This window comes from Microbacterium sp. BK668, from assembly GCF_004362195.1.
In the GTDB taxonomy this organism is placed as follows: domain Bacteria; phylum Actinomycetota; class Actinomycetes; order Actinomycetales; family Microbacteriaceae; genus Microbacterium.
Genome location: NZ_SNWG01000001.1, coordinates 1937761 through 2399133, shown reverse-complemented (window position 1 = coordinate 2399133; position 461373 = coordinate 1937761). Strand labels below are relative to the sequence as shown.

The 461373-nt window shown below is 71.0% G+C and carries 412 protein-coding genes, 7 tRNA genes, 1 other RNA gene and 1 riboswitch (2 of these 421 cut by a window edge); of the genes, 169 read left to right on the top strand and 251 right to left on the bottom strand.

Annotation, left to right across the window (positions count from 1 at the left end; translation table 11 throughout):
* A protein-coding gene (locus EV279_RS10685) for a CHAT domain-containing protein (protein WP_133543322.1) crosses the window boundary here: on the top strand, positions 1–456 show its end. It extends 2079 nt beyond the left edge of the window; only the last 456 of its 2535 coding nucleotides appear in the window; the start codon falls outside the window, past its left edge; its stop codon occupies positions 454–456.
* Between the two features lie 16 nt (positions 457–472).
* On the opposite strand, the gene EV279_RS10680 is transcribed toward EV279_RS10685, so the two are convergent.
* On the bottom strand, positions 473–793 hold the full coding sequence (locus tag EV279_RS10680; RefSeq protein ID WP_133543320.1) for a hypothetical protein: 321 nt from the start codon (positions 791–793) through the stop codon (positions 473–475).
* 813 nt (positions 794–1606) lie between these two features.
* Between EV279_RS10680 and EV279_RS10675 the strand changes: the two genes are divergently transcribed.
* The 3 genes from EV279_RS10675 to EV279_RS10665 all read left to right on the top strand — a co-directional run bounded on the left by EV279_RS10675 (position 1607) and on the right by EV279_RS10665 (position 4656).
* Positions 1607–2731, top strand: a complete 1125-nt coding sequence (locus tag EV279_RS10675; protein ID WP_133543318.1) for a hypothetical protein — start codon at positions 1607–1609, stop codon at positions 2729–2731.
* A 114-nt stretch (positions 2732–2845) separates the two neighbouring features.
* Positions 2846–3709, top strand: a complete 864-nt coding sequence (locus EV279_RS10670) for a ribokinase (RefSeq protein ID WP_133543316.1) — start codon at positions 2846–2848, stop codon at positions 3707–3709.
* A complete protein-coding gene (locus EV279_RS10665) occupies positions 3706–4656 on the top strand; it encodes a nucleoside hydrolase (protein WP_208109516.1) in 951 nt (316 codons plus the stop codon). Before EV279_RS10670 ends, EV279_RS10665 begins: the two co-directional genes overlap by 4 nt.
* Before the next feature lie 28 nt (positions 4657–4684).
* On the opposite strand, the gene EV279_RS10660 is transcribed toward EV279_RS10665, so the two are convergent.
* On the bottom strand, positions 4685–6136 hold the full coding sequence (locus tag EV279_RS10660) for a cryptochrome/photolyase family protein (RefSeq protein WP_133543314.1): 1452 nt from the start codon (positions 6134–6136) through the stop codon (positions 4685–4687).
* Positions 6133–7161 carry a proline dehydrogenase family protein gene (locus EV279_RS10655; protein WP_133543312.1) on the bottom strand — a complete coding sequence of 343 codons (1029 nt, stop codon included), beginning with the start codon at positions 7159–7161 and terminating at the stop codon, positions 6133–6135. The genes EV279_RS10660 and EV279_RS10655 overlap by 4 nt, the downstream gene beginning before the upstream one ends.
* Positions 7162–7227: 66 nt before the next feature.
* Between EV279_RS10655 and EV279_RS10650 the strand changes: the two genes are divergently transcribed.
* Positions 7228–8475, top strand: coding sequence for a low temperature requirement protein A (locus EV279_RS10650; protein ID WP_166644508.1), 1248 nt, complete (start codon positions 7228–7230; stop codon positions 8473–8475).
* Between the two features lie 37 nt (positions 8476–8512).
* On the opposite strand, the gene EV279_RS10645 is transcribed toward EV279_RS10650, so the two are convergent.
* Complete coding sequence (locus EV279_RS10645; RefSeq protein ID WP_133543308.1) at positions 8513–8725, bottom strand: hypothetical protein; 213 nt, start codon at positions 8723–8725, stop codon at positions 8513–8515.
* 205 nt (positions 8726–8930) lie between these two features.
* On the opposite strand from EV279_RS10645, the gene EV279_RS10640 reads away from it, so the two are divergent.
* Positions 8931–9758, top strand: coding sequence for a hypothetical protein (locus EV279_RS10640; protein ID WP_133543306.1), 828 nt, complete (start codon positions 8931–8933; stop codon positions 9756–9758).
* Between the two features lie 71 nt (positions 9759–9829).
* Here EV279_RS10640 and EV279_RS10635 read toward each other — a convergent pair whose 3' ends face one another.
* Positions 9830–10654, bottom strand: coding sequence for a hypothetical protein (locus EV279_RS10635; protein ID WP_133543304.1), 825 nt, complete (start codon positions 10652–10654; stop codon positions 9830–9832).
* Between the two features lie 233 nt (positions 10655–10887).
* Here EV279_RS10635 and EV279_RS10630 point away from each other — a divergent pair, with 233 nt between their 5' ends.
* Positions 10888–12666 carry a CHAT domain-containing protein gene (locus EV279_RS10630; protein WP_166644507.1) on the top strand — a complete coding sequence of 593 codons (1779 nt, stop codon included), beginning with the start codon at positions 10888–10890 and terminating at the stop codon, positions 12664–12666.
* Here the strand turns inward: EV279_RS10630 and EV279_RS10625 are convergent.
* The 3 genes from EV279_RS10625 to EV279_RS10615 all read right to left on the bottom strand — a co-directional run bounded on the left by EV279_RS10625 (position 12650) and on the right by EV279_RS10615 (position 14670).
* Positions 12650–13054, bottom strand: coding sequence for a CU044_2847 family protein (locus EV279_RS10625; RefSeq protein WP_133543300.1), 405 nt, complete (start codon positions 13052–13054; stop codon positions 12650–12652). The two genes, EV279_RS10630 and EV279_RS10625, sit on opposite strands and share 17 nt — an antisense overlap.
* 223 nt (positions 13055–13277) lie before the next feature.
* Positions 13278–14075 carry a CPBP family intramembrane glutamic endopeptidase gene (locus EV279_RS10620; RefSeq protein WP_243728532.1) on the bottom strand — a complete coding sequence of 266 codons (798 nt, stop codon included), beginning with the start codon at positions 14073–14075 and terminating at the stop codon, positions 13278–13280.
* Between the two features lie 139 nt (positions 14076–14214).
* A complete protein-coding gene (locus EV279_RS10615) occupies positions 14215–14670 on the bottom strand; it encodes a hypothetical protein (protein ID WP_133543298.1) in 456 nt (151 codons plus the stop codon).
* A gap of 247 nt (positions 14671–14917) precedes the next feature.
* Between EV279_RS10615 and EV279_RS10610 the strand changes: the two genes are divergently transcribed.
* Positions 14918–15712 carry a MarR family transcriptional regulator gene (locus tag EV279_RS10610; RefSeq protein WP_166644506.1) on the top strand — a complete coding sequence of 265 codons (795 nt, stop codon included), beginning with the start codon at positions 14918–14920 and terminating at the stop codon, positions 15710–15712.
* Positions 15713–16110: 398 nt separating this feature from the next.
* Here the strand turns inward: EV279_RS10610 and EV279_RS10605 are convergent, their stop codons facing one another.
* The 8 genes from EV279_RS10605 to EV279_RS10570 all read right to left on the bottom strand — a co-directional run bounded on the left by EV279_RS10605 (position 16111) and on the right by EV279_RS10570 (position 24207).
* Positions 16111–16320 carry a helix-turn-helix domain-containing protein gene (locus tag EV279_RS10605; protein WP_133544863.1) on the bottom strand — a complete coding sequence of 70 codons (210 nt, stop codon included), beginning with the start codon at positions 16318–16320 and terminating at the stop codon, positions 16111–16113.
* A 190-nt stretch (positions 16321–16510) separates the two neighbouring features.
* A tRNA-Gln gene (locus EV279_RS10600) sits at positions 16511–16582 on the bottom strand.
* Positions 16583–16665: 83 nt separating this feature from the next.
* A complete protein-coding gene (gene gltX, locus EV279_RS10595; RefSeq protein WP_133543294.1) occupies positions 16666–18180 on the bottom strand; it encodes a glutamate--tRNA ligase in 1515 nt (504 codons plus the stop codon).
* Between the two features lie 10 nt (positions 18181–18190).
* The gene (locus EV279_RS10590) at positions 18191–19492 is read right to left on the bottom strand and encodes an MFS transporter (protein WP_133543292.1); all 1302 of its coding nucleotides are present in this window, start codon (positions 19490–19492) and stop codon (positions 18191–18193) included.
* 5 nt (positions 19493–19497) lie between these two features.
* The gene (locus tag EV279_RS10585) at positions 19498–20265 is read right to left on the bottom strand and encodes a fumarylacetoacetate hydrolase family protein (RefSeq protein ID WP_133543291.1); all 768 of its coding nucleotides are present in this window, start codon (positions 20263–20265) and stop codon (positions 19498–19500) included.
* A 127-nt stretch (positions 20266–20392) separates the two neighbouring features.
* Positions 20393–21499: a branched-chain amino acid aminotransferase gene (locus tag EV279_RS10580; RefSeq protein ID WP_133543289.1), complete on the bottom strand. Its 1107-nt coding sequence runs from the start codon at positions 21497–21499 to the stop codon at positions 20393–20395.
* A gap of 65 nt (positions 21500–21564) precedes the next feature.
* Positions 21565–22617, bottom strand: coding sequence for a 3-isopropylmalate dehydrogenase (locus EV279_RS10575; RefSeq protein WP_133543287.1), 1053 nt, complete (start codon positions 22615–22617; stop codon positions 21565–21567).
* Between the two features lie 39 nt (positions 22618–22656).
* The gene (locus EV279_RS10570; RefSeq protein WP_133543285.1) at positions 22657–24207 is read right to left on the bottom strand and encodes an MFS transporter; all 1551 of its coding nucleotides are present in this window, start codon (positions 24205–24207) and stop codon (positions 22657–22659) included.
* A 63-nt stretch (positions 24208–24270) separates the two neighbouring features.
* Here EV279_RS10570 and EV279_RS10565 point away from each other — a divergent pair, with 63 nt between their 5' ends.
* Positions 24271–24816: a TetR/AcrR family transcriptional regulator gene (locus EV279_RS10565; RefSeq protein WP_133543283.1), complete on the top strand. Its 546-nt coding sequence runs from the start codon at positions 24271–24273 to the stop codon at positions 24814–24816.
* A 25-nt stretch (positions 24817–24841) separates the two neighbouring features.
* On the opposite strand, the gene serA is transcribed toward EV279_RS10565, so the two are convergent.
* From serA to EV279_RS10550, 3 genes are all read right to left on the bottom strand, one after another.
* Complete coding sequence (gene serA, locus EV279_RS10560) at positions 24842–26446, bottom strand: phosphoglycerate dehydrogenase (protein ID WP_133543281.1); 1605 nt, start codon at positions 26444–26446, stop codon at positions 24842–24844.
* Between the two features lie 129 nt (positions 26447–26575).
* A complete protein-coding gene (locus EV279_RS10555) occupies positions 26576–26923 on the bottom strand; it encodes a bacitracin resistance protein (RefSeq protein ID WP_133543279.1) in 348 nt (115 codons plus the stop codon).
* Positions 26920–27492 (bottom strand): DNA polymerase III subunit gamma/tau, encoded by a 573-nt coding sequence (locus EV279_RS10550; RefSeq protein ID WP_133543277.1) that lies wholly within the window; start codon positions 27490–27492, stop codon positions 26920–26922. Before EV279_RS10550 ends, EV279_RS10555 begins: the two co-directional genes overlap by 4 nt.
* Positions 27493–27589: 97 nt before the next feature.
* Between EV279_RS10550 and EV279_RS10545 the strand changes: the two genes are divergently transcribed.
* Positions 27590–28426: a class II glutamine amidotransferase gene (locus EV279_RS10545; RefSeq protein ID WP_133543275.1), complete on the top strand. Its 837-nt coding sequence runs from the start codon at positions 27590–27592 to the stop codon at positions 28424–28426.
* Positions 28427–28436: 10 nt separating this feature from the next.
* Here the strand turns inward: EV279_RS10545 and EV279_RS10540 are convergent, their stop codons facing one another.
* Positions 28437–28766, bottom strand: coding sequence for a hypothetical protein (locus EV279_RS10540; protein ID WP_133543273.1), 330 nt, complete (start codon positions 28764–28766; stop codon positions 28437–28439).
* A gap of 113 nt (positions 28767–28879) precedes the next feature.
* Between EV279_RS10540 and EV279_RS10535 the strand changes: the two genes are divergently transcribed.
* Positions 28880–33106, top strand: coding sequence for a BTAD domain-containing putative transcriptional regulator (locus EV279_RS10535; protein ID WP_133543272.1), 4227 nt, complete (start codon positions 28880–28882; stop codon positions 33104–33106).
* A gap of 6 nt (positions 33107–33112) precedes the next feature.
* Here EV279_RS10535 and EV279_RS10530 read toward each other — a convergent pair whose 3' ends face one another.
* The 7 genes from EV279_RS10530 to EV279_RS10500 all read right to left on the bottom strand — a co-directional run bounded on the left by EV279_RS10530 (position 33113) and on the right by EV279_RS10500 (position 41609).
* Positions 33113–33955 carry a peptidoglycan-binding protein gene (locus EV279_RS10530; RefSeq protein WP_166644504.1) on the bottom strand — a complete coding sequence of 281 codons (843 nt, stop codon included), beginning with the start codon at positions 33953–33955 and terminating at the stop codon, positions 33113–33115.
* Between the two features lie 166 nt (positions 33956–34121).
* A complete protein-coding gene (ilvC, locus tag EV279_RS10525) occupies positions 34122–35147 on the bottom strand; it encodes a ketol-acid reductoisomerase (RefSeq protein WP_133543268.1) in 1026 nt (341 codons plus the stop codon).
* Positions 35148–35239: 92 nt separating this feature from the next.
* The gene (ilvN, locus tag EV279_RS10520) at positions 35240–35749 is read right to left on the bottom strand and encodes an acetolactate synthase small subunit (protein WP_133543266.1); all 510 of its coding nucleotides are present in this window, start codon (positions 35747–35749) and stop codon (positions 35240–35242) included.
* Positions 35750–35752: 3 nt separating this feature from the next.
* The gene (locus tag EV279_RS10515; RefSeq protein WP_133543264.1) at positions 35753–37558 is read right to left on the bottom strand and encodes an acetolactate synthase large subunit; all 1806 of its coding nucleotides are present in this window, start codon (positions 37556–37558) and stop codon (positions 35753–35755) included.
* 73 nt (positions 37559–37631) lie between these two features.
* Positions 37632–39350, bottom strand: coding sequence for a dihydroxy-acid dehydratase (gene ilvD / locus EV279_RS10510; RefSeq protein ID WP_133543261.1), 1719 nt, complete (start codon positions 39348–39350; stop codon positions 37632–37634).
* Between the two features lie 46 nt (positions 39351–39396).
* Positions 39397–40182, bottom strand: coding sequence for a trehalose-phosphatase (otsB, locus tag EV279_RS10505; RefSeq protein ID WP_133543259.1), 786 nt, complete (start codon positions 40180–40182; stop codon positions 39397–39399).
* A complete protein-coding gene (locus EV279_RS10500) occupies positions 40179–41609 on the bottom strand; it encodes a trehalose-6-phosphate synthase (protein ID WP_133543257.1) in 1431 nt (476 codons plus the stop codon). The genes otsB and EV279_RS10500 overlap by 4 nt, the downstream gene beginning before the upstream one ends.
* A gap of 165 nt (positions 41610–41774) precedes the next feature.
* Here EV279_RS10500 and EV279_RS10495 point away from each other — a divergent pair, with 165 nt between their 5' ends.
* Entirely contained in the window at positions 41775–42053 is a 279-nt protein-coding gene (locus tag EV279_RS10495) for a hypothetical protein (RefSeq protein WP_133543255.1), read from the top strand.
* A gap of 13 nt (positions 42054–42066) precedes the next feature.
* Here the strand turns inward: EV279_RS10495 and EV279_RS10490 are convergent, their stop codons facing one another.
* Genes EV279_RS10490 through EV279_RS10475 form a run of 4 tightly spaced genes read right to left on the bottom strand, consistent with a single transcriptional unit; the run spans position 42067 to position 45183 of the window.
* Positions 42067–42513, bottom strand: a complete 447-nt coding sequence (locus EV279_RS10490) for a GNAT family N-acetyltransferase (RefSeq protein WP_133543253.1) — start codon at positions 42511–42513, stop codon at positions 42067–42069.
* Positions 42514–42545: 32 nt separating this feature from the next.
* Positions 42546–43730, bottom strand: coding sequence for an acetyl-CoA C-acetyltransferase (locus EV279_RS10485; RefSeq protein WP_133543251.1), 1185 nt, complete (start codon positions 43728–43730; stop codon positions 42546–42548).
* Positions 43727–44380: a CoA transferase subunit B gene (locus tag EV279_RS10480; RefSeq protein ID WP_208109515.1), complete on the bottom strand. Its 654-nt coding sequence runs from the start codon at positions 44378–44380 to the stop codon at positions 43727–43729. Before EV279_RS10480 ends, EV279_RS10485 begins: the two co-directional genes overlap by 4 nt.
* Before the next feature lie 2 nt (positions 44381–44382).
* Positions 44383–45183: a CoA transferase subunit A gene (locus EV279_RS10475; protein ID WP_133543249.1), complete on the bottom strand. Its 801-nt coding sequence runs from the start codon at positions 45181–45183 to the stop codon at positions 44383–44385.
* A gap of 127 nt (positions 45184–45310) precedes the next feature.
* Between EV279_RS10475 and EV279_RS10470 the strand changes: the two genes are divergently transcribed.
* Positions 45311–46102, top strand: a complete 792-nt coding sequence (locus EV279_RS10470; protein ID WP_133543246.1) for an IclR family transcriptional regulator — start codon at positions 45311–45313, stop codon at positions 46100–46102.
* A gap of 177 nt (positions 46103–46279) precedes the next feature.
* Here EV279_RS10470 and EV279_RS10465 read toward each other — a convergent pair whose 3' ends face one another.
* From EV279_RS10465 to EV279_RS10425, 9 genes are read right to left on the bottom strand one after another with little or no spacing between them, the layout of a single operon-like run.
* Positions 46280–47191, bottom strand: coding sequence for an alpha/beta hydrolase (locus EV279_RS10465; protein ID WP_133543244.1), 912 nt, complete (start codon positions 47189–47191; stop codon positions 46280–46282).
* Positions 47188–47940, bottom strand: coding sequence for a 3-hydroxybutyrate dehydrogenase (locus EV279_RS10460; RefSeq protein WP_133543242.1), 753 nt, complete (start codon positions 47938–47940; stop codon positions 47188–47190). Before EV279_RS10460 ends, EV279_RS10465 begins: the two co-directional genes overlap by 4 nt.
* The gene (locus EV279_RS10455) at positions 47937–48623 is read right to left on the bottom strand and encodes a TetR/AcrR family transcriptional regulator (protein ID WP_133543240.1); all 687 of its coding nucleotides are present in this window, start codon (positions 48621–48623) and stop codon (positions 47937–47939) included. Before EV279_RS10455 ends, EV279_RS10460 begins: the two co-directional genes overlap by 4 nt.
* Positions 48607–50172, bottom strand: a complete 1566-nt coding sequence (locus EV279_RS10450) for an AMP-binding protein (protein WP_133543238.1) — start codon at positions 50170–50172, stop codon at positions 48607–48609. The genes EV279_RS10455 and EV279_RS10450 overlap by 17 nt, the downstream gene beginning before the upstream one ends.
* Positions 50169–51290: a branched-chain amino acid ABC transporter permease gene (locus EV279_RS10445; protein ID WP_133543236.1), complete on the bottom strand. Its 1122-nt coding sequence runs from the start codon at positions 51288–51290 to the stop codon at positions 50169–50171. The genes EV279_RS10450 and EV279_RS10445 overlap by 4 nt, the downstream gene beginning before the upstream one ends.
* Positions 51287–52162, bottom strand: a complete 876-nt coding sequence (locus EV279_RS10440; protein ID WP_133543234.1) for a branched-chain amino acid ABC transporter permease — start codon at positions 52160–52162, stop codon at positions 51287–51289. The genes EV279_RS10445 and EV279_RS10440 overlap by 4 nt, the downstream gene beginning before the upstream one ends.
* Entirely contained in the window at positions 52159–52941 is a 783-nt protein-coding gene (locus tag EV279_RS10435) for an ABC transporter ATP-binding protein (RefSeq protein ID WP_133543232.1), read from the bottom strand. Before EV279_RS10435 ends, EV279_RS10440 begins: the two co-directional genes overlap by 4 nt.
* On the bottom strand, positions 52941–53720 hold the full coding sequence (locus EV279_RS10430) for an ABC transporter ATP-binding protein (protein WP_133543230.1): 780 nt from the start codon (positions 53718–53720) through the stop codon (positions 52941–52943). The genes EV279_RS10435 and EV279_RS10430 overlap by 1 nt, the downstream gene beginning before the upstream one ends.
* A gap of 22 nt (positions 53721–53742) precedes the next feature.
* Positions 53743–54948, bottom strand: coding sequence for a substrate-binding domain-containing protein (locus EV279_RS10425; RefSeq protein ID WP_133543228.1), 1206 nt, complete (start codon positions 54946–54948; stop codon positions 53743–53745).
* Positions 54949–55184: 236 nt separating this feature from the next.
* Between EV279_RS10425 and EV279_RS10420 the strand changes: the two genes are divergently transcribed.
* The gene (locus tag EV279_RS10420; protein WP_166644503.1) at positions 55185–56621 is read left to right on the top strand and encodes an MFS transporter; all 1437 of its coding nucleotides are present in this window, start codon (positions 55185–55187) and stop codon (positions 56619–56621) included.
* A gap of 135 nt (positions 56622–56756) precedes the next feature.
* Here EV279_RS10420 and EV279_RS10415 read toward each other — a convergent pair.
* Positions 56757–56829 (bottom strand) — tRNA-Lys (locus EV279_RS10415).
* A gap of 95 nt (positions 56830–56924) precedes the next feature.
* Here EV279_RS10415 and EV279_RS10410 point away from each other — a divergent pair.
* From EV279_RS10410 to EV279_RS10395, 4 genes are all read left to right on the top strand, one after another.
* Positions 56925–57770 (top strand): inositol monophosphatase family protein, encoded by an 846-nt coding sequence (locus EV279_RS10410; protein WP_133543224.1) that lies wholly within the window; start codon positions 56925–56927, stop codon positions 57768–57770.
* A complete protein-coding gene (locus EV279_RS10405; protein WP_133543222.1) occupies positions 57767–57949 on the top strand; it encodes a hypothetical protein in 183 nt (60 codons plus the stop codon). The genes EV279_RS10410 and EV279_RS10405 overlap by 4 nt, the downstream gene beginning before the upstream one ends.
* 96 nt (positions 57950–58045) lie before the next feature.
* Positions 58046–58348, top strand: coding sequence for a hypothetical protein (locus EV279_RS10400; RefSeq protein ID WP_133543220.1), 303 nt, complete (start codon positions 58046–58048; stop codon positions 58346–58348).
* A gap of 53 nt (positions 58349–58401) precedes the next feature.
* On the top strand, positions 58402–58686 hold the full coding sequence (locus tag EV279_RS10395; protein WP_243728531.1) for a hypothetical protein: 285 nt from the start codon (positions 58402–58404) through the stop codon (positions 58684–58686).
* Between the two features lie 9 nt (positions 58687–58695).
* Here the strand turns inward: EV279_RS10395 and EV279_RS10390 are convergent, their stop codons facing one another.
* Positions 58696–60192, bottom strand: a complete 1497-nt coding sequence (locus tag EV279_RS10390; RefSeq protein WP_133543218.1) for an NAD(P)/FAD-dependent oxidoreductase — start codon at positions 60190–60192, stop codon at positions 58696–58698.
* Complete coding sequence (locus EV279_RS10385) at positions 60189–60695, bottom strand: SRPBCC family protein (protein WP_133543216.1); 507 nt, start codon at positions 60693–60695, stop codon at positions 60189–60191. The genes EV279_RS10390 and EV279_RS10385 overlap by 4 nt, the downstream gene beginning before the upstream one ends.
* Positions 60696–60829: 134 nt before the next feature.
* Between EV279_RS10385 and EV279_RS10380 the strand changes: the two genes are divergently transcribed.
* The 4 genes from EV279_RS10380 to EV279_RS10365 all read left to right on the top strand — a co-directional run bounded on the left by EV279_RS10380 (position 60830) and on the right by EV279_RS10365 (position 65224).
* Positions 60830–61798, top strand: a complete 969-nt coding sequence (locus EV279_RS10380; protein WP_133543214.1) for a squalene cyclase — start codon at positions 60830–60832, stop codon at positions 61796–61798.
* A 109-nt stretch (positions 61799–61907) separates the two neighbouring features.
* Entirely contained in the window at positions 61908–63245 is a 1338-nt protein-coding gene (locus tag EV279_RS10375; RefSeq protein WP_133543212.1) for an MFS transporter, read from the top strand.
* Positions 63246–63256: 11 nt separating this feature from the next.
* Positions 63257–63799 carry a YaeQ family protein gene (locus tag EV279_RS10370; protein WP_133543210.1) on the top strand — a complete coding sequence of 181 codons (543 nt, stop codon included), beginning with the start codon at positions 63257–63259 and terminating at the stop codon, positions 63797–63799.
* Positions 63800–63895: 96 nt separating this feature from the next.
* Positions 63896–65224: an NAD(P)/FAD-dependent oxidoreductase gene (locus EV279_RS10365; RefSeq protein ID WP_133543208.1), complete on the top strand. Its 1329-nt coding sequence runs from the start codon at positions 63896–63898 to the stop codon at positions 65222–65224.
* Positions 65225–65232: 8 nt separating this feature from the next.
* Here EV279_RS10365 and ggt read toward each other — a convergent pair whose 3' ends face one another.
* Complete coding sequence (gene ggt, locus EV279_RS10360) at positions 65233–67065, bottom strand: gamma-glutamyltransferase (RefSeq protein ID WP_133543206.1); 1833 nt, start codon at positions 67063–67065, stop codon at positions 65233–65235.
* Between the two features lie 203 nt (positions 67066–67268).
* Between ggt and EV279_RS10355 the strand changes: the two genes are divergently transcribed.
* From EV279_RS10355 to EV279_RS10340, 4 genes are all read left to right on the top strand, one after another.
* A complete protein-coding gene (locus EV279_RS10355; protein WP_133543204.1) occupies positions 67269–67586 on the top strand; it encodes a hypothetical protein in 318 nt (105 codons plus the stop codon).
* Positions 67587–67762: 176 nt separating this feature from the next.
* Positions 67763–68206, top strand: a complete 444-nt coding sequence (locus EV279_RS10350) for a hypothetical protein (protein WP_133543201.1) — start codon at positions 67763–67765, stop codon at positions 68204–68206.
* 62 nt (positions 68207–68268) lie between these two features.
* Positions 68269–76590, top strand: coding sequence for an SdrD B-like domain-containing protein (locus tag EV279_RS10345; protein ID WP_166644502.1), 8322 nt, complete (start codon positions 68269–68271; stop codon positions 76588–76590).
* A 117-nt stretch (positions 76591–76707) separates the two neighbouring features.
* Positions 76708–76971, top strand: coding sequence for a hypothetical protein (locus tag EV279_RS10340; protein WP_133543197.1), 264 nt, complete (start codon positions 76708–76710; stop codon positions 76969–76971).
* 191 nt (positions 76972–77162) lie between these two features.
* Here EV279_RS10340 and ssrA read toward each other — a convergent pair.
* Positions 77163–77533: a transfer-messenger RNA gene (gene ssrA / locus EV279_RS10335) on the bottom strand.
* A gap of 158 nt (positions 77534–77691) precedes the next feature.
* On the opposite strand from ssrA, the gene EV279_RS10330 reads away from it, so the two are divergent.
* Positions 77692–78357 (top strand): SIMPL domain-containing protein, encoded by a 666-nt coding sequence (locus EV279_RS10330; RefSeq protein WP_133543195.1) that lies wholly within the window; start codon positions 77692–77694, stop codon positions 78355–78357.
* A 160-nt stretch (positions 78358–78517) separates the two neighbouring features.
* Positions 78518–79906: an HNH endonuclease signature motif containing protein gene (locus EV279_RS10325; RefSeq protein ID WP_243728530.1), complete on the top strand. Its 1389-nt coding sequence runs from the start codon at positions 78518–78520 to the stop codon at positions 79904–79906.
* Between the two features lie 49 nt (positions 79907–79955).
* Here the strand turns inward: EV279_RS10325 and smpB are convergent, their stop codons facing one another.
* Genes smpB through ftsE form a run of 3 tightly spaced genes read right to left on the bottom strand, consistent with a single transcriptional unit; the run spans position 79956 to position 82584 of the window.
* Positions 79956–80432, bottom strand: a complete 477-nt coding sequence (gene smpB, locus EV279_RS10320; RefSeq protein ID WP_133543191.1) for an SsrA-binding protein SmpB — start codon at positions 80430–80432, stop codon at positions 79956–79958.
* A gap of 47 nt (positions 80433–80479) precedes the next feature.
* Positions 80480–81394, bottom strand: a complete 915-nt coding sequence (gene ftsX / locus EV279_RS10315; protein WP_133543189.1) for a permease-like cell division protein FtsX — start codon at positions 81392–81394, stop codon at positions 80480–80482.
* Positions 81391–82584, bottom strand: coding sequence for a cell division ATP-binding protein FtsE (gene ftsE / locus EV279_RS10310; protein WP_133543186.1), 1194 nt, complete (start codon positions 82582–82584; stop codon positions 81391–81393). Before ftsE ends, ftsX begins: the two co-directional genes overlap by 4 nt.
* A gap of 121 nt (positions 82585–82705) precedes the next feature.
* Here ftsE and EV279_RS10305 point away from each other — a divergent pair, with 121 nt between their 5' ends.
* The gene (locus tag EV279_RS10305; RefSeq protein ID WP_133543184.1) at positions 82706–84130 is read left to right on the top strand and encodes a GMC oxidoreductase; all 1425 of its coding nucleotides are present in this window, start codon (positions 82706–82708) and stop codon (positions 84128–84130) included.
* A 28-nt stretch (positions 84131–84158) separates the two neighbouring features.
* Here EV279_RS10305 and prfB read toward each other — a convergent pair whose 3' ends face one another.
* Positions 84159–85271, bottom strand: a complete 1113-nt coding sequence (prfB, locus tag EV279_RS10300) for a peptide chain release factor 2 (protein ID WP_133543182.1) — start codon at positions 85269–85271, stop codon at positions 84159–84161.
* Positions 85272–85296: 25 nt separating this feature from the next.
* Here prfB and EV279_RS10295 point away from each other — a divergent pair, with 25 nt between their 5' ends.
* The gene (locus EV279_RS10295; RefSeq protein ID WP_133544856.1) at positions 85297–86604 is read left to right on the top strand and encodes an MFS transporter; all 1308 of its coding nucleotides are present in this window, start codon (positions 85297–85299) and stop codon (positions 86602–86604) included.
* Here EV279_RS10295 and EV279_RS17065 read toward each other — a convergent pair whose 3' ends face one another.
* The 11 genes from EV279_RS17065 to EV279_RS10240 form a co-directional block, all read right to left on the bottom strand.
* Positions 86605–86862 carry a LuxR C-terminal-related transcriptional regulator gene (locus tag EV279_RS17065; RefSeq protein ID WP_243728614.1) on the bottom strand — a complete coding sequence of 86 codons (258 nt, stop codon included), beginning with the start codon at positions 86860–86862 and terminating at the stop codon, positions 86605–86607. It abuts the gene before it with no gap.
* 1175 nt (positions 86863–88037) lie between these two features.
* The gene (locus EV279_RS17060) at positions 88038–89183 is read right to left on the bottom strand and encodes an AAA family ATPase (protein ID WP_133543178.1); all 1146 of its coding nucleotides are present in this window, start codon (positions 89181–89183) and stop codon (positions 88038–88040) included.
* Between the two features lie 59 nt (positions 89184–89242).
* Entirely contained in the window at positions 89243–89485 is a 243-nt protein-coding gene (locus EV279_RS10280) for a hypothetical protein (protein WP_133543176.1), read from the bottom strand.
* Positions 89482–89763, bottom strand: a complete 282-nt coding sequence (locus tag EV279_RS10275; protein WP_133543174.1) for a DUF4242 domain-containing protein — start codon at positions 89761–89763, stop codon at positions 89482–89484. Before EV279_RS10275 ends, EV279_RS10280 begins: the two co-directional genes overlap by 4 nt.
* Before the next feature lie 128 nt (positions 89764–89891).
* Positions 89892–90275, bottom strand: coding sequence for a pilus assembly protein TadG-related protein (locus tag EV279_RS10270; protein WP_243728529.1), 384 nt, complete (start codon positions 90273–90275; stop codon positions 89892–89894).
* A gap of 44 nt (positions 90276–90319) precedes the next feature.
* Positions 90320–90793 (bottom strand): TadE family protein, encoded by a 474-nt coding sequence (locus EV279_RS10265; RefSeq protein WP_208109514.1) that lies wholly within the window; start codon positions 90791–90793, stop codon positions 90320–90322.
* Complete coding sequence (locus tag EV279_RS10260; RefSeq protein ID WP_243728528.1) at positions 90768–91190, bottom strand: TadE/TadG family type IV pilus assembly protein; 423 nt, start codon at positions 91188–91190, stop codon at positions 90768–90770. Before EV279_RS10260 ends, EV279_RS10265 begins: the two co-directional genes overlap by 26 nt.
* Position 91191: 1 nt before the next feature.
* The gene (locus EV279_RS10255) at positions 91192–91383 is read right to left on the bottom strand and encodes a hypothetical protein (protein ID WP_133543172.1); all 192 of its coding nucleotides are present in this window, start codon (positions 91381–91383) and stop codon (positions 91192–91194) included.
* A 21-nt stretch (positions 91384–91404) separates the two neighbouring features.
* Entirely contained in the window at positions 91405–92337 is a 933-nt protein-coding gene (locus tag EV279_RS10250) for a type II secretion system F family protein (RefSeq protein WP_243728527.1), read from the bottom strand.
* Entirely contained in the window at positions 92334–93191 is an 858-nt protein-coding gene (locus tag EV279_RS10245; RefSeq protein ID WP_133543170.1) for a type II secretion system F family protein, read from the bottom strand. The genes EV279_RS10250 and EV279_RS10245 overlap by 4 nt, the downstream gene beginning before the upstream one ends.
* Positions 93188–94339: an ATPase, T2SS/T4P/T4SS family gene (locus tag EV279_RS10240; protein WP_243728526.1), complete on the bottom strand. Its 1152-nt coding sequence runs from the start codon at positions 94337–94339 to the stop codon at positions 93188–93190. Before EV279_RS10240 ends, EV279_RS10245 begins: the two co-directional genes overlap by 4 nt.
* A 132-nt stretch (positions 94340–94471) precedes the next feature.
* On the opposite strand from EV279_RS10240, the gene EV279_RS10235 reads away from it, so the two are divergent.
* The 3 genes from EV279_RS10235 (at position 94472) to EV279_RS10225 (ending at position 95926) form a co-directional block, all read left to right on the top strand.
* Positions 94472–94792: a PLD nuclease N-terminal domain-containing protein gene (locus EV279_RS10235; RefSeq protein WP_133543168.1), complete on the top strand. Its 321-nt coding sequence runs from the start codon at positions 94472–94474 to the stop codon at positions 94790–94792.
* A gap of 125 nt (positions 94793–94917) precedes the next feature.
* Positions 94918–94999: transfer RNA gene (locus tag EV279_RS10230), tRNA-Leu, on the top strand.
* 69 nt (positions 95000–95068) lie between these two features.
* Entirely contained in the window at positions 95069–95926 is an 858-nt protein-coding gene (locus EV279_RS10225) for a DedA family protein (protein ID WP_133543166.1), read from the top strand.
* Positions 95927–95932: 6 nt separating this feature from the next.
* Here the strand turns inward: EV279_RS10225 and EV279_RS10220 are convergent, their stop codons facing one another.
* Positions 95933–96880, bottom strand: coding sequence for a Ku protein (locus EV279_RS10220; RefSeq protein ID WP_133543164.1), 948 nt, complete (start codon positions 96878–96880; stop codon positions 95933–95935).
* 71 nt (positions 96881–96951) lie between these two features.
* On the opposite strand from EV279_RS10220, the gene EV279_RS10215 reads away from it, so the two are divergent.
* Positions 96952–99510: an ATP-dependent DNA ligase gene (locus EV279_RS10215; protein ID WP_208109513.1), complete on the top strand. Its 2559-nt coding sequence runs from the start codon at positions 96952–96954 to the stop codon at positions 99508–99510.
* On the opposite strand, the gene EV279_RS10210 is transcribed toward EV279_RS10215, so the two are convergent.
* The 4 genes from EV279_RS10210 to murI form a co-directional block, all read right to left on the bottom strand.
* Positions 99511–100449, bottom strand: a complete 939-nt coding sequence (locus EV279_RS10210) for a cation diffusion facilitator family transporter (protein WP_133543160.1) — start codon at positions 100447–100449, stop codon at positions 99511–99513.
* Between the two features lie 74 nt (positions 100450–100523).
* Entirely contained in the window at positions 100524–101138 is a 615-nt protein-coding gene (rdgB, locus tag EV279_RS10205; protein ID WP_133543158.1) for an RdgB/HAM1 family non-canonical purine NTP pyrophosphatase, read from the bottom strand.
* A gap of 3 nt (positions 101139–101141) precedes the next feature.
* Positions 101142–101888 carry a ribonuclease PH gene (rph, locus tag EV279_RS10200; protein WP_133543156.1) on the bottom strand — a complete coding sequence of 249 codons (747 nt, stop codon included), beginning with the start codon at positions 101886–101888 and terminating at the stop codon, positions 101142–101144.
* Positions 101885–102712 carry a glutamate racemase gene (murI, locus tag EV279_RS10195; RefSeq protein ID WP_133543153.1) on the bottom strand — a complete coding sequence of 276 codons (828 nt, stop codon included), beginning with the start codon at positions 102710–102712 and terminating at the stop codon, positions 101885–101887. Before murI ends, rph begins: the two co-directional genes overlap by 4 nt.
* A gap of 50 nt (positions 102713–102762) precedes the next feature.
* Here murI and EV279_RS10190 point away from each other — a divergent pair, with 50 nt between their 5' ends.
* Positions 102763–104088: a nicotinate phosphoribosyltransferase gene (locus EV279_RS10190; protein WP_133543151.1), complete on the top strand. Its 1326-nt coding sequence runs from the start codon at positions 102763–102765 to the stop codon at positions 104086–104088.
* A gap of 6 nt (positions 104089–104094) precedes the next feature.
* On the opposite strand, the gene EV279_RS10185 is transcribed toward EV279_RS10190, so the two are convergent.
* The 3 genes from EV279_RS10185 to EV279_RS17055 all read right to left on the bottom strand — a co-directional run bounded on the left by EV279_RS10185 (position 104095) and on the right by EV279_RS17055 (position 107295).
* Complete coding sequence (locus EV279_RS10185; protein WP_133543149.1) at positions 104095–104370, bottom strand: DUF3039 domain-containing protein; 276 nt, start codon at positions 104368–104370, stop codon at positions 104095–104097.
* Between the two features lie 70 nt (positions 104371–104440).
* Entirely contained in the window at positions 104441–106009 is a 1569-nt protein-coding gene (locus EV279_RS10180) for a hypothetical protein (protein ID WP_133543147.1), read from the bottom strand.
* On the bottom strand, positions 105985–107295 hold the full coding sequence (locus EV279_RS17055; RefSeq protein ID WP_243728525.1) for an ABC transporter ATP-binding protein: 1311 nt from the start codon (positions 107293–107295) through the stop codon (positions 105985–105987). The genes EV279_RS10180 and EV279_RS17055 overlap by 25 nt, the downstream gene beginning before the upstream one ends.
* A gap of 206 nt (positions 107296–107501) precedes the next feature.
* Between EV279_RS17055 and EV279_RS10170 the strand changes: the two genes are divergently transcribed.
* The 4 genes from EV279_RS10170 to EV279_RS10155 all read left to right on the top strand — a co-directional run bounded on the left by EV279_RS10170 (position 107502) and on the right by EV279_RS10155 (position 110882).
* The gene (locus tag EV279_RS10170) at positions 107502–108194 is read left to right on the top strand and encodes a phosphocholine cytidylyltransferase family protein (RefSeq protein WP_133543145.1); all 693 of its coding nucleotides are present in this window, start codon (positions 107502–107504) and stop codon (positions 108192–108194) included.
* A gap of 51 nt (positions 108195–108245) precedes the next feature.
* Entirely contained in the window at positions 108246–109178 is a 933-nt protein-coding gene (locus tag EV279_RS10165; RefSeq protein ID WP_243728524.1) for a hypothetical protein, read from the top strand.
* A gap of 4 nt (positions 109179–109182) precedes the next feature.
* Positions 109183–109425: a hypothetical protein gene (locus EV279_RS10160; protein ID WP_133543143.1), complete on the top strand. Its 243-nt coding sequence runs from the start codon at positions 109183–109185 to the stop codon at positions 109423–109425.
* Positions 109426–109499: 74 nt separating this feature from the next.
* Positions 109500–110882: a phosphotransferase gene (locus EV279_RS10155; RefSeq protein ID WP_133543141.1), complete on the top strand. Its 1383-nt coding sequence runs from the start codon at positions 109500–109502 to the stop codon at positions 110880–110882.
* Between the two features lie 10 nt (positions 110883–110892).
* On the opposite strand, the gene EV279_RS10150 is transcribed toward EV279_RS10155, so the two are convergent.
* Positions 110893–112167 (bottom strand): CDP-glycerol glycerophosphotransferase family protein, encoded by a 1275-nt coding sequence (locus EV279_RS10150; protein WP_133543139.1) that lies wholly within the window; start codon positions 112165–112167, stop codon positions 110893–110895.
* A 41-nt stretch (positions 112168–112208) separates the two neighbouring features.
* On the opposite strand from EV279_RS10150, the gene EV279_RS10145 reads away from it, so the two are divergent.
* Positions 112209–113303: a glycosyltransferase family 2 protein gene (locus EV279_RS10145; RefSeq protein ID WP_133543137.1), complete on the top strand. Its 1095-nt coding sequence runs from the start codon at positions 112209–112211 to the stop codon at positions 113301–113303.
* 4 nt (positions 113304–113307) lie between these two features.
* On the opposite strand, the gene EV279_RS10140 is transcribed toward EV279_RS10145, so the two are convergent.
* The 3 genes from EV279_RS10140 to EV279_RS10130 are packed head-to-tail and all read right to left on the bottom strand — an operon-like array spanning position 113308 to position 117722.
* Positions 113308–114774, bottom strand: a complete 1467-nt coding sequence (locus EV279_RS10140; RefSeq protein WP_133543135.1) for a CDP-glycerol glycerophosphotransferase family protein — start codon at positions 114772–114774, stop codon at positions 113308–113310.
* A 2-nt stretch (positions 114775–114776) separates the two neighbouring features.
* Entirely contained in the window at positions 114777–116063 is a 1287-nt protein-coding gene (locus EV279_RS10135; RefSeq protein WP_133543133.1) for a CDP-glycerol glycerophosphotransferase family protein, read from the bottom strand.
* 54 nt (positions 116064–116117) lie between these two features.
* Positions 116118–117722 (bottom strand): trypsin-like peptidase domain-containing protein, encoded by a 1605-nt coding sequence (locus EV279_RS10130; RefSeq protein ID WP_133543130.1) that lies wholly within the window; start codon positions 117720–117722, stop codon positions 116118–116120.
* A 98-nt stretch (positions 117723–117820) separates the two neighbouring features.
* On the opposite strand from EV279_RS10130, the gene EV279_RS10125 reads away from it, so the two are divergent.
* On the top strand, positions 117821–119023 hold the full coding sequence (locus EV279_RS10125; RefSeq protein ID WP_133543128.1) for an aminotransferase class I/II-fold pyridoxal phosphate-dependent enzyme: 1203 nt from the start codon (positions 117821–117823) through the stop codon (positions 119021–119023).
* 9 nt (positions 119024–119032) lie between these two features.
* Here the strand turns inward: EV279_RS10125 and EV279_RS10120 are convergent, their stop codons facing one another.
* Positions 119033–119833 carry a carbon-nitrogen hydrolase family protein gene (locus EV279_RS10120; protein ID WP_133543126.1) on the bottom strand — a complete coding sequence of 267 codons (801 nt, stop codon included), beginning with the start codon at positions 119831–119833 and terminating at the stop codon, positions 119033–119035.
* Complete coding sequence (locus EV279_RS10115; RefSeq protein WP_133543124.1) at positions 119830–120357, bottom strand: DUF6328 family protein; 528 nt, start codon at positions 120355–120357, stop codon at positions 119830–119832. The genes EV279_RS10120 and EV279_RS10115 overlap by 4 nt, the downstream gene beginning before the upstream one ends.
* 93 nt (positions 120358–120450) lie before the next feature.
* Here EV279_RS10115 and EV279_RS10110 point away from each other — a divergent pair.
* Positions 120451–120524 (top strand) — tRNA-Met (locus tag EV279_RS10110).
* 250 nt (positions 120525–120774) lie between these two features.
* Here the strand turns inward: EV279_RS10110 and EV279_RS10105 are convergent.
* Entirely contained in the window at positions 120775–121203 is a 429-nt protein-coding gene (locus EV279_RS10105) for a MarR family transcriptional regulator (protein ID WP_243728523.1), read from the bottom strand.
* A gap of 126 nt (positions 121204–121329) precedes the next feature.
* Between EV279_RS10105 and idi the strand changes: the two genes are divergently transcribed.
* Genes idi through EV279_RS10070 form a run of 7 tightly spaced genes read left to right on the top strand, consistent with a single transcriptional unit; the run spans position 121330 to position 126971 of the window.
* A complete protein-coding gene (idi, locus tag EV279_RS10100) occupies positions 121330–121887 on the top strand; it encodes an isopentenyl-diphosphate Delta-isomerase (protein WP_133543122.1) in 558 nt (185 codons plus the stop codon).
* Positions 121884–122945, top strand: a complete 1062-nt coding sequence (locus EV279_RS10095; protein WP_133543120.1) for a polyprenyl synthetase family protein — start codon at positions 121884–121886, stop codon at positions 122943–122945. Before idi ends, EV279_RS10095 begins: the two co-directional genes overlap by 4 nt.
* Positions 122942–123811 (top strand): squalene/phytoene synthase family protein, encoded by an 870-nt coding sequence (locus EV279_RS10090; protein WP_166644501.1) that lies wholly within the window; start codon positions 122942–122944, stop codon positions 123809–123811. Before EV279_RS10095 ends, EV279_RS10090 begins: the two co-directional genes overlap by 4 nt.
* Positions 123808–125394: a phytoene desaturase family protein gene (crtI, locus tag EV279_RS10085; RefSeq protein WP_133543118.1), complete on the top strand. Its 1587-nt coding sequence runs from the start codon at positions 123808–123810 to the stop codon at positions 125392–125394. The genes EV279_RS10090 and crtI overlap by 4 nt, the downstream gene beginning before the upstream one ends.
* 1 nt (position 125395) lies before the next feature.
* Positions 125396–125776: a lycopene cyclase domain-containing protein gene (locus EV279_RS10080; protein ID WP_133543116.1), complete on the top strand. Its 381-nt coding sequence runs from the start codon at positions 125396–125398 to the stop codon at positions 125774–125776.
* Positions 125773–126081 carry a lycopene cyclase domain-containing protein gene (locus EV279_RS10075; protein ID WP_347876856.1) on the top strand — a complete coding sequence of 103 codons (309 nt, stop codon included), beginning with the start codon at positions 125773–125775 and terminating at the stop codon, positions 126079–126081. The genes EV279_RS10080 and EV279_RS10075 overlap by 4 nt, the downstream gene beginning before the upstream one ends.
* On the top strand, positions 126078–126971 hold the full coding sequence (locus tag EV279_RS10070; RefSeq protein WP_208109512.1) for a prenyltransferase: 894 nt from the start codon (positions 126078–126080) through the stop codon (positions 126969–126971). Before EV279_RS10075 ends, EV279_RS10070 begins: the two co-directional genes overlap by 4 nt.
* A 45-nt stretch (positions 126972–127016) precedes the next feature.
* On the opposite strand, the gene EV279_RS10065 is transcribed toward EV279_RS10070, so the two are convergent.
* Together EV279_RS10065 and EV279_RS10060 are read right to left on the bottom strand one after the other, a co-directional pair.
* A complete protein-coding gene (locus EV279_RS10065) occupies positions 127017–129932 on the bottom strand; it encodes a UPF0182 family protein (protein ID WP_133543114.1) in 2916 nt (971 codons plus the stop codon).
* Between the two features lie 69 nt (positions 129933–130001).
* Positions 130002–131126, bottom strand: a complete 1125-nt coding sequence (locus EV279_RS10060; protein WP_133543112.1) for a S16 family serine protease — start codon at positions 131124–131126, stop codon at positions 130002–130004.
* A gap of 136 nt (positions 131127–131262) precedes the next feature.
* Between EV279_RS10060 and EV279_RS10055 the strand changes: the two genes are divergently transcribed.
* Complete coding sequence (locus EV279_RS10055) at positions 131263–132645, top strand: zinc-dependent metalloprotease (RefSeq protein ID WP_133543111.1); 1383 nt, start codon at positions 131263–131265, stop codon at positions 132643–132645.
* Positions 132646–133413: 768 nt separating this feature from the next.
* On the opposite strand, the gene EV279_RS10050 is transcribed toward EV279_RS10055, so the two are convergent.
* From EV279_RS10050 to EV279_RS10040, 4 genes are all read right to left on the bottom strand, one after another.
* Positions 133414–135183, bottom strand: coding sequence for an ATP-dependent helicase (locus tag EV279_RS10050; RefSeq protein ID WP_243728522.1), 1770 nt, complete (start codon positions 135181–135183; stop codon positions 133414–133416).
* Positions 135180–136112: an NAD(+) diphosphatase gene (gene nudC / locus EV279_RS17050; RefSeq protein WP_243728521.1), complete on the bottom strand. Its 933-nt coding sequence runs from the start codon at positions 136110–136112 to the stop codon at positions 135180–135182. Before nudC ends, EV279_RS10050 begins: the two co-directional genes overlap by 4 nt.
* A gap of 1293 nt (positions 136113–137405) precedes the next feature.
* Positions 137406–140918: an ATP-dependent DNA helicase gene (locus tag EV279_RS10045; RefSeq protein WP_133543107.1), complete on the bottom strand. Its 3513-nt coding sequence runs from the start codon at positions 140916–140918 to the stop codon at positions 137406–137408.
* Positions 140915–144181, bottom strand: coding sequence for a UrvD/REP family ATP-dependent DNA helicase (locus tag EV279_RS10040; RefSeq protein WP_243728519.1), 3267 nt, complete (start codon positions 144179–144181; stop codon positions 140915–140917). Before EV279_RS10040 ends, EV279_RS10045 begins: the two co-directional genes overlap by 4 nt.
* Positions 144182–144359: 178 nt before the next feature.
* On the opposite strand from EV279_RS10040, the gene EV279_RS10035 reads away from it, so the two are divergent.
* Both EV279_RS10035 and EV279_RS10030 read left to right on the top strand, forming a co-directional pair.
* Positions 144360–144584 carry a DUF3107 domain-containing protein gene (locus tag EV279_RS10035; protein ID WP_133543102.1) on the top strand — a complete coding sequence of 75 codons (225 nt, stop codon included), beginning with the start codon at positions 144360–144362 and terminating at the stop codon, positions 144582–144584.
* 8 nt (positions 144585–144592) lie between these two features.
* Entirely contained in the window at positions 144593–144880 is a 288-nt protein-coding gene (locus tag EV279_RS10030) for a hypothetical protein (protein WP_133543100.1), read from the top strand.
* Here the strand turns inward: EV279_RS10030 and EV279_RS10025 are convergent.
* Positions 144877–145593, bottom strand: a complete 717-nt coding sequence (locus tag EV279_RS10025; protein ID WP_133543098.1) for a ferritin-like fold-containing protein — start codon at positions 145591–145593, stop codon at positions 144877–144879. The two genes, EV279_RS10030 and EV279_RS10025, sit on opposite strands and share 4 nt — an antisense overlap.
* Positions 145594–145771: 178 nt before the next feature.
* Here EV279_RS10025 and EV279_RS10020 point away from each other — a divergent pair, with 178 nt between their 5' ends.
* On the top strand, positions 145772–147277 hold the full coding sequence (locus EV279_RS10020; RefSeq protein ID WP_133543096.1) for a DEAD/DEAH box helicase: 1506 nt from the start codon (positions 145772–145774) through the stop codon (positions 147275–147277).
* A 258-nt stretch (positions 147278–147535) separates the two neighbouring features.
* Positions 147536–148345, top strand: coding sequence for a DUF559 domain-containing protein (locus EV279_RS10015; protein ID WP_166644500.1), 810 nt, complete (start codon positions 147536–147538; stop codon positions 148343–148345).
* A 21-nt stretch (positions 148346–148366) separates the two neighbouring features.
* Here the strand turns inward: EV279_RS10015 and EV279_RS10010 are convergent, their stop codons facing one another.
* On the bottom strand, positions 148367–149275 hold the full coding sequence (locus EV279_RS10010) for a DUF817 domain-containing protein (RefSeq protein ID WP_133543091.1): 909 nt from the start codon (positions 149273–149275) through the stop codon (positions 148367–148369).
* Positions 149276–149415: 140 nt separating this feature from the next.
* Here EV279_RS10010 and EV279_RS10005 point away from each other — a divergent pair, with 140 nt between their 5' ends.
* A complete protein-coding gene (locus EV279_RS10005; protein ID WP_133543089.1) occupies positions 149416–149832 on the top strand; it encodes an SHOCT domain-containing protein in 417 nt (138 codons plus the stop codon).
* Between the two features lie 81 nt (positions 149833–149913).
* Here EV279_RS10005 and EV279_RS10000 read toward each other — a convergent pair whose 3' ends face one another.
* Entirely contained in the window at positions 149914–150783 is an 870-nt protein-coding gene (locus EV279_RS10000; RefSeq protein ID WP_133543087.1) for a PHP domain-containing protein, read from the bottom strand.
* A gap of 74 nt (positions 150784–150857) precedes the next feature.
* Here EV279_RS10000 and EV279_RS09995 point away from each other — a divergent pair, with 74 nt between their 5' ends.
* The 3 genes from EV279_RS09995 to EV279_RS09985 all read left to right on the top strand — a co-directional run bounded on the left by EV279_RS09995 (position 150858) and on the right by EV279_RS09985 (position 155266).
* A complete protein-coding gene (locus EV279_RS09995) occupies positions 150858–151880 on the top strand; it encodes an endonuclease/exonuclease/phosphatase family protein (RefSeq protein ID WP_133543085.1) in 1023 nt (340 codons plus the stop codon).
* Between the two features lie 140 nt (positions 151881–152020).
* Positions 152021–153460, top strand: a complete 1440-nt coding sequence (locus tag EV279_RS09990; RefSeq protein ID WP_133543083.1) for an aminopeptidase P family protein — start codon at positions 152021–152023, stop codon at positions 153458–153460.
* Positions 153461–153469: 9 nt separating this feature from the next.
* The gene (locus EV279_RS09985; protein ID WP_133543081.1) at positions 153470–155266 is read left to right on the top strand and encodes a gamma-glutamyltransferase; all 1797 of its coding nucleotides are present in this window, start codon (positions 153470–153472) and stop codon (positions 155264–155266) included.
* Positions 155267–155273: 7 nt separating this feature from the next.
* Here the strand turns inward: EV279_RS09985 and EV279_RS09980 are convergent, their stop codons facing one another.
* Both EV279_RS09980 and EV279_RS09975 read right to left on the bottom strand, forming a co-directional pair.
* On the bottom strand, positions 155274–155966 hold the full coding sequence (locus EV279_RS09980; RefSeq protein WP_243728518.1) for an alpha/beta family hydrolase: 693 nt from the start codon (positions 155964–155966) through the stop codon (positions 155274–155276).
* Complete coding sequence (locus tag EV279_RS09975; protein WP_243728517.1) at positions 155963–156631, bottom strand: general stress protein; 669 nt, start codon at positions 156629–156631, stop codon at positions 155963–155965. Before EV279_RS09975 ends, EV279_RS09980 begins: the two co-directional genes overlap by 4 nt.
* Before the next feature lie 39 nt (positions 156632–156670).
* Here EV279_RS09975 and EV279_RS09970 point away from each other — a divergent pair, with 39 nt between their 5' ends.
* The 3 genes from EV279_RS09970 to EV279_RS09960 are packed head-to-tail and all read left to right on the top strand — an operon-like array spanning position 156671 to position 159671.
* Positions 156671–157990, top strand: coding sequence for a CBS domain-containing protein (locus tag EV279_RS09970; protein WP_133543079.1), 1320 nt, complete (start codon positions 156671–156673; stop codon positions 157988–157990).
* Positions 157990–158532, top strand: a complete 543-nt coding sequence (locus EV279_RS09965; RefSeq protein ID WP_133543077.1) for a DUF1003 domain-containing protein — start codon at positions 157990–157992, stop codon at positions 158530–158532. Before EV279_RS09970 ends, EV279_RS09965 begins: the two co-directional genes overlap by 1 nt.
* Positions 158529–159671 carry an Mrp/NBP35 family ATP-binding protein gene (locus EV279_RS09960; protein ID WP_133543075.1) on the top strand — a complete coding sequence of 381 codons (1143 nt, stop codon included), beginning with the start codon at positions 158529–158531 and terminating at the stop codon, positions 159669–159671. Before EV279_RS09965 ends, EV279_RS09960 begins: the two co-directional genes overlap by 4 nt.
* Here EV279_RS09960 and EV279_RS09955 read toward each other — a convergent pair.
* Positions 159668–160060, bottom strand: coding sequence for a Sec-independent protein translocase TatB (locus EV279_RS09955; RefSeq protein ID WP_133543073.1), 393 nt, complete (start codon positions 160058–160060; stop codon positions 159668–159670). The two genes, EV279_RS09960 and EV279_RS09955, sit on opposite strands and share 4 nt — an antisense overlap.
* A gap of 74 nt (positions 160061–160134) precedes the next feature.
* Between EV279_RS09955 and EV279_RS09950 the strand changes: the two genes are divergently transcribed.
* Positions 160135–160770 (top strand): class I SAM-dependent methyltransferase, encoded by a 636-nt coding sequence (locus EV279_RS09950; RefSeq protein ID WP_133543071.1) that lies wholly within the window; start codon positions 160135–160137, stop codon positions 160768–160770.
* A 57-nt stretch (positions 160771–160827) separates the two neighbouring features.
* Here EV279_RS09950 and EV279_RS09945 read toward each other — a convergent pair whose 3' ends face one another.
* The 3 genes from EV279_RS09945 to dapE all read right to left on the bottom strand — a co-directional run bounded on the left by EV279_RS09945 (position 160828) and on the right by dapE (position 163399).
* A complete protein-coding gene (locus EV279_RS09945; protein WP_133543069.1) occupies positions 160828–161001 on the bottom strand; it encodes a DUF3117 domain-containing protein in 174 nt (57 codons plus the stop codon).
* Positions 161002–161099: 98 nt separating this feature from the next.
* Positions 161100–162341 (bottom strand): hypothetical protein, encoded by a 1242-nt coding sequence (locus tag EV279_RS09940; protein WP_243728516.1) that lies wholly within the window; start codon positions 162339–162341, stop codon positions 161100–161102.
* Complete coding sequence (gene dapE, locus EV279_RS09935; RefSeq protein WP_133543067.1) at positions 162326–163399, bottom strand: succinyl-diaminopimelate desuccinylase; 1074 nt, start codon at positions 163397–163399, stop codon at positions 162326–162328. Before dapE ends, EV279_RS09940 begins: the two co-directional genes overlap by 16 nt.
* Before the next feature lie 65 nt (positions 163400–163464).
* On the opposite strand from dapE, the gene dapD reads away from it, so the two are divergent.
* A complete protein-coding gene (gene dapD / locus EV279_RS09930) occupies positions 163465–164421 on the top strand; it encodes a 2,3,4,5-tetrahydropyridine-2,6-dicarboxylate N-succinyltransferase (protein WP_133543066.1) in 957 nt (318 codons plus the stop codon).
* 73 nt (positions 164422–164494) lie between these two features.
* Positions 164495–165805 (top strand): HNH endonuclease signature motif containing protein, encoded by a 1311-nt coding sequence (locus EV279_RS09925; protein ID WP_133543064.1) that lies wholly within the window; start codon positions 164495–164497, stop codon positions 165803–165805.
* On the opposite strand, the gene ddaH is transcribed toward EV279_RS09925, so the two are convergent.
* The 9 genes from ddaH to EV279_RS09880 form a co-directional block, all read right to left on the bottom strand.
* Entirely contained in the window at positions 165802–166581 is a 780-nt protein-coding gene (ddaH, locus tag EV279_RS09920; RefSeq protein ID WP_133543062.1) for a dimethylargininase, read from the bottom strand. The genes EV279_RS09925 and ddaH overlap by 4 nt on opposite strands.
* Positions 166582–166618: 37 nt before the next feature.
* Positions 166619–167917: a citrate synthase gene (locus tag EV279_RS09915; protein ID WP_133543060.1), complete on the bottom strand. Its 1299-nt coding sequence runs from the start codon at positions 167915–167917 to the stop codon at positions 166619–166621.
* 207 nt (positions 167918–168124) lie between these two features.
* The gene (dapC, locus tag EV279_RS09910) at positions 168125–169231 is read right to left on the bottom strand and encodes a succinyldiaminopimelate transaminase (RefSeq protein ID WP_133543058.1); all 1107 of its coding nucleotides are present in this window, start codon (positions 169229–169231) and stop codon (positions 168125–168127) included.
* A 2-nt stretch (positions 169232–169233) separates the two neighbouring features.
* Positions 169234–169554, bottom strand: coding sequence for a ferredoxin (gene fdxA, locus EV279_RS09905; RefSeq protein ID WP_133543056.1), 321 nt, complete (start codon positions 169552–169554; stop codon positions 169234–169236).
* Between the two features lie 4 nt (positions 169555–169558).
* Positions 169559–169969, bottom strand: coding sequence for a histidinol dehydrogenase (locus tag EV279_RS09900; RefSeq protein ID WP_133543054.1), 411 nt, complete (start codon positions 169967–169969; stop codon positions 169559–169561).
* A 143-nt stretch (positions 169970–170112) separates the two neighbouring features.
* Positions 170113–170427: an AzlD domain-containing protein gene (locus EV279_RS09895; protein ID WP_133543052.1), complete on the bottom strand. Its 315-nt coding sequence runs from the start codon at positions 170425–170427 to the stop codon at positions 170113–170115.
* Positions 170424–171185, bottom strand: a complete 762-nt coding sequence (locus tag EV279_RS09890; RefSeq protein WP_133543050.1) for an AzlC family ABC transporter permease — start codon at positions 171183–171185, stop codon at positions 170424–170426. The genes EV279_RS09895 and EV279_RS09890 overlap by 4 nt, the downstream gene beginning before the upstream one ends.
* A gap of 190 nt (positions 171186–171375) precedes the next feature.
* Complete coding sequence (gene typA / locus EV279_RS09885; protein WP_133543047.1) at positions 171376–173289, bottom strand: translational GTPase TypA; 1914 nt, start codon at positions 173287–173289, stop codon at positions 171376–171378.
* A 72-nt stretch (positions 173290–173361) separates the two neighbouring features.
* Positions 173362–175173 (bottom strand): ABC transporter ATP-binding protein, encoded by a 1812-nt coding sequence (locus EV279_RS09880; protein ID WP_133543045.1) that lies wholly within the window; start codon positions 175171–175173, stop codon positions 173362–173364.
* Positions 175174–175204: 31 nt separating this feature from the next.
* On the opposite strand from EV279_RS09880, the gene EV279_RS09875 reads away from it, so the two are divergent.
* Positions 175205–175813: a PH domain-containing protein gene (locus tag EV279_RS09875; RefSeq protein ID WP_133543043.1), complete on the top strand. Its 609-nt coding sequence runs from the start codon at positions 175205–175207 to the stop codon at positions 175811–175813.
* 10 nt (positions 175814–175823) lie between these two features.
* Here the strand turns inward: EV279_RS09875 and EV279_RS09870 are convergent, their stop codons facing one another.
* The 3 genes from EV279_RS09870 to EV279_RS09860 form a co-directional block, all read right to left on the bottom strand.
* Positions 175824–177011: an ABC transporter permease gene (locus EV279_RS09870; RefSeq protein WP_133543041.1), complete on the bottom strand. Its 1188-nt coding sequence runs from the start codon at positions 177009–177011 to the stop codon at positions 175824–175826.
* 1 nt (position 177012) lies between these two features.
* The gene (locus tag EV279_RS09865) at positions 177013–178530 is read right to left on the bottom strand and encodes an ABC transporter permease subunit (protein WP_133543039.1); all 1518 of its coding nucleotides are present in this window, start codon (positions 178528–178530) and stop codon (positions 177013–177015) included.
* Positions 178531–178705: 175 nt separating this feature from the next.
* Positions 178706–180544, bottom strand: coding sequence for an ABC transporter family substrate-binding protein (locus EV279_RS09860; protein ID WP_133543037.1), 1839 nt, complete (start codon positions 180542–180544; stop codon positions 178706–178708).
* A gap of 163 nt (positions 180545–180707) precedes the next feature.
* Here EV279_RS09860 and EV279_RS09855 point away from each other — a divergent pair, with 163 nt between their 5' ends.
* Positions 180708–181577, top strand: a complete 870-nt coding sequence (locus EV279_RS09855; RefSeq protein ID WP_133543035.1) for a CPBP family intramembrane glutamic endopeptidase — start codon at positions 180708–180710, stop codon at positions 181575–181577.
* 112 nt (positions 181578–181689) lie between these two features.
* Here the strand turns inward: EV279_RS09855 and gcvP are convergent, their stop codons facing one another.
* The 4 genes from gcvP to EV279_RS09835 all read right to left on the bottom strand — a co-directional run bounded on the left by gcvP (position 181690) and on the right by EV279_RS09835 (position 187589).
* A complete protein-coding gene (gcvP, locus tag EV279_RS09850) occupies positions 181690–184575 on the bottom strand; it encodes an aminomethyl-transferring glycine dehydrogenase (protein ID WP_133543033.1) in 2886 nt (961 codons plus the stop codon).
* The gene (gene gcvH / locus EV279_RS09845; protein ID WP_133543031.1) at positions 184575–184955 is read right to left on the bottom strand and encodes a glycine cleavage system protein GcvH; all 381 of its coding nucleotides are present in this window, start codon (positions 184953–184955) and stop codon (positions 184575–184577) included. Before gcvH ends, gcvP begins: the two co-directional genes overlap by 1 nt.
* Entirely contained in the window at positions 184952–186094 is a 1143-nt protein-coding gene (gene gcvT, locus EV279_RS09840; RefSeq protein WP_133543029.1) for a glycine cleavage system aminomethyltransferase GcvT, read from the bottom strand. The genes gcvH and gcvT overlap by 4 nt, the downstream gene beginning before the upstream one ends.
* A 157-nt stretch (positions 186095–186251) precedes the next feature.
* A riboswitch (glycine riboswitch) is annotated at positions 186252–186343 on the bottom strand.
* 73 nt (positions 186344–186416) lie between these two features.
* Positions 186417–187589 (bottom strand): MarP family serine protease, encoded by a 1173-nt coding sequence (locus EV279_RS09835; RefSeq protein WP_133543027.1) that lies wholly within the window; start codon positions 187587–187589, stop codon positions 186417–186419.
* A gap of 224 nt (positions 187590–187813) precedes the next feature.
* On the opposite strand from EV279_RS09835, the gene EV279_RS09830 reads away from it, so the two are divergent.
* From EV279_RS09830 to EV279_RS09800, 7 genes are all read left to right on the top strand, one after another.
* Positions 187814–188467, top strand: a complete 654-nt coding sequence (locus tag EV279_RS09830; protein WP_133544833.1) for an NUDIX domain-containing protein — start codon at positions 187814–187816, stop codon at positions 188465–188467.
* A gap of 12 nt (positions 188468–188479) precedes the next feature.
* Entirely contained in the window at positions 188480–189829 is a 1350-nt protein-coding gene (gene nadA / locus EV279_RS09825; RefSeq protein WP_133543025.1) for a quinolinate synthase NadA, read from the top strand.
* Positions 189826–191460, top strand: coding sequence for an L-aspartate oxidase (gene nadB, locus EV279_RS09820; RefSeq protein WP_133543023.1), 1635 nt, complete (start codon positions 189826–189828; stop codon positions 191458–191460). The genes nadA and nadB overlap by 4 nt, the downstream gene beginning before the upstream one ends.
* Positions 191460–192323 (top strand): carboxylating nicotinate-nucleotide diphosphorylase, encoded by an 864-nt coding sequence (gene nadC / locus EV279_RS09815; protein ID WP_133543021.1) that lies wholly within the window; start codon positions 191460–191462, stop codon positions 192321–192323. The genes nadB and nadC overlap by 1 nt, the downstream gene beginning before the upstream one ends.
* 9 nt (positions 192324–192332) lie before the next feature.
* A complete protein-coding gene (locus tag EV279_RS09810) occupies positions 192333–193478 on the top strand; it encodes a cysteine desulfurase family protein (protein WP_133544831.1) in 1146 nt (381 codons plus the stop codon).
* Positions 193475–194446: a glycosyltransferase family 2 protein gene (locus EV279_RS09805; protein ID WP_133543019.1), complete on the top strand. Its 972-nt coding sequence runs from the start codon at positions 193475–193477 to the stop codon at positions 194444–194446. Before EV279_RS09810 ends, EV279_RS09805 begins: the two co-directional genes overlap by 4 nt.
* 467 nt (positions 194447–194913) lie before the next feature.
* Positions 194914–195531 (top strand): hypothetical protein, encoded by a 618-nt coding sequence (locus tag EV279_RS09800; protein ID WP_133543017.1) that lies wholly within the window; start codon positions 194914–194916, stop codon positions 195529–195531.
* Positions 195532–195615: 84 nt separating this feature from the next.
* Here EV279_RS09800 and EV279_RS09795 read toward each other — a convergent pair whose 3' ends face one another.
* On the bottom strand, positions 195616–197661 hold the full coding sequence (locus EV279_RS09795; RefSeq protein WP_133544829.1) for an ABC transporter ATP-binding protein: 2046 nt from the start codon (positions 197659–197661) through the stop codon (positions 195616–195618).
* Between the two features lie 64 nt (positions 197662–197725).
* On the opposite strand from EV279_RS09795, the gene EV279_RS09790 reads away from it, so the two are divergent.
* Entirely contained in the window at positions 197726–197932 is a 207-nt protein-coding gene (locus EV279_RS09790; RefSeq protein WP_133543015.1) for a hypothetical protein, read from the top strand.
* A 13-nt stretch (positions 197933–197945) separates the two neighbouring features.
* Here the strand turns inward: EV279_RS09790 and EV279_RS09785 are convergent, their stop codons facing one another.
* On the bottom strand, positions 197946–198587 hold the full coding sequence (locus EV279_RS09785) for a DUF1345 domain-containing protein (RefSeq protein ID WP_133543013.1): 642 nt from the start codon (positions 198585–198587) through the stop codon (positions 197946–197948).
* A gap of 117 nt (positions 198588–198704) precedes the next feature.
* Between EV279_RS09785 and EV279_RS09780 the strand changes: the two genes are divergently transcribed.
* On the top strand, positions 198705–200228 hold the full coding sequence (locus EV279_RS09780; RefSeq protein WP_243728515.1) for a DHA2 family efflux MFS transporter permease subunit: 1524 nt from the start codon (positions 198705–198707) through the stop codon (positions 200226–200228).
* A 135-nt stretch (positions 200229–200363) separates the two neighbouring features.
* Positions 200364–200945: a carboxymuconolactone decarboxylase family protein gene (locus EV279_RS09775; RefSeq protein WP_133543009.1), complete on the top strand. Its 582-nt coding sequence runs from the start codon at positions 200364–200366 to the stop codon at positions 200943–200945.
* A gap of 11 nt (positions 200946–200956) precedes the next feature.
* On the opposite strand, the gene EV279_RS17140 is transcribed toward EV279_RS09775, so the two are convergent.
* The gene (locus EV279_RS17140; protein WP_279526921.1) at positions 200957–201079 is read right to left on the bottom strand and encodes a hypothetical protein; all 123 of its coding nucleotides are present in this window, start codon (positions 201077–201079) and stop codon (positions 200957–200959) included.
* A gap of 148 nt (positions 201080–201227) precedes the next feature.
* Here EV279_RS17140 and EV279_RS09770 point away from each other — a divergent pair, with 148 nt between their 5' ends.
* Both EV279_RS09770 and EV279_RS09765 read left to right on the top strand, forming a co-directional pair.
* A complete protein-coding gene (locus EV279_RS09770) occupies positions 201228–201776 on the top strand; it encodes a type 1 glutamine amidotransferase domain-containing protein (protein ID WP_133543007.1) in 549 nt (182 codons plus the stop codon).
* A 179-nt stretch (positions 201777–201955) separates the two neighbouring features.
* The gene (locus EV279_RS09765) at positions 201956–202198 is read left to right on the top strand and encodes a hypothetical protein (protein ID WP_133543005.1); all 243 of its coding nucleotides are present in this window, start codon (positions 201956–201958) and stop codon (positions 202196–202198) included.
* 9 nt (positions 202199–202207) lie between these two features.
* Here the strand turns inward: EV279_RS09765 and EV279_RS09760 are convergent, their stop codons facing one another.
* The 5 genes from EV279_RS09760 to EV279_RS09740 all read right to left on the bottom strand — a co-directional run bounded on the left by EV279_RS09760 (position 202208) and on the right by EV279_RS09740 (position 208552).
* Positions 202208–203038, bottom strand: a complete 831-nt coding sequence (locus tag EV279_RS09760) for a DNA-formamidopyrimidine glycosylase family protein (protein ID WP_133543003.1) — start codon at positions 203036–203038, stop codon at positions 202208–202210.
* A gap of 41 nt (positions 203039–203079) precedes the next feature.
* On the bottom strand, positions 203080–205050 hold the full coding sequence (locus EV279_RS09755; protein ID WP_133543001.1) for a biotin carboxylase N-terminal domain-containing protein: 1971 nt from the start codon (positions 205048–205050) through the stop codon (positions 203080–203082).
* 8 nt (positions 205051–205058) lie between these two features.
* Entirely contained in the window at positions 205059–206642 is a 1584-nt protein-coding gene (locus EV279_RS09750; RefSeq protein ID WP_133542999.1) for a carboxyl transferase domain-containing protein, read from the bottom strand.
* A gap of 99 nt (positions 206643–206741) precedes the next feature.
* On the bottom strand, positions 206742–207722 hold the full coding sequence (locus tag EV279_RS09745; RefSeq protein WP_133542996.1) for an FUSC family protein: 981 nt from the start codon (positions 207720–207722) through the stop codon (positions 206742–206744).
* Positions 207723–207775: 53 nt separating this feature from the next.
* Complete coding sequence (locus EV279_RS09740; protein WP_133542994.1) at positions 207776–208552, bottom strand: alpha/beta hydrolase; 777 nt, start codon at positions 208550–208552, stop codon at positions 207776–207778.
* Between the two features lie 69 nt (positions 208553–208621).
* Here EV279_RS09740 and EV279_RS09735 point away from each other — a divergent pair, with 69 nt between their 5' ends.
* The 7 genes from EV279_RS09735 to EV279_RS09705 all read left to right on the top strand — a co-directional run bounded on the left by EV279_RS09735 (position 208622) and on the right by EV279_RS09705 (position 215913).
* Positions 208622–209794 (top strand): aminotransferase class I/II-fold pyridoxal phosphate-dependent enzyme, encoded by a 1173-nt coding sequence (locus EV279_RS09735; protein ID WP_243728514.1) that lies wholly within the window; start codon positions 208622–208624, stop codon positions 209792–209794.
* A gap of 1 nt (position 209795) precedes the next feature.
* On the top strand, positions 209796–210614 hold the full coding sequence (locus EV279_RS09730) for a patatin-like phospholipase family protein (protein ID WP_133542993.1): 819 nt from the start codon (positions 209796–209798) through the stop codon (positions 210612–210614).
* Positions 210615–211077: 463 nt separating this feature from the next.
* Positions 211078–211281 (top strand): cold-shock protein, encoded by a 204-nt coding sequence (locus EV279_RS09725; protein WP_133544825.1) that lies wholly within the window; start codon positions 211078–211080, stop codon positions 211279–211281.
* Between the two features lie 155 nt (positions 211282–211436).
* Positions 211437–212600 carry an acyl-CoA desaturase gene (locus EV279_RS09720; protein WP_133542990.1) on the top strand — a complete coding sequence of 388 codons (1164 nt, stop codon included), beginning with the start codon at positions 211437–211439 and terminating at the stop codon, positions 212598–212600.
* A gap of 158 nt (positions 212601–212758) precedes the next feature.
* Positions 212759–214288 (top strand): MATE family efflux transporter, encoded by a 1530-nt coding sequence (locus tag EV279_RS09715; RefSeq protein WP_133542988.1) that lies wholly within the window; start codon positions 212759–212761, stop codon positions 214286–214288.
* 106 nt (positions 214289–214394) lie between these two features.
* Positions 214395–215594, top strand: a complete 1200-nt coding sequence (locus EV279_RS09710) for a saccharopine dehydrogenase NADP-binding domain-containing protein (RefSeq protein WP_133542986.1) — start codon at positions 214395–214397, stop codon at positions 215592–215594.
* A 94-nt stretch (positions 215595–215688) separates the two neighbouring features.
* Entirely contained in the window at positions 215689–215913 is a 225-nt protein-coding gene (locus tag EV279_RS09705; protein WP_133542984.1) for a hypothetical protein, read from the top strand.
* A 33-nt stretch (positions 215914–215946) separates the two neighbouring features.
* Here the strand turns inward: EV279_RS09705 and EV279_RS09700 are convergent, their stop codons facing one another.
* The 3 genes from EV279_RS09700 to EV279_RS09690 form a co-directional block, all read right to left on the bottom strand.
* The gene (locus EV279_RS09700; RefSeq protein ID WP_133542982.1) at positions 215947–216837 is read right to left on the bottom strand and encodes an aldo/keto reductase; all 891 of its coding nucleotides are present in this window, start codon (positions 216835–216837) and stop codon (positions 215947–215949) included.
* Positions 216838–216947: 110 nt separating this feature from the next.
* Complete coding sequence (locus EV279_RS09695) at positions 216948–218318, bottom strand: APC family permease (RefSeq protein ID WP_133542979.1); 1371 nt, start codon at positions 218316–218318, stop codon at positions 216948–216950.
* 193 nt (positions 218319–218511) lie between these two features.
* Positions 218512–219078, bottom strand: a complete 567-nt coding sequence (locus EV279_RS09690; protein WP_133542978.1) for a hypothetical protein — start codon at positions 219076–219078, stop codon at positions 218512–218514.
* Positions 219079–219280: 202 nt separating this feature from the next.
* On the opposite strand from EV279_RS09690, the gene EV279_RS09685 reads away from it, so the two are divergent.
* A complete protein-coding gene (locus EV279_RS09685) occupies positions 219281–220015 on the top strand; it encodes a hemerythrin domain-containing protein (protein ID WP_133542976.1) in 735 nt (244 codons plus the stop codon).
* 119 nt (positions 220016–220134) lie between these two features.
* Positions 220135–220485, top strand: coding sequence for a LysR family transcriptional regulator (locus tag EV279_RS09680; RefSeq protein ID WP_133542974.1), 351 nt, complete (start codon positions 220135–220137; stop codon positions 220483–220485).
* A gap of 39 nt (positions 220486–220524) precedes the next feature.
* Here the strand turns inward: EV279_RS09680 and ychF are convergent, their stop codons facing one another.
* From ychF to EV279_RS09665, 3 genes are all read right to left on the bottom strand, one after another.
* Complete coding sequence (gene ychF, locus EV279_RS09675) at positions 220525–221598, bottom strand: redox-regulated ATPase YchF (protein WP_133542972.1); 1074 nt, start codon at positions 221596–221598, stop codon at positions 220525–220527.
* 183 nt (positions 221599–221781) lie between these two features.
* Complete coding sequence (locus EV279_RS09670; RefSeq protein WP_133542970.1) at positions 221782–222399, bottom strand: dihydrofolate reductase family protein; 618 nt, start codon at positions 222397–222399, stop codon at positions 221782–221784.
* Entirely contained in the window at positions 222396–223139 is a 744-nt protein-coding gene (locus EV279_RS09665) for a methyltransferase domain-containing protein (protein ID WP_133542968.1), read from the bottom strand. The genes EV279_RS09670 and EV279_RS09665 overlap by 4 nt, the downstream gene beginning before the upstream one ends.
* 104 nt (positions 223140–223243) lie before the next feature.
* Between EV279_RS09665 and EV279_RS09660 the strand changes: the two genes are divergently transcribed.
* From EV279_RS09660 to EV279_RS09650, 3 genes are all read left to right on the top strand, one after another.
* A complete protein-coding gene (locus EV279_RS09660; RefSeq protein WP_133542966.1) occupies positions 223244–223861 on the top strand; it encodes an exonuclease domain-containing protein in 618 nt (205 codons plus the stop codon).
* A gap of 167 nt (positions 223862–224028) precedes the next feature.
* Complete coding sequence (locus tag EV279_RS09655; RefSeq protein WP_208109511.1) at positions 224029–225483, top strand: HNH endonuclease signature motif containing protein; 1455 nt, start codon at positions 224029–224031, stop codon at positions 225481–225483.
* Positions 225484–225568: 85 nt separating this feature from the next.
* The gene (locus EV279_RS09650; RefSeq protein WP_133542964.1) at positions 225569–226870 is read left to right on the top strand and encodes a DNA recombination protein RmuC; all 1302 of its coding nucleotides are present in this window, start codon (positions 225569–225571) and stop codon (positions 226868–226870) included.
* Between the two features lie 116 nt (positions 226871–226986).
* Here the strand turns inward: EV279_RS09650 and EV279_RS09645 are convergent, their stop codons facing one another.
* Together EV279_RS09645 and glpX are read right to left on the bottom strand one after the other, a co-directional pair.
* Positions 226987–227190 carry a UDP-N-acetylmuramyl pentapeptide phosphotransferase gene (locus tag EV279_RS09645; protein WP_243728512.1) on the bottom strand — a complete coding sequence of 68 codons (204 nt, stop codon included), beginning with the start codon at positions 227188–227190 and terminating at the stop codon, positions 226987–226989.
* A 196-nt stretch (positions 227191–227386) separates the two neighbouring features.
* Positions 227387–228376 carry a class II fructose-bisphosphatase gene (glpX, locus tag EV279_RS09640; RefSeq protein ID WP_133542960.1) on the bottom strand — a complete coding sequence of 330 codons (990 nt, stop codon included), beginning with the start codon at positions 228374–228376 and terminating at the stop codon, positions 227387–227389.
* Between the two features lie 189 nt (positions 228377–228565).
* On the opposite strand from glpX, the gene fbaA reads away from it, so the two are divergent.
* On the top strand, positions 228566–229594 hold the full coding sequence (gene fbaA, locus EV279_RS09635) for a class II fructose-bisphosphate aldolase (protein WP_133542958.1): 1029 nt from the start codon (positions 228566–228568) through the stop codon (positions 229592–229594).
* A gap of 60 nt (positions 229595–229654) precedes the next feature.
* On the opposite strand, the gene EV279_RS09630 is transcribed toward fbaA, so the two are convergent.
* From EV279_RS09630 to EV279_RS09610, 5 genes are all read right to left on the bottom strand, one after another.
* On the bottom strand, positions 229655–230203 hold the full coding sequence (locus tag EV279_RS09630; protein ID WP_133542955.1) for an MOSC domain-containing protein: 549 nt from the start codon (positions 230201–230203) through the stop codon (positions 229655–229657).
* 26 nt (positions 230204–230229) lie between these two features.
* Entirely contained in the window at positions 230230–230940 is a 711-nt protein-coding gene (locus EV279_RS09625) for a zf-HC2 domain-containing protein (protein WP_133542953.1), read from the bottom strand.
* Positions 230937–231443 (bottom strand): sigma-70 family RNA polymerase sigma factor, encoded by a 507-nt coding sequence (locus EV279_RS09620; protein WP_133542951.1) that lies wholly within the window; start codon positions 231441–231443, stop codon positions 230937–230939. The genes EV279_RS09625 and EV279_RS09620 overlap by 4 nt, the downstream gene beginning before the upstream one ends.
* Positions 231444–231589: 146 nt before the next feature.
* Positions 231590–232153, bottom strand: coding sequence for a DUF6264 family protein (locus EV279_RS09615; protein WP_133542949.1), 564 nt, complete (start codon positions 232151–232153; stop codon positions 231590–231592).
* Complete coding sequence (locus EV279_RS09610; RefSeq protein WP_208109510.1) at positions 232150–233190, bottom strand: 4-hydroxy-3-methylbut-2-enyl diphosphate reductase; 1041 nt, start codon at positions 233188–233190, stop codon at positions 232150–232152. The genes EV279_RS09615 and EV279_RS09610 overlap by 4 nt, the downstream gene beginning before the upstream one ends.
* A gap of 120 nt (positions 233191–233310) precedes the next feature.
* Here EV279_RS09610 and xseA point away from each other — a divergent pair, with 120 nt between their 5' ends.
* The 7 genes from xseA to EV279_RS09575 all read left to right on the top strand — a co-directional run bounded on the left by xseA (position 233311) and on the right by EV279_RS09575 (position 240108).
* A complete protein-coding gene (gene xseA / locus EV279_RS09605; RefSeq protein WP_133542945.1) occupies positions 233311–234597 on the top strand; it encodes an exodeoxyribonuclease VII large subunit in 1287 nt (428 codons plus the stop codon).
* Positions 234598–234669: 72 nt separating this feature from the next.
* Positions 234670–234963, top strand: a complete 294-nt coding sequence (locus tag EV279_RS09600; RefSeq protein WP_208109509.1) for an exodeoxyribonuclease VII small subunit — start codon at positions 234670–234672, stop codon at positions 234961–234963.
* On the top strand, positions 234963–235604 hold the full coding sequence (locus EV279_RS09595) for a DUF4245 family protein (protein WP_133542941.1): 642 nt from the start codon (positions 234963–234965) through the stop codon (positions 235602–235604). Before EV279_RS09600 ends, EV279_RS09595 begins: the two co-directional genes overlap by 1 nt.
* A 34-nt stretch (positions 235605–235638) precedes the next feature.
* On the top strand, positions 235639–236316 hold the full coding sequence (locus EV279_RS09590; RefSeq protein WP_133542939.1) for a carbonic anhydrase: 678 nt from the start codon (positions 235639–235641) through the stop codon (positions 236314–236316).
* A 75-nt stretch (positions 236317–236391) separates the two neighbouring features.
* Positions 236392–237831, top strand: coding sequence for a class II fumarate hydratase (locus tag EV279_RS09585; protein WP_133544823.1), 1440 nt, complete (start codon positions 236392–236394; stop codon positions 237829–237831).
* A gap of 109 nt (positions 237832–237940) precedes the next feature.
* Positions 237941–239455: an ATP-binding protein gene (locus tag EV279_RS09580; RefSeq protein WP_133542937.1), complete on the top strand. Its 1515-nt coding sequence runs from the start codon at positions 237941–237943 to the stop codon at positions 239453–239455.
* On the top strand, positions 239452–240108 hold the full coding sequence (locus EV279_RS09575; RefSeq protein WP_133542935.1) for a response regulator transcription factor: 657 nt from the start codon (positions 239452–239454) through the stop codon (positions 240106–240108). Before EV279_RS09580 ends, EV279_RS09575 begins: the two co-directional genes overlap by 4 nt.
* 138 nt (positions 240109–240246) lie before the next feature.
* Here EV279_RS09575 and EV279_RS09570 read toward each other — a convergent pair whose 3' ends face one another.
* From EV279_RS09570 to EV279_RS09555, 4 genes are all read right to left on the bottom strand, one after another.
* The gene (locus EV279_RS09570; protein WP_133542933.1) at positions 240247–241095 is read right to left on the bottom strand and encodes a hypothetical protein; all 849 of its coding nucleotides are present in this window, start codon (positions 241093–241095) and stop codon (positions 240247–240249) included.
* A gap of 193 nt (positions 241096–241288) precedes the next feature.
* Positions 241289–242587, bottom strand: a complete 1299-nt coding sequence (locus tag EV279_RS09565; protein WP_243728613.1) for a PhoH family protein — start codon at positions 242585–242587, stop codon at positions 241289–241291.
* A gap of 258 nt (positions 242588–242845) precedes the next feature.
* Entirely contained in the window at positions 242846–243967 is a 1122-nt protein-coding gene (locus EV279_RS09560) for an aminotransferase class V-fold PLP-dependent enzyme (RefSeq protein ID WP_133542929.1), read from the bottom strand.
* Positions 243968–244079: 112 nt separating this feature from the next.
* Entirely contained in the window at positions 244080–244859 is a 780-nt protein-coding gene (locus EV279_RS09555) for an isoprenyl transferase (protein WP_133542927.1), read from the bottom strand.
* A gap of 93 nt (positions 244860–244952) precedes the next feature.
* On the opposite strand from EV279_RS09555, the gene EV279_RS09550 reads away from it, so the two are divergent.
* Positions 244953–245690 (top strand): hemolysin III family protein, encoded by a 738-nt coding sequence (locus tag EV279_RS09550; protein WP_133542925.1) that lies wholly within the window; start codon positions 244953–244955, stop codon positions 245688–245690.
* A gap of 37 nt (positions 245691–245727) precedes the next feature.
* Here EV279_RS09550 and EV279_RS09545 read toward each other — a convergent pair whose 3' ends face one another.
* Positions 245728–246021 carry a hypothetical protein gene (locus tag EV279_RS09545; protein ID WP_133542923.1) on the bottom strand — a complete coding sequence of 98 codons (294 nt, stop codon included), beginning with the start codon at positions 246019–246021 and terminating at the stop codon, positions 245728–245730.
* A gap of 63 nt (positions 246022–246084) precedes the next feature.
* Between EV279_RS09545 and EV279_RS09540 the strand changes: the two genes are divergently transcribed.
* Both EV279_RS09540 and greA read left to right on the top strand, forming a co-directional pair.
* A complete protein-coding gene (locus EV279_RS09540; RefSeq protein ID WP_133542921.1) occupies positions 246085–246477 on the top strand; it encodes a DUF4307 domain-containing protein in 393 nt (130 codons plus the stop codon).
* Positions 246478–246617: 140 nt separating this feature from the next.
* The gene (gene greA, locus EV279_RS09535; RefSeq protein ID WP_133542919.1) at positions 246618–247109 is read left to right on the top strand and encodes a transcription elongation factor GreA; all 492 of its coding nucleotides are present in this window, start codon (positions 246618–246620) and stop codon (positions 247107–247109) included.
* Between the two features lie 24 nt (positions 247110–247133).
* Here greA and ilvA read toward each other — a convergent pair whose 3' ends face one another.
* Positions 247134–248426, bottom strand: coding sequence for a threonine ammonia-lyase (ilvA, locus tag EV279_RS09530; protein WP_133542917.1), 1293 nt, complete (start codon positions 248424–248426; stop codon positions 247134–247136).
* Complete coding sequence (locus tag EV279_RS09525) at positions 248423–249622, bottom strand: AI-2E family transporter (RefSeq protein WP_133542915.1); 1200 nt, start codon at positions 249620–249622, stop codon at positions 248423–248425. Before EV279_RS09525 ends, ilvA begins: the two co-directional genes overlap by 4 nt.
* A gap of 104 nt (positions 249623–249726) precedes the next feature.
* Here EV279_RS09525 and EV279_RS09520 point away from each other — a divergent pair, with 104 nt between their 5' ends.
* Positions 249727–251076 carry a crosslink repair DNA glycosylase YcaQ family protein gene (locus EV279_RS09520; RefSeq protein WP_133542913.1) on the top strand — a complete coding sequence of 450 codons (1350 nt, stop codon included), beginning with the start codon at positions 249727–249729 and terminating at the stop codon, positions 251074–251076.
* On the top strand, positions 251073–251987 hold the full coding sequence (locus tag EV279_RS09515; protein WP_133542911.1) for a hypothetical protein: 915 nt from the start codon (positions 251073–251075) through the stop codon (positions 251985–251987). Before EV279_RS09520 ends, EV279_RS09515 begins: the two co-directional genes overlap by 4 nt.
* Positions 251988–252035: 48 nt before the next feature.
* On the opposite strand, the gene EV279_RS09510 is transcribed toward EV279_RS09515, so the two are convergent.
* The 13 genes from EV279_RS09510 to EV279_RS09450 form a co-directional block, all read right to left on the bottom strand.
* Positions 252036–253133: a crosslink repair DNA glycosylase YcaQ family protein gene (locus tag EV279_RS09510; protein WP_133542909.1), complete on the bottom strand. Its 1098-nt coding sequence runs from the start codon at positions 253131–253133 to the stop codon at positions 252036–252038.
* On the bottom strand, positions 253133–254020 hold the full coding sequence (locus EV279_RS09505) for a M48 family metalloprotease (RefSeq protein WP_133542907.1): 888 nt from the start codon (positions 254018–254020) through the stop codon (positions 253133–253135). Before EV279_RS09505 ends, EV279_RS09510 begins: the two co-directional genes overlap by 1 nt.
* A gap of 36 nt (positions 254021–254056) precedes the next feature.
* Positions 254057–254626, bottom strand: a complete 570-nt coding sequence (locus tag EV279_RS09500) for a LemA family protein (RefSeq protein ID WP_133542905.1) — start codon at positions 254624–254626, stop codon at positions 254057–254059.
* 111 nt (positions 254627–254737) lie between these two features.
* On the bottom strand, positions 254738–256051 hold the full coding sequence (locus EV279_RS09495; RefSeq protein WP_133542903.1) for a D-arabinono-1,4-lactone oxidase: 1314 nt from the start codon (positions 256049–256051) through the stop codon (positions 254738–254740).
* Entirely contained in the window at positions 256048–257283 is a 1236-nt protein-coding gene (locus EV279_RS09490; protein ID WP_133542901.1) for an alanine racemase, read from the bottom strand. The genes EV279_RS09495 and EV279_RS09490 overlap by 4 nt, the downstream gene beginning before the upstream one ends.
* A 179-nt stretch (positions 257284–257462) precedes the next feature.
* A tRNA-Leu gene (locus EV279_RS09485) sits at positions 257463–257536 on the bottom strand.
* 253 nt (positions 257537–257789) lie between these two features.
* Positions 257790–259178, bottom strand: a complete 1389-nt coding sequence (locus EV279_RS09480) for an NAD(P)/FAD-dependent oxidoreductase (RefSeq protein WP_133544819.1) — start codon at positions 259176–259178, stop codon at positions 257790–257792.
* Between the two features lie 46 nt (positions 259179–259224).
* Entirely contained in the window at positions 259225–260460 is a 1236-nt protein-coding gene (locus EV279_RS09475) for a S8 family serine peptidase (protein WP_243728612.1), read from the bottom strand.
* A gap of 113 nt (positions 260461–260573) precedes the next feature.
* Complete coding sequence (locus EV279_RS09470; protein ID WP_133542899.1) at positions 260574–261089, bottom strand: DUF501 domain-containing protein; 516 nt, start codon at positions 261087–261089, stop codon at positions 260574–260576.
* 37 nt (positions 261090–261126) lie between these two features.
* Entirely contained in the window at positions 261127–261672 is a 546-nt protein-coding gene (locus tag EV279_RS09465; protein WP_243728511.1) for a septum formation initiator family protein, read from the bottom strand.
* A 30-nt stretch (positions 261673–261702) separates the two neighbouring features.
* The gene (eno, locus tag EV279_RS09460; RefSeq protein ID WP_133542896.1) at positions 261703–262983 is read right to left on the bottom strand and encodes a phosphopyruvate hydratase; all 1281 of its coding nucleotides are present in this window, start codon (positions 262981–262983) and stop codon (positions 261703–261705) included.
* A gap of 115 nt (positions 262984–263098) precedes the next feature.
* Positions 263099–263767 carry an O-methyltransferase gene (locus EV279_RS09455; protein WP_133542894.1) on the bottom strand — a complete coding sequence of 223 codons (669 nt, stop codon included), beginning with the start codon at positions 263765–263767 and terminating at the stop codon, positions 263099–263101.
* Positions 263768–264042: 275 nt separating this feature from the next.
* Positions 264043–264831, bottom strand: coding sequence for an SGNH/GDSL hydrolase family protein (locus EV279_RS09450; RefSeq protein WP_243728510.1), 789 nt, complete (start codon positions 264829–264831; stop codon positions 264043–264045).
* Positions 264832–264964: 133 nt separating this feature from the next.
* On the opposite strand from EV279_RS09450, the gene EV279_RS09445 reads away from it, so the two are divergent.
* On the top strand, positions 264965–266224 hold the full coding sequence (locus EV279_RS09445; RefSeq protein WP_279526920.1) for an amino acid permease: 1260 nt from the start codon (positions 264965–264967) through the stop codon (positions 266222–266224).
* Positions 266225–266344: 120 nt separating this feature from the next.
* Here the strand turns inward: EV279_RS09445 and EV279_RS09440 are convergent, their stop codons facing one another.
* The 3 genes from EV279_RS09440 to EV279_RS09430 all read right to left on the bottom strand — a co-directional run bounded on the left by EV279_RS09440 (position 266345) and on the right by EV279_RS09430 (position 269536).
* Positions 266345–267601 (bottom strand): ATP phosphoribosyltransferase regulatory subunit, encoded by a 1257-nt coding sequence (locus EV279_RS09440; protein WP_243728611.1) that lies wholly within the window; start codon positions 267599–267601, stop codon positions 266345–266347.
* Between the two features lie 64 nt (positions 267602–267665).
* A complete protein-coding gene (locus EV279_RS09435) occupies positions 267666–268304 on the bottom strand; it encodes a MazG nucleotide pyrophosphohydrolase domain-containing protein (RefSeq protein ID WP_133544812.1) in 639 nt (212 codons plus the stop codon).
* A 65-nt stretch (positions 268305–268369) separates the two neighbouring features.
* Positions 268370–269536, bottom strand: a complete 1167-nt coding sequence (locus EV279_RS09430; RefSeq protein WP_133542888.1) for a Na+/H+ antiporter NhaA — start codon at positions 269534–269536, stop codon at positions 268370–268372.
* Between the two features lie 151 nt (positions 269537–269687).
* Between EV279_RS09430 and EV279_RS09425 the strand changes: the two genes are divergently transcribed.
* Both EV279_RS09425 and EV279_RS09420 read left to right on the top strand, forming a co-directional pair.
* Positions 269688–272363 carry a phosphoenolpyruvate carboxylase gene (locus tag EV279_RS09425; protein ID WP_133542886.1) on the top strand — a complete coding sequence of 892 codons (2676 nt, stop codon included), beginning with the start codon at positions 269688–269690 and terminating at the stop codon, positions 272361–272363.
* A gap of 50 nt (positions 272364–272413) precedes the next feature.
* Entirely contained in the window at positions 272414–272602 is a 189-nt protein-coding gene (locus EV279_RS09420; RefSeq protein WP_133542884.1) for a hypothetical protein, read from the top strand.
* 63 nt (positions 272603–272665) lie between these two features.
* Here the strand turns inward: EV279_RS09420 and EV279_RS09415 are convergent, their stop codons facing one another.
* From EV279_RS09415 to mfd, 4 genes are all read right to left on the bottom strand, one after another.
* Positions 272666–273373 (bottom strand): DUF2652 domain-containing protein, encoded by a 708-nt coding sequence (locus tag EV279_RS09415; RefSeq protein ID WP_133542882.1) that lies wholly within the window; start codon positions 273371–273373, stop codon positions 272666–272668.
* A gap of 49 nt (positions 273374–273422) precedes the next feature.
* Complete coding sequence (locus EV279_RS09410) at positions 273423–275102, bottom strand: MFS transporter (RefSeq protein ID WP_166644498.1); 1680 nt, start codon at positions 275100–275102, stop codon at positions 273423–273425.
* 152 nt (positions 275103–275254) lie between these two features.
* Positions 275255–275854 carry a gamma carbonic anhydrase family protein gene (locus EV279_RS09405; protein WP_133542878.1) on the bottom strand — a complete coding sequence of 200 codons (600 nt, stop codon included), beginning with the start codon at positions 275852–275854 and terminating at the stop codon, positions 275255–275257.
* A gap of 84 nt (positions 275855–275938) precedes the next feature.
* Positions 275939–279568: a transcription-repair coupling factor gene (mfd, locus tag EV279_RS09400; RefSeq protein ID WP_166644497.1), complete on the bottom strand. Its 3630-nt coding sequence runs from the start codon at positions 279566–279568 to the stop codon at positions 275939–275941.
* A 238-nt stretch (positions 279569–279806) separates the two neighbouring features.
* Between mfd and EV279_RS16935 the strand changes: the two genes are divergently transcribed.
* Positions 279807–280715, top strand: a complete 909-nt coding sequence (locus EV279_RS16935) for a hypothetical protein (protein WP_208109508.1) — start codon at positions 279807–279809, stop codon at positions 280713–280715.
* A gap of 33 nt (positions 280716–280748) precedes the next feature.
* Here EV279_RS16935 and pth read toward each other — a convergent pair whose 3' ends face one another.
* From pth to EV279_RS09350, 9 genes are all read right to left on the bottom strand, one after another.
* Entirely contained in the window at positions 280749–281333 is a 585-nt protein-coding gene (gene pth / locus EV279_RS09390; protein ID WP_133542876.1) for an aminoacyl-tRNA hydrolase, read from the bottom strand.
* Between the two features lie 127 nt (positions 281334–281460).
* Positions 281461–282111 carry a 50S ribosomal protein L25/general stress protein Ctc gene (locus EV279_RS09385; RefSeq protein WP_133542874.1) on the bottom strand — a complete coding sequence of 217 codons (651 nt, stop codon included), beginning with the start codon at positions 282109–282111 and terminating at the stop codon, positions 281461–281463.
* A gap of 299 nt (positions 282112–282410) precedes the next feature.
* Positions 282411–283016: a gluconokinase gene (locus EV279_RS09380; protein ID WP_208109507.1), complete on the bottom strand. Its 606-nt coding sequence runs from the start codon at positions 283014–283016 to the stop codon at positions 282411–282413.
* Positions 283016–284056, bottom strand: coding sequence for a zinc-binding dehydrogenase (locus EV279_RS09375; protein WP_133542872.1), 1041 nt, complete (start codon positions 284054–284056; stop codon positions 283016–283018). Before EV279_RS09375 ends, EV279_RS09380 begins: the two co-directional genes overlap by 1 nt.
* 17 nt (positions 284057–284073) lie before the next feature.
* Positions 284074–284805 carry a fumarylacetoacetate hydrolase family protein gene (locus EV279_RS09370; RefSeq protein ID WP_133542870.1) on the bottom strand — a complete coding sequence of 244 codons (732 nt, stop codon included), beginning with the start codon at positions 284803–284805 and terminating at the stop codon, positions 284074–284076.
* Positions 284805–285563, bottom strand: coding sequence for an SDR family oxidoreductase (locus EV279_RS09365; RefSeq protein ID WP_133544806.1), 759 nt, complete (start codon positions 285561–285563; stop codon positions 284805–284807). Before EV279_RS09365 ends, EV279_RS09370 begins: the two co-directional genes overlap by 1 nt.
* A gap of 11 nt (positions 285564–285574) precedes the next feature.
* On the bottom strand, positions 285575–286990 hold the full coding sequence (locus EV279_RS09360) for an MFS transporter (protein WP_133542868.1): 1416 nt from the start codon (positions 286988–286990) through the stop codon (positions 285575–285577).
* 84 nt (positions 286991–287074) lie between these two features.
* The gene (locus tag EV279_RS09355) at positions 287075–287878 is read right to left on the bottom strand and encodes an IclR family transcriptional regulator (RefSeq protein ID WP_133542866.1); all 804 of its coding nucleotides are present in this window, start codon (positions 287876–287878) and stop codon (positions 287075–287077) included.
* A 35-nt stretch (positions 287879–287913) separates the two neighbouring features.
* The gene (locus EV279_RS09350; protein ID WP_133542864.1) at positions 287914–288990 is read right to left on the bottom strand and encodes a D-2-hydroxyacid dehydrogenase; all 1077 of its coding nucleotides are present in this window, start codon (positions 288988–288990) and stop codon (positions 287914–287916) included.
* 107 nt (positions 288991–289097) lie between these two features.
* On the opposite strand from EV279_RS09350, the gene EV279_RS09345 reads away from it, so the two are divergent.
* Both EV279_RS09345 and gndA read left to right on the top strand, forming a co-directional pair.
* Complete coding sequence (locus EV279_RS09345; RefSeq protein WP_133542862.1) at positions 289098–290060, top strand: NAD(P)-dependent oxidoreductase; 963 nt, start codon at positions 289098–289100, stop codon at positions 290058–290060.
* A 170-nt stretch (positions 290061–290230) separates the two neighbouring features.
* A complete protein-coding gene (gndA, locus tag EV279_RS09340) occupies positions 290231–291727 on the top strand; it encodes an NADP-dependent phosphogluconate dehydrogenase (RefSeq protein WP_279526928.1) in 1497 nt (498 codons plus the stop codon).
* Positions 291728–291822: 95 nt separating this feature from the next.
* Here the strand turns inward: gndA and EV279_RS09335 are convergent, their stop codons facing one another.
* The 4 genes from EV279_RS09335 to EV279_RS09315 all read right to left on the bottom strand — a co-directional run bounded on the left by EV279_RS09335 (position 291823) and on the right by EV279_RS09315 (position 296720).
* Positions 291823–293163 (bottom strand): FAD-binding oxidoreductase, encoded by a 1341-nt coding sequence (locus EV279_RS09335; RefSeq protein ID WP_133542848.1) that lies wholly within the window; start codon positions 293161–293163, stop codon positions 291823–291825.
* A 105-nt stretch (positions 293164–293268) separates the two neighbouring features.
* Positions 293269–294276, bottom strand: coding sequence for a magnesium and cobalt transport protein CorA (locus EV279_RS09325; protein ID WP_133542846.1), 1008 nt, complete (start codon positions 294274–294276; stop codon positions 293269–293271).
* A 102-nt stretch (positions 294277–294378) separates the two neighbouring features.
* Positions 294379–295110: an ABC transporter ATP-binding protein gene (locus EV279_RS09320; RefSeq protein WP_133542844.1), complete on the bottom strand. Its 732-nt coding sequence runs from the start codon at positions 295108–295110 to the stop codon at positions 294379–294381.
* Positions 295111–295265: 155 nt separating this feature from the next.
* Positions 295266–296720: an ABC transporter permease gene (locus tag EV279_RS09315; protein WP_133542842.1), complete on the bottom strand. Its 1455-nt coding sequence runs from the start codon at positions 296718–296720 to the stop codon at positions 295266–295268.
* Positions 296721–297009: 289 nt separating this feature from the next.
* On the opposite strand from EV279_RS09315, the gene EV279_RS09310 reads away from it, so the two are divergent.
* A complete protein-coding gene (locus EV279_RS09310; protein ID WP_133542840.1) occupies positions 297010–297744 on the top strand; it encodes a response regulator transcription factor in 735 nt (244 codons plus the stop codon).
* A gap of 116 nt (positions 297745–297860) precedes the next feature.
* Positions 297861–299336: an ATP-binding protein gene (locus EV279_RS09305; RefSeq protein ID WP_133542838.1), complete on the top strand. Its 1476-nt coding sequence runs from the start codon at positions 297861–297863 to the stop codon at positions 299334–299336.
* A 307-nt stretch (positions 299337–299643) separates the two neighbouring features.
* On the opposite strand, the gene EV279_RS09300 is transcribed toward EV279_RS09305, so the two are convergent.
* The 7 genes from EV279_RS09300 to EV279_RS09270 all read right to left on the bottom strand — a co-directional run bounded on the left by EV279_RS09300 (position 299644) and on the right by EV279_RS09270 (position 308029).
* The gene (locus EV279_RS09300; protein ID WP_133542836.1) at positions 299644–301224 is read right to left on the bottom strand and encodes a flavodoxin reductase; all 1581 of its coding nucleotides are present in this window, start codon (positions 301222–301224) and stop codon (positions 299644–299646) included.
* Positions 301221–302084, bottom strand: a complete 864-nt coding sequence (locus EV279_RS09295) for an FAD:protein FMN transferase (RefSeq protein ID WP_133542834.1) — start codon at positions 302082–302084, stop codon at positions 301221–301223. The genes EV279_RS09300 and EV279_RS09295 overlap by 4 nt, the downstream gene beginning before the upstream one ends.
* 5 nt (positions 302085–302089) lie before the next feature.
* Positions 302090–302605 carry an FMN-binding protein gene (locus EV279_RS09290; RefSeq protein ID WP_133542832.1) on the bottom strand — a complete coding sequence of 172 codons (516 nt, stop codon included), beginning with the start codon at positions 302603–302605 and terminating at the stop codon, positions 302090–302092.
* Between the two features lie 126 nt (positions 302606–302731).
* A complete protein-coding gene (locus EV279_RS09285; RefSeq protein ID WP_133542830.1) occupies positions 302732–305419 on the bottom strand; it encodes an HAD-IC family P-type ATPase in 2688 nt (895 codons plus the stop codon).
* A 55-nt stretch (positions 305420–305474) separates the two neighbouring features.
* The gene (locus EV279_RS09280; RefSeq protein WP_133542828.1) at positions 305475–306509 is read right to left on the bottom strand and encodes a ribose-phosphate diphosphokinase; all 1035 of its coding nucleotides are present in this window, start codon (positions 306507–306509) and stop codon (positions 305475–305477) included.
* The gene (gene glmU, locus EV279_RS09275; RefSeq protein ID WP_133542826.1) at positions 306484–307956 is read right to left on the bottom strand and encodes a bifunctional UDP-N-acetylglucosamine diphosphorylase/glucosamine-1-phosphate N-acetyltransferase GlmU; all 1473 of its coding nucleotides are present in this window, start codon (positions 307954–307956) and stop codon (positions 306484–306486) included. Before glmU ends, EV279_RS09280 begins: the two co-directional genes overlap by 26 nt.
* A gap of 1 nt (position 307957) precedes the next feature.
* Positions 307958–308029, bottom strand: a tRNA-Gln gene (locus EV279_RS09270).
* Positions 308030–308136: 107 nt separating this feature from the next.
* On the opposite strand from EV279_RS09270, the gene EV279_RS09265 reads away from it, so the two are divergent.
* Positions 308137–308646: a MarR family transcriptional regulator gene (locus EV279_RS09265; protein WP_133542824.1), complete on the top strand. Its 510-nt coding sequence runs from the start codon at positions 308137–308139 to the stop codon at positions 308644–308646.
* The gene (locus tag EV279_RS09260; RefSeq protein WP_133542823.1) at positions 308646–310496 is read left to right on the top strand and encodes an ABC-F family ATP-binding cassette domain-containing protein; all 1851 of its coding nucleotides are present in this window, start codon (positions 308646–308648) and stop codon (positions 310494–310496) included. Before EV279_RS09265 ends, EV279_RS09260 begins: the two co-directional genes overlap by 1 nt.
* A gap of 155 nt (positions 310497–310651) precedes the next feature.
* Here EV279_RS09260 and EV279_RS09255 read toward each other — a convergent pair whose 3' ends face one another.
* Genes EV279_RS09255 through EV279_RS09240 form a run of 4 tightly spaced genes read right to left on the bottom strand, consistent with a single transcriptional unit; the run spans position 310652 to position 314691 of the window.
* Positions 310652–311266 (bottom strand): GrpB family protein, encoded by a 615-nt coding sequence (locus EV279_RS09255; protein ID WP_133542821.1) that lies wholly within the window; start codon positions 311264–311266, stop codon positions 310652–310654.
* A 16-nt stretch (positions 311267–311282) separates the two neighbouring features.
* Positions 311283–312653 (bottom strand): GNAT family N-acetyltransferase, encoded by a 1371-nt coding sequence (locus EV279_RS09250; protein WP_133542819.1) that lies wholly within the window; start codon positions 312651–312653, stop codon positions 311283–311285.
* A gap of 41 nt (positions 312654–312694) precedes the next feature.
* Positions 312695–313627 (bottom strand): 4-(cytidine 5'-diphospho)-2-C-methyl-D-erythritol kinase, encoded by a 933-nt coding sequence (locus EV279_RS09245; RefSeq protein WP_133542817.1) that lies wholly within the window; start codon positions 313625–313627, stop codon positions 312695–312697.
* Entirely contained in the window at positions 313624–314691 is a 1068-nt protein-coding gene (locus tag EV279_RS09240) for an aldo/keto reductase (RefSeq protein ID WP_133542815.1), read from the bottom strand. The genes EV279_RS09245 and EV279_RS09240 overlap by 4 nt, the downstream gene beginning before the upstream one ends.
* Positions 314692–314882: 191 nt before the next feature.
* Between EV279_RS09240 and EV279_RS09235 the strand changes: the two genes are divergently transcribed.
* On the top strand, positions 314883–316496 hold the full coding sequence (locus EV279_RS09235) for a stealth family protein (RefSeq protein WP_133542813.1): 1614 nt from the start codon (positions 314883–314885) through the stop codon (positions 316494–316496).
* Here the strand turns inward: EV279_RS09235 and EV279_RS09230 are convergent.
* Positions 316444–317391 carry a phosphodiesterase gene (locus EV279_RS09230; protein WP_133542811.1) on the bottom strand — a complete coding sequence of 316 codons (948 nt, stop codon included), beginning with the start codon at positions 317389–317391 and terminating at the stop codon, positions 316444–316446. The two genes, EV279_RS09235 and EV279_RS09230, sit on opposite strands and share 53 nt — an antisense overlap.
* Positions 317392–317559: 168 nt before the next feature.
* Positions 317560–318399, bottom strand: a complete 840-nt coding sequence (gene rsmA / locus EV279_RS09225; RefSeq protein WP_133542809.1) for a 16S rRNA (adenine(1518)-N(6)/adenine(1519)-N(6))-dimethyltransferase RsmA — start codon at positions 318397–318399, stop codon at positions 317560–317562.
* A 124-nt stretch (positions 318400–318523) separates the two neighbouring features.
* Here rsmA and EV279_RS09220 point away from each other — a divergent pair, with 124 nt between their 5' ends.
* Both EV279_RS09220 and EV279_RS09215 read left to right on the top strand, forming a co-directional pair.
* Complete coding sequence (locus tag EV279_RS09220) at positions 318524–319975, top strand: sugar porter family MFS transporter (RefSeq protein WP_133542807.1); 1452 nt, start codon at positions 318524–318526, stop codon at positions 319973–319975.
* Positions 319976–320104: 129 nt separating this feature from the next.
* Positions 320105–321409 (top strand): MFS transporter, encoded by a 1305-nt coding sequence (locus tag EV279_RS09215; RefSeq protein ID WP_133542806.1) that lies wholly within the window; start codon positions 320105–320107, stop codon positions 321407–321409.
* 113 nt (positions 321410–321522) lie between these two features.
* Here the strand turns inward: EV279_RS09215 and EV279_RS09210 are convergent, their stop codons facing one another.
* Positions 321523–322404, bottom strand: a complete 882-nt coding sequence (locus EV279_RS09210; protein WP_133542804.1) for a TatD family hydrolase — start codon at positions 322402–322404, stop codon at positions 321523–321525.
* 94 nt (positions 322405–322498) lie between these two features.
* Positions 322499–324076, bottom strand: coding sequence for a methionine--tRNA ligase (gene metG, locus EV279_RS09205; RefSeq protein WP_133542802.1), 1578 nt, complete (start codon positions 324074–324076; stop codon positions 322499–322501).
* 162 nt (positions 324077–324238) lie between these two features.
* On the opposite strand from metG, the gene EV279_RS09200 reads away from it, so the two are divergent.
* On the top strand, positions 324239–325663 hold the full coding sequence (locus EV279_RS09200; RefSeq protein WP_133542800.1) for a DUF5979 domain-containing protein: 1425 nt from the start codon (positions 324239–324241) through the stop codon (positions 325661–325663).
* A 66-nt stretch (positions 325664–325729) separates the two neighbouring features.
* Here the strand turns inward: EV279_RS09200 and rsmI are convergent, their stop codons facing one another.
* Complete coding sequence (gene rsmI, locus EV279_RS09195) at positions 325730–326548, bottom strand: 16S rRNA (cytidine(1402)-2'-O)-methyltransferase (protein WP_133542798.1); 819 nt, start codon at positions 326546–326548, stop codon at positions 325730–325732.
* Between the two features lie 24 nt (positions 326549–326572).
* On the opposite strand from rsmI, the gene EV279_RS09190 reads away from it, so the two are divergent.
* On the top strand, positions 326573–328174 hold the full coding sequence (locus EV279_RS09190; RefSeq protein WP_133542796.1) for a phospholipid carrier-dependent glycosyltransferase: 1602 nt from the start codon (positions 326573–326575) through the stop codon (positions 328172–328174).
* A 12-nt stretch (positions 328175–328186) separates the two neighbouring features.
* On the opposite strand, the gene EV279_RS09185 is transcribed toward EV279_RS09190, so the two are convergent.
* The 6 genes from EV279_RS09185 to hemE all read right to left on the bottom strand — a co-directional run bounded on the left by EV279_RS09185 (position 328187) and on the right by hemE (position 334508).
* Positions 328187–329509, bottom strand: a complete 1323-nt coding sequence (locus tag EV279_RS09185; RefSeq protein ID WP_133544803.1) for a glutamate-1-semialdehyde 2,1-aminomutase — start codon at positions 329507–329509, stop codon at positions 328187–328189.
* Positions 329510–329540: 31 nt separating this feature from the next.
* The gene (hemB, locus tag EV279_RS09180; protein WP_133542794.1) at positions 329541–330536 is read right to left on the bottom strand and encodes a porphobilinogen synthase; all 996 of its coding nucleotides are present in this window, start codon (positions 330534–330536) and stop codon (positions 329541–329543) included.
* Positions 330537–330547: 11 nt separating this feature from the next.
* Positions 330548–331447, bottom strand: coding sequence for a hydroxymethylbilane synthase (gene hemC / locus EV279_RS09175; protein ID WP_133542792.1), 900 nt, complete (start codon positions 331445–331447; stop codon positions 330548–330550).
* A 19-nt stretch (positions 331448–331466) separates the two neighbouring features.
* Positions 331467–332096: a hydrogen peroxide-dependent heme synthase gene (hemQ, locus tag EV279_RS09170; RefSeq protein WP_243728609.1), complete on the bottom strand. Its 630-nt coding sequence runs from the start codon at positions 332094–332096 to the stop codon at positions 331467–331469.
* A 77-nt stretch (positions 332097–332173) separates the two neighbouring features.
* The gene (locus EV279_RS09165; RefSeq protein ID WP_133542790.1) at positions 332174–333448 is read right to left on the bottom strand and encodes an FAD-dependent oxidoreductase; all 1275 of its coding nucleotides are present in this window, start codon (positions 333446–333448) and stop codon (positions 332174–332176) included.
* Positions 333438–334508 carry a uroporphyrinogen decarboxylase gene (hemE, locus tag EV279_RS09160; protein WP_133542788.1) on the bottom strand — a complete coding sequence of 357 codons (1071 nt, stop codon included), beginning with the start codon at positions 334506–334508 and terminating at the stop codon, positions 333438–333440. Before hemE ends, EV279_RS09165 begins: the two co-directional genes overlap by 11 nt.
* Before the next feature lie 23 nt (positions 334509–334531).
* On the opposite strand from hemE, the gene EV279_RS09155 reads away from it, so the two are divergent.
* Positions 334532–335764 carry a glutamyl-tRNA reductase gene (locus tag EV279_RS09155; protein ID WP_133542786.1) on the top strand — a complete coding sequence of 411 codons (1233 nt, stop codon included), beginning with the start codon at positions 334532–334534 and terminating at the stop codon, positions 335762–335764.
* 123 nt (positions 335765–335887) lie between these two features.
* On the opposite strand, the gene EV279_RS09150 is transcribed toward EV279_RS09155, so the two are convergent.
* The 3 genes from EV279_RS09150 to EV279_RS09140 form a co-directional block, all read right to left on the bottom strand.
* Entirely contained in the window at positions 335888–337726 is a 1839-nt protein-coding gene (locus tag EV279_RS09150) for a DUF255 domain-containing protein (RefSeq protein ID WP_133542784.1), read from the bottom strand.
* An 11-nt stretch (positions 337727–337737) separates the two neighbouring features.
* The gene (locus EV279_RS09145) at positions 337738–338574 is read right to left on the bottom strand and encodes an aldo/keto reductase (RefSeq protein WP_133542782.1); all 837 of its coding nucleotides are present in this window, start codon (positions 338572–338574) and stop codon (positions 337738–337740) included.
* 163 nt (positions 338575–338737) lie between these two features.
* The gene (locus tag EV279_RS09140; RefSeq protein WP_133542780.1) at positions 338738–338962 is read right to left on the bottom strand and encodes a hypothetical protein; all 225 of its coding nucleotides are present in this window, start codon (positions 338960–338962) and stop codon (positions 338738–338740) included.
* 171 nt (positions 338963–339133) lie between these two features.
* Between EV279_RS09140 and hrpA the strand changes: the two genes are divergently transcribed.
* From hrpA to EV279_RS09125, 3 genes are all read left to right on the top strand, one after another.
* Positions 339134–343141: an ATP-dependent RNA helicase HrpA gene (gene hrpA / locus EV279_RS09135; protein ID WP_133542778.1), complete on the top strand. Its 4008-nt coding sequence runs from the start codon at positions 339134–339136 to the stop codon at positions 343139–343141.
* A gap of 54 nt (positions 343142–343195) precedes the next feature.
* Complete coding sequence (locus EV279_RS09130; RefSeq protein WP_133542776.1) at positions 343196–344137, top strand: NADP-dependent oxidoreductase; 942 nt, start codon at positions 343196–343198, stop codon at positions 344135–344137.
* A gap of 86 nt (positions 344138–344223) precedes the next feature.
* Entirely contained in the window at positions 344224–345597 is a 1374-nt protein-coding gene (locus EV279_RS09125; protein WP_133542774.1) for an aminotransferase class V-fold PLP-dependent enzyme, read from the top strand.
* Here EV279_RS09125 and EV279_RS09120 read toward each other — a convergent pair.
* A complete protein-coding gene (locus EV279_RS09120) occupies positions 345581–346909 on the bottom strand; it encodes a M20/M25/M40 family metallo-hydrolase (protein WP_133542773.1) in 1329 nt (442 codons plus the stop codon). The two genes, EV279_RS09125 and EV279_RS09120, sit on opposite strands and share 17 nt — an antisense overlap.
* Before the next feature lie 99 nt (positions 346910–347008).
* Between EV279_RS09120 and EV279_RS09115 the strand changes: the two genes are divergently transcribed.
* From EV279_RS09115 to EV279_RS09105, 3 genes are all read left to right on the top strand, one after another.
* Positions 347009–348007: a Gfo/Idh/MocA family oxidoreductase gene (locus EV279_RS09115; protein WP_133542771.1), complete on the top strand. Its 999-nt coding sequence runs from the start codon at positions 347009–347011 to the stop codon at positions 348005–348007.
* A 2-nt stretch (positions 348008–348009) separates the two neighbouring features.
* Positions 348010–348870, top strand: a complete 861-nt coding sequence (locus EV279_RS09110) for an NYN domain-containing protein (RefSeq protein ID WP_133542769.1) — start codon at positions 348010–348012, stop codon at positions 348868–348870.
* Positions 348871–349068: 198 nt separating this feature from the next.
* Positions 349069–350409, top strand: a complete 1341-nt coding sequence (locus tag EV279_RS09105) for an MFS transporter (RefSeq protein ID WP_243728509.1) — start codon at positions 349069–349071, stop codon at positions 350407–350409.
* A gap of 182 nt (positions 350410–350591) precedes the next feature.
* On the opposite strand, the gene EV279_RS09100 is transcribed toward EV279_RS09105, so the two are convergent.
* Positions 350592–351284, bottom strand: coding sequence for an NAD-dependent deacylase (locus tag EV279_RS09100; protein WP_133542766.1), 693 nt, complete (start codon positions 351282–351284; stop codon positions 350592–350594).
* Positions 351285–351298: 14 nt separating this feature from the next.
* On the opposite strand from EV279_RS09100, the gene EV279_RS09095 reads away from it, so the two are divergent.
* Positions 351299–352591, top strand: coding sequence for a DUF4921 family protein (locus EV279_RS09095; protein ID WP_133542764.1), 1293 nt, complete (start codon positions 351299–351301; stop codon positions 352589–352591).
* Between the two features lie 137 nt (positions 352592–352728).
* Here EV279_RS09095 and EV279_RS09090 read toward each other — a convergent pair whose 3' ends face one another.
* Together EV279_RS09090 and EV279_RS09085 are read right to left on the bottom strand one after the other, a co-directional pair.
* On the bottom strand, positions 352729–353109 hold the full coding sequence (locus EV279_RS09090) for a hypothetical protein (protein ID WP_208109506.1): 381 nt from the start codon (positions 353107–353109) through the stop codon (positions 352729–352731).
* An 81-nt stretch (positions 353110–353190) separates the two neighbouring features.
* Positions 353191–354213 (bottom strand): 1-aminocyclopropane-1-carboxylate deaminase, encoded by a 1023-nt coding sequence (locus EV279_RS09085; RefSeq protein WP_133542761.1) that lies wholly within the window; start codon positions 354211–354213, stop codon positions 353191–353193.
* Positions 354214–354442: 229 nt separating this feature from the next.
* Between EV279_RS09085 and EV279_RS09080 the strand changes: the two genes are divergently transcribed.
* The gene (locus EV279_RS09080) at positions 354443–355903 is read left to right on the top strand and encodes an MFS transporter (RefSeq protein ID WP_133542759.1); all 1461 of its coding nucleotides are present in this window, start codon (positions 354443–354445) and stop codon (positions 355901–355903) included.
* A 62-nt stretch (positions 355904–355965) separates the two neighbouring features.
* Here the strand turns inward: EV279_RS09080 and EV279_RS09075 are convergent, their stop codons facing one another.
* The 7 genes from EV279_RS09075 to EV279_RS09045 all read right to left on the bottom strand — a co-directional run bounded on the left by EV279_RS09075 (position 355966) and on the right by EV279_RS09045 (position 363419).
* Positions 355966–357498: an ATP-dependent DNA ligase gene (locus tag EV279_RS09075; RefSeq protein ID WP_133542757.1), complete on the bottom strand. Its 1533-nt coding sequence runs from the start codon at positions 357496–357498 to the stop codon at positions 355966–355968.
* 109 nt (positions 357499–357607) lie between these two features.
* Complete coding sequence (locus tag EV279_RS09070) at positions 357608–358393, bottom strand: ATP-binding cassette domain-containing protein (RefSeq protein WP_243728508.1); 786 nt, start codon at positions 358391–358393, stop codon at positions 357608–357610.
* Entirely contained in the window at positions 358390–359235 is an 846-nt protein-coding gene (locus EV279_RS09065; RefSeq protein WP_208109505.1) for an ABC transporter ATP-binding protein, read from the bottom strand. The genes EV279_RS09070 and EV279_RS09065 overlap by 4 nt, the downstream gene beginning before the upstream one ends.
* On the bottom strand, positions 359232–360101 hold the full coding sequence (locus EV279_RS09060) for an ABC transporter permease (RefSeq protein ID WP_133542755.1): 870 nt from the start codon (positions 360099–360101) through the stop codon (positions 359232–359234). Before EV279_RS09060 ends, EV279_RS09065 begins: the two co-directional genes overlap by 4 nt.
* Positions 360098–361045 carry an ABC transporter permease gene (locus EV279_RS09055; RefSeq protein WP_243728507.1) on the bottom strand — a complete coding sequence of 316 codons (948 nt, stop codon included), beginning with the start codon at positions 361043–361045 and terminating at the stop codon, positions 360098–360100. The genes EV279_RS09060 and EV279_RS09055 overlap by 4 nt, the downstream gene beginning before the upstream one ends.
* Positions 361046–361071: 26 nt before the next feature.
* Positions 361072–362607, bottom strand: a complete 1536-nt coding sequence (locus EV279_RS09050; RefSeq protein WP_133542751.1) for an ABC transporter substrate-binding protein — start codon at positions 362605–362607, stop codon at positions 361072–361074.
* A 71-nt stretch (positions 362608–362678) separates the two neighbouring features.
* Positions 362679–363419, bottom strand: a complete 741-nt coding sequence (locus EV279_RS09045; RefSeq protein ID WP_243728506.1) for a DUF1684 domain-containing protein — start codon at positions 363417–363419, stop codon at positions 362679–362681.
* Between the two features lie 216 nt (positions 363420–363635).
* Here EV279_RS09045 and EV279_RS09040 point away from each other — a divergent pair, with 216 nt between their 5' ends.
* Both EV279_RS09040 and EV279_RS09035 read left to right on the top strand, forming a co-directional pair.
* Positions 363636–364895, top strand: coding sequence for an endonuclease/exonuclease/phosphatase family protein (locus EV279_RS09040; protein ID WP_133542749.1), 1260 nt, complete (start codon positions 363636–363638; stop codon positions 364893–364895).
* Positions 364896–364969: 74 nt separating this feature from the next.
* Positions 364970–365692, top strand: a complete 723-nt coding sequence (locus EV279_RS09035; RefSeq protein WP_133542747.1) for a DUF72 domain-containing protein — start codon at positions 364970–364972, stop codon at positions 365690–365692.
* Positions 365693–365904: 212 nt separating this feature from the next.
* On the opposite strand, the gene EV279_RS09030 is transcribed toward EV279_RS09035, so the two are convergent.
* From EV279_RS09030 to EV279_RS09010, 5 genes are all read right to left on the bottom strand, one after another.
* A complete protein-coding gene (locus tag EV279_RS09030) occupies positions 365905–368484 on the bottom strand; it encodes an ATP-dependent Clp protease ATP-binding subunit (RefSeq protein ID WP_133542745.1) in 2580 nt (859 codons plus the stop codon).
* 103 nt (positions 368485–368587) lie between these two features.
* Positions 368588–369634, bottom strand: coding sequence for a cupin domain-containing protein (locus EV279_RS09025; protein WP_133542743.1), 1047 nt, complete (start codon positions 369632–369634; stop codon positions 368588–368590).
* A 9-nt stretch (positions 369635–369643) separates the two neighbouring features.
* Positions 369644–371500 (bottom strand): Na+/H+ antiporter NhaA, encoded by a 1857-nt coding sequence (gene nhaA, locus EV279_RS09020; RefSeq protein ID WP_133542741.1) that lies wholly within the window; start codon positions 371498–371500, stop codon positions 369644–369646.
* Positions 371497–371910 carry a helix-turn-helix domain-containing protein gene (locus EV279_RS09015; RefSeq protein ID WP_133542739.1) on the bottom strand — a complete coding sequence of 138 codons (414 nt, stop codon included), beginning with the start codon at positions 371908–371910 and terminating at the stop codon, positions 371497–371499. The genes nhaA and EV279_RS09015 overlap by 4 nt, the downstream gene beginning before the upstream one ends.
* A gap of 86 nt (positions 371911–371996) precedes the next feature.
* Entirely contained in the window at positions 371997–372692 is a 696-nt protein-coding gene (locus EV279_RS09010; RefSeq protein WP_133542737.1) for a hypothetical protein, read from the bottom strand.
* A gap of 201 nt (positions 372693–372893) precedes the next feature.
* On the opposite strand from EV279_RS09010, the gene EV279_RS09005 reads away from it, so the two are divergent.
* The gene (locus EV279_RS09005) at positions 372894–373634 is read left to right on the top strand and encodes an EI24 domain-containing protein (RefSeq protein ID WP_133542735.1); all 741 of its coding nucleotides are present in this window, start codon (positions 372894–372896) and stop codon (positions 373632–373634) included.
* Positions 373635–373656: 22 nt separating this feature from the next.
* Entirely contained in the window at positions 373657–374760 is a 1104-nt protein-coding gene (locus EV279_RS09000; RefSeq protein WP_133542733.1) for a methyltransferase, read from the top strand.
* A 72-nt stretch (positions 374761–374832) separates the two neighbouring features.
* On the opposite strand, the gene EV279_RS08995 is transcribed toward EV279_RS09000, so the two are convergent.
* The gene (locus EV279_RS08995) at positions 374833–375336 is read right to left on the bottom strand and encodes a hypothetical protein (RefSeq protein WP_133542731.1); all 504 of its coding nucleotides are present in this window, start codon (positions 375334–375336) and stop codon (positions 374833–374835) included.
* Positions 375337–375421: 85 nt separating this feature from the next.
* On the opposite strand from EV279_RS08995, the gene EV279_RS08990 reads away from it, so the two are divergent.
* Complete coding sequence (locus EV279_RS08990; RefSeq protein WP_133542729.1) at positions 375422–376891, top strand: FAD-dependent oxidoreductase; 1470 nt, start codon at positions 375422–375424, stop codon at positions 376889–376891.
* Positions 376892–376973: 82 nt separating this feature from the next.
* On the opposite strand, the gene EV279_RS08985 is transcribed toward EV279_RS08990, so the two are convergent.
* Positions 376974–377420 (bottom strand): SRPBCC family protein, encoded by a 447-nt coding sequence (locus EV279_RS08985; protein ID WP_133542727.1) that lies wholly within the window; start codon positions 377418–377420, stop codon positions 376974–376976.
* 154 nt (positions 377421–377574) lie between these two features.
* Here EV279_RS08985 and EV279_RS08980 point away from each other — a divergent pair, with 154 nt between their 5' ends.
* Entirely contained in the window at positions 377575–377781 is a 207-nt protein-coding gene (locus EV279_RS08980) for a dodecin family protein (protein ID WP_133542725.1), read from the top strand.
* Positions 377782–377816: 35 nt separating this feature from the next.
* Here the strand turns inward: EV279_RS08980 and EV279_RS08975 are convergent, their stop codons facing one another.
* The 3 genes from EV279_RS08975 to EV279_RS08965 form a co-directional block, all read right to left on the bottom strand.
* The gene (locus EV279_RS08975; RefSeq protein ID WP_243728505.1) at positions 377817–378560 is read right to left on the bottom strand and encodes a ThuA domain-containing protein; all 744 of its coding nucleotides are present in this window, start codon (positions 378558–378560) and stop codon (positions 377817–377819) included.
* Entirely contained in the window at positions 378557–379612 is a 1056-nt protein-coding gene (locus tag EV279_RS08970; protein WP_279526927.1) for a Gfo/Idh/MocA family oxidoreductase, read from the bottom strand. The genes EV279_RS08975 and EV279_RS08970 overlap by 4 nt, the downstream gene beginning before the upstream one ends.
* A gap of 153 nt (positions 379613–379765) precedes the next feature.
* Positions 379766–382888: a BTAD domain-containing putative transcriptional regulator gene (locus EV279_RS08965; RefSeq protein WP_166644496.1), complete on the bottom strand. Its 3123-nt coding sequence runs from the start codon at positions 382886–382888 to the stop codon at positions 379766–379768.
* Positions 382889–383021: 133 nt separating this feature from the next.
* Between EV279_RS08965 and EV279_RS16835 the strand changes: the two genes are divergently transcribed.
* Positions 383022–383537: a hypothetical protein gene (locus EV279_RS16835; protein WP_166644495.1), complete on the top strand. Its 516-nt coding sequence runs from the start codon at positions 383022–383024 to the stop codon at positions 383535–383537.
* A 97-nt stretch (positions 383538–383634) separates the two neighbouring features.
* Here EV279_RS16835 and EV279_RS08960 read toward each other — a convergent pair whose 3' ends face one another.
* Positions 383635–383844, bottom strand: coding sequence for a hypothetical protein (locus EV279_RS08960; protein ID WP_133542720.1), 210 nt, complete (start codon positions 383842–383844; stop codon positions 383635–383637).
* A gap of 190 nt (positions 383845–384034) precedes the next feature.
* On the opposite strand from EV279_RS08960, the gene EV279_RS08955 reads away from it, so the two are divergent.
* Positions 384035–384676: a histidine phosphatase family protein gene (locus EV279_RS08955; protein WP_133542718.1), complete on the top strand. Its 642-nt coding sequence runs from the start codon at positions 384035–384037 to the stop codon at positions 384674–384676.
* A 51-nt stretch (positions 384677–384727) separates the two neighbouring features.
* Positions 384728–385126, top strand: coding sequence for a hypothetical protein (locus tag EV279_RS08950; RefSeq protein ID WP_133542716.1), 399 nt, complete (start codon positions 384728–384730; stop codon positions 385124–385126).
* Between the two features lie 138 nt (positions 385127–385264).
* Here the strand turns inward: EV279_RS08950 and EV279_RS08945 are convergent, their stop codons facing one another.
* Together EV279_RS08945 and EV279_RS08940 are read right to left on the bottom strand one after the other, a co-directional pair.
* Positions 385265–385759, bottom strand: a complete 495-nt coding sequence (locus tag EV279_RS08945) for a hypothetical protein (RefSeq protein WP_133542714.1) — start codon at positions 385757–385759, stop codon at positions 385265–385267.
* A gap of 94 nt (positions 385760–385853) precedes the next feature.
* Complete coding sequence (locus EV279_RS08940) at positions 385854–386372, bottom strand: MarR family winged helix-turn-helix transcriptional regulator (protein ID WP_133542712.1); 519 nt, start codon at positions 386370–386372, stop codon at positions 385854–385856.
* Between the two features lie 17 nt (positions 386373–386389).
* Here EV279_RS08940 and EV279_RS08935 point away from each other — a divergent pair, with 17 nt between their 5' ends.
* Positions 386390–387292, top strand: a complete 903-nt coding sequence (locus EV279_RS08935; protein ID WP_166644493.1) for an SDR family oxidoreductase — start codon at positions 386390–386392, stop codon at positions 387290–387292.
* Positions 387293–387410: 118 nt separating this feature from the next.
* Entirely contained in the window at positions 387411–388238 is an 828-nt protein-coding gene (locus tag EV279_RS08930) for a hypothetical protein (RefSeq protein WP_133542708.1), read from the top strand.
* A 99-nt stretch (positions 388239–388337) separates the two neighbouring features.
* Here EV279_RS08930 and nrdF read toward each other — a convergent pair whose 3' ends face one another.
* The 4 genes from nrdF to nrdH are packed head-to-tail and all read right to left on the bottom strand — an operon-like array spanning position 388338 to position 392203.
* Positions 388338–389315 (bottom strand): class 1b ribonucleoside-diphosphate reductase subunit beta, encoded by a 978-nt coding sequence (gene nrdF / locus EV279_RS08925; RefSeq protein WP_133542706.1) that lies wholly within the window; start codon positions 389313–389315, stop codon positions 388338–388340.
* A 34-nt stretch (positions 389316–389349) separates the two neighbouring features.
* Positions 389350–391506 carry a class 1b ribonucleoside-diphosphate reductase subunit alpha gene (gene nrdE, locus EV279_RS08920; protein WP_133542704.1) on the bottom strand — a complete coding sequence of 719 codons (2157 nt, stop codon included), beginning with the start codon at positions 391504–391506 and terminating at the stop codon, positions 389350–389352.
* Positions 391488–391922 (bottom strand): class Ib ribonucleoside-diphosphate reductase assembly flavoprotein NrdI, encoded by a 435-nt coding sequence (gene nrdI, locus EV279_RS08915; protein WP_133542702.1) that lies wholly within the window; start codon positions 391920–391922, stop codon positions 391488–391490. The genes nrdE and nrdI overlap by 19 nt, the downstream gene beginning before the upstream one ends.
* Positions 391923–391969: 47 nt before the next feature.
* Positions 391970–392203, bottom strand: a complete 234-nt coding sequence (gene nrdH, locus EV279_RS08910; protein WP_133542700.1) for a glutaredoxin-like protein NrdH — start codon at positions 392201–392203, stop codon at positions 391970–391972.
* 410 nt (positions 392204–392613) lie between these two features.
* Here nrdH and EV279_RS08905 point away from each other — a divergent pair, with 410 nt between their 5' ends.
* Positions 392614–393819: an MFS transporter gene (locus tag EV279_RS08905; RefSeq protein ID WP_133542699.1), complete on the top strand. Its 1206-nt coding sequence runs from the start codon at positions 392614–392616 to the stop codon at positions 393817–393819.
* 159 nt (positions 393820–393978) lie between these two features.
* Here the strand turns inward: EV279_RS08905 and EV279_RS08900 are convergent, their stop codons facing one another.
* On the bottom strand, positions 393979–394398 hold the full coding sequence (locus EV279_RS08900; protein ID WP_133542697.1) for a pilus assembly protein CpaE: 420 nt from the start codon (positions 394396–394398) through the stop codon (positions 393979–393981).
* A gap of 54 nt (positions 394399–394452) precedes the next feature.
* Here EV279_RS08900 and EV279_RS08895 point away from each other — a divergent pair, with 54 nt between their 5' ends.
* The 7 genes from EV279_RS08895 (at position 394453) to EV279_RS08865 (ending at position 400082) form a co-directional block, all read left to right on the top strand.
* The gene (locus EV279_RS08895; protein WP_133542695.1) at positions 394453–395211 is read left to right on the top strand and encodes an alpha/beta hydrolase; all 759 of its coding nucleotides are present in this window, start codon (positions 394453–394455) and stop codon (positions 395209–395211) included.
* Positions 395212–395231: 20 nt separating this feature from the next.
* Entirely contained in the window at positions 395232–396392 is a 1161-nt protein-coding gene (locus EV279_RS08890) for an acyl-CoA dehydrogenase family protein (RefSeq protein ID WP_133542693.1), read from the top strand.
* A gap of 74 nt (positions 396393–396466) precedes the next feature.
* On the top strand, positions 396467–396922 hold the full coding sequence (locus EV279_RS08885; RefSeq protein ID WP_133542691.1) for a DUF1801 domain-containing protein: 456 nt from the start codon (positions 396467–396469) through the stop codon (positions 396920–396922).
* Positions 396923–397012: 90 nt separating this feature from the next.
* A complete protein-coding gene (locus tag EV279_RS08880) occupies positions 397013–398284 on the top strand; it encodes a DUF445 domain-containing protein (RefSeq protein ID WP_133542689.1) in 1272 nt (423 codons plus the stop codon).
* A 9-nt stretch (positions 398285–398293) separates the two neighbouring features.
* A complete protein-coding gene (locus EV279_RS08875) occupies positions 398294–398641 on the top strand; it encodes a gamma-glutamylcyclotransferase family protein (protein WP_133542687.1) in 348 nt (115 codons plus the stop codon).
* The gene (locus EV279_RS08870; protein WP_166644491.1) at positions 398641–399615 is read left to right on the top strand and encodes an arginase family protein; all 975 of its coding nucleotides are present in this window, start codon (positions 398641–398643) and stop codon (positions 399613–399615) included. Before EV279_RS08875 ends, EV279_RS08870 begins: the two co-directional genes overlap by 1 nt.
* Complete coding sequence (locus EV279_RS08865) at positions 399612–400082, top strand: histidine phosphatase family protein (protein ID WP_133542685.1); 471 nt, start codon at positions 399612–399614, stop codon at positions 400080–400082. The genes EV279_RS08870 and EV279_RS08865 overlap by 4 nt, the downstream gene beginning before the upstream one ends.
* Positions 400083–400125: 43 nt before the next feature.
* On the opposite strand, the gene hutI is transcribed toward EV279_RS08865, so the two are convergent.
* The 3 genes from hutI to hutH all read right to left on the bottom strand — a co-directional run bounded on the left by hutI (position 400126) and on the right by hutH (position 404924).
* Complete coding sequence (gene hutI / locus EV279_RS08860; protein ID WP_243728503.1) at positions 400126–401457, bottom strand: imidazolonepropionase; 1332 nt, start codon at positions 401455–401457, stop codon at positions 400126–400128.
* An 85-nt stretch (positions 401458–401542) separates the two neighbouring features.
* Positions 401543–403213 carry a urocanate hydratase gene (hutU, locus tag EV279_RS08855; RefSeq protein WP_133542684.1) on the bottom strand — a complete coding sequence of 557 codons (1671 nt, stop codon included), beginning with the start codon at positions 403211–403213 and terminating at the stop codon, positions 401543–401545.
* Positions 403214–403316: 103 nt separating this feature from the next.
* A complete protein-coding gene (gene hutH, locus EV279_RS08850; protein ID WP_133542682.1) occupies positions 403317–404924 on the bottom strand; it encodes a histidine ammonia-lyase in 1608 nt (535 codons plus the stop codon).
* 61 nt (positions 404925–404985) lie between these two features.
* On the opposite strand from hutH, the gene EV279_RS08845 reads away from it, so the two are divergent.
* Positions 404986–405783, top strand: a complete 798-nt coding sequence (locus EV279_RS08845; protein ID WP_243728502.1) for an IclR family transcriptional regulator — start codon at positions 404986–404988, stop codon at positions 405781–405783.
* A gap of 121 nt (positions 405784–405904) precedes the next feature.
* A complete protein-coding gene (locus tag EV279_RS08840; protein WP_133542680.1) occupies positions 405905–407098 on the top strand; it encodes a hypothetical protein in 1194 nt (397 codons plus the stop codon).
* Here the strand turns inward: EV279_RS08840 and EV279_RS08835 are convergent.
* A complete protein-coding gene (locus EV279_RS08835; RefSeq protein ID WP_243728501.1) occupies positions 407095–408111 on the bottom strand; it encodes a LacI family DNA-binding transcriptional regulator in 1017 nt (338 codons plus the stop codon). The two genes, EV279_RS08840 and EV279_RS08835, sit on opposite strands and share 4 nt — an antisense overlap.
* Before the next feature lie 125 nt (positions 408112–408236).
* Here EV279_RS08835 and EV279_RS08830 point away from each other — a divergent pair, with 125 nt between their 5' ends.
* From EV279_RS08830 to EV279_RS08815, 4 genes are all read left to right on the top strand, one after another.
* Entirely contained in the window at positions 408237–409478 is a 1242-nt protein-coding gene (locus EV279_RS08830; RefSeq protein WP_133542676.1) for an extracellular solute-binding protein, read from the top strand.
* A 13-nt stretch (positions 409479–409491) separates the two neighbouring features.
* The gene (locus tag EV279_RS08825) at positions 409492–410694 is read left to right on the top strand and encodes a sugar ABC transporter permease (RefSeq protein WP_133542674.1); all 1203 of its coding nucleotides are present in this window, start codon (positions 409492–409494) and stop codon (positions 410692–410694) included.
* 83 nt (positions 410695–410777) lie between these two features.
* On the top strand, positions 410778–411596 hold the full coding sequence (locus tag EV279_RS08820) for a carbohydrate ABC transporter permease (RefSeq protein ID WP_243728608.1): 819 nt from the start codon (positions 410778–410780) through the stop codon (positions 411594–411596).
* Positions 411593–413485 carry a glycogen debranching N-terminal domain-containing protein gene (locus tag EV279_RS08815; protein ID WP_133542670.1) on the top strand — a complete coding sequence of 631 codons (1893 nt, stop codon included), beginning with the start codon at positions 411593–411595 and terminating at the stop codon, positions 413483–413485. The genes EV279_RS08820 and EV279_RS08815 overlap by 4 nt, the downstream gene beginning before the upstream one ends.
* 108 nt (positions 413486–413593) lie before the next feature.
* Here the strand turns inward: EV279_RS08815 and EV279_RS08810 are convergent, their stop codons facing one another.
* The 3 genes from EV279_RS08810 to EV279_RS08800 form a co-directional block, all read right to left on the bottom strand.
* Entirely contained in the window at positions 413594–414070 is a 477-nt protein-coding gene (locus EV279_RS08810) for a YbaK/EbsC family protein (protein WP_133542668.1), read from the bottom strand.
* 39 nt (positions 414071–414109) lie between these two features.
* Positions 414110–415549, bottom strand: coding sequence for a metallophosphoesterase (locus EV279_RS08805; RefSeq protein WP_133542666.1), 1440 nt, complete (start codon positions 415547–415549; stop codon positions 414110–414112).
* A gap of 164 nt (positions 415550–415713) precedes the next feature.
* Entirely contained in the window at positions 415714–416514 is an 801-nt protein-coding gene (locus EV279_RS08800; protein ID WP_133542664.1) for a class I SAM-dependent methyltransferase, read from the bottom strand.
* Between the two features lie 210 nt (positions 416515–416724).
* Between EV279_RS08800 and EV279_RS08795 the strand changes: the two genes are divergently transcribed.
* A complete protein-coding gene (locus tag EV279_RS08795) occupies positions 416725–417804 on the top strand; it encodes a Glu/Leu/Phe/Val dehydrogenase family protein (protein WP_133542661.1) in 1080 nt (359 codons plus the stop codon).
* A gap of 58 nt (positions 417805–417862) precedes the next feature.
* On the opposite strand, the gene EV279_RS08790 is transcribed toward EV279_RS08795, so the two are convergent.
* From EV279_RS08790 to galU, 5 genes are all read right to left on the bottom strand, one after another.
* Positions 417863–419485 carry an MFS transporter gene (locus EV279_RS08790; protein ID WP_133542659.1) on the bottom strand — a complete coding sequence of 541 codons (1623 nt, stop codon included), beginning with the start codon at positions 419483–419485 and terminating at the stop codon, positions 417863–417865.
* Positions 419486–419606: 121 nt separating this feature from the next.
* A tRNA-Ala gene (locus tag EV279_RS08785) sits at positions 419607–419679 on the bottom strand.
* A gap of 82 nt (positions 419680–419761) precedes the next feature.
* Positions 419762–420664, bottom strand: coding sequence for a large exoprotein (locus EV279_RS08780; protein ID WP_133542657.1), 903 nt, complete (start codon positions 420662–420664; stop codon positions 419762–419764).
* Positions 420665–420973: 309 nt separating this feature from the next.
* The gene (locus EV279_RS08775; RefSeq protein ID WP_133542655.1) at positions 420974–421603 is read right to left on the bottom strand and encodes a GNAT family protein; all 630 of its coding nucleotides are present in this window, start codon (positions 421601–421603) and stop codon (positions 420974–420976) included.
* A 23-nt stretch (positions 421604–421626) separates the two neighbouring features.
* Positions 421627–422514: a UTP--glucose-1-phosphate uridylyltransferase GalU gene (gene galU / locus EV279_RS08770; protein ID WP_133542653.1), complete on the bottom strand. Its 888-nt coding sequence runs from the start codon at positions 422512–422514 to the stop codon at positions 421627–421629.
* A gap of 81 nt (positions 422515–422595) precedes the next feature.
* On the opposite strand from galU, the gene EV279_RS08765 reads away from it, so the two are divergent.
* Genes EV279_RS08765 through mscL form a run of 3 tightly spaced genes read left to right on the top strand, consistent with a single transcriptional unit; the run spans position 422596 to position 424047 of the window.
* Complete coding sequence (locus EV279_RS08765; RefSeq protein ID WP_133542651.1) at positions 422596–423192, top strand: 5-formyltetrahydrofolate cyclo-ligase; 597 nt, start codon at positions 422596–422598, stop codon at positions 423190–423192.
* Positions 423193–423206: 14 nt separating this feature from the next.
* Positions 423207–423587, top strand: coding sequence for an FmdB family zinc ribbon protein (locus EV279_RS08760; protein ID WP_133542649.1), 381 nt, complete (start codon positions 423207–423209; stop codon positions 423585–423587).
* A gap of 37 nt (positions 423588–423624) precedes the next feature.
* Positions 423625–424047, top strand: a complete 423-nt coding sequence (gene mscL, locus EV279_RS08755; RefSeq protein WP_133542647.1) for a large conductance mechanosensitive channel protein MscL — start codon at positions 423625–423627, stop codon at positions 424045–424047.
* A 23-nt stretch (positions 424048–424070) separates the two neighbouring features.
* On the opposite strand, the gene EV279_RS08750 is transcribed toward mscL, so the two are convergent.
* Positions 424071–424271: a hypothetical protein gene (locus EV279_RS08750; RefSeq protein ID WP_133542645.1), complete on the bottom strand. Its 201-nt coding sequence runs from the start codon at positions 424269–424271 to the stop codon at positions 424071–424073.
* Positions 424258–427983 (bottom strand): AAA family ATPase, encoded by a 3726-nt coding sequence (locus EV279_RS08745; RefSeq protein ID WP_243728500.1) that lies wholly within the window; start codon positions 427981–427983, stop codon positions 424258–424260. Before EV279_RS08745 ends, EV279_RS08750 begins: the two co-directional genes overlap by 14 nt.
* Before the next feature lie 176 nt (positions 427984–428159).
* Between EV279_RS08745 and EV279_RS08740 the strand changes: the two genes are divergently transcribed.
* The 5 genes from EV279_RS08740 to EV279_RS08720 all read left to right on the top strand — a co-directional run bounded on the left by EV279_RS08740 (position 428160) and on the right by EV279_RS08720 (position 431171).
* Entirely contained in the window at positions 428160–428696 is a 537-nt protein-coding gene (locus EV279_RS08740) for a methylated-DNA--[protein]-cysteine S-methyltransferase (RefSeq protein ID WP_133542643.1), read from the top strand.
* 379 nt (positions 428697–429075) lie between these two features.
* Positions 429076–429444, top strand: coding sequence for an Lsr2 family protein (locus tag EV279_RS08735; protein WP_133542641.1), 369 nt, complete (start codon positions 429076–429078; stop codon positions 429442–429444).
* 74 nt (positions 429445–429518) lie between these two features.
* Positions 429519–430334, top strand: coding sequence for a hypothetical protein (locus tag EV279_RS08730; protein ID WP_133542639.1), 816 nt, complete (start codon positions 429519–429521; stop codon positions 430332–430334).
* A 59-nt stretch (positions 430335–430393) separates the two neighbouring features.
* The gene (locus EV279_RS08725) at positions 430394–430615 is read left to right on the top strand and encodes a hypothetical protein (RefSeq protein ID WP_133542637.1); all 222 of its coding nucleotides are present in this window, start codon (positions 430394–430396) and stop codon (positions 430613–430615) included.
* A 118-nt stretch (positions 430616–430733) separates the two neighbouring features.
* Positions 430734–431171 (top strand): pyridoxamine 5'-phosphate oxidase family protein, encoded by a 438-nt coding sequence (locus EV279_RS08720; RefSeq protein ID WP_133542635.1) that lies wholly within the window; start codon positions 430734–430736, stop codon positions 431169–431171.
* Between the two features lie 65 nt (positions 431172–431236).
* Here EV279_RS08720 and EV279_RS08715 read toward each other — a convergent pair whose 3' ends face one another.
* The 3 genes from EV279_RS08715 to EV279_RS08705 are packed head-to-tail and all read right to left on the bottom strand — an operon-like array spanning position 431237 to position 435866.
* Complete coding sequence (locus EV279_RS08715; RefSeq protein WP_133542633.1) at positions 431237–432211, bottom strand: NAD-dependent epimerase/dehydratase family protein; 975 nt, start codon at positions 432209–432211, stop codon at positions 431237–431239.
* On the bottom strand, positions 432208–434847 hold the full coding sequence (locus tag EV279_RS08710) for an alpha/beta fold hydrolase (protein ID WP_133542631.1): 2640 nt from the start codon (positions 434845–434847) through the stop codon (positions 432208–432210). The genes EV279_RS08715 and EV279_RS08710 overlap by 4 nt, the downstream gene beginning before the upstream one ends.
* Positions 434844–435866, bottom strand: a complete 1023-nt coding sequence (locus EV279_RS08705) for a 3-oxoacyl-ACP synthase III (protein ID WP_133542629.1) — start codon at positions 435864–435866, stop codon at positions 434844–434846. The genes EV279_RS08710 and EV279_RS08705 overlap by 4 nt, the downstream gene beginning before the upstream one ends.
* A gap of 333 nt (positions 435867–436199) precedes the next feature.
* On the opposite strand from EV279_RS08705, the gene EV279_RS08700 reads away from it, so the two are divergent.
* Together EV279_RS08700 and EV279_RS08695 are read left to right on the top strand one after the other, a co-directional pair.
* Positions 436200–436841 carry a hypothetical protein gene (locus EV279_RS08700; protein WP_133542627.1) on the top strand — a complete coding sequence of 214 codons (642 nt, stop codon included), beginning with the start codon at positions 436200–436202 and terminating at the stop codon, positions 436839–436841.
* 68 nt (positions 436842–436909) lie between these two features.
* Positions 436910–438271, top strand: a complete 1362-nt coding sequence (locus tag EV279_RS08695) for a threonine/serine exporter family protein (RefSeq protein ID WP_133542625.1) — start codon at positions 436910–436912, stop codon at positions 438269–438271.
* 7 nt (positions 438272–438278) lie between these two features.
* On the opposite strand, the gene EV279_RS08690 is transcribed toward EV279_RS08695, so the two are convergent.
* Complete coding sequence (locus EV279_RS08690) at positions 438279–438746, bottom strand: ATP-binding protein (protein WP_166644490.1); 468 nt, start codon at positions 438744–438746, stop codon at positions 438279–438281.
* A gap of 93 nt (positions 438747–438839) precedes the next feature.
* Positions 438840–439544, bottom strand: a complete 705-nt coding sequence (locus EV279_RS08685) for a hypothetical protein (protein ID WP_208109504.1) — start codon at positions 439542–439544, stop codon at positions 438840–438842.
* 156 nt (positions 439545–439700) lie between these two features.
* Between EV279_RS08685 and EV279_RS08680 the strand changes: the two genes are divergently transcribed.
* The gene (locus tag EV279_RS08680; RefSeq protein ID WP_133542621.1) at positions 439701–440174 is read left to right on the top strand and encodes a hypothetical protein; all 474 of its coding nucleotides are present in this window, start codon (positions 439701–439703) and stop codon (positions 440172–440174) included.
* A 140-nt stretch (positions 440175–440314) separates the two neighbouring features.
* On the opposite strand, the gene EV279_RS08675 is transcribed toward EV279_RS08680, so the two are convergent.
* On the bottom strand, positions 440315–441814 hold the full coding sequence (locus EV279_RS08675; protein ID WP_133542619.1) for an alanine/glycine:cation symporter family protein: 1500 nt from the start codon (positions 441812–441814) through the stop codon (positions 440315–440317).
* A gap of 221 nt (positions 441815–442035) precedes the next feature.
* Here EV279_RS08675 and EV279_RS08670 point away from each other — a divergent pair, with 221 nt between their 5' ends.
* On the top strand, positions 442036–442374 hold the full coding sequence (locus tag EV279_RS08670; RefSeq protein ID WP_133542617.1) for an ATP-dependent DNA ligase: 339 nt from the start codon (positions 442036–442038) through the stop codon (positions 442372–442374).
* An 84-nt stretch (positions 442375–442458) separates the two neighbouring features.
* On the opposite strand, the gene EV279_RS08665 is transcribed toward EV279_RS08670, so the two are convergent.
* From EV279_RS08665 to EV279_RS08655, 3 genes are read right to left on the bottom strand one after another with little or no spacing between them, the layout of a single operon-like run.
* Positions 442459–443076, bottom strand: a complete 618-nt coding sequence (locus EV279_RS08665) for a TetR/AcrR family transcriptional regulator (RefSeq protein ID WP_133542615.1) — start codon at positions 443074–443076, stop codon at positions 442459–442461.
* A gap of 17 nt (positions 443077–443093) precedes the next feature.
* Positions 443094–444386, bottom strand: a complete 1293-nt coding sequence (locus EV279_RS08660; protein ID WP_133542613.1) for an ABC transporter permease — start codon at positions 444384–444386, stop codon at positions 443094–443096.
* Entirely contained in the window at positions 444383–445108 is a 726-nt protein-coding gene (locus tag EV279_RS08655) for an ABC transporter ATP-binding protein (protein WP_133542611.1), read from the bottom strand. The genes EV279_RS08660 and EV279_RS08655 overlap by 4 nt, the downstream gene beginning before the upstream one ends.
* Positions 445109–445290: 182 nt before the next feature.
* Between EV279_RS08655 and EV279_RS08650 the strand changes: the two genes are divergently transcribed.
* Both EV279_RS08650 and EV279_RS08645 read left to right on the top strand, forming a co-directional pair.
* Positions 445291–447261, top strand: a complete 1971-nt coding sequence (locus EV279_RS08650; RefSeq protein ID WP_133542609.1) for an AarF/UbiB family protein — start codon at positions 445291–445293, stop codon at positions 447259–447261.
* 88 nt (positions 447262–447349) lie between these two features.
* Positions 447350–448384, top strand: a complete 1035-nt coding sequence (locus tag EV279_RS08645) for a zinc-dependent alcohol dehydrogenase (protein ID WP_133542607.1) — start codon at positions 447350–447352, stop codon at positions 448382–448384.
* Positions 448385–448399: 15 nt separating this feature from the next.
* On the opposite strand, the gene ppk2 is transcribed toward EV279_RS08645, so the two are convergent.
* The 7 genes from ppk2 to EV279_RS08610 form a co-directional block, all read right to left on the bottom strand.
* Positions 448400–449200, bottom strand: coding sequence for a polyphosphate kinase 2 (gene ppk2 / locus EV279_RS08640; RefSeq protein WP_133542605.1), 801 nt, complete (start codon positions 449198–449200; stop codon positions 448400–448402).
* A gap of 34 nt (positions 449201–449234) precedes the next feature.
* Positions 449235–449969 (bottom strand): glycosyltransferase, encoded by a 735-nt coding sequence (locus EV279_RS08635; RefSeq protein ID WP_243728499.1) that lies wholly within the window; start codon positions 449967–449969, stop codon positions 449235–449237.
* Positions 449966–451345 carry a PIG-L family deacetylase gene (locus EV279_RS08630; RefSeq protein WP_133542603.1) on the bottom strand — a complete coding sequence of 460 codons (1380 nt, stop codon included), beginning with the start codon at positions 451343–451345 and terminating at the stop codon, positions 449966–449968. The genes EV279_RS08635 and EV279_RS08630 overlap by 4 nt, the downstream gene beginning before the upstream one ends.
* Positions 451342–452499, bottom strand: coding sequence for an acyl-CoA dehydrogenase (locus EV279_RS08625; protein ID WP_208109503.1), 1158 nt, complete (start codon positions 452497–452499; stop codon positions 451342–451344). The genes EV279_RS08630 and EV279_RS08625 overlap by 4 nt, the downstream gene beginning before the upstream one ends.
* A 186-nt stretch (positions 452500–452685) precedes the next feature.
* On the bottom strand, positions 452686–453693 hold the full coding sequence (locus EV279_RS08620) for a TIGR00341 family protein (RefSeq protein ID WP_133542601.1): 1008 nt from the start codon (positions 453691–453693) through the stop codon (positions 452686–452688).
* A 109-nt stretch (positions 453694–453802) separates the two neighbouring features.
* Entirely contained in the window at positions 453803–458710 is a 4908-nt protein-coding gene (locus EV279_RS08615; protein WP_133542599.1) for a hypothetical protein, read from the bottom strand.
* Between the two features lie 622 nt (positions 458711–459332).
* Positions 459333–459635, bottom strand: coding sequence for a hypothetical protein (locus EV279_RS08610; RefSeq protein ID WP_133542597.1), 303 nt, complete (start codon positions 459633–459635; stop codon positions 459333–459335).
* Positions 459636–460083: 448 nt separating this feature from the next.
* On the opposite strand from EV279_RS08610, the gene EV279_RS08605 reads away from it, so the two are divergent.
* Both EV279_RS08605 and EV279_RS08600 read left to right on the top strand, forming a co-directional pair.
* Complete coding sequence (locus tag EV279_RS08605; protein WP_133542595.1) at positions 460084–460230, top strand: DNA-binding protein; 147 nt, start codon at positions 460084–460086, stop codon at positions 460228–460230.
* Between the two features lie 193 nt (positions 460231–460423).
* A protein-coding gene (locus EV279_RS08600; protein ID WP_133542593.1) for a hypothetical protein crosses the window boundary here: on the top strand, positions 460424–461373 show its 5' portion. 304 nt of this gene lie beyond the right edge of the window; 950 of the gene's 1254 nt are visible here — the first part of the coding sequence; its start codon is at positions 460424–460426; its stop codon lies beyond the right edge, outside the window.

Sequence of the window (461373 nt, the reverse complement as noted above, 5' to 3'; positions counted from 1 at the left end):
TCGCCCGTGATCCTGCGCGATGCGGGGGCGACAGTGGATGCCGTCGCCGAGGTGGCCGCGGGAGCCGACGTGCTGCACATCGCGGCGCACGGGCGCCACTCCGTCGACAATCCCCAGTTCTCGGGCCTGGACCTCTCCGACGGCGCGCTCTTCGGCTACGACATAGACCGCATGCCCCGTATTCCGCAGACGGTCGTGCTGTCCGCCTGCGAGCTCGGCCGCTCCTCCGTCCGCTGGGGTGAGGAGGCGGCCGGAATGACACGGGCCTGGCTGCACGCCGGCACACGATGCGTCGTGGCATCGCCCGTCGTGGTGGGCGACGACATCGCGTGCGACCTGCTCGGCGCCATGCATGCGCGACTCGCCGCGGGGGACCCTCCCGCGGTGGCCCTCGGCCGGGCGTCCGAAGAGTCCGGCGTGGTGGCGCCGTTTCTGGCGCACGGCGCGGGATTCTGACCGATCCGACCCGCCGTCACGCGAGCGCGGCGACGCGGTCCGGCGCGACCGAGAGCGCGAGCCAGCGGTGCAGGGAGTCCGAGTGCTCGACGTCGTCCCCCCATTCCGGCTCGGTCAGCGCCCAGCGGTGCATGAGGTGCGCGGCGGTCGCGGGGTGATGGCCGGCGTCGAGCACGTCGGCGAGCGCTTCCGCTTCCGCGAACTCGAGGCAGCAGACGAACTCCTCCGAGCCGTCGAGCAGGCCCTGGATGATCTCGGCCAGGTGATCCACGGTCCGGCCGAGGTGCCGGCGGCGGACCGTCCCCGCGCCCGCGCGCCGCATCGCTGACATGTTCATCGGAGTTCTCCCGTTCCGAGCGAGGTTCCGCTCGCAGTGGATGAGGAGCGGACCGGCGTTCTGATACCCCGGGAGGTCGTGCCGGCTGACCCGGCGCCGCCGACGCACCGGCGCCCGATCGGGCACCGGACTTCGCCCGCCCGCTGCACGGACGGGATGGCCCGGTGCAGCGGACCGGGGTTGGATCGGCCCATGGTCCTCTCGAGCGCGCGGTGATCGGGGTCGGCGATCGAACGCTCCGCCACGCATGCACCGGAAGGCGCCGCAGCCGACAAGGCGGCCGAAGCGGCCAGGCCGTCGGGACCGACCTCGGGCGGAGCCGGCCCGGGGGTCGGATTCCTCGAGCTTCAGCGCACGGCGGGCAACAGAGCCGTCTCGGTCGCTCTCCAGCGCAACGGCGATCGTCCGACGCGACCCGGTGGGGCACGCGGACGTCCCGCCAACCCGCTGGCGGACGAGCCGCTGCGGCTGTCCGCGGCGGATCTGCAGATCGTCGATCCCCCGGGAGGTGATCGGGCGAGCGCCGAGGCGGCGTACCGGCAGCTGCGCGCGCAGCATCCGACGCGCGAGATCGCTCTCGTGCGAAACGGCGATCGCTGGCTCGTCCTCCAGGGGGCACGTGACAGCGTCTCGTTCGGTTCTACGGACTTCACTGCCGCCCTGGGCGTGCACAGTCGAGGCAATTGGGAGGTCACGAGACATGTGCACCCACCCGCCGCCGTCGGCGAATCGGCGATCCTCCGGCGCTGGCCGAGCCCCGGGGACTTCGCGCAGCTGTATACGGAGTTCGTCCGGGCCGGAAGGGAGCGGCCGATGGAGCGCCAGCTCGATGTGACGCTGCCCGACGGCCGGGAGGTGCGCACGAGGTACGGCTTGGACCCGACCCGTCCAGACGAGCCCTGGTGGGTGCAGATCGCGGACGACCGGGGCCGCATGGGCCGTCGGCAGCGATTCCGGTCGATGTACCGCTACAACCTGAGGATCAGCGACCTCGGCGCTGCCGTGCGGCTCACGCCGGAGCCTCCGCTCCCACCCGGACAGTGGTCGTACCGGAGGACCGTCGAACCTCCGCAAGGGGTCGGTCCCGGTGGACGGCGGGCGGAGCCGCCTCCGCTGCCCCCACCGGTACCCGTCTCCGGTCGCGCCCCGTCTTCTCCCCCGCCCATCCCGCGGCCGGACGCCGTACCCGAGACGGAGACGTGGTCGCGTGGCCCGGGGAACCGGAGCGCCATCGTCCCGCCTCCCCCTGCCCCCGAATTCGACCCGCCACCGGGCGGCGGACCGACGGGAGGCGCTCCGCGGACGGCGGGCACGGAGCGGCTCGCACGGCTCGCACGGCTGTCGAGCTTCCTCCGCCTCGTGGCGCCCGCCGCGCGAGCGATCAGCACGATCGGCGGCGCGGCCGACGCGGGGTGGGAGATCGGGCAGGGGGTGGCCATCGCCGCCCGGGGGGTCGAACTGGGCGAGCAGCACCAGGCGGAGCTCGCCGAACTGGACGAGGCCCTCGCGGCCGATGACAGCGCGCGCCGAGGAGTCGCCGGCTCCGCACCGGGGACGTCGGCCCCGCAGCCCACCGGGCTCGCCGAGCAGATCGGTGCCGCACTGGCGGCGGCGCGGGCGAGCCTCGATCCGGCGGGGTGGGATGCGAGGGCCCTCGGCAGCGCGGCGACGGCGGTGGAGCTGGTGGGGCGTGTCGTCTGGGCTCGGATCGGGCCGTCGGCGGGCGATGCCTTCCTCACCCTCGCCACGCGGCCTCTCAGCGGTTACGGGATCCCCGCGTCCACCCTCGCCGAGATCGCGGCGGGCGCCGGCTCCGCCCTTCGACGTCGCGGGCAGACGATGTGGGACATCGCTCCCGACTTCATCGGCCGGCTGACGCCCTTCGGCTTCGTGGAGTGGCTGCACGAGATGAGACTGCTGCGCGTGGGCGCGCGGTGATGCGCATCCCGCCCACCGGCGGCGCGATCCCCGAGCGGCGAGGTCGGCGGCCTCGCGAGGACGCGCGACCGGGAGCACCCGCGCAGAGGCCGGTTCGCCGTGCAGGATGGAACCGTGACCCCGCTCGCCGCCGGCAATCCGAACCTCGTCGTGGTCGGAAGCATCAATGTCGACCTGACGGCGCGGGTCGAGCGCCTCCCCGTCCCCGGGGAGACCGTCGGCGGGGGCGAACTGGTTCGCGTCGTGGGCGGCAAGGGGGCGAACCAGGCCGCAGCGGCGGCGCGACTGGGCGCGCGCGTGCGCATGGTGGGCGCGGTCGGCCACGACGCCGACGGCGAGTGGGCGCGCGAGGAGCTGCGTGCAGCCGGCGTCGACGTCCGAGCGGTGACGTCGGTGGATGCCGCGACGGGCGTCGCTCTGATCGGAGTCGACGCGCGGGGCGAGAACCAGATCATCGTGTGTCCCGGCGCCAACGCGCGCATCGGCCCCGCCGGCGTCGCGCTCGCGCCCGACGACGTCGTGATCACGCAGCTCGAGACGCCTCTCGACGTCGTCACGGCTCTCGCTGCCGAGTGCCCGGGCTTCCTCGTCGTGAACGCTTCGCCCGCACGGCGGCTCCCCCACGCTCTCGTGGAACGGGCCGATCTCTTCGTGGTCAATCAGGAGGAGTACGAGCGGATGCCGGAGCTCAGCCGCGCTCGGCGCGTCGCCATGACCCTCGGTGCCGACGGCGCGGTCCTGCTGTCCCACGGCTCGGAGATCGCACGCGCGCCGGGAAGACGCGCAGAGGTCGTCAGCACGGTGGGTGCCGGCGACGCGTTCTGCGCCGCGCTCGTCATCGCCCTGGCCCGCGGAGCATCCGACGCGGAAGCGCTCGAGACCGCCTGCGCCGTCGGAGCCGCGGCCGTCGAGCACGAGGCGAGTCAGCCCCCCTTCCGGCCGCTCGAGACCTACGTCGCGAAGGCGTCCGCGACGTGACGCCCTCGACGAGCTCCGGCATCCCGGTGATCCTCGACTGCGATCCCGGCCACGACGACGTCTTCGCGCTGTGGCTCGCCGCCGGCCACCCCGCCATCGACCTCCGCGCCGTCACGACCGTCGGCGGCAACGTCGCACTCGAGCACACGAGCCGCAACGCCCGCGTCGCGCTCGCGGTCGCGGGGGTCACCGGCGTCCCGGTCGCGGCCGGCGCGGCCGGCCCGCTCTCCCGCGACCTGCAGACAGCCGAGTGGATCCACGGCGAGAACGGCCTCGGTGGGCCGGTGCTTCCCGATCCCGGATTCGCGCTCGATCGACGATCGGCGACAGAGCTCATGGCCGATGTGCTGACCGCCGCGGTGGATCCCGTCACGATCATCGCGACGGGACCGATCACCAATGTCGCGATCCTGCTCCGCCAGCGCCCGGCGATCGCCGCGCGCATCGGGGAGATCGTGTGGATGGGCGGCTCGACCGGTCGCGGCAATGCCACGCCCTACGCCGAGTTCAACGCCCTCGTCGACCCGGAGGCGCTCGCGCTCGTCGTGGGAAGCGGCATCCGCTTCACGATGGTGGGACTCGATGTCACCCACACCGCACTGGTGACCGCGGACGTCCGCAAGCGGCTCGCGGCGGTCGGAACGCGTACGGCCCTGTTCGGCGACGAGCTCATGGAGTTCTTCTGCCGCACCAACGGCGAGGTCTTCGGCCTCCCCGACGGTCCGCTGCACGACCCGGTCGCCGTCCTGGCGGTGGCGGAGCCCGACGCGGTGACGCGTATCCATGCGCGCCTGGACGTCGAGCTCACCGGCGCCGAGACCCTCGGCGCCACGAGCGTCGATCTCGATGGCATGCTCGGCCGGGAGCCCAACGCGTGGATCGCGACGCGGCTCGACGTCGACCGGTTCTGGGCGTCGCTGGCCGAGGCGTTCGCGCGGCTGCGGTGAGCTCGTCGAATCAGAGGAGCTCGTCGGATCAGTCGCCCTTGTCGCGCCGCTGTCGCATCTGCGCGAGCGGCAGCGACATGCGCGGGTTGCCCGAGAGCGCCGGCTCGTTCTCGTCCAGGAATCGCCAGTAGGCCTCTGTGAACTGCGAGTCCCGCGCCTGGGCGGCCGATGGCCACCACGATCCCATCTTCTGCAGGTACGCCCCGCCCGAGACGTAGGGCTTGGTGCCGACGAGGCCGCCGTCGGCGTACTGGCTCATGCCCATGACGTTCGGCACCATGACCCACGGATAGGCGTCCACGAAGAGCGCGAGGAACCAGCGGTTGACCTGCCGGGGCGCGTAGCCCTGCAGCAGCAGCCAGTTGCCGAGCACCATGAGCCGCTCGATATGGTGCGCGTAGCCCCACCGGTGGACCCGCTCGAGCACCGTGCGCACGGGAACCGGAAGGTCGTCCGGGATGCCGCGGCCGGTGTACCACCAGTCCTCGAGGCGTCGCCGGAGGCCGAGGGCGTTCGCCCGCTCGAGCTCGGGGTGCGCTCGGTACATCCCTCGCATGTACTCACGCCAGCCGATGATCTGGCGCACGAAGCCCTCGACGGAGGCCAGCGGCGCTTCGGAGGACTCCGTCACCGCGGTGAGCACCTCGGCGACCGTCAGGAGCCCGATGTTGAGCATCGGCGTGATCACGGCGTGGAAGAGGAACGGCTCGTCGGCCGCCATCGCATCCTCGTACGGGCCGAAGCGCTCGAGCCTCTCGTCGACGAAGTCGCGCAGGTGCGCACGCGCTTCGTCCGGTGTGACCGGCAGCCAGAAGCGATCCGGATCACCGGGATGGTCCGGGAACCGGGCGGCGACCTCGCTCATCACCTGCGCCGTCAGGTCGTCGGGCGAGGGATGCCGGAGCTCGGGCACATCGATGCCGCCCTTCGGCAGCGGCTTGCGATTGTCGGCATCGAAGTTCCAGCGCTTCCCGGCGGGTGCGGAGCCGTGCATCAGGATGCCGGTGCGCCGGCGCTGCCAGCGGTAGAAGTCCTCCATCGGGGTACGGGGGTGCTCGGCGAACCACGCGTCGAGCTCGGAGGCGGGGGTCAGGAAGAGGGCGTCCTCATAGCGGCGGGTCGCCACGCCCCGCCGCGCGCACACCCGCGCGATGCCCTCGTCCACGCCGCGGTCGGTCGCGCTCATCCAGGCGAGGCGGTCGACGTCGTGGTCGCGGAGCAGCTTGCCGAGGCCCGCGGCGAAGCCGAGATCGTCCGACAGCGGCACGCGATGCACCGTCCGGCCCTGTGCCTCCAGACGGGCCGCCGTGTGCCGCATCGCCGAGACCAGCAGCACGATCTTGTGCCGGTGGTAGGGAAGCACGTCGAAGCGCTCCGCCGACTCGACGAACAGGAAGGCGGCGATGTCCGGATCCTCGTAAGCGGGGTGGTGCTCGAACTGCTGCGTCGCGAGGATGAGGGCGGCGGTGGTTCCCGTCATGTCGTCATGCTGTCAGACCGCGGCGCCGGGATGGCCGTCACGGACCGGAGCTCGTCGTCGAGGTCGGCGTCGTGGGCGAAGTCGGCGAGGTCGGCGAGAGCCAGGATGACCCGTTCGGGGTGCTCCGCGATGCGGTTGAGGACGTAGAGCCACCACTCGCGCCCGAAGACGATGTACTCCCTGGTGGCGTGGCCCTCATCCCGCAGCTTGTCCAGCAGTCCGTCGCTCAGGCCCTGGAGCATCTCGAACTCGACGTGGTCGGCCCGAAGGTCGTCGCCGTGCTCGGCCGCGAGCGCCGCGACGAGCTCGGCATCGTGGGTTGCGATGTTGACGCGGTGCCCACGTCGGACGAGCGTGCCGACGAGGGAGAGATAGGCATCCGTGAGCTCGCGGGTGTCGCGAGCGAGCGCCACCTTCGGCGATTCCAGGAACGCACCTTTCACGATCCGGACGGGCCCGGCGAGCCTCATGACGCGATCGAGGTCCGGTGGAGTGCGATGCAGTCGCGCCTGCAGCGTGATGCCGGTTTCGGGGTGGTCGGCGGCGATCCGCTCGTAGAGGTCGAGGACGAGATCGGTGCGGGCGGACCCTTCGGCCGAGACCATGAGCGCCGTCCCGGCCTCGCTCGCGGCGGCGGCCAGACGACGGGCGTTCTCGAGACCGAGGTCGGGATCGACGATCGCCCCTACGTGCGAGAGGTCGAACGAGACGGTGGCCGTCTCGTCGGAGTCTTGAAGCGCGCCGATCAAGGCGAGGAACTCCGCCGTCTCGGTCTCGGCCACCTCGGCGCTGCGGATCGACTCTCCGACGCACTCGACGCTCGCGCGGTGGCCGCGCTGCCGGTTCAGCGCCACGAGCCGGAGAGCGTCCGAGATACGCGGGCCGGCGATGTAACGGCCCGCCACCCGGAACGCCGCCGCCGCCTGCGCCGGGTGGGACAGGACGCGGGCTTTCAGGTCTTCGTCGAGCGCCCAGGTGCGCAGCAGGTCGGCGGCGCGCTCCGCCGTGCGCGGATCGATCTCCATGTCGGCAATCTAGCGATGATCCGAAACGACGGGCCCGCAGTCCAGCGCCGGCTTTACACTCCTCGTGTGAGCCGAGCAACCGGTCCCTCGCCCGGGGCGGCAGGACGCCGCATCCCGCTCCCCATGCTGCACACGGATGAGTCCTCGGCGCGCGTGCGCCCCTTCGAGCTGTTCTTCGACCTCGTCTACGTGTTCGCCTTCACCCAGGTGTCGCGGCTGATGGCCGAGACGCACAGTGCGACGGGGGTTCTTCAGGCGCTCACCGTGCTCGCTCTGCTGTGGTGGACGTGGGTGGGTTTCAGCTGGATCTCCAATCAGGCATCCGTAGACCAGCCGGGGCTCCGCGTCGGATTGACCGTCACGATGATCGCCGTCTTCGTCGCGGCGCTGACGATCCCGGAGGCGTACGACGACCTCGAGGGCGGCTGGTCGGGTCCGCTGGTGTTCGCGATCGCCTACGCGGTCGTGCGGATCGCGCACCTGGTGATCTACGCCACTCTGTCGGCGGACGACCCCGCGTTGCGTCGTCAGCTGCTCATCTTCCTCACCGCCCTGATCCCCGGCGTCGCGCTCATCGTGATCGGCGCCGTCGTGGGCGGGCCGGCACAGCTGTGGCTGTGGATCGCCGCCGTGGTGTACGACGTGACCGCGACCCGGGTCGGCTCGACGATCGGGCGTGGCTGGCGGATCCCCTCGGCCGAGCACTGGGCGGAGCGCTACGGGCTCGTCGTCATCCTCGCCCTCGGTGAGTCGATCGTGGCGATCGGCGTCGGCGTCGCGCAGGAGCCGATCGACCTGCCGATCGTCATGGGCACCGCGGCATCCATCGTGCTGTCGATGCTGCTCTGGTGGTCCTACTTCGCCAGACTCGCCGGGATCGGCGAGGAGCGCCTCGCCGAACGCGACCAGCGCGCTCGCGCGACCCTCGCCGCGGACGCGTACTCCTACACGCACTTCGTCATCATCGCGGGCATCATCATCGCGGCCCTGGGCATCGAGGATGCGATGAAGCACATCGACGACCCCGAGCCGTTCGGGTGGTTCGGTGCGATCGCACTCGGTTCGGGCATCGCCGCGTTCGCTGCCGGCACGATCGTGTTCGCCTTGTTCGTGGGCCTTCGTCGGCCGATCATGCGGGCCGTCGAAGCCGTCGTGCTGATCGCGGCGATCCCGCTGCTCGCGGCGGTCAGCGCGCTCGCCGCACTCGTGATCGCCGTGGTGCTGATGGCGGTGATCGCTCTGATGGAGAGCGCGCTTCACCGTCGAGCGGAGGGCGGGAAGGGGGCGTCTGCGAGGGAGGATGCTGCGCCGTGAGGCGTGCTGCCCCTTCAGGTCGTCGTGGCGCGCGGGTTTACTGACGCTTCGCGGTTCGGCCCTCGGGTTTCGTCTTGCGCCGCGCCCGCAATGCGGCGAAGGCCCACACGATCCCGAAGAGCACCGACCCCACGCCCCAGGCGACCTCGCCCGTCGCCAGACCCCACACGCCGAGACCGACGAAGCACGCCGCGAAGAGGAGCATGCCGATCCAGCCGGCCTGGTTCGCGTTCCGCTCCTGCTCACCCATGTGGCTGTCCCCGCACTCCGCTGCCCGAACCGATCTACCCCTCCGACTGTACGACGCGTCGGTTCGCGAAGCGCGGAAGAACCCGAAGTGCCCTCGGGTCCGGTCTTCCGCACCTGCCGACGCAACGACACCACCTCTGTTCCGGACAGCGGCGCAGGGTGTATGGTCCAGCCAACCGGGGGAAGGTCACATGGGCGGGACCGCGATGAGGCGTCGCACTCATCTCCGCATCGCGCGCGTCAAGCGGGCTGTCGCGGTCGTCGTGGCCTGCGTGCTTCTCGCGAGCGGCGGCGTCGCAAGCCCGGCGTCTGCTGTCGAGAAGACGACGTGGACCGACGCCACCTGCCCACGGTTCTACGACCTCTACTCCAGCGCAAGTGAGACGGGAGTGACCGTGTGTCGCGGCCGGTACGCCACGGACTACTTCCTCGCCGTGAACGTCGGCACCACGGTATGGCTCGTGGAAGACGGCTGGCCGCGATTGCGCTGGAGCACCGCCGCCACGTCGCGGTCGGCGCAGACGGCGATCCTGCAGGCATCCTCCCCCGCTCCGGCATTCTCGGTGTGGTTCGGCCCCGGGGACCGGTTCCTCTTCAGCCGAGGGTTCCTCGAGTCGTCGTGGACGCCCCGACCGGCCGAGACCATGGGGATCTACGGAGTGAACATCGCCGCCGAGCAGGTCGCCCAGTCAGCCGTCAAGGCAGGCGTGACGATCACCGCGTCCCAGCTCATCAAGAACAAAGCCTGGCGCTCGGCCTTCAGCACGTGCATGACGTCGCTCATCGGGCTCCTGCCGGACGACGATCCGTCCGCCACGGACGAGGCCGTGGCAGCCTACCTGAGTGGAACGAGCACGGTCCTCAGCACCGGAGGATGCGCCGCCTCCCTCGCGAGCGCGAAGCAGAAGACCCGACTGACGGCGGAGCTGAAGTGGGCGCCCGTGGCGGCCGAGCTTGCTCGGCTGGAGGGGAAGACGAGCTGGGTGAACCGCGTCGCCGAAGGGTTGGCTCGGCTTGTGCAGGCGGTGAAGTAGCCCCACCTCTCCTGGATGAGCCGTTCCCCGGGGGCGATCCGAGTACGCATCCACTGGGTAGCCGGCCGCCGTCATGCGGGTCCGGTCGGGCAGTCCTCGGTGCTGAGCGTCGCGGTCCATTCGCCGACGACGAACGTTCCGCGGAAGCTCGAGGGCCCCGGGGCGGCGGGATTCGGGATGAGGGGAGGTATCGCCGCGAGAGCCGCGACGGGGGTGTCGACGAGGTCGAAGGTGACGGCGCTTTCAGTGGCCGAGCTCGAGTTCGCGTAGCAGAGGTACAGCACGGTGCCGTCGGGCGTCTTGTGCACGGCGGCGAAGCCGGACGACTCCACCGGATTCAGCTCTGCCGGTACGTACGCGGCGACGCGGCCGTCCCACCCTGGTCCCTGCAGCGTCCAGGCGTACTGCTGAGACCCGTCCTGGCCGGAGACCGATGCGGCCTGCGTCCGCGGGCCGAGCAGATCCACCGGCCACCCGAGTTGCCGGTAACGAGCCGCCAGCACGGCGTTGTCGGTCGCGTACGACACGACGTAGAGCCCTCCCCCGGCCAGACGCGCGCTGTAGATGACGTAGGTCACGGAGCTCTGGCGGCCGAGGGAGGCGCCACCCGGGCCCTCCAGGACCACCTGCTCGCAGGTCACCACATTGATCAGGCCCTGTACTCGCGGCGGAGCGCCAACCGGCGTGAAGGCCGGGACGAGCTCGTATCCGTCGGGGATGAGCGGATCCACGGCAGCGGCGCTCAGGTTGCGGTCGAACGCCGCTTCCGTACAGTCGCTCTCTTGAGTGGTGACGGCCGGACCAGGGGCGGCTGATGCGGGAAGCGACGGCGCCATCACCAGTGCGAGCGCCACCGCGATTGCTCCCACGAATGTGCCACGGCGAGAGATCGACATCGAAGGCCCCCTTAGAAGGACTTTTCGAACGGCCATGCTACCGGGCCGATCTCCGCGACGATATGGCCGAAGCCGCAACCTACGACTGTTTCGCCCCCCGTTGGGACTTCCCGTGGTCCCCGCTCCGGAGCTCGCTTCCTCGCTGCTGAGGGGCGCGCAGGCCGCGCGTCCCCCGGGGCTCCGGATCCGGTGGCCCTGGTGCGCCCGGGTGACCGGGCGGGACAATGGCGGCGATGAGCTCGGCCGTGATGGAACTCGAGATCGCCCCCGGCACGCAGCCGGGGTCGTTCGTCACGCGCGTGTTGCAGTCGGTGGGGGCCGGCGAGCCGAGTGAGAGCTTCCAGCTCGACATCGATCAGCTTCTCGCTCGCCTGTCCTTTCTCGAGGCGAGTGTGCTGGCCTCGGCCGTGGCCGCGCGCCGAGTGATGTCCGACAAGGAGACGGTTCTGCAGGACGTCGGCCGGCGGCTCTTCGAGGCCGCGTTCACGGGCTCCGTCGGTACGGCCTACCGCACGAGCGCGGCTCTGGCCGCAGAGCGCGGGGAGGGTCTGCAGGTCTCGCTCCGGCTCTCGGCGCCCGGCCTCGCGGCTCTCCCCTGGGAGGCCCTGTACGACCCGGTGACCCAGCGATACATCTGCCGCAAGGACCCGCTCGTGCGCAGCGTGCCCGCCCCGCACGCGCCGCCGCTCGAGGTAACGCGACCGCTCCGCGTCCTGGGCATGATCTCATCGCCGCGGGGTCTCGAGCCGCTCGACGTGGCTACGGAGCGCGACCGGCTGGAGGAGGCGCTACAGCCTCACATCGCGGATGGGCGGGTCGAACTGCGCTGGCTCGACGACCTCACGTGGGATGGGCTTCATGCGAAGCTGCTCGAAGAGCAGTGGCACGTGCTGCACTTCATCGGTCACGGCGCCTACGACAGCGCCACCGAGGAGGGCGTCCTCGCCTTCGTCGGCCGGGACGGTCGGGCCGATTTCGCGCCGGCCTCGGCCCTGGCCGACCTCCTGGATGAGGCCGAGCCCACTCCGCGCCTCGTCGTGCTGAACTCCTGCCAATCCGGTGCGAGCGGCGCGACCGACCTCTTCTCGGGCACCGCAGCGGCGCTCGCACGAAGCGGCATCCGCGCCGTCGCGGCGATGCAGTTCTCCATCAGCGACCCCGCCGCACTCGCCTTCGCGCGCGGCTTCTACACAGCGCTCGCGCACAATCGCCGCGTCGACGAGGCCGTGCGGAGCGGCCGCATCGGCATCCTCGGCGCCGGCCGGGGCACCCTCGAATGGGTCACGCCGGTGCTCTACCTCAGGGGCGACGGGAACCTGTTCGACCTGCGGCCGACGTCCGGACAGGAGCACTCGTCTCGCACGTCCCCTGCTGCGCTCGACCCCTCGCACGGCGGGGCCGAACCGCCGGTCGCCGGAGAACGGGCGGATGCGGCATCCGACCCAGCGCGCGCAGATGAGCCGACCGGCACGTCGAACGCACGACCCGATGTCCCCACCAAGCCCGCCGCCACCGGCTCGCGAGCCCGCAGGCGCTGGCTCATCGTCGGCGCCACGGCGGTGACAGCGGTCGTCGTGGGGGCCGGCGTTCTTCTCGCGGTGGCGCAGGGGCTCTTCGGCGGCACGGATGGAGGGGGTCCTGAGGACCAGGCGAGCACGTTCGATCTCTCGGTTCCGCTGGACACCGACTGGGTCGAGGCAGGCCTCTACTGCATGCTCGGGGACGAGCTCGAGATCCAGGCGAGTGGGCGCGGATGGCTCGACGAGACCCGGGAGTCGGAGATCGATCCCGACGGACTGACGACCGACGCGACCACCGACACGCGCATCTTGCCCGACGTCGGCACGGGGGCCGTCATCGGCAGGCTCGAAGGTACGCCTGACATCTTCCCGATCGGCACCGGAACGACCTACGAATGCCCAGCGCAGGGCGACCTTCTCGTCGGAGTCAACGACACCGACCTCGCGGACAACAGCGGCGAGTTCGCGATCTTCATCACGCGGAATCAGTAGTCGGCGATGCGGTCGGGGGGATGGATGTCGCGGCCCGCTCGCCCGACTCCTCGCGCCTCCAGGTCAGCGTGACCGTGAAGTTCGCCTGGATGGCCGACGATGCGATCACCGCTCCGAGCTCCGCCGACAGCTGCAGGCCGAACTCGACCGTCACCTCCGCTGGGGGATGCGGACCCGAGCGCACAGCGTTCAGCACGGCGGCCGCTGCCGGCTGCGCTCGTTGGACGACAGCCTCGAATGACTCGCCCGCCCGCGTGACGACGGCCTCCGAGCTGAGCCCGCCGCGAAGCACGGGCCCGCGCGGAAGCTCCGATGCGTCCGGCGCGGTCGAAGCGACCACCACTGTGCTCCCGTCGGCCATGGAGTACTCGACAAGCTGCGTGACCACGGCACCTGCACCTTCCGCCGCGGCGACCGCTCGCCCGGCTGCTCGGAGTCTCGCGCACGTGCTCCGCGCTCGCAACGCCTGCCCGTTGGACGTGCGGAGATCCTGCACGGCGGCGCCACGTTCCATGTGGGCGGTCGCGTGTCTCATCGGCTGGGCGTCGACGGGATGAGCGACGGTGTTGGCGAGTCGTCCTGGCAACGGTTGGACCGTTCGTCCGTGGTTCCTAGGGTGTAGCGAGCCGCTGTGAGGGGATCTGCTCGTCAGCTCCGCGGATGACGAAGGCGACGCTGGAGAGGGCGATCACGATGGCCACGATCTCGATGCCGCCGCCAAGTGCGGCGAGGGGGCCTGGTGTGCCGCGGCCGAGCGCGAACGTGGAGAAGTCCCAGAAGCCGTGAAGGACCATGGCCCAGATCAGGCTGCCGGTCACGCGCCGGAGGATATAGAAGATGGTTCCTGCGCCGAAGGCGAAGGCGACCTGTTGGATGGTCGGGCCGATCGCCGCACCGCTGATGGCGTTGACCAGATGCATGAGGCCGAACGCCGCTGAGGTGAGGAACCACACCCACACCTCGGACAGCCGGCTGCGCAGGCCGACGAGCAGCAGACCACGGGTGGCCAGTTCTTCGGTGAAGCCGACGAGAAGCAGGACGACGGATGCCGCGAGGAACGCTGCGTCGTAGGAGCCCCAATCGATCGACACGAAGTTGACGATGAGGGCGACCACCATGATGGCCGGGGCGATGATCGGCCACCTGCGCTCAGCGCGGTGCCGCTCGAACAGGGCCGGACGCCACCACCCCAGCAGGGTGGTGGTGATCGCGAGAAGGATCGCTCCGACGATCAGTGACAGCCCAGCACCGAGGAACAGGTTGCTGCCGCTCGTGCCGAAGTCGGTATAGGGGATGCCGGAGAGCAGCTGCACGGTGAACACGACAGCGACGTAGGCGAGGTAGATGACGATGCCGATCCATACGCGGGGGCGAACGCGGTACGGATCAGCGGTGGTCGTTGACATCATGTGGTCGTCTTTCTGAGCGTTTGGCAGGGCTGGGCGCACCGCGACGCGACGGCACTACGCTGCGTCCGCGTGGCGGTGGTTTCTGGTCAGGGGCGGAAGAGTTCGATTAGGGCAACCTCAGCGGGCCTTTGCCTGGCTCTCACGCTTTCTCTCCGTCGGCCTCTTCAGCCGGGCCATCGTGTGCCTCGACGTCGCCGAGGAGATCCTTGAGGCCCAGTCCGCCGATCGTCTGCGCCTCGACCTCGAGGGTGGTCCCTGTCGTGGTGTCGGTCAGCCCGATCACCTGAACGGTGCCGCGACGGTGCTTGGTGACCTCGAGGTCCTCGCGTTCGATGTGCGCGACCGGATGCAGATTCTTGTAGCCGCGGAGTAGACCCGTGTGCTCGCGACCGAGGACGTACAGGCGCGTCGGGGTAAGCGCCAGGACGAGCGAGGGGTAGCTGCCCTTCGACGCCGCGTTCACCCGTGAACCGACCATGCCGCCGACCACGCCCCACGCCGCGGAGTTGCTGCCCCCGGCCGCGACGCCGGCGGTAGCGCCGACGATGCCGGCGAACGTGGAGCCTCGAGGCATGACGACGGCAACGTCAAGCACTTCGTCATCGGGAATCACTGCTTGCGCGCCCTCACGGGCGTTGTCTTCTCTGGACATTGATTCACTTTCCATCGGATGTGGCCGGCCGGCTGAGCTGGTCTGAGGCGAAGTTGGGTCGAGGCTACTCGAGAATGGGACACTTCCGAGCAAAACCGGGAAATCACTCCTGAAAAGCTGCTAATGCCTTCCTGGTTGAATGGGCTGGGGGTAAAGGGAGCAGATGGACGCGGTGGCGCAGGGTCGGGCCATGGAGCTGCTGGGGCGCTTCAACGACGATCTGACCCGCGTCTTCGACCAGGCCCTGGGTACCCAGTGGGCCGAAATCGAGGAGATGCTGGCGATCAGTTCGATCGTGTCCGAACCGTCGGTGACAACCCGGCGGCTGGCCGAGATCACCCGGATGAACCGACGGGCAGTCTCTCGCATGGTCGCGCGAATGAGCGCAGATGGCCTGGTCCACCGCCACCCCTCAAATGCCGACAAGCGCGCGGTCGTCGCCTCCTTGACCGACGAGGGCGTCCAGCGCACGAAAGTGCTCGAGGCCTCGATCGTCGAATTCTTCCGCGTCAGCGCAGGCATAGCGATGCAGATCAGTGAGGGACTGGGGCCGATCCGCGCTCCGCGTGAAACGCCTGAGCCGACCGACGCAATGGATCTGCTTGGCAGGGTGTGTGAGGCCGGCGTAGCTCTCGTGCGCTTCATGCCCGACGCGGCGAACCAAGGCCAGCTCGCCGCACGCCAACGCGCTGCCCTCGTACAGATCGTGACAGCGGGAGGGGTCCGGCCGAACGACCTGTCTCCTGCCCTCGGAGTCTCACGTGCCGGGGTGGCCTATATCGTCGACCAGCTCTGCGCGAAGGGATTCATCACTCGACACCGGGGTGCCGTGCCGGGAGACCGTCGTGCCGTGATCCTCACGGCAACAGATGCCGGGGTCCAAGCCGTTCGCGCTGTGATGAGCGGAATCGAACAGCAGAGCGAGACGCTCGCCGACCTCTTCTACGAAGTCGCGCATTGGCAACCCAAGGCGAGATCGGTGTGATCTGAGATCACGCCCGACGGACCAGAACGGATGACTTGCCTCGCGATGGTTCCCGCGACTTGGACGCCCGACCACAGCACCGGACCATCGCCTCGTATTCCTGAGGACACGCCACGTCTCAAGACCTCTGCTGAGCGGTGATCGAGTCTGACGGGCCAGCACGGGCTCGCGGTCTCACAGCCATGCCTCGTCGCTTGCTGTCCGGGGTCCATCACGCGCCGTTGGTTGCAGGACGTGGGCGTCGCCGTTCGTGCGCACGGCACGGTTCGGACGACGCATTGGAGCCAAGCGAGCCCTGGAGACTCGTGTCAGGCGGGAACGCCAAACGCACACGCTCACGAGCGCCCACGAGCCCGTCGCCTCGACACTCCAGCGATACGAGGATGCGGAAGGCTACCTCACCACGCTCTCCGGCGCGCAGCCGGGGCCAAGGCATGAGAAGCGAGTCCCTCGAACCACGCGAGCACTTCAGTATGGCTATAGGGGACGTGCGTGCCCACCCGGCGCCAGGGCGGGCCGTGATGCGTCTGCCGCCATTCCTCCAGCGTCCGCGGAGGCACTTGCAGCATCTCCGCGACCTGCTGCCCGGTCAGAATCTGCACGTCCATATCGGCAAGGAGCACCACCACTCCCCGGGACGTCCGGGGTCGTCCCGTAGCAACGCGGGGCAACCGCGGCAACGTCCGCCGGAAGGCTGAAACGGGGCGTTTGCGCCCCCAAAGTGACACCGAGACGGTGTCAGAGAAGGTTCTGGAAACACAGAAACCCCTGGTTTCCGCGGAAACTCAGGGGGTGTTGCTGGGGTACCTGGACTCGAACCAAGAACAACTGAACCAGAATCAGCCGTGTTGCCAATTACACCATACCCCAGGGGGCTGAGCCGAAGCCGTGCCGAGGATCAAGTCTACGTGACGGCGACGGCACGGCCAAACCGAGCACCCAGGCCGGGCGCGTCAGGCCGGACGGTTCACGAAGGCGGAGAGGCGGGCGAGCGACTTCCCCTTGCCGAGGAGTTCCATGGACTCGAAGAGCGGAGGCGAGACCCGGCGTCCGCTGACCGCGACGCGCAGCGGCCCGTACGCGACGCGCGGCTTGAGGCCGAGGCCGTCGATGAGTGCCGCGGCGAGGGACTCCTGGATCGCCGCCGCGGTGAACTCCGACTCGGGAATGAGCTCGAGCGCCGAGACAGAGGCGACGATGACCTCGTCCGCGTTGGCGGGCAGCGACTTCAGGGCATCGTCCTCGTGTGAGACGTCGTCGCTGAACAGGAAGCCCAGGAGCCCGGGCACGTCGCCGAGGAGCTGCACGCGCTCCTGCACGAGCGGCGCCGACGCGGCGATCAGCGCCGACTGCTCGGAGGTCGGCGGGTCGGCGACGACCCCCTTCGCCGCGAGGTACGGCACGATGCGGGACGCGAAGTCGTCGGGCGACAGCATCCTGATGTGGTCGCCGTTGATGGACTCGGCCTTCTTCTGATCGAAGCGCGCGGGGTTGGGGTTGACGTCGACGATGTCGAAAGCGGCGGTGAACTCCTCGAGCGAGAAGACATCCCGATCGGGTCCGATCGACCAGCCGAGCAGTGCCAGGTAGTTGAGCAGGCCCTCGTGGATGAAGCCCTTCTCCCGCTGGAGGAACAGGTCGGCCTTGGGGTCGCGCTTGGAGAGCTTCTTGTTGCCCTCCTCACCCAGGACGAGCGGCATGTGCGCGAACCGCGGCACGAAGGTGGTGACACCGGCGTCGATGAGCGCACCGTAGAGGGCGAGCTGGCGCGCGGTCGACGGCATGAGGTCCTCACCGCGGATCACGTGTGTGATGCCCATGAGCGCATCGTCGACGGGATTGGTGAAGGTGTAGAGCGGCTGACCGCCGGCGCGCACGACGACGAAGTCGGGGAACGAGCCCGCCGGGAAGGTGACCTCTCCGCGGATGAGATCGACGTAGGTGAGATCCTCGTCGGGCACCCGCAGGCGCCACGCGGGCTCCCGGCCCTCGGCGCGGAACGCCGCGCGCTGCTCATCGGTGAGGTCGCGGTCGAAGTTGTCGTAGCCCAGCTGCTTGGCGCGGCCGTTCGCCTCGTTCCGGGCGTCGACCTCCTCCGCCGTGGAGTAGCTCTCGTAGACGGCGCCGGATGCGACCAGCTTCCGCAGCGTCTCGGCGTAGATGTCGGAGCGCTGCGACTGCCGGTAGGGCGCGTCGGGGCCGCCCTTCTCCACGCCCTCGTCCCAGTCGATCTCGAGCCACGTGAGCGCGTCGACGAGCTGCCGGTAGCTCTCCTCGCTGTCGCGCGCGGCATCCGTGTCCTCCACGCGGAAGACGAGCTTGCCGCCGGTGTGACGCGCGTAGGCCCAGTTGTACAGTGCGGTGCGGACCATGCCGACATGCGGGAGACCCGTCGGCGAGGGGCAGAAGCGCACGCGCACGTCGGCGCCCGTCGCGGTCGTGGTGCGGGGATCGGGTGCTGAAGACATCCTCCCCAGTCTAGTTGGGGGATGCCGCAGCCTCCGGGGCACGGCCCATCGCACCCGGACCGCCGCCGCGTGCGAGCGGTGAGAGGGCGACCACCGCCACGACCGCGACTCCGACGACGAGAGCGAGCCCGCCGTAGCCGATCCCGCCCAGGACGACGCCCGCGAGGATCGCCCCGACCGCCGCGACGATGCTCATGACGAAGTCGCTGAAGCCCTGGCGGCGCGTGCGCATCGCCTCGGATGAAGCCTCGGTGACAAGGGCCGACCCCGCCACCGTCGAAGCGCTCCAGCCGAGCCCGAGAAGGACGAGCGCGACGGTGACGGCGCCGGTGGACTCCTGCCCGAACGACGCCGTGAGCAGCGCCGCGACGAGAAGCGCCTGCCCGAGGAGGATCGTCTGCACGCGGCCGAGCCGGTCGGCGAGGATGCCGAAGACAGGCGAGAGCGCGTACATGCCGGCGATGTGAAGGCTGATCGTCATTCCGATGATCGTGAGGTCTGCGCCGTGATGCTGCAGGTGCACGGGCGTCATCGCCATGATCGAGACCATGACCCCGTGCGCGGCGGCGACCGCGAAGATCGCGTAACGGGCCGCTGCGGGGCGATCCGGTTTGACGATGGCGTCGGCCACCCGGGACGTCGCCCGGTCCGCCACGAGCCGCTGCGCGGTGAGCAGAGGATCGGGACGCAGAGCGATGAGATAGAGCCCGATGGCCAGCACCTGCGCGACGACGGTGAAGACGTACGGACCGGTCAGCGACGGCATCCCGATCGCGTCCCCGAGGACCTCGCCCGGACCGGTCAGGTTGGGTCCGAGCACGGCGCCGATGGTCGTGGCCCACACCACGATCGAGAGGTCTCGCCCACGCGAGGCATCCGTCGCCAGATCCACCGCGGCGAACCGCGACTGCAGGTTCGCGGCCTGGCCGGCGCCGACGAGGAGGAAGGCGCAGAGCAGGAGAGGGAACGAGCCCACGCTGACGGCCGCGACGACCAGCACGACGCCCACGAGGGCGATCGCCATCCCGGTCGCGAGGGACATGCGGCGTCCGAGGCGCCGCGAAAGCGCGGCCAGCGGCACCGCGACCACCGCCGTGCCCAGGGTGACCCCCGCGGTCGCCAGCCCCGAGAGCGAGTCGCTTCCCGACACGTCTCCGGCGAGGAGCGCTCCGAGCGAGATCGTCGCGCCGAACGCGAGCCCGCCCAGCACCTGCCCGATCGAGAGCACCCACACCGTGCGCCGCTGAAGGCGCGCCACCGCGGGAGCCGAGGCATCCGTCGACGCGGTCGTCCGCGGCTCGGGCTCGGTCATCGCCCTCAGGCCGCGCGCGCGGTGTTGCGCAGGATGCCGAGGCCCGAGATCTCGACCTCCACGACATCGCCCGCCGTGATCTGGCCGACGCCGGCCGGTGTTCCGGTGAGGACCACGTCGCCCGGCAGCAGCGTGAAGGCGGCGGAGGCGTACTCGATGATCTCCGCGAGCGAGAAGATCATGTCGCTGATCGGGCCCTCCTGCCGGACCTCGCCGTTGAGCCGGGTCGTGATGACGGCGGGTCCGTTCACGTCGAACTCGGTCTCGATCGCGGGCCCGAGCGGGCACGAGGTGTCGAAGCCCTTCGCGCGGGCCCACTGGCCATCGCTCTTCTGCCAGTCCCGCGCGGTGAGGTCGTTGCCGATCGTGTAGCCGAAGACGTGGTCGAGCGCGTCGGCGGCGCTGACGTTCTTGGTGATGCGACCGATGACCGCCGCGAGCTCCCCCTCGAAGCTGATGAAGTCCGAGCCCTTCGGCAGCGTGACGGCGTCACCGGGGCCGACGACCGAGGTGTTCGGCTTGAAGAAGAGCATCGGCGCGGTCGGCACGTCGTTGCCGAGCTCCGCCGCGTGATCGCGGTAGTTGCGTCCGACGCAGACGACCTTCGAACGCGGGATCACCGGCGCGAGGAGCGCCACGTCGCGGAGTGCGACCCGCTCCCCCGTCGTGTCGAACCCCGCGAACATCGGGTCGCCCTGGAGGACCACGAGGTCGCCCTCGTCGACGATTCCGAATCTGATGGCGTCCTGGTGACTGAAGCGGGCGATCCTCACGCCTTCGAGCCTACTCAGCGCCCGAGGCGTTTCGTCTCGCTGCGCTCGTTCGACGACCGGGTGCAGCCGCGACCATGAACGACGGAGGGACGGATGCCGCAGCATCCGTCCCTCCGTGAGAAAGTCGTCAGGCGTCCAGGCGCAGCAGCCAGTTGTGCCTGTCTTCCCGGCGGCCGTACTGGATGTCGGTGAGCTCCTCGCGCAGCTCCAGCGCGAGAGAGCCGGTGGGCTGCTCGTCGAGGAAGTCCTTGCCCTTGAGCATGCCGATGGGGGTCACCACGGCGGCGGTGCCGCACGCGAACACCTCGACGATGTCGCCGGAGGCGACCCCTTCGCGCCACTCGTCGAAGGGCACGGCTCGTCCCTCGACCTTGTGCCCGCGGTCGATCGCGAGCTGCAGGATCGAGTCGCGCGTGATGCCCTCGAGGATCGAGTCGGACTGCGGCGTCACGAGGGTCCCGTCCTTGTAGACGAAGACGACGTTCATGCCGCCGAGCTCTTCGACGTTGCGGTCCTGGTCGAGGAAGACGACCTGGTCGCACTCGTTCTCGTACGCCTCCGACTGCGGCAGGAGGCTCGCGGCGTAGTTGCCGCCCGTCTTGGCCGCTCCCGTGCCGCCCTTGCCGGCGCGCGCGTAGTCCTCACTGAGCCAGATCGACACGGGCGTGGCGCCGCCCTTGAAGTAGGCCCCGGCGGGCGAGGCGATGAGGTAGTAGGCGACCTTGTGCGCGGGACGAACGCCGAGGAAGGCCTCCTTGGCGAACATGAACGGGCGCAGGTACAGGCTCTGGTCGTCGCCGGAGGGCACCCACGCACCGTCGACCGCGATGAGCTCGCGCAGCGACTGGATGAAGTACGGCGCGGGCAGTTCCGGCAGCGCGAGGCGGCGGGCGGAGCGCTGCAGGCGCCGGGCGTTCTGGTCGGGACGGAACGTGTGGATCGAGCCGTCGGCGTGCCGGTAGGCCTTGATGCCCTCGAAGATCTCCTGACCGTAGTGGAGGACCGCCGCCGCGGGGTCGAGGGTGATCGGGCCGTAGGGCGACACCCGCGGACGGTGCCAGCCACCGCCCACCGACCAGCAGATGTCGACCATGTGGTCGGTGAAGCTCATCCCGAATCCGGGATCGGCGAGGATCTCCTCGCGCTGGGCCGGGCTCTTGGCGGCGAGGTTCTTCGTGACGGCGAACTCGAGGGGGGCGAGTCCGGTGTCGGGGTCGGTGTCGATCATGGTCATGTCGTGTCCTGGCTCTGAGTTCGTTTGGCGGCGCGGCTTCCAGGTTACGCCTGGAGCCGCACGGGTCAGGGCTGCAGCCTGGCTGCGATGGCGTCGCCGATCTGCGGTGTCGTGCGGGCAGAGGCGCCGCGTTCGGCGATGTCGTCCTCGACCGCGCGGGTGACGCGGCCGGCTTCGTCTCGCAGCCCGAGGTGATCGAGCAGCAGGGCGGTGGACAGGATCGCGGCCGTGGGATCGGCCTTCTGTGTGCCCGCGATGTCGGGCGCCGATCCGTGCACGGGCTCGAACATCGAGGGGAGCGCGCCGTCGGGGTTGATGTTGCCCGAAGCGGCGAGGCCGATGCCTCCGGTGACGGCGCCGGCCAGGTCGGTCAGGATGTCGCCGAAGAGGTTGTCGGTGACGATCACGTCGAATCGGCCGGGGTTCGTGACCAGGTGGATCGTGGCCGCGTCGACGTGGAGGTAGTCTACGGCGACCTCGGGGTGCACCTTCGCCACCTCGTCGACGACGCGCTTCCAGATCCCGCCCGCGTGCACCAGGACGTTCGTCTTGTGCACGAGCGTCAGCTTGCCGCGGCGCCGCTCGGCGAGGTCGAACGCGTACCGCACGACCCGCTCGACGCCGAACGCGGTGTTGACGGATGTCTCGTTCGCGACCTCGTGCGCCGTTCCGCGCCGGATCGAGCCCCCGTTTCCGACGTAGGGGCCCTCCGTGCCCTCGCGGACGACGACGAAGTCGATCTCGCCCGGATCGGCGAGGGGTCCCGGCGCGCCGGGGTACAGCTTCGAGGGGCGCAGGTTGACATAGTGGTCGAGCTCGAAGCGCAGCTTCAGCAGCAGACCCCGCTCGATGTTGGCGTCCTTGAGGCGCGGGTCGCCCGGCACTCCCCCGACCGCGCCGAGGAGGATGGCGTCGTGCTCCTTGATCGACTCGAGGTCGGCGTCGGTGAGGGTGTCGCCCGTCTCGAGGAAGCGCGCGGCTCCGAGTGCGTATCGCGTCTTGTCGAAGCGGAGGCCGCTAGCGGCGGTCGCGGCATCCAGCACCTTCTCCGCCTCGGCGATGACCTCGGGACCGATGCCGTCACCCGGGATGACAGCGAGCTTCACGACGCGCGACATTGCTCTCCTTGCGTGGGGATGCGCCGCGGGCGGGGCGGATCAGTGCTCGGCCGGCGCGGTGCGGGACCTTCCCAGGGTAGTGGCCGCGACGATCGCGGCGATCGCCACGAGCCCGGCTCCGAGGAGCGCCGTCACGGTGACACCCGCGTCGAAGGCGTGGGAGGCGGCATCCCGCACCGCGTCCCCTACGGCACCGCCGAGGGAGTCGGCCGTGTGCATCGCGCCGGCCAGGGTCTCGCGCGCCGCGTCGGCCGCAGCGTCCGGCACCTCGGCGGGAAGCACGAGCCCGGTGCGGTAGAGCGACGTGAGAAGACCTCCGAGGACAGCCGTGCCTAGCACGGCGCCGAGCTCGTATGCAGTCTCCGAGACGGCGCTCGCGGCGCCGGCCTTCTCGGGCGGAGCGCTGGAGAGGATCAGCTCGTTCGAGACGGTCTCGGCCATGCCGATCCCGATGCCGAGCGCGACGAAGGCCCCGACGATGGCGCCGAGGCTGTCGCTGCCGGCGACGACCGCGATGACGACGTAACCCCCGATCGAGAGCACGAGCGCACCCGGCACGACGATCCGCGGCGGGAAGCGCTTGGCGATCGGCACCACGACGAGTCCCGCGACGATCATCGCGGCGAGCCCCGGCACGAGGGCGAAGCCCGCCTGCATCGGGGTGAGCCCGACGATGAGCTGCAGGTGCTGCGCGACGAAGAAGAGGAAGCCGACGAGCGCCACGACGCTCAGCAGGTTCAACAGGAGAGCGCCGGTGAAGGTGGGGCGGCGGAAGAGCCGCATGTCGAGCATCGGCGTATCGGCGCGGAGCTGCCGACGGACGAACAGGATGCCGAAGCCCGCGCCGGCGGCGAAGAGCGCCCCGACGGTCGCGCTCAGCCCGTGGACGGCGACCTCCTTGATGCCGTAGACGATCGGCACCATCGTCGCCAGCGACAGCGCGATGCTGACCGGGTCGATGCGACCGGGGTGCGGGTCGCGGCTCTCGGGGACGAGCAGCGGTGCGAGCACGAGGAGCGGCACCAGCACCGGCACGGCCATGAGGAACACCGAGCCCCACGCGAAGTGCGCGAGGAGGAACCCGCCGACGATCGGCCCGAGCGCCGAGCCCGCCGAGAACATGGAGGCCCAGATGGCGATCGCGAGCCGGCGCTGGTCGCGATCGGTGAAGATGCTTCGCAGGAGCGACAGGGTCGACGGCATGAGCATCGCGCCGAAGACCCCCATGCCCGCGCGCGCGGCGATGAGCCACGCGGCGCTCGGAGCGAACGCCGCGAGTGCCGAAACGACGGCGAACCCGGTGGCGCCGAGGAGCAGCATCCGTCGGCGTCCGAACCTGTCGCCGAGCGTGCCCATGGTCACGAGCAGGCTCGCCAGCACGAGCGGGTAGGCGTCGATGATCCACAGCTGCTCGGTGCCCGACGGCTCGAGGTCGAGGGCGATCTGGGGCAGGGCGAAGCTGAGCACCGTGTTGTCGACCGAGACGAGCAGCACGGGCAGCATGAGTACGACGAGCGCGGCCCAGCCGCGCCAGCCGACGCGCTGCGACCGTTCGTCGGCGATCCGGAGTTCCTGCGTGAGAGTCATCATTCCTATACCGTCCAGCCGGTATAGTAACAGGTTCGCCGGACCACTGTCGATACGATCGAGGCCATGAGCCGTCCTCCCCTCGCCCGCGAGAAGGTGCTGGACGCCTTCGAGCAGATCCTCATCGAGGAGGGCGAGCGGGCGGCGACGATGGATGCCACGGCCCGCGCGGCCGGCGTCTCCAAGGGTGGTCTGCTGTACCACTACGGCACGAAGGAGGCGCTCGAGGCGGCGGTGGTCGATCGGCTCCACGAGCTCGTGGACGAGGACGTCGCCACGATGGCCGCGGCGCCGGAGGGGCCCATCGCCTACTTCCTCCGATCCTCCGCGATGGAGAACGACCCGCTCGACCGGGCGATCCTCGCCTCATCGCGGCTGGCCCAGGGCGGCAGCACGGCTGCCGCCGAGGCGCTGCGCGGCATCCGCGACCGATGGGCGGACGCCCTCCGTTCCGAGACCAAGGACGAGGCGGCGCTCGACCTTGTGATGCTCGTGAGCGACGGCCTCTACTTCAACAACGCGCTCTCGGGCGGAGCGATCCCCGGCCCCGTGCCGCGCGGGCGCGCGATGGACGCACTCGTCGAGCTGGTCGAGCGCGCGGCCCGCGCCTGAGGCACAGGGCCCGGCGCGGCAGCGATCAGACCTCCGCGATCTCGATCTGGCGGAAGAGGTCGGCGCCGACAGCCTTGCGCATCTCCTCGAGGATGTCGTCGGGCACGGGCGAGTCGACCGTCAGGACGGAGAGCGCGCGGCCGCTGGCATCGGGGTGCGCGACCTGCAGCCCCGCGATGTTGATCTGAGCGTCGCCGAGCTCCTTGCCGTAGATCGCGACGATGCCCGGGCGATCGGCGTAGCGCATGACGACGTGGTACCGCTCGAAGGGCACCTCGATCTCGTAGCCGTTGATGCCGACGACCTTCGGCACCATGCGGGTTCCCGCGAGCGTCCCCTCGACTGTGAGCGTCGTGCCGTCGGCCAGCGTGCCGCGGAGGATCGTGATGTTGCGGTAGAGCGGGCTCTCGGCTTCCACGATGAGGCGCGTCTCGATACCGCGCTGCTCGGCGAAGAGAGGAGCGTTCACGTACGAGACGTTCTCGCTCACGATGTTGGTGAAGATGCCCTTGAGCGCCGCGAGGCGGTAGACGCTGACGTCGTACGCGGCCAGCTCGCCGCGCACCTCGATGTCGAGGCTCGTGAGGGCCGAGTGCGAGAGCCCTGTGAAGAACTGGCCGAGCATCTCGACGAGCGCGATGCCGGGGCGCACGAACGGGTCGATGACGCCGCCTGCCACGTTGACCGCGTCGGGCACGAGGTCGCCCTCCAGGGCGAGCTTCACCGACCGCGCCACCGAGACGCCGGCCTTCTCCTGCGCCTCGTCGGTGCTGGCGCCGAGGTGCGGCGTGACCACGACGTTCGGGAGGGCGGCGAGCCGGGCCGCCGCCGTGTCGGGCTTGGGCGGCTCGCTGGTGAAGACGTCGAGGCCCGCGCCGGCGATCTCGCCGTTCGCGAGCGCCGTGAGGAGCGCTTCCTCGTCGATGAGTCCCCCTCGAGCGACGTTCACGACGTATGCCGACGGCTTCATGATCTTGAGCTGCGGCTCGGAGATCATGCCGGTCGTCTCGGGCGTCTTCGGCATGTGCACCGTCACGAAGTCGCTCTGGGCGAGCACCTCGTCGAAGGGCAGCAGCTCGATGCCGAGCTGCTGGGCCCGGGCGGGCGTCACGTAGGGGTCGTAGCCGACCACACGCACGCCGAACGCCTTGAGGCGCTCGGCCACGAGGGCGCCGATCCGGCCGAGACCGAAGATGCCGACGGTCTTCTCGAAGAGCTCGGTGCCCGTGAACGAGCTGCGCTTCCACTGTCCGCCGGCGAGCGAGGCGTGGGCTGCCGGGATGTGACGGGCCAGGCTCAGGATGTGCCCGACCGTCAGCTCGGCCGCCGAGATGATGTTGGAGGTCGGCGCGTTCACCACCATGACGCCCGCGGATGTCGCAGCCTTGATGTCGACGTTGTCGAGTCCGACGCCGGCGCGCGCGACGACCTTGAGCGCGGGGGCGGCGGCGATCGCCTCGGAGTCGATCCGGGTGGCGGACCGGATGAGAACGGCGTGCGCGTCGGCCAGAGCCGACAGCAGTGCGGGACGGTCGGTCCCGTCGACGCTGCGCACGTCGAAATCGGGGCCGAGGGCGTCGATCGTGGCGGGTGAGAGTTCTTCGGCGATCAGGACGACGGGCTTGGACACGGCGGAAGACCTTCGAAAGCGGTGCACGAGGGCAGAGGCGGTGGAATGCCGCGCCGCACGTCGTCGGGGCGGGCTGTGTCAGCCTACCGTGACGGCGGCAGCCGTCCCGACCGTGTGACGCCGCCGGAGTCAGCCTCCGTAGAGGGCGCTGGATGCCGCGGCATACGCGAAGATGTTCAGCCAGAATGCCGCGACGAGGCCGAGACCGGTCAGCAGCACGAGGGCGAACTGTCCGGCGCTGCGCTTCCAACCGATCGCGAACGCGCCCCCGAAGACGACGAGCGGGAACACGATCGGCAGGAGCAGGACGAACCAGCCGTACCCGGTCAGGCCCTCGACGCCGCTCGCCTGCTGCACGAGGAACGCGAGCGCGGTCCAGACGACGTAGGCGTACAGCAGCAGGAAGACGCCCGCGATCGTCGCGATGAGCCAGACGGGCAGGACCGGACCGCGCCGGGACGACGCGACGGCGCTCACAGGAACGCTCCCGCCAGCACGAAGGGCCACGGGACGAGGAGCACCGCGCCCGCGGCCAGCAGGGTGAAGCGCAGCCACGAGGGCTTGCCCGCCGTCAGCCAGAACACCGACGCGAACCACAGGGGCAGCGCGAGCACGGCGAGCCACAGGGTGACCTGGAACGCGATCGGCTCGAGGAACAGCTGAGCGACCAGCTGAAGCCGGGCAGCCCCGAGCAGCCAGCCGAGCGTCAGCAGCAGGTAGACACCGGCGAAGATCCCCACGCCGACGAGCGCGGCATTGCCCATGGACGCGGGCGCATCTGCGTCGGCGGCGCCGGACGAGATCTCCGCGTCGGCCGCATCCCTGCCGGCGCCCCGGCCTTCGCCCGCGCCGGCGAGGGACTCGCTTCCTCGGCCGACGGCGGTGTATCCCTCGGGGAGCACGACGGTCTCCGAACCCGGCGAGGACGAGGCATCCGTCGTCGCATGCCCCGGAGCCGGGGCCGGCCGGGAGGTCGCACCGACCTCGAGCGTCGGGTCGTCGTCACCGTCCCACGTGAGGGCGTCGTCGTCGCGTCCGGAGGTCACCAGCCCAGCGTAGCCGCGGCCATGCGGCGCGCAGGGGCGGACAGCGCTACTCTCGGCACGAGAGGCGTCGCCGCAGACGCCACAGGGGGTGATTCGCATGTGCCGCTGGCTGGCGTACGCGGGCGAGCCGCTGCAGCCGTCCACGCTGATCCTCGAGACGAAGCACTCGCTCGTCGCGCAGGCGCTCAACTCGCCGCTCGGTTTCGAGACCGTCAACGGAGACGGGTTCGGCATCGGCTGGTACGGGAAGGATGCCGCGCCCGGCGCGCCGCCGGCGCTGTTCCACAGCATCGAGCCGGCGTGGCACGACGAGAACCTGCGCGAGCTCACCCAGGCGATCGAGAGCCCGCTCTTCCTCGCCCACGTCCGGGCCGCCGCCGGGCCGCCCATCCAGAAGACCAACTGCCACCCGTTCCGGCACGGGCACTGGCTCTTCATGCACAACGGAGCCCTCGCGCACTTCTTGCGGATGCGGCGCGACCTGATGCTGGAGATCGACCCCGAGCTCTTCCCGCACGTGCGGGGCACGACGGACTCCGAGGTGCTCTTCCTCCTCGCCGTGACGCATGGGCTGCAGGAGGATCCGGTCGCGGGTCTCGGCCGAGCGATCCGCCGCGTGGAGGAGGTCGCGCAGCGACACGGGATCGCCGATGCCGTGCAGGGTACGTTCGCCGTCTCGGACGGACGCACCCTGTGGGCCTTCCGCTACTCGACGGCGCACCGGTCCCGGACCCTGTTCCATTCGGTGGACATGACGTCGCTGAAGGAGATGTATCCCGCGAACGATCGGCTGGAGGTCTTCGGGGCGAAGGCGCGGGTGGTCGTCTCCGAGCCTCTGAGCGACCTGCCCGGCGCCTTCGTCGAAGTGCCGGAGTCGACGGTGACGATCCTCGACGCCGACGACTTCCGGACGGAGCCCTTCCTGGCCGGTTGACCGGTCGGCCTCACCGGCCGGCGCGTTCTCCGGCGAGCCGGTCGCGCTCCTTCGAGATGTCCTCCTGGATCAGACCGGCCGCCGACGACGGGTGGAGGCGCTCCCGCTCGGCGGCGATGTCCTGCTGGATCAGCTGCACCGACGACGACGCGGTGCGCGACGTTCTCGCGAGATCGATCTGCTGCTCGATCTGCAGGGAGGCCGACAGCTGGCCGGCGCCGTGCGCGACGGGATGGACGAACTCGGTCCGCTCGGCGGTGCTGCACGCGGCGAGCGAGCCGACGAGGGCGACGATGACAGCCGCCGTGAAGACCTTGCGGGTGTTGCGTGTGGTGTTCATGACCTCAGGGTCCTGCGCCGCGGTACTGTCGCCGTCCGGCGCCGGTACTGCGCCGGTACTGCCCCTTCGCGGCATGCATTGACGGGGGCTTCCGGCAGGGTCACACTGCGTTCATGGCCGTCGATGTGCTCGGCCCGCTGGAAGTCGACGCCGGTCCCCTTCCGCGGCGAGAACGAGCGATTCTCGCCACGCTGATCGTGCGCCGCGGCCTCCCGGTCGAGCCGGGCGAGCTCGCTGATGCCGCATGGGGCGAGCGGCCGCCTGCGACGTGGCGGCAGCAGGTGAAGACCGCCATCGCGGAGATCCGGGCGCGGCTCGGGCACGACGCCATCCAGACGGTCTCGGGCGCATATGTGTTCACGGGAGAGCCGGCATCGATCGACGCGGTGCGCTTCGAGGAGCTCGTGCACGAGGCCCGGGAGCGGGCCGTGCGCGGAGAACCCGATCGCGCGGTCGACGCGTACCGGCGAGCCCTCGCCCTCTGGCGCGGCCGCGCGTTCGCGGACGTGACCCAGTGGCCCCCCGGCGTCGCCGAGAGCTCCCGGCTGGAGCAGATCCGCGTCAGCGCCGAGGAAGAGCTCCTCGAGATGCGGCTGGCAGCAGGGGATGCGCGGTCGGTCGTGCAGGATGCCGAGCGACTCGCCCGGGCGGAACCCCTCCGGGAGGACCGATGGGCGATCCTCGCCACGGCCCTGTACCAGAGCAACCGCCAGGCGGACGCCTTGAACGCGCTGCGACAGGCTCGCGAGCAGCTCGACGTCGAACTGGGCATCGACCCCGGACCGCGTCTTCGAGCGCTCGAGACGGCGATCCTCCGCCAGGATCCGCTGCTCGCGCCGCCCGTGCGCAGCGAAGCCGCCGACGGAGCCTGCCCGTGGGTCGGCCTGCGCCCCTTCGACTTCGACGACGTGGACCTGTTCTTCGGTCGGGCAGCCGAGGTCGCCACGCTCGTCGAGCGCGTGCAGCCCGGGGCGGTCGCCACCATCACCGGACCGTCGGGCTCGGGCAAGTCCTCGGTGCTGCGGGCAGGCGTCGTGGCGGCGCTTGCGGACCTCGGTCGCATCACGCGTGTCGTGCATCCGGACGAGGCGGGCATCGCGACTCTCCGTGCGGCGGTTTACGGCGGCGTCGCGGTGGACGTCGCGGCCGTCGACCAGCTCGAGGAGGTGCTCCGTCTCCCCTCCGACGGTGCGGAGAGCTTCGCCACCGCACTGCGCGACTACCTCGACTCCGGCGGCGCCGTGGTCACCACCATCCGCTCGGACAGCCTCGATGCCGCGAGCGTGCTTCCGAGGGTCGGTCCGGCGATCGGCCGCGAGGTGCTCGTGCTGGGTGCCCTGTCCCCCGAGGGGCTGCGCGCCGCCATCGAGGAGCCGGCGCGGCGGGCGGGGCTGCGCCTTGAAGCCGGACTGGTCGAGCTGCTGATGCGGGATGCCGGGGACCGGCCCGCCGTGCTCCCCCACCTCTCGCACGCGCTGGTCGAGACGTGGGCGCGCCGCGTCGGGTCCACCCTCACCGTCGACGGCTACGAGAACTCGGGGGGAATCGCGGGGTCGATCGCGCAGTCGGCGGAGGAGTGCTACGAGTCCCTTCCGGCGGGCGACCGTCCGGTGTGCCGCGCGGTGCTTCTCCGACTCGTCGATCGCGGCCCGGACGGTGTGACCGGCAGGCGCCGCGTGCCGACGCGGTCGCTGTTGGAGGATGCCGCGCGCAGGCGCGTCGTCGAGGACCTGGTCGCCGCGCGACTGCTCATGATCGACGGCGACAGCATCGTGATCGCGCACGAGGCGGTCGCCTCCGCCTGGCCGCGCCTGGACCGGTGGCTCGACGACGACGCCGAAGGCATGCGGCTCCTCCGTCGCGTCGAGGCCGACGCCCTCGCGTGGGACGCGGCGGGAAGGCCGGCCGACGAGCTGCTGCACGGCGCCCGCCTGCAGGCGACCCTCGACTGGCGGGAGCGCGCGGCTCCCGACCTCACGGGGGTGGAGCGCGCATACCTCGACGATTCCGTCGCGCTCGCCGACCGCGAGCGTCAGGAGCTCGAACGACGGGCCGAGGGCGATCGCCGGCAGAACCGCCGCCTGCGGTGGGCGCTCGGCGGGGCGGCCGGCCTCCTGTGCGTCGCCCTCGTGTCGGGCGCGATCGCCGTCGTGCGGGGCGACGACGCGCGGAGGGCCGAGGACGACGCCCGCATCGAGGCCCTGGCAGCCAGTGCCGCTGCGCTCGTCTCCTCCGATCGCGATCTCGCCGCGCTGATCGCGGCGGAGCTCCACGAGCGCTTCCCGGACGACCCGCGCGGCCGGGCCGCCCTCTTCACGGTCCTCTCGGCGCCCGACAGCCCGACGGCGAAGATCTCGTTCGGCGCGGGCGTCCGGCTCTCCGCCGCCGTCATCCCCGGCACCGACGAGATCCTGGCCGTCACCGACGACCCGAGCGACGGCCGAGCCCGCGCGGAGGTGTGGAATGGCCGGACGGGCGAGCGGGTGCGGACGCTTTCCGCGGAACTGCCGAGCAACCCGACATCCCGCTCGGGCGCCGTGCACATCGACCCATCGGCTCGCACCGCGATCGTCCTCACCCCGGCGTGGATCGCCCGCCGTGAGGGCGACTGCTGCACGACCTCGGTGACGCTCCTCGATCTCGCCTCCGGGCTGCCGGTCGGACCCACGCAGGAGACCCGCTGGCTGGCCGACTCCGATGCCGCCTTCAATGCCGACGGCTCGTGGGCTGCGGTCGGCAACGCGCGGTCGAGGCATCCGATCTGGGTGGACCTGGAAAGCGGGACGCCGACCTCCGCGTCGGCCGTGTCGAATGAGGGACCGCCCGGAGACGAGCACCTGGGTGGCGTCGCGACTCTGCCCGACGGCGCGATCGCCGTTGCCCGACAGCGGGGCGTCGACATCTATGACGCCGCCGCGCGCAACCTCGTGCGGTCATGGGACCGACCGGAGCAGGTCATGCAGTGGAGCCTGGCGGTCGACGAGGAGGGGATGCTCCTCGGCTCCGGTCGGGACGGCATCGGCCGCATCGACCCGGCCGATGGCTCGGCTCTCTGGGTCCGCGAAGACGTGGACCGGTGCGAGTCGATCGTGCCGGTCCCCGGCGAGCAGTCGTTCATCTGCCTCGGGACGGTCTCGTGGGAAGGCCGCCTCGAGGACGGGATGCCGACCGGGAGGCGCTTCGAGTCGCACGCGTCCGCTCTGCGTCGGGCGGAGGTGTCAGCCGACGGAGCACTCGTCGTGGTCAGCGACCGGCCGGGATCCTTCGCGCAGCGTTTCCCTCTCGACGGCACCGGCCCGTTGACCACCCGGGTCGCCGACGGCCGGGTGGCGGTCGACGGATTCATCGACGAAGGGGCGATCGTGACCCGCCTCCCGAGCGCCTCGTACGACCCGAGCGTCCTCGACGAGACGGTGTGGGATCTCGAGGCCGATCGGAGCATCGGACCGAGCGCGCATCACATCGATGCCGTGGGTCGAGGCGTCGTGGCGCGCTGGGGCGAACGATACGTCACGCCGCCGCTGTCGGACGTGCCCGGCTCCCGCAGTTGGGCCATCGAGGGAGAGACCATCACCGCGGTCGACCTCACTTATCCGGTGCCTGGAGGCCCCGGTCCGCTCTCCTTCGTCCTCTACAACGACTGGATCGCGGCCTTCGACCCGGCGACGGGGCAGGCCGCGGGCTCCGCACTCGATTTCGCCGAGAAGGATCTGACGGACTCTTTCAACCTCCTCTCCGTCAATGAGATCCCCGGGCAGGAACGAGCCGTCGTCACGTGGCGGGACCGTCACGAAGCGCAGTCCTACACCGGCGTCTACGACCTCCGCACGGGTGAGGAGATCGCCCGCGGGCTCGAAGGGGACACCGCATCCATCCCCCTGAACGACGGGCGGATCGTCAGCGCGAGCGCCAACGGGCTGCGTCTGAGCTCGCCCCTCCTCCAGCCGATCCTGACCGCCCCCAAGCCGATCGCCGCGGGCGCGGAGTTCGAGTTGAGCGACGACGGCAGGACGCTGCTGCTGACCGGCAGCGGCGGGGTGGCCCTGTACGACGCCGAGACTTTGCGCAGTCTCGGCGGCACCACCACCGTGCAGCCGGACCGGGGCTTCGCCGCCCTCCCGGCCTCGGGCGTCATCGTGGGTCCGGGCGCGTACCTGAGTCCGAGCGGGACCCGGATGGTGACCGACCTCGCCGACGGCGTGCTCCTGTGGGATCTCGATCCCGATCGGATGGTGGATGCCGCCTGCCGCATGGTGGGCCGCGACTTCACACCGACGGAGTGGCGCACGTACTTCGGCGACGCGGAGCAGACGCCGACGTGTTCAGGAGAGGACGGGTGAGGGCCGTCAGTCGAAGATGCGCAGCGTCAGGGACTGCCACGTGACCGGTCCGACGATGCCGTCCGCGGGGGGCGCGAACATCGTCTGATACTCCCTGACGGCGGCATCCGTCATCGAACCGAAGCCGCCGTCGACCGCCAGCTCGCCGGGGAGCAGTGTCTGCAGCGCCTTGACCGCCTCGCCCTCGTCGCCTTGGCGGACCTCGACGACGATCGCCGGCCAGTCGAGCTGGCCCAGCGTCGTCGAGATGTCCGACGCGCGCAGCGTCTGCTGATAGGCCGAGACCGCGGCGCCGCTGGCGGGTCCGAAGACGCCGTCGGGGACGATCGAGGCCCCGTGCGCACGAAGAAGGTGCTGCGCGGCGAGGACGCGCCAGTTGGTCGCCTGCGAGAATCCCTCCTTGACCAGCGGCCAGGGGCGGGGACCGGGTGACGCCGTGCTCAGGAACGACCACGTCTCGCGCCCCGCGATGCCGTCCAGCGTGAGTCCCCACGACTCCTGGAAGAACTCCACGTGCTCCTCGGTGCGCGGGCCGTACTCTCCGTCCACGGTGAGGGCCGTGTCGCCCGGCGATCGCAGCAGCCGGAACTGCTGAACGGCGCGCACGGCGTCGCCCGTTGCCCCGGAACCTGTCTGCATGACGAGCTTCGGCCATGTGACCGGCCCGACGATCCCGTCCGTGGGAAGCCCGTCGGTGGTCTGCAGGTCGACCACGCGCGCCCGCGTCTGCGGTCCGAAGATCCCGTCGGGATCGACGCCGAAGCCGCGTGCCCGCAGAAGGTACTGGATGCCGGCGACGACCGGCCCGCTGTCGCCCTGCCCGATCGTGGTCCACGGCTCGACGTTCATGAGTGCTCCTTTGCCCGTTTCCCCCGGATCGGAGCGATCCCCCTTCGCGAGCATAGGGGCGACCGGCAAGGTGCGCGACGAGAGGGACCGGCCGCCGTCCCCCCGGATGGGGAGGACGACGGCCGGAAGAAGCCGTGCGGATGTGCCCGGCTGGTCTGGGGCGAGGTCAGCGCGCGGCGGAGCCCTCGGTGTAGTCGGAGTCGCTCTGCTTCCACGCGAAGAGGCCGCGCAGCTCCTTGCCGACCGCCTCGATCGGGTGCTGCGCCTCCTTCTCGCGCAGCTCGGTGAACTCGGCGGCGCCGTTGTCCTGGTCGGCGATGAAGCGCTGAGCGAAGGCGCCCGACTGGATGTCGGCAAGCACGCCCTGCATGTTCTCCTTGACGTGCGGGTCGATGACCCGCGGGCCGGAGACGTAGTCGCCGTACTCGGCGGTGTCCGAGATCGACCAGCGCTGCTTGGCGATGCCGCCCTCCCACATGAGGTCGACGATGAGCTTCAGCTCGTGGAGCACTTCGAAGTAGGCGATCTCGGGCTGGTAGCCCGCCTCGGTGAGCGTCTCGAAGCCGTACTGCACGAGGTGCGACATGCCGCCGCAGAGCACCGCCTGCTCGCCGAAGAGGTCCGTCTCGGTCTCCTCGGTGAAGGTCGTCTTGATGACGCCGGCGCGCGTGCCGCCGATGGCCTTGGCGTACGACTTCGCGACGTCCCACGCCTGGCCCGAGGCATCCTGCTCCACCGCGATGATGTCCGGGATGCCGCGGCCTGCGACGTACTCGCGGCGCACGGTGTGGCCCGGCGCCTTGGGGGCGACCAGGATGACGTCGACGCCCTCGGGCGCCTGGATGTAGCCGAAGCGGATGTTGAAGCCGTGCGCGAAGGCGAGCGTCTTGCCCGGGGTGAGCCGGTCTTTGATGAAGTCGTTGTAGATCCCGCGCTGGTGCTGGTCGGGCGCGAGGATCATGAGAAGGTCGGCCCACTCGGTCGCGTCGGCGACGTTCTTGACCTCGAAGCCCTCGTCCTGGGCCTTCTCGGTGGACTTCGAGCCCTCCTTGAGGGCGATGACGACCTCGACGCCCGAGTCGCGCAGGTTCTGCGCGTGGGCGTGACCCTGCGAGCCGTAGCCGACGATGGCCACCTTCTTGCCCTGGATGAGCGAGAGGTCGGCATCGGCGTCGTAGAAGATTTCAGCCATGGTGATGTGTGTCTCCTTACTGCGGTCCCCGAGCGTGTCGAGGGGTCGTGGTCCGGCCCGTGGACGAGCTCGGGATCCGGGGGTTGATATGGTCAGCCGCGCAGGACGCGCTCGGTGATGCTCTTGCCGCCGCGCCCGATCGCGAGCAGTCCGGACTGCGCGAGCTCCTTGATCCCGAAGGGCTCCAGCGCGCGGAGGAAGGCCTCGACCTTGCCCTTGTCGCCGGTCACCTCGACCACGAGCGCTTCGGGAGCGTAGTCCACGACCTGGGCGCGGAAGAGGTTCACGACCTCCAGGATGTTGGAGCGGCTCGCGTTGTCGGCCCGCACCTTCACGAGCATGTGCTCGCGCTGGACGGATGCCACGGGCTCGAGCTCGACGATCTTGATGACGTTGATGAGCTTGTTGAGCTGCTTCGTCACCTGCTCGAGCGGAAGCTCCTCGACGTCGACGACCACCGTGATGCGCGAGAGACCGGGGACCTCGGTCACGCCCACCGCGAGCGACTCGATGTTGAAGCCGCGACGGGCGAACAGCCCCGCGACGCGGGTCAGCAGACCCGGCTTGTCCTCGACGAGGAGGCTCAGCACGTGGCTCGGCATGGCTCAGTCCTCCTGTTCGAAGGCGGGCGCGTGGTCGCGCGCGTACTGGATGTAGCTGTTGCTCACGCCCTGCGGGACCATCGGCCACACCATGGCGTCCGCGCTGACGACGAAGTCGATCACGACCGGGCGGTCGTTCGTCTCGAGCGCCGTCTGGATCGCGGCATCCACGTCCTCCTCCTTCTCGACGCGGATCGCGAGACAGCCGTACGCCTCGGCGAGCTTGACGAAGTCGGGGATGCGGATCGTGCCGTGGCCCGTGTTGAGGTTCGTGTGCGAATAGCGGCCGTCGTAGAAGAGCGTCTGCCACTGACGCACCATGCCCAGGGAGGAGTTGTTGATGATCGCGACCTTGATCGGGATGTTGTTGATGGCGCAGGTGGCGAGTTCCTGGTTCGTCATCTGGAAGCACCCGTCGCCGTCGATCGCCCAGACCACGCGGTCGGGCTCGGCGACCTTCGCGCCCATCGCCGCCGGCACTGCGTAGCCCATCGTCCCGGCGCCGCCGGAGTTGAGCCACGAGTTGGGGCGCTCGTACTTGATGAACTGCGCGGCCCACATCTGGTGCTGGCCGACGCCCGCCGCGTAGACGCCCTCCGGCCCGGTCAGCGCGCCGATGCGCGAGATGACGTGCTGCGGCGAGAGCAGGCCGTCGCTCGTCGGCGCGTAGCCCAGCGGGAACTCGTCGCGCAGGCCGTCGAGGAACGACCACCACTCCGAGATGTCGGCCCGGTGGGCGGCGACGCCGCGGAAGGCGCCCTCGAGGTCGACGAGCACCTCCTTCAGGTCGCCCACGATCGGGACGTCCGCGCTGCGGATCTTCGAGATCTCCGCCGGGTCGATGTCGACGTGCACGACCTGCGCGTCGGGGGCGAAGAGCGCGGCCTTGCCGGTGACGCGGTCGTCGAAGCGCGCGCCGAGCGCGACGAGGAGGTCGGACTCCTGGAGCGCGAGCACCGCGGGGACGGTGCCGTGCATGCCCGGCATGCCGAGGTGCTGCGGGTGCGAGTCGGGGAATGCCCCGCGAGCCATGAGGGTCGTCACGACCGGCGCGTTCGTCGTCTCGGCCAGTGCCAGGAGCTCGGCCGAGGCGTGGGCGCGGATGATGCCGCCGCCCACGTAGAGCACGGGCTTCTTGGCCGACGCGAGCAGCTGTGCCGCGGCCTGGATCTGCTTGCCGTGCGCCTTGGTGACGGGGCGGTAGCCGGGGAGGTCGATCTTGGGCGGCCACACGAACGGCGCCTGCGCCTGCTGAGCGTCCTTCGTGATGTCCACGAGCACCGGGCCCGGCCGTCCCGTGCTCGCGATCTCGTACGCCGCGGCGATGGCCGCGGGGATCTCCGCGGCGTCCTTGACGAGGAACGAGTGCTTCGTGATCGGCATGGTGATGCCGACGATGTCGGCCTCCTGGAACGCGTCGGTGCCCATGAGGTTCGAGAACACCTGGCCGGTGATCGCGACGATCGGCACGGAGTCCATGTAGGCGTCGGCGATCGCGGTGACGAGGTTCGTGGCACCGGGTCCGGAGGTCGCGATCGCGACGCCGGTGCGGCCGGATGCCGCGGCGTAGCCCTCGGCGGCGTGGCCCGCGCCCTGCTCGTGCCGAACCAGGATGTGACGGATCTCGGACGTGTCCATGAGCGGGTCGTAGACGGGGAGGATGGCGCCGCCGGGAAGGCCGAAGACGTCGGTGACGCCGAGCATCTCGAGCGACTTGACGACGGCTTCCGCGCCCGTGAGCACGGGCGCAGGCGCGGACGCGGTGCGGGCAGGCGGCCGGGGAACGGCCGTGACGGAATCGGCGGACATGATCGGACCTTCGTATCTGATGGGTCGCGTAGCGAGCGGCGGCGCGGCTGCTCGAACGCAGGGGTGCTGAGGACTATCCCGTGGTCGCGCCCTCGGAGGCGGAGCGCACCAGACGGGAGTACTTGGCAAGGACGCCACGGGTATAGCGCGGAGGGAGGGGCTCCCAGCCCTGGCGGCGGGAGCTCAGCTCTGCCTCGTCGACGAGTAGGTCGAGAGTGCGAGCCGCGATATCGACCCGTATCAGATCACCATCGCGCACGAAGGCGATGGGACCGGCGTCCACCGCTTCGGGTGCTATGTGGCCGATGCACAGGCCGGTTGTGCCGCCTGAGAATCGTCCGTCCGTCAAGAGTAGTACATCTTTTCCGAGGCCTGCGCCCTTGATGGCGGCCGTGATCGCGAGCATCTCCCGCATCCCGGGGCCGCCCTTCGGACCCTCGTATCGGATGACGACGACGTCGCCCGCGGCGATCCGCCCGGCCTCGAGCGCATCCATCGCGGCGCGCTCGCGCTCGAAGACCCGGGCGGGGCCCTCGAACACGTCGCCGTCGAAGCCGGCGGACTTCACGACAGCGCCCTCGGGGGCGATCGTGCCGTGGAGGATCGTGATCCCGCCCTTCTCGTGGATCGGCTCGTCGAAGCGGTGGATGACCGTGCCGTCCACCGGGTCGGGGTCGAGCGCGCGGAGGTTCTCGGCCATCGTCCTGCCCGTGACGGTGAGGGCGTCGCCGTGGATGAGCCCCTCGTCGAGCATCGCCTTGAGGATGACGGGGATTCCGCCGTGGCGGTCGACGTCGTTCATGACGTACCGGCCGAAGGGCTTCATGTCCGCGACGTGCGGCACCTTGTCGCCGATGCGGTTGAAGTCGTGGAGCGACAGCTCGACGTCGGCCTCCCGCGCGATCGCGAGGAGATGCAGCACGACGTTGGTCGAGCCGCCGAGCGCCATCGCGAGGGCGATCGCGTTCTCGAACGCCTCCTTGGTGAGGATGTCCCGCGTCGTGATGCCCTGCCTCAGCAGATTCACGACGGCCTCGCCGGAGCGGTGGGCGAAGTAGTCGCGGCGCCGATCCGCCGAGGGCGGGGCGGCCGATCCCGGCAGCGAGAGGCCGAGCGCCTCCGCGACCGACGCCATCGTGTTCGCCGTGTACATGCCGCCGCACGCGCCCTCGCCGGGCGCGATGGCGCACTCGATGCGCTTGAGGTCGGCCTCGCTCATCTTCCCGGCGAGGCACGCGCCCACGGCCTCGAACGAGTCGATGATCGTGACGTCCTTCTCGGTTCCGTCGCTGAGCTTCACCCAGCCGGGCGCGATCGAGCCGGCGTAGAGGAAGACGCTCGACAGGTCGAGGCGGGCCGACGCCATGAGCATGCCGGGGATCGACTTGTCGCAGCCGGCGAGGAGCACGGAGCCGTCGAGCCGCTCGGCCATCATGACCGTCTCCACCGAGTCGGCGATGACCTCTCGCGAGACCAGCGAGAAGTGCATGCCCTCGTGGCCCATCGAGATGCCGTCCGACACCGAGATCGTTCCGAACTGCAGAGGGTAGCCGCCACCGGCGTGGACGCCTTCCTTCGCGCCCTGCGCGAGGCGGTCGAGACTCAGATTGCAGGGCGTGATCTCGTTCCAGCTCGACGCGATGCCGATCTGGGGCTTGTCCCAGTCCGCGTCCCCCATGCCGACGGCGCGAAGCATGCCGCGCGACGTCGTGGCCTCGATGCCGTCGGTGACGACGCGGCTGCGGGGTTTGATGTCGATCGCGTTCTCGTGCTCTGCAGGCGGCTGGGGCATGGTGTGAAGTCTATTCCCGCGCTGGGAACCCCCGACGCGCGGGAGCCTACGCGCGCAGGGCCGCCCGCCGTCGCGCGAGATCCGCGAGGAACTCGGCCATCGCGGGGATGTCGGCGACCAGGACCCGCGCTGCGGTGGGTCCCGTCCCGACGTGCACGCCCACGTCGCCCGCGGCGAGGCTGCGAAGCGCGTCCTCGTCGGTCACGTCGTCGCCGGCGAACAGCACCGCCGTGGCTCGCGTGCGCTCGCGCAGCGCCGCCACGGCGGAGTCCTTGCCCTCGTGCCGGAACGAGAACTCGACGATGTTGTGCCCCGTGCGGCGACGCCAGTGCGGCGCCTCCGCAGCGACGATCCGGTCGACGCGGCGGTTGGCGGTGTGAGCCGCCGCGGGGTCGGCCCGGCGGGTGTGCACGCCGAAGCCGAAGGTCTTCGGCTCGATCCACACGCCGTCGAGATCGCTCGTGACGCGTTCCGCATCCGCACGCAGGCGGTCGCGCAGCTCGACGTCGGCGGCGTCGTCGGCGGGTTCGACCCGTCCTTCGCCGGGGATCCAGAACTCCGCGCCGTGCGAGCCGGCGAGCCGGATGCCGGAGTCATCGTCGTGCTCGGCGATGACCCGGAGGTCCGTGAGACTCCGGCCGGACACGAGCGCCACGAACGTGTCGGGAAGGGCGACGAGCGCCTCCACGGCATCCCTCGCCGCGGGGAGCATCCGCGCGTCCATCGGCTCGTTCTCGAGCGGAGAGAGCGTGCCGTCGAAGTCGAGCGCGGCGAGGAGGCGAGGAGTGGCCGCGAGCTCGTCGAGGGCCGCATCGGCGCCGCTGCCCGTCATACTCCGGCACCCTCCTTCGCACGACGCACATCGTCGAGGGCGCTGAGGAACGACCGCGACCACGCCGCGATGTCGTTCTCCGTGACCTTGCGACGCAGGGCCCGCATCCGGCGGCCCTGCTCGGCGGTGGGCATCTCGACGGCGCGCATCATGGCGTCCTTGAGACCACCGATGTCGTGCGGGTTGATGCGGATGGCGCTTCCCAGCTCGTCCGCCGCGCCCGCGAACTCGCTGAGGATGAGCACCCCGCGGTTGTCTGTGCGACTCGCGACGTACTCCTTGGCGACGAGGTTCATCCCGTCGCGGAGCGCCGTGACCAGCATGATGTCGGCTGCCAGGAAGAGGGCGACCATCTCCTCGCGGGGATACGCCTGGTGGAGATACCGGATGGCGGTGTGGCCCACTGTGTCGTGATCGCCGTTGATGCGCCCGACGGTGAGCTCGATCTCGTCGCGCAGCTGGATGTAGGCCTCGACGCGCTCCCTGCTGGGGCTCGCGACCTGCACGAGGGTCGCATCCTCGACCGAGAGCCGGCCGTCTTCCAGGAGCTCACCGAAGGCCTTCAGGCGATGACGGATGCCTTTGGTGTAGTCCAGGCGGTCGACGCCCAGGAAAACCGTCTTCGGGTTGCCGAGGCCCTCGCGGATCTCGGCCGCACGGGCCTGGATGTCGGGCCGCGCGGCCAGTTCCGCGTACGACGACGCGTCGATCGAGATCGGGAAGGCCTTCGCCAGCGCGAGGCGCGTCGTGCCGTCGGGCTGCGGGACGCGGATGCCGGAGGCCCGCGTCTCGTACCGGAGCTGCCGGCGGACGGCACGGGCGAAGTTCGAGGCATCCGTCACCCGCTGGAATCCGATCACGTCCGCGCCGAGGAGCCCCTCCAGCACCTGCCTGCGCCACGGCAGCTGCGAGTACAGGCCGTATGCGGGGAACGGGATGTGATGGAAGTAGCCGATGGTGAGGTCGGGCCGCGCCTCGCGCAGCAGCTGCGGCACGAGCTGCAGCTGGTAGTCCTGCACCCATACGGTCGCTCCTTCCGCCGCGACGGAGGCAGCCGACTCCGCGAATCGCCGGTTGACGCGGACGTACGCGTCCCACCACACCCGCCGATAACGGGGCGCCGCGATGACGTCGTGATAGAGCGGCCAGATCGTGTCGTTCGAGAAGCCCTCGTAGTAGTCCTCGACATCCTCGGCGCTGAGCGCCACCGGCACCAGGTGCGTGCCCTCGAACTCGAACGGCTCCACCTCGATGCCGGGCTTGCCCGGCCACCCGACCCACGCGCCGTCCGCGCGCCGCATGACGGGTTCGAGCGCCGTGACGAGGCCGCCCGGAGACCTGCGCCACTCCTCGTCGCCGTTGTCGGCGTCGGGAACGCGGTCTACGGGCAGTCGGTTCGCGACGACGACGAGATCAGCCAGTGACACATTCGCTCCGGTTTCGTATGGGTGACGCCAGGCTAACAGCGGGCTCGCTCCGGCTCGGGGGGCGTGTCGCCCGGCGCCCGCGTATGCTAGGGCACCTCCTCGGCCGGGGGAAGGTCCGCGTCCGGCCCGTGCGAGAGACGACCCCGGCCCGCTAGCGTGGTCGCCATGCGCAAGTACCTGTTCGGCACGGGCATCCTCACCGCGATCGCCGGTGGAATGACGCTGTTGCGCGCCCTTCGCAACGACGCGCCCTTCACGTGGCGGGTCGCACTCGGCTGGGCCTCGTGGGCGATCTCCCTCGCTCTCGCGATCGGCGCGATCGTCGACGTGCGGCGCGCGGAGACCGGCCGCGGAATCGATGCCGACTCGCCCGTCGCCGGCAAGCAGGCGCAGCTCGCCGAGCGCCGCACCCGTCGCAAGCTGCGGGATTCGCACATCGCGTAGCGACTCCGGCGGTTCACCGCCCGAGCGTGATCTCGTAGTGCACGAAGCCCGTGCCCGTCGCCACCCGGTCGTAGAGCGCGCGGGCCGTCGTGTTCGCCTCGTGCGTGAGCCAGTACACCTTGTGGCTCCCCCTCGACTCGGCCCATGTGCGCACGTGCTCGATGAGCGCGCGGCCGACTCCTCCGCCGCGCGTGGCCGGGTCCACGAAGAGATCCTCGAGGTAGGTGTACGTCGTGGTCGTCCACGTCGCGGGGTGCGCGAGCCAGTGCACGAGCCCGACGGCTCGGCCGGCGGCATCCCTCGCGATCGCCCCGTGAAGCTCGTCGCCGGCCACGAGGCGCGCGAACGTCGACTCGGTGACCTCGTCGGCGATGGATGCCTCGTAGAACGCCAGGTAGCCGTGCCAGAGCCCGAGCCACTCGGCGTGGTCGGTGGAGGTGAGGGGCGCGATCGTCGTCACGCGCTCGACGCTACCGCGCCCCTCCTCGATCCTCAGCGGGTGAGGATGAGCGCGTCGCCCTGGCCTCCGCCGCCGCACAGCGCGACCGCCGCCGTCCCCGTGCCGCGTCGCACGAGTTCGTGGACCGCGTGGACCACGAGCCGGTTTCCCGACGCGCCGATCGGGTGGCCGATCGCGATGCCGCCGCCGTGGATGTTGACGACGTCGTCGGAGAGTCCGAGCTCGGCCTGCGACCGCGCGACGACCGCGCCGAACGCCTCGTTGATCTCGACGATATCGAGGTCGGCGGTCCGGATGCCCTGCTTCTCGAGGGCCTTCTCGATCGCGCGCGCGGGCTGCGCGTGCAGCGAGTTGTCGGGGCCGGCCACCTGACCGGCAGCTCCGACGACGGCGAGCACGGGCCAGCCGTGCTCGTCGGCGTGCGAACGCGTCGTGAGGACGACGGCGGATGCGCCGTCGGAGATCTGCGACGAATTGCCGGCAGTGATCGAGCCGCCCTCCGCGAAGGCCGGCCGAAGACCGGCGAGGGTCTCGACGGTCGTGTCGGGACGGATGCCCTCATCCTTCGTCAGGACGACGGGGTCGCCCTTGCGCTGCGGGATCGTGACGGGCACGATCTCGCCCTCGAACACCCCTTCGTTCTGCGCTGCGGCGGCGCGCTGGTGCGAGCGGGCGGCCACAGCATCCTGCATCTCTCGAGTGATGCCCAGCCCGCCGTTGTGGCGCTCCGTCGACGCGCCCATGCTCTCCCGGTCGTAGGCGTCGGTGAGGCCGTCGTACGCCATGTGGTCGAGCACCTCCACCGAGCCGTACGCCCACCCGTCCCGGGAGCCCATCAGGAGGTGCGGAGAGCGGGTCATGGACTCCATGCCGGCCGCGACGACGACCGTCGCGTCGCCGAGCTTGAGCATGCGCGCGGCGTCGATGACGGCGGTGAGCCCCGAGAGGCACACCTTGTTGACCGAGCTCGCGTGCACATCCCAGCCGATTCCGGCACCGACGGCGGCCTGGCGTGCGGGGTTCTGACCCGACCCGGCGGGCAGCACCTGGCCCACGAGGACGGCGTCGACCGCCTCCGCGGGGATGCCGCCCTTCTGGAGCGCGCCCCGGATCGCGATCGATCCGAGCTGCACCGCCGTGAGCGGGGCGAGCTGTCCCTTCAGCCGCCCCTGCGGCGTGCGCGCGGCGGCGACGATGACGATGTCGTCCTGGTTCATGCCTCGATCCTCTCTCCGACGCGGACGATGAGCTCGGGCTCCGTCGCCGCGAGCACGTCGTCCACGCTGACGCCGGGCGCGAGCTCGACGAGCACGAGACCCTCCTCGGTGACGTCGATGACGGCGAGGTCGGTGATGATGCGGTCGACCACCCCCTTGCCGGTCAGCGGCAGCGAGCACTCGTCGACGATCTTGGCGGAGCCGTCCTTCGCTACGTGCTCCATCAGCACGATGACCTTGGCCGCCCCGTGCACGAGGTCCATGGCGCCGCCGGGTCCCTTCACCATCTTCCCCGGGATCATCCAGTTGGCGAGGTCGCCCGTCTGCGAGACCTGCATGGCGCCGAGGATCGCGGCGTCGATCTTGCCGCCGCGGATCATCCCGAAGCTCGTCGCGGAGTCGAAGAACGCCGCTCCCGGCAGGGTCGTCACGGTCTCCTTCCCCGCGTTGATGAGATCGGGATCGACGGCATCCTCCGTCGGGTACGGACCGACGCCGAGGATGCCGTTCTCGGACTGCAGCACGACGGTCACCCCCTCGGGCACGTAGTTCGGCACGAGGGTCGGCAGCCCGATGCCGAGGTTCACGTAGGCGCCGTCGCCCAGCTCCTGTGCGGCGCGGGCAGCCATCTCGCTGCGGGTGAGGGCCATGGTCATGCTCCTTCGGGGATGTCGCGGCTGAGCGCGTCGGCCACGGAGACGGTGCGGCGCTCGATGCGCTTCTCGATGTCGGCGCCGACCTCGACGATGCGGTGCACGTAGATGCCGGGCAGGTGGATGCTGTCGGGGTCGAGCTCGCCGGGCTCGACGAGCTCCTCGACCTGGGCGATGCAGATGCGTCCCGCCATCGCGGCGAGCGGATTGAAGTTGCGCGCGGACTTGTTGAAGACGAGGTTGCCGTGACGATCGCCGCGGAGGGCGTGGACGAGGGCGAAGTCGGTGACGATCGACTCCTCGAGCACGAACTCGCGCGGCTCGCCGTGCAGGTCGAAGGTGCGGACGTCCTTTCGGGGCGAGGCGACCGCGATGCCGCCCTGACCGTCGTACTTGCGGGGCAGGCCGCCCTCCGACACCTGCGTGCCGACGCCCGTCTGCGTGTAGAACGCCGCGATGCCCGAGCCGCCCGCACGGAGCTTCTCGGCAAGAGTCCCCTGCGGCGTGAGCTCGAGCTCGAGCTCGCCGGAGAGGAACTGGCGCTCGAACTCCTTGTTCTCCCCGACGTAGGAGGAGGTCATCTTGCGGATGCGCTTGGCGTTCAGCAGCACGCCCAGGCCCCAGTCATCCACTCCGCAGTTGTTGCTGACGATGCTGAGATCGGTCGTCCCCTGCGCGAGCAGCGCCTCGATGAGGGCGATGGGATTGCCGGAGAGGCCGAAGCCTCCGACGGCGAGGCTCGCGCCGTCCGGGATGTCGGCGACGGCCTCCGCCGCAGACCCGACGGTCTTGTCGATCACGTGTCACTCCTTCGTCGCGCGTCGATCGCCCGCGGGTGGGCGGGCGGATCCCATCCTCCTCCGCGCCTTCCGGGCGAGCTGCAGCACAGCTTGCGATGTGGATGCCGCGCACCGTAGTGTCCATATCGTGGACGCGACGACGAACCGCGCGGTGCCCGGCGCCCAGTCGGTCGCCCGGGCGGCGCGCGTCCTCCGCCTCGTGACCGCGGCCGGCGACGATGGCCTCGCCGTCGCGGAGCTCGCCCGCAGGGCCGAGCTCACGCGCCCGACGGCGCACCGCCTGCTCACGGCGCTGCGCCACGAGGGCCTCGTCGACCAGGATGAGCGGACGGGACGATGGATGCCGGGGCCCGAGCTCTATCTCATGGGGACGGTCGCGGCTGCGCGCTACGACATCACCTCGATCGCGCGAGACATCGTGCGCTCGCTCGCCGTGCGGACGGAGGAGAGCGCGTTCCTGTCCGTGCGGCGCGGCGACGAGACGGTGTGCCTGCTGCGCGAGGAGGGGAGCTTTCCCATCCGCTCCTTCGTCCTGTCGGAGGGCGTCCGGTTCCCGCTCGGGGTCGCCTCCGCGGGATTGGCGATCCTGGCCTTCCTCCCACCCCACGATGTGGACGCGTACTTCGAGCGGCACCCGGAGCTCGGCACCCGGTGGGGCGCCGCACACGCCGAGGCGCGGCTGCGGGCCCGGCTCCGCGAGACGAAGGCGAGAGGCTACGCGCTGAATCCGGGCCTCATCGTGGAGGGGTCGTACGGCCTCGGCGCGGCGGTCTTCACGCGGGAGGGGCATCCGCAGTGGGCGCTGAGCCTCACGGGCGTGGAGTTCCGGTTCGGCCCCGACCGCATCGCCGAGCTCGGACGGACGCTGCTGGCCCACGCGCACCAGCTGACGACGCGGGTCGCGGCGACGGCGCGCTGACGTTCCTCGCGGGTTCGAGGCCGTCCCCTCCTCCCGTCCGCTCGAGGAGGGGAGGAGAACCGAGCAGCGGATGCCTCAAGCCGCCGATTCGGCCTGCGCTCGCCGAATCTCCTCCGCCCGCACACCCGCCTCGAACCGGACGCTCCCTCACGACGCCGAGCCGGCGAGCGCCGCCGGCTACTCGATCGGCACCGTCTCGGCGGCGGCGAGTTCGCGCCGGATGAGCGGGGCGACAGCATCCGCCCCCCGCTCCGACATCACGATCGTGTAGTGGTTGCGGTCGTGGACCCGCACGTGATCGACCCCCGGGTGGGCGGGCAGCAGCCGGGCGAGATACGCCGGCGGATACAGCCCCGGCGGCTCATTCAGAAGCCCGCGCGGCGCAGTGATCAGGAGCGCGGGATGCCGCAGCCTTGCGAGCGCGTCCGGCAGCGCCGTGCCCGTGTTCATGTCGATCGTGTCCTCGACGGTGGTCCGGTAGCTCGTCGCCGGACGGAAGGCGTCGCCCTCGGGCACGAGGTCGTACTCGATGTAGCGCTCGAGCTCGGGGGTCCAGTCCGTGTGGAAGGCGGGGTGCTCGCGCCAGAAGCCGCGGTACTCCCCTGCGTCGGCGAAACGCATCGAGAGGCGCGCGGCGGTCGGTCCGAGGATGCGCGAGACGAGCTCGTCGGGCGGGAGTCCCGCCGGGACGTCGAGCGGCAGCCCCCCGTCGATCAGCACGAGTCGTGCGACATGGCCGGGGTGCAGGTGCGCGAACACGACCGACACGAAGGCGCCCATCGAGTGGCCGACCACGACGATCCGCTCGATGCCGAGGCGGTCGAGCACGGCGGCGAGATCCGCGGCGTGCGCGGCCATCCCGGCGGGCCCCTCGAGCTCGTTGCTCCTGCCGCGCCCGCGAAGGTCGGGCGCGATGACGCGCACGCCCGGGAGGCGCTCGACGACGAAAGGCCAGGCCAGATGCGAGGCCGTCACGCCGTGCACGACGAGCACGGAGGCCCCGGCATCCTCTTCCGGTTCCCACACCCCTACCCTCAGCGAGCCGCCCGAGACCGGCACGTCGATCGCCCGGTAGTCGTGCCCGGTCATCGGGCCGTCCACCCGCCGTCGATCGTGTACGAGGCGCCCGTCACCATGCCGGCCTTGTCGGAGGCGAGCCAGCCTGCGAGCGACGCGACCTCGTCCGCCTCCACGAGGCGCTTCACCGCGGTCTCGGTCAGCATGATCTTCTCGACGACCTCGGACTCGGGGATGCCGTGGAGCTGTGCCTGATCGGCGATCTGCTGCTCGACGAGGGGGGTCCGCACGTAGGCCGGATTGATGCAGTTGCTGGTGACGCCGTGCGGTGCGCCCTCGAGCGCGGTGACCTTCGACAGACCCTCCAGCCCGTGCTTGGCCGAGACATAGGCGGACTTGAAGGCGCTCGCACGAAGCCCGTGCGCGCTCGAGATGTTGATGACGCGGCCCCAGCCTCGCTCGTACATGGTCGGCAGAGCCGCACGGATGAGGAGGAAAGGCGACTCGAGCATGAGCCGCAGGATCAACCGGAAGGTCTCCGGCTCGTACTCGTGGATCGGTGCGACCTTCTGGATGCCGGCGTTGTTGACGAGGATGTCGGCATCGAGAGCGAGGGTCTCCAGCGCCGCCGTGTCGGCGAGGTCGACGACCCACGCCTCCCCGCCCACGTCGGATGCCGCGGCCTCGGCGGCCTCCCGATCGCGGTCGGCGATCACGACGTGCGCCCCCCTGCTCGCGAACTCGCGGGCGCACGCCAGGCCGATCCCGCTCGCACCGCCCGTCACGACCGCGCGCTTCCCCGTCAGATCCTGCTCCGTCACGACGGATCCCCCTTCTCCGCGCCGCGCGGCGCGAGTGCATTGGCGATGAACCGGGCCATCGCATCGAAGACGGCCGGGTCGAGTTCCGCCGGGGGCCGGCCCGCGGCATCCCGCTCCCACAGCAGGAACCGCATGCCGATGAGCTCGCCCATGCCCATGAGCGCCCACGCGGCGACCTCGGGATCCAGGCGGGGATCGACATCTCCCGCGTGCTGCGCCGCGCGCAGACCCGCCTCGTAGCCCTCGACGATCCGCGTGTAATGCAGGCGCAGCGTCTCGGGCGAGACGAACTCGGCCTCGCGCACGACACGGTAGAGCGCGGGGTGCTCGGCGGTGAAGCGGAAGAAGCCCGCGAACCCGGCGCGCTCCGCCTCGAGCCGCGTCGACGCGCCGGACATCGCCTCCGACATCGAGTGCCGGACGCGCCGGTTGAGGTCGATGACGAGCGCCTCGAAGATCGTCCGCTTGCTGTCGAAATAGAGATAGAACGTGCCGAGCCCGATGCCCGCGCGCTCGGTGATCTTCACGATGGATGCCTCGTGGTACCCCTGCTCCGCGAACACCGCCTCGGCGGCCTCGAGCAATCGGCGGCGGGTCGCCTCGCCGCGTTTGGTCAGCGGCCGGCCCGTCGCTGACGAGACGAGCTCGGCTGTGTCGTCGACCAGTTCACCGGGGACGCGCATGTCCCCCTCCTTCCCCCAGGTGCAGCGCCCGTTCGCGCAGGCGCGACCGGGCGAGCTTCTCGATCGTCGACCGCGGCAGCGTCTCGACGAACTCCACGCGTACGGGAACCTTGAACGCCGCCAGATTGCGGCGGGCGTGCGCGAGGACCTCGTCCTCGGAAAGGAGCGCGCCCGGCGCCCGAACGACGAAGGCGACGCCGCGCTCTCCCCACACCGGGTCGGGCACGCCCACGACGGCGGCCGCGTCGATGAGCGGGTGCAGCAGCAGCGCGTGCTCCACCTCGGCCGGTGCGACGTTCTCTCCGCCAGAGATGAAGATGTCCTTCAGGCGGTCGACGATGCGGAACATCCCGTCGGGGCCGCGGTGAACGAGATCGCCGGTGCGCAGCCACTCCCCCGACATCGCGCGGGACGAGGCATCCGGATCCCGCAGGTACCCCGCGAACACGCTCGGACCGCGCACCCAGAGCTCGCCCGTCGCCTCGCCCTCGAGCGGGAGCTCGGAGACCGGATCGACGACGCCGACCGAGACATGCGGATACGGGCGACCGACCGAGCCGGGATGCGTCGCGGCTTCCGCGGCGGGAAGGTACAGCACGTTCGGCGCGGCCTCGGTGAGTCCGTACCCCTGCGTGAGCGGAACACCGCGCCCGCTCCACTCCTTCTGCAGTTCGACCGGCATGGTGGCTCCGCCGACGAGCGCCAACCGGAGGCTCGAGACGTCGGCCCGCGCCCACTCCCGCTCCCCTGCGAGCAGCGCGTACTGGGTGGGGACGCCCATCATCGCCGTCACGCGCCGCTCGCGGATCAGCTGCAGGGCGCGGGACGGCTGGAACGAGCGCTCGAGCACGACGGCGGCTCCCACCCACCAGGCCAGCAGCGGCTGGCAGTTCCATGCGGCGATGTGGAACTGCGGCAGCATCGCGAGGACGACGTCGTCCTGGACGAGCGGCAGCGCACGCGCCAGCGCGAGGTTGGTCCAGAAGCAGTTCGCGTGCGTGAGCACGACGCCCTTCGGCGCCGCCTCGCTGCCCGACGTGAAGACGACCAGAAGCGGGTCGTCGTCGCGGACGTGACGTGCGACGACGGGTTCCCGCGCGGGCGGAACGGCCGCTTCGACCCCGGCGCTGCCGAGGGCCGCCGTCGGCGGCGGGATGGGGATCCCGCGCAGGGCCTCGGAAGCGAGGGTGCAGTACTCGTCCTCGACGAGCAGGAGCGCCGGATCGGCCCGCTCGAGCAGGTCGGCGAGCTCGCGCGGCGTCAGCCGCCACGACAGCGGCACGAGCGCGACGCCGGCGAGGGCGCACGCGAAGAGCACGACGACGTGGTCCGTCGAGTTGCCCGTCACCGTGGCGAGGCGCTGTCCGGGACCGAAGCCCGCTTGGCGCAGACCGTCGGCGAGGCCGGCGGCACGCGCGGCCAGAGTCGCGTAGTCCGTCGTCACGCCGCGGTCGTCGATCGCGATGCGCGCAGGCGACTGCTCCGCACGGTCGGTCAGCCACCGGCCGATCGTGTGCGGTTCGTCGGCGAGCAGGGTCTCCCAGCTCATACGCGCACCTCGCGGTCGGAGTCCGCGCGGGTCTCGGCCTGGGACTCGGCGTCGTCGATGCCGCGCAGTGCGACACGCGCACGCTCGCCGCGCCGGCGGCGCACCCACGCGTCGATCGTCCCGGCGATCCCCCCCGGCAGGAACATGACGACGAGGATGAACAGGACTCCGAGCAGGAACAGCGGCTCCGACAGCGGGATGCGCAGCACGCCGGGCAGGCCGGCGATCGCCTCCGACCCGGCGAGCACGGTCAGCCGCTGATCGAGCAGCGTGTAGAGCACACCGCCCACAATGGCACCCCACCGGAATCCGACGCCACCGAGCACGACCATGACGAGGATGGTGATCGTGAGGTCTGCCGATACGGCACGCGGGACCGTGCCCGACTGCAGCAGCATGTACGCGACGCCGGCGAGGCTCGCGAGCACGGCAGCGATCACGAACACGATCAGCTTGGCGCGGTAGGGCTGGAGCCCGAGCACGCGCACGCGCTGCTCGTTCTCGCGCGTGGCTCGCACGAGGTGCCCGAGCCGGGAGGTGTCGACCCACAGCGTCACGAGATAGACGACGACGAGCACGGCGAGGGCGAACCAGTACAGGTTGCGGGTGTTGACGACCCCCACGAGCATGTCGGGAACCTGATCGGTGTCGAGGCTGAGCCCCTCCTCGCCGCCCGTCACCTCGGAGTTGCGTCGCACGAGCACCGACCCCGCCTGCGCGAAGGCGAGGGTCACCATCGCGAACGGGATGCCGGAGACGCGCATCGCGACCGCGCCCGTCGCCAGCGCGATGACCATGCCGCCCAGGAGCGCGATGAAGACGCCCGGCCACAGCGGCACTCCGAAGTGCTCGAGCGCGATGCCGAGGCCGTAGGCGCCCGCGCCGAAGTAGAGGGCGTGGCCGAAGGACAGCATCCCCCCGCTTCCGAGCAGCAGGTTGTACGACAGCGCGAGCGCGGCGAACACCATGCACAGCGACAGCAGCGCGAGAGTGCCCGGCAGGTACGTCGGCGTCGGGAGGATGCCGGGGAGCGAGAGGTTGAGCAAGGGCAGGATCGCCATGAAGACGATCAGCGCGGCGCCCACCATCGCGGGCACGAAGCGGCGGACGGCGGTCATGCCTTCCTCCCCAGGAGTCCGGACGGACGCACCAGCAGCACGACCGCGAGGAGGATGACGACGATGAAGTCGCCGGTTCCGCCGAGGTAGAAGTTCGCGAACTGCTGCAGGACCGCGACGAGGACGGATGCCACGGCCGCACCCGTCAGCGACCCGAGCCCTCCGACGACGGTCACGATGAACGCGAAGATGAGCAGCGTCGATCCGAGGTGCGCCGAGACGAACGTGGAGTAGTGCATCGCGAGGACGCCTCCGATCCCGGCCGCCGCCCCGCCGATCGCGAAGACGACGGTGAACGACCGGCGGACGTCGATGCCGAGCGCCGTGACCATCGAGCGGTTCTCGACCCCCGCCCGGATGACCATGCCGTAGCGCGTCTTCTGCAGGAACAGCACGAGGGCCAGCAGCACGAGGGCCGCCGCGATCATGAGCACCCAGTAGGTATTGGGGATGCGCGCTCCGAGGACGTCGGTCGTCTGCTTGAGCCAGCTCGGGCCCGAGACGGTGATGGGGTCGGTTCCCCAGATCCCCTCGAAGAGGGCGACGGCGGCGAACGAGAGGCCGACCGTCACGAGGACCTGCTCGATGTGCCGTTCGTAGAGCGGCCGGATGAGCACGAGCTCGGTGAGCGTGGCGAAGGCGGCGCCGACGATCGCGCCGACCGCGATCGACGCGAGGAACGACCACCATGAGTCGGTGCCGAGCGCCTGGGCCACGACCCACCCGAGGAAGGCGCTGAGGGTCAGGAACGCCCCGTGGGCGAAATTGAGCACGTGCATGAGTCCGTAGATGAGGCTCAGCCCGCTCGCGACGAGGAAGTAGAGGGCGCCGAGACCGACGCCGGTGATCAGGGTCAGGACGAGAGTGCTCACGTCGTCTGCCTCCGGTCTGTCCGCGCATCACCGGAGACAGCCTCGTCGACGTGCACCCCCAACAGGCGACGGGTGAGGTCTTCGTCGTCGAGGATCGCTTCCGCCGAGCCGGTGTGGACGACCCGGCCGCCGCCGATGACGATCGCATCCGCCGCAAGCCGCCGCACCACGTCGAGGTTCTGCTCGACGAGGAGGATCGGCACGGTCTTCGACGCCTCCGCGAGCGCGTCGGCTACCTCGGTCACGATCTTCGGGGCGAGGCCCTTCGTCGGCTCGTCCACGAGGAGGATCCGGTTGTCGTTCAGCAGGGCCCGGGCCACCGACACCATCTGCTGCTGCCCGCCGGACAGTGTGCCGGCGGCCTGGTCGCGCCGGGCCACCAGGTCGGGGAAGAGCGCCTCCACCAGCTCTCGGCGCGGATTGCGCTGGCGCTCGGCGAGGGCGAGGTTCTCGGCGACCGTGAGCTTCGAGAAGACCTCGCGGTCCTCGGGGACGTAGCCGACTCCGCGACGCACGACCCGGTACGTGGGCAGCCCGTCGATCCGGTCGCCCGCGAGGCGCACCTCGCCGCGGCGGGAGATGAGGCCCAGGATGCCGCGGATCGTCGAGGTCTTGCCGGCGCCGTTGCGGCCGAGGACGGCGGTGATGCCCGTCGCCGGCACGGAGAAGGAGACGTCCTCGACGACCTGCTGACCGCCGATCGAGCAGCGCAGGTTCGACACCTCCAGGATCGGGGGTGCGGGCGGCGATCCCGCCGCCGCACGTTCAGCGTCGTCCATCACGCGGCGGTCCCGAGGTACGCGCTCTGCACGGTCGGATTCGCCATGACGTTCTGCGGGGTGTCGAACGCGATGATCGTGCCGAAGTACATGACGGCCACCTTGTCGACGAGGCCCATCAGCACGTCGATGTGGTGCTCGACCATGAGGACCGTGCAGCCCTTCTCGCGCTGCATGACACGGATGCTCTCGACGAGCCCGGCGACATCGCCGGAGGCGACGCCCGCCATGGGCTCGTCGAGGAGGACGAGGCTCGCCTCCGTCGCCAGGAGCACCGCGATCTCGAGCTTGCGCTTGTCGCCGTGCGAGATGTCGCCGGCGAGGGAGTCCGCCTTGTGGGCGAGCCCCACCGCGTCGAGCTTGCCGAGCGCGAGGCGGGTCGCGGCATCCGTCCTCCGTGGGAAGCGGAAGAGCGAGTAGTCCCCGCCGATCGAGACCTGTGCTGCCAGGCGCACGTTCTCGAGCACGGTGAGCTTCGGGAAGAGGCTCGAGGTCTGGAAGGTGCGCCCCAGTCCCGCCCGCGCCCGCGCGGGGACCGCCACCGAGGTGATGTCGCGGTCGTCGAGGACGATGCGGCCGGCCGTGGGCCGGACGAGGCCGGAGATCACGTTGAAGAGGGTGGTCTTGCCGGCGCCGTTCGGTCCGATGACACCGACCACTGAGCCGGCGGGGATGTCGAGGTCGACGTCCTCGAGGATCGTCGCCCCGCCGATCTGCAGTCCGAGTCCTTCGACCCGGAGCGCGGATCCGCGCGACGCGGACGGGTGGGATGCGTTCATGATGGCCGGAAGCTCCGCCCGGTCACTGCGCTTCGGCGGGAGCGACGTCGTCGGCCGCGACCGTGTCGACGAGCTCCGGCGTGAAGCCGCCGCCGTCGGCGACGAGCTTGACCTGGTACATCTCCTGGACGAGGGCGTGGTCGCTCGCGCGGACGGTCATCGTGCCCTTGGGGCCGTCGAACTCGAAGCCCTCGAGGGCCGCGATCATCGCGTCGACGTCGCCCTTGCCCTCTGCGACGGCCTGGACGATCATGATCGCCGCGTTGAAGCCGTCCGGGCTGAAGAGGTCGGGTGTTCCGCCCTGGGCCTCGATCGCCTCGATCATCGCGTCGTTCACCGCGTTGTCGGGGCCTCCCGGGAAGTAGTGGTTGAGGAAGCTGATCTTCTCGGACGCCTCGCCGTACGCGCTGAAGGTCGCGGAGTCGCCGAGACCGGTGACGACCGGGATCGCGTCGAGCACTCCCTGCTGGCTCATCGCCTGCCACATCGCTCCGGAGGTGGCCCCGGCCCACGCGACGAACACGAGGTCGGGGTTTCCTGCGAGCACCTGCTGCGCGAAGGGCGTGAACTCGGTCGCGTCCTCCGGGACGAGCACGGAGTTCACGGTCGCCCCCTGCGCCCCGAGGATGGCCTTGACGGCGGCCTCGTTGCCCGTGCCGAAGGCGTTGTTCTGTGCGAAGACGGTGACCGTCCTACCCTCGAGCTCGTCGAGGAACGTGCCGGCCGTCGCAACGTCCTGCGCGCTCTGGCGACCGGACCGGAAGGTGTAGTCGTTGATGCCGGTGATCGCGTCGGCCGCGGCGGGGCCGGAGATGTAGAGCACCTTGTTCTGCTCGGCCTGCTCGGCGACGGCGAGGGCGACGCCCGAGGAAGCCGTTCCCGCGATGATGCTGACGCCGGAGCCGATGAGCTCCTTGACCGCCGTGACGGCCTTGTCGGCGTCGCCCGCATCGTCGCGGTACTCCACGGTGATCGTCGTGCCGTCGACCTCGTTCGACCCGTCGGTCGCGTAGTCGAGCCCGGCCTTGAAGGCATCGAGGTACTGCTTTCCGTATCCGGCGAGCGGACCCGTCTCGCTCGTGACGATGCCGACCGTCACCTCGGAGGGACCGGCATCGCCGGAGGCGGCGGGATCCCCGCCGGCTCCCGCGGTCGGGGCGCAGGCCGCGAGCACGAGCGCGGCCGACGCGGCCATGGACCCCAGGAGCAACTTCTTCGTAACCCGCATGTGAGTGCCTTTCACCATCGGAAGGGAGTGGGTGCTGTCTACCTGAAAGCCGATTCAGGTACTAGAAAGATAGGAAATGTAGCGGCAGGTCGCAAGTCGGAGGCGATCGGACGTGAAGCCGTTCCGGGGGGAGGCGACGCGAGCATCCCCGGGCCGGCATGCCGCTGCAGCCGAACCGGACGGTGGAGGGCTGGGTATCGTGTCCGGGGTTCGGATCGTCGTGGAGGCCATCGCCCATGCCCGGGAGTCGCAGCTTCGCTCTCATCTCGACGCTGGTCGCGGCGCAGTTCGTCGTCATGCTCGACACCAGCGTCCTCAACGTCGCGCTTCCGTCGATCGCGGCGACTCTCGGGCTCACCGCCGTGGGCACGGCGTGGGTGCTCAACGCCTACTACCTCGCGTTCGGCGGACTGCTGCTCGTGTCGGGCCGCGCCGCCGACGTCTTCGGACGACGCCGTCTCTTCCTCGCCGGCGCGACGACGCTCGTGGCGGGCTCGGTCCTGGGCGGGTGTGCCACGACCGAGACCATCCTCGTCATCGCGCGGCTCATCCAGGGCGCGGGGGCGGCGATGCTGAGTCCCGCGGCCATGTCGATCATCCTCGCGCGCTTCGCGGGAGCCGAGCGGGCGCGGACGATGAGCTGGTGGGGCGCGGCGTCCACGGCGGGGGGCGCCGCCGGCGTGACCGTCGGCGGGGTGCTGACCGCGGGGTTCGGCTGGCAGAGCGTCATGTTCGTCACGGCTGCCGCAGCCGCCGCCGTCGGCGTGGCGGGGTGGTTCCTCCTTTCGGCGGATGCCGGCGGCACGCGCCGCCGGTTCGACGCGCTGGGCGCCGCCCTGCTCACGGCGACCGCCGTCGCCATCGTCTACGGCGTGCTGAGCGCGGCTTCGTACGGGCCCGCATCGCCCGGCCTCGTGCTCGCGGGCGCGGTCGCCGTGGTCGGAGGGTTCGGGGTCGTCCTCGTCGAGCGCCGGGCAGTCGACCCGGTCCTGCCCCCGTCGGCGCTGCGAGAGCCGCGCGTGGCCGGCGGCATCGTCGTGAACATGCTCGGCGGAGCGGCGCGCATCGCGTGCTTCGTCCTCGTGGCGCTTCTCATCCAGCAGGTGCTGCTGTTCGATCCCGCCGCGGCCGGGCTCGCGATGCTCCCGACGTCCCTGGCGGGGTTCCTCGTCAGCACGCTGCTCCTGCCACGGCTCCTCGCGCGTCTCGGACCGGAGTGGGTCACGATCCTGGGTCTGGCGCTCCTCGTGCTCGCCCACGTCCTCTTCGCCGCCGTCGACACGGGCTCACACTACGCATGGCGGGTGCTCCCGGCGCTGCTCGTAGCGGCGACCGGCGTCGCCTTCAGCTTCACGCCCACCACCCTCGTCATCGCCGATGGCATGGCGGCACGGAATGCGGGAGTGAGTTCGGGGCTGGCCTCGTCCACAGCCCAGATCGGCGGAGCGATCGGCATCGCCGTGTTCGGTGCGGTGGATGCGATGCGGCGCGCGGCCGCGATCGAGGCCGGCGCCGGCGCTCTCGCCGCCGCGGAGGCCGGCTCGAGCGGCGCGCACCTCGCCGCGGCTGCCTGCGCGGCCCTCGCGATCGTCGTCGCCGCGGCGACGTTCCCCCGCGTGCGTCGGGTCTTCACGCCGGGGCGCACCGCTGCGGACGCCACGGACGGCGGCTGAACTCCGCCCCAGCATCGGGCTCGGCCACCCCGCCCTGCATCGGGCTCGCTCGCGGCGACCCCCTGCATCGGGCTCGCGCGCGGCGGAGCCCACAGACGAGAGAAGGCCCCGCGGAGCGGGGCCATCTGTCTTCGGTGCGCCCCCAGGGACTTGAACCCTGAACCCACTGATTAAGAGTCAGTTGCTCTGCCGATTGAGCTAGAGGCGCGCAGTCCGCCGCCTGGCGAACCGAGGGTCAACGTTACCATCACGATCGCGCGACACGGAAATCGAGGCATCCCCCAGCCACGTATCCTTGATCGCGTGACCCCCTCCTCCACGACGCCCTTCGGCGCGCCCTTCGAAGGGGATCTCACCTCCGATCTCGCGTTCGCGCTGCGGCTCGCGGATGCTGCCGACAGCACCTCGATGGAGCGCTTCGACGCCCCCGACCTCGACGTGCGGGTGAAGGCCGACTCCTCGCACGTCACCGAGGCCGACCTCGCGACGGAGCGCATCATGCGCGACCTCATCGAGGCGGAGCGCCCGGGCGACGGCATCTTCGGCGAGGAGTTCGGCTCCGCCGGGAGCACGTCGCGCCAGTGGATCCTCGATCCGATCGACGGCACCGCGAACTACCTCAAGGGCATCCCGATGTGGTCGACCCTCATCGCGCTGAGCGTCGACGGCGTGCCCCGCGTGGGCGTGGTCAGCCAGCCCTCGATCGGACGGCGCTGGTGGGCGGCGACCGGGCTCGGTGCCTGGACGAACACCCCCGAGGGCGGCGCCCGTCGGCTCTCGGTCTCGCGAATCGACTCCCTCGTCGAGGCGAGCGTGAGCTTCCAGAGCATCGGGCAGTGGCGCGACGCCGGCGAGCTGGAGGCCCTCGAGCGGCTGACGGCATCGGTGTGGCGAGACCGCGGCTATGGCGACGCGTGGCCGTACATGCTCCTCGCCGAGGGGCGCCTCGAGTTCGTCGGCGAGTTCGACGTCAAGGAGTACGACATCGCGTCGCACGTCGCGATCATCACCGAGGCCGGCGGCCGGGTGACCTCGTTCGACGGCGAGGACACGATCAGCGCACGGTCCGTCGTCGCGACCAACGGGCTGCTCCATCGCACGTTCCTCGACCTCCTCCATTCCCCCGCCCCTTCGGAGACCTCCCCATGACCCGACCTCTGACCCGGATCCTCACGACCGTCGCCGTCACTGCGACCGCGGCCCTTCTGGCCGCGTGCGCACCGGCATCGACCGACTCCGGGCCCACCCCCGCCGAGACCGTCGAGGTCGAGCCCTCGACGCCCGCACCGGAGCCCGAGGCCTCCGCCTCTGCCGAGATCGAGATCTAGGAGCCCACCTGCGAGACCATCATCTCGCCGGCCACGGTCGATGACTTCGAATCGCTCGGCTGGACCTCCCTGTCCGATCAGTTCCTCGTCGGCAGCGTGGAGATCCCGGACGGGGTTCAGTGCATCTGGGGCGACTTCTCCACGGCGAGCGACCAGGTCCAGATCTTCGGCTGGGCGCCCATCTCGGAAGACCTCGCCGAGTCGGCCGAGTCCGAGCTCGTCGGCCAGGGCTGGCGCCGGGAGGACTCGCCGGAGGGCGTCTATGTCACCGAGAACCCCGACACCGCCGTGTCGGTGGATGAAGAGGGGTACGGGCTCACCTACCTCTTCGGAGACGGCTGGGTGAAGTACGCCGACACCAAGCAGGGCATCCTCCTGGTGGAGTGGCCGCAGAGCTGAGCATCGCTGTCAAGGGGATCCGCCACGTGGTGGGCGGTGCCTAGCCTCGGGCTATGAGCGACCACGAGAAGAACCGCATCCTGTCGGGCCGGGACGAGCCCGCCTCGCCGCCCGCGGGCTCCGGACTGTCCGAGAGCGACGCCGTCCGCAAAGACGAGACCTACAGCCCCGCGAGCGAGACCGAGACCCAGGCCAAGCAGGCGGATCCTCTTCCCGACTCGCTCGACGAGGACATCGATCCCGACCAGGTGCTCGTGACGCCCGGAACCGGCGGCCCGGACGACGTCGGCGATGTCGAGGTCGACCCCGACGACCTGAATCTTCCCGGCCGGTCCTGACCCGGCGCATCACTCGGTCGCTGCGAGCTGCCACCGCTCGGGCGAGAGGTCGGGGAGCGTGCGCGTGCCGAACTCGTGCCGCAGGGCGCTGAGCGCCGCGAACCACCCGGCGAGCCCGTGGACGCCCGGGCCGGGAGCGACGGATGCCGAGGCGAGATACACTCCCCGCATCGGCGTCCGCCAGGGGTCGGTGCTGAGCACCGGCCGTCGGATGAGCTGCCAGAAGGATGGGGCGCCGGCGGCGATGTCGCCTCCCGGATAGTTCGGGTTGTGCCGCTCGACCTCCACCGCCGTGCGTGAATGCGTCGCGAGGATCGTGTCCCGGAAGCCGGGTGCGAACCGCTCGATCTGCCGGATGACCGCCTCCTGCCGATCGGCCGTGCTTCCGGCGGGCACATGCGTGTACGTCCACAGCGTGTGCTGACCGTCCGGCGCGCGGCTCGGGTCGAAGAGGGTCGGCTGCGACACCAGGACGTAGGGACGCTCCGGGAGTCGTCCGGCGTTCACCTCGTTCTCGGAATACGCCACCTCGTCGCGCGTTCCGCCGACGTGCACCGTCCCCGCCCGCCGCACCTCGGCATCGGCCCACGGCACGGGCTCCCGCAGCGCGAAGTCGACCTTCGCGACGGCGCCGCCGTACCGGAACGTCTCGAGCGAACGGCGATAGGCCGCCGGCATCCGCTCGCGCGCGATCCTGATGAGGGCGCGCGGGGTGACGTCCATCATCGTCGCCCGGACCCTCGGCAGCTCGTCGAGGCTCGCGATCTCCTGATCGAGGACCAGCTCGCCCCCGTGCGCCCGGAGGTCGTCGAGCATCGCGTCGATGATCTTCTGGCTCCCGCCGATCGGGATGGGCCAGCCGCGCGCGTGGGCGTACGTTCCGAGCGCGAGTCCCGCGGCCGCCGCCGCGAGACTGGGCTGCGGCAGGATCGTGTGCGCCGCCACCCCCGTGAGCAGGGCGGGAGCGGCCTCCTCGCGGAAGCGCGCGTTCCAGGCCGCGCTCCCCTGTTCCAGCGCGCGGAGTCCGAACTCCACAGGCGTGCGGACGGCCGAGGGCACGCGCAGGAGCGACGCGCCGGTGAACGCCGCCACCCGATCCGCGTGGTCGACGAGAGGCCTCATCAGCTTTTCGTACGCGCGACCGTCCACGCCGAGCTCGTCGCGGGTGCGCGCGAGATCGCGATACGCCAGCGCGGCACGTCCGCGCTCGAGCGGCTGGGCGAAGGAGAGCTCGGGAGTCGCGAACGGGACGCGCCGGGCGAGGGCGAACTCCCGGAAGAACCGCGACTCGAAGGCGAGCGGGTGCACGGCCGAGCACACGTCGTGCAGGAAGCCCGGAAGGGTCAGCTCGCGTGTCGCGGCGCCGCCGCCCGCGTGGTCGGCTCGTTCGTAGACGCGCACCTTCAGTCCTGCGCGCGCGAGCGTCACCGCGGCGGCGAGTCCGTTCGGCCCGGCTCCCACGACCACCGCGTCCAGTTGGGCGTCCCCGGCACCGCCGTCGCTCACGAGGTGACCTCCTCGTCCTGCCCTGACGCGGCGAGCTCCCGCTCCGCCGTCGTGAATCCCGTCGGGGCCGCGGCCCTCCCCTCTGCGAGGTAGGCCAGGCGATGAAGCGTCTCGGCGTTCCGCCAGCGCAGCGCGACGTCGAGGACGGCATGGGGGACGAACCGTCCGGGTCCCGACACCGCCTCCTCTTGGATCCTCACGACACACCCCCGCCCGCGGTCCTTCACGTCGAGTGTCACCCGGGCCTCGCCGATCGGCCAGCCGCGCGCGCGCATCACCACCTTCCGCGGCGGCGTCCATTCCTCGACGATGGTCGCGTCGTCGATGAGGACAGGCCAGACCCCGAACGAGTGGTGCAGCGCCGATCCGGTCCGCGGCCAGTCGTCCCCCACCTCGCGCATCCGGGACGCCCCGACCACCCAGGACGGATAGAGCCATCCGTCCTCCAGCACGCGGAAGACCTCCTCGGGCGTGCAGTTCAGCTCCCTGACGTTTCGCGACATGGTGGCCCCTCGCTGATCCGGTCCTCTCCTGCGACGTTAGGACGAACGGATGCTTCGACCGAAGCGGTTGCGCGCTCGGGAGGGATGTGATCCAGTCCTCGCCCGATGTCGGGAGAAGTGGGTAGCGTGCCCGCATGACCCTCGATCGACCCGTGCTCGACTGGCTCCTCGACTCCGACCCGGCGCTGAGGTGGCAGGTCGAGCGCGATCTCGCCGGCGCGCCCCCCGCGACGTGGGAGGCAACGCGAGCCCGCGTCGCCGAAGAGGGCTTCGGAGCGGAGCTCCTCTCGCTGCAGGGTGCCGACGGCCAGTGGGCGGGCGGCGCGTTCTTCCCCGCCGGCTTCTTCGACAGCCCCGAGCGCGACCTGCCGGGCCAGCCATGGGTGGCGACGACGTGGTCGCTGAAGGATCTCAGGGAGTGGGGTGTCGACGCGGCACGGCTGGAGGGCACCGCCGAGAAGCTCGCCGCGAACAGCCGATGGGAGTACGACGATCTGCCGTACTGGGGCGGCGAGGTCGACGTGTGCATCAACTCCTATACGCTCGCGAGCGGCGCGTGGCTCGGCGCGGACGTCTCGCGGCTCGTCGCCTGGTTCCCCGAGCACCGGCTGGCCGACGGCGGCTGGAACTGCGAGGCCGAGGAGGGGGACTCGGTGAGATCGTCCTTTCACTCGACCCTCAACGCGTGCCGCGGCATGCTCGCGTACGAGCGGATGACGGGCGACACGTCGATGCGCGCGGCGCGTCAGGGCGGTGAGGAGTACCTCCTCACCCGCCGGCTGATGTACCGCGCGTCGACGGGCGAGCTCGTGGGCGAGTTCGCGACGCGCTTCGTCTATCCGAACCGGCACCGGTACAGCGTGCTCGCCGCCCTCGACCACTTCCGGGACGTGTCGCTGCTCGAGGGAACTCCGCCCGACTCCCGCGTGACCGAGGCGATCGACGTCGTGCGGGCAGCGCGCCAGCCGGACGGCACGTGGCTGCAGACGACTCCGCTCGCCGGTCGCACCTGGTTCGATGTCGACGTGCCCGAGGGGCAGCCCTCGAAGTGGCTCACCCTGGTCGGGACGCGCGTGCTCGATTGGTGGGATGCCGCGCACTGACGCCCGGCGGCCGATGACGCCGACCGAGGCCCGCCGCCGCCGGGGTTAGCCTGGAAGAGGACGCCGGGTCTCGGCATCCGTTCTTCCCCACCGACGGACAGGATCCGGTTTGTCGCGCACGCCCACCCTCGACGCGCCCGGCTGGCGCACGTGGACCGTGTGGACGATCGGGGTCCTCGCCTACGTGGTCGCGATCGTCAACCGCACGTCGCTCTCGTCGGTCGGTGTCGACGCCCAGGTGCGCTTCGATGCCGACGCGTCGGCTCTCTCGATGTTCGCGGTCATCCAGCTCGCGGTGTACGGCGCCATGCAGATCCCGGTCGGCCTGCTGCTCGACAAGTTCGGCGCGCGCCCGATCATCGCGACAGGCATGGTCCTCATGGCGGTGGGCCAAGGCGTCATGGCCTTCGCCGACGTCGTCGGCATCGGCATTCTCGCCCGCGTCCTGATCGGGGCCGGGGATGCCGCCGTGTTCCCGAGCGTGCTCCGGGTCATCGCCACGTGGTTCCCGGATCAGCGGGCGCCGGTGCTCGTGCAGCTGACCGGGATCATCGGCCAGCTCGGCCAGATCGTCGCGGTGATCCCGCTCGCCGCCCTCCTGCACGCGACGTCGTGGAGCGTGGCCTTCGGCAGTCTCGCCGGGCTCGCGGTTCTCTTCGGCATCCTGACATACGCCGTCATCCGCAACCGCCCGCCCGAGCGCGAGTCCGACCCGGTCGACATGTCGGTCAACACCGACACGGGAGCGGTCCGTGTCGTCACATCGTCGGCGGATCTGCGGGAGGGCTTCCGGGAGTCGTGGGGACACCCCGCAACCAGGCTGGGCTTCTGGTCGCACTTCACCACGCCCTTCGCCGGTACGGCCTTCATGCTGCTGTGGGGCTTCCCCTTCCTCACGGCGGGCGAGGGCCTGAGTCCGGCCGCCGCCTCCCTCGTCATGACCTCGCTCGTGATCTTCGGGATCGTCTCCGGTCCGATCATCGGCGCCCTGTCGAGCCGCCATCCCACGAGGCGCTCCCGCTGGCTCGTCCTGCCGACCGTCGCCTTCCAGGCGCTCGTGTGGCTCGCGGTCATCCTCTGGCCGGGGCCTGCGCCGGTGTGGCTGCTCGTGGTCCTCATGTTCGCGCTCGCGACGGGCGGGCCCGCGTCGATGATCGCCTTCGACCACGCCCGCACCTTCAACCCGAGCCACCGTCTGAGCACGGCGACCGGGATCGTCAACGGCGGCGGCTTCCTCGCCGCGCTCATCGCGATCCTGCTGATCGGCCTCGCGCTCGATCTGCAGGGCGCCGGCACCCCGGACACGTACTCGCTCGACGCGTTCCGCCTGGCGTTCGCGACTCAGTTCCCCCTGTGGGTCATCGGATCGATCGCGATCGTCGTCGAGCGCGCGCGCACGGTGCGGCACATCGGCGGCGTCCACAACTTCCCCCACCGCCGCCGCTAGGCTCGGACCCTATGGCGATCGGGGCGACGGTCCACACGTTCACGGTGCAGCTTGCCGACGTCGATCGGAGCGTCTACGAGGAGCTCGCACTGCGCGTCGCGCGGCATCCGTCCGAGACCGATGCGTTCATGCTGACGCGCGTGCTCGCGTACTGCCTCGAGTTCGAGGAGGGCATCGCCTTCAGCGAAGGCGTCTCGGCCGCGGATGAGCCTGCCGTCTTCGTGCGGGACCTGACGGGGAGGCTGGTCGCCTGGATCGAGGTCGGCGCTCCGGATGCCGCGCGCCTGCATGCCGGCAGCCTCCAGGCCGAGCGGGTCGCGGTGTACACCCATCGCGACCCGGCGAAGGTGGCGGCGCCGTGGGCGGGGAAGAAGATCCTCCGGGCCGACGAGGTCCGCCTGTACAGCTTCGACCCCGGGTTCTTCGATGCCGCGACGGCCCGGCTCGAGCGCCGGAACACGATGACCGTGTCGATCACGGAGCGCCGCCTGTACCTCGACCTGAACGGCTCGACCTTCGAGACCGGCATCCACGAGCGCTCAGCGCAGAGCTGAGCGGACCGGACATGCTCCGTCGCGCCGGGACTCTCGTGCCCTGTCGGCCGGGTAGCGTCGGAGGACGGGCGAAGCGCGCCCGTGAGGAGCGTCGCGATGGAGCAGTTCGACACGATCGTCGTCGGTGCCGGCGTCGCCGGCCTCACCGCCGCCCGGCTGCTGACGCGGTATGGGCAGCGGGTCGTCGTGCTCGAGGCGCGCGACCGCGTGGGAGGGCGGATCTGGACCGTCCGCCACGAGGGGCATGTGACCGACATGGGAGCGTCGTGGATCCACGGCATCACCGACAGCCCGGTCGCCGCCGCGGCCGAGGCCTTCGGCATGCCGACGATGGAGTTCACGGTCGGGGGGTACCAGCCGGACAGCAGGCCCATCGCCTACTTCGCTCCGGACGGCCGTCGCCTGGCGGACAGCGCGACCCGGGCTTTCGTCGAGGACATCCGGGCGGTCGACGCGACGCTGCTGGGGGTCGTCGCGGAGTCGGCTCCGGATGCCTCGTACCGCGATGTGACCGAGGCGGCTCTCGTCGCCCAGGGCTGGGACGACGAGCGCACCCAGCGCGTGCGGGAGTACCTCGAACATCGGTCTGAGGAGCAGTACGGCGCCTGGATCGAGGACCTCGCCGCTCACGGTCTCGATGACGACTCGATCGAGGGCGACGAGGTGGTCTTCCCCGACGGCTACGACCGCCTGCCCGCCCGCCTCGCCGAGGGGCTGGATGTGCGGCTGAAGCACGAGGTGGATCGGCTGACGTGGACTGCGGAGGGCGTGGCGGCGTCGACCGACTACGGCGTCTTCACGGCGCGGGCCGGAGTCGTCACGGTCCCGGTCGGTGTGCTGCAGTCGGCGGAGTTCGTGATCGACCCGCCGCTTCCCGAGCCGGTCGCCGGCGCCCTCAGCCGCCTGCGCATGAACGCGTTCGAGAAGGTGGTGCTGCGATTCCCCGAGCGATTCTGGGACGAGGGGGTCTACGCCTTCCGGCAGCAGGGCCCGGAGGGCCGGTGGTGGCACTCCTGGTACGACCTCACTTCCCTGCACGGCGAGCCCACCCTCCTGACCTTCGCGGCGGGACCGGCGGCCCACCAGACGCGCAACTGGGACGAGGAGCGCATCGCCGGATCGGTCATGGCGCAGCTGCGACGCCTCTACGGCGACGGCATCCCCGACCCGTCGCACGTGCTCGTCTCCGACTGGCAGGACGACCCCTACTCGTACGGTTCCTACGCGTACATGACCGTCGGGTCGACCACCTCGGACCACGACGCGCTCGCGACGCCTCTCGGAGGCGTGCTGCACCTTGCCGGCGAGGCGACCTGGACGGACGACCCGGCCACGGTGCCCGCGGCGCTCTTCTCCGGGCACCGGGCCGCGTCGAACCTCCTGGGACGAGACCTCCCGATCGAAGATGTCTGGTCGGCGGGCTGAGTCGCCCGCTACTTCGCCGGCTGCACGACGAGACCCGTTCCGCCGCCCCTTCGGACGGGCTCGGCGACGGCGGTCAGCAGGCCGTCCTCCCCCACCTCGATCGCCGCGACCGCCCCGATCTCGGCCGTCGTGGTGAACCGATGGCCGAACGGCGCGAGCTGGGTCTCGTAGGCCGCGAGGAAGGCGGGCTCGGCCGCGACGGCAGCGGTGTTCCGCTGCGACGCGCGCGGCGCCGCGACGGCCTGCGCGAGCGTCATCCCGAGGTCGATCCGGTTGACGAGCACCTGCGTCACCGTCGTGATGATCATCGAACCGCCCGGCGACCCCACCACGTAGCGGACGTCGCCCCCGTCGAGCACGATCGTCGGCGACATCGACGAGCGCGGCCGCTTGCCCGCAGCGGGGAGGTTCGGGTCGGGACGGAGAGGGCTTGCGGGGGCGAAGTTGAAGTCCGTGAGCTCGTTGTTGAGCAGGAACCCGCGGCCGGGCACCGTGATGCCCGAGCCGCCGGTCTGCTCGATCGTGAGGGTGTAGGCCACGGCGTTGCCCCACTTGTCGACCACGGAGAGGTGCGTGGTGGAGATGTTCTCGGTGTCCGGCGCCTGCGCAGCCGCCGCTGCGGCGCAGCCCGCCGCATCGAGCGGGGCGGGGTCCACCGGCTTCGGCGCGGCTTGATCGGGGTCGATGACGCAGGCACGCGCGTCGGCGAACTCCTGGCTGAGAAGCGTCTCGGTGGGCACGTCGACATATGCCGGGTCGCCGACGTAGGCGCCGCGGTCGGCGAACGCGTGAGCGGTCGCCTCGAGGTACAAGTGGAGGCTTCGCGCGGTGTCCGCCGCGGAGAGCTCGAAGTTCTCGAGGATGTTCAGCGACTCGCCGACGGTCGTTCCGCCCGACGAAGAGGGCGCCATGCCGAACACGTCGAGCCCGTGATACTCCACGTGGGTCGGCTCCTGCTCGAGAACCGAGTAGTCGGCGATGTCGGCGGCCGTCATCGTGCCGGGATATGCCGGAAGCACGGCACCGGGAGCCGTGGGCGGACGCTGGACCGTCTTCGCGATCTCGTCGGCGATCGCGCCGTCGTAGAAGGCGCCGGTGCCGCGCAGGGCGATCTCGCGGAGCGTCTTCGCGAGGTCCGGATTCTTGAAGGTCGATCCGACCGCGGGCGGTGCGCCCCCGGGGAGGAAGAGGTCGGCCGTCGCGGAGAACTGAGCGAATCGCGCCTGGTTCGCCGCCGTCTGATCTACGAAGGTCTGATCCACGCGGAAGCCCCGCGTCGCGACGAGGATCGCCGGCTTGAGCATGTCCTTGAGCGACTCGGTGCCGAATCGGTCGAGCGCCGCCTCCCACGTGGCGAGCGTCCCGGGCACCCCCACCGCGAGCCCGGACGATACGGCATCCGCGAAGGCGTACGGCAGACCCGTCGCTCCGTTGATGAACGACGTCTCGGTCATGCCGGCCGGCGCGGTCTCCCGTCCGTCGAGCGTGGACACCTCTCCCGTCGCGGCATCGAAGTAGACGAAGTACCCGCCGCCGCCGATGCCCGCGCTGTACGGCTCCGTGACGCCGAGGACGGCGGCGGTGGCCACCGCCGCGTCGGCGGCGTTCCCGCCCTTGCGCAGGACTTCGAGCCCCGCGGCGCTCGCTTCCGCGTCGACGGATGCCACGGCTCCGCCGTAACCCGTCGAGACCGACGGACTCGGCGGCGCGGGCCTGCCCGCCTCAACGGTCGTGACCGCACCGGACGCGGGCGTGGAGACCGCGATCGTCGCGACCGCGACGATGGCGCTGAGCGCGAGGCTCACGACAGCGCGGGCGGGACGGCGAGTGGAACTGTGCATGACAAACCCCCGGACCTGGGTGGCGAGGGTCGACGCCCTCACCGTAGCCGCAGGTGTGCCACGCGGCAATGGGGCGCTCCCGAAAGGGAATCGTCTCTCGAGGGCTGCTTCCTCGTCTTGGAGTCTCCCGGTCCGCGTCCGAGTGCTGCCCGCTGAATCCGCGTTCGAGCGGCGAGGGCGGTGTCCGACGATAGAGTTTCGCCATGTCGCAGGACACATGCGCTGTGTTAGCCGCGGTGTATCCCCTTGTGTTGATCACCGTGGTCTTGGAACAGCGGTCACTGCATCTGGACCTGCGCAGGCGGAAGTGGTTCAGGCGGGCGACGCTCGTGGTCGTCGCCGCAGCTCTGGTGGGGCTGGCGATGAGCATCATCGGAGTGCAGACGCAGGGGTTGTCCTGGGTACCCGGCGGTGTGAACTGGCTGATGGCTGGGCTTGCGATCATCGGGTTGGGGGCCCTGCTGCTTGCCGTTCTGGCGACGCTCGAGCTGGAGGAGGACTCTGACGTCCTCGGCAGGTGATCGCGCTCCCCCCCTTTGCACTTGACCGCTCACTCGACGCGCCGCTACGGTGAGCGGGTCCACCGGGCTTCATGACGGTGCGGCACCTGCAGCTCTGGGGGAGCGAGTAGGGGGAGGCGTCCGTGCTCGGACGAATCCGAAGCGCGACGGCGACATCCGGGGTATCCGCAGTTCGCTTGCGAACGGTCTCCCGCCGGCGCGTCGTGCCGGTCCTCGGCGCGCTCGTGCTCGCGCCCGTCCTGTTCGCCGGATGCGCCGCTCCCTCGTCCTCGGCAGCCCCCTCCGCCACCGCGACACCGGCCCCGGCGGGAGGGATCCAGCCGGATGCGAACGTCCCCACCGACGTGCCGAACATCCCTGAACTGCGGGGGAACGTCGAGATCAGCGCCTGCGAGCAGGCCGGCGAAGGCTGGAGGGCATCGGGCACCGCTCAGAACCCCGCCGGAGGAGACACCGCCTACACCATCACCGTCTTCTTCACGACGGACCAGGCGACGGTGCTGGGTACGGGTGACACGACCGTCGACCTGCCCGCAGGCGAGAGCGTCGAGTGGGAGATCCGCGCCGACCTCACGCCCGCCGCCGGGATGCGCTGCGTGCTCCGCGGAGTCGGGCGATGATGCGGCCCGCCCGCCACGCGGGGCACGGCACCGCGCCCCGGGTCCGGAGCTCTCGGGTTGCCGTGTTCGTGGTCCTCGTCGCCCTGCTCGCGCTCGTCGTGCCGGTCCCGGCGGTGGCAGGGCCGGGCAGCGCCATCACGGGGATCGCTTGGGCCGATACGGCCCTCGATCAGACGCGGCCGGCGACCGGGGCCATCCCCAAGTCCGGCGTCACGGTTCAGCTGGTCACTCCTGCAACGAACGCGGTGGTTGCGACGACGATCACCGACGCCAGTGGCCGGTACACCTTCGCCAACGTCGCCGACGGCTCATACAACGTGCTGGTGACGGCCCCGTCCTTCCTCAAGTTCCCGAACGCCCTGACCGGCGGCTCGAACAGGTTCGTCTCGACGGGAACCCCGGCATCCAGCACGGACCCCTACCAGGGCGTGTCGCAGACGGTGACGATCGCGGGTGCGGCCCAGGTCACGAACCTGGATGCAGGCCTCCAGCCGATCGCGACGCTGAACGCTCAGCCGCTCGCTCAACCGGGATACAACTGCGCGAACGGGTCGGGGGAACTGGTTGCGCAGACCGACAGGGGAGGCTGCGTCACGAGCACACTGAGCAGCGTCTCGCAGGCTTTCGCCGTCTCGGTGTCCAACCTCGGCACCGGCCAGACGGTCAACAATCTGATCGCGACCTTCACCTTCACACCCCAGGGCGGCGCCGTGCTGACGATGCCCTCCTTCCCCCAGGGCTGTCAGACCACGGGTGTCACCCCTTCCTCGAGCATCACCGGCAACCTCACGCTGGTGTGCAATCTCGGCGCGGTGAACTCCGCGCAGATCATCGCGATCAAGCCCATCGTCGTGCCCAGCGCAGCCTCGCCGAACGGTTCCTCATTCGTCACCACCATGGTGGCGAGGGCGGGCGACGGCACAGCGGTCACATCGAACGTCGCCACGAATCCCCCCATCACGATCAGCGGTGCCCCGAACTACAACACCGACAAGACCGTCGTCTCGAACGCTGGGGCAGGCACGTACACGGTCAACGGTCAGCCGCAGCTCGGGTATCAGATCACCTACCTGATCCGCGGGTACCCGCAGACGGCCGTCGGATCAGCCACACTGGCCACCCCGCTGACGATCCCCGATGCCGGCATCCCCCAGTTCCCGAACGCTGTCGTCACTGGATGCACGGGCCCCAGCGTCTGGTACAACCAGAACCTCACCCCTGTTCAGAACTGTCCCATAAACCAGACTGCCTCCGCCGCCTCGCCCTGGAACCTCACCTTCACGAACTACGCGCCCAGCGGCCAGCAGTGCGTGAATCTGGGCGGAATCGTCTGCTTCAACACCGGTACCAACAACTACGCCACACAGCTCGTCGTCTTCGTTCCGGCCGCCGACGTCAACCGGGCCGCGAACCCGGCCTGGCAGCCTGGGGATCCCCCGCCGACAGGTACGGTGAACTTCCAGAACTGCCTGGGGAACGGCGTCGACGGCAAGCGCGACGCGGCTGGTCAGCTCAACAACGGCAACGGCGTGATGGGCGGGCAGCGCTGCGTCTCGTCGAGCTTCGCCGTCGCGCAGAGCTTCCCGTCGCCCATCCAGGCCTTCAAGCGCTACGAGATCAACGGCACCTCGACGACCGACGGCTACTTCGTCGGGCCCGGCGAGCCGAACGTGCAGGCGCACCTGCAGTACGTCAACACCGCCTCGATCCCCGACCCGAACTTTTCGATGTGCGACTACTTCGACGTGTCCACGATGCTGTTGACGGCGACCAACCCGGTCGTCACGGGAAACCTCCCCGCCGGCTTCCGGGTGGAGTACGGGATCGCCCCGAACACGATCGATGTGCAGGTGGGTCCGCCCGCGACCAACGCCACGTACCCGCAGGATCCGGTCTACGCCTACAGCAATACGGACCAGAACACGATCGGCAGCAACTGCAGCCGGTATACCGGTACATGGAACACCGACCCTGCAGCGTTCGGCCCGGACTGGCGGCAGCGGGTGAACATCGTGCGGATCGCGCCGATCCCGGGATTCCCGACGACGCCGGCCGCGCCCGCGGGGACGACCGTGCAGTTCTACCTGAACTTCGATGTCCAGAGCGTGTACAACGGCGGACCGCACGCCGGCCAGATCATCCCGAACGGAGCGTACATCCCCAACGTCGGATCATGGGACCGCGGGCCTCTCGACCCGTCCTACTCCAGTCAGACCGCGAAGGTGTACTACAAGCAGGTGCTTCCCAAGAACGTGACGGGGAGCAAGTCGTATGCGTACGGCAACCCCAGCTACGGCACAGGAGGGGTGCCGGACACCGGGTTCAGCGGCAACGGGCGATACACGAACGCTGGAGCGACGATCCTGGCTTTCGTCGGCTACCGGAACATCGGGCCGTCCCCCGACTACGACGCGCTGATCTGCGACTACTTCGACGTCTCGACTCTGAGCCTGAACAGCGCCGGCATGACCCGACCGACCAACAACGGAAACGGGTCCCTCGCCATCGCGGTGCCCACCGGCTTCCGGATCGAGTACGGCGTCGCACCCAACACCGTGAATTCCCAGGTCGGCACCCCCACGGTGGGCAACGGATACGCCGCGCCGGTCTACCAGTACTCCAACGCGGAGCAGCAGGCGGGCGCACTCGGCTGCCGCACGCTCGATGCGGACTTCACACCGACGCCGGCGACGGCGTTCGGTGCGAATTGGCGCGACGTCGTGAACGTTGTGCGCCTCGCCCCCATCCCGGGCTTCATGCCGACACCGCAGATCCCCGCCGGATTCTTCGGCTACCTGACTCTCAACTTCGCCGTCCGCGCCTCGTACAACGGGGGCCCGAACGCCGGGGCGCCGATCCCGCAGGGGGCCAATATCCCGAACGTCGGCTCCTGGGACACACCGCAGAACACCGCCGCGCCCGTCACCACCCAGACCGCGACCGTCTCGTACCTGGCATATCAGCTGGGACTGGTCAAAAGCGTGAACACCGGCGTCTCGTACCAGCCGGGCAGCCAGGTGCAGTGGCAGATCACACCGCGAGTCACCCAGGGGGTCGCCCAGCGACAGATCAGCGGCGTCACGATCACTGACGTCGTTCCGGCGAACACCGTCTTCAACGCGGCATGCACGAACGCGAGTCTCCCGCCCGGAGTGACCGCCGCGCTCAACCTCGTGACCAACACCGTGACCTTCACGTACTCCGAGACCTACGTCGTGAACGCAACCCTGCCGCAGAACCTCCCGGCCGTGACGATGTGCACCGACATCCTCTCGACCGTCAACCCCGGCATCCAGATCAGCAACTCGGCGCGGGTGACCTCGAACGAGGCTCCCGCGGCTGTCGCCAGCAACACTTCGACGATCGCGGTCGGCGGTGCCGGCCGCCTCGCCATCAGCAAGTCTGTGAGCAAGCCCGTCATCTCCTCCGGAGAGACGTACAGTTGGGGGCTGCGCTGGACCAACAACAGCCCCGTGGCGTTCGCAGCGCCGCAGATCATCGACGTGCTCCCGTACAACAGCGACGGGTCGAGCGGCGCCAGCTCGGAACGGCTGACGGGGTCATCCAACTTCGCGGGGAGCAACGTCCTCACCGGAGCGTTGGCACAGCCGGTCTACGCTGCGGGCAGCACCTCGACGGGCGCGGCCGCCGGCACCTGGTACTACACGACCGCCAGCCCGACGTCGATCGAGCAGAACCCGGGCGACCCGTCCAATGAGAACCCCGGCACGGGCAGCAGCATCTGGGTACCAGCGGCGGCGATCGCCGACTGGTCACAGGTCACGGGCGTCTTCTTCTCGTCGAGCGGGTTCCTGAACAGCGGCGACACCGTGACAGCGACGATCCCGATGCAGGCGAACAACGGAACTCAACTCGGCAACATCTACGTCAACCAGGCGGAGCTCTACAGTTCGAGCGCCCCGGCGAACCCGGTCGTCACCAACAACCCGTATACGCAGATCCCTGGCATCACGATCCTCAAGCAGGCCTCCTCGTCGTCGGTATCGCGGGCCGGTGACACCGTCACCTACACCTTCACCGTCGCGAATCAGGGGAGGGTCAGTGTGGCGAACGTCTCGGTGGCCGACACACAGATCGCGCCCTCTCTCGCGGCGTCGCTCAGCCCGATCACGTGCACATCCCTCACTTCGCCGGCCGCTGCGTGCTCCGGTACCGTCCTGCCGCTGCTGGCCGCCGGGCAGACGGCGCGGTTCACCGCGACGTACACCGTCACTCAGGCGGATGTGGACAACGGGTCCATCTCCGACACAGCCGTCGCGAACGCCGTCACCAACCCGGGCGGCGAGCCCCTCACCTCGAGCCCCTCCACAGCGCTGGTGTCTGCTCCGGCGGCGCCGGCCGTGGATCTGGTGAAGACGAGCCTCAACGGGTCCGTCTCCTCGGTGGGCGAGGTGATCGCGTACAACTTCCGCGTCACCAACACCGGGAACGTGACACTTCACGGCGTCTCGGTGACGGACCAGCAGATCGCCCCAGCCGGCCCGCTGACCAGCGGTCCGACGTGCCCCGCCGGAACGGTTGCACCGGGAGCGTTCGTCGACTGCACTGCCACCTACACCGTTCGGCAGGCGGACCTCGACGCCGGAAGCGTCAACGACACGGCCACCGCGTCCGCCCTCAGCCCGACGAACGTGAGGACGACCTCCCCGCAACGCTCCGCCAGTGTCCCGGTGGCTCAGTCGCCGTCCATCGACCTGGTCAAGTCGGTCACATCGCCGACCGGCCCCGTCACGGCGATCGGTGACGTGATCACCTACGGTTTCCGCGTAACCAACACCGGCAATGTGTCGGTCCAGAACGTCACCGTGACCGATCAGCAGGCCGCCCCGGCCGGTGGGCTCACCAGCGGACCGACCTGCCCGGCCGGAACCCTTGCGCCCGGAGCTTCGATGAACTGCACCGGGACGTACACGGTGACACAAGCCGACCTCGATGCCGGCGCGATCAACGACACGGCCACGGCCCGCGCCGATTCCCCCGCCGGCCCCGTCACGTCCGGACAGCGCACGGCCAGCGTGCCGGTCGCCCAGTCGCCCGCCGTCGACCTGGTCAAGTCCGTCACGGCGCCCGCCGGCCCGGTCACCGCGGTCGGCGATGTCGTCAGCTACAGATTCCGCGTCAGCAACACCGGGAACGTGACCCTCCACGGCATTTCGGTGTCGGACCAGCAGACTCCTCCGGCGGGTCCGCTGACCACTGGACCCACGTGCCCGGCCGCGACCCTCGCGCCGGGGGCGTTCGTAGACTGCACCGCGACCTACACGGTCACGCAAGCCGACCTCGACAACGGCTCCATCGAAGACACCGCCACCGCAGCCGGCGTCAGTCCGTCGAATGGCACTGTGCAGTCGCCCCATCGCTCGGCTACCGTCCTTGTGGCCCAGGCGGCGTCGATCGACCTGACGAAGTCGGTCACCTCTCCCGCCGGCCCGGTCACAGAAGTCGGTGACGTGATCACGTACAACTTCCGTGTGACCAACACCGGAAACGTCTCGGTGTACGACATAGGCGTCGCGGATCAGCAGGCGCCCCCCGCCGGCGAGCTCACGAGCGGACCGACGTGCCCGGCCGGAGTCGTGGCACCAGGGGCGTTCGCCGACTGCACCGCGACCTACGCCGTCACCCAGGCCGACCTCGACGCCGGCACCATCGGCGACACGGCCGCCGCGAATGCGGATTCGCCCGCCGGCAGGGTCATCTCCGACGAGCGCTCGGTCAGCGTTCCCGTCGCGCAGACATCTCGCATCTCTCTGGTGAAATCGGCCGAACCCGCCGGCGCCGCCGACTACGCAGCCGGGCAGCAGGTGACGTACTCGTTCGTCGTGACGAACACCGGCAACACCACGCTGACAGGCGCGTCCGTGTCGGAGGGCGATTTCACCGGCTCGGGTTCCCTCTCCGCGGTCACCTGCCCGCCCGGTGTCGGGACGCTCGCCCCGGGAGCTCAGACCACGTGCACTGCCACCTACACCATCACCCAGGCCGACGTGGAGCGCGGCCGCACCGACAACACCGCGACCGCGGTTGCCGACTCCCCCACCGGCACCGTCGAATCGGAACCGAGTTCGGTGAGTCTGCCGAGCCTGCCTGCGCCTTCGATCGACCTCCTGAAGTCGGTCGTCTCGCCCGCGGGACCGGCGACCACGGTCGGCGAGGTGATCACGTACAACTTCCGCGTCACCAACACCGGCAACGTCTCGGTGCGCGGCGTGACCGTCAGCGATCAGCAGATCGCGCCGGCGGGCGCCCTGACCAGCGGACCGACGTGTCCGGCCGGGGCGGTTCTGCCGGGCGCCGCGGTGGACTGCACGGCAACGTACACGGTCACTCAAGCCGATGTGGACGCCGGCACCATCAACGACACCGCCACGGCACACGCCGACTCCCCCGCGGGCGACGAGATCGCCTCCCCGGAGCGCTCTGTCAGCGTCCCGGTCGCGCAGAACCCCTCCATCGACCTGGCTAAGTCGGTGATATCGCCCATCGGCCCGATCACCGCCATCGGCGACGTCATCACCTACAACTTCCGGGTCACGAACACAGGCAACGTGGCGGTTGAGAACGTCACGGTCGCCGATGAGCAGGCTGCTCCGGCGGGCCCCCTCACCAGTGGGCCGACATGCCCGCCCGGCCCCCTGGCGCCGGGCTCGTTCGTCGACTGCGCGGGGACGTACACCGTCACCCAAGCGGATCTGGACGCCGGCACAGTCGCCGACACCGCTACCGCACGCGCGGATGCGCCCACCGGTCCCGTCGTCTCCCCGCCGCGGACGGCCGTTGTTCCGATCGTCGTGACGCGCGCGATCACCCTTGAGAAGAGTGCGGACGTGCAGGAGATCGACCACGTGGGGCAGCTCGTCACGTACTCGTTCCTCGTCGCGAATTCGGGCCAGGTCACACTGCGCGACGTGGGTGTCACCGACGACCAGACCCCGCCCGCGGGACCGCTCAGCGAGCCCGTCACGTGCCCCGTCGCCGTGCTCAGCCCCGGCGATTCGACGACATGCACCGCGACCTACGTGGTCACGCAGGCGGACATCGACCACGGCCGCGTCGACGACACCGCGGTCGCGCAGGGCACGCCGCCGGACGACGGCGGACCGGTCGCGTCGGCATCCGACACGCTGTCGATCGTCGTCACCGGGCAGGTGCCGTCGATCTCACTCGACAAGTCCGCCGACACGGACGAGATCACCACCCTCGGACAGGTCGTGACGTATTCGTTCGCTGTCACGAACACCGGCGACCTGACGCTGACGGATGTCGCAGTCGACGACGTTCAGGCGCCTCCGGCGGGCTCGCTCGACGCAGTGCCGGTCTGCGAGGCCGTTGTGCTGGCGCCCGACGAATCCACGACCTGCATGGCGAAGTACACCGTGACCCAGGCCGACATCGACAACGGCCGAGTCGACGACACCGCGACCGCGTACGGCTCGCCGCCGAACGGTGCGGTTCCGGTGGAGTCGACGGACGGGCTGTCCGTCCCGGTGACGCAGCAGACGGCATCCCTTTCGCTCGCTAAATCCGCGGACACCGAGGAGATCACGCGGCTGGGCCAGGTAGTGTCGTACTCCTTGCAGGTCACGAACACGGGAACCCTCTCCCTCACCGGCATCGAGGTCGTCGACGTCCAGGCGGCGCCGGCGGGCGACCTCGACTCCGCCCCTGTGTGCCCCGAGACCACGCTCCTCCCCGGGGCGTCGACGACCTGCACCGCGGCCTACACCGTGACACAGGCCGATCTCGACGAGGGCCGGGTCAGTGACAGGGCTATCGCGTTCGGCACGCCGCCGGGCGCGGCACCCGTGCAGTCGGAGGCCGACGAGCTGACTATCCCGGTGAGCGCTCAGACGCGCTCGCTCAGCATCGTCAAGACGGCGAACGCCAGCAGCCTCACCGGCGCCGGACAGGTGGTCGTCTTCGACTTCACCGTCACCAACACCGGGACGCTCACGCTGACAGAGGTGTCGGTCCAGGATGCGCAGGAGTTCCCCGAGGACGTGCTGTCATCGCCGGTGCAGTGCCCCGGCACCACGCTGGCGCCCGGATCATCGATGACCTGCCACGCTGGCATGATCGTGTCGCCCGCAGCGTATCAACGGGGTCGGATCGGCGATACCGCCACGGCCTCGGCATACGGCGGCGTGGAAGGGCAGACGGTCGACTCCGGCGAGTCGAGCGTCAGACTCCAGGCGCCGCCGATGCCTCCGACGCCGCCGGCGGCTCCGCCGGTCCCCGCGGGTGGGCTTCCCGTCACGGGGCTGGCCGCGGCACCGTGGGTTGCCTTCACCCTTGCTCTCGGCCTTCTCGCCGGGGGGACCGTGCTGGTGGGATCCCGTCGCCGAAGCCGCGGGCGGCGGTGAAAGCCCAGGAGGCGTGCTCCCACGTCTCAGTCCTCGATCGAGCTCCCCGGCGGGCTCCTCGCCTATCGGGCTGGAGGATCCGTATCCGCCGCCCACCCGCTGTGGTTTGCTGATCGGATGGGAAGTCATTCCGGCCAACCGGATCCCGGCGAGACCCGGGTCCCGATCGGTGGAGTGCTCGCCGGACTGGAGATCCACCCTCTCGAACCCGGCGACACCGCGATCGAGGCGTTCGTTCTGGTGAAGAGCCTGGACAAGGACGGCCGAATCGCCTGGGGATACCGCACCACGAGTGCGCTCAACCGCGAGGAACTCCTCGGCGCACTCGTCGTCCAAGTCGCGGTGCTGAAGAAGGAGCTGCGCGACGAGTGGGACGACTGAACGAATCCTGCTCCGCGCCGCGAGTGGCGGGCTCGATGCAATGTCGCTCGCCTGTGGTCGCGATGATCGCGGCCTGCCCCGGGCATGTGGGCCGATCGCGGGCGAGCGGATTCGAGGCGCCTCAGCGCCAGACAGACGAAAGCCCCGGGATCCATCGCTACGCGGATCGCGGGGCTTCCAGTGACAACGGCTGGTGGAGATGGGGGGAATCGAACCCCCGTCCATCGCTGAGTAACGGCGGTTTCTCCGGGCGCAGTCTGTGGAAGCGTTCTGCTCGGCCCCGACCTTTGTCACAGACACCTAAGTCGACGGGCCCAGCCTGAGAAGAGTCCCGCGTGACGCTCAGGCGCCGTCACGCAGCGAGATCCCTAGATGACGCCAAGGACCGTGACGGGATCAGTCACGGATTGACGGAGTCGGGCTCGCAGCTCAGGCTGCGAGGGCGAACTCGGACTGCTTGTGTTCGGCAGTTATTGGTTTGCAGGGGGCGTTTGCGAGATAACCCTGCATCCTCGGCCCGCTTCACGCAGATTCGCAGGCGATGTCGAAACCGATCATCCCCGTGCCTCGAATCGAGGTGGTGCTTCTCTCGAAGCGGCCGTTGTCACGCTGTGGAGTTGTCACGCCTCGGATGCCGCGGCATCCGGAGCACACCAGAATACAACGGATCCTCTGCATCCGGAATTCCCGGCCCGGCCGGCTCCGCGTAGAGTCGCGACCATGAGCGAAGTCGTCATCACCGTACGCGGGGAGCACGAGGCCAGGGTCGCGCCCGAGGAGGGGGTGGTCCGACTCTCGGTGCGCGCGGAGGGGCCCGAGCGTGGAAGGGTCGTCGAGCGCATCGCGGCCCTGGCCGAGCCTCTTCGCACCGACCTCGCCGCGCGGAAGGAGCAGGGCAGCGTCCGGGAGTGGTCGAGCCAGCGCGTCGCGGTGTGGGCGAATCGCCCCTGGAACAACGAGGGCAAGCAGCTCGCGCTCGTGCACTACGCATCGGTCGAGTTCACCGCCGCGTTCACGGACTTCGCGGCCCTCTCGTGGTGGGTCACCGACGTCTCAGAACGCGATGGGATCCAGGTGGACGGCGTGGATTGGCAGCTCACGCGTGCGACCGCCAAGCAGGCCGAGGCGGATGTCGCGGCCGAGGCGGTGCGCGTCGCCGTCGAGCGGGCTACGGCTTACGCCGAGGCGATCAGCTTATCGACGGTGACGCCGGTCGAGATCGCCGACGTCGGGCTGCTCAACCCCCGCGATCCCGCACCGGCTCCCATGGCGCGCATGATGAAGGCATCCTTCGCTGCGGACTCCGGCGGCGGACCGACCGTCGAGCTCCAGCCCGACGACATCCTGGTGACCGCCGCCGTCGAGGGGCGCTTCACGGCGACGTGACGTCGCGCGTCTCTTGCCTGAATCGAACATTTGTGCGATACTGGAGTCAGAGATTCGACACGGCTGATATCGGACGAGGCACGCTGAGCAGGGGTTGGAGATGCGCGGGATTCCGCGCACGTCGGATTTCGATCACCCCCGATCGAGCGAACAGGTCTCCGTGATCCCTCAGCCTCTCCCTGACTCCTTCGAGCAGCGCGCGCGCGACGAAGCGGCGACGTCCGTCCTCGTCGCGGCGTTCGTGGCGGGGCGCGATCGTCGCGCCGCCCAGGAGGCCGACGAGATCCGGACGCTCGCCGCCGCCGCGGCCCTCGTGGAGGAGCAGCGCGCACGGCTGACGACGCGCGCCTCGATGAAGTCCGACTTGCCGGCGCGGTCGATGGTCGCCGAGCTCGCCGCGGCGGCGCGAGTCAGCGAGCGGACCGTGCAGCGCCAGCTCGACGAAGCATCCGACCTCTGCTCGCGCTTCGGCGGGCTCGTCGACGCTCTGGCGGCAGCGCGCATCTCGCGTGCCCACGTCGCCGTCATCCACGATGCCGGTTTTCAGATCGAGGATGCCTCGGCCCGGTCCGTCTACGTCGAGACGGCCGTCGGGCGCGCCGAGACGACGACTCCGGGACGCCTGCGACCGATCGTGCAGATCCTCGCCGCGCGGGCTCACCCCCGTACGATGCAGGAGCGCCACGACCGCGCGATCGCGGAGCGCCGTGTGCGGGTGATCGACGGAAGCGACGGCATGGCGGATCTCCATGTCACCGCGGCCGCCGTCCTCATCCATGCGATCCACGACCGGCTCACGTCGGACGCTCGCTGCGTCATCGAAGCGCGACGGGCGGATGCGGATGATCCAAGCGACGACGACGGGACGGACGCGGCGGACGAGTCGGACGCGGACCATCGCACCATGGATCAGCTGCGCGTCGACGTCCTCACCGATCTCCTCCTCACCGGCAGCCCGCAGTCGTGCCGCGCAGGAGACGGACGGGACGCGATCACGGCGCGGGTTCAGATTCCCCTTCCCGTCTTGACGGCGATCGGCTCCGGCGATGAGCCGGCCATCCTCGCCGGGCACGGGCCCATCGATCCCGATACCGCGCGCCGACTCGCAGCCGGCGCGCCGACGTGGGAGCGCGTCATGACGTCACCGGTCACCGGGGCGGTCATGGCGGTCGACACCTACCGCCCCTGCAAGGCGATGGAGAGGTTCCTGGCGGTTCGGGACGAGCGGTGCCGCTTCCCCGGATGTCGGCAGCCGGTGTGGCGGTGCGACATCGATCACACGGTCGACGCGGCGCTGGGCGGTCCGACCGACTGCCGCAACCTCGCCCATCTGTGCAAGCGCCACCACGTCCTCAAGCACAACTCGGCGTGGAGGGTCCGCCAGTCGAGCGGCGGGGTGCTCGAGTGGACCAGCCCCACGGGCCGCGTCTATCGCGATCATTCCGAGCCGGTCGTGCGCTTCACGCCCGCGGCGCATCCACCGGGGATGGACTTCCGAGATCCCGCGACCTGGAGCAGGCTTGGGGAGAGCGACCCGCCTCGCTTCTGACGCCGACCGGCGATCGCGGGCGAGTAACGCCGGGAGACTCTGATGGAGCCTATTCGCCAAGGCGATTGCGCGAGCGCATCGCCCGTTCGGCCTCGCGCTTGTCCTCGCGCTCTCGGATCGTCTGGCGCTTCTCGAACTCCCGCTTGCCCTTGGCAACGGCGATCTCGACCTTCGCGCGGCCGTCGGAGAAGTACAGGCGCAGCGGCACAAGGGTGTAGCCGCCCGCCGCGACCGCGTGCGAGAGCTTGATGATCTCGTCCTTGTGGAGGAGGAGCTTGCGCGTCCGCTTGGCGGAGTGGTTGGTCCAGTGGCCCTGCGAGTACTCGGGGATGTGGACGGCGTCGAGGAAGGCCTCGCCGCCGTCGATGTACGCGTACCCGTCGCTGAGGTTCGCGCGCCCCTCGCGCAGCGACTTCACCTCTGTGCCGGTCAGCACGAGGCCGGCCTCGTAGGTCTTCTCGATGGCGTACTCGTGACGCGCGCGACGGTTGGTCGCGATGACCTTCTCACCGCGTTCCCTGGGCATGACGTTCCTGAGCTTTCGAAGATGGCTGGACGGCCCGCCAGTCTATCTCAGGCCCGCAGCCACCGGCGGATCGCGAAGCCCGCCGAGACCGCGGCGAGGGCGATACCGATGACGATGAGGATCGGGATGACGGTCCACGCGTCGTCGATCCCCACCCACGTCGTGACGAAGTCGACGCGATTGCGGAGGTACTGGTTCACGCCGAAGTGCACGCCGAGGAGCACCGCGCCGCTGGCGAGGACCGACCCGATCAGCGCCGCGAACACGCCCTCGAGGATGAACGGAGTCTGGATGAAGCCGTTCGACGCTCCGACGAGCCGCATGATGCCGAGCTCTCGCCTTCGCGCATACGCCGAGAGCCGGATCGTCGTCGCTATGAGCAGCACGGCGGCCACGAGCATGAGCGCCGCGATGCCGACGGCGATGTAGGTCGCGACCGTGAGAGCCGAGAACAGGGGCTCGAGGTACTGCAACTGGTCTTTGACCTCTTCGACGCCGCTCATCCCCCGGAAGGCCTCGATGATGACGGCGGACTGCCGCTGGTCGACGAGGTTGACGCGGAAGGTCTCGTTGACCTGATCGGGCGTCACCACGCTGGCCGCCTCCTCGCCGACGAGGTCGAGAAGCTCCTGATACGCCTGATCGTGATTCACGAAGTCGTACGTGCGGATGAGCGGGGCGAGGGCGGCGCCGTCCAGGCGCGCGCGCACCTCGGTCAGCTGGTCCTCCGTCGCAGCGCCCTCCGTGCACGTCGCCGTCTGCGACACGGACGTGCACATGTAGATCGCGACCTGCGCGCGGTCCACCCAGAAGTCGCGCATCGTGCCGATCTGCATCTGCATGAGGATCGCGGCACCGACGAACGTGAGCGAGACGAACGTGACCAGGATGACCGAGATGACCATCGAGACGTTGCGGCGCAGGCCGTTCAGCGCCTCCCCGAGGACGAGTCCCATCCTCACGACGTCGGCCCCACCTGGTCATCGGGATCGACCTCGCCGAGCCCGAGCCTGTCTGCGAGGCCCAGCTCGGCGACATCGAGCTCCAGCTCCTCCACGGTCGGGATGGGAGCGGTTCGCGGTCGCGCCGGCTCCTCGCGGGCACCGGACGACGCGCCGGTGGCTGCATCGCTCGGGGAGGTCTCGGCGACGGCGTCCCCCGCCCGGGGCGTCACGGCGACGGCCGCCTCGTCGCCCGAGTCGGGGACGATGATCGGCGGCGCCTCGTCGATCCTCGCCTCGATGAGAGCCTCGACGGCCTCCTCTCGAGCCAGCTCGCTGGCGACGATGGCTTCGTCCTCGACGACCAGCTCGGCGGATGCTGCCGCCGCCGCGACCGCGGCATCCACGGCCTCCGAGTCCACCGTGCCGGTCTCCACGATCTCGCGGTGCAGCTCGAGGACGGCGGTGAGGGCGGCGACCGCGGCCGCGCCCTTCTCGGGCTCGGGGGCGAGGCTCGGCAGGCTCGAGGTGTCGCCGTACCCGCCGTGCCGCTCGTCGCGCACCATCTCGCCGTTCTGCAGCTCGATGACGCGGCGCTGCATCTGATCGACGAAGCCCGCCTCATGCGTGGCCATGATGACCGTCGTGCCGCCGGCGTTGATGCGGGCCAGGAGCTGCATGATGTCGACGGACGTGGCCGGGTCCAGGTTCCCGGTGGGCTCGTCGGCGAGGAGCACCTGCGGGCGGTTGACCAGAGCACGGGCGATCGCCACGCGCTGCTGCTCGCCGCCCGACAGTTCGTGCGGGAACCGCTTCTCCTTCCCCTTGAGGCCGACGAGTGCGAGCACCTCGGGGACGGCCTGCTGCACGAAGGCGGAGGAGGAGCCGATGACCTGCAGCGTGAACGCGACGTTCTGGAAGACCGTCTTGGTCGGCAGCAGCCGGAAGTCCTGGAACACCGCCCCGATGTGCCGCCGCAGGTAGGGCACCTTGCGATTGGGCAGCGTCTTCAGATCGCGGCCGAGCACGACGACGCGCCCGTCGGACGGGGTCTCCTCGCGCAGGATGAGCCGCAGGCACGAGGACTTGCCCGACCCCGACGGTCCGACGAGGAAGAGGAACTCCCCCCGCGTGACCTCGAAATCGATGTCGTGCAGGGCGGGTTTCGCGGTGCCGCGGAAGCGCTTCGTGACGTTCTCGAACCGGATCATGGCTTCTCGAGCCTAAGCGCGCCGGACGCCGCGTGTCCGAGCGACACCCGCGGGCGCAGCATCCATCTCCGCCGTCGGGCGTGTGCCAGGCTGGAGACATGAACGGGCGAGGCGAGCTCTCGTGAGCCCTCGCGTGATCGTGATCGGCGCCGGCAGTGCGGGGTGCGTGTTCGCCGCCGACATCGCCGGCCGTGCCCGCGTCACCGTCCTGGAGGCGGGACGACGGATGCCGCGGCACGACCTGCTCCGCGCCCGGACGCCCGACGAGGTCGCCGTGGCTCCCGACCTGCGCTGGTCGCTGCCGGCAAGGCTGACGGGCGACCGAGGCTGGCAGGCATCCCCCGGCCGGGTCGTCGGGGGATCGTCCCTGCCCAACGGCGGCTACTTCGCCGCGCCGGTCGGCGCGGATCTGCGGTCATGGCACCTCGCTGGAGGCGAGGCCTGGGAGCCCGCCCGCGTGCGCGCCGCGATCGAGCGCGTCGGCCGTGCGCTCGGCGCACGCCCCGCCCCGAGGACCCATCCCATCGCTGTCGCGTTCGCGGAGGCATCCGTCGCCGAAGGCTTCGGATCGGCACTGCTCCCCCTCGGGACGGTCGTGCACGACGGACTTCCGTGGACCGCGGCCGAGGCGTTCCTCGACGGAGCGCCCGTCGAGGTGCGCACCGGCAGCCGCGCGGCGCGGATCGTCGTCGAGGCGGGTCGCGCCGTCGGTGTCGAGGTGGCGCATGCCGACGGCTCGCAGGAGACCCTTCCCACGGACGAGGTGGTCCTGAGCGCAGGAGCGTTCGGCTCCGCGCGGCTGCTTCTCGCCTCGGGCATCGGTCCCGCCCCGCTGCTGGAGAGCCACGGGATCCAGACGCGCGTCGATCTGCCGGGCGTGGGATCGGCGTTCAGCGATCATCCGACCGTGTGGGTCGAATGGATTCCGACGGACCTGCTCGCGGAGCGGGATGCCGGGCGCGATTCGGCCGAGGGGGCGTTCCCCCTCGCGCTTCCGCTCGGAGCGGACGGCGAGCCGGGCGACGACCTGGAGCTCCTGGTCTGCCTTCGCCCGCCCGAGGTTCCTGCGGGCCCGTCGTCCCGGTTCGGCCTTCTCGTCGGCCTTCAGCGCCCGGTGTCCCGGGGATCCGTCGCCCCGACGGCGGCGCATCCCTTCGCGCCGATGGCGATCGACTACCGGTATCTCGCCGACGAGCGCGACCGCGCCGCGCTGCGTACGGGCGTCCGTGCGGCGGCCCGCCTCGTCGCCTCGCCGGCGTTCGCTCCTCTGGTCGAGCGGCTCGCGGACCTCGACGATGCGACGCTGCGGGACGACGGCCGTCTCGACGCCTGGATCGCGGCGCACCTCGGCAGCGCGGCGCACACGTGCGGCACGGCGCCCATGGGGCCCTCCGGCGACCCGGGTGCGGTCGTCGACGGCGCGGGGAGGGTGCGCGGCGTGGACGGGCTGCGCGTCGCCGACACGTCGATCCTTCCCACGGCTCCCTCGCGCGCACCGGGCGCCATCGCCTGTGCCATCGGCGCGATCGTCGCTGCGCAGTTCTGAGGGCACCCGCGCGCCGTCGGGCCCGGGGTCAGTCCTCGTCGTCCTTGCGCTTGCGCCAGCGGATCCCGGCCGCGATGAAGCCGTCGAGGTCTCCGTCGAACACGGGAGCGGGATTGCCGACCTCGTACCCGGTACGCAGATCCTTGACGAGCTGCTGGCCGTAGAGGAAGTAGGACCGCATCTGGTCGCCCCAGCTCGCCGTGATCGTGCCCGCGAGCTCCTTCTTCTTCGCCGCCTCCTCCTCGCGCTTGAGCAGCAGCAGGCGCGTCTGCAGGACGCGCATCGCGGCGGCGCGGTTCTGGATCTGCGACTTCTCGTTCTGCATCGACACGACGATCCCCGTCGGCATGTGCGTCAGCCGCACCGCGGAGTCGGTGGTGTTGACCGACTGACCGCCGGGGCCGGAGGAGCGGAACACGTCCACGCGCAGGTCGCCCTCGGGGATGTCGACCTCGACGGCCTCCTCCATGACGGGGATGACCTCGACCGCCGCGAACGAGGTCTGACGCTTGTCGGCGGATCCGAAGGGGCTGATCCGGGCGAGACGGTGCGTGCCCGCCTCGACGGAGAGGGTGCCGTACGCGTATGGGGCGTCGATCTCGAACGTCGCTGACTTGATGCCGGCGCCCTCCGCGTACGAGGTGTCCATCACCTTGACCGGGTACTTGTGACGCTCGGCCCACCGCAGGTACATGCGCATGAGCATCTCGGCGAAGTCCGTGGCGTCGTCACCGCCCGCCCCCGAGCGGATGGTCACGACCGCGGCACGGTCGTCGTACTCGCCGTCGAGCAGCGTCTGCACCTCGAGCTGACCCACGATGTCCTCGAGCTCGGCGAGCTCGCGGCGCGCCTCCTCGGCGGAGTCCTCGTCGTCCATCTCGTTCGCGAGCTCGACGAGCACGTCCAGATCGTCGAGCCGCTGCTCGATGTCGCTGATGCGCTTGAGCTCGGCCTGGCGGTGGCTGAGCGCACTGGTCACCTTCTGCGCCTTCTCGACGTCGTCCCAGAGGTCGGGGGCGCCTGCCTCCTCGCTCAGCCGGGAGATGTCGGAGCTGAGCGCGTCGACATCCACGACGGCCTTGATATCGGCGAACGTGGAGCGGAGCGCTTCGATGTCGGCGGAGAGATCGAGTTCGAGCATGACACTCCAGACTAACGTGGAAGCGATGACCGACAGCGCCGAGCCGCCCCGCGCGCGGAATGTGCTCTGGCGGTTCGGACCCATGATCTACGGGCCGACGGTGCTTTTCGCGCTCGGCGAGGGCGCCGTCATCCCCCTCATCCCCGTCATCGCCGCGCAGCTCGGCGCGGATGTCGCGACGGCCGCGCTCGTCGCCGCGGCGCTCGTCGTGGGGCAGCTCTGCGGCAACCTCCCCGCGGGCTGGGCGGTCGCTCGCATCGGCGAGCGCCTGACGATGGCGGTCGCCGGCGGCATCGCGTTCATCGGAGTCGTCGCGCTCGCCTTCGCTCCGGTGCTCGGGGTGTTCGCGGCATCCGTCTTCCTGATCGGCTTCTGTGCCGCCGCGTTCGGTCTTGCGCGCCACTCGTTCATGACGACGCGCGTGCCGCTGGCCTTCCGCGCGCGAGCGCTGTCGCTGCTCGGCGGCACCTTCCGCCTCGGGATGTTCATCGGGCCGTTCATCGCGGCCGCTCTCCTCGCCGTGTTCGGCGACGAGCACGCAGCGATCTGGTTCTTCGGCGGATGCCTCGTGGCCTGCGTGCTGCTCGTGCTGTTCGGGCCTGACCCCGAGCAGCAGGTCGCCCCGCTCGACGAGCCGCTGACGGGCGAGGACACCGGCGAGCCCGTCTCGGGCTCCATCCCGGCGTCGGCCCTTCGAGCGGCTCACGATCCGCGGTCGGCGGGAGTGTTCCGTACGATGTGGCGCTTCCGCGGCGTGCTCGGCCGCCTGGGACTCGCCGCGGCGACGCTTGCCGCCGTGCGATCGGCGCGACAGGTCGTGCTGCCGCTGTGGGGCGTCTCGATCGGGCTCGACGCCCAGACGATCGCCCTCGTCGTGGGCATCTCCGGCGCCATCGACTTCGCCCTCTTCTACGCCAGCGGCCAGGTCATGGATCGCTTCGGCCGGCTGTGGGCCGCGCTTCCGGCGATGATTCTGATGGGTTCGGGGATCGTCGCCCTCGCCCTCACGCACGACCTCGACTCCTCGGCGATGTGGTTCGCGATGTTCGCGGCGGTGCTCGGCGTCGGCAACGGCCTCTCCAGCGGCATCCTCCTCACGCTCGGAGCCGACGTCGCCCCCGAATCGGACCCGGCGCCGTTCCTCGGTTCGTGGCGCACACTCACCGATGCCGGAGGTGCGCTCTCGCCGCTCCTCGTCTCGGGCATCGCCGCGATCTCGTCCCTCGCTCTGGCAACCGGCGTCATCGGTCTGATCGGATTCGCCGGCGCGGCCCTCTTCGCGGTCTTCGTGCCGAGATTCGTCCCGCACGCCCGCGGAGCGAGGGGAAGCTGATCACACGAGTCCGAACTCACTCGCCGAGCGCGCCACCTCGCGGCGGCTGGAGAGCCCGAGCTTCGAGAGCACAGCCGAGACGTGGTGATCGGCCGTCTTCGGAGAGATGTAGAGGCGCTCGGCCAGTTCCGCGTTCGTGAGACCTTGCGCGACGAGGCGGGCGACGTCGAGCTGACGATTCGTCAGGCCCGCGGGATTCGCGCGGGTCGTCCGTCGTGGTTGGGCAGGGAGGGAACGGATGCCGCGATCGGCCACCATCGCCCGGGCTCGCGCAGCCGTGCCTTCCACGTCCAGCTGCTGGAGGTTCGCGAGCGCGGCGACCGCCGCGTCGGCGCGTGCGGCGTGAAGCCCCGCCATTGCGGAGTCGTAGGGCGTGCCGAGACGGAGCCATCGCGCGGACGCCTCCTCATGCCGACCGTCGAGCTCGAGCCGATGCGGCTCGGCGACCTGTGGTGCATCGAGGGCGACGCCGATGCGCCGCAGCCAGACGAGCAGGTCCCCGATCGCCCATGCGTTGCCGGGGACGGCCGCGGCGCGGGCTACCTGCACCGGCGCGTCGGCGAGCAGGGGATGCCGCTCCCCCGTGTGCCAGGCGCGTTCGGCGTACGCCGCCAGGACGGCGAGCAGCAGGGGCGATTCGTCGAGTTCGCGCGCGTGCGTCCAGGCGAGGTCGAGGTGGCGGTCGACCAGCCCCGGGTCGCCGCCTCGGCGGAGGGTCAGCAGGGCCGAGAGCACGTGCGGCCAGATGAGTGCGAGAGGAGCGCCGTGCTCGGCGATCACCGTCTCGGCATCCTCCCCCGACGCCGTCCAGCGTCCCCGCAGGAAGTGCAGCCGCGCCCGCATGCCGGTCTGCCACTGGCGGCAGATCGGGATGTCGCGCTCGATGGTCAGCGGGATCGACGCGGCGAGCACGGCCTCGGCCTCGGGGAGGCGGCGGTTCTCGATGTCGATCGCCGAGAGATTGGAATAGGCCGTCGTGCCGATCTCGTCGAGTGAGACCTGCATGGCCGCGGACGCCTGCACGAGCAGCTGCGCGCGGCTCGACGTGGTCCCCTCGACGAGATCCGACGCAGCCTCGGTGATCGCGAGTCGCCGCCGCGCGGCATCCGTCTCGCGCTCGGGCGCGGCCTCGGCCATCTTCCAGGCGACCGCGGCGATGGCACGTGCCGAACTGAGATCCTGGCGGCGATACGCGAGGTATGCGCGCGTCGCCTCCGCCGACACCGCCGCGCGCGTGCCGGCACCGGCGTGCACGGCGAGATCGGCCTGCTCCTCGGCGTCCCGGCGACGCGCGGAGTAGTAGTCCACGATGGCCTGGCGATCGTGCGCGGCAGCGATGCCGTCGGGGTCTCCCAGCCGCTCGCGGATGATCAGCGCCGCACGAGCCGACTCCCGCGCCTCGGGGAGCCGGCTGATCATGTACTGCTCCGTGCTCAGGAGCTCGAGCAGCTCGGCTCTCTCCGCGACCGGCGCGACGAGCCTCTCCAGGGCCAGCGTGAGGAAGGCGACCGCCTCGGAGTGCGATCCCGCCCTCGCCGAGTCCTCAGCGGCCATCCGCGCGTAACGGATGCTGGCGTCCTCGTCGCCGGCTGCGACGGCGTGGTGCGCGGGACGGCATGGTCGGACGAGCCGAGTGCGACGAACGCCTCCAGGATCGCGGCGTGATGCATCCGCCTCGTCCCGGCGGCGGTCCCCTCGACGATGGCGAGACGCGCGAGCTCGTGACGGAAGGCCACTCCGCGGCGGGTGCGCACGAGGAGCCCGGTGGATTCGAGGCGTCGGAGCGTCGGAACGTCGATGTGGAGGTGCGGCAGCAGCCGATCGTCGAGGGCATCCGGCGCGGCGGCGATCAGCTGAAGCAGCTCGATGTCGTCCCGCGCGAGCCCGAAGGTGCTCGCGATGACGGCGTCACGGACCGTCGGAGGCAGGCGCTCGCCGGGGTGCCGCGCGATCTCGGTCACGAAGAAGGGGTTGCCGCCGGTCAGCTCGTGGACACGATCCGCGTCGAGGCCGGAATCGCCGACGATCGCACGCACGGCCTCGGCGGACAGCGGTCCGAGCGTGATCTGCGTCGCGTGTTCGCTGCGCGCGATCTCGCCGAGGAGCGGAAGGAGAGCGTGGCCGAGCGAGACGTCGGCGTCGCGGTACGTGATCACCAGGAGCAAGGGCAGTCGCTCGATCCGCCGGACGAGGAAGCGCAGAGCCTCCACCGACGCCGCGTCGATCCACTGGGCATCCTCGATGATGACTGCGGTCGGCTCCGGACCCACCAGCTCGAGCAGTCTCGCCTCGACATCGGACGTGACATCGCTCGTGGACCGGCGTCCGAGGAGGTCGCGGATCGGACCGAGGGGGCGCGGAGTCCCCAACGGGTCGCACAGGCCTCGCAGCACACGCGGTCCCGTCGTCGACGCATCGCCCGTGAGGCCGGTCGGCTCGGGCCCGAGCACGGCGGCGAGCAGCGCCGTCTTGCCGGAACCGGCATCTCCGGTCACGGTGACGGCGCGACCGCCCTCCCGCAGGCTCCTCAGCTCCTTCCGGAGCTCGGCCGCCTCGAGCTCCCGCTCGAACAGCCCCATGGCGACATGGTAGGCGCCATGGGGCTGTTCCGTGTCGGCGACGGTTCGCCTCAGCACGCTCAGACGGCGGGTCGGCCGGCGAGAAGGCGCGTGCGCTCGGCGCGCGCCCACACGACATCGCGCATCCGCTCGCCTTCCCGTCGCACCGTGAGAAGCTCTCGCGTGATCGGGGCCCGGCTGTGGCGGAGCCGCCCCAGGCGCTCCCGCAGCACACGCCCGAGTCCATCGGTGAGGCGCCCGAACCCGACGAGGTAGTGCTCGGCTCGGGCACCGGGCGAGGCGAACGGCGACAGCGCGCTCATGCCGCCTCCTCGGCCGTCTGCGGACCGAATTCGGCGACGACCTCGTTGACGAGGTCGGCGGGGAACCCGCCGCGCCGCGCGTGCTCGCGCACGCTCTCGGCACTGTCGGTGCGATGCAGGCAGTAGAGCTTGTCGCCGGCGACGTAGGTGGTGACCCACGTAAACGGGATGCCGAGCGAGTCGACCGCCGCGTTCGAGGTCTTCGAGATCTCGGCGAGCTCTTCGCGGCTGAGCTTCGAAGCGCCGGGCACTTCGCGTTCGATGAGGAAGGTCTTCATGAGGGATCCGTTTCTGGAAGGGGCCGGTGTTCACCGGAGTGGATCCATCGTCGATTCCAGCCCCTTTCCCCACATCGGGACTTCCTCCCCATATTCGGCCCGGCGACTCCCCATGTCGCCCGGCGGGGTCAGCGCAGGGCGGTCCGGCTCGTCGCCGTCGCCTGCAGCGCGACCCCGTCGGGGACGAAGATCGTCGCGACCGGAGGGTGCCAGGTTCCCGCGACCGTCACGCGCGCTGAGACCCCGTCGGGAGTCATCGCCGACAGGAGCCGGGCGTCCCGGCCGACGTCGCCCAGGAGCGCCTGAGCCTGCGCGCGCACCTGATCGGAGGTGAGCTCGGCGCGGGGCTCGCCGTCGACGACCGACAGCGTGAATCCGTCGGCGCCCGCGAGGGCCGCGGCATCCGCCAGCGAATCGAGCCGCTTCTGCGTCAGGTAGAGACTCGTGGCATCCACGCAGAGGAACACCGCGACGAGCGCCAGCGCGGCATAGCCGAGAGTGAGCAGCAGCACGCTGCCCTCGTCGTCCCTCGGCCGGGTCGGCCTCCGCTGCCGTGTCACCCCGCACCCCAGAAGCGCGAGACCTTCTGCGCGGCCGATGCCTCGACGGGGATGCTCGCGAGGTCGTCGAGGCCGAGAACAGGCGGCACGAGCGGCAGCGCGACCCGCGTCCGCAGCGTGACGACGAGCGTCGCTCCGGGCTGCGGACAGGCGCTACCGGCGGGAGCGCAGGACATCTCCAGATCGACGGATGCCTCGTCCAGGCCGTACTCGTCGATCACGGCCGCGAGGGTGCGCTGCGCCCGCTCGCGGGCGTCGGCCTCCCCCGCAGCGGTCGAGATCGCGCGGGCGACATGCCGCGCGCCCGCCTCGGCGCCGAGCGCGTGCCCCTGGATGAGCCCGAGGGCGACGACGACGTAGACGAGCGGGACGAGAAGAAGCAGGCCGACGAGGATGAACTCGAGCGGTGCGGAGCCGCGCTCAGGGTCGTCGATGGCCGCGGGGTCAGCCGAACGACTCGAGCGGAGCACGCGCGCTCACCTCCAGCATCCGCGGCATGCCAAGGAGCCCGACGAGCGGGAAGGGGCACCGCACCGTCACTTCGACGGACGGATGCCCCAGCTCCTGCGTCTCCTGCGCCGAGACCTCGGCGGCGTACGCTCCCCCCACCGTGCGGCCGACGATCTCGGCCGTGCGCCGTGCGCCTTCCGCGAGGGAGGTGTCGGCGAGCGCCGCATGGTACGCGCCCTCCACCGCGGCGTCGTGCACGACGTTGCGCACGTAGACAGCCAGTCCGAGCTGCAGCACGCCGAGGGTCAGCACGGTCAGGAGCGTTCCGACGAGCACGAACTCGACGGGGCTCGCGCCGGTCTCGTCCCCGAGCACGGCGCCGAGCCGCTCTCGCAGGCGGACGGCCCGGGGCGTCACGTCAGAAGCCCGAGACGCGCTCGATGGCCTGCTGGAAGAGGTCGGCGAGCGCCGGACCCGCGAGCGCCCAGATCACGACGACGAGCCCGGCGGTCATGAGGGTGATGAGCACCCATCCGGGCACGTCGCCGCGCTCGTCGCCGAGGGCGAGGATGAAACGCGCGCGGAGGCGCTGCGAGAGAGAGCGGAACATGGATTCTCCTTCCGGCTGCGGTCAGCCGATTCCGAGTCGAAGCATGAAGATCCCCGGGAACACCGCGAACAGCACGCTGAGGGGCAGGATGAGGAAGACGAGCGGGACGAGCATGTAGATCTCCTTCCGGCCCGCGCGCTCGATGAGGCGCCGCTTGGCGTCCTCGCGGGCGTCGAGCGCCTGCGCGTGCAGCACGTGCGCGAGCGGCGCGCCCCGATCCAGCGCGGCGACGAGCTGATCGACGGCGCGCGACAGCGGCGGGATCTCGAGCCCCGCGGCCAGCCGTGCGAGCGACTCGGACAGGGAGGACCCCGTGCCGACCGCCACCACGACGCCGCGCAGCTCGCTCGTGAGCTCGCCCGCGCCGACCTCCGACACCCGGCGCACCGAGTCGAGGATGTTCTCCCCCGCTGAGAGGCAGAGAGCGAGGAACTCGAGCACCGTGGGCAGCTCTTCCTCGATCCTGCTCACACGGCCCGCCGCCGCGCGGGTCAGCGAGAGATCGAAGAGGGCTGCGGCGGCGAACCCGGTGACCGGTGGGAGGATCGCGAGCGCCCCCGACCCTCGCCCGAGGAGCACCAAGAGGACGACGAGGGTCCCGCCGGCCGCCACCCCGGCCACGGCCCACGCGAGCTGGCGTGCGCGGAAGGAGGCGGCATCCGCCGTCCGGCCTGCCTGTCGCAGCCGGCGCGTCACCGACTCGGAGCCTCCCATGCCCCGGGCGATGCGATCGAGGCCGGTCCGCCAGAAGGCATGTGCGTCGGTGGCGCGGAACCCGGCGAGCGGCGTGAGCCCGCGGGGATCGGTGACGTCGCGGATATACGGTGCGATCCGACGGGCGAGTGTCGGAGCACCCCAGCGGGGAGTCACCGACACCAGCAGCCACACGCCCGCTCCGAAGGCCGCGCCGAGCACGACCGCCAGCGCCGCGTCGGTGGGGACGACGAGCATCATCCGAACCACCTCCGTGGCTCGGGCAGCCGGCCGAGGCGCAGCATGAGGCGATAGGCGACGAACGACACGGCCGCACCGACCACGACCAGCGCGACGCCCTCCGGGCTCGCGTAGGCCTCCGCCCCTTCCGGTCGCAGCGCGAGCATCGCGAGGATCGCCCACGGCGCCGCCACGCCCAGCACGGCGGCCCCGCGGATCCAGGACTGACGAGCCTCCACCTCGGCGCGCAGCGCGGCATCGGCCCGGACCGACGCTGCGAGCGCGCGCAGCACCGGCGTGAGCTCGGTGCCGCCCACCTGCCGGGCCATGCGAAGTGTCTCGACGATCCGGTCGGCCACCGGGTCGCCCAGAGAGGCCTTCAGGCGCCGGATGCTGGAATCGAAGTGCCCCGACGCGGCGAGGTCCCGGCTGTACGACGCGAAGGCTGGCCGCAACGGCGCGGGAGCGGCGTCGGAGAGCGCCGCGACCGAGTCGGGCAGCGACATCCCCGCTCGCACCGACGCGATGAGGAGGTCGCAGACGTCGGGCCAGAGCGCGCGCCGCGTGCGCACGAGTCGAGCCCTCCGCGCACGCAGGTAGCCGAAGGGCGCGAGCGCCCCTGCCACGGCGGCTACGGCGACGATCGCGAGGACGGGCACGAGGAGCCAGGCGACAGCGGCCGCGAGGACGGCGCAGCCGACCGATGCGCCGATGACGAGGCCGGGCGGCGCGGCGCCGAGCCCCGCCGCTTCGAGCAGCCGCTCCAGCGCACCGTTCGCCCGCGCCGGGGCCCGGTCGCCGCGCGCGGGCCAGACCCACGGAGACACGGTGAGGAGGATCCCTGCCGCCAGGACGGCGCCCCACACGACCGTCATCCCCGGTCCCCGCGATAGACCGTGCGCGCCTCGATCCCCGTCGGCCCGACACCGGTCGGCGCGACGATCTCGACGACCCGGCGGTGGCCCGAGTCATCCCGCTCGCAGTGGACCACCAGGTGGACGGATGCCGCGACCGCCGGCTGCACGAATCCCGCGTCGATGTTGCGCCCGGCCAGCAGCGGCAGGGCCGCCAGCTTGCCGAGGGCTTCTCGCGCCGAGTTGGCGTGGATCGTGGCGGCCCCGGGGACCCCCGTGTTCAGGGCGAGGAGCAGGTCGAGCGCTTCCGCGTCGCGCACCTCTCCGACGACGAGACGGTCGGGGCGCATGCGCAGGGCCTCCTTGACGAGGCGCCGGAGCGTCACCTCACCCGTGCCCTCGAGGCTCGGCTGACGCCCCTGCAGCGCGACGAGGTCGGGAGCATCCACCGCCAGCTCGAAGGTCTCCTCGACGGTGACGATGCGATGGTGCCGCGGCGCCGCGGCGATGAGAGCGCTGAGGAGCGTCGTCTTCCCGGCGTGGGTCGCGCCCGACACGAGGATGCTGCGGCCCTCCGCCATCGCCGCGCGGAGGAGCTCCGCACCCGAAGGCCGGAGGGAGCCGACCGCCACGAGCTGATCGAGGCTCCGGTACGCGGGCAGGAACTTGCGGATGTTGACCGCCCAGTGCCGACGTGTGATGTCGGGGATCACGACGTGGAGGCGGCTGCCGTCCGGCAGCGACGCGTCCACGAACGGCTGGCTGAGGTCCACCCGCCGGCCCGTGGCGTGGAGCATCCGCTCGACGAGATCCCGTACCTGCGTGTCGCTGAGGACGATCGGCACCCGCTCGGCGACCCCGCCGCGCGCGATGAAGATCCGGTCCGGAGCGTTCAGCCACAGCTCCTCGACGGTGGGGTCGTCCAGGTGAACCTGCAGCGGCCCGTAGCCGGTGACGGTCGCCAGCACTTCGCGGACGCATCCGGCCTCGTCGTCGACCGGCGGAAGCCCACGGGCGAGGGCGAAGTCGTTGTGCCGGCGCACCTCCGCCCGCGCGACGCTGGCCGCGAACTCGGGGTCGCGCGCCGGATCGGCGTGCTCCGCGCGCAGCCGCTCGCGCACGCGCTCCGCCACGACGGCGGCGGGCCGGGCGGCGACGGGGAGAGACACCGGAGAATCCTCGCAAGGGGCGCCCGCGCCGCACCGAAGTTATCCACAGCGCACATCCGACCCGGCGCAGGCAACCCCTGCCGACGGCGGCGGACCAGTGACACGATGGTCGAGACCGTGGAAGGAACAGCCATGACCTCGTACACGAAGAACCTCGCCTCTCCTTCACCTCGCGTGACGCCGCAGCCCGGCTCGAGCGCGGCGTCCGGCGCGCTGCAGCAGGCGGCGGGCGCGGCGGCATCGCTCGGCTTGGCGAAGGTGCCGCTGCGCATCGGCGGCGTCGTCCTCGGCCTCGTCCAGTTCGCGTTCGCGGCGCTCGCGGCGTGGGACCTCGCCCAGCGCGACCCCGATGAGGTGCGCGGCCCCAAGCTGGCGTGGGTGCCCGCGCTGTTCATCAACTGGATCGGGCCTGCCGCGTACTTCCTGTTCGGCATCCGCCACGACCGGCGCTGAGCGAACCCTCCACACGAGCGCGACGGACCTCGCGGACCGGTCGGGGCCGGTGGCGCCGCGGCGAGTGCACGAGGCGGCGGACCCCTCAGCCGCCGTCCAGGTCGCTCAGTAGACTGAACGCACTCGCGGGAGTGGTGGAATTGGCAGACACGCAGGATTTAGGTTCCTGTGCCTCCGGGCGTGTGGGTTCAAGTCCCACCTTCCGCACGGCGTCGCCGGATCCTCGGCTCGCACCCGGCATCCGACCGCCGACCATTCCGACCGACGGGACCCTTCGTGCAGCACATCGCGCTCATCCCCTGGCTCGACCCTGAGACGATCATCGCCGCGGCCGGTCCCTGGGCCCTTCTCGTGGTGTGCTTCATCGTCTTCGCCGAGACGGGCCTCCTCATCGGCTTCCTCCTCCCCGGCGACACCCTCCTCATCATCTCGGGGCTGCTCTCGCATCCGTCCGAGGCCGCGCCCAACGGCGTCTTCGGCGTCAGCGTCTGGTGGGTCGCGCTGCTCATCGGCCTCTCGGCCTTCATCGGCGGCGAGGTCGGCTACTTCATCGGGTACAAGGGCGGGCCGGCGGTCTTCGAGCGGAAGGAATCGGGGCTCTTCAGCGTGAAGAACGTCGAGCGCACCAACGCGTTCTTCGTGAAGTACGGAGGCCTCACGATCATCGTCGCCCGGTTCGTTCCCATCGTCCGGACCTTCGCGCCGGTCGCGGCGGGCGTGGGCAAGATGCACAAGGGCCGCTATACGCTCTACAACTTCGTCGGCGCCGTCCTGTGGGGCTTCGGCCTGACGATGTTCGGCTATGCGATCGGCTTCATCCCCGTGGTGGGCGAACTGGTCGCCGAGTACATCGACCTGATCCTCCTGGTCGCGGTGGGCGGCACGCTCCTCGTGACGCTGTGGCACTACTTCCGCGAGCGCTCGAAGGCGCGCCGGGAGGAGGCCGCGGGTGAGGATGTCGTGACCGACGCCGAGGAGGCTCGCCAGCTCGTGCTCGACCCCGAGGTGTTCGACCGCGGGCCCGAGCACCAGCACCCGGACCAGCACCGGGGCGAGCGCCGCCACGACCCGCTGCGCGACCATCGGCAGGAGCCCCGCCACGGCGACGGCTCTCCCCCGCCCTCGCAGGGCTGATCGCGCTCAGGACGCCTTCGAGGCTCGCTTCTTCTCCGCCGGCTTCGAGGACTTCGCCTTCGCCTTCGCCTTCGGCGCCGTCTTCGACCCGGAGCCGGAGGGCGATTTCGACCTGGCCGATTTCTCGGGCGCGGCATCCTTCGTCTTCTCGTCCGCCCCGCCGGCGCGCGCCGCGCGCGAACGCTCGACCGAGGCGCGCAGCGCGGCCATGAGGTCGATCACCTCGCCGCCCGCGTCCTCCTCCTGCTCGCCGAACGTCTCCGCGGTGTCGACCGCGTCGCCCTTCTCGAGCTTGGCCTGGATCAGGGTGCGCAGCTCGGCCTGGTACTCGTCGGTGAACTCCTCGGGGTCGAAGTCGCTCGCGAAGCTCTCGACGAGGGATGCCGAGAGCTCGAGCTCCTTCGCCGAGATCCGCACGCTCTCATCCAGCGCCGGGAAGTTCGCCTCGCGCACCTCGTCGGCCCACAGGAGCGTCTGCAGCACGAGCACGTCCCCTCGCACCCGCAGCGCCGCGAGTCGCGTCTTCTGCCGCAGGGAGAAGCGCACGATCGCGGTGCGGTCGGTCTGCTCGAGGGTCTTGCGCAGCAGGACATAGGCCTTGGGCGACGCCGAGTCCGGCTCGAGGTAGTACGCGCGGTCGAGGGTGAGGAGGTCGACCTGCTCGCTCGGCACGAACTCGACGACGTCGATCTCCCGGCTGCGCTCGGCGGGGAGCGACGCCAGATCGTCCTTGGTCAGCACCACGGTCTTGTCGCCGTCGTCGAAGGCCTTGTCGATGTCCTGGTACGGCACGACCTCGCCGTCGATTTCGCACACCCGCTGATAGCGGATGCGGCCGCCGTCCTTGTTGTGCACCTGATGCAGCGAGACGTCGTGGTCCTCCGTCGCGGCGTAGACCTTCACGGGCACGTTGACGAGGCCGAAGGTCAGGGCGCCCTTCCAGATCGCTCTCATCACACCAGTACACACCGGCCACAGCCGTCACGGCTAGGGCTTGACCGGTCAGGGCGGGCAGGATGGGTGCCATGCCCGGCGATGACCAGCTCGTGAGGATCGGCGGGCGGCGCCTGCGCCTGACGAACCTGACGAAGGTCCTTTACCCCGAGACGGGGACGACCAAGGCCGAGGTCATCGACTACTACACCCGCATCGCGCCGACGATGATCCCGCACATCGTCGGTCGTCCCGTCACCCGCAAACGATGGCCCGACGGAGTCGGCACGAACGCGCACCCCGGACAGCCGTTCTTCGCCAAGGATCTCGAGCGGGGCGCCCCGGAGTGGATCCGCCGCCTCCCGATCCCCCACTCGGGCGGCCCGAAGGACTATCCGATCGCCGGCGACGTGCCGACGATCGTCTACCTCGCACAGGTCGCGAGCCTCGAGCTCCACGTCCCCCAGTGGCGGTTCACCCCGACGGGCGATCGCGGCGACGCGGACCGGCTCGTGCTGGATCTGGATCCGGGTCCGGGAGTCGGTCTTCCCGAGTGCGCGCAGGTGGCCCGCTGGGCACGCGACATCCTCACTCCCATGGGGCTCGAGCCGTACCCCGTCACGAGCGGCAGCAAGGGCATCCAGCTCTACTCGGCCCTGCCCCCCGGCCAGTCGAGCGAAGCCGCGTCCGCGCTGGCGCACGAGCTCGCCCGCGCCATCGAGGCCGATCACCCCGACCTCGTCGTGAGCAGTATGAAGAAGTCGCTCCGCGGAGGTCGGGTGCTCATCGACTGGAGCCAGAACAACGGGTCGAAGACGACGATCGCACCGTACTCGCTGCGCGGGCGGTCGCATCCGACCGTCGCCGTGCCGCGGACGTGGGACGAGCTGGACGACCCCGGGCTGCGTCACCTCCTGTTCGACGAGGTCCTCGTCCGGGTCGATGAGATGGGCGACCCGCTCGCGCCGCTCGGATTCCACTCGGGTGGCCGCGACGCCGGCGAGGGGCCGCTCAGCACGTACATCTCCATGCGGTCCGCCGAGCGCACACCAGAACCGGTGCCGTCGAACCCGGCCGCCGCCGTCCGCGCCGCCGACGAGCTGCCGTCGTTCGTCATCCAGGAGCACCATGCGACCGCGCTTCACTGGGACTTCCGGCTCGAGCGCGACGGAGTCCTGGTCAGCTGGGCCGTGCCGCGGGGCGTGCCGCACTCGTACCGGCGCAACAACCTGGCGATCCAGACCGAGGACCACCCGATGGAGTACGCCTCGTTCGAGGGCACCATCCCCCTGGGCGAGTACGGCGGCGGAACCGTGACGATCTGGGACGACGGCCGCTACGAGCTGGAGAAGTGGCGCGACGACGAGATCATCTTCACGGCGGAAGGACGACCGGGCGGCCCGCTCGGGCGCGTGCGCCTCGCGTTCATCCGCACGGAGGGGAAGGGACAGAAGTCGAGCTGGCTGCTTCACCGCATGAAGACGGATGCCGAGGGCCGCGTGCAGCCGGACGGCATCCCGGTCGAGCCCTCGCCGCAGGCCGACGAACCGCGGCGGGGCGCCCGCCGGCGGCGTTCGGCCTCGCCTCCCCCGAGACCCGCGGACCCGCCGGAGCAGCCGTCGAACCGGACCGTCGCCGAGCTGCTCGATTCCGCGCCGGAGGCGCCGTGGCCGCCCGCTCCCGCGGACCTGCGGCCCATGCTCTCCACGACGGCCTCGCCCGAACGCGCCCGCGCCGACGCCCGGCAATGGGGCGAACCGGCCTGGGCGGAGGCGAAGTGGGACGGCATCCGGGCGGTCGGCGTGTGGGACGGCGCGTCGCTGCGCCTCTGGGCCCGCAGCGGCAACGAGAGCACCGCGAAGTACCCCGAGATCACCGGAGGCGATCCCGGACTCGGCGATGAGCCGTGCGTCGTCGACGGGGAGCTGGTCGCGCTCGACAACGGCCGGCCCAGCTTCGCCCTCCTGCAGACCCGCATGAACCTGGTGGGGGTCGGCGACATCGCGCGCCTCGCCAAACGCACGCCCGTGCACTACTACCTCTTCGACGTCCTCGTCGCGCGGGGCAGGGACGTCACGGGCCTTCCCCTCAGCGATCGCCGCCGCATCCTCGAAGACCTCGCCGGCCACACGATGACGTCGATCGTGGTGCCGCCGGTCTTCGACGACGTGGATGCGGCGCTCGAAGCGAGCCGGCGCTTCGACCTCGAGGGGATCGTCGTGAAGGATCCGCGATCGACCTACCGCCGCGGCACCCGCTCCGAGTCCTCGCTCAAGGTGAAGCTCACGCGCACGCAGGAGGTCGTGATCGCGGGCATCCGGCCGGGTCAGGGCGGCCGCGCCTCCACGTTCGGCTCCCTCCTCCTCGGGATCAACGGCCCCGACGGCCTCCAGTACGCCGGACGCGTCGGGACGGGCTTCAGCGATGCGACCCTTCAGACCCTGCTCACCGTGTTCGCGCCGCTGCACGCCGAGGAGAACCCCCTCGTCGGCGTCCCGTCGCTCGACGCGCGCGGCGTGCAGTGGCTGCGCCCCGAGCTCGTCGGAGAAGTGGAGTTCGGCGAGTTCACCCCGGCGGGCATCCTGCGTCATCCTCGCTGGCGGGGGCTGCGGCCGGACAAGCGCCCCGCGGACGTGGTGCGCGAGAGCTGATCAGCGGTGCGCGTCGTGCTCGACGTGGCCCGCGGGCTCGAGCTGGAATGTCGAGTGCTCGACATCGAAGTGCGCGCTGAGGCATCCCTGAAGCTCCTCCAGGAGGGCACCCGAACGTCCGTCGCGCAACGTCGCGGGGTCGACGACGACGTGGGCCGAGAACACGGGGGCTCCGCGCGTCAGCTGCCACACGTGCACGTCGTGGACGTCGACGACCCCCGGCGTCGACTCGAGATGATCCCGGATCTCGCGCACGTGCACGGTCGCGGGGGAGGACTCCGTCAGCACCGACACGACCTCCCGCAGCAGCCCGATGGCGCGCGGGACGATCATCGCGGCGATGAGGAGGGAGGCGACCGCGTCGGCTTGCACCCACCCCGTCGCGAGGATGACAACCGCCGCCACGATGACGGCGGCGGAGCCCAGGAGATCGCCGAGCACCTCGAGGTAGGCGCCGCGGACGTTGATGCTCGTGCGCTGCGCGGCGCTGAGGAGCCACATCGCGAGCGCGTTGGCGACGAGGCCGATGATGGCGACGGCGAGCATGAGGCCCCCCGCGATCTCGGCCTCACCCGGATCGACGAGCCGCTGGATCGCCTCGACGGCGACCCACACCGACAGCACGAGGAGGATGACCGCGTTGACGAGGGCGCCGAGCACCTCCGCGCGCTGATAGCCGAACGTGCGCCGATCGTCGGCGGGGCGGGCCGCGACGGCCGAAGCGATCAGCGCGATCCCGAGGGCCGCGGCGTCCGTGAACATGTGCGCCGCGTCGGCGAGGAGGGCGAGTGATCCGGAGAGGAGCGACCCGACGACCTGGACGACCATGACGATCGCCGTGATGCCGAGCGATATCGCGAGCAGGCGGCGCGAACCCGCACCGCGTATCCCCGTCGTGGCGCCTCGGCCGCTGCCGGTGCCGCGCGCGTGATCGTGCATGGCCCCAGGCTACGACCGGGCGGAGCGGCTCCGGTGCGCACGGGCGAACCCGGGAATGAGTGTGATTCTCAGGCTCAGAGCGTCGCGAGGAGCGGCGCGAGCGCGCGGAACGCGCGCGAGCGGTGGGATGCCGCGTTCTTCTCCTCCGGCGACCACTCCCCCACGCTCCGCTCGACCGACGACGGCTGCTCGTCGGGGACGAAGATCGGGTCGTAGCCGAACCCGCCCGAGCCCGACGGCGCGAAGGCGAGGCGGCCGGGCCAGACGCCCTCGACGACGTGCTCGCGGGTCTCCGGGCCCGCCGGTGCGCCGGGCAGGACCAGCGCGATCGTCGAGACGAACTGCGCCGTGCGATGCGGATCGCGGATGTCGGAGAGCTGGTCGAGCAGCAGCCGGAGGTTGGCAGCGGCATCCTTCGCGTGCCCCGCCCAGTACGCCGAGAAGACGCCGGGAGAGCCTCCGAGGACGTCGACGCAGATGCCGGAGTCGTCGGCGAGCGCCGGCAGACCCGTATGGGAGGCCGCGGCGCGCGCCTTTGTGAGAGCGTTCTCGGCGAAGCTCGTGCCGTCCTCGACCGGTTCCGGGCCGTCGTAGCCGACGACCTCGAGGTCGGGGCGGGCGGCGGCGACGATCGCCTGGAACTCCTCCACCTTGTGCGGATTGTGCGTCGCGAGGACGACCTTCGGCACGGGTCAGGCCTCCGGCGCCGAAGCGAGAGCGGCGGCCTGCAGGTCGCGCAGTTCGGCGCAGCCGGCGACCCCCAGCTCGAGCAGCTGGTCGAGCTCGCGCTTGTCGAAGGGCGCGCCCTCGGCGGTGCCCTGCACCTCGACGAACAGGCCCCGTCCCGTCACGACGACGTTCATGTCGGTCTCGGCCCGGACGTCCTCGACGTATGCGAGGTCGAGCATCGGCTCGCCGTCGATGATGCCGACCGAGACGGCGGCGACGGAGTCGATGAGCACCTGCGACTTCTGACCGACGAATCTCTTGCCGCGCGCCCACTCGATCGCGTCGGCGAGCGCGACGTAGGCGCCCGTGATCGCGGCGGTCCGCGTGCCGCCGTCGGCCTGCAGGACGTCGCAGTCGATCACGATGGTGTTCTCACCCAGTGCCTTCATGTCGACCACCGACCGCAGCGCGCGTCCGATGAGCCGGGAGATCTCGTGCGTGCGCCCGCCGATGCGTCCCTTCACCGACTCGCGGTCGTTGCGCTCGTTGGTCGCGCGCGGCAGCATCGCGTACTCGGCCGTGATCCAGCCCTTGCCCTTGCCGGTGAGCCAGCGCGGGACGCCGTTCGTGAATGAGGCCGTGCACAGCACCTTGGTGTCGCCGAAGGAGATGAGTGCCGACCCCTCTGCCTGGCTCGACCACCCCCGCTCGATGAGGACAGGTCGCAGCTGGTCGACGGAGCGGCCGTCGGCACGCACGATCTCGGTCATTCGAATCCCTTCAGGACATGGATGGCACCGGTCTGCACGAGGCGGACGTCGGTGACCTCGCGACCCATCAGGCGGTGCGCGAGGCGGAGGAAGTCGTCGGCGGAGTCGCCGGTGGCTTCGTAGACGTGGCGGGGCGCGGCATCCCGGCCCGCCAGCAGATCGCGCGAGACGAGCTGCCGATAGACGTCCTTCGCGGTCTCGGTGTCGCTCGACACCAGCGAGACCTCGGGGCCCATGACGTAGCTGATCGCGCCCTCGAGGAAGGGGTAGTGGGTGCAGCCGAGGACGAGCGTGTCGACGTCCGCGTGGCGCAGCGGCGCGAGGTACTCCTCGGCGACGGCGAGCACCTCGGCGGAGTCGGTCACACCGGCCTCGACGAACTCGACGAACCGCGGGCAGGCCCGCGCGAACACCTCGAGGCGCTCGTTGACCTCGAGCATGTCCTGGTAGGCGCGCGAGCCGATCGTGCCCTCGGTGCCGATGACCCCGATCCGGCCGTTGCGCGTCGTCGACATGGCCGTGCGCACGGCCGGCCCGATCACCTCGACGACCGGGACGTCGTAGCGCTCTCGCGCGTCGCGCAGCATCGCGGACGAGGCCGTGTTGCAGGCGATGACGAGCATCTTCACGCCTTCGGCGACGAGCGTGTCGAGCACCTCCAGCGCGTAGCGGCGCACGTCGGCGATCGGCTTGGGCCCGTACGGCGAGTGCGCGGTGTCGCCGATGTAGAGCATCGACTCGCGCGGAAGCTGAGCCGAGATCGCCCGGGCGACCGTGAGACCGCCGACTCCGGAGTCGAAGATGCCGATCGGAGCGTCGTTCACGATCGTCCAGCCTACGCCAGGGGTTTCGGAGTGCTGGATAGGCTGACCGCATGGCCAGCACCGCGCTGCACACCGACCGGTACGAGCTGACGATGCTCGACGCCGCCCTCCGCGACGGGACGGCACAGCGCCGTTGCGTGTTCGAGCTGTTCGGCCGGCGGCTGCCGGGCGCGCGGCGCTTCGGAGTCGTGGCCGGCACCGGACGGCTCCTCTCCCTCATCCGGGACTTCCGTTTCGGTGACGACGAGCTGCGCTTCCTCTGCGACGAGAGAGTGGTGGATGCCGCGACCCTCGACTTCCTCGCCGACTACCGCTTCACCGGGTCGATCACCGGCTACCGCGAAGGCGAGCTCTACTTCCCCGGTTCTCCGCTCCTGACCGTCGAGGGGACGTTCGCCGAGGCGGTCGTGCTCGAGACCCTCGCGCTGAGCGTGCTCAACCACGACTCGGCCATCGCGACGGCCGCGGCGCGCATGAGCGTCGCCGCCGCCGATCGACCGCTGGCCGAGATGGGCTCCCGGCGGGCCGGCGAGGAGTCAGCCGTCGCCGCGGCCCGCGCCGCCTACATCGCGGGCTTCAGCGCGACCTCGAACCTGGAGGCGGGGCGGCGCTGGGGCATCCCGACGATGGGGACGGCCGCGCACGCCTGGACTCTCCTGCACGACACCGAAGAGGACGCTTTCCGCGCGCAGGTCGCCACCCTCGGCACGGGGACGACGCTCCTGGTCGACACGTACGACATCCGCCAGGGGGTCGAGACGGCGATCCGTGTCGCCGGACCGGAGCTCGGGGGCGTCCGCATCGACTCCGGCGACCTTCCGACCGTCGCCGCCGAGGTGCGCGAGCTCCTGGACCAGCTCGGCGCGACCGGGACGAGGATCACCGTCACGAGCGACCTCGACGAGTACGCCATCGCCGCGCTCGCGGCATCCCCCGTCGACTCCTACGGCGTCGGCACGTCGGTCGTCACGGGGTCGGGGACCCCGACGGCCGGCATGGTGTACAAGCTCGTCGCGCGCCAGGCCTCGGACGGATCGTGGGTGGCGGTGGCGAAGGCCTCGACCGACAAGGGCTCGAAGGGCGGTCGCAAGGCGGCTTTCCGGACCCTCGAGCGCGGCGTGGCCACGAGCGAGCTCATCGCGGTGTCGGACGGCTTCGAGGCGGTCGAGACGGCGGCACAGCATCCCGACGCCCGCGCGCTGCAGGTGCCGCTCGTCGTGGACGGGGAGATCGACACCGCTTTCGAGGGCTTCGACGGAGTCGAGGCGGCGCGCGAGCACCATGCGCGCGTACGCGAAGAGCTGCCGGTGCGCGGCCTCGCGCTCAGCCGGTCCGACCCGGCTCTCCCGACGGTCTACGTCGACGCCGAAGTCTGAGCCGGGTCAGCCCTGCAGCGACTCGTAGATCTCTTTGCACGTGGGGCAGACGGGGAACTTCTCCGGGTCGCGACCCGGTGTCCACTTCTTGCCGCACAGTGCGCGGACGGGCTTGCCCGTGATGGCGGACTCGAGGATCTTGTCCTTCTTCACATAGTGCGAGAAGCGCTCGTGGTCGCCCGGCTCGATCGACTCCTCACGGATGAGCTCTTCGAGCTCTCGGTCGAGGGTGGCGAGACCGCCGGTCCCCTCCTGGCCCGGGCCTTCGACGGGGGTGCTCATAGTCGGCCAGTCTACCGCCCGGGTCCTGCCGAGGGCGGGTGGCGGACGCCGCTTCCCGCTCCGCCGCGGGTCAGGTCGACTCCGCGAACTCCATGATCCGGCCGCTGCGCCGCGAGAACACAAGAGATCCGATCGCGATCCCGATGAGGAGCACGACGAGACCGATCGCGAGGCCGCCCCACAGGGCCATCTCGGCGTAGAAGACGTCACGCGTCAGCGCGAGCCACGCCCACCAGAGCGCAGGGGCGCTGAGGACCACGGCGCCCACCATGACGAACGTCTGGGTGATCGCACTGCCCGAGCCGGTGCGCGGAGGCTGCTGGAACGGGCTCTCACCGGGGCGCGTGACCGCGTACGGCCAGGCCGCCGACGAGATGCTCGACAGGCCCAGGCCCGAGAGGAAGAGGCAGGCGCACACGCCCACCATGGCGGGCAGCACCGCCCACCGGCCGTGCACCGAGATGGCGAACGGTATCGCGAGCGCGAGGACCGGGATCCCGAGCAGCAGCACGGGCACCAGGCGTCCGATCCGGTCCGACGCGCCGCGGATCCCGCTCGCGATGTGCATCCACACGGCCGTGGAGTCGTACGCGACGTCGTTGTGCGGCAGCCATCCGAAGAAGAGCGCCGCGAGAGGCACGGGAACGAGCGCCACGATCGCCGGCGGAACGCCTGCGACCAGGAGCGGCACCATCGTGAGCGCGGCGGCGATCGGGATGACGACGATGTTGGCCAGATACCGCCGATCGCCGAACCAGTAGAGGAGGCTCCGCGCCGCGACCGCACCGGCGGGCGTCCCGGGCGCGACGGCGAACCAGCCGAGTCCTCCGCGCTCGCGGGTCGCCATGGGACGCTCCGTCGTGGTGAGGACGCGATGCACGGCCCACACCCAGAGCAGCCCCAGAGCGACGATCGTCGCCAGCGACACGAGCAGGCTCAGTGCCGCTTCCGGGGAGCCGGCCGCGAGGAGCCCGGGAAAGGCCGCCGCGGCGCCGAGCGGGGTCAGCGCCAGAAGCCGCACCGCCTCGGTGAGCTGCGTGGGGACGACGCCGTCCCACTCGAGCGACGACAGGAAGACGCCGACCGGGACCACCACGACGACGATCACGAGCGCGAACAGCCCCGAGAGCTCACGTGACCGCCGGTCGTCGAGGAACATCGACGTCACGGCCATCCCGACGCGGGCGAGGAGAACGCACGTGACGACCTGGAGCAGGGCGCCGAGGGCCGCGGCGGGCCAGGCAACGCCGTGCGCCGTCCACACCACGGCCACGCACGTGCACAGCGTCGCGAGGACGAGGGTCGGCACGCTGACGAAGCCCACCGCGCCGAGGATCCCGGCGAGCCTCGCCGGCGCCGGCCCGAAGACCGAGAAGCGCCGCGGGTCGAGCGGGTCGGTCGCCGCACCGAAGAGCGGGGCGAGCGCGTAGCCGAGAGTCACCCCGGAGCCCCCCAGCACCGTGACCGCCAGGACCGCGGCGCCGGGCGAGTCTCGAAGGGAGAGGATGCCCCAGCAGCCGATCGCCGTGGCGACGACCAGGATCACCAGCCCCGTGACCACACGCGCGACGTGTCGTGCGTCGCCGCGCAGCGTCCCGAGGAGGATCGCGAGCCTCAGTCGGAGAACGTGTGCAGCCACTCGAGGCCCTCCACGTCGCTCAGGCCGCCCGCGAGCTCGATGAAGCGCTGCTCGAGCGTCAGCTCGCCGCGCACCTCCTCGACGGTTCCCTCGGCGAGCACCTGACCGGCGACCATGACCGCGACGCGCGAGCACACCCTTTCGACGAACTCCATGCCGTGGCTGGAGAGGATGACAGTGCCGCCGTGCGCGACATAGGCGGACAGGATGTCGAGGATCACGGCGCTCGAGACGGGGTCGACGGCCTCGAACGGCTCGTCGAGCACGAGCAGACGTGGCGAGTGGATGAGCGCCCCGGCGAGCATGACCTTCTTGAGCATGCCGGCCGAGTAGTCCGACACCGAACGACCGAGCGCGTCCGTGAGGTCGAAGGCCCGGGCGAGGTCGCCCATCCGGCTCTCGACCGTCGCTGCCGGCAGACCCCGCAGAACGCCGTAGTAGTAGAGCAGCTGGCGGCCCGTCAGGCGATCGAAGGTGCGCAGGCGGTCGGGAAGGACGCCCATGAGCCGCTTGGCTCCCACCGGATCGGATGCGGCATCCACACCCGCGACGCGGATGGCGCCCTTATCCGGTCGCAGAAGACCCGCGATGAGCGAGAGCGTCGTCGTCTTTCCCGCGCCGTTCGGGCCGACGAGCCCGTAGAAGGTGCCGGCGGGAACCGTCAGGTCGATGCCGTCGACGGCACGGGTATCGCCGAACGCCTTCGTCACGCCGCGAAGCGCGAGGGCTGCCGTCGCCGTCTCCGAGCTGTCGCCGAGGACCACGGACGCCGCGAACGGGTCGGCCATCTCGAGATCTGCGGGCGCGGGGACTCCGGGCTCCTCCTCGGGCTGCACAGCCGGCTGAACATCCGGCTGCACGTCCCCCTCCGCCTCCGGCTGGACATCCGGCTCCGCTTCGACGGGCTCGTACGCCTCCTCCTCGATCAGCGGGGTCGCCGCGTCGGGCTCCGAGGGCGTGAGGTCGACGCGGGGCGGCGCGGGAAGGGGCGGTTTGGGCGGGATGTGGATGTCCGCGGGCGCCCGCCGCGGGACGGAGGCGTCCACGAGGTCCGCGGGCAGTGGGGGCGGGGGCCCGGGGTCTGTGGCGACAGCCGCGGGAGGAGCGGGCTTCCCGTTCCGCTGACGTGACGGCCGGCGCGGCTTCTTGCCGCGTCCCGACGGGCGCGGCCGCGGTCCGTCGCCGCTCGCGGGCAGCGGCACGACCGGAGCGTCCCGGGCCTCGCCGGTCGCGCCATCCGGCTCATCCGGGAAGGCGTCGCGTGGCACCGGCATGGAGGCTGTCACCGGTCAAACGTATCAAGCCCCGGTCCGAACGCGACCGATGAGACGCCGCGGAACCACCCCGCCGACTCCCAGGAGTTGTGTCACGAAACGACAACGGCGGCCCAGCATTATGCACCCTCCCAGGCGTCCTCGCTACCATGTACCAGGCACGACGGAGTGTCGATTCGGTTAATCGACCGTGGACAATCGCACTTCAGGAGCAGACCTTGACTCTTCAGACCGTCATCCTGGCCGCCGGCATGGGCTCGCGGCTCGGCCGCAGCCTGCCCAAACCGCTCACCGAGCTCGGCGACGGCCGCAGCATCATGCAGCAGCAGCACGACAACATCCGCGCGGCCTTCGGCGCCGAAGCGCGCATCACGACGGTCGTCGGCTACCGCGCCGAGACGATCGTCGAGGCGTTCCCTCACGTCGACTACGTCTACAACGACCGCTACGACCAGACGAACACTTCGAAGAGCCTTCTGCGCGCGCTTTCCACGACGGGGCGCGGCGGCGTGCTCTGGATGAACGGCGACGTCGTCTTCGACCCGCGGGTCCTCGGTCGTGCCATCGCGCTCATCGAGCGCGACCAGTCGTTCGTGACGGTGAACACCTCCAAGGTCAGCGACGAAGAGGTCAAGTACACCGTGTCGCAGGACGGCTCCATCAAGGAGCTGTCGAAGACCGTCGTCGGCGGCATCGGCGAGGCCGTGGGCATCAACTACATCTCCAGCGCCGACAAGAAGGCGTTCATCCGCCACCTCACGCGCGTCGACGACCAGGACTACTTCGAGCGCGGGCTCGAGCTCGCGATCGCCGAGGACGGGGTTCGCCTCCTTCCGCTGGACATCTCGGACCTGTACGCCGTCGAGGTGGACTTCGCCGAGGACCTCGAGCGCGCCAACCTGTTCGTCTGACACTCGTCAAGCCCCAGGATCGGCTCAGCCGACCCTCGTAGGATCGGCCTGATGGCCGACAAGGTGCACCGCATCCATTCGCTCCCCGACGGCGCCCCCTGGGACGGCGGGCTCCCGCCCGTGGGCTCGGAGGAGCATCCTCGCTCGATCCGGGCGCTCGATCGGGTACTGGCGATCCAGCGGCCCGTGGTGCTCGCGCATCTGCGGAGCATCCGGCTGCGGCATCCGAACGCCTCCACCGCCGAGATCGTGCGGATCCTCGAGCGCCGCTATCTCGCCGCCGTGACGACCGGAGGCGCAGCGGTCGGCGCCACGGCGGTCGTGCCGGGGATCGGCACGGGCGTGACCTTGACCCTCAGCGGCGTGGAGACCCTCGGCTTCCTCGAGGCGACCGCTCTCTTCGCACAGTCGGTCGCGGAGGTGCACGGCATCCCGATCGACAACCCCGACCGCGCCCGTGCGCTGGTGCTCACCCTCATGCTCGGCAAGGAGGGCGTGGATCTCGTGTCGCAGCTGGCCAGGCAGGCGGCGGGCCGCGGCGTGACCCGCGACAAGTACTGGGGCGAGATGGTGACCAAGACCATCCCGCGCGCCGCGGTCGGGCCCCTCGTCGATCAGCTGAAGAACGTCTTCATGCGGCACTTCGCCGTGCGCGGCGGTGCCTCCTGGATCGGCAAGGCCCTGCCCTTCGGCATCGGAGCCGCGGTCGGGGGCGCCGGGAACAACATCCTGGGGCGGCGCGTGCTGGTCAGCTCGCGGCACGCCTTCGGACTTCCGCCCGTCCGCCTCCCCGAGGAGCTCGAGCCGCGCCCGGGCGCGACGCGCATGGAGTACGCGGCGGGGCGCGGCATCCGCCGCGCCGGTGGCGCGGTCGTCGGCGGGGTCACGCGGAGCGTGCAGGCCGCGGGAAGCGCGGGCAAGCGCGTCGGCGACGCGCTCACGCGCCGGAAGAAGCCCGGCGAGATCACCGCAGGAGAGGAGTGAGTCCGTGGGACTTTTCACTCAGCGACCCGAGGAGAACGAGGAGTGGGCGGGGCTCCCCTCCGAGCCGCACCGGCCCGAGTCCGCGGCCGAGATGCTGACCGACGCCTCGTCGCCCGACGCCGCCGGCGTCGACCTGTTCCCGGCGGCGGGGTCGATCGCGATCCCCGTGATACCTCCGCCGGAAGGCGGCCCCGCGAGGACGGCCGACGACCGCGAGGACGGTGCGGCGGCCGACGCGGAAGGGTAGCCATCTCGGCTCCGGGCATCAAGCCCCGGCTCGCGGAGGTGACGCTCGCCCCGGTGGCGCAATAGTGTCGCTGTATGGACAGCACGTTGGCATGCCTCGCCGCGTGGATGCCGCGCCAGCGCTGGTACGCCGCGAAGGCGCGGGTACCGAGCCTGCGCCTGGTCGCGTGGTGGGACCTGCCCGCCGACGACTGCACCGTGCGCACCTTCCTCGTCGCCGATGAAGGCGCCCTCCCCGTCGTGCTCTACCAGGTGCCCGTCGTCGCGCGCGCGACCTCGGCGGTCGACGCCGACGCCGGCCACATCATCGGCAGCCCGGAGCCGGGCACCACCTTCATCGACGGGCCCTTCGACCCGGCGTACTCCGCCGCGCTCCTGCGGCTCATCGGCACGGGCGGCGAGGCGGGGGGACCGCGCACATCGGTGGCCGGCCATCCCTCGCACGACCTCGATCTCGACACCCCCCGCACGGCGACGGTGCTCGCCGGGGAGCAGTCCAACACCTCGCTCATCTACCGCGCGGACGACGGCTCCACTCCCATCATCTGCAAGGTGTTCCGGCAGCTGCACCCCGGCCTCAACCCCGACATCGAACTGACGACGGCTCTCGCGGCGGCGGGCTCGCCCCACGTGCCTCCCGCTATCGGCTCGGTCGACGGCGAGTGGCCCGACGGGGCTGCGGAGCACGGCTCGAAGCACGGCTCGGCGCGCGGCTCGCTCGCCTTCGCGCAGGAGTTCCTGCCGGGCGTCGAGGATGCGTGGCGCGTGGCGCTGCGTGCGGCGGCGGAGGGCGAGGACTTCTCGAGCCGCGCCCGCGCCCTCGGCGAGGCCACGGCCAACGTGCACGTCTCGCTCGCCCAGCTGTTCCCCACGCACGAGGCCGCCGGACCCGATCGCGCGGCGACCGAGGCGACGTGGCGACGGCGTCTGGCCATCGCGATGGCGGAGGTCCCGGCCATCGCAGAGCGCGAAGGGGCGATCGCCGAGGTCTACGCGCGGGCGATGGATGCGGCGTGGCCGCCGCTGCAGCGCATCCACGGCGACTACCACCTCGGTCAGGTGCTTCAGCATCCCGAGCGCGGATGGGTGCTGCTGGACTTCGAGGGCGAGCCGCTGCGTCCCATGGCGGAGCGGACGCGTCCCGATCTGGCGCTGCGCGACGTCGCGGGGATGCTCCGCTCCTTCGACTACGTCGCGGGTTCGATCCGCCTCGACCAGCCGGACCGCTCCCCCACCGACGTGCGGGAATGGGTGCGGGCCGCGCGGCAGGGATTCGTGGAGGGGTATGCGCGCGTCTCGGGGGTCGACCTCGACGAGCAGAGCGACCTGCTCAGCGCTCTCGAACTCGACAAGGCGGTCTACGAGGCGATCTACGAGTCCCGCAACCGCCCGACCTGGGTGACCATCCCCCTGCGTGCGATCGAGCGGCTCGTCGAACGCCCCGCCGCGGTCGGCTGAGGGATACGGCTCAGTCGTCCAGTTCGGCCTCGGTGTCGACGTCGTCGTCGGGCTCGTCGTCCGCGGAGCGGGCGTGCCACAGGTCCCATTCCGCCATGAGCCGCGCGACCGCCTCGTGGAAGCGCCGCGTCGCAGCACCGGGCGTCGTGTCGCCGAAGTAGTGCCCGACCCACTCGAGGAGTCTGGCCTCGGCGTCCGGGTCGCGGATGACGCGCTCGGTCTCCTCGACGATGGCCGGGGCATCCGCGGCATCCAGCCACTCGCATGCCGACAGGTAGCCGTGCGTGTCGACGATCGCCTCGGGGTCGGACGGCCGCGTGACCAGCAGCGGCCTGCCCGCCGCCAGGCGGTCGTAGACCATCGCCGAGATGTCGACGACCGCGACGTCGGCGGCGGCGAGCTGCCATCCGAGCTCCGGGCCGTCGTCGTACACGTGCTCGGCGCCCGGGTCGGTGCGGTTGGCGGCGGCGAGGGCCGCGATGATCCGCTGGTTGGCAGCGCCATACTCGGGATCGACGACGCCGGATCGGGGATGCGGCCGGTAGACGACCCGGTGGCGCCGTGTCGCGAGCAGCGCCTTCACGAGGTGCTCGCCGTGGCTGCGGACGGATCCGTAATGGGCCGACGGGCGGTCGCCCTCCCAGGTCGGCGCGTACAGCACGACGGTCCGGTCGTCGGGCGTGTACGGGAGCGCCCCGGAGTAGTGATCCGCCTGCGGCCGGCCGATCGGGATCGTCCGAGCGTCGAGGTCGTAGTCCCACAGCACCCGCGAGAGCCGCTCCCGCGCGGCGTCCCCCGCGATGAAGGCGTAGTCATACGCCTTGTACTGGTTCGTGGTCATGTACATCTTGTCGGACTCGCCGTGATTGATGAAGACGTGCCACCGGCGCCCGTACCGGAACATCTGGAAGTTCCTGGCGTTCTGGTTGACGTAGAGCACGACGCGGATGTCCTGCGTCGCGAGGAACGCCTCGAGGTCCCGCACCGTGGGGAGGAAGGCGACGGGCGGAGCCTCCTCCGCCAGGAGCGCGCGGGCGCCCGTGGCGGATCGGCTGAGGATCACGACCGGCCAGATCTTCGAGAGCTCGGCGAGAGGCTGATACCACTGCCGCATCTGGTACATGTTGACGGCGCCGTCGGCGAAGTACACGGCGACCTGGTAGTGGTGCTCGGGATGCTCTGGCCGCACCGCAAGGGTGCGCCGGACGTCGCGGACCGCGGTCCGATTGGCGAGGGCCTTGCCGAGGAGTGCCGTGGCCGTGCGCGCATCCGAGACCAGTCCCACCCCTTCAGCCTACCGGCGGGCCCGCATGCCATGATCGACGGATGCAGTCGACAGAGCCCGGGCGCAGAGACGCGCCGGTCGTCCCCGACGACGCGGGCGTGACGTTCGTGATGCCGGTGCTGAACGAGCGCGGGTACCTGCAGCGGGCCGTCGAGACGGTGCTCGCGCAGGAGGTCGACGGACCGGCCGAGCTCATCCTCGCACTGGGGCCGTCGACCGACGGCACCACTGCGCTCGCGCAGCGGCTGGCCGGGTCCGACCCGCGGATCGTCCTCGTCGACAACCCGGCCGCCGACATCCCGGTGGGCCTGAACCTCGCGATCCGGGCGGGGCGCTACCCCACCGTCGTGCGGGTCGACGCCCACTCCGAGCTCCAGCCGGGCTACACCCGGCGGGCGCTTGCGACCCTCGCCCGCGTGCGCGCCGCCAACGTGGGAGGCGTCATGCGCGCGGAGGGTCGCACGCCCTTCCAGCGCTCCGTCGCGCGAGCCTACAACTCCCCGATCGGCCTCGGCGGCGGGGCGTACCACGGCGGTCGCGAGGAGGGCGCGGCCGAATCGGCGTACCTCGGCGTGATGCGCAGGTCGGTGCTGGAGGAGGTGGGCCTGTTCGACGAGACGATCCGCCGCGGCGAGGACTGGGAGCTCAACCTCCGCATCCGCCGGGCGGGCTACCGCGTCTGGTTCGACCCTGCGCTGTCGGTGACCTACTGGCCGCGTGAGAGCTGGACCCGGCTCGCACGGCAGTTCCGTGCGACCGGCCGGTGGCGCGGAGAGCTCGTGCGACGCTTCGGCCGCGGCAACTCCCTCCGGTTCTTCGCGCCACCCGCTCTCCTCGTGGCTCTCGTCCTGAGCATCGTCGTCGCCGTGCTCCAGGTCGCGGGGGTGCTCGTCGGGTGGTGGTCGGTCGCGGCATCCGTCGTCTACCTCCCCGTCATCGCCTATGTCGTGCTCGTGCTCGCCTGGACGATCGGCCCGGGCGGAGGCAGGGGATGGCGCGACAAGCTCTGGACCGCCGCCGTGCTGCCGACGATGCACCTGTCGTGGGGCGCAGGGTTCATCGCCGGCGTCGCCCGAGGCGCGCACGACACCGTCGACACATCGCGGCTCGGCGACCGGAACACGCCGCTGCCGTAGCCGCCTACCCGACGCCGCGGTCGATGAAGCCCTGGTCGAGGATGCGGTCGACGACCCGCTCGGCGGCTCGCCCGTCATCGCGAGGGTTGAACTTCTGCCGCCACTGGGCGTACTGCGCCGCGTACCGGGCGGGGTCGCCCGAGCGCAGCTGCGTCACGAGCTCGGCCTGCGTGCGCACGACGGGCCCGGGTGCGTGCGCCACCAGGTCGAAGTAGAACCCCCGCAGCTCGCCGCGGTAGTGCTCCATGTCGGGAACGAGGAAGTACATGGGCTTGCCGGTCACCGAGAAGTCGAACATGACCGACGAGTAGTCGGTCACGAGCGCGTCGGCGGCCAGGAGCAGGAGGGACGTGTCGGGGAAGCCCGTGACGTCGACGACCCGGGGGCCGGCGGCATCCTTTCCCGGAAGAAGCGTGCGGGAGTGCCCCCGCACGAGCACCACGGCGTCCGTCTCGGCGGCCAGCTCTGCCGGGTCGACGAAGTCGACGATCTCGTCGCGGTCGTCGCGCCACGTCGGCGCATACAGGATGACGCGGTCGTCGGGGCGGATGCCGAGCGCGCGCCGCGTCGCCGCCGCGTCGCCGCCGCCGCCGCTGAGGATGTCGTTACGGGGATAGCCCTCCACCCAGACCGGTCGCGTGAGGAAGGCGTACGCCTTGCCGAGGATTCGCGCGGCATAGGGGTTCTGGGCGAGAAGCACGTTCCACCGGCGAGACTCCCGCACGACGGCGGCCATGCGGCGGGGGTCGAAGCCGGGCCGGTGCAACGCGAGCCGTTTGAGCGGCGTGCCGTGCCAGGTCTGCAGCACGATCTGTCCGGGACGCCGGGCGAAGCGGCGGCGCAGCCAGTCGTTGACGACGAGGAGGCGCGCAGAGCCGCGCGCCCTCCACCACTCGGGGCTGCCTTCGACGACCGGGATGGCGCCCTCGGGAACCTGCACCGAGAGGTCGACGACGCTCCAGTACCGCGTCACGCCCGGCACGCGGCGCGCGATCTCGCGGTCGATCGCGAGCGGGTTGCAGCTGGCGTTGCGACCATAGAAGCTCTCGAAGAACACCGCGTTCTCGAGTCCGCCCGGACGCGTCGCATAGCGCCGCTCCAGGGCGGCCTGTCCCTCACCCGAGTCGTAGGCGGGGTCGATGGGCGGCCCGATCCGCACGAGCGCCGACTCCAGCGACGCGCGAAGCGTCCCGAGCTGCGCGAGCGGCAGCGGACCGGGTGGCTCGATCGCCGGTGCATCGGCCGCCGTCTCGACGACGAGGGCGTAGTCGCCGGTCGGAAGCGGAAGCTCCGGCCCGCCCCAGCGCGCGGCCCGCAGCGGCAGGACGGCTCGCCACGTCTTCCCGCGGCCCGTCACCGAGCCGGTGACCCGCGCGCGGGCGCCCACGAGCTCGACCGACGCGGGCCGGGGTCCCTCGCCGGACAGGACGAGGGCCGCCCCGGGCTCCGTCGTGAAGCGCGCGTCGGTCATCGTCATCCTTCCTCACGGCCGGCGGCCGGTGGTCGCACGTGCCGGCCGAGACCGGCCAGGATCGCACGGTACACCCTCGCGGTGTTCTCGCCGTCCCGGTAGGCATGAACGCGCTCGTCGAGGGCGCGGGAGCGATCGACGGCCTCGGCGGCGGCCGCCCGATCGCCGAGCAGAACATCCAGGCGCGAGGCTGCTGCAGACCAGTCGCGCGGCCAGTCCGCCCCCGCCACATCGGCATAGGTGCCGTAGAAGCCGCGCCGCTCGGCGTACGCCTCGACATCCGGAGCGAGGAAGACGACGGGGAGCGGGACGAGCGAGGCATCGAAGACGAGCGACGAGTAATCGGTGACGAGGGCATCCAGGCCGGGAAGCAGCGGAGTGACGTCGGGCACGACGTCGCTGCCGAGCCCGCGGACGCGATCGGTCGGGACCGGCGGGGCGTAGTCACCGGCTCCGAGCGGGTGCGAGCGCAGGAGGAGGACGGCGTCCCGCCGGTTCAGCACCTCGACCACCTCGCGCCACTCCGAGGCGGAGGGGACGGCGGGATCGGCTTCGCCGTCGCGCCACGTGGGGGCGTACAGCACGAGCCGCGTCGTCGGATCCAGCGGACCCGCGAGGTGGTCGATGCGGCGCCGGGCGGCCTCCCGGCGCGCCGCCGCGGTGCCGCGCGACAGGACGTCGACGCGCGGCTCCCCCGTCACCGGCACCCGCGCATCGGGCAGGCCGAACGCCGACTCCAGCCGCCCGCGCACGAGGTGCGACGCGGCCGGCACGACGCGGATGCCGGCCGCGGTCCGGCGGTACAGCACTCGCAGCGCGCGCCGCGCGAGTCGGGCGAGCGCGCCGCTGCCGAGGACAGCGGGCGGTCGCAGGGTCTCGGGGGAATCGAGGCCGATGCGCTTGAGCGGGATCCCGTGCCACAGCTGGACGACGAAAGCGCCGTGGGTCGCATAGCGGTTGACGTCGCCGAACCCGTGGGTCACGACGACCACACGGGCGCGCGCGGTCAGCCACAGGCCGCGAAGGGACTGCTTCGGCGCGTGCGGGATGCCTCGGGACGAGGCATCCGTCGCCTGCCGTCTGTCGCCCACGAGCCAGACGGCGCGCTCGCCGCCCGCTGCCGCCGCCTCCCACAGGGCGAGGGCGCCGTCGGCGATACCGATCGCGCAGCCGAAGACCCAGCGGTTCCGGGAGCGGGGCACGACCAGGGTGAGAAGGCGTCCCGCGGCGTAGAGCGGAAGGCGAGCCAGCTTCGCCGCGTTCCCCGCGCCGAAAGAGAAGGACGCCACCCCGCGAGCCTATCGCGGGGTGGCGTCCCGGCCCGGGAGGGCCTGCTGGAGTCGTTACTCGCCGAGCGTGCCGAGCGTGACGGTGACGGTCTGGGAGTCGCCGCCGCGGACGTACGTCAACTTGGCGTCGCTGCCGCCGGCCGCCGCACGCACCTGCGCCGTGAGGTCGGTCGCGTCGGTCACCGGCACGCCGTTGAACTCGGTCACGATGTCGCCCTTCTCCAGGCCCGCGGCCGCTGCCGCTCCGCCGTCGACGACCTCGGCGATGTAGGCGCCGGTGATGGTGGCGTCCTCGACGGATGCCGCGTCCTGCACGCTCGCTCCGAGGAGGCCGTGCGTCGCCTTGCCCGTGTCGATGATCTCGCTCGTCACGCGCTTGACGATCTCGGACGGGATGGAGAACCCGACGCCGATGTTGCCCGACTGACCGGCGGACCCGCCGGCGGAGGCGATCGCCACGTTGATGCCGATGAGCTTGCCCTCGCCGTCGACGAGCGCGCCGCCGGAGTTGCCGGGGTTGATCGCGGCGTCGGTCTGGATCACCGAGATCGAGATCGACTCCGTCGCACGCTGCTGGGTCTGGCCCTGTCCGAAGTCGAACTGGAAGGGGCTCTGCCCGCCCTGGTCGGGGGTCTCGCCGCCGTTGTCGGAGTCGCCGTCGGGGGCGGCCGACGAGGCGATCTGGATCGAGCGGTTGAGAGCGCTGATGATGCCGGTCGTGACCGTGTTCGACAGCCCGAGAGGCGCGCCGATGGCGACCGTCTCGTCGCCGACGTTGAGCTTGGACGAGTCGGCGAACTCGACGGGCGTGAGGCCCTCCGCGTCCACGAGCTTGATGACGGCGAGGTCGTACGTCGGGTCGGTGCCCACGATCTCGGCCTTGTACACCTTCCCGTCGGAGGTCGTGACCTTGATCTCGGCGTCGGCGGTCGCGCCGTCGAGGGTCACGACGTGGGTGTTCGTCACGACGTATCCGTCCTCGGTGAGGACGACACCCGATCCGGTGCCGCCGCCGGAGCTGCTCGTGGCCGCGATCGTGACGACGCTCGGGAGCACCTTGGCGGCGATGCCGGTGGTCTGGTTGACCGAGTCGGTGTCGTTGACCGTGACGGTGGTCGGGCCGGCCGCGGGGTTGGACCCGTCCGTGCCGAAGACGTTCACGCCGGCGTACGCGCCGCCGAGGCCCGCGGCACCTCCGACGATCGCGGCGGCGACGATGAGCCCCACGACCTTGCCGGCGCCGGACTTCTGCTTGGTCGCGGTCGTGGTGGGCACGGCGCCGGTGACCGGAGCGCCGAGGGGAGCCGTGGGCTGCGTCTGGTGGGCTCCCGGGCCGAACGACGAGGCGTACGGCTGACCGGGGTGCGCGGGGTGCGCCGGCTGACCCTGCTGTCCGGGCTGACCGGCGTAGGCCTGGGGATGCGGGACGCCGTACTGCTGCGGGTAGCCGGGGTACGCGGGACGCTGCTGCTGCTGCCCGGGCGCCTGCCATCCGGCGGGGGCCTGGGGCTGCTGCTGCTGGGGCGCCGCGGGGGACGCGGGGTACGCCGGCTGCTGCTGCTGCTGCGGCTGCTGCGGCGCGGGCGGAGCAGGCGGGGTCTGCGGAACGGCGTTCTCGGGGTTGTGGTCGGCGGGGCGGTCGCCCGTGGTGTCGCTCATGGATGCTCCTTGTGGACAAGTGCTCTCACTGTGCCCTGCGAGTCTGTGCATTTCTTATGCCCGCGTTGGGACTCGACTTTGCGAGTAGCGTGAACCCGATGCGAGAGATTCCAGGCGCTTGGCGCCGCGTGGTCACGGGTGCGGGGCTCGTCGGATCAGACGGGACGGTTCGTCCCACCATCTTCGCCGAGATGAGTGCGCTCGCGGCCGAAACGGGGGCCGTGAACCTGGGTCAGGGCTTCCCGGACGAGGACGGACCGTTCGAAGTGCTCGAGACGGCCAGGGCAGCCATCGCGAACGGCGTCAACCAGTACCCGCCGGGGCGGGGCATTCCGGACCTCCTCGCTGCCGTGGCCGAGCACCAGCGGCGCTTCTACGGGCTCACGCTGGATCCCGCGCGCAACGTGCTCGTGACGGCCGGGGCGACGGAGGCGATCGCCGCCGCGCTGCTGGCCCTCGTGGAGGGTCCGGATGACGAGATCGTCGTGTTCGAGCCGTATTACGACGAGTACGCCGCCGTCGTCGCGCTCACCGGGGCGCGATTGGTGACGGTGCCGCTGCAGTGGCCCGATTTCCAGCCGGACCTCGACCGCCTGCGGGATGCCGTCACCGATCGGACGCGGGTGATCCTCGTCAACGACCCGCACAATCCGACCGGTGCGGTCTTCACGGCCGACGTCCGGACGCTCCTGGTCGAGCTGGCCGATCGGCACGATGCGATCCTCGTGACGGACGAGGTGTACGAGCATCTCGCGTTCGACGGGCCGCACGTGCCGCTGGCGACCCTTCCCGGCGCATGGGACCGGACGATCGCGATCTCGTCGGGCGGGAAGACCTTCTCGACCACGGGGTGGAAGATCGGGTGGGCGACCGGGCCCGCCATCCTCATCGACGCCGTCCTCGCGATCAAGCAGTGGCTGACCTACGTCAACGGCGCGCCCTTCCAGCCCGCCATCGCGACCGGGCTCCGCCTCCCCGACCACTACTTCCACGGCATCGCCGACGCGCTGCGCGACAAGCGCGACCTCCTCGGACGCGGACTGCGGGCGGCCGGCTTCGAGGTGTCGGTGCCGTCCGGGTCGTACTTCACGGTGGCGGATGCCGCTCCCCTCGGAGCGACGGATGCCGCCGACTTCTGCCGCACGCTTCCCCGTCGCGCCGGCGTCGTCGCGATCCCGCTCCCCGCGTTCGCGACCCCCGAGCATCGAGCCGACTATGCGACACTCGTGCGGTTCGCCGCCTGCAAGCGGGTCGAGGTGCTCGACGAGGCGGCATCCCGCCTCGCGGCCCTTTCGCGCTGACGTCCCGCGTCAGTCCCTCGGCGCGACACGCAGCCGGCGCAGGGCCAGCGACGGATTGACCCGGCGCACCCGCTCGACGGCGTCGGGATCGAGATGGCCGACGGCGACATCGGTGGCGGTGCCGACCGCCGCGATCTGCATGCCCTGCGGGTCGACGATCATCGACAGGCCCACCCCGAGCGGCGGCGGATGGTCCGCGGCCGCCACGAAGACGGTGTTCTCGATCGCGCGCGCCTGGACGAGCGTGCGCCAGTGGTGCTCCTTGAGCGGTCCGCGCACCCACTCGGACGGCACGAGGAACACCTCGGCCCCGGCATCCACGAGCAGTCGGCCGACCTCCGGGAAGCGCAGGTCGTAGCAGGTCATGAGCCCGAAGCGGAGCCCGTCCACCTCGAACGTCTCCGGATCAGCGAGCTCGCCGCGCTCGACCCAGTCGGACTCGCGCTGTCCGAACGCGTCGTAGAGGTGAAGCTTCCGGTATCGCGCGACGACGCCCGACGCGTCCACGGCGACCACGGTGTTGCGCACCCGGCGCCCGTCTCCGGCCCGCTCCAGAAGCCCCGCCACGACGACGAGGCCGTGCTCGGCGGCCAAGCGCGTGAGCGCGTGCGTGAAGGGCCCGTCCACATCCTGGGCATGCACGGCGAGGGACTCGTCGAACGGGTCGATGAAGTAGCTCGAGTACTCGGGGAACACCACGACGCCCGCGCCGCGGTCGGCAGCGGTCTGGATGAGCTCGGTGATCAGATCGACGTTGGCGGAGGCATCCGCCGTCGGGGAGAACTGTGCGACGGCGACGGCGAGGGTCATCGCATCTCCTCCCTGCGCCCGCGGATGCGCAGAACGGTCGGGACGACGATCCAGAGCACGACCAGGATCGTCCCCAGGATCACCGCGACGACGGTGGCGGCGGTGTCGCTGACGACGATGTCGAAGACGAAGGCGACGACACCGACGACGAGCGCCGCGACCGTGAAGAGCGCCGCGGAGAGGGCGACGTGGCCGTACGCGACGACCCTCCGCTTCAGCCGCTGGCGGAAGAGGATGCGATGGAGGGCGACGGGCGCGAGCGCGAAGATCGTGCTCAGCCCGGCGAGGACGACGAGCACGAGATAGAAGGTCCGCTGGTCGCCGGTCAGATCCCCGAAGGCCGGCTGGAAGGCCAGCGCCAGCAGGAATCCTGTGAGGATCTGCGTGCCGGTCTGGAGGACGCGGAGCTCCTGGAGGACCTCTCCCCAGTTGCGATCCGCGCGCTCGTTCGGCGTCTCGTCACGGCCGTCCCGAACGTCGTCGCGGCGGTCGTCGCGGCGTGCGGTGGGGGCGTCCGGCGGCATGGATTCATCCTGGTCCGATCGGGCCGCGCGCGGCAAGCGAGCCGGGCTCGTGTCGGGCGGCGCCTTGGAACCGTGCTAGGCTTTTCATTGTGCCGCGGGGTGGAGCAGCTCGGTAGCTCGCTGGGCTCATAACCCAGAGGTCGCAGGTTCAAATCCTGTCCCCGCAACGAAATGAAGAAGGCGTCCCCGCCAGGGGGCGCCTTCTTCACTTCGTCAGCGCGACCGGCCCTTTGCACCGCACTTCAGGCGGTCCCGCGCCGCAGAGGCTCCGCGAGTCGCGGAGCGGCTCGTGGAGGGGCGGCGTGGCCAAATCCTGTCCCCGCAACAAGCAGAAGAGGGCGTCCCCGCCAGGGGGCGCCTTCTTTATTTCGATGGCGCGACCGGCCCTTTGCACCGCACTTCAGGCGGTCCCGCGGGTCATCGGCCGGGATCGACGGCGTCGCTGAGCCGGAACAGGAATCTCGCGATGGTCTCCAGCTCGTCATCGGCGAACTCCTCCGCGACGCCCCTCATAGCTCGCAGTCGCTCGCTGAAGTGCCGGTGGAACTCATCGCGCGAGGCCTGCGTCAGGGCGACGATGCGCGACCGGCGATCGTGCGGATGAGGACGCCGCTCGAGGTGCCCCGACGCCGTCAGGCGATCGAGGAGCTTCGTGGTGGACGCCGTCGAGATGCGCAGGTGCCGGGCGAGGTCGCGCGGACTCACCGTCTCACCGCGCTGCTCTCGGACGATGAGCATGCGCAGGGCCGCGACATCCGAGGCGTTCATGTCCATGTCGCCCTTCATGCCGCTGTGCATGCGGTCCAGGGCGTCGCCCAGGGCTCGGATACCCTTGAGAACATCCATCACCGCATGGTCGCGGCCCGTCTTCGGGATCCACCGCTGCTGCATCTGTGGACACACCTCCGCACCCTATGTATCATCGACGAAACGAGATCGCTAGATTACCTAGCGAAATTACGGAGGATACACATGGCCGATATCGATCACGTCGTCCTCCTGGACGATGACGGGCGAGAGATCGGCACCGCGCTCAAGAGCAGCGTCCACGGTACCGACACCGCCCTCCACCTCGCATTCTCCTGCCACGTCGTCAACGACGAGGGCCAGGTGCTCGTGACACGCCGTGCGCTGGGGAAGACCACCTGGCCCGGGGTCTGGACCAACTCGTTCTGCGGCCACCCCCGCCCCGCCGAGCCGGTCATCACGGCCGTCCGCCGGCGAGCGGAGTACGAGCTGGGCATCACCCTCTCCGAGATCGAGCTCGCCCTTCCGCTCTTCCGATACCGCGCCGTCGACGCCAACGGGATCGTAGAGCACGAGCTGTGCCCGGTCTACACGGCCCGCACGAACGACGAGCCCGTGCTGAACCCGCTCGAGGTCGTCGACGCGCGCTGGGTCGACCCGGCCGATCTCGCGGCATCCCTCGACTCGACGCCGTGGGCCTTCAGCCCGTGGCTCGTCCTGCAGGCCGAGCAGCTGCATCTGTTCGACACGACGCAGCCGCGCGAACGACGACGAGCCTCATGATCGCCCTCGCGCCGGCCCCCGCCGCTGCCATCGACGACGCCATCGACGACGCCGTCTCGCGCATCCGAGATCGTGCCGACGCCCTGGGCGGCGGCTTCAGCGAATTGGGCGCCGCCATCGCGCGCGCCACGGCGGGAGGCAAGCGATTCCGTCCCGCGCTGGTCGCCGCGGCCTTCGAGGCCTTCGGCGGGTCGGTCGCGGACGCTCGCGGGCTGTACCCGGTGGCCGCCGCGTTCGAGCTGCTGCACACCGCCTTCGTCGTGCACGACGACGTGATCGACCACGACACGGTGCGCCGGGGCATCCCGAACGTCGCCGGTGAGTTCCGCCTTCGCGGCCGCGCGCGGGGCGCGGATGCCGCGGGCGCCGCCCTCCTCGGAGACGCCGCCGCGATCCTCGCCGGCGATCTGCTGCTGCACGAGGCCTGCCGCCTCGTCGCGATGGCGGACGCGACGCCCTCGCAGCGGGAGGCGCTGCTCGGTCTCGTCGATGACGCGGTCTTCATCTCGGCCGCCGGGGAGCTCGCCGACGTCGAGAACGCCGTCTCGGCGGACTACGCCGACTCCGAGGCGCTCCTGGCCGCCGCCCACGACAAGACAGCCGTCTACTCGTTCACGGCTCCGCTCTCGGCGGGCGCCGTGCTCGCCGGAGCACCCGCTGAGGCGATCGCGGCGCTCGCGGAGGCCGGCCGCCATCTGGGCCTGGCCTTCCAGCTGGCCGACGACCTGATCGGGGCCTTCGGGACCGCCGACCAGGCGGGGCGCGAATCGGGCGGCGACCTCCGCGAGGCCAAGCGCACGCCCCTCATCGGCTTCGCCCGGGAGTCGGATGCGTGGTCCCGCGTCAACGAGGCGATCTCGGTCGCGCACACCGGACCCATCGCCGTCCGCGAGGCGCAGCTCGCGCTCGACGAGAGCGGTGCCCGCACCCGCTTGGTCGCCCTCGTGGACGAGGCGCTGGGCGAGGCCCGGATCGCGGCCTCCGACCCCGCTCTGCCCGCCGACGCGGCGCGCCTGGTCAGCACCATCGCCGGCGAGATCGCCCGGAGGATCCCGTGACCGGCCGGCGCGATGACGAGGTCACCGGGCTCGCGCTGTACGACAGGACGGCCGAGGATGCCGCGGCTGCCGTGATCGCGGCCTATTCGACATCGTTCGGCCTCGCCAGCCGCATGCTCGGCCCTCGCGTTCGCTCCCACGTGCGCAACATCTACGCGCTCGTGCGCGTCGCCGACGAGATCGTCGACGGGCCCGCGCGGTCGGCGGGTCTGGACGCCGAGACCGAGCGGCGGGTGCTGGACGACCTCGAGACCGAGACCCTGGACGCGATCGACCGGGGCTTCAGCGCCAACCTCGTCGTGCACGCGTTCGCGCGCACCGCGCGCGAGTGCGGCATCGGCGGAGACCTCGTGCGCCCCTTCTTCACCTCGATGCGCACCGACCTCACCACGGCCCAGCACGACGGCGCATCGCACGACGCGTACGTCTACGGCTCGGCGGAGGTCGTCGGGCTCATGTGCCTGCAGGCGTTCGTCAACGCCGGTGAGGGGGCCCCGCGCCAGCCGGAGCCCCGCCTCGTCGACGGAGCACGGCGGCTCGGCGCCGCCTTCCAGGACGTCAACTTCCTCCGCGACGCCGACCACGACGCGGGCGCCCTCGGGCGGGACTATCTCGGCGCGTCCACGCGCGAGGAGGTGCTCGCCCGCATCGACGCCGACCTCGACGCCGCCGCGGAGGTCATTCCGCTGCTTCCGGCTGACTGCCGCCGCGCCGTGACAGCCGCCCATGATCTGTTCGCCGCCCTCGCCGTGCGCCTGCACGGCGAGCCCGAGCCGGAGGCCCGTGTGCGCGTGCCCAACCCCGTCAAGGCCCTCGTCGCCGCCCGAGCATGGCTCGGCTTCTCACCCCGGAGCGCTCGCGCATGAACCGGGTCGAATCACCCCGCCGCGCGGGGACCGCCGTCGTCGTCGGCGGCGGAATCGCCGGCCTCGCCACGGCGGCGCTCCTGGCGTCGGAGGGGTGGCGCGTACGCGTCTTCGAGGGCCGCGACGAGCTGGGCGGCCGGGCGGGCTCGTGGGAGCGCGACGGCTTCCGGTTCGACACCGGGCCGAGCTGGTACCTGATGCCCGAGGTGTTCGAGCACTTCTTCCGGCTCCTCGGCACGACCGCGAGCGACGAGCTCGACCTCGTGCCGCTCCACCCCGCCTACCGGGTGTACACCGAAGGGCGCCCTGAGCCGATGGACGTCGTGTCGGGGCGCGAGGAGGCGACCGCTCTCTTCGAGAGTGTCGAGCCGGGCGCGGGCGCGAAGCTCGCGGCCTACCTCGACTCCGCCGCCGACGCCTACGACCTCTCCGTCACGCGCTTCCTGTACGACCCGTACGAGACGACCGCGGGCCTGCGCGACCCCGAGCTCCTCCGCCGGCTGCCCCGCCTGGCGCCGCTGCTCACGCGGCCGCTCGCGTCCTACATCGAGCAGCGCTTCGCCGATCAGCGGCTGCGGCAGATCCTCGGCTACCCCGCGGTCTTCCTGGGCGGCTCGCCGTACGGGGTGCCGAGTCTCTACCACCTCATGAGTCACCTCGACCTCGACGAGGGCGTCCTCTACCCGCGCGGAGGCTTCACCGAGATCATCGGGGCGATCGAGCGCCTCGCCCGCGCCCGGGGCGTCGAGATCGAGACCGGCGCGAAGGTCGTGCAGATCGAGACGACGGATGCCTCGAAGACCGCGCGGGCCACCGGCATCCGTCTCTCCGACGGACGCTCGGTCGATGCCGACCTCGTCGTCTCGACCGCCGATCTGCATCACACCGAGACGGCCCTCGTGCCGAGGGGGCTTCAGACCTACCCCGAGTCGTGGTGGCAGAAGCGCACGCCCAGCCCCGGCGCCCTCCTGCTGCTCCTCGGCGTCCGCGGTGAGCTTTCCGAGCTCGCGCATCACACGCTGCTGTTCACCGAGGACTGGCGCTCGAACTTCGACCTGATCTTCGGAGCGCAGCCCGGCATCCCCGATCCGGCGTCCCTCTACGTCTGCCGGCCCAGCGCGTCGGATGCGACGGTCGCCCCTCCCGGCCACGAGAACCTGTTCGTGCTCGTCCCCGTCCCCGCGGACCCGTCGCTCGGACACGGCGGCGAAGACGGCGACGGCGACCCGCGCATCGAGAAGGCCGCCGACGCCGTCATCCGGCAGCTCTCGTCGTGGTGCGGCATCCCCGATCTCGCCGACCGCATCGTCGTCCGCCGCACGATCGCTCCCGGCGACTTCGCGTCCGACCTCAACGCATGGCGGGGCAACGCCCTGGGCCTCGCGCACACCCTGGGTCAGAGCGCCGTCTTCCGACCGCGCAACGCCTCGAAGCGCGTCGACCGGCTCATGTACGCCGGAGGCTCGGCGCTTCCGGGCATCGGCCTGCCGATGTGCCTGATCTCGGCCGAGCTCGTGGTGAAGCGGCTCCGCGGCGACCGGTCCCCCGGACCGATCGCCGAGCCGGTCCCGGCGAAGGCCTGACGTGCCGGGACTGTATCTCCTCGCGATCCTCCTCTCGCTCGCGGGCATCGTGATCATCGACCTGCGCTGGCGCCTCGCCCTGCCTGTCGCCGCCGGCCGCACGCTCGCCGCCGTCGGGATCGGCACCGTCTTCTTCCTGGCGTGGGACGCCGTGGGCATCGCGAACGGCATCTTCCTCAAGGGCGACAGCCCGCTGTACGTGGGATTCGACTTCGCCCCCGAGCTCCCGCTGGAGGAGCCGGTCTTCCTGATCTTCCTGTGCTACCTCGCCCTCGTCACGTGGGCGGGCGCGATGCGCCTGCTCGCCCGGGGCCGGCGGGGATCGGCTTCGGAGGCGTCGGCCGGGTCCGCCGTGAAGCCGGGACGGAGCGACCAGACGTGATCACCTACCCGATGATCGTCGTGCCGTTCATCCTCCTCACGATCGTCGTCACCCTCTCGACGCTCCGGCGGCCGCACTTCGGGCGACGGATGCTGGCCTCTGCCATCGCCGCGGTCGTGCTGCTCGCGCTCACCGCCGTCTTCGACAACCTGATGATCGGCTCAGGGCTGATCGAGTACCCCGAGGATCAGCTCAGCGGCGTGCGGATCGGCATCGCCCCCATCGAGGACTTCTCCTACTCGCTGTGCGCGGCGTTCCTGATCCCGGCGGTGTACACGCTGCTCACGCCGAGGAGGACCGCGTGAGCTCGACGGAGCATCTGCCGGTGCGTCGCGTCGTGCGGGACCTCTTCGTCTCGTCGCGCCCGGTCAGCTGGATCAACACCGCGTTTCCTTTCGCCGCCGCCTACCTCCTCACCACCCGGCAGGTCGACGCCGTCTTCGTCATCGGCACGCTGTTCTTCCTGGTGCCGTACAACCTCGCGATGTACGGCATCAACGACGTCTTCGACTACGAGTCGGATCTGCGCAACCCGCGCAAGGGCGGCGCGCACGGAGCGGTGCTCGACCGCCGCATGCACGGCATCACGCTGTGGGCCGCCGGTCTGTCCTGCCTTCCCTTCGTCGTCTTCCTCGTGATCGCGGGCTCACCGCTGTCCTGGCTGGTGCTGGCGCTGAGCCTGTTCTTCGTGGTCTTCTACAGCGCCCCGCCGCTGCGGCTGAAGGAACGGCCGTTCGCGGACTCCGTGACCAGCAGCATCCACTTCTTCTCCCCCGCCGTCTACGGTCTTGTCCTCGCCGGAGCGGTGTGGACGTGGCAGCTTGCCGCGGTCATCCTCGCCTTCGCGCTGTGGGGCGTCGCCTCGCACGCCTTCGGCGCCGTGCAGGATGTCATCGCCGACCGGGAGGCGGGCATCTCGTCGATCGCCACGGCGCGGGGAGCGCGGTGGACGGTGTGGTTCGCCCTTGCCTGCTACGCCGGGGCGGGGGTCGTCATGCTCGCGAGCGCGTGGCCCGGGCCGCTCGCGGCGATCCTCGCACTGCCGTACCTCGCGGCCGTCTGGCCCTACCGCGGCGTGACCGACGAGACCGCCGAGACGGCGACGCGCGGCTGGGATCGCTTCCTGTGGATCAATCAGATCGCGGGCTTCGGCGTGACCCTGCTGCTGATCTGGTACTGGGTCCTGACGGGCTGAGGCCGAGCGGTCGCCCGCCCGGCCCCGGCCGCGCAGGCGAGGCGCTCAGCCGCCCAGTTCGATGAGCCTCTCGACGGCCGCGGTCAGCCGGGCGTCGGCTTCTCCGTACGCCGCCCAGTCTCCGGCAGTGAGCGCGGTCTGACGATCGATCATCGCCTGCTGCGCTTCCTGCAGGGCCGCTTCGTACGCGTCGGCGGGCGCCGACGGAGACGGCTGCGGGGCCGGCTCGGTCGGGGTGGGCGCGGGCGTCGGCGCGGTCTCCGGCTCGGTGGGCGCGGGCGTCGGAGCCACCTCGTTGTCGCCCGCCTCGGCGCCGGAGTCGCCGCCGAACAGCGCGTCGAGCGCCTCGTTGAGGGTGTCCTCGAAGGCCACCTGGTTGCCGAACGACACCAGCACCTTCTGCAGAGTCGGCAGCTTCGTGGCGCCCGACGACTGGACGAACACCGGCTGGACGTACAGGAGGCCGCCTCCGACCGGGAGCGTCAGGAGGTTGCCGTTGAGGACGTCGGACTGGCCCTGCCTCAGGATGTTGATGAAGGCGGAGACCTGCGGATCGGCGTCGAAGGTGTTCTGCACCTGGCCGGGACCGGGCACGCTCGTGTCGGCGTCGATCACCAGCATCCTGAGCTTGCCGTAGTCCTCCGCCCTGACGCCCTCTTCGTTGCCGGCGTTGGAGTCGACCGCGAGGTAGCCCATGAGGACGTTCCGCGTGTTCTCACCGCCCGGGATGAAGCTCGTGAACATCGAGTACGACGGCGCCTCCTGACCCGGCATCTGCATCGTCAGGTAGTACGGCGGCTGGAGCTGGTTCTGGTTCTGCGGGTCGTTGGGCGTGGTCCAGGCGTTGTCGCGCTGATAGAACGACTGCGCGTCGTCGACGTGGTACACCCCGAGCATGGCGCGCTGGGCCTTGAAGAGGTCGGTCGGGTAGCGCACGTGACTCATCAGGTCGGCCGACATGGACGAGATCGGCTTCAGCGTCGACGGGTAGACCTTCTGCCACGTCTGGAGGATCGGGTCCTCCACATCCCACGCGTAGAGCGTGACGGAGCCGTCGTACGCGTCGACGGTCGCCTTCACCGAGTTGCGGATGTAGTTGACATTGTCGAGGGCCACGCGCGGGGCCTCGTTGTTCGCGTCCGCGATCGCCTGCGACAGGCTCACGAGCGTGGAGTACGGGTAGTCGTCACTGGTCGTGTAGCCGTCGATGATCCAGACGATCCGGCCGTCGACGATGCTGGGGTACGGGTCGCTGTCGAGCTCCAGGTAGGGCGCCGCCTTCTGCACGCGCTGACGCGGGTCGCGGTCGTACAGGATCTGCGAGTCCTCGTTGAGGTAGTCGGAGAAGAGGATCTGCTCGGACTGGAACTTCAGGGCGTAGATGAGCCGATTGAAGACGTTGCCGACGCTCGGGCCGCCGTCGCCCTCGAACGTCGTCTTGGTCTCGGTCGCGCCGTCCTCGCCCGCGGGGTAGTCGAGCTCGATCGGCGCCGTGCCCGCGGGTGCGCCCACGATCGAGTACGCGGGCGAGTCCTCGCCGAAGTAGACGCGCGGCTCGAAGTCCTCCTGGTCGGTCAGGATGCCCGAGACCGGGATGCCGCGCTCGATGAACACGGGATTGCCGTCGGTCGTACGGTCGTTGCCCTTGGCCGCGACGATCCCGTAGCCGTGGGTGTAGACGAGGGTGGAGTTCTGCCAGGATGCCGCGTTCCCGAGCTGCGAGACATCGAGCTCGCGCACCGACACCACGGTGTCCTGCGAGACGCCGTCGATCTCGTAGCGGTCGACGTCGAGCGGGTCGGCGAACTGGTAGTACGAGCGGAACTGCTCGAGCTGGCGGATCGTGGGGCTGATGATCGCCGGGTCCATGATGCGGATCTGCGCGGTCGTGGCCGCGTCGGCACGCAGCTGACCGGGCTCGGCGTCCGTCGTGGCGGTGTAGTCGCTCTTGTCGAGGCCCGCGATCCCGTAGGCCTCCTTCGTCATGTCGATGTTGCGCTGGTAGAACTCGCCCTCGAGCGCGAGCTGGTTGGGGCGCACCTGGAAGGTGTTGAGCACCCACGGGTAGCCGACGCCGAGCACGATCGCCGAGACGATGAGGAGCGCCGTCGCGATGAGCGGGTAGCGCCACCGGCCGATGACGGCGGTCACGAAGAAGAGGATCGCGACGAGGATGGCGACGATCGACAGGATCGTGAGGCCGGGGATGATGGCGTGGGTGCCGACGTAGCCCGGTCCGACGATGCGATCGCCCGGCTCGACGAGCGTCTTGTAGCGGTCGAGCCAGAGGCTGGCTCCCTGCACGAGCAGGTAGAGACCGGCGAGGACGGCGAGCTGGATGCGTGCCGCCTTGGAGATGCGCAGCTCGCGCTGCCCGACGCGTACCGACCCGTAGAGGTAGGACACGAGGCCTGTCACGAGGAGGCACACGAGCAGGACCGCCGAGAGGAAGCCGAGCAGCGAGCTGTAGAAGGGCATCGCGAAGAGGTAGAAGCCGGTGTCGAGGCCGAACTGCGGATCGGTCATGGCCGTCTGCACGCCGTTGATCCACATCCACGTCGTCTCCCACTGGGCGGAGGCGGCGAAGCCGGCGAAGAACCCGAAGAAGACCGGGATGCCCCACATCGCCAGGCGGCGCAGCGGCTCGACGACCTCCTGGTAGCGGTCCAGCTGCGAGCTCAGGCGCGCGTACACGGGACGCAGGCGATACGCCAGCTGGATGGCGAGCCAGACCGGCACGGCCATGCCGAGGAATCCGACGACGAACATCGCCAGTCGCGCGAGCCATTGGGTGATCAGCACGCTCTGGAACCCGAGCTGCTCGTACCACAGCCAGTCTGCGTAGAGGTTCGCGAAGATGAAGAACGCCACCACGAGGGCGGCGATGATCGCGAGGGTTATGGCGATGATCCGCCGGGTTCGGGAGGGCGTGGCCTGATTCGGCGCTGACGTCGTGGTCACCGTCTCATCCTAGGCGGGCCGTTCTGGGCGAATGCCGAGTCCGCGCTCGGCGAACTCCCTGAGGACCGCTCACCCCGCGGTGCACGTCGGGAGGGCATCGAGGTCGGCCCCCTCGCGGACCGCCGACAGGGCGTCCAGCGCGTCGTCGAGGGTCTCGACCGCGAAGACGCGCAGCCCGGACGGGATGTGCCCCACGACCTCATCGCAGTTCGCCTCGGGCGCGAGGAAGTAGTCCGCTCCCGCTCCATCGGCGCCCCACAGCTTCTGCCGGATGCCGCCGATGGGGCCGACGGTGCCGTCGGCGGTGATCGTGCCCGTCCCGGCGACCTTCTGGCCGCCGTTGAGCTCCCCGGGCGTGAGCGTGTCGATGATTCCGAGGGCGAACATCATGCCGGCGCTCGGACCGCCCACGTTGTTCAGCTGGATCGCCACGTCGATCGGGAACTCATAGTCGTTGAGGAGCGTGATTCCGAGGAGCCACAGCGTCTCCCCGTCGATCTCCGCCTCGCGGGGGGTGACGCTCACGTTCATCGCGCCGCCGTCCCGGTCGATCGTGAGGGTCACGGGCGCGCCGTCGCCGGCGTTGACGATGTCCCGCAGCTGTTCCCCGGAGGCGACGTCGGTCCCATCGGCCGCCAGGATGACGTCGCCCTCCTGCAGCACCTCCGCGGCCGCGGAGTCCTCGGTGAACGAGTGGACGGTCAGCCGGGGCACGACGTCGTATCCGAGCTCGCTCAGGGCCGCGGCCGTCGCCTCCTTCTGGGAGTCGATCATCATCGCCGAGCTCTCGGCGTTGCGCTCCTCGCTCGTCTGGTTCGCCGGGAACACGGCATCCAGGGGCAGGACGGCCTTCGTCGGATCGAACCACGCGGTCGCGAGCTCGACCCAGTTGGGCGTGCGCTCGCGGTTGCCGACGACCTGGACGGTCAGGAGGTCCAGCGCTCCGGACGTCGGGTACGTCTCGGCGCCCTCCACGGAGATGAGCGGCACGTCCTCGCCGTCGGCGGACGTCGCCGTGCCGAGCGTGTTGTACACGGGGCCGGGTCGCTGGATGACGTAGGCCGTGGGCAGGAGGGTCAGGACGAGCAGCACCACCATCGCGACCGCGAGAGCCCACACGCCGGCCAGAGCGCTGCGGCTCATGCGCCGCCGAGGGGCAGGCGCGAGGGGACCGTTCTCTTCGGGCAGAGCCACGTTGGACCTTTCTCACCGGTGGATTCGCGTGTCGTTCGCGACCGGCGTACAGCGTGAAGGTCCGGGCCGGGGAGCGCGAGGATGCGTGCGACTAGCGTAGAGCGCAAGCTCATCACCCGGCTGAAAGGCGGCTGAAGTGGCAGACGACGATCGCAGCCCCGAAGAGGAGTTCCAGGAGCTGATCCGTCAGCTGTTCGGCGGAGGTGCCGACGGCATCGACCCCGAGCAGCTCTCGCGCCTCACGGGCATGGGGATCGACCCCGCGATGATGCAGACGATCATGCGGAATCTCCAGGGCGCCTTCGAGGGCGACGGCGAGATCTCGTGGGATCTCGCCCAGCGCCAGGCGCTGCACATCGCCAATCAGGACGGTCTCGGCGTGACGGCAGGTCAGCGGACCGACCTCGACCAGGCCTTCGCGCTGGCGACGCTCTGGCTGAGCGAGGCGACGACGATCTCCGAGCTGGCGACGTCCCCGCGGGCTCTCACGCGGGGCGGCTGGGTCGAGGCCACCCTCCCGGTATGGCAGGAGCTCGCCGAACCGGTCGCCACGAGCATCGCCGACGCCCTCACCACAGCGCTCCGCGACCAGGCCCCTGACGACATGCAGAGCCTCGTGCAGGGTGCCGGCCGTCTCATGCGCACCGTCGGCGGATCGCTGTTCGCGACGCAGCTGGGTCAGGTCGTCGGCCGGCTCTCGCTGGAGGTGGTCAGCGGCGGCGATGTCGGCATCCCCCTGCTCCCCGCCGGCGAGGCGGCGATCCTCCCGCAGAACTTCGCCGATTTCGGACGCGACCTCGAGATCCCCGAGGACCAGCTCGCGCTCTACATCGCCACCCGCGAGCTCGCCCATGCGCGTCTGTTCCGCCACGCGCGCTGGCTGCGACTGCATGTCATCTCCCAGATCACCGAGTTCGCTCGGGGCATCCATGTCGACACCGAGGCCCTCGAGGAGCTCGCGTCGCGCTTCGATCCGTCGCAGCCCGAGGAGCTGCGCAGCGCCCTCGAGAGCGGCGCGCTGCTGCCCGCCCGTTCCGAAGCGCAGACGGCGGCGCTGACGAGGCTCGAGAACCTCCTCGCCACGATCGAGGGCTGGGTCGACGTCGTCACGGCTTCCGCCACCGGCCGCCTTCCCTCCGCGGAGCGCATCGCCGAGGCCGTCCGTCGCCGCCGGGCCGTGGGCGGACCCGCCGAGCAGGCCCTCGGCTCGCTGGTCGGACTGGAGCTGCGGCCGCGGCGCATGCGCGAGGCCGCGGCGATGTGGCGGGCGGTGACGGATGCCGTGGGCGTGGGCGCCCGCGACGCTCTGTGGGACTACCCCGACCTCATGCCGACCTCGGAGGACATCGACGACCCGTCGGGTCTCGTCGCACGGCTGCAGGCGCGGGCTCGCGGCGAGGAGCCGGCGCGCGACGCGTTCGACGACGCACTGGAGCTGCTGCTCGCGGGCGATCAGGACGGCGGGGGGTCCGACCGCTCCGGGCCCGAGAGCACGCCGGACGACGAACGCCCCGTCTGACTCCTCTCCTCCCCAGCCGGCCAGAGGGGCGCCGCCGCTGCCGGCCGGCTGTGGAAACGGGTCGCCAGCGATGTGCGCGCGCCGAAGATCGAAGGATGCTGCGTCTCGACCCCGCCCATCCCCCGCTGTGGCGGGATGCCTCGACCCTCCAGTTCGGTCTCGACGCCGTGGCCATCGTCGAGCACGTCGAGCCGTGGCAGGAACGCCTCGTCCACGAGCTCGAGCAGGGTGTCCCGCCCGCCGCGCTCGACGCCGTGGGGACGGCGCTAGGGGGACGGGCGGGCGAGGCCGAGCAGTTCGTCGAGCGGATCCGCCGCGCCCTGGCCACGCCTCGCCCGGCCGATCGGCGGGAGGTCGTGCTGCAGGTGGCCGACACCACCCCGCATGACGTCGTCGACAGCGTCGTGCGAGCGCTCTCGGCATCCGGAGTCTCGTCGTCGGTCGAGCCGTGGGCCGGCTCGCCGGCGGCCGAACCCGGCGCGGCCGCGCCGGTCATCCTCATCGCGCAGCATGTCGTCGTGCCGCGGCAGGCGGCCGTCGCGCTCGGCAGAGACCTCACGCACCTCCCCTTGGTGTTCGGAGGAGCGAGCGTCCAGGTGGGGCCGGTCGTGCGCCCCGGCCGGACGGCCTGCTTGGCCTGCGTGGCGGCACACCGCATCGACGCCGACCCGGCGTGGCCCCACCTCGCCGCCCAGCTGGTCGGGCGCAGAGCACCGGCGATCGACTCGGCGCTCGTGTGGGAGGCCGGACTGGCCGCCGCCCGACTGCTCAGCGACGCCGAGCGGCACCCTGAGCGGCGCTCGTCGAAGTCGGTGACGATCCACGCCGCGTCCGGGGCTCGGACGACGCGGACCCATCGACCGCACGCAGCGTGCCGGTGCCGATCTCTCTCAGGAATCGCGATGGCGCCCGTCCACGAAGTCCCGGCGACCATGACAGCGAGAGCGTACGCGCGGCCCGCGTGATGCCGACATAGGCGAGCCGCCGCTCCTCCTCGATCTGCTCGAACGTGGTCGCGTAGCCGATCGGCAGCAGACCCTCCGCCAGGCCGACCAGGTGGACGTGATCCCACTCGAGACCCTTCGCGGCGTGCAGCGTCGCCAGGGTCACCGTGCGGAGGGCCGGCTCGTCCTGCGCCTTAGCGCGCGCGAGCAGGTCGTCGGTGAATCCGCGCAGAGTGGTCCCGTCCGGCGCCTCCTCGGCGAGCCGCAGGAGGGCGGCGCGCGCCTCCCAGGCGTCCCGCAGCGCACCGCCCGCCTGCGGCGGCTCGCCCGTCAGGCCGAGGGAGCGCAGGACGTCGCGGACGCTCTGGAGGAAGTCATCGTCCTGCGGAGCGACGGCCGCGCCACGCAGGGCCATCACCGCCTGGCGCACCTCGGGGATGTCGAAGAACCGCCGGCCGCCCAGCACGCTCGTCGGGATGCCGGCGTCGGCGAGGGCCTTGACGATCTCCGCCGACTGGGCGTGAGCGCGGTAGAGCACGGCGATCTGCCGAGGATCCGCGCCGGCATCGAGGAGACGCCGGATGCGGTCGGCCACACCGCGGGCCTCGGCCACGTCGTCCTCGTAGGCGGCGACGGTGGGCGGCTCGGCGGCGGGCGGGAGGTCGTCCCGCGCCGGCGCGAGGACGAGCGCTCCGGGCCGATCCCGCATGAGGGCGTTCGCGACGGCGAGGATCGCGCCCTCAGACCGGTGGTTCCGCTCCAGCCGCACGACCTTCGCGCCCTCGTAGCGGGACTCGAAGTCGAGCAGGAACCGCGCGTCCGCCCCCGCGAACGAATAGATCGTCTGGCTCGCGTCCCCGACGACGCACAGGTCTCGCCGGTCTCCGAGCCATAGTTCGAGGAGCCGGTGCTGCAGCGGCGATACGTCCTGGAACTCATCGACGGTGAAGTGGCGGTACTGCTCGCGCACGGCCATCACGACCTGCGGCTCCGCTTCCAGCATCCCGCAGCAGGCCAGGAGCACGTCCTCGAAGTCCAGCTGCCGGCGCGCGTCCTTGAGCTTCTCGTAGGCGCGCTGCAGGTCCGCCACCCGGCCCGCCTCGAGCCGCCCGACCCCCTGAGGACGAGCCGCGGCGTACGCGTCGATGCTGCGCAGGGTGACCTTCCTCCACTCGATCCCGCTCGCGACGTCCCGCAGCGTCGCCACGTCGGGCTCGATCCCGAGGGAGTCGGCGGCGTGCGCCAGCAGCCGCACCTTGTTGTCGACGATCGACGGCATGGTGTCGCCGGTGAGCGTCGGCCAGAAGAAGTTGAGCTGGGCGAGCGCGGCCGCGTGGAAGGTGCGCGCCGCGACGCCCGGGATGCCGAGCGCCCGCAGGCGCCCGCGCATCTCGCCGGCCGCCTTCGCCGTGAACGTGACGGCCATGACGCGGTTCGGGGAGTACGCGCCGGAGTCCACCCCGTGGGCGATGCGGTGCGTGATGACGCGGGTCTTCCCCGTGCCGGCGCCGGCGAGGACGGCGACGGGTCCGCGCAGCGTCGTGGCCGCCTCGCGCTGCCGTTCGTCCAGCGCCTCGAGGACCGGATCGTTCACGACGCTCCCGCGTGCCAGCCGGAGATCAGCCGATGCGCGATCGACGCGCGTCCGGGCAGGAGCAGGTCGCTCTCCCCCGCGAGCGCAGCGCCGATCTCGTCGCGCGTGAACCAGCGGACCTCGACGATCTCCTCGCCGTCCGCCTCGGCCCGGGCGTCGTCGATCGCCGTCGCGAGGAAGCCCACCATGAGGGAGCGCGGGTACGGCCACGCCTGCGAACCCCGATAGCGGAGATCGTGCACGACCACCCCCGACTCCTCCTCCACTTCGCGCACGACGGCGGATTCGAGGGACTCCCCCGCCTCGGCGAAGCCCGCGAAGCACGAGTAGCGGTTCGGACCCCACAGCGCGTTCGATCCCAGCAGCAGGGCGTCGGGATCCTGCGCACTCGTGATGGCGACGATGACGGCCGGATCGGTGCGGGGGAAGTGCTCGCGACCGCAGGAGGGGCACCGGCGAGACCACCCCGCACTCCGCACCTCGGTGCGGGTTCCGCACGCGGGGCAGTACGGCGCGTCCAGCAGCCAGCGCCCGAGACTCAGCGCCTCGACGAAGAGCCCGCCCTGGGACGCGGGGAGGTCGCCGCCCACGAGCCGCAGACCGCCCCACCCGCCGGGGGCGTCGAAGGGCGCTTCGGCCTCCCGCGGGAACGAGGCGGAGAGGATCGCGCGACCGGCGGCGTCGCGCCCGAGGAACGCCCATTCGCCGCCGGTCGGCACCTCGGCCGGCGACACGAAGTGGAGCGACGGATGCTTCCCCTCCGCGGCGTCCGACGAGGTGAGCGGTGCGGCATCGCCGTGGAGGACGAGCACGTGGGACGCGGCATCCGCCCGCAGCCCCTCGAGCAGGCCCCCCGTCGAGCGCTCCTCGGCGGCACGATCGATGCCGGAGTCCGCAAGAGCGGGGAAGGAGCCGGCGGGCGTCGTCATGCAGCACTTCCTGCGTCGTCGGGAGCCGCGTGCGGCGGTCGTCGGCGGGCTCGGCGTGCCAGGGCGTGGCGTGGGGGCTGCACGGCGCGGCCCGACCTACCCTGGGCGCATGGCACGCTCTCCCCTCACTCTAGCCGCGTCCGTGACGTCGGCTCTGCCCCGGGTCGGCGTCGTCGGGGCGGGCGCCCTGACCGAGGGCGCCGCGGGTCGCTTCGACTCCGCGCTGGCGCAGCTCGACGACGGACGCAAGGTGGTCGTGCGCGCCCCGGCCGACTCCGAGGCCGCCGGCGAGCTCGCTGCCGAGGTGCGGGCGCTGCGCGCACTGACCCCGGGCGTGCGCGGGCTGCTGCCGTTCCGAGCGCCGGAGCTCCTGGGCGAGGCAGGCCTCGGCGATGCCCGCGTGGTGGTCGTCGACTTCCTTCCGGGCTACCGCGTCGATGCCGGTCATCTGCCGCCTGGCCGCGGCGCCGCGACTTCCGTCGGCGAGGCGCTCGCCTCGCTGCACGCCCTGCCGCTGTCCATCGTCCGCACCGAGGGCCTTCCCGTGCGCACTCCTCACCAGATCCGGGACGACGCGCGCCGCCTCGCCGACCGCGCTCGCTCGACGCACGCCGCCCCGGCCGTCCTCCTCGAGCGCTGGACCCGCGCGCTTGAGTCCGATCGGCTCTGGCGCTTCGAGTCGGCCGTCGTGCTCGGCGGGGCGGGCGCGGCATCCTTCCTCTTCGAAGACGTCGACGGCGTACCCCACGTCACGGGTCTGCTGGAGTGGCACGGCCTGCAGGTCGGCGACCCGGCGACGGACCTGCAGTGGCTCGCGTCGGCGCCGGCGGCAGCCGACGACGTCTACCGTTCGTATGCCGCGGCGACCCGCCGGGCTCCCGACGCGCTCGTGCGCGAGCGGGCGCGGCTCTACGCCGAGCTCGAGTTCGCGAAGTGGCTCGTGCACGGCCACGAGGCCGGTCGTGACGACATCGTGGCCGATGCCGTGGGCCTCCTCGATGCGCTCGCCGACGGGGTGCGCGGCGACGATCTCGTCCCCGACGACGACACCGACGTCGACGCCGCGATCGCGCTGCTCGGGCGCGCACCGGAGTCGGCGCCGGCGGTCGACACCTCGATGCAGACCGATGCGTACGATCCCGAGGAGCTGTCGCTCTGGCTCCCGACCGACGGGACGGACGAGACCGCGGATGCGGCCGCCGACATCCGGGTCGAGCTCGCGCCGGACTCGGAGCCGGACTCGGAGCCGATTCGCGAGCCGGTGCGCGGCGGGGCCGCCTCCGCTGCCACGTCCTATGAAGACGTGTCGACTGCGCCGATCGAGCTGTCGCTCGCTCCGTCGCTGGTGGAATCCGAGGTCGACGAGGAGGTCGAAGCCGAGCGCGCGTCTCGCGCGGCGTTCCAGCGCTGGACGAGCTCCTCCTCGGAGTAGACACGGTCGGACCGGATCACGAGGTCGGCGCCGACGTAGTAGAGCGCGACGTCGATCTCGTCCAGAGGCACGCCGTGCCGCTTGTGGTAGGCGAGTCGATACAGCGCGAGCTGCAGCATCCTCGCGTCACGCTCCGCCGCCGACGTGGGCGGGCGACCGGTCTTCCAGTCGACGATCTCGATGCGCCCGCCGCGGTCGGGGCGTCGGTAGACGGCGTCGAGCTTGCAGATCACATGGCCCAGCTGCTCCGCGCCGGGCAGCGTGATGTCTATCTCGGTCTCGACCGCGATGGGCCGCAGCGGTCCCCACTCGGACGCCTCGAACGTCGCCTTCAGCTCGGCGAGCGCCTGCTCCTCCTCCATCGAGACTTCGGTCTCGGGAGCGTCGTCATCGAGCTCCCACAGCGCGTCGTCGAGTGATCCGCCGCCGCCCGCGAGCCCGGAGCGCTGCTCCACCCACGCGTGGAAGAGGGTCCCCCGCAGCGTCTGGCTGTACGGACGCTCCGGGATCGGCCGGGCGATCGACCGCACCGTCCCGCCGTAGTCGCCGACGAAGTCCTTGAACCGTGAGGCGCCGATACGAGCGGGCGCATGCGCCGGCTGGCCGCGCCGACGACGCTCCGCCTCCCTGAGAAGCGGCTCGAGCACATCGTCGGGACGGGGTGTGCTGTGTGCGGCGGCTCTCACGTCGCTCGCCGCACGCTCCACGGCCGCGCGGCGATCCCCCAGGGGATCGAGGGGCCAACTCAAGACGCGGCCGCCCTGCTCGAGGTAGGGGTTGTCCCCCGGATCCTCCACGTCGATCTCGTCGCGCGAAAGGGCGCGGAGCATGTCCTGGAGGTAGCGGCTGGGCTTGCGCGCCGACTGCTGTCCCGCCCAGTGCGCGCCGGTCAGCAGCAGGTCGGTCCGTGCGCGGGTGACGGCGACGTAGGCGAGGCGGCGCTCCTCGCGCTCCTGGTGGTGACGATCGGCCTCGCGGAAGTCCTCGATCGCGGGAGCGAGATCGGCGTCGTCATCGGCGTGCGTCCACGCCAGGCGCGGCAGGGCGGCGCGGTCGCCGCGCAGCTCGTAGGGCAGGACGCCGAATCCGAGCCATCCCGCGACCGTCCGCGGAGCCTTCGGCAGCTCCTGCTCGACGAGCCGGACGACGGCGACGGCATCCCACTCCAGGCCCTTCGCTCCATGGATCGTCAGCAGTTGCACGACACCCGGCTCCGGGGGCTCGGGACGCGGCATGAGCTCGTCGGTCTCTTCGGCATGGTCGAGCCAGGCGAGGAGACTCCCGATCGACCCACGGTCGTCGGCGAGGAGGAATGCGCGCACCTCGTCGAGGAAGGTCCGCAGCCGCGACGATGCGATGCGGGCCGGTCCGCGCGTCTCATTCGCCGCCAGCTCGACGTCGAGCCGGAGTTCGAGCTCGATCATGCGGATGAGGTCGGGGATCGGCTGGCCGACGGCGCGGCGGAGACGTTCGAAGAGCTCCCCCGCCTCGCGCAGGCGCGCCCTCCCCTGCGGGGAGATCCCCGCGAGGAGGCGGTAGTCATCGGCCGAACGACGGACGAACTCGAGCGCGTCGATGATCGACACCTGCTCGTCGGCGCCCGCCGACCCGCGGACGCGCTGGGCGAGCTCGTCGTCGAACGGCGTGAGGGTGGCGTCCCGGCGCGACAGGGTCTCTGCCAGCGAGTGCAGGGCGGCGAGATCGGGCACGCCGATCTCGAATCTCGGCCCGGAGAGCAGGCGCAGCAGCGCCGATCCCTGGGACGGATCGTGCACGACGCGCAGCGCGGAGACGACGTCGACGACCTCGGGCGCCGACAGCAGTCCGCCGAGCCCGAGGATGCGGTTGGGAACCCCCGCGCGGTTCAGCGCGTCGGAGAAGAGCTGCATGTGCCGCTTCGTGCGGAACAGGACGGCGCCCGAGTGCGGTGCGGCGGTCCGCCCGGCATCCTCGGCGCGGACGCTCGCGAACCACTCGGCGACGTGCTGCGCCTCGACGTCGACCGATGCACCGAAGAAGTGCTCGACGCGTCCTCCGCCGGCGCCGGGTCGTGCCACCAGAGGATCGACGTCGACCGGCCCCGCCGCGGCGCCCGCGAGGATGGCGTTCGCCGCGTCGAGGATGCCGCGATCGTTGCGCCAGCTGATCATGAGACGGTGCGTGCTCGGGGTCGTCGTGCGGGCGAAGGCGCGAGGGAACGCCGTGAGATTGTCGGCAGATGCGCCCCGCCAGCCGTAGATCGACTGCTGGGGGTCGCCGACGGCCATTACGGGCGTGTCGTGGAAGATCGCGGCGAGCAGGTCGGTCTGGATGACGGAGGTGTCCTGGTACTCGTCGAGGAGCACCACGCGGTACTGATCGCGCAGCTCGGCCGCGACATCCGGAGCCGCCTCGACGATCTGCAGGGCGCCCGCGACCTGATCGGCGAAGTCGAGGGTGTCGTCGGCACGCTTACGAGCGGCGTAGTCGGCGAGGAGACCCGCGAGGACGGGGAGGGCACCGAGGTTCTTCCGCGCGTCGTCGACCCGCGTCTGCTCGACTTTGAGGCGGCAGCGGACGTCGGCGAGGCGGCTCGCCCACCGCTGCCCGAAGCCGGCGAGCTCCGCGAGGTCGACCCGGTTGTCGAGCACCTCGCCGGCGAGGCGATGGACCGCATCGACGACGCTCGAGAACGCCTCCTCGCGATCGGCGAGTCGCTCGTCCTGCGAGGCGATGACGACGCGCCGGGCGAGCAGCCACGAGCCGGACTGGCTGAGAAGCGCGGAGTCCGGATCGCGGCCGATCCGAGCGCCGTGCTCTCGGACGATGCCGTCGGCGAACGAGTTGTAGGTGGCGACCCGCGCCCGCTCGAGAAGCGCGTCGGCGGTGCTGCCGGGCCGTTCTCGGGTGCCGAACTCGACGGCCAAGCGGTCCAGCATGGCGCCGAAGGCAGCCTGACGGTCGCGGGGCGACGACAGCGCGTGAGACTCCCAGAACTGTGCGAGGTCGCCGCGCGCCTCGATCTCCTCCAGGTGCGGAAGGAGTCCGCGACGGTCGTACTCGCCGACCGTCGCGAGGCGGCGCTGGATGCGCTCGGCCAGCTCGCCAGCCGCCTTGCGCGTGAAGGTGAGGCCCAGCACCTCGTCGGCGCGCACGTGTCCGTTCGCGACGAGCCACACCACGCGGCCCGCCATCGTCTCGGTCTTGCCGCTCCCCGCTCCCGCGATGACGATCGCCGGCGCGGGCGGCGCCTCGATCACGGCGGCCTGATCGGGCGTCGGGCGCGGGAGCCCGAGCGCGACGGCGATGATGCCCGCCGGGATCGACCGGGGTCCCTCCCACGAAGGTGCGGCGCCGAACTCCTCGAGCTCGTCGACAGTCAGGGTCGTCGTCATGAAGCCGACACCGCCTTCACCGTGTGGAGCGCGCACACGCCGAAGCGGGAGGTCGCGCAGTGCGCGTCGATCGGCGCCTCGAACCGGTCCGAGGCCATGGCGTTCGCCGCCGTGGAGATCGCGTCGAGGAAGGCGGCGCGGGCCGCCGCGTCCATCGGCGCCTGCCTCGCGAGTCGGTAGTGCGGGGCCTTCTGCGTCGTCTTCGACAGCACGATGAGGCGCGCGCCGGCATTCACCGCCGCCTGGGCGCCGGGCACGAGCCCCTCCAGGTACGCGAGCTGATACGCGGCGAGCTGCGCATCGTCGAGGACCTTGTCGTCGCTGACGCGCGCCTCGGAGCGGCCCGTCTTGAGATCGACGATGACGACCCGTTCGGCTCCCGAAGCCGAGTCGTCCGCGGGGAGCGCCTCTCCGCGCCCGGCCGGATAGACCTCGACGCGATCGATCGAGCCGCTCAGGAGCGCCCATCGCCCGTCGCCCACGCGAACGCCGTCTTCGACGACCCGGACGGGCGGCACCTCGCCGGGACCGGCATCCATCCCCACCGCGATGCGGAACCGCGCCTCGGCGCCGATGATGCGGCCGTCGTGAGCGTGGAAGGCGTGCAGGTACCGGTTCAGGCGACCGATGAGGGTCTCTGCCCACGCCCGCTCCTTGCGCGAGAGCCACTCCGCCTCGAACTCGAGCTCTCCCCAGCGGCTGTCGACGACGGTCCGGAGCTCCTCCAGGTCGCCCGACGGCACCTCCTCCATGGCCGCGTGCAGGATCGTTCCGGCGCCCGCCGACCACGTGCGCGTGTCGCCCCCGAGCGCTCGGATCGCCCAGTCCAGACCGCAGTCGGTGAAGGTCTTGAGCTTGGACGGGGAGACCGGCACGGGCGCGCGCTCGGGATCGCGGAGCGGTCCGGTGATCGACGGCCCGGCGATGCCGAACCACTGGTCGGGCGCGGCACCCGGCACGCCCTCCCGGGAGAGCACCGCGAGCTGTCCGGCGGCATGCTCGCGAGCCGCCGCCGACGAGGTCGTCGTGAGCGTCCGCCGGTGCAGCGCGACGAGACCGCGAAGAGTGAGGGGATGCTGCGCCTCGGCCGCGTCGAAGCCGGCGTCGTCGGGGTCGGGCAGGAACGACAGGAGCGGGCTCGGGCCGCGGTCGTCGTCGTCGACCGCCGTGACGGCGAGCCGCGTCCGCGCACGCGAGAGGGCACGGACGAACAGCCGCAGCTCGTCGTGGAGCGCCTCGCGGCGCCGATCCACGGCCCCCGGCACGAGAGGGGCCTCGCGGCCGGCGCGCCACGCCGCGACGTCGTCGGCGAGGCGCCAGCCGCTCAGGGTGCCGCCTCGGGGGCGGAGGTTCGGCCAGACGCCGTCCTGCATGCCCGCGATGACGACGCCGTCGAACTCGGCGCCGAGCGCCGAGGCCGGAGTGAGGACGGAGACCGACTCCGTGCGGTCGGGCGCGGTGAGGATGTCTTCCGGCACGGCGCTGTCGAGGATGCGCCGGAGGAAGACGACGGGGCTCTCCCGCGGCGCCCGCTCGACGAAGCGCTTGGCGGCGTCGAACAGCGCGACGAGGGCGTCGAGCGCGCGGTTCGCCTCGGCGGAGAAGACCCCGGAGCCGCCGGCGATCTCCCTCCATACCGCGGCAAGTGGCCTGCCCGAGATGTCACGCGCGCGGTCCCAAACCGTCCACAGCAGCGCGTGGACGTCGGCGCCGCGTTCGGCGCTCGCGAAGACCTGGGTGAGCGTCATGGCGACCCGCTCGGCGGCCCGCGCCTCGGGTGAGTCGAGGGCTGCGAGCTCGAGCGGGTGCTCCATGGCCTCGCAGAGCAGGTCGCGCGCGACCCGCGTGCCGCCCTCGGCGAGTTCCGCATGACGCAGGCGCGCACGGAGTCGGCGGAGGCTCACGGCATCCAGCCCGCCGAACGGCGACAGCAACGCCGCCGTGAGACTCTCATAGGACCGGTCGGCGGGCGCGGCGATGCCGAGCAGCACGAACTCGACCAGATCGCGCACGACGGACTCGCCGCCGAGCGGCCGCGACAAGGCTCCGGCTCGCGTCGGAACTTCTCGCGCCGCGAGCTCGACCTCGAGATCGGCGACCTGGCGGGCGTCGTGCGCGATCACCGCCAGCCGGCTCCACGGCACGTCGTGCAGCACGTGCCACTCGCGCAGCAGCCGCGCGACCCGGTCGATCTCTTCGAACGGCGACGGCGCGACGATGCTGACGACCGACCCGTCGTCCGGCACCGGCGACCCCGGGGGCCGGCGATGGGCGACCGTACCCGATGCGCCGATCGCCTCGGTCACGCTGCGCGACAGCCGCGTGAGGGCCGGGCTCGTGCGATGGGGCTCCTCGAGCACCCACAGGGCGCCGAGCTCGTCGGCCACCTCCGCGAACAGGCTCGCACTGGCGCCGCGGAACGCCCCCGAGCCGATGTCGGGGTCACCGAGCGCCATGACCGCGATCCCGCGCCTGCGGAGCGCGCGGACGAGGCTCACGCCCCCGGGGGTGAGCTCCTGCGCATCGTCGATGAGCACGACCTTGAGACGCGCCGCGGGACCGAGGGTGCTCTCGCCCTCCTCGCCGAGCGGAGCGGCGGCGAGCAGCGCCGCGGCCTCGCGCACCAGCTCCGCGGGGTCGCGGTGAGCGGAGCGCATCGACGCCAGGACGTCGCGATACTCCCGCAGGAACGAGGCGGCCGACGCCCACGCCGGCCGGTCGTAGGCGCGGCCGACAGCCTCGAGCTCGTCGAGCGGGATGGCCCGCTCGCTGCACTCGGCCGAGAGCGCGCGCAGCTCGGCGCGGAACTGGCGCGAGGCGCGCAGCGCCGGTCCGAGGCCCTCGGGCCAGCGGTCGCGGCGACCGGCCGAGGCATCCTCTTCATCGCCCGCGAGCAGCTCGGCGATGATGCGGTCCTGATCGCCGGCGGTGAGCAGCTGCGGCGGCGCCCCATGGGCGGCCACCGCCGCGGCGCGGACCACCTGGAAGGCGAAGGACGCGACCGATCGGGCGAGCGGGCCCGGCGTGGCCAGATCGAGACCGGCGCCCAGCGTGTCGCGCAGGGCCGTCGCCGTCTGCCGGGTGGGCGTCAGGACGAGCACGTCGTCGGCGCTCAGGCCGAGCTCGCCGAGCAGCCGGCCGACGCGCGCGATGAGCGCGGTCGTCTTCCCGGTGCCCGGTGCGCCGACGACCGTCCCCGACGCCTCGGCGGGAAGCCCCACCACGACCCGCTGGGCGGCGTCGAGGCAGGGAGCGGGCTTCACACCAGCACGGTAACAAGAGCCGCCGACACCGGGCGGCGACCGCCACGGCGTGCCTCGGGACGGTTCGCGAGCCGTTCGCCGAGAGCGTGCGACACGCCGGCCGAGGCGGTGCGGGCCGTGTCGTAGAGTTGCCATGCGTCCCGCTCGGGCGCGCGCCCGAAGGCAGAAAGGCAGTCCCGTGGAGATCCGCATCGGCATCGCGAACACCGGCCGTGAGCTCAGCTTCGAGACGAACGAGGCCGCCGACGCCGTCAAGAAGTCGGTGGCGGAAGCGCTCGACTCGGCCGCGACGCACCTGACCTTCAACGACTCGAAGGGCAACTCCTACATCGTGCCCACCGCGGGGCTGGCCTACATCGAGTTCGGCCGCGAGGAGTCGCGGCGCGTCGGCTTCGTCGCCTGAGGCCCGCCGTGCAGATCATCCTCGCCTTCATCGTCGGCGCGGTCGTCGGCGTCGCCGTGCACTTCCTGGCCGGCGGCCGCGACACGCGTGGCGTCGTGCTCGCGCCCGTCATCGGGGCCCTGCTCGCAGGGCTCGTGTGGACGATCCTGACCTGGGCCGGCCTCGGCCTCGACAATGCGCTGCTGTGGCTCTCGCCCCTCGTCGTGTCGTGGCTGGCGTGGCCCGTCGTCGCCCTGCTCGCCCGCCGGCGTCGCGCTCACGACCTCGAGGAGCGCAAGCGCCTGCGGATCGCCTAGGCTGCGAGGCCCATCGCGTCCATGCGACGCGAATGCGCTGCCATGAGCTCGGTGAAGACGGGCTCGACCTTCTCCTCGTCGGCGATCCGCAGCGTCGTCGGACGCAGCGCCGCCCGGGCGATGAGGAGGGTGTCGCCCACGAGGCGCCGGCCCCACAGCGCCAGGAGCGACTTCCACTCGGCGTCGCTCTCGATCGTCTCGCCGATGATCTCGACGATCGCCTGCCGGTCGTTGTCGCCCCGCAGGATGCGCGCGACCCGGCGGCCGGTGTCGCCGTAGCTCGCCGAGAGCGCGAGATAGAAGTCGTCGAGCATCCCCGCGATGATGTGCACCGAGAGCATCGTCTCCTGGGGCCGCACGCCGTGCGTCTTCCGCCGGAAGTCGTCGAGCGGCTCTCGGAACGGGAGCATGAGAGCGGTCGGGTCGTCGCCGCGGTCGCGGATGAGCCGCACGAGCTCCTCGTGCTTCGTCAGCGCGGCACCGGCCGCGCGCGACAGGGCGTCCTTCTTCGCCAGCTCGGGCGTCAGCGCGATGAGCTCGCTGAGCGTCTCGAAGAAGCCGAGCTGCAGGTAGGCGGCCTGGCCGAGATAGGTGTCGATGTCGGGAGCGAGCTCTTCGAAGTCGACGCGCGTCGCCGTGCTCTGCTCGTCCCGCGAGCGCAGGCGGAGAGAGCGCGATTCCCGACGCGACCCGCCGCGCAACCAGTCGAACACGCACTACAGCCTAGGGCCGGAGGATGCCCCTCACGAGGCGGCGCGGAGCGGCGGCACGCCGCTCCGGTATCCTGGTCCGGTCCCCGGCGACGGATCGGGGCCCCCGCGCCTGCGGCTGAGTGAAGGGCGTGGATCCTCCTCAACAGGCGGTCATCTCACCGCCGGACAGGCTCATATCGTGACGACCTTCGCCGACCTCGGCGTCGATCAGGACATCGTCGACGCCCTCGCCTCCAAGGGCATCGTCGACGCGTTCCCCATCCAGGAGCAGACGATCCCACTCGGGATCCCGGGTCAGGACATCATCGGACAGGCCAAGACCGGAACGGGCAAGACGTTCGGCTTCGGCATCCCCGTCGTGCAGCGCCTGGGCCTCGACCCCGCGCCCGGCGTCAAGGCGCTCATCGTCGTGCCGACGCGCGAGCTGTGCGTTCAGGTCTACGAGGACATCGACATGCTGACGCAGAACCGCCCGACGAGCGTCGTCGCGATCTACGGCGGCAAGGCCTACGAGGGCCAGATCGAGCAGCTCAAGGCAGGGGCGCAGATCGTCGTCGGCACGCCCGGGCGCCTCATCGACCTCAACAACCAGCGCCTCCTCGACCTGTCGCAAGCGGCCGAGGTCGTGCTCGACGAGGCCGACAAGATGCTGGATCTGGGCTTCCTCCCCGACATCGAGAAGATCTTCCAGAAGGTCCCCGCGATCCGCCACACGCAGCTCTTCTCCGCGACGATGCCCGGACCGATCGTCGCCCTCGCACGGCGGTTCATGTCCAACCCCATCCACATCCGCGCGACCGACCCCGACGAGGGCCTCACGCAGGCCAACATCAAGCACCTCGTGTACCGGGCCCACTCCCTCGACAAGGACGAGGTCATCGCCCGCATCCTCCAGGCCGAGGGCCGGGGCAAGACCGTCATCTTCACGCGCACGAAGCGTGCGGCGCAGCGCCTCGTCGACGAGCTCGGAGACCGCGGATTCAACGCCGCCGCCGTCCACGGAGACATGAGCCAGGAGTCGCGGGAGCGGTCGATGGCCGCGTTCAAGGCCGGCAAGCGCGACGTGCTCATCGCGACCGACGTCGCGGCGCGCGGCATCGACGTCGACGATGTCACCCACGTCATCAACCACACCATCCCCGACGACGAGAAGACCTACCTCCACCGCGCCGGCCGCACGGGCCGTGCGGGCAAGACCGGCATCGCGGTGACCTTCGTCGACTGGGAGGACCTGCACAAGTGGGCCCTCATCAATCGCGCCCTCGAGTTCGGCCAGCCCGAGCCCGTCGAGACATACTCGTCGAGCCCGCACCTGTTCAGCGACCTCGACATCGCCGAGGGCACGAAGGGCCGCATCGCCACGGCGCCGAAGACGCAGGCCGTCAAGACGCAGCCGGCGGCCCGTGCCGCGGACGCGGCCGCCGAGGGCACGGGCGACGGCGGCACGACGCGTCGCCGCCGTCGTCGCTCGCGCGCCTCGAGCGGAGTCGGCTCGACCTTCGCCGAGGGCGTGCCGACCGACGGCCAGGGCGGCGGGACGGATGCCGCGGCATCCACCGACCGCACCGCCGAGGGCGCGGGCACCCACGACGGCCAGGGCAAGGAGCACCACGACGGCAACCCCGGCGCCGCGCGCCGGCGCCGTCGCCGGCGCCGCCCGAGCGCGCCGACGACGGGCGCCTGACCCGTTCGCGGTAGCCGCAGCAGCACGCGCAGCCGCACGAGATCAGGCCGCAGGTCCCGGATCAGGACGAGGCATCCGCTCTCGTCCTGATCTCATCACGTGGGCCTGATCTCATCGTCGCCTCCCCACCACGCTCACGTTCGCGGTGATCCCCATCCGGCCGACGTGCGCGCCCGGGCGCGGGATGGGAGGCTGATGCTTGCGGCATGGACAACACCAGCCCGTTTCATCGCCTGGCTGGAACGGGCGGGCGGAGCAGTGCACACGAGCGTCGCGCGGCGCGCCGGCTACGGGCCGGGGCTCATCGCGCGCGCGGTCGAGCAGGGTCTCGTGCAGAGGATCCGACGCTCCTGGATCGTCGGGATGGACGCGGACCACCCGACGATCGCCTCGCTGCGGGCCGGTGGGCGCATCACGTGCGTCTCCGCGCTCGCCCGCATCGGCATCTGGGTGCCGCCGGGCGCGTCGGCGGACCCTCGGGTCCACGTGGCGGTCGCGGGAAACGCATCGAGGTTCGATTCGGCGGGGCTTCGGGTGCACTGGGGTAAGGGGCCCGCGCCTATCGCGCTGCGGGCCGTGGTGGAGCATCCGCTCAACGTCCTCTTCCACGTCTCCGAATGCCTCGAGCTCACGCCGGCGTTGGCGGTCTGGGACTCCGCGGCGAACAAGAGCGTCGTCTCGGCCGCGGCGCTGGCAAGGGTCGAGTGGCGCGGCCGCCGAGCGCAGGAACTCGCTCGCGCGACCTCCGTGCTGTCCGACTCCGGACTCGAGACGCATGCCGCGGTCGGGTTCCGCGCGCTCGGCCTGGGCGTCCGTCAGCAGGTCTGGATCGGCGGACAGCCGGTTGATCTGCTCATCGGGGATCGACTCGTCGTGCAGGTCGACGGCGCTCATCATCTCGACAAGACCCAGCGAAGGCGAGACATCAGCCATGACGCCAAGCTCCGGCTCATGGGCTACACGGTGTTCAGATTCGACTACCAGCAGGTGCTGTTCGACTGGCCGCTCGTGGAGTCGACCGTCACAATGGCCGTCGCGCAAGGCCTCCATCGCAGCGACGGCCGGTGAGATCAGGTCCGGCGATCGGAATCAGGACGAGGCATCCGGTTCCATCCTGATCTCGTCCCTCGATCCTGTGTCCGCCTCGTCGGCGGTCGGCGGTCGCGGTGGGTAGACGAGCGTGACGAGCACGACCGAGATGATCATGAGCAGAAACCACGAGACGAGCTTCGACAGCGCCACCGGGTGCCAGCCGTCCACCTGGTCGGGGTAGCTCCACGCCCCCGCCCACGTCCCGATGTTCTCGGCGAGGTAGATGAACAGCGCGACGCCGGCGAAGGCGGCGAGCTGCGGCATCCGGAGCACCCTGCGCCAGATGCGCGCGTACATGGTGGTGCGCAGCCACAGCAGGACGACGGCCGCGAGGAGCACCCAGCGCAGGTCGATCCAGAAGTGATGCGTGAAGAAGTTGACGTAGATCGCGGCGGCGACGATCACCGTCAGCCACCGCCGCGGGTAGCGGGTGAAGCCGAGGTCGAAGAGGCGGTACACGCGCACCATGTACGAGCCCACAGCGGCGTACATGAAGCCGCTGAACAGCGGCACTGCCCCGATCCGCAGCACGCCGTCCGCGGCGTAGGCCCACGAGCCGACGTCGGTCTTGAACAGCTCCATCGCCGTGCCGGTCAGGTGGAAGAGGACGATGACCCAGAGCTCGCGGCCCGTCTCCAGTCGCGCGGCGAGCATGACGATCTGGATGACGATCGCCGCGACCGTCAGGAAGTCGTTGCGCGCCAGCACCGCGTCGTCGGGGTACCACAGCCGCGCGGCGACGATGACCGCCAGGAGCGCCGCGCCGAAGACGCAGGCCCACGCCTGCTTGAGGACGAACACCGCGAACTCGACGAGCCCCGCCCGCGCTCCACGCGCCGACGCATCCCGCAGCAAGGTCTGCGCGACGGCGTCGATCCGGCGCTCGAGCGGCGTGGAGCTGCGCATCCGACGACGCTAGCCGACGCGGACCCGCGACGCGGGGTTCCCGTGCGACGCACCGCCGGTGTTCCGGGGTGCGGGAAGGGGGTTGGCGCTATCGTGTGGCCGACGGCACTCGCCGCCGCACCCTTCCGAGAGAGGCATCCATGCGATTCTTCGACACCGACGAGTACGAGGGCTTCTGGGGCTCCTTCGGCGACATCATCTGGTGGTTCCTGTGGGCGTTCGTGTTCGTCGCCTACCTGTTCGTGCTGTTCGCCATCATCTCCGACCTCTTCCGCGACCGGAAGCTCAGCGGCTGGTGGAAGGCGGTCTGGATCCTCTTCCTGATCTTCCTGCCGTTCCTCACGGCGCTGGTCTACCTCATCGCGCGCGGTGCGGGTATGGGAGAGCGGGCCGCGAAGGAGGCCCAGACCGTGCGCGCCGCGCAGGACGCGTACATCAAGTCCGTAGCCGCGCCGGCGAGCCCCGCGGACGAGATCGCCAAGGCCAAGGCGCTCCTCGACGCCGGAACGATCACGCAGGCGGAGTACGACGCCATCAAGGCCAAGGCGCTCGCCTGAGTCGTCGGTCTCCCGATCGAGCCCCCGGTCCGCCCCGCGCGGGCCGGGGGCGTCTCGTCGACGGATGCAGCGGCGACCCGATCAGGGATAGACCGGCCTGCTGCCGGTGCCGAGAGCGATGATGCGAGCGACCATCTCGTCGCTCGTGGTGTTCTCGCCCGGCACGTTGGGCTTGCCGAGACCGTGATAGTCGCTCGAGCCCGTCACCACGAGGTCGAGCTTCTCGACGAGGCCGCGCAGGACCCGCTTTCCCTGCTCGGTGTTCTCCCGGTGGTCGAGCTCGAAGCCGGCGAGGCCGAGTCCGACGAGCTCCTCCAGGAGCGGGATCGCCATCATCCGGGCGCGTCCCGACGGAGTGGGGTGGGCGACGACCGGCACTCCGCCGGCGGCGACGACGAGCCGGACGGCCTTCTCCACGTCGGGGGCGTAGTGGCCCTCGTAGTACCCCTCGCGGGGGTGGAGGATCGTGTCGAACGCCTCGCTCCGCGACCGGACGATGCCACGCGCGACGAGCGCGTCGGCGATGTGCGGACGGCCGATGGTCGCGCCGTCGCCCGTCTGCTCCACGACGTCGTCCCAGGTGAGCGGATAGTCGCGCCCGATGCTGCGCACGATGCGCTCGGCGCGTCCCGCCCGGTCGTCCCGGATGCGCTCCATCTCGGCGCGCAGCCCCGGGTCGTCGGGATCGAAGAGGTAGGCAAGCAGGTGCACCGACCGCCAGTCGTTGCGCGCTGAGAGCTCCATCCCCGGGAGGAAGGTCATCCCCAGGGATGTCGCGGCCTCGGCCGCCTCGGCCCATCCCGACGTCGTGTCGTGGTCGGTCAGGGCGACGGTGCGCAGGCCCCGGCTGTGTGCGGCGGCCATCACCTGGGCGGCCGACTCGGTGCCGTCGGAATGGACGGAGTGCAGGTGCACGTCGCTCGGCCCTTCGAAGCGCCTTCCCCCAGCCATCCTTCGAGCGTAGCGCCCGCTCCGGGCCGCCTGCGGGCAGGCACTTCTCAGCCTGCTGACATAGAGTCGCGGGCGTGCTGCGCTTGCTCGGGATCGTCCTCGCCGTGCTCAGCGCATTGGTCGCCGCGGTGCTCACCTGGCCCTCGCTCTTCCGGGTCGATCAGCTCTTCCCGGTGGCTCAGATCGTCGCCTTCCGCAGCGTCCTGCTCGTCATCATGGGCGCCGTCGCGCTCGTCGCGCTGCTGCTCGCGCTCGCCCGCCCGCTCCGCCTCTTCGCCCTCTCGATCGCGTTGATCGCCGCGATCGCTCTCGGGGCGAACGCGCTGACCCTCGTCTCTCGGGGCCTCGGCACCGACTCGCTTCCCGAGAAGACGGCCGACGCCATCCGGGTCATGACGTGGAACACGGCCGGATCGGCCACGTCCCCGGAGTCGGTCGCCCAGATCGCCGTCGCGATGGATGCCGACATCGTCACCCTCCCCGAGACCACGATCGAGACGGGTGAGGCCGTGGCCCTCGCGATGCGCGACCTCGGCCACCGCATGTGGGCGCATCACGCGGAGTTCGGCGAGGACGGCTGGGACGCCCGCTCGACGACACTGCTGATCTCGCCCGATCTCGGCGACTACGCCGTGATCGAGTCGTCGGTGGAGGGCACGACGAACACGTCGACCGTGCCGAGCGCGGTCGCCATGCCGGTCGACGGCGACGGCCCCACCGTGGTCGCGGCGCACGCTGTCGCGCCCCGTCAGCAGTACATGGGGCGCTGGCGCGACGACCTCTCGTGGCTCGCCGACCAGTGCGGCCAGGGCGAGAACGTCATCCTCGCGGGAGACTTCAACGCGACGATCGACCACATGGGCCGGCTGGGCGTCGACGGCGGCACCCTCGGACACTGCCATGACGTCGCGTCGGAGACCGGGAACGGGTCGGTCGGAACGTGGCCGACGAAGCTCCCCGGGCTCCTCGGGGCGCCGATCGATCACGTCATGTCGTCCGAGGACTGGGTGCCGACGGGCTCGATCGTGCTGCGGTCGCTCGACGGGTCGGGAAGCGATCACCGGCCCCTCATCGTGCAGCTCGAACCCGCCGGCTGAGCCTCCGCTCCGCCGAGGCTCGACACCGGCCTCCCTCCTCCGCGTCGCATCCGCGCCGCATCCGCGCCGCATCCGCGCCGCATCCGCTCCGCCTTTTCTCGGCCTGATCCCCGCCCGGTGCGCCGTGCGACACTGGACGCATGAGCACCTCAGGCGAGAGCGACACGATCGCGACCGACACCCCCGCCGAAGCCGCCGAGCGCCCGTCGACCTCGACGAACCGGCGCCAGCCGTACGGGACCGGCTTCCTCGACACCATCTCGACGGGCTGGGCCGAGCGACCCGACCTCGCGCCCCCGCAGCGCGAGCAGGCGCCGTATGCCGCTGCCCGCCGCGAGAAGCTCTCCGCCGCCTTCCCCGGCAAACGCCTCGTCATCCCCGCCGGCGGGCTCATGCAGCGCAGCAACGACACCGACTACCCGTTCCGCGCCCACTCCGCCTTCTCCCACCTGACCGGCTGGGCCGCCGACAGCGAGCCCGACTCGGTGCTCGTCTTCGACCCCCGCGACGAGGGCGGTCACGACGTGACGCTCTACTTCCGCGAGCGCGCCGATCGCGCGACGAGCGAGTTCTACGCGGATGCCTCGATCGGCGAGTTCTGGATCGGCCCCCGTCCCGCCCTGTCCGGGGTGGCGGGCGACCTCGATCTCGGCACGGCGCACCTCGACGACTTCGGCTCGACCGACGAGGACCTCGTCGTCGGCGACGACGACGACCTGACCCGCGCCGTGTCGGAGCTTCGCCTCGTCAAAGACGAGTACGAGATCGCCCAGATGCGCCTCGCGGTCGACACCACCGCGAAGGGGTTCGACGACATCATCCGCGAGCTCCCGCGCATCATCGAGCACCCGCGCGGCGAGCGCATCGTCGAGGGCGTCTTCCACCAGCGCGCCCGCAGCGACGGCAACACCGTCGGCTACGACACGATCGCGGCCTCCGGGCCGCACGCGTGCTATCTGCACTGGACGCGCAACGACGGGGCCGTCGTCCCCGGCGACCTCATCCTGATCGACGCGGGCGTGGAGGTCGACAGCCTCTACACCGCCGACATCACGCGGACTCTCCCGGTGAGCGGGCGCTTCACGCCCGTGCAGCGCAAGGTGTACGAAGCCGTGCGCGAGGCGGCCGACGCGGCGTTCGCGGCCGCGCGGCCCGGGGTGAAGTTCCGCTCGGTGCACGAGGCGGCGATGAAGGTGATCGCGGCACGCGTCGCCGAGTGGGGCCTCCTGCCGGTGACGGCCCAGGAGGCGTTGGACGCCGAGCGCGGGGGTCAGCACCGCCGCTACATGGTGCACGGCACGAGCCACCACCTCGGCATCGACGTGCACGACTGCGCACAGGCCCGCCGGGAGATGTACTACGACGGCGAGCTCGAGCCCGGCATGGTGTTCACGATCGAGCCCGGCCTGTACTTCCAGATCGACGACCTGACGGTTCCCGAAGAGCTGCGCGGCATCGGTGTCCGCATCGAGGACGACGTCCTCGTGACCGACGACGGCGTCGAGAACCTCTCGGCCGCGATCCCCCGCACCGCTGACGAGGTGGAGGCCTGGATGCTCCGGCTCGGCGTCGGCGCCTGAGCCACCGCTGTGAGCTTCACTCCTCCTCCCGCCTTCACGACCCGGCCCACCCTCGAGGGCTCCTTCGGGATGGCCGCGTCGACCCACTGGATCGCAACGGCGACGGCCCAAGCGGTCCTGGAGCGCGGCGGCAACGCCTTCGACGCCGCCGTCGCCGGCGGCTTCGTGCTCCACGTGGTCGAACCGCACCTCAACGGCCCGGGCGGCGACCTCGTCGGGATCTTCGCAACGGCTGAGGACCCGGGCCGGCCCGTCGTGCTCATGGGGCAGGGACCCGCCCCGGCCGGCGCGACGATCGAGCACTACCGCGCGCAGGGCCTGGACCTCGTGCCCGGTTCCGGCGGTCTCGCCGCGGCGGTTCCGGGCGCCGTCGACGCGTGGCTCGTGCTCCTCCGCGACCACGGCACGTGCGAGCTGCATGAGATCCTCTCGTACGCGGTCCACTACGCCCGCGAGGGTGCACCGCTGCTCGGCCAGGCCGCCGCGACGATCCGGCGGGTATCCGGTCTCTTCGAGGAGCACTGGCCGACGTCGGCGGCGCTGTGGATGCCGGGCGGCGACGTTCCCGCGCCCGGGACGATCGTGCGCAACCCGGCGTATGCCGCCGTTCTCGAGCGGCTCGTGCATGCGGGATCGCATGTGCGCGACGAGGGACCTGTCGGGCGCGCCGCGCGCATCGATGCGGCGCGTGGAGAGTGGAAGACCGGGCTCGTCGCGGGCGCGGCATCCGACTTCCTCTCCCACCCGCACCGCCACTCCACCGGCGCCGACCATGCGGCCGTCATCACCGCGGGAGACTTCGCGGCGTTCGATGCGGGATACGAGGATGCCGTGACCGCCCCGTTCCGCGGTCACGTCGTGGCGAAGGCCGGCGCGTGGACGCAGGGACCGGCGCTGCTGGAGGCGCTGCGGATCCTCGAGCCGCTGCCCGACGACGACATCGACCCCTCGACGGAGCGGGGTGCCCACACGCTCCTCGAGACGATCAAGCTCGTCCTCGCCGACCGGGATGCGCATCTCGGCGACGGCGCCCGCCTCGACGCCCTCCTCTCGGAGAGGTTCGCCGCCGAGCGCCGCTCACAGCTCGGTGAGGCGGCGGCCCACGAGTGGCGTCCCGGCCACGTCGCGGGGGCTGAGCCGTTCCGCCCGCCCTTGCGCGCAGATCCGGCGGCGCTGCCGGGTTCCCAGGAGCCGACGATCTCGCGGACGGGCGCGACGCGGGGCGACACCTGCCATATCGACGTCGTGGATCGGTGGGGCAACATCGTCGCGGTGACGCCGTCCGGCGGATGGCTGCAGTCATCCCCCGTGATCGCCGAGCTCGGCTTCCCGCTCGGCACGCGGCTGCAGATGATGTGGCTCGACCCCTCCGCACCGGCGGCCCTCATCCCCGGGGCGCGCCCGCGGACGACCCTCACCCCCACCCTCGTGCTCCGCGACGGACGAGCCGTCATGGCGCTCGGCACTCCGGGCGGCGACCAGCAGGAGCAGTGGCAGCTGCCCGCCCTCGTGCGGATGCTCGTGGGGGGATACACCGCGCAGCAGGCGATCGACGCCCCGACGTTCCACTCGATCGCACTGGTCGACTCGTTCTGGCCGAGGACGTGGCATCCCTCCGGCGCCTTCGTGGAGGACCGCCTCGGCGACGACGTCATTGCGGGACTCGAGCGCCGCGGTCACTCCGTCGTCCGCGCCGGCGACTGGGCGCTGGGGCGCATCTCGGCCGTCGGCATCGATCACGATCGCGGTACGGTGTGGGCTGCGGCCAATCCCAGGGGGATGCAGGGCTACGCGGCGGGCCGCTGAGCCTCCGTCATTCCCGGCGGCGGATCCACTCCGCGACGAGAGGTGCGAGGTCCGCGGCGATCGTCTCGGCGGGGCGCTTGCGCCCCGCGATCTCGAACGAGTGCCCTGCGCCCTCGATCCAGTGCAGCGTCGCGTCCTGGCACGAGGCGACGGCCTCCTTCAGCTGGTCGCGGGGCTGAACGAACGGATCGTTCGTCCCCTGGAGGAACAGCTGCGGCGGGGCCACATCCGGAAGGTGGGACACGCGGGCCTTCGCCGGGTCGCCGGGGGGATGCAGCGGATAGCCGAGGTAGACCAGGCCCGCGGGATGCAGGGCCTCCTCGGCAGCGGCCATCGAGGCCATGCGGCCGCCGTACGACTTCCCCGTCGCCCACAGGGCGAGGCCGGGCGCGTGCTCGCCGATCCACGCCTCGACCGCCGACCAGGTCCTCACGGCGTGGGCGGCCGGACCCGGCATCCGCCGTCCGGCCTCGACGTACGGGAAGTTGAAGCGGAGGGTCGCGAAGCCCTCGGCGCGCAGCGCGCGGGTGAACCCGACGAGGAACGGATGCCCGTAGCCCGCGCCGGCACCGTGGGCGACGGCGACGACCGCGCCAGGGGCCTCCGGCGCCGCCCAGGCCGCCGACACCTCGACCCGCCCGGCCTGCAGGTCGACCGGAACGCGGACGTCGATCTCGGGGGTGTGTTCGGTGCGCGTCACGAAGACGCAGGTCCCGGGGCATCCGGCCGGTCCGCCGTCCCCGGCCTTCCCTCCCCGTCCGCTGCGGCGGACGGCTCTGCCGGAGCGGGCATGACGCGCTCACCGTAGCGCGGCGGCTCGTCGTCGGCGGGCGGGCGCGCCTCCGGCGGCGCCGGGGCGGCGGGGGCGGCCGGCGCGGCGGTTGCGGGCGGCGACACCGAGGAGCCGAGCACCTGGCGCGCACGGTGGATGCTGTTGGCACCGACGGTGACCTCGTAGTGATCGGCGACGACCTGCATGACCGAGGCGTAGTCGCGGCGGCGGCGGACGAAGGAGTACGCGATGATGCTCATGAGCATGCCGATCGCGATGCCGACGAAGAGCACGCCGACGAATGCCTGGATCGGCACGGACGGCGACCCGAGGACGAGGATCGCCGAGAACAGCAGGCCGAGGAGCAGGCCGTTGATCGCGCCGGTCCGGGCGGCGGCGGCATAGCCGAGGCGCCCCGTGACGCGCTCGATGGACCGCAGCCCCTGGCCGACGATCGCGATGTCGCGCGCGGGGACCTCGGCGGCGATGAGGCTCGACACGGCCTTCTGCGCGCCCTCGTACGTCGGGAAGGACGCGACGGTCTGACCGACCTCGGCCGCGCCCTGCGGACCCCGTCCACCCATCATGCTCATCTCCTCATCCTCCCATGCGGGCGGGGCTACGCTGGATTCGTGAGCCAGCAGAGGGTATTCGTCGCGCGCCTTGCCGGTTGCGCGGTCTTCGACCCCGTGGGCGACCGGCTCGGCAAGGTCCGGGACGTCGTCGTGATCTACCGCAAGGACGATCCTCCCCGCGTCATCGGACTCGTGGTCGAGATCCCCGGACGGCGCAACGTGTTCGTCTCGATCGGTCGCGTCACCTCGATCGCGACCGGTCAGGTCATCACGACAGGGCTCATCAACGTCCGGCGCTTCCAGCAGCGTGGCGGCGAAGTGCGCGTCATGGCGGAGCTCCTCGGCCGCAAGGTCTACCTGACCGACGGCTCGGGCGTCGCCGTGATCGAGGACGTCGCGATCGAGCGCAACCGGCTCGGCGAATGGGATGTCGGACAGCTCTTCCTCCGCCGCCCGAAGACGAGCGCCTCGCCGTTCGCGAAGGGCCCCACGACGTTCGCCGAGTGGTCCCAGGTGCGCGAGACGCAGGTGCCCGGCGAGGCGCAGTCCGCCGAGCAGCTCGTCGCAACGTTCTCCGAGCTCAAGCCCGCGGACCTCGCCAACACCCTCCTGGACCTCCCCGACGAGCGCCTGCTCGAGGTGGCCGAGGAGCTCCCCGACGACCGCCTCGCCGACGCGCTGGAGGAGATGCCCGAGGAGGACCAGGTCCACATCCTCGAGGCCCTCGGCGACGAGCGCGCCGCGGACATCCTCGACCAGATGGAGCCGGACGACGCCGCGGACGTGCTCGCCCAGCTGCCCGAGGACCGCCTCGAGGAGCTCCTCGACCTCATGGAGCCGGAAGAGGCCGAGGACGTCCGTGCGCTCCTGAAGTACGGCGCCGACACGGCCGGCGGTCTAATGACCCCCGAGCCCATCGTGCTCTCCGCCGACGCGACGGTCGCCGAGGCGCTCGCGCTCATCCGACGGCACGAGCTGCACCCGGCGCTCGCCGCGGCGGTCTTCGTCACGCTGCCGCCGTACGAGACGCCGACGGGACGCCTGCTGGGCACCGTGCACTTCCAGCGCATGCTGCGCTACCCGCCGCACGAGCGCCTCGGCGCGATCATCGACGACACGCTCGACCCCGTTTCGGCCTCGGCCTCGGCGGCCGAGGTCGCCCGCCTCCTCGCCAGCTACAACCTCGTCTCGGTGCCGGTCGTCGATCAGGCCCACCGTCTCGTCGGCGCCGTCAGCGTCGACGACGTGCTCGACTACCTCCTGCCCGAGGACTGGCGCTCGCACGACGGAGATGAACCGACGTTCGAACCCGTTCCGACCTCGACCGCGAGCACACTGCTGAAGGCCAAGCCCTCGGGCGGCGGGCGGCGGCGCTGATGGCACGCCGTCAGAGCCGCCAGCCCGCGCTGGACGCCCCTCGGGGGCGCCCCGGAATGCTCGCGCGGACGCCCCAGCCCTCCCGTGATCGCTTCGGCCGCTTCTCGGAGGCGTTCGCGCGCGGAATGGGGACGTCGGGTTTCCTCCTCGGGATGACGATCTTCGTCGTCGTGTGGCTGTCGTGGAACACCTTCGCCCCGCCGCAGTATCAGTTCGACCCGCGCGCGACCAACTTCACGCTGCTGACGCTCATCCTGTCGCTGCAGGCGTCGTATGCCGCTCCCCTCATCCTGCTCGCGCAGAACCGGCAGGACGACCGCGACCGCGTGCAGATCGAGCAGGACCGTCAGCGCGCCGAGCGCAACCTCGCCGACACCGAGTACCTCGCCCGCGAGGTCGTCGCCCTGCGACTGGCGGTGAGCGACTTCTCCGACGAGGTCGTGACCCGCGACGTGCTGCGGACGGAGCTGAGAGCCCTCCTCGAACAGCTCGAAGCGCGAGCCGCGGAGCTGCCCAGCGGAACGAGCGGATCGGCCCGGTGACCGACGCCACCGCTGCCGTCCGGGCGGCGGTCGGCGCCGTCGTCGACCCCGAGCTGCGCAGACCCCTCGAAGAGCTCGGGATGGTCCGCGAGATCCGGGTCGAGGGCGACCGCGCCGACGTCGCGATCCTCCTGACGATCGTCGGGTGTCCTGCCGCCGAGCGGATCAGCAGGGACGTGACGGATGCCGCGGCCTCCGTGGAGGGGATCGCGAACGTCGTCCTGGACGTCGGCGTCATGTCGCCCGCTCAGCGTCAGACGCTCACCGAGCAGCTCCGCGGCGGACGCGCCGCGCGCACGATGCCCTTCGGCCCCGACTCCCTGACGCGGGTGATCGCCGTGACGAGCGGCAAGGGGGGAGTCGGCAAGTCCACTGTGACGGCCAACCTCGCCGTGGCGCTGGCCGCGCGCGGACTGAGCGTCGGGCTCGTCGACGCCGATGTGCACGGCTTCTCGATCCCGGGGCTGCTCGGCCTCGTCGACGCCGACGGGCGCACGGCGAAGCCGACGCGCATCGACGACCTCATCGTGCCGCCGATCGCGTACGACGTGAAGACGGTGTCGATCGGGATGTTCCTGCGCGAGGGCGAAGAGCGCTCCGCCGTCGCCTGGCGGGGACCCATGCTGCATCGCACCGTCCAGCAGTTCCTCACCGACGTCTTCTTCGGCGACCTCGACGTCCTCCTGCTCGACATGCCGCCCGGCACGGGGGATGTCGCGATCTCGGTGGGGCAGCTCCTGCCCCACGCCGAGGTGCTGGTCGTGACGACCCCGCAGGCTGCGGCGTCCGACGTCGCCGTCCGCAGCGGACTCGTCGCTCGTCAGACGGGGCAACGGGTCGCGGGGGTCATCGAGAACATGTCCGCGATGGTGCTCCCCGACGGCACGACGCTGGACGTGTTCGGGTCGGGCGGCGGCTCGACGGTCGCCGGCGCCCTGTCCACGGGCGATGCGCCCGTTCCGCTCTTGGCCTCGATCCCTCTCAGCCCGGCTCTTCGTGCGGACGCCGATGCCGGCGTCCCCGTGGTGGTCGCGCATCCCGAGGATCCCGCTGCGCAGGCGATCGTCGCGGTGGCGGCGGACATCGCCGCGCGGCCGCGGGGCCTGTCTGGCCGCTCGCTGCCGGTGCGACCGCGCTAAGTCGCCTCGCCGTCGAACGGCGGCGGATCGTTCGGGCTGAAGCCTCGCGCGGCGCCCGGCGGAGCCGACGCGCTCGGGGAGGTCGCCTCGATCGCGGCGCCCGCCGCGACGGCGCGCACCGTGGGGACGGGGGCGTCGTCCAGGAGCGCCTCGCGGATGATGCGTCGCGGGTCGTAACGACGAGGATCGAGCGTCCGCCAGTCCACGTCGTCGAAGTCCTCGCCCATCTCGTCCTGCACGCGGGTCTTCGCGTTGCGCAGGAAGTCGCGGGCCCGGGTGGTGAGGCGCGCGAGGCTCTCCGCGTACTGCGGGAGTCGCTCCGGTCCGATGAGCAGTGCCGCGATCACGCCGATCACGATCAGCTTCTCGAAGGTCAGACCGAAGAACACTCCCTCAGGTTACCGCCGCGCCTGATCTGTCCTCCCACGCGGTCGGCATAGGCTTTCCCGGGGAGGAGTGCGGCATGAGCGAGCAGGACGCGAACTACCGCTTCGCGAACGAGGCGACGGTCGAACCGGATCACATCGCCCGGGCGCGCGCACACGCGCTGGAGCTCGGCGCAGCTCCGGTCAGTGCGGCGGTCGGCGCACAGTGCGCGCTGCTGGCCGCGGCATCCCAGTCCCTCAACATCGTCGAGATCGGGACCGGAGCGGGCGTCTCGGGACTGTGGCTCCTGCGGGGCGCGCCGCGGGCGACGCTGACGACGATCGACAGCGAGCCCGAGCACCTCGCCGCCGCCCGCAAGGCGTTCTCCGACGCGGGCGTCGCGCCGGCCCGGGCACGCTTCATCACCGGCCGGGCATCCGATGTGCTGCCCCGCATGAACGAGGCGTCCTACGACATCGTGCTCGTCGATGCGGACCCTGACGGCGTCATCGAGTTCGTCGAGCACGGGCTGCGACTCGTGCGCGCCGGCGGGACGGTGCTCGTGCCCCGCGTGCTCCACGGCGGGTCCGTCGCCGATCCCGTCCGCCGCGATGCCGTCACGACCGCGTACCGTTCGCTCATCCAGGAGACGCAGGCCTCCCCCGCCGTCCTCGGCGCGCTCTCCATCGTCGGCGAAGGCCTCCTCCAGCTCACGACCGTCCCGGGCGACTGATGCCTGAACGACGGAACGGCCGGTCCGAAGACCGGCCGTTCCGTCGTTCTCCACCTGTCAGGCGGCGTTGACGACGTCACCCAGCACGTCGTACAGCTCCTTCGCCTCAGCGTCGTTCACGGAGACGACAAGGCGGCCGCCGCCCTCCAGCGGGACGCGCACGATGATGAGGCGACCCTCCTTAACGGCCTCCATCGGTCCGTCTCCGGTTCTCGGCTTCATGGCTGCCATCGCGGCTCCCTTTCGTCGTAGGTCTGCGCGTCAAGTTTATCCCGCACCTCCGACGGCGGATAATCCGCGCCCAATAGGCGGCCGTCGGCGCCGCCGGTTCAGGGCACGGTCCACAGCGCCGTGCCTGCGAGCGCATACATCGTGTAGATCCACAGCCACTGTCCGATCAGGCAGACCGTCAGCACGCCCACCCGCCATGCGGTCGAGCGCGGGATCGCCGCGGCGCCCCAGAGCGGCGACAGGGGGACGAGGAGCCGGAAGATGCTCGACTGCGGGAAGAAGACGGCGAGGAGGTACACGGCATAGCTCGCGCTCCACAGCCGGAGGTCGGCGCCGAGGCGGCGCACGTGCGGGTCGAACAGCAGCAGCGTCGCGAAGGCGGCCACCGCGAGCGCGACGAGCGCGAGTACGAGCGCCGGGGGCACTTTCCACTCCGTGCTCCAGAACTCCGCCGCTTGGACGAAGCCTTCCAGCGGCACGAAGTGAGCCGGGGGGTCGAGCATCCAGTTGCGGCGCCAGGCGAGCTCGGTCGAGAGGTAGGCGCCCGGATCCCCGGTCGCCAGGGCGGCGATCACCTGCCACGAGAACCCCACGACGACGGCGAGAGCGCCGAGCAGGACGATGTGCACGACGTGCCGCGCCGGAAGGGATTCACGGCGACGCGTGAACCAGCGGGCGACTCCGTGCAGTCCGAGGAAGAGTGCGAAGGCGAGGACCCCGGGGCGCGTGTAGCCCATGAGCGGGATGAGCAGATAGAGCCACGCGTACCGGCGCTGCATGACGCACCACAGGGCGAGGAAGAGCCAGAGCAGGAACAGGGCCTCCGCGTATCCGATCTGGAACAGAGCGGCGACGGGAGCCGCGGCGAAGAAGGCGACCGCCCATGACGCCATCGCATCGTCACCGCGGGCCCGCAGCATGCGGTAGAGCACGAGGCATGCGAGGTAGCCGGCGACGAGCGACACGATGACCGCGCCCGCGACCCATGATCCGAAGATCGCACCGGCGGCGCCTGCCAGATATGCATAGAGGGGCATGAAGGCCCATGCATTCTCGGCCACGAGTCCGCTGTCGGTGAGGGGCAGCGTGGCGGGATAGCCGTAACCGGCCACGTACCAGTACCACCACGCGTCCCAGCCCGCCGCGAACGAGGCGATGGACGCCTCGCTGCCGAAGCGCGAGACGGGGGGCGCGAGCTCGGCGGCGATCACGAGGAAGACCGTCGTGACGGCGCGGGCGAGGACGTAGATGAGCCCGATCCGGACGGCGACAGGCAGCGCGGCGAGCCATCGCCGAGGCGGCGTGCGCTCGGCGGACGCGTCGGTCAGGAGATCAGCCACGAGCGCAGTCCACGCTCGACGTCGACGATCTGATCGATCGGGACGCGCTCCTGGTCATGGTGGGCGAGGTGCGGGTCGCCGGGGCCGTAGTTCACCGCGGGCACGCCGAGAGCCGAGAAGCGGGCGACGTCGGTCCAGCCGTACTTCGGCCGCGGCTGCGCGCCGACGGCGGCGACGAACTCCTGGGCGAGCGGTGCGTCCAAGCCCGGGCGGGCGCCGGCGGCGCTGTCGACGACCTCGACCTCGAACCCGGCGAGCACGTCGCGGACGTGACTCGTCGCCTCCTCCACCGAGCGGCTCGGAGCGAAGCGGTAGTTCACCTCGACCTCGCAGAGGTCCGGGATGACGTTGCCCGCGACGCCGCCCCGCACCCGGACCGCGCTGAGGCCTTCGCGGTAGACGAGCCCCTCCACCGCGACCTCACGCGGGCGGTACTCGGCCAGCCGCGCGAGGATCGGCGCCGCCTTGTGGATCGCGTTCTCGCCGACCCACGCCCGCGCGCTGTGCGCGCGCACTCCGTGTGTGCGCACGATCGCCCGGAGGTTCCCGTTGCATCCACCCTCGACCTCGCCGTTGGACGGCTCGCCGAGGATCGCGAAGTCGCCCGCGAAGAGGTCGGGCCGGGACGCCGAGAGCCGGTTGAGGCCGTTGAGCGCGGCATCCACCTCCTCGTGGTCGTACCACATCCACGTGATGTCGATCCGGGGATCGACGAGCTCCGCGGCGAGCTTCAGCTGCACCGCCACTCCGGCCTTCATGTCGACGGTGCCGCGGCCCCAGAGGTGGGGGCGACCCTCGATGTCGACATCGCGCGTGGGGACGTTGCCGTTGATCGGTACGGTGTCGATGTGCCCGGCGATGACGACGCGCTGCGACCGGCCGCGGTCTGTGCGGGCGACGATGGTGTCGCCGTCGCGGAAGACGTCGAGATGGGGCAGATCGCCGATGGCCCGCTGGATGGCATCGGCGAGCCCGCCCTCGTCGCCGGAGACGCTCGGGATGTCGCAGATGGCCCGCGTGAGGTCGACGGATGTCGCGGACAGATCGAGATCCGGCATCCCCCGAGTCTAGCGACCGGCCCCGAGGCACGAGCGGCCCTGGCTGGGGCGCTACCGTTGACGTCATGAGCGACGAGCGGTGGGTCTGGGGCATGGGCCTCGCGACGACGGCGGGCGACGGGACGGTCCTCGACACGTGGTTCCCCGAGCCCAAGCCCGGTCGCATACCGCTCGGCCTCGACCCCGCGATGCCTCCGGAAGACCTCGAGCACCTCGCCGTGCCCGACGCCCGCCGGGCCGTCTCGGTGGACGTCGTGATCGTCGAGGTCGACCTGGACGCCCCGCCCGCCTCGACCTCCGACGCCTATCTCCGCCTCCAGGCGCTCTCGCACCGGCTCGTGAAGCCGAACGAGGTGGACCTGACCGGCGTCTTCGGCCATCTGCCCAACGTCGCCTGGACGAGCGCGGGACCCATCCATCCCGAGGACCTGACCCGGCTCCGGCCGTTCCTTCAGCGGGACGGGATCCAGGTGCAGGGTCTGGACAAGTTCCCGCGCCTGCTCGACTACGTCACACCGCCGGGAGTGCGCATCGCGGATGCCTCGCGCGTCCGCCTCGGCGCGTACCTCTCCCCCGGCACGACGGTCATGCACGAGGGCTTCGTCAACTTCAACGCCGGCACGCTCGGCGCCTCGATGGTCGAGGGCCGCATCTCACAGGGCGTCGTGGTGGGCGACGGCAGCGATATCGGCGGCGGGGCCTCGATCATGGGCACGCTCTCGGGCGGTGGCGCGCACCGCGTCTCGATCGGCGCGCGTACGCTCCTGGGCGCCAACGCCGGCATCGGCATCTCGCTCGGCGACGACTGCGTCGTGGAGGCGGGCCTCTACGTCACGGCGGGATCGAAGGTCGTGCTCGCCGACGAGACGCCGCGCGCCGACGGCTCGCGTCCGGTCGTGAAGGGCGCCGAGCTGTCGGGGAAGGACGGCCTGCTGTTCCGCCGCAACTCGCTCACCGGTGCGATCGAGGCCGTGCGCCGGGCCGGTGTCGGCGTCACGCTCAACGAGGCGCTGCACGCCTGATGGGATCCGGGCGAGACGAACGACGGCACCCGGTCGTCGAACGGATGTCGGTGACCGGGAGTAGTTTCTGTGCATGGAGCGAATCCCGCGCGAGTCAGCCGGTGACGCACCGCGGCCCGGCAGCCTGACCGCGGAGGAGGCGCTGCACGTGGCGTTCTGCGGGGTCGAAGAGGAGCAGTACGACCTCTACCGGCTGGCGGCCTCACGCGCGGAACGCCTTGCCGATGCGATCGGGTGGGCGCGGTCGCATCCGGAGATCTACGCCCTGACCGGTGACGACGATCCGGTGCGGACCGCGGAGCGCTGTGCGGTGCTGGAGGGGTCGTTGCGGCTGAACCTGTCCGAGGCGACGATCCGGTCCGTGGCGGCGACGGCTGACGCGGCGCGGTCGTCGTTGCCACTGCTGTGGGCGCGGGCGAGGGAGGGTTTCGCAAGCATGGCGCAGGTCGACGCGGCGGTGGCGCTGCTGCCGCGGTTCGGCGCGCACGCGGGTGCCTTATCGGAGTTCGACCGAACGCTCGCCGAGGTGTCGCTGTCGACGGCGCCGGCGTCGTTCCGCGCGAGGGCGACGCGCCTCGCGCGTCGGCTAGCGCCGCTGCCCGAGGCCCAGCTGCACGCAGACGCGTTCACTCGCCGCCGCGTCGTCCTGCATGCGGCGGAGGACGGGATGAGCTGGGTCAGCGCCCTGGTCACGACGACGGACGCTGTCGCCATCAAGAGAAGCCTCACCGCGACCGCCAAGCACCTCTCGAAGGCGCGGCGGGACGGGCGGACGCGGGATCAGGTACGCGCCGACCTGTTCCGCGACCGGCTCACCGGGCGCGGCACCCCGGCCGCGGTGAAGACGAAGGTGTTCGTCACCGTCCCCATCGATCGCCTCTCGCCCGCCGCGCGATCATCGGTGCGCCGCACTCCGCCGCGCGTGGGCGGCGTCGACCTGAACACCGAGCCACTGCTGGACACCGGCGACCCGATCGACGACGCGACCGCGATCCGGCTGCTCCTGGACGCCGGGAGGCTGACGCGGGTGATCACCGACCCGGTCACCGGCGTCATCCTCGACATGGACCGCCGCTCGCGCCGGGTCACGCGTCAGCAGCGGGAGTGGCTCACGCTGCGTCACGCCCAGTGCACCAGGGACGGATGCCGCAGAGCCGCCGCCGAAGCCGACATCGACCATTGGATCCCATACGCTGCACACGGCCCCACCGACCAGGCGAACCTGCATCCCCTCTGCGACCCCGACCACGCCCTCCGCGGTACCACGCGCCTGCGTTTCCGACGACGCCCCGATGACACGGTCGAACTCGGCTTCCCCAGCGGCCACACGACACGCCGGCTTCTCGACTCGCTGCCCCCACCAGGCGACACCCCGCCGTTCTAGCGAAGATCCGGCTCTCCGTCGCGCAGCCGGACGGAGAGGCAGGTGACGCAGCCCTCGAGCTTCTCGAACTCCGAGACGTCGGTGGTCACGACCTCGAGCCCTCGCGCTCGGTGCAGCGCCGCGGTGTCGGGGGCGTCGGCAGACATCAGGACGGTGTGCTCGTCGAGGACGACGACGGCCGTGCCATGCGCCTCGGGAACGCCGGCGAAGGTCGGGAAGACCGACGGGTCGTCCACGAGAGGTTCGAAGCCGATCACCGTGCCGTCGGGCAGCGCCGTGACCCCGCTCTTGAGGTGCAGCACTCTGCTGACGGGCACCGCTTCGACGGTCCACCCGCGCGGTTCGAGCAGCGCACGGAGCTGCTCGATGCCCTCGGCGTCGGTGCGGGATGAGGCGCCGATGTAGACGGTGCGCCCGATCTTGAGCACGTCACCCCCGTCGAGGGTCGCCGGAGCCGTGATCTCCGCCATCTCCAGGCCCGTCGTCGCGATCGCAGCGCGCACGGACTCCTTCTCGCCGCGGCGGCTCTCGGCGCCGGCGCGACACAGTACGGCGAGATCGTCGAACACGACCACCGCGTCCTCGACGAACACGCCGTCCGGGTGCTCGTCGGCCGCATCGACCTCGACGATCTCCCACCCGCGGTCCCGGAACACATCGACGTACCGCTCCCATTGGCGCTGTGCCAGAGCCGGATCCACCGGCACACGGTCGAGGTGGGTCAGCTCGCCGCCGGCGAGGTGCGGCGACGGGCGCCGCACGAGGAGTCGAGGCATCCGTCAGCTCCGTCGATCCGCGACGCGGTGCATGGGCTCAGGAGACGCCCGGGTAATCGCGCTTCTCCGCCCCCACGTACAGCTGCTGCGGACGGCCGATCTTGGTCTGCGGGTCGGACTGCATCTCACGCCAGTGCGCGAGCCAGCCGGGCAGGCGGCCGATCGCGAAGAGGACGGTGAACATGCGGGTCGGGAAGCCCATCGCCTTGTAGATCACGCCCGTGTAGAAGTCGACGTTCGGGTAGAGCCGGCGCTCCTTGAAGTAGTCGTCGCTGAGCGCGATCTCCTCGAGCTCCTTCGCGAGGTCGAGGAGCGGATCGTGCACCCCGAGCTCGGTGAGGACCTCGTCGGCGGACTGCTTGACGAGCTTCGCGCGCGGGTCGTAGTTCTTGTAGACCCGATGCCCGAAGCCCATGAGCTTGACGCCGTCCTCCTTGTTCTTCACCCGCTCGACGAAGCGCTGCACGCTCTCACCCGACTCTCGGATGCGGCCGAGCATGTCGAGGACGGCTTCGTTGGCGCCGCCGTGAAGCGGGCCGTAGAGGGCGTTGATGCCCGCAGAGATCGAGGAGAACTGGTTCGCGCCGGTCGAACCGACCAGGCGGACGGTGGAGGTGGAGGCGTTCTGCTCGTGGTCCTCGTGGAGGATGAGCAGCCGCTCGAGCGCCCGCGACATGACGGGATTGATCTCGTACAGCTCGCTCAGGACGCCGAAGTTCAGCTTGAGGAAGTTGTCGACGAAGCTGAGCGAGTTGTCGGGATAGAGGAACGCCTGGCCGATGCTCTTCTTGTGCGCATACGCCGCGATGACCGGGAGCTTCGCCAGCATGCGGATCGTGTTGAGCTCGACGTGCTCGGGGTTGTTCGGGTCGGACTCGCTCTCGTAATAGGTCGACAGCGCGGCGGTCGCCGACGACAGCACCGACATGGGGTGCGCCGTGTGGGGCAGGGCCGAGAAGAAGCGCTTGAGGTCCTCGTGCAGCAGCGTGTGGTGCCGGATGCGCTCGTCGAACGCCGCGAGCTCGTCGGCGGTGGGCAGTTCGCCGTAGATGAGAAGCCAGGCCACCTCGAGGTACGTGCTGTTCTGCGCGAGCTGCTCGATGGGGTAGCCGCGGTAGCGGAGGATGCCCTGGTCGCCGTCGATGTAGGTGATGGCCGACTTGGTCGCCGAAGTGTTGACGAAGCCGTAATCGAGGGTCGTATGCCCCGTCTGTCGCGTGAGCGTCGAGATGTCGATACTGGGCACGCCGTCGGTGCCGCACAAGAGCGGGAACTCGGCGGTGCGGTCACCGATCGAGAGGGTGGCCTTCTCCTGCTGCGTGCTCGCGTCCGTCACGGCGCCTCCTCGCGATTGCGGTTCGATCGGATCGGGGGGTCGTCGGCTCGATGGAGGCAGGTGAAGCCCGTGATGAGCCTTCTCACGCGGCGGCGGGTGCCGTCGACGCGCAGATACAGCCTACTTGCCCTCCTGGCCTACCGTTGACACCGCCAAAGGCACGAGGCATCCACTGGAGGAATGCCACCGATGCCTCGTATCGATGCGTCAGCGGGCGTGCAGCCGCTCGGCCGCCGCGGCGATGCGCTCGTCGCTCGCGGTGAGGGAGAACCGCACGTGCTGCGGGAAGTGATCGCCGTAGAAGTGTCCGGGACCGGCGAGGATGCCGAGGTCGGCGAGCCGGGCGAGGCTCTCCCACGCATCGCGTCCCTCGGTCGCCCACAGATAGAGCCCCGCCTCGCTGCGATCGATGCGGAAGCCGGCGGCCTCGACGGCGGGCTTGAGCCGGTTGCGCCGTGCGCGATACCGCTCCTTCTGCTCGGCGACGTGCGCGTCGTCGGAGAGGGCGGCGACCATCGCGGCCTGGATGGGCTGGGGCAGCATCAGGCCGAGGTGCTTGCGGGCGGTGAGGAGCCGGGCGAGGATCGCGGGATCGCCCGCGAGGAAGGCCGCCCGGTAGCCGGCCAGGTTCGACTGCTTGCTCAGCGAGTAGGCCGAGAGGATGCCGGTCAGGTCGCCCTCCGTCACACGCGGGTCGAGCGCCGACGGCACCGGTTCCGCGTCCCACGGCGCGTCCCAGCCGAGTTCGGCGTAGCACTCGTCCGACGCCAGCACGGCGCCGAGTCGCCGTGCGTGCGCGACGGCGGCGCGGAGCGCCGCGACGTCCCAGACCCGCCCATCGGGGTTGCCGGGCGAGTTGATCCACACGAGCCGCGTGGCCTCGGGCCACTCCCCCGGATCGTCGGCGGCCACGGGCGTGGCCCCGACGAGGCGGGCACCGACCTCGTACGTCGGGTAGGCCGCACGAGGATGGACCACGATGTCGCCGGGCCCGAGGCCGAGGAGGAGCGGCAGGAGCGCGACGAGCTCCTTGGAGCCGATCGAGGGGAGCACATCCGCCGGCGTCAGACCAGGCACCGCTCTGCGTCTGGCGAACCATGCCGCGACGGCTTCGCGCAGTGCGGGGGTGCCGACGGTCTGGGGGTATGCGTGGGCGTCGGTGGCGGCGGACAGGGCCCGGGCGACGACCGCGGGAGTGGGATCGACCGGTGAGCCGATCGAGAGGTCGACGATCCCGCCGGGATGCTGCCGAGCCCGCGCCGCGTACGGCGCGACGGCGTCCCACGGGTAATCCGCGAGGTCGGCGACTCCCACTGTCAGTCGGCCTGGGGCGGCAGTTCGGCGATGATCGGGTGGTCCTTGTGGATCACGCCGACCTTGGCGGCGCCGCCGGGCGAGCCGATGTCGTCGAAGAACTCGACGTTGGCCTTGTAGTAGTCCTGCCACTCGTCGGGCAGGTCGTCTTCGTAGTAGATCGCCTCGACCGGGCACACCGGCTCGCACGCGCCGCAGTCCACGCACTCGTCGGGGTGGATGTAGAGGCTGCGTTCCCCTTCGTAGATGCAGTCGACCGGGCACTCGTCGATGCACGCGCGGTCTTTCACATCCACGCAGGGAAGAGCGATCACATACGTCACGGATTCAGTCTAGTTCGCTGCGCGAGGGCTCTTCCCGCCGGACGCCGGAGAGGTCGGGCCACGCGACGACGAGCACGATGAGGATGAGCACCGAGACGGTCCACACCATGCCGGCGTCGAACTCCCCCTCCGCGGCCTGCGCGACGATGACGGACCCGCCGGGGCCCCGACCCGAGAACACGAGCGTCGCGACCGCGATGCCGAGGCCGGTCCCGAGGGCCGCCCAGCGATCCGCGGTGAGCAGGCGTACGGCCACGAGGAGCGCCCCGCTGCCGATGACGGCGAGCACGAGCCCGAGCGGGAACCAGCCGAGCGCGTACGTGTGCGCGATCGTTCCCGCGAGCCCGTACACGGCTCCCACCACGAACGCCACGAACCACGTGGCGACACGCGCGAGAGCTGAGGGGGAACGCACCCGCCGACTCTACCCGCGCGGCGCTGTGAGGGGGACGAGCGGCCCCCCGCCCCGTGCGGGCCCCCCGCCCCGTGCCGGCCCCGCGCCACGTGCGAGCCCCCCCGCCCCGTGCCGGCCCCCCCCGCCGGTCGGCCGAGCCCGCGTCAAGAGGCCCAGCCCCACAGTCGCAGCAGAGCGGCGACGAGCGCAGCCGCGGCGACGACGACGAGGAACGGCGCCCGCAGCGCGAGGAGCCCCGCCGCCACGAGGACGGCCGGGACGCGGGCGTCGATCACGATCGTCTGTCCGGCGCCGAGCGTCTGCACCGCGACGAGCGCTGCGAGCAGAGCGACCGTCAGCAGGTCGGCGATCCGCGCGGGGCGCGGCGCGTCGAGGACCTTCGGCGGGACGAGGTAGCCCAGGGCCTTCCAGGCGACGCAGATGACCGCGGACAGGAGCAGGGCCGTCCAGAGGGTCACGGCAGGCCCTCCCGCTCCGCGACGTCGAGCGGCTCCTCGGCATCGTCGCCCGCGCGACCGAGCCAGTTGAACCATCCGACGGCGACGGCCACGAGCGCCGCGACGATGACCGGGACGCCGGGCATGAGCACGGGCGTGAGCACGGTCGCGACAACGGCCGCGGCGACGCCCACTGCGATCGCCTGCCGCCGGCGCAGGCGCGGCCACAGCAGCGCCAGGAAGGCGGCGGCGGCCGCGGCATCCAATCCGTACGCCTTCGGGTCGCCGAGAACGTCACCCAGGAGCGCGCCCGCGAGGGTCGAGAGGTTCCAGCCCACGTAGATGCCGATGCCCGTCACCCAGAAGCCGACCAGCCGGGCGTGCGGGGTCGTCTGGGCGAGCGACACGGCGGTCGACTCATCGATCGTGAACTGCGACGCCGCCGCGCGCTTCCAGAAGCCGGCCCCGATGATGGGCGACATGCGCATCCCGTACGCGGCGTTGCGCACGCCGAGGAGCGCCGCCGACGCGATCGCCGAGGGCGCGGCGGCCAGACCTCCCGACGCGATGACGCCGACGAACGCGAACTGCGACCCGCCGGTGAACATCACGAGGCTGAGGACGCAGGTCTGCCAGATGTCGAGCCCCGCCGCGACGGCGAGCGCCCCGAACGAGATGCCATAGGCGCTCGTGGCCAAGGCGACGCCCAGACCCTGACGCCACGCCCGCCGCGCTTCGCCGGCGACGTGCGCCTCGTCGAAGTGCGGGACCGAACTCACTCCCCGAGCCTACTGACGGCTGCCGGGCGCCGAAGCGGTCCGCTCTGCCATCCGTGGACGGCTGACCGCCACGAGTCGAGATGGCACGGGTCGCCTCCGGGATGCGGCATCCACGCGTGAACCGTGGGATCTCGGCGTCTCCCCGCGTGCGTGTCAGGCGTCCGCGTGGTGCCGCGTGCGGGCGCTTCGACTACGCGTTGGCGTCCTGACGCTTGAGGCGCGCCGCGGCGCGGCCGCGCTCCGTCGCATCGAGCACGACCTTGCGGATGCGCACCTTCTCGGGAGTCACCTCGACGCATTCGTCGTCGCGCGCGAACTCGAGGCTCTCCTCGAGCGAGAGCTGGCGCGGCGGGGTCAGCCGCTCGAGCTCGTCGGCAGTCGACGAGCGCATGTTGGTGAGCTTCTTCTCCTTGGTGATGTTGACGTCCATGTCGTCGGCGCGCGTGTTCTCGCCGACCACCATGCCCTCGTACACCTCTTCCGTGGGCTGCACGAAGAAGCTCATGCGCTCCTGCAGCGCCATCATCGCGAACGGGGTCGCGACGCCGGAGCGATCCGCGACGATCGAGCCGTTCTGACGCGCGACGATGTGCCCCGCCCAGTCGTCGTAGCCGTGCGAGATCGCGTTCGCGATGCCCGTTCCGCGGGTCGTCGAGAGGAACTCGGTGCGGAAGCCGATGAGTCCGCGCGAGGGGACGATGAACTCCATCCGCACCCAGCCGGTGCCGTGGTTCACCATCGAGTCCATGCGGCCCTTGCGCGAGGCCATGAGCTGCGTGATCGCGCCGAGGTACTCCTCGGGCGCGTCGATCGTGAGGTGCTCGTAGGGCTCCTGCACCTGTCCGTTCGGCCCCTTGCGCGTCACGACCTGGGGCTTGCCGACCGTCAGCTCGAAGCCCTCGCGGCGCATGTTCTCGACGAGGATCGCAAGCGCGAGCTCGCCGCGCCCCTGCACCTCCCAGGCGTCCGGACGCCCGATGTCGACGACCTTGAGCGAGACGTTTCCGATGAGCTCGCGGTCGAGGCGGTCCTTCACCATGCGCGCGGTGAGCTTGTGACCCTTGACCTTCCCCACGAGGGGCGAGGTGTTCGTGCCGATCGTCATCGAGATCGCGGGATCGTCGACGTGGATCGCGGGCAGCGGGCGCACGTCGTCGGGGTCGGCGATCGTCTCGCCGATCGTGATCTCCTCGATACCGGCGATGGCGACGATGTCGCCGGGGCCTGCCGATTCTGCCGGGTACCGCTCGAGCGCACGGGTCTTCAGAAGCTCCGTGATGCGTGCGTTGGTGTGCGAGCCGTCGTGGCGCACCCACGCGACCGTCTGGCCCTTCTTGAGCGTGCCGTTGAAGACCCGCAGCAGGGCGAGGCGGCCGAGGAACGGACTCGAGTCGAGGTTCGTGACCCAGGCCTGGAGGGGCGCGTCATCGTCGTACGAGGGGGCGGGCACGTGCTCGAGGATCGCGCCGAACAGCGGCTCGAGGTCGTCGTTGTCGGGAAGGTCGCCGTTGGCGGGACGGTTACGGGATGCCGCGCCGGCACGCCCGGACGCATACACGACGGGAACGTCCAGCAGCGCGTCGACGTCGAGGTCCGGCACGTCCTCGTGGAGGTCGGACGCGAGACCGAGCAGCAGGTCGTGGCTCTCCTCCTCGACCTCGGCGATGCGCGCGTCCGGCCGGTCGGTCTTGTTGACGAGGAGGATGACGGGAAGCTTCGCCTCGAGCGCCTTGCGCAGCACGAAGCGGGTCTGCGGCAGCGGTCCCTCGCTCGCGTCGACGAGCAGGACCACCCCGTCGACCATCGACAGGCCGCGCTCGACCTCGCCGCCGAAGTCGGCGTGACCGGGCGTGTCGATGACGTTGATCGTGACCGGGATGTCGGTGTGGGCACCGTTGTACGTGATCGCCGTGTTCTTGGCGAGGATCGTGATGCCCTTCTCGCGCTCGAGGTCGTTCGAGTCCATCGCACGGTCCTCGACGTGCGCGTGCTCGCCGAACGAGCCGGTCTGGCGCAGCATGGCGTCGACGAGGGTGGTCTTGCCGTGATCGACGTGCGCGACGATGGCCACGTTGCGGAGGTCGGGGCGGAGGGCGCGCGCCATGGAAGGATCCTTGCGAAGAGAATGGGGTGCCACCGGGAATCCGGGGCACCCCATTCTACAAGGCGGGCGCTGTCAGCTCTCCGCACCCGCGCCCGTGCGCTCCAGGAGCAGCGCGCGGGCCTCGCGACGGCGGCGCTGCTCCTCGGGGTCCGGCACCGGAACGGCGGCGATGAGTCGCTGCGTGTAGGGGTCGGTCGCACCGCGGAGGATCTCGTCGCGCGTTCCCATCTCCACGAGCTTGCCGTGGTGCATGACGGCGATGCGGTGGGCCAGGATGTCGACGACGGCGAGGTCGTGGCTGATGAAGAGACACGCGAACTGCAGCTGCTGCTGGAGGTCCTGCAGGAGGTCCAGGAAGCGGGCCTGCACCGAGACGTCGAGCGCCGACGTCGGCTCGTCGGCGACGAGCAGCTGCGGAGCGAGGGCGAGAGCGCGGGCGATGCCGACGCGCTGGCGCTGGCCGCCCGACAGCTCGTGCGGGAAGCGGTTGCGGTACGACGTCGGAAGCTCGACCTGGCTGAGCAGCGACTCCACGCGCTTGTCGAGGTCCTTGCCCTTCGCCTCGCCCGACAGGAGGATCGGCTCGCCGATCGACTGGCCGATCGGCATGCGCGGGTTCAGCGACGACGCCGGGTCCTGGAACACGATGCCCGTCTTGCGGCGGATCGCGAAGAGATCCTTCGACGCGGGCTTCGAGATGTCCGTGCCGACGACGGAGAGCCGGCCCTCGGCGATGGGCAGCAGCCCGATCGCCGCGCGGCCGAGGGTCGTCTTCCCGGACCCGGACTCGCCCACGAGGCCCATGATCTCGCCGGGGTAGATGTCGAGGTTGATGTCCTCCGCCGCCCGGAAGGCGGGGATCCGGCCGCGCTTGGGGTATTCGATCGCGACGTCCTTGAACGAGAGGATCGGCGTCCGGGTCTCGGGCACCTCGTCGGCGGCCTCCGTCGCGCGCTCGCGGATCGCGGCGATCGCCGGAACTGTCGTCGTGCTCGTCTCGACCTCCGCAGGGGCATCCGGATCGATCTCTTCGAGCACGCCCAACCCGAGGTGCGGCACCGACGCGAGGAGCTGCTGCGTGTAGGGATGCTGCGGGTTGTGGAAGATCTCGTGCACCGTGCCGGACTCCACGACGACGCCGTTCTTCATGACCATGATCCGGTCGGCGAGGTCGGCGACGACGCCCATGTCGTGCGTGATGAGGATGATCGCCGAGTCGAGGCGCTTGTGCAGACTGCGCAGAAGATCGAGGACCTCGGCCTGGACGGTGACATCGAGCGCCGTCGTCGGCTCGTCGGCGATGAGCAGGAGCGGATCGCACGAGATCGACTGCGCGATCATGGCCCGCTGACGCTGGCCGCCCGACAGCTGGTGCGGGTACTTGTGGAACGACTGCTCGGGGTTGGGCATCTCGACCATGCGGAGGAGCTCGACAGCCCGCTCCTTGGCGCCCGACGGCGACATCGAGCGGTCGTGCGAGCGCAGCGCCTCCATGATCTGGAAGCCGACCGTGTAGACGGGGTTGAGCGCCGTCATCGGCTCCTGGAAGATCACCGCGATCTCGTTGCCGCGGAGCGACCGCAGCGTCGCGTCATCCACGCCCCTCAGCTCGCGCCCGAGGAGCTTGATGGATCCGGTGACGCGCGAGTTCTCGGGCAGGAGACCCAGCAGCGCCATCGAGCTCGTGCTCTTGCCGGAGCCCGACTCGCCCACGATGGCGAGCACTTCGCCGCGCCGGACGACGTAGTTCATGTCGATCGCGGCGGGGTAGAACTCGCCCTCGACCCAGAACTCGACGCCGAGGTTCTCGACTTCGAGGATGCGCTCGGGGAGGGTGTCGCGCGGCGCCGTCGTGTCGGCGTCGAGGCCCTTCGTGTCAGTCATTCGAGATGTCCAATCTGAGAAGCTTGGGATCATGGCGTTCCAGGAGGTCGTGTACCGGCCGGTCTTCGGCCGTGCCCTCGCTGTCATCACCGTCGTCGTGTGCGCTGTGGGGATCGTCGCGCTCTTCTGGGGGGATGTCGCGGCCGGCCTGCGCTACGCCTGGCCGATCGTGCTCGTCGCCGTCCTGGCGTGGGCGCTCTTCTGGCGTCCGTCCCTGCGTGTGCAGCAGCACGGCATCACCGTCGAGAACGTGCTCCGCACCTACTTCGTGCCGTGGCCGGCGATCCGCGAGATCGACACGCGATATGCGCTGACCCTGCGGACGTCTCGGCGCACGGTGTCGGTATGGGCGGCTCCCGCCCCCGGCCGTCACCGCACGCTCGGCCTTGCGAGCAAGGACTTCGAGGGTGTCGGCGAGTCGGCCAAGGGCGAGTACGGCGAGCTGCGGCCGGCCGACGCCGTCTCGACGCCGAGCGGCAACCTCGCGCAGCTCATCCGCGGTCGTTGGGAGGAGCTCCGCGACGCCGGCCTCCTGGCCGCCGGCGAGGACCCGGACGCCGAGACCGTGACGTGGCACGGGGCCACCGTCGCGGTTCTCGCGCTTCTGGCCGGTGCCACGGTGGTCGGCCTGCTGATCTAGCAGCACGCCGTCACCGCTCCGGGTTGAGCGGCTCGTTCGTCGGGTCACCGGGTCGGTCGGGACGCGGGTCGTGGTAGTTCACGACGTCTTCGCTCGCGTACACGGCCTCGCCTGCGACGGTGACGGTTGCGCGCTCCTTCGGCTCGGTCGTGTCGAGGATCGGGGCGACCGGACCACCGGCACGACCGGAACGCGCCATCGCGCGCTCGCTCGGCTTCTTCTTCTGACGAGGATCGAACGCGTCGCGCAGACCGTCGCCGATGAAGTTGACGCACAGCGCGATCGCGATGATGAACAGGCCCGGCCACCAGAACAGCCAGGGTCGCGTGGAGAACGCGGCCTGGTTGTCGGACACGATCTTGCCGAGCGACGTGTCGGGCGACTGCACACCGAAGCCGAGGTAGCTGAGCGCGGACTCGAGCAGGATGGCGCCGGCCATGAGCAGCGTCGCGTTGACGACGATGACGCCGATCGAGTTGGGGAGGATGTGCCGGAAGATGATGCGCCGGTCGCGGGCACCCGATACGCGGGCGGCGTCGACGAACTCCCGCTCGCGGAGCGTGAGGAACTCGCCGCGCACGAGGCGCGCCATCGTCGTCCACGCGAACAGGCCGATCACCACGCCGAGCACGGCGGCGCCGAGGCTTCCGAACGCGTTGCCGAGGACGGCACCGATCACGATCAGCGGGATCGTGATGACGATGTCGGTGAAACGCATCAGGATCGAGTCGGTGCGCGAGCGGTAGTAGCCGGCGAACGCCCCGATGACCACGCCGATCGTCGTGGCGACGACGCCCGCGATCACCATCACCATGAGCGACTGCTGGGCACCGCGCATGACGACGGCGAAGATGTCGCGGCCGACCTCGTCCTGTCCGAACGGGTGCTCTCCGATCTGGAAGGGCACGAGGCTCAGCGTGGGCACGCCGTTGTTGACCTTCGGCGCGATCTGATCCCACGAGTAGGGCCACCATCCGGTGATCCGCAATCCCCAGAGGTTGATGCCGACAGACGTGAAGGCGAGGATCACGATGAAGGCGAGGACGATCATCGCGATGAGCGCGCCGCGGTGACGGAAGAACCGGCGCCGGACGATCTGTCCCTGGCTGAGACCCTCGGTCTCCTTCTGCTCGATCGAGATCTCGGCGCGGGCCGAGTCTTCGCCCGTGCCGGGCTCCTGCGTGACTGTGGTGTTCATGTCAGCCCACCTTGATTCTCGGGTCGAGGCCCGCGTAGACGAGGTCCGCGATGAGGTTGAAGACCACCGCCAGGGTGCCGGTCACGACGAAGAACGCCATGACGGGATTGGGATCGGAGGCCGCGAGGCCGTTGACGAAGAGGCGCCCCATGCCGACCCATCCGAAGACGGTCTCGGTCACGACGGCGCCGCCGATCAGCGCGCCCACGTCGAACGCGATGATCGTCGTGATCGGGATCAGCGCGTTGCGGAACGCGTGGCGCACGACGACGGTGCGCTGCGTCAGGCCCTTCGCGCGCGCCGTGCGGATGTAGTCCTGGTTCATGACCTCGAGGAGGCTCGCGCGCGAGTAGCGGGTGTAGCTCGCGAACGAGACGAGGATGATCGCGATCGTCGGCAGGAGCAGGTGGGTGAACAGGTCGATGCCCTGCACCCAGAAGTTCCCGCCGAGGCCGGGCGTCGACGCGCCCACCGTCGCGATGGGACGACCGCGCACGCGGCTGGAGTTCGCGTACGCCTCCCAGTACGACATGTACTTGTTGAGCGCGATGAGACCGGCGGTGAGGAACCCGACGATGGCCGTCGTCCGGGCGACCGGCGCGCGGTCGGGAGCCCCCATGAACCACCCGATGGCGCCGCTGATGACGACGGACAGGACAGCGAAGAGGAGGAACAGCCACAGCGTCATGCCGTTGAGCAGGTAGTTGGTCATCGGGTAGTACAGCGCGATGCCGAGCGCGGCCACGATGAGCGACGCGTACAGCGCCCGGCGATTGCGAAGCCCCGTGGAGATGGCGGTCACGCCGAAGGCGATGCCGACAGCCAGCACGATGTAGACGGCGATGCCGATGCCCGGATCGGCGAACCACTGCGTCACCGAGAGGAAGGTGAGGACCGCGCCGGTCGCGACCGCGGACACGCCGAAGACGATCAGTCGCCGGCGCCATCGGCCGCCGATCAGCGACATCCAGATGACTCCCGCGAACAGCGACAGGCCGATGATCACGGGAACCGAGATCGTCGGGTCGTTGAGCCAGTTGTTGAGCTGGATCGCGCCGTACTGCTTGAGGAGCACGGCGACCCAGAAGATGGGGAGCGAGAAGAACAGGAACGCCAGGAGCGTGACGCCGTAGTCGAAGCCGCTGTACTGGCGGAGGGCCGACACGATGCCGACCGTGAGGCCCATCAGGATCGCCACGACGGTGGCGGTGGTCACGAGCGTCAGCGTCGACGTGATCGCGTTCGCCAGCAGTGCGTTGACGGGCTGGTTCTGGATGCTGACCCCGAAGTCGCCGCGGAAGAGACCGCCGAGCCACAGGAAGTAGCGCAGCGGAGCGGGGACGTCGAGGTTGAGAAGCCTGGTGCGGGCTTCGATGAGCTGGGCCTTGTTGGGGGCGCTGCTCTGCTTGAGGTCTTCGAGGGGATCGCCCGCGAACGACACGAGGATGTACATCAGGAACGTCGCGGCGAACAGCACGAAGATCGATGCGATCAGCCGCCGAATGATGAATGAAGCCATGGTGTGGCCGCCTGCCTATCGGTGAATCAGCGCAAGCGCCATCGCGCGGATCGCGGCGCGACGATGCTCAACCACTGAGAGGAGTCTAACGCGGTGGGGTGCAGGTCCCACTGGGACCTGCACCCCACGTCGGTCGGATCCGAGCCGGAAGACCCGGGATCAGACCTGCTGCGGATTACTCGTCAGTGCTGCCCGAGTCCGTGACCTCCCAGTCCCACGCGTTCCAGAAGATGGTCGGCGCGATGATCGAGGGGTCGATGTTGGTGACACGGTCGCTGAAGGCGGTGACCGACGGGAACTGGAAGATCGTGACTCCGAAGAAGTCGTTCCAGAGGATCTTGTCGGCCTCCATCTTGATCTCCATCTGGCGCTCCTCGTCGAACTCCGACGAGATCTCCTGCGACAGGGCGTTGATCTCCTCGTTGTTGTAGAAGCTCAGGTTGTTGATCCCGCCTTCTTCGAAGTTCGCCGTCCAGTCGGTGACCGAAAGGGCGGTCGTCTGCCAGCCGAAGAACACGGCGTCGTAGGCGCCGGGCGTGCCCAGCAGGCCGCCCCACTCCTCGGAGCCGCAGTCGGTGACGTTGAAGCCGGCCTGGTTGGCGGATGCCTGAATCAGGGCGAACTCGTTGACACGACGCGGGTTGTTCGACGCGTAGAGGATGCAGACCTCGGGGTTGGTGAGGCCGGCCTCGGCGAGGAGGGCCTTGGCGCCCTCGATGTCGACCTCGGCGAACTGGTCCGAGCCGTTGTTGGCGACGGACTCGTCGTAGCCCTCGGAGCCCGGGACGAAGATCTGCGAGCTGCGCAGGAGCGCGTCCTCGCCGACGATCGGCTTGATGAGCTTGTCGAGGATCTCCTGGCGGGGAACCGTCTTGAGGAACGCCTCGCGGACCTTCGGGTCCTTGAAGATGTTGTCAGGGTTGCGCGCCTGGTCGAACTGAAGGTCGAGGTGCTCGTACGTGCCCTCGACGCCCGTGAGGACCGTGACGCCGTCGATCGCGTCGACCGCGGTCTTGAGGTCGGCCGTGGCCTGCGGGGAGATGATGTCGACCTCGCCGTTCTCCAGCGCCTGAGCCGCCGCGAGCGGGTCGGGGATGAAGCGGACCGTGATCTCCTCGATCTTCGGCTTGTTGTCCCCGGTGTACTCGGGGTTGGCGGTCAGCGTGATGAACTGATCGGCCTGGAAGTCGCTGATCATGTACGGGCCGCTGGCCACGAGCAGGTCGGGGTCGTCGGGGAGGGCGGTGAAGTTGAAGCCCGAGTTCCAGAACGCCGAGATCTTGGCCAGAGCCTCCTGGTCGTCGTTCTGGATGGCGTCGAGGACCGCGGTCTTCGCCTCTTCGGCGTCGTCGATGCCGAGCGCCTTCTCACCGATGATGTGCGCCGGGAGCGGCGACGCGAACGAGGTCTCCCAGTCGACGTAGGGCTTCGAGTAGACGAGAGTGACCGACTTGCCGTCGTCGCTGACCTCGGGGGTGTCCTGAACCAGGCCGAAGCGCGCGTCGGGCGTCACGCCGGAGTCGAAGTAGACGACGTCGGTCGGGAAGGCGTCGGTGAACTCACCCGTGTCGGGGTCGGTGTACTCGGCCGGGTCGAAGTCCGGGGTGTCGAGGGCGCGCGACAGTGCGGCCCAGTTCAGCATGAGGTCGGTGGCGTCGACAGCGGTGCCGTCCGACCACTTCACGTCATCGGCGATCGTGTACTTGATCGTCAGCGGGTCGTCCGAGATCTTCTCGTACGAGCCGAACGACGTGTCCTGAACGAGCTCGGGGACGTTGTTGAAGTAGTTGAACCCGGCGTACGTCAGGTAGTTGATGTTGTTGTTCGCCGTGGCGTTGCCGTACGACGTGTTGCCGTTGGCCGAATAGAACGCCTGGTTCCACGCTGCGGTGATCGACGAGCCCTCGACGAGACCGGAGTCGTCGTTGTTGCTCTCGCCGCCACCGGCGGCGCAGCCTGAGATCACCAGTGCGCCGGCTGCGGTGAGCGCCACCGCCGCCGAGATGCGCTTCATTCTCACTGTTCCTCCTGTGCAGGGTTGTGCGCGCACGTCAAGCAGGGACGGACGGCGCGGGGATGAAGAAACGATAAGCACGCCTCCTGAGATGGTCAAAAGGAACCGCGAAAACGTTACAGAGCCTTAACTCAACAGGGCTTGAGTGTGGCAATCTGACAAGGTGACCTCGCCCGGCGGCCCCTCGGTTGAGAGGGAACCCACTACCGTCCCGGTCCTCAGCGCCTACGAGCGCCGGCGATACACGTGGGAGGTGTGCCTCGTCCTGGCCGTCTCCGTCGGCCAGTCGGCCCTCTACTCGGTCCTGACCCTCGTCCGCCGGCTCCTCACGCCCGTTCCCCTCGGGCAGCAGCAGGCGCAGGTGAATCCGTCCCGCGACGCGCTGGCCGTGTGGGACATCGTCTATCAGCTCCTGTCCATCTTCTTCGCCCTCGCGCTGGTGGCCCTCGTCGTCTACCTTCTGTGGGAGCCCGGGAGCGATGCGCTCCGGCGGATCGGCCTCGACTTCACTCACTTCGGCGGAGACCTGGGGCGCGGCATCCTGATCGCCGCCGTCATCGGGATCCCGGGACTCGCGCTCTACGCGGTCGGGCGAGCGCTCGGGATCACGGTCGCCGTCGTCGCGTCGCCGCTCGATGCCGCATGGTGGACGGTCCCGCTCCTCGTGCTGTCGGCGGTGCGCGCCGGCCTGACCGAGGAGGTCATCTTCATCGCCTACCTCTTCGACCGGCTGCGCCGTCTCGGGTGGAACTGGTGGGCGATCATCCTCTCGACCGCGGCCCTTCGCGGCGCGTACCACGCGTACCAGGGACCCGGAGCGATCGTCGGGAACTTCGTGATGGGCGTCGTGTTCGGGTGGTGCTACAAGCGCTGGGGACGCGTCATGCCCCTCGTGATCGCGCACACGCTGCTCGACGTCGTCGCCTTCGTGGGCTATCCGATCGCCGCCGGCCTCTGGCCCGGCGTCTTCGGCCCTCCCCCCTCACCGACGCCATCGCCGACCCCGACTCCCACTCCCACTCCGAGCGCGTGAGAGGTCGGCAGGAGGAGAACAGTCGGAGGGAGGACCGGATGTCGCAATCCGTCCTCCCTCGCTCGGTTCTCCTCCGCTCGCACCGACCAGCGGAGGAGAACCGCGCGACCTGTCAGGCGAAGGCCTCGATCGGGGGGCACGCGCACACGAGGTTGCGGTCGCCGTAGGCCTGGTCGATCCGGCGGACGGGGGGCCAGTACTTCGTGCGCACGAGTGCGTGCACCGGGTACACGGCGGTCTCCCGCGAGTAGGGGTGCGTCCACTCCCCCGCCACGACGGCCTCGGCGGTGTGCGGGGCGTTCACGAGCGGGTTGTCGTCGGCAGGCCACTCGCCGGCGGCGACGGCGGATGCCTCGGCACGGATCGCGATCATCGCGTCGATGAAGCGCTCGATCTCGGCGAGGTCCTCAGACTCGGTCGGCTCGACCATGAGCGTCCCCGCGACGGGGAACGACATCGTCGGAGCATGGAAGCCGTAGTCGATCAGGCGCTTGGCGACGTCGTCGACGGTGATGCCGGTCTCGTCGCGGAGCGGCCGCAGATCGAGGATGCACTCGTGCGCGACGAGGCCGCCGTCGCCGGCGTAGAGCACCGGGTAGTGGTCCTTCAGTCGGGCCGCGATGTAGTTCGCGGCCAGGACGGCGGCAGCCGTGGCATCCCTCAGTCCCTCCGTCCCCATCATGCGCAGGTACGCCCACGAGATCGGGAGGATGCCGGCAGAGCCGTGGGGTGCGCCAGACACGGCGCCGCCCTCGAACACACCGCCGGCGTGGTCGATGCGCTGCGAGAAGGGATGCCCCGGCAGGAACGGGGCGAGGTGAGCCTTGGCCGCGACCGGGCCGACGCCGGGGCCGCCGCCGCCGTGCGGGATCGCGAAGGTCTTGTGCAGGTTCAGGTGCGAGACGTCGCCACCGAGGTCGCCGAAGCGCGCGAATCCGAGGAGGGCGTTCAGGTTCGCCCCGTCGACGTACACCTGCCCGCCGGCGTCGTGGACGGCCTGCGTGATCTCGAGCACGTCGTGCTCGTACACGCCGTGCGTCGACGGATACGTGATCATCAGGGCGGCGAGCGTGTCGGCGTTCGCCGAGATCTTCGCGCGCAGGTCGTCGAGGTCGACGTTGCCCGCCTCGTCGCACGCGACGACGACGACTCTCATGCCGGCCAGCACCGCCGACGCGGCGTTGGTGCCGTGGGCGGAGGACGGGATGAGGCACACCGTCCGGTCCGCCTCGTCGTTGGCGAGGTGGTAGCCGCGGATCGCGAGCAGGCCCGCGAGCTCGCCCTGCGAGCCCGCGTTGGGCTGCAGCGACACCGCGTCGTAGCCGGTGACCTCGGCGAGCCACACCTCGAGCTGCTCGATCATGGCGAGGTAGCCGCGCACATCGGCCTCGGGAGCGAAGGGGTGCACGCGCGAGAACTCGGGCCACGAGACGGCCGCCATCTCGGTCGCCGCGTTGAGCTTCATGGTGCACGAGCCGAGGGGGATCATCCCGCGGTCGAGGGCGTAGTCGCGGTCGGCGAGCTGCTTGAGGTAGCGCATCATCGCCGTCTCGGAGCGGTGCGTGTTGAACACGGGGTGCGTCAGGTACTCGTCGTCCCGGTGAAGCGCCGCCGCCACGCCCGCGAGCGGCGTCGCGTCGGAGAACGGCAGCTCGCGCACGTCATGCTCGTCGGCCGCCGGCAGCCCGAACGCCCAGGCGACCGCGGCGAGATCGTCGGCGGTGGTCGTCTCGTCGACCGAGACGCCGACCGTCGCGTCGTCGACCCGGTGCAGCTGATACCCCTTCGATCGCGCGCGCTCGACGATGCGCTCCGACGGCCCCGGGGTCACCACGCGGATGGTGTCGAAGAACGAGTCCGAGACGAGGTGCAGGTCATACTCCCGGAGGCGCGCAGCGAGCGCCTGCGCCTTCCGAGCCGTGTCCGCGGCGATCGCGCGCAGCCCGGCCGGCCCGTGGTACACCGCATACATGGCGGCCATCACGGCCAGGAGCACCTGCGCCGTGCAGATGTTCGACGTCGCCTTCTCGCGGCGGATGTGCTGCTCGCGCGTCTGCAGCGACAGCCGGTAGGCCGGGTGGCCCGCGGCATCCACCGACACGCCCACGAGGCGACCCGGAAGCTGACGCTCCAGCCCCGACCGCACCGCCATGTACCCCGCGTGCGGACCGCCGAAGCCGAGCGGAACGCCGAACCGCTGCGTCGTGCCGACGGCGATGTCGGCGTCGAGCGAGCCCGGCGAGCGCAGCAGCGTCAACGCGAGGAGGTCCGCGGCGGCGACGACCAGGCCGCCCGCGAGGTGGGTCGCGTCGATGACGCCGCTCGGGTCCCACACGCGGCCCGATGCGCCGGGGTACTGCACGAGGGTGCCGAAGAGCTCCTCGGGGAGCGTCCCGCCGCGCGCGAAGTCGACCTCGACGAGCTGGATGCCGACGGCCGCCGCACGCGCATGCAGCACGGCCTTCGTCTGGGGAAGCGCGTCGGCGTCGACGGCGAACACGTTCGACGCCGACTTCGAGGCACGTCGGGCGACCAGCATCCCCTCGACGACCGCGGTCGACTCGTCGAGCATCGACGCGTTCGCGGTGTCGAGCCCCGTCAGGTCGGTGACCATCGTCTGGAAGTTGATGAGGGCCTCGAGGCGCCCCTGCGAGATCTCGGGCTGGTACGGCGTGTAGGCGGTGTACCAGGAGGGGTTCTCCAGCACGTTCCGGGCGATCACCGACGGCGTGACGGTGTCGTAGTAGCCGAGCCCGATCATCGGCCGCGCCGCACGGTTCTGGGAAGCCAGCGTCCGCAGCTCCGCGAGCGCCTCCGCCTCGGTCGCGGCGGGCGGGATGCCGGTCGTCTCGCGGGGAGTGAGGTGGATGGATGCCGGCACCGCCCGCTTCACGAGCTCCTCGACGGTGTCGAAGCCGAGCGCATCGAGCATGACGCGCTGGGCCGCGGCATCCGTCCCGATGTGGCGAGCCTGGAACGACTGGAGTCCGCCCGCCATCACGCGCTCTCGGTCAGCGCGACGTACGCCGCGCGGTCGAGGAGCGCGTCGACGGCGGATGCCTCGACCCGCAGCTTCACGAGCCACCCCTGGCCGTACGGGTCGGAGTTGACGAGCGACGGGTCGTCGACGACGGCCTCGTTGACGGCGACGACGTCGCCGGTCAGCGGCGCGTACAGCTCGCCGACCGACTTCGTCGATTCGATCTCGCCGCAAACGGCGCCCGAGCTGACGCCCGAGTCGACCGCGGGAAGGTCGACGAAGACGACGTCACCGAGCTTGTCGGCTGCGTAGTCGGTGATCCCGACGGTCGCGACGTCGCCGTCGAGCGAGACCCACTCGTGCTCTTCGGTGTACTTGAGGCTGTCGAGGTCGGTCATCTGGTCCTCCTGTAGAAGGGAAGGGCGGTCACGGTCGCGGGGATGCGCGTGCCTCGCACGTCGATGGTGAGTTCGGTTCCGGGGGCGCTGGAGGCGGGGGCGACGAAGGCCATCGCGATGGGGTGCCCGAGGGTGGGGCTGAGGGCGCCGCTGGTGATCTCGCCCACCCTCGTCTCGCCGTCGAAGACGCCGTAGCCCGCCCGTCCCGCGCGCTTGCCGTCGGCGGCGAGCCCGACCAGCACGGGAGCGGCGGCGAGGTCCACCGCGGCGAGCCCCTCCTTGCCGACGAACTGCTCCTTGTCGACCACGACGCGGCCGAGGCCCGCTTGCGCCGGGACGATGTCGAGCGAGAGCTCGTGGCCGTAGAGCGGCATGCCGGCCTCGAGGCGCAGTGTGTCGCGCGCCGCAAGGCCCGCCGGCACGAGGCCATGGTCGGCGCCCGCGCGCAGGAGGGCGTCCCAGAGCGCCGGAGCCTCGTCCCAGGGCACGAAGATCTCGAAGCCGTCCTCGCCCGTGTACCCCGTCCGGCCGATGTCCACCGGGGATGCCGGGGATGCCGGGGATGCCTCCGCACCGGGCTCCCGCGTGAAGGACGCGTGCGTCATGCGGTAGTACTTGAGGTCGTCGAGCGACGTCGAGTACCCGGTCAGCTCGGGCGTCGCCTCGAGGATCCGCTGCGACGCGGGCCCCTGCACAGCGACGAGGGCGATCCGCTCGGTCCAGTCCTCGACCTCGACGTCCCAACCGCCCCGCCGCGCCGCGAGCGCGTCGGCGACGGCATCCCGGTTCGCCGCGTTCGCGACCACGAGATACCGGTCGGGATGCCGGCGGTAGACGATGACGTCGTCGAGGATGCCTCCCGACGCGTCGAGCACGAGGCTGTACTTCGCCTGGTCGTCCGCGAGCGCGGACAGCATGCCCGCGAGCGCGTAGTCGAGGAAGGCGCCGGCCTCGGGCCCCTCGACGACGAACTCGGCCATGTGCGAGATGTCGAAGAGGCCCGCCGTCTCGCGCACGGCGTGGTGCTCGGCGAGGTCGGAGGTGTAGCGCACCGGCATGGCCCACCCGCCGAAGTCCGTCAACGACGCGCCCAGCGCCTCGTGCCGTTCGCGCAGCGGGGTGGAGCGGGGGTCTGTCATCGAGTTCTCCCGGTCGTCGACGGGCGGATGCCGGGATCCGGTCATCCGAGGAACTCCCCCTCTGTCATGGGCCTGAGAGCTTCGCCCGGGCATCCGGTCGGATGCGGAGGGCTTTCACCGTCGGCGGGTGCAGGCACGCACCGCTTTTCAGAGTGGCCGGACGCGCGCGGTACGCGGACCTGAGAGATTGACGGGGAGGCTTGCTCCTTCGGTGCCCGGCCGGGACCGGGGCTCTCCCGCACACGTCATGCGGCCTGTCTTCAGTTGCGCAGACAGCATACCGTCCCCGCGCTCTTCCGCCACGGTCCGAACGAGGATCCCGTCAGCTCGTGCACGATCCCGACGACACGCGGTCGGCCAGCGTCGGCGCCGCGGCGGCGACGGGCTGCAGCTCCGCCATCGTCATGGCGTAGCCGCGCCGGTCGTCGCCCTCGCCGCGCGCGAAGACGACCCCCGCGACCACGCCGTCGGCCGTGAGCAGCGGGCCGCCCGAGTTGCCGGGTCGCACCGCGGCCTCGAGAGCGTAGATCTCGCGGGGGGCGCCGCCGCGGGAGTAGATGTCGGGGATGTCCACCGTGCCCACCGACAGCACGTCGGCGTTCACCTGCGTGAATGGCCCGCCGTACGGATAGCCCTGGACGACGGCGGCCGCCCCCGGCGCGAGCGTCGGCCCCAGCGGCAGCGGGGCCACGCCGAGGTCGTCGACCGCGACGACCGCGAGGTCCTTCGCCGCGTCGAACGCGACGATGCGGCCCTCGCGGGCCGACCTCCCGGGGATCTCGACGACGGGCGTGTCGACCCCCGCGACGACGTGGGCGTTCGTGACGACCCGGTCGGGCGCGACGACGAAGCCGGTGCCGGTGGAGCTCGTGCCGCACGCGTACGCCGTGCCCGAGACCCGGACGACGGATGCCGCGGCCAGCGCGAGCTCGGGATCGGCGAGGTCGACAGGCGGCTCCGTCGGGGGCGTGACGCCGACGAGCAGGTCGCCGAAGGTCGGCAGGGCGTCATCGAGCACGACCGACCGCAGCTGCGCGAGGGCTTCCGCGACGGGCGGCGGCGTGAGGCGGTCGATCGTCCTCAGCACCTGGGATGAGGCGATGGCCGGCGCCAGGATCGGCGCGCCGGTGGCGGACACGGCCGAGCCGACGACCGAGATCGCCAGCGCCGCCACGACGACGCTCGCGACCGCGCCGAGCACGCGGTCGAAGGCACGCAGCGGGGTGCGATCGACGCCGCGACGAACGGCCGCGCCGATGGCACCTCCGACCGCGCCGCCCAGGCCCAGGAGCAGGAGGACGAGCGCGACGACGACGAGCGGACGCCACTGCTGCCACGGCCATGCGTCATTGACGATCGGCGCGAGCCAGTAGGCCGCGATCCCGCCCGCGACGAGACCGACCAGCGTGCCGCCGCTCGCGACGAGGCCTCGTTGCGCGCCGACGAGGAGTGCGATCAGCAGCACGACGATCAGCACGATGTCGAGGACGATCACGGCGGGCCCTTTCCTCGTCGCGCGGCAGCGCCGCGCCGGTGACTCAGGCTACGTCGCGATCCTGAGCCGGTCCTGCGACCGACGCTCGCCGGCGGCGGTTTTGCCTTCTGGTCGGAATGACTCTAAGATGATCGACGTTAGTTAGAGTCAACATGACACGAACAGCCCCGACCCCCGCTCTCTCCGCGACGGACCCCGCCGCGGACGACGTCACGCGCGTCGCGGTGTCGACGGTGATCTTCAGCCTCCGGCGCGATCCCGAGCGCGACATCCCTTCGCTCGTCCTTCCGCTCGTGCGCCGCACCCGCGATCCCTACGAGGGCCTCTGGGCCCTGCCGGGCGGCTGGCTCGACATCCGGGAGAGCCTGGATGCCGCGGCATCCCGCACCCTCGCCGAGACGACCGGTCTCGCGCCGAGCTACCTCGAGCAGCTCTACGCTTTCGGCTCGGTCGAGCGCTCCACGAGCCGCGTCGTGTCGATCGTGTACTGGGCGCTGCTCCGGGCCGACGAGGTGGGCGCCGCCGACGCGCCCGAGAACGTGCGGTGGTTCGACGCGGCATCCCTCCCCCGTCTCGCCTTCGACCACAACGAGATCGTCGAGTACGCGCTGTGGCGCCTGCGCAACAAGGTGGGGTACAGCCGGATCGCGCACGGCCTCCTCGCCGATGAATTCACGCTCGCCGAGCTGCGCGAGGTGTACGAGTCGATCCTCGACCGGCGCCTCGACCCCGCGAACTTCCGCCGCCAGGTCGAGAACTCCGGAACGCTCCTGCCCACCGACCGCTTCCGCACGGGCAGCCACCGGCCCGCACGGCTCTATCGCTACAACCAGGACGTCGAGCTCGCCGACCGCGGCCCGCTCTCCGCCCGCACCTGAATCGAGTACGACATGCCCGCTGTCAACATCACGCTTCAGCCTCGCCCTGTCGACCCGTCGGTCGACCACGAGATCCAGGCGATCGTCGCCGGGATCTCCGCGGGCGAGACGTGCAACACCGACCTCGCCGCAGGGCCCTGGAACTTCGACACGCGTCCGGGCTACGGGCCGGGCGCCTCGATGGGCGACGTCATCCCGACCGGGTCTCCGCGTCAGGGCGAGCTCCCGCAGGAGTACCGGGATGCCTCCCCCGAGGAGCTCGACGCGCGGATCAGCGCCGCGAAATCGACGCTGGGCGACCGCGTCGTCGTGCTCGGCCACTTCTATCAGCGTGAAGAGGTCGTGCGGCACGCCGACTATGTCGGGGACTCGTTCCAGCTCGCGAACGCGGCGCTCGAGCACCCGGAGGCCGAGGCGATCGTCTTCTGCGGCGTGCACTTCATGGCCGAGACGGCGGACCTCCTCTCCCGTCCGGAGCAGGCCGTCATCCTGCCGAACCTCGCGGCCGGCTGCTCGATGGCCGACATGGCCGACATCGACCAGGTCGAGGAGTGCTGGGAGCAGCTCGAAGAGGTCTACGGCGACATGGACGCCCCCGACGCGCTCGGCCTCGTTCCCGTCATCCCCGTCACCTACATGAACTCCTCCGCGGCGATCAAGGGCTTCGTGGGTCGCCACGGCGGCATCGTGTGCACCTCGTCCAACGCCCGCACCGTGCTGGAGTGGGCGTTCCAGCGCGGGCGCCGCGTGCTCTTCTTCCCCGATCAGCACCTCGGCCGCAACACCGCGAAGGCCATGGGGGTGCCGCTCGAGCAGATGCCGATGTGGAACCCGAACAAGCCGCTCGGCGGGTCGTCGCCCGCGCAGCTCGCCGACGCCCGGGTCATCCTCTGGCACGGCTTCTGCTCGGTGCATCGGCGCTTCTCCGTCGACCAGATCGACAAGGCGCGCGCGGAGCACCCCGGCGTGCGGGTCATCGTGCACCCCGAGTGCCCGATGGCCGTCGTCGACGCCGCCGACGAGTCGGGCTCCACCGACTACATCCGCCGCGCCATCGAAGGAGCGACCGAGCCCACGACCTTCGCGATCGGCACGGAGGTCAACCTCGTGCAGCGCCTCGCCGCCGACAACCCGCAGCACACGATCTTCTGCCTCGACCCCGTCGTGTGCCCGTGCTCGACGATGTACCGCATCCACCCGGGTTACGTGGCATGGGTGCTCGAGGGCCTCGTGCGGGGCGAGGTGCTAAACCGCATCACCGTCCCCGCCGACGTCGCCGATCCCGCGCGTCTGGCACTGGAGCGCATGCTCGCCGCGAAGCCGCCGGCCGCCCCGGCCGCCGATTGGGAGAACGCCTCATGACCCGGGTGGCAGCGGCGCCGCATGCCGTCGTCGTCGGGAGCGGGATCGCCGGGCTCATCACGGCGCTGCACGCCGTCGACGGCGGCTGCCGTGTCACGCTCGTGACCAAGGACGTGCTCGAGCACGCCAACACGCGCTACGCGCAGGGCGGCATCGCGGGGGTCATGTTCTCCGACGACCGCGTGGAGGACCACATCCGCGACACCATGGCCGCCGGGGCGGGCCTCAACGATCGAGACGCCGTACGCGTGCTCGCCGAAGAGGGACCGTCGCGCATCCGCGAGCTGGTCGCGCTCGGCGTCGCCTTCGACCGCGATGCCGACGGCGAGTTCCTCAAGGGCCTGGAGGCGGCGCACTCGTATCCCCGCATCCTGCACTCGGGAGGGGATGCCACGGGAACCGCGATCGAGAAGGCTCTCGTCGCCCGGCTCCGCGCGAGCGCCGTTCACGTCATAGAGCACGCCTTCCTCGTCGACCTCGTCGTCCGCGACGGTCGCGCGCGCGGAGTGGACCTGCTCATCGGGGATGCTCCCGGCCGCGTGGGCAGGCGGGAGACGATCGACGCCGACGCCGTCGTGCTCGCGACGGGAGGGGCCGGGGAGCTCTACGCCCACACCACGAACCCGCCGGTCGCGACGGGCGACGGGATCGCCGCTGCGATCCGCGCCGGAGCCGACGTGAAGGACCTCGAGTTCTTCCAGTTCCACCCGACGGTGCTGGGAGGCTCCGCGGATCCCTCCGACACCGGCGCCGGCGACTCGTTCCTCGTCTCGGAGGCCGTGCGCGGCGAAGGCGCGACCCTGATCGACGAGCACGGACGGCGCTTCGCCTTCGACGCGCATCCGGACGCGGAGCTCGCGCCCCGGGATGTCGTCGCCCGGGCGATCGCGCACCAGATGGAACGGCAGGACGGTCGCGCTGTCCGCCTCGATGCGACGCACCTGCGGGGAACGTACGCGGAGCGCGCCGCGTTCCTGGCCCGGCGCTTTCCGACGATCGACGCGGCCGTGCGGGCGCGGGGCCTCGACTGGGCGCGAGAGCCCATCCCCGTGACGCCTGCGGCGCACTACCTCATGGGCGGCGTCACGACCGATCTCTTCGGCCGGACGTCGCTTCCCGGCCTGTACGCGGTGGGCGAGGTCGCGCGCACGGGCGTGCACGGGGCGAACCGCCTGGCGTCGAACTCCCTGCTCGAGGGCGCGGTCTTCGGCGCGCGCGCCGGCGATGTGATCGGGCAGGATGCCTCCGCCCGGTCGTGGCCGGTCCCGACGGCCCGGACGACGCCCGAGCCGCTCCCGATCCGCGAGCCTGTCGAGGGGTCGGACTCCACGCCCCCCTCCCCGCCGTTCTCCCGCCGAGCCCTCCAGCTCCTCCTGTGGGAGGAGGCCGGACTCGTCCGGGACGAGGCGGGTCTGACCTACGCGGGATCGGTCATCGCCGCCTGGCGGCGCGACGCGCGAACCCCCCGCACCGAGGCGGAGTTCGAGGACGAGAACCTGCTGGTCGTCGCCGAGCGCGTCGTCGGCGCAGCGCTCGCGCGGCGGGGCTCCGTGGGCGCGCACTTCCGGAGCGATTCGGCCGCGGCATCCGTCGACCGCGTACCCGAGTCCCTGCCGGCGGGAGCCGCGTGATGCTCACGCGCGCCGTGATCGACCGCGTCGTCGCCGCTGCTCTCGAGGAGGATGCGCCGTGGGGCGACCTGACGAGCGAGTATCTCATCCCCGAGAACGCCGTCGCCCGCGCCGACCTCTCCGCGCGCGAGGCGGGGGTCTTCAGCGGCGGGGAGGTCTTCGAGGCGGCGTTCCGCCTCACCGACCCGGGGGTGGAGGTCCGCCTGCTCGTCGAGGACGGGGAGTGGTTCGACGCGGGCGCGGTGCTCGCCGTGGTGTCGGGCCCCGCGCGATCGGTGCTGACGGCGGAGCGCATCGGGCTCAACTTCGTCCAGCGCATGTCGGGCATCGCGACCCTCACCGGACGCTACGTGGCGGAGGTGGCCCACACGGGCGCCCGCATCGTCGACACGCGCAAGACGACCCCGGGACTCCGGGCGTTCGAGCGGCACGCCGTCGTCAACGGGGGTGGTTACAACCATCGGCACTCCCTCTCCGACGCGGTCATGGCGAAGGACAACCATCTCGCCGTCCTGGCTCAGAAGAACGCCGGCGTGACGGACGCCCTGCGCGCCGCCATCTCGCGCCTTCCGCACACGACGCACGTCGAGGTCGAGGTCGATCGCCTCGACCAGATCGAGCCGGTCCTGGCCGCAGGGGTCGGCACGATCATGCTCGACAACTTCTCCCTCGACGACCTCCGACGCGGCGTCGAACGGGTCGCGGGACGCGCGAGGGTCGAGGCGTCCGGCGGCGTGAATCTCGACACCGTGCGCGCGATCGCCGAGACCGGCGTCGACGTCATCTCCGTCGGCGCGCTGACGCACTCGGCCCGCGCGCTCGATCTGGGTCTCGACGTGCGCCTCGAGCTCGGCGGGGACTGACACGTGTCGATGCTCTACTTCGACAACGCGGCGACCACGCCCGTTCGGCCCGAGGTGCTCGAGGCGATGATGCCGTTCCTCACACGCTGGTTCGGCAACGCATCCAGCCACCACACCGTCGGGGAGGCGGCGGCCGAGGCGCTCGCCGACGCTCGTCGGCGCGTCGCCCGCGTGCTCGGCCTGCGGGCGGGGGACGTCGTCTTCACGTCCGGCGGCACGGAAGCCGACAACCTCGCGGTCAAGGGCATCGCGCTCGCGGCACAGCAGCAGCGCGGCGCGCGGCACTTCGTCACGACGCCGATCGAGCACGAGGCGATCCTCGAGTCGGGCGAGTACCTCGCCCGGGTGCACGGCTTCGAGGTGACGCACGTGCCGGTCGACCGGTACGGGCGCGTGTCGGCGGATGCTGTCGCCTCAGCACTCCGAGACGACACCGCGCTCGTCAGCATCGGGTACGCCAACAACGAAGTGGGGACCGTCCAGGACGTCGCGGCGATCGCCGAGGTCGCGCGGCGGCGCGGCATCCCGTTCCACGTCGATGCCGTACAAGCGGCGGGCTGGCTGCCCCTGTCGGCCGCCGAGCTCGGGTTCGACGCCGTGTCGATAGCCGGGCACAAGCTCGGCGCGCCGAAGGGCACGGGAGCGCTCGGGGTGCGGGGACGCATCCCGCTGGAGCCCTTGCTGCACGGCGGCGGCCAGGAGCGCGGGCGGCGAAGCGGCACCGAGGACGTCGCCGGGGCCGTCGGGCTCGCGACGGCCCTCGACCTCGCCGAGGACGAGCGGCTCGAGTCGGCCGCGAGGGTCGGCGCGCTGCGCGATGCCTTCGTGGCACGGGTCCTCGCCGACGTGCCGAGCGCGCGGCTCACCGGCGATCCCGTCCACCGCCTGCCCGGGACCGCGAGCTTCACCTTCGAGGGGACCAGCGGCGAGGCGGTCCTCCTCGAACTCGAGCGCCGCGGCGTCGTGTCGTCGAGCGGATCCGCGTGCGCCGCAGGCAGCGACGAGCCGTCGCACGTCCTGCTCGCCATGGGCGTCGCGCCGGAGGTCGCGCAGACCGCTGTCCGCTTCACCTTCCCCCATACGCTCGAAGCGTCGCTGGACGTCGTGGCCGCCGCCGTGGAGGCATCCGTCGCCGCTGTACGATCGGGCGCGTGACCTTCCGGAGCGACCGCGCCGCGGTCACGATCATCGTGCCGGGATACGAGGTCGCCGCGTACGCGGACGAAGCACTCGACTCGCTGCGGGCGCAGTCCCGGGACGATTGGGCGGCGATCCTCGTCGACGACGCGTCGACCGACGGGACGACGGACATCTTCGCGGATGCCGCGGCCGCCGATCCGCGTTTCCGCCTCGTACGCCACGAGGAGCGCCGCGGTCTCGCGGCGGCGCGAAACACCGGGCTCGACCTCGTCGAGACGCCGCTCGTCGGGTTCCTCGACGCCGACGACCTGTACACCGCGACGGCACTGGAGCGACTCGTCGGGACACTGGACGAGACCGGCAGCGACTTCGCCGCGGGCGCGTACGTCCGGCTCCGGCCCGACGGCGAGAGGGGCTACGCGACCGGCGCCGTCCAGCCGTGGGTGGCCGCCGCGACCGACCCGGAGAGACGGGCGACGACCATCGACCGGCACCCCGCGGCATCCGCGAACATCGTCGCGTGGTCGAAGGTGAGCCGTGTCGAGTTCTGGCGTCGCACCGGCATCCGCTTCCCGGTCGGTCGGCTGTACGAGGACCAGGTGGTGGCTCAGCGCATGTACGCAGCGGCGCGGGCCTTCGACGTCGTGCCCGACGTCGTCGTGCACTGGCGGGAGCGGGCCGACGGCAGCTCCATCACGCAGGGCCGGGACGCGCTGCCCGTGCTCCGCGAGTATCTCGACGGGATGTGGGGCGGCATCGCCGAGCTCGATCGCGCGGGGCACCGCGCCGCCGTCCAGGAGCGCGTGCACCTCATCCTCGCGATGGATCTCCCGCCGCTCGTCCGCATTGCGCGGGATCACCCCGACGACGCCTATCGCCGCGCGCTCGGCGCGTTCACGCGCGACCTCTGGGCCCGCGGCGTCGCATCGGTCCGACTCGACGACGATGCCGAGCATCTCGCCGCCGCCGCGCGCCTGTGGTGAGCCGACGCCTTGGCCACGGCGAATTGCCAGTTCTTCGCGCAATTCGGCGTCGAGTTGCCACATCGAGTGGCAATTCGATCTATATCCGCACGCACGACGTCTCCTCCACAGCGGCGTGACCGAGCGTCGCTCCGCGCCTGCCTGTGTGTTCGGCAGGCGCGGATCACCCTGCACGAGAGGGTGAAGGGATGCCTCGTCGACCGTCGCCGCTTCCGCAACAGTTCCGTGGACGAGCGTTCGCCGTCACCGACGCTCGAGAGGCGGTCTCAGCGCGACGGCTGGCGGGGGAAGATCTCTGGAGTCCGACGCGGGGCGTGCGACTTCCGTCGTCGGCGCGCGACCTGAGGAGCCGGTGCATCGCGCACGCCCTGACGCTTCCGCCGACCGCGACGTTCAGCCACATCACGGCGTGTTCACCGCATGCACTGCCACTCCCCTTGACTATCGAACAGTCGTCGGCGATCCATGTGACTGTTCCGACGGGCGTGCGGGCCCCTCGTCGCGAGGACCTCGTCGGCCACCAGCGCCCCCTGCCGACGGAGGATGTCGTCGAGGTCGCCGGGCTCCGCTTCACCTCGCTCAGCCGTACGTTCTGCGATCTGGCTGAGATCCTGGATCTCACCGCGCTCGTCGCGGTCGGGGATCGCATGCTCTGGCGCTGGGCCCCGAAGCTCGATGTGTCTGACCTGGAGCGCGCGGTGAAGGCGATGGCGGGCCGCCGCGGCGCAAAGAGGGCGACCCGGGCTCTCGAGCTGCTCGACGACGGGGCGGAATCGCCGAAGGAGACGGAGCTGCGCCTCCTTCTCCTGGCGGCCGGCTTCGGGCCGTTCGCCTCGAACGTCGAGCTCTCGGATGCGGAGGGCGTCTTCGTGGCCCGCGTCGACCTCGCGCTCCCCCTGCTCCGGATCGCGATCGAGTACGAGGGCGATCATCACCGGGAGCCCGCCCAGTGGCGCAAGGACATCGCGCGCCGGCGCCGGATCGAGGCGCTCGGTTGGATCTACCTGCCTGTGACGCAGGCGGATCTGGACGATCCGCGCAGGCTGATCGCGGACCTCGCGTCGGCCATGGTGGTGCGTCGCTGACGCGAGTTGCCAGTCGATGCGGCAACTCGAGCTCGACTTGCGCGATCGAGTGGCAACTCGCGAATCGGCCGGGGGCAGGGCGGGTCAGCGGGCTCCAGCGTCGGGCCAGCGGTCGCGCGGCGCCTCTTCGAGCACGCGGACGGGCGCCGTGCGCGCGAGGGCCGCCTCGGCGGGCGTGTCCGGCGCGCGGTCCGCCCGGCGCTCGGGGTGGTCGGCGTGCGCTTCGGCCGCCTCGGTCTCCAAAATCTTCGACGCGGCGAGCTGCTGAGCCGCCAGCTCCGCGTAGAGCCCGTCGCGGGCGATGAGCTCGGCGTGCGTCCCCGACTCCACGATGCGCCCCGCGTCGACGACGTGGATGACGTCGGCCCCGATCACGGTCGAGAGCCGATGCGCGATCGACAGAGTCGTGCGGCCGCGGGCCGCGGCATCCAGCGCCTCCTGCACGACCCGCTCCGACACGGTGTCGAGGGCCGAGGTGGCCTCGTCGAGGAGCAGCACGGGCGGGTCCTTCAGCAGTACGCGCGCGATCGCGATCCGCTGCTTCTCGCCGCCGGACAATCGGTAGCCCCGCTCCCCCACGATCGTGTCGTAGCCGAGCTCGAACCTCTCGATGATGTGGTGGATGTTGGCGGCCCGGCACGCGGCCTCCAGCTCGGCGTCGGTCGCGTCGGGCTTGGCGTAGCGGAGGTTGTCGCGGATCGTCGCGTGGAAGAGGTACGTCTCCTGGGAGACGATCCCCACCTTGTCGATGATCGACTCCTGGGTGAGGTCTCGCACGTCGGCACCCGCGAACAGGACCGAGCCCGCGGATGCCTCGTACATCCGAGGCGTCAGGTAGAGGACCGTCGTCTTGCCCGCCCCCGACGGCCCGACGAAGGCGACGTGCTCGCCCGGGTCGGCCGTGAAGGAGATGCCGTCCAGCGTCGGACGCGCGTCGGGCGCGGCATCCGGGTAGCGGAACACCACGTCGCGGAACTCGATCCTGCCCACGGGCCCGGGGGCCCGGGCGACGGGCATCGCGCCCGGCCGGTCGCGGATCGCGGGCACGAGATCGAGGTACTCGAAGATGCGGGCGAACAGCGCCGCAGAGGTCTGCAGGTCGAGCGCGACCCGCATGAGTCCCATGAGCGGCATGAGCAGGCGCGCCTGCACCGTCGTGAACGCGACGATCGTGCCGGCTGTGATGGTCGAGTCGACGCTCCCCGTGATGAGGTAGCCCGCGACGAGGTAGATGACGGCAGGGACCGACGACATGATCACCTGCACGACGGCGAAGAAGCCCTGCCCGCTCATCGCGCGCCGCACCTGCAGGCGCACCTGGTTGCGGTTCTCGTCGTCGTAGCGCGCCGACTCGGTGCGCTGCCGGTTGAAGGACTTCGACAGCAGGATGCCCGAGACGCTCAGCGTCTCCTGCGTGATGGCGGAGAGCTCGGAGAGCGACTCCTGCGTCTCGCCCGCGATGCGCGCGCGCACCTGCCCGACCCGCCGCTGCACGAGCACGAGGAACGGCATGATCACGACGGCGATCAGCGTGAGCCGCCAATCGATGATGATCATCGCGATGAGCGACGCGATCACCGTCACGAGGTTGCCCAGGATGCTCGTCACGGTGTTGGTGAGCACCCCGGAGACCCCGCCGACGTCGTTCTGGAGACGGGATTGGATGACGCCGGTCTTCGTCCGCGTGTAGAACGCCAGCTCCATCGCCTGGAGGTGGTCGAAGAGCTTGACGCGGAGGTCGCCCGTGACGCTGTTGCCCACGGTCGCGGTGAAGTAGGTCTGCACCACGCCCAGAGCCGCCGACAGCAGGAACAGCGCGATCATGGCCAGGACGAGCCGGATGAGGAGCGGGATGTCGGGGGGCGCCCCGTCGACAGGGAACAGCGCGTCGTCGAAGATCCTCTGCACGAGGAGCGGAGGCACGACGGCGATCGCGGCGCCCGCCACGACGAGAAAGCCGGTGAACAGGAGCCGCCCGAGGTACGGCCGGAAGAGCGCGATGACGCGCCTGCCGAGATCCGGGATCCGCGGGGCCTCGGCGTTGAGCCGCTTCTGCGCCTCGATGTCGACGCCGCGGAAGGCGACGCCGCCGGAGGCCCCGCCCCCGTGGCCTCCTCCGCCGCGTCCCATGCTCATGCGCGAAAGCCTAATCAGCGCCACGGACGGTGCGGGTCGCCGGGACTACGCTGGTGGCATGACCTCGATCCCCGAGCAGCCCGTAGGCCCCGATCTCGACGAGCTCCGCAAGGACATCGACGAGCTGAAGAACCAGCCCGTCGAGGCGCTCATCGAGCCCGAGCCCGCCGAGCTGCTCGAGAACGAGCCGGAGCCCGAGCGCACGGACGCGATCGGCTCCGAGAAGTGGGACGAGCCGGGCGACGTGGAGCGCACCGAGGTCTGATCCCGCGCGGGGCTCAGCCGAGTCCGGTCACGAGGTTGATGACGGTCGCCAGGATCACGGCGCCGAACAGGTAGGCCAGCAGCGTCTGACCGAGCACGAGCTTGCGGATTCTGTTCGTGCGCACGTTCGTGTCGGCGACCTGGTACGTCATGCCCAGTCCGAACGCGAAGTAGGCGAAATCCGAGTACATCGGATCCTCCGCCTGGTTGAAGTCGATTCCCCCGACGGGATCCGAGTAGTACTCTGCTGCGATGCGCAACATGTAGTCCACCTGGATGAGGGCCCAGGATGCCGCGACGGCGAGCACTGCGATGAGCGCCAGGAGGTAGGACTCCGGCGGGGCGATCCTCCCCGTCTGCAGCAGCACGATCCCGACGGCGACAAGGCTCGCGCAGCTGCCCAGCACGGCGATGATCCGGGCGAGGGGACGGCCCGGATCCTCGCTCCGGGCGTGCGCCCTCGTCGCCGCGGCATCCATCGGCCACACGAGCACCAGGACCCACACGACGCTCGTGGCCGCGACGGCCCCCCAGCCGGCGAGGATCCCGGCCCACGCATCCAGTACGAGTCCCACCCAGACCCCGACCGCGATTCCCGCGGCGAGCGAGACGATCCCCCGCGCGAGGACCGTCGCATGGGCCGGGACCGTCGACATAACCGAATAGTTCCACCCCTGAGCGGGAATGCGATGTCGGACGCGGCGGTTATCGTCGTTCGTGCGCCACTGTCCGTGGTCGCCTTCCCCCCGCCTGACGCATCGAGGAGACGACCCTTGGCAGCCATCGAAACTTCACCGGGGACCGGCACGGTCCCCGCCGCCGCGCGCACCTCGACGGGCCTGCGTCCCGAGGAGAGCCGGGTCATCTGGCTTCTGCTGGCCGCCGCATTCGTCGCGATCCTCAACGAGACGACGATGGGCGTCGCGATCCCGCATCTCATCACCGATCTCGGGATCACCGCACTCCAGGCCCAGTGGCTCACGACGGCGTTCATGCTCACGATGGCGGTCGTCATCCCGATCACGGGCTTCCTGCTGCAGCGCTTCACGACGCGGCAGGTCTACATCGCGGCGATGAGCCTGTTCTCGCTCGGCACGCTCATCGCTCTGCTGTCGCCGGGATATCCGCTGCTCGTGGCCGCACGCGTCGTGCAGGCGTCGGGCACGGCGATCATGATGCCGCTGCTCATGACGACCCTCATGACGGTCGTCCCGCCTCATCAGCGCGGTCGCATGATGGGCCGGGTCAGCGTCGTCATCTCCCTCGCGCCGGCCATCGGGCCCACGCTCTCCGGGTTCCTGCTCGACACGCTCAGCTGGCGATGGATCTTCGGCATCGTCCTTCCGATCGCCCTCGTGGCGCTCGCGGTGGGCGCCCGTTGGATCCACAACCTCGGTGAGACGCGTCGCGCCCCCATCGACGTGCCGTCGGTCATCCTGTCGGCCTTCGGCTTCGGCGGCATCGTCTACGGGCTGAGCCAGATCGGCGGCTCGGTGTCCCACGGCGGCACCGCGGCCGAGGCGGCGGCGAGCACGGTCGCGACCGTCTCGCTCATCGTCGCGCTCTCCGTCGGCGTGATCGCGCTCGCGCTGTTCATCTGGCGGCAGCTGCGCCTGCAGAGGGCAGACAACGCGCTGCTCGACCTCCGCGTCTTCCGGTCGCTCAACTTCTCCCTGTCGATGGCGCAGATGGGTCTGCTCTCGATCGCCTTCTTCGGCGTCATCACGGTCACGCCGCTCTACCTGCAGAGCGTGCTCGGCGTCTCGGCCCTCGAGACGGGTCTGGTGGCTCTCCCGGGCGCCCTCATCATGGGGCTCACGGGCCCGATCATCGGCCGCGTCTACGACCGCTGGGGAACCCGCGTCCTGCTCGTGCCGGGCACCTTCCTGGCGAGCGGCCTGCTGTGGTTCTACACGACCTTCGACGAGAACACGTCGATCTGGACGGTCGCCGTCGCCCAGACCCTCCTGTCGCTGGGGCTCGCGATGTCGTTCACGCCGCTGTTCACCGCGTCGCTCGCCTCGCTGCAGCCGAGGTTCTACTCCTACGGCTCGGCGGTCGTCGGCACGGTCCAGCAGGTCGCGGGAGCAGCGGGCATCGCGCTCATGATCGCGATCCTGTCCGCGGTCGAGGCGGCACAGCTCGACGCCGGGGTCGCCGAGGCCGCGGCGGGCGCCGCGGGCGCACATGCCGCCTACCTCGTCGGCGCGATCGTCTCGCTTCCGCTTCTCGTCGGTGCGTTCTTGATCCGCAAGCCGGCAGATCAGCCCGCGGGCGCCGCTCCTGTCGCCCACTGACCGCGCGGGCGCTCCCGTCCCCCACTGACCGCCTGCTCCTGACGAGTCCGCGGCGTCCGCCTTTCCCGGCGGGCGCCGCGGTGCCATGCTGAGCGAGGCCTGCCGCGAGCCCGCGGCCGTGCGGAAGGAGCGCCCATGATCGTCACGCCGCCCCCCGTCGATGGTGCTGAGGGCCACGTCGCCGAGATGTACCGCAACGACCTGGCCTCGGACGGCTTCGTCTACAGCCACACCCGCCTCATGGCGATCAACCCGGAGGCCCATGACGCCTTCGAGGCGCTCGTGCAGGCGGTCGTTCCGTCGATCGGCGTGCGCAACTACGAGCTCGCGACACTCGCGGCGGCGCGAGCCATCCGGTCTCCGCACTGCCTCCTGGCCCACGGGCGGAAGGCGCTGCGCGCCGAGGCGCTCGACGAGGGCCAGCTGGAAAAGGTGGCCCGCGACTACGCCGACGCGGGGCTCAGCGAGGCGGACGTCGCCCTCATGCGATTCGCCGAGCGGCTGTCGACGGATGCCGCGTCCATGACGGACGCCGATGCGCAGACGCTCCGGGACGCGGGCTTCACCGACCGGCAGATCGTCGACATCGCCCTGGCAGCGGGGGCGCGCAACTTCTTCAGCCGCGTGCTTCAGGCGCTCGCAGTGCCCGTGGAGGATGTGCCGGGGCTGAGCCCGGCGCTGACGGAGGCGCTCCTCTCACCCCTCGACCGAGGCTGAGCGCGCGCCGGTCAGTCGATGCCGCACGAACCGCCGCCACAGCATGACGACGCGTCGGAGTTGAGAACGGTCAGCAGTCCCTTGTCGTCCGCGATCGGCTGCAGGGCGGGCGTCGGCAGGTTCGAGATGGCCATGCCGACGATCCTAACCCCGCCCGCGTCAGGCGGATCCTGCGGCCGTTAGGCCATCGCCGGCCTTCCCGCAAGCCCCCCGCGCTCGGCCGCGACGCTTCCTACCGTGAGTGAGCCGGTCGTTCCGCCGGCTTCGAGCGAAGGAGAATCCATGGCCGATCTCGGCGGCAAGCGCGTCGCATTCCTCGTCACGGACGGGTACGAAGACAGCGAGCTCACCTCCCCGTGGGAAGCGGTGAGGGGCGCCGGTGCGACAGCCACCCTCGTCTCTCCCGCGGACGGCTCGATAACGGGCAAGAACGGGCACGAGCAGCGGGTGGACCTGGCGGTCCGCGACGCAGACCCGGCGCAGTTCGATGCGCTGGTCCTCCCCGGCGGAGTCGTCAACGCCGATGCGATCCGCATGGACGAGCCCTCCATCGCGTTCGCACGCAGCTTCTTCGAGCAGCACAAGCCGGTCGGGGTCATCTGCCACGGGCCCTGGCTGCTCATCGAAGCGGGCGTCGTCGACGGGCGGACGATCACGAGCTGGCCGAGCCTCAAGACCGACCTCACGAACGCGGGCGCCGACTGGGTGGATGAGGAGGTCGTCGTCGACGACGGCCTCGTCTCCAGTCGCAAGCCGGACGACCTCCCCGCATTCAACGCGAAGGTCATCGAAGAGATCGGCGAGGGCGAGCACGAGGGTCAGACGGCCTGAGCCGCCGCATACGCGGAGGCGGGGTCGGCAGCGCTGCCCCGCCTTCGTCATCTCCGCCTACACTCGGCCCGTGACGGACTTCCCGACGGCTCGGTGGTGCCGCAGCAGGTCCCACGGCGCGGTCTGCACGCGGCCCCGCGGGTCACGCGGGCCTGCACAACCGCACGGGGACGAGCCGGATGTGGTCCGATCGGGACGCCGACCCGCCGGGCTGCCCGGGCTCGGGAAGGCCCGCCGCGCCGGCGCCCGTTCTGCCGAGCGGGTTCCCCGACGGTCGCGCCGTGTGCGACGCCTGCCTCGATTTCGTCGCGGTGACGGATGCCGGAGCCCTCGCCCCGCACGACGCCTTCCGCGGAGCATCCTCCGCACAGGAGGCCCGCGAGCGTGCGGACTGGTTCAACACCTTCGGCTGGACGCGGTGACCGCGGCCGTCAGAGTTCGACGCCGGCGGTCTGACAGGTCGGGCAGTACTCGGCCGTCGTACCTCCGAACCTGAAGTCGCGGATCGTGTCGCCGCAGACGGGACACGTCTCCCCTGCACGGCCGTGCACCCGCATCGCCGCGACTTTCGCGGCCTTCAGCTGGTCGATCGGGATGCCCCGGCGCGCCGCGATCGCCCCCCGCACCGTCTCGACGGTCTCCGTGAAGACGCGGTCGAGTGCGTCGTCGTCGAGTGTCGCGGCGTGCGCGACCGGCGAGACCTTCGCGGCGTGGAGGATCTCGTCGGAGTAGGCGTTGCCGATGCCGGACAGGGACTCCTGCTCCTGCAGGATCGCCTTGATCTGCTTCCGGCGTCCCCGCACAGCCCTGTCGAAGGCATCGCGACCGAAGTCGGGGCTCGCCGGATCGGGACCGAGCTTCGCGACCGCGGCGACGTCGGTCGGAGAGTCCACGACCGAGAGGCCCAGGCTCACCCAGTCTCCGGCGTCGGTCGCCTCGATCACCGCCCCGTCGTCCAGGGCGAGGGTCGCAAGCGCCGGCGGCGCCTCGGGATCGGTCCCGGCCGACTCGCCGCGCTCGCGCAGGCGTATCCAGCCGTGACGCCCGAGCGTCACGAGCAGGTGCTGATCGCCGAGGCGCAGGTCGACGTGCTTCCCGAACCGCTCGGCCCCCGTGACCTGGGCGCCTCGCAGGGTCTCCGGTGAGCGTCCGCGGGTCTTGACGCTGCGGAACTCGATGACGTCGACGTCCTCCACCGTGCGGCCGACCAGCCGATCCGCGAGGAACTCGGCCAGGACCTGCACCTCTGGAGACTCCGGCATGGCGATATCCTCCCACCGCGCGCCGACATCGACCGGAGGGATCACTCCACGTGGGGGGTCACCGTTGCGAGGGTCTGGCCCCGGGAGACCTGATCGCCCACCTGCACATGGAGGTCGACGGTGCCGGCGACCGCGGCGCGCACGACGTGCTCCATCTTCATGGCCTCGACCACGACGACGGCCTCCCCCGCCTCGACGCGCGCCCCCTGATGAACCGGGACCGCCACGACGGCCCCGGGCATCGGCGAGTCGAGGTGGGGCTGATCGTCGGCGCTGTCATCCGCGCCGTGATCGGCATCCACCACCCTCACCCGGAACGTCGCCCCGTCGCGTGTGAACTCGACCTCGTCGGGGAGCGCGAAGGCGGGGAATGACCGTGCCACGCCGTCGAGCACGACCTGCGCACGCTCGCCGAGGCGCACGCTCGCGCGCTGCGCGGCCCCGTCGTCCACGCGCACCGAGAGCGACTCCCCGGTGCCGCAGATCCGGGCGACCGCGGTGCGACCGCCCTCCTCGCGCAGCCGGTAGACGCGGGGCGCCGGCTGTCCGAGCCGCCAGCCGTCTCGTCGTCGCCACGGATCGGTCGCCTCGTCCGAACGGGCGACGGCGTCGAGCAGCAGCGCCGCCTCGGCCCACGTCGCGTCTTGCGTCTCGGCGAACGCGAGGCCCTCGAGCTCGCGCGCGATGAGGCCCGTGTCGAGATCGCCCGCGGCGACCGCCGGAAGCTCGAGCAGCAGGCGCAGGAACTCCACGTTCGTCGTCACACCGAAGACGGCCGTCTCATCCAGCGCGCGCACGAGTCGCCGCCGCGCCTCGTCGCGGTCAGGCCCCCACGCGATGATCTTCGCGAGCATCGGGTCGTAGTCGCTCGAGACGTCGAGACCGTCCTCCAGCGCGGTGTCGACCCGGATGCCGTCGCCGGAGGGATGCCGGGCAGAGGCGACGCGCCCACCCGTCGGCAGGAATCCCGCTCGCGGATCCTCCGCGTAGACGCGGGCCTCGATGCTGTGGCCGCTCAGCCTCACATCGTCCTGGCCGAGGGCGAGCCCCTCGCCCGACGCGATCCGCAGCTGCTGCTCGACGAGGTCGACCCCGGTCACCTGCTCCGTCACGGGATGCTCGACCTGCAGCCGCGTGTTCATCTCCATGAAGAAGAACTCCTCGGGACGATCGGCCGAGACGATGAACTCGACGGTTCCGGCTCCGAGGTAGCCGACCGACCGCGCCGTCTCGCACGCGGCCTCGCCGATGCGCGCGCGGGTCGCGGCATCCAGAAGCGGCGACGGCGCCTCTTCGATGACCTTCTGATGCCGGCGCTGCAGCGAGCACTCGCGCTCGCCGAGGTGGATGACCGAGCCGTGCGCGTCGGCCAGCACCTGCACCTCGATGTGACGCGGGTTCTGCACGTACCGCTCGAGGAAGAGCGTGTCGTCGCCGAAGCTCGCTGCCGCCTCGCGGCGGGCGGACGCCAGGGCGCCGGCGAGTCCGTCGGCGCCGGTGACGACGTGCATGCCCTTGCCTCCTCCGCCCGCCGACGGCTTGATGAGGAGGGGGTAGCCGACGTCGGAGGATGCCGCGATCAGCTCGTCGTCGGTCAGACCGGCGCGCGCGATGCCGGGCACGGTGGGCACGCCGCGCTCTTGGACGGCGAGCTTCGCCGTGATCTTGTCGCCCATGACCGCGATCGCGTCGGGGCGGGGCCCGATGAACACGATGCCGGCGTCCTCGCAGGCTCGCGCGAAGGCGGCGTTCTCGGCGAGGAACCCGTAGCCCGGGTGGATCGCCTGCGCACCGGTGCGGCGAGCGGCGGCGATGACCCTGCCCGTGTCGAGGTAGCTCTGCGCCGCCATCGCGGGACCGAGGCGGACGGCTTCGTCGGCGAGGTGCACGTGACGGGCCGAGGCATCCGCGTCGGAGTACACCGCGATGGAGCGGATTCCGAGGCGGCGCAGCGTGGCGATGATGCGGCAGGCGATCTCGCCGCGGTTGGCGATGAGCACGGAGTCGAACATCGTGGTCCTCACATCCGGAAGACGCCGTAGCCGGCCGGCCGGTCGACCGCTGCGTGCGTCGCAGCGCGCATGCAGACATCGAGTGCAAGGCCGAGGACGTCGCGGGTCTGGGCGGGCTCGAGGATCCCGTCATCCCACAGGCGCGCGGTCGAGTAGTACGGGCTGCCCTGCTCCTCGTACTGGGCGCGGATCGGCGCCTGGAACTCGGCCTCCTCCTCGGCACTCCAGCTGCCGCCGCCCGCCTCGATCTGGTCGCGGCGAATCGTGGAGAGGACGGATGCCGCTTGCGGCCCGCCCATCACCGAGACGCGTGCACCCGGCCAGAGCCAGAGGAAGCGCGGGGAGTATGCGCGGCCGCACATCGAGTACGTTCCCGCGCCGAACGACCCCCCCACCACGACGGTGAGTTTGGGCACGGAGGCGCACGCGACGGCATTCACCATCTTCGCGCCGTGCTTCGCTATTCCGCCCGACTCGTACTCACGGCCCACCATGAAGCCCGTGATGTTCTGAAGGAACAGGAGCGGGATCCCGCGCTGATCGCAGAGCTCGATGAAGTGCGCGCCCTTGAGCGCCGACTCGGCGAAGAGCACGCCGTTGTTGGCGATGATGCCGACGCGGTGTCCATGCAGCCGGGCGAACCCCGTGACGAGCGTCTCGCCCCACTCGCGCTTGAACTCGTGGAACGTGCCGGCATCGATCAAGCGGTCGATGATCTCTCGCGCGTCGTAGGGAGCGGTGAGCTCGACGGGCACGACGTCGACGAGCGTCTCGGGGTCGCGCGCCGGCGCGGCGGCGACGTCGACGTCGTAGGGCAGCGGCGGTGCAGTCGGGAGCGTCGCGACGATGTCGCGCACGATCTGCAGCGCGTGCTCGTCGTTCTCGGCGAGGTGATCGGTGACGCCCGAGACGCGCGTGTGCACGACGCCGCCCCCGAGGTCTTCGGCCGTCACGACCTCGCCCGTGGCGGCCTTCACCAGCGGCGGTCCGCCGAGGAAGATCGTCCCCTGATTGCGCACGATGACGGTTTCGTCGCTCATCGCGGGAACGTACGCTCCCCCGGCGGTCGACGATCCGAGCACCGCGGCGATCTGCGGGATGCCGTCTCGCGACATCCTCGCCTGGTTGTAGAAGATGCGGCCGAAGTGCTCCTTGTCGGGGAAGACCTCGTCCTGCATCGGCAGGAAAGCGCCGCCGGAGTCGACGAGATAGATGCACGGAAGCCGGTTCTCGGCGGCGATCTCCTGTGCCCGCAGGTGCTTCTTGACCGTGATCGGGTAGTACGTGCCCCCCTTCACCGTCGCGTCGTTCGCGACGACCATGACATGGCGGCCGTGCACCAGCCCGATGCCGGCCACCACTCCCCCCGCCGGGCAGTCGCCGCCGTAGAGGTCGTAGCCGGCGAGGGGCGCGACCTCGAGGAACGGGCTGCCGCGGTCCAGCAGCAGGTCCACGCGATCGCGCGCGAGCAGCTTGCCCCGCTCGGTGTGGCGTGCGCGCACCCTCTCCGGACCGCCGAGTGCCGCCTCCGTGCGGCGCTGGCGCAATTCGTCCACGAGGTCGCGATACGTCGGCTTCGTCGCCGTCGGCATCTGCCGCTCCTTCTCGGTTATTGGTTATTAACCGAAATCAGGGTACACCGTCACCGGGGAGCAACGCGAGGGCCGGGTGCGACCGGTTCGGCCGCCCGCTCATCCCGCTCGTGACCCTGCGCCGAGGACTCGTGCGATCGCGGGGACGACCCACGCCGCGGCGAGCGCCAGAATGACGCCGACGAGGGTGAGCCCGACCCGCTCGATGAACCAGTGGGCCGGCGACTCCGTCTCTCCGAGTAGCAGCATCGACAGGACGAGGATGGTCGAGAAGAAGGGGAAGACGTACCACCGGCTCCCCGCCGTGCCGCTGCCCGCGGCGAGTACGAGAAGCACGAGCAGGGCGACCACGGGCAGCGGCAGACCTGCGGCGGCGATCGCGCACGCGACGATCGCCCCCGCGGTCACCGAGATGGCCCGGCCCCATCCCCGCGCATCGAGCTGGCGACGATCCGGCCGGCTCACCATGAGAGCGGCCGTGGCCGCCCAGCCGGGATGGTCGGCCCCCCACGCGAAGCCGAGCGCCGCACCCACCGCTCCCGCGAGCCCGATCTGCACCCCGTACACGATCATCGCGGTCCGGGATGCCGCAGCCCGGGGCGGTCGCATGACGGCCGGCGCCGCTGTCCACAGGAGCGACACGAGCCACCCGTACGCGGACCCCGCGGCGATCAGTCCCGCTGCCGCGAACCCGCGCTGCCAGGACCCCTCGGACAGGCCCACGCCCACCAGGGGCAGCCCGAGCATCATCGCGACGGGTGCGAGTCGCCGTGCCGGATCGCTCACCGTGATGGCGACGAGGACGCACAGGACGAACAGCGTTGCGACGGCGACGACGGGCCAGGGCGACACGAGCGATCCGACGAAGATCGAGAACCCGGCAAGCGCCCCGACGAGGACGACGAGCGCCCGCTCGCGCCGGGTGCTGAGCAGTCCCAGCGCGGCGGCAGGAAGCACGCCGACGGCGAGCGACAGACCCGCGAACGCGTCGAGAAGCGTGCAGATCGTGGCCGGCACCGCGAGGGCCGCCCCGTAGGCGACGTTCCGCCACGACCATGCGATCGCCGCGCTGTTCGACACGGCTCCACTCTGCCCGCTCGAGCCGACCTCGGTCGTCACGTCGGTCGCGCCGCTCAGCCCGCGCGTGCGGCGACGACCCTCGCCGTCGCGGCGGGGTCGGCCCGGTGCATGACCGACTCCGGCACGACGACCAGGTCGGCGTGCGGGATCGCCTCGGCGAGGCGATCGGACCGCGAGATGAGAAGGGGGAACGTCTGCTCCCCCCGCAGCACCGTCACCGGCTGTGAGACCGCCAGCATCTCGGGAGACGGCGTCGAGACGCGGTCGGTGAGGCGTGTGTCGTAGACGGTGGACTGCGCGATCGGCACGAGGGGAGCGAACTGGGGGCTCGCGCGGAAGCTCTCGACCATCTCCTCCGGCAGCCCCACCCCTTCGAGCTGGAAGGTCACGACGGCGTCCTCCCCGCGCCCCTGGTCGATGAGCGTCTGCAGTCGTTCGGCGAGGTCGGCAGCCGGCGCGCTCTCCCCGAAGCGGAACGGGGGCTCCGACAGGAAGAGCGCCGTGATGGGCACTCCGCGCGACGCGGCGTAGAGGGCCAACACCGCTCCCGAGGAGTGGCCGAGCACGATCGCCGCGCCGCCCGTCGCCGCGATGACCGCCGCCAGGTCGTCGGACTCGTCTTCCGGGGTGCTGCCCGGCCGGTCCCCGCTCGATCCGCGCGCCCGCCGATCCCACGTCACCGCGCGGAACCCGGAGGCGGCCAGTGCAGACGCGAGGGGCGCGGCATCCGCCGCCTGCGACAGCGCGCCGTTGACGATCACCACGACGGGACCGTCACCCACGTGCGTGTAGGCGATCGGCGTCCCGTCGGCGGAGTTCACGATGTCCATGCCCGACACCCTAGTGACGGCGTGCGACAGTGGAGGTCCGACCTTCGCGACCGCCGGGAGGAACGCACCGTGACGCACGCCGCGCCCCATGTCGACCCGATCGAGGCTCTGCGCCGACGCGAGAGCGAGAAGTGGTCGGCCTACCCCGACGACGTCCTCCCCCTCTTCGTCGCCGAGATGGACTTCGCCCTCGCCCCGCCGATCAAGACGGCGCTTGCGCGGGCACTGCAGCGCGACGACACCGGCTACGTGAACACCCGCGACACGCGCACGGCTCGAGCCTTCGCCGAGTTCGCGCGCGACCGGTGGGGGTGGGAGCCGCGCGTCGAGCGCATGGGGTACGCGACCGACGTGAGCACCGTCATCGTCGAGGCCCTGCGTCGCCTCATCGTGCCGGGCGAGGGCGTCGTCATCACCCCGCCCGTGTATCCCCCGTTCTTCGACTTCATCCCCGAGGCCGGCGGAACGGTCGTCGAGGTGCCGATGCTCGATGACGGCGAGACCTACCGCCTCGACCTCGACGGGATCGACCGCGCGCTGGATGCCGGCGCCCGGGCCGTCCTGCTGTGCAATCCCGGCAACCCGACCGGAACGGTGCACGATCGCGAGACGCTCGCCGGGCTGTCCCGGGTCGTGGCGCGGCACGGGGCATCCGTCGTCAGCGACGAGATCCACGCACCGCTCGTCCATCCCGGCACGACCTTCACGCCGTATCTCACCGTCTCCGAAGAGGCGCGCGACCACGGCATCGCCGCCGAGTCGGCCAGCAAGGCCTTCAACCTGGCGGGGCTCAAGACGGCGATGTTCGTCGCCGAGTCCGATCGCATGGCGGAGCTTCTCCATGAACTGCCCGAGGAGGTCGCCGTGCGAGCGGGCATCTTCGGATTCATCGCCACACGCGAGGGCTTCACGCACGGCCGGGAGTGGCTGGATGCCGCGGTCGCGGCCGTCGTCGCGAACGCCGAACTCCTCGAGCGCCAGCTGGCGGAGCATCTCCCGGCCGTCCGGTACCGCCGGGGCGCGGCGACCTACCTGGCCTGGCTCGACTTGTCCGGGCTCGACCTCGGCGACGACCCGGCGGCGTGGATCCTCGAGCACGCGAAGGTGGCTCTCGTAAGCGGGCTGGACTTCGGCGCGCCCGGCGCGGGCTACGCGCGCCTCAATCTGGCGTGCGCACCGGAGACGATCGTGGAGGCGGTGCGCCGGATTGCCGCCGCCGTCGACGAAGGTGAAGCGGCCTGACATGCCGGACGACGACCCGAGGCTCGGTCTCACGCTGGGCGGCGGCGGCGCGTTCGGCGCCGCCCACGTGGGCGTCCTGCAGGTGCTGCAGGAACGCGGCATCCAACCCGCTATCGCGACCGGCACGAGCTCGGGGGCTCTCGTCGCCGCCGCGTACGCCGCCGACATCGACCCTGCGGCGATCGAGCAGGCGGCACTCGCCTTCCGATGGCGAGAGATCGCCCGATGGTCGGGTGCGCCTCGGTGGGGTCTCCTCAACTCGAGCGTCGTGACGAAGTCCGTGCGGCGCGCGCTCGGCGCCGACCCCCTCATCGAAGACCTCCCCCGTCGCTTCGCCGCCGCCGCGACGGACCTCCGCACGCGACGGCTCGTCGTGCTCGACCGCGGGCCGCTGAGCATCGCGCTGCGCTCGACGATCGCGGTCCCTGGACTCATCCCGCCCGTCCGTCGCCACGGCGCGCTGCTCGCCGACGGCGGGATGATCGACAACGTCCCGGTCGCAGCGACACGTCGGCTCGGCGCCGAACGCCTGGTCGTCGTGCGGCTTCACGCGAAGTGGGAGAACGTGCGGATGATGCGCACCGTCTCGCGGACCGCCGACCTCGTGCGGGACCCGTCGGTGCTGCTCGTCCAGCCCGAGATGGAGCGGATGGCGCAGTGGACGATGTCGGACGTCCCGCGCCTCATCGCCGAGGGCCGACGTGCAGCCGAAGCGGCCCTCGACGCCCGGCCCGACTGGGCCTCGGACGCCGCATCCGCGGAGATCGCCGAGAATCCGGAGCGCGTCCGAGCCGACGGGACGGCTCCGATGCTAGACTGATGTGTTCCCGGATCCGGGGACTCGAGCGTCTCTTCCCGCGCCTCACTGTGGAGAAGCCGATCTCCGACGCTCGTCGATCACCCTGGAGCGGCTCCTGATCACCGCTCGCCATCGCGCACGAGATCGCTCGGCCGTTTCGGATTCCTCCCCAATGCATCCCCTCACCCGCATCGTCGTGGTCGACTGGCGTCAAGCCGACCACGACGTCTTCGTCGCGACCCTCGTCGGCGAATATGCAGGCTTCGTCGACATCACCGCCGACGGCGCGCGCGCTCAGGACGCACGCGGGTGCGACCTCGGCCTGCACGAGTCCGCCGACGCCGCGCGGGCGGCTGTCGAGGCATCCGTGCTGCGTATGGCCCACGCCGGAACTCGACCGGCCCCCCTTGATCGTCCGCGCCGCATGCGTCGGCGTGGCACCCCCGGCCGTCATCACGGCCCGAAAAGTAGAAGGAAAGACACGATGGCCACTGGCACCGTGAAATGGTTCAACTCCGAGAAGGGCTACGGGTTCATCGCGCCCGATGACGGCTCGAACGACCTCTTCGCGCACTTCAGCGCGATCACCGGCAACGGCTTCAAGGAGCTCCGCGAGGATCAGAAGGTCGAGTTCGACGCCGAGCGTGGTCCCAAGGGCATGCAGGCGGCGAACATCCGTCCCCTCTGAATCGCAGCGACAGACGCCCGCCTCGGCTTGCGCCGGGCGGGCGTCTTCGTATCTCCAGCGGCCGAGCTTCCGGCATCCGCTTCCCTGTCGAACGTCTGGGAGATCCGAGGTATGCCGCCCGCTCCATACGGGCACACGTAGCGTGGGACCCAGCGATGGGCGACCGCCTCTGGCTTCCACGGCCGCACCGGTCCCCAGCGAACGGATCTCTCATCTCTTCGAACACCCTCGAGTCCCGACTCGGTCCCGTCCGCCAGACCTACTCCGGAACCGCAGATTTCCCGCCGATGGCGCGCGCGTACACCGATGTGTCACAGGTGATCCGCGAGAGCGGTCTGCTGCGGCGCACTCCATGGTTCTACGCCCTCGTCGGGGCAGGTGTCGCGGTCGGCTTCGCCGGCACGATCACCGGCATCCTCCTGCTCGGCGACAGCTGGCTGCAGCTACTCATGGCGGCGGCTCTCGGCATCCTCTTCACCCAGGTGGCCTTCCTGGCTCACGAGGCGGCGCATCGCCAGATCCTCACGTCGGGCCCGGCCAACGACCGCCTCGCCCGAATCCTCGGGGCCGGCGTCGTGGGCATGAGCACCTCCTGGTGGTCGAGCAAGCACACGCGCCACCACGCGAACCCCAACCGGGTGGGCAAGGATCCCGACATCGAGGTCGACACCGTGTCGTTCCTGGATGCCGATGCCGCGCAAGCTCGGGGGCTGCGGCGCCTGGTCACCCGGCGTCAAGGGTGGCTGTTCTTCCCCCTTCTCACTCTCGAGGGACTCAATCTGCACTATCTGACGTTGCGGCACGTCCTGGGGCGGGAGCCGGTGAAGGACCGGTGGCCGGAGATCGCCCTCCTGGCGACGCGCTTCGCGCTCGTGCTCACGCCGATCTTCCTGCTCCTCCCCGCGGGGATGGCCTTCGCGTTCGTGGGCGTCCAGCTCGCCGTCTTCGGGGTCTATATGGGCGCTTCCTTCGCACCCAATCACAAGGGCATGCCGGTGATCGCCCCGAACGCGAAGCTCGACTTCTTCAGCAAGCAGGTGCGCACCTCGCGCAACGTCAGCGGCGGCTGGTGGGCGACGTGGCTCATGGGCGGTCTGAACTACCAGGTCGAGCATCACCTCTTTCCGAACATGCCGCGACCGCACCTCGCTCGCGCCCGCGAGATCGTTCGCGAGCAGTGCAGGTCCCTCGGCGTGCCGTACACCGAGACCACCCTGTGGCGCTCGTATGGCATCGTCATCGGCTATCTGAACCGGGTGGGGCTTGCCGCACGGGACCCCTTCGACTGTCCGGTCGTGGGAGCCTACCGACCGGCCTGAGCTGTGCAGCACCACTGACGGCGGCCCAGCCGGGCGAAGCCAGGGGCCTGGACACGAAGCTCATGTCCAGGGTTCCTCGAATCGATTCGATAGGATAGCGGTCTCGCCTCCGGGCGCTTCCCTCCCTTTCCTCTTCTCCTGGCTTCGAGAGCACCTCCATGTCCACTGCCCTCACCACGGGTCGCCCGTGGCGCGTCATCGCCCTGTTCTCCGTGCCCCTGCTGCTCGGCAACGTCGTGCAGCAGCTCTACCAGTTCGCCGACGCGTTGGTCGTCGGTCGGCAGCTGGGTGTCGACGCGCTGGCCGCCGTCGGCGCGACCGGCAGCATGCTCTTCCTGCTCCTCGGCTTTGCGTGGGGACTCACCTCGGGCTTCGCCATCCCGACGGCGCAGGCGTTCGGCGCGCAGGACTTCCGCGCCGTCCGGCACTCGGTCGCCGCCGGGAGTCTCCTGACCGCGGTGTGCTCGGTGGTGCTGACGATCGGCGCTCCGCTGCTGAGCCGCCCTCTGCTCGAGCTCCTCCAGACGCCGCCCGAGCTTCTGGACGATGCCGTCGTCTTCGCCCAGGTGAGCTTCCTCGGCGCCGGGGCGCTCATGTTCTTCAACTACCTCTCGGCGATCATCCGAGCGACGGGCGACTCGCGGACGCCCCTCGTCTTCCTCACGCTCGCGTGCGCCCTCAACGTAGGGCTCGTGATCGTCATGGTCGGCCCCTTCGGCTGGGGAGTCGGCGGCGCGGCCCTCGCGACCGTCGTGTCGCAGGCAGTCTCGGTGCTGCTGTGCCTGGAGTTCGTGCGGCGACGGATGCCTGTGCTCCACGTCCGCCGCGGCGACTGGCGCGTGTCGCGGGCCGAGCTCGGCGCGCACCTCCGCCTCGGCCTGCCGATGGGCTTCCAGGCCTCGATCATCGCCGTCGGCACGCTCGTCGTGCAGGTCGCCCTGAATCATCTCGGTACCGACGCGGTCGCCGCCTACACCGCCGCGTCGCGCGTCGACGGCCTCGCGATCGCCCTGCTGCAGTCCCTCGGGCTGGCGGTGTCGATGTACGTGGCGCAGAACCACGGCGGCGGACGCCCCGACCGGATCCTGCGAGGCGTGACGCAGGCCACGTGGATCGCGGTGGCCTGCGCCGTGGTCCTCGGCGCGCTCTTCATCGCCTTCGGCGCCGCGCTCATACAGCTCTTCGTGGGCGCCGGCTCGGGCGAAGTGGTCGACCTCGCCGCGCAGATGCTCGCGATCAACGGCGCGACCTACTGGATCCTCGGCATCCTGTTCGTCGTCCGCGGCGCGCTGCAGGGTCTCGGGCACACCCTCATCCCGACGGTGACCGGCACGATCGAGCTGTTCATGCGCGTCGGCGCGGCCGTGGTGCTCGGCGGAGCGTTCGGCTTCGTCGGCGTGGCGGCGAGCAATCCCCTCGCGTGGGTCGGCGCGGTCGTCGTCCTCGTCCCGGCGTACCTGCACGCACGACGTCAGCTCGCCGCGACGCCGATCACCCCGACCGTGGTCACCCCGACGACGCCCATCGCTGTGATGGGACCGACGGACGGGTCGATGACGGTGGATGCCGTGGTCACCGCCTCGATCGTGCTCCCGGGCGGCGCCACCACCGCGTCGGTGCCCGTCCACCGCCCCCGGCGACCGTTCGCGCGTGTGTCGAGGCGCCGGCGGAGAGTTCCGAGAGGCTGAGGCGCCGAACTCCCGGCAGCGCGCGTTCGACGCCGCGCAGAGCTGACTTCCTCGTGTGCCGCAACCGGGGTGCCGATCGGCGGATCCCCGCGTAGGCTCGCGACCCATGCGCACGCACGACCGCGACCACGACATCGTCCTCCTCGGCGCGACCGGATTCGTCGGTCGCTACACCGCGAGGCATCTGGCCCGGTCTGCGCCGGACGGCGCCCGCATCGCCGTGGCCGGACGGTCGCGCGAGCGTCTGGACGGCCTGACGCGGGAGCTCGGCGTCGACTGGCAGACGATCGAGATCGACACCGCCGACGACACCGCCGTGGCGCGTCTGGCCGCCTCGACTTCGGTCGTCGCGACGACAGTCGGTCCGTACCTGCGCTACGGCGCCGGGGTCGTGTCGGCCTGCGCTCGCGCGGGCACGGACTACGCCGACCTGTCGGGCGAGAGCGTCTTCGTCGCGCGCAGCATCGCGCGCAATTCCGACGTCGCACGCGAGAGCGGCGCGCGGATCGTCCACTCCTGCGGCTTCGACTCGATCCCGTCCGATCTCGGGATCGGGCTGGCGCACGCGGCCGCCGGCGGCCTGCCCATCGTCGCCGCGACGCTGCGCGTGCGGTCGCTGCGCGGCGGCGTCAGCGGCGGGACGATCGACTCCCTCCGTCAGCAGCTGAAGGGGGCGAAGTCGGATGCCTCATCCCGCCGCCTCATCGCCGATCCGTACGCGCTCACGCCGGGCCCGTCGGTGCGACTGCCCGGCGGTTCAGGCAGCGGCTGGGGGCGGGAGCGCGGGTCCTGGCAGGCGCCGTTCATCATGGGAGCCTACAACCAGCAGATCGTTCAGCGGAGCAATCATCTGACGGGATGGAGCTACGGTCAGCTTCTGCGCTACCGCGAGGTCGTCCGCACGGGCCGCGGGCCGGCCGGGTTCCTGCGCGCAGCAGGAATCACGGTGGGCACCGCGGCCCTGGTGGGTGCCATGTCCTTCGCTCCGACGCGGACGGTCGTGGACCGCATGCTTCCGGCGCCGGGGGTCGGCCCGAGCGCGAAGACGATCGAGGACGGCCGCTTCGCGGTCGACGTCGACGTCTATCCGGTGCAGGGCGCGCCGATCAGGACGACGATCGCCGCCCCGTACGATCCCGGATACGGCGGCACGGGCGTCATGCTGGCCGAGTCGGCGCTGAGTCTCGCCCTCGACGACCTTCCGGATCGAGCGGGCGTCCTCACGCCGATGGTGGCGATGGGCGAGCAGCTGGCGGACCGGTTGCGCGCGCACCGGTTCACGATCGAGGTGCGGCCGCTGTCCTGACCTCCCCACCATCCGCCCGGGCGCCGGGATTCGCGCGTCGGCGACGGCTGTCAAGGGGGTGCGGGCGCGGGTCCTGGTCCACGAGGGTGAGCGCATGAGCATCCACAACGCGCATCTCGAGGGCGGCCTCGACGACGATGACCGCACTGCCGCGATCGAGCGCGTCGTCGCCGAACTCGAAGACGACATCCGTCACGGCCGGGTCATGGATGACATGAGCCGGCTGCTCGGCGAGCGACTCGAGGCGGCCGGCGTCTCGCTCGCTCCCGCCGCGATCGACGAGCTCGCGGACGCGATCGAGACCGACGCGTCCCTCTGAGCCAGGCGCGAGGAATTCAGAGGCCGACGGAACTCAGTCGAAGATCCCCACCGACTCCGACAGCCGCGTGACCTCGTCAGCGCCCAGTTCGAGATCGGCGGCCCGGGCGGAGTCCGCGATGGATGCCGCGCGCCTCGCGCCGGGGATCGGGATGACGCAGGGGTCGAGCGCGAGCTCCCATGCCAGCACGATCTGCTGCGGACTGACGCCGTGCGCCTCGCCGACATCGCGGAACGCCCCGAACCGCTCGCCCACGCTGCGCGCTCCCCCGCCTGTGCCCCCGAGCGGGCTCCAGGGCAGGAACGCGATGCCGCGCTCGCCGCAGAACCGCAGCTCGTCGTAACTGCCGGGGTGCCTCGGCGAGAACTCGTTCTGCACGCTTGCGAGGTTCCCTTCGCCGAGCACGTCGATCGCGATCTGGATCTCCTCGACGCTCGCGTTGGAGATGCCCACCGCTCGCACGAGCCCGTCTTCCCGCAGCTTCCCGAGCGCCCGCATGACATCGGCGTACACCCGCGTGCGATCGGGCCGGTGGTACTGGTAGAGCTCGATCCGGTCGACGCCGAGGATCTGGAGCGACTTCTCGGCCGCGGAGCGCAAGTAGTCCTCCGAGCCGTTCCGGCCCCAGTTCTCGCCCTCGCTCCGGGTGATGCCGCCCTTGGTCGTCACGAAGATGCTCGACGCGTCGCCGTCCCACGTGCGCAGCGCCTCGGCGACGATTCTCTCGTTGTGCCCCATCTCGTCCCACGCCGGTGCGTAGATGTCGGCCGTGTCGATGAGCGTCACGCCCGCATCGAGCGCCGCGTGCACGGTGGCGACAGCATCGTCGAATGACGGATACTCCCGGTCGTTGTTCATCGACAGGGGCATCGCCCCGAGCCCGATGGCCGACACCTGCCGTCCCGCCAGAGTGCGCTGCTTCATGTGGTCTCCCTTCGCGTGATCACAGCCTGGCATCGACGGGGGCCGCCGGCGCGAGGCTGGACAATCCGACCTCCAACGTTGTACGCGTTGCACACCGGACGAGGCGCTCCTCAGCGTTCGCGCTGGCCCACAGCATCCACGCTCGACTTCCGGGCATCGCGGCGACGGCCCCATCGCGACGCGAAGAACAGCACAACGCCCACAGCCAGCAGTCCCGCGGCGAAGAGCCAGACGATCGGTCGCTGCTGGGTGAGCAGGATGATGCAGGATGCGATCCCCAGGATCGGGACGAACGTCCAGACCCGGAAGTGAGGATGCTCGACCTTCTCGCGACGCAGCACCAGCACCGACACGTTGGCGCTCAGGAAGACGATCAGAAGGAGCAGCACGACCGTCTCGGCGAGCGTCGCCAGATCGCCGACGAGCGTCAGCAGCATCGCGACGAGCGTGGTCGTCAGGATCGCGACCCACGGCGTCTTCCGGTGGGGAAGGACGCGGGACAGGATGCCGGGGAGCAGGCCCTGCTCCGACATGCCGTACGTGAGCCGGCTGGTCATGATCATGGTGAGCAGCGCGCCGTTGGCGACGGCGATGAGCGCGATGAGGCTGAACAGCCACGACGGGATCGCGACGCCGCTCGCCTCGACGACGGCCAGCAGAGGACCGCTCGATTCTGCGAGCGCGCTCGCCGGCAACGCGATGGCGCTCGCCAGGCCGACGAGGATGTAGATGACTCCGGCTGTGATGAGGGCGGCGAACAGCGCGACCGGGTAGGTCTTGCTCGGTCGCTTCACCTCCTCGATCATGTTGGCCGACGTCTCGAATCCGACGAACGAGTAGTACGCGATGATGGCGCCGCCGAGGACGGCCGCGCCGAGGCCGGCGCCCTCCGGCAGCTGCGTGACCCGCGACACGTCTCCTCTGCCGCCGCCCAGCATCAGCGCGACGACGACGATCACGATGACGAGGCCGCTCACCTCGATGATCGTCATGACGAAGTTCGCGCCCATCGATTCGCGGATGCCTCGGAGGTTGAGCAGCGCGACGAGCGCGAGGAAGACCACGGCGACCGGAATGGTCGGCAGGTCGACGAAGGTGCTGAAGTAGTCGCCCGCGAACGCCAGCGACAGCCCGGCAGCGCTCGTGACGCCGGCCGCGAGCATCGAGAAGCCGATGAGGAAGGAGACGAGCTTGTTGCGGAAGGCGCGCTCGGCGAAGACGGCTGCGCCCCCTGCGCGCGGATACTTCGTCACGAGCTCGGCGTAGGAGCCGGCAGTGAGCATCGCGAGCAGGAGGGCGAGCAGGAGCGGCGCCCACAGCATCCCCCCGACCTCTTCCCCGAGGACTCCCATCAGGGCGTAGATACCCGCGCCGAGCACGTCGCCGAGGATGAACGCATACAGCAGCGGCAGGGTGATGGCGCGGCGCAGGCGGGTGGGAGATGAGCCGTCGGCGTCGGTCGACGTGTCGGTGGGAAGCATGGGCACTCCTTCGGGGAGCGCGCGGGACCGGGGCCGGCGCGTCCGGAGTCCAGCCTGCCGGTCGGTCGGGATCCGGGGCTCGGTGGTTGACGCGAGCGGGATGGCTGGCGTATGGGCAGGTGCCGGGATGCGAGCCGAGGCGCGCGGACGCGGGCGACCCGTCGACGAGCCGAGGGACGCGAGACCGCGGCGGTCAGGCGCTCGGGGCGTGCCGCGATCGCCAGCGCTCGTTCGCGCGGGCACTCGCCGTCAGCAGCCGGTCGAGGCGGACGAAGTCGCGGGCGAGGATCCAGTGCCAGCCCCACAGGGGCAGCCACCCGACCTGCCACTTCAGCGAGTCGCCGAGCTCGCCCTCGTACTCGGCGTGGACGCGGGTGTGCGCACCGGACTCGGCGCAGGCATACTCCACGCGGGAGTTCCAGGGGGCCGACGACAGCCAGACGACCCGCCGGTTCTCCTCCAGCACGTCCAGCCGGTCGATGAAGTGGATGCGGAACGGACCGATGCGGTCCGTCCCCATCCACCGCGTCCCCACACAGGGCGAGCCGGCGTCGATCTGGTGGCGGAACTCGACGGCCGGTGCGAAGTCGTGCCACCTCGTCGGGTCGGCGAGGTAGGGGAAGACCGACTCCACGCGGTGTCGGACGGTGGCGTCGACGACGATGCGGCGCCTCCAGCGGTCGCCGGTCGCGCTCGGGTGAGGCTCGACCACCGGCGGATCCCGATCGAGCGCGTCCCCACGACGAGGCTCGTTCCCCACGGTGGTCAGCGTACTCCGGCGCGCTGCGACCGGACAGGGCCGGGCTCGCGGCGAACGGGGGGCCCGCGCGCAGCGACCGGACAGGGCCGGGCGCGCCGCATCCTCTCCCCCCGTGTCGCCGCGAGAGGCCCCGGTGTACGATGCCGCTGTTCGCCGCGCGGCCCGGCAGCGCCGGTTGTCGGCCGCGGGATCGGGGGTCGATATGGCTGTCAAGCTGCCCTCCTCTGGAGCACTGCCCGCGGGACAGTCGCCCGGGTGCGACCCCTCGGGCCTGATCCTCGTGCATCGCATCTTCCGCTGGATGTACTCGCAGCTGCCGATGCTGATCCGCGAGGTGGCGCCCGAGGACCTCGTGCGCGCGGAGACCGTCGGCGTGTACGCCAAGCTGTACTTCGACGCACTTCACCTGCATCACGAGACGGAAGACCTCATGCTGTGGGACCGCCTGACCGCGCGGGAACCCGGATGCGCGGCGCACGTGGACCGGATGAAGGCCCAGCACCGCGACGTGGCTGAGCGACTCGGCCGCATCGAGCCCCAGCTCGCGCCGTGGGTCGCGACGGCGGATCCCGGGCGTCGGGACGCTCTCGCTCGCGACATCGAGTCGCTTCACGACACGCTGGTCGTCCACCTCGATCAGGAGGAGGACGACATCATGCCGGTCGCGGGCGCGGTCATGTCGCAGCAGGAGTGGGACGAGCTGGAGACGCACACGCGCGCCGAGCTGACCGCGCGGCGCAAGGAGTGGCCGCGAGACGTGATGTCGCTGCAGCTCGGGCTGCTCCTCGCGAGCGTTCCGCCGTCGGAGCGCGACGAGTGGTACCGCACGAACGTGCCGGCGCCCGTGCGCCTGCTCTACCTGCTGCTGCTCAAGCGCCGCTACGACAGCGCGATGCGCGAGCTCTATCCGACCGGAGCAGTGCCTCCGATGGTGTGACGGCGACCGTGCCCACGGGGCGACACCGTCCGAGAAGGCGCCGACGCGAGCCGGGCAATGCGAGCCGGGCGACGCGAGCCGGGCGACAGGAGCGGGGCCCGACGTGCAATCGTGGGAGGGTGAAGATCGCCCTCCTGCAACGGTTCGTCGCGCTGGTCGAGAACGACCTGCACTTCCCGCGGGCTGCGGCGGCACTCGGCATCCCGCTCCCCTCGCTGTACTCGTCCGTCGAGAAGCTCGAGGCCGAGGTCGGGGCGCCGCTTACCACAGGCGAGGGAGCCGGTCGGCGTCTCACTCCGGCGGGGTCCCTCCTCCTTGTGGAGGCTCGGCAGCGCGTCGCCGAAGCTCCTCCTCCCGCGCCTCAGCCGGCCGGGAACGCGGGCGGGAAGGCCCGAGCCTCGAAGGGCAAGGGGCGGGCGCCGGTCGTGAAGGGCCAGCCGAAGCCCTACAAGAAGCGCCAGGGCCGGTAGCGCGCCGACGTCGGGTGCGCTCGGGCTGCCGGCTGCGGCTCAGACGTTGAAGCGGAACTCCACGACGTCGCCGTCCTGCATGACGTAGTCCTTGCCCTCCAGGCGCGCCTTGCCCTTGGCGCGGGCCTCGACGACCGAGCCCGTCGCGACGAGGTCGTCGAAGGAGATGACCTCCGCCTTGATGAAGCCCTTCTCGAAGTCGGTGTGGATCACGCCGGCCGCCTGAGGGGCCTTCCAGCCCTTGCCGATCGTCCACGCCCGGGCCTCCTTGGGCCCCGCCGTCAAGTACGTCTGCAGTCCGAGCGTGTCGAAGCCGATCCGCGCGAGCTGGTCGAGCCCCGACTCCTCCTGTCCCGTCGACGCCAGCAGCTCCGCGGCATCCTCGGGATCCAGGTCGATCAGCTCGGACTCGATCTTCGCGTCGAGGAAGACGGCCTTCGCCGGCGCGACGAGCGCTTCGAGCTCAGCCTTGCGCGAGGCATCCGTCAGCACCGCCTCATCGACGTTGAAGACGAAGATGAACGGCTTCGCTGTCAGGAGGCCCAGCTCCTTGATCGGCGTGAGGTCGATGCCCGACGCCGACAGCAGCTCTCCGCGCTGCAGCGCGTCGCGCGCGGCCTCCGCGGTCGAGAGCACGGCGGGGTCGAGCTTGCGGCCGCGCACCTCCTTCTCGTACCGGGTGATCGCCTTCTCGAGCGTCTCGAGGTCGGCGAGCTGCAGTTCGGCGTTGATCGTCTCCATGTCGCTCTGCGGATTCACCGCGCCCTCGACGTGCACGACGTCGTCATCGGCGAAGCCGCGCACAACCTGCGCGATGGCGTCGGCCTCGCGGATGTTGGCGAGGAACTTGTTGCCGAGGCCCTCGCCCTCCGATGCGCCGCGCACGATGCCGGCAATGTCGACGAAGGAGACGGCGGCCGGGAGGATGCGCTCGCTGTGGAAGATCTCGGCCAGCGTGTCCAGTCGCGGGTCCGGCAGGTTGACCACGCCGATGTTCGGCTCGATCGTCGCGAAGGGATAGTTCGCCGCGAGCACCTGGTTCTTGGTCAGGGCGTTGAAGAGGGTGGACTTGCCGACATTGGGCAGACCGACGATTCCGATGGTGAGAGCCACGGGCATCCAGTCTACGTGGGGCGGATGCTGCGCCTCGGGGGGGCCGGGACTCCCGACCGAGCTCCGCCCTCGGACCACGTCGGGATCGCACGGATGACGGTTCCCCTGTCGGCTGCGCGGCGATTCCTGCGATCTCGGCGACAAGAAGTGCACACCCGCGACGCGCGACGCGCGCTGCGCGGGTCAATCCGGGTCGACGCGCCACCGCATGAGCACGTTGCCCGACTCCTCCCAGACGTGCGTCCCGATCAAGCGCAGAGCGACGGGCGGTCGCGAGTCGAACAGCGACACTCCGCCGCCCGCGATCAGGGGGAAGGTGACGAGGTGCAGCTCGTCGACCAGTCCCGCATGCATGAGGTCGTTCCACAGGACTCGTCCGAGGAGGATCAGGATGCCTCGCCCCGGCGCCTGCTTCAGCGCCGCGACCTCGGTGCGGGCGTCGCCGATCCGGACGATCCGCGTGTGCGGATACGGTGCGATGTCGTCGTCCGAGACCGTGTCGGACACGACGATCTTGTCGACCTCGAGGATCAGCTCGGCGAACCGGCGTCGGATCCTCGTCGCCTGCGGGTCGCCGCGCACCTCGGACCAGTACTCCATGTTGCCCAGGAACGACCGACGGCCCGAGAGGAGCAGGGTATCGGACTCCTCGAGCAGCCCGGCCGTGTAGTGGTCGAACGAGTCCGCGCCCTCGTAGTCGGGATGATGGTGCTCGAAGAACGAGACGATGTCGTGGTCGTCGTCTTCGTAACGGCCGTCGACCGTGACGAAGTTGCAGACGATCAGCTTCCGCGCACTCACGGACGGATGCCTCGGAACGCCTCGGTGCGGTACGGCAGCGCCACCTCGCCGTCGCCCCCGACCTCGTCGTACAGTTCGCCGACCTCGTGGAGGATTCGCGTCCGCTCGTCCTCCGGGGCCGTCAGGATGTAGCTCCGCGATGCGGCCATGTCGAGGAAGGCGTGCTTCGTGAGGGGGCGCTTCCAGTCCCACGTCCGGCGGTCGAACGAGTCGAAGGGATGCCGCGGCGCCGGGCCGCCCTCGGCGATCATCGTCTCGGCAGCCGAACCGTGCATGATCGCCGTCAGGCGGCGGACCCACTCGACGCGCTCGTCCCGGACGTTCCAGATGAGGCCGAGGACGCCGCCCGGACGGAGGACGCGCGCCGCCTCCGCCGAGGCCGCGACGGGGTCGACCCAGTGCCACGCCTGGCCGAAGGCGACCGCGTCGACGCTCGCGTCGGGCAGCGGCATCCGCTCTCCGGTGCCCGCGAAGGTCGGCACGGCCCGGACGTTGCCCCGCAGCGTCGTCAGCATGTCCGGATCGGGGTCGATCGCGACAACCTCGGCCCCCGCCTCGACGAGGGTGCGCGTGAGCTTGCCGGTGCCGGCGCCCACGTCGGCGACGCGAATGGCGCGCTGCTCCGCGCGCAGCGGCTCGAGGAGCCACTCGACGGCCTCGCGGGGGTACTCCGGGCGCCCCGACTCGTACACTCCGGCGGCTGCTCCGAACGATGTGGACATCTCCTCGCGGCTGGCCATGATCAGAGCCTACGGCGGGGTGACGACGGATGCCTCTGCCTCGGTTCTGCGCGAGCGCGGCGCGCCTCGGCATCCGTCCCCTCCCTGCGAGCGAGGCTGACGGCGTGCCATTGGATTTCACCGCGATCGACTTCGAGACGGCGAATTCCAGCACCGCGTCGGCGTGTTCCGTCGGCCTCGCGCGAGTCCGCGACGGAGAGGTCGTCGCGACTGCCGGATGGCTCATCCAGCCGCCGCCGGGCCACGACCGCTTCTTCGACGTGAACACGCGGATCCACGGCATCCGCGAGCGGGACGTCGTCGGTGCGAAGGGCTGGACGGAGCAGTTGGACGACCTCGCCGCCTTCATCGGCGGCGACGTCCTCGTCGCGCACAACGCGGGCTTCGACATGACGGTCATCAGGCTCGCGTGCGAGGCGACGGGCGAGGTGTGCCCGCCGTACCGCTACCTGTGCAGCCTGCAGCTCGCGCGCAAGCTGTACGATCTCGACTCCTATCGGCTGCCGTCCGTCGCCGCCGTGGCCGGCTTCGTGGACTTCGCCCATCACGATGCAGCGGCCGATGCGCTCGCCTGCGCGCACATCGTCATCGATGCGGCGCAGCGCACCGGCGCCTACAGTGTGACGTCGCTCGCCGAGGCGGCCAACGTCCGCATCTCGCAGATCCGGGTCGTCGAACCCGCACCGCTCTTCGACTTCGGGTCCGTGGTCGCCGTCGCCTGACCGGTCGTCGCACGGCCCCGCGCGCCGTGGCGGAGGGCCGCCACGCGATGTCGGAGGTTCGTGGGATGCTCGACCATGTCGGCAGGGGACCTCCCGACCGGCGGAACCAAGCCCAGTGCCCGGGCGAGATCACGCAGTGCGATGACTGCGTCGACCTGAGGGGCACCATGCGAAGCGATGGAGTTCTCGGCTTCACCGACGCGCAGTCCGCCGCGCTCGCTGAGGCAGCGCAGCTGCTCCAGCGCGGAATGGATGCCGCGGCCCAGGCTGCTGCGATGATCACGACGGCGCTGGCGAGGGGTGGCAGAGTCGCCGAAGACGTCGCCTCGTCGAGCGACGCCCGCGTGCGCGAGCACGACATGGCGCTCCGCGCGATCGCCGCCGAGCTGGCCGGCATCCTCCGGCAGGACGACCGTACCGTCCAGCGTCGCATCGGCGACGCGCGGGAGCTCACCGAGCTGTATCCGCGGACCTTCGAGGCCGGGAGGCGCAACGAGATCTCCGAGCGGCACCAGCGGCTCATCCTCGATCTCGGCGCTGCGCTGCCTTCCGACGAACGCGTCGACTTCGAGACGGCCGCGATCGCGGTGTGCCGGGAAGACACACCCGGTCGTGTGAAGGGCCGGCTCGAGATGATCGCAGCACGGCTGCACCCGCGCACCCTGTCCGAGCGGCATCGCGAGGCCCGGGACGCCCGCAACGTGAGAGTGATCGACCTCGGCGAAGGCATGTCGGATCTCATCGCAACACTTCCCACGGTGCTCGCCCATGCGGTCTGCGGCAGGCTCACCGCGCAGGGCCGAGCCATCGCCGACACCCGCACGCGCGATCGCAGCGCGCGAGACGGGACGGCGGGTGCTGCGCCCGCGGGAACGTCGCCCGAGCCCGTGCTCTCGCGGCTGATCCCGAGCGAGGTCACGATCAGCGACGCGCGGACCTTGGATCAGGTGCGTGCGGACGTGCTCGCCGACATCCTCCTGACCGCGGCACCGGATGCCGACCCGACCCGCACCGACGACGGACCGGGGACGCTCGGCGCCATCCGCGCCCGCGTCCAGGTGGTCGTGCCCGCGCTCACCCTGCTGGGAGCGGACGACGGACCGGTCGACCTCGTCGGGCGTTCCCCGATCGACGCAGATACGGCGCGAGCGCTGCTCGGCGCGACGAAGCACCCGATCGAGCGGATCCTCACCGACCCGGTCACCGGATCCGTCATCGAGGTCGACACGTACGAGCGCCCGGCCTCGCTCGATCGGTATCTTCGGGCGCGCGACCAGCGGTGCCGTTTCCCGGGCTGCCGTATGCCGGCCGTGCGCTGCGAGGTGGATCACAATCACGACGCGGCACGAGGCGGCAGGACCTGCCGGCGCAACCTCTGTCACCTCTGTCAGAGGCACCACTCGATGAAGCAGTTCACGGCCTGGAAGGTGCGGCCGCTCGAGGACGGCCTCCTGGAGTGGACCTCACCGCTCGGCCGCGTCTACATCGACCGACCGCCGATGCCGGTGACCTTCGTGCCCGACCCGGAGCCCGGCCGGGCCTTCGATCCGCCGGGCGCTGACCGAACAACGCCGTCCGACGCGGCCGCTGGACCTCAGGATGGGGCGGATGCGCCGTTCTGAGCTCATTCGACACTTACTCGAGCGACTTCCGCGACCTGCCCGGTCCCGCCGAGCGGATGTCGGAGGCATCCGTCATCCTTCACTCATGGATGCTCTTCTCGTCGCGATCCTCGTGATCGGCGGTCTCGCGGCCGGCCTTCTCGCCGGGTGGTTCGCGGGACTCGCGCGCGGCACGACGCGCAGCGCCCGCGAGCAGGCGGAGCTGCGGGCGCGCCTGGCGGGGTCGGAAGCCGCGCGCGCCGGTGTGCAGGCCCAGCTCGATCATCAGCAGCTGCTCTACCGCGAGCTTGCGGGGCAGGCGCGGGCCGATCAGGCCATGCGGGAGGAACGCGAGCGTCGCGAGCACGCCGTGCTGCGTGCCCTCGCGCCGGTCAGCGAGACGCTCCACACGATGCAGCAGAAGGTCGACGCCCTCGAGCGCGACCGCCAGGCGCAGTTCGGCGCGCTCGCCGAGCAGCTGCGGCACTCGCGCGAGTCGGACGAAGCGCTGCGCGCGACGACGGAAGCGCTCGCCGGCGCTCTGCGCTCGGGAAGCACGCGCGGCGTGTGGGGCGAGACGCAGCTCCGTCGTGTCGTCGAAGCCGCGGGGCTGACGAGATACGTCGACTTCGAGACCCAGGCCTCCATCGTGACGGATGCCGGAGCCGGCCGTCCCGACATGGTGATCCGGCTGCCCGGCGACAAGGCGCTCGCGGTCGACGCGAAGGTGCCGCTCGACGCCTATCTCGAGGCGAGCGCCATCCCCCTCACCGCTCAGGGCGCCGAAGGCGCACGCCGCAAGACGCTGCTCGAGAAGCACGTCAAGGCCGTGCGCGGGCACGTCGACGCGCTCGCGAAGAAGACCTACTGGGCAGGGCTGTCGTCGAGCCCCGAGTTCGTCGTCTGCTTCGTGCCGTCGGAATCCCTGCTTGCGGCCGCGCTCGAAGAAGACCCTGCCCTCCTCGACTACGCCTTCGGCCGCCGCGTCGCCCTCGCTTCGCCGGTCAACCTGTGGGCAGTGCTCAAGACCGTCGCCTATACGTGGACGCAGCAGGATGTCTCGGCCGAGGCCCGACGTCTCTTCGAGCTCGGCAACCAGCTCTACGAGCGGCTGGGCGGGCTCGCGGGTCACGCCGACGACCTGCGACGCGCGATCGAGCGGACGGTCGACAGCTACAACAAGTTCACCGGCTCGCTCGAGTCCCGCGTGCTCGTCTCCGCTCGGCGGTTCCCGGGCATCGACGCCACCAAGCTCGACGCCGTGTCGGCTCCCCCGGCGATCGACCGAGCGCCCCGCCACCTGACGGCCCCGGAGCTTCTCGAGGCGATCGACGCCGGCGAGTCCTCCGACGAACTGGATCTGAGCGCCGACCTCGGCGAGCTGCGCGACCGCATCTCGACCGACTGACCCCTGACCCGACGCGTCGCGTCAGCCCGGTCAGGACTCTCGTCGGTCGTCGAGCGAAGGACAGGAGCGATCGAGACGAAACGCCCGTAACCCGCGCGAGAGGGCGTCCCCGACGCTCAGGCGCCGCCGGGGACGAGGCTCATGAGCGCTATCACACCGGCGGACACGACCACGAAGGCCCCGATCATCCACCACGCCGAGACCTGGTGACCCTCGTCTCGGCGCACCCGGAAGAAGACGTCGGGGCGCCGGGCGGGGTCGGTAGCGTCTTTGATAACGGCTTGGGCTCCGGTCTGCGGACCCGTGGTCTGCACAGTCATCGGCATCCCTTCGACGTGCGTCGGCGCCGTTCGACGCCTTCACCATTGTGCCAGACCGCCCATGCCCGGTCGGGAACGCTTGACAACGACTCGGACACGTTCACCGAACGTTCAGCCACGGATCCGGGCATGCCGATCGCGGTCGGCGCTTCCCGGCGGTCCGCTCCCCGCAATGCGACAGCGCGGGCCCGTCAGCTCACAGCCACTTCGACGTCAGGTGCTCCGACGTGATGCGACGCAGCGTCCCCGAGGCCCCGCGCAGCACGACGCTCTCGGTGTAGATCCAGTCGCCGTCCCGGCGGACCCCGCCGACGAGCTCGCCGTTCGTCACGCCCGTGGCGACGAACAGCGTGTTCCTGCCGGTCACGAGGTCGTCCGCCTCGTAGACGAAGTCGTCGAGCCGGAGCCCGGCCTCGACGCCCTTCTGCTTCTCGTCGTCGTCGCGCGGCCAGAGGCGACCCTGGATGTGACCGCCGAGCGCCTTGATCGCGCACGCGGTCACGATGCCCTCCGGGCTGCCGCCGATGCCGACGCACATGTCGGTGCGCGCGTTGTGGCGAGCGGCGTTGATGCCGCCGGCGACATCGCCGTCGGACATGAGCCGCGTGCCGGCGCCGGCATCCCGGATCTCCTGGATGAGCTGCGCGTGACGCGGGCGATTCAGCACCGACACGACGAGCTCGTCGACGGGCTTGCCGAGGGCTTTGGCCAGGAGGCGGATGTTCTCGGCGATGGGAAGACGGATGTCGACGACGCCGACCCCCGCCGGTCCGGTCACGAGCTTGTCCATGTAGAAGACCGAGGACGCGTCCAGCATCGACCCGCGGTCGGACACCGCGATCACCGACAGCGCGTTGTTCCGTCCCTCCGCCGTGAGCGTCGTGCCGTCGATCGGGTCGACCGCGATGTCGCACCGCGGGCCCCTCCCGTTACCGACGCTCTCGCCGTTGTACAGCATCGGCGCGTTGTCCTTCTCGCCCTCGCCGATGACGATCACACCGTCGAAGTTGACCGTCGTGAGGAATGCGCGCATCGCGTCGACGGCGGCTCCGTCGGCGAGCTCCTTCTGCCCGCGGCCGATGAACGGCACCGCCCGGATGGCCGCCGCCTCCGTGGCCCGCACCAGCTCGAGAGCGAGGTTGCGGTCGGGATGCAGAGGGCTCAGGTCTTCGGTCAGGCTCACCATGGCGTCAGCCTAGACCCCGGCCTCGTCGTCGACCGGGGATTTGCGCCGCGCCGGCGTGAAGGAAACGCGAATCTTTCACGTGCGGCAGGAGGCGCTCAGCGGGCCGTCGCGGCGGGGACGAGGCATCCCGAGTCTCGAAGGCCCTTCGCTAGAGTTGGGCCTGAACGTCCCCCGAGCAAGGAGCACGACATGCCCGTCGCCACCCCCGAGCAGTACGCCGAGATGCTGGACCGCGCGAAGGCCGGCGGCTTCGCGTACCCTGCGATCAACGCCGCCAGCTCGCAGTCGATCAACGCGATCCTGCAGGGTCTCACCGAGGCCGGATCCGACGGCATCATCCAGGTGACCACGGGCGGCGCCGACTACTTCGCCGGGCACACCGTCAAGGGCCGCGCCACCGGCGCGCTCGCGTTCGCGAAGTTCGCCACCGAGGTCGCCAAGAACTACCCGGTCACGATCGCGCTCCACACCGACCACTGCCCGAAGCCCGCGCTCGAGGACTTCGTCCTGCCGCTCATCGCCGCCTCGGAAGAAGAGGTCAGGTCCGGTGGCAGCCCCCTCTTCCAGTCGCACATGTGGGACGGCTCGGCCGTCCCGCTCGATGAGAACGTCGAGATCGCGAAGGAGCTTCTCCCGCGGCTGAAGGCGATCAACGCGATCCTCGAGGTCGAGATCGGCGTCGTCGGCGGAGAAGAGGACGGGGTCAAGCACGAGGGCACCAACGACGCGCTGTACACCACCACGGGCGATGTCTCGAAGTTCGTCGAGGCGCTCGGACTCGGGGAGAACGGCCGGTACATCGCGGCCCTCACGTTCGGAAACGTGCACGGCGTCTACAAGCCGGGCAACGTCAAGCTCAAGCCCGAGCTCCTCGGCGAGATCCAGGAGGGCATCGCCGCACAGTTCGGCACCGGGCCGAAGCCCCTCGACCTCGTCTTCCACGGCGGCAGCGGCTCGACCGACGACGAGATCGCCGAGGCGGTCGCCAACGGCGTCGTGAAGATGAACATCGACACCGACACCCAGTACGCCTTCACCCGCTCGGTCGCCGGCTTCATGTTCGAGAACTACGACGGAGTGCTCAAGGTCGACGGCGAGGTGGGGAACAAGAAGGCCTACGACCCCCGCGCGTGGGGCAAGATCGCGGAGTCGGCGATGGCGGCTCGCGTCGTCGAGGCGACGAAGCAGCTCGGCTCCTTCGGCAAGTCCCAGAGCTGACAGGATTCGCTCCGCTGGATGCCTCGGCCCGCCGGGCCGGGGCATCCGTCGTCTCCGCGGCTACAGGGGGTCGCGGTACCCGTCGAGCAGCCCTGGCGCACCGTCGGGCGCCGGCACGACCACGATCTCGTCGCCCGCCTCCACCGTGCCCGTTCGCACGACGCGGAGATACGGCCCCAGCCGCCGCTCCGCGGAGAAGCGCTTGACCCACCCGCGCTGATGCGCGCCCCCGACCCTGCGGGCGAAGGTGCCGCAGGGAGTCCGGGGCATCGTCACCTCCAGCTCGACCCGTGATCCGATGCGCCAGCGCTCACCGATCCGCGCCGCGTTGACGTCGAGTCCCTCGGTCCGCAGGTTCTCACCGAAGAACCCCGGCGCGAGCTCGCGGCCCAGCTCCGCCTCCCAGAACCGCGCGTCCTCCTGCGCGTAGGCGTACAGCGCCTTGTCGAGCCCGCCGTGGTGCTTGCGGTCCGCCTGCACGTCGCCGTAGGCGCCGAACGCCCGGATCCGCACCGGTCCTGCGACCGCCCGCTTGTCGATCGCGGTCACCCCGTTCCCCGGATCACGACGCAACTGGTGCACGACGCAGACGGCGAGGAGGCGGGGCATCCCGCAAGCCTAGACGGGACGTCCCCCTAGCCATCCGTCGCCTCCGAAAGCTCGTACGACATCAGGACCCTCCCCGTCATCGTCCGGATCTCGACGCTCCGGATCTGGGAGACGTCGAGGGCCGTTCCGGCCTGAAGGCGAGCGTCGGCACCCGGCTTGGAGCGCCAGGTCGACACATTCGACGCCTCGCCCGCACTGTCGACGACGGTGAGCGCATAGGTCCAGCCCTCCTCCGGCGCCTCGGACTCGTCATCCTCGGGATAGCGACAGCGCAGCTCGATGCGAGTCCCCCAGCCGACAGAGGTCAGCTGCACGTCGGCCTCGAGCGGGACGCCCGACGTGCCCTCGAGAGCGAAGGATTCCGTCGGCCGTGGTGCGGATGAGGTGACCGCCAGCGGAACCGCGACGGCCGCGATCACGAGCGCGGCCGCGGCGGCGAGCGCTGTCACGCGCACGAGGCGACGCCGGCGCGCGCGCTCGCGCGCCAGCGAAAGGACTGCGGCCGGCCGGCCCGGGTCCTCCCCGAGTCCGACGCCGGCGTCGCTCGCGGCGTCGTCCGCCTCCTCGGCGGTGATCCGCGAGAGGAGCCCCACCGTCGGGGCGAGCTGGGCGATCGCGCGCCGGCAGTCCGCGCAGTCGTCGAGATGGGCCTCGAAGTCGCGGCGGTCGCTGGGCGAGAGGGCGCCGAGCACGTACGCGGCATCCCACTGTGCGAAGTGCGGGTGGTCGGGGTTCATCGCGTCACCCCCCTCTCCTGGAGCGCGAGCCGGAGCGCGCGGAGACCGTAATGGAGCCTCGACTTGACGGTCCCCTCGGGGATGCCGAGCTCGATCGCGGTCTGTGCGACGCTGAGCCCGCGGTAGTAGGCCTTCACGATGACGGCGCGATGGTCGTCGGTGAGGGCGGTGAGCGCCTCCTGTATGAGGATCGCCTCGAAGAGCTGATCGACCTCGTCGCCCGCGGCCTTCTCGGGCAGTTCCGCGACCGTGCGCTCATGGCGCCGGCGGGCGCTGCGCGCCTCATCGATGACGATGCGGCGCGCGACCGTGATCATCCACGCCCGGGTCGTCGAAGGATCCTGCGCGAGGATCTTCGGCGTCCGCCATGCGCGGAGCAGAGTCTCCTGCACGACGTCGTCGGCGCCCGCTCGATCGCCCGTCAGCTTCACGACGTACCGCCACACCGGCGCGGCGTGCGCGTCGTACAGGGCCGTCAGACGCGCGTCGTCGTCGGGTGGCATCGCACACCTCCTCGAAGGAGACCACGAGTGCGCGGCGAGGAAGGTTCACCGGGGAGCCGGCGAGGGCGAGCGCGCCCTTCGAGTATGGACCTCGCGCGGCTCGCGCGTGGCGCCGGCCCGGCCGCGCCGGCGGGGGCGCCGACGGTTCAGCGCGGGTTCGTCGCGTACTCCATGAAGGCGGGGTCGCCGACGAGCGGCACCGCGAGGCACACCCACACGACCAGGTAGGTCGCGGCGGCGCCGACCAGCGGGATCCACCACGCGAGCTTCCCGCGTCCGACCCGCCGCCAGGCGAAGAACGCCGTCGCGAGGAAGCCGACGATCAGCACGATCGCGGCGATCGGTCCCCACAGGCGGGCGGCCTCGAAGTTCGAGAAGCTGCCGGGGATGCCGATGATCTGCATGGCCTGATCGGCGAGAGCCGGAAGGTTGAAGTACGAGATCGCCGTGAAGACGACGTTGAACGCACCGACGATGAGCAGAGACAGCGTGACGATGCGATCGATGCTGCGACCCGATCGGACGGCATCGGAGGGGCTGTCTAAGGGGCGGCGCGGAGCCTCGGCGGTGGCCGGCTCGTCGGGCGCCTGCCCGGTCTCCAGCGCCCATGTCGCATCGGGCTGCTGGATCCGCGCGCGCTGCTCCTCCGGTGTGGCGTACTCGCCGTAGGCCGGACGCGGGCGCTGGTCGGCCGGGCCGGGCTGGCTCACGAGCGGCTCCGCCCACCGAGCGCGCGGTGGTCGCGGCGGCCCGAGGCATCCGACCGGAGCTCCTTCGGGAGCGAGAACAGGAGATCCTCCTCGGCCGTCTGGATCTGCTCGACGTCGCGATACCCGGCGCCGGCGAGCTCTGCGAGCACCTCCTGCACGAGCACCTCGGGCACCGAGGCGCCGGAGGTCACCCCGACCGTCTCGACCCCCTCGAGCCAGGCCTGCTCCACCTCGTCGGCGTAGTCCACGCGGTACGCCGCCTTCGCACCGTGCTCGAGCGCGACCTCGACGAGCCGCACGCTGTTCGACGAGTTCGCCGATCCCACGACGATGACCAGATCGGCATCCTTCGCGACCTTCTTGATCGCGACCTGACGGTTCTGCGTCGCGTAGCAGATGTCGTCCGACGGCGGATCCTGGAGCTCCGGGAACCTCACGCGGAGGCGGCGCACCGTCTCCATCGTCTCGTCGACCGACAGCGTCGTCTGCGACAGCCATACGACCTTCGACGGATCCCTCACCTCGACGGTGTCGGCCTCATCGGGGGAGTTCACGATCGTCACGTGGTCGGGGGCCTCGCCCGCCGTTCCCTCGACCTCCTCGTGTCCGAGGTGACCGATCAGCAGGATCTCGAAGTCGTCGCGCGCGAACCGGACGGCCTCGCGGTGCACCTTCGTGACGAGCGGGCACGTGGCATCGATCGCCAGCAGCCCGCGATCGGACGCCGCGTTCACGACCGCCGGCGAGACGCCGTGCGCGCTGAACACGACGTGCGCGCCCTCGGGCACCTCGTCGACCTCCTCGACGAAGATCGCGCCCTTCTGCTCGAGCTCGGTCACGACGTGGATGTTGTGGACGATCTGCTTGCGCACGTACACGGGCGCGCCGAAGCGCTCGAGCGCCTTCTCCACCGCGATGACGGCACGGTCGACTCCCGCGCAGTAGCCGCGGGGCGAGGCGAGGAGGACCCGCTTGTGTCCGTTCACGGGGATATCCTGTAGGCGCTCGCGCCGCCGCGGGACGCGCGGCACGGGCATGCGGACCGCGGAAATCGTAGAGGCCGAACTCACCCTTCGATCCTATCGGCGGCGGGTGCATGCGACCTGGGCGTCCGCCGATGGAGGAATCCCAGGATCACGAGACGTCCCGAGGAGTCGATGAACACGTTCCGGCCGGAAGCCGTTGCCGGCGAAGCGCCGCCCGCCGACTCGGTGCACCCGCGCGAATCGAGTCCGCAGTCGCCGACCTCGGTGTCGCGTCTCAACGAGACCATCCGCGGATTCGTCGAGAAGTGGGGCTTCGTGTGGGTCGAGGGCGAGATCACGTCCTGGAACATGCGCGGCGGCAACGTCTTCGGTCGACTGAAAGACCTCGGGTCCGACTCGCTCATCTCCTTCCGGCTGTGGTCCAAGACGCTCGCACGCGTGCCCGGAGACCTCAAGGTCGGCGACCACGTCATCGCGTGCGTGAAGGCCGACTACTTCGTCCGGCAGGGGGACTTCAGCTTCACCGTCTCGTCGATGCGTCACGTCGGCCTGGGCGACCAGCTCGAGCGGCTGGAGCGCCTGCGTGCCCAGCTGCGCGCCGAGGGGCTGTTCGATCCGTCGCGCAAGAAGGCGCTTCCGTTCCTCCCGCACACCATCGGCCTCATCACGGGCGAGAACTCCGATGCCGAGAAGGACGTCCACCGCAACGCCGAGCTGCGCTGGCCCCAGGTGCGCTTCCGGACGAAGTACGCGGCCGTGCAGGGCGAGCGCTGCGTCCCCGAGACGATCGCCGCCGTCAAGGCGCTGGATGCCGCACCCGACGTGGACGTCATCATCATCGCGCGCGGGGGCGGCGACCCGCAGACGCTCCTCGGCTTCAGCGATGAGCGGCTCGTGCGGGCGGTGGCCGCGGCATCCACTCCCGTCGTCAGCGCCATCGGGCACGAGAACGACCACCCGCTGCTCGATGACGTCGCCGATCTGCGCGCGTCGACGCCGACCGACGCCGCCAGGAGGGTCGTCCCCGATGTCGCGGAGCAGCGCGCGATCGTCGCTCAGCTGCGCTCGCGGCTCACCATGCGCCTCACCCACCGCCTGCAGCACGACATCGCGCAGCTCGAGCAGCTCCGCTCACGTCCCGCGCTGCGTGCGCCGGAGTCCATGCTCGAGTCCCGTTCGCAGCACCTCTGGCTGGTCGCCGCGCGCGGCCGCGACATCGTCGACCGCGTCCTGGAGGTCCAGGGCCGCCGTACCGCGGAGCTCCGGGCCACTCTGCGCGCCCTCTCCCCCGCGTCGACCCTGGCGCGCGGATACGCCATCGCCCACCTGTCGGACGGCGTCATCGTGCGCGACGCGACGCAGGCCCCGCCGGGCGCGGAGGTCGTCGTGACCGTAGGACGGGGGTCGTTCGCCGCGCGCTCGGAGGGCGAGATCGCCGAGGACGCCCCCGGCTCGTGACGTCCCTGTGCATCGCTCGACGTCGAGCGATGCGTCCGGAGCGCGTCCGGGCGCCGAACTAAGATGGAGGTCATGAGCGTGGCGAGCGAAGGACGGTCCGACGTCGCGTCGCTGTCGTTCGAGCAGGCCCGCGACGAGCTCGTGCGGGTCGTCGCCGAGCTCGAGCAGGGCGCTCCGACCCTCGAGCAGTCCCTGGCGCTCTGGGAGCGCGGCGAAGCCCTCGCGGAGCGCTGCGAGGAGTGGCTCCTTGGCGCGAAGCGACGTCTGGAAGCCGCTCGCACCTCGGGATCGGCGAGCGCCACGGGCGGCTCCCCCGGCCTCCGGCCGTCCGGGAGCCCGGGCGACGGCGAGCAGCCGGAGGCGTGATGGCGAAGGCTCCCCGCATCGTCGCCGAACTCGGACGCCCCGAGACACCCGAGGAGACGGCCGAGCGCAAGGCCCGGTTCTCGGCCGCGTACCGCTCGAGCCAGAACACGCGCAATCTCGTCGCGGCGCTGCTGGCAACCCTCGCCGTCGTGCTCGTCATCGTCTTCGCCGTCCCTCGGGGATCGATCCCGGAGCGCAAACCCGCCGATGTCGCCGCTGTGGCCGAGACGGTCTCCGCGGTCGAGGGTCGCGCCGTCGTCGTGCCCGACGTGCCCTCGACGTGGCGCGCCAACAGCGCGGCCATCGAGGGAGACTCGGTGAAGGCGTGGACCGTCGTCTACGTCCCGAGCGAGGCATCCGGCTTCCTTCGCGTGGCGCAGGGCTTCGACGCGGATGCCGCGTGGCCGGCCCGCGTGCTGAAGGGCGCCGGCGCGTCGGGAACCCGGACGATCGAGGGCGTGGAGTGGACGGTGTACGACATCCCCGACCCCGCCCGGGCCGGGAACGTGTCGATCGCGCTCAGCACGCAGGCGGGGCCCGACACGATCCTCATCTACGGGTCGACCGACGAGGCCACCGCCGAGACGGCGGCGCGCGCCGTCGCCGATCAGGCGAAGACTCTCGCCCAGGAGGCGCCGTGACCGCACGCGCCGCCGTGATCACCGAGGAGGCTCGATGACGTACGACAAGCCCACCCCGCGCACCGTCTGGCAGGAGATGGTCGAGGGCAACGCACGATTCGTCTCGGGTGAGCCCCGGCATCCGCGCCAGGACGTCGAGCGCCGCCACGAGCTCGCCGACGGCCAGCGCCCGCGTGCCGCCCTCTTCGGGTGCTCCGACTCCCGGCTGGCCGCCGAGATCATCTTCGACGAGGGTCTGGGCGATCTCTTCGTGATCCGCAACGCCGGCCAGGTCATCTCGGACTCCGTGATCGGCAGCCTGGAGTACGCGGTCGCGGTGCTCGAGGTGCCGCTGATCGTCGTCCTCGGCCACGACGCCTGCGGCGCCGTCAACGCGGCGATCGAGAGCACGAGGACGGATGCCCCGGCACTGCCCGCCAACATCTGGCGCCAGATCGCGCCTATCGTGCCCGCTGTGCGTCGCGTGATCCAGGCGAGCGAGCGCGGCACGGCGCCCGACGCCGAGGTCGTGGGTCGCGAGCACCTCAAGGACACCGTCGCCGAGCTGCTGCGCTCATCGGAGCTCATCAGCGACGCCGTGGCCGAGGGCCGTGTCGCGATCGTCGGCGCGAACTACCGGCTCGCCGAGGGCCGCGCCGTCCCGAGCATCATCATCGGCGACGCCGGCCACGCGGGAGACGCCGACACCACGCGCGACGGCGCAGCCGCCTGACCCCGCACGCACGCGGCTCCGGGGCCGCGACCGCCATTCACCCCGCAACCACTGGAGGACGAAGACGTGACCGACATGAGCGACAGAAGCGATTCGGAGCTTCCGGGCAGCACAGGCAGCGCGAACAGTACCGAGTACCGCATCGAGCACGACACGATGGGCGAGGTGCGCGTCCCGAGGAACGCGCTGTACGCGGCGCAGACCCAGCGCGCCGTGGAGAACTTCCCCATCTCGGGTGATCCGCTCGACCCGGCGCAGATCGTCGCGCTGGCCCGGATCAAGAAGGCCGCGGCGCTCGCGAACAAGGAGCTGGGCACGCTCGACGCCACCATCGCCGACGCGATCGCGCGGGCCGCCGATCGCATCATCGGCGGCGAGCACGCGGACCAGTTCCCGATCGACGTCTACCAGACCGGCAGCGGCACGTCGTCGAACATGAACATGAACGAGGTCCTCGCGACACTCGCGACGCGCGACCTCGGCCGGACGGTGCACCCGAACGACCACGTCAACGCCTCGCAGTCGTCGAACGATGTCTTCCCGACCTCGGTGCACATCGCGGTGACGCAGGAGCTCATCGACGATCTCATCCCCGCCCTCGATCACCTCGCGGTCGCCCTCGAGGCGAAGGCGGAGGAGTGGAAGACGGTCGTGAAATCGGGTCGCACCCACCTCATGGATGCCACTCCCGTCACGCTCGGCCAGGAGTTCGGCGGGTACGCGCGTCAGATGCGACTGGGCATCGAGCGCGTACAGGCCGTCCTCCCCCGGGTTGCCGAGGTGCCCCTCGGCGGAACCGCCGTAGGCACAGGCATCAACACGCCGGCGGGGTTCCCGCAGAAGGTGCTGCAGCTCATCGTCGACGACACCGAGCTGCCCATCACCGAGGCCAAGGACCACTTCGAGGCGCAGGCGAACCGCGACGGCCTGGTCGAGGCATCCGGCGCCCTTCGCACGATCGCGGTCTCGCTCACGAAGATCAACAACGATCTGCGCTGGATGGGTTCGGGGCCCAACACGGGACTGGGCGAGCTGCACATCCCCGACCTCCAGCCGGGTTCGTCCATCATGCCGGGCAAGGTGAACCCGGTCGTCCCGGAGGCGACGCTGATGGTGTGCGCGCGCGTGATCGGCAACGACGCGACGATCGCGTGGGCGGGCGCCTCGGGGCTGTTCGAGCTCAACGTCGCCATCCCTGTCATGGGTACCGCGCTGCTGGAGTCGATCCGCCTGCTCGCCAACGCGATGCGCATCCTCGCCGACAAGACGATCGACGGACTGAAGGCTGATGTCGAGCGGGCGGCCGCCTACGCGGGCATGTCGCCCTCGATCGTGACTCCGCTCAACAAGCTCATCGGGTACGAGGCGGCGGCCAAGATCGCCAAGCACTCCGTCGCGAAGGGCATCACCGTCCGGGAGGCCGTCATCGACCTCGGCTACGTCGACCGCGGCGAGCTGACGATCGAGCAGCTCGACGAGAAGCTCGACCTGCTCTCGATGACCCGCCCGGGATGACCCCCACGTCCCACCTGCGCGGTGCCGGGAGGCGCTCGGGGGCGGGCCGCCCGTGAGCTCGATCGGCCCGCGCGTATCGCGCAGAGCGCTCCGGGACGATAATCAGGGCATGAGGCGCCCGTCCCGACCGATCTCGGCGCGCGCACGCATCCTCGGAGCGATCCTGGCGGTGGCGTGCGTGGGCCTGGCGATCGTGGGCAGCGTGACGTTCCTCGTGCAGCGCGAGCGGGCGCTCGACGACATCGACGACAGGCTGAAGGCACAGGTCTCGAGCCTCAACGCCGTGGCCGGGAATGGCGAGGAGGAGACGGATGCCGAGTCGCCTGCGCCGACGACGGCCGTCGAGGAGCTGAACGCCGACGAGTTCGCCTCGCTCGAGGACTACCTGGAAGCCGTCGTCGCGCGCCTCGTTCCCGGTCGGAACGAAGCGTCGCTCGCCGTCATCGACGGCAGGGCGCGGTTCATCCCGAGCACCCTCTCGGGCTTCGACATCTCGGACGATCAGGCGTTCATCGATCGCGCGGTCGAAGAGACGGCGGGCGGCGCGACCAAGATCGGCACCGCCGTGACGGACGAGGGATCGCTGCGCTACATCGCGATCCCGATCCAGTTCCCGGGCGACCCGCGATCCGGCGTGTACATCAGGGCCGTCGACCTGGGCGCGGAGCTCGCCCCCGTGACAGCGGCCGTGACGACGTACTGGCTGGCGGCGGCCGCGATGGTGCTCGCGATCGGGGTGGTGGGCTGGTTCGTCGCGGGCCGGCTGCTCTCGCCCATCCGCTCGATCCGGGATGCCGCTGACTCCATCACGCTCACGGATCTCTCCCCGCGCCTTCCTGAGCAGGGGAACAACGACATCTCCGACCTCTCGCGCACCGTGAACTCGATGCTCGATCGGCTCGAGGGGTCGGTGGACGTGCAGCGCCAGCTCCTCGACGACGTCCGCCACGAGCTCAAGACGCCGATCACCATCGTGCGGGGCCACCTCGAGCTCATGAACCCCGGCGACGCCGAAGACGTCGCGAGCACGCGCGAGATCGGCATTGCGGAGCTCGACCGCATGACGCGGCTCGTCGACGACATCGACCTGCTCGCCGCTGTGGAAGGCGACCAGTTCGAGATGGGCGAGGTGGACCTCGCCGGGCTGACCTCACGCGTCGGCGAGCTCGTCACCGTGATCCCGGGACACCAGTGGCGCGTCGTCCAGCAGGCGGAGGGCGCCATCCAGGGCGACTACGACCGGCTCCTCCAGGCGTGGCTGCAGCTGGCCGACAACGCCGCCAAGTACACGCCTGACGGCTCTCCCATCGAGATCGGCAGCGTGCTCGACACGGATGGTGCACACCTCTGGGTGCGCGACCACGGCCCCGGCATCCCGCCCGCCGCCAGGCACCGGATCTTCCGCCGCTTCGACCGCGCGCACGGCAAGCGAAGCGTCGGCGGGTCGGGTCTCGGACTCGCGATCGTCGATGCGATCATGAAAGGACATGGCGGACGCTGCGTCGTCACCGACACCCCCGGCGGTGGCGCCACGTTCACGATTCACCTACCCCTCCCCACTTCGGAGCTGCCGCAGCCGGTGAGGGCGGGTGACGTCGTACTCCAGCGGGAGGCATCGGGATGACGAGGATCCTCATCGTCGAAGACGAGCCGCGCATCGCGGCGTTCGTGAGCCGCGGTCTCGAGGCCGCGGGATACACGACAGCCATCTCGGACGATGGCGCGGAGGCCCTCGAGCGCGCGCTGCGCCCCGATATCGACCTCGTCCTGCTGGACGTCGGCCTTCCCACCATGGACGGCTTCGAGGTGCTGCGGGAGCTGCGCTCCCGCGGGAGCATCGTGCCCGTCATCATGCTGACCGCTCGCTCCAGCACGCACGACACCGTCGAGGGATTGGATGCCGGAGCCAACGACTACATGTCGAAGCCGTTCACGTTCGAGGAGCTGCTTGCCCGCGTCCGTTCGCGGCTGCGGGAGAGCGCCGGACCCAGCTCCACCTCGCTCGTGCACGGCGACGTCGTGCTCGACATCCTCGGCCGGCGCGCGACCGTCGGCGGGCGGGAGGTCGAGCTTTCGGCGCGCGAGTTCGCCCTGGCCGAGCAGTTCCTGCGCAACCCGGGACACGTGCTGAGCCGGGAGCAGCTGCTGAGCCGCGTGTGGGGCCTGGACTTCGACCCGGGATCGAACGTCGTCGACGTGTACGTCCGCTACCTGCGCGGGAAGCTGGGGAGCCAGCACATCGTCACGGTGCGCGGCGCCGGCTACCGCTGGGAGTGATGCCGGTTCCCCCGGCATGACGCGCGGGCGCGTTCCCGCCCCCGAGCCTCCGCGCGTGGGCAGAGAGAAGCCCCCGGCGCTGGGGGACGCCGGGGGCTGGGAACGGGTCTGGAGCTGGGGGACTCCGTGTGACCCTGGTCAACCGCCTCGTGGGGGCTGCGGCGGTTGATCTCTCTTCCATCCGGGGGGCGAAGAATTGCCGCGCTCGGATGGGGGACCCGCGTTCTTCGCGGGCGCTTGGGGGCGGTCCTGGCCAGGGTTCTGATGGCCGCTCTGATGGCTGTTCTGACCGCTGCTCGGGCCGGTGGTCGGGCCGCCGCTGGGACTGTGACCCGGACCGCTGGACGGGGCCGTCGGCTCGACCGCCTCGGGGGCCGGAGGGGCCGGCGCGGCGGGCGGAGCCTGCAGCATCCGGCGCTGCGCTTGGCCGGTGTCGAGGGAGACGCCCGGCTTCACGTCCTGGCTCTGCTCGACCTGGGGAAAGCGCTGCTGGAGCTGCTCGACCCAGCGGTCGATCTTCTCCGGCGTCCAGCCGCGCTCGACTGCCCACGAGCGCAGCCGATCCCATGAGCCGGTGCGGATGGCGTCGTCGATGACCTCCCGCTCGGACGGCCCGGCATCCGGCTGCCGCACGACCGGCTCGCCGGCGGACGGCACGGCCGGCACGAGCGGTGCCAGCAGCGCGGGCGGCGCGGGCGGGGACTCGGCGGGAGCCGCCACGTCCTCCGGCTGCGGCGCAGGCACGACCTCTGCGGTCGGTGCCGGGGCTGGGGTGGCCTGGGTCACGGCGGTGGCGGAGGAGGAGGGGGTGGGCGCGGACGGTGTGACGCGGACGACGTCGACATCGGCCGCTTCGCCGGGCGCGTCTGCGAGAGCCGAGGCGTTGCTCAGCGTCACGGCGCAGGCGACAGCGACGGCTGCCGCGCCGGCGAGAAATCCGCCGGCCGCGAAAGCGGCTCGTCCGTCCACGTCTTGCTCCAGAGTCATACGTCCCCTGCGGAACCCCCATCAGCGCACGCAGGCACGTCCGCGCGCGTCTGATCCATGGTCGCAGACCGGTGTGAGAGGAGAAGGAGACAGCGGTGAGAGTCTTCTCATCTTGACTACTCGTCCAAGATGCATTACGCATGCCGAAGGGGTCGGGATGCCGCATCCCGACCCCTTCGCGACGTTCCGCGGGTCAGGCGAGCTCGCCGGCCTCCAGAAGGTCGGTCACCAGCGCGGCGATCGCGGACCGCTCGGAGCGCACGAGCGTCACGTGGCCGAACAGGTCGTGGCCCTTGAGCGTCTCGATCACCGAGGCGACGCCGTCGTGACGGCCGACCCGCAGGTTGTCCCGCTGACCCACGTCATGCGTGAGCACGACGCGGGAGTTCTGCCCGATCCGGCTGAGCACCGTCAGCAGCACGTTGCGCTCCAGCGACTGCGCCTCGTCCACGATCACGAAGGCATCGTGGAGCGACCGGCCGCGGATGTGGGTGAGGGGCAGGACCTCGAGGAGTCCTCGTGCGATCACCTCTTCGACGACGTTCGACGAGACCACCGATCCGAGCGTGTCGAACACCGCCTGACCCCAGGGATTCATCTTCTCCTGCTGGTCGCCGGGGAGGTAGCCGAGCTCCTGGCCACCCACGGCGAACAGCGGGCGGAAGACGATGATGCGCTTCTGCTGCTGGCGTTCGAGCACCGCCTCCAGACCGGCGCACAGGGCGAGGGCGGACTTGCCGGTGCCGGCGCGCCCGCCGAGGGACACGATCCCCACGTCGGGGTCGAGGAGCAGGTCGATCGCGATGCGCTGCTCGGCCGAGCGGCCATGCATCCCGAACACCTCGCGGTCCCCGCGGACAAGCCGGTACGAGCCGTCCCCTGTCACCCTGCCCAGCGCCGAGCCTCGCTCGGAGTGGATGATGAGCCCCGTGTTGACCGGGAACCCGCGGATCGCCTCGCTGACGCCGATCTCGCTCTCGTAGAGGTCGCTGATGTCGTCGCCCGACACGTCGAGCGTCGCGATGCCGGTCCAGCCCGAGTCGACGGCCTGCTCGGCGAGGTACTCCTCGGCGCTGATCCCGAGGGAGGCGGCCTTGACGCGCATCGGCAGATCCTTCGACACGACGGTCACCTCCTGACCGTCGTTCGCGAGGTTCAGCGCGACGGCGAGGATGCGACTGTCGTTGTCGCCGAGCCGCATGCCCGAAGGGAGCACGGTCGGGTCGGTGTTGTTGAGCTCGACGCGGAGGGTGCCGTCTTCGCCGACCGGCACCGGGAAGTCGAGTCGGCCGTGCTCGATCCGCAGCTCATCGAGATGACGGAGCGCCTGGCGCGCGAAGTAGCCGATCTCGGGATCGTGTCGTTTCCCCTCGAGCTCGGTGACCACGACGACCGGGATCACGACGTTGTGCTCGGCGAAGCGGAAGAACGCCCGCGGATCGCTCAGCAGCACCGAGGTGTCGAGCACATACGTGCGCAGCGCCTCCCCCAGGTCGTCGGCCCCGGCGGCCGTCTCGCGGTGCTGCCTGTGTGGTGCTCGTGTGGTCACAACCCACTCCCGCCCCGGGCGTGTCACCCGGCAGTCAGCGAGTCGACCAAGGTCACGAGTCGCGATCCATCCGGCCGACTCGAACGGGCGCCTTGCCCGTTGGTCCGAAACTACGGCCCGCGCCGGGCAGCCCGCGGCGACGACACGCTGGAGATTCGCTTAACCACGGGTGAACGACGGATGCCGCCGACCCTCCGGCCGTCACCACACGCGGGCGGACGAGAACGCGGCGAGCGCATCGCCGAACAGACGCAGCGTGTCGGCTCCCGTGCCGACGTGCGGCGCGACGCGGACGAGGCCGGATCGCACCGTGACGGTGATGCCGTGGTTGGCGAGCGACGCCGCCAGCGGCGCCGCATCCTGCGGAGCGGGGGCGAGGGCGACGATCCCGGCGCGGCGCTCGGGCTCGCGCGGGGTGACCACCGGGATGTCGTACCGGTCGGCGAAGAACATGACATCGCCCGAGCGGGCGACCAGCTCGCTCTCGATGCTCGGGATGCCGACATCGAGGATGTCGCGGAGCGATGATGCGAGGCGCGCGAACGCGAGCGGATCCTCCCCCGCGACCCGGAATGCCTGTGCGGACGGGGCGGGAGGCGGCACCGCGTCGAGCGGGAGGTCGCCCTCGACGCCCGCGAATCCGGAGAGCACGGGAGTGATGCGCTCGATCGCGCGCTCGCCGAACCAGGAGAAGCCCGTGCCGCGGCCCGCGCGCAGCCACTTGTAGCCGTTGCCGCAGACGACGTCCGCCGCCGCCCAATCGGCGTCGATGACGCCGAAGCCCTGGATCGCGTCGACGATGAGCAGGCGGTCGCCGATGACCTCCCTCAGCGCCGACAGGTCGGCGCGATATCCGGTGCGGAAGTCGACGAGGCTGACGGCGAGCGCACGCGTCTCATCGGTGAGCGCATCGCGCACGGCATCCGGGGTGACGAATCCACCCTCCGGCTCGAGCCACTGCACCCGCATGGAGCCCAGGGCGTCCGAGGCGCGCGCGGCGGAGACGGTCAGGCTCGGGAATTCGCCGCGCGCGACCATGAGCCCGCCGGCGAGCCCGTACACGGCCTGCATGAGCCCGTAGGTGGTGGAAGGCTGGAGGACGACCTGCTCGGCATCCGTCCTCAGCGCGCGCGCCAGCAGCTCACGCGCTTCGCGGACGTGCTCCCCCACCAGGTCGATGCCGGACCGACGCCCCGCGCCCAGAAGCTCGGCGTCGGCGTGCACCTCGGCACGGACGTTCGGTGACAAAGGACCGAAAGACGCCCAGTCGAGGTACCCGGGTTCCCCATCGAACGATCCCAGATACTCTTCCCAATCGTTCACCTCGCCATTCTGGCATGGCCCGCATCGGCGCAGGAGCGCCCCTCGACGCGAGGCAGGGGGCACCCTTCTGCCCGGTCAGGGCTGGAAACGCGCACGTCCCGAGACCTCCACGTCAGCCGCCGAAGCGGCGGTCACGAGATGTGAAGTCTCGGATCGCGCGCAGGAAGTCCACCTCGCGAAGATCGGGACCCAGCGCCTCGACGAAGTAGAACTCCGAGTGGGCGGACTGCCACAGCAGGAAGTCGCTCAGGCGCTGCTCCCCCGAGGTGCGGATGACCAGGTCGGGGTCGGGCAGCCCTCCGGTGTAGAGGTGCTCGCCGATCTGCTCGGGAGTGAGACTTTCGGCGAGGTCGTCGAGCGATCCGCCGTCCTTCTGATGCGCCGCGATGATGCTGCGCACCGCATCGACGATCTCGCTGCGCCCGCCGTAGCCGACCGCGAGGTTGACGTGCATGCCGGACTTCTCCCGCGTGCGCTCCTGGACGTCGGACAGCACCCGCGCGAGATCCGGCGGTAGCAGGTCGGCGCGGCCGACGTGCTGCACCCGCCAGTCCCGCTCACGGGAGAGCTGGTCGGCGAGGTCGGCGATGATCTCGATGAGGTCGGCGAGCTCCTGGGAGTCGCGCTTGCTCAGGTTGTCGGTCGAGAGCAGGTACAGCGACACGATCCGCACGCCGATGTCGTCGCACCACTCGAGGAACTCGCGCATCTTGGCGGCGCCCGCACGGTGGCCATGGGCCGCCGAGTCGTAGCCGAGCTGCCGCGCCCACCGGCGGTTGCCGTCGATCATCATCGCGATATGGTGCGGGACCGCCTCGGGAGACAGCCGGCGCCGAAGGCGACTGATGTAGAGCCGGTAGAGGGGACCCCTGCCCTCATTCGACGCCGTCACACGTTCACCGTACCCCCGTGTCCTCGGGGCTCGCGGCCTGTGGGATGACTGGACGTACGATCCGCGGCATACGGAGCGGCTTACCCTGGGGGGATGGCCCGCCCGACCGATGTCCCCCCGACGCACGACGTCGGCGCGGAGATGCCTCACCTGCCGCTCGTCGAAGAAGCGGCGAGCGCTCCCGCCGACATCAAGCCCTCGTGGCGCGGATGGATCCACGCCGCCACGTTCCCCGTCGCGATCGCCGCCGGCGTCGTGCTCATCGCGCTCGCTCAGGGCGCGCCCGCCAAGTGGGCCTGCGCGGTGTTCATGCTCACGTCGCTGCTCCTGTTCGGCAACTCCGCGCTCTATCACCGGTTCAACTGGAAGCCGAAGACGAAGGCGATCCTCAAGCGCATCGACCACGCGAACATCCTGCTGCTCATCGCAGGGACGTACACGCCGATCGCCGTGCTCGCGCTGCCCACGCCGCAGACGATCCTGCTGCTGTCGCTCGTATGGGGCGGGGCGGTCCTCGGCATCCTGTTCCGCGTCTTCTGGATCGACGCGCCCCGCTGGCTCTACGTCGCCCTGTACCTCGTCCTCGGCTGGGCCGCGGTCATGTACGTGGTCCCGCTGTTCCAGGCGAGCGCTGCGATGATGATCCTCGTCGCGATCGGAGGCGTGCTCTACACCCTGGGCGCCGTCGTGTACGCGATGAAGCGGCCCAACCCGTGGCCCGGGCACTTCGGCTTCCACGAGATCTTCCACGTCTGCACGGTGCTGGCGTTCCTGTGCCACTGGACGGCGTGCCTGATCATCGCCCTCAACCCGGTGTACCACGCGGGCTGAGCTGCAGTCCGGGTCATCGCCCGGGGTCGCGGCCCGTTCAGCGCCGGGGGTCGACGTCCTGGTCGTCGGTGTCGGTCGTGCGCTCGGCCTCCTCGGCCTGACGCGCGGCCGCCTCCTCGGCGTCGAGCTCCTCGTCGATCTCCGACCGGAAGCGTGCGCGACGGATGCGGCGCATCATGTCCCAGATGAGGAAGACCACCGCGAACGCCAGGAAGGCGATGGCGACGAAGCCCCACGGCCCCGGCGTCACGAGCTCCGGGTCGGGCCCGGACGTCGGCGACGGAGTCACGGTCGCAGCCGCCTCGACGAGTGCGGCGATCGCCTGGTGCATGTGTCCTCGATCCGCGGAGCGCTTAGCCTGGAGTCTCCAGCCTAATTCGCCCGACAGGACCCCATGACGACGCAGCAGATGCTCGACGAACGCTACGGCCGCACGCGCCGCGGCACGACGCGCTGGGTCGTCGCCGCGGCGATCGTGCTGGGCCTCGTCGCCGTCGTCGCCTTCGCCTGGCTGACCGTCGCGAACTCCATCGATTCGGTGGACGCCGACACCACCGGCTTCCAGGTGATCGACGAGCGAACGGTCACGCTCGAGTTCCAGGTCTCGGCGCCGACCGGCTCGACGGTCTCGTGCGCGCTGGAGGCACAGGACGAGGAGCACGGCGTGGTGGGCTGGAAGGTGGTCGAGCTCCCGGCTTCCGACACCCACGCGCGGGCGTTCCGGGAGACCATCCCCACCCTCGCCGAGGCCACGACGGGTTTTGTCAACTCCTGCTGGGTGTCGTAGTCTGACGGTCACTGCAGCAGACAGACGCCCTGGCCGAGCCGGGGCGTCTCGGCTTATCCGCCTCAGACCCTCGTCCCGGGAGGCGGAGCAGCCCCGAAGAGACCGCACCTCAGCCACCGCCCAGAAAGAAGGAGACCGCCGTGTCCAGCGACGCTCCCGTGACGTTCCTGACGCAGGATGCCTACGACCGGCTCGCCGCCGAGCTCGAGCACCTTTCGACGACCGGCCGTGAGGAGATCGCGAAGCGCATCGAGGCCGCCCGCGAAGAGGGCGACCTCAAGGAGAACGGCGGCTACCACGCTGCGAAGGACGAGCAGGGCAAGCAGGAGGCGCGCATCCGGACCCTCCAGGCGCTGCTCAAGGACGCGAAGGTGGGCGAAGCCCCCGAGAGCACCGGTGTCGTGGAGCCGGGCACCGTCGTCACCGCGGTGGTCGCGGGCGGCGAAGAGGTCTTCCTCCTCGGCAGCCGCGAGATCGCAGCCAATTCCGAGCTCGACGTCTACAGCGAGGCGTCCCCGCTCGGTGAGGCGATCCTGGGCCTTCGGGAAGGCGACACGACCTCCTACAAGGCGCCGAACGGCCGCGAGATCTCGGTCGAGATCGTGAAGGTCGAGACCTACGCGGGCCAGTAGCGCACGACCTGCCGGTGCGCAGGCCTAGTCGGGGACGACGGTCGGCGCGTAACCGGCATCCGCGAGCGTCTGGATGACGTGGGCCCGGTGCTCCTGCCCGCGCGTCTCGACGCTCAGCTGCAGGATCACCTCGCTGATCTGCAGGCCCTGCCCGTGACGGGTGTGGAGCACCTCGATGACGTTGGCGCCGGCCTGCGCGAGGAGCTCCGAGACGCGGGCGAGCTGGCCGGGCCGGTCCGGAAGCGGGATCTGCAGGGTCATGTAGCGACCGGATGCCGAGAGACCGTGCGAGACCACGCGCTGGAGCAGCAGCGGGTCGATGTTGCCGCCGGAGAGGATCGAGACCGTCGGCCCCGTACCCTGCACCTTCCCGGCGAGGATCGCGGCGACGCCGACGGCGCCGGCCGGCTCGACCACCTGCTTGGCGCGCTCGAGCAGCACGAGTAGCGCGCGTGCGATGTCGTCGTCGGTCACGGTCACGACCTCGTCGACGAGTTCGCGGATGAGTGCGAACGGCACGTCGCCCGGCCGGGCCACCGCGATGCCGTCCGCTATGGTCGGCTTGGTGGCCACCTCCTCGGGGCGCCCGAGCTCGAGCGACGACGGGTAGGCGGCGGAGTTCTCGGCCTGGACGCCGATCACGCGCACCGACCGGCCGTCGACCGCCGCGCGCGCCTTCACCGCTGCGGCGACCCCGGCTGCCAGTCCCCCGCCGCCGATTCCGACGAGCACGGTCTCGACCTCGGGGAAGTCCTCGTACAGCTCGAGGCCGAGCGTCCCCTGGCCCACGACGATGTCGCGGTGGTCGAAGGGGTGGATGAGCACGGCGCCCGTTCGCTCGGCGAACTCGGCGGCGAGCCGCAGCGGGGTTTCGACGGTGGCGCCCTCGAGGATGACGTCGGCACCGTAGCCTCGCGTCGCGAGCAGCTTGGGCACGGGGACGCCCAGGGGCATGAAGATCGTGGCCGCGATGCCGAGCGACTGCGCCGCGAGCGCGACGCCCTGCGCGTGATTGCCCGCCGAGGCGGCGACGACGCCCCGTGCGCGCTCCTCCGGCGTCAGCCGCGAAAGACGGTACGCCGCCCCGCGGATCTTGAACGACCCCGTGCGCTGGAGGTTCTCGAGCTTGAGGTGGACGGGCACGCCGAGCAGGTCGGTCAGGTGGAGGGACTCGTCGAGCGGCGTGTGCGTGATGACGCCCGCGAGTGCGGCCGCGGCATCCTCGAACTCGGCGAGAACCGGGACGGAGACGGCAGGGCTCACGTTCGGCTCCTTCTCATTCCGCTCGCTGCGGCGGGCGACGAGCGGCGACGTCATGCGGGGGTCCTTCGTGGGCGGGGTCGGCTGCGCGGCACGGTGCTCCAGATGAGGTCGGCATGCGGACTTCGGCCGGTCTCCCAGGACCGTTCGCTGAGGTACACGGCGACGACGTTGACGAACGCCGCGATGGGCACGGCGAACAGCGCTCCGGGGATGCCTGCGATCATGGCACCGCCGGCGACCACCAGGACGACGGCGAGGGGGTGCACCTTCACGGCCGACCCCATGAGCAGCGGCTGGAGCACGTGGCCCTCCAGCTGCTGCACGCCGAGGACGACGACGAGCATCCACAGGGCGATCCACGGGCCGTTGTAGACCAGTGCGAGGAAGACGGCGACGGCTCCCGTGAGGACTGCTCCCACGATCGGCACGAAGGCGCCGAGGAACACCAGGACGGCGATCGGGATCGCGAGGGGCACACCCAGCAGGAAGGCGCCGAGCCCGATGCCGATCGCATCGATCGTCGCGACCAGCAGCTGGGTGCGCGCGTAGTTGACGACGGTCACCCACCCCGCGCGCCCCGCGCCGTCCACGGCGGCCCGTGCGCGCTGGGGGAACAGGCGGGTCGCCCAGCGCCAGATCCCGGCGCCGTCGGCGAGGAGGCACAGCAGGATGAAGACCGACAGCAGAGCGCCCGTCGCGACGTGGCCGACCGTCGTGCCGATCGCGAGGGCGCCCGACCAGAGGAGCTCCGCCTGCTGCTGGATGAAGGTCCAGGACTGGCCGAGGAGATCGTCGATCTGCTGGGCGGTCAGATGGAGCGGACCGTCGATGAGGTACTGGCGCAGGGATTCCACGGCTTCGACGGTGCGCTGCTGGACGCTCGACCATTGGCGGGTGATCTGCCACACTACCAGCCACAGGAGACCCGCCACGACGGCGATGGCCCCGACGGCCGCGATGACGATGGCGAGCCATCGGGGGAAGCGGTGGCGCAGCATCCAGCTGAACGCGGGCCACAGCAGTGCCGTGATGAGAATCGAGACGAGCAGGGGGATGACGAGCAGCTTGAGCTGGATGACGAGCCAGATGACGACCCCGGCGGCCGCTGCGATGACCAGCAGCCGCCACGCGTAGGCCGTCGTGAGGCGGAGCCCTCGCGGGATGTGGCCCTGGAGGTCGGTGGAGACGATCCGCGTGCGGTCCCGGACGGCGTCGAGCACCGAACCGCGGGGCTTCTCGGGGCCGTTCATCCGCCCAGTCTAGGACCGCGTCGATGCGCGTCTCCGTATGCGACGGACGGCCCGACCCGGTCGCTGCCGTCCGCTCTGTCGGTGCCGCTTACTAGGCTGGCCGGGTGAAGGAGACCTTGAGCATCGCCGAGGCGCGGCGCATCGCGCTGGCTGCGCAGGGTTTCGGGCGAGAGCGCGCGGGAACGCCCGGCTCGCCCGCCGGCACCCGGCAGCTGAACCTCGCGATGGCGCGGATGCAGACGCTGCAGATCGACTCCGTCAACGTCTTCGCACGCTCGCACTACATGCCGCTCTTCTCGCGCCTCGGCGCCTACGAGACGGCGGCGCTCGACCGCCTGCTCTTCGGGCGCCGTGCGCCGTACGTCGAGTACTGGGCGCACGTGGCGGCCTTCATCCCGGCCAGCGACTGGGGTCTCTTCCGCTTCCGCATGGACGACCTGCGCGCGAAGTACGGCTCCAAGCCCGACGGGTGGTTCGTGCGCAACGCGCAGATCGTCGACTGGGTTCGCGCCGAGCTCGCCGAGCGGGGGCCTCTGCGGCCGGCGCAGATCGAACACGACGCCAAGCAGTCGCGCAAAGGGCCGTGGTGGGACTGGGACGTCGTCAAGAACGCCCTCGAGTACCTCTGGCTGTTCGGCGAGGTGGCCATCGCGGGTCGTCGCGGCTTCGAGCGGCGCTACGGCCTGGCGCGCGACGTGATCCCGTCAGAAGCGCTCGATGCGTCGATTCCTCGCCAAGACGCCGTGCGCGAACTGGTTCGGCGGGCGGCGAAGGCCTACGGCGTTGCGACGGCGTCGGACCTGGCCGACTACTGGCGCATCGCCGATCGGGCGGCGATCCTCGCCTCCGTGAACGATCTCGTCGACGCCGGCGAGCTCGCACCGGTGACGGTGAGGGGCTGGACGACCGGCGGGCGCGCGGCGAAGGCCTGGGTGCACAGCAGCGCGACCCTTCCGCGGCGGGTCGAGGCCACCGCCGTCCTGACGCCGTTCGACCCGGTCGTCTGGTTCCGCGAGCGTGCGGAGCGGCTCTTCGACTTCGAGTACCGCATCGAGATCTATACGCCCGCGCCCAAGCGCCGGTACGGCTACTACTCGCTGCCGGTGCTCGTGGGCGACGACATCGTGGGCCGCGTAGACCTCAAGGCCGACCGGGCGACATCGACGCTCCTCGTGCAGTCGGCCTGGTGGGAGCCCGGGAAGGGAACGGATGCCGCGGCCCGACTCGCCGACGAGCTTCGGCTCGCCGCCCGATGGCAGCAGCTCGAGGCGATCTCCTTCTCTCATTGGGGGGATGCGACGGACGATCTCGCCCGGGTGATGCCCGAGGCGCGCCGGCATCACGCCGGTCCGGGTGAACCTGTCGCGCTCGCACCGGACGAGCGCAGCGCCGCCGACGGCAGTGCCGACGAGCCTGGTGCCGGCGAACCCGCACCGTTCCCGGAGACGGCGTGAAGCGCAGCGCCGTCGTCGGCCTCGTGATCGCGGCGGTGGCGTTGGTCGGGCTGGGTCTCGCCGCCTGGTGGTTCCTCTCGAGGGAGCCGGGGCCGGAAGCGACCGCACGGGCCTATCTCGATTCGCTCGCTGCCGGAGACGGTGCGCGAGCCGTGGCGCTGCTGGCGGCGGCGCCGAGCGGTGGTGTCGACCTCGAGAAGGCGTTCAGCGGTGCCGACGCCTACCCTTCCGACGCCCGGATCGGGCCGGTCGAAGACGACGGGCGGGGCGGCGCGGGGGTCGGGGTCGCGTACACGCTGGACGGCACGCAGCACGAGGGTTCGCTCGGCCTCGTGGAGCAGGAGGGCGGGTGGCGCGTCGGCGCGGACGGCCTCGGCGCCCTGTCGCCGCAGACGACGCTCGGCACCTTGGTCCTCGTCGGCGGAGTCGCCGTGCCCGCGGGCGCGTCGACGGCGCTCCTCCCTGCGGTCTACCCCGTGACGGCCGCCCCGCGCGGCATCCTCGAGGGGTCCACGTCGGCGGCGGTTGCGATGGGAGCGACGACCGACGCGGCGGTCGAGGCATCCATCGCCGTCCAGGCCACGATGCTCGCTCAGCAGCAGCTCGAGAGCTACGCGCGGGCGTGCGCGAAGCCGGCGCAGACGGTGCCCGCCAACTGCGGGATCCGTGTGCCGTGGGCGGCCGATCTCGCCTCCCTCGCATCCATCTCGTTCCGCATCGAGCAGATGCCGCAGCTGGCGCTCTCGCCGGATCTGCGGACGTTCTCGGCGACGGACGGCATCGTCGTGGCGACCGCGACCGGGATCACGTCCGATGGCGCGGAGGCGTCGTTCAGCTACCGCGCGGACGACTGGGCCCTGCGCGGAGCCGTCACTCTGACACCCGACGGCATGGAGCTCGCCGTCGGCTGACCCGACCGGAGGTCGACGTGGGTGTGCGCCCCCGCGCCGCCGCGCGCGCTACGGGGCCGCGAGCCCCGCGACCTCGAGGCCGAGCCAGCGCGAAAGCTCCCGGATCTCGGCATCCACCGCCTGCGCGAGCTCCGCCGAGAAGGGCTCGTCCTCGTGGATCGCGTGGACTCGCAGCACACCCGCCTTGCGATCCGCCTTCGCGTCCAGCTTCCCGACGAATCGATCGCCGTGGAGGATCGGCAGCGCGAAGTATCCCCAGCGCCGCTTGGCGGCCGGCTTGTACATCTCGAGGAGGTACTCGTACCCGAACAGGTCGCGCAGCCGGTCGCGGTCGAAGACGAGGCGGTCGAAGGGCGAGAGCAGAGCCGTCCGCGGCCGGAAGCGAACGGCCGTCTCCAGCGCGGCGGGGTCGAGGCGCCAGTCCCCCTCGACGCCCTCCACTTCGGCCGTCACTCCCACCGTGCCGACGTCGACCGGCTCGTACGGCTGGCTCACGCCCTTGGCTCGGGCGAGGCCGAGGGAGCCCAGTCGGCGCTCGGCGCGTTCGCGCGCGGCGTCCTCGTCGCTCAGCTCCGGCAGGTCGGACGGGTACACGCGCTCGGCCAGGTCGAACAGCCGGCCCTTCGCGTCGCGCCCGGCGATCGCGACCTCGCCGCGTGCCGTCAGGATCTCGAGCATCTGCATCGTGTTGCGGTCATTCGTCCAGCCGGACGATCGCCACGACACCTGCGCCGTGTCCGGGATGTCGGCGGGTCGCAGCGGACCGTCTGCGCGAAGCCGGTCGAGCACCTCCCGGCGGAAGACGTCGTTCGCCGCGAGCCACTTCCGCCCGTCTGCGGACTGGGGACGCTCGCGCATGAGCGGGCGGATCAGAGGCAGGTCGGTCATGGGACGGTAGAAGCCGCCCCACTCGAAGATCGCGCGATCGTCTTCGACCAGGCGCCGCAGGTCGGCGGGCTGGTACGGCCAGCCGAGCCGGCTCCACAGGATGTGGTCGGCGCTCGGGGCGATCGCGGCGGTCGGCTCGATGTTCACGACGGTGAGCGCGTCGATCGTCTCGACGATGTCGGCGGGCCGATCGGCCGTGAGCAGCTGGGCGCGCACGGCGATCCGCCGCGCGTGGGCGCGTGAGAGCCTCTCGACCATCAGAACCGCCCGCCCATCGCGCGCAGGCGCTCGATGCGGTCGGGGATCGGCGGGTGCGTCGAGAACATGCGCTCGAGGGCGTTGGGACGCAGCGGGTCCGCTATCCACAGGTGAGCCATCGAGATGTTCGGCTTGCGCAGCGGCTGGGCGTGCTGCTGGAGCTTGTCCAGCGCCGAGGCGAGTCCGTCGGGATCGCGCGTCGTGAGCGCGCTCGTCGCGTCGGCCAGATACTCGCGCTGGCGGGAGATGGCCGCCTGCACCGCCCCCGCCAGGAGAGGAGCGACGAGCGCCGCGACGACGCCGAACAGCAGGAAGATCAGCTGCGCCTGCCCATTGCCGCCACGGCGGCCTCCGCCGAAGAAGGCGACCCGCAGGAGGAGATCCGCGAGGATCCCCACCGCGACGACGAGGCCGAACACGACCAGAGAGACGCGGATGTCGTAGTTGCGGATGTGGCCGAGCTCATGGCCGAGGACCCCGTCGAGCTCGCGGTCGGTCAGAAGCTCGAACAGTCCGGTCGTCACGGTGATGGATGCCTCTTCGGGCTTGCGTCCCGTCGCGAACGCGTTCGGCGCCGGGTCGTCCACGACGTACAGCGCCGGCATCGGCGTTCCCGTCGTGATGCACAGGTTCTCGACGAGACGGTAGTAGCGCGGCGCGTCCGCCTGCGTCACCGGGACCGCACCGGCCATAGCGATCGCCTCGCGGTCGGCGAAGAAGTACTGGAAGATCGCATAGCCGGTCGCGAAGAGCAGGATGAACGCGGTCACCCACCAGTTGTTGCCCATGAGCCATCCGGCGAGTACGCCGATGCCCGCCAGCAGCGCAAGGAAGGCGACGAGGATGACCCACGTGTTGCGCTTGTTGCGCGCGATCGCCGAGTACATGTCACATGCCGGCCGACGGGAACCGACCGGGCGTTCTCAGAACTGCACGCGGGGCGGTTCGGAGATCGCGGCGCCGTCGACGACCTCGAAGAACTCCCGCTCGTGAAAGCCCAGGTTGCGGGCGAAGAGGTTGTTCGGGAAGACCTTGATCTTGGTGTTCAGCTCGCGCACGCCGCCGTTGTAGAACCGGCGTGAGGCCTGGATCTTGTCCTCCGTGTCGACGATGGACTGCTGCAGCTGCAGGAAGTTCTGGCTGGCCTGCAGCTGCGGGTAGGCCTCGGCTACCGCGAAGAGCGACTTCAGCGCCTGCTGCATGTGCCCCTCCGCGACACCCGCTTCGGCCGGCCCGCCCGCCGTCAGAGTCTCGGCGCGGGCTCGGGTGACGTTCTCGAACACCGCCTTCTCGTGAGCGGCGTAGCCCTTCACCGCCTCGATGAGGTTCGGAAGCAGATCGGCTCGACGCTTGAGCTGGACGGTGATGTCGCTCCAGGCCTCGTCGACGCGCACGTTCAACTGGACGAGCGAGTTGTACGTCGCCCACAGATAGATGCCGACGATCACGACCAGCGCGACCACGATCAGGACAGGGATCAGCCACTCCCACATAGGCGCCATCCTACCGACCCCGGCCCCGCCTGATCAGGGGTGGAAAGCGACTCTCAGTTGTTGTCCACCGAGCACCCGGCCGACGCGCTGCTTTCCTCGCGCGGACCTCACTCACGCACCCAGCACGCGCTGAAGATACCCGTTCTGGAATATCCGCTCGGGATCGAGCCGGTCGCGCACCGCGCGGAAGTCCTCGAAGCGGGGGTACCGCTCGCGGAGGACGCCGGCGTCGAGGGTGTGCATCTTGCCCCAATGCGGGCGGCCACCGAACCCGAGCATGATCTGCTCGACACCGTCGAAGTACTCCGCGGGGTCTTCGCACCAGTAGCGATGGACCGCGATGTATCCCGACTCCCTCCCGTGCGCGGTGGAGAGCCACAGCGGGTCGGATGCCGCGAAGCGCACCTCGACCGGGAACGAGATCCTCCATCCGCGGTCCCGGATGAGCGCACGCAGGGCCTCGAAGGCCGGTCGCACATTCTCAGCGGGGAGGGCGTACTCCATCTCGCGGAACCGCACATCGCGGTTCTGCGTGAAGACGCCGGTGGAGGCATCCGTGTATTCCCGGTTGCCGGTCAGCCTGACGGCGAGGCGGCTGAACGACGGAATGATGCCCGGGACGGCCGTGCCGACGGCGCACGCCAGGCGGTAGACGCCGTTGGACAGCAGCTCTTCGTCGATCCACTTGCCCATGCGCGGAAGAGGCGCCTTCGGTGCGTCCGCGGGCAGCCGCGTGTTCGTCTTGGTCAGCGCGACATCCGTGTGCGGGAACCAGTAGAACTCGAAGTGGTCCGCGCCGGCGACGCGTTCCTCGAGGCCGGCGAGGACGTCGTCCAACGGCTCGGGTCGCTCGACCGCGTGCAGGACGAACGCCGGAACGCATTGCAGCGTCACGTCGACGAGGACTCCGAGGGCTCCCAGGCCCGGCGCGATGGCGGGCAGGAGCTCGGGGTTCTGGCTCTCGTCGACGGTGATCACGTCGCCCATGCCGGTGACGAGCGTCGCCCCCACGATCTGCGTCGCGATGCCGCCGAACCGGGCTCCGGTGCCGTGGGTTCCCGTCGAGACGGCGCCCGAGATCGACTGCCGGTCGATGTCGCCCAGGTTCTGCATCGCGAGGCCGTACGGGGCGAGGAGCTTCGGGATCCGGTGCAGGCGCGTGCCGGCGTACATCCGCACCCGGCGCCGCTCGCGGTCGACCTCGATGAGGCCGGTCAGGTCGTCCAGTTCGAGCAGGACGCCCGGCGCCACGGCGATCGCGCTGAAGCTGTGACCGGCTCCGACCGGCTTGACCGTCATGCCGTTGCGCCGCGCGGCCTCGACGGACCGCTGGACGGCCTCGACCGACGCAGGACGTTCGACCCGCAGCGGACGCACGCTCTGGGTCCGTCCCCAGTTCCGCCACTCGGCGCCGGGGCGGGTCACAGGAAGGCCCTTCCCTCGCCGCGATAGCTGGGGACGCTGCCGACTCGGCGGTCGCCGTCGACGAGCTGGAACTCCTCGACGCGCTCGCCGAGCTCTCCGCTCTTGGCATGGCGGAACCACACCCGGTCGCCGATCCGCAAGCCGCGCGCCGCAGCGCCACGCAGCGGGGTCTGCACTTCGCCCGCTCCTTCGCGCGACAGGGTGCTGAGCCCGGCGGGCCACACGGGAGCGGGCTGCCGCGAGGCGACGGGCGGGCCCGAGGCGATCCAGCCGCCGCCGAGCACCGTCGCGACATCGGGGGCCGGCTTGCGCACGACCTCCAGCGCGAACGCCGCCGCCGGCGCGGGGGCGAAGGCGCGGTAGCCGTCGAAGAGGTGCCCCGCGAGCAGCCCGCTTCCGGCCGTGATCTCGGTGACCGAGGGGTCGGATGCTGTCAGCTCCAGCGACCCCGTGCCGCCCCCGTTCACGAACTCGAGCGACGCGATCCGCTCGACGGCCGTGACGATGGCGCCCCGCCGCTCGATCAGCTCCTGGCCGGACCGCCGCTGCATCCAGCGGACGACAGCATCCCCGGACCCCGTGTCGTCGCCCTGCCCGGCGATCTGGGCCTCGTACATCATGAGACCGACGAGCCGGAATCCCGGCCGGTCGACGACCAGGCGGGCGAGGTTCGCGGCCTCGGACGGCTGGCGGACCGGCGAGCGGTGCACGCCGATGTGCCCGAGACCGGGCGCGCGCCAGGAGGCGTCGATGTCGAGCGCGACGCGGATGGGGGCGCGGCGCGCGGGCGCGACCACGGCGTCGATGAGATCGAGCTGTGCGATGTCGTCGATCATGAGCGTGACGCGCGACGCGGCGACGTCGGCGGCGGCGAGACGGGCGATCGCCGCCCTGTCCGCGGTCGGGTAGCCGACGACGACGTCATCGTGCGTCTCGGCGAGCCAGAGCGCCTCGGGAAGGGTGAACGCGAGGATGCCGCGATATCCGGGCAGGGCGAGCGTCGCGTCCAGCATCGCGCGGATCCGCACCGACTTGCTGGCGACGCGGATGGGCACGCCGGCTGCACGGACCAGCATGTCGAGAGCGTTGTACCGCACGGCGGGCAGGCTGATGGCCGCCACAGGTCCGGACAGATCGGCGACGGCCGCCGTCATGGCGCCCCAGTGGGCGGCGGGGTCTGCCCAGGTCCGCGCTCCGGCGGTTCCGGGCACCGCCAGCAGGTCGAGGGTCATCGGGGGGTCGTCCTCTCGCGCACATCATCGGTACGCATCGGTACAGCCTAAAGCCCGCGCGGCATCGCGCTGCGCCGGGTTGAGCACGGGGTGAGCACGGGGTGAGTCCGCGGTGAGTCCGCGATGAGAGGAGGTGACGCCGATGTCGTGAGAAGAGTCGGCACGTGCGCATCTCGACGTGCCCCCGATGGGACTCGAACCCATACTGGAGCGGGTTTAAGCCGCCTGCCTCTGCCGATTGGGCTACGGGGGCGAGTGCGCGGACGCGGCCGACCATGCGCACACGACGATGCGGATCTCGCGGACTCGCCGCTCAGACTAGCCGCCCCGCACGAGCACCCGCCGGACGTGCGCGAACCCCGCCGGAGGAGGCACTCCGGCGGGGTTCATCACGACGCGCGATGCGCGCGCGGCGGGGGTCCGTCACGACGCGCGATCAGCGCGCGGCGGCCGGGCCGTCATGACGCGCGATCAGCGCGCGGCGGCCGGACCGTACTGATGCGCGATCAGCGCGCGGCGGCGACCTTCTCGGCGGGCGCGGCGGCGTCCGCGGGCTTCGCCTCGACGGGGGCTGCCGGACGCGGTCGCGCCGCGAACTCCTCGAAGACGTAGCGCGGGTTCTGGACGGTCTGGAGGTTCACGATGTCGCGACCCAGCCAGAAGTTGTTCCACCAGCCCCAGATGACGCGCCACTTGCGCTCCCACGACGGCATGGCCAGGCCGTGGTAGCCGCGGTGCGCGAGCCACGCGATCCAGCCCTTGAGCGCGATGTTGCCCGACTGGAACACGCCCACCCACAGTCCGAGACCGGCGACCGCGCCGAGGTTCTTGTGGTAGTACTCGCGGGGCAGCTCGCCGCGGAGCACGCCGACGAGGTTCTTCGCGAGCAGCTTGGCCTGCCGCACGGCGTGCTGCGCGTTCGGGACGCAGTAGCCGCCGACACCGCCGCCGGTGAGATCGGGGACGGCCGCCACGTCACCGGCGGCCCATGCGCCCTCGACGATCTCGTCGTCGCTGCCCACGCGCAGGTCGGCGCGGGTGCGGATGCGACCCCGCTCCTCGACGGGGAGGTCACCGCCGCGGACGACCGTGGGGTTGGCCATGACGCCCGCGGTCCAGATGATGAGGTCGCTCGGCAGGGTCTCGCCCGTCGAGAGCTCGACGTTGCCGTTCAGCGCGCCGGTCACCTGCGTGTCGAGGTGCACGTACGCGCCGCGCTGCGCGAGGTTCTTCAGCACCCACTCGCTCGTCTTGAGCGACACCTCGGGCATGATGCGGCCCATCGCCTCGATGAGGTGGAAGTGGGTGTCTTCGAAGGTCAGTTCGGGGTAGTCCTTGACGAGCGCCGACGCGAGCGAGCGGAGCTCGGCGAACACCTCGATGCCGGCGAAGCCGCCGCCGACCACGATGACCGTCAGCAGGCGGTCGCGCTCGGGCCCGGGGGGAAGCGTCGCCGCGCGGTCGAAGTTCGACATCAGGCGGTCGCGGATCGCGACGGCCTCCTCGATCGTCTTCAGTCCGATGGCGTTGTCGGCGATGCCGGGGATCGGGAACGTGCGCGACACGGCGCCCGCGGTCACGACGATCTGGTCGTACTCGAGCTCGTAGGGCTCTGCCAGCTCGGGCGTGATGGTCGCAACCTTGTTCGCGTGGTTGATTCCGGTGACCTTGGCGGCGATGACCTTCGTCCGCTTGAGATGGCGACGCAGCGCGACGACGGAGTGTCGCGCCTCGATCGACCCTGCCGCGACCTCCGGAAGGAACGGCTGGTAGGTCATATAGGGCAGCGGATCGACGATCGTGACCTCTGCCTCGCCCTTGCGGAGGTGCTTCTCGAGCTTCCACGCGGTGTAGAAGCCGGCGTAGCCACCGCCGACGATGAGGATCCGGGGCACAGTGCTTTTCGCGGTGCTAGACACGGTGAGATGAACTCCTCGCAGTTCAACGGCTCGACGTGCGGGAATCGCGCGCCATACGGATGCGTCGGACAGCAGCGGTGACGCCGAGCGCCACCAGTATAGCGGCCCCTGTGGCGGCGCCGAGCGGCAGCGAGCCGTACAGCAGGGTGTCCGCCGAGGGCAGCAGCGGCGAGGCGGGGCGGGTGGGGGCGTCGGCCTGCGGGAGAGGCTCGAGCTCGACCGGGGCGGTCGATGACTCCGGGGCGGGATTCGCCTCGGCGCGCCGGTAGAGCCGGATCCAGTCCTCGAGACTGCCCATGGGGTTGACCGCCACGAGGGGGACGGATGCCGAGACCGCCGCGGCGGCATCGACGAGGCCGTATCCGTACAGCGGGTCGGGCACCTTCGTCGCCCCCGCGGCCGGGCGTGCCGTCTGGATGAGCCGGTTGATCACGTTCGCCGAGTCCAGCTCCGGGTGCGCCGCGCGGACGAGGGCGGCGATCCCGGCCACGAGCGGTGCCGCACCGCTCGTCCCGTTCCACAGGACGAGACTGCCGTCGGCGGACACTCCCACGAGCTCCTCGCTCGGCGCGGACACGCCGATCGTGATGCCCTGGGTCGAGGCCTCCACGCTCGCCCTGCCCTGGGGGTCGACCCCGGCCACAGTGAGGACTCCGGGGATCGTGGCGGGAGCGCCGACCCTGGTCGTGCCGCTCCCCCGGTTGCCCGCCGCGACGACGACCACGACATCGTGCTCGAACGCGTAGAGGAAGGCGTCGTCCCAGCTCTCGTCCCAGTCGGCGGTGTTGGTCGTGAGCGAAAGGTTGATCACGTCGGCGTCGTTGTCCACCGCCCAGCGGATCCCCTCCGCGATCTGCTTCGTGAAGGGAACCTGGGCGCCGGAGCCGAATCCGACCGAGACCGACAGCAGCTGCGCCTCCGGCGCGACGCCGATCATGCCCGTGTCGGGCCCGGTCCCGCGGGCGGCTGCCAGGGAGGCCACCCAGCTGCCGTGGTTGGCGTCGACGGCCCCCACGGGCGTCCGGCCGTCCGGCGTCCCCTGCCCCGACACATCCGTCCCCCCTGCGACGGCACCCTCGAACTCGACGGGACCCTTGCCGATGCCCGTGTCGATGATGGCGATGCGCACGCCCGCGCCGCGCGTCGTCTGCCAGGCCTGCCGGACGCCGTAATCGTCGAGCCAGTACTCGGCCGCCCGGACGGGATCCGAGCCGGATGCCGCCATGGGCGTCGAGACCGTGCTCGCCGGTGCCGGCACGCCGTCGTCGGCGGGCAGCGGCCCCCGGTTCGCCGGCAGTGCGTGCGTCGCCGCAGGGACGGCCCCGAGCACCGCCAGCAGCAGCGTCGCAAGCGCGGCGGCAGCCAGCCCCTTCACCCGCCGGCTCCCGGATGGGCGCACACGCAGCGCTCGGGCGACCAGCTCGACAGCGCCAGCGCGCGATCGCCGATGGGGTTGACACCCGGGCCTGCAGCGAGCGCGTGGCCCGCGAGGGCGTGCAGGCACTTGACCCGCGTGGGCATGCCGCCCGCCGAGATGCCGTCGATCTCGGGGACGTCGCCGAACGCGGCGCGATCGCGCAGGTACGCCTCGTGCGCCGCCCGATAGGCCGCCGCGACCTCCTCGTCGGCGAGCTCCTCGGCGAGCCCGGGCATGGCGTGCTCCGCTTCGAGCGTCGACATCGCCGCCGTCGCGGCGGGATGCGTCAGGTAGTAGAACGTGGGGAACGGCGTTCCGTCGGGAAGCCGGGGCGAGGTCGCGACAACCGTGGGATTGCCACAGACGCAGCGCGCAGCTATGCCGACGACGCCTCGGGCGGGGCGTCCGAGCTGCTCGCGGAGCACGGCCAGATCGGCCTCGCTGACGGACGGGAAGGGCGGCGTGCTCACGCCAGCAGGCTACCGGCAGTCGCTGGGACGCCCCTGATCAGGGCATCTCCTCAGGAGCGTCGGTCGGCGCCTGGACCGGCGCGTCGGGGATGCCGATGGCGGGAGCGCGAACGGTCTGGGCGAGCCCGGCCGCGGTCACGGACCGCACGAACTGCGCCATCCAGTCGGTGCGCGTCTGTTCCACCTCGTCGGTCACCGGCTGCTGCTCCTGCGGCAGCTGCGCCGGTGTGAGGTCGTTGTCCACGAGGTACACGACCTCGCCCGGTTTGACGTAGTACAGCCGCTCGCGGGCCTGCGTCGTGATGTACGCGGGATCGCGCCACCGGTCGCGCTGGGCCTCGAGGTCGTCGATCTGCTCCTGGCTCACCTGGACGGATGCCGCGAGCGCCGCGATCTGCTGGCGCTGGTCCACGTAGGTCCCGATCGTCGGAACGAGCACGAAGGCCGCGAGCACGACCAGGCCGAGCATGATGACCATGAAGCCGGACAGCCGGATGCCGCCGAGCCATCCGCGGACGTCGACCTGGCGACGCTCGCGCACCGGCCGGCGGCGATGAGTGGGGGGAGCCGTCCCTGTGGCCACGGCTCCCCCTCTCGTCGACGTCTCAGCGCATCAGCCCTTGTAGCGCGGGAACGCTCCGCGACCGGCGAAGACCGCCGCGTCGCCGAGCTCTTCCTCGATGCGCAGAAGCTGATTGTATTTCGCGACGCGCTCGCTGCGAGCGGGCGCGCCGGTCTTGATCTGACCCGCGTTCACGGCGACCGCGAGGTCGGCGATCGTCGTGTCCTCGGTCTCGCCGGAACGGTGCGACAGCATCGAGCGGTAGCCGTTCTGCGTCGCGAGGGCGATCGCGTCGAGGGTCTCGGAGAGCGTGCCGATCTGATTGACCTTGACCAGCAGCGCGTTGCCGACGCCCAGGTCGATGCCCCGCTGGAGGCGCTCGGGGTTGGTGACGAAGAGGTCGTCGCCGACGAGCTGCACCTGCTTGCCGAGCTTGTCGGTCAGCGCCTTCCAGGCGTCCCAGTCGTCCTCAGCGAGCGCGTCCTCGATCGTGACGATCGGGTAGTTCGCGACCAGGTCGGCGAAGTAGTCGGTGAGCTGCTCGGCCGACCATGCCTTGCCCTCGACGGTGTAGACGCCGTCCCGGAAGAACTCCGTCGCGGCGACGTCCAGGCCCACGGCGATGTCCTGGCCGGGCGCGAAGCCGGCCTTCTCGATCGCCCTGATGAGGAAGTCGAGGCCTTCGCGGTTGCTCGGCAGGTCGGGCGCGAAGCCGCCCTCGTCGCCGAGGCCCGTCGCGAAGCCGGCCGCCTTCAGCTCGCCCTTGAGGACGTGGTAGACCTCGGTGCCCCAGCGCAGCGACTCCGCGTACGTGTCCGCGCCGATCGGCGCGAGGAAGTACTCCTGGAAGTCGATGCCGTTGTCGGCGTGCTCGCCGCCGTTGATGACGTTGAAGAGCGGCACGGGGAGGATGTGCGCATTGGGGCCGCCGAGATAGCGGAAGAGCGGCAGGTCGGCCGAGTCGGCTGCGGCCTTCGCGACGGCCAGCGAGACGCCGAGGATCGCGTTCGCCCCCGTGCGGGACTTGTTCTCGGTGCCGTCGGTTTCGACGAGGATCTCGTCGACGATGCGCTGCTCGCTCGCCTCCACGCCCTCGATCGCGGGGCCCAGCTCGTCGATGACGGCGGCGACGGCCTTCAGCACGCCCTTCCCGCTGTACCGCGACTTGTCGCCGTCGCGCAGCTCGTAGGCCTCGAAGGCGCCGGTGGACGCGCCCGATGGGACGGCCGCGCGCTGCACGGTCCCGTCGTCGAGGAGCACCTCCACTTCCACGGTCGGGTTGCCGCGCGAGTCGAGGATCTCGCGCGCGTTGACTGCCTCGATAAGTGCCACGGAGGACTCCTTGTTTCGTGGAGATGGCTGGATCACGGAGCGTCGTCGGTCCGTGACGAGTCTAGGGGTGACGGATGCCGCGGCCACAGGCATCCGTCGGCTCAGACGCCGTGGGCTACACCACCAGCGCGATCGCGACGCCGTCCCACCCCTTGGCGTCGAGCGTCTGCAGAGCGGTGGCCTCGAAGCGCGGATCGCGTCCGAGGAGCTCGAGCCCCCGCTGCGTCCCGATCACCTGCGCTTCCTCGGTCGCCGGATCGGCGACGCGCCCGCCCCGCCCGACGTTGTCGACCACCACCACGGTGCCGGGATGCCCGAGCCGGGCCGCCCAGTCGAGGTAGATCGGATTCGACTCCTTGTCGGCGTCGATGAAGACGAGGTCGAACGGCTCGTCGTCGGCGAGGGTGGGGAGGACATCCGCCCCGCGCCCGACCTTGACCTCGACCTTGTCGCCGACGCCGGCCCGCTCGAGGTTCGCCCGCGCGACCTCGGCGATCCGGGGCTCCGCCTCGATCGTCACGACGCGGCCCTCGGCCGGGACGGCGCGCGCGAGCCAGATCGTCGAGTAGGCGCCGAGGGTGCCGATCTCGAGCACGCGACGAGCGTGCGACATGCGGGCCAGGAGGTGCAGCAGCTTGCCGTTGACGGGCGCGACCTCGATCGACGGCAGCCCCGCCGCATGCTGGTCGGCGACGGCTGCGTCCAGCGCGGGATCGTGACCGACGAGGGTGTCGGCGAAGTACGCGTCGAGACGCCGCCAGGCGTCGGGCGTCGGGTCTGCCATGGGCTTCAGCCAACCGCCGCCCGACTCGGGCGTCAAGCCCGCACCCTCGCGCCGGATCGAGCTCCCGGGACCGGATCGAGCTCCCGGGACCGGATCGAGGTCCGGAGAGGCTCGACCCGCACCCGGCGCCTCGGCCCCGGTTGATGTCGACGATGACCGATCCGTGCTTCTCCATGCCGGTCCTGCTGCGGTCCGCACGGCGGGATGACGACATGCCGGGAGACGGATGCTGCGCCCCGGCGTGTCGCGCCGCGTCGTGCGGACGGCGGCCGGCCTCAGGCGCCGCCGCCCGTGACCGAGGCGACGACGGCGGGCACAAGCGCCTCGGCCGTGCGGCGGTAGCCGAGGGCGCTCGGGTGGAAGCGGTCGACGCTGAACATCTCGTCCGGTCGCGAGACGAAGAGGTGCCCGACGGCGCGTCGGAGGGAGACCGGCCGGGCGCCGAGACGCAGCGCCGTGGCGGCCTGTGCCGTCGCGAGCCGGCGTGACATCCGGCCGGCGATCGCACGCAGCGGCTGCGGCACGGGCCGGAGGGCGCCGAGATCCGGACACGTGCCCACGACGACGGCCGCACCCCGCTCCTGGAGCGCCACGATGGCCGCTCCCAGTCGAGCGACGGAGTCCGCGATCGGCACACGGTGGGTGACGTCGTTGCCGCCGACCACGATGACCGCGACGTCGGGCCGGTAGACCTCCGGCAGCTTCTCGAGCTGCTGTCGCAGCATCCACGTCTCCGCCCCCACCACCGCCGCCGTGCGCAGCCGGACCGGACGGCGCAGGCGCCCACCGACGCCTTTCGCGAGCCTGGCGCCGAGCGTCTCCTTCCGATGCCGCGCGCCTAGTCCGGCCGCGATGGAGTCCCCGAGCACGAGGAGCTCGATCGGGGCGCCCCCGAGGGATGGCCGCCAGACCCTGTCGGCGTCGAGCGCATCCTCACCGAGGGGCTTGCCGATACGCCGACGGGCGAGGGCGGCCTGGCGGCCCAGCAGCAGTCTCGTCCCGAGGAGCACGACGCCCGTGCCCACGGATGCGGCCACGGCGACAGCGGTCCGCGGGCGGGTCACTCCCCGAGTCGAGCTCGTCGAGGTGAACGCCGCCTGGCCGGTTCGGCTCTGCGAGCGGACGGGAGGGTGGACGGTTCGCCGCGGCGGGCGCGCGACTCGGCCCTCCTGCGATCGGGTGAGTAGGTTCTCAAGGGTGGGGCTGCAGCGGCGACTCGGACTCGGCGATGCCGTGTTCATCGGCCTCGGCTCGATGATCGGCGCCGGCGTCTTCGCCGCCTTCGGCCCCGCGGCAGCCGCCGCCGGGTCGGGGCTCCTCGTCGGCCTGGCGATCGCTGCGGTCGTCGCCTTCGGCAATGCGACCTCATCGGCCCAGCTCGCCGCCGTGCACCCCACCTCCGGCGGCACGTACGCATACGGGCGCGCCGAGCTCGGTCCGTGGTGGGGGTTCGTCGCGGGCTGGTGCTTCGTGATCGGCAAGACGGCGAGCTGCGCCGCGATGGCGCTGACCTTCGCCGCCTATGCGGCTCCGCCGGGGTGGGAGCGGCCCGTCGCGATCGCCGCTGTGGTCGCGCTCGTGACCGTGAACTGGTTCGGCGTCACGCGGACGGCGCAGCTCACCCGGATCATCGTCGTCATCGTGCTGCTGACCCTGGCGGTGTCCGTCGCCGCGGGATTCACGGCACCCGATGCGCCGGGCTGGCTGAGCCCGGAGACGCTGTGGTCCGACGGATGGTACGGCATCCTCCAGTCGGCGGGCCTGCTGTTCTTCGCCTTCGCCGGCTATGGGCGCATCGCGACCATGGGCGAGGAGGTCCGCGATCCCGCCCGGACGATCCCCCGGGCGATCGTCCTCGCCTTCGCGGGGGCGCTCGTCGTCTACGCGTGCGTCGCGTTCAGCGTCCTCTCGTCGCTCGGGCCGGCCGGGACCGCCGCGTCGACGGAGCCGGTCGCCGCGGCGGTCGCGGCATCCGGATGGTCCTGGGCGGAGCCCGTCGTCCGCGTCGGCGCGGCGACCGCCTCTCTCGGCGCGCTCCTCGCACTCGTAGCGGGTATCGGCCGTACGAGCTTCGCGATGGCGCGGAAGGGAGACCTGCCGCGCCTCCTCGCCGCCGTGCACCCCCGCTGGCACGTCCCCCACCGCGCCGAGGTCGCCGTGGGCGGCGTCGTCGTGATCCTCGTGGCGCTCGTGGACCTCCGGGGCGCCATCGGGTTCTCGTCCTTCGGCGTGCTGCTCTACTACCTCGTCGCGAACATCGCGGCGTACCGGCAGCGCAGCGACGTGCGGCGCTATCCACGGGCTCTGCAGGTCGTCGGCGGTGTCGGATGCCTCGTGCTCGTCGTGACGCTTCCCTGGCAGAGCGTCGTAGCCGGGGTGGCCGTCGTCGCGATCGGGGTCGTGTATCGGATGGTGCGCCTGCGGCTCCGCGGAGCCGCGGGACCTGACGCCCGGTGACGCCCGCTCGCGGCTATCTGCGGCAGCGAGCGCGAAACGTCGCAAGCGAGAACCCCACCCCGAGGCTCACTTTCGGCGATGCGCGGCGCCGGCCGCCATTCGCCGCAAGCGAAGCGACCGTCAGGAGAGCTGCTTGAGGTCGAGATCCGCGCGGGTCACGCCCGCGGAGACCGGCGCGAAAGCCGTATAGCCGTCGGATGCCGCACGCTCGAGCAGCGGCTTGAGGTTCTTCGTGCGCTGCTCGAGGCGCACGCGCGAGCCCTCGGCCACGAGCTGGGCCTTGAGCGCGACGAGCTCGCCGACCGGGACGTCCCGGTCGTGCACGAGGACGACAGCCGCCGCGCCATCCGCCTCGGCGGCGGACACCAGCTCGACGATGCGCTCGAAGCCGATCGAGAAGCCGACCGCGGGGACGTCCTGCCCGAGGAAACGCCCGATCATCCCGTCGTAGCGGCCGCCGCCCCCGAGCGAGTAGGGCACGGAGGGGTGCGCGAGCTCGAAGATCGTGCCGGTGTAGTACCCCATCCCCCGCACGAGGAAGGGGTCGAAGACGAGGGGGATGTCCACTTCTGCGCGCGAGGCGGCGACGGCGTCGCCGATGCCGGTCAGGTGCGCCACGATCTCGTCCGGCGCGCCCTGGGGCAGCGCCTTGCGGATCTGCCGCTCGCCGAACGGGTTGTACTCCAGCGTCATGGGACGACGGAGGAAGGCCTCCAACGCGTCGACGGCACCCGCGGTCGCGCCGCGGTCGCGCAGCTCGGCGACGATCCCCTCGGGACCGATCTTGTCGAGCTTGTCGATCGTGATCAGCACAGGGGGGCGCTCGTCGGCCGGAAAGCCGAAGCTGTCGAGCATCCAGTCGAGGGCGCGCCGGTCGTTGATGCGGACGGACCCGCCCTCCAGTCCCAGGGAGTCGACGGCGTCGAGAGTGGCGACGACGAGCTCGGCCTCCGCGCGGGCCGAGGCATCCCCGATGATGTCGATGTCGCACTGGACGAACTGGCGATAGCGACCCTTCTGCGGCCGCTCGGCACGCCACACCGGCGCGATCTGGATGGCGCGGAACACCGTCGGCAGCTCCGCGCGGTGACTGGCGTAGAAGCGTGCGAGCGGCACCGTAAGGTCGTACCTCAGGCCCAGGTCGGTGAGGGCGGACGGGTCGTCCGCCGCTGCCCGGATGGCCGCGGCATCCAGTCCCCGCTTCAGGATGTTGAAGGCGAGCTTCTCGTTGTCGCCGCCGATGCCGGCGTGCAGGCGCGCGTACTCCTCCACCACGGGCGTCTCGATCTCGTCGAAACCGTGCGCCCGGTAGCGCTCTCGGATCACGGCGAGCACGCGCTCGCGTCTGGCCTTGTCGGCGGGGAGGAAGTCGCGCATGCCGCGCGGCGGATTGACGGATGCCACGGCACCATCTTTTCAGAGGTCGGCTCGGCCGACCGGCTCAACGACCGGGGGTGGTGGCGGAGGACGGCGGGCCGCCTTCCGCCGCGCGGATGTCGCGCTCGAGGAGACGGAGGCGCTCGCGCAGAGCCCGCTCGGCGTCCCATCCATGCGCCCGGGCCGTCGCGACGAGGGCGAGGAGCGCCTCGCCGAGGGCGGCCTCGCTCGCGGGGGATGCGTTCGGCCCGTGGGCGGGCTCGGCGACGGGATCACCGACCGAAGCGGCCTTTCCCAGGAGCTTCTGGGCGAGGGCGAGCGACGGCATGCGATCGGAGACCCCGTCGAGCACGCTCGTGCGCGTTCCCTTCTCGGCGGCCTTCGCGGCGTTCCAGTGCACGAGCACCTCCTCGGGCGTCGTCGCGACGGCGTCGCCGAAGACGTGAGGATGCCGACGCACCATCTTCTCGGTGAGCCCGCGCGCGACGTCGTCGATGTCGAAGGGATCGTCGGGATCGCGGGAGGCGATCTCGGAGTGGAAGAGCACCTGCCACAGCAGATCGCCGAGCTCCTCGCGGAGGTCGTCGCGGGTGCCCTCCTCGACGGCGTCGATCAGCTCGGCGCTCTCCTCCACGAGATAGGGCACGAGCGCGCGATGGTCGATCTGCTGCGTCCAGACGCAGCGGTCGCGCACGGCCCGCATGGTGTCGGCGGCCGCCCGGAGCGGATCGGCGCCCGGGGAGGCGGCGCCCGGCTCGACGGGCTCGTTCACGACGTCGCCTCGATCACCGCGGTGCCGGCCCGGCGGTGGTGACGCGCGCGCCAGGCGACGAGGAAGCTCGCCGCGACGGCGGAGGCGAGCGACCCGGCCAGCACGCCGAGGATCGCCTGGTCGCGGATCGCGGGCTGCACCGCGAAGGCGAGGTTCGCCAGCAGCAGTGAGACGGTGAAGCCGATGCCGCCCAGGGCACCCGCCGCGATCAGATCCCCGAAGGCGAGTTTGGGGTGGTCGGGGCTGTTGGCGAAGAGCCGCTGGCCGAGCCATCCGGCCCCCGCGATGCCGAGAAGCTTGCCGACGGGCAGAGCGACGAGGATCGCCCAGAAGACCGGCGAGAGGCCGCTGGCCGCGGCCGGGATCGGCACGAGAGCGGCGGTGAAGGCGAAGATCGGGAGGATGACCCCGTTGATCCAGGGCTCCATGGCGTGCCTGGTCACGAGCGCCGGCTGCTGTGCCATGGCAAGGCCCAGCAGCACGCCGGCGATCGTCGCGTGTACGCCCGACAGGAGGATGAAGACCCAGGTCGCCACGGCGAGGACGATGAGAGCCGCGATCACGAGCCCCCGGGCCCGCGTGAAGACCACGCGACTCAGCGCGCCGAAGAGGACGGTGGTGATGAGGCCGGCCGCCAGCATCCCGAGATCCAGACCCGACGCGAAGAGCACCGCGATGAAGATGATGCCGACGATGTCGTCGAGGATCGCCAGGGCGAGCAGGAAGATGCGCACGCTCGACGGCAGTCCTCGCCCGAAGACGGCAAGCACGCCCAGGGCGAAGGCGATGTCGGTCGCCGTCGGGATCGGCCAGCCCTCCTGGAGACCGCTGCCCGCCGTCATGACGAGGTAGACCGCGATCGGGACGACGACGCCGCCCGCCGCAGCGAGTGCGGGCTGCAGGGCGCGGCGGGCGCTGCGAAGCTCGCCGCGCGTCAGCTCGTACTGCAGCTCGACCGAGACGGCGAAGAAGAAGAAGACGAGCAGGCCGTCCGAGACCCAGTGCGTCAGCGACAGGTCGATCGCCGTGCCGGGGATCGCCAGATGCGCGTGGGAGAACTCGATGAGATCGTGCCCGAGCGGCGAGTTGGCGAGCAGGAGGCCTGCCGCGGCGGCGACGAGGAGCAGGATGGCGGGAAAACGGGCGGAGCGCAGAAGCTTCACGGGACCTCCGGGACAGGGGCCGCACGCCGGCGCGAGCCGGGCATACGGCAGGACGAGCCGACCAGACTTCCCGGCGCACCGCCTTCCATGCTACCGACCGCCCGATGTCACACGTCATTTCGGCGAAACGTGCCAGCGCTAGCGTGGATGCATGCCCGAACTGACCAGGACCGAGGCCATCGACCTCGTCGGCCGTTACGAAGCGGGCCAGGAGATCCCCGAGCGGATGCGCGCCGACGTGCGCATGCTGGGCGCGCTCCTGGGCCGGGTGCTGCGCGAGAGCGGTTCGCCGGGACTCTACGAGGATGTCGAGCGCCTGCGCGCCGCGACGATCCAGGCCTACACCGATGAGACGCCGGAGGCGTTCGAGCGCGCGGCCCGCATCGCCGACTCCTTCACGGTGGAACGCGCCGACGAGGTGGCGCGGGCCTTCACGGTCTACTTCCACCTCGCGAACCTCGTCGAGGAGCACCAGCGTGTGCGCATCCTGCGCGAGCGCGACGGGCGCCCCGAGAAGGAGGACGCCACCGACTCGGTCGCGGCCGCCTTCGTGCGCCTGGCCGCCGAGGTCGGCGACGACACGGCGCTCGAACGCCTGCAGGCCATGCGCTTCCACCCCGTGTTCACCGCGCACCCGACCGAGGCCCGGCGCAGCGCGATCTCGCGCAGCATCCGGCGACTGGCGACACTGCTCGACGAGCACGACGCGATGATCCGCAACGGCGCAGACGAGCGCCGTGCCGAGCGCCGCATGATCGAGGAGATCGACACGCTGTGGCGCACGGCTCCCCTGCGCCCGGAGAAGCCCTCGCCGACCGACGAGGTGCGCTCGGTGATGGAGGTGTTCGACGAGACGCTCTACACGTCGGTCCCCCACGTCTACCGTCGCGTGGACGACGCTCTGCAGGGACCCGCGGCCGGCTCCCGGGCACCGGTCGTGCGGCCCTTCGTGCGCATCGGCTCGTGGGTCGGCGGCGACCGTGACGGAAACCCCTTCGTCACAGCATCCGTCACCCGCAAGGCGGCGAAGATCGCCAGCCAGCACATCCTGCTCGGTCTCGAGCGCACGACGAACCGCATCGGCCGGACACTGACGCTGGATGCCGCGACCACTCCCCCGAGCGCCGCGCTCCTCGGGCTGCTGGACCGCCTCGTGAGCGAGGACGAGGAGGCTGCGGCCGAGATCGCCAAGCGCTCCCCGAACGAGCCGCACCGCCGCACGCTCCTGCTGCTCGCCCGCCGGATCTCGGCGACCAGCCGACGCGACGCGCGCCTGGCCTACACCGACCCCGATCAGTTCCTCGCCGATCTGCGCATCGTGCAGGACTCGCTCGTGCAAGCCCCCGCGCCGCGGCAGGCGTTCGGGCACCTGCAGCAGCTCATCTGGCAGGTCGAGACGTTCGGCTTCCACCTGACCGAGCTGGAGGTGAGGCAGCACTCCGCCGTGCACGCCCGGGCTCTGGCAGAGCTCGACGGCGGCGGTCCGCGCAGCGAGATGACCGAGGAGGTGCTCGCCGTCATCCGCAGCGTCGCGGCGATCCAGCGCCGCCTGGGCCCGCGCGCGGCCGGACGCTACATCGTGTCGTTCACCCGGTCGGCGCAGGACCTCGCCAACGTCCATCGGCTCGCGGAGTACGCGGCGGAGGCGGGCGGCTCCCGGCCCGTGCTCGACGTCATCCCTCTGTTCGAGACCTTCGCCGACCTGCAGGCGGCGCCGGGCATCCTCGCCGAGATCGTGGAGCATCCCGAGTTCCGCGACCGCCTCAAGCAGACGGGCCGGCGCCTGGAGGTCATGCTCGGCTACTCCGACTCCTCGAAGGACGTCGGCCCGGTCGCCGCGACGCTCGCGCTCTACGAAGCGCAGGCGCGCATCGCCGCGTGGGCCGACGACAACGACATCGAGCTGACGCTCTTCCACGGCCGCGGCGGCGCCCTCGGCCGCGGCGGCGGCCCGGCGAACACCGCCATCCTGGGGCAGCCTCCGCACTCCGTCGACGGACGATTCAAGCTCACCGAGCAGGGCGAGGTCATCTTCGCGCGCTACGGCGAGCCCGCCATCGCGATGCGGCACATCGACCAGGTGGCCGCCGCGGTGCTCCTCGCCTCGGCACCGTCGATCGAGCAGCGCAACCGCGCCGCCGCGGAGCGCTTCGCCGATGTCGCGGCGACGATGGATGTCGCGTCCCGCGAGCGATTCTTCTCCCTCGTCAAGGCGCCGGGCTTCGCACCGTGGTTCGCCCAGGTGACGCCCATGGAGGAGATCGGGCTGCTCGCGCTGGGCTCCCGCCCGGCCCGACGCGGGCTCTCGGTCGAGTCGCTCGAGGATCTTCGCGCGATCCCGTGGGTCTTCGCGTGGACGCAGGCCCGCATCAACCTCGCCGGATGGTTCGGCCTCGGCTCGGCCCTCGAGGCCGTCGGAGACCTCGATCTCCTGCGCTCCGCGTACGAGGACTGGCCGCTGTTCCGCACCCTGATCGACAACGTCGCGATGAGCCTCGCGAAGGCCGACAGCCGCATCGCGCGGCGCTACCTCGACCTCGGCGACCGCGATGACCTGGCGGGCCTCGTCATGGGCGAGCTCGAGCTCACCCGGTCGTGGGTCGTCCAGGTCGCGGGCGGTCGCGAGCTGCTGCAGAACCGGCCGGTGCTGCAGCGGGCGGTCAAGCTCCGCAGCCCCTACGTCGACGCCCTGTCGCTGCTCCAGCTGCGCGCGCTGCGTGCCCTCCGGGAAGCCGCGGCCTCCGGCACGCCCGCCGATCCCGAGCAGCAGCGTCTCCTCCTGCTGTCGGTGTCGGGCGTCGCGGCGGGGCTGCAGAACACCGGCTGACACGCGCGTCGCACCGCGCCGCCGGAGACACCCGGCGTACCGTGGGCGCCATGGTCAGGACATGGGACGACGGAGTCGTCGCCGTCGAGGTCTGCCCGGTCTGTTCCTCGCTGCAGGTCAGGGTCGTCGAGCCGGAGTGGTTCGCGCTGGAGCTCGAGCGCGCCGCGGAGCTGCGCTCCGGCGAGTCCGTCTTCGTGGTCGAGTTCAGCTGCCGCGACTGCGGATCCCGCTGGAGTTGATCGGATCCGGCGCGACCGAGCTCTCGGCGCTCGCGGAGCCGCGACGCGAGCTCTCCGGCCGTGCTATCGCGCGCGCCGCGGTTTGCGGAGGCCGATCATGTAGGGAAGGCCGTCCCCCACCGCCATGAAGGTGCTGCCCAGTCTCGCGCGCCAGGTCGCGCGGGCGGCCGCGGGCACAGGACCGCCGAGCTCCCTGACGTCGACCACGTAGGCGTGTGTGCTTCCGATCCCCTCCAGATCGGATGAGATCTCGGCGGCGTCGGCGGGGACCGCCGAGGGTCCCGTGTTGTAGAGGTCCTCGGTGATCAGGACGTACTCGGGAATATCGGCAGCGGCCTTCAGCAGCCGGTGGGCGACGATCACGTCGATGCCGACGAGCTTCGTGCGTCCGCCGATGTGCTGCGTCGCGACGTCTCCGATGTGAGCGACGAACTTCAGCGTGAGGTCGCGCGCCTCACGACATCCGCCGCACGGGCAGAGGTTGTCCACGACGTACTTGCGCTCCGAGTGGAACGCCCGATGCATTGCGGTCGCGACCCTGAGGATGCCGTCGACGGTCCCGTCGACCTCGCGGTCCGTGACGGGATGCGACAGAAACGCCGCGTCGCCCTCGATCTCGACGAGATCGAATCCGCGCGCGGCCTTGATCATGCTTCTGAGCATCCGGGCCGTGTTGACCTCGGCGTGTGCGAGGCTCATCCGGTGCGAGCCCATATAGGCCGTGTAGCCGCCGATATCGGCGATCAGGAGGGCGGTCCGCGCGGTCGTCATGCGTCGGGCCTGGGTTCGATGGGGGTGTCTTCCACGGTGATGCGCTCCTTCAGGTCGGCGGGTCGTTCGGTCCGGCGGGCGCGTACCGGCCGAGCTGATGCTCGACTCCGGTCTCGGCTGTTCGAGCGCTCGGACCGAACCCCATGACGACGCCGAGGAACCGGTCCGCTTTCAAAGCCCTCAGCGTCACCGCGCTGCGGGCGACGACGGTGGCGGTGCGGCGCGTGCCGCGCAGGAGCGCGATCTCGCCGAAGCCGTCGCCTTCGCGCAGGGTGGTGACGACGCGTCCATCACCCATGACGTCGACCTCCCCGGACACGATGACGTAGTAGCGGTCGCCGACGTCGCCCTGCTGGAACACCGCCCGACCTGCCGGGACGTCCACCGACTCGAGCCCGCGTGCGAGCTGCTCGATCGCGGGAAGAGGCAGAGGTTGGAACATCGGGACCCGGCGGAGGACGCGCAGATCGTCGTCGAGCGCGCCGACCGAACGGTCGAGGCGACGCAGCCGCCACCAGGAGGCGACCGAGAGCAGCGGGCAGAGGAGCCCGATCACGATGAGAGCCGGTTGGATGCCGAGCCACGCGATGATCCCGGACGCGACGATGGAGCCGAGCCCTACCGAGATCGCGACGAGGCTCTCGAGCACTCCGAAGACACGGGCCATGACGGCATCCGGTGTGATCCGTCCGATCAGCGTGAATCCCGCGAGGTCGATCAAGGCGTTCCCGACCCCGACCAGGGCGAGCAGCACGAGAGCCACCGCCTGTTCCGGGAAGACGCCGATCAGGGCGATCGGAAGGCCCCACATCGCCACTCCGACCGCGAACCACGCACCCAGGCGCCCCGTGCCGACGAGGAGGGACGCCGCGAGCGACCCGATGACCGCGCCGGCGCCCACGGCAGCCATCAGCGCGCCCGCTCCCGACTCGCCCAGACCGAGGGTCTCGATGGCGACCACGACGGAGAACACGGCGAGCGCGCCGCGCGTGAGCGACTGAGCTGCGGCCAGGCCGAAGATCAGCTGCAGATCACGGCTGCGTCCTACCGCCCGAAGACCTTCGATCGCTTCGCGCGCGAGAGCCGCCCGCGGGGAGGGCGGCCGCGGCGGCGCCTCGTAGCGGACGCGGAACGCAAGCGCGGCCGCCCACAGAGAGGCGGCGGACGCCACGGCGAAGACGACCCACACATCGGCGAACGCGAGCAGCACGGCCGCAAGAAGCGGCCCGACGAGCGTCGCGGCGGAGTCGAGCAGCCCGCGCACCACGTTCGCGCTCGCGAGCTCATGTCCCGTCCGGCACAGCGTCGGCAGGAGGGCGGAGTGGGCGGGACGGAAGAGCGTCGCCGCGATCGTGGCCAGGATGGCAAGCGCGTAGACGGCGAGAACCGCGCCCCCGGCGGCCAGAATGGCGGCGGCGAGGCCGGTGGCCAATGCACGAAGCACCGAGACGGCGACGAGCACGCGTTCCCGGCGGCCTCGGTCGGCGAACGGCGACAGGATCGGCGCAAGGAGCGCGGACGGCAGCATCCGGATCAGCCCGATGAGCCCGAGCGCGAGAGCGCCGCCGTGGGTGTACGCGACGATACCGAGCGCCACCGTGAAGGACGACTCTGCCGTCCAGGCGCCGAAGAAGCTCAGCTGAGCACGACGCAGGTTGGCGTTGCTCCAGTTGCTCGAGAAGGCCTCACCCGCCTGCACGAGCGTGGACCGCGTCGCGAGCCGCCTCATGTGGAGACCATAGAGCCTGCGGGGCAGCACCGCACCGGTCCGCCCCCAGGATCCCGTGTCGGCGAAGCTGCGGCGCATGTCGCGGACGTCGCGTATGCGCCGGCCACGGGAGGTGAGGGATGCCGCGGGCCGCGGCATCCTCGTCACTCCGGCTATTCGAGGCGTCTGTCGTACGCGTGTCGGGAGAGCCCCCGCCCGTAGCGCTCGGTGAGCTGGACCATGAGGTCGGGGGTGTCTCGATCGAGGCCGAACACGTAGCCGGGGAAGTCGAGCTCGCGCTGCGCCGCCCAGATCTCCTCGTGCCGGTCGGGCGGAAGCAGCTGCGCGGGATCGCCGACGGCGATCCAGCCGATGGGCACGACGGTCTCGGGCGCGAGGATCGTGCGCAGATGGACGACGGCGTTGATGCGCACTTCGCTGCGGGTGCCGACGCGGGCGCCGTTGAAGACGCGGGTGCCCGTCGCGAGGAAAACCTCGTCGGCGATCGTCGCGCCGCTGATGCTCGCCATCGGCCCGACGAGCACATGCGACCCGATGTGGACGGAGTTGACAGCGGTCGCGCGGATGAGCGCGTTCTCCATCACGATGACGTTCTCACCGAGTGTGATGGTCCCGCCCTCAGCGGTGATGACGGCGCCGTGCAGCACCTGGCTCCCGGGCCCGATGGTGACGTCGCCGCTAACGACGGCCGTCGGTGCGACCACGGCCTCGGGATGGATGCGGGGGCTCGCCCCGAGGTGCTCGAACTGCACGGGTTCCTCCTCGGTCAGCGCCAGCGTAGCGGTCGCCGACGACGGAGATAACCGGAATGTGGGAGCGCGCCGGTCACGCGCCGGTCAGGCCGTGACGGGCTCGGCGACGCCCGCCACCGCGTCGGCGGGGGGCGCCGGCCAGAGCTGGTCGAGAAGCTGACGGACCCAGGCGATGAGCTCGGCATCCGCCAGTGGCTGCCCTCCCGCCGTCGGGAGCGGCACGACGAGCGCCTCCCCGCCCGAGAGCAGCTTGGCCTTCGGGTGCAGGCGCTGCAGGCGAACTCGCATCGAGTCCGGCAGGGCAGCGGGAGCGATGCGCAGATTCGGACCCATCGCGACGACGTCCGCGAGACCGGCCTGTGCGGCCCGCCGGCGCAGGCGCGTTACCGCGACGAGACCCTCGACCTCGGCGGGCGGCTCGCCGTACCGGTCGCGGAGCTCGTCGATGACGAGGTCGATCGCATCGCCCTTGGCCGTGACGGATGCCGCAGCCGACAGCTTCTGGTAGGCCTCGAGGCGCAGTCGCTCACTGTCGATGTACGACTCGGGGATGCGCGCCTGCACCGGCAGCTCGAGCCGCAGCTCAGCGGGCCCCTCGACGTCCTCCCCGCGGAAGGCCGAGACGGCCTCTCCGATCATGCGGAGGTAGAGGTCGAACCCGACGCCCGCGATGTGCCCGGCCTGCTCGGCGCCGAGGAGATTGCCGGCACCCCGCAGTTCGAGGTCCTTCAGCGCGACCTGCATGCCGCTGCCGAGGTCGTTGTTCACCGCGATGGTCTCGAGGCGGTCGGCCGCCGTCTCGGACAGCGGCTTCTGGTCGTCGTAGAGGAAATAGGCGTAGGCGCGCTCGCGGGCGCGGCCCACCCGCCCGCGCAGCTGGTGGAGCTGGCTGAGACCGTACTTGTCGGCCCGGTCGATGATGATCGTGTTGGCGTTGGAGATGTCCAGGCCTGTCTCGATGATCGTCGTCGAGACCAGCACATCGGCCCGGCGCTCCCAGAAGTCGTCGACCACCTGCTCGAGCTGATGCTCGCCCATCTGACCGTGAGCGACGGCGACGCGCGCCTCCGGCACCAGCTCGGCGAGTTCCGCCGCGACGCGCTGGATCGACTGGACGCGGTTGTGCACGTAGAAGACCTGACCCTCGCGCAGCAGTTCTCGGCGGATGGCGGCCGCGATCTGCTTCTCGTTGCGAGGACCGACGTACGAGAGGATCGGATGCCGGTCCTCCGGCGGGGTCTGCAGAGTCGACATCTCACGGATGCCGGTGACCGCCATCTCGAGCGTGCGCGGGATGGGCGTCGCGCTCATCGCGAGGATGTCGACGTTCGTCTTCAGCTTCTTCAGCTGGTCCTTGTGCTCGACGCCGAAGCGCTGCTCCTCGTCGATGATCATGAGGCCGAGGTCTTTGAAGAGGACCTTCTCGGTGAGGATGCGGTGCGTGCCGATGACCATGTCGACGGTGCCGTCGGCGAGACCGGCGATCGTGTCGCGCGCCTGCTTGTCGGACTGGAAGCGCGAAAGCGGGTGCACTCTGACGGGGAAGCCGGCGAACCGCTCCGTGAAGGTGTCGAGGTGCTGCTTGACCAGCAGCGTCGTCGGCACGAGCATCGCGACCTGCTTGCCGTCCTGGATCGCCTTGAAGGCGGCGCGCACGGCGACCTCGGTCTTGCCGAAGCCGACGTCGCCCGACAGAAGCCGGTCCATCGGGATCGGCTTCTCCATGTCGGCCTTGATCTCGTCGATCGTCTGGAGCTGATCGGGCGTCTCGGCGAAGGGGAAGGCCTCCTCGAGCTCGCGCTGCCAGGGCGTGTCGGGCCCGAACGCGTAGCCCTTCGAGGCCATCCGCGCGGAGTAGAGCTTGACCAGCTCGACGGCGATGTCACGCACGGCCTTACGGGCCCGGCCCTTCGCCTGCGCCCAGTCGCTGCCGCCCATCTTCGAGAGGGAGGGTGCCTCTCCCCCGACGTAGCGCGACAGCAGGTCGAGCTGATCGGTGGGAACGAACAGCTTGTCACCGGGGTATCCGCGCTTGGACGGCGCGTACTCGAGCACGAGGTACTCGCGCACGCTCTTGACCGCGTTGCGCCCGCCGCTGGACACTTCGCGCTGTGTGAGCTCGACGAACTTCCCGATCCCGTGCGTCGCGTGCACGACGTAGTCGCCTGCCTTGAGCTGGAGCGGATCGACGACGTTGCGCCGCCGGGAAGCGAGCTTCTTGACGACCCGGCTGTCGCCGCCGATCGTCCGGCCGTAGAACTCCGTCTCGGTCAGGACGGCGAGCTTCGCGTCGGGCGACTCGAAGCCCCGCTCGAGCGACGCGACGACGACCTGCGCAACGCCGGGCTCGGGCGCCTCGAGGACCCCGTCGACCTTGCGGGCGGCCAGTCCCCGCTCGCCGAGCACGTCGCGGGCGCGCTCCACGAGTCCGGCTCCGGAGGCCGCGACGACGACGCGCCAGCCGTCAGCCAGGAGTCGGCCGACGTGCTCGGTCGCGCCGTCGACGTTGCCCTGGAACGACGGCACGGCGGTCCCGGGGACCCGGATCGCGGCCGACGCCTGAAGGGCGACGTCGATGTCGTCGAGGAGTCCCTCGGCCGAGGCATCCGCTGCCCCGGAATCGAAGCCGGACAGGGTCCACCAGACGTCTCCGCGAGCCGACGCGCTCTCGCGCAGCCGTGGGATCGTGAGGAAGTCGCCGGCACCCAGATCGATCGGGGTGCTCGCTCCCGACGTCGCGGCGCTCCAGGCGGCGTCGAGGAACTCGCGGTTCGTGTCGCCCAGCGTGAGGGCGCGCGTCACGGAGCGCTCGGGGTCGGCCAGCGCGACTGCGGCGCCCTCCGGCAGGTACTCGACGAGCGTCACGAGCCCGTCGACGACGGCCGGGGTGAGGGACTCCATGCCCTCGACCGGAATGCCCTCGGCCATCTTCTCGAGCATGCCGCGCAGCGCGGGGAACTCGTCCTTCAACTGCCGCGCCCGCCCGCGGACGCTCTCGGTGAGGAGGAGCTCGCGGCTGGGCACGAGCGCGACATCGCCCACCTCTCCGGGAAGCGATCGCTGATCCGCGACCGAGAACGCGCGGATCTGATCGACCTCGTCGCCGAAGAACTCGACCCGGTACGGGTGGTCGGCGACGGGGGGGAAGACATCGAGGATGCCGCCGCGCACCGCGAACTCACCGCGCCGCGACACCATGTCGACCCGGTGGTAAGCGAGGTCGACGAGCCGTGAAGAGATGTCGGACAGTTCGAGACCGCGACCGCCGACCGCGAGATGGACGGGCTCGACATCGGCGAGTCCGCCCGCGAGCGGCTGGAGTGCCGAGCGCACCGACGCGGTGACCACGAGGGGCGTCTCGCCTGTCCAGGTCGCGATGCGTCGCAGCACATCCAGTCGGCGGCCGACCGTCTCGGCGCTGGGACTCAGCCGCTCGTGGGGCAGGGTCTCCCATGCCGGGAAGTGCAGGATCTCCGCGCCCGGCAACAGACACTCCAACGCCGCGCCGAGCGACTCGGCGCGGCGCCCCGTGGGGGCGATGGCCAGAAGCGCTCCGGGGCGGCCGCTCGCCCGACGCCGCTCCAGGAGCGCGGCCAGGAGGGGGGCGTCCAACCCGTCGGCGAGCGAGAAGTCGGCGTCGACGGATGCCGCGGCCACGGCATCCCGGAATGATTCTGCCTGCTCGAGGGCGCGCACGATCCCGGGAATTGTCACCGCAAGAGTCTACGGCGGCGCCCCGACACCACGGACCGGCTGGACGGTTCGACGGCGTCGCGGCGCGCGGTATCCGCTCATCGAGGTGGAGCACCGCGCGTGCGTGACCCACGGCCGGCCCGGCGGAGTGCGCACGACGTCGCGGCGACGGGCGGCCGTGGGTCCAGCGTCTCGCCAGCGTCTCGCGGAGCGGCAGCGTCTCGCGGCGCGGACACAGCGCCGCTCCTAGGATGAAGCCGTGAGCGACCCCATCCCGCCGCGTCCGCCCCTCCCGCCTCAGCAGACGCCGAAGCCGGCGGATGCCGCGTCCCCCGGGTCGTCGGCTGATCCGCGCCTCGTCGGCTCGTCAGAACAGCCGAGTCGACATGATCGAGCCGCCCAGCCGGTGCACCCCGGTCCAGGTCCGGCACAGTGGCACCAGCAGGGATCGGCGTATCCGCCGCCGCAGAGCTACGCCGGCTATCCCGGCGCACCGGCGCCGACGCCGTATCCCCAGACGACATCCGGGCGGCAGCCGTATCCGCCGACGCCGAACCCCCAGGCGTCGTACCCCCAGCAGTCGTACGCGCAGCCGTCGTACGCCCAGCCGTCGTACGCCCAGCAGGCGTACGCCCAGCCGTCGTACGCCCAGCAGGCGTACGCGCAGCCGTCCTACCCGCAGCCGTCGTACGCGCAGCCTTCGCCGTATGCCGCTCCCCCGGGATATGCGCCGGCGACCGGATCGCAGCCCGCGTACGGCGGTCCGCTCGCGTCGCCGCGGCGAACCGGCGCGCTCGGACTCGTGGCCCTCGTCGTCGGACTCGTCGCGCTCCTCGGGTCGGTGGTCGCGGTGTCGATTGCGACGTTCCGGATCGGGGCGGGCACTGCCGGACAGCTCGCGGACGGCCGGATCTCCACGGACTTCGACTGGAGCCTGCTCTCCCCTGTCCGCGCCTGGGTGCTGATCGGCGAGTCCGCGTTCTGGTTCGGCACGGTCCTCGGCATCTGGGCGCTCGTGCAGGGGATCGTGGCGATCGTGAAGAACCGTGGGCGGGGCCTCGGGATCGGTGCGGTGATCTGCGCGGCCCTCGGCCCGATCGCCTTCGCGATCGCGGCGAACGTCTTCCTGTCGACGGGATTCGCCTCGGGCTCCGGCATCGGCGGCTGACGCCCCGACGCTGCACGACCGAGTCCCGCCGCGTCAGGCCTTGGGGGCGTGATGCCTCTGCTGGGCGGCGACGAGACCGTCGCCGATCAGCTGCTCGACGGCGTCCGCGGCGTCGCCGACCAGCACGCCGAGATTCTGACGCTCCGCGCCGCTGAACGGATCGAGCACCCAGTCGGCCGGGTCCTGCCGGCCCGAGGGCCGGCCGATGCCGACGCGCACGCGCGGGAACTCGGCCGTGCCGAGCGCCTTGGCCACGTCCCGCACGCCGTTGTGACCGCCGTGCCCGCCCCCGACCTTGAGCTTGATCGTGTCGAACGGGATGTCGAGCTCGTCGTGCACGACGACGACCCGCCCGGGCTCCACGCCGTAGAACTTCGCGAGACCGGCGACCGGCCCGCCCGAGACGTTCATGAACGAGTTCGGCTTGGCCAGCACCATCTTCGCGGCGCCGGGGCGCAGCCATGTCTCGGCCGCGCGCGCGTTCGCCTTGTGCTGCTTGAACGCCTCGCCGCGCCGCGCCGCGAGCTCGTCCACAACGAGCTGACCCACGTTGTGGCGTGTCAGCTCATATCGTGGTCCCGGATTGCCGAGCCCGACGACCAGCCAGGTCTCCGCCATGTCTTCCATCCTCTCGGACCCCGGGCGCATCCGGCGCCAGGACGGACGAGAAACGAGGGGGCGCGGCATCCGCACCCCCTCGCTCGATTCTCGGGTCGCACCGAGCGGCGCGACGCGGCAGCAGTCCTTACTCGGACTCCTCCTGAGCCTCCGTGGACGCCTCCGCCTCCTCCGACTGCTCCTCGGCGGCGGCCTCGTCGGCCGCCTCGATCTCGTCGGCCGCGGCGAGCGTCGCGGCCGGGACCGAGATGGCGACCACCAGCAGATCGGCATCGGCCACGAGCACCGCGCCGCGGGGCAGCGTGAGCTGGCCGGCGGTGATGTGCGTGCCGTCCTCGAGACCCTCGACGTCGAGCTCGATGTGCTCGGGGATGTGGGTCGCCTCAACCTCGAGGGCGACAGTGGTCGCGTCGAGGTTGGCGATGGTGCCGGCTTCGGGCTCGCCCACGACGACCACGGGGACGTCGACCTGGATCTTCTCGCCGGCCTTCACGACCACGAGGTCGATGTGCTCGATGATCTGGTGGACCGGGTCCTTCTGCACGTCCTTGACGAGCGTCAGCTGCTGCTTGCCGTTGACCTCGAGCTCCAGCACGGCGTTGGCGCGACGCACGAGGAGCGCCGTCTGGTGCCCGGGGAGGGCGACGTGCACGGGCTCGGTGCCGTGGCCGTAGATGACGGCGGGGATCTTGCCGGCGGCACGAAGGCGGCGGGCGAAGCCCTTGCCGAAGTTCTCGCGAAGCTCGGCGTGGACCTTGGTGTCGGTCTCGGTGGCCATGTTGGTTCTCCTTGGCGGGCGCACGGGCCCGTTCGTGTTCAGGCGCGGAGCCTGGCGTATGGGGGTCTGGATTCGACTCGAACGCGAGCGCGTGAGGAAAGCCGTGAGCCTTGATCACCGCGTCGATAACGGATGCCGCTGCCCGCCGCTGAGCGGGCCGAGGCATCCCTCGCCGAAGTACAGTCTCCGATTCTACCAGGGGGTGCGAGCGGGCACTCGCAGGGCCGGCGCCGGGCCGTCGATCACCCGCCCGCTACGATGAGAGACGCACGCTTCCCGACCTCGGAGGTTCCCATGGACTACGGCTTCGCCTCGCACGTCATGCTCTGGGTGATCGGTGCGATCGCCGCAGTCGGTCTGGTCGGCACGGTGCTCGCCTTCTGGTCGATGGGCCGCGCCGCATACCGCAAGGACTGACGCTCGCGGAGCACCCGCAGCGCCTCCGCCGCCACCTCCGCCGCGGAGCGGTCGTTGCGCACCACCACCCCGTCCTCGTCGTCGTCGAGATGCTCGAGCGTCGCGAGCTGCGAATGCAGGAGAGCGGTGGGCATGAAGTGCTCGCGGTCGCCCATGCGTCGCGACAGTTCCTCCTCGTCGACCCGCAGCTCGACGAAGGCCGCCTCCGCGCAGCCCGATCGGATGCGGTCGCGGTAGCGCCTGGCGAGTGCGGAGCACGCGATAACGATGTCGCCCTCGTCGCGTGCGAGGACCTCGGCGACGACATCGAGCCACGGCATCCGGTCCGCATCGTCGAGAGGGGTTCCCTCGGCCATCTTCGCGATGCTGGCGGCGGGATGCAGGTCGTCGGCGTCGACGAAGCGCGCTCGCGTGAGCGCCGCGATCGCGGCGCCGACGACGGACTTCCCTGAACCGCTCGGGCCCATCACGACCAGTCGCGCCGTCATCAGCCGGCGGCCTGAGCGAATGCCAGCAGCACCTTGGACGACGCCGAAGCGTCCCCCGCGGTCTCGAGCGCCTCGACGGCGTCGACGACCGGGAAGACGTGGGTCACGATCCCGTCCACGCGAAGATCGCCGGCGGCGAGAGCCTCGATGACCTCGTCGAACTCGTCGCCGAACCGGAACGATCCGACGAGGTCGAGCTCCCGCGTGATCGCGGTGGCCAGCGGCGCCGCGACATCGCCGTGGCGCTGCAGCCCCAGCATCACAACGGTTCCCCCGCGCGCGCACGCCTGGATCGCCGCCGACAGCCCGGGCACCGTACCGCTGGATTCCACGACGACGTCGGCGTGCAGCGCCCCGATCGCCTCGTCGTCGCGGGCGTCGAGGGTGCGTGCCCCCAGCGACCCGGCGATGCGCCGCGGTGACGCCTCGAGATCCGTAGCGACGACCTCCTCCGCCCCGTGATGCAGGGCGACGGCGACGACGAGCAGTCCGATCGGACCCGCGCCGACCACCGCGACGCGTCTACCTCGCACGCCCCCTGCCCGCGCGAGGGCGTGCCAGGCGACGGCGGCAGGCTCGGCGAGCACCGCGAGCGAGAGCGGCAGCGTGTCGGGCACGGGATGGAGCATGCGGGCGGGCAGCGCCACGCGTCGCGCGAAGCCGCCCTGCGTGTGGGGCAGGTGCATGGCCGAGCCGAGGTAGGTCGAGGCGGGCGCGAGGTTCGGGCGTTGGGCGGGCCAGGGGGTCGAGCCGTCGCCGCGCGGCGTGAGCGGATGCACGGCCACACGCGCGCCGAGCCCCGGGCCGGAGCCGTCGGGAGCTGGAGCCAGGACGGTGCCCGACACCTCGTGCCCCAGGAGCATGGGCTCGCGCAGCACCGACTGGCCGGCCGCGCCGTGGCGCCAGTAGTGCAGATCGGAGCCGCAGACGCCCCCGAAGGCGATCTCGACGACCGCCTCGTCGGCGGCGGGCCGCGGCTCGGGGAGATCGACGACGCGGACGTCGCCCGCCGCGTAGGCGATCACGCCGGGGTTCGACACGGTGCTCTCCTCCTCCTTCACGCCGTCGGGGTCACGAGCAGGACATCGCCGACCTGCACCTCGACGACGGATCCGGGCTCTATCGGCGCCGCCGTGAACGGGGCGCCTGTCATCACGACGTCGCCCGGTCCCAGCGGCGACCACCGCGCGACGTAGGCGAGGCAATCCCGGATCGAGCAGGGCAGCGCCGTGGCATCCGTCTCGGCGACCCGCCGGCCGTCGACCCGAAGCGTCAGCGCCACCGAGTCGATGTCCGCGTCCGTGTCGATCCACGGTCCCAGCGGCGTGTAACCGACACCGGACTTGGACTCGAAGTTACGCGGGTCGAGAGCCGTCCGTTCCGGACTCGACAGGTCGTTCACCGCGGTCACTCCCAGCACGTACTCGTGCGCGCTGTCGGCGGTCAGGCCGGTGGTGTCCCTCCCGATCACGACGGCGATCTCCCCCTCGGCGACCGTGGTTCCCGCATCCCTCCGCAGTTCCACTGTGCGCCCGCTCGGGGTGACGCCGTGCGGGCTCTTGAGCCACGCCTGCACGGGCGACGCGTGGGACGGTCCGTTCTGCGCGATCCCGACCACCACGACGGGAGCGCTCGGCGCCAGGAGCTGTCCGTCGCCGTGGGGTCCGATGTCCGTCGGCTCCCGCCCCGCTGCGAGCGCGGCGTACGGGTCGGCGACGACGACCCAGCCATCCGAGGTCTGGCGCACGTGCCGCTCGTGGCCCCCGACCAGCGCGCGTCCGATACGCATCAGACGACCGCCGTCATGCCGCCGTCGACGAAGAGCGTCTGGCCGTTGACGAAGTCGCTCGCGGATGCCGCGAGGAAAACGACGGCGCCCACGAGGTCGCTGGTCCGGCCCCACCGCCCGGCCGGCGTGCGCCCGCGCACCCACTCCGAGAACCGTTCGTCGGCGACGAGCGCCCGGGTCAGCTCGGTGTCGAAGTATCCGGGAGCGATCGCGTTGGCCTGGATGCCGTGCGGCGCGAGGTCGGCGCAGAGTCCCTTGGTGAGCATTGCGATCGCACCCTTCGTGGCGGAGTAGGGGGCGATACCGGGGCGCGCGAGCTGCGACTGGACGCTGGCGATCTGGATGAGCTTGCCGGATCCGCGTGCCACCATGCCGCGCGCGACGCGGCGCGAGACGTAGAAGACGCTCGAGAGGTTGGTGCTCACGAGCTCGGTCCAGTCCTCGTCCCGGAACTCCGTGATGGGTGCGCGGCGCTGGATGCCCGCGTTGTTGACGAGGATGTCCACGACGTCGTGCTCTTCTTCGAGGGCCTGGATGCCGGCATCCACCGCCATCGGATCGGTGACGTCGAACACGGCGGAGTGCACGCGTCGCCCGACAGCCGACGCGATCTCCTCGGCCGTGCGGGCCGCCTTCGCGGCATCCCGACCGTGCACGATCACCGTCGCGCCGGCTCCGGCGAGCCCCTGAGCGAGAGCCCGTCCGATGCCCTGGCTCGATCCCGTCACGAGCGCAGTGCGTCCGGTGAGGTCGAACATGGCGGACTCCGTCACCACTGGACGGTGCGGATCGTCACGGTGGTGGCGCTCACGTCGTCGCCGACCTCGTCGCGCGACACCTTGACGGCGTCGTCGAGCCGCGTGAGGTCGCGACGCAGCGTCTCGGGGACGAGGAATGTGGAGGCCGTCGTGATGATGGCAAGCGTCGCCATGTAGATCGCGAGCAGGAGCCAGTTGCCGTTGCTTACGGCGATCAAGTAGGCGCCGAGCACGCCTGCGAGACCGCCCGCGATCACGGCCGACAGCTCACGTGCCATCGCGACGCCGAGGTACCGGTGGCGGTTGCCGAAGAGCTCGGGAAGCATTGCGCACTGCGGTCCGAGCATCGAGTTGACGCCTACTCCGATGCCCACCGCGACCACCGCGATCGCCAGGTAGTAGTTGCCCAGAGAGAGCAGCCACCATGCCGGGAACGAGTAGCAGAGCAGGAAGACGGCGCCGAAGCGGTAGACCGTGCGGCGACCGAAGCGGTCGGAGAGCGCGCCGGTCAGGGGGACGGAGAAGATGCCGATGAGCGACCCGAGCGTCACACCCCACGTCAGGAGGCTCCGGTCGGCGTCCGCGCCGACCATCGAGACGAAGAACGTCAGAGCGAGGGTGTTGAACATGTACGAGCCGCCGTTCTCGGCCATCCGCAGCCCGATGCCGACGATGACCCCCGGCAGACCGCGGGTGAAGATCTCGCGGATCGGGTGATCGGCGATCTGCTCGTGCTTCTCGAGCTCGATGAAGGTCGGGGTCTCCTTGAGACGCATGCGGATGAACAGCGCCACGAGGATCAGCAGGAAGGAGGCGAGGAACGGGACGCGCCAGCCCCACGCGAGCAGCTGGTCCTCGGGCAGCAGCGTGATGAGGCTGAAGACGACGGCCGCGAGGAGCGTGCCGGCCTGGATGCCGACGAACGGCAGTGCCGAGAAGAAGCCCCGGCGGCGCACGGGCGCGTACTCGGCCATCAGCACGGTGGCACCTGCCTGCTCAGCGCCCGCCCCGAAGCCCTGCAGCAGGCGCAGGAAGACGAGGATGATCGGCGCGAGGATGCCGATGGCCTCATAGGTGGGAAGCAGGCCGATCGCGGTCGAGGCCCCGCCCATGAGAAGGATCGTGATGACGAGCACCCACTTGCGTCCGAGCCGGTCCCCGAGCGTTCCGAAGAACAGACCGCCGAAGGGCCTTGCGAGGAACCCGACGCCGTAGGTGGCGAAGGCCGCGACGGTGGCCATGGCGGGATCGTCTTGGGGGAAGAACAGCACGTTGAAGATGAGCGCCGTCGACAGCCCGTACAGGGCGAAGTCGAAGTACTCCAAAGCGCTGCCGACGCTCGAGGCGAGCGTCGCGCGACGCAGATTCGTGGCGTATTCGGGATCTTCCGTCGGCGTCGGTGCCAGGTCGGGCTCTGAGGTGCTCATGCCATCTCCTTCGATCGGCTCGCCAGGTGGCGATGCCTCACCATACCAACCTGATGGACAGAGTTCAATATATTGAACCGGGATTCAGCCGGGCGGCTTCCTCGCCGCCGCGCTGAACGGATTCGTGAGAGCTTCGGCAGCATCCGCGAGGGCGGCTGCGACTCGCTCGACGTGCGCGTCGTCCGCCTCGGCAGCCGACATCCCGACGCCCAGAGCGAGGCGCGGATCTCCGGGAGCCCACGGCTCGAGAGGCACGGCGACCCCGACGATGCCCGTATACGACTCCTGGGCGTCGAGTGCCCAGCCGCGCTGCCGCGCGCGGGCGAGCCGCTCCAGCAGGGCGGCCAGGTCGGTCGGTGAGCGGTCGGTCAGCTGCGGGAAGGGCGCGTGGTCGCCCAGGAGCTCGGTGACGGCTTCGTCGTCAAGACCCATGAGCAGTGCCCGACCGGTCGCCGAGAGCGCGGCCGGAAGCCGCGACCCGAGCGGCGTGCCCAGTCGCACTCGCGCACCGCCCTCGTGACGGGCGAGGTAGAGCGCGTCCGTCCCGTCGAGCATCGCGACCTGCACGAGTTCGTGACGGAGCACGGGCGATGCGTCGCACACGGCGTAGAACTCGCGCACCTGCTGGAACTGGGCAGCGAAGGCACCCCCGAGCACGGCGGTGCGCCGGCCGAGGCGGAATCCGACCGGGACGCGCTCGATCATCCCGGAGGCCTCGAGCGCGAGGCAGAGGTTCGCCGTCGAGGACTTGGCGAGACCGAGGCCGGTGGCGAGCTCGGTCAGCGTCATCGGCCCGGTCGACTGTGCGAGCAGATCGAGGAGACGAATGCTGCGCGTGACGGCGGGCGCGGGATCACGGCCCAGGCGGTCGTCCTGGTCGTCGGTCATCGGCATCCCTTCGCTCGGGGACGCCCGGGCGCCCCTCAGTAGAACTCGACCGTATCGACCACGTTCGGCAGCGGTCGACCATCGAGGAGTCGTGTCGCACTGTCGGCGAAGCGACGCGCGATGCGCTCCTCCTCCTTGCTGCTCAGCGCGGCAGTGTGGGGGCTCACGAGCACACGCGGGTGCGACCACAGGGGCGACTCGCTGGGAAGTGGCTCGACCTCGAACACATCGAGCGCCGCGAAGCCGATGCGCCCGTCTTCCAGGGCCGCGAGCAGCGCCGTCTCGTCGACGACGGTCCCCCGGCCCACGCTCGCGAGGATCGTGCCGGGCTTCACGGCCGACAGCACACCCTCGCCGATCAGATGGTGGGTCTGGTCGGTGCCGGGAAGCGTCACCACGATCGCATCCACCTCAGCCGCCGCGGACTCGAGCTCGTCGAGCGGTACGAGCCGGTCGACGCCGTCCACCGGCGCCCCCGAGCGGCTCGTGCCCCAGACGCGCGCGCCGAGCGCGCTGAAGCGGCGCGCGCACTCGGCGCCGATCCCGCCGAGACCCACCACGAGGACGGTCAGCTCGTCGAGTTGACGCATCTCCCAACGCCCCGGCCATTCCCGGCGCTCTTGATCGTGGAGCAGTCGGGGCAGGTCCTTCGCGCCGGCGATCACGCCGAAGACGGCGAACTCGGCGAGCGGCCCGCCGTGGACGCCGGCGCTCGTCGTGAACACGATGCGGTCGAGCGCTTCTCGGTCGAGGCCGGCGGCCTTGACCTGGCTGCCGCCCCCGGCGGCCGTCGTCATCACCCAGCGCAGACGCGGGTTCGCCGCGACCGTGCGAGCCAGCGCGTCGGGGTCGACATCCGGGATGCCGAGCAGCGCGTCGGCGGAGTCGACCAGCGCATCGAATTCCGCCTGCTGCTCCGGGGTGCGCACGAAGGCGGGATCCCCCGACCAGTCCGCGGCACCCCGCATAGGGGGCGTGAGGGTGTGCGCGCGCACCAGTTCCACGCGGGGCTCGAGCTCTTCGATGAGCGCGCACAGCTCCTCGCGTAGGGGAACAGCCGCCACGGCGCGGAGCGTCGCGACGGACACGGCGGTCGTGAGTGAGTCGGTCATCCGGATCCCTTCCTCGGGGTCGACGGGCGGAGTCTGCGATACAGTCTATCGCGAGTTCAAGATATTGAACAGTGTCCTACGTGTTGGACATGCGCTATTCTGCCCTCATGAGCAGCTTCGACGAAGAGGGCGACGCCACGGGAGGCGAGGACATCGTCGGCGTCCTCGGGCTCGGCGCGATGGGCGAGCCGATGGCGCGTCGCCTCCTCGCCGCTCGCGGCCGGATCGTGGTCCATGCACGCCGGCATCACTCGAGCCTCGTGGCCGCGGGGGCGACGTGGGCCCACACGCCCGCCGAGCTGGCGCGACAGGCCGACGCCGTCCTCGTGATGCTTCCGGACCTGCCCGATCTCGAGGCGCTGCTGGACGGTCCCGACGGCCTCCTCGCCGGCGACCGGCGACTGCTGGTGATGATCGGCTCGACATCGTCGCCGACGGGGGTGCGCGCGCTCGCCGCTCGCCTGCGCGAGCAGACGGGCGGCCGCGTGCGGATCGTGGACTGCCCGGTCTCGGGCGGCGCCGACGGCGCGGCGGCGGGGACGCTCTCGATCATGCTGGGGGGTGAGACCGCCGACACGCAGCGAGCAGCGAGGCTCCTCTCCCCATGCGGCCGACCCGTGACACTCGGGCCGCTCGGCGCCGGTGAGGTGGCGAAGGCCTGCAACCAGCTCATCGTCGCCGCGACGATCCTCGCCCTGGGCGAGGCAACCGTGCTCGCCGAGCGCTCGGGCATCCATGCGCAGACCCTCTGGGATCTGCTCGAGACGGGATATGCCGGTTCGAACCTGCTCGCGAGCCGCAAGACGAGACTCGTGACCGGTGACGACTCCCCCAGCGGCGTCGCACGGTACATGCGCAAGGACCTCGCCTTCGCCGCCGACGTGGCCGCCGAGACCGGCACGCGCGCCGTCGTGCTGCCCACGTTGCAGGCGGCGTTCGAAGAGCTCATCGAGGCGGGACTCGGCGACCGGGACATCTCCGTCGCAAAGCGGTTCGTCGGTCAGCGGGGCACCTCTCCAGGCTCAGGGCCGGGAGCGACCGACGGTGAGCGCCGCGACAAGACGGTGTAACACGACTGCCGCGAACTCTAGGCTTGATGTCAACCCCTGCGCGATCGATCCAAGGAGCACGTGTGTCTGAGACACCTTCGAGTACCGAGCCCGACGTCCAGACGAAGATCTCGACCGATCAGGATCAGTCGCCGGACGAGGCGACGACGGAGCACGAGGGTGCTCCGCGGATCGAGGATGTGAAGCGTCCCGCTCCGACGCCGGAGGGGACGGATGCCGCGGTGGCGGCGACGGCGAACATCGGTGTGGTCGGGCTGGCGGTGATGGGCTCGAACCTGGCCCGGAACCTGGCCAGCCGGGAGGGCAACACGGTCGCGGTGTTCAACCGGAGCCGGTCCAAGACCGATGAGCTGGTCGCCGCCCACCCCGAGGCGGAGTTCGTCCCCGCGTTCTCCTACGAGGAGTTCGCCGCCCGGCTGACCCGCCCCCGCACGGCGGTGGTGATGGTCAAGGCCGGCCGCCCCACCGACGCCGTCATCGACTCGCTGCTCGAGGTCTTCGAGCCGGGCGACATCATCGTCGACGGGGGCAACGCCCTGTTCACCGACACGATCCGCCGCGAGAAGGCCGTCCGCGAGACGGGCGTTAACTTCGTCGGCATGGGCGTGTCCGGTGGGGAGGAGGGCGCGCTCAACGGCCCGTCGCTCATGCCCGGCGGCCCCGACGAGTCATGGGTCACGCTCGGTCCCATCCTGCGCTCGATCGCCGCGGTCGCCGAAGGTGAGCCGTGCGTTACGCACGTCGGCCACGACGGCGCGGGCCACTTCGTGAAGATGGTGCACAACGGCATCGAGTACGCCGACATGCAGCTGATCGCCGAGGCGTACGACCTGATCCGGCACGGCACCGGCAAGTCCCCCGCCGAGATCGCCGATGTGTTCGCGGAGTGGAACGCCGGTGAGCTGGAGTCGTACCTGATCGAGATCACCGCCGAGGTCCTGCGCCAGATCGACGCCGAGACCGGCATGCCGCTCGTCGATGTGATCGTGGACCAGGCCGGCGCGAAGGGCACCGGTGCGTGGACCGTGCAGACCGCGCTCGACCTCGGCGTCCCCGTCTCCGGCATCGCGGAAGCCACCTTCGCCCGCTCCCTGTCGTCCCATCCCGAGCAGCGCGCGATCTCCCGCACCCTGCCCGGCCCGGACGTGCACCTGGAGGCCGCGGATCCCGACGCGTTCATCGAGGACGTGCGCCTTGCCCTGTTCGCCTCGAAGATCGTCGCGTACTCGCAGGGGTTCGACGAGATCCGCGCGGGCGCGGCCGAGTACGGCTGGAACATCGACCTCGGCCAGGTCAGCAAGATCTGGCGCGCGGGCTGCATCATCCGCGCCCAGTTCCTCAACCGCATCGCCGACGCCTACGCCGCCCAGCCCGACCTCCCGGTGCTCCTCACCGCGCCGTACTTCGTCGAAGCGCTCGGCCGCGCCCAGGACGCGTGGCGGCGCATCGTCACCGTCGCCGCGACCGCCGGCGTCCCCGCCCCCGCGTTCTCCTCGTCCCTTGCCTACTACGACGGCCTCCGCGCCGCCCGCCTTCCCGCCGCGCTCATCCAGGGCCAGCGCGACTTCTTCGGCGCGCACACCTACAAGCGCATCGACAAGCCCGGCACCTTCCACACCCTCTGGTCCGGCGACCGCACCGAGATCGAAGCCGAAGACACCCACTGACGGCCGGCCCGGCCGACACCGGCCCGGGCCGAGCCGGCTCGGGCCTTCGCCGCGTCAGGAGTCCCTCGGGTTCCGCTTCGGCCGGTCAGGCGGCGTCACGCCGGTACGACGTTGTGATTGCGGGCGAAGACATTGCGCGGATCCCAGGTCGCCTTCACGGCGGCAAGGCGCGCCATCGTCCCGGCGGGGTACATCCGCTCGGCGAACGCGGGATCGGTCGTCGTCGAGAAGTTGCCGTAGACCCCGGCGCCGCGCGCCTCGATCGCGGCCCAGGCCTCCTCGAGCCGGGCGCGCTGCGCGTCGTCGACGAGGCCCGGGATGTCGAAGGCGCCCGCCATCGCGAACCAGGTCGCGTTGCGTGCGGGGAAGGGTGTCGCGTCCTGCGGTACGTCGCCGAAGGCGCCGCCCAGCGATCGAAGGAGAAGCACGGAGGCCGGCGTGCTCTCGCGGAAGGAGACGAGGGCGTCGATGGCGTCGTCGTCGAGCTCGGGCAGCAGGGTGTTGCCGCCGAGGAATCCGGGCATCTGCTGCTCGGGTTCGGGAACAGGGTGGTCGAGGAGGATGTCCGGATAGACGCGCGCAGCCAGGTCGTTCAGCACGACACCCTCGACGGTGAGAAGAGGGGCGAGGGCCGCGCGCAGCGCCTCCTCGTCGGAGCCCGCCCACACGGCGACGATCGACGCGCCGGCCGGCGCGTTCGGATCCATGGCCGGGACGTCCATGAACGTGACGGTGAGCTCCCGCGGCGCATCGGCGAGCACATCGCGGAGTGCGGCGAGGATCGGGCGCGCGTTGCCCGACACGCCCAGCTCGGCGAGCACGACCCCGGACAGGTCGTGCGCGCGGAAGTCGAACCGCGTGACGATTCCGAAGTTGCCACCGCCGCCTCGGAGGGCCCAGAGGAGGTCGGGGTGCGAGGCATCCGTCACCTCGACGACTTCGCCCTGCGCCGTGACGAGCTGAGCACCGACGAGCTGATCGGCGGCGAGTCCCCACGCCCGCACCATCAAGCCGATGCCGCCGCCGAGCGTCAGGCCGCCGACGCCGACCGACGCGGTGTCGCCTGAGCTGATCCCGAGACCGCGGTCGGAGAGCACCCGCGCGACATCGCCCCACCGCGCTCCCCCGCCGATGCGGACGAGGGCGCCGCCGTCGGGATCTTCGACGACCTCGACGCTGTCGAGCGCCGTGAGGTCGACGAGGACGCCGTCGTCGAGGGTGCACCAGGCGCTGTGACCCCCTGCCCGCACGACGACCTCGCGGTGGCCGGCCGCGGCGAAGCGGACGGCTTCGCTCACGTCGTCGAGCGAGTCCACGCGGACGATCACGTCCGGTCGACCGAGCCCCGCGTGCGAGTTGCGCGCGGCGTCCCATCCCTGGTCTTCAGCGGCGAGAACGGATCCGGAGACGGCGGTGCGCAGAGCTGCGAGGTCCATAGCGGGACACGCTAGCGCCCTCCGCCGACACCGGCCAGCCCCGCTCGCCTCCCGCCGAGGTCGAGGCGCGCGACGGCGCTTGCGCGCACTCAGCCGCGACCCCGCTCACAGCCACCCCCGCCGCTTGAAGAGGAAGTAGAGCGTGACGCTCGTGGCGAGCATGAGCGCGAGCGCCATCGGGTAGCCCCACGGCCAGGAGAGCTCGGGCATGTAGTGGAAGTTCATGCCGTAGACGGTGCCGACGAGGGTCGGAGCGAAGAGGATCGCGGCCCATGACGACACCTTCTTCACCTGGTCGTTCTGCGTGATGCTGAACTCCGTCATGCGGCGCATCGCGTCGCTGTTGGCCTGTTCGACGAGGGTCGCGTGGATGCCGAGAGCCGACTCGAGGGTGTGCTTGAAGGCGTCGACGCGATCGGTCAGGTGCCGCGCGGTGTCCTCCAGGTCGTGGAAGGCGGGAGCGGAGCTCCCCGAGGTGCCCGAGACGATGTCCTGCACGCGCTCGAGCATGTCGGCGAGGGGCGCGGTGGCGTGCAGCAGGTCGATCACCTCTCGCTGCAGCTTGAAGATGCGCCTCGAGACGCCCTCGTCGTTGGAGAAGAGCTGGTCCTCGATCTCGTCGATGTCGTTCTCGACGCCCGAGAGCACGGGCCCGTACCCGGCGAGCACGTGCTCGACCGTCCCCCACAGCACCGCGTAGGGTCCCTTCGCGACGATGTCGGGATGATCGCCGAGCTTCCCGCGGACGACCTCGTCGACCCGGTCGTCGCCGTCGACGCTCACGACGAAGTCGGGGCCGATGAAGAGGTCCACCTCGGAGCACTCGACCGTCTCGCGCGCGTCGTCGTAGCGCGCGGGCTGCAGGACGACGAAGGTCATGTCGCCGTAGCGCTCGAGCTTGCTGCGCTGGTGGCCTCTCAGGCAGTCGCGCACGGCGAGGGGGTGCAGCGCCAGGAGGTCCGCGAGCGTGTGGAGGGCGTCGGTATCCGTGCGGGCCAGAGAGATCCACACCAGGCCGCCCGACGCGCGTGCCTCGCGCACGGCGGCTCCGGGATCCCGGTCGCCGTCGACGCGCCGGCCGTCCACGTATACGCCGGAATCGATGAGAGCCATGGAAGTCACCCTAGGTCGGTGAGCGGCCCGCGAGACTCCGCGAACGGCGAGCGACACGCCGCGACGCGCGCCCGTCTGCCGAGCCTCGCGAGGAGGGGATGCTCAGCCCGCCGTGATGTCGCTGATGCGGCCCCTCTCGAGCCGCAGGCGGCGGCGCGCGCGCCGTGCGACGGCGGAGTCGTGCGTGACCACGACGAGAGTCAGCCCCTCGGCGTGGAGCGTCTCGAGGACCGCGAGGATCTCGTCGCGCATGCTCTCGTCGAGATTGCCCGTCGGCTCGTCGGCGAGGAGCACGCGCGGGCGCTTGACGATCGCTCGGGCGATGGCGACGCGCTGCTGCTGCCCGCCCGAGAGCTCGCCGGGTCGGTGCTCCGCACGATCGGCGAGGCCGACGTGCGCGAGCGCCTCGGCGACCCGCGCCGTGCGCTCGGCCCGGGGCAGTCCGAGCGGCTCGAGCGCCATGTCGACGTTCTCCCGCGCGGTCAGGGTGGGGATGAGGTTGAATCCCTGGAACACGAACCCGATCTCCCCGGCCCGCAGGCGTCCGAGCTGCGCACCCGACGCGGTCGCGGCATCCGTCTCTCCCAGCACGACGGAGCCCGACGACGGCCGGTCGAGCGCTCCCAGCAGCTGCAGGAGCGTCGACTTGCCACCGCCCGTCGGACCCTGGATCGCCACGAAGTCGCCGGCCGCGATATCGAGGTCGACCCCGGCCAGCGCCGTGACCGGCTGCCCCTTCTGCCGATAGGTCCGCGTTACGCCTGAGAGGCGGTAGAGCGGCGCGGGCGCGAGGCCCTCGGGCGCGGGCGAGGTGGAATCGTCGAGGATGGTCATGGCATCTCCTGTCGTGGATGGAAGGGTCTTCGGAGTCGAAGTCGAAGTCGAAGTCGAAGTCGGAGTCGGTGTCGAAGTCGGAGTCGGTGTCGTCGCGGGTGCGGCCGGGCCGCCCGCCCGGGCCGGATCGCCGGAGGTGATGGCATCCATGTGGCTCATCCCACCGATCGCAGAGCCTCGGCGGGGCTCAGCCGGGCCGCGCGCCAGCCGCCGAAGGCGCCCGCGATGAGACCGCCCGCGACCGCGAGGCCGACGGCGGCCACGACGACCCAGATCGTGACGGGCGCTGACAGGACGATGTCGGTCGAGATGGTCGTGAGGTCCCGCATGAACCCGGGCACCCCGCCCGGGCCATTCTGCTCGGCGGCGGGGGCGCTCGAGACGGTGGGCGAGATCAGGTTGATCGCCCAGATCCCCGCGAGTCCGATCACGAGGCCCGCCGCGCCTCCGACGATGCCCTGGACGACCGACTCCCCCGCGACCTGACGGACGACCCGGCCGTTCGACCAGCCGATCGCCTTCAGGGTGCCGAACTCGCGGGTGCGGCGAGACACGCCGGAGATGGTGAAGAGCACGGCCAGCACGACGGCGACGGCCAGCACGAGGATCGACAGCCATGTGCCGACGTTCGTGATGAGCGACGTCGCGGAGGACAGGGATCCCGACACCGTCGAGGCGAGTTCCGACTGCGAGCTCACGGTCGCCTCGGGCAGCTCCTGCGCGATCGCCGACTGCACCGCCGGGATGTCGTCGGCCGAGGACGCCTGCACGTAGACGGTCGACACCACGTCGCCGACTCCCGAGATGGACTGTGCAACGTCGAGCGGCAGGTAGACGTTCGCCGCGGTATCGGCCGAGCTCGACGTCGACGCGATGATCCCCACGATCTCCACCGTCGTGCCGCCGACGTCGATCGTGCCGCCGACGGAGAGATCGTTCGATGTCGCGTAGGCCTCGTCGAGCACGGCGACGTTCTGTCCCTCGTCGCCGGCGCCGAGAGCGCGGCCGTCGACGACCTCGGCGGCCGAGAGCGGACCGACCTCCGTGTTCGACGGGTCGATGCCGAGGACGCTGAAGGCGTCGACGTCGAACGCGCCCCCGGCGAATCCGCCCTGTCCCTCCTGCGGCGGCTGCTGCGTGATGTCGCCCCCGTTCCCGTCGGCGCCCCCGTCGGCGGGCGGTTGCGGCAGCTCGCCGCTGAAGGTCGTGTTCGTGAGCGCCAGGGCTCCGGATGCCGCGGCCACTCCCTCGACGCCCGCCACCGTGTCGACGGTCGAGGCGTCGAGATCGCCCCGCAGGAAGTCGGCCAGGAGCCGCGACTGACTGAGGCTGGTGGTGCCGTCGTCCGAAGTCGTGCCGCCGTCCTCGTCGAACTCGAAGCGGGGCCCGCCCGCCCCGCCCTCGCCCGGCTCGACCTGTGCGCCGGTGACGGTGAGGTCGGTTCCGACGCCGTACACCGACTCCAGCGCTTCGGCTTGAGCGTCGCGCACTCCCGTCGACAGGGCGTTGACGACGATGACGAGCGCGATCGCGATCGCGAGTCCGGCGGCGACGATGATCGTCTGCTTCTTGCGGCCGGCCAGTTCCCGCCGCAGGTACGTCCAGTACATGGGTCTCCTCTCGGCAGGCAGGGGGCCGGCCGTCGAGGAAGACGGTAGGAACGACGTTTCTGCGCGGGTTCGGTCTGCGTTATGAGCCGGTTATGAGCCGTCCAGGCCGGGCCGCGGCATCCCTCGTTCGTGTCCCACTTCCCGGCCGTCGTGTCCTCGCTCCGCTCGCCCCCAGCCGCGGAGACGGGCGGAAGTGGGACATGCGGGAGGATGGCGCCCGCGGGTTTCACAGCGCATGCATAGGATCCGCCATAGGAGACGCAAAGCTTGGCGACTCAGGATTGGGGACATGACCGTGACTGCTCCTGCTCAAGCGCTCCGCCGACCCGACGGCTCGGCACTGCGCGTCCTGGTGGTCGACGACGAGCAGATGCTCACCGACCTGCTGTCGATGGCGCTGCGCATGGAGGGCTGGGAGGTGCGCACCGCCGCCTCCGGCTTCCAGGCGCTCCAGGGCGCCCGCGACTTCGACCCCGACGCCATGGTGCTCGACGTCATGATGCCCGACCTCGACGGCATGGCGGTGCTGCAGCGGCTGCGCCAGTCGGGCAACGACGTGCCCGTGCTGTTCCTGACGGCGAAGGATGCTGTCAGCGACCGTGTCGCGGGGCTCACCGCCGGCGGCGACGACTACGTCACGAAGCCCTTCAGCCTCGAGGAGGTCGTCGCCCGGCTCCGCGGCCTCATGCGGCGCGCCGGCACCGCCATGGCGAGCGACGCCGAGCCGATCCTGCGCGTCGGCGATTTGTCGCTCAACGAGGACAGTCACGAGGTCGAGCGCGCCGGCGACGCGATCGAGCTCACCGCGACGGAGTTCGAGCTGCTGCGCTACCTCATGCGCAATCAGCGCCGAGTCGTCTCCAAGGCGCAGATCCTCGACCGGGTGTGGAACTACGACTTCGGCGGCCGCTCGAGCGTCGTCGAGCTGTACATCTCCTACCTCCGCAAGAAGATCGACCAGGGCCGGGAGCCGCTCATCCACACGGTGCGCGGCGTCGGCTACATGATCAAAGCCCCGCAGTGACCGAGCCCCCGGCCGCCCCTCCGCTCGTCCGCACCGCCGTCGCGGGAGATACCGTTCCCGCCCCGGCCGGGCGTGTGGCGCGAGGCCGCAGGCCCTGGAGCCTGCAGACGCGCCTCATGGTCACCATCACGGCCATCGTCGCGCTCATCCTCGTCGGCGTCGCCGTGGCGATCAGCGCCTTCCTCGGTCAGGTGCTCCAGGAGAACCTGAACGCGAAGGTGAGCGAGACCACCAGTGTGACGGTGCAGAACCTCTTCCAGCTGCAGGGGATGCCGCAGACCGGTCAGCCCCTGACCGCCTCCGACGTCCTGAATGCCGGCCGCCAGGAGGAGGGCGTGCTGCTCGTGATGAGCGACAGCGGCGTGCTGATCCCCACGGGCGCGGTGGTCACGTCCGACGGCACGGTGGAGGCGCTCGACGACGAGCAGGTCGCGGACGTCACCGACAGCATCCGCCGACAGGGCCTCGAGACCGTCACGATCCAAGGGCTCGGCGAGTACCGCGTCTACGCCTCCCCGCTCCCCAATCAGACGATCGCGGTCGTCGGGCTGCCGCTGAGCGAAGTGCAGAAGACGCTCGCGCAGCTGTTCACCGCGATCCTCATCGTGACGGCGGCGGGCCTGGTGCTGCTGGGCATCGCGATCGCGTTCGTCGTGCGCGCCGGGCTCAAGCCGCTGCGCGCGGTCGCCGACACGGCGACACGCGTCGCCGCCCTGCCCATGTCGGAGGGCTCGGTCTCCATCGACGAGCGCGTGCCCGCGCAGGAGGCCGACGAGCGCACCGAGATCGGACGCGTGGGACACGCTCTCAACACCCTGCTCGACCACGTCGACGCGTCGCTGGACGCGCGCCAGCGGAACGAGGACCGCATGCGGCGGTTCGTCGCCGACGCGAGCCACGAGCTGCGCACGCCCCTCGCCTCGATCCGTGGCTACAGCGAGCTGTCGCTGCGCGCCCTCCGCCAAGCCGAGGCGAACGGCGGTCCCGAGCCACTGATCGTCGAGACGACGGGCCAGTCGCTCGAACGGATCCAGGCGCAGTCGCTGCGGATGACGACGCTCGTCGAGGACCTCCTCCTGCTCGCGCGTCTGGACGAGGGGCAGGAGCTCGTCTACGGCTCCGTCGACCTCACGCGGCTCGCCGTCGAGGCGGTCGAGGACGCCCGGCCCGCGGGGCCGGACCACGAGTGGGTGCTCGAGGTCGGCGAGGAGCCCGTGGTCATCGCGGGCGACTCCGGCCGCCTGCACCAGGTCGCGGCGAACCTCCTCGCCAACGCGCGGGCGCACACACCGGCGGGCACGACCGTGACCACGAGCGTCGTTCGCGAAGGGAAGGATGCCGTGCTCCGCGTCCACGACGACGGTCCGGGCGTCGACCCCGCCATCACGGCCGAGCTGTTCGAGCGCTTCGCCCGCGCCGACCGTTCGCGCGCCCGCAAGACGGGGGGCACGGGTCTCGGCCTGTCGATCGCGAAGGCGATCGTCGCGGCCCACGGGGGGACGATCGCGGCGCGGAGCGAGCCGGGCGACACGACGTTCGAGGTGCGGCTCCCGGCGCGCCCCGCCGACCCCGGGGCGGGCGCAGGAGCCTGACGTTCTGCCGGTCACCGCGCGCGGACCGACGCGGCGACGGGGACCGGGGCGGGGCGCGAGAACCTGACGTTTCGCCGGTCCCCGAGCGCGGACCGACGCGGTGACAGGGACCGGGGCGGGGCGCGGGAACCTGACGTTTCCCCCGGTCCCCGAGCGCGGACCGACGCGGACCGGGCGGGCGCGGGAGCCCGCGTTTCCCCCGGTCCCCGAGCGAGGAGCGACGCGGCGACAGGGACCGGGGTCAGCGCACGAGGACGACGCCCCGGACCATCCCGCGGGCGCGGTGGCGCGGCATCCGGGCTCGGTGTCAGTAGCCCGAGAACGCGTCGGTCGTGATCGACCGCGCCCTCTCGAGCGCCGGCGCGAGCTCGGCGATGAGACCGGAGGGTCCCGAGATGTACGCGTGCCGGGCGGCGATGTCCGGGACGACGCGCAGGAGGCCCTCGGCATCCAGCCGCACTCCGCGCGCCCACATCCAGTTGCGCGGCAGGTCCTTCGGCTCATCCCGCGTGAAGACGACGACGGGGATGCCTGCTGCCTCCAGCTCGGGGCGGAATGCGAGCTCCGACGCCTCCGATGCGACGTAGACGAGCACGATATCGCGATCCTCGCCGGTCAGCTGCTCATGGCGCAGCTGCGAGATGAACGGCGTGACGCCGATCCCCGCGGCGACCATGAGGATGGGGCTCGTGGAGCGCTTGGGCAGCACGAAGTCGCCCCACACCCCCGTCACCGCGAGCGCGCCCCCGGGCTGCACCTCGGCGAGCGCCTTCTTGTACGACGACTGAGGCTTGGCCCCGGCTCCCTGCGCCTCGCGGAAGGCGACCCGCAGCTCGGGGAGGTCTTCGGGGGCCGAGGCGATGCTGAACTCCCGGCGCGTGCCTCGCGCGTCGGCGTGCCGGTGAGGCACCTCGAGCTCCAAGTACTGCCCCGGCGTGAAGGCGAGCCGGTTGTGCGTGCGGAAGGTCAGCTGCCTCACGGTCGGGGTGAGGTCGTCGCGCGACTCGAGGGTCAGCCGCACGGCCGAGCGCAGTGAGAAGGCGAAGGCGAAGGCGACGAGGTTGCCGATGAGGAGCGCGCGCTCCTGGCCGAGGCTCATCGCCTCCCCGAGGGGGATGGGCCAGCCGGCGAGCACGCCGACGACGGCGGCGACGGTGAACTGCTGCCAGCGCCGCGGAGGCATCGTGAGCGGCTCGGAGAGCATGAAGGCCCCGAGGAAGAGGAACGGCGAGGACCAGAGGATCTGCCAGAAGACCGCCCATGGGTCGAGTTCGAGTCCCGCCGCCTGGTACTGCGCCGACGTGCGCGCGACACCGACGGCGACCGCGATGACCAGGAAGACCCCGACCACCCGCACCTTCTCGGTGCGCAGCAGGACGAGGAGGCCCAGGACGACGACGGGCGCTGCGAGCACGGGGGTCCCCACCCACCACGACGACGCTCCGAGCGCCGGGACCCAGACGCTCACGATCGTCAGCACCGCCGCTCCCACCGCGGCCGGGTTGAAGATGTGACGGCCCCGCCACGCCAGGACGTACTTCGACAGGGAGGCGACGACGCCGGCGAGGGCGATGCCGGCGAGCCCGACGAGATCGATCGTCGGGCGCAGGATGAACAGCAGGATGTGGGCCGTGATGAGGGACGACTCGATGCGCCACGGCAGCGTGAGGACCGCTTGTGCCGCGGCATCCGTTCCGGCGCAGACCGCCGCGAGCACGACGAGGGTCACGACGAGCTCGAGCGGTGTCGGTGCGAGGGCACCCGTGAACGACACGACGAGCGCGATCACCGCGAGCGCCGCCAGGCACAGGTACGCGAGGCGGTACATCGAGACGCGCCCGAGCACCGCGAAGACGCGGTTCCAGACCGACGTGAGGGATCCGATCACGTGAACAACTCTGCCTTACTGCCGGGCGACCACTCGACGCGGCCGTCGCTGGTCATGCGGACCCACTCGACGCCCCACGCGTGCGCGAGCTCGGGTCCGCCCTCGAAGAAGAGCGCGGTCGCCGCGGCATCTGCCCGCATCGCCGTCGGTGCGATCGCCCAGGTCGCGACGATGGCCCGGACCGGCTCGCCCGTGCGGGCATCGAGCACGTGATGCAGACCGTCCCCCCACGCGCGGCGGTTCGTCGCGGAGGCGCAGAGCGCGGCATCGGTCACCTCGACCACTCCGATCGCACGCGCGGGGTCGTACGGATGCTCGAGCCCCACCCGCTGCACCGCCCCGCGCGCGGCGAGATCTCCGCTCGCGTCGACGACGAGGTCCTCGCCGGCCCACGGGAGAAGCGTCTCGACGACGAGGTCGACCAGACGGCCCTTGCCGAGGGCCCCGACGTCGAGGAGCGCCGGCGCGCGCAGTTCGAGGGTGTCGCTCGACCAGCGCACGAGTTCCCGCCAGTCGGTCGGCGCCGCGACGGCGCCTCGATCCGCGAAGGAATAGGTCGCGTCGTAGCCGCGGCGGGCGAGTGACTCGCCGACGAGCGGGTTGACGGCGTCGCAGGTCGCGCCCGAAAGCTCCGCGTAGGTCTCGAGCATGGCCGCCGCATCCCGCGGCGCCGGAATCGTTCCGCCCTCCCGCGCCAGCTGCGACACGAGCGAGTCCGGCCGGAAGCGCGACCACGCGGCGTCGAAATCCGCGACGAGGCCGGCGACCGCCGCGCGCGCGCTGCTGGGAAGAGGATCCCGCGTCTCGATCTCCCACGCGGTGCCGATCGCGTCGAAGCTCCAGACGGCCCGCTCGGACATGCGCGTCAGGCCGCGGCCTCGGCCTTGATCTCGTCGATCGCCTGATTGAAGCCGCCGCTCGTGAGGGACGAGCCCGCGACGCGACTCACCGAGATGGAATCGATGTCCTGTCCCACGACGACGTCGGCGATCCCGCCGATGAACCGGCTCTGGTACTCCTGCGATTCCCGCTTCGTCGGGTTGCCGGTCACCTCGACGTCGGTGATGACGTCATCCTGCAGCGTCACGGTCACCGTGATCTGCTCGACCGACTCCGGCGTCGCGTACGAACCCGCGGCGGTGTACGTGCCGTCCGCATAGGTCGACGTGCCGTCGGCACTGCCGGCGGATCCCTGCGCGCCGGCGCCGGACGGAGTGCTCGAGCCGGTCGTACCGGCACCGCCGGTGTCGGCGGTGCCGCCGGTGGCCGAGGTGGATGCCGTATCGGTGGCCGAGCATCCGGCGAGGGCGATCATGCCCGCGACGCCGAGGACGGCGGCTCCTGCGCGGAGCGGGCGGGGTACGGCGGTCGTGCGGATCATGACGGTCCTCTCGTGTCGTGCCTCGTCGGCGGGATGCATTCCACGGTAGGTGACACGGCCCGGCGATCCGCCCGGTTCAGGCTATGGAAGCCCTTTGAATGCGCGCGAATGCATCCCGGCGGTGCGTCACCGGCGACGGAACAGCGCCTTGAGGATCTCGACGGCGAAGAAGATCGCGATGGACAGCACGATCGGGAGGACCCAGGATGCCGCGGCCAGCGGCTCCGACTCGAAGAGCGTGTTCATGAGGGGGACGTAGGTGAACAGCAGCTGGAGCACGAGGAGGGCTCCCGCCGAGATCCAGATCATGCGGTTCCCGCGGAAGACATCCGGCGTGATGCTCGACCGCGACATGAAGCGGCAGTTGAGCAGGAAGGCGAGCTGGCCGAGGGCGAGCATCAGCACGGCCTCGGTGCGGGCGTAGTCCACGTCGGCGCCCGTGCCCGCGACGCCGTAGAACACGCCCATGGCCGCACCGCCGATCAGGACCGAGACGAGAAGGATGAAGGCCAGCTCGCGTCCGTCGATGATCGGTCCGCCGGTCCTCCGCGGGGGCCGCGACATGATGCCGACCTCGGCAGGCTCGTAGGCGAGGGCGAGCGACAGCGTGATCGCTGTGACCATGTTGACCCACAGCACCTGCACCGACGTGAGCGGAAGGGTCAGTCCGAACAGCACGGCGACGAGGATGACGAGCGACTGCGCACCGTTGGTCGGCAGCAGGAACACGATCGACTTGCGGAGGTTGTCGTAGATGCGGCGCCCCTCGGCGATGGCGCTGCGGATCGTGGCGAAGTTGTCGTCGGCCAGGACGAACTCGGCCGCCTCCTTCGTCGCCTCGGTCCCCTTGATCCCCATCGCGATGCCGACGTTGGCGCGCGTCAGGGCGGGCGCGTCGTTGACGCCGTCGCCGGTCATCGCGACGACCTCGCCGTGGGACTGCAGGGCGCGGACGATGCGGATCTTGTGCTCGGGGCTCGTGCGCGCATAGACGTCGACGTCGCGCACGATCTCCTTCAGCTGCTCCTGGCTGAGCGCCTCGAGCTCGGTGCCCGTGAGCACCCGCACGTCGTCGCCCTCGACGAGGCCCATCTCCCGGCCGATCGCGAGTGCCGTGCCCGCATGGTCGCCCGTGATCATCTTCACGCTGATCCCGGCGGCATGGCACTCCGCGATCGCCTCGATGGCCTCCGGCCGCGGAGGATCGACGATCCCCCACAGTCCCAGGAACTCGAGGTCGCGCAGGTCGTCCAGCCCGACGTCGTCCACGTCGGAGCGGACGGGTTTGCGCGCGGCCGCGAGCACGCGGAGGCCCTCCCCGCTCAGCTCGTCGATCACCGCCTCCCAGCGAACGATGTCGAGCGGCTCCGAGCCGGCCGCTCCTCGCTGGGTGAGCGAGCGCTCGAGCAGCCGGTCCGGCGCACCCTTGACGAGGATCGCGCGTGACCCGTCCGCTCCCTCGTTGAGCGTCGCCATGAACTTGTTCGCGGAGTCGAACGGGATGACCGCGACACGCCTGGCGGCGCCGGGGTCGAGACGTCCCTTCATGGCGACGACCTTCAGCGCACCCTCCGTCGGCTCGCCGACGAGCTGCCACCGCCCCTCCTCGCCCCGCACGATGTGGGCGTCGTTGCACAGCGAGGCGACGGCGAGCACCGCGGTAAGGTCGCCGCGCGCCGACGCGCCACCTGCCGGGCGGATCTCGCCCTTCGGCTCGTAGCCGAGCCCCGTCACGTCGTACCGGGCGAGCGGCGTGACGATCCGCCGGACGGTCATCTCGTTCTTCGTGAGGGTTCCGGTCTTGTCCGAGCACACCGTCGTCACCGAGCCGAGGGCCTCGACGGCGGGGAGCTTGCGCGTGATCGCGTTCCGGCGTGCCATCTGCTGCACGCCGAGCGCGAGCGTGATCGTCACGAGCGCCGGCAGGCCCTCGGGGATCGCGGCGACGGCGAACCCGATCGCCGCCGAGACGAGCTCGTCGAACGGCATCTGATGGAGGAACCGGCCGATGAGGAGCATGGCGGCGGCCATCCCGAGGATCACCACGGTGAGGACGCGTCCGAAGTCGTCGAGCTGCCTCGTGAGGGGCGTCGCGAGCGTGCCCGCCTCGTCGGCCAGACTCTGGATCTTGCCGATCTCGGTGTCGGCGCCCGTCGCGGTGACGATCCCGCGTCCCTGCCCCGCCGACACGATCGTCCCCGAGAACGCCATGGAGGAGCGGTCGCCGACGCCCGCGTCCGGGGCGACGGGCTTGTCATCCTTCGACGTCGGCACCGACTCGCCCGTGAGCGCCGACTCGTCCACCCGCAGCTGGAACGCCTGGAAGAGCCGCACATCCGCCGGGACCTTGTCGCCGGGCATGAGACGGATGACGTCGCCCGGCACGAGCTCCGCGGCGGGAACCGTCACCCATCCGCCGTCGCGGCGTGCCGAGGCATCCGCCGACAGCATCCCGCGGATCCCCGCGAGCGCCTTCTCCGCCCGACCCTCCTGGATGTACCCGACGACGGCGTTGATGATCGCGACGGCCATGATGACCCAGAAGTCCAGCCAGTCGCCCATCACCGCCTTGATGACGGCGGCGCCGAGCAGGATGTAGATCAGCGTGTCGTTGAAGTGCGCGAGGAACCGCACGATCGCCGGCTTGCGCGCCGGTTCGGGAAGCTCGTTGCGGCCGGCCACGGCGAGGCGGGCTGCGGCATCCTCCCCCGTCAGTCCTGCGCGATCGGCGTGGAGCTCGCGCACGACCTCGTCCACGTCGAGCGCGAACGGGCGCGCGACGACGAGCTCCGCCTCGGTGACCTGTGCCGGCATCACGACCCCTTCGACAGGGTCAGGCTATGACAGGCAGGCCGCGAACGGCGGGTCGCTACGCCGCGCCGTCGAACATGCTCGTGACCGAGCCGTCCTCGAACACCTCGTGGATCGCGCGGGCCAGCAGCGGCGCGATCGGGAGGATCGTCAGGCTCGCGAAGCGCTTCTCCTCGGGAAGCGGGATGGTGTCGGTCACGACGACCTCGTCGATGGCGGCGCTCTGGAGGCGCTCGGCCGCGGGGTCGCTGAAGATCGGGTGTGTGGCGGCGACGATCACGCGCTCCGCGCCGTTGGCTTTGAGCGCCTCGGCGGCCTTCGCGATCGTGCCGCCGGTGTCGATCATGTCGTCGACGAGGAGGCAGACGCGCCCTTCGACCTGGCCGACGATCTCGTTCACCGTCACCTGGTTCGCGACGTTCGGGTCGCGGCGCTTGTGGATGATCGCCAGCGGCGCGCCGAGGCTGTCGGACCATGTGTCGGCCACCCGCACCCGGCCCGTGTCGGGCGAGACGACCGTGAGCTTCCGCCGGTCTTCGGCCGTGAGGGTCCGCTCGAAGTAGTCCAGCAGGACGGGCTTGGCGAAGAGGTGGTCGACGGGGCCGTCGAAGAAGCCCTGGATCTGGGCGGCGTGCAGGTCGACGCTCATCACCCGGTCGGCGCCGGCTGTGCGAAGCAGGTCGGCGACCAGCCGGGCGCTGATCGGCTCGCGGCCGCGGCCCTTCTTGTCCTGACGGGAGTACGGATAGTACGGAGCGACCACCGTGATGCGCTTGGCCGACGCGCGCTTGGCCGCGTCGAGCATGATGAGCGTCTCCATGAGCCACTCGTTGACGGGCGGCCCGAAGCTCTGGATGAGGAAGAAGTCGCAGCCGCGGATCGAGACCTCGAAGCGCGTCAGGATCTCGCCCGATGCGAACGTGCGGTACTCCGTGGGCACGAGCTGCGTGCCGAGCGCGTCGGCGACATCGGACGCGAGGTCGGGATGCGAGCGCCCCGAGACGACGACGAGGCGCTTCTTGGTCTTGGCGACGAGGCCGGGGGCGATGTCGTTCTCGCGGTCGAGATCAACCGTCTTCTTCTTGCGACCCATCGCCCGCTTCCTGTGCGGACCGAGCCCGGGCGGCCGCCTCGGCCGCTCCCGTCCCCGGTCGGTTCTTCTCGACCCACCCCTCGACGTTGCGCTGAGGAGCGACGCTCAATGCCAGGGCTCCAGGCGGAACATCCTTGCGGATCACCGCGCCGGCACCGGTCTTGGCACCGTCTCCGATCCTAACGGGCGCGACGAAGACGTTGTGCGACCCGGAGTGCACCTCGTCGCCGATCTCGGTGCGGTGCTTGGTCAGGTCGTCGTAGTTGGCGGTGATCGCTCCGGCCCCGAGATTCACGCCGCGACCGATGTCGGTGTCGCCGATGTACGACAGGTGCGGCACCTTGCTCGCCTCGCCGATGGTGGAGTTCTTCGTCTCGACGAACGTGCCGATCTTGCCCCGGGCCCCCAGCACCGTGTTGGGGCGCAGGTAGGAGAACGGGCCGACGTTCGCTCCGGCGCCGATGACCGCCAGGGTGGCATCGCTCCGGCGGACGACGGCGTTCTCGCCGACCTCGCAGTCCACCAGGCTGGTGTCGGGGCCGATCGTCGCGCCGGCGTCGACGACGGTGGCCCGGAGGATGTGCGTGTTCGGGAGGATCGTCACGTCGGGCGCGAGCCTCGCGGTGACATCGATCCACGTGGTCGCGGGGTCGAGCACGGTGACACCGGCCAGCTGCCACTCGCGGACGGTCCGGGCGTTCAGCGTGCGGGCCGCCTCCGACAGCTGGACCCGGTCGTTCACCCCGAGCGCAGCGGAGGCATCCGGCGCCTGGGAGACCGCGACGGGGAGGCGGGAATCGTGCAGGAGGCCGACGACGTCGGTGAGGTACTTCTCCCCCTGCGCGTTCGCGGTGCCCACGAGGGTGATGTGCGCGCGAAGCTCGGGCGCACGGAAGACGTACACACCGACATTGATCTCGGTGACGGATGCCTCGGCATCCGTCGCGTCCTTCTGCTCCACGATGCGCTCGAGGTCGCCCGACGCGCCGCGGATGACCCGCCCATACCCCGTCGCGTCGTCGACCACGGCGCTCATGAGCGTGACGGCCGCGCCCGACGAACGGTGGGCGTCGACGAGCGCCGCGAGCGCGTCGACGTCCAGGAGCGGCACGTCCCCGCTCAGGACGAGGACGTCTCCGGCGAAGTCGCCCAGCTGCGCGAGGGCCACCTCGACAGCGCGGCCCGTGCCCGGGATCTCGTCCTGGTCGACGACGACGGCGTCGGGCGCGGTCTCCTGCACGGCGGCCGCGACCAGGTCGCGCTCATGGCGCACCACGACGAGGATGCTCGTCGGGGCGAGACTGCGGGCGGTGGCGAGGACATGGCCCACGAGCGGACGGCCGCCGATGTGGTGGAGCACCTTCGGGAGGGACGACTTCATGCGCGTCCCCTGACCGGCCGCGAGGACGATCACGGCGAGCGGGGTGCCGGCGTTGCTGTCAGACATGCTCCGCCGCCAGGACTCGAACCTGGACCTCACAGCTCCAAAGGCTGTCGTGCTGCCATTACACTACGGCGGACCATCCCCGACGCGGGCGCCGGAGCCTCGACAAGTCTGCCAGCCCCCGCGCGCCGTCCGGAACCGGCGACGGCAGGGCGGAGGCCGGCACGGCTCGATAATGGAGGGATGGCACACGAGGCGGACGAGGTCGATCGCATCGTCGAGGCGTGGACCCTGCAGCGCCCCGACCTCGACTTCTCGCCGCTGGAAGTGCTCTCTCGCGTCGACCGGCTCTCGCGGCACCTCGACCGCGCTCGGCGCGACGCCTTCCGCCGGAGCGACCTCGAGCCGTGGGAATGGGACGTCCTGTCGGCCCTCCGGCGCGCGGGTGAGCCGTTCCAGCTGAGCCCGAAGCAGCTGCTGCAGCAGACGCTGGTGTCCAGCGGCACGATGACCAACCGCATCGACCGCCTCGTCGGGCGCCGGCTCGTACGACGCGAGCAGGACCCCGACGACGGGCGCAGCATCCTGGTGATCCTCACGGAGGACGGCCGGACGCGGGTGGATGCCGCGATCACGCGTCTCGTCGACGCGGAGGCGCTGCTGCTGTCGGGGCTGTCACGCGCCGACCGCGAGCGGATCGCTGGGCTCCTGCGCAAGCTGAGCCTCGGCTTCGACACGAGCGGCGCGCTCTGATGGCCCATCTGCTCGGCGCCGAAGCGCTGCACCTCGAGTTCCCGACGAGGATCGTCTTCGACTCGGTGTCGCTGGGTGTGGACGAGGGCGACCGGATCGGCATCGTCGGCCGCAACGGCGACGGCAAGTCCAGTCTGCTGGCGATGCTCGCCGGGAGGCTCGAGCCGGACGGGGGCCGCGTCACGGTCCGCGGCGGGGTGCACGTCGGCGTGCTCGACCAGGGCGACACCCTCGACGACACGCACACGATCCGCGAGGCCGTCGTCGGCGACACCGCCGCCCACGAGTGGGCCGGCGACGCCCGCGTCCGGGAGGTCATCGCCGGTCTCCTCGGCGACCTCGAGTGGGAGGGCCCGATCGCACCGCTCTCGGGGGGCCAGCGGCGCCGCGTCGCGCTCGCGCAGCTCCTCGTCGGCGACTGGGACGTGCTCGCCCTCGACGAGCCCACGAACCACCTCGACGTCGAGGCCATCGCGTGGCTGGCCGGGCACCTCAAGACGCGGTGGAGCCGTGGATCGGGGGCGCTCCTCGTCGTCACGCACGACCGCTGGTTCCTCGACGAGGTCTGCACGACGACCTGGGAGGTCCACGACCGCGTCGTGGAGCCCTTCGACGGAGGGTACGCGGCCTACATCCTGCAGCGCGTCGAGCGCGACCGGCAGGCCGCGTCGATCGAGGCGCGCCGGCAGAATCTCGCGCGCAAGGAGCTCGCGTGGCTCCGCCGCGGAGCCCCCGCGCGGACCTCGAAGCCGAAGTTCCGCATCGACGCCGCGAACGCCCTCATCGCCGACGTGCCCGAGATCCGCGACAAGGTCGCTCTGCAGTCGCTCGCCGTGTCGCGTCTCGGCAAGGACGTCGTCGATCTGCTGGACGCGTCGGTCTCGTACCCTGCCACCGGCTCTGGCCCGGGGAAGCACGTCATCCGCGATGTGGAGTGGCGCCTCGCGCCCGGCGAGCGCACCGGAATCCTCGGCGTCAACGGCGCCGGCAAGTCGACGCTCCTGGGGCTCATCGCCGGCACGGTGGAGCCGACGTCCGGGCGGGTCAAGCGCGGCAAGACGGTTCACGTGGCGACGCTCACGCAGCGTCTGGACGACCTCGACCCGTTCCTCGACGAGCCGGTGCGCGTCGTCATCTCACGGCTGCGGACCAGCTACGTCTTCGGAAGCGGGTCGAAGGCCCAGGAGCTCACCCCCGGCCAGCTCCTGGAGCGCATGGGCTTCCAGTCCGCACAGCTGTCGACCCCCGTGAAGGACCTCTCGGGCGGGCAGCAGCGGCGGCTCCAGCTGCTGCTGATCCTCCTCGAGCAGCCGAACGTCCTCATCCTCGACGAGCCGACGAACGACCTCGACACCGACATGCTCGCGGCCCTCGAAGACCTGCTGGACTCGTGGCCGGGGACGCTCCTCGTCGTTTCGCACGACCGCTACTTCCTCGAGCGCGTGACCGACCAGCAGTACGCCCTCTTCGACGGCCACCTGCGCCATCTTCCCGGCGGCGTCGAGGAGTACCTGCGCCTGCGCGCGGCCCAGAGGGCGCGGGCGGTCTCCACCGCTCCTCCCCGCGACGCCGGCGAACCGCGCGGAGGCTCCGGCCGCGCGGGCGCGGCCGAGGCATCCGTCGCCCTCTCCGGCGCGGAGCGCCGCTCCGCCGAGAAGGAGCTCGCGTCCATCGACCGGCGCCTGGAGCGACTTCAGGGCGACCTCGACGGCATCGATGTGCGTCTGGCCGACAGCCACGACGACTACGAGGCGCTCCTGGACCTGCAGCGCCGCCGCGGGGATGTGACGGAGGAAGTCGCGCAGCTCGAGGAGCGCTGGCTCGAGCTCAGCGAGTCCCTCGAGGCCTGACACGCCCCCGGCGCGCGAGGCCGGCCGACGCCGTCGCGCGGGTCGAGCGCGAGCGCCACACTTTCCTGCGAGCGCCACACCGATCGCTGTCGCGGTCGCAGGAAAGTGTCGCGCTCGCTACGGGCCCCCGATGACCGGCGACGGCCGCGGGCGGGTCAGTCCGCGGGCAGCAGCCCGAGCTCACGGAACGCGCGCCGGTAGATGTCGCGGAGCACGTCCTGCTTGCGGGCGTTGTAGGCCATGACGTGCTCGCCCCGTCGGTTCGAGGCCGCCGCGGCGGCCCGCTTCACCTCCGCATAGCGCTCCCGGTCGTCCGGGTGCGCCCGCAGCCAGTCGCGGAAGAGGAGGTGGCGCGCCGCTTCGGCGCAGTCCGGCGGGAAGACGTGGAGGTTGGCTCGCGGGTCGGCCGCGACGAGGCAGCGGTGCTCGTACCACCAGGGCTCGCGAACCGTGAGGACGAACCCGGCGGCCTCCAGAGCCGGCACATAGCCCGGCTCGTCGCCGGGGTCGGCGACGACGAGGTCGATGTCGATGACCGGCTTGGCCGGAAGCCCGGGCACCGACGTCGAGCCGACGTGCGCGATCGAGAGCGCCGTGTCGCCGAGGGCGTTGCGGATGCGGTCGCGCAGGCTCTCGTAGCGGGCCGGCCACGCGGGGTCGGCCTCGGCGATGACGATGTCGGATGCCGGCTCCCGGCCGTCGACCCAGGGCGTCAGGCCCGGCGGGGGCGGCGCGTCGGCGAACCGGACGATCTCGGCGGCATCCACCATGGCCACTCCTGCGCGATCAGTACCAGAAGCTCAGGCGCGCGGTCTCGGGCCACGCGAAGACAGCGGCTGCGGCGAGCGCGTCGGCGGGCGCCCTGTCCGCCGGCGCCGGCGCGTCGCCGGAAGCGCGCACGGGAACGACCTCCGCCCGCCCGGCGGCGACGAGGGTGAGAAGCGAGACCGAGCCGAGATACACCGCCGACAGCTCCGCGACGCCGAGGCGCACGGTCGGCGCGCCGGGGTCGGATCCGTCCCACGTCTCGACCGAGGCCGCGCCGTCTTCCCCGACGCGCAGCAGCCACCGGCCCTCGCCGAAGCCGATCGGATCCGACACGTCGAGCGCGACCACCCCCGGCGCCGCATAGCGTCGCCCGCTCAGCGCCGCGGGCACGTCGAGGATCCGCACATACTGGTGGTCCTGCACGGTCAGGGTCGCGGCCCGGCGGTCGCCGATCATCCACAGCAGCGGCTCGTCGACGGCGAGCTCCGACGCGGTGAGCTCGCCGACCAGGTCGAGTTCGAGAAGGAACCGCCACAGCGCCGCGTAGGCGTCTGCCGTCTCGGCGACGAGCCGGTGCACACCGACCTTGGACCGGGCGAAGTCGTCGTGGTTCTCGCGGTAGGCGTAGAGGGCTGCACCGCGCACCGCTCCCCCGGGCTCGGTGTACTGCACAGCGCGAAGCCTCTCGGGGTGCTCCGCGTCGGGCCGGGTGCCCGCGAACCGGTCCCAGTGCCCGTCCGGCATCTCGATCTCACCCGCCGTCCGCAGGCGCACGGCATCGAACAGCCCGGGAGCGAGCTCTCGGAACCGCTCGCGCGAGATGAAGTCGACGCGCCCGTCCGGGCGCGGGCCGGCCCATCGGGCACGAGGCACGTCGACCCGGATGCGGCCGCTCATCGCCGCGGGGGCGAAGCCGAACCGCCCGTAGATCGTCGATTCGCTCACCGTCAGGATCGCCACGGGGATGCCGAGCTCGGCGGCGCGGCGCAGCTCGCCCTCCATCATCGAGCGGAGGATGCCTCGCCGGCGATGCGTCGGGGCGACGGTCACCGAGCTGATGGCGACGGAGGGGATGCCGAGGCCGCCGGGCACCGAGAGCTCGGCGACCCAGGAGGCGAAGGTGGCGACGGGACGCTCCGGGTCGGGCGACGCTGCGTCGAAGACCCCCACGAGCCGGCGCTGGCCGAGCCGATCGAGGCCGGCCTGCAGCTGTTCGTCGTTGCGCTCGCCGTCGAGAAAGCCCCGGGCGACCGCCTGGAGCCACGCCCGGAAGCCGTCCGCATCGCCGTTCGCGACCAGCCGGAGCTCGAGTCCCTGATCGGCGAGCGCGCCGCGTGCCGCGTCGTCGATCGGGCCGTCGTGGTGCTGCGCGGCGAGTGGGCTCGGCATATCTTCTCCTTCGGATCCGGCCGGTCGTGGGATGCCCCGACTCAGAGCGCGCGCGCTCCGGCGACCGGGCCGTGCACGTGCAGGGCGGGGTACCCCGCGGCGGCGAGGGTCACCTGAAGCTCGAGCGCCGCCTCGGGACCCGCCGTCAGGAAGGCGAGGGTCGGTCCCGACCCCGAGACGATGCCGGCGAGGGCGCCGGACTCCTCCCCGAGCTCGAGGGCGTCCCGCAGGGCGGGCCGCAGCGACAGGGCGGCAGGCTGGAGGTCGTTGCGCACGTGCTCCGCGAGGGCCGCGGCATCCCCCGCCCGCAGGGCCTGCAGGACGGCGGGGTCGACGGCGAGCCTGCGGCGCGGTGGTGAGATGTCGGGCGCCTGCTCCTCTCGCAGGCGGTCGAGGTGGCGGTACACCTCGGGGGTCGCCAGGCCCTCCTCCTCGGAGGGCAGCAGCACCCAGTCGAAGCGCCCCTTCGCGAGCGCCGGGCTCAGCTGGTCGCCGCGACCGGTCCCGATCGCGGTGCCCCCGAGCAGCGAGAACGGAACGTCCGCTCCGAGTCGCGAGGCGAGATTCTGCAGCTCGTGGATCCCGAGGTCGGTGCCCCACAGCAGATCGCACGCGACGAGGGCGGCTGCGGCATCCGCGGATCCCCCGCCCATGCCCCCCGCCACCGGCACGTGCTTGATGATCTCGAGGTGCACGCCGCCGTCGTAGCCCGAGCGCTGCGCGAGCATGCGCGCCGCCCTGAGAGCGAGGTTGCGGTCGTCGGCGGGCACCCCCGAGACGTCCACCGTGCCGCTCACCCGGATGGTGAAGTCGTCGCCGGACTCGGCCCACACGTCCTCGTAGAGCGAGACCGCCTGGTAGGCCGAGGCCACGTCGTGGTAGCCGTCGTCCTGCACGTCGCCGACCTCGAAGAACAGGTTGATCTTCCCGGGCGCGCGGACGTGGACGCGATCGACGACGGCGGCGTCGCTCACCGGTCTCCCGACTCCGCCCACACATCGGCGCCGGCGGCGTCGGCGAGCGCGTCGATCTGCTCCAGCTCCTCGGTCGTGAAGCCGGGGCCGGAGAGGGCGGCGAGGTTCTCGTCCAGCTGTTCGGTCGTCGAGGCGCCGATGAGGGCCGAGGTCACCACCGGGTCGCGCAGGACCCACTGCAGGGCGAGCTGAGCGAGCGTCTGCCCGCGCTCCTTCGCGATGACGTCGAGGCCGCGAAGCGACGCGAGGGCCTGATCGGTGAGCCGGCGGCCGCCGAGCGACCAGCGGTCCTGCGCGCGCTCGGCGGTGCCGTCTCCGAGGTACTTGCTCGTCAGGAGGCCCTGCTGCAGCGGCGTGAAGGCGATCGCCCCCATCCCCTCCTGCTTCAGGACCCCGGTGAGCCCGTCCTCGACCCAGCGGTTGAGGATGGAGTAGGAGGGCTGGTGGATGACGAGGGGCGTCCCCATGCTCCGCGCGATCGCCGCGGCCACCGCCGTCCGCTCGGCGCTGTAGGACGAGATGCCCACGTACAGGGCCTTGCCCTGCCGCACGAGGGTGTCGAGGGCGCCGATGGTCTCCTCCAGCGGCACGTCCGGGTCGTAGCGGTGGGAGTAGAAAATGTCGACGTAGTCGACGCCCATGCGCCGGAGGGACTGCTCCGCGCTTGCCAGAAGGTACTTCCGGGAGCCGCCGTTGGCGTAGGGGCCCTCCCACATGTCGTAGCCGGCTTTGGACGAGATGATCAGCTCGTCGCGGTAGGGCGCGAAGTCCTCCCGCATCATGCGACCGAAGTTGATCTCGGCGGAGCCGTAGGGCGGGCCGTAGTTGTTGGCGAGGTCGAAGTGCGTGATGCCGATGTCGAACGCGTGCCGGAGCACTTCGCGCTGGCGGTCGAAGGGGATGTTGTCGCCGAAGTTCCACCACAGTCCGAGCGAGACCGGGGGGAGCAGGAGCCCCGAGGTGCCGACGGGCCGATACTCGAGCCTGTCGTAGCGATCGGGGGCCGCGGCGTACGGGCGGTGGAGATCTCCGCCGCGGGAGCGGTAGCGCGATTCGTCGGTCACGGTTCCGAGGCTAGCGCGCGACGCGCCCCCGCCGGGCAGGCGATCGCGGGCGTATCCCGAGCGCTGCGGTTGTCAAGGGCTGGTGCACGAAACGGGCGCGTAACAACATCTGCATAGGGTGGCAAGGAAGCCACCCCCTTCGCCCCCGCCTTTCCTCGCCCCGTCCATCCCTCGCCACACAGGAGGACGCCATGTCTGCGCTGCCCGCCACCCCTGCCACCCCGGCCCTGTCGGTGCTGCCCGTCGAGCAGCACGTCTGGTCGGGCCTGCTCGCACGCCCCGACGTCGTTCTCGAGCGGGGCGTCCTCCACCTCGTGCACGAGTCGACCACCCCGCAGGATGCGCAGACCGAGGACCTGCTGCTCGTGGCGTCGGCGATCGAGAACGCCGGGGTGGACGTCATCCTCATCCGGCACGATCGCCGCGTCCCGGCCCTCGTCGTGGACGTGGCAGCGCGGGATGCCGCGTTCGAGGCGCTTCGGGCGCTGGGGCGCCACGAGCCGCTGTACGTCAAGAAGACGCGGGGCGAGGCGACGCTCGCCGCCGAGGCCGCCTCGCCGGGCTCCGAGCCGTCGGCATGGCGCGTGTACCGTCCGCGCATCACCCCCTCGGGAAGCGTCCGGTACGGCACGTCGGCCGCCGCGCGCCTGGAGTTCTGGCGCTTCGGCGCCGAGGCGGTCGAAGCGCCGGCCGACAACGTCCTGATGCGCAGGACGACCGCCGCCGACGACGTCGTCTTCGAGGGCGTCACCCGCCTCGGTCGCACGTGGCGCACCGTCGCGGGCATGTTCGATCCGCTCCCCGACGAGTTCACCGAGCCCGTCGACATCGTCTTCTCGTGGGTCGACGGATCGTCGACGGACTTCCAGCGCCAGCGCGCCGCGCGCATGGAGGGGTACGTCGTGGGCGAGGGCGACGACGGCCCCGCACGGTACCGCCACGTCGACGAGCTGCGGTACGCCCTCCGCAGCGTCCACATGTACGCCCCCTGGGTGCGACGGATCTTCATCGCGACGGACTCCCCGGCACCGGCCTGGCTCCTGGACCACCCCAAGGTCACCGTCGTGCGGAGCGAGGAGTTCTTCGCCGACCCGACGGTGCTTCCCACGCACAACTCCCACGCCGTCGAGGCGCAGCTGCACCGCATCGACGGCCTCGCCGAGCACTTCCTCTACTCGAACGACGACATGTTCTTCGGCCGGCCCGTGGAGCCCGAGATGTTCTTCACGCCGGCCGGGGTTAGCCAGTTCGTCGAATGCGAGGTGCGCATCGGCGCGGGCCCGACCGCGACGCACCGCAGCGGGCACGACAACGCCCTTCGGGTCAACCGCGCGCTCCTGCGCGAGCGCTTCGGGCGCACCATCGTGCGCGACCTGGAGCACTGCGCCGCGCCGCTGCGCCGCAGCGTCGTCGCGGAGCTGGAGAAGGCGTTCCCGGAGGACTTCGCGCGGACGGCGGCGTCGCGCTTCCGCTCGGCGAGCGACATCTCGGTGACCAACTGCCTGTACCACTACTACGCGCTCATGACCGGTCGTGCCATCGCGACGCACCGCCCCCGGGTGCGCTACGTGCAGACCACGATGGCGAAGTCGCTGCGGCGGATGGAGGCCCTCGCAGAGCGGCGGGACGTCGACATGTTCTGCCTCAACGACGGCGGCGAGACCGAGATCCCCGAAGAGGTCCGGGTCGCGGCCCTGCGCGAGGCGCTGGAGAAGATGTTCCCCGTACGCGCCCCGTGGGAGCGCGCGGAGCTCAGCGAAGAACAGGCAGCGGCTCGGTCGGCGCATCCTTCGGCACGTCGCTGAAGCGCACCGGCGCTCTCGGCGGGACCGGTTCGATGCCCGCGACGACGAGCCGGCGCCGCGCCTCGGCGGCGTCGATGTGCTCGAGCGGCAGCGGCGCGTCGACGGGCACGACGGAGTGGACGACGGTGGCGTCGTAGACGTGGACGAGGTTGAACGACTGCGCGCCGTCCTGGGGGCGCGTGCCGCCGGCCGGCACCGTGAGGTCCTGCGTGTAGCAGGTCGCCGAGGCCACCGACACGGGGATCCCGGCGAACGTGGCGAACGTCGAGTAGTGCAGGTGGCCCGCGACGATGGCGCGCACATCGCTGCCTCGGAGCACGTGCGCGAGCCTGGCCTGGTCGCGGAGCTCGACGCTCGCGGCGAGCGGGAGGACGCTCGGGACGGGCGGATGGTGCATGGCGAGGATCGTCCCGAGCGGAGCCGGCGTCGCGAGCACCCCACGCAGCCACTCGAGCTGCGCGTCGTCGAGCTCGCCGTGGTGGGCGCCCGGCACCGTCGAGTCGAGCGTCACCAGCCGCAGGCCGTCGAGCTCGTCGACGCGGTCGTGGGGCACCAGCGGGTCGGTGCGGACGTCGTCGAGCAGCCGCGAGCGGAACGCCCCGCGGTCGTCGTGATTGCCCATGACCCAGAAGAGCCTCGCACCGAGACCCGCGGCGAAGGGCTCGACGAGCGCGCGGATCGCCTCGTAGGCCTCGGCCTCGCCCCAGTCCGCGAGGTCGCCGGTGACGACGACGGCGTCGGGACGGACGCCGGATGCCTCGACCGCGGCGAGCGCCTGCGCGAGGCGCTCGGCGGAGTCGACGCGGTCGAAGAGCCGGGAGCCGGCGGCACGCAGGTGCGTGTCGCTCAGGTGGAGCAGGATCCGCTCGGGCGCCGGATACTCCGCGGTGCGCATCGCCTTCTCTTCCGATCGGACGCGGGGAGGTGATCCCCGCCTGCGCCCGGTCGGACGCCTGCCGGAGATGTTACGCGCGGCTGCTCCTCCGCCCGGGGAACGCGGCGTGAATGTCGGGGAAACACCTACGTGATGCCCAGGTGGCTCCGACCCGCGGCGCTCCAGCGGTCAGGCTCGCGCGATGCGCACGAAGTCGTCGATCGACAGCTGCTCCCCGCGCGCGGTGGGTGCGACCCCTGCCCTCTCGAGGACGAGGGACGCCTCGGCCGCCGTGCCGCCGAGCACAGGGGTGAGCGCCTGACGCAGCATCTTCCGGCGCTGCTGGAACGCGGCATCCACGATCTGGAACGTGCGACGGCGCTCCGCCTCGGACCCGCGCGCCTCGGGGGCGCGGTCGAACGCGACGAGGACGCTGTCGACGTTCGGCACGGGCCAGAACACCTGCCGCGACACCGTCCCGGCCAGGCGCCACGGCCCGTACCAGGCTGCCTTGACGCTCGGCGCTCCGTAGACCTTCGATCCTGGAGGAGCGGCGAGCCGCTCCCCCACCTCGGCCTGCACCATGACCACTCCGCGATCGAGCAGCGGGAAGGTCTCGAGGAAGTGCAGCAGGACCGGCACGCTGACGTTGTACGGGAGATTGGCCACGAGCACCGTCGGATCGCCCGGAAGCTCGGTGATCCGCAGCGCATCCGCGTCGACGACCGTGAGCGCTCCGTCCGCGACGCCATGGCGCGCAGCCGTCGCGGGGAGCCTCTCGGCGAGACGATGATCGATCTCGACCGCGGTGACGGATGCCCCCGCCTCGAGGATCGCGAGGGTGAGCGAGCCGAGTCCCGGCCCCACCTCGACCACGCGGTCGCCGGGCGCGACGCGGGCCGCGTGCACGATCTTGCGCACCGTGTTGGCGTCGACCACGAAGTTCTGCCCCAGCTTCTTGGTCGGCGTGACGTCGAGCTCGGCCGCGAGCGCGCGGATCTCGGCGGCGCCGAGCAGCTGGACCGGCATGGAGCCTCCTTCGTCCCAGCCAGCGTAGCGACGCAACCGCTTGACAGCCGCCACGCCCGAGGGGAAGTGTGGGGGCCCTGGCCGATCGGCGAGGGCGCCGAGGCCCTCAGCCGAGGAGGCACCGATGAGTTCATCCGCCGCATCTGGATCCCACGTCTCCGTTCCTCTCGCGCGTGTCGTCCTGGTCGCCGCGACGGCGGCGCTCGGCGGCTTCCTCTTCGGCTTCGACACGGCTGTCATCAACGGCGCCGTGAGCGCGATCGGCGAGCAGTTCCAGACCGGTCCGGTCCTGCTCGGCTTCGCCGTGGCATCCGCCCTCATCGGCTGCGCGATCGGAGCGTGGTTCGCCGGCCGCATCGCGGACCGCTACGGCCGCATCCGCGTCATGGTCATCGCGGCGATCCTGTTCGTGCTGAGCGCCCTCGGCTGCGGCCTCGCCTTCACGGTGTGGGACCTGTCGTTCTGGCGCATCGTCGGCGGACTGGGCGTCGGCGCGGCGTCGGTCATCGCCCCCGCCTACATCGCGGAGGTCTCGCCGCCGGTCTACCGCGGACGCCTCGGGTCGCTCCAGCAGCTGGCGATCGTCACCGGCATCTTCGTCGCGCTGCTGACGGACGCGGGCATCGTCGCCGTCGCGGGGAGCTCGACCGCGCCGTGGCTGCTCGGACTGGAGGCCTGGCGGTGGATGTTCCTGTCGGAGCTGGTCCCCGCGGTCATCTACGGCGTCCTCGCCTTCACGATCCCCGAGTCGCCTCGGTACCTCATCGCCCGCGGCGAGATGGGCCGCGCCAAGGAGGTCCTCACCCGATACGTCGGCGGCGACGTCGAGAAGACATCGACCGACATCCTCAAGACCGTCCAGGGCAAGTCGGATCGGCCGCGTTTCGCGATCCTCCGCGGATCGACGTTCGGGCTGCTGCCGATCGTGTGGATCGGGATCGGGCTGTCGGTGCTGCAGCAGTTCACCGGCATCAACGTCATCTTCTACTACTCGTCGACCCTCTGGCAGGCGGTGGGCTTCACCGAGCAGGACTCGCTCACGATCACCGTCATCACGTCGGTGACGAACATCGTGACGACGATCATCGCGATCCTCCTCATCGACCGCGTGGGACGCAGGCCCCTCCTCCTCGTCGGTGCGATGGGCCAGTTCGTCTGCCTCGCGGTCCTGACCTTCATCTTCGCGACGGCTCCGATCGAGAACGGGGAGCCCGTCCTGCAGGGCGCCGCCGGGACGACCGCCCTCATCGCGGCGAACCTCTATGTCGTCTTCTTCGGCGCCTCGTGGGGACCGGTCGTCTGGGTGCTCCTCGGTGAGATGTTCAGCAACAAGATCCGCGCCGTCGCCCTGTCGGTGGCCGCCGCCGCGCAGTGGGCGGCCAACTTCGTCATCTCCACGACCTTCCCGGCGCTGGCCGCGGTCGGACTGGGCCTGGCGTACGGGATCTACACCTTCTTCGCGTTCGCGGCCATCTTCTTCGTGCTCCGCTTCGTCCGAGAGACGAAGGGGCGCACGCTCGAATCGATGCTCGACACGCCGGCGTCGGCACGCGCGCGAGCGTCCGGGGACGCCTGAGCCCGGCCGGCGCCCGCCCGGGATCGCACGGACGACGGTGCGGTGGATGCCCCGGCCGCGGTTCGTGCGATCTCGATCCGCGGCGGCGCCGCGACGTCGCACGGGATCACGGCGTTCTAGGATGATCGGATGCCTTCGCTCGGCGACATGATCGCGCCCCGGCGCCTCGGCCGGGACTTCCGCTGGCTGCTGGCGTCGTCGTGGACGAGCAACCTCGGCGACGGCATCGCCCTGGCTGCGGCGCCGCTGCTCATCGCGTCGCTGACCTCCTCGCCGATCCTCGTCGCCGCCGGTGCGATGATGCAGTTCCTGCCCTGGCTGCTCTTCGGCCTTCTCGCCGGGGCCGTGGCCGATCACCACGACCGCAGGCGCCTCGTGATGCTCGCCAACGCCCTGCGCGGGGTCGTCGTCCTCGCACTCGTGATCTTCCTGATCACGGGGCTCGCCACCGTGTGGCTGGTGCTCGTCGTCTCGTTCCTGTACGGGACGGCCGAGGTGTTCGCCGATTCGGCGGGCACCACGCTGCTGCCCATGCTGGTCCGGCCCGCCGACCTCGGCATCGGCAACGCGCGCATGCAGGCCGGATTCCTCGTCGCGAATCAGCTCGCGGGCCCGCCGCTCGGCGCGTTCCTGTTCGCCCTCGGCTCGTTCTGGCCGTTCGTCCTGCAGGTGCTCTGCGTCGCGCTGGCCGTGCTGCTCATTTCCCGCATCGCGCGGACACCCGTGCCGGAGCATCCCGGCCCCTCCTCTAGCTCCACGACGCACGCGATCCGCGAGGGCCTGCGCTGGCTCCGTCACAACGCTCCCGTGCGGACGCTCGTCATCATCATCCTGGTGTTCAACGTCACGTGGGCGGCGCCCTGGGGCGTCCTGGTCCTGTATGCCACCGAGTACCTCGGCATGGGCCCCGTCGGCTACGGCGCGCTCACCACGGCGTCGGCGCTCGGCGGCATCATCGCGGTCTTCAGCTTCGGCTGGCTCGAGCAGCGCGTGTCGTTCTCCACGCTCATGCGCGTGTGCCTCTCGTGCGAGGTGCTCATGCACCTGGGCTTCGCGCTGACCACCTCGCCCATCGTGGCCTTCGTCATCATGTTCGGCTTCGGGCTCTACGCGTTCGTCTGGGCGACGATCTCGACGACCGTCCGTCAGCGGCTCGTCCCGATGCAGCTGCAGGGGCGGATCGCCTCGGTCAACATGGTCGGCGTCTTCGCGGGCCTGGTAGTCGGACAGTTCCTGGGCGGCGTGCTGGCGCAGCTCTTCGGCCTGACCGCCCCCTGGTGGTTCGCCTTCGCCGGCTCCGCGATCACGCTCGCGCTGGTGTGGCGTCCGATCTCGCACATCGCCGCGGCCAAGCCCGTGCTGGACGCCGAGCAGGCCGACGAGGTCGGGGCCGAGGATGAGCCCGGCGCCGGCGGGAAGCCCCTCATCGACTGAGGGCGCGCGCTCGGATCGCGGGAATGTGCGGAATCCACGGATGCCCCGACCCCGAAGCATCCGTCATCGTGCTCGTCTCCGCGGACTGGGTACGCCGCGGCCGTGGGCCGTGCTCAGTCCTCGAACGCGCCGTACACCGCGAGCGTGTTGGCGGCGACCTGCGCGCAGAACTCGTCGAGGTCCACTCCGAGCTCGGCGGCCATGAAGCGCACCGTGACCGGCACGAGGTACGGCGCGTTGGGGCGACCGCGATGCGGCGTCGGCGTGAGGAACGGGGCATCCGTCTCGACCAGGATCCGCTCCCGCGGGATCACCGCGAGCGCGTCCCGCAGGTTCTGCGCGTTCTTGAACGTCACGTTGCCCGCGAACGAGAGGTAGTAGCCGCGCTCCCCCGCGATGCGCGCCATGTCCGCGTCGCCGGAGAAGCAGTGGAACACCGTGCGATCGGGAGCGCCCACCCGCGAGAGCGTCTCGAGCACGGCGTCGTGCGCGTCGCGGTCGTGGATCTGCATGGCGAGGCCGTGCTTGCCGGCGAGCGCGATGTGCGCCTCGAAGCTCTCGAACTGCGCCGGCCGCCCATCCTCGTCGGTGCGGAAGAAGTCCAGCCCCGTCTCGCCGATCGCGCGCACCCGCGGCTGCGCGGCGAGCTCGTCGATGGCCTCGATGGCCTCGCCGAGCCGGCCGGCCGCGGCGTATGCGGGGGCCTCGTTCGGATGGATCGCCACGGCGGCGAGCACGCGGGGATGGGATGCCGCGGCCCACGCCGACCAGCGGCTGGACTCGATGTCGCCGCCGGCCTGGACGACGCCCGCGACGCCGACGTCCTGCGCGCGGGAGAGCTGCTCGTCGAGGGAGAGGCCGAGGCCGTCTTCGATCTCGAGGTGAGCGTGGTTGTCGTAGACCGGCACGGCCAGCGGCTCGGGCGGATCGGGGTAGCTCACGTCGCGCGACCCGTCGTTGTGCCGCGTACGCACGTAGTTGCTCGGGTCGGACACCTGCACAACTCCTTCTATCCGGAAGCCTGAGGGGCGGTGGAGGTCGTTTCGGGGCGGCGGGGCGCGAACGCGAAGGAGTTCGGCGGCCGCCGGATCAGACCGTCTGCTCGACGCGAGGGAAGAGCGGCGCGAGGGCGGTGACGGTGGCGCCGGGGGGAAGGATGCCCCAGCCTCCCGCCTCGCGGATGTGCTGGTCTTCGAGCCGGCCCAGCGTGTCGGCGGCGCCGAGGGCGACCCACAGCTTCCCCGTCGCGATGGGCGTGACGGGAGAAAGCAGCACCGCGAGGGCGCGGAGTCCCTCGGCGGCCGTGTACAGGACGGTGCCCAGGCGCTCGCGCTGGGTGTCGTCCTTCGCGAGCGACCACGGCTCGTTCTCCGTGATGTAGAGATTCAGGGCGTCGACGATCGTCCAGATCGACGCGATCGCCTCGTCGATGCGGAACCGCTCGATCGCGGCGTCCGCGGCGGCCGCGGCATCCCGAACCGTCTGCTGGATGCCGAGATCGGCCTGCAGGTACTCGCCTGCGGGCGGCACCACGCCCGCGAAGTAGCGATCGATCATCGCGGTCGTGCGCGACGCGAGGTTGCCGAAGCCGTTGGCGAGCTCCGCCTGGTAGCGCGCCGAGAGGTCCTCCCACGAGAACGAGCCGTCCTGGCCGAACGCGATCGCCGACAGGAAGTAGAAGCGGTACGCGTCCGAGCCGAAGACGTCGGTGATCTCGGTCGGCGCGATGCCGGTGAGCTTCGACTTCGACATCTTCTCGCCGCCGACGAGCAGCCATCCGTGCGCGAACACGCCGCGCGGCACGTCCACGCCCGCCGCCAGGAGCATCGCGGGCCAGATCACGGCGTGGAACCGCAGGATGTCCTTCCCGACGACGTGGTACGCCGGCCAGCGCCGGGCGAACTCCTCCGGGTCCGATCCGTAGCCCACCGCGGTGGCGTAGTTGAGCAGCGCGTCGACCCACACGTAGATGACGTGCGACTCGTCCCACGGCACCGTGATGCCCCAGTCGAACGTCGAGCGCGAGATCGAGAGGTCCTTCAGGCCCTGCTTGACGAACGAGACGACCTCGTTGCGCGCCGACTCCGGGCGGATGAAGTCCGGCACCGAGCGGTAGAGCTCGAGCAGCCTGTCCTGGAACTCGCTGAGCTTGAAGAAGTAGTTCTTCTCCTGGAGCAGCTCCAGCGGCTTGGAGTGGATGGCGCAGACCTTGAGCCCCTCGAAGGGGCCTTCGCCGTCGACGATCTCGGACTCCGTCTTGAACTCCTCGCAGCCGACGCAGTACAGCGCCTCGAACTCGCCCGCGTAGATGTAGCCGCGGTCGTAGATGGCCTGCACGAACTGCTTGACGCGCTCCTCGTGGCGGGGCTGCGTCGTGCGGATGAAGTCGTCGTTCGCGACATCGAGCGTCTTCAGCAGCGGTGACCAGGACTCGCTCACGAGCTTGTCCACCCACTCCTGCGGCGTCGCGCCGTTCGCGGAGGCCGCGCGCATCATCTTCTGGCCGTGCTCGTCCGTGCCGGTGAGCATCCAGGTGTCGTCGCCCGCCTGGCGATGCCAGCGGGCGAGGGTGTCCACCGCCACGGTCGTGTACCCGTGGCCGATGTGGGGCACGTCGCTCGGATAGTAGATCGGCGTCGTGATGTAGAAAGAACGGCCGGAAGTCACCGAAGAAGTCTATTTGCGGCGGATGCGTCGCCCGCGCTTGTGACGGCAGCCCCCCGCCGCGCGGGCTGTCCGGCGGGCATCGGTAACAGAGCGGGCACGATCCGACCGGTCACGCTCGCCTTAGCTGGGAAAACCCTGTAGGTTGGCTCGTTCGACTTCCGCGTGACCAACGTCGACTCGAACCAGAGCACCACGGTCTCGCTCGATTCCGCCAACCCCTCGGTCACGTTCACCGACATCGTGCCCGGTGACGACTACACCGTCGAGGAGCTCGGCGAGGACGGCTGGACGAGCACGCTCGTCTGCGACGCCGGCTCAGCGATCCCCGAGAGCGAGGCGTGGCAGTTCACGGCAACGCCCCAGCAGGAGATCGTGTGCGACGCGAACAACGAGGCGAGTCCGGCGAGCGTCGAGCTCGACAAGACGGTCGTCGGCGTCACGGACGTCTTCGAGTGGTCGTTCGACTTCACGATCGACCCGTCCGAGTCAGTCACGCCGGGCGCGACGCAGACCATCAGCGGCGTGGGCGCTTCGACCGAGTCGGCCGTCTGGGAGAACCTCCTGCCCGGTGAGACCTACACGCTGTCCGAGGAGAGCACGCCCGGCTGGCAGGCAGGCATCCTCACCTGCACGGGCCTCGAGGACTCGAACCAGGCTCCGGATGCCGTGACCTTCGTCGCGCAGCCGGGTCAGGTGCTCGAATGCGCCGTGACGAACACGCCGGCTCCGGTCGCGCTCACGGTCACCAAGACCGCGCTCGGCGGGAACGCGACGTTCCAGTTCCTCCTGACCCCGGTCGACCCTGTCGGCGTCGCGATCGTCGGCAATGCGGTCACCGAGGGCGGCACGGGCATCGCGACGTTCGAGGGCCTCACGCCCGGGGCCACGTACTCGCTCGGCGAGCGCGAGATCCCGGGCTGGCTGCAGGACGCCTTCACGTGCACCGTGACGCACGTCGGCGGCGAGCCGGAGGCGATCGACCTCGCGGGCTTCACCGTCGAGCCCGGTGACGCGATCGCCTGTGCGGCGGAGAACCGCATCGTCAACGCGCCCCTCGAACTGGCCAAGACCGTCTCCGGATCCCCGGTACGTCAGTCGGACGGGACCTACGTCGTGAACTACGTCATCACGGTGTGGAACCCGGGCCCGCTGGCGGACGTCTACGACCTCGATGACGCACTCGACTTCGGCACCGGCATCGGCGTCGTGAGCGCGACGGCGACCTCCGCCGACGGCGTGCCCGTCGACGCGTCGTGGAACGGTACGACGACGGTCCGTATCGCGACGGCCGTCGCGATCGGCGCCGAGGTCACCCACTCGTACAACATCGCCGTGCGGGTCACCGTTCCGCCGATGATCACGACCGACAACGCCGACTGCTCGGGCGCACCCGGCGAGGCGACGGGCCTCCTGAACGGTGCGGTGCTGACCTTCGGCGCCACGTCGGTGGAGGCTTCGGCCTGCGCTCCCGTGCCGGCGAGCCTGCCCGCGACGGGTGTCACGCTGAGCGCCCTGTGGGTCGCAATCGCGCTGCTGACCGGCGGAGCCCTGCTGCTGCTGATCCGACGGGTCCGCCGCAGCGCCTGACCCCGCCGCGTCCGACCGGAGGCCATCGTCCGCACACGCGGGCGGTGGCCTCCGCCGTCGTCCCGATCAGCCGCGCGCAGCGAGCGCCGCTTGATAGAGCTCACGCGAGGAATGACCGGTGTGCCCCGATACCTCGGCCGCGGCATCCTTGAGGCGCGTGCCGCCCGCAACGAGCGTCTGCACCTGCGCGACGGCGGCCTCGAAGCCCACCTCGACGGCCGTCGCCCCCTCGACGACGACGACGATCTCGCCCCGCACGCCGCCCTCGGCCCACGCCACGAGGTGGGCGAGTGATCCGCGCGCGATCTCCTCGTGCAGCTTGGTGAGCTCCCGGCACACCGCCGCGCGCCGGTCGGCCCCCAGGGACGACGCCATGTCGGCGAGGGATGCCGCGACCCGCGCGGGCGACTCGAAGAACACCATCGTCCGAGGCTCACGGGCGAGAGCCGCGAGGGCGGCACGCCGCTCCCCCGGCTTGCGAGGCAGGAAGCCCTCGAAGGTGAAGCGATCGGTGGGCAGGCCGGAGACGGCGAGCGCCGTGACGACGGCGCTCGGCCCCGGGATGGCGGTCACGGCGACGCCCGCGGCCGCCGCGGCGGCCACGACCCCGTAGCCCGGGTCGCTCACCGTCGGCATCCCGGCGTCCGAGAGGAGCAGCACGTCGCCGTCGCGGGCGAGTTCGATGAGCTCGGCCGCGCGCTGCTTCTCGTTGTGGTCGTGGAGGGCGACGAGCCGCGGGCGGTTCCGGACGCCCAGCGCGACGAGCAGACGCTGGGTGGTGCGCGTGTCCTCCGCGGCGACGACCGTCGCGGACTCAAGCGCCTCGACCAGGCGGCGCGAGGCATCCCCCAGGTTCCCGATGGGGGTCGCGGCCAGGATGATCACAGGTTCCAGCCTAGGCTTGACGGCGTGACCGCCACCTCCGAGCCGCTGCTCCCGCAGCCCCTTCTGACGGAGGCGCGTCACACCTTCTACGAGCGCTGGCGCGCGCGACTGGACGCCGATCCGCGGGTCCACCGGGTGTGGAGCGTGCTCGCGCCCGTCCTCGTCACGCTGCTCGCCGCCGTGCTGCGCTTCTGGAATCTCGGACACCCGCACGCGATCGTCTTCGACGAGACGTACTACGTGAAGGATGCCTGGAGCCAGTGGAACCTCGGTTACCCGGCGACGTGGCCCGAGAACCCCGACTACGCGTTCGCCGACGGCGGGACCGACCGCTTCACGACCGACCCCGCCTACGTCGTCCATCCCCCGCTCGGCAAGTGGATCATCGGGTTCGGGATGGCGCTGTTCGGCGCGGACTCGTCGTTCGGCTGGCGCTTCTCCGTCGCGCTCCTGGGCACCGCCACGGTGCTCGTCCTGTACTTCCTGGCGCGAGCCCTCGGCGGATCGATCGTCTACGCGACGGTGGCGGCGCTCTTCCTCGCCGTGGACGGTCTCGGCATCGTGCTGAGCCGCGTGAGCATCCTCGACGGCATCCTCACGTTCTTCGTCGTCCTGTCGTTCTGGTTCGTCGTGCTCGACCGACGACGACATCGCGAGCGGCTCGCTCGTGCTGTCGCCCGGTACGGGGGCGACGCGCCGCCGGCGTGGGGCCCGGTGTTCTGGAACCGCCCGTGGCTTCTGGCCGCCGGCGCCGCGATCGGCGCCGCGACGGCGGTGAAGTGGTCAGGGCTCTGGGTGCTCGCGGCGCTGGGCGTCTACCTGATCGTCGACGATGCGCTCGCCCGGCGGAAGGCGGGGATCGCCGCCTGGCCGACGGATGCCGCGCTCCGCCAGGGCCTGGTCACCTTCGTCCTCTTCGTCCCGGCCGCCGTCGCGGTGTACCTGGCGTCCTGGACGGGCTGGTTCGTCACGGACGGCGGCTACGATCGCCATGCCGTCGACGCCGACCCGGCGGCAGGATTCTGGGCGTGGGTACCCCTCCCCCTTCAGAACCTCTGGCACTATCACCAGGCGATCTACGGCTCGAACGTCGCCCTGACCTCCCCGCACAGCTACGCGAGCCCCGCCTGGCAGTGGCCGCTCCTGTTGCGGCCGACCTCGATGTACTACCTGGGCTCTGCCACCGGCGAGAACGGCTGCACGGCGGGAGGCAGCGGCTGCTCCGAGGGCATCACGAGCATCGCCAATCCGCTCCTGTGGTGGGCGGCCGTCATCGCCGTGGTGTACCTCGTCTGGCGCTGCATCGCCAAGCGGAACGGCGGGGACTGGCTCGTGCTGACCGGGATCGTCGCGACCTACGTGCCGTGGCTGCTCTATCCCGACCGCACGATCTTCCAGTTCTACACGATCGTGATCCTGCCGTTCATGCTCCTGGCGCTCACCACGACTCTGCGCGACCTCGCGCAGTTGAAGACGCGGCGCGGATTCGCGCTCGGCAGGTGGGCCACCGGCGTCCTGATCGTCGCCGTGCTGCTCGTCTCGATCTGGTACTTCCCGGTGTGGACGGCCCAGCAGGTGCCGTACGACTTCTGGTACCTGCACTTCAACCGGGCGGGCTGGATCTGAGTCGACCCCGCGTCACGCCGGGGTCGCGGCGGCCGCAGCCCGCGCGGCGGCCGGAAGGGCGTCGAGCACCCGGCCGAGCGCGGCATCGTCGTGCGCCGCGGTGAGGAACCACGCCTCGAAGACGCTCGGCGGCAGCGAGACGCCGGCGTCGAGCATCGCGTGGAAGAACGCCGGGTAGCGCCAGGCATCCTGGTCGCGGGCGTCGGAGTAGTCGCGGACCGCGCCGTCGCGGAACGCGACGGAGAAGAGGCTTCCCGCGTGCGAGACGACGTGCGAAACGCCCTCGGCCGTGAGAGCCTCGCCGAGGGCCATCGAGACGACGGATGCCGCGGCATCCACCCGACGGTAGACCTCGGCGTCCGCGAGGCGCAGCGTCGCGAGACCGGCGGCGACGGCGAGGGGATTGCCGCTCAGCGTCCCCGCCTGATACACGGGACCGAGCGGGGCGAGCAGATCCAGGAGGGCGGCGCGCCCGCCGATTCCGGCGAGCGGCATCCCTCCCCCGATGACCTTGCCGAACGTCACCAGGTCGGGCACCCAGCCCTCGCCCGCGACCTGCTCCAGGCCCCACCATCCGGCGGCTCCGACGCGGAAGCCGGTGAGGACCTCGTCGAGGATGAGCAGCGCGCCCTCGGCACGCACCGTGTCGGCGAGGAAGCGGTTGAATCCGGCGTCGGGGACGAGGACGCCCGCGTTGGCTCCCGCGGCCTCGGTGATGATCGCCGCGATGCGCCCGGAGTGCACCGCGAAGGCCTCTCGGACGGCGTCCCGATCGTTGTACGGGAGGACGAGGGTGAGCGCCGCGATGCCGGCCGGGACCCCCGCCGACCCGGGGAGGCCGAGCGTCGCGACACCCGAACCCGACTCGGCGAGGAGGCCGTCGGAGTGCCCGTGATAGTGGCCGGCGAACTTGATGACGATGTCGCGGCCGGTCGCCCCGCGCGCGATGCGGATCGCCGTCATTGTGGCCTCGGTACCCGTGGAGACGAGGCGGAGCTTCTCGATGCCGGCGATGCCCTCGACGTTCAGCCGGTCGACGACGAGCTCCGCCAGGTCGGTCTCGCCCGGCGTCGAGGCCCCGAACGACAGCCCTCGGGATGCCGCGTCCGAGACGGCCGCGACGACCTCGGGATGCGCATGGCCGAGGAGCGCGGGACCCCACGACGCGACGAGGTCGACGTACTCCCGACCGGTCACATCGGTCACGTGAGGACCGCGCGCGGAGACGATCGACAGGGGCGTGCCGCCCACCGAGCCGAAGGCGCGCACGGGCGAGTTGACGCCGCCCGGGATCACCGCGCGGGCGCGGGCCGCGGCATCCGCGTTCGTCAGCATCATCGTCATGGGTCTGCTCCGTCCCGCCTCGTCAGCGCGCACCGAGGCGTTCGGCCGCCTCGATCGCCCAGTAGGTCAGCACCGCGTCGGCGCCGGCACGCACGATGCTCGTGATGGTCTCGTCGATCGTGCGCTCGCGGTCGATCCAGCCGTTCGCGGCGGCGGCTTCGACCATCGCGTACTCCCCGCTCACCTGGTAGGCCCAGACGGGAACGGGAGACACCGCGGCCGCGTCGGCCAGCACGTCGAGGTACGACATGGCGGGCTTGACCATGACGATGTCGGCGCCCTCGGCGATGTCGAGCGCGACCTCGCGGAGGCCCTCGCGCCGGTTGGCCGCGTCGAGCTGATACGTCCGACGGTCGCCCTGGAGCGACGACTGCACGGCCTCGCGGAACGGGCCGTAGAACGGCGACGCGTACTTCGCGGCGTAGCCGAGGAGGGCGACATCCGGCCGGCCGGCGCCGTCGAGCGCATCGCGGACCGCCGCGACCTGGCCGTCCATCATGCCCGAGAGCCCGAGCAGCGCCGAACCGGCCTCGGCCTGCGCGAGGGCCATGTCGCGGTAGCGCTCGAGCGTCGTGTCGTTGTCCACTCGTCCCCGCTCGTCGAGCACGCCGCAATGCCCGTGGTCGGTGAACTCGTCCAGGCACAGGTCGGTCTGCACGACGAGCGCGTCCCCGACCTCGGCGACGGCGATGCGCGTGGCCGCGTTGAGGATGCCGTCCGGGTCCGTCGCGCCCGACCCCGCCGCGTCCTTGTGCTCAGGCACCCCGAAGAGCATGACTCCGCCGATGCCCGCCTCGGCCGCGCGCTGCAGCTCGGCCTTCACCGTCTCCGTCGTGTGCTGCATCACGCCGGGCATCGACCCGATCGGCACGGCCTCCGACGCGCCCTCGGCCACGAACATCGGCAGGACGAGCTGCGAGGGGTGGACTCGGGTCTCGGCGACCAGCCGGCGCCAGGCGGGTGTCGCCCGGAGGCGACGGGGGCGGGCGGCGGGGAACGCGGCGTCGGGAAGGGACATGGATGCTCCGGTCAGGGGGAAAGGGGCGCGAGCTCGGCCGCGCCCTGCGCGAGGAGCTCGTCGGCGACGCGGTGCGCGAGGTCTGCGGGGGCGTCGGCGTCGGACGGCATCGCGTGCGAGCTCGTGACGTGCGCGCCGCCGTCGGGCCGGTACACCCGCGCGGTCAGGAAGAGGAGTCCGTCGTCGACGAAGGAGCGCGCGCCGATGGGTGCCGCGCAGCCCGCTTCGAGCCGCGCGAGCACGCCGCGCTCCGCCTCTGCCGACCACCGCGTCGCGCGGTGATCCAGGCGGGAGACGAGGTGCTCGTCGCCGGCGCGCGTCTCGACGGCCAGGGCGCCCTGGGCGGGCGCCGTGGGCCAGCGATCGAGGGAGAGGAACTCCGCGACGGCATCGAGCCGGCCGATGCGGTCGAGGCCCGCGGCGGCGAGGATGACGGCATCGAGCGCGCGTACAGGATCGTCGGTCGTCACGCGCTCCAGCCGCGAGTCGATGTTGCCGCGGATGTCGACGAGCACGAGGTCGGGACGGCGGGCGGCGATCTGCGCGCGACGACGCGGGGAGCCCGTGCCGACGCGGGCTCCCTCGGGCAGATCGTCGAGCGCGAGGCTGCCGCGCGAGCACACGACGTCGCGCGCGTCTGCGCGGGGCGGGACGGCGCCGATGGCGAGGCCGTCGGACGGCGCGGTGGGGAGGTCCTTGAACGAGTGGACGACAGCATCCACCTCTCCTGCGCGAAGCGCATCGCGCAGGGCGGTCGCGAACACGCCCGACCCGCCGAGCGATGCCAGTGAGGCCGTGCTGCGGTCGCCCTCCGAGACGATCGGGACGAGCTCCGCGCCGAGGGCGTCGGCGATCGTCCCGGCCTGGGCGCGGGCGAGCGTGCTCGCCCGCGTGCCGATCCGCAGGGTCATCGCCGGATCCGTCCGCACATCACGAGAGCACCTCGGTGAGCTCGTCGGGCGTGATGCGTCGGCCGGTGAAGAAGGGGACCTCTTCGCGCACGTGACGCCGCGCCTCGGTCGCGCGCAGGTGCCGCATGAGGTCGACGAGGTCGGTCACGTCGTCGGCCTCGAGGGCGAGGATCCACTCGTAGTCTCCGAGCGCGAAGCTCGCCACCGTGTTGCTCTGCACCTGCGGGAACTCGCGGCCCATGCGTCCGTGCTCCCCGAGCATCTGGCCGCGCTCTGCCGCCGGCAGGATGTACCACTCGTAGCTGCGGACGAAGGGGTAGACCGTGAGCCAGTCCTTGGGCGCGAGGCCGCGCGCGAAAGCCGGCGCATGGTCACGGCTGAACTCGGCGTCGCGGTGCACGCCGAGCGTGTTCCAGGTCGGCAGGAGCGGCGCGAGCTCGCGCGACCGGCGCAGCGCCCGGAGGGCGGCCTGGAGCCCCTCGGCCGAGTCGCCTACGAGCCACACGAGCACGTCGGCGTCGGCGCGCAGGCCCGACACGTCGTAGATCGCCCGCACCGTCTCGCCGAGCTCGGCGACGACCTCCGCCGCTGCCGGCGCGCCGTCGGGCACGGGGGCGGGGTGCGGGTCGCGGCGGAATACGGCCCACAGGCCGAAGAACCGGGCGGTCTCCGGGGACGAGGAGGGGTCTGTCGTCACGGGCGTCTGCTGCTCGTCGGTCCGATCGGTCACCCCTCCATCCTCTCCCCTGTCGCGGGGACGGGGCGAATTCCTCTCGCCTGCGAGAGTTCCCGCGCGATGCGCTCGGCCTGCGGAATGACCGACGCGAGGCCCGTCCCGGCAGCGGTCTCGCCCACCGAGGGGAGGTCGCCGGGCGGCTCTCCCGCGCCGCGATCCCACGTGTGCTGCGTCGCGTCGAGCACCTCGATCCGGGGATGCCCGAGAAGGATGCCGGCATCGCGCGCCGCCGTCGCGACGGCGTCCTCCGGCACGCCGTCGTAGGAGAGGCGCACGGCGTGCCGCCCGGCCAGCGCCGCAGCGATCCACTCCCACTTCCCGGTGAGATGCGTCAGTGCCCGCGCCCGCACCGCGGGCGCGTCCGCGGCGACGAGCACGCCGGTGCCCCGAGGCGCGCTGTCGAGCGCCGGTGCGTCGACGAGCAGGGTCACGAGCGTCACCCGCCGAGACACGTCGGGCACGGACCCGCTCGCGCGCAGGACGAGTCCCGCGCGGCGACGGCCCGCGACGACGACCGCGTCCGGCTCGACGGAGGTCACCCGGGCGCCGACCTCGATCCGTACGCCGAGGCGACGGCAGTCCGCCTCGAGGGCGTCCACGAGACGGAACATGCCGCCTCGGATGCCGGCGACCTGGGAGCCGGCGGGGGACGCGGCACGGATCGCCCGGACGGCTCCCGCGAGCGAGCCCTGCGCCAGGACCTCGGCGCGCAGGCGCGGGTGCGCGCGCTCGACCGGCAGCGCGTCGGGGCTCACCGAGTGCACGCCGCGGACGACGGGAGCAACGAGCCCTGCCACGACGGCGTCGCCCATCCGCAGCCGCACGAGCTCGCCGAGGGACGCGGCATCCGTCCCCGCCAGGGCGGGCAGGTCGGCGTCGCGAGCGGCCCGCTCGGCGGCGCCGCGTCCGATCGCGTTCACGACGTCGGCGGCGAGCGGCTCTCCGGGGATGCCGAGCAGGCCCGTCGACGGCAGCGGCACGGCGCTGCCGTCGACGCGGTGCAGCCAGGCGGGAGCGGGGTTCGGCGTGACGATGTCGTCGCCGAGACCTAGCTCGGCGAGGAACGCGGCGACGGCACCGCCTCTCGTCGCGAACGACTCGGCGGCCGCGTCGAGGTCGACGCCCCCGATGCGCTGACGCGCGACCTGACCGCCGAGGGCGCCGGACCGCTCGAGCAGGGTCACGGCGAACCCTTCGCGAGCGAGACGGCGCGCGGCGACGAGTCCGCCGACACCACCGCCGACGACGATCGCGTCAGAGGTCATGCACGAGTTCCACGATGCGCGTCAGCACGTCGGGATCGGTGTCGGGCGGCACGCCGTGACCGAGGTTGACGATGTGGGCGGGAGCGTCGGCGCCGCGCGAGACGACGTCGCGCACGTGCGCCTCGACGAGGTCCCACGGACCGGCGAGGAACGCGGGATCGATGTTGCCCTGCAGGGGCAGTCGGCCGCCGAGGCGGTCGTTCGCCTCATCGAGCGGCAGCCGCCAGTCGATGCCGACGACGTCGGCGCCGAGCGGGGGCAGCAGGTCGAGCATCTCGCCCATCCCCAGGCCGAAGTGGATCTTCGGCACGTCCAGCCCTCGCAGCGCGTCGAACGCGCGGCGCGAGTGCGGGGCGACGCGGCGCTGGTAGTCGTTCCGCGACAGCGAACCGGCCCACGAGTCGAAGAGCTGCACGACGCTCGCGCCGGCCTCGACCTGCGTGCGCAGGAACGCGCCCGTCACGTCGGCGCACCAGTTGAGCAGCGTCGCCCACGTCCGGGGGTCGGTGCGCATGAGGGCACGGGCGCGCAGCTGGTCCTTCGACGGCCCACCCTCGATGAGATAGCTCGCGAGAGTGTACGGCGCGCCCCCGAAGCCGACGAGCGGGGTGTCGCCGAGCTCGCGGACGACGATCGAGACGGCCTCCGCGATCGGCTCGAGGGCGTCCGGCTCGATCGGCCGCAGGCGGAGGACGTCGGATGCCGTGCGGATCGGCTCCTCGAGCACGGGCCCACGGCCCGGCACGATCCGCACGTCGACCCCCGCCAGAAGGACCGGCACGACGATGTCGCTGAAGAAGACGGCCGCATCCACGCCGTGCCGGCGCACCGGCTGCAGTGTGATCTCCGCGGCGAGCTCGGGGTCGAGGCACGCGTCGAGCATCTCGGTGCCGGCGCGGCTCGCCCGGTACTCCGGCAGGGAGCGACCGGCCTGACGCATGAACCACACGGGCAGAGTCGAGGGCCGCTCGCCGCGTGCGGCGCGCACCAGCCGGGAGTCGGAGGTGCGGCCGTCGAAGAGCGGATGGGACGTGGGGAGCGCACTCAGAGGCGAAGACACCCTTCCAGGCTAGACTCGATGGGATGTTGTTCTGCCTGACGGCGAACCACCGGAACACCGAGTTCGACGTCCTCGACCGCATATCGAGGGCCGCCGACTCCACCGGAGCCGACGTAGTCGCCGCCCACGATTTCGTGCGCGGCGCCGTCGTGCTGGCCACGTGCAACCGCTTCGAGACGTATCTCGAGCTCGACGACCCCGTGACGGGCGGCGTCGCCCTCGCGCGCGAGGCGGTGCTCGAGGCGGTCGCCGATTCGACGGGAACGGATGCCGCGGCCCTCCGCGATTCGGCCGTCGTCCTGAGCGGAGACGACGTCGTGCGCCACCTGTTCGCCGTGAGCTCGGGCCTGGAGTCGATGGTCGTCGGCGAGGAGGAGATCAGCGGGCAGGTCCAGCGCGCGCTCCGCTCGGCGCGCGACGCCGGCACGAGCAGCACCGAGCTCGAGCAGGCCTTCCAGCGCGCCGCCCGCGCGACCCGCGAGGTGCGGGCGCGCGCCGACCTCGCCGCCGCCGGCCGGTCGCTGGCACGCCTCGCGCTCGACCTCGCCGACTCGCGCGTGACCGACTGGGAGACGATCCCGGTGCTCCTGGTCGGAACGGGGCGGTACGCCCGGACGACGATCGCAGCCCTGCACGCGCGCGGTGCCGCGAACGTGCGGGTCTACTCGGCGACCGGCCGCGCCGCTGCCTTCGCGGCGAAGTACGGGATCCGCGCCGAGAGCGATCTGCGCGACGCGATCGCGGCCGCCGACATCGTCGTCACCTCGACGGCGCGCTACACCGTCGGCCCCGCCGACATCCCCGACGACCGTCCCCGCCTCGTGATCGACCTCGGGCTGCCCCGCAACGTCGAGCCCGCCGTCGGCGAGCTCCCCGGCATCGATCTGCTCGACCTTGAACTGATCGGCCGTCACGCGGCGCTGGCCGAGCTCGGTGCGGGTGCGCACGAGGTCGTCGGCTCCGCCGTCGCGACCTTCAACGCCGAGCGCGCCGCGGCGCCCGCGATCGTCGCGTGGCGCACGCACGTCCAGGCGATCCTCGACCGGGAACTGTCGCGCGTGCGACCCGAGGAGGAGCGCGCGGCGGCGGCGCTGCGGCATCTGGCCGGCGTCCTGTCACACGGGCCGACGATGCGTGCCCGCGAATTCGCCGCGGCGGGCCGGCTCGACGAGTTCGAGCGGGCGCTCGAGACGGTGTTCGGGCTAGAGGTCGCCTCGGCGCTCACGATCGTCGACGACGATCGCGCCGCCGGCTGACCCCGCCCCGTCTCGAACGCCCGCGGCGTTTCGTCTCGCTCCGCTCGCTCAACGACCGCACGGCACATTCGGTCCCCGAGCGAGCGAAGCGAGAGGAGGGGACGACCTCGGACCCCCGAGGAGCTACGGCACGAGATCCGCCGAATCGGTCACCGGGAGGCGACAGGAGAAGTCGCGGCAGTCGTACGCCGTGGGACGGCCCTCCCGCTGCGTCTTGTCGGCGAAGAGCCCGAATCCGGCCGCCGCGAACGCCGACGCCTGCTCCGGCGTCACGACGGCCGTGACATCGGCCTCGAGCCGCCGAGCGGCCTCGGCGAGCGGATCGGACGGCTCGCCGATCACGACCACCTGCCGGGGCGGCGAGGCGAGGACCGCCGCCACGCGCAGCAGCGCGCTGTGCGCGAGGGGCTGCGCCACGGCCGCCCCCGCATGCGCCGCGACGAGCCGCTCGGCGAGCGCACGGTCGGCCTCTCCCCCGCCGAGCAGCCACAGTGCCGCCGCGGCACCGGCGATGGCGGCGACCCCCGAGGGTTCGTCGCCGTCGGACGCGGCATCCGGAGCGACGACGCCCCGCGCCGCGAGCACGGGGTCGACCCCCGCCGGCGCCCGCACCGATCCGTCCTCGCCGATGCACGCCTCCACGAGCGCGCGAGCGCGCACGGCATACGCCGGCTCGCCCGTCGCCACCGCGAGCGCGACGAGCCCGTCCGCGAGCTGCCCGTGATCGGCGACCGTCGCGGGAGCCCGCGACGCGATCTCGTCGAGGGACGCCCGGACGAGCCGGCCCTCCGCGGTGACGTTCGCGGTGAGGACGGCGTCGGCCGCCCAGCGGGCCGCCTCGATCCACTCCGGCTCCGACAGGCGCGCACCGGCACGCGCCAGCGCCCCGATCGCGAGGCCGTTCCAGCCCGTCACGACCTTGCCGTCGACCGCCGGCGGCTGCAGACCGGCGCGGGCCTCGGCATCCCTCAGGTAGTACCCGCCCTCGCTGCGCTCGCCGTCGATCCACGACTCGGAGTCCTGCGCCGCGCCGAAACCGCCGGCGGGCTGCTGGAGGACCTCACGGAGGAAGGCGGCGATCCCGCCCGCCGTCTCGAGGTCGCCCGCATCGACCGCGACATCCAGGAGCTGCGCATTGTCGGTCAGCATGCGCTCGTAGTGCGGCACCGACCAGTCCCGGCGCGTGGCGTAGCGGAAGAACCCGCCCTCGACGGGGTCACGCAGCTCGGACGCGGCCATCGCGGCGAGCGCTCGGGAGGCGACGACGGACGCATCGGCAGCCCGCTCGCGGACGAGCCGCGTCTGCAGGAACCGCAGCGCCGTCGCGACGGGGAACTTCGGCCCGACCGGATCGCCGCCCCAGAAGCCGCCGTACTCCGGGTCCTCGCGCGCGGCCAGCGCCCGCGCCGCCGTGACGAGCGCCTCCGCATCGGGAAGAGGGATCTCCGGTTCCGCCGCACCACGCACGTCCGCCAGCGCCTCGGCGATCGCAACGGCCGTGCCCTCGGCCGCCTCGCGGCGGTCGGTCCATGCCTCGTGAACCGCATCGAGCACCTGCAGGAACGACGGGATGCCCGCACGCGGCTCGGGCGGGAAGTAGGTGCCCGCGTAGAACGGCCCGCCGTCGGGGGTCGTGAAGACGCTGAGCGGCCACCCGAGGTTCCGGGTGAAGGCGCCCGCGGCAGCCATGTACGCGGCGTCGACCTCGGGATGCTCCTCCCGGTCGACCTTGATCGCGACGAAGCGCTCGTTCAGCCGCTCGGCCACCGCGGCATCCTCGAAGGACTCCCGGGCCATGACATGGCACCAGTGGCAGGTCGAGTATCCGATCGAGACGAAGACCGGCACGTCGCGCCGGCGCGCCTGCGCGAAGGCCTCCTCACCCCACGCGTACCAGGCGACGGGGTTGTCGGCGTGCAGGCGCAGGTAGGGGCTCGCGGACGCGGCCAGACGCTCGTTCACCGTGTCGCCGGTCAGTCGACCTCGTCGGGGTGAGCGCTGACGCGTCCAGAGCCGTCGCCGGTGTCCATCTCGTCGATGGCGGCGACCTCCGCGGCGGTCAGCTCGAAATCGAAGACGTCGAGGTTCTCTTCCAGGCGCTCCCGGCGGACCGACTTGGGGAAGACGATGAAGCCGTGCTGGATGTGCCAGCGCAGCACGACCTGCGCGGGCGTCTTCCCGTGAGCCGACGCGGCATCGGCGACCGCCGCAGCCCCGAAGAGGTCGTACTTGCCCTGTCCGAGCGGGCCCCACGCCTCGATCTTCACGTCGTGCGCGGCAGCCCAGTCGGTCACGTCGCGCTGCTGGTAGGCGGGGTGCAGCTCGATCTGATCCACGGCCGGGACGACGCCGGTGGCCTGGACGATCTTCTCGAGGTGGGGCACGAGGTGGTTCGAGACGCCGATCGAGCGCGTGAGCCCGGCATCCCGGATCTCGATCATCTTCTCCCACGCGTGCAGGTAGTTGTCCGCGGCGGGCGTGGGCCAGTGCACGAGGTAGAGGTCGACCTGCGGGAGGCCGAGCTTCTCGAGGCTCTCCCGGATCGCCGCATGCGGCTCCTCGCCGTCGTGGCGGTCGTTCCACAGCTTCGTGGTGATGTACAGGTCGTCGCGCGGGATGCCGCTCGCCGCGATGGCGGCGCCGACGCCCTCCTCGTTGCCGTAGATGGCAGCGGTGTCGATGTGGCGGTAGCCGACCTCGAGGGCCTCGCTCACCGCGCGTTCGGTGTCGGCCGGCGGAACCTTGAAGACGCCGTAGCCGAGCTGGGGGATCTGGTGACCGTCGTTGAGCTTCACGGAGGGGATCGTCATCGGTCCAGCCTATGGGCGGTACACCCGCCGTGCTCCGGGTCGTCGGGGGATGATGATGGCCCCACCCGCTCTGCCCCTGCGGGCGGGGGCCACTCGCAGGACGACCGTTCGGGCGATCCGGAACGAGATCGCGCCGAGGGTCCCTACCCGCGAGCGACGGGCGTCACTCGCCCGAACACAGGCCCGAAGCGGCCGCGTTCTTCTCCTGACCGCCGCCGAGCGCCTTGATGAGCTGACCGACGTTCTCCGCGCCGGCGAACCCCTGGGTGTTGACGGTCTTGTGGATCTGGCCGAAGCACGCGGCGTCGTTGGGTGCCGCGTTGGCGGCGCCGGAGATGCCGAGCGTCGCGAGACCGGCGATGAACCCGATGGCGAGAATGCGCTTCATTGGACTTTTCCCTTCTCTGGCGGATGCAGGATCGCACCCGATATCTGTGGTTCCCGCACAGGAGCCCGTTTGGATGCAGCGAGCACGATCTTTTTCCGCGGACCTTGCTTCGACCGCGCCGAACACCCGGTGCGGCGCGAGAGGGTCTGCGGCGATCTACGATGGAAGGCTGTGTCCGCGCCAGAGCCCGTCATCTCGTACCCGCCGGAGCTGCCCGTCAGCGCCGCGCGGGAGGAGATCGCGCGCGCCATCCGCGGCTCGCAGGTCGTCATCGTCGCCGGTGCGACCGGCTCGGGCAAGACGACGCAGCTCCCCAAGATCTGCCTCGAACTCGGCCGCACCAAGATCGCGCACACGCAGCCGCGCCGCATCGCGGCTCGGTCGATCGCCGAGCGCATCGCCGAGGAGCTCCAGGTCCCGCTCGGCACGACGGTCGGGTACAAGGTGCGCTTCACCGGCAAGGTGTCGGCCGACACGAGCATCGCGCTCCTGACCGACGGGATCCTGCTCAACGAGATCCATCGCGACCGCCTCCTGCGCCGCTACGACACGATCATCGTCGACGAGGCGCACGAACGCTCGCTCAACGTCGACTTCCTCCTCGGCTACCTCAAGAGGATCCTGCCCCAGCGTCCCGACCTCAAGGTCGTCATCACCTCGGCGACGATCGACCCCGAGAGCTTCGCGAGGCATTTCGGCCGGCCGACGGGCGGCGCCGCGGATGCTGTCGAACCGGCGCCGATCGTCGAGGTGTCCGGCCGCACCTACCCCGTCGAGATCCGCTACCGTCCGACGGCCGCGGGGACGGGTGAGGATGCGGGAACCGACGGCGGGTCCGACGACGTCGACGGCATCACGGCCGCGCTGCGCGAGCTCGACCGCGAGGCGGCGGGCGACGTCCTCGTCTTCCTCCCCGGCGAAGCGGAGATCCGCGACGCGACGGATGCCGTGCGCGGAATGTACGCGAAGGATGCCGCGCCGACGGAGGTGCTGCCCCTCTACGGCAGGCTCAGCTCCGCCGAGCAGCACCGCGTCTTCGAGCGATCCGCGGTCGCGGGCGTGCGCCGCCGCGTCATCCTGTCGACGAACGTCGCCGAGACGAGCCTCACGGTGCCCGGCATACGGTACGTCGTCGACACCGGCACGGCGCGCATCTCGCGGTACAGCAACCGCAGCAAGATCCAGCGCCTCCCGATCGAGGCGATCTCGCAGGCCTCGGCGCAGCAGCGCTCCGGCCGAGCGGGGCGCACGGCCCCGGGTATCGCGATCCGCCTCTACTCGGAGGAGGACTTCGAACGCCGCGCCGAGTACACCGAGCCCGAGATCCTCCGCACGAGTCTCGCCTCGGTCATCCTGCAGATGCTGTCGCTCGGCTTCGGCGATATCTCGTCGTTCCCGTTCCTCACTCCCCCGGACTCGCGCGGCGTCAAGGCGGCGTTCGATCTGCTGGTGGAGCTCGGCGCGGTCCGCCCCGCGACGGGCTCGGAGACCGGAAGAGGCGACGGGCCGAAGCTGACCGACCTCGGACGGGAGATCGCGCGGCTGCCCATCGACCCGCGCTTCGCGCGCATGCTGCTCGAGGCGCGCAGGACCGGCGTGCTCCGCGACGTGATGGCGATCGTCGCGGGGATGTCGATCCAGGACGTGCGCGAGCGGCCCGAGGAGCGCCGGGAGGAGGCGGACCGTCTGCACGCGCGCTTCACCGACCCGACGAGCGACTTCCTGACCCTCCTCAACCTGTGGAATCACCTGCAGGAGCAGCAGGCGGGCCTCGGATCGAGTGCCTTCCGGCGCCTCTGCCGCGCCGAGCACCTCAACTACGTGCGCGTCCGGGAGTGGTTCGACGTGCAGCGGCAGCTGTCGTCGCTGCTCGGTCGCTCGAAGACCGTATCCGAGGGCGAGGCCGACCCCGACGCCATCCACCGAGCGGTCCTCTCCGGCCTGCTCTCGCATCTCGGCATCCTCGACGAGCGCCGCCGCGCCCCCGACGGCCGCGGCGGCGGGAAAGCCCCCGCCAGGGGCCGGGCGCCGGCCGCCGAGTACCTCGGCGCGCGCGGCGCGAGATTCGCGATCTTCCCCGGCTCGGGGCTGCGCAAGAAGTCGCCGGGCGCGGTCATGGCCGCCGAGCTGGTCGAGACCTCCCGCCTGTTCGCGCGCACGGTGGCCGCGATAGATCCCGCGTGGGCCGAGCCGCTGGCAGGCGACCTCGCCAAGCGCTCGCTGAGCGAGCCGCACTGGTCCAAGGCGGCGGGCGCGGCATCCGCCTACGAGAAGGTCACGCTCTTCGGGGTCGAGATCGTCCCGAAGCGGCGGGTGCAGCTCGCGCGGTTCGATCGCCCGTTCGCGCGCGAGCTGTTCCTCCGGCACGCCCTGACCGAGGGCGAATGGGATGCCGCAGCCCTCGACAAGCGCCTCACGGCGTTCGAGCGGCGCAACCTCGAGCTGCGCCGGCGCCTCGAGAGGATCGAGGAGCGCGAGCGCCGACGGGACATCCTCGCCGGCGACGAGGCGGTCTACGCGTTCTACGACGCGCGGATCCCCCGGGACGTCTTCGACGTGCGGTCGTTCGAGGCGTGGTGGCGGGACGCCACGCACCGCACCCCGAGGCTCCTGGACATGACGGAGGCCGACCTCGCCGGTGAAGTGCAGCGCAGCGACGAGCGCGACTTCCCCGCCCGGTGGCGGCAGGGCGACCAGGTGCTCTCGCTCGCCTACAGGTTCGAGCCGGGCGCGCCCGACGACGGCGTGACGGCGGTCGTGCCGCTCGCGCTGCTGGCGCAGCTGCGGCCCGACGGCTTCGACTGGCAGGTGCCGGGCATGCGCGACGAGCTCATCGCCGGACTTCTCCGCGCGCTTCCCAAGGCGATCCGGCGTCACGTCGTCCCGGCCGCCGACTGGGCGGCGAGGTTCGCCGAGGAGCTCGACGGCCAGGGCCCCGAATCCCACGACGGGCTTCCCCCGACGACGCTCCGCGAGGCCCTCGCGGCACGGATCCAGCGCATCGCCAACCAGCCGGTGACGGTCGCTGACTTCGACCTCGAGCGCGTGCCGGGGCACCTGCTCGTCTCGTTCCGCGCGGTCGACGAGCGGGGGCGGACTGTCGGGTCGGACCGGGATCTCCCCGCTCTCCAGGACCGCCTCGCGGGCCGCGCGCGCACCGCGGTGAGCCGGTCGCTGACGTCGTCTTCCGGCACCTCCCGCACCCCGCGGTCGTCGAGCGCCCCTCCTCTCGCTTCGCTCGCTCGGGAACCGCGAAGCGAGACGAAACGCCCCGCGCCCGCGAGCGGTGCCGCCGCACAGTCCGCGTTCGCCGAGCAGGCGGGCCTCACCGACTGGACCTTCGGCGACCTGCCCGAGGTCGTCGACACGCGCGTCGCGGGAGGTGTCGTGCGCGGGTATCCGGCGATCGTCGACGAGGGCACGACGGTCGCCCTCCGCATCGAGGCGACGCCGGAGGCCGCCGAGCGCGCGAACCGTGCGGGCGTGCGCCGGCTGGTGCTGCTCGCCGTCGCCTCGCCGTCGACGTACGTGCTCGACCACCTCACGTCGGCGGAGAAGCTCGCGCTCGCGGCATCCCCGTATCCGTCGGCGAAGGCGCTCATCGAGGATGCGCGCGTCGCTGTGGCGGACGCCGTCATCGCCCGCACGGCACCCACCGGGGTCGTGCGCACGCGGGCCGAGTTCGACCGAGTGCGCGACGCCTTCTCAGCCGCCGTCGTCGACGAGCTCTTCCGCACCGTGTCGCTCGTCGCCCGCGTCCTGACAGCGGCGAGAGAGGTCGAGCGGGCGATGCGCGAGCAGAACTCGCTGACGCTCCTCGCCGCGCTGAACGACGTCAGGGGCCAGCTCGCCGGACTCGTGTACCCCGGTTTCGTCCTCCGCACCGGCACGGCCCGGCTCGCACACCTTCCGCGGTACCTCCGCGGCGCACTCGATCGCGTGCGGACGCTCCCCGACAACCCCGGTCGAGACCGGCAGCGTCTCACCGAGCTCGAGCGAGCGTCGGCGATCTACGCCGAGGCCGGCGGCAGCATCCCTCCCCTGCCCGACGCTCCTTCGGCGGTGATCCACGCGCGCTGGCTGCTCGAGGAGTACCGGGTGAGCCTGTTCGCCCAGTCGCTCGGCACCGCCGAGCCCGTGTCGCTGCAGCGCATCCAGAAGGCCCTGCGCGAAGCCTGACCGGAACCCGCCCACACCGGAATACCGATTCGCCCCGAGGAGGTTGGCCCACACATGGCTCACGCGATCACCTACACCGAGTTCGGCGGACCCGAGGTCCTCACCCTGACGCACATCCCCGATCCCGTCCCCGGCGAGGGTGAGATCGCCGTCCGGGTCGAGGCGGCGGGGGTCAATCCGATCGACGCGAAGTTCCGGTCGGGCAAGCGTCCCAGCGGCGAGATCACGGAGCCCCGGCGCGTCGGCGGCGACCTCGGCGGCGTCGTGACGGCGGTCGGAGCCGGGGTCGACGGCTTCCGAGAAGGCGACGCCGTTGCCGTCTTCGGGGTGCAGGGCGGCTACGCGACCGACATCGCCGTGCCGGCCGACCGCGCCCATGTGCGTCCTCCCCAGGTCTCGGCCGCCGAGGCGGCGGCGCTGGGCATCCCAATCGGGACGGCGTACCAGACCCTCCGCTCGCTCGGCGTCGGCCCGGGCGACACGCTGCTCGTGCACGGCGGGTCCGGATCGGTCGGACAGGCCGCGATCCAGTTCGCCGTGCTGTGGGGCGCGACGGTTCTCGCGACGTCGTCGGAGCGGCGCTTCGATCGTGTGCGGGAACTCGGTGCGACGCCGGTCGCGTACGGCGACGGTCTGGTCGACCGGGTGCGCGGGCTCGCGCCCGACGGCGTCACGGTGATCATCGACGCCGCCGGCACCGACGACGCCCTCTCCGCCTCCCTCGAGCTCCTCGCCGACCGGCGCCGCATCGCAACCCTCGTGCGCGGACGGGATGCCGCGGGCCTGGGCATCCGCGCCTTCTCGGGCGGCAGCCCGGAGCCGCTCACCGCGCAGCAGCTCGCGTGGCGCTTCGAGGCGATCCCCGTCGCCCTCGCGCTCCTCGCCGCCGGCGCCTTCTCCGTCGAGCTCGGACCGTCGTTCGCGCTCGCCGACGCCGCGCAGGCGCACGCCGCCGTCGAGGACGGCGTGGACGGCAAGATCGTCCTCGTCCCGTAGCGCCGGAGATCAGGCGCCGGACCCGCCCGGCGCAACAGTTCGCAACACCAGCGGGCGGATCGGACGCGGATCGCGAGAATGAACGGATGTCGTCCACACCCCGACCCCCGGGCTTCGCAACGGCCCAGGTGCAGGCCGGGTACGACCCGGGCCTCGCGCAGAACACCGCCGTCCCGCCGATCTATCAGTCGAACGCGTACGAGTTCGCCTCGCTCGCCGACGCCCGCGACCTCTTCGCGCTGCGGAAGGCCGGCAACCTCTACAGTCGCAACGCCAACCCGACGCAGCTCGTGTTCGAGGAGCGGATCGCCGCGCTCGAGGGCGGCGTGGCCGCGGCGGCGGTCGCGTCGGGGCAGGCGGCGGTCGCCGTGACGCTCCTGGCGCTGGCGAAGAAGGGCGAGCACATCGTCGCCTCACGGCAGCTGTACGGCGGCACGGTCGATCTCCTCCAGGAGACGTTCGCGGACTGGGGCATCGCCGTGACCTTCGTCGACCAGGACGACACCGCCGCCTGGCGCGCGGCCGTCCGGCCCGAGACGCGCGCGCTCTTCGCCGAGTCGATCACCAATCCCCTGGCGCAGGTGCTCGACATCCGGGCTGTCGCCGATGTCGCCCATGATGCGGGGGTCCCGCTCGTCATCGACAACACCGTCGCGACGCCGGCGCTCGTCCGGCCGGTCGAGTTCGGCGCCGACTTCGTCGTGCACTCCGCCACGAAGTACCTGGGCGGCCACGGCACCTCGATGGGGGGCGTCGTCGTCGACCTCGGCACGTTCGACTTCGGCGCTGAGCCCGGCCGCTGGCCGCAGCTGACCGAGCCCTACGCGCGCGTTCGCGACCTCGTGCTGTGGGACCGGTTCGGCCCTTCCGGGTTCGCCTTCGTCGCCCTCGTGAAGTCGAAGTACGTCCACGACCTCGGGCCCTCCCTGTCGCCCTTCAACGCCTTCCAGCTGCTCCAGGGCCTCGAGACGCTGGAGCTGCGGATGGCACGGCACAGCGCGTCCGCGCTCGAGGTCGCGCGGTTCCTGGCGGGGCATCCGGCCGTCGCGAGGGTGCACCATCCGCTCCTGGAGTCCTCGCCGTGGCACGACCTCGCGCGGCGCTACACGCCCCGGGGCGCGGCATCCGTCTTCGCGTTCGACCTCGTCACGGGCGGCGACGCCGACGCGGACTGGAGGCGGGTGGAGCGGTTCGTCGACTCGCTCCAGGTCGTGAAGCTCGTCGCCAACATCGGCGACGCGCGGAGCCTCGTCGCACACCCCGCGTCGATGACGCACAGCCACCTGAGCGAGGAGCAGTTCGCCGAGGCCGGCATCACGTGGACGACGATCCGCCTGTCGATCGGCCTGGAGGACCCCGCGGACCTCATCGCCGACCTCGCACGCTCCCTCGACCTCGTGACGGACGTGCCGGCGGAGGTGGTCGCGGAGGTCGAAGAGGTCTTCACCCCGACGCGATGAGCGCGCGGTAGAACGCGATCCCCCTCAGCCACACGTCGACCCTGATGCGCTCGTCGTGCGAGTGCAGCGCGTCGCGCTCCGATCGCGTGAGGTGGAACGGCGTGAAGCGGTAGACGTTGTCGCTGATCGCCGTGAACCACCGGCTGTCGCTTGCACCGAGCTGGAGGTACGGCGTCGGCACCACGTCGTCGCCGAGCGTCTCGACGACCACGCGGGCGAGGCGCTGCCACGCCGCGCCCCGCCACGGCGAGATCGGCGACGGGTCCGACCCGTGACGCACCTCCAGTTCCACCGCGTCATCCGCGATCACGCGTCGGAGCCGGGCCGTGGCGCTTCCCACGGTGTCGCCGTGGAGCAGCCGGATGTTGACAGACGCGCGGGCCGTCGTCGCCAGGACGTTCTCGCCCGGTGCCCCGCTGAGCTCCGTCACGACAGCCGTCGTCCGCACGACCGCGTTCATCTCAGGACCCAGGCGTGTGAACGCGGCCGCGACGACCGGCGCCGTGAGCGGAAGCCGCTGAAGCACCCCGCGCAGCGGCTGCGGAGCGTGCGGGGCGACCGTCTGGAGCATCGCCCGCACCGGCGGAGCGATGCGGGCGGGGAACGGATGCCGGTGCAGCCGGTCGATCGCACGCGCGAGGCGCGCCGTGGCCGGCGTGGCGGGCGGGGTCGAGGCGTGCCCGCCCTGCTCGCGCACCGTGAGCACGAGCGTCATGACCCCGCGCTCGGCGACGCCGATCATCGCCGTCGGCACCGAGACCCCCGGAACGACGCCGTCGACGACCGCTCCGCCTTCGTCGAGCACGAGCGCGGGACGCACTCCCCTGCTCCGCAGCTCCTCGACGAGAGCACGCGCGCCGCCGCCCGCCGTCTCCTCGTCGTGTCCGAACGCAAGATAGACGTCGCGCGGAGGCGTCACGCCGTCCGCGAGCGAGGCCTCGACCGCTTCGAGGATCGCGACGAGCGAGCCTTTGTCGTCGATCGCGCCGCGGGCGTGGATCGCGGCATCCATCCCGTCACCCACGAGCGAGGCGTCGAAGGGCGGGTGCTCCCACTCCGCGGCGACGACCGGCACGACGTCGAGGTGCGCCATCAGCACGAGCGGATCGCCGGCGCCGGCACCCGACCAGCGGTAGAGGAGCGAGTGCCCGTCGACGACTTCGCGATCGAGGCGACCGTGGATCAGCGGATACAGGCGCTGCACCGTCGCGAGGAACCGGTCGAACGACTCCCGGTCGATCGCGGACTCGTCGACGTGCGAGACGGTCGGGATGCGCAGCAGCTCCTGGAAGCGCTCGACGGGGGATGCCACCGCACGAGCCTACCCGCGCGCCGGTGCCGGGCATCCGGGTCCGAGCTCGTCGAAGAGTCGAAGCGCGGTGCCGCACCGCACCATCGCTACGCTCGACCCATGACCTTCCCCGACACGCCCGGCCTGCGCTGGGGCATCCTCGCGACGGGCGGCATCGCCCACGCCTTCGCCCGCGACCTGCGCGACGCGGGGCGCGACCTCGTCGCGGTCGGCTCGCGGCGTGCGGAGGCGGCGCGCGCGTTCGCGGGCGAGTTCGAGATCGCCCGCGCGCACGACTCCTACGACGCCCTCGTCGACGACCCCGATGTCGACATCCTCTACATCGCCACTCCGCACCCGACGCACGCCGAGAACGCGATCCTGGCGCTCGAGCACGGCAAGCACGTCCTCGTCGAAAAGCCGTTCACCCTGACGCGCGCCGAAGCCGAGCGCGTGCGCGAGGTCGCACGGGCGAACGGTCTCCTCGCGATGGAGGCCATGTGGACGCGATATCTGCCGCACATGGTCCGCATCCGCGAGATCCTCGCCGAGGGCGTGCTCGGCGAGGTGCGAGCGCTCTTCGCCGACCACACGCAGCGGATCTCGTCCGACCCCAGTCACCGCCTCAACGCGCTCGAGCTGGGCGGCGGGGCTCTCCTCGACCTCGGGGTCTATCCGATCTCCTTCGCGTGGGACATGCTCGGAGAGCCGACCACGATGACCGCGTCGGCCCGCCTCATCGAGACCGGTGCCGACAGCGAGGTCGCCACGACCTTCACGCATGCCGGCGGCGCCGTCTCGTCGACCCTCTCGGCCTCGCGCTCCGTGGGACCGAATGTCGCCCACATCCTCGGCACCGAGGCCCGCATCGACATCGACCGCGTCTGGTACGCGCCGACGTCGTTCCGCGTGATCGCCCCCGACGGCGACGTTCTGGAGGATTACGTCACGCAGCACGACGGCCGCGGCATGCAGTACCAGGCGCTGGCCGCGGAGCGCTACGTCGCCGACGGCACGCTCGACAGCGACATCCTCCCCCTCGACGAGACCGTCGCGATCATGGGGACCCTCGACGAGCTGCGCCGGATCATCGGCGTGCGGTACCCGCAGGAGGACTGAGCATGCCCGACTCGACACCCCGCGTCGCGGTCTATCTGGACTTCGACAACATCGTGATGTCCTGGTACGACCGGGTGCACGGGCGGAACGCCTACTCCCGCGATCGTCAGCGCATCACCGAGCGCACGGACCCGGAGGTTTCGCAGCGCCTGGCCGCCGCGACCGTGGACGTCGGCGCCATCATCGACTACGCGGCATCCTTCGGCACCCTCGTGCTGACCCGCGCGTACGCCGACTGGTCCTCGCCGGTCAACGCGGAATACCGCAGCCAGCTCGTGGCCCGGGCCGTCGACCTCGTCCAGCTCTTCCCCGCGGCGGCCTACGCCAAGAACGGCGCCGACATCCGGCTCGCCGTCGATGCCGTCGAGGACATGTTCCGCCTCCCCGATCTGACCCATGTCGTCATCGTGGCCGGAGACAGCGACTACGTGCCCCTCGCCCAGCGCTGCAAGCGGCTCGCCCGCTTCGTGGTCGGCGTGGGTGTCGCGGGATCGACGGCGAAGTCGCTCGCGGCGGCGTGCGACCAGTTCGACTCGTACGACTCGCTTCCGGGCGTTTCGGCGCCCGAAGGGGCGAAGAAGACGGATGCCGCGGCCCCCTCGCGCGCGAAGCGGACCAGGAAGGCCGAACCCGACCCCTCCGCCGAACTTCTCGCCCGTGCGCTGCGGCTCGAGCAGGAGCGGACGGACGAGGACTGGGTGCACCTGTCGGCGGTGAAGAATCTGCTGAAGCGCATGGACCCGTCCTTCAGCGAGAAGGCCCTGGGACACCGGTCGTTCTCCGACTTCGTCAAGGCGCACCCCTCGGTCGCCGACCTCGACGAGTCGACGAACATCGTCCGGGTCAGGCTGCTTCCCACCTGACCCCGATCACGTGACACCGGGGTCGCTTCGCGACGGCGAGCGCCCTGCGCGGCAGGACGTGGCGAAGGCGTGCTGGGTTGAAACCTGAATCGACTGTCATGTACTGTCTCGCAGAGCGGCTCTTCCCCCGAGCCGCGCTCAGCGCTCTACAAGGAGGTATCCAGCGCAATGGCATCCCCGCGCACATCCGACGCCCCGATGAAGCAGTCCAGCCTGCGACGGGTCGTCACGGCCTCGATGGCCGGCACAGTCGTCGAGTGGTACGAGTTCTTCCTCTACGCCACGGCGGCCACGCTCGTCTTCAACAAGATCATGTTCCCCCCGTCCGAAGACCCGTACGCGCCTATCATCGCGGCCTTCGTCACCTACGCCGTCGGGTTCATCGCACGTCCTCTGGGCGGCATCGTGTTCGGTCACTTCGGCGACAAGTACGGCCGCAAGAAGCTGCTGCAGCTCGCCATCATCCTCGTCGGAGTCGCGACGTTCCTCATGGGGTGCCTTCCGACCTTCGACGCGATCGGCTACTGGGCGCCGGCACTCCTCGTGCTGCTGCGCTTCGCGCAGGGCTTCGCGGTCGGTGGCGAGTGGGGCGGCGCCGTGCTGCTCGTCTCCGAGCACTCCCCTGACAAGTCGCGCGGGTTCTGGGCGTCGTGGCCGCAGGCAGCCGTCCCGCTCGGAAACCTTCTCGCGACGGTCGTGCTGCTCGTCCTGAGCCGCACGCTGACCGAGGAGCAGTTCCTCTCGTGGGGCTGGCGGATCGGATTCTGGCTGTCGGTGGTCATCGTCGCCATCGGCTACTACGTCCGCACACGGGTGACCGACGCCCCGATCTTCCTCGAAGTGCAGAAGCAGGTCGAGCAGTCGAAGGCGACGAGGTACGGCGTGCTCGAGGTCATCAAGCGCTACCCGCGCGGCGTGATCACCGCGATGGGGCTGCGCTTCGCCGAGAACATCATGTACTACCTCGTCGTGACGTTCTCGATCACCTATCTCGCCGTCGCTCTCGAGGTCGACACCGCCGAGATCCTGGGTCTCCTGGTCATCGCCCACATCATCCATGCGATCGTCATCCCGCTGATCGGCGGTCTCACCGACCGACTCGGCCGCAAGCCCGTCTACCTGATCGGCACGATCGGCGCCGCGGCATGGGGCTTCATCGCCTTCCCGATGTTCGACACCAGGAATCCGGCGATCATCGTCGCGGCGATCTCGCTGGGCCTCTTCATCCACGCCTTCATGTACGCGCCGCAGCCCGCCATCATGTCGGAGATGTTCCCGACGCGCATGCGGTACTCGGGCGTCTCGCTCGGCTACCAGGTGACGTCGATCGTCGCGGGCTCGCTCGCGCCGATCATCGCGACCGCGCTGCTGGCGACCTACGACTCCTACGTGCCGGTCGCGGTGTATCTGGCGATCGCGGCAGCGGTCACGCTCGTCGCCGTGATCTCGATGCGCGAGACGAAGGGCTCGTCGCTGCACGACCTGGATCGTCTCGACGAGGAGAAGCTCGCCGCCGATGAGGTCGCCGCGAAGGCCTGACGCCTCCGTCCCGACACCGCCCCGTCCTCCTCGCGAGGTCGGGGCGGTGCCGTCGGCACTCGGTTGCGTCGAATCGCGGCGCGAGCTGTCAATCGACGCAACCGGACCGGCGGCGCGGCGTTCGGTTGCGTCGAATGACCGACCCGGGCGCCGTTCGCCGCAAATGAAGGTGATGGATGCCGCTAGCGGGCCGAGAGCACGTCGTCGACCCATGCCGGCACGACCTCGGTCGCGGCACCCGCGCGCACCTCGTCGAACGGCACGAGCGCGTCGCTCGGCACGAGGTTCAGCTCCACCGTGCGGGCGCCGAACGCCGCGGCGAGGGCGACGTAGCCGGCGGCCGGATACACCGCGCCCGACGTGCCCACCGAGACGAAGACGTCGGAGTCGATGACGGCCCGCTCGATGCGGTCGAGGTCGTACGGCAGCTCGCCGAACCAGACGACGTCGGGGCGCAGCATCCGCTCCCCGCATTCCGGGCACGGCGGCCGATCGAGAAGGTCTCCCGTCCACTCGGGCCGGGCCCCGCACGAGAGGCACAGGGCGCGGCGCAGCTCCCCGTGCATGTGCACGAGGTTGCGCGAGCCCGCCCGCTCATGCAGATCGTCGACGTTCTGCGTCACGACGAGGAGGTCGTCGCCGATCTCGCGCTCGAGGCGGGCCAGCGCTTCGTGTGCGGCGTTGGGGGTGACGGATGCCACACCTCGGCGCCGTTCGTCGTAGAACCGCAGCACGAGGTCGGGGTCCGCCTCGAAACCCTCCGGCGTCGCTACGTCCTCGACCCGGTGACCCTCCCACAGGCCGTCGGCGTCGCGGAAGGTCGGGACGCCGCTCTCGGCCGAGATCCCGGCTCCCGTGAGCACCACGATGCGCATGGCACCATTGTGGCGTGAGCGACGCCGCGCCCGGGAAGAGTCCCCTGACCCGCCTCCCGGACGGGACGGTCAAGCAGATCGGCCCGCTCACCGGCACCCGCGTCTGGACGGTGCCGGGCCGCGCGCACCGTCCGATCGAGCTGATGCGCGAGGAGCCGCGCGTCCTTGCGCCGGGCGAGGCCACGCGCCTGTGCGCCTTCTGCGCGGACCGGTATCTCGAGACGACGCCCGAGAAGGTCCGGCTCGTGGGTCCCGACTTCGCCGAGCTGCGCCACGTGCCGGCGTCGGCCCTCTTCGACACCACCGCCGAGTTCCGGCGTTTCGGCAACCTGTTCGAGATCGTCTCGGCCGAGTACTGGCGCGAGAACCACGGCTTCCGCCAGCCGGGCCCGGTCGTCGCGTGGGCGCGCGACTACCTCAGCGAACCGGCCGGGCGAGAGCACATCGAGCACCTCGCGGCCGTCCGCGCCGCGGCATCCGGAGTCGCCCAGAGCCTCGAGGAGGCCGCGCTCGATCTCGTCGGCGGCTCGCACGACGTCATCGTCGCCCGCAGGCACGTCGTCGACGGCGCGTCGACCGATGCCGAGCTCGTGTCGTCGGGCGCCCTCACTCCGCGCGAGCACGCCGAGTACTTCGGATTCACGGTGCGCTCGCTCGACGAGATCGCGCGGGCGCAGCCGCACGCCGCCTACGTCGCCGTGTTCCAGAACTGGCTCCTGCCGGCCGGCGCGTCGTTCGAGCATCTGCACAAGCAGCTCGTCGCGATCGACGACCACGGGCCGCAGGTCGACCACGAGCTGCGACTGCTCGCGGGCGATCGCCGCCTCTACCAGCACGCGATCGCCGATCTCTCGGTCGAGAAGGGCCTCGTCGTCGCGGCGAATGACGGCGCCGTCGCGTTCGCCGGCGTCGGCCACCGCTACCCCGCGTTCGAGGTCTACTCGCGCTCGCGCGCCAACCTGCCCTGGGAGCATCCGGCGACCGAGATCCGCGCGATGTCCGACCTCGTGCATGCGCTGCACGCACTCACGGGTGTGCACGTGCCGACGAATGAGGAGTGGCACTACCGCCCGCCGGACGCGGCGTGGCCCATGCCCTGGCGCATCGTGCTGAAGTGGCGCATCTCGAACCCCGCGGGGTTCGAGGGGGGCACGAAGATCCACGTCAACACCATCGACCCCTGGGAGCTGCGCCGAAGGGCGGTCGCCGATCTGACGGCGCTGCGTCGCGAGGGCCGGATCGCCGACGGCATCCGCGTCGGCGACGAGTGCCGCCCGGAGGACGCGCGCCTGCGGTACGCCGACTGAGCTCTCCTCGGCCGGCCGCCGCGTGCGGGCGAGATCGCACATCGAGGAGCGAGCACGCCGATCGGTGCAGCGTCGATCTGCGGTCCGGGCGCCCGATGTGCGATCTCGGGCCCTCAGGAGGCGATCGGCGCGGGGGCTCAGCGGCGCGTCGACCAGAGGGATGCCGCGATCAGCGCCGCCTGGAGCGGCAGCCGCGCGAGGCGCTTGGCGTCGGTGTCCATCCCGAAGCCGTCGCGGTGCTTGAGCCACTGGTCGACGTTGCCGGGGAACACCGCGACGAAGAACGCCGCGAGGATCGTCCCGATGCGCCGCCGCTCCTTCGGAAGCGCGACGAGCGCGGCGCCGAGCATCATCTCGACGGCTCCCGAGGCGACGACGATGCCGTCCTTGTCGATCGGGGCGATCTCCGTCGCCCAGTCCGGAACCTGGTTCTGGAACTCCCTTCGGCCCCAGAACAGGTGGCTGAGTCCGGCGAGAATCATCGAAGCGGCGAGGAGCCACCGTACAGCGGTGCGCATCGTCCTACTCAACCGGATGGCGGAGTCCGGTTCGACCCCTTGCCGAGCGGGGCCGACCGGAGTAGACGACGGTGGGAGCACCTAGTGATACCGGCCGCTGTAGGCATTGAGGGCCGGCTGCCCGCCGAGGTGGGCGTAGAGGACGTTCGAGTCCCGTGGGATCTCCCCCGACGTCACGAGGTCGATGAGACCGGCCATCGACTTGCCCTCGTAGACGGGGTCGAGGATGACGCCCTCGAGGCGCCCCGTCAGGTAGATCGCCTCGTCCGTGGAGTCCACCGGGATGCCGTACTCGTCGCCGGCCCAACCCTCGAGCACGGTGATCTCGTCGTCTCGCAGATCTCGGCCCACGCCCACGAGGTCGGCGGTGCGACGGGCGATGCGCGCCACCTGGTCCCGCGTCTCGGCGATCGTGGCGGACGCGTCGATGCCGAGCACCCGCCGGGGCCGGTCGCCGAAGTTCTCGAGGAGGTCGGCGAAGCCCGCGATCATCCCGGCATGCGTCGAGCCGGTCACGGTGCAGACGACGATCGTGTCGAAGAAGACGCCGAGCTGCTCCTCCTGCGCCTTCACCTCGTGCGCCCAGTTGGCGAAGCCGAGTCCGCCGAGCCGGTGGTCGCTCGCACCCGCCGGAATCGCGTACGGCGTGCCGCCGGATGCCTCGACCTCCGCGATCGCGTCCTTCCATGAGTCCTTGAATCCGATGCCGAAGCCCGCGGGCGACAGACGGACATCGGCCCCCATCAGGCGCGATAGGAGGATGTTGCCGACGCGGTCGTTCACGGCATCCGGCCAGTTCACCCAGTGCTCCTGCACCAGCACGGCCTTCAGCCCGAGGTGCGCCGCGACCGCGGCGACCTGACGGGTGTGATTGGACTGCACACCGCCGATCGACACGAGTGTGTCGGCGCCCTGGGCGAGGGCCTCCGGCACGAGGTACTCGAGCTTGCGCACCTTGTTTCCGCCGAACGCCAGCCCGCTCGAGACGTCTTCGCGCTTGGCCCACACTCGGGCTCCGCCGAGGTGGTCGGACAGCCGGTTCAGCGGATGGACCGGGCTCGGGCCGAACATCAGCGAGTGGCGGGGGAAGTCGGCGAGAGTCATAGCATCTCCTCGGGTCGGGACGATCGGTGGGATGCCGCAGCCACCATGCAATATATTGCACACTGCCGGGGCATCCGCCGTCAAATGCGGCCCGCCCGCGAGACCCGCCATCCGGGCGCGACACGCCGATGCAGCACCCATCCGCGACGTTTCCCCCCTCTGCACGGGCCCGGGGCGATGGGAGCGTGGAAGGCTGGGTGGGTTGACTTTCGAAGGGCGAGGAGCGCGGATGTCGGACGGCGTCGGGTTGCGGTCGGATCGGGGACCGATCCTCCTCGCCCTCATGCTGTCGACGTTCCTGATCGCGATCGACTCCACGATCCTGGCCACGGCGGTGCCGACGATCGTCGGCGAGTTCGGCGGGTTCGAGCAGTTCCCCTGGCTCTTCTCGATCTACACGCTCGCGCAGGCTGCCTCCGTTCCCGTCTACGCCAAGCTCAGCGATGTGGTGGGCCGTCGACCGGTCATCTACACCGGCATTCTGCTCTTCCTCCTCGGCTCGGTGCTGTGCGCCATGGCGTGGGACATGTCGGCCCTGATCGCCTTCCGTGCCGTCCAGGGCCTGGGTGCTGGAGCGATCATGCCCGTCGCGATGACGATCGCGGGCGACATCTACACCGTCCGGGAGCGCGCGAAGGCGCAGGGCTACCTTGCCAGCGTGTGGGCCGTCTCGGCCGTCGTGGGGCCGACCATCGGCGGCCTGTTCGCCCAGTTCCTCTCCTGGCGCTGGATCTTCTGGATCAACGTCCCGCTGTGCCTGATCGCCCTGTGGATGCTGTGGCGCAACTATCGCCAGCCGTTCGAGCGGCATCGGCAGCGCATCGACTACGCCGGCGCAGTCCTCCTGACCGCGGCGCTCGTGCTTCTCGTGCTCGCTCTCCTCGAGGGCGGGAACGCGTGGGGATGGCTTTCGTGGCAGAGTCTCGCCGCCTTCGGGATCGGGGCAGCCCTGCTCGTCGGCTTCGCGTTCGTCGAGCGGCGCGCCCAGGACCCGATCCTCGCGCCGTGGGTCTTCTCGAGCCGCATCGTCGTGTCGACATCGATCGTCGCGCTGCTCGTGGGCGTCGTGCTGATCGGACTCGTCTCCTTCGTCCCCACCTTCCTGCAGGCCACGACCGCCGCCGTTCCGCTCGCCGCCGGGCTCGCCGTCGCGGCGCTCACCCTCGGCTGGCCCCTGTCGGCCGCCCTCGCGGGCCGCTTCTACCTCAGGATCGGGTTCCGGGCGACGACCCTGCTCGGAAGCACCCTCGCGATCCTCGGCGCGGCTCTGCTCGTCGTCTTCGCGCTCGCTCCGTCGATCGTCCTCACGGCGGTCGGCTGCTTCGTGGTCGGTCTCGGCCTCGGCCTCGTCGCCGCGCCGAGCCTCATCGCGGCGCAGTCCTCCGTCGACATGCGCCGTCGCGGCGTCGTGTCGGGCACGAACATGCTCGCTCGCTCCGTGGGGAGCGCCGTCGGGGTCGCCGTCTTCGGCGCGATCGCGAATGCGCTCATCGCGTCGGGCGGCGGTTCCGACGTCCCCGCCGCCATCCAGTCCGGCTCGATCGCCGTCTTCGTCGGGGTGGCGGTCTCCGCCCTGATCATGCTCGTCGCGTGTGCGTTCATCCCGCCCGTACGGATCGAGGAGCACGAGCAGGCGGGCGAGCGCGAGACCGTGGCGTCCGGCGACGACGGAACGGATGCCGCGGGCTGACGCGACTCGGGTGCTCCGGCGTGCCGGGGTGAGGTCGGGCGGCGGCTGACCGCCCGCGCGCGTCACCCGCGCAGCATCCGTCGCAGCGTCTGGATGGTGTCGGCCTCCTCGGGCCGCTTGTCGTCGCGGTAGCGCTTGACGCGGGCGAAGCGCAGCGCCAGTCCGCCGGGGTACCGGGGCGAGCGCTGGACGCCGTCGATCGCGATCTCGACGACGATCTCGGGCGGAAGCCACACCGTGCCGGGCGTCTCGCGCACGGCGAGCTCCTGGAAGCGGTCCGTCTGCCAGGCCAGGAGCGCATCGGTCAGCCCCTTGAAGGTCTTGCCGACCATGACGAAGCCCCCGCCGAACTCGCCCGTCGCGTCGAGCGCACCCAGATGCAGATTCGACAACCACCCGGTGCGGCGACCGTAGCCCCACTCGGCGGCGAGGACGACGAGATCGAACGTATGGACCGGCTTGACCTTGATCCAGCTCGAACCGCGGCGCCCCGCGGCATACGTCGACTCGATCGCCTTGACGACGACGCCCTCGTGCCCCGCGTCGAGCGCCTCCGCCGTGAGACGCTCGGCGACCGCGGGATCGCCTGTGACCTCGCCCGGGATCCGGTGGTCGGGCGCGATGCGCCCGAGTTCCTCGCGTCGAACCCGCAGCGGCTCGTCGAGCAGGTCGCGACCGTCCACATGCAGAACGTCGAAGAACCACGGGTGCAGCACCGTGAAGTCCGGCCCCTGTGCCCGCTGGAGGCCCGCGCCGAAGCGCGACATGGTGTCCTGGAACGGGCGAGGCGCGTCGTTCTCATCGAGCGCGAGCGTCTCGCCGTCGAGGATGACGGCGTGCACCGGCATCCCCCTCACGACCTCGACCACCTCGGGCAGGCGATCCGTGATGTCGGCGAGATTCCGCGTGAAGATCCGCACGTCGTCGCCGTATCGGTGCACTTGGATGCGCGCGCCGTCGAGCTTGTACTCGACGGATGCCTCGCCCACCGATCCGACCGCCTCGGTCACCGTCGACGCCGTCGAGGCGAGCATCGGCAGCACGGCGCGTCCGACCTCGAGGCCGATCGCCGCCAGCTCATCCGCACGACCCGTGAGCGCGAGACGCGCGGTCTGGCCGAGGTCGCCCGACAGCATCGCGGCCCGCCGGACCACGGCTGCGTCGCGGTCGGAGGCCCGCGCGATCGCGTCGAGCAGCACCCCCTCGAGCGCACCCGTGCGCAGCTCGCCGAGGATCACCCGGGTCAGGAACTCCCACTCGGCCGGTGTCGCGCGCGAGGCGAGATCCCGGAGCGCACCCCCGCGGACGGCGACCGAACCGGCTCCGGACGCCTCGGCCAGCGTGTCCAGCGCCTCGTCGACCTCTTCGATCGTGAGCGTCGGCTCGGCCGCGTGGTCGGCGTCGACAGATGAGAGGCTGCGCCAGCCCACGCCGATGCGGCCCTGCCGCGGGCTCGCCGTCAGGAACCCGACGGCGATCGGGATCTCCTCCGGTTCGAGCTGCCGCAGCAGCGCCGCGAGGGCGTCGATCTTGGCCAGGCGCGAGCGGGTGGCCCCGACCGCCTCGGCGGTCTCGACGACGGCGGTCAACAGCATCCACGAATTCTGCCACCCACAGGGGACACCGGCGCGGGGCTGCGAGTGCGGGGCTGTAGAACGAGTTATGTCGGACCCCACCCGGCATCCGGAGGGTCTTGCGCGGGGGTCAGCCCGGGAGGCGCGGCACCGACGACAGCAGGCGCTGCGTGTAGTGGTGGTGCGGGTCGGACAGCACCGACCCGGTCGGGCCCTCCTCCACGATGCGGCCGCCTTCGAGCACCGTCATGCGGGCGCACAGCGCCGACACGATGGTGAGGTCGTGCGAGACGAGCAGCATGCCGATGCCCCGCTCGCGGGCGAGGCGCACGAAGAGCTCGATGACGAGCATGCGCACCGATGTGTCCAGGGCGCTCACCGGCTCGTCCGCGAGGAGGAGCGCGGGCTCGGGCGCGAGGGCCCGGGCGATCGCGATGCGCTGCCGCTGCCCGCCGGAGAAGGCATCGGGGTAGCTGCCGGCGGCATCGGCCGGCAGGTCGACGGCCCGCAGCAGCTCGGCGACGCGCGCGGCCCGCTCGGCGCGCCCACCGGGAATGCGCAGCGAACGCAGCGGCTCTGCGATGGAGTCGCCCACCGTCATCCGCGGGTCGAGCGAGGAGAACGGGTCCTGAAAGACCGGCTGCACTGCGCGGCGGAACGCGCGCATCCCGGCACGGTCCGCCTGCGACAGCGGCCGGCCGTCGAACAGGATGCGGCCGCTCGTCGGCTCGTCGAGCCCGAGCAGCAGACGCAGGAGCGTCGTCTTCCCCGCGCCCGACTCGCCGACGAGGCCCACGCTCTCGCCCGGCGCGATCGCGAGGCCGACGTCGTGCAGCACGGGGGCCCCGTGCCGGTAGTGGAACCCCACGCCCTCGGCGGCGAGCAACGGCGGAGGGGTCATCGCCTCGCCGCTCATCGGTCCCCCTCCGTCCGGCGGGCGCGTCCCGTCGACGGGGGCAGGAAGGCATCCAGCTCCCGGGATGCCTCGACCAGCGTCCGCGAGTACGGATGCTCCGGCGCAGCCAGCAGCCGCGGCGTCTCGGCGAGCTCCACCTGCCGCCCGTGCCGCATGACGAGCACGCGGTCGGCGACCTCCGACACGACCGGAAGGTCGTGGCTGATGAAGATGAGCGACATGCCGCGCTCGCTCACCTCGCGCTGCAGCAGGTCGAGCACGCCGGCCTGGACGGTGACGTCGAGGGCCGTCGTGGGCTCGTCGGCGATGAGCAGCCGCGGGTCGCCCGCGAGGGCGAGCGCGATCGCGACGCGCTGCCGCTGACCGCCCGAGATCTCGTGGATGTACGAGCGGGCGATCCGCTCCGGATCGGACAGCTGCACATCCGCGAGCGCGTCGAGCACGGCGCGCCGCAGCGCATCGCCGCGGAGGCCGAGGTGCTGCCTGAGCGGCCACGCGAGCTGCTTGCCCACCCGCATGAGCGGGTCGAGCGACGCGAGCGGCTCCTGGAACACGGCGCTCACGACGGAGCCGCGCACGCGGTCCAGCCGCCGCTGGGACGCGCCGACGACCTCCACCGAACCCCCGTCGGTCGAGAGCACGGCGCTCCCCCGGGCCTCCAGGGGATAGGCGAGCAGCCCGAGGATCGCGAGGGCCGTCACCGATTTGCCCGACCCGGATTCGCCGATGATCCCCAGACGCTCGCCCGGTTCGAGGGCGAACGACACGGCCTCGACGAGGTCACGCTGCTCGGCGCCGTCGATCGTCACGCCGAGGTCCTCGAGCGTCAGGAGCCCACTCATCGGATGCTCCGGGAGGTCGGGTCGGCGACGTCCCGCAGGCCGTCGGCGAGCAGATTCATGCCGATGATCGTCGCGACGAGCAGGACCCCGGGCAGGATCGCCGCTGCCGGGGAGACGAGCACCGTGCTCTGGGCCTCCTGCAGCATCCGTCCCCACGACGCGTTGGGAGGCGGTGACCCGAGTCCCAGGTACGACAGGGATGCCTCGGCCACGACGGCGCCGCCGAACTGCAGCGCGAGCGGCACGACGAGGGTGGGCCAGACGTTGGGAAGGACGTGGATGCCGAGAAGACGCAGACGCCCGGTGCCCGACGTGCGCGACGCCGTGACGAAGTCCTGCGCGAGCACGCGGGTCGCGGTCACGCGGGTGAGGCGCGCGATGACGGCGGACCCCGCGAGGCCGATGGCCAGGATCGCCGATTCGAGCGACGCGCCACGCCACGCCACGATGAGCATCGCGAGGAGGAGCGTCGGGAAGGCGATCGCGATGTCGAGGAGGCTCGAGATGGCGTCGTCCACCCAGCGGCCCGCGACGGCCGCGCCGATGCCGAAGGTCACGCCGAGCACCGCAGCGATGAGAACCGAGCCGAAGCCCACGACCATTGCGAGGCGCGCGCCGACCATGAGCTGCGAGAACAGGTCGCGTCCCAGCCGGTCGGTGCCCGCCCAGTGCTCGGCCGACGGCGGCAGGAGGCGATCGCCCGTCGTGTCCTCGAGTCCGAAGGGCGTCCAGAAGAAGGAGACGAGGGCCACGGCGAGGATGACGCCGAACAGCACGGACCCCACGAGGAGGTTGATCGAGCGGCGCGTGCGCGGCCTGCGGCGGCCCGGCGCTTCGACGGCCGCCGCGGGGATCGTGGCGGTCATGCGGCGGCCCTCGCGCGGCGGTTGCCCGACAGCGAGTCGCGCAGACGCGGGTCGATGAGGCGCTGCACGATGTCGGCGGCGAAGCCCAGCAGCAGCACGAGCGCCGTCGAGACGAGCAGCACCCCCTGCACGCTCGGGAAGTCCTGCTCCTTGATGCCGACGAGCAGCATGTCGCCGAGGCCCGGGAGGGCGTACACGCGCTCGATCACGACGGCGCCCACGAAGGTCGTCGAGAGCATGATCGCGAGGATCGAGACGACCGGCACGACGGCGTTGCGCACGCCGTGGCGCCACAGCGCCGAGCCGAAGCTCTGGCCGGTCGCGCGCGCGGCGCGCATGTACTGCTGGCCGAGGATGTCGAGCGTGGCACTGCGCACGTACCGCGCGAGGTCGCTTCCGGCGACGAGTGCGATCGTGACGACGGGCAGGGTCAGCGAGTAGAGGGCCCGCCCGGGGTCGTCCCAGTCCGTGCGCGGGAACCCGCCCGCGGGGAAGAGCCGCCAGCCCAGCGACAGCACCGCGACGAGCAGGATGCCGACCCAGAACACCGGGATCGCGCCACCCAGCTGCGACAGCGCGGAGAAGGTCGCGCCGTACCACGTGCGCGACTTCCAGGCGGCGAAGAATCCGACGGGCACGGCGATCGCGACGGCGAGGAGGAACGACAGGATCGTGAGCGGCAGCGTCACGTTGAGACGGCGGAGGATCTCGTCGCCGACCGGGAGGCTGTTCGTGAACGATTCGCCGAGGTCGAGCGTCACGAGCTGGGCGAGGTAGTCGCCGTACTGCTCCCAGAGGGGCCGATCCACGCCCAGGCGTGCCGCCGCCGCCGCGATGTCGGCATCCGTCGCCCCGACCGAGATGAGCGCGTAGACGGGATTGCCGAGCACGCGCAGCACGACGAACAGGATCGTCGCCGCCAGCGCGAACGCCAGCAGCAACAACCCTGTCCGTCGGATCAGATACGCGCCTATGACGCCGCCTTCTCGATGCCGTACACGTAGAACAGCGAGTTCAGGCCGTTCTGCGGCACGCCGCTGATGCCCTCGGCCGCGATGCGCAGCTGCGGGTTCAGGTACAGCCAGATGCTCGCCGCGTCGTCCGAGATCTGCTGGTTCGCCTTCTTCACGAGCTCGGTCTGCTCATCGGTGGATGCCGCGGCCTCCGAGTCGGCGAGCCACTTCTGCACGTCGGGGTTGTCGTAGCCCCAGTAGAAGTCGGGGTTGCCGTAGAAGTTGATGTCGCGGTCGTTGACGTGGCCCTGGAGCGTCGCCTCGAAGTCCTTGTCGGTGTACACCTTCTGGTACCACTCGTCGTCGGTGATGACGTCGATGTTCACGGTGACGCCGACCTTCGCGAGCTCGGACTTCACGAACTCCGCGACGGTCGAGTGCACGCCGGAGTCCGGGGTCTCGAGCGTGAACTCGAAGCCGTCGGGGTACCCCGCGTCGGTGAGCAGCTGCTCCGAGACCTTCGGGTCGTACGGGTTGTTGTCGGCGAGGTCGAGGTACCACGGCTCCGACGGCGGCACCATCGAGCCGATGAGCTGCCCACGACCGTCCCAGATGGCGTCGAGGAGCTTCTCGCGGTCGATCGCGGAGTAGAGGGCCTTGCGGACGGCGACGTTCGAGAACGGCTCGATGCGGTCGTTGAAGGCGAGCAGCTCCTTTGTCGTCGAGGTGCCCTCGATGATCTGGAAGCCGGCCGACTCGAACTCCGCGAGGCTGTCCGGGTTCGACTGGCTCGTGACGAGATCGATGGCACCCGTCAGGAGCGCGTTGTTGAGAGCGGTCGGGTCGGCGTAGTACTGGTACACGACGCCGCCGTTGGCGGGCTCGTCGCCCCAGTAGCCGTCGTTCACCTCGAGCGTGATCGAGTCGCCCTTGCGGTAGTCGGCGAGCGCGTACGGCCCGCTGCCGTCCTCGTTGGCAGTGAGGTCGCCCGCAGCGGGGTTGACGATCCAGACATAGCCGAGGTTGTAGGTGAAGCTGATCGAGGGCTGCTTCAGCGTCACCGCGACGGTCTTGTCGTCGACGACGTCGACGCGGTCGATGACGCTCAGCTGCCGCTTGCGCGCGGCGATGGAGTCCTCGCTGATGAAGCGCTCGAGGCTGTACTTGACCGCCTCGGCGTCGACGGGCGCGCCCGAGTGGAACGTCGCGTCGTCCTGAAGCGTGAACGTGTAGACGAGGCCGTCGTCCGACACCTTCGTGTCGGCGGCCAGCAGCGGCTCGACCGTCGCGTCGTCCGTGATCTTGAACAGACCCTCGTAGACGTTGCCGGTGAACACCTCTGTGACGCCGGAGCTGCCGCCGAAGATCTGGTCGAGGTTCGTCGGCTCGTTCTGCGAGCCGACGATGATCTCGGCATCGGGGTCGGCCGCGCCCGCTGCGGAGGCGGACGAGGCCGGCGCGCCACCGCTCGCGCAGCCGGCCAGGAGCAGGAGTCCGGCGGCTGCCGCGGCGATCGCGGCGGGGATTCGGGTACGACGATGGCGTGCGGTCACGTCAGGTCCTTCATTCGGTGGGCAGGGCGATGCGGATGCGGGTGCTGTGATCCGCGGCGAGAGGTCTGTGGTCAGAGCGAGAAGCCGTCGGCGTATCGCACGCGCTTCTCGCCGGCACGGAGCGCGAACGGCAGGCGGTTCTGCAGCGGCGGGAGCGGGCAGTTCATCTGGTTGGAGAACCCGCAGGGCGGCACGATCGCGCGGTTGAAGTCGATGGTGATCGGGATGCTGTCGCCCGGCGCCAGCGCGCGGTCGGCGCCCGGGTGCTCGAGGAAGAGGAAGCGCCCCGCGCCGTAGCTCTCGACGCCGTTGGTGCGATCGCCGAAGACGAGCTGGAGCTTCCACGTGCCGCCGTGGTCCGTGTCGAACGCGTTCAGGCGGTACTCCGTGCCGTCGACCTCGAAGACGAGGTCGCCGGAGACGGGCAGCCCGCGCGTCGCGCCGGCATCCTTGATGTGCTCGAAGGGGATGACGCGCTCCTCGTCGACGAGCTCGAAGCGCCCCTCGAGGATCCAGGAGGGGTCGTAGTCGTAGTACTCGATCCCCTCGAACGCCTGCTGGGCGGGCGAGTCCTGCCGCCAGATGCGGTAGCCCTCCTGGGGCAGGCCGGTCTCGAGGTCGTCGCGGCGCAGGCGTGTGAAGACCGCGTCGTCCGGGTGGCCCTCGCGGGCCTCGACCTCATCGACCGGCGGTGCGCCGGCGGGCGACCAGGAGGTGAGCACCAGCGAGAGCGGCCCCTGCGGCGCCGTCACGTAGCTGCGGCGGGCCGCGATCCATTCCTCGTGCCGGGTTCCTGCGGTCGTCGTACTCACACTCACAGCAGATCAAATGGCGAGCGGCAGGCGGAAATTCCGTTTCGATCTGTTTCACTTCGCCCGGGCGTGTCGCGCATTGTGCGCACGACAGGGCCGCCGAGCGCCCGTGACTGCCCGGGTGAGAGCATCCTCATGTTCTGTTCCCCACGGCGTCTCTCCCCGCGCATAGCGTGGACCTGGTTCGTCACGCACTGTCGCCAACGAAGGAGCAGGATGTCTCTCCCCCACCGGATCCGCCCCGCCGCCGCCGTCGTCGCCGGGGGCGCCCTCGTCGTCGGCGCAGCCATCCTCGCGGCTCCCGCCGGCGCCGCCGAGTACACCGGACGCCCCGTCCAGGCCGAGCCCATCCGCGTCGCCACCTTCAACCTCTCGCTCAACCGGGCGGTCGAAGGAGAGCTCGTCGATGACCTGTCGACCGGCGACGACGCGCAGGCTCGCACCGTCGCCGAGATCATCCAGCGCGCCGATCCCGACGTCATCCTCCTCAACGAGTTCGACTACGTCGGCGGCGGCGCGGCAGTCGACCTGTTCCGCGACAACTACCTCGAGGTGGCGCAGGGCGGCGCCGACCCGATCGAGTTCCCGTACGCGTTCGTCGCACCGTCGAATACCGGCGAGCCGAGCGGCTTCGACCTCAACAACAACGGCGTCATCGGGGGCGGCGACGACGCGTTCGGCTTCGGCGCTTTCCCCGGGCAGTACGGCATGGTCGTGCTCTCGAAGCTCCCGATCGACGTCGACGAGGTGCGCACGTTCCAGAGCTTCCTGTGGAAGGACATGCCGGGCGCCCTGCTCCCCGACGACCCCGCCACCGCCGCACCCGCCGACTGGTACTCCCCGGAAGAGCTCGAGGTCTTCCGCCTTTCGAGCAAGTCGCACTGGGACGTGCCCGTACAGGTGGGAGGTCAGACCGTGCACATCCTCGCCTCCCATCCGACCCCGCCGACCTTCGACGGGCCCGAAGACCGCAACGGTCGGCGCAACCACGACGAGATCCGGTTCTGGGCCGACTACATCTCGCCTGGCCAGGGCCGCTACATCTACGACGACGAGGGCCGGCGCGGAGGCCTCAGCCCCGCCGACTCGTTCGTCATCCTGGGCGACCAGAACGCCGACCCCTTCGACGGGGACTCGGTGGATGCCGCGATCACGCAGCTGCTCGACAACCGGCGGATCACCGACCCGAAGCCGGCGTCGGCGGGCGGCCCCGAGGCATCCATCCTCCAGGGCGGGGCGAACCTCACCCACCGGGGCGATCCCGCCTACGACACCGCGGACTTCGCCGACACCGCCCCCGGCAACCTCCGCGCCGACTACGTCCTTCCGTCCACCAAGCTCTCGGTCGTCGACGCCGGGGTCTTCTGGCCGCTGTCGACCGACCCGCTCTCGGCGCTCACGGGGACCTTCCCGTTCCCGAGCAGCGACCACCGGCTCGTGTGGGTCGACCTGCAGGTGCCCCGCGTGGGGCGGTGAGTCCCGCTTAGCCCGAACCCCTCCACGTCGGCAAGCCCGTCGAGGAGAAGCGCGGCGGTGCGCACGATGGGAGCATGGTGCGCATCGGCACGTCCGGATGGAGCTACCCGCACTGGCGGGGCGCGCTCTACGCGAGCGCGCCGCAGGCCCGCTGGCTCGAGATCTACCAGCGGGAGTTCGACACGGTGGAGCTGAACGCGAGCTTCTACCGGTGGCCTCCGCCGGCGCGCTTCGCCGCCTGGCGGCAGAAGCTGCCCGAGGGCTTCGAGATGACGGTCAAGGCGCCCCGCGGTCTCACCCACGCACGCCGCCTGCACGAGCCGGAGCAGTGGATCGAGCGGGTGACGTCCGGGCTGCACGAGCTGCGCGGCAAGCGCGGGCCGCTCATCATCCAGCTGCCGCCGACGATGGCGCGCGACGACGCGCGGCTGGACTGGTTCCTCGGCGCCCTGCCGGACTGGACGCGACCGGTCGTGGAGTTCCGGCACGATTCGTGGACGGATGACGCGGTCTTCGCCCTCCTCGAACGCCACGGCGCGGCCTACTGCGTCATGAGCGGCGCGAAGCTCCCGTGCATCCTGCGGGCGACGTCCGGACTCGTGTACGTGCGGTGGCACGGGCCGGACGCGGAGCACCTGTACGGCGGCTCGTACTCCGACGACGACATGGCATGGTGGGCCGAGCGCATCCGCGAGTGGGAACGCGCGGGCCACGAGGTGTACGGCTACTTCAACAACGACGGCGGCGGCAACGCCGTCCGCAACGCGCGCACCCTGAAGCGGATGCTGCACGCCTGACGCGCCGAGGGCGCCGCCGGCATCTTGCGGCTCGTGCATCGGCCCACCCGCATAGCGCCGCGGGTAAACGCCGGCCGACCCGGCCCCTGCACCGAACCCACCCAACGACGCCCGAACCCACACGTCCGGGGTGAGCCGGGGTGTGGGTTCGGGCGCCAGAGCGTGGTTTCGGCAGCGGCCCGAGGTGGGCGCCCCCAACCGAACGGGGCGGATTACGCGGCGGCGGCGAGAGCCTCCGCCTGCACGAGGAGCTCGGGGCCGGCGGCATCCACGTTCACGGCTCCACCGTCCACGAGCTCACCCGCGACGAAGAGCTCGGCGATGCGGTCGTCGACCTCGCGCTGCACGAGGCGGCGAAGCGGCCGGGCGCCGTACTCGGGCTCGTAGCCGTGCTCGGCGAGCCAGTCGATCGCCGCGTCGGTGACATGCAGGACGACCTCGCGCTTCGCGAGCCGCGCCGCCGTCTGGTCGAGCACGAGCCGCACGATGTCGCGCAGCTGCGCCTTGTCGAGCTTGCGGAAGAGCACGATCTCGTCGATGCGGTTGAGGAACTCGGGGCGCATCGCCTCGCGGAGCTTGCCGAACACGCGGTCGCGCAGGTCCTTCTCCGAGCCGAATCCCGTGGATCCGCCGCCGTCCGCCAGGAAGCCGATCGCTCCGCCGCGCGACGCGAGGAACTCCGAACCCAGGTTGGAGGTCATGATCACGACCGTGTTCCGGAAGTCCACCGTGCGGCCCTGACCATCGGTCAGCCGCCCGTCGTCGAGCACCTGCAGCAGCAGGTTGAAGACGTCGGGGTGGGCCTTCTCGATCTCGTCGAAGAGCACGACGGCGTACGGGTTGCGGCGCACCCGCTCCGTGAGCTGGCCGGCCTCGTCGTAGCCCACGTATCCGGGAGGGGCGCCGACGAGCCGCGACACCGTGTGCCGCTCGCCGAACTCGCTCATGTCGAACCGGATCACGGCCGAGTCGTCGTCGAACAGCGACTGCGCGAGCGACTTGGCGAGCTCGGTCTTGCCGACGCCGGTGGGGCCGAGGAAGAGGAACGAGCCGACCGGACGACGGCTGTCGCCCATGCCCGTGCGGTTGCGGCGCACCGCCTTCGCGACGGCGGTCACAGCGTCCTCCTGCCCGATGACGCGCGCGTGCAGCTCGCTCTCGAGCGAGGCCAGGCGCTCGCGCTCGGTCTCGGTCAGGCGGTTGACCGGGATGCCGGTGGCCCGGCTGATGACGGCCGCGATCTCCGGCTCGTCGACGACGGCGGTTCCATCGCCCGCTCCCCCAGCGATTCCCGAGCCTGTCGAAGGACGCGACGTCGCCTCGTCGAGCTTCGCCTGCACCTCGGCGATCCGGTCGCGGATGCGCGAGGCCTCCTCGTAACGCTCCGCCGACACCGCGGCGTTCTTGTCCGCCTCCAGGTTCGCCAGATGCTCGAGCAGCGCGGTCACATCGACCATCGCGCCCAGCTTGAGGCGCAGCCGCGCGCCGGCCTGGTCGATCAGGTCGATGGCCTTGTCGGGCAGCACGCGCTCGGTCAGGTACCGGTCGCTGAGCTCGACGGCGGCGCGAAGCGCGGCATCCGTGAACACCACGCCGTGGTGCTCCTCGTACGCGGGCTTGAGTCCGTGCAGGATCAGCACGGCGTCCTCGATCGACGGCTCGCCGACCCGGACCGGCTGGAAGCGGCGCTCCAGCGCCGGAGCCTTCTCGATCGCGCGGTACTCCTTGAGCGTCGTCGCGCCGACCAGGTGCAGCTCGCCGCGGGCGAGGCGGGGCTTCAGGATGTTGCCGGCATCCATCGCGCCCTCTCCCCCTCCGCCGGCCCCGGCGACGGTGTGCACCTCGTCGAGGAAGAGGATGACGGAGCCCGCGAGCGACGCGACCTCGTCCATCGTCTTGGTCAGGCGCTCCTCGAAGTCTCCGCGGTAGCGGGTGCCGGCGAGCATGCCGGCGAGGTCGAGCGAGACGACCCGCTTGCCGATCAGCTGCTCGGGCACGCCTCCGTCGACGATCGCCTGCGCGAGGCCCTCGACGATCGCCGTCTTGCCGACGCCCGCCTCGCCGACGAGGACGGGGTTGTTCTTCGTGCGGCGGCTCAGGATCTCGATCGTCTGCTCGATCTCGTCGGCGCGTCCGATGACGGGATCGAGCCGGCCGTCCGCGGCGAGAGCCGTGAGGTCGGTGCCGAACCTGTCGAGCATGGGCGTCTCGGTGTCCTGCGCGGTCGCGTCCGTCGTGGGCGCTCCCGCGGGCCTCACCGTCTCGCGCACGCCCTCGGTCAGCGCCTCGGCCGTGACGCCGGCGCCGGCGAGGATGCGTCCCGCCGGGGTGTCCTGCGCGAGCACGAGCGCGAAGAAGAGGTGCTCGGGGTCGATGTAGGTCGAGCCGGACGAGCGCGCGACCTGGTACGCGTGGAACAGCGCCCGGGTGACAGACGGCGTCACGACGGCGCCGTCGGCCTGCTGCGCGGCGGAGGCCGCGGGAAGCCGCTCCTCGGCGGCGCGCGCGATCGCGCGCGGGTCTGCGCCGATGCGCCGCACGGCGTCCTGCGCCGGGTCCTCGTCGATCAGGACGCGCAGCAGGTGAAGGGCGTCCAGCTCGCTCTGGCCGCGCTCGAGCGCGAAGCGGCCTGCGCGCTGCAGCGCGTCCTGCGTGCGTGCGCTGAGGAACCGGGTGAGGTCGATGGACCGCTCGGCCCGCGCGCGCTCCCCCGCGAGATAGCGGGCGAGGAACTCGTCGAACGAGCCGGCGCCGTCGGCGTCGCCGGGCAAGGGGGTGAAGTCTTCGGGCATTCCCGTCCGTCCTTCGTGAAAGTGATCGAGGTCCGGACCGACTTGAGTCGACCCGTATCAAGTTCAACGGCACGGGTGCGCGGGTATTCCCGCGACGCCGAGATCACTCCACGACGGGATCCCGGGGATTGCGCCGCGGCACGATCAGCGGGTCGACCGGAGTGAACGGAAGGGCCGGCAGATCCCGCTCGCGCACCCCGAACGCGGCCGACAGCACCTCACGCGAGAACGCCGAGGCGGTCGCCCGGTAGCCGATGTCGCCCGGCATGGACCGGTCGAAGAAGATGAGGAAGTCGATCCCGTCGTCGGTGAGGGCCTCGATGTGGTGCGGGTAGGCACGAGGGATGAAGTAGACCTGGCCGGGCTCGAGCACGTACTCGTCGAGCGTCCCGTCCGGGTCGAGCACTCGCATCCGTCCGTGTCCGCGCCACACATAGCCGAGCTCGGCGGTGACGGGATGCCAGTGAGGCTCGCGCATCCCCGTCCCGCCGACGTTCAGGTGGTACATGGACAGGTCGTCCAGCGCCGCCCAGAACTGGCTGCGGGCGAGCTTGGCGTACCCGTACGGATAGGTGAGCGGGGCGATCTGCCCCTCCAGGTCGAACAGGTGCGCGTTCGGCAGCCCCGCGGTGGCGGGGATCCGGGCCGGGCCCTCCCGCCGCAGGATCTGCGCGGCATCCGGTCGCCCGAAGACCTCGAACGCGGAGGCGGGGTGGTCGTACGTGTTGCCGAGGACGGCGTCGGTCATCGCGTTGACGCTGCTCGTGAGCGAGAAGTGCCGGGGATGCCCCGACCGCAGCGCCGCGATGATCTCGGCCTCCCCCTCGCCGACGTTCTCGACGTGGTGGACCGCTCCGGAGGCGACGTGGTACATCTGCCCCGCCTCGACGACGAAGGACGCGAACTCGTCGGCGTTGCCGAGCATCGACACGAGGACGCGGCCGCGCGTGACGTAGGCGATCTGATTGGCGTTGACGTTCCACTGCGGCTCGCGGAGGGCGCCGGCGGCGAGGACGATGCGCGTGACCGAAAGGCGCCGGAGGATCGGGAACGAGTCCGTCGTGAGCTGACTGATGCTGCCGAGCTCGCTCTTGAAGACCGGCGCGATGCCCGTGAGCGAGGCGACGTGTGGCGAAGGGCGGGCCGTCATGGCCGTACCCTAGCGCCCGAGCGGAACCGGCGTCCCTCTGGGCGGCGGGCCCGGTGTCGCTTCGAGCGCCCGGATGAGACTCGCGGAGTCGTAGGGGCCGATGTGTCGCCGGCCGTTGACGAAGAAGGTCGGCGTACCGCTCAGGTCCATCAGCTCCGCGTCGAGGCGGTCGTCCTGGATGCGGCGGGCGACGCGCGGGGAGCGGAAGTCCTCCATGAAGCGGTCGGCGTCCAGGCCCAGCCCTGCCGCGTAGCCGCACAGGTCCGCCGTCTCCAAACGATCCTGATTCGCGAAGAGCGTGACCGCCATGTCGAGGAAGCGGCCCTGCATGCCGGCGGCTTCCGCCGCCTGCGCGGCCTCCTGCGCGTGGGGATGCGGCGCGTCGAGCGGGAAGTGCCGCCAGACCCATCGGATCCGATCGCCGAAGTGCTCGAGTACCGTGTCGACCGACCCCGTCGCCCGGCTGCAGAACGGGCACTCGAAGTCGCCGTACTCGACGATCTCGAGGCGGGCCTCGACGCTCCCGCGGAAGTGGTCGCGCTCGGGGTCGAAGGGCCGGATGAGCTTCGCGCCTACGGGCCGGGGCGGCCAGATCCGATCGCCGACGGCCAGCAGCAGCCAGCCGGCGAAGAACGCGAGCACGGATGCCGTAAGCACGGCCACGCGCGCGATGTTCTGCGTCTCGGGATCCGAGATCGCGATCGGCACCAGGAAGAGCGAGATCGTGAAGCCGATCCCCGAGAGCGCGGCGCCGCCCGCCACGCGGTTGAGGCCGAGACCGGGGGCGAGCTGCCCCTTCCCCATCGCGCGCAGCAGCGCTGTGGCGCCGGTGATGCCGACGAACTTGCCGACGACGAGTCCCGCGACGATGCCCCACGCGACGGGCGAGGTGACGGCATCCCGGATCGTCTCGGGGTCGAGGTGCACACCGGCGTTCGCGAGGGCGAAGATCGGCAGCACGCCGAACGAGATGTACGGTCGCCACGCCTGGTCGACGCGCTCGTTGATCGAGAGCGAATCGCGGAGGCTCCGCGTGACCGCCGCGGCGTACGCGGGGTTCGGCGACTCCCGGAAGGCCTGGGTGAGTTCGGCCGCCCGCTCGACATCGCCGCGGCGGGGCGGGAAGACGGGGATGAGGAGCGCCACGGCGACGCCTGCCAGCGTCGGATGGATCCCCGCGAGGAGGAGCGCGATCCACAGTGCGCCGCCGAGCGCGACGTACGACAGTCCCCGCCCCACCGGGAGGAACCGGACGAGCGCGAGGAGCCCCATGATGACGACCGCGACGACGAACGGAAGAGGATCGAGGCCGCTGTTGTAGAAGACGCCGATCGCCAGCAGCGCGCCGATGTCGTCGACGACCGCGAGGGTCAGGAGGAAGATCCGCAGGCGCGACGGGAACCTCGGGCCGATGAGGGCGAGCGCACCGAGGAGGAAGGCGGTGTCGGTCGAGATGACGACACCCCAGGCATCCGTCTCCCCGGTCGAGACGTTGAAGAGCACGAAGATGAGCGCGGGGACGACGAGTCCCGCGACGGCCGCGGCGATCGGGAGCACGGCCCGGGAGCGGTCGGTCAGCTCGCCGATCGTCAGCTCGCGTTTCACCTCGAGGCCGACGAGGAAGAAGAAGAGGGTCATGAGGCCCTCGTTCACGATCGCGTGGACCGTGAACATCGCGCTCCAGTCCCCGATCGCCACGCCGACGGGGAGCTCCCAGAACTCCTCGTACGTCTCGCCGAACGGCGCGTTGGCCCACAGCATCGCGAGCACCGCGCCCGCCAGCATGAGCGTCGCGGCCAGCCGATCGCCGTCGGAACCGAGCTTGCCCTTGCCCTTGCCCGTCAGGCGGACCGTCGAGTCGCTCACGCGCCGAACGGCTCTTCGTGAAGGCCCTGCAGCGCCTCGGTGAGCCGTGGCGCTCCCTGCGCGAAGGTGGCGTCCAGGCGCGTCAGCCGGGCGTCGGCTTCGGCGAGCGCGACTTCGCCCTTCTCGGTGGCGCGGAGATCGGAGGCCGCGCCCGCCTGGGCCGTGGCATCCTGCACGAGTCCGTCGTCCTGCAGGGTGCGCACCGCGGTGTGCGCGGTCTGCACGGTGATCTGCGACCGCCGCGCGAGCTCCGAGAACGAGATGCCCGGCGTCGCGTGGATGTGCGCGAGCAGTCCGTACTTGCGCGTCGTGAGACCGAGGTCCTTCAGTGCGGCGTTGAGCTGCGCGTCCCACACGCTGGAGACGGTGAGAAGCGCGATGACCGGGCTGAAGGGCGGACGCTCAGGCATGACGCTTCATCGTAGCGAGGGCGGATGCCTCGGCGGCCCCGTCCCGCCCGCACCGCTCGTCGACGGCCGGCGGGATCTCGTGCGCGTCAGTTGCTGGGCAGCTGGCTCGGAGTCGGGCTGGAGGAGAGCTGCCAGGATCCGTCGGCGCACGAGTAGAACTGCGTCGGGATCGACGACGTGTCGATGTAGATGTCGCCGTCGGTCTGGCAGGTGTCGTCGTCGGGAGCGCCGCTGCCGAGCAGCACCTGCGTGCCCGGGGTGCCCGCCTCGCCCTGCGCGCCCTGCTCTCCCTGCTCGCCCTGCTCGCCCTGCGCGCCCGTCGCACCGGTCTCGCCCTGTGCTCCGGTCAGGTTCTCGGCGGCGGATTGCTTGATGTTGCCCGCGAGCACCCACTGCCCGTCGCGGAAGACGTACACGTCCGCGTTCGACACGTCGATGTAGACGTCACCCGGGTAGCCCTTGCCCTCGGCGGGGGCGCCCTGGCCGGCCCGCACCGCCGACCCTGCCGGAAGGATGTCCTGGATGAGGTCCTCGATCTCCTCCGACGACCTCGGCGTCGGCACGGGAGTCTGCTCGGCAACCGCGGTGGCCGTCGGCTCGGGAGCGGCGTCGGCCGAGCGTGCGAGCGAGGATCCGAGGAATGCGGCGACGAACGACAGGACGATGACGGCGACGCCGACGCCGATGAGCGCGCCGAGCCCCACGCCGGATCGCTTCGGAGGCTCGGGCGACGTGGGCGACGGCTTCGTGATCGGCGGGGTCGGCTGCGTGGGCTCGCTCATGGCGGTCTCTCCTTCGTGGAGGGCGAGGCGGAACCCGCCGGGGCGGGCATGAGATTCGCCGCCAGCGTAGGGACCCCGCCTGATGCCCGGTAGGGGACGCGCCCGCGCGTCACCCCACGCGGATGAGAGTCGGCCTATCCGATGCGCCCGCATCTGTCGAGCCCCGGCGGATGAACCGCCGCGCTCCCTACGCTGGAGGCGATGCGAGAGTTCTTCCGCGGCGTCGGCTTCCTCTTCCGAGGGTTCGGCTGGTGGCGTCGTCGTCCCGGCGCGATGGCGCTCGGCCTCGTTCCCGCCGCGATCGTCGGGATCGTCCTGATCGGGGGGCTCACCACGCTCGGCGTGTACCTTCCCGCGCTGACCACCGCGGCGACCCCGTTCGCCGAGGGCTGGATCCCGTTCTGGCGCGATGTCCTTCGCTTCGGCTTCGGCGCAGCGGTCTTCGGCGGTGCGCTCTTCATCGCCATGGTGTCCTTCACCGCGCTGACTCTCGTCGTGGGCGAACCGTTCTATGAGCGCATCTGGCGCACAGTGGAGCGGGATCTCGGCGGGCCCGTGCCCGACGAGGACTACCCGTTCTGGCGCTCGGTCGTCGACGGACTCTCGCTCATCGGCCGCGGCATCCTCGTCGCGCTTCTCGCTGCGCTCGTCGGCTTCATCCCGGTCGTCGGCACCGTCCTGGGCTTTCTCACGGGCGTCCTCCTCACGGGTTGGCTCCTGGGCGATGAGCTGTCGTCGCGCTCGCTCGCCGCGCGCGGCATGACGAGTGATGCGCGCCACGCTCTCCTTCGCCGCCACCGGGGTCGCGCGCTGGGGTTCGGCGTGGCGACCCAGCTCTTCTTCCTCATCCCGTTCGGCGCGGTCGTCGTGATGCCGGCCGCCGTCGCTGGCTCGACGGCGCTGTCGCGCTCCATGGTCGACGGCGTGGCGGCGCGGCCCTGACGACCCGGGCTAGCGTGGCGGCGTGGACTTTCCGCTCGACGCGCTGCGTCGCTGGCCCGACCTGGAGGGGCTCGATCTTCCGGCGACGGATGCCGCGGACCGCCTGATCCTCGACGAGTCCGCCACCGCGCGGGCCGCGCTGGGACCGGGAGAGCTGGTCGTCGTAGGCGACGCGTACGGTGCGCTGACGCTCGCATCGGCGGCGGACGGCGCGACGGCGATCCGCGTGCATCAGGATCCCCTGACCGGCGAGCAGGCGCTCGCCGCGAACGCGGCGGCCCTCGGCCTCACCGGGCGCTTCGCATCGGAGGCCCTCGGGCCGGAGGTCGCCGCCGGCGCCCGGGTCGTGCTGCTGCGCCTTCCCCGTTCCCTCGATGCGCTGCGCGACATCGCGGGGCTGGTGGCCGCGCACGGCGCCCCGGACGTCGTGGTGTTCGCGGGCGGCCGCATCAAGCACATGACCGTCGCCATGAACGACGTCCTCCGCGGGCACTTCGACCGTCTCGACGTCACGCACGCCCGGCAGAAGTCCCGCGTCCTCGTGGCGCGCGGTCCCCACGACGGCCGCGATCCGGAGCCGGCGCGGACCACCGTGGGCTCTCTCGTGGTCTGCGCGTATGGCGGCGCGTTCGCCGGGGCATCCGTCGACATCGGCACGCGCTTCCTCCTCGAGCACCTGCCCGCTCCTCCGGCCGGCGAGGCGATCGACCTCGCGTGCGGGACCGGCGTCGTTGCGGCGAGCCTGGCGACGAGGCATCCGTCACTGCGCGTCTACGCATGCGATCAGTCCGCCGTCGCGGTGGCGTCGGCCCGCGCCACGGTCGCCGCCAACGGCGTCGCCGACCGTGTGGAGGTCGCACGCGACGACATGCTGCGGTCGCGACGGGACGCGAGCGCGTCGTTCATCGCGCTCAATCCGCCGTTCCACGTCGGCGCGTCCGTCAACGAGGGCATCGCGCCGCGGCTGTTCGAGGATGCCGCGCGCGTTCTGCGGCCAGGCGGCGAGCTGTGGACGGTGTGGAACTCGGCTCTCCGCTACCGCGCGGCGCTCGAGCGCATCGTCGGACCCACCCGTCAGGTCGCCCGGAACAGCAAGTTCACGGTGACGGTCTCGGTTCGCCGATGACGCCGGATGCCCCCGCACCACGCCGTGCGGGGGCATCCAGCGGCCGTCGGCAGCGTGACCCGCGGCGTCCCGCTACTCGAGCTCGGCGCAGAGATCCCGCGTCTGACCCGAACTGCCGACGATCGTGAAGACGTTCCCCGCCCCGACGTCGTACGTCACCCGGCCCACGTAGAGCGTCGTCGACGGCCCCGCCGGGACGTCGCTCGGCGACAGGAGGATGACGTTGTGTCCCGTGCTGCGCAGGGTTGTGGTTCCGTCGGGATTCACGGTCGCCATACTGACGGCGCCGTTGCTCTTCAGCGACACCGAGGTCCCCGTCTCGACATTCGTCAAAGTGAGCGCGGCGCCGGTCCCGGCCAGGAGCGTGCGGACGACGTCCCCGTCGCGGTCGGAGAACTCGCGATAGACCGTGTTGCCGGTCGACCCGGTCACCACGATGTCGAAGTCGCACGCCTGCCCCGCCGGAAACGGGATCTCGAAGGTCTCGGCGTGGGCGGAGACCGGGGCGGCGACCGAGAAGACGGCCGCGGCGGCGATGGCGGCGGCACCCCAGCGACGCCGGTGGAAATGTGACATGGTCATCCCTTCCTGATGTGGGGAAACCGCCCGCGCGCCCGGGGGACCACTTCCGCATGGCCGTCGAGTCCCGGACGACAGCAGGATGCCAGTCGGGCGAACGGCCGGCAATGGAGGAGTCGAGAAGCGACCGGATCCGCCGCACGGAGGGCGGGGAGGACGTCCGCCGCGGCGCGGCGTTCGTGGCGACGCCGACGGCGAGCCGCCTCCCTCGGCGCTCGCGGCCCCTGCCCCTGGTTCAATTGCAGGAGGGCGCGACCTCTCGTCGCGAAGGGAGCCGGAGAGCGTGGAAACGCACGACGTCGTGGTGATCGGTGCCGGCCTGGCGGGACTGCGCTGCGCCACCCTGCTCGCCGAGGCCGGCCGCGACGTCGTGGTGCTGGAGGCGGCAGACGAGGTCGGCGGCCGCGAGCGCACCGACCGCGCCGACGGGTTCCTCCTCGATCGTGGCTTCCACGTGCTCAATCCCGCCTATCCCGCCGTCGCGCGCGCGACCGACATCGCGGCGCTCGACCTGCGGCCGTTCCCGGTCGGCGTGCGCGTCCGGCGCGAGGACGGCTTCCGGCAGCTGGCACATCCGCTGCGGTACCCGGCGTCGATTCCGGCATCGCTGTTCAGCGGACTGGTGTCACCGCGCGCCGTCATCGCGCTTGCCCGCTGGGCGCTGCCCGGCATCGTCGATCCGCGGGCCGTCATCGCCGGCCCCGATCGGAGCCTCCGGGAGGGATGGGATGCGGCGTCCTTCCGCGGACCCCTGCGCACGGAGGTGCTGGAGCCGTTCCTCGCCGGGGTCATCGCCGACGATCGCGGCGAGACGTCTGAGTCGTTCGTCCGGCTCCTGGTGCGCATGTTCGCACTCGGGCGTCCGGGAGTCCCGGCGGGAGGCATCGGCGCGTTTCCCGCTCTTCTCGCCGGGCGGGCCCGTGCCGCGGGCGCCGACATCCGGCTCGGTCGTCACGTCACCGGCATCCGTCGCCGTTCCCGAAGAAGCGAGGTCGCGGTGCGGGATGCCGCCGCCGCCGTCGCGCGAGCGGTCGTCGTCGCGACGGACGGCAGGTCGGCCGCGAAGCTGACCGGCATCCCGGCGCCGCAGACCCGCGGACTGCAGACGTGGTGGTTCTCGGCGAATGCCCCGCCTGCGGCGTCCGCCCTGCTGACTGTCGACGGTCGTCGCGCCGGTCCCATCGTCAACAGCGTCGTCATGACGCGGACCGCACCGAGCTACGCGCCGGCGGGGAAGCATCTCGTCGAGGCGACCTGCCTGCTCGGGCCCGACGCGCAGCGCGATCCGTCCCGGGCTCCAGACGAGGCCGCTGTGCGCCGTCAGCTCGCCGGGCTGTGGGGAGCCGACGCGCGGAGCTGGTCGCTGCTGCGCCGGGACGACCTCCCGGACGCCCTGCCGGCGCAGCGGCCGCCGCTGCGCACGACCAGCCCGGCGCGCGTATCGGACGGCGTGTACGTCGCCGGCGACCACCGCGACACCGCGTCCATCCAGGGCGCGCTCGTCTCCGGCGAGCGGATCGCCGCCGCGGTGCTTGCCGACCTCGGCGACTGACGCCGGGCGAAGCGGTCAGCAGTCCCTCGTCGCCGGCAGCGCGAACCGACCGGCGTCAGCCCCCGCGGTGGCCACGGCGCCTTCAGCCGCGGCTCCCGTCCGCCTCGAGGATCTCTCTCGCGCGAGCGAACCCGGTGGTGAGGTTGGTGCGCACCATCTCCTCGATCATCGGCTCGACGAACCGCATCAGACCTCCGGGCCGGCCCTCGATGGTCGCGCGCACGTCGCAGGCGATGCCCGAGGCGACGAAATCCATCACCACGGTCGTCGGCACGGGCCCGGAGGTGCTGACCGTCGCCACCCGCGTAGGCGGATCGAACTCGGTGATCCGCCAGTGGAAGTCGCTCTCGCGGCCCATCGCGCGCACGCGCGAGTGAATCGTGGTGCCGACCCTCACGGGCAGCGCGGAAGTGAGCTCTTCGAAGACGACCGACCCGTCCCACCGCGAGCGCGAACGGGCGTCGGTGAGGAAGTCGAAGACTTCCTGAGCGGGTCGTCGGATCGAGATGGTCTCAGTGACGGTGAACATCGGCTCCCAGCGCGTGACGAATGGGTTCTCAGCCTCACACGAACCAGCCAGCACAGACAACGCCGACGCCGCCCGGCTCGCAGGCACGGCCCTTCCCTACGGCTGCGAGCGCGATCAGTATGGACCTGTCGGCATCGAGCGATGAAGGAGCAAGATGAGCGTTTACCGGGTGATCGACGTCATCGGCACCAGTGCGTCCTCCTGGGAAGAGGCCGCGCGAGAGGCCATCACCACGGCCGCGGGATCGCTGCACGATCTCCGCATCGCCGAGGTGAAGAAGCAGGACATCGTGGTCGGGGATGACGGGGCGCTGCTGTTCCGCGCCCGGATCCAGCTCTCGTTCAAGTACGCGCCAGAGTAAGCCGGGACGATCGCGCACGCGCGTCCGCTACGCGATCACGCCTCGTACCAGCCCGGAGCATGGTAGTCGGCGGTGAGCGCACGCCGGCCGGCGGGCGGGGCCGCCCATCGCACGCCGTTGGCGAGGACGCGCTGGATGTCGGGGTGGTGGTACACGGGGAAGTGCTGATCGCCGGGCGAGAAGTAGAAGACGCGCCCCAGCCCCCGCGTGTACGTCACGCCGGAACGGAACACCTCCCCTCCGGCGAATGTCGAGAGGAAGATCGTCTCCTCGGGAACGGGGATGTCGTAGAACTCCCCGTACATCTCGTGCTCCGGGATGACGATGGGGTGCGGGACGTCCAGGGCGATCGGATGCCGCGGCGCCACCGTCCACACGAGTTCACGCTCTCCGTCGTTCCGCCATTTGAGGGAGCAGGTGGTGCCCATCAGTCGCTTGAAGATCTTCGAGTAGTGCCCGGAGTGCAGGACCAGGATGCCCATGCCCGCGAGGACTGCTTCGTGCACGCGGTCGACGACCTCGTCGTCGACCTCGTCATGTCTGGCATGCCCCCACCACAGCAGGACGTCGGTGTCGTCGACGACTTCCTGGGTGAGACCGTGCTCGTGCTCCTGCAGGGTGGCCGTGCGCACATCGGCGTCCACGCCGAGCTGGGATCGGAGGGCGTCGGCGATCACGGTGTGGATCCCGTCGGGATAGTGGGACAGCGCCTTCTCGTCGCCGTTGGTCTCGTGGAAGTTCTCGTTCCAGACGAGCACGCGGATCGGGGAAGCGGTCACGGTCGGTCCTCACTCTCTTCACGGGTCGTCAGGGGCCGTCGAACTTCTTCCACTCGTCCGGACGCCGCCGAGCGCGTAGCGGCTTCCATCAGGGCCAGGCTTCCGAGGTTCTCACGGCCGGTGCTCTCGGGTGCGGGTCCGCCGGTCACGGCGTTCGCGAAGATCTCCAGTCCCGCTGCACGGTCGTACAACGGCGCGTGATCGAGCGGAGCATCCACCGGCTGGAGTCCGCCCACGCGGCGGATGCGCACCACGTCGCCGGATGCGTCCTCCTCTTCGCCGCCCGAGCGCGAGGTGAAGAACAGCTCGCCCTTCTCTCCTTGGATGCTCCACTCGCCGGCCCACGCGGTCTCCGGCCCGCGGCTGAGCCAGCTTCCGCGGTAGCTGACGACGAGCCCCGTCTCCATCTCGATGGTCACCACGGCGGAGGCTTCTTGGTCGTACTTGCTGAACGACGGGTCGCCGACCTTCGCGTACACGCTCACCGCTTCGGTCCCGGTGATCATGCGGAGCAGATCGAAGTGATGAATGGCCATGTCGTTGATCAGCGGATGCGGGAACGCGTAGTGCCGGTGGGTCGCCCGCGGTGCGTCGTTGTCCCACTTGCGGAAGTCGATGTTGATCGCGGCCAACTCGCCCAGTACGCCCTCCCTGAGCAGGTCGCGCACCGCCCGGGGAGCGGGATAGTTGCGGTAGTTCTGGCTCACCTGCAGGATCAGCCCGCGTTCTTCCGCAAGAGCGACGGCGGGTCGCGCCTCCTCCACCGTGTTGGCGAGCGGCTTCTCGACGAGGACGTGCTTGCCGGCTTGCAGCGCCGCGATGGCCAGCGGCACGTGGGTCGCAACCGGGGCGGTGACGACGACGGCGTCGGCGTCGACGGCCGCCAGGGCATCGGTCAGCGAGCGGAACGAGACCTCTGCAGTCAAGCCGACAGACGCGGCGACGGACTCGAGAGTCGGCGCGTGCGGGTCCACGACCGCCACGACCTCGACCGCGGAGACTGCGGGGATCACGGTCCGGGCCCAGTTGCTCCCCCACCCGCCGAGGCCCACATGAATGATTCGGACGGTCAAATTCGGTGATCCCTCTGCTTCTGGCCATCCCCGCTGCTCGAGTCCGGTCCGATCGGTGCGCACATCTAACCTAATCGGGCAGCCCAGTCTGTCAGGGCCGCCGGGCCGGGTTCAGCACCGAGCTCGACGCGGTCAGTCGCGACATGCCGGGGCGTACGGAAGATCACCCACGTGCTGCCGCCACTCCTGCGGGGTCAGCGCCCGCCCGGCGACGGCGCAGGCGCGCTCCTGCCAGACCGCGGGGTCGGCGACCACCACCTGCACGCCGCCATCGGGCCGTTCCAGTTGGAGGGCGGCCCCATTGTTTGCGAAGGCGGAGCCGGTGAGGCGGAAGTCGCTGCCGCCGAACGCTGCCTCCCATCCGCCGAGGGCCCACGTGATGGTCTTCCCGTCGGGTGCTCTCGTGACCAGCTGCCCCTCTGCCGGGAAAGCCATCTCGCTGACGCCCTGCCTTTGATCGTGCAGGATCTCGATGACCTCCGCGTCATCGACGTCCACGAGCATGGTCCTTCCCGTCGCGTGGACCGCGAGCTGTGCGCCGTCCGGGCTGAAGGCAGCGACAGTCGGCGCACCGGGCAGCGGGACGGTGATCGGCGCTGCGACCCCCGCTGGGTCGACGATGCGGACTTCTCGCGCGCCACCTCCGACCGCGAGGCGTCGCCCGTCCGCACTGACCGCGAGCAGTCCGCCTCCGCCGATCTCGCCCACCTGCCTGCCCGTCGCCGTGTCGAAGACGGCGATCGGCCCGGTGCCACCGGCGTAGAGGCGCGAGCCGTCGGGCGAGAACATCGGTGCGATCCGGGCAGCGAACCCGGTCGTCGGGTCCTTCCCCCGAAGCCGCAGCCAGAGCGTCACCGGGTCGGCGTCTCGGGGCGCGCTCGTGCCCCAGAGCTTGATCGTCCCCCACGAGGCATCCTCCGACGTGAGAGGAGACGGTATCGCGACTCGGGAGCCGTCCGGGGAGCGCTGGCTGACAAGTTCCGTCCCGAGGATCTCGTCGCGCCTCACGGGGTTCATGGGAGGGGTGTACGTGACGGAGGTGGCCCGAGGTGCCCGGGCGAAGACCTCCAGGAGGCTGGCTCGCGCCTCGGGGCTGTCGTGGAGCCGCGCCGCCTGCACCGCGAGCAGCAGCGCCAGGTCGAGCTCCGGCTCATCCACCGCGAGTTCCGCGACGCGACGGGACGTGATGTCCAGCGCTGCCTCGCCGGCGATATCCGCCTGGACTCCGGCATAGATGCTCGCCGCGACCGCGGTGACCGCCAATGCGGCGGCGCCGAGAGAGACGTAGGTCAACCGTCGTACCATGCGCCGCTCTCGGGAGAGCTGAGACCGCGCAGCCGCGAGTTCGGCCTTCTCATGCTCCCCCGACGTCCGGAGGAAGTCGCGCTCGAGGGAAGTGAGCGAGGGGGATGCCGCATCCTGCCACTGCTGCGCGTTCAGCAGGCGACTACCGCGGTAGAGCTCGCTGTCCGGCCGGCCCATCGCATCCCACGCGACGGCGGTGGCGGCCAGATGGCGCATGATCCGCTGACCTTCCACGTCACCCTCGAGCCACTCGGTCAGGCGCGGCCACTCGCGGGCGAGCGCTTCATGAGACAGCTGCACCGACTGCTCGTCGGTCGTGAGCAGGCGGGCATCGACGAGCTCCTCGATGATCCGCGAGTGCGCGTCGTCGATCTCGACCAGGGCGCGCTCGACGCGTCGGCCGTTGGCGACACCGTCTGCGAAGTCCACAAGACGGAGGAGGATGTCGCGCAGAAGCCGTCTCTCCGTATCGGGCAGCCGTGCGTACAGCTCCTCTGCGGTCTGGGCGACCGCACCATCGATCTCGCCGGACGCCCGATACCCGTCCACCGTCAGAACCCTGCCTTCACGGCGGGACCACACCTGGCGCAGCGCATGGGACAGGAGAGGGAGCGACCGGCCGTCGGCGTCCCGGACGAGCACCTCCGCGAGGCCGGGCTCGAGGATGAGCCCCGCCTGCCCCGCGGGCTTCTCGATAATGGCTCGAACACCGTCCGCTCCGAGCGGCGTGAGCACCAGCATCCGCGATCGGATGATCTGGGCGAATCCCGCGTGCTCCGCGAGGTCGCCGAGCCGATCGGCGCGCAGCGCGATGACGAGGGTGCTGCGGAAGAGAAGCCGCGAGAGGGTCTCGAAGAACTCGCGGGTCTCGGCGGGGTCCGGTGCGGCGAAGGCCTGCTCGCACTGGTCGACGATGAGGACGGATGCCCCGCCCTCGAAGTGGATGCCGCGCACAGCGTCCAGCGGGTGCTCGCCCGGCGTGACGATCACGACCTCGGCGCCGCTCGCGCGCAAGCGCCCGCCGATCCCGGCCCGCACGAACGATGATTTGCCCACGCCCGATGCGCCGGCGACGAGCAGGACGCCGTGGTCCTCCACGATGCGCAGTGCCTCCGCGAGTTCGGTCACGCGGCCGAAGTACCGGTCGGCGTCATCCACGTCCGCAGGCGGGAGGCCGAAATACGGACACTCGGCGGACGAGGCGCGGAACGCGTGGTCCGAGAGGAGCGAGGCATCCTGCCGCAGGATCGCCTGCTCCAAGGCGGCGAGCTCCGCGCAGGGGTCCAGCCCGAGCTCTGCGGCGAGCAGCGCTCGCGCATTGCGGACCGTCGACAGGGCGTCGGCCTGCCGACCCTGGCGGTACTGGGCCAGGCCGAGCACGACCCAGCGCCGCTCGCGCAGGGGCGCTTCCGCGACGCGGGCCCGGGCTTCGGCCGCCACTGCCTGCACGTCGCCGGCGCGGAGCCGCGCGTCCAGCAGCAGCTCCTCCGCCGAGAGTCGGAGCTCCCCGAGGCGGTCCGACGCGTTCCGCGCCGGCTGCCAGTCGAGGAGCTCGGCGAAGGCCTCGCCCCGCCACAGCGCGAGCGCCTCGGAGAGGGTGTGCGCGGCGCGTTCGGGCTCACCGAGTTCCAGCTGCTCCGATCCGCGCTCGACGAGCTGCTCGAATCGGCCGGCGTCTGTGTCGACGCCCTCGGTGAGAAGTCGATATCCGGTCGGAGTGGTCTCGATCCGTCCGGGAGCGACCATCCGACGCAATCGCATGACGCATCCCTGGATCACCTTCGACCAGGAGGCCGGCAGATCGTCCCCCCACACCGCCGCAGCGAGGGAGCCGGCGGAGACAGTCGCACCCGGCCGGACGACGAGAGCACCCAGGACAGCGCGATCCCGCCTGGCCAGCGGGATCCGGCCATCGTCGAGAGCCAAGGCGCCCAGTACGCGCACCTCCATGTGGCCACTGTGAGCCTGCGCGGCACCGGCGTCAAGACGGTCGGAACCGGTCCGATACCGGTCATCGAGGGCCGGTACCGCGCCGATACCGACGCGCGCGGAAATGGTCGGAAGCAGCGAGAAGGAGACGGCGATGGAAGAGTCATCAGTCACAGCGGTGGAGGCGCCGTCGGGGAAGTCAGGCGGACCGAGCCGCAGCGTCCTGGCGTGGATCATCGCCGGTATCGCGACGCTCGTCGCCGCCCTGGCGATCCTCGCGTACGTCTTGGAACAGGCGAGCGAGCCTCGCCCCGTGGCGCAGCTCCCGCAGGATCCCTCCGTCGAGGGGACCTTCCGCGTCGACGAGGATGTGGAGTTCCTCGATCTGACACCGGCCGACTTCGTCTCGCACGGCTCGTACGGGGTGCTCGAGGTGTGGAGTACGACGAAGCCGGCGGACAAGCGGTGCCTCGCGATCGTCGCGGAGGGGCGCGTCTCGCTGTTCCGATGCTCGGCGCCCACGTTCGACACCATCGCGGATTTCGACATCGAACCGGCGCTCGTCCCGCCGGCGCCGTCCGGCGAGCCGGCGGCGAACATCCGGTTCGTCCTCCACGACGACCTCGTCGACGTGTACCTCGCGTCGAACCCGGCCGGTGGCTACTACTGACGCACGAGGACGCGGCAGTCGTCCATCACGCCTGAATGCGGCGGCATCCCGAGTGCCCGCTGCCGGACAGGCCGCTGAGCAGCGCCCGCGACACCCGTCAGGAGGATCGCGGCGGCCCGTCGGACACCGCCTGCCGGATCCTCCACACCGGAAACCCACTGAGCTGCGCGATGAGGTCGACGTCGAACTCGTGCACGAAATACGCCTCGCGCACCGCGCGGATGCGCGCAGGGGTGTCGGCGAAGGCGAGGGCGAACTCGGTGGCGTAGCGCTCCCATACGCTCACTTCGTACCTCGGAGCCGTCACGTCGTCTTCACCTCACCTCGGCATGCACGGGGGCAGCGATCGATCGTGGACGCGATGCTACGACGCTCGTGTTAACGGCGTGAGTCGCCCCGATGGCGGCACCGCGGCGCTCACGATGTCGCCGTACTGAAGCGTCTCGGCTCGACGGAGCCCGCCCCCCATCGGCGGGCACCCGATCGGCGACGATATCGTGGCTCGGAGGGCGCACGTGATGAAGAGACTCATCCTTGTCCGACATGCGGAGCCCGAATGGCCGAGCGGCCAAGCCATCGGACGGCGGGATCCACCGCTTTCCGCGGAGGGCCGCGAGCAGGCGCGTGCTTTGGCGCGTGCGTTGTCGGACCAGCCCGTCGCCCAGGTCTTCTCGTCGTCGCGCGCGCGGGCCGTCCAGACGGGAGAGTCGATCGCCGAGCTGCAGCGCATCCCCGTGGAAGTGCCGCCGGAGGACTTCTTCAACGACTTCGCGATCGGCGACTGGGAAGGCAGGCCGCAGGCGGAGCTCCAGGCGGACCCGCTCTTCCAAGCGTTCCTCAGCGATCCAGCGGGCGTCATCCCGCCCGGAGCACCCGAGAGCGTGGAAAGCCTTCACCACCTGCAAGACCGAGTCGAAGCCGGTCTTCGCCGCGTGTTCGAGGCCGTGGGCGACGCAGATTGTGGGTTGGTGGTCACCCACGCGGACATCGTCCGCATTGCGCTCACGTCGCTCCTCGACATCGACGCGACCCGCTTCCTGCGCTTCGCGGTGCCGCGGGCTTCCATCACCGTCGTCGAGAAGCCGCTCGAAAAACCCACGCTGAGCCGACTGGGATGGACGACGGGCGATGACCTGTGATCCGACCGGCTCGCGGCCGCTGCCGGCGTCCCGACTCCTATCCTTGAGCATGTGCGAGACAGTGACGCCGTGCGCCCATCCCCGATCACCAAGTACTCCGGGATCTACAACGCCGACGGCGGCGCGATAGGCGAGATCCGCTACGCGTTCGGGCACCTCTTCGGCTCGGCCGAGTGCGCCCTCTGCACCATCACACACTCCCTCGTTCGCAGGAAGCCGGCGTGGGACGGGATGGTTGACAGGATCGGTGTTCCGATCGTCCTTCTCCACCGCAACGAAGTCGACGAACGTCTTGCGGGAGCGGTGCGGGACATCGCGTTGCCTGTGGTCATCGCCCATCATGAGGACGGCTCGGTGTCCGTTGCGCTGGACGCCGACGAACTGGCTCAGCTGGACGGCTCCGTCGACGATTTCGAACAGGCCCTGCTCGCGCAGCGAAGACACCGCTGATCTCGCGAGACGCTCACCCCGCTCAGGACCGTCCTTCACGCGTCGTTGAGCGCGGCGGCTGCAGATGCGTCGGGGCCGGCCAGGAACACCCGGGGGCGGGGGACGGAGTGTGACGTGCGGCGAGGATGCGGCGATGGGTCAGCGCGAGTCGCGCTTGGCCTGTCGCCGCGCGCCCTGCGCCTGACTCGACGCGTCTCGCTTCACTCCGCCGGATGACTTGGTGTGCTCCCGCTGCCGGCCGGCCGAGCCGGTGGCATCCGGGAACCCGTTACTCTGCGGTCCCGACCACTTCCCGGCCTGTGCGCGTGCGAGCCGCTCATCCTTGAGCGCTTCGGCCTCCTCGTGAGCGACCCGCGCCAGCTCGGAGCTGACGATCGACAGCGCCTCCTCGAACACGTATGCGCGGCCGCGCGCCTTGTCGGAGCTCGGGGCGGCGGCACCGCGACCCCCGGCTTGGGCGACGTTCTCGGCCGCCCCGCGGCGGTAGTTGGTGGTGTGCTTGTTGCGCGCACGGCGGATCCGCTTGTGCAGCGCGATCAGCCCGTCCTCGTCCAACTGCGCGAGCCGGTCGGGCTCGAGCTCGCGGATCAGGTCGCGCTCCTTGTCCTTGAGCACCCACAGGTACTGGTCCATGCCGATCATCCTCCTGTTCCCGCGCTCACCACGGCTTCGGATGAAGCCTGCGTCGCCGGCGCACGGGCGAGGGACCGGCGACACAGACGGCTGGTCAGCCGTCCCCGGTCGAACTCGAGGCGCTCCGGGCCGCCGAAGGATCGAAGTCTTCCCGCGGCCGCGTCGGATCGGGCGGGTGGGCGACGACCTCCGTCGCGAACCTTTGCAGCAGCGTTGCGAAGGTGGTGATCTCCGCATCACTCCAGCCGCGCGTGACCTGCTCGAGATAGCTGAAGCGGAAGGACATGGAGGCCTGCGAGAGCTGCACACCGGAAGGTGTGAGGGCAAGCTCCGAGCGGCGAACATCGTCCGCCGCCGGACGCTTGACCACGAAGCCTGCGTCCACGGCCCGGGCGACCAGCCGACTGGTGGTGGTCTGTGTGACCCCGAGGTGCTGTGCGATCTCCTTCACCGACGGCGACCAGGGGATCCTCCTCAGCGCGTCAGCGACGAGCACGGTGGACAGATCGACGGGTCGGCGGTTCGCGCCGGGCCGTCCGGTGGTGACCGGCGCCCAGATCCGTCGCATCTTTATCAACGCTTCATCTATCGTCCGGGCCGCGCTTCGCTGCACGGATGTATGGTACAGCCATGCCCATCGCCTCGCCGCGATCCGTCTTCGTCACCGGATCCACCGGCACCGTCGGCTCCGCTGTCGTCGCACATCTTCTCGACGCGGGACAGGGTGTGGTCGCGGGCGTCCGGGACGAGGGGGATGCCTCGACCGTCGACCCGCGCGCACAGACCCGACCGTTCGACTTCAGCTCCTCGGCATCCGACCTCGAGGAGGCGATGAAGGACTGCGATCGGCTGTTCCTGATGCGCCCGCCGCCGATCGACGACGTCCGCAGATATCTCTTCCCGGTGATCGACGCGGCCATGAACAGCCGGATCAGCCAGATCGTGTTCCTGTCGCTCCAGGGAGTGCAGCACAACAAATCCACCCCGCATTACGCGGTGGAGCAGTACCTGCGGCAGATCGACGCGCCGTACACGTTCCTGCGACCGAACTTCTTCATGCAGAACCTGTCCACCACCTACCGAGGAGGCATCCGCGACCGCGACGAGATCTACCTTCCGGCCGGGCGCGCTCTGACGGCCTTCATCGATGCGCGAGACATCGGCCGAGTCGCAGCATCCGTGTTCACCACTCCCGGCCATGTGGGTCGGGCGTACACGCTCAGCGGTGAGCAGACCCTGAGCTACCGCAAGGTCGCCCGCATCCTCAGCGACGTGCTTGGCCGCACCATCACCTACGCCAGGCCCACGGAGCAGGATTACCTCGACCGACTGGCGCGCGAGGGCGCACCTCAGGACTACATCGAGGTGCAGAAGATGATCTACCGGGTCGTGCGTTGGAACATCTCGGCGCTGCCCAACCGGAAGGTCCGCCGGCTCACCGGTCATCCCGCCACGACCTTCCGGGCCTTCGCTCAGCGGGAACGCGCGGTGTGGCTGCCAGACTCGCCCTCGCCGGCGCCGTCGCCGGGCTGACATCGCGTGGGCACCCATCGATGCGGATGCTGCGCACGCCGCTCAGGCGCATCTCGAGGCCGCGAATCGCGGTCGGGGATGACAGCCGCGGCGCGCATTCTGGATCTAGGGTGAGCAGGTGCTGGTCAATCCGCATCTCACACGGGCGCGTCTCGCTCTGGTCGCCATCGTTTCCCTCGCGGCCTCGCTCCCTCTCGCGGCATGCTCTGGAGTGCCGGTGTCGCCCGCCGACGCGTCAGCGCACGCAGCCGCCCGCGCAGAGGTGGCCGAGACCTCTCGCGGTCTGTACCGTGGCGCCACGGACACCATCGAGGACTACGCCCGCTGGGCCGACACCGCCACCAGGACGACGAGCGGCGTGGAACTCATCGGCTTCGAGGCCTACCCCGACGCGGTCCATGGTGAGCCGTTCGGGGCGCTGACGTTTCGTGCGACGGTGCAGGTGAGGTCCTCCGGCGATCCCTACGTCGCGTGCTTCGAGTCGCAGTTCGACTACTGGGGTGTCGCGACCGGCAGGTTCGGCGATCGGGACGATGACGCGGCGGTGGCGCACGACGTCCCGTGCCCGCCAGGCGCAACCCGCATCTCGCCCCCGCTCGACACCCGCCCGGTCTACGTCGTCCCCGATGGCGCCGAAGAGCTCGTCGTCGAGGTACTCACGAACGCGTCTTCCACCGCATCCGCTGCCGACATCGTCGGCGAGGTGATCGCGCGGATGCCGCAGCCGACGGGCGACCGCGAGGTGGCGTTCGAGCCCCACGCAGTGGTCGCGGGCGGCGACATCGGCTTCGCGATGGGCGACGCCGACGACTGCCTGCTCGCCAAGCGCGACCGCGACGGCACGCAGGTACTGACCGTCCCCCGCGTTCTGCTCCAGCCCGGGGAACTCGGCTGCTCGCCCGACACCGCGCTTCGGCCGGTCGAGCAGCTGCGATCGCCGCACTGACGAGCGCGAGGAACGAATCGGGAGAAGCCCGGACCCGCAGAATCCTGCGGATCCGGACTCCTCAGCCGCCCGATGCGGGTTGAGCGTTGTGCGGAGCTTTCAGAAATCCCAGTCGTCGTCTTCGGTCGCAACCGCCTTGCCGATCACGTACGACGAGCCCGACCCCGAGAAGAAGTCGTGGTTCTCGTCGGCGTTCGGCGACAGCGCCGAGAGGATCGCGGGGTTCACGTTGGTGACCGTCGAGGGGAACATCGCCTCGTAGCCCAGGTTCATGAGGGCCTTGTTCGCGTTGTAGTGCAGGAACTTCTTGACGTCCTCCGTGAGGCCGATGCCGTCGTAGAGGTCCTGCGTGTACTGCACCTCGTTGTCGTAGAGCTCGTAGAGCAGCGAGAACGTGTAGTCCTTGAGCGCGTCGCGCTCGGCCTCGCCGAGCTGCTCGAGCCCACGCTGGAACTTGTACCCGATGTAGTAGCCGTGCACCGCCTCGTCGCGGATGATGAGGCGGATGATGTCGGCCGTGTTCGTCAGCTTCGCCTTCGACGACCAGTACAGCGGCAGGTAGAACCCCGAGTAGAAGAGGAACGACTCCAGCAGGGTCGAGGCGACCTTGCGTTTGAGCGGCTCGTCGCCCCGGTAGTAGTCCATGACGATGTGCGCCTTGCGCTGCAGGTTCTCGTTCTCGACCGACCAGCGGAAGGCGTCGTCGATCTCCGGCGTCGAGCACAGCGTCGAGAAGATCGACGAGTAGCTCTTCGCGTGCACCGACTCCATGAACGCGATGTTCGTGTAGACGGCCTCCTCGTGGGGCGTGAGCGCGTCGGGGATGAGCGAGACGGCGCCGACCGTGCCCTGGATCGTGTCGAGGAGCGTGAGTCCCGTGAACACGCGCATCGTCGTCTGCTGCTCCTCGGGTGTCAGCGTCGCCCACGACTGCACGTCGTTCGAGAGCGGCACCTTCTCGGGCAGCCAGAAGTTGTTGACCAGACGATTCCAGACCTCGAGGTCCTTCTCGTCCTGGATGCGGTTCCAGTTGATCGCCTGCACCTGACCGAGCAGCTGCAGCTTGGGTGAGTTCATGTCAGTCCTTCTTCGAGATCGAGAGGTCCGCGGGTCACAGCATGCAGCTGACGCACTCGGACACGTCGGTGCCCTCGAGCGCCATCTGGCGGAGGCGGATGTAGTAGATCGTCTTGATGCCCTTGCGCCAGGCGTAGATCTGAGCCTTGTTGATATCGCGCGTGGTCGCGGTGTCCTTGAAGAAGAGCGTGAGGGACAGGCCCTGGTCGACGTGCTGCGTCGCCGCGGCATACGTGTCGATGACCTTCTCGTAACCGATCTCGTAGGCGTCCTCGTAGTACTCGAGGTTGTCGTTCGTCATGAACGGCGCCGGGTAGTAGACGCGGCCGATCTTGCCTTCCTTGCGGATCTCGATCTTCGACGCGATCGGGTGGATCGACGACGTCGAGTTGTTGATGTACGAGATCGATCCGGTCGGGGGCACGGCCTGCAGGTTCTGGTTGTAGATGCCGTGCTCCTGGATCGATGCCTTGAGAGCGCGCCAGTCGTCCTGGGTCGGGATCGGGATGCCGGCGAACAGCTCCTTCACCTTCTCGGTCTGCGGCTCCCATGCCTGCTCGGTGTACTTGTCGAAGAACTGCCCCGACGCGTACGTGGAGTCTGCGAAGCCGTCGAAGGCCTGGCCGCGCTCGATCGCGATGCGGTTCGAGGCGCGGAGGGCGTGGTAGAGCACGGTGTAGAAGTAGATGTTCGTGAAGTCGAGGCCCTCTTCCGAGCCGTAGCGCACGTGCTCGCGCGCGAGGTAGCCGTGCAGGTTCATCTGCCCGAGGCCGATCGCGTGCGACCGGTCGTTGCCGTCCTCGATCGAACGGACCGAGGCGATGTGGCTCTGGTTGCTCACCGCCGTGAGCGCCCGGATCGCCGTCTCGACCGTCTGCCCGAGGTCGCCTCCGTCCATCGCGAGCGCGATATTCATCGATCCGAGGTTGCAGGAGATGTCCTTGCCGATCTCGGCGTACGAGAGGTCCTCGTTGTACGTCGTCGGCGTGTTCACCTGCAGGATCTCGCTGCAGAGGTTGGACATGTTGATGCGGCCCTTGATCGGGTTGGCCTTGTTCACCGTGTCCTCGAACATGATGTACGGGTAGCCCGACTCGAACTGGATCTCGGCGAGCGTCTGGAAGAACTCCCGCGCGTTGATCTTCGTCTTCTTGATGCGCGCATCGTCGACCATCTCGCGGTACTTCTCCGTGACCGAGACGTCGCCGAACGGGATGCCGTAGACGCGCTCGACGTCGTACGGCGAGAAGAGGTACATGTCCTCGTCGTTCTTGGCGAGCTCGAAGGTGATGTCAGGGATGACGACGCCGAGCGACAGCGTCTTGATGCGGATCTTCTCGTCGGCGTTCTCGCGCTTGGTGTCGAGGAAGCGGAGGATGTCGGGGTGGTGCGCCGAGAGGTACACCGCGCCGGCGCCCTGCCGTGCGCCCAGCTGGTTGGCGTAGCTGAAGCTGTCCTCGAGGAGCTTCATGACGGGGATGATGCCGGACGACTGGTTCTCGATCTGCTTGATCGGCGCGCCCGCCTCGCGGATGTTGGAGAGCAGGAGGGCGACGCCGCCGCCCCGCTTGGAGAGCTGGAGCGCCGAGTTGATGCCGCGCGCGATCGACTCCATGTTGTCTTCGATCCGCAGGAGGAAGCACGACACGAGCTCGCCGCGCTGCGCCTTGCCCGTGTTGAGGAACGTCGGGGTCGCCGGCTGGAAGCGGCCGGCGATGATCTCGTCGACGAGCGCGGTCGCGAGCTCCTGGTCGCCGTCGGCGAGGCCCAGCGCCGTCATCACCACGCGGTCCTCGAAGCGCTCGAGGTACCGCTTGCCGTCGAAGGTCTTGAGCGTGTAGCTCGTGTAGTACTTGAAGGCTCCGAGGAACGTGTCGAAGCGGAACTTCTTGCCGTAGGCGCGATCGTTGAGCTGCTGGATGAACTCGAACGGGTACTTCGCGAGCACCTCGGGTTCGTAGTACTGCTTCTCGACGAGGTAGTCCAGGCGCTCCTTGAGCGAGTGGAAGAAGACCGTGTTCTGGTTGACGTGCTGCAGGAAGTACTCCCGGGCAGCGCGGCGGTCGGCGTCGAACTGGATCTTCCCGTCCGGGCCGTACAGGTTCAGCATCGCGTTGAGGGCGTGGTAATCGAGCCCCTCGAAGCGCGGATCCGTCTTGAAGTCGGTCTCTTTCAGTGCAGCTTCCACCATCGTTCCAATCCGTCGCTCACGCGATCCACATCGTCCGGCGTGCCGAAAACCTCGAGCCGGTACAAGTGGGGCACGTGACACTTGCGGCTGATGATGTCGCCGGCGAGGCAGAACGCATCGCCGAAGTTGGTGTTGCCCGCGGAGATCACTCCGCGGAGGTGCTGACGGTTCCGTTCGTCGTTGAGGAACCGGATCACCTGCTTGGGTACGGCGCCCTTCTCCTCGCCTCTGCCCTGGCCACCCCCGTAGGTGGGAGTGACCAGGACGAACGGCTCGTCGACGACGAGCGGAGGCTCACCGGAATGGAGGGGGATGCGCGTCGCGGGAAGGCCGAGCTTCTCGATGAAGCGGGCGGTGTTCCCTGAGACGCTCGAGAAGTAGACCAGGAGCGGCGCGGTCGTGGCCAGAGCGCTCATGTCCTCTCCCTTCTCGAGCGCAGATCCTGAGCTCCGTCGAGGGGAGGTCAGGAAAGACGGGCGGCGAGCTCGTCGATCTTGTCGGGACGGAAGCCCGACCAGTGGTCCTCGTCGGTGATGACGACGGGCGCCTGCAGGTAGCCGAGCGCCTTCACCTGCTCGAGCGCGGCGGGGTCCTGAGAGAGGTCGTGGACCTCGTATTCGATGCCCTTCGAGTCGAGCGCGCGGTAGGTCGCGTTGCACTGCACACAAGCGGGTTTCGTGTAGACCGTGATCGCCATGTGTTCTGTTCTCCCCTCACATCCGGTGTTCTGACCGGCGGTCCCCCCACCGGGAGTCCAATACTACATATGGGTACGGACATTGGATAGCACCACAAGGGCTAGTAGTTACATCCGTGTAGTTTTCCACCGTTCTCAACATGTACAACACAGCTTCTCCACCGTTTCATCCACAGGCGGCGAGGTTCTTGCGAACCTGGAAAACGCCTGAATCCCGCCGGTTTCGGATGCCGCGGCCCCAGCCGTCCACAGCACGTCGACGTTACTTCGGGCCACCGACACGGATTCGCCTGTGGATGACGTCTCCGGCGTGTCGCGGCATCCATCGACATGTCGTCCGCGGCGGCCCCCGCACCCGCGGTCAGGGCGTGAGAGCGTCGGGGGCCACCCTCCCGCGATACCGTGGAGCAATGGCCGGGTACCGCGATCTGCTGCGCACACCCGGCGTCGCCCGCATCATCGCGGCGCAGCTGACGGCCCGGCTGCCCAACGGCATGACGAGCCTCGCGATCCTCCTGCACATCGAGCAGGTGACGGGTTCGTACGGCGCCGCCGGCCTCGTCCTCGCCGCCACCTCCGTCGGCCAGGCCGTCGCCGGCCCCGTCACGAGCCGCTGGATGGGCATCTGGGGGATGCGGCGGGTCCTCACCACCACGCTCGTCGTGTGCGCGGCATCCATCACCGCGCTCGCCCTGGTCCAGTCGACCGTCCCGGTGTACATGGCGCTCGGCCTCGTCGCGGGGCTGTCCACTCCCCCCGTCCAGTCCGCGGTGCGCACCATCTATCCGAAGATGGTCAACTCGCGCCAGCTGACTCCGCTGTTCTCGCTCGACGCGTCGCTGCAGGAGATCATCTGGATCATCGCGCCCGTGCTCATCACCTTCGTCTCGACGCAGGCCGGCACGGTGCAGGGCCTGCTGCTGGTGGTCGTGATCCTCGTCGGCGGCGGGACCTGGTTCATCCTGTCCCCCGAGGTCGGCCGGGTGCGCATCCCGCGCAGCCGGCGGAGCTTCGGCAAGGTGCTCGCCAAGCCCCCCGTCGTGCTCGCGACGGTCACCGGCTTCCTCCTCATCGGTGCGTGCGCGGCCGTGGAGGCAGGGGTCGTGGCGACGTTCGGCCACGACGGGATCGAGGCGGGCGTCGTGCTCGCGGTGTTCTCGATCGGCAGCCTCGCCGGCGGGCTCACCTTCGGACATATCCCGATCGGCCCGTGGGCGATGACCCGGCGCTTCGCGGTCGTCGCCGCCGGGCTGGCGCTCACGACGTTCTCGCTCAATGCGTTCTGGCTCGGCGGATCGCTCTTCGTCGCCGGGATCGGGATCGCCCCGGCCCTCGCCGTGATGTTCGCGATGACCTCGGCGAGCGTGAAGTTCAGCGAGACGGCCGAGTCGTTCGGCTGGATCGGCACGGGCCAGCTGATCGGCGCGGCCGCGGGCTCCGCCGTCGCGGGGTTCCTCATCGACGGCGTCGGACCGCAGGGCGCCTACTGGGCGGCGACCGCCTTCGCTGTCGCGGGCCTCCTCGTCTCGGCCGTCTTCGTGCGCGGCTTCCCCGACCTGCGCGGGCGCGACGCGAGCCCCATCCCCGACACCGAGCCCGTCCCGACGATCACCTGACCCGGCCGGGTACGAAGACGGCGTCGGCAGCCTCTCGCCGGTGTCGCTGCAGAGCGACAGCGTCTTCGGCGACGACGGCGGCATCCACGGCTCGCCTCGACGTCGGGCTCGCCGACCGGCGGCTGCACTGCGCCCCTCACGATCGGGGTCTGACCAAGGTCACTCGAGGCGCTTGAGCAGCTCGAGCAGAGCGAGGGCGTAGGCGTCGGCGGGCTCCGGGTGCTCGAACACGAGCACGCGCTCCGACTCCTCGCCCTGCCGGAGGACGATCTCGACCTCGTGCGTGTCGGCGAGCCGACGCAGGGACTTGAAGGTGCCCCGGAGCATCTCCCGCAGCTGGTCCTCGCGCGGGAGCCACAGCGCGTCCTCGAGGGCGACGGAGTCGAGGGCCCACTCGGTCGTGCCGTTGAAGGCGAGGATCTTGCCCGTCGGGTACTCCCGCGGCTCGATCGTCATCTCGCTGACCGTGAAGATGTCCGCCTCGAACTCGGGCTCGTCGAGCTGGAACCGGTCACCGGATCGCGGGTGCCAGACGAGGCCCGCGTCGCGCAGCGCGACGGCCAGCTCCGTGGAGATCATGCCGACCATCTTCTCGCGTGCAGAGCCCGCCGGGGCCGACCATATGCTGGGCGCATGCCAGCTCCCCTGACCCTCCCGACGCTGTCGTGGGGCGACCCGTCGTCGTCGCGCCACGCCCTTCTCGTCCACGGACTGGGCTCGAACGGCGCCCTCATGTGGCGGTACGGCGTGGCACTCGCCGATGCGGGGTGGCACGCCGTCGCGGTCGATATGCGCGGGCACGGCGGCGCGCCGCGCGCACTCGACTACTCCATCGACGCGTACGCGGCCGACCTGCGGGTCAGCGTCCCCGCCGGCCGCGACCACTGGGACCTCGTCGTCGCCCATTCCCTCGGCGGTGCCGCCGCGACGCGCGCGGCCGCCGACCACTTCGGCTGGACGCGGCGCCTCGTCCTCATCGACCCGGCGATCCACCTGAGCGCGCGCGATCGCGAGGTCGTGCGCGACTCGCAGGAGCGGTCGTTCGACGACCCCACGGTCGCCGCCGTGCGGGCGGAGCACCCGGACTGGCACGAGCAGGACGTCGAGCTGAAGGCGCTGTCGGCGCAGCAGGCGAGCCGCTGGGCGGTCGAGCAGACGAGCATCCAGAATCCCGGGTGGGATGTCCGGGATGCCGCGGCCCACCTGCTCGTTCCCACCCACGTCATCGCGTCCGACCCCGCGGTGTACTCGATCTTCAAGGGGGCGCTCGTCGACGAGGTGCTCCGCAATCCGCACGTGTCGGTCTTGGTCGTCGAGGGCGCCGGCCACTCGCCGCACCGCGACAAGCCGGAGGACACGATGCGCCATCTGCTCGACGCCCTCCGGACCTGATCTGCCGCGACAATGGCAGAGTGAGCCCGTTCGATCCGACCGTCCTGCTTCCCGACGAGCTCCTCGAGCGCTTCCGGGAGCGCGCCGCGGTGCACGACCGCGACAACACCTTCCCCGACGGCGACCTCGCCGACATGAAAGCCGCGGGCTACCTTGCGATCCTCGTGCCGAGGGAGCTCGGCGGAGAGGGGCTCGGGCTGGCCGAGGCATCCATCCTCCAGCAGCGCCTCGCCACCGCCGCACCCGCGACGGCCCTCGCGATCAACATGCACCTCGTGTGGACCGGGGTTGCGAAGGTGCTGGCCGACCGCGGCGTGGACTCCCTGCGCTTCGTGCAGGAGGGCGCCGCCGCCGGCGAGATCTTCGCGTTCGGCATCAGCGAGGCGGGCAACGACCTCGTGCTGTTCGGCAGCGACACGGAGGCCGCCCCTCTGCCCGACGGCTCGTACGCGTTCACCGGCACGAAGATCTTCACGTCGCTCGCGCCCGTGTGGACGCAGCTCGGTCTGCACGGTCTCGACACGACGAGCCCCGACGGCCCGAAGATGGTCTACGCCTTCGTGTCGCGTTCGGACGCGGTGGTGACGCGTGACGACTGGGACACTCTCGGCATGCGAGGAACGCAGAGCCGCACGACGGAGCTCCACGGCGTCGTCGCGCCGGCCGAGCGCGTCGTCCGGCGGATCGACCCGGGCCCGAACCCCGACCCGATCGTGTTCGGCATCTTCAGCGTGTTCGAGCTGCTGCTCGCGTCGGTCTACACCGGGATCGCGCGCCGCGCTCTCGACCTGGCGGTGGCGACGGCGCACCGGCGCACCTCGAAGCGGACCGGCCAGGCCCTCGCGCAGGATCCCGACATCCGGTGGCGGATCGCCGACATGGCGCTCGCGTACGACGCGCTCTCGCCGCAGCTCGCGTCGCTCTCGCGCGACGTCGACGACCTGGTAGATCACGGGCCCCGCTGGTTCTCGCTGCTGTCGGGCGTCAAGCACCGCGCCGTCACGACGGCCAAGGCGGTCGTCGACGACGCCGTGCTCGTCGCGGGCGGATCGTCGTACTTCGCCGGCTCCGAGCTCAGCCGCCTGTACCGCGACGTGCTCGCGGGCCTCTTCCATCCCTCCGACCCTGAGTCGGCGCACTCGACGGTCGCCACGGCCTGGCTCGGGCCGGTGACGGGCTGAGCCGAAGCCGCCGTCTCGCCGATCGAGCAGGATTCGAGAAGCGAACCGGGTGCCGCGTGAATAGCGTGGCCCGCATGAGCACAGCAGAACGCAACACGAAGTCCGGGTTCACCGCCGACGAGCGCGCCGCGATGCGGCAGCGCGCAGCCGAGCTGAAGAAGCAGGAGCGCAAGGGGAAGAGCGCCGAGGAGAGGGCGGCGATCGACCGGCAGGATCTCCTCGACGCCATCGCCGAGATGGACGACAGCGACCGGTCGATCGCGCAGGGGATCGATGACATCGTGCAGGCCGAGGCTCCGCAGCTCGCGTCGAAGACGTGGTACGGCTTCCCCGCCTACACGCGCGACGGCAAGGTCGTGGTCTTCTTCAAGGCGGCGGGCAAGTACAAGGACCGCTACGCGACCCTCGGCTTCGAGTCGGCGGCCCGACTCGACGACGGGCAGATGTGGCCCACGTCGTACGCGATCCTGTCGCTCGGCGAGGGCGATCGAGAGCGCATCGCCGAGCTCGTGCGCCGAGCCGCCGGCTGAGGGAGCCTCCCCGCGGCCCGGGCCCGCCCGCTCGGGTATCGCCGCGCAAGCCCTGGCGACGCAGGCTCGCCCGCGTGCGAGGATGACCGGATGAGCCGCACGCCGACGCAACTGCTCACCCCCGCGGATCAGGAGCGGCGACGCGGCCTGCGCGTCATGAAGGGCGTCGCCCTCGGGGCGCTCCTGGGGATGGCCGTCGTCTTCCTCGTGTCGTTCGCGTTCGAGGAGCAGGTGCCCGCGCTGGCGTATGTGCGCGCGGCGGCCGAGGGCGGCATGGTCGGCGCGCTCGCAGACTGGTTCGCCGTGACCGCCCTGTTCCGGCATCCCCTCGGCATCCCCATTCCGCACACGGCGATCATTCCGAACCGCAAGGACGAGATCGGCCGCACCCTGGGCGAGTTCGTCGAGACGAACTTCCTCTCCGCCGAGGTCGTGCGGACCAAGCTCGAGGCGACGAGGATCGCGCAGCACGCCGGCGAGTGGCTCCGCGAGCCCGTGCACGCCGAGAGGGTGACCGCTGAGGCATCCGTCATGGCATCCGGCGTCTTGCGGGCGCTCAGTGACGAGGACGTGCAGGACGTCATCGAACAGCTGGCCCGAGAGCATCTCCTCCAGCCCGACTGGGGGCCGCCGCTCGGGGCATGGCTCGGCCGCATCGTGGAGTCCGGCGCGCACCACGGAGCCGTCGACATGGCGGTCGAGACGATCCAGCTGTGGCTCGCGAGCAACCAGGCGGCCTTCGCCGGACTCGTATCGCGGCGGCTCCCCGCCTGGATGCCCTCGCTCGCATCGCGGCTCATCGACGACACCGTCTACAACGAGGCGGTCAAGTTCGCCGCGGCGGTCCGCGCCGATCCGCAGCATCCCGCGCGCAAGGCCATCGACGGGTACCTCGACCGCCTCGCGGACAACCTGCAGCACGACCCCGCCACGATCGGGCGCCTCGAGGACGCGAAGCTGACGCTGTTCGACAGCCCCCGCGTGCGGGAGCTCGCCGCCGAGGCGTGGAACACGGCCAAGGCGGGGCTGCTGTCGTCGCTCGCCGATCCCGAGAGCGGACTGCGCCGCCGGGCGGCGACGGCGATCGCGGAGGTCGGCGAACGGCTCGCGACCGAGCCCCCGCTGCAGCACCGGGTCGACACGTGGGTGACGGATGCCGCGGTCTTCCTCGTCGACCGCTACCGGCACGACATCGCGTCGATCATCACCGACACCGTCGAGCGGTGGGACCCGGCCGAGACGACGGAGAAGATCGAGCTCATGGTGGGCCGCGACCTGCAGTACATCCGGCTCAACGGCACCATCGTCGGAGCTCTCGCGGGCCTCGTCATCTTCTCGATCGCGCACGCGCTGCTCGGATAATCTGGCCGCATGCCCGAGCCCGCCGACCAGCTGCTCTTCAGTTACGGCACGCTGCACGATCCGCAGGTCCAGCTCGACATCTTCGGGCGGATCATCGCCGGAGAGGACGATGTGCTGCCCGGCTACACGGTCGACTACGCCGAGATCGAGGACTACCGCGTCGTCGACCTGTCGGGTCTCGCGGTTCATCCCGTGGTGCGCGCGACCGGCAACCGGCACGACAAGGTCGTCGGAAAGGCGATGTGGCTGACGGCCGACGAGCTCGACGCCGCCGACGAGTACGAGGTGTCGCTCTACGTCCGCGAATCGGTCGCGCTGGCCAGCGGTCGCGACGCCTGGGTGTACGTGTCGATCTGATGGCGCTCCCACACGATCCGCTCTGGCCCCGCGCGGGCGGATGGCCGTCGTTCGACGAGACGGAGGGCGAGGTGGATGCCGCGATCGTCGGCATCCCCGCCTGGCGGACGTCGCTCTCCCCGACCGGCGCCAACGCGACTCCCGGCGCCGTACGGGACGCGCTGGCGCGCTACAGCCCGACCCTCGTGGGGCCGCCCGCGATCGACCTCGCCGAGGCGATGCGGATCGTCGACGCGGGTGACGTCGAGGATCCCGACGGGCCGGAAGGCGAGGCGCGGGTGCGCTCGAGGGTCGCGGAGCTCGCCGCGCGTGCGGGGCTCGTCGTCGCGATCGGCGGGGACAACTCCCTCACGTACTCGGTCGCACAGGGGATGCGCGCCGACGGGCTCATCACGCTGGATGCCCACCTCGACCTCCGGGACGGCGTCTCCAACGGCTCCCCCGTGCGCAGACTCGTCGCCGACGGGCTGGACGGCCGTCGGATCGTGCAGATCGGCATCGCCGACTTCGCCAACTCGGTCGCCTACGCGCGGCGCGCCGAGGAGTACGGGATCACCGTGATCCCGCTCGACGACGTGCGTCGCCGGGGGATCGCCGACGTCATGCAGGAGGCCCTCGAGGTGGCCGGCGGGGGCGCGGTAGCGGGCGGGGGCGCGGTGGCCGGCGCGGGCGCGGGCGGTGTGGCCAGCGCGGGCGCGGTGGCCGACGCGGGCGCGGGCGGTGGCGGCATCCACCTCGACATCGACGTCGACGTGTGCGACCGCTCCGTCGCGCCGGGCTGCCCGGCCTCGGTGCCCGGCGGTCTCGCGGCGTGGGAGCTTCGCGCGCTTGTGCGGCACGCGGCATCCGATCCCCGCCTCCGCAGCGCCGACATCGCCGAGGTCGATGCGACGGCCGATGCCCCCGACGGGCGGACTGTGCGCCTCGCCGCGCTGTGCGTGCTGGAGCTCCTGGCAGGAAGGATTCCGCGATGACGAGGCTCGTGCTCGTGCGCCACGCCAAATCGGACTGGGGCGATGCCTCGCTCGACGACCACGACCGGCCGCTCAACGACCGGGGACTGCGCGATGCGCCCCGCATGGCCGCGCGGCTCGCCGGGACGGGCTTCCGCGCCGACGCGATCCTGTCGAGCACGGCGCTGCGCGCATCGACGACGGCCGGCTTCTTCGGCCAGGCGCTCGGCGTTCCCGTCGAGCGGCAGGAGCGGCTGTACGGCGCGCCGGCGTCGCTCCTCCTGCGCGCGGGAGCCGAGCGCGGTGTCGGCTCGGTCGTCGTCGTCGCCCACGACCCCGGCATGACGGTCCTGGCCGGTCAGCTCTCGGACGGCGGCATCGGCCACATGCCGACCTGCGCCGTCGCGACCTTCGTGTGGGACGAGGACGACTGGGAGGTCGCGACCGCCGTCGATCCGGAGTCCTGGACCCTCGACACCCCGCGCTGAGCCAGACCTCCTTCTGCGGCTCACGTCTGCTGCCGCATCGGCCTCACGGACGGGGGCCGGCCGGGAGCCGCGCGCCGTCCTTCCAGACGGCGGAGACGAGGGGCACACCCGGGCGGTAGGCGAGGTGTACCCGGGTCGGGGCGTCGAGCAGCACGAGGTCGGCTCGGAGGCCGGCGGCGACCGCGCCGATGTCGTCGCGGCGGAGCGCCCGGGCTCCGCCGGCGGTCGCCGCCCACACCGCCTCGGCCGGCGTCATGCCCATCTCCCGCACGGCGAGCGCGATCATGAGGGGCATCGAACTCGTGAAGCTCGAGCCCGGATTGCAGTCGCTGGCGAGGGCGACGGTGACACCCGCGTCGAGCAGACGGCGCGCGTCGGGGTACGGCTGCCGCGTGGAGAACTCGACGCCGGGCAGCAGCGTCGCGACGGTGTCCGACCCGGCGAGCGCCGCGACATCCTCGTCGTCCAGATAGGTGCAGTGATCGACGGATGCCGCACCCAGCTCCACCGCGATGCGCACGCCCTCCCCGCGACCGAGCTGGTTGCCGTGCACCCTCGGCAGCAGCCCGTGCGCGATGCCGGCGGCGAGGACTCGCCGCGACTCGTCCGGGGTGAAGGCTCCTCGCTCGCAGAAGACGTCGATCCAGCGGCTGTGCGGCGCGCAGGCCGCGAGCATGTGTCCGCAGACGAGATCGACGTACTCGTCGCGGGCCTGCGCGAACTCGCCCGGAACGACGTGCGCGCCGAGGAACGTGACCTCCGGCGTGACCTCGGCCGCGAGCCGCGCGAGGCGCGCCTCGTCGTGCACGGTCAACCCGTACCCGGTCTTGACCTCGAAGGTCGTCGTGCCCTGGCGGTGCAGCTCGGCCACGAACCCCGCGAGGCGGCGGCGCAGTTCGTCGTCGCCGGCGGCGCGAGTCGCGGCGACCGTCCGGCGTATGCCTCCCGCGGCATAGGACTCCCCGCTCATACGCGCCGCGAACTCGTCGGCACGTTCGCCGCCGAACACGAGGTGCGTGTGGCTGTCGACGAACCCCGGGATGACCGCCCGGCCGCCGGCGTCGACGACTTCGAGGTCATGGGAAGGCCCGGGGCGATTCGTCTCGCTCGGCTCGCTCAACGACCGGAAAGCCTCATCACCGGGGCGTTTCGTCTCGCTCCGCTCGCTCAACGACCGGGAAGCCCCGTCACCGGTCGTTGAGCGAGGAGCGAAGCGACGAGACGAAACGCGCTGCGCCTCCGCTGCCGCGCCCACCCACGCGATGCGCCCGCCCTCGATCAGGACCGCGGCATCCGTCATCGTTCCGCACGGATCGCCCGCGACGGCGACATTGGTCGTCAGCTCGCCGATGTTCGTGATGAGCGTCGTGCTCACGGCATCCCCTCTCCCCCGCGCGAGAGGTCACGAACGGGCCGCGGCACGCCGCGCCGGACCCGGCGTGAAGTCTCGCGCAGAGCAGTCACAGCATCGGCACCTTGAGGCCGCGCTCGGCGGCGACCTCGCGCGCCCGCTCGTATCCGGCGTCGACATGGCGCATGACGCCCGTGCCGGGGTCGTTCGTCAGGACCCGCTCGAGCTTCTGCGCCGCGAGGTCCGTGCCGTCGGCGACGGTCACCTGGCCGGCGTGGATCGAGCGCCCGATGCCCACCCCGCCGCCGTGGTGGATCGAGACCCACGACGCGCCCGAGGCCGTGTTGAGGAGGGCATTCAGCAGCGGCCAGTCGGCGATGGCGTCCGAGCCGTCGGCCATCGCCTCGGTCTCGCGGTAGGGCGAGGCGACCGATCCGGCATCGAGGTGGTCCCGGCCGATCACGATCGGGCCGGACAGCTCGCCCGAGGCGACCATCTCGTTGAACTTCAGGCCCGCGAGGTGCCGCTCCTTGTAGCCCAGCCAGCAGATACGGGCCGGGAGCCCCTCGAAGTGCACAGCGTCGCCTGCCTTCTCGAGCCACCGGACGAGCCCCGCGTTATCCGGGAAGAGCTCCATGACGGCGCGGTCGGTCTTGCGGATGTCCTCGGGGTCTCCCGACAGCGCCACCCAGCGGAAGGGTCCGCGCCCCTCGGCGAACTGGGGCCGGATGTAGGCCGGCACGAAGCCGGGGAAGTCGAAGGCCCGCTCGAACCCGCCGAGCTTCGCCTCGGCCCGTATCGAGTTGCCGTAGTCGAAGACGGCGGCTCCGGCATCCTGGAAGCCGACCATCGCCGCCACGTGCTTGGCCATGCTCCCCCGCGCCCGGGCGGTGAAGCCCTCGGGATCACGGGATGCCTCGGCCCGCCAGGCCTCGAACCGGATGCCGACCGGGAGGTAGGCCAGCGGATCGTGCGCGCTCGTCTGGTCTGTCACGACGTCGATCGCGAGGTCGCCGGCCCGGTGGCGCAGCAGGAGATCCGGGAAGACCTCCGCGGCGTTGCCGACGAAGCCGACCGAGAGCGCCTCGCCCGCGGCGCGGGCCGCCGTGACGCGGGCGATGGCGGTGTCGAGGTCGGTGGTGTACTCGTCGAGGTAGCCGTGCTCCACGCGGCGGGCCAGGCGCGACTCGTCGACGTCGACGATGAGCACGGCGCCGCCGTTGAGGGTGACCGCAAGGGGCTGCGCGCCGCCCATGCCGCCGCATCCGCCCGTCAGGGTCAAGGTCCCCGCGAGCGACTCCCGCCCGAGCGAGCGCGCGACCGCCGCGAACGTCTCGTAGGTGCCCTGAAGGATGCCCTGCGTCCCGATGTAGATCCACGACCCCGCCGTCATCTGGCCGTACATCGTGAGACCGAGCTGCTCCAGGCGGCGGAACTCCGGCCACGTCGCCCAGTCGCCGACGAGGTTGGAGTTGGCGATCAGCACGCGCGGGGCCCACTCGTGGGTGCGGAACACTCCCACGGGCTTGCCGGACTGCACGAGCAGCGTCTCATCCGGCTCGAGCTCGTCCAGGGTGCGCACGATGGCGTCGAACGCCTCCCACGACCGCGCCGCCCTGCCCGTGCCGCCGTACACGACGAGATCCTCCGGGTGCTCGGCCACCTCGGGATCGAGGTTGTTCATCAGCATCCGCTTGGCTGCCTCGGCGCCCCAGCTCTTCGCCGTCCGCTCCGATCCGCGGGGGGCGCGGACGCCTCGGGCCGTGGTGACATCGGTCATGACATGCCTTTCGTCGTGGCGGTCGTGGGTCGGAAGGGTCGCCGGGGTCGGAAGGGTCGCCGGGGTCGTCACAGGAGAGGAGATCTGCACTTTGGAGGAGGGATCAGCGCGAGGCATCCTCAGTCCTGCCGTTCTCCTCAGATCTGCCGAGCGCGGCCTCGGCGATCGCGCCCGACAGGACGAGCTCCGTCACGGCCTCGAGGTCGGGCGAGACGAAGCGGTCGCGGCCCGGGCCCGCCGCGACGGAGCGCACGACATCGCGCGCGGCGCGGGTCGCGGCGGCAGGCTGCAGCGGCGCCCGCAGGTCGAGCGCCCGGGCGGCCGTCAGGATCTCGATCGCCAGCACGCGGGCGAGCCCGTCGATGGAGCGGCGGAGCTTGCGGGCGGCGGCCCACCCCATCGAGACGTGGTCCTCCTGCATCGCCGACGACGGGATGGAGTCCACGGATGCCGGCACCGCGAGCCGCTTGAGCTCGGACACGATCCCCGCCGCGGCGTACTGCGCGATCATGAGCCCGGAGTCGACGCCGGCCTCATCGGCGAGGAACGGCGGCAGCCCCTGACTGCGCGCGACGTCGAGGGCGCGGTCGGTCCGGCGCTCCGAGATCGAGGCGACGTCGGCCACGGCGATCGCGAGGAAGTCGAGCACGTAGGCGACCGGCGCCCCATGGAAGTTGCCGTTGGACTCGACGCGGCCGTCGTCGGTGATGACGGGATTGTCGACGGATGCCGCGAGCTCCCGCTCGGCGACGAGCGCCGCGTGCGACGCCGTGTCGCGGGCGGCTCCGTGCACCTGCGGGGAGCAGCGCAGCGAGTAGGCGTCCTGCACGCGCGTGCAGACCGCCGGATCGCGGTGCGACGCCATGATGGCCGACCCGGCGAGCAGGTCGCGCAGGTGCGCGGCCGAGGTCGCCTGGCCGATCTGCGGACGCAGCGCCATGAGGTCGGCGGCGAACACCGCATCCGTGCCGAGAAGCGCCTCGACCGACATCGCCGCGGCCACGTCGGCGGTGTCGAGCAGCACGCGCAGGTCGTCGAGGGCGAGCAGCAGCATCCCGAGCATCCCGTCGGTGCCGTTGATGAGTGCGAGACCCTCCTTCTCGCGCAGCTCGAGGGGCGGGATGGATGCCTCGGCCAGCGCCTCCGCGGCGGCGCGTTTCGTCTCGCTGCGCTCGCTCGACGACCGGGAGTCGCTGACACGGACCTCCCCCTCGCCCATCGCGGCGAGCGCGACGTGGGACAGCGGCGCGAGGTCGCCCGAGCAGCCGAGCGAGCCGTACTCGCGCACGATCGGCGTGATGCCGGCATTGAGCATCGCGGCGTAGGTCTCGACGACGACGGGGCGCACGCCCGTGCGCCCCGACGCCAGCGCCTGCAGGCGCAGGAGGTGCAGCGCGCGCACGACCTCGCTCTCGACCTCCGCACCCGTCCCGGCCGCGTGCGAACGGATGAGCGACGCCTGCAACTGCCGCCGGCGCTCGGGGGCGATGAAGGTCGTCGCGAGGGCGCCGAACCCCGTCGAGATGCCGTAGTGCGGGTCGGGGTCGCCGGCCAGTCCCTCCACGAGCGCGCGGGTCTCGGCGACGCGGGCGAGAGCGGCGGGGGCGATCTCGACGCGAGCGCCGCGGCGCGCGACCGCGACGACGTCGGCGCGGCGCAGCGGCTCCGCGCCGACTGTGACGACCTCGAGGGCGGGGGTGACGGTGGTCATGCGTCGATTCCACACCGCGCCGCTCGCGTCGCACAGGGTGCCGTGGCATCCTGTGTCTGTCATGCCAGACGATCCAGCGCCGCACGCCGCGGACACGGCACCGCCCCGCCCGCAGGTGCCCGCCGCGGATCAGACCCTGCGGATCCTGACGTTCCTCGGGCGCCAGCGGGGCCCTGTGGCTGCCCGCACGATCGCGACGCACCTCGGCATCCCCCGCTCCACCGTGTACCACCTCCTCGCCGCGCTGGAGGGTCACGGGTTCGTCGTGCACGTCCCCGCCGAGCGCCGCTGGGGACTCGGCGTCGCCGCGTTCGAGCTCGCCGGCGGCTACGCGCGGCAGGCGCCGCTTGCGCGACTCGGACGCCCCCTCCTCGCCGAGCTCGCCGACCGCGCCGGCGAGAGCGCGCACCTCGCCGTCATGAGCGGGCGCGACGTCGTCTACATCGTCGAGGAGCGCGCGCCGCGGCGGCCCGCCCTCGTGACGGACGTCGGCGTGCGCCTCCCGGCCCACCTGACGGCGTCGGGCCGGGCGATGCTCGCGGTCCTCCCCCGCGAGCAGGTCCGGGCGCTGTTCCCCGACGCCTCGGCGTTCGCGGACCGGACCGGCCGCGGCCCGCGGACACCGGGCGACCTCCGGGAGCTGCTGCGACAGGTGCGGGCGACGGGCTGGGCGACCGAGGACGGCGAGGTCACGCTCGGACTGCAGTCGATCGGCATCGCCGTGCTCGATCACGTGAAATGGCCCACTGCGGCGATCGCCGTCACGTGGCCGGTCGAGGCGGATCGGGATGCCTCGTCCCTCGCCGCGCACGTCGCTCACGCGGCGACCGAGCTGTCGCGCCGGCTCTACGGCCGCTGAACCGGGGGCCCGGGGGCATCGGCGGCGGGCCTCTGCCATCCGCCCGCCTTCGGGTTAGTCCAATCATCCCGCCCCTGCAACCCCCTGCATCCACGGCTCGGGCGGTTCGTAGCGTGGCAGCATGCTCGCTTCAGACACCCCTTCGACCAGCCGGATCCTCGAGCTCATGGATCAGCGCCACGACGCGTGCGTCACGATCGTCGCGGAGTCCTCCCCGCTCCCCCAGGATCACGACCGCGTCAAGATCGCGCTGCGCGATCAGATCGACGACGCGGCTCGCCGTCTGGAGGCGCTCGACCCCGGGCACGGCCGCGCCGCCGCCCTTCTCGAGGGGCTCAGAGGCGTGCTCGGCGACACCGAGTTCTGGGAGCACCAGTCGCGAGGACTCGTCCTCCTCGCCTCACCCGACGGCACCGAGGCGTTCCGCATCGCGATCGACGTCTCAGCGCGCGTCGAGGTCGGCGACCGCTTCGACACCGGCGGACTCCTGCGGGCGACGACGTCGGTGCGCCGCGCCTTCATCGTGGAGGTCACCGGTGGCGGCGCGCGCCTGGTAGAGCTGACGCCGGACGGCCGGCTGGTCGACCGCCCGCTCCACCTTCCCGACGACCACGCGCTCATGCTCACGCGCACGACGACGGAAGGATCGGCGGAGCGCCAGCGCGCACAGGGCAGCACCGGCGAGCGCATCGAGCGCGAACGCTACTGCCGCACGATCCAGGACGAGGTCGTCAAGGCGGTACCGGATGCTGTGCCCCTCGTCCTCGCGGCCGCCACCGAGCTCGAGCCGGCGTACCGCGCGGTGAACACCCACCCCCTGCTCCTGGAGCCCGGCATCGGCCAGCCCGCCGACGCGGAGGCCCTCCGCCGCGCCGCCGAGGAGGTGCTGCGCGAGCGGGAGAGCCGGCAGCTCGCCGAGTGGCGCGAGCTCTTCGGCACGCGACGCGGCGCCGGCCACGCGACGACCCGGCTGGAGGAGGTCGCGGTCGCCGCATCCGCCGCCGCCGTCGAAGAGCTGCGCTTCGACGTCAACGCGACGCCGGCGGGGCGCATCGACGAGTTCGGGCGCATCCAGCGGGCCGAGGCCGGCTCGAGCGGCGCGTACTCGCTCGTCGACGAGATCGTCGCGCGGGTGCTCCGCACCGACGGCACCGTGCGGGCGGTCACCACGGCGGAGCTGATCGACGGATCGCCCGTCGCTGCAACGCTGCGCTTTCCGGTCGCGATGCCGGACGGCGAGTTCTCGGACCGCATCTCCGGCGACCTCCCGGAGGTCGCGACCGAGAACGACCGCGGGGAGCTCGACGGCTCCTAGACGTCGTCGCGGCTGCGCACGACGAGCTCCGGCTCGATGAGGCGGTGCCACGGCCCGCCTCCCGTCGCGGGATCGGCGACCAGAAGGTCGAGGACGGCGTCCGCGACGAGCTCGGGGCGCTGCTCGACGCTCGAGAGCGCGAGCGCCTCGGCGACGGGCGTGTTGTCGAATCCGATGACGAGCAGGTGCGGGCGGCCGGCGTGCGAGGCCGCGAGGTGGGCTCCGAGCGCGAGGGTGTCGCTCGCGCACACGATGGCGTCGACATCCATCGCCGCCAGTGCGTCCTCGACGACCGCACGGGCCCGGGAGACGCTGTCGACCGACGTCCACCGCAGCTCCGCGGGCGGCTCCTCCGCCCACCCGAGGGCTTCGCGCCACCCCCGTTCGCGGTCATCGCCCGTGCCCGATCCGGCAGGCCAGCCGAGGAAGGCCACGCGATCTCCCTCGGCGAGGGAGTGGAGCGTCGCGGCGCGCGTGCCCGCCGCGCCGTCCACGTCCACCCAGTGCCGCGAGGCATCGGCGTCCAGCGCCTGCGCGCCGGGCTCGCCCCAGGGCCTGCCGAAGGCGACGTACGGGATGTCGTGCTCCGCGAGCCACTCGGCACGCGGATCGCCGGCATAGGTGCCGGTGAGGACGATGCGGTCGATCTCACCGCCCTCGCGCAGCTGACGGATGCGACGGATCTCCTCGTCGGCATCGGTCGCGGCGTACACGAGGATCCGGAGGCCGCGCGGGGTGGCGCGTTCGGTGAGGGCGTGGATGAACCGATCCAGCACGATTCCCGAGATGCCGCCCGCGTAGGGATCGAGACGGATGCCGATGGTGTGGCTCTGCTGAGTCCGCAGGCGTCGCGCTGCCATGGAGGGCGCGTAGCCGAGCTCGGCGATCGCCGCCTCGACGCGGCCGCGGGTCGTCGCCCGCACGATGTCGGGCGCGTTGAGGACGTTGGAGACGGTCTGCCTCGACACTCCCGCCAGGCGCGCGACGTCTTCGACCGTGGGCTGCCGTACCACCTCGCCACCACCCTTCCGGGCCGCTCGTAAACCCCTTGACACGTGCGGTTCCCGAGAATACCTTGTCACCACACCGGAGATTTGAACGATCAAATTTCTGTCGGGCATGTATCGAAGGAGATCGCATGAAGCGGCACACAGCGGCGCGGGCTCTCGCCCTCGGCGCGTTCACAGCAACCGCGGCGCTGGCACTGGCCGGCTGCGGACAGGGTTTCGACGACGGAGGCAGCACCGGCGAGGGGGGCGGTGACGACAGCGGCCTCACGATCCTGATCGGCTCGAGCGGCGACGCCGAGACCGATGCGGTCACCGAGGCCGTGGCCGCCTGGTCCGAGGAGTCCGGCACCCCCGCCGAGGTCACGGTGGCCAGTGACCTCAATCAGCAGCTCTCGCAGGGCTTCGCCGCCGGCGACCCGCCGGATCTGTTCTACCTCTCCACGGAGGCCCTCGCCGGGTACGCCGCGAACGGCTCGCTGCAGGCGTACGGCGACGACCTGGAGAACAAGGACGACTTCTACCCCTCGCTCGTGGAGAACTTCACCTACGAGGACCAGTTCTACTGCGCCCCGAAGGACTTCTCGACGCTCGCCCTCATCATCAACAAGGGACTGTGGGATGCCGCGGGCCTGACCGAGGCCGACATCCCCACGACGTGGGACGAGCTGGCCTCCGTCGCGCAGACCCTCACGAAGGACGGCGTCGTCGGCCTCGGCTACGGCTGGGAGTGGCAGCGGCTCGGAACCTTCATGGCGCAGGCCGGCGGCGGCCTCGTCGAGGACGGCGAGCCGATCGCCAACAGCCAGGAGAACGTCGACGCCCTGACCTATGTCCAGGACCAGATGGCCGCCGGAACCTTCGCATATGCGCAGGACCTCGGCGCCGGATGGGGCGGCGAAGCGTTCGGCAAGCAGCTGTCCGCGATGACGATCGAGGGGAACTGGATCCAGGGCGCGATGGCCAACGACTACCCCGACGTCGAGTACATCGTGGCGGAGCTTCCCGAGGGCCCCGCGGGCAAGGGCACGCTGCAGTTCACGAACTGCTGGGGCATGGCTGCCGACAGCTCCAACCAGGAGGCGGCGCTGGACCTCGTGCAGTACCTGACCAGCACCGAGCAGCAGCTCGCGTTCTCGCAGGCGTTCGGCGTCATGCCGTCGATCCAGTCCGCCGCCGAGCAGTGGAAGACCGACAACCCCGACCTCGCCGCGTTCATCGCCGGTGCCGACTACGCGCAGGGCATCCCGACGTACGAGGGGACCGCTGATGTCATCACCGACTTCAACTCGCAGCTCCAGGGGCTGAAGGACGGGGACCCCCAGCAGATCCTCGACACCGTGCAGTCCAACCTCGAGGCCATCGTCGGCTGAGCCGGAACCTCCGATGACTGCAACCGTCACAGCGCCTCGCCGCGGAAGGACCTCCGGCTCGGGGATCCGGCGCGGCGAGGCGCTCGCGGGGTGGATCTTCACCGCACCCGTGATCGTCATCCTCGGGATCTTCCTCTTCATCCCCGTCCTCATGGCGCTGTGGGTCAGCGTCTCGGACTGGGGCGGTCGCGGGAGTCCCTTCTCGGGCAACGTCAACTTCGTCGGCCTCGAGAACTATGCGAGCGTCACGACCGGCGAGGGCCTGACGGCGCGCGACTTCGGCACCGCGATGCGCAACAACACGTGGTACGTGATCCTGGTCGTTCCGCTGCAGACGGCGCTGTCGCTGTTCCTCGCGCTCCTCGTCAACGGCGCGATCCTCCGCGGCCGCGGGTTCTTCCGGACCGCCTTCTACTTCCCCTCGGTGACGGCCAGCGTCGCGATCACGGTGCTCTGGCTGTTCCTGTTCAATCCCCGCGGCCCGGTCAACGCGTTCCTCGCGCTGGTCGGGATCACGGGACCCAACTGGTTCGCCGACCCCCGGGGGATCTTCCACGTCGTCCTGTCGGGCCTCGGCGTCCGGGAGGGGCCCAGCGTGCTCACCGGGAACGGCTTCCTGGCCGTCTCGTGGTGGAACTGGGGAGCCGGACCCTCGATCGCCATGTCGGCCTTCATCCTCATGGCGATCTTCACGACGAGCGGCACCTTCATGCTGCTGTTCCTCGCCGCACTGCAGAACATCGGTCCGGAGATCCAGGAGGCGGCGATGGTCGACGGCGCGAACGCCTGGCAGCGCTTCTGGCGCGTCACGCTGCCGCAGCTCAAGCCGGCGCTGTTCACGGTCCTCACCCTCGGGCTGATCGGCTGCTGGCAGGTCTTCGACCAGATCTACACCGGCACGAAGGGTCAGCCGGCCAAGACCACGCTGACACCCGCCTACCTGTCGTACGACGCGGGCTTCCTCGACCAGAACTGGGGCCAGGGCGCGGCGATCGCGTTCATCCTGTTCGGGATCATCGTGCTCTTCACCATCCTGCAGCGATGGGTGCTGCGGGAGCGGCCCGTCTCGCGTCGCCGCGCACGCCAGTACGAGCTGCCGGCCCGCCCCGCGACGGCGAGTCCCGCGACGATCGCCTCACGCCAGGTGCCGGCACCACCCGATCCTGCCCAGACACCGGGCGGGGCGGACGACCTCGGGAAGGGAGCCCGGTCATGACCGCGACGACACTCCGCGAGGCGCCTCCGTCGAAGACCGGCACGCCGGCTCCCCGCCCCGGCACGCGTCGGAGCCGCAGCGGGATGTGGTGGCAGATCGGCCTCTACGCGCTGCTGATCCTCATCTCGCTGATCTACATCTACCCGTTCCTCGTGCAGCTCTCCACCTCGTTCAAGAGCGACGCCGAGGCGGCGATCAATCCGGTGTCGCTGATCCCCCAGGTCTGGACGACCGCCGCGTACGAGCGCCTGTTCCTGCGCAGCGACTTCCCCGTCTGGTTCCGCAACTCCGCGATCGTCACGATCTGCGTCACCCTGCTTCGCGTGTTCTTCGTGTCGCTCGCGGGCTACGCTCTGGCGCGGCTGAACTTCCGCGGGCGCGGGCTGGTCTTCGCCGGAGTCATCGCCGTGATGGCTGTTCCGAGCGTCGTCCTCCTGATCCCGAGGTTCCTCGTGATCAACCAGCTCGGGATCTACGACTCGTATGCGGGGATGATTCTGCCGCTGCTGGTGGATGCCGCGGGCGTGTTCATCATGAAGAACTTCTTCGAGTCGATCCCCGCCTCAGTGGAGGAACAGGCCCGGATCGACGGCGCGGGGACGTTCCGGATCTTCTGGTCGGTCGTGCTGCCGATGGCCCGCCCGGCGCTCATCACGATCGTGATCCTGTCGTTCCAGGGGTCGTGGAACGAGCTGTCGCACTTCATCGTGTCGACGCAGTCCCCCGAGCTCACGACGCTCACGAAGGGCGTCGCGGGGCTCGCCTCGGGCGCTTTGAGTCAGGGCACGCAGTACCCGCTCAAGCTCGCCGCCGCGCTCATCATGACCATCCCGGTCGCGGTGCTGTTCTTTATCTTCCAGCGGCGGATCATGAACTCGAGTCAAGGAGCGGTGAAGGAGTGACCGAGGGACTCCAGCCCTTCCTCTCCGACGCCGTCGTCGCGCTGTGCGCTCCGACCCAGGTGTGGTCGGGGCGCGCGGGCGACCTCGGCGGCCGGCCGATCGACGGGGTCTATCACGGCGACACCCGGTTCGTCCGGGAGCTCGCGGTGACCTACTCCGCAGGCGACGAGCGGAAGAGCCCCGAGCCGATCTCCGTCGCCGAGGTGTCGGCATCCACCGTCGAGTTCGGCGCGCTCCTGCGCGGCGTCGACGACCGCTGGCCCGACCCGAAGGTGCGACTGCTGCGCCGCCGGACCGTCTCGGCCGGGGTCGTGCGCGAGCGACTGACGGTGCGCTCCCACCTCGACGAGCCGACGACGACGGCCCTGCGACTGCGGCTCGTGCCGGACGCCACGTCGCTGCCCGACGTGAAGGCCGGCGTGATCGCGGAATCGTCGCTGCGCGCCGTGCCCGCGGATGGCGGGATTCGCATCGAGCACGGAGAGTCCGCGATGACGATCGCGGCCCCCGGGGCCGCGATCGAGGCGGACGACGCCGTCACGCTCGAGTGGGAGGTGCGGTGTCCGCCTCACGGCGAGTGGTCGGCCGAGGTGGTCGTGACCCTGCACGATCCGGCGCTCGTGGTGCGCGCCGGGTCGCCCGCTCCACGCTGGACCGGGGCGTACACCGGCGACGCGTCGGTCGATCCGCGCCTGCGGCGCTGGGCCGAGCGCGCGCTGTCGGACCTCGACGCGCTCCGGCTCGCTCTCCCCGGCGCCCCGGGCGACGAGTTCCTGGCGGCGGGCGCGCCGTGGTTCTTCACCCTCTTCGGCCGGGACTCGCTGTGGGCGGCCCGGCTCATGCTCCCCGTCGACGTCGGGATCGCGGCATCCACTCTCCGCGTGCTCGCGGGGCTGCAGGGGATGAGATCCGACCCGGCGACGGCGGAGGAGCCCGGGAAGATCCTGCATGAGCTGCGCGCGGGGCAGTTCGCGATGCCGGGTGAGGGCATCGTCCTGCCGCCCGTCTACTACGGCACCGTGGACGCGACCCCGCTGTGGGTCGCCCTCCTCGCCGAGGCCCGCGAGGCGGGGATGCCCGATGCGGAGGTGCGCGCGCTCCTCCCCCACCTCCGCGCCGCCCTCGGCTGGATCGTGGCGAGCGCCGGCGACAGCGGCTTCCTCGACTACGTCGACGAGACCGGCCACGGATTGTCCAACCAGGGATGGAAGGACTCCGGCGACTCGATCCAGTGGCGCGACGGCACTCTGGCGCAGGGCCCGATCGCCCTCTGCGAGGTCCAGGGGTATGCGTACGAGGCGGCCGTCGCCGGCGCCGATCTGCTCGACGCGCTCGGGGAGGACGGCGCCGAGGAGCTGCGCGCGTGGGCGGCGGGCATGCGGCAGCGGTTCGGCGAGCGGTTCTGGGTGACCACTGCGGAGGGCGCCTATCCCGCCATCGCGCTGGATCGCGACGGCGCCGCGGTCGACACGCTGACCTCGAACATCGGGCACCTCCTGGGCACCGGCATCCTCGATCCCGAGCAGGAGCGCTCCATCGCGGCTCTCCTCACGAGCGACGCGATGTCGTCCGGCTTCGGCGTGCGGACGATGTCGACGGGCGCCGCGGGATACTGGCCGCTCAGTTACCACGGAGGATCCGTGTGGCCGCATGACGCCGCGATCGTCGCCCGGGGGATGGCGAGGGCGGGATGCCGCGACGAGGCGCTCGCGGTCGTGGACGGTCTCCTCGCGGCCGCCGAGGCGTTCGCCTTCCGCATGCCCGAGCTGTATGCGGGCGACGCGCGCACCGACACCCCCGTCCCCGCGCCCTATCCGGCCGCGTGCCGTCCGCAGGCCTGGTCGGCGGCGGCGGCCATCACGTGCCTCGAGATCGTGCGGGCGCGCTGAGCCGACCGCGCAGTGTCGGGCCGGCGGGGGGCCGTCGAGATCGCGCGGATCACGTCCGGCGGACGGCGCGCCTCGTCATCCGTGCGATCTCGGCGCCGTCCCGCGCGGTCAGTCGACCTTCGCGACCGTGCCACCCGTGAGGCGAAGGAGCTCATCGTAGGTCATCGGGAAGACGGTGTGCGGGGTGCCGCCCGCCGCCCAGATCTCGGGGTAGCCCGCCAGGTCCTCGTCGACGACCGTGGGCAGGGGGGATGGATGCCCCGTGGGCGCGACGCCGCCGATCGCCTGCCCGGTCGCCTCGCGCACCTGGTCCGCCGACGCGCGCTGGATCGATGTGCGGCCCAGTCGCTCGGCGAGTGCACGGGTGTCGACGCGGTGCGCGCCGCTCGTCATCACCAGGAGCGGCTCGCCGTCGGACCAGAAGACGAGGCTGTTCGCGATCGCCCCGACCTCGACCCCGAGTGCCGCCGCCGCGAGCGGCGCCGTGGATGCGGCGTCGGGCAGCACCACGATGTCTCCGGTGATGCCGGCCGCCCGCAGCGAGTCGTGGACGAGGCGGCTTCGGGCAGGCAGGTGCGCGGTCACCGGCTCAGCCTATGACCCCGCTTCTGCCCGCCGCGAACCTTACCTCAGGAAGCTGAGCCCGCTCGTCGAGGTCGCATCGCCCGGGAAGCTCGTGTTGGTGTACGGCGCGTACACCGACGAGGTCGCCGTGCCGGCCGCCGTGTCGATCTCGAGGATCCGCACGGGGTTGGTCGTGCTGTGGTACGTGGTGAGGATGCTCAGGATCTTGTTCCCGTGCACGCCCACGTCGGTGCGGCTGCCCGCTGTCCCGACGTGACCCGAGAGCACGATCTTGATGTTCGGGTAGAGCTTGATCAGGTTGTCGTACAGGTAGCGCGGCGACGTCGCGCCGTAGCCCCCGTTGCTGCCGCTGATCGACCCGTCGCCCTCGAGGTACGCGTGCGTGACGACGATGACGTTGTGGCCGGGGTGGCTCTCGACGACGGATCGGGCCCACGTGACGGCCTCGGCGCGGGGCCACAGCTCGAGGTTCAGCACGAGCCAGTCCGCTCCGCCCGCCTGGAACACGTGGAACGCGTTGTCGACCTTGCCGTTCTCGAAGACGCCCTCGAGGCCCGGGAAGCGCGACACCGGGAAGTAGGCGTTGTAGTCGGCCGTGTCTCGCACGGCCACGTTGGCGCTGATGCCGGGGCACGCGGAACCGCCCGGGCACACGGCTCCCGTGTCGTGGTTGCCGATCGCGCCCGACCAGGGCATCGTCTGCTCGAGCGGCTTCAGCTCGGTGCTGGCCCGCGCGAACTGCGCGGGATCGGCGGCACCCCAGTTCGAGAGATCGCCGACCTGCGTCGCGTAGCGCAGGTCGAGGCGCTCCTCGTTCCCGACGAGCCACGACACCCGGTTGGCGAAGCGGTTGTCGCTCGCCGTCACCTCGTTCTGGGTGTCGGGGATGACGGCGATGCTGAACTTCGTGTCGTCGTCCGCCGGTGCGCCCGCACCGATGACGGCGTAGAACGCGACGCGATCGAGCGTCCAGCCCGCCGCGAGGAGCGCGTCGCGATCGGCCGCATCCGCGAGCCGATGGAAGCCGTTGCGCGAGAGTTGGTAGACGGGCGTGAGGCAGCCGCTGTCAGAGGTCGAGGCGTAGAAGCCGACGAACTGCTTCGCGTAGCCGGCGGCCACCGCCGCGTCGAGATCGGGGCCCTCCGCCGCCCACAGGAAGTCGCCCGCCCGGTAGAGGCGCCAGACGGGTGTCAGTCCGGTGCCGGCGGAGTCGGCCACCTTCGCGAGCACGCCCTCATCTCCGGTGAACCCGTAGAGCGCCGCCGCGGAGTCCGCCTCGTCGGAAGAAAGGGTGACGAGACTCGCGGTGCTGGCGGGCCGGACGACCTGGAGAAGCTCGGAGTCGAACGACGCGCAGTCGGCCTCGACCGCCGCGGACGCCCGTGGACCGGACAGCAGGGACGCCCCCAGGATCAGCACCATCGTGCCGATCAGGAGAAGGAGAGTTCGGGTTCTCGAAAGGGTCTGGAGGCTCGACATGGGTTCTGTCCTTGAATCACATGCCCCAGTGACTTCGTGCGGTCGGCCCCGGTCGCCCTCCGGTGCCGATCGCATACAGGCAAGCCAAATTACCCCATCCGCCGTTCGAACTCTGTGAAGATGCGGTGAGAGATCAGGTCGCGGCACCGGCCGGAGGCGATAGATCAGCCGCGGGCGAGGACCTCGCCGTGCGGCATGAAGAACCAGCCGTCGTCCGACGCGGCCCACTCCCGCCACCCCTCAGCGATGCGCTCGAGCCCCGCCCGATCGGTGATGCCGTGCGACACCGCGTGCTCGGCGAAGGACGAGTGGAGCGCCCGATCCGCCCAGGATCCACCCCACCACTGGCGAGCCTCGGGCGACTCGAAGAGCCAGAGCGACGCTGACGACTCGACCTGGGCGAATCCGGCCTCGCGCGCCCATGCCTTGAGACGACGCCCGGCGGCCGGCTCCCCCGAGACGAGCCGGTGCACCCGCAGGTACACGTCGTGCCACTCGTCCAGCCCGGGCACGGCGGGATACCAGATGACGCCCTGGTAGTCGACGTCCCGCACGGCGACCACCCCGCCCGGGGCGAGGACGCGCCGGAACTCGCGCAGCGCCTCGACGGGACGCGCCAGGTGCTGGAGCACCTGGTGTGCGTGCACGACGTCGAAGGCGCCGTCCTCCGCCTCGAGGGCATACGCGTCGCCCGTCGCGAACGAGACGTTCCCCACTCCTCGCTGGGCGGCGAGCGCGGCCGCCTTCTCGACGACGTCGGCGGCGGCATCCAATCCCACGACCGATCCCGGCGCTACGCGCTCGGCGAGGTCGACCGTGATCGTGCCGGGACCCGATCCGACGTCGAGCACGCGCAGCCCCGTCCGGAGGTGCGGGAGGAGGTAGGCGGCCGAGTTCGCCACCGTGCGGCGCTCGTGGGCGCGCAGGACGCTCTCGTGATGGCCGTGCGTGTACTTCTCGGGCATGCTCCGACAGTAATCCGGCCGCACCGGTGCGATCGACACGTTACGGAAGCGCACGAGGGCACATGTGGTCCGGTCTCGCTCAGCAGATTGCGCAACATTCCGCGGAGGAGTTGAACACTCCGTCAGACGGTGGTGCAATGGAAGAAGGATGCCGCGACGCTGCGGCGCCCGCCGAGCACAGCCCACAAGGCCAGCCGAAAGAGGAACGCGATGACGCACACCCTGCCCCTGCCCGACTTCACGCACGAGCGCGTGGAGGTGATCACCGGGCGCCGCAGCGGACTGTTCATCGCCGTCGCCCTCCACTCCTCCGTGCTCGGCTCAGCACTGGGCGGCGCGCGGCTGTGGACCTACGACCACTGGAAGGACGCGCTCGGCGACGCCCTCCGGCTGTCGGCCGCCATGACGCTCAAGAACGCGGCGGCGGGCTTGAACGCGGGAGGCGGCAAGTCGGTCATCCGCCTCGAGCCCGGCACGGCGCTCGACGCCGAGCGGCGCCGCGCGGCCTTCCTCGACCTCGGCGATGCCGTGGAGTCGCTGCACGGTCTGTATCGCACGGCGGAGGACGTCGGGTCGACGACCGACGACATGCTCGTCGTGAGCGAGCGCACCGACCACGTCGTGGGACTCCCCGACGCGGTGGGCGGTTCCGGCGAGCCTGCCGGACCCACGAGCCTGGGCGTGTACGAGTCGCTGCGCGCGACGCTCGAGCGGGTCACCGGTTCCGCAGACGTCGCGGGACGCGCGGTCACCATCGCGGGCCTGGGTCAGGTCGGCAGCCGCCTCGCGGTCCGCCTCTCCGCCGAGGGCGCGCAGCTCATCGTCACGGACGTCAATCCCGCCAAGCGCGACCTCGCGCTCGAGCTCGGCGCCCGCTGGGCGGAGCCGGGCACGGAGCACCTCATCCCGGCAGACGTGTTCGTGCCCGCGGGCATCGGAGGCGTCCTGACCGACGAGGTCATCGACGCGCTCGACGCGAAGGCGGTCTGCGGCCCCGCGAACAACCCCCTCGCCGCACACGAGGGAGCCGACCGGCTAGCCCGGCGCGGCATCCTCTATGCACCCGACTTCGTCGTGAACGCGGGTGGCGTGATCTACCTCGACCTCGAGGCGAAGAAGCTCGGCACCCGCTCCGAGATCATGGACCGCGTCGCTGCCATCGGCGACACGCTGCGGCGGATCTTCGACGAAGCCGAGCACCGCGGCGTGACCCCGCTCGAGGCCGCCGAGGGACTCGCGGCGGAGCGCCTCGCCATGGGCGCCCGTCAGGGCGAGCACGCGCTCGCCTGACCCCTGGGCACGGATGCCCCGGCCGCGCCGGCCGGGGCATCCGTCGTCTGAGGAGCGGTCAGGTGACGACCTCCTCCTCGACCGACTCGGGTCTCGCCGCGATCTCGGCCGGGAGGTTCCGCGACAGCAGGAGCGAGAGCACCATGAGCGCGAACACGATGAAGATCGCCTGCTTGAGGGCCTCCACCTGCGACTCGGCGTAGTCGCCCGCGATCGCGCTCGCGACCTCGGCTGAGCCGCCCGAGTCGAGGACGAGCTGCTCGGCCTCGTCCTGCGAGATGATCGGCACGCCCTGCTCGAGATACTCGGTCACCTGCTGGCGCGAGTCGTCGTCGATCGTGGCGTTCTCGGCGACGGCCGCGCCGAAGCCGGAGGCGAGCAGCAGGATGAAGACCGACCCCACGATGGCCGTGCCGAACGAGGATCCGAGGTTCTGGAAGGTGCCCTGCAGGCCGCCGACCTCCGACGTGTCGTCCTTCTCCACCGCCGACATGTTCACGTTGCCGAGCTGCGAGGCGAGGAGGCCGAACCCGGCCCCCACGACGAACATGCCGATCGCGAACGGCCATCCGGCGAGCTCGGGCTGGATCGCCACGAGCACGAAGAGCAGCCCGATCGCCATGGTGATCTGGCCGATCTGCGCGATGCGCTTCGCCGACCGGCGCGAGGTGAGCCACGATCCGAGCACGGAGAAGAGGATGAGTCCTGCCGAGAGCGGCAGAATCTTGAGGCCGGTCTCGAGCGCGTCGTAGCCCTGCATGGTCTGGAGGTACACGGGGATGACGAAAAACAGCGCCGCGATCGCGAAGTACTGCACGAGGAAGCCCGACAGCCCGCTGCGCAGCGCCGCGATGCGAAACAGTCCCACCTTGAGCAGAGGCATCCGCCCCTTCTCCTGAAGCGTGCGCTGGCGCTGCACGAACCACCACAGCACGATGATCCCGAGGAGGATCAGGTAGGTCACCGGCGAGACGCCAAGGGGCGCGATCTCCACCCCGCCGACGACGGGCGGGTTGAGCGGGATGAACCACCCCCATGTCTTGGACTGCAGCACGCCGAAGACGACGAGCGCCATGCCCGCAGCGGAGAGGATGACGCTCAGGACGTCGATCTTCAGGCCGCGGTCGGCCGGCACGTCCTTGATGCGCCCTGAGACGAGGAGGACGGCGATCATGACGATCGTCTCGGCGACGAAGACATAGCGCCAGGACGCGTAGGTCGTCACCAGGCCGCCGATGAGGGGCCCCGCCGCAGCAGCGAGCCCCGTCACGGCGCCGAGGATCGAGAAGGCGGCGACGCGCGCCTTGCCGGAGTAGTTGATCGCGGCGAGTGCGGCGATCGCGGGGATGACGAGCACCGCGCCCAGCCCCTCCACGAGCGACCAGCCGAACAGCAGCATCGGCAGGTTGGGGCTCAGGGCCGTCAGCAGCGAGCCGATGCCGTAGATGACCGAGCCGATCTTGAACGCCCGGCCGCGGCCCCACTTGTCGCCCAGCTTGCCACCCGTGAGCATGAACGCGGCCATCGTGAGCGTGTAGAACGTGATCGCGGCCTGCATCCCGGTGATCGTGGTGTCGAGGTCTTGTGCGACCTGCGAGATCGACACGTTCATCACGGTGCTGTCGAGCACCATGACGAACTGCGACACCGCGAGGACGATGATGACGAACCAGCGCTTCATGATCGGAGCCTATTGCGACCGCCCGGGCGGGTCCGGTCGCCGCGACCCGAAACGGGTGAGGATCGCGGCATCAGCCGACGGAGAGGCACGCGGAGCACGAGGGGCTGCTCTGCTGTTTCGGTGGACCTGAGGGGATTCGAACCCCTGACCTCTTCATTGCGAACGAAGCGCGCTACCAACTGCGCCACAGGCCCGAGAACCTCCGTTACATTATCACGCTCGCCGAGGCCCTCCGAACCGACGGGAGAGGTGGGACGCGTGCATGCGCGCCCGGCGCTACTGGCCCGAGGCGCGCCGCTCGAGGAGACGGCGGACGTGGGCCTCGATCTCGGCGTCCTCGGCAGACCCCGTGCGCGCGGACTCGGCCGGCGCCTGCTGCGCGCGGGCACGGCGTGCCGCGTCGATCGACGCCGGACGCTGCGCCTCGGCGCGGGCCCGCATCGCCTCCTCCCGCGCGGCCTCGCGAAGGGCCTCGCGCGCGTCGACGACATCGAGCACGGCGGCGGCGCGCGACCCCGCCGAGGCGGTGAGCGGCCGCGGCAGCTCGCGCGGCTGCCACGCCCGCTGCTCGGTGCCGAGTTCGACGTCCTGAACCGATCCCGTCGCGAGGGCCGCGGCATCCGTCACCGCCGTCGACACTCCCGCACGGCGACCCACGCGCGCCATCCGTCGCAGCAGCAGCGCGGAGGCGACGACCAGGGCGCCGCCCCACGCGAGCGTCGTCCAGACGCCGACCGTCGCGACCTCCCACACGCCCCACGCCGACAGTCCCAGCGCGACGAGCGCGAGCATCGTCGTGACGAGGCGAGCGCGACGGCGAGCGCGTGCCCGACGCGCGGCGGGCAGATCGCGTGCCGCTGCGAGCGCGATGCGCGCCTCCTCGAGACGGGCTTGGTCGAGCTCGGTCTGGGTGCGCTTGGCGAGCTCCTCCTGCTCGGCGAGCGCCCGGCGCGCCGCCTTCTGCTGAGCCAGCGCCGTGCGGGCGTTGAGCTCGAGGCGCACCTCCTCGGGCGTCTCGCTGGTCTCGGCGAGTACGCGCAGCGCCTGATTGAGTCGGACGGCGTTGCGCTCGGCGGCGTCGTACTGCCGCCGGCTCGCCCACGAGGGCAGGAGGTACACGAGCCACAGGAGGGCGGCCACGAGGACGATGACCCCACCGCCGAGCACCTGCCCACCCATGCGTCCACGGTAAGCGAGCCGATGTCCGAGGGCGGTGATATACCGGCGTGTCGCTCGGAGCCGCAGGATGCGCCGGGCGTGCGCCGGGCGTGTCGCGTTCCGCCGTCCGCTTGCGGCGTTCCGCAGGATGAGGCTCGCTCACCTGGCGCACTTCGTCGCGCCCGGCCGCGGCATCCGACTGCATGCGCCAACTGAACCGCGCCGACACGCCGAACCGCAACGCCAAGACGCCGCGCCGACACGCCGAGACACGCCGAATCGCGACGCCAAGACGCCGCGCCGACAGGCCGCAGGACCCGATGCGGCGGGTCAGGCGTGCAGCCGGTCCGCTGGCGGGATGACCGCGGCGTCCTGCGGAGCGCGGCCCTGCACCCACCGCTCGAGCACGCCCTCGGGCACCTCTTCGCGCACGAGCGCGAACGCGTAGTGGTCGCGCCAGTCTCCGTCGATGTGGATGAAGCGGCGCCGCAGCCCCTCGTACCGGAAGCCGAGCTTCTCCACGACGCGAAGGCTCGCGCGGTTCTCCGGGCGGATGCAGATCTCCATGCGATGCAGGCGCAGTTCGCTGAAGCAGATGTCGGTCGCCATCGCCACCGCCGTCGGGGTGATGTTGCGCCCGGCGAAGCGCTCACTCACCCAATAGCCGATCGTCGCCGAGGCGAGCGACCCCCGGGCGATCCCCCACACGTTCAGCTGCCCGGCGATCTCTCCGTCGTACTCCATGACGAAGGGGACGCCGGCGCCGTCGCGATACTGCTGCAGCAGGCGACGGATGCCGAGCCTCATGTCGAACGACACGGGGCCGTCCGGACTCGTCGCCTCCCACGGCCGCAGCCACGATCGGTTCGTGAGCAGCTCGTTCTGCAGAGTCCGCGCGTCGCGCTGACGGATGAGCCGGATCGAGATCGGCCCCTGCCGACGAGGAGCGGTCAGTTCCACGCAACCCCCTCAGCCGGGCGGCGTCACAGTGTCGCCGCGAACTCCTTGAACCAGGGTCGCAGATCGGGCCCCAGATCCTCACGATCGGCTGCGAGCTGCACGATGGCCTTGATGTAGTCCACCCTATCGCCGGTGTCGTAGCGACGGCCCCGGAAAACCACGCCGTACACGCCGGGGCCGTCCGGATCCGCGGCGAGCTCCTGCAGCGCATCCGTCAGCTGGATCTCGCCGCCCTTGCCGGGCTCGGTGCGCTCGAGGATGTCGAACACGGCGGGGCTGAGCACGTAGCGGCCGATGATCGCGAGGTTGGAAGGGGCGTCCTCGGCCTTCGGCTTCTCGACGAGCCCCGTGACCTTGACGACGCCGTCCTCGGAGCCCTCCTCCACCGAGGCGACCCCGTACATGTGGATGTGCGCCGGGTCGACCTCCATGAGCGCGACGATCGCGGCACCCGTGCGCTCGTGCTCCTCGAGCATCTTCGTCAGGAGCGGGTCTCGGTCGTCGATGAGGTCATCCCCGAGGAGGACGGCGAAGGGATTGTCGCCGACGTGGGAGCGGGCGCGCAGCACCGCATGGCCCAGGCCCTTCGGCTCGCCCTGACGCACGAAGTGGATGTCGGCGAGGTCGCTCGACTGCTGCACCTTCGCGAGCCGGTCGGTGTCGCCCTTCTTCTCGAGGTTCGTCTCGAGCTCGGGCACCGAGTCGAAGTGGTTCGACAGCGCGTTCTTGTTGCGGCCGATGATGATGAGGATGTCGCTGATGCCCGCCTGGGTCGCCTCTTCGACGACGTACTGGATGGCGGGCTTGTCGACGACCGGCAGCATCTCCTTCGGCATGGCCTTCGTGGCCGGGAGGAACCGCGTACCGAGTCCGGCGGCCGGAATGACCGCCTTGAAGGGCTTGTGAGGCATCCCCCGATCCTAGCCAGCGAGCCGCCCGGCCGCCGGGGCTTGCGGAATCCGGGTCTGCCCGGCCCGCCTAGAATCGAGTCCATGTCCGACGCCATCGCCGACGCCAAGCGCGCCCTGCGGGCGGAGCTGCGCGAACGCCGCCAGCTCCTGACGGATGCGCAGCGGGATGCCGCGGCGCGCGGCGTCACGACGCAGCTCGACGCTCTGGTCGAACGCCTCGGCGCGCGTTCGCTGTCCTGCTTCCTGTCGACGACGACCGAGCCGGGCACGCGCGAGTTCGTCGAGCGGGCGGTGCGCCGCGGCATCCGCGTGCTCCTTCCCATCACCCGCACGGACGGACTGCTGGACTGGGCGGTCGCGACACCCGGCGGCGAGATCACCGAGGGGAACTTCGGCCTCCCCGAGCCCGTCGGCGAGTTGCTCGGGCCGATCGCGGTCAACGACGTCGACCTCCTCGTCATCCCCGCCGCCGCCGTGGACCGCTCCGGCATGAGGCTCGGCTGGGGGCGCGGGTTCTTCGACAAGACGATCGGCTCGATGGAGCGCTGCCCTCCCGTGTACGCGGTCGTCTACGACTCCGAGATCCTCGACGAAGTGCCCCGCGACCTGCACGACCAGCCCGTCACCGGCATCGTCACCCCCACCCAGACCCTCGTCCTCTCGCCCACGCGGCGCTGACCCGAGAAGGCCTCATGCCCACCTACGCCTACGCCTGCAAGCAGTGCGGGCACCGCTTCGACGCGGTGCAGTCCTTCGCCGATCCCGCGCTCACGGAGTGCCCCGAGTGCGGCGGCGCCCTCCGCAAGGAGTACGGCTCGATCGGGGTCACCTTCAACGGCTCCGGCTTCTACCGCACCGATTCGCGCCCGACGGCGAAGGAGTCGTCCGGCTCCTCGTCGGGTAGCGACTCGTCGAGCGGCGCCTCGTCGAGCGGCTCCTCGTCGAGCGGCTCCTCGTCGAGCGGCTCCTCGTCGGGCGGCTCCTCGTCGAGCGGCTCGTCGGGTGGCGGCTCGTCGCCGACTTCGACAGGATCGAAGTCCGAGGCGAAGGCCTCACCCGCCGCCGCGGGCTGACTTCCGGCGGCGGGCCGGTGACCTCGAGGGGCAACTCATGATCAAGGGCTTCAAAGAATTCATCCTCCGCGGGAACGTCATCGACCTGGCGGTCGCGGTCGTCATCGGCGCGGCTTTCACCGCGATCGTCAACGTCCTCGTCGAGGGCCTCATCAACCCGCTGATCGGCCTGGTGTTCCAGGTCGGCGACCTGAGCTCGTGGGTGATCGCCGTTCCCACCATTTCGGGCGGCACGTCGACCTTCATGATCGGCGCCATCGTCGGGGCGGTGATCAACTTCCTCGCGGTCGCGGTCATCGTCTACTTCGTGTTCGTCATGCCGATGAACCACTGGAAGGAGCGCCAGGCTGCGCGCGCCGGTGCGGGCCAGCCCGAGGAGGAGCCGCTTCCCACCGAGCAGGAGCTGCTCACGCAGATCCGCGACCTTCTCGAGCGTCAGCAGCCTGACCCCCGTCCCTGACGGCATCCCGCTCGGCAGCCGCGTCAGTAGTGCGGGGGCACGTCGCGGCGAAGCCGCTCGTCGTTGGGGCCGCCGGCGGGGGGTGTGGATGCCGCGTCCGCCGCGTCATCCTCCGCCTCTCCATCGCCCGGCACAGGCTCGGCTCTCGTGCCCGGCGCCGGGGTCAGCTTCGCCCGGCGCGAGCCCGGTACCCGTTCGATCCGCTGCCGGTCACTCGATGACATCGAGCGGCTGCGTGTCGGTCGCGTTCGTCGGCGCCTCGGGTGGGACGCCCAGGAGCGCGGCGATCCGCGCGGCGACGCCGGCGGGGTCGCTGTAGAGGTCGAAGGCGTGCACGCGCACGTAGTGCCAGCCGAGCCGGCGGAGGATCTGCGGGCGCAGCCGGAGGGACTCGCGCAGCGACTCGCCGATCGTCTCCGGATCGCTCTCGGCGACGACCGCCTTCCCGTCGTACTGTGCGACGAGCGGCAGCAGGCCGCGGTAGTGCACATCGACCGAGAGGCCGAGCGCGCGCAGCTCGTGGGCGAGCGTGCGCGTGAGCGGGTCGGCGAGGTCCTCCAGCCGCGCTTCGCGCTTGCGCGCCGCGATGCCGCCGAGGATGGTCATAAGGGTCGCCGCGCCGAACTCCAGCCGGCCGTCGTCGAACGCCGACGGACGGATCGACGACACGATGACCATCGACCGCCGGGCTCGTGTCATCCCGACCGTCAGGAGCCGGTCGCCGTCGGGAGTGGACAGGTCGCCGAAGTCGCTCAGCACGCGGCCGTGGCGCGTCAGACCGAAGCCGAGCGAGAAGATGACGCGGTCGCGGCTCTCGGCGACCGACTCCTCGAGCGTCAGCACGGCGAAAGGCTCCGCGGTGTCGCGTGCGACGAAGTCGGCGACGTCGGACCGGCCCGCGAAGGCGTCGGCGACGGCGGCACGCACGCGCTCGGCATGCCGGGCGCTGGCCGTGACGACCATGAGGGATTCGCTCCCCCGGTTGACGGCGTGCTCGACGACGAGCGTCACGACGCGGTTGACCTCGGCGTCCGGGCTCTCCACGGCGCCCGTCACGGGGTCGGGTGCGCCGTGACCGCCGGAGACGTAGTCGACGCTGAGGCTTCCCCGGCCGAGGTACGAGCCCGCCCACGGAAGCGACGCCAGCTCTCCCCCGTAGAAGGCGTCGTTCACGAGCTCGGCCAGGTCCTCGCCGCCCGCGCGGTAGCTGCGCGTGAGGGTCGCGACCGGGAGCAGATCGGCGAGGCGCTCGAACACGCTCGTTCCGTCGAAGGGCTCCTCGGCCTCGTCGTCGGCCGTCGGGGTCCCCGTCGAGATGCGGAACGGCGTGGGCTTCTGCGTGACGGGATCGCCGAAGACAACGACCTGCCGCGCGCGCCGCAGAGCGGGCGCCGCCTCCGCGAGGCACACGGCTCCCGCGTCGGCGACGATCACGACGTCGAAGTGCGGCGAGTCGGGGATCGCCGGCACGTCGTACGGAGAGGCGAGCCACACCGGGGCGAGGGTGCGCAGGAGCGTCGGCGCGACGGCGCCGAGGTGCGAGGCATCCGCCACCCCCTCTTTGAGCGCTCGCTTGAGGGCCGCCGCCTCGTCGGCGTGGTCGACGATGCCGATGCGCCACTGCGTCGCCAGCTGCGCCGCGAGGAGGGGACCGGATGCCGCGGCATGCGCCTCGTCGACGAGCCGGAAGTCGCGCTCCAGGCGATCGACGACGGCCGTGTTCGCGCCGAGCAGCGCGCGGTCGGAGCGCAGCAGGTGCTCGAGGGCGGACTGCCACCACGCGAACTCCAGCTCGGCACCCACGCGGTCTTCCGGCACGTGACGCACCGACAGTTCGATGAGGAGCGGCTCCAGGCCCAGCGCCGCGAGCTCGGCGCGGATCTTGGCCCGCTCGACGAGGTTGTCGAACACCTCCGACTCGGCGGCGAGACCGCCGAGCGTGCGCACGAGCTCGGCGACGGGAAGAGTCGTCATGCGGTCCGCACCGCCCCGGCCGAGGATCGCGTCGAGCTCGCCGAGCTCGGCATCCACTCGCTGCCAGGCCACGTGCACGTCGGCCAGGCCGAAGGGGACCTCCGGCACCACCCCGACATCGACGTACTTCTGCCACTCCGTGCGCTGCTGCTGCACCCGCAGGAGGGCTTCGTACATGTCGGGGATGTGCACGCCCGGACGGACGTACTCGCGCGAGAGCCGCTTGAGATGCCGACGGCGCGTCCCGCTGAGCTCGGGCGACTCCCGGCGGGGACCGTGCGCCTGGATCAGCTCGCCGAGGGGCCGCTCGAAGACCGTCGGACTGAACTTGTCGAGCGAGTCGCGGATCCCCTGCAGGACGCGGAGGTAGACACCGAGCTCCGTGATGCTGCGGAACGGGCGCATACGCGTCTGCGCGATGAGCTCGTAGCCGCGCTCGAGGAGCGCGGGGAGGTTCTTGCGATGCAGCGTGGCCGCCAGGCCGTGCGCGGCTCGGGCCTGTTCGGTCGTGGCGAAGGTGACGCCGTACCACGGCGACTCCCCCGGTCCCACGCGGAACTCGCCCAGTCGAGCCGCCGTCGCGAGCTTGGCCGCGGCATCCCCCCGCCCCCTCGCGAGACGCTCGAGCGTCGTCGCGTCGAAGCGGGTCGTGGTCTCGGGCCCGGTCCCCTGGGTCGTGAGGACGGAGAGGCGGCGCAGGATGTCGAGCATCGAGACGCCGAGCGCGGGGTGGACGCGCGTCACGGCGCCGCGGTAGTCGCGCAGCACTCCGCGGAGACGCACGAGTGCGTCGTCGATGTCGGAGACCTTCGGCTGTTCGGCCTTCTCGTTGCGGCCGATCGCCCGGATCAGGTCCCGCTGCAGGTCGCGCGGCGACACCGCGAGCCCACCGAGTCCGATTCCCGCAAGACGGTGCCGCACGCCCTCGAGCGTGGAGCGGCGCGCGCTCACGATGAGGACGCGCCTGCCGTCCTTGACGAGCTGACCGACGGCGTTGATGACGGTCTGCGTGCCGCCGGTGCCCGGAAGGGTGTGCACGGCGAGCGAGTGGCCCGCCGCGATGCGCGCGAGGACGGCTTCCTGCTCGCCGTCCGCGTCAAGCAGGAGGGTGTCGGATGCCGGGGGCCGGTCGTCGGGGCTGATGACGGCCGGCGGCTCCCGGCGGATCGTCACGGTCTCACGGTCGTCGACGTGACCGGCGAGGGCGTTGAGGAACGGGTGGTCGAGATCTACCGCGTCGCGCGCCATGGGGGCGCCGATGTCGGCGAAGGCCGAGACGATGAGCCGAGGACGGACGACGAACGTGTCGACCGACGTCGTGAGGGCGCGGAGGTGATCGATGACGGGCTGCGGCTTGAAGACGCCCGCGTCGTAGGCGAGGGCCGCCAGCGCCCGGCCGTCGACGTCGATGCCGAAGTGCGTGCGGAGCGCCCGGACGAGCTCGGGGTTGACCGTGAAGGCGCCGTGCAGCTTGAGCTCGAAGTCGGAGTGATGCCGGCGGATCGCGAGGGGGCGCAGGAGCACGGGCGCCGTGCACTGCAGCCCGCCGATGCGCCACGTGGCGAGGCCGACCCCGAGGCGCACGACGTCGAGACCGCGGGCGGTGCGCAGCTCGACGTTCTTCGCCGTGAGCCGCTCGGCGGCGATGCGCGCCGTCCGGAGCGCGACCTCGTCGCGGAAGAGGTTCGACAGCAGAGTCGAGCGCCCGGTGATGAACTGCGGGAGGCTGCCGGGGTGGGCTTTCGTGATCTCGATGCCTGCCTCGGCGGCGTCCTGATAGTGCAGCAGCGTCGAGCGCCCACCCAGCTGGGCGATCTCACGCCGCACGCGCTCGCGCTCCGGCTCGGCGATGTGCACGACGGTCACCCCCGGCTCCGAGAGTCCGAGGCTGTCGGGGGTCACGTGTGCCGCGGGCACGGGGTCCTCCGCGCCGACGACGGCGCTTCTGTCTGCTCGCCACACACGAGCCAGGGTATGCGTCGTACCTGTGCGCCTCGGGCATCCGTGTCCGAGTTTCGCGGTATTGGACGACACGCCGGGTGATCAGCCGTTCCTCCCCAGGAGGCGATTCGGGATGCCTCTCCCCCGGCCGTCGTCCGCACGCGCACGTGTCGGCGGCCCGGGGGAAGGATGGTCGCATGACCGACATCACGTTCCGCGTGCACCCCTCACCCGTCGGACGGATCCTCATCGTCGCGAGTCCCGCGGGCCTCGTGTCGCTGCATCCGTTCGATGAGCCGCTCGACGCGGAGCTGGCCCGTGTCGCGACGGCACTGCACGCGCTGCCCGCTCCGGACGACGGCGCCGGCGGCGATATCGACCGGCAGCTCGACGAGTACTTCGACGGCAGGCGGAGGGAGTTCGCCGTCGAGCTGGACTGGCGCCTGGTCAGCGGATTCCGTCGGGCCGCGCTGGAGGCGGTGCGCGACATCCCGTACGGGGAAACGGCCGGCTACGGCGAGGTCGCGATCTCGGCGGGCAGTCCCGGCGCCGCGCGCGCCGTCGGAACGGCCTGCGCCACGACGCCCTTCTCGATCGTCGTGCCCGTGCATCGCGTCGTCCGCTCCGACGGATCGCTCGGCGAGTACGGCGGGCACCCCGAGATCAAGCGCTACCTTCTCGACCTCGAACGCGAGGCACTCGGTCTCCTGGCGCCCGCGGCGTCGGTCGCGTGACAGCCGTTCGCGTGACGGCCCGGCAGGATCGCGCGCGCGGAGGTGCGCGACGGATGCGGCGCGTGAGAGCTGCGGGCGAGTAGGCCGCCCGCACGCGGCGGCCCCGGCCGGCATCCCGAGCCGGACGGGGCGCTGCGACTCCGGCCGGGGCGCTGCGACTCCGGCCGCATGCGAAGCGCCCGACGGCATGCCAAGCGCCCGATGGCGACGAACGCCGGGATCGCGGCATCCATCTCGCCGAAAGACGTCACCGTCACGTTGTGCCGTGCCGAATTGCGTCATCCGAATTCACGCTGATGAGAACGGCGGCCCGCGGCAATTGTTCGGCGCCCGTTGACTTCTCATCCGACCGTGACAAATGGCGGAGTAGTGTCGGAATATGGCCCGAAGAATCGTTCATCAACTCGTCGACGACCTGGACGGCACCGTCCTCGAGGTCGGAGAAGGCGAGACCGTGCTCTTCTCCCTCGACGGCAATGCCTACGAGATCGACCTCACGAATGACAATGCGACGGCATTGCGCGAAACGCTCGCGCGGTATGTCGAGGCGGCGCGTTCCGTTTCGCGCACCGGCGCCAGGTCGTCGAATTCGCCGCAGTCGGGCGGTGGCGGCGGCCGTAAGCGTCGCCGATCCGGCCAGCAGGATTTCGGCCCCGTTCGTGAATGGGCGAAGTCCAACGGCTATCAGGTCTCCGAGCGGGGCCGGGTGCCGGCATCCGTCCTCGAGGCCTACGAAGCCGCTCACTGACCCCGCCCGTCCGCCGGACCGCGGCGCGCGCGGAGCAGGTCCCGCCATTCCCGGGCGATGGAACAATTGTCTCCATGCAGGATTCGATGGGGGACGAACTGCGAGCGCTGCGGGAGCGCGCGTACGGCCCGGATGCGGACATCGACCGAGACCCCGCGGCGGCGGAGAGACTGAGGCAGCTCGAGTCCGAGGCCTCCGCGCTGCGGCCCCCGGCCGACCATGACGTCGCGCCGACGGTGAGAGACGGGCCTGCCGGCGCGCCTCGGATCGCCGCCTCGAGCGGGATCGTCTCCCCGGACGAGCGCGACGCCGCGGCCACGTCCGACGCCGACCCGCACGACACCGTCGCCGACCCCGGCGCCGCCCCCGACCCCGGCGCCGCCCGCGACCTCGGCGCCGCCGGCGACCCTGCCGGCGACCCCGCGACGACGTCCGCGGACGGGGCGCGTCCTCGGCGGCCGATCCTCGTGCGGGCGATCGCCCTCGGTCTCGCGGTCGTGATCGGCGCCTTTGCGGCGTATGCCGTCATGGAGCTTCGTCCGGGCAGCGTCGCGACCCTCGGCGAGGCTCCCGACGCCGAATGGCCGGACTTCCTCGGTCAGCGGCAGGACGGGTCCGAGGTCTACGAGGAGTTCCTCGGGCTGACGGTGGCGGTCGTGCCGCGGCCCTGGGGCCGCGAGAACGACGTGCCCTGCCTCTTCGTCCTCCAGGCCGAGGGGAGCGAGGCGATCACGACCGTCGGCTGCGGAGCCGGCGGGTTCCCGCCCACCGCGGCACTCAGGATCGCCGATTCCTTCCCGGACGAGCTCCGCGCGGAGTATCCGACCGGCACGGCACTGCAGTTCGTGCTGGCCGACAACCGGGTCGTCGTCTACGCCGACCGGCCCTGAGCGCGGCATCCCGGCTTCTCGTTCACCTCGGTGTCACCGAGAGAGGGCATCCTTGCCGTGTGGCATCCTCTGCAGACCCCTTCCTGCCGATCCAGGGCCCCGACGCGGTGCGCCGCGAGCACGAGCCCGTGCAGCGCGCGGACTTCGACCTCGAGGACGAGAGGGAACCGGACTTCTTCCCCGGCGAGCCGGGCGACGACGACGTCGACGAGCCACCCGTCTCCGACGGCCCTTTCCGCACGCCGACAGGAGCCCGGGTCGATCCGGCGGACGATCTCTGACCCGAACCCCGCCCAGGCTCTCGGGGTCTCCCGGCCGACGGGATCGCCCCTGCGCGCGGCACGGAGGAAGTGCCAGGATGGCGGCACGGGCAGGTGCTGGACGGGAAGGACGGGAACGATGAGCGACGCTTCCGAGAGTGTCAGGACTCTGACGGACGAGGAGTGCTGGGAGCGGCTACGGGGCCAGGAGCTGGGCCGTCTCGTCACCCGCGTCGGCGACCGGATCGACATCTTTCCGGTGAACTACGTCGCCGACGGCGAGAGCGTGCTCTTCCGCACGGCGCAGGGCACGAAGCTGTTCGAGCTGACCGCGAACGACGAGGTGCTCTTCGAGGTCGACGATCACACCGAGGTCGATGCCTGGAGCGTGATCGTGCGCGGACACGCCAAGACGCTCGACACCTTCGCAGAGGTGGAGCGCGCCGACGGGCTGGGACTGCAGCCCTGGATCCCGACTCTCAAGTACGCCTACGTGCGGGTCGAGCCCCGCAGCGTCTCTGGCCGCAGCTTCGAGCGCGGACCGGAACCGGACCGGTACGGCGTGCAGCAGTACTGACGCGAAGGCTTCGCCGCTTCAGAACTCGCGTCCCGTCCCCCGATCGGCCGGTCGTGGCGGCGCGCTCAGGCGGATCCGACGGAATACCGCGCGAGCCGGCGCAGACCCTCGTCTATCGTCACCGTCGGGGCCCAGTCGAGGGCGCGCCGCGTCTCGCGCTGGTCGAACCAGTGCGCGGTCGACAGCTGCTCCGCGAGGAAGCGGGTCATCGGCGGCTCGTCGCGCCCGGGTCGCAGCGACCACACCCTCTCGATCGCCGAGCCCGCCGCGCGGGCCAGCGGAGACGGGATGCTCCACTGCGGCGGACGGACGCCGCACGCGCGGCAGATGCCCGCCAGCAGGTCGCCGACCGGGCGCGGCTCGCCGTTGGTGACGACGAACGCCCGCCCCCGCGCCTCGGGAGCCCGCCGCAGCGCAGCCACGATGCCGGACGCCGCGTTGTCGATGTAGGTCGAGTCGATGAGCGCGCGCCCGCCGTCCAGGAGTGGCAGCCGGCCGCGGCGCGCCCGGTCGACGATGCGCCCCACGAGCTGCGTGTCGCCCGGGCCCCACACGAGGTGCGGGCGGACGGCGACGACCGGCATGTCGTCGGAGTCCGCCTCGAGCGCCAGAAGCTCCGCCTCCGCCTTGGTCCGCGCGTACTCGCCTCGGGCTTCGAGAGGCGAGGCGGGCTCAGCCCCCACTCCGGCCAGCGCCGAGCCGGCATGCGCGACGGAAGGCGACGACACGTGGACGAACCGGGATGCCTCCGCTTTCCGAGCCTGTTCCAGCAGCGTCCGCGTGCCCTCGACGTTGACGTGCCGGAACTCGGCCGGATCGCCGGCGAGCGAGACTCTTGCCGCGAGGTGCACGACGCCGTCGGCGCCGTCGAGCGCGCGGGCCACGGCATCCCCATCCGTCACGGTTCCCAGGATGTCGGCGGCGCCGGCGACCGAGCTGGGACGGCGCTGCAGGGTGCGGACGTCGTGGCCCTCGGCGACGAGCTGCGCGGCCACCGCGCGGCCGAGATAGCCCGACGCGCCGGTCACCGCGACGATCACGGCGCGCCCACGCGGCCACCCGCGAGGGCTCGTTCTGCCCAGCGCGCGACCCGCGTGCGGTCGATCTTGGAGTTGTGCCGGATGTCGGTGGGCAGCTGCGGCACCACGAGCACGGCGGCCAGCTGCCGCTCGCTGCGCGCGCGGACCTCGTCGGTGAGCTCCGGCGTGGCGAGCCCGGGGCGCCGCGCGGCGGGGTCCGTCTCGACGACGGCGACGGCCTGCTGGATGCCGCGAGGACCGATCCCGACGACGGCGGCGCGTCGCACGTGGGCGGCGCGCTCGACCTGCTGCTCGGTCCCCACCGGCGCCGTCGGACCGTCGGTCGTCACGAAGACGTGGGGCAGGCGCCCCTCGATCCACAGGCGCCCCGCCGCGTCGAGATGCCCGACGTCGCCCGTCCGGTGCCAGCGCCCGGGCGCGGGCGCATCCCGTTCGGCCTGCCGGTCGGTGAGCCAGAGGCGGTCGTAGGAGGTCTTGAGGTGGGCTGCCGAGACGACGACCTCTCCGAGCACGCCCGGCTCGCCGCTCGGCCGTCCGCTCGGCCTGCCGTCGGGATCGAGCGGGTCGATCAGGATCAGGTTCGCCCCGATGGGCCGTCCGACGCAGACGCCCTGGTCCGCGGCATCCCTCACCTCGCGGATGCCCGACAGGGTCACATCGGTCACGAGCAGGCACTCCGTCATCCCGTACGGCGTGTGGGCCTCGGCCTCGGGCATGAGCTCGGCCGCCGCCGTCAGCAGCCCCTCCCCGACCGGGGCGCCGGTGGACAGGAACGTCTGCACGGTCGCGAGCGCCTCGCGGTCATCGGCGTCGAGCTCCCCCGCTGTGGCTACGACGTTCATGATCGCCGCCGGCGAGAGGAAGACGATGCGCGCGTCCGAGGCCCGTACCGCTGCGGCCACGGCCGTCGCCGTGAGGGTGCGCGGCGCCGAGACGTTCATGTCGGGCGTCACCGACCGGGTTCCGAGAGCCGGTCCGAGCAGGGCGAACGGCGCGAACCCCGTGACGAGCCCCGTGTCCCGGCTCACTCCGAAGTGCGTCGCGAGCACATCGCGCAAGGCCGACAGCTGGCGGTGCGTATAGGCGACGCCCTTCGCGGGGCCTGTCGACCCCGACGTGAACAGGATCGCGGCGGGATCGTCCGGCTCGGGTTCGGGCGGGAGCGGCGCCTCGGCGCCGCGGGCGGCGATCGTCGCCAGATCGGTGGAGGCGTGCAGCACCGTGGCGGAGACGCGCGGCAGCGGGGCGACGGAGATGTGGATGCCGGGCCAGCCCAGCGCCCGGGCGGCGGCGAGGCCCGGCAGCTCCCCGATCACGACATCGGGCCACGCGCCGCGCACGGCGCGGGACAGCCCGCGCACGCCCAGCCCCGCGTCGGCGACGACCACCACGGCGCCGATCCGCACGCACGCGTAGACGACCGCCGTCAGCGTGGGCCCGGGGGGAATGAGGACGGAGACCCGCTGCCCCTTGCCCACGCCGATCTCCGTCAATCCCGCGGCGAGCGCCCGGACCCGGTCGTCGAGCAGGCGCCAGCTGACGCGGCGCTGCTGCCCGCCGCGTGCGGCCAGGTCGATGACCGCCACGTCGTCGTCATCGCGGCGCGCCTCGAGCGCGGCCCACAGGGGGGCGTACGGCGCAGATTCCCCGTCGGCCGCCGGGAGCTCCGCGGACGCCGCCGCGGCGGACGGCACGCGGTCCCCCAGCCACGCGAGCACCGCGTCGGCGTACGGGCGGTCCTCCGCGACGAGGTGACCGGCGCCTTCGAAGCGGTGCACGTCGGCGTGCGGCATCCGGTCCGCCAGATCGTCGAGGTAGCGATCGCTGAAGATGGGGTCCTCCGGCCCCCATAGGAAAAGCGCCGGAGCCCTCAGCGCGGCCGCTCCCTCGGCGATGCGGCGGAGTTCCGGGAAGCTCGGGTGCGCGGCTTCCGCCGGGATGTCGTCGACGAAGGTCCCGATGCCGCGCCGCCGGGCGGTCGAGCGGTACGGAGCGCGATACGCGTCCTTTATGTCGCGGGCGAGGGGCGGATGCGCGAGAGCGAGCGTCGTCTCGAGGAACGCGGGCGTCCCGACCGTCGACGCGGACAGGACCCCGCGGGCACCCGCGATCCGCAGGGGGGCCGGAATCGGCGCGTCGTCGGGCTGGTGCACCGCGGTGTTGAGGAGCATGACCCCCGCCAGCGCGTCGGGATGATCGACGGCCCACCCGAGTGAGATGACCCCGCCCCAGTCGTGCCCGAGGGTGACGACCGGCCCCGCGAGGCCGATCGCGCCGGTGAAATCGTCGAGATCGGAGACCCTGCGGGCCAGTCGGCGGTTCCCGCCGGTACGAGCGGAGAATCCCATGTCGAGCTGGTCGACCGCGACGACGCGCCAGGCGGGTTCGCCGGCGTCGGCGGCCTGGAGCGACGCGGAGGCGAGGGTCCGCCACAGATACGACCACGTCGGATTGCCGTGGACCGCGAGGATCGTCCCCACCGGGGTGATCCCCCGGCGCTCCAGCTCGTCGCCCGTGTCGAGGTAGTGCCAATCGTGCACGGCGCCGGTACCCCGCTCGGGCACGGACCGGGTGCGGCTGAGCCGGAGGTCGAGCCCGGGCAGCCCGGCGGGCGGACCCGCCACGGCGTCGTTCACCAGGCGAGCTCCATCATCGCCGTGTTGAGCCCCGACCCGACGCCCATCAGCAGCACACGGTCGCCGCGCCGGAGCGTGGCCTGCTCCTCGGCCAGCGTGATGGGCACCGACGCCGGTCCGATGTTGCCGAACCGCGGGAAGGTCGTCGGCACGCGCGACCGGTCGAGGTTCACCGCCTTCACGATCGCGTCGGTGTGGATCGACGACACCTGGTGCGTGATGTAGCGGTTCATCGACTTCCAGTCCCACTCGCCCGCCGCCTCTTTCCACGCCGAGACGACCAGGTCGAGGCCGCCTTTGAGAAGAGCCTTCGCGTCGGTGAACATGCCGTCGACGCTGCCGACGCAGAGCTGGTGGAATGCCGTGGCCGCGCGGGTGACGCCGCCGAGGATGCGGTGCCCTTCGGGATGCTCGTCGGCGCGTCCCAGCACGGCGGCCGCCGAGCCCGAGCCGAGGGTCAGGGAGGCGAACTCGCTCATGAACGCCTCGCGGTCTCCGTCGCTGCGCAGCAGCCGTTCGATCGTGTTGACCTGGATCTCGTCGGCGTCCTCGCCGGCCACCACGATGGCGTAGCGGATCTGCCCGGACTCGATCATCGTCGCGGCGAGCGACATGCCGTTGATGAAGCCGAGGCACGCGTTGGCGACATCGAAGTTGACCGCGGAGCTCGGCAGGTCGAGACCGTGGTGCAGGCCGACGGCGACGGAGGGCTCGAGGTGTGCGCGCGTCACGGACGTGTTGATCAGCAGACCGACCTCGGATGCGTCGACGCCCGCCTCGGCGAGCGCTTGGCGTCCCGCGGCGATCGTCGCCTGGTCGGCGGATTCGCCGGGCGCCCAGTTGCGACGCTCGAGCACTCCGGCGACGCGCCGGAGGAGTCCCGCGCGGAGCTTCAACCGCTTGAGCGAGGGAGCGAGGCGCCCCTCGATCTCATCCGACGTCGTGACGCGACTGGGAAGAACGCGCGCGACCGACAGGAGCGCGACGTTCTCGAACCGAGCGATGGCGTTACCGGGCACTGAACCTCCGTCGGAGGCGTGAGCGAACCTCCTCGATAGTTATTACCGCACGTTCCCTGTGCAAACGCGGGGCTTGCGCTCGGATAGACCACCTGCTCCGGGTGATCGGTGGTGCGGGGGTGCGGAATTCCGGTCGCTGCGGGGCCGATTCGACCGGGCGGGACCATCTCGCGACGGGCCCGCGGGGTTCGCACCGCGCGCGTCCCCCGGGCTCTAGCATGAGGCATGCAAGGCAGCGATCCAGCTTCCACCGCCCCTGCCGGCATCTCCGGATCGGGCTCATCACCCCCCGCGTCCCCCCGCCCCCTGATCGCCGACGGTCATGCGCGCGACGTGCTGACCACGGAGTACACCGTGCTGATGTCGGCCGTCACGGCGGCGTGGTCGGCGTCGCTGACGAGGACGAGCCTCTTCCTCGGGGTGGTCTCCGCCGCCGGTGTGGCTTTCGGATTCGCATCCCAGGGCGGCATGGATTCCGCGACCTTCACGGCGGTCGCGGTCATCGTCCTGGCGCTCACCCTCTTCCTGGGGATCGCGACCTTCGTCCGCGTCGTGGAGGTGCAGCGCGAGCTCAACGTCTACCTCATGGGGATGAACCGCATCCGGCACTTCTTCGCGGAGACGGAACCCGGCGTGCAGCCCTATCTCGTGCTGCCGGTCAGCGACGACGAGGGGGCGCTGTATCGGAGCATCGGGACCGGCATGCATCGGGCGCGACCGCGCTTCCGGCTGCTGCACCTCACCGTGCAGACGCAGGGCATCGTGGGCATCGTGACGGCGGTCGTCGCCGGAGGATGCGTCGGATTGCTGGCGTCCGGCTGGGGCGGCGCGGTGGCATGGCCGCTCGCGGTGGTGTCGTTCGCGATCACGCTGGTGCTGCTCTACGTCTATTGGCATCGTTCCCTGACGGAGATCCGGCGGTCCTTCCCGCCGATGTTCCCGTCGCCTCCGGCGCGGAGCCGTCGATCGCGCTGACGCGCAAGGGGCGGGGAGGCTCGCGGCGCCGTGTGAGAATGCACACGACCGCCTAGGGAGAACCTCCGATGATCTCGCCACTGATCGCCGTCGCCGTCCTGCTGGCCGGGTCGATCGTCCTCATCGCGCTGCGCCGCCGCGCCGAACGAGACATCGCCGTGAGCGCCCGCGCCGCCCTCGTCACGGGGGAGACGCCGGTCGCCCCCGCGAACCAGCCCGATGCGGCCGCGTCGCTGGCGGCGGCGGAGGCCGTCGGCAGCGCGATGATCCAGGCCGGGTACACCGTCGAGACGGTCCAGGACGTGCTGAGCGACATCGCCCGCGTCAACGGGCTGCCCGAGAGCGAGATCCTCGTGTTCCCCAACGCGGTGCTGATCTCGGCGCGCGGCGGAGGACAGCATCAGACGGGTGCGGTCGCGGGATCCGGCGGCCAGCTCCTGCTCTCGCAGGTCGACGAGCTGCAGCGGACCGCGGACGCGGCGCGCACGGGACTGCTCGACCCTCGCTCGACGGTCGAGCGCATCGAGCGCATCCGCCAGATCGCCCCGGCATACGGCCCCGTGCTGCGCGTGCTGGGGTACGCCCTCCTCAGCGGAGCGCTGTCCGTGCTGCTCGGCGCCTCCTGGAGGGGCGCAGCGCTGTCGGCCGCGCTCGGTCTCGTCGTCGGCGCGGCCCTCCTCGTCAGTGAGCGGGTGCCGCGGCGCTACGGCGCTCTCCTCACGGTGGCGATCGCCTTCCTGGTCGCCGTCGTCGTGTTCGCGCTCCTCCGCGCGGGCTGGGGCCCCGGCATCCTGGCGGCCCTGCTCGCGCCGCTGGTGGTGCTGCTGCCGGGAGTGCTGCTGACGACCGCCGTCCTCGAGCTGTCGATGGGTCACATGATCTCCGGCGCCGGGCGGGCGGCCGCCGGCGGCATGCAGCTCATCCTCCTGGGCGCCGGCATCGTGACGGCAGGGGCCCTGGTCGGCGTCCCCTCGTTCGACTTCCATCACGAGGCCCAGCTGCTCGGCCCGATCGCTCCATGGATCGCGGTCGCCGTGTTCGGCGTTGCGATCTCGGTGCACCGGTCGGCGCCGCGGCGTGCGCTCGGGTGGATCCTCCTCGTGGTCTACATGGCGTACGCGGCGCAGGTCCTCGCCGACCTCGTGGTCGGGGGTGTGCTCTCCGCCTTCGTCGGAGCTCTCGTCGTGACACCGATCACGGCGCTCGTCGCGCGGCAGCCGTCGGGCCCTGCGGCTCTGGTCAGCTTCACGCCGGCCTTCGCGCTCCTCGTGCCGGGTGCTCTCGGGCTCGTGAGCGTCGCCGACGTCCTGGGCGGCGACTCGGCGGGGACCTCGTCGCTCATCGCGACGCTGTCCACGATGGTCGCGATCGCGCTCGGCGTGCTGGCGGGATCGAGCCTCTCCAACCGGATGCGGCGGCCCGCGCTCTGAGCGGGCCTCAGCCGGTCTCGACGCGCGTGTGCGGCTCGTCGTCGGCGGGAAACTCGAACGCGGCGTGATAGCGCCGCAGCGCGGACTCGTCCAGGTGGAGGGCGTTCGGGCCGGTGCTTCCTCTCCGGCGCCCCACCCGGTCGACGAGCGCCTCCAGCGGTGCGTCAACCACGACGAGGACCGGCTCGCCCCCTGCGTCGCGGACGAAGGCGCGCAGCTCGTCTCGCACCGCGCGGGTCGAGAGGGAGGCATCCAGCACGACGGGCGTCCCGGAGGCGATGGCTGCGCGAAGCCGGTTACGCACGCGCCGGTCCGCCTCGCCGAGCGCCTCGGGTGTCACGTGGATGCTGTCGTAGCCGAGCATCCACATCTCCTCGTCGTAGGAGACCCGCACGTAGCCGTCCGCCTCGAGCGCGCGGGCGTACGTCGTCTTGCCCGCGCCCGCGACGCCGCACAGCAGGACGACTGTCGTCACCACGGCCTCCCTGCAGCATCAGGAGATGATCGCGACCGCCCCGCACACCGATCGGGACTCAGCGGAATCCTCGCACGCTCGAGAGCGTCGCGGTCAGGTCGCCACGAGCCTCGGCGCATCCCGCCGCGCTGCGGCGGAGCGCGTGCGCCGGAGAAGGATCCGGAAGGTGATCCCGGTCACCGTGGCCATGGCGACGGCCATCGCGATCCCGGCGGCGATGCCGATCCCGACGGCCGCGATCGTCGCCTGGCCCTCGTGCCAGAGAGGCGGCGCGATCGCGAAGAAGACGCCGAGACCGACGAGCCACGCGAGCGCTGTTCCGACGATCCACCATCCGGCGCCGGCCAGATGGCGGCGCAGCTCGAACCATTGCGCTCCCCCGATCGACCCGAGGATCGCCACGACCAGCACCGCCAGGGCAGCGAACCGCAGCACGATCGGCCACGTCATCCACACCTGCGCCGTCGACGACGGAAGCAGCCCGCACACGTACGCGAAGACGGCGGCGGCGCCCGTGAGCATGCAGAACAGCGCTCCCCGCAGCGCCGGCAGCTCCCTGCGCATGGCCAGGTACTGCGCTCCCCCGAGGACGACGCCCTCGACGAAGCCCGCCGCGAGCAGCAGGAGGACGGCGGCTCCCGAGTCGGCCACCAGGGCCCCCACGGTCGCCGGGACAGCGAAGCCGACGGCCTCCCCCGTCCCCACGAGGAGGAGCCAGCGCGGCAGACCCGCTTGCCCTACGTCGACCGCCGCACGAGTGGCGCCCTCGTCGCCCGCCCCTCGCTCGCTCGGAACCATCCCGACCTCCCCGTCCGCTCCAGTCCACCCCCTTGGGCGGCCGCGCGACGGGCCCAAAGTCCCGGCGGGAAGTCGGGGCATCGTTTCCGGCCGCACCTCTCGCCCGAGGGACCTTCGACCCTGCCCGGGCATGAACGGGAGGACGAGACTGGCGTCATGGACATCAGCACACTCGCACGACGCACCCTCCTGGTCGTCCAGGGGTTCGTCGCGGCAACCGCGGTCGCGGGCGGCATCGTCCTCGTCCTCGCGTCGGTCAGTCCCGCGATGGCGACCGTCCTCAGTCCCCCGCCCGAGTATCTCGAAGGCTCTCCGTTCGCGAGCTACCTCGTACCCGGGCTCGCGCTGGCGCTCGTGCTCGGGGGGATCCACATCGCCGCCTTCGTGGCGGTGCTGCGCCGCGTCCCCGGCAACCTCATCGTCGCGGCGGCTGCGGCGTTCGCCGCCCTCATCTGGATCTTCGTGCAGATGATCTTCATCCCCTTCAGCTTCCTGCAGGCGGTGTACTTCGGCGCGGGGCTCCTCGAAGCCGGTCTGACGATGGTCCTCCTCGGCCTTCTCGCGCCCTTCGGTGCCGCACCGGCACCGGCCGCGGCGACGGCGGGCTCCTCGACGAGAGCCGCGGGCTGACCGCACGAGGCTGGCGCCACTACGACGTCAGTGGCTGCGCGGCGCGAGGACGTCGGCGGCGCGCGTCGACGGCGCTGAGAGCCTTCGCGCTGGTTCCCTATGAGCGCCGGCGCGTCCGGACGAACGGGCGGACGATCGGATCACTCCTGATGATGCAGGTGATCCCGGTGCTTCTCGGCCTGGCGCGACCGGACGGCGACGTCGATCGGTCCGGTGACCGTGAGCTCGTCCTCCCAGCACTCGATGCCCGTCACGTCGGGCAGCAGATCCCGCGTGAAGACGGGATCGCGCCCCTCACGACGCTGCTGGGTGTAGTTCCGCAGCAGCCGGAACGCGATGCCGGAGAGCAGGCCGATCGCGATCAGGTTCGTCAGGGCCATGAGCCCCATCACCCCGTCGGCGAAGTTCCAGACGAGATCGGCGCCGACCACGGAGCCGCCGAGCACGGCGACGACGACCACGATGCGGTAGACGGTGAGCACCGCGGGCCGCGGGGTGATGAACTCGATGTTCGACTCCCCGTAGTAGTAGTTGCCGAGGATCGAGGAGAAGGCGAGCAGGAAGATGATGACGCTCAGCGCGATGTTGGACCACTCCCCCAGGGTGCCGACGAGGGCGCTCTGAGTCAGTCCGATCCCTCGCGCAGCCCCCGCCAGATCGGGCACCGACACGAGGATGATGAACGCCGTGATGGTGCAGACGAGGAATGTGTCGAAGTAGACGCCGAGCGTCTGGACGAGGCCCTGCTTCGCCGGGTGGGTCACCGCGGCGCTCGCGCCGGCGTTCGGCGCCGAGCCGAGCCCCGCCTCGTTGGAGAACATCCCGCGCTTGACCCCCGTGAGGACGATGTAGCCGAACGCGGCGCCCACGACCTCGTTGAACCCCCACGCCGAGGTGAAGATCTCGGCGAACACCGGCCCGATCCTGTCGACGTGCAGCGCCACGACGATGATGCCGATGAGGAGGTAGGCCAGCGCCATGATCGGGACCAGGAACTGCGTCACCGAGGCGATGCGACGGACGCCGCCGAACACGACGAGGCCGGTGAGGAGAGCGATCACGACCCCCACCAGCCACGGAAGCCAGGGCACCTCGCCGCCCACGCTCGCTGTCACCGTCGCGGAGATCGTGTTCGCCTGCAGCGAGCTGAACGCGAAGGGGAAGCAGACGATGAGGATGACGGCGAACCACACGCCGAGCCACCGGGCCTTCAGTCCCCTCTGCATGTAGTAGGCGGGGCCACCGCGGAAGCTGTCTCTGTCGCGCACCTTGAACAGCTGCGCGAGGGAGGACTCGATGAAGCTGGACGCGCCGCCGATGAAGGCCATGACCCACATCCAGAACACGGCGCCCGGCCCGCCGACGGCGATCGCCGTGCCCACGCCCGCGATGTTGCCGACGCCCACGCGGGAGGCGGCCGAGATGGTGAACGCCTGGAACGCCGACACCGACTGCGGCCGGCCGTCGGCCGTCTGCGGCGTCTTGTCGGTCAGGGTCCGGAACATCTCGGGAATGAGCCGGAACTGGACCACCCCGGACCGGATCGTGAAGTAGATCCCCAGCACCACGACGACCGGCAGGACGACCCATGTCCACAGATTGTCGCCCCACGTCAGCAGCCACTCGTTCACGGCATCCATCCGGTCAGTATGGCCAAGACGGGACCCTGGCGCGAGCTTCGCCGATCCGCGCAGCCGGTTGTGGGATCCGGACAGCGGAGTAGCCTCGAAGGTAGTCGGCTCGCAGTGCCGACCGGCCAGCCTCGCCACTGACCCCCGTCGAGCGAGTCGTCGGGATCACCTCGTGGCCGGATCGGAACCCGGGGATCCCGCTCACCCGCCCAGGATCGGAAGGTCCTCCCATGGGCAAGTTCACGTACGAAGCGTCGATCAAGGTCGACTTCGAAGACAGGGCCCTCGCGCACCTGCAGCTGGTGATCGGCAGCAAGCTCCGCCGAGGAGAATCCTTCTTCTTCTCGTGGCGCGATGACGCCAGCATCGGTAACGGTCGCACGACGGTCTGGATGCACCCGCAATGCGCGCTCGTCTACAAGTTCTACGGTGGCAGGCAGCCTCGGCTGAACCCCGCCTGGATCGAGGCGCTGGCCATCACGGCGAACTCGCCGTCCGGGCTGTACCTGGTTCCGGAACCGGCGATGCCCCAGACCCATCCGGACCACGAGGAATCGCTCGTCGGCTGACGCGGGACGCACCGGGGGAGGCCGGGCGCCGCTGCTGATCCGGATCGCCCCCGGGCGATGCGCACTTTCCGAGGCGGAAAGGGCTCAGGCGAGTCGGCGAAGCGCTCGCTGGAGCGCGTCCCCGATCGTGGACGGGTCGATCGCGGGAGCGTCGCCACGCTCGACCTGCTTCGCCCACGATTGAGCGATGTACCGCATGACTCCCGCGAGGATGTGCGTGATGATCTCGGCCTCCTCGACGAGGTCCTCGTCGGGTTCGTCCGGATGCTGCGTCCGAAGGCGCAGGTGGATGATGTCGGCCAGCTCGTGCTCGAGCTCGGCGAGGCGATCCATCTGCCGGGCCATGAGGACCGGGTTCGTCCCGACGGCACGGATGCGGCGCGCGAGGAGATCCGGGTCGGCGGCCATCGCGCCGGGGTCGATGCGGATGAGCTGCGCGGCCTCGAGAAGTAGGGGGCCCGTGGAGACGATGAAGGCACGGGCCGCCCGCTCATCGAGGCTGGGGGCATCGGCTCCGACGAGCGCGGCATCCTTCGTCCGGAAGTGGTTGAAGAAGGTGCGCTGGCTCACACCGGCGCGGGCGCAGATCATGTCGACCGTCACGGCGTCGTATCCGTGCTCGAGCACGAGATCGACGGCGGCCCGCTCGATCGCGGCCGACTTCTCGATCGCGTCGCGGCGGCGCGGCGGACTGGTCGACATGATCTGCGCTCCTCGGGTCACTCGTACCGTAGCGACTCGATCGGGTCCTGTCGCGCCGCGCGGCGCGCCGGCAGCACACCGGACAGGAACGCGATGAGCGTCACGACGAGGATGACGGCGATGACGTTCCCCGGTTGGAACAGCAGGATCTGCAGTCCCGGCAGGCCGGAGAGGACCGATGAGGCCGCGACCCCGGCGATGGCCGAGCCGACCCCGATCGCTGCGAGCGCGCCGATCGCCGCGCCGAGCAGGCCGATGATGATCGCCTCGAACGAGAACAGCGCGAAGACGCGCCCGTTGGACATCCCCATCGCCTTCATCAGGCCGATCTCTCGGGTGCGCTCCTGCACGCTCATGAGGAGGGTGTTCACGATGCCGAACGACGCGGCGATGAGGGCGACGATCGCGAAGGCGCTGAGCACTCCGATGATCCCGTTGATGACCGTCTGCACGACGCCGAGCTGGTCCTCCACCGTCTGGCCCGCGAGGTCGTCGCCGGCGAGGTCGGCCTTCACGGCTGAGATGTCGGCCTCCGTCACCGCCCCGTCCGAGCCGGAGCCGGAGAGGTACGCGACGGCGATCGGCCACCCCTGCGGCTGCCCGGGGATCGCCTGGGCGTCGGCCACCTGCTGCACGAGCTCGCTGTTCGCGCCGGCGCCCGAGGCGAAGAGGCTCTCCCGGGCGACGCCGACCACCTCGGCATCCACCTCCTTCTCCTGCCCCGCTCCGTCGGTGTAGCCGAGTGTCACCGAGGCGCCCACGGCATCCTCGGCGTCCGAGAACCCGAGAGTGTCCACATAGTCCTCGGGGAGGACGAGCTCGGGGGTGCTCGACTCCTGATCGAGCTGACGCCCCGCGATCAGGTCGCTCTGCCCGATCGACGACGTCGGGTTGACCGTCAGCTCGTAGCGCGCGCCGTCGGACGCCTCGATCCAGTCCACGGCGATCTGACTGACCGCTTCGACCCGGTCGACGCCGGAGATCCCCTCGATCGCCTCGATGTCCTCCTCGTTGAGCAGGGTGCTCGAGCCGAGGGGGTTCGCCTGTCCGGACTGCTGCCGACCGTCGGGATCGTATTCGGCCGGTCCCTCGCCTGTGTCGACCGAGGCCGCCGGCGAGACGAGGAGCACGTCGCCCGAGCTCAGCGAGGCGACCTGACGCTCGACGTAGTCGTTGACGCCCGCACCCAGCGCCGTCGTGAGGGTCAGGGTGAAGGCTCCTACGAAGAGGCTCAGTACCGTGAGGGTCGTGCGCAGCTTGCTGCGGAAGGAGTTGCGCGCCGCATTGCGGACGATGTCTGCGGTCTTCATCGGATTCTTCCCGCCGTCGCGGCCTCGGATGCGGAGCCGACGGCGATCAGTCCGTCGGCGATCGTCACGGCGCGATCGCACCGCGCCGCGAGCTGAGCGTCGTGCGTCACGACGACGAGGGTGATGCCGCGCTCGCGCTGCAGGCGGAAGAGGATGTCTTCGACCTGCGCCCCCGTGGCCGAGTCGAGGTTGCCCGTCGGCTCGTCGGCGAAGATGACCTGCGGCTCGTTGACGAGCGCCCGGGCTATGACGACGCGCTGCTTCTGCCCGCCGGAGAGGTCACCGGCGCGGTTGCGCGCCTTGTCGGCGAGTCCCAGCGCGTCGAGCGCCTCCATCGTGCGGCGCCGGCGCTCGCGGGGCGCGACTCCGGCGATGACGAGGGGGAGGCTGACGTTGTCGAGCACGGTCTGCCCGGCGGTGAGGAAGAACTGCTGGAAGACGAAGCCGAACGTGGCGTTGCGCAGCAGGTTCAGCTCGCGCTCGCGCAGGCGCGCGGCATCCCTTCCCTCGATCTCGATCCGTCCCGTCGTCGGGCGATCGAGCAGGGCGAGCAGGTGCATGAGGGTCGACTTGCCCGAGCCGGACTTGCCGACGATGGCGAGCGACTCGCCGCGCCGCACGTCGAGGGTGACGCCGCGCAGCGCATGGAAGGCGGCATCGCCGCGGCCGTACACGCGGGTCACCTCCTCCGCGCGCAGGACGAGGGGGACAGAGGAGGTCATGGCGATCCTTTCCGGCTAACTTGCAGTTACTGCATTTTATACCTCAGTTCCTGAAAATTCACTACGGAGTCGATGGGATGCCGCGGGGCGGGCAGCGCTGATGCGGCCGCATCGACGCGCGGAGTCGATACGGAATCCGTCGAACGTGCTCATCCGGCTCTCTCGACTGAAAGAATCCAGCCATGCCGTATTGGCTCGTCTTCGCATTGTTCGCGCTCGGATTCGCCGGGCTGGCCGCCTGGGCGTCGCGCCGCCTCCTCGACCGCTCGGTCGGATGGGTGCGCACGGGCATCACGGCGCTCGTCGTCTTCCTGGCCGCCCTGCCGATGGCGGCGTGGGCCCTGCGCGCCGCCGGAGTGCTCAGCGGCGATCGACTCGTCGCAGACACGCCGATCGCCCTGTCGTTCCTGGCCCTGACCCTCGGCTGGCTGTTCGCCGCTGTCGTCGTGTGCGTCGTGACGCTCGAGTTCGCGTGGCCGACGCATCCCCGTCGCAACCCCGTGACGTCCGTGCGGGAGGCCTTCCGCCGGCGCGACCGCGCCCGCCGCTACGCCCAGATCCTGTCGATCGCCTCACGGCACGGCCTCGCGATCTTCGGCGCACCTCGCACGGCGGCCCGGGACCTCCCGGCACGGCTGGTCTCCGCCATGAACGACGCGGGAGTGACGTTCGTCAAGCTCGGGCAGGTGCTCTCCACGCGAGACGACATCCTCCCCCGCGACGTCGTGGAGGCGCTCTCGACCCTGCAGATGGAGTCGACGCCGATCCCCTGGGCCGAAGCGGAGGCCGCCATCCGCGCCGAGCTTCGAGTGCCGATCTCGGAGGTGTTCCGCGAGATCGACCAGGAACCGCTCGCGGCGGCCTCCGTCGCGCAGGTGCACGCGGCGACGCTGCGCGACGGCTCCTCGGTCGTCGTGAAGATCCAGCGCCCGCGGGCCCGCCGGCAGGTGACGACCGACCTCGACATCCTCCGCCGCCTCGCCGCCGACCTCGAACGGCGCACGAGCTGGGCGAAGGAGTACGGCGCCTCGGCCCTCGTCGAGACCTTCGCGCGCGGACTCTACGAGGAGCTCGACTACCTCAACGAGCTCCACAACGCCGAGATGCTCCGCGACCCGTCCGGCTCACGCGCGGCGCTGCGCATCCCGCGCGGCTACCCGGAGTACTCGACGCAGCGGATGCTGGTGCAGGAACGCGTGAAGGGCACCGCCTTCAGCCACGTCTCGTCCCTCGCACTGGACAAGGAGGACCCGTCCGAGATCGCCGATCGGATCGTCTCCGCCGTCCTCGACCAGGTCCTCCTCCGCGGGGTCTTCCACGCCGACCTGCATCCGGGGAATCTCATCCTCGGCGCGCCAGGGCCGGACGGGGAGCCGCGACCGGTCACGCTGATCGACTTCGGTGCGGTCGGCATCGTCGAGAAGAGCCTCCGCCGCCTGCTCGTCCCGCTCCTCCTCGCCATCTCGAATGAAGAGGATGCCGCGGCCACCGACCTCGTGCTGCTGATGTGCGCGCACGGCGAATCGCTCGACAAGGCGGCGCTGCAGCGCGACATCGGGAGGGTCATCACCCGCGTGCGCAACAGCCCGACCAACGACAACCTCTTCCGGCTGCTCGTGGACGCACTGCGGCACCACCGCCTCGCGATCCCCCCTCCCCTGCTGCTCGTCTTCCGCACCCTCGGCTCCCTCGACGGCACGCTCCGGCTCCTGCAGCCCGACTACGACCTCACCGCCCGCGGGCTCTCCCTCGCGCCGTCGGTCGCCCTCCGCGCCGTGTCTCTCAAGGAGGCGGCGATCAGCGCGCAGACGCAGGCGGTCATCTTCGTCGAGAGCGCCCGCCGGATCGGCCGCCGCGTCGAGAGCATCTCGCGCGCGCTCGACGAGGGCACCTTCTCGCTTCGCATGCGCCTGTTCGAGAGCGCGCCCGAGCGGTCGTGGGTGGACAGCCTCGTCTCCCGCGTGACGATCACGACGGTCGGCATCACCCTCGTGATCGCCGGCGTCCTGCTGAGCGTGAGCGATTCGGGTCCGATGCTCACCGAGACCGTTCCGGCGTTCTCCTTCCTCGGGGCGGTGCTCGGTCTCGGCGGTCTCCTGCTGCTCCTGCAGAGTCTCAGTCGGTCCCTGCGGGGCCGGGGAGAACCCTGGTAGGGCCCCCGCCTCGCGGGACCAACGTCCTGCATCCAGCCTCATCCGGCGGAAAGACTGAGCGCACAGTCATCCAGATGAGGAGCAGAAAATGAGGGCAGCGGTCGTCCCGTCCTTCGGAGCAGCAGCACAGGTCGAGGAGCGCGCGATCCCCGTGCCGGGTCCCGGGCAGGTCCTCGTCAGGCTCGAAGCCTGCGGACTCTGTCACACCGACATCCACGCGATGCGCGGCGACTGGCCGGTCAAGCCCGGGCTCCCGCTCGTGCCGGGCCACGAAGGGGTGGGGATCATCGAGCAGCTCGGTGACGGCGTCACCAGTCGCACGGTCGGGCAGCGGGTCGCCATGCCGTGGCTCGGGCACGCCTGCGGGGAGTGCCGCTTCTGCGTCGACGGGCGCGAGAACCTGTGCGAGCAGCAGTACAACAACGGCTACGGCGTGGACGGCGGGTACGCCGAGTACATGCTCGCCGACGCGCGATTCGCCGTCCCGGTGCCCGATGGGGTGACCCCGCTCGACGCCGCTCCCCTGACCTGCGCCGGCGTGACGACGTACGCCGCGATCAAGAACGCGCACATCACGCCGGGAGAGACGGTCGCCGTCTTCGGCATCGGCGGCCTCGGGCACCTCGCGGTGCAGTACGCGCGCCTCGTGGGCGCGATCGTCATCGCGGTGGACATCAGCGCCGAGAAGCTGGCGCTCGCGTCCGAGCTCGGCGCCGATCACGTGGTGGATGCCTCGAAGGGCGACCCCGTCGAGGCGATCCGGTCGCTCGGCGGAGCGGACGCGGCGATCGTGCTCGCGGTCGCGCCGTCGGTCTTCGACCAGGCGTTCGAATCCCTGAACCGCGGCGGCCGGCTCGTGCTGGTCTCCCTTCCCGCGGACGGGACGATCACACTTCCGATCTTCGACACGGTGCTCAAGGGCATCAGCGTCATCGGCTCCATCGTCGGGACGCGTCAGGACCTCGTCGAGGTCTTCGCCCTCCACGCCGCCGGCCGCACGCGCGTCGTCACCGAGACGCGTGAGCTGGAGGAGGTGAACGCCTCGGTGGAGGAGGTCCTCGCCGGCACGGTTCCCGCGCGGCTCGTCTTCACCTACGAGACGGCGGACGTCGTCGAGGCGTGAGCGAGCGCGCCGCCGTCAGCCCTCCAGGCCGGCGGCGGCGTCCGGCACGTAGTTCTCGAGATTCCGAGGCGGTCGCTCGTAGCCGCGCGACTCGGGCCGGGTCGGGATCTCGACGGGTTCCGGCTCGACCTCTCCGTACGGGATCCTCGACAGCAGGTGCGTGATCATGTTGATCCGGCTGCGCCGCTTGTCGACGGACGGGACCTCGAACCACGGGGCTTCCGGGATGTCTGTGTGCACGAACATCGTGTCCTTCGCGCGCGAATAGTCCTCCCACCGCGTGATCGACAGCACGTCGTTCGGACTCAGCTTCCAGCGACGCATCGGGTCTTGCGCGCGCGAGCGGAACCGCCTCTCCTGCTCGTCCGGCGAGACGCTGAACCAGTACTTCAGCAGAATGATGCCGTCCTCCACGAGCAGCCGCTCGAAGATCGGCGCCTGATGCAGGAACCGGTGGTACTCGACGTTGGTGCAGTAGCCCATGACGTGCTCGACGCCGGCGCGGTTGTACCAGGACCGGTCCATGAGCACGATCTCCCCCGCGGCGGGGAGGTGGGGGACGTACCGCTGGAAGTACCACTGACCCCTCTCGCGCTCGGTGGGGGCGGGAAGGGCGACGATCCGCGTCACCCTGGGGTTGAGGTACTCGGCGACGCGTTTGATCGTCGAGCCTTTGCCCGCGGCATCCCGTCCCTCGAAGATCACCACGATCCGCGCACCCGACGCCTGCACCCAGCCCTGCATGTCGACCAGCTCCGCCTGGAGCCGGTGGAGTTCGCGTTCGTAGGGCTTCTTGGCAAGGCGCGGCTGGTCCATGACCGCGACAGTACGCGCGCGGGCTGCGGCGCCGCTACGGATCGACGGAGGATCCGCGCGACCCGAGCTCCTCGAGGTCGGCTCGCTGGCGCCGGAGGAACCCGGAGTACCCGCCGGGCGTGCGACCCGTGGTGCGTCCCGATGTGATCACCTCCGCCTCGTCGCTCACCGCGACGAGGGCGCCGGCGTTGCGGCACCGGGCGACGAGGTCGACGTCCTCGTGCTCGCCGAGCGGCGCGAAGCCTCCGACGGCGACATAGTGGGCGGCGCTGAGGCCGAGGTTCGCACCGTGGACATTGCCGGCCGGCCGACCGCGGATGTGCGTGCGCAGCCAGATGGAGCGCTGCTGCGGCGTCAGATCGGCGAATTCGGGGCGCACGGTTCCGAGGCACACGTCGGCGCGACGGGAGATCTCGCGGAAGTGGGTCAGCCAGTTGCGCGGCACGCGGGAATCGGCGTCCGTGTTCGTGATCCAGACCCGGGAGCGTGGAACGCCGCGGAGCGAGTCGAGAGCGTCGGCCACTCCGAGCGCGCGGGCGGCACCCACCCGCCCCTCGCCCGAGAAGAGAACAGGGAACGGGAAGGCCCGTGCGACGTCCTCCGAGGAGTCGCTGCACCGGTCGAGCACGACCCGCACTTCCGTCCGGATACCGGCCCGGGCGGCCACCTCTACGGCATCGGCGAGGGCGAAGAGGGATGCCGCGAGCAGCGCCTCCTCGTCGCGGACCGGAACGACGACGGCCATCGCAGCGGCCGGCTCCCGGCTCACAGCAGACCCTCCCGCTCAGCGACGGATCGCGCAGGCCGGCGCGTGAACACGTCGAGGATGAAGTCCCGCTCCACGTGCGAGGCGACGACCTCCCACGCGGCGACGGCACGCAGCGCGTCGTGGACGTCGTCGCCCGTCTGCGGATACGCGGCGACGGGATGGCGCCAGTGGCAGGCGACGACGCATCCGTCCGCCGAGAGGGATGCCTCGATCAGCGCGAGCGTCCGGCGCAGATCGTCCGGCGCGAGGTAGTAGCCGACCTCCGAGAAGACGATGGTGTCGAACCGCCCCGTCGGCCAGTCCGCCGGCACGCTCCCCTGCCGCACCGTCACCCTGGTCTCGCCGCCGAGCCGGCGCCTTGCCGTCTCGACGGCGGTGGTCGCGGCATCCATCGCCAGCACATGCCGAGCGCGCCGGCTGAGGTCGCGCGTGAGCAGTCCCGACGCGCAGCCGATCTCCAAGACGTCGCCGAGCTCGGCGGTCGGAAGCGCCGCCAGCAGGAGGGCCCGCTTGCGCTCCTCGTACCAGCGCGTCTCGAACCCCCACGGGTCGGCGCCGTTGCGGCGGTAGAAGTCGTCGAACCACGCGGCATCCAGGCTCTGTCCTCTCGCCTGCGCGACCTCGGCTTCGACGAAGAGCTCGACAGGACGGTGGAAGTGCGCCTGCATGCCCTCGTGGAGCAGTGGCTCGTCCCCCGGCTGATCCGAGAGCGGCTCCGTCTGCGAGCTGTGCACGGCGAGCGCATGGCGCTTGGCCCGCTGCTCCTCGTCGGTGAGTGCCAGCGCGACCATGCGCTCCCACGGCAGGTCATCCGGCACGCCCCAGTGCCAGGCCCAGATCGGATACTCGACGTAGCGGAATCGGCGACGCCCGGCGACGTCGCCGGAGGTCTCGGCGACGGCGCGATGGTCACCGTGGCGGTCCTGCGCCCACGGTGCAGCCACGAGCACCCGCCGCGCACTGGTGGCTCGCACACGGTCGAACATCGCCGTCAGGTGATTCGCGAGCGAAGCCTTCGCGCTCGCCAGCCGGCCGTCGGGGAGCCCGAAGAACAGCACCTCGGCGTCCGGAGCGACGTGAGCAACCGCTCTGCGCACCTCCTCCCGCCGCCGGCGAGCGAGCGCGGCAGCATCGTGGGTCGGAGAGCCCGGATGCGAGGCCTCGCCGTCGCTCGCCACGGCGACGATGACACGGCCCCCCGACCGCGCCGCGCGCCGCATCAACCCGCTCGCTCCCAGAGTCTCGTCATCGGGGTGCGCGGCGACGACGATGAGCACGTCGAAGGAGGTGTCGAGAGGTCGGAGCCGTCGCCGCGACAGCTCCGCACGCCACAGCGCCTCGGATGTTCCGGCCTCGAGGTGGCTGAATCCGGTCATCGGCGCGCCTCGCGGTCGGCCTTCCCGATGCCGGCGGATGCCTCGGGCTCGACCACCGCCCTCTCGTCGCGGAGCGCTCCGTGCTCGACCAGCATCCGCCCGAGCCGGGCCGCGTCGCGGAGGCCGTGGTGCTGCCGCAGGTAGAGGTGCAGATCGGCGACCCGCCGCGCGTGCGCGTCGTCCGACACGAGCGGCCCGGGGCCCAGGGCCGCGTCCGACTCGGCCAGAGCTGCGCCGGCGGCGCCGGCGACGGCCGAGCGCACCCGCTCCGCCACGAGCCTCGCAGGTGTGCCCGACCTTCCGTCGACGACGTCGGCCGCCTCCCGGAGGGTCGCGCGAGCGGCCCAGAGCGCGGCATCCACCCGGCCCAGGTGCACGAGCGCGACCTGGTCCGCCCGCTCCGACGACGCGGCCGTGCGCAGGCCGTCGAGGACTCCGATCGCGCCGCCGTACCAGCACGCGGCGACCGACATGCCTCCCCAGGCGAACCCGGGACGCGACAAGTACCAGCCCGCCTCCCCGATCGGAACCGCCGGCGCGCCGTCGAAGTCGACCGGAGCACTCACAATGCCGGGAAGACCGCGGGCGACCCACGGACCGTCGTGCGGTCGCACGGTCGGCGCACGAAGCGCCACGGCGAACAGTCTGCGCTCCTCGCCGACGAAGGCTGTCACGAGAGCGTGCGACAGCTGCGACGCGAGGGAGCACCACGGCTTCGTGCCGGTCAGGTTCCATCCTCCGGCCGTCTCGCGTGCCTCCAGGCGCATGCCGCGACCTTCCGCGGCGAAGACGCCCCATGACGACGCGGCGTCAGCGCCGATGGTGTCGAGATCCAGGGGATCGCGACCCGCATCGGTCGCGCCGACGCTCGCCTCCGCCTGACGGAGGATGCCGAGCGCGTCGAGGTGGGGCTCCAGCACGCGGGCTGCGGCGACATCTCGAAGCGCGGTCGCGGCGAGGAGGTCCCAGAGCGATGGGGTGTTCCCGCTTCCGGCCACCGGCGCGTATCGACCGGTGCGCACCGCCCACTCGATGGTGGCGGGGGTGTCGCGACCGAAATCGCGAATGGATGCCGCGTCTTCCAGCGCTCTCGTGCACCACTCCTCGCGGTGTTCCTCCGGCGCGATCAGCGACCGGGCGTCCGCTTCGTTCAAAGGGTGCCTCCTCCGGCCGCCGGCCAGCGCCCGACGACTGCGGGAGCGGTCGTGCCCATCATGCTCGTGGTCCCCCTTCCGTCGGCATCCGGCTCATTGGGAGCGTAAGCGCGGTTGAGGCGAGGCCGGCGACCTTGACAAACATCCGTGGGTGATCGGGTGGCCGATGAGATCCTCGACGCCCGCTCACTGCACCGTCAGCTCGACCCCCTGCCCGACCTCGAGCACGACGCCCACGAACGACGGGATGACGTCGGCGAGCGCCTCGCGCAGCTCGTCGACGGGCGGAGTGTCGCCGTCGTCGGTGTCGACCTCCACCGTCGCGGTCAGTCCCGACCAGTCGACGGCATAGACGCGCGCGCCCGGTTCCGGCTCCACCCATTCCGTCACGGCATCCTGGATCGTCACCGACCACCGGGCGAGCGCGATCGAGACGACCGAGTTGGCCGCGAGGGGAAGCGCGATGATCAGCGTCAATCCGGTGACGATGGCATAGGCGCGGCGGCGGTTCGCCCCCGGCGACGACCCCGGATCGCGCGCGTAGCCCGCGAGCGTGAAGACGATGCTTCCCGCGATGATGAGGGCGAGGACGTTCGAGAGGAACAGCCACAGCGCGCCCAGCGCGTCTCCCCACAGGCCCTGACCGGCGCAGACCCCGACCACACCGAGCGGCGGCACGAGCGAGATGGCGATCGCCACTCCCGGGAGGATGGCGCTGAGGTCACGGCGGCACATCGCGAAGCCGCCCGCGAAGCCCGTGGCGAGCGCGGCGATGAGGTCCATGAAGCTCGGGGAGGTGCGGCCGACGACCTGCGAGTTGGTCTCCAAGCTCTGCGGGGTGGCGACGAAGAGCGAGAACAGCAGCCCGAGAGCGACGACGATGACGAGCCCGAGGAGTACCCACAGGATGCCGCGGACGACGAGGCTGAGATGCCCCGTGACGATGCCGAGGCCGATCGCGAGGATCGGCGTGCCGAGGGGCGCGATGATCATCGCGCCGATCACCGTCGCGGTGGAGTCGGTGAGCACGCCAGCGATCGCGATGACCCCCGCGAGAGTGAGCATGATCAGAAAGCCGCTGCGCTTGCTGACCTTGTCGCCCGCGCCGAGGTCGAGCGCCTCGGTCACCTCGGCGGCGCTCTGCCGCTGAGCCGGCGGGATGAGAACGTGCACGAGCGAGGACGGCGTGTTCATGCGCTCATCATGGCGCAGGGGTGATCGCGGGCGGATGCCGACACCCAGCCTCGGCCCCCGGGGCTTCGCGCCCAACGGAACAGTCCCGCAGACGAGGCCGGACTTGGCGCTACGCCCGGTCCTCTAGGGCTTGACGGACGCGCTCGGCGTCTTCTCTCTCGCCATGAAGGGAGAGCCACTCCTCGGCAGCGTGCGCCGCCCGGGCGGGGTGAGTGAGATCGGTGCGCGTCAGAAGCGGAACCAGCACGTACCTCGCATTGGCCGTCGTGCCATGTTGCGCGAGCCACTCGAGCGCAGCGACCTCGGCGAGAGCGGGTCGCTCGAGGTCACGTCGCGCGAGCAACGGATCCAGGACATGAGTGGCGACCGCGCTGGTGGAGTGCTCGGCGACCCACACGAGGGCAGCCTCTTCGGCGCGGGCCGCCTGAGCCAGATCGTCCCGCTCGAGCAGCGGGGCGAGCACATACGTTGCGTCCGCGGCGACGCCGAACCGGGCCAGCCACGCGAGGGCGAGGTGCTCGGCAGCCTCCGGTCGGGAGAGGTCGGGGCGTTTGAGCAGCGCCGTGAGCACGAAGTTCGCCTTCGATGCGCCGCCGTACCGTTCCAACCAGCCGAGAGCCGCCTCTTCGACGCGCTGGGCCTGCGCGAGGTCGGAGCGCCGAAGCAGCGGGCTCAGCACGAATCTCGCGTTGAAGGTCGTGCCGTTCTGGGAGAGCCAGTCGATAGCGGCCGCTTCGATGACCCCTGCCTGAGTGAGATCGGTGCGAGGAAGGCACGCGTTGTAGACGAACTGCGCCTCGGGGATGGTGCCGTGTGAAGCGAGCCAAGCGACAACGGCCTGTTCGGCGACCGCAGGATGGCTCAGATCGGCGCGCGTGAGCAGGGCACGATAGACGTACCGGGCGTCACGGTCGGCGGAGTGCTCGGAGAGCCACTCGAGAGCCGCCTGCTCCGCCATCGCGGCCTGCGCGAGGTCCCTGCGCGCCAGGAGGGGCGGCAGCACGAATCGGGCGCTCGCAGCGGTGGCATGCTGCGAGAGCCACGCGAGAGCGGCTTGCTCGACCCGCGCGGGGTGGAAGAGACTTCCGCGGGACAAGAGCGGCCGGTAGAGGTACTCCGCGCTGACCTCGGTGCCGTGATCGGAGAGCCACTCGAGAGCCGCCTCTTCGACGAGTCCGGCCTGAGCGAGATCGGGCCGAGCGACGAGGGGTTGCAGCACGAAGCGGGCGTTCGGTGTGGTGCCGTGATCCGAGAGCCAGTCGAGCGCGAAGGCCTCGACGGTCGAAGGCCGATCGAGATGCGTGCGCGTGAGAAGCGGTTGCAGCACGAAGCGGGCGTTAGCTGTGGTGCCGTGGTGGCCGAGCCAGGCGAGCGCGGCCTCCTCGATCAGGGCAGCCTGCGTGACGTCTGCGCGAGCGAGGAGCGGTTGCAGCACGAAGCGGGCGTTCGACGAGTCGCCGTGCTCGGCGAGCCAGTCGAGTGCACCCTGCTCGACCACCGCGACCTGCGAGAGGTCGGCGCGCGTCAGAAGCGGTCGGTAGACGAATTGCGCGTCGAATGCCGTCGGATACCGGGACAGCCAGTCCAGAGCGATCTGCTCCACGAGCGACGGTGAAGAAAGATCCTGTCTCTCCAGCATCGGCTCCAGCACATACGTCAGTTCGGGAGCCTTCGAATTGGCGGTCAGCCATTCGACGGCCGCCTGCTCGACGAGCGCACCGTGAGCGAGGTCTGGCCGAGCCAGGAGCGATTGAAGCACGAACCGAGCGTTGAACGTGGTGCCGTGGTCCGACAGCCAATCCAAAGCGGCCTGTTCGACGAGCGGCGCCTGCGTGAGATCACGGCGCGCCAGGAGCGGCCGGTGGACGAAGTCCGCCTGAAGGGAGCGACCGTTCGTGGCCAGCCAGTCCAGCGCAGCCTGTTCTGCACGTGTGGCCTCCTCGAGGCTGCTCCGGGAGATCAGAGCCTTCAGCACGAAGCTCGCCTTCTCGGACTCGACTGCGGTGTTGTCAGCCAGCCAACTCAGGGCTGCGGCTTCAGCGAGACCTGCGTGCGTGAGATCGGGCCGAGTGAGGAGGCTTCGCAGCACGAAACTCGCGGAGGTCGGCACGGCGCGGGAGTTGGCTTCGAGGAATGCAAGAGCTGCCTCCTCGGCGCGTACAGGCTCAGCGAGGTCGTCGCGATCGAGCAGCGATACCAGGACGTGTGACGCATCGGGGGCGTCACCGTATCGAGTGAGCCAGTCCAACGCCTCGCGCTCGGCACCTCCCGGGTCCTTCAGCCGCGTGCGGGCGTTGAGCGTCCGCAGGACGTAGCTGGCGCCTTCCGGTTCCTCTCGGCCGCCCAGGCGAAGCCATTGAAGTGCCGCCTGCTCGACCCGTGCGGCCTCTGCGAGGTCTGAGCGGCTCAGAAGCGCAGGAAGGATGTGTGACGCGTCCGCCGTACCGGCATGAGTGTCGAGCCACTCGAGGGCCGCGCGCTCGGCCGCCGTCGGATCTGTGAGATCTGGTCTGGTGACGAGCGCTCGAAGCACGAAGCTGGCGCCCTGAGGGTCGGAGGCACTGTTGCTGTCGAGCCAGCTGAGCGCGGCGCGCTCGACAGGCGAGACGGCGTCGGGGGCAGCTCTGCTCAGGAGAGCGCGCAGAAGGTGGGACGCGTCTGCGGAATCGCCGTGGTGGACCAGCCAGTCGAGAGTGAATGCCTCCACGCGGGCGGACTGAGTCAGGTCGGCGCGCCCCAGCAGAGCCCCCAGCACGTGGGACGCCGAAGGAGCGGTGCCGTGTAGGGAGAGCCATTCTAGGGCGGCGTGCTCCACGTTCTCGACATCCGCGAGATCCGCACGGGTGAGCAGACCGCGAAGTGTGAACGACGCACTCAGCAAGGTGCCGTGTCGCTTCAGCCAGGTGGATGCCGCTGCCTCGACTCGCTCGAAGTGGCGCAGGTCCTCGCGGACGAGCAGAGGGTGCAGAACGAACTGCGCACTCAGCAGGGTGGAGTTCTCGGCCAGCCAGTCGAGCGCAGCCTCCTCGGCGTGCGCCCGATCGGACAGATCTTCGCGAGTGAGGAGCCGGCCCACGACGTAACCCGCCAGAGGGTCCTTTCCGTTCTCTCGAAGCCAAGCGATCCCCGCGTCGATCAGAGAATCCGCCGCCCCCGCCGGGAGTCTTCTCAGGGCGATGTAGATCGCGTGCCGCGCCCCGGGATGAGTCCCTATCGCAGCCAACCAGGGCTGCCCGATCGTCGACCACGAGTCGATGAACCAGGTCGACCACGGCTCGGTGTTCATGAGCGAGCCGAGGGAATACGAGGCCTCGTCGACATCCTCGCTCTCGCTCAGAGTGCGACGGATGCGGTCCGCGTGCGTCTGGCACCAGCCCTCGAAGTAATCGAACAGGGTGTCGTGAGCTCGAGGCGAGGTCAGGCGCGCATCGGCGATGAGCCGAGCGATGCTTGCGGCCATCCGTGCCAGGGCGCGCGGTGTCGTCAACGCAGCCTCGAGCACATGGCTGCCGAGCTCGCGATCGCCGTTCCTGATGTCCACGTCGAAGACCTCGCCGAGAATCTGATCGACGACCACGTCGTGCACGGACGTGACGGGAGTCGCCGACTGCGACACCCATCCGGCGATATCGAGTTGACCGAGCGTCCGCGTTGCGAACCGCCGCGGCTCAGGCCTCCCCAACGAAGCAGACGTTGCCGCGCCACTCGAGAGGACACCCTCCAGCTCCGCCGGCAAGACGCCGACGATGCCCGCCGCGACGGTCAGACTGGGCGATACCGTCTGCAAGTCCCCGAGGCGCGGCCTTTCCGTCGTTGCGTAGCCGTCCTCGCTCAGCCGCCGGCGAAGCCACGCACGAAGATCCCCTCCCGCGACTCCGGGAGTCGCCACGGCGTCGCCGGCCAGAGACAGGCGCTCGAGTTCTCGAGCGATCAACAGCGAGATGAGCGGTCGCTCTCCGCAGAGCCGATAGAGCTCGGTCGAGCCCAGACTGGCCATCGCGTGCGGTGCGGTCGCTGCCGCGATCTCGTTCGAGACGATGCGCTGGTAGTCCTCCGAAGCGCACACGTCGACCGCTTCGAACGGTTCGAGATCCGGGTATCTCTCGAGCCAGCCGGGCCGCGCCGTTGCAAGGAAGGCGAGGCGAACGCCCTGGCGACGGGCGGCCGGGAACACCCGCTCCCTCACTGCCCTCAAGTCCGACACGAACAGGTGGAGCAGGTTGAGATAGTCCATGACGACGAGCGTCGGAAGGCCGGTCGCCAGAGCCTCTTCCTGAATCGCCATCGCGGTGACAGCCGGCTCGCCGTCGGTCACGTGGAGGACGTTCCACCCCTGCGCGTCGGCGATCGACGCGACCTCGAAGATGAGTCTGGTCTTGCCGGCGCCTCCGGGGGCCCTGAGGAGGAGCGCGGGGTCCGCCTCGGTCGAGAGCCGTTCCCAGAGCCGCATCGGGTGACCTGGGTCGTCGTCCGGTGGCAGGCGATAGGGCAGCGCGCCGTCCCCGATGCCACCGTTGCGATCGCGGACCAGCTCGCTGTACTCGGTGTGCGAGAGGAACGCGACGTGTCGGGACCGTTGGATGGTGAGGCGCTTGAGAAGCTGAAGGATGTCGAGCTGGGCCTCGTTGACCTGGGCCAGGTCGGTGGCCATGACGATCTGCTGCCGCTCGACCCAGCTCGCGCTCTTGATCGCGGACGTCAGGAGGGCCTGACGCAGGACCCGCCCCGCTTGCTGCGCCGAGGTCTCGTCGCCGATGCCGAGCGCGCGGATGTCGGCATCGGTCAGATGGTCGGTGAGCGCTCCGGTTCCCCCGGCCTCGAGCCACGCTAGGAATCCTTCGCTCTTGGCCAGTCGCACAGCGGCTTTCGACTCCAGTTCACCGTCATCGATGGCACGAAGCTCGGCAACGAACTGCTTTCGGAAGCCGTAATCTGCGAGCCTCTCCTGGAGAGTTGCGGCCGCTTCACCCCCGGCGAGACCGATTCCGATGTTGATCGCCTCAGCCGCGGAAAACACCAAGCTCACGCTGACCCCACCCCTCCAGCCGCGCGAACGTCCGACCCCCAGATCGATCGCGGTTCTACTCCGAAGTCACTCGAGCTGAGGCTATCGAAGGATTCCGCCCGAACCGCGCTCGCGATGATGGGCATGTCGCCTGAGCCCGCCTGGACCGCTCTGCGCCGCCCGGGAATGCGACGTGCGGGCGGAGAGCACGGGAGCTGCTCGGTGGCGCACCTTCGTGGAGGGAGCACAGTCGCCCCGCTCGCGAGCCGTGCGGGCGAACGAAGAGGGTGCGGGATGTCGCATGTCGTGTTTCATGCGCCCCTGGAGGGACTCGAACACGTTTTGAGCATTTTGCATAGCGACGTTGGACGACAACCTCCGCGGAATTACGCGGATTTTCCGGTTTCTAACGACATCGAATGACGTCCGGAAACAGCCAGCGGCGAATGGAATGCGGGCAATGTGCGGGAACGTCTCGCCAGTCTAGAGCGGTCGTCGAGCCCATGCCGGATACCGATGCGGGCAAGTCGTTATTGACCACTAACTATACTGGCCGGTTTTGAGCGTTCTGCTCTAACGTCTGCCACTTGATCGGGCAGAGTGCGCAAATACCGTTCGATGCCTCGCATTGACGTCAGGGGCCCGATGGCGAGCCCGGGAGTTGGACCGGGCGGCTCCGCTGCTCCTCGTCGGTGCGCATCCGGTTGTAGGTCTCGCGGGTGATGAGGTCCTCCGCGAGTCCCGCCCCGCGAGCCCGCGCCATCATCCGCGTCGCGGTGCTGACGCTCACGCCGAGCTGATCCGAGACAAGCTTGAGCGGCGCGATGTTCACCGTGGTCGCGATCCGGTACAGCCTCACCGCCTCGAGGACGGTCTCGCCGAACTCGCGATCCGATGCGCGTGCCCGCACGTCGGCGAGATACTCACTCAGGTTCATCGACTCCCCCTGGCCGCGTTGCACCGCGACCACTCGCAGCGCGGACCGTTGGATGATCTGCAGCACGCTCACGTCCCGCAGCGAGGCGGCAGTGACTTCCTCGCCCCCCCGTCCGATCCACTCGGACGGATGCGGCGACCGACCGTCGCAACTGCTGGTCATAGACGACGCGCACACGGATCGCACCCAGGTTGTCCGGCTCGCCCGTCGCGACCGCATCCCAGCTCGAGGGCAGGTGCACGCCGTCGCCGACATGGATCCGTTCGGGATCGACCGCTTCGACGATGAGCTCACTCACAACGGCGAGTGTCCCACCGAATCGTGCGTGGTGAGCAATTAATGTCGCGCATTGCTCACGGAAGGAGTCCGGTGTGCGCAAGCGATGTCACGCATTGCTCACGGGAAGGAGAAGGCAACGAACAAGTCCGCGAACTCACTCGCACTAAGGATGAAGGATGCCGCCAAGCTCGTCGGCGTCGACTACCGCACGATCAAGCTCGGCATCGAGAGCGGGACCATCCCCACGATCCAGCTCGGCCCGCGCCGGATGATTCCCCGCGTGCCGCTGCTGCGCGCCTTCGGCGTCGACGCCTGACAAGTCACGGTCGCCTTGACCCAATGAAATCTCGCCGCCAGTTCAAGATCGCTTATCGGGCGACAGGGCGCGCTGGGCGACCGAGAGAGGTTGCCGCCTTGCCGGTGCTTGGCCTAGCGCGCAGCTTTGCACATCGACGACGGCGCATCCAGCCCGGCCGATGTTTGAACGCCTGCGCCGATAGTGTGGCGTGGTGACGGTCATCCGGATCCCTCAGTCCGTCACTTCTGCGCGCGCTGTGAGGCTTAGCGAGGAAGTGCTGGACGGCTCCCGTCCGCTGTTCATACCCAAGCACGTCAGCTACAAGAACGCACTGTCGGTCTCGTTGGTTACTCAATCAGTCATCACATGGGGTGTGCATCCCGCCGATGGCGGGCTAGTCACAGACATCGATTTGGATGACTCGCGGGCGGCACAGGACCTCGCTCGCAACACACCCCTTCTCGCAGCTTTCGCTCTCGCAACGAGTGTGCAGACCCTGGACGGGGTCGACATCACTGAGCGTGCAAAGGCGTTGAGCAGGTTCACTCTCACCGAGTGGGCCGCCGATATCCCTCAGCTGGCGCAGGGCATCACGGTCGGCACGGACCGAGCGGTCATGGCTGTTGACCATGAGCCATCCGTGATCCGGCCACGCGGCATCTACCCGCGCCCTCATCTCGATGAAGAGTCGCGACCGCTGTACGCAGGACGGCCTTGGAAGGACGCTCTTGAACTGCGAGGTAGGCGACCCCTTGGACATCGCGTGCTCGGTATCAGCGGTCAGAATCCCGAGGGCTGGGGGGATAATTACTCGGCGACTGGCAGCGCGCTGGGGATGCTCCTCTTCGAGCTGCTGCAGAATACGGATATCCATGCCAGACGAACCGTTTACGGCAACCCACTCCCGAGGTCGGTGCGGCTCCTGCATGTACGAGGCTTCTCGCAGGAACGCAGCGTCCTTGTGCGTTCGGACCCAGCTGACACCACCTTGATGAACTTCTATGCGAACGCGCCGGCGGTTGCCGGCAACGAGCGGCTTCGGTTCCTGGTCATCTCGGTACTCGACTCGGGTCCAGGGCTGGCGGCGACGCTACTCCGTCGAGAGAACTACACCGCGCCGACGTCGCCCACTCACGAGCTGGAGTACTTCCTTCGAGCACT

What these genes read in the sequence shown, in the direction of transcription:
- EV279_RS10680 (WP_133543320.1), bottom strand. Translation starts at nt 793, where the DNA reads ATGAACATGTCAGCGATGCGGCGCGCGGGCGCGGGGACGGTCCGCCGC.
- EV279_RS10675 (WP_133543318.1), top strand. Translation starts at nt 1,607, where the DNA reads ATGGAGCGCCAGCTCGATGTGACGCTGCCCGACGGCCGGGAGGTGCGC.
- EV279_RS10660 (WP_133543314.1), bottom strand. Translation starts at nt 6,136, where the DNA reads ATGACGGGAACCACCGCCGCCCTCATCCTCGCGACGCAGCAGTTCGAG.
- EV279_RS10655 (WP_133543312.1), bottom strand. Translation starts at nt 7,161, where the DNA reads ATGGAGATCGATCCGCGCACGGCGGAGCGCGCCGCCGACCTGCTGCGC.
- EV279_RS10645 (WP_133543308.1), bottom strand. Translation starts at nt 8,725, where the DNA reads ATGGGTGAGCAGGAGCGGAACGCGAACCAGGCCGGCTGGATCGGCATG.
- EV279_RS10640 (WP_133543306.1), top strand. Translation starts at nt 8,931, where the DNA reads ATGAGGCGTCGCACTCATCTCCGCATCGCGCGCGTCAAGCGGGCTGTC.
- EV279_RS10635 (WP_133543304.1), bottom strand. Translation starts at nt 10,654, where the DNA reads ATGTCGATCTCTCGCCGTGGCACATTCGTGGGAGCAATCGCGGTGGCG.
- EV279_RS10630 (WP_166644507.1), top strand. Translation starts at nt 10,888, where the DNA reads ATGAGCTCGGCCGTGATGGAACTCGAGATCGCCCCCGGCACGCAGCCG.
- EV279_RS10620 (WP_243728532.1), bottom strand. Translation starts at nt 14,075, where the DNA reads ATGATGTCAACGACCACCGCTGATCCGTACCGCGTTCGCCCCCGCGTA.
- EV279_RS10610 (WP_166644506.1), top strand. Translation starts at nt 14,918, where the DNA reads ATGGAGCTGCTGGGGCGCTTCAACGACGATCTGACCCGCGTCTTCGAC.
- EV279_RS10605 (WP_133544863.1), bottom strand. Translation starts at nt 16,320, where the DNA reads ATGGACGTGCAGATTCTGACCGGGCAGCAGGTCGCGGAGATGCTGCAA.
- gltX (WP_133543294.1), bottom strand. Translation starts at nt 18,180, where the DNA reads ATGTCTTCAGCACCCGATCCCCGCACCACGACCGCGACGGGCGCCGAC.
- EV279_RS10590 (WP_133543292.1), bottom strand. Translation starts at nt 19,492, where the DNA reads ATGACCGAGCCCGAGCCGCGGACGACCGCGTCGACGGATGCCTCGGCT.
- EV279_RS10580 (WP_133543289.1), bottom strand. Translation starts at nt 21,499, where the DNA reads ATGACCATGATCGACACCGACCCCGACACCGGACTCGCCCCCCTCGAG.
- EV279_RS10575 (WP_133543287.1), bottom strand. Translation starts at nt 22,617, where the DNA reads ATGTCGCGCGTCGTGAAGCTCGCTGTCATCCCGGGTGACGGCATCGGT.
- EV279_RS10570 (WP_133543285.1), bottom strand. Translation starts at nt 24,207, where the DNA reads ATGATGACTCTCACGCAGGAACTCCGGATCGCCGACGAACGGTCGCAG.
- EV279_RS10565 (WP_133543283.1), top strand. Translation starts at nt 24,271, where the DNA reads ATGAGCCGTCCTCCCCTCGCCCGCGAGAAGGTGCTGGACGCCTTCGAG.
- EV279_RS10545 (WP_133543275.1), top strand. Translation starts at nt 27,590, where the DNA reads ATGTGCCGCTGGCTGGCGTACGCGGGCGAGCCGCTGCAGCCGTCCACG.
- EV279_RS10540 (WP_133543273.1), bottom strand. Translation starts at nt 28,766, where the DNA reads ATGAACACCACACGCAACACCCGCAAGGTCTTCACGGCGGCTGTCATC.
- EV279_RS10535 (WP_133543272.1), top strand. Translation starts at nt 28,880, where the DNA reads ATGGCCGTCGATGTGCTCGGCCCGCTGGAAGTCGACGCCGGTCCCCTT.
- EV279_RS10530 (WP_166644504.1), bottom strand. Translation starts at nt 33,955, where the DNA reads ATGAACGTCGAGCCGTGGACCACGATCGGGCAGGGCGACAGCGGGCCG.
- ilvC (WP_133543268.1), bottom strand. Translation starts at nt 35,147, where the DNA reads ATGGCTGAAATCTTCTACGACGCCGATGCCGACCTCTCGCTCATCCAG.
- ilvN (WP_133543266.1), bottom strand. Translation starts at nt 35,749, where the DNA reads ATGCCGAGCCACGTGCTGAGCCTCCTCGTCGAGGACAAGCCGGGTCTG.
- EV279_RS10515 (WP_133543264.1), bottom strand. Translation starts at nt 37,558, where the DNA reads ATGTCCGCCGATTCCGTCACGGCCGTTCCCCGGCCGCCTGCCCGCACC.
- ilvD (WP_133543261.1), bottom strand. Translation starts at nt 39,350, where the DNA reads ATGCCCCAGCCGCCTGCAGAGCACGAGAACGCGATCGACATCAAACCC.
- otsB (WP_133543259.1), bottom strand. Translation starts at nt 40,182, where the DNA reads ATGACGGGCAGCGGCGCCGATGCGGCCCTCGACGAGCTCGCGGCCACT.
- EV279_RS10495 (WP_133543255.1), top strand. Translation starts at nt 41,775, where the DNA reads ATGCGCAAGTACCTGTTCGGCACGGGCATCCTCACCGCGATCGCCGGT.
- EV279_RS10485 (WP_133543251.1), bottom strand. Translation starts at nt 43,730, where the DNA reads ATGAACCAGGACGACATCGTCATCGTCGCCGCCGCGCGCACGCCGCAG.
- EV279_RS10480 (WP_208109515.1), bottom strand. Translation starts at nt 44,380, where the DNA reads ATGGCCCTCACCCGCAGCGAGATGGCTGCCCGCGCCGCACAGGAGCTG.
- EV279_RS10465 (WP_133543244.1), bottom strand. Translation starts at nt 47,191, where the DNA reads ATGACCGGGCACGACTACCGGGCGATCGACGTGCCGGTCTCGGGCGGC.
- EV279_RS10455 (WP_133543240.1), bottom strand. Translation starts at nt 48,623, where the DNA reads ATGCGCGTCCCCGGTGAACTGGTCGACGACACAGCCGAGCTCGTCTCG.
- EV279_RS10450 (WP_133543238.1), bottom strand. Translation starts at nt 50,172, where the DNA reads ATGAGCTGGGAGACCCTGCTCGCCGACGAACCGCACACGATCGGCCGG.
- EV279_RS10445 (WP_133543236.1), bottom strand. Translation starts at nt 51,290, where the DNA reads ATGACCGCCGTCCGCCGCTTCGTGCCCGCGATGGTGGGCGCCGCGCTG.
- EV279_RS10435 (WP_133543232.1), bottom strand. Translation starts at nt 52,941, where the DNA reads ATGGACGACGCTGAACGTGCGGCGGCGGGATCGCCGCCCGCACCCCCG.
- EV279_RS10430 (WP_133543230.1), bottom strand. Translation starts at nt 53,720, where the DNA reads ATGAACGCATCCCACCCGTCCGCGTCGCGCGGATCCGCGCTCCGGGTC.
- EV279_RS10425 (WP_133543228.1), bottom strand. Translation starts at nt 54,948, where the DNA reads ATGCGGGTTACGAAGAAGTTGCTCCTGGGGTCCATGGCCGCGTCGGCC.
- EV279_RS10420 (WP_166644503.1), top strand. Translation starts at nt 55,185, where the DNA reads ATGCCCGGGAGTCGCAGCTTCGCTCTCATCTCGACGCTGGTCGCGGCG.
- EV279_RS10405 (WP_133543222.1), top strand. Translation starts at nt 57,767, where the DNA reads ATGACCCGACCTCTGACCCGGATCCTCACGACCGTCGCCGTCACTGCG.
- EV279_RS10395 (WP_243728531.1), top strand. Translation starts at nt 58,402, where the DNA reads ATGAGCGACCACGAGAAGAACCGCATCCTGTCGGGCCGGGACGAGCCC.
- EV279_RS10385 (WP_133543216.1), bottom strand. Translation starts at nt 60,695, where the DNA reads ATGTCGCGAAACGTCAGGGAGCTGAACTGCACGCCCGAGGAGGTCTTC.
- EV279_RS10380 (WP_133543214.1), top strand. Translation starts at nt 60,830, where the DNA reads ATGACCCTCGATCGACCCGTGCTCGACTGGCTCCTCGACTCCGACCCG.
- EV279_RS10370 (WP_133543210.1), top strand. Translation starts at nt 63,257, where the DNA reads ATGGCGATCGGGGCGACGGTCCACACGTTCACGGTGCAGCTTGCCGAC.
- EV279_RS10365 (WP_133543208.1), top strand. Translation starts at nt 63,896, where the DNA reads ATGGAGCAGTTCGACACGATCGTCGTCGGTGCCGGCGTCGCCGGCCTC.
- ggt (WP_133543206.1), bottom strand. Translation starts at nt 67,065, where the DNA reads ATGCACAGTTCCACTCGCCGTCCCGCCCGCGCTGTCGTGAGCCTCGCG.
- EV279_RS10355 (WP_133543204.1), top strand. Translation starts at nt 67,269, where the DNA reads ATGTCGCAGGACACATGCGCTGTGTTAGCCGCGGTGTATCCCCTTGTG.
- EV279_RS10340 (WP_133543197.1), top strand. Translation starts at nt 76,708, where the DNA reads ATGGGAAGTCATTCCGGCCAACCGGATCCCGGCGAGACCCGGGTCCCG.
- EV279_RS10330 (WP_133543195.1), top strand. Translation starts at nt 77,692, where the DNA reads ATGAGCGAAGTCGTCATCACCGTACGCGGGGAGCACGAGGCCAGGGTC.
- smpB (WP_133543191.1), bottom strand. Translation starts at nt 80,432, where the DNA reads ATGCCCAGGGAACGCGGTGAGAAGGTCATCGCGACCAACCGTCGCGCG.
- ftsE (WP_133543186.1), bottom strand. Translation starts at nt 82,584, where the DNA reads ATGATCCGGTTCGAGAACGTCACGAAGCGCTTCCGCGGCACCGCGAAA.
- prfB (WP_133543182.1), bottom strand. Translation starts at nt 85,271, where the DNA reads ATGCTCGAACTCGATCTCTCCGCCGACATCGAAGCGCTCCGCTCCACG.
- EV279_RS10295 (WP_133544856.1), top strand. Translation starts at nt 85,297, where the DNA reads ATGACCGACAGCGCCGAGCCGCCCCGCGCGCGGAATGTGCTCTGGCGG.
- EV279_RS17065 (WP_243728614.1), bottom strand. Translation starts at nt 86,862, where the DNA reads ATGGTGGCCGATCGCGGCATCCGTTCCCTCCCTGCCCAACCACGACGG.
- EV279_RS17060 (WP_133543178.1), bottom strand. Translation starts at nt 89,183, where the DNA reads ATGGGGCTGTTCGAGCGGGAGCTCGAGGCGGCCGAGCTCCGGAAGGAG.
- EV279_RS10280 (WP_133543176.1), bottom strand. Translation starts at nt 89,485, where the DNA reads ATGAGCGCGCTGTCGCCGTTCGCCTCGCCCGGTGCCCGAGCCGAGCAC.
- EV279_RS10275 (WP_133543174.1), bottom strand. Translation starts at nt 89,763, where the DNA reads ATGAAGACCTTCCTCATCGAACGCGAAGTGCCCGGCGCTTCGAAGCTC.
- EV279_RS10255 (WP_133543172.1), bottom strand. Translation starts at nt 91,383, where the DNA reads ATGTTCCGCTCTCTCTCGCAGCGCCTCCGCGCGCGTTTCATCCTCGCC.
- EV279_RS10250 (WP_243728527.1), bottom strand. Translation starts at nt 92,337, where the DNA reads ATGATGCTCGTCGTCCCCACCGACGCGGCGCTGGCGGTCGTGCTCGGC.
- EV279_RS10245 (WP_133543170.1), bottom strand. Translation starts at nt 93,191, where the DNA reads ATGACGGTCGTGTGGGGCGCCGTCCTGGCGGCAGGGATCCTCCTCACC.
- EV279_RS10235 (WP_133543168.1), top strand. Translation starts at nt 94,472, where the DNA reads ATGACCTCGTACACGAAGAACCTCGCCTCTCCTTCACCTCGCGTGACG.
- EV279_RS10220 (WP_133543164.1), bottom strand. Translation starts at nt 96,880, where the DNA reads ATGAGAGCGATCTGGAAGGGCGCCCTGACCTTCGGCCTCGTCAACGTG.
- EV279_RS10215 (WP_208109513.1), top strand. Translation starts at nt 96,952, where the DNA reads ATGCCCGGCGATGACCAGCTCGTGAGGATCGGCGGGCGGCGCCTGCGC.
- EV279_RS10210 (WP_133543160.1), bottom strand. Translation starts at nt 100,449, where the DNA reads ATGCACGATCACGCGCGCGGCACCGGCAGCGGCCGAGGCGCCACGACG.
- rph (WP_133543156.1), bottom strand. Translation starts at nt 101,888, where the DNA reads ATGACCGAGATCGTGCGTGCCGACGGCCGCTCCGTCGACCAGCTGCGA.
- EV279_RS10190 (WP_133543151.1), top strand. Translation starts at nt 102,763, where the DNA reads ATGGCCAGCACCGCGCTGCACACCGACCGGTACGAGCTGACGATGCTC.
- EV279_RS10185 (WP_133543149.1), bottom strand. Translation starts at nt 104,370, where the DNA reads ATGAGCACCCCCGTCGAAGGCCCGGGCCAGGAGGGGACCGGCGGTCTC.
- EV279_RS10165 (WP_243728524.1), top strand. Translation starts at nt 108,246, where the DNA reads ATGGCCGACAAGGTGCACCGCATCCATTCGCTCCCCGACGGCGCCCCC.
- EV279_RS10155 (WP_133543141.1), top strand. Translation starts at nt 109,500, where the DNA reads ATGGACAGCACGTTGGCATGCCTCGCCGCGTGGATGCCGCGCCAGCGC.
- EV279_RS10145 (WP_133543137.1), top strand. Translation starts at nt 112,209, where the DNA reads ATGCAGTCGACAGAGCCCGGGCGCAGAGACGCGCCGGTCGTCCCCGAC.
- EV279_RS10140 (WP_133543135.1), bottom strand. Translation starts at nt 114,774, where the DNA reads ATGACCGACGCGCGCTTCACGACGGAGCCCGGGGCGGCCCTCGTCCTG.
- EV279_RS10130 (WP_133543130.1), bottom strand. Translation starts at nt 117,722, where the DNA reads ATGAGCGACACCACGGGCGACCGCCCCGCCGACCACAACCCCGAGAAC.
- EV279_RS10125 (WP_133543128.1), top strand. Translation starts at nt 117,821, where the DNA reads ATGCGAGAGATTCCAGGCGCTTGGCGCCGCGTGGTCACGGGTGCGGGG.
- EV279_RS10120 (WP_133543126.1), bottom strand. Translation starts at nt 119,833, where the DNA reads ATGACCCTCGCCGTCGCCGTCGCACAGTTCTCCCCGACGGCGGATGCC.
- EV279_RS10115 (WP_133543124.1), bottom strand. Translation starts at nt 120,357, where the DNA reads ATGCCGCCGGACGCCCCCACCGCACGCCGCGACGACCGCCGCGACGAC.
- EV279_RS10105 (WP_243728523.1), bottom strand. Translation starts at nt 121,203, where the DNA reads ATGGATGTTCTCAAGGGTATCCGAGCCCTGGGCGACGCCCTGGACCGC.
- idi (WP_133543122.1), top strand. Translation starts at nt 121,330, where the DNA reads ATGGCCGATATCGATCACGTCGTCCTCCTGGACGATGACGGGCGAGAG.
- EV279_RS10095 (WP_133543120.1), top strand. Translation starts at nt 121,884, where the DNA reads ATGATCGCCCTCGCGCCGGCCCCCGCCGCTGCCATCGACGACGCCATC.
- crtI (WP_133543118.1), top strand. Translation starts at nt 123,808, where the DNA reads ATGAACCGGGTCGAATCACCCCGCCGCGCGGGGACCGCCGTCGTCGTC.
- nudC (WP_243728521.1), bottom strand. Translation starts at nt 136,112, where the DNA reads ATGACGACGCCCGCCGGCTCCTTCCCCGCTCTTGCGGACTCCGGCATC.
- EV279_RS10045 (WP_133543107.1), bottom strand. Translation starts at nt 140,918, where the DNA reads ATGACGACGACCCTGACTGTCGACGAGCTCGAGGAGTTCGGCGCCGCA.
- EV279_RS10010 (WP_133543091.1), bottom strand. Translation starts at nt 149,275, where the DNA reads ATGCGCAGCTCCACGCCGCTCGAGCGCCGGATCGACGCCGTCGCGCAG.
- EV279_RS10005 (WP_133543089.1), top strand. Translation starts at nt 149,416, where the DNA reads ATGCGATTCTTCGACACCGACGAGTACGAGGGCTTCTGGGGCTCCTTC.
- EV279_RS10000 (WP_133543087.1), bottom strand. Translation starts at nt 150,783, where the DNA reads ATGGCTGGGGGAAGGCGCTTCGAAGGGCCGAGCGACGTGCACCTGCAC.
- EV279_RS09990 (WP_133543083.1), top strand. Translation starts at nt 152,021, where the DNA reads ATGAGCACCTCAGGCGAGAGCGACACGATCGCGACCGACACCCCCGCC.
- EV279_RS09975 (WP_243728517.1), bottom strand. Translation starts at nt 156,631, where the DNA reads ATGAGCATGATGGGTGGACGGGGTCCGCAGGGCGCGGCCGAGGTCGGT.
- EV279_RS09965 (WP_133543077.1), top strand. Translation starts at nt 157,990, where the DNA reads ATGGCACGCCGTCAGAGCCGCCAGCCCGCGCTGGACGCCCCTCGGGGG.
- EV279_RS09950 (WP_133543071.1), top strand. Translation starts at nt 160,135, where the DNA reads ATGAGCGAGCAGGACGCGAACTACCGCTTCGCGAACGAGGCGACGGTC.
- EV279_RS09945 (WP_133543069.1), bottom strand. Translation starts at nt 161,001, where the DNA reads ATGGCAGCCATGAAGCCGAGAACCGGAGACGGACCGATGGAGGCCGTT.
- dapE (WP_133543067.1), bottom strand. Translation starts at nt 163,399, where the DNA reads ATGCCGGATCTCGATCTGTCCGCGACATCCGTCGACCTCACGCGGGCC.
- dapD (WP_133543066.1), top strand. Translation starts at nt 163,465, where the DNA reads ATGAGCGACGAGCGGTGGGTCTGGGGCATGGGCCTCGCGACGACGGCG.
- EV279_RS09925 (WP_133543064.1), top strand. Translation starts at nt 164,495, where the DNA reads ATGGAGCGAATCCCGCGCGAGTCAGCCGGTGACGCACCGCGGCCCGGC.
- ddaH (WP_133543062.1), bottom strand. Translation starts at nt 166,581, where the DNA reads ATGCCTCGACTCCTCGTGCGGCGCCCGTCGCCGCACCTCGCCGGCGGC.
- typA (WP_133543047.1), bottom strand. Translation starts at nt 173,289, where the DNA reads ATGGCGCGCGCCCTCCGCCCCGACCTCCGCAACGTGGCCATCGTCGCG.
- EV279_RS09880 (WP_133543045.1), bottom strand. Translation starts at nt 175,173, where the DNA reads ATGACTGACACGAAGGGCCTCGACGCCGACACGACGGCGCCGCGCGAC.
- EV279_RS09875 (WP_133543043.1), top strand. Translation starts at nt 175,205, where the DNA reads ATGGCGTTCCAGGAGGTCGTGTACCGGCCGGTCTTCGGCCGTGCCCTC.
- EV279_RS09870 (WP_133543041.1), bottom strand. Translation starts at nt 177,011, where the DNA reads ATGAACACCACAGTCACGCAGGAGCCCGGCACGGGCGAAGACTCGGCC.
- EV279_RS09865 (WP_133543039.1), bottom strand. Translation starts at nt 178,530, where the DNA reads ATGGCTTCATTCATCATTCGGCGGCTGATCGCATCGATCTTCGTGCTG.
- EV279_RS09860 (WP_133543037.1), bottom strand. Translation starts at nt 180,544, where the DNA reads ATGAAGCGCATCTCGGCGGCGGTGGCGCTCACCGCAGCCGGCGCACTG.
- gcvP (WP_133543033.1), bottom strand. Translation starts at nt 184,575, where the DNA reads ATGGCGGGCGGACTCCAGTCGTTCCAGGCTCGCCACATCGGGACGGAT.
- gcvH (WP_133543031.1), bottom strand. Translation starts at nt 184,955, where the DNA reads ATGACCGACCTCGACAGCCTCAAGTACACCGAAGAGCACGAGTGGGTC.
- gcvT (WP_133543029.1), bottom strand. Translation starts at nt 186,094, where the DNA reads ATGACAGACCCCCGCTCCACCCCGCTGCGCGAACGGCACGAGGCGCTG.
- nadA (WP_133543025.1), top strand. Translation starts at nt 188,480, where the DNA reads ATGCCCGCTGTCAACATCACGCTTCAGCCTCGCCCTGTCGACCCGTCG.
- nadB (WP_133543023.1), top strand. Translation starts at nt 189,826, where the DNA reads ATGACCCGGGTGGCAGCGGCGCCGCATGCCGTCGTCGTCGGGAGCGGG.
- nadC (WP_133543021.1), top strand. Translation starts at nt 191,460, where the DNA reads ATGCTCACGCGCGCCGTGATCGACCGCGTCGTCGCCGCTGCTCTCGAG.
- EV279_RS09810 (WP_133544831.1), top strand. Translation starts at nt 192,333, where the DNA reads ATGCTCTACTTCGACAACGCGGCGACCACGCCCGTTCGGCCCGAGGTG.
- EV279_RS09795 (WP_133544829.1), bottom strand. Translation starts at nt 197,661, where the DNA reads ATGGGACGCGGCGGAGGAGGCCACGGGGGCGGGGCCTCCGGCGGCGTC.
- EV279_RS09790 (WP_133543015.1), top strand. Translation starts at nt 197,726, where the DNA reads ATGACCTCGATCCCCGAGCAGCCCGTAGGCCCCGATCTCGACGAGCTC.
- EV279_RS09785 (WP_133543013.1), bottom strand. Translation starts at nt 198,587, where the DNA reads ATGTCGACGGTCCCGGCCCATGCGACGGTCCTCGCGCGGGGGATCGTC.
- EV279_RS09775 (WP_133543009.1), top strand. Translation starts at nt 200,364, where the DNA reads ATGATCGTCACGCCGCCCCCCGTCGATGGTGCTGAGGGCCACGTCGCC.
- EV279_RS17140 (WP_279526921.1), bottom strand. Translation starts at nt 201,079, where the DNA reads ATGGCCATCTCGAACCTGCCGACGCCCGCCCTGCAGCCGATCGCGGAC.
- EV279_RS09770 (WP_133543007.1), top strand. Translation starts at nt 201,228, where the DNA reads ATGGCCGATCTCGGCGGCAAGCGCGTCGCATTCCTCGTCACGGACGGG.
- EV279_RS09765 (WP_133543005.1), top strand. Translation starts at nt 201,956, where the DNA reads ATGTGGTCCGATCGGGACGCCGACCCGCCGGGCTGCCCGGGCTCGGGA.
- EV279_RS09760 (WP_133543003.1), bottom strand. Translation starts at nt 203,038, where the DNA reads ATGCCGGAGTCTCCAGAGGTGCAGGTCCTGGCCGAGTTCCTCGCGGAT.
- EV279_RS09755 (WP_133543001.1), bottom strand. Translation starts at nt 205,050, where the DNA reads ATGTTCGACTCCGTGCTCATCGCCAACCGCGGCGAGATCGCCTGCCGC.
- EV279_RS09750 (WP_133542999.1), bottom strand. Translation starts at nt 206,642, where the DNA reads ATGCCGACGGCGACGAAGCCGACGTATCGCGACCTCGTGGACGAATTG.
- EV279_RS09740 (WP_133542994.1), bottom strand. Translation starts at nt 208,552, where the DNA reads ATGGACATCGTGAACTCCGCCGACGGGACGCCGATCGCCTACACGCAC.
- EV279_RS09730 (WP_133542993.1), top strand. Translation starts at nt 209,796, where the DNA reads ATGCCGGACGACGACCCGAGGCTCGGTCTCACGCTGGGCGGCGGCGGC.
- EV279_RS09725 (WP_133544825.1), top strand. Translation starts at nt 211,078, where the DNA reads ATGGCCACTGGCACCGTGAAATGGTTCAACTCCGAGAAGGGCTACGGG.
- EV279_RS09720 (WP_133542990.1), top strand. Translation starts at nt 211,437, where the DNA reads ATGGGCGACCGCCTCTGGCTTCCACGGCCGCACCGGTCCCCAGCGAAC.
- EV279_RS09715 (WP_133542988.1), top strand. Translation starts at nt 212,759, where the DNA reads ATGTCCACTGCCCTCACCACGGGTCGCCCGTGGCGCGTCATCGCCCTG.
- EV279_RS09710 (WP_133542986.1), top strand. Translation starts at nt 214,395, where the DNA reads ATGCGCACGCACGACCGCGACCACGACATCGTCCTCCTCGGCGCGACC.
- EV279_RS09705 (WP_133542984.1), top strand. Translation starts at nt 215,689, where the DNA reads ATGAGCATCCACAACGCGCATCTCGAGGGCGGCCTCGACGACGATGAC.
- EV279_RS09700 (WP_133542982.1), bottom strand. Translation starts at nt 216,837, where the DNA reads ATGAAGCAGCGCACTCTGGCGGGACGGCAGGTGTCGGCCATCGGGCTC.
- EV279_RS09695 (WP_133542979.1), bottom strand. Translation starts at nt 218,318, where the DNA reads ATGCTTCCCACCGACACGTCGACCGACGCCGACGGCTCATCTCCCACC.
- EV279_RS09685 (WP_133542976.1), top strand. Translation starts at nt 219,281, where the DNA reads ATGGCTGTCAAGCTGCCCTCCTCTGGAGCACTGCCCGCGGGACAGTCG.
- EV279_RS09665 (WP_133542968.1), bottom strand. Translation starts at nt 223,139, where the DNA reads ATGGCCAGCCGCGAGGAGATGTCCACATCGTTCGGAGCAGCCGCCGGA.
- EV279_RS09655 (WP_208109511.1), top strand. Translation starts at nt 224,029, where the DNA reads ATGCGAAGCGATGGAGTTCTCGGCTTCACCGACGCGCAGTCCGCCGCG.
- EV279_RS09650 (WP_133542964.1), top strand. Translation starts at nt 225,569, where the DNA reads ATGGATGCTCTTCTCGTCGCGATCCTCGTGATCGGCGGTCTCGCGGCC.
- EV279_RS09645 (WP_243728512.1), bottom strand. Translation starts at nt 227,190, where the DNA reads ATGACTGTGCAGACCACGGGTCCGCAGACCGGAGCCCAAGCCGTTATC.
- glpX (WP_133542960.1), bottom strand. Translation starts at nt 228,376, where the DNA reads ATGGTGAGCCTGACCGAAGACCTGAGCCCTCTGCATCCCGACCGCAAC.
- fbaA (WP_133542958.1), top strand. Translation starts at nt 228,566, where the DNA reads ATGCCCGTCGCCACCCCCGAGCAGTACGCCGAGATGCTGGACCGCGCG.
- EV279_RS09630 (WP_133542955.1), bottom strand. Translation starts at nt 230,203, where the DNA reads ATGCCCCGCCTCCTCGCCGTCTGCGTCGTGCACCAGTTGCGTCGTGAT.
- EV279_RS09625 (WP_133542953.1), bottom strand. Translation starts at nt 230,940, where the DNA reads ATGAACCCCGACCACCCGCACTTCGCACAGTGGGATGCCGCGTACGTG.
- EV279_RS09620 (WP_133542951.1), bottom strand. Translation starts at nt 231,443, where the DNA reads ATGCCACCCGACGACGACGCGCGTCTGACGGCCCTGTACGACGCGCAC.
- EV279_RS09610 (WP_208109510.1), bottom strand. Translation starts at nt 233,190, where the DNA reads ATGCCCGTGCCGCGCGTCCCGCGGCGGCGCGAGCGCCTACAGGATATC.
- xseA (WP_133542945.1), top strand. Translation starts at nt 233,311, where the DNA reads ATGAACACGTTCCGGCCGGAAGCCGTTGCCGGCGAAGCGCCGCCCGCC.
- EV279_RS09600 (WP_208109509.1), top strand. Translation starts at nt 234,670, where the DNA reads ATGAGCGTGGCGAGCGAAGGACGGTCCGACGTCGCGTCGCTGTCGTTC.
- EV279_RS09595 (WP_133542941.1), top strand. Translation starts at nt 234,963, where the DNA reads ATGGCGAAGGCTCCCCGCATCGTCGCCGAACTCGGACGCCCCGAGACA.
- EV279_RS09590 (WP_133542939.1), top strand. Translation starts at nt 235,639, where the DNA reads ATGACGTACGACAAGCCCACCCCGCGCACCGTCTGGCAGGAGATGGTC.
- EV279_RS09585 (WP_133544823.1), top strand. Translation starts at nt 236,392, where the DNA reads ATGAGCGACAGAAGCGATTCGGAGCTTCCGGGCAGCACAGGCAGCGCG.
- EV279_RS09580 (WP_133542937.1), top strand. Translation starts at nt 237,941, where the DNA reads ATGAGGCGCCCGTCCCGACCGATCTCGGCGCGCGCACGCATCCTCGGA.
- EV279_RS09575 (WP_133542935.1), top strand. Translation starts at nt 239,452, where the DNA reads ATGACGAGGATCCTCATCGTCGAAGACGAGCCGCGCATCGCGGCGTTC.
- EV279_RS09570 (WP_133542933.1), bottom strand. Translation starts at nt 241,095, where the DNA reads ATGACTCTGGAGCAAGACGTGGACGGACGAGCCGCTTTCGCGGCCGGC.
- EV279_RS09550 (WP_133542925.1), top strand. Translation starts at nt 244,953, where the DNA reads ATGGCCCGCCCGACCGATGTCCCCCCGACGCACGACGTCGGCGCGGAG.
- EV279_RS09545 (WP_133542923.1), bottom strand. Translation starts at nt 246,021, where the DNA reads ATGCACCAGGCGATCGCCGCACTCGTCGAGGCGGCTGCGACCGTGACT.
- EV279_RS09540 (WP_133542921.1), top strand. Translation starts at nt 246,085, where the DNA reads ATGACGACGCAGCAGATGCTCGACGAACGCTACGGCCGCACGCGCCGC.
- ilvA (WP_133542917.1), bottom strand. Translation starts at nt 248,426, where the DNA reads ATGACGTCGCCGCTCGTCGCCCGCCGCAGCGAGCGGAATGAGAAGGAG.
- EV279_RS09525 (WP_133542915.1), bottom strand. Translation starts at nt 249,622, where the DNA reads ATGAACGGCCCCGAGAAGCCCCGCGGTTCGGTGCTCGACGCCGTCCGG.
- EV279_RS09510 (WP_133542909.1), bottom strand. Translation starts at nt 253,133, where the DNA reads ATGGTCGAGAGGCTCTCACGCGCCCACGCGCGGCGGATCGCCGTGCGC.
- EV279_RS09505 (WP_133542907.1), bottom strand. Translation starts at nt 254,020, where the DNA reads ATGTACTCGGCGATCGCGCGCAACAAGCGCAACACGTGGGTCATCCTC.
- EV279_RS09500 (WP_133542905.1), bottom strand. Translation starts at nt 254,626, where the DNA reads ATGTGGGAGTGGCTGATCCCTGTCCTGATCGTGGTCGCGCTGGTCGTG.
- EV279_RS09490 (WP_133542901.1), bottom strand. Translation starts at nt 257,283, where the DNA reads ATGACCCTCGACCTGCTGGCGGTGCCCGGAACCGCCGGAGCGCGGACC.
- EV279_RS09455 (WP_133542894.1), bottom strand. Translation starts at nt 263,767, where the DNA reads ATGGCAGACCCGACGCCCGACGCCTGGCGGCGTCTCGACGCGTACTTC.
- EV279_RS09440 (WP_243728611.1), bottom strand. Translation starts at nt 267,601, where the DNA reads ATGCGCGACTTCCTCCCCGCCGACAAGGCCAGACGCGAGCGCGTGCTC.
- EV279_RS09435 (WP_133544812.1), bottom strand. Translation starts at nt 268,304, where the DNA reads ATGCGGGCCGTGCGCGACCGCTGCGTCTGGACGCAGCAGATCGACCAT.
- EV279_RS09425 (WP_133542886.1), top strand. Translation starts at nt 269,688, where the DNA reads ATGCCCGAACTGACCAGGACCGAGGCCATCGACCTCGTCGGCCGTTAC.
- EV279_RS09420 (WP_133542884.1), top strand. Translation starts at nt 272,414, where the DNA reads ATGGTCAGGACATGGGACGACGGAGTCGTCGCCGTCGAGGTCTGCCCG.
- EV279_RS09415 (WP_133542882.1), bottom strand. Translation starts at nt 273,373, where the DNA reads ATGACGACCGCGCGGACCGCCCTCCTGATCGCCGATATCGGCGGCTAC.
- EV279_RS09410 (WP_166644498.1), bottom strand. Translation starts at nt 275,102, where the DNA reads ATGAGGCGGCTCGCGACGCGGTCCACGCTCGTGCAGGCGGGTGAGGCC.
- pth (WP_133542876.1), bottom strand. Translation starts at nt 281,333, where the DNA reads ATGGCGGAGACCTGGCTGGTCGTCGGGCTCGGCAATCCGGGACCACGA.
- EV279_RS09385 (WP_133542874.1), bottom strand. Translation starts at nt 282,111, where the DNA reads ATGGCCACCGAGACCGACACCAAGGTCCACGCCGAGCTTCGCGAGAAC.
- EV279_RS09380 (WP_208109507.1), bottom strand. Translation starts at nt 283,016, where the DNA reads ATGACGGCGCGACTGGTCGTGATGGGCCCGAGCGGTTCAGGGAAGTCC.
- EV279_RS09370 (WP_133542870.1), bottom strand. Translation starts at nt 284,805, where the DNA reads ATGCGTATCGGACGCGCGCTGGTCGGGGGCCACGAGCGGCACGTGCGC.
- EV279_RS09365 (WP_133544806.1), bottom strand. Translation starts at nt 285,563, where the DNA reads ATGTTCGACCTCACCGGACGCACTGCGCTCGTGACGGGATCGAGCCAG.
- EV279_RS09360 (WP_133542868.1), bottom strand. Translation starts at nt 286,990, where the DNA reads ATGAGCACCTCAGAGCCCGACCTGGCACCGACGCCGACGGAAGATCCC.
- EV279_RS09355 (WP_133542866.1), bottom strand. Translation starts at nt 287,878, where the DNA reads ATGACCGACGACCAGGACGACCGCCTGGGCCGTGATCCCGCGCCCGCC.
- EV279_RS09350 (WP_133542864.1), bottom strand. Translation starts at nt 288,990, where the DNA reads ATGACCGACTCACTCACGACCGCCGTGTCCGTCGCGACGCTCCGCGCC.
- EV279_RS09345 (WP_133542862.1), top strand. Translation starts at nt 289,098, where the DNA reads ATGAGCAGCTTCGACGAAGAGGGCGACGCCACGGGAGGCGAGGACATC.
- EV279_RS09335 (WP_133542848.1), bottom strand. Translation starts at nt 293,163, where the DNA reads ATGGACCTCGCAGCTCTGCGCACCGCCGTCTCCGGATCCGTTCTCGCC.
- EV279_RS09325 (WP_133542846.1), bottom strand. Translation starts at nt 294,276, where the DNA reads ATGGCTCTCATCGATTCCGGCGTATACGTGGACGGCCGGCGCGTCGAC.
- EV279_RS09320 (WP_133542844.1), bottom strand. Translation starts at nt 295,110, where the DNA reads ATGACCATCCTCGACGATTCCACCTCGCCCGCGCCCGAGGGCCTCGCG.
- EV279_RS09315 (WP_133542842.1), bottom strand. Translation starts at nt 296,720, where the DNA reads ATGTACTGGACGTACCTGCGGCGGGAACTGGCCGGCCGCAAGAAGCAG.
- EV279_RS09310 (WP_133542840.1), top strand. Translation starts at nt 297,010, where the DNA reads ATGACCGTGACTGCTCCTGCTCAAGCGCTCCGCCGACCCGACGGCTCG.
- EV279_RS09305 (WP_133542838.1), top strand. Translation starts at nt 297,861, where the DNA reads ATGGTCACCATCACGGCCATCGTCGCGCTCATCCTCGTCGGCGTCGCC.
- EV279_RS09295 (WP_133542834.1), bottom strand. Translation starts at nt 302,084, where the DNA reads ATGTCCGAGCGGGCCGTCTGGAGCTTCGACGCGATCGGCACCGCGTGG.
- EV279_RS09290 (WP_133542832.1), bottom strand. Translation starts at nt 302,605, where the DNA reads ATGATCCGCACGACCGCCGTACCCCGCCCGCTCCGCGCAGGAGCCGCC.
- EV279_RS09285 (WP_133542830.1), bottom strand. Translation starts at nt 305,419, where the DNA reads ATGCCGGCACAGGTCACCGAGGCGGAGCTCGTCGTCGCGCGCCCGTTC.
- EV279_RS09280 (WP_133542828.1), bottom strand. Translation starts at nt 306,509, where the DNA reads ATGGGTCGCAAGAAGAAGACGGTTGATCTCGACCGCGAGAACGACATC.
- glmU (WP_133542826.1), bottom strand. Translation starts at nt 307,956, where the DNA reads ATGTCTGACAGCAACGCCGGCACCCCGCTCGCCGTGATCGTCCTCGCG.
- EV279_RS09265 (WP_133542824.1), top strand. Translation starts at nt 308,137, where the DNA reads ATGGCACACGAGGCGGACGAGGTCGATCGCATCGTCGAGGCGTGGACC.
- EV279_RS09260 (WP_133542823.1), top strand. Translation starts at nt 308,646, where the DNA reads ATGGCCCATCTGCTCGGCGCCGAAGCGCTGCACCTCGAGTTCCCGACG.
- EV279_RS09255 (WP_133542821.1), bottom strand. Translation starts at nt 311,266, where the DNA reads ATGGTGGATGCCGCCGAGATCGTCCGGTTCGCCGACGCGCCGCCCCCG.
- EV279_RS09250 (WP_133542819.1), bottom strand. Translation starts at nt 312,653, where the DNA reads ATGCCGAGCCCACTCGCCGCGCAGCACCACGACGGCCCGATCGACGAC.
- EV279_RS09235 (WP_133542813.1), top strand. Translation starts at nt 314,883, where the DNA reads ATGTCTGCGCTGCCCGCCACCCCTGCCACCCCGGCCCTGTCGGTGCTG.
- EV279_RS09230 (WP_133542811.1), bottom strand. Translation starts at nt 317,391, where the DNA reads ATGCGCACCGCGGAGTATCCGGCGCCCGAGCGGATCCTGCTCCACCTG.
- rsmA (WP_133542809.1), bottom strand. Translation starts at nt 318,399, where the DNA reads ATGCCGGTCCAGCTGCTCGGCGCCGCCGAGATCCGCGCGCTCGCGGCC.
- EV279_RS09220 (WP_133542807.1), top strand. Translation starts at nt 318,524, where the DNA reads ATGAGTTCATCCGCCGCATCTGGATCCCACGTCTCCGTTCCTCTCGCG.
- EV279_RS09215 (WP_133542806.1), top strand. Translation starts at nt 320,105, where the DNA reads ATGCCTTCGCTCGGCGACATGATCGCGCCCCGGCGCCTCGGCCGGGAC.
- EV279_RS09185 (WP_133544803.1), bottom strand. Translation starts at nt 329,509, where the DNA reads ATGCTGACGAACGCGGATGCCGCGGCCCGCGCCCGCGCGGTGATCCCG.
- hemB (WP_133542794.1), bottom strand. Translation starts at nt 330,536, where the DNA reads ATGTCCCTTCCCGACGCCGCGTTCCCCGCCGCCCGCCCCCGTCGCCTC.
- hemC (WP_133542792.1), bottom strand. Translation starts at nt 331,447, where the DNA reads ATGACCCTGCGGATCGGCACGCGGGCGAGCACGCTCGCCCGCGCCCAG.
- EV279_RS09165 (WP_133542790.1), bottom strand. Translation starts at nt 333,448, where the DNA reads ATGACCTCTGACGCGATCGTCGTCGGCGGTGGTGTCGGCGGACTCGTC.
- EV279_RS09155 (WP_133542786.1), top strand. Translation starts at nt 334,532, where the DNA reads ATGTTGTTCTGCCTGACGGCGAACCACCGGAACACCGAGTTCGACGTC.
- EV279_RS09145 (WP_133542782.1), bottom strand. Translation starts at nt 338,574, where the DNA reads ATGACGATCCCCTCCGTGAAGCTCAACGACGGTCACCAGATCCCCCAG.
- EV279_RS09140 (WP_133542780.1), bottom strand. Translation starts at nt 338,962, where the DNA reads ATGAAGCGCATTCTCGCCATCGGGTTCATCGCCGGTCTCGCGACGCTC.
- EV279_RS09130 (WP_133542776.1), top strand. Translation starts at nt 343,196, where the DNA reads ATGGCTCACGCGATCACCTACACCGAGTTCGGCGGACCCGAGGTCCTC.
- EV279_RS09125 (WP_133542774.1), top strand. Translation starts at nt 344,224, where the DNA reads ATGTCGTCCACACCCCGACCCCCGGGCTTCGCAACGGCCCAGGTGCAG.
- EV279_RS09115 (WP_133542771.1), top strand. Translation starts at nt 347,009, where the DNA reads ATGACCTTCCCCGACACGCCCGGCCTGCGCTGGGGCATCCTCGCGACG.
- EV279_RS09110 (WP_133542769.1), top strand. Translation starts at nt 348,010, where the DNA reads ATGCCCGACTCGACACCCCGCGTCGCGGTCTATCTGGACTTCGACAAC.
- EV279_RS09105 (WP_243728509.1), top strand. Translation starts at nt 349,069, where the DNA reads ATGAAGCAGTCCAGCCTGCGACGGGTCGTCACGGCCTCGATGGCCGGC.
- EV279_RS09100 (WP_133542766.1), bottom strand. Translation starts at nt 351,284, where the DNA reads ATGCGCATCGTGGTGCTCACGGGAGCCGGGATCTCGGCCGAGAGCGGC.
- EV279_RS09090 (WP_208109506.1), bottom strand. Translation starts at nt 353,109, where the DNA reads ATGCGCACCGCTGTACGGTGGCTCCTCGCCGCTTCGATGATTCTCGCC.
- EV279_RS09085 (WP_133542761.1), bottom strand. Translation starts at nt 354,213, where the DNA reads ATGACTCTCGCCGACTTCCCCCGCCACTCGCTGATGTTCGGCCCGAGC.
- EV279_RS09080 (WP_133542759.1), top strand. Translation starts at nt 354,443, where the DNA reads ATGTCGGACGGCGTCGGGTTGCGGTCGGATCGGGGACCGATCCTCCTC.
- EV279_RS09075 (WP_133542757.1), bottom strand. Translation starts at nt 357,498, where the DNA reads ATGCTGTTGACCGCCGTCGTCGAGACCGCCGAGGCGGTCGGGGCCACC.
- EV279_RS09070 (WP_243728508.1), bottom strand. Translation starts at nt 358,393, where the DNA reads ATGAGCGGCGAGGCGATGACCCCTCCGCCGTTGCTCGCCGCCGAGGGC.
- EV279_RS09065 (WP_208109505.1), bottom strand. Translation starts at nt 359,235, where the DNA reads ATGAGTGGGCTCCTGACGCTCGAGGACCTCGGCGTGACGATCGACGGC.
- EV279_RS09060 (WP_133542755.1), bottom strand. Translation starts at nt 360,101, where the DNA reads ATGACCGCCACGATCCCCGCGGCGGCCGTCGAAGCGCCGGGCCGCCGC.
- EV279_RS09040 (WP_133542749.1), top strand. Translation starts at nt 363,636, where the DNA reads ATGTCTCTCCCCCACCGGATCCGCCCCGCCGCCGCCGTCGTCGCCGGG.
- EV279_RS09035 (WP_133542747.1), top strand. Translation starts at nt 364,970, where the DNA reads ATGGTGCGCATCGGCACGTCCGGATGGAGCTACCCGCACTGGCGGGGC.
- EV279_RS09030 (WP_133542745.1), bottom strand. Translation starts at nt 368,484, where the DNA reads ATGCCCGAAGACTTCACCCCCTTGCCCGGCGACGCCGACGGCGCCGGC.
- EV279_RS09025 (WP_133542743.1), bottom strand. Translation starts at nt 369,634, where the DNA reads ATGACGGCCCGCCCTTCGCCACACGTCGCCTCGCTCACGGGCATCGCG.
- EV279_RS09015 (WP_133542739.1), bottom strand. Translation starts at nt 371,910, where the DNA reads ATGCCTGAGCGTCCGCCCTTCAGCCCGGTCATCGCGCTTCTCACCGTC.
- EV279_RS09010 (WP_133542737.1), bottom strand. Translation starts at nt 372,692, where the DNA reads ATGAGCGAGCCCACGCAGCCGACCCCGCCGATCACGAAGCCGTCGCCC.
- EV279_RS09005 (WP_133542735.1), top strand. Translation starts at nt 372,894, where the DNA reads ATGCGAGAGTTCTTCCGCGGCGTCGGCTTCCTCTTCCGAGGGTTCGGC.
- EV279_RS08995 (WP_133542731.1), bottom strand. Translation starts at nt 375,336, where the DNA reads ATGTCACATTTCCACCGGCGTCGCTGGGGTGCCGCCGCCATCGCCGCC.
- EV279_RS08990 (WP_133542729.1), top strand. Translation starts at nt 375,422, where the DNA reads ATGCCAGTCGGGCGAACGGCCGGCAATGGAGGAGTCGAGAAGCGACCG.
- EV279_RS08985 (WP_133542727.1), bottom strand. Translation starts at nt 377,420, where the DNA reads ATGTTCACCGTCACTGAGACCATCTCGATCCGACGACCCGCTCAGGAA.
- EV279_RS08980 (WP_133542725.1), top strand. Translation starts at nt 377,575, where the DNA reads ATGAGCGTTTACCGGGTGATCGACGTCATCGGCACCAGTGCGTCCTCC.
- EV279_RS08965 (WP_166644496.1), bottom strand. Translation starts at nt 382,888, where the DNA reads ATGGAGGTGCGCGTACTGGGCGCCTTGGCTCTCGACGATGGCCGGATC.
- EV279_RS16835 (WP_166644495.1), top strand. Translation starts at nt 383,022, where the DNA reads ATGGAAGAGTCATCAGTCACAGCGGTGGAGGCGCCGTCGGGGAAGTCA.
- EV279_RS08945 (WP_133542714.1), bottom strand. Translation starts at nt 385,759, where the DNA reads ATGGACCAGTACCTGTGGGTGCTCAAGGACAAGGAGCGCGACCTGATC.
- EV279_RS08935 (WP_166644493.1), top strand. Translation starts at nt 386,390, where the DNA reads ATGCCCATCGCCTCGCCGCGATCCGTCTTCGTCACCGGATCCACCGGC.
- nrdF (WP_133542706.1), bottom strand. Translation starts at nt 389,315, where the DNA reads ATGAACTCACCCAAGCTGCAGCTGCTCGGTCAGGTGCAGGCGATCAAC.
- nrdE (WP_133542704.1), bottom strand. Translation starts at nt 391,506, where the DNA reads ATGGTGGAAGCTGCACTGAAAGAGACCGACTTCAAGACGGATCCGCGC.
- nrdI (WP_133542702.1), bottom strand. Translation starts at nt 391,922, where the DNA reads ATGAGCGCTCTGGCCACGACCGCGCCGCTCCTGGTCTACTTCTCGAGC.
- nrdH (WP_133542700.1), bottom strand. Translation starts at nt 392,203, where the DNA reads ATGGCGATCACGGTCTACACGAAACCCGCTTGTGTGCAGTGCAACGCG.
- EV279_RS08905 (WP_133542699.1), top strand. Translation starts at nt 392,614, where the DNA reads ATGGCCGGGTACCGCGATCTGCTGCGCACACCCGGCGTCGCCCGCATC.
- EV279_RS08900 (WP_133542697.1), bottom strand. Translation starts at nt 394,398, where the DNA reads ATGATCTCCACGGAGCTGGCCGTCGCGCTGCGCGACGCGGGCCTCGTC.
- EV279_RS08895 (WP_133542695.1), top strand. Translation starts at nt 394,453, where the DNA reads ATGCCAGCTCCCCTGACCCTCCCGACGCTGTCGTGGGGCGACCCGTCG.
- EV279_RS08885 (WP_133542691.1), top strand. Translation starts at nt 396,467, where the DNA reads ATGAGCACAGCAGAACGCAACACGAAGTCCGGGTTCACCGCCGACGAG.
- EV279_RS08880 (WP_133542689.1), top strand. Translation starts at nt 397,013, where the DNA reads ATGAGCCGCACGCCGACGCAACTGCTCACCCCCGCGGATCAGGAGCGG.
- EV279_RS08875 (WP_133542687.1), top strand. Translation starts at nt 398,294, where the DNA reads ATGCCCGAGCCCGCCGACCAGCTGCTCTTCAGTTACGGCACGCTGCAC.
- EV279_RS08870 (WP_166644491.1), top strand. Translation starts at nt 398,641, where the DNA reads ATGGCGCTCCCACACGATCCGCTCTGGCCCCGCGCGGGCGGATGGCCG.
- EV279_RS08865 (WP_133542685.1), top strand. Translation starts at nt 399,612, where the DNA reads ATGACGAGGCTCGTGCTCGTGCGCCACGCCAAATCGGACTGGGGCGAT.
- hutU (WP_133542684.1), bottom strand. Translation starts at nt 403,213, where the DNA reads ATGACCGATGTCACCACGGCCCGAGGCGTCCGCGCCCCCCGCGGATCG.
- hutH (WP_133542682.1), bottom strand. Translation starts at nt 404,924, where the DNA reads ATGACCACCGTCACCCCCGCCCTCGAGGTCGTCACAGTCGGCGCGGAG.
- EV279_RS08845 (WP_243728502.1), top strand. Translation starts at nt 404,986, where the DNA reads ATGCCAGACGATCCAGCGCCGCACGCCGCGGACACGGCACCGCCCCGC.
- EV279_RS08840 (WP_133542680.1), top strand. Translation starts at nt 405,905, where the DNA reads ATGCTCGCTTCAGACACCCCTTCGACCAGCCGGATCCTCGAGCTCATG.
- EV279_RS08830 (WP_133542676.1), top strand. Translation starts at nt 408,237, where the DNA reads ATGAAGCGGCACACAGCGGCGCGGGCTCTCGCCCTCGGCGCGTTCACA.
- EV279_RS08825 (WP_133542674.1), top strand. Translation starts at nt 409,492, where the DNA reads ATGACTGCAACCGTCACAGCGCCTCGCCGCGGAAGGACCTCCGGCTCG.
- EV279_RS08820 (WP_243728608.1), top strand. Translation starts at nt 410,778, where the DNA reads ATGTGGTGGCAGATCGGCCTCTACGCGCTGCTGATCCTCATCTCGCTG.
- EV279_RS08805 (WP_133542666.1), bottom strand. Translation starts at nt 415,549, where the DNA reads ATGTCGAGCCTCCAGACCCTTTCGAGAACCCGAACTCTCCTTCTCCTG.
- EV279_RS08800 (WP_133542664.1), bottom strand. Translation starts at nt 416,514, where the DNA reads ATGCCCGAGAAGTACACGCACGGCCATCACGAGAGCGTCCTGCGCGCC.
- EV279_RS08795 (WP_133542661.1), top strand. Translation starts at nt 416,725, where the DNA reads ATGACGCACACCCTGCCCCTGCCCGACTTCACGCACGAGCGCGTGGAG.
- EV279_RS08790 (WP_133542659.1), bottom strand. Translation starts at nt 419,485, where the DNA reads ATGAAGCGCTGGTTCGTCATCATCGTCCTCGCGGTGTCGCAGTTCGTC.
- EV279_RS08780 (WP_133542657.1), bottom strand. Translation starts at nt 420,664, where the DNA reads ATGGGTGGGCAGGTGCTCGGCGGTGGGGTCATCGTCCTCGTGGCCGCC.
- galU (WP_133542653.1), bottom strand. Translation starts at nt 422,514, where the DNA reads ATGCCTCACAAGCCCTTCAAGGCGGTCATTCCGGCCGCCGGACTCGGT.
- EV279_RS08765 (WP_133542651.1), top strand. Translation starts at nt 422,596, where the DNA reads ATGTCCGACGCCATCGCCGACGCCAAGCGCGCCCTGCGGGCGGAGCTG.
- EV279_RS08760 (WP_133542649.1), top strand. Translation starts at nt 423,207, where the DNA reads ATGCCCACCTACGCCTACGCCTGCAAGCAGTGCGGGCACCGCTTCGAC.
- mscL (WP_133542647.1), top strand. Translation starts at nt 423,625, where the DNA reads ATGATCAAGGGCTTCAAAGAATTCATCCTCCGCGGGAACGTCATCGAC.
- EV279_RS08750 (WP_133542645.1), bottom strand. Translation starts at nt 424,271, where the DNA reads ATGTCATCGAGTGACCGGCAGCGGATCGAACGGGTACCGGGCTCGCGC.
- EV279_RS08740 (WP_133542643.1), top strand. Translation starts at nt 428,160, where the DNA reads ATGACCGACATCACGTTCCGCGTGCACCCCTCACCCGTCGGACGGATC.
- EV279_RS08735 (WP_133542641.1), top strand. Translation starts at nt 429,076, where the DNA reads ATGGCCCGAAGAATCGTTCATCAACTCGTCGACGACCTGGACGGCACC.
- EV279_RS08730 (WP_133542639.1), top strand. Translation starts at nt 429,519, where the DNA reads ATGCAGGATTCGATGGGGGACGAACTGCGAGCGCTGCGGGAGCGCGCG.
- EV279_RS08720 (WP_133542635.1), top strand. Translation starts at nt 430,734, where the DNA reads ATGAGCGACGCTTCCGAGAGTGTCAGGACTCTGACGGACGAGGAGTGC.
- EV279_RS08695 (WP_133542625.1), top strand. Translation starts at nt 436,910, where the DNA reads ATGATCTCGCCACTGATCGCCGTCGCCGTCCTGCTGGCCGGGTCGATC.
- EV279_RS08685 (WP_208109504.1), bottom strand. Translation starts at nt 439,544, where the DNA reads ATGGTTCCGAGCGAGCGAGGGGCGGGCGACGAGGGCGCCACTCGTGCG.
- EV279_RS08680 (WP_133542621.1), top strand. Translation starts at nt 439,701, where the DNA reads ATGGACATCAGCACACTCGCACGACGCACCCTCCTGGTCGTCCAGGGG.
- EV279_RS08675 (WP_133542619.1), bottom strand. Translation starts at nt 441,814, where the DNA reads ATGGATGCCGTGAACGAGTGGCTGCTGACGTGGGGCGACAATCTGTGG.
- EV279_RS08670 (WP_133542617.1), top strand. Translation starts at nt 442,036, where the DNA reads ATGGGCAAGTTCACGTACGAAGCGTCGATCAAGGTCGACTTCGAAGAC.
- EV279_RS08665 (WP_133542615.1), bottom strand. Translation starts at nt 443,076, where the DNA reads ATGTCGACCAGTCCGCCGCGCCGCCGCGACGCGATCGAGAAGTCGGCC.
- EV279_RS08660 (WP_133542613.1), bottom strand. Translation starts at nt 444,386, where the DNA reads ATGAAGACCGCAGACATCGTCCGCAATGCGGCGCGCAACTCCTTCCGC.
- EV279_RS08655 (WP_133542611.1), bottom strand. Translation starts at nt 445,108, where the DNA reads ATGACCTCCTCTGTCCCCCTCGTCCTGCGCGCGGAGGAGGTGACCCGC.
- EV279_RS08650 (WP_133542609.1), top strand. Translation starts at nt 445,291, where the DNA reads ATGCCGTATTGGCTCGTCTTCGCATTGTTCGCGCTCGGATTCGCCGGG.
- EV279_RS08645 (WP_133542607.1), top strand. Translation starts at nt 447,350, where the DNA reads ATGAGGGCAGCGGTCGTCCCGTCCTTCGGAGCAGCAGCACAGGTCGAG.
- ppk2 (WP_133542605.1), bottom strand. Translation starts at nt 449,200, where the DNA reads ATGGACCAGCCGCGCCTTGCCAAGAAGCCCTACGAACGCGAACTCCAC.
- EV279_RS08630 (WP_133542603.1), bottom strand. Translation starts at nt 451,345, where the DNA reads ATGACCGGATTCAGCCACCTCGAGGCCGGAACATCCGAGGCGCTGTGG.
- EV279_RS08620 (WP_133542601.1), bottom strand. Translation starts at nt 453,693, where the DNA reads ATGAACACGCCGTCCTCGCTCGTGCACGTTCTCATCCCGCCGGCTCAG.
- EV279_RS08610 (WP_133542597.1), bottom strand. Translation starts at nt 459,635, where the DNA reads ATGAACCTGAGTGAGTATCTCGCCGACGTGCGGGCACGCGCATCGGAT.
- EV279_RS08605 (WP_133542595.1), top strand. Translation starts at nt 460,084, where the DNA reads ATGAAGGATGCCGCCAAGCTCGTCGGCGTCGACTACCGCACGATCAAG.